The 444,887-nt window shown below is 68.0% G+C and carries 450 protein-coding genes, 4 tRNA genes and 3 pseudogenes (2 of these 457 running past the window's edge); 192 read left to right on the top strand and 265 right to left on the bottom strand.

The genetic code is table 11. The features are described from left to right. Window positions 1-392, top strand: the 3' portion of a protein-coding gene (idi, locus tag ACV7NN_RS12840) for an isopentenyl-diphosphate Delta-isomerase (RefSeq protein ID WP_463349965.1). The gene continues 154 nt to the left of window position 1, outside the view; 392 of the gene's 546 nt are visible here — the last part of the coding sequence; the start codon falls outside the window, past its left edge; it ends in the stop codon at window positions 390-392. A 112-nt stretch (window positions 393-504) separates the two neighbouring features. Here idi and dcd read toward each other — a convergent pair whose 3' ends face one another. Then, window positions 505-1,110: a dCTP deaminase gene (gene dcd, locus ACV7NN_RS12835; RefSeq protein WP_463349964.1), complete on the bottom strand. Its 606-nt coding sequence runs from the start codon at window positions 1,108-1,110 to the stop codon at window positions 505-507. Between the two features lie 163 nt (window positions 1,111-1,273). On the opposite strand from dcd, the gene ACV7NN_RS12830 reads away from it, so the two are divergent. After that, a complete protein-coding gene (locus tag ACV7NN_RS12830; protein ID WP_463349963.1) occupies window positions 1,274-2,137 on the top strand; it encodes a slipin family protein in 864 nt (287 codons plus the stop codon). Window positions 2,138-2,285: 148 nt separating this feature from the next. On the opposite strand, the gene ACV7NN_RS12825 is transcribed toward ACV7NN_RS12830, so the two are convergent. After that, on the bottom strand, window positions 2,286-2,723 hold the full coding sequence (locus tag ACV7NN_RS12825) for a CGNR zinc finger domain-containing protein (RefSeq protein ID WP_463349962.1): 438 nt from the start codon (window positions 2,721-2,723) through the stop codon (window positions 2,286-2,288). Window positions 2,724-2,825: 102 nt separating this feature from the next. Between ACV7NN_RS12825 and ACV7NN_RS12820 the strand changes: the two genes are divergently transcribed. From ACV7NN_RS12820 to ACV7NN_RS12810, 3 genes are all read left to right on the top strand, one after another. Next, window positions 2,826-3,539, top strand: coding sequence for an NAD(P)H-dependent oxidoreductase (locus ACV7NN_RS12820; protein ID WP_463349961.1), 714 nt, complete (start codon window positions 2,826-2,828; stop codon window positions 3,537-3,539). Beyond that, the gene (locus ACV7NN_RS12815; RefSeq protein ID WP_463349960.1) at window positions 3,536-4,591 is read left to right on the top strand and encodes an SLAC1 family transporter; all 1,056 of its coding nucleotides are present in this window, start codon (window positions 3,536-3,538) and stop codon (window positions 4,589-4,591) included. The genes ACV7NN_RS12820 and ACV7NN_RS12815 overlap by 4 nt, the downstream gene beginning before the upstream one ends. 192 nt (window positions 4,592-4,783) lie before the next feature. Beyond that, on the top strand, window positions 4,784-7,510 hold the full coding sequence (locus tag ACV7NN_RS12810; RefSeq protein ID WP_463349959.1) for a carboxypeptidase regulatory-like domain-containing protein: 2,727 nt from the start codon (window positions 4,784-4,786) through the stop codon (window positions 7,508-7,510). A gap of 37 nt (window positions 7,511-7,547) precedes the next feature. Here ACV7NN_RS12810 and ACV7NN_RS12805 read toward each other — a convergent pair whose 3' ends face one another. The 6 genes from ACV7NN_RS12805 to ACV7NN_RS12780 all read right to left on the bottom strand — a co-directional run bounded on the left by ACV7NN_RS12805 (window position 7,548) and on the right by ACV7NN_RS12780 (window position 15,392). Then, on the bottom strand, window positions 7,548-9,818 hold the full coding sequence (locus ACV7NN_RS12805; RefSeq protein ID WP_463349958.1) for an exo-beta-d-1,3/1,6-glucosidase: 2,271 nt from the start codon (window positions 9,816-9,818) through the stop codon (window positions 7,548-7,550). Continuing rightward, window positions 9,815-10,909, bottom strand: a complete 1,095-nt coding sequence (locus tag ACV7NN_RS12800) for an ABC transporter permease (RefSeq protein ID WP_463349957.1) — start codon at window positions 10,907-10,909, stop codon at window positions 9,815-9,817. Before ACV7NN_RS12800 ends, ACV7NN_RS12805 begins: the two co-directional genes overlap by 4 nt. A gap of 2 nt (window positions 10,910-10,911) precedes the next feature. Continuing rightward, the gene (locus ACV7NN_RS12795; RefSeq protein ID WP_463349956.1) at window positions 10,912-11,997 is read right to left on the bottom strand and encodes an ABC transporter permease; all 1,086 of its coding nucleotides are present in this window, start codon (window positions 11,995-11,997) and stop codon (window positions 10,912-10,914) included. Continuing rightward, window positions 11,994-12,806, bottom strand: coding sequence for an ABC transporter ATP-binding protein (locus ACV7NN_RS12790; RefSeq protein WP_463349955.1), 813 nt, complete (start codon window positions 12,804-12,806; stop codon window positions 11,994-11,996). The genes ACV7NN_RS12795 and ACV7NN_RS12790 overlap by 4 nt, the downstream gene beginning before the upstream one ends. Next, the gene (locus ACV7NN_RS12785) at window positions 12,803-13,627 is read right to left on the bottom strand and encodes an ABC transporter ATP-binding protein (protein WP_463349954.1); all 825 of its coding nucleotides are present in this window, start codon (window positions 13,625-13,627) and stop codon (window positions 12,803-12,805) included. Before ACV7NN_RS12785 ends, ACV7NN_RS12790 begins: the two co-directional genes overlap by 4 nt. Window positions 13,628-13,712: 85 nt before the next feature. Further along, complete coding sequence (locus tag ACV7NN_RS12780; protein WP_463349953.1) at window positions 13,713-15,392, bottom strand: ABC transporter substrate-binding protein; 1,680 nt, start codon at window positions 15,390-15,392, stop codon at window positions 13,713-13,715. Window positions 15,393-15,549: 157 nt separating this feature from the next. Here ACV7NN_RS12780 and ACV7NN_RS12775 point away from each other — a divergent pair, with 157 nt between their 5' ends. The 3 genes and pseudogenes from ACV7NN_RS12775 to ACV7NN_RS12765 all read left to right on the top strand — a co-directional run bounded on the left by ACV7NN_RS12775 (window position 15,550) and on the right by ACV7NN_RS12765 (window position 16,915). After that, complete coding sequence (locus ACV7NN_RS12775) at window positions 15,550-16,191, top strand: TetR/AcrR family transcriptional regulator (RefSeq protein WP_463349952.1); 642 nt, start codon at window positions 15,550-15,552, stop codon at window positions 16,189-16,191. Between the two features lie 197 nt (window positions 16,192-16,388). Beyond that, window positions 16,389-16,481: pseudogene (locus ACV7NN_RS12770) on the top strand (glucosamine-6-phosphate deaminase); the annotation flags it as partial. Between the two features lie 363 nt (window positions 16,482-16,844). Next, window positions 16,845-16,915 (top strand) — tRNA-Gly (locus tag ACV7NN_RS12765). A gap of 28 nt (window positions 16,916-16,943) precedes the next feature. Here the strand turns inward: ACV7NN_RS12765 and ACV7NN_RS12760 are convergent. From ACV7NN_RS12760 to ACV7NN_RS12710, 11 genes are all read right to left on the bottom strand, one after another. Continuing rightward, a complete protein-coding gene (locus ACV7NN_RS12760; protein ID WP_463349951.1) occupies window positions 16,944-17,987 on the bottom strand; it encodes a zinc-binding dehydrogenase in 1,044 nt (347 codons plus the stop codon). Window positions 17,988-18,135: 148 nt separating this feature from the next. Further along, window positions 18,136-18,546, bottom strand: a complete 411-nt coding sequence (locus ACV7NN_RS12755) for a DUF2510 domain-containing protein (RefSeq protein WP_463349950.1) — start codon at window positions 18,544-18,546, stop codon at window positions 18,136-18,138. A gap of 200 nt (window positions 18,547-18,746) precedes the next feature. Continuing rightward, a complete protein-coding gene (locus ACV7NN_RS12750) occupies window positions 18,747-19,055 on the bottom strand; it encodes a hypothetical protein (RefSeq protein ID WP_463349949.1) in 309 nt (102 codons plus the stop codon). A 58-nt stretch (window positions 19,056-19,113) separates the two neighbouring features. Beyond that, a complete protein-coding gene (locus ACV7NN_RS12745; protein WP_463349948.1) occupies window positions 19,114-20,760 on the bottom strand; it encodes a cytochrome b in 1,647 nt (548 codons plus the stop codon). Continuing rightward, a complete protein-coding gene (locus tag ACV7NN_RS12740; RefSeq protein WP_463349947.1) occupies window positions 20,760-21,242 on the bottom strand; it encodes a hypothetical protein in 483 nt (160 codons plus the stop codon). The genes ACV7NN_RS12745 and ACV7NN_RS12740 overlap by 1 nt, the downstream gene beginning before the upstream one ends. 56 nt (window positions 21,243-21,298) lie before the next feature. Next, complete coding sequence (locus tag ACV7NN_RS12735) at window positions 21,299-22,192, bottom strand: RNA polymerase sigma-70 factor (RefSeq protein WP_463349946.1); 894 nt, start codon at window positions 22,190-22,192, stop codon at window positions 21,299-21,301. Window positions 22,193-22,245: 53 nt separating this feature from the next. After that, window positions 22,246-23,016 (bottom strand): SDR family oxidoreductase, encoded by a 771-nt coding sequence (locus ACV7NN_RS12730; RefSeq protein WP_463349945.1) that lies wholly within the window; start codon window positions 23,014-23,016, stop codon window positions 22,246-22,248. A gap of 102 nt (window positions 23,017-23,118) precedes the next feature. Next, window positions 23,119-23,508 (bottom strand): SLAC1 family transporter, encoded by a 390-nt coding sequence (locus ACV7NN_RS12725; protein ID WP_463349944.1) that lies wholly within the window; start codon window positions 23,506-23,508, stop codon window positions 23,119-23,121. A gap of 41 nt (window positions 23,509-23,549) precedes the next feature. Next, on the bottom strand, window positions 23,550-23,906 hold the full coding sequence (locus tag ACV7NN_RS12720) for a cupin domain-containing protein (RefSeq protein WP_463349943.1): 357 nt from the start codon (window positions 23,904-23,906) through the stop codon (window positions 23,550-23,552). Next, on the bottom strand, window positions 23,903-24,637 hold the full coding sequence (locus ACV7NN_RS12715) for an alpha/beta hydrolase (protein ID WP_463349942.1): 735 nt from the start codon (window positions 24,635-24,637) through the stop codon (window positions 23,903-23,905). Before ACV7NN_RS12715 ends, ACV7NN_RS12720 begins: the two co-directional genes overlap by 4 nt. A gap of 2 nt (window positions 24,638-24,639) precedes the next feature. Next, window positions 24,640-25,464 (bottom strand): alpha/beta fold hydrolase, encoded by an 825-nt coding sequence (locus ACV7NN_RS12710; protein WP_463349941.1) that lies wholly within the window; start codon window positions 25,462-25,464, stop codon window positions 24,640-24,642. A 181-nt stretch (window positions 25,465-25,645) separates the two neighbouring features. Between ACV7NN_RS12710 and ACV7NN_RS12705 the strand changes: the two genes are divergently transcribed. After that, complete coding sequence (locus ACV7NN_RS12705) at window positions 25,646-28,408, top strand: helix-turn-helix transcriptional regulator (RefSeq protein ID WP_463349940.1); 2,763 nt, start codon at window positions 25,646-25,648, stop codon at window positions 28,406-28,408. Window positions 28,409-28,430: 22 nt separating this feature from the next. Here the strand turns inward: ACV7NN_RS12705 and ACV7NN_RS12700 are convergent, their stop codons facing one another. From ACV7NN_RS12700 to ACV7NN_RS12670, 7 genes are all read right to left on the bottom strand, one after another. Further along, window positions 28,431-29,066 (bottom strand): hypothetical protein, encoded by a 636-nt coding sequence (locus ACV7NN_RS12700; protein ID WP_463349939.1) that lies wholly within the window; start codon window positions 29,064-29,066, stop codon window positions 28,431-28,433. Further along, window positions 29,063-30,661 (bottom strand): bifunctional 3-(3-hydroxy-phenyl)propionate/3-hydroxycinnamic acid hydroxylase, encoded by a 1,599-nt coding sequence (locus tag ACV7NN_RS12695; RefSeq protein ID WP_463349938.1) that lies wholly within the window; start codon window positions 30,659-30,661, stop codon window positions 29,063-29,065. The genes ACV7NN_RS12700 and ACV7NN_RS12695 overlap by 4 nt, the downstream gene beginning before the upstream one ends. Further along, entirely contained in the window at window positions 30,658-31,035 is a 378-nt protein-coding gene (locus tag ACV7NN_RS12690) for a DoxX family protein (RefSeq protein ID WP_463349937.1), read from the bottom strand. Before ACV7NN_RS12690 ends, ACV7NN_RS12695 begins: the two co-directional genes overlap by 4 nt. Beyond that, the gene (locus ACV7NN_RS12685) at window positions 31,032-32,909 is read right to left on the bottom strand and encodes an AMP-binding protein (RefSeq protein ID WP_463349936.1); all 1,878 of its coding nucleotides are present in this window, start codon (window positions 32,907-32,909) and stop codon (window positions 31,032-31,034) included. Before ACV7NN_RS12685 ends, ACV7NN_RS12690 begins: the two co-directional genes overlap by 4 nt. Continuing rightward, window positions 32,906-33,853, bottom strand: coding sequence for a fumarylacetoacetate hydrolase family protein (locus tag ACV7NN_RS12680; protein WP_463349935.1), 948 nt, complete (start codon window positions 33,851-33,853; stop codon window positions 32,906-32,908). The genes ACV7NN_RS12685 and ACV7NN_RS12680 overlap by 4 nt, the downstream gene beginning before the upstream one ends. Continuing rightward, entirely contained in the window at window positions 33,850-35,001 is a 1,152-nt protein-coding gene (locus ACV7NN_RS12675; protein WP_463349934.1) for a VOC family protein, read from the bottom strand. Before ACV7NN_RS12675 ends, ACV7NN_RS12680 begins: the two co-directional genes overlap by 4 nt. 112 nt (window positions 35,002-35,113) lie before the next feature. Further along, window positions 35,114-35,818: a TetR/AcrR family transcriptional regulator gene (locus ACV7NN_RS12670; protein ID WP_463349933.1), complete on the bottom strand. Its 705-nt coding sequence runs from the start codon at window positions 35,816-35,818 to the stop codon at window positions 35,114-35,116. A 124-nt stretch (window positions 35,819-35,942) separates the two neighbouring features. On the opposite strand from ACV7NN_RS12670, the gene ACV7NN_RS12665 reads away from it, so the two are divergent. The 3 genes from ACV7NN_RS12665 (at window position 35,943) to ACV7NN_RS12655 (ending at window position 39,131) form a co-directional block, all read left to right on the top strand. Further along, window positions 35,943-36,548, top strand: a complete 606-nt coding sequence (locus ACV7NN_RS12665; RefSeq protein WP_463349932.1) for a DUF1269 domain-containing protein — start codon at window positions 35,943-35,945, stop codon at window positions 36,546-36,548. A gap of 163 nt (window positions 36,549-36,711) precedes the next feature. Then, window positions 36,712-37,851, top strand: coding sequence for a bactofilin family protein (locus tag ACV7NN_RS12660; RefSeq protein ID WP_463349931.1), 1,140 nt, complete (start codon window positions 36,712-36,714; stop codon window positions 37,849-37,851). Between the two features lie 128 nt (window positions 37,852-37,979). Further along, entirely contained in the window at window positions 37,980-39,131 is a 1,152-nt protein-coding gene (locus tag ACV7NN_RS12655; RefSeq protein WP_463349930.1) for an acyl-CoA dehydrogenase family protein, read from the top strand. A 36-nt stretch (window positions 39,132-39,167) separates the two neighbouring features. Here the strand turns inward: ACV7NN_RS12655 and ACV7NN_RS12650 are convergent, their stop codons facing one another. The 12 genes from ACV7NN_RS12650 to ACV7NN_RS12595 form a co-directional block, all read right to left on the bottom strand. Next, on the bottom strand, window positions 39,168-40,178 hold the full coding sequence (locus tag ACV7NN_RS12650) for a LacI family DNA-binding transcriptional regulator (protein ID WP_463349929.1): 1,011 nt from the start codon (window positions 40,176-40,178) through the stop codon (window positions 39,168-39,170). A 35-nt stretch (window positions 40,179-40,213) separates the two neighbouring features. Continuing rightward, a complete protein-coding gene (locus ACV7NN_RS12645; protein WP_463349928.1) occupies window positions 40,214-41,086 on the bottom strand; it encodes a carbohydrate ABC transporter permease in 873 nt (290 codons plus the stop codon). Then, the gene (locus ACV7NN_RS12640; protein WP_463349927.1) at window positions 41,083-42,018 is read right to left on the bottom strand and encodes a carbohydrate ABC transporter permease; all 936 of its coding nucleotides are present in this window, start codon (window positions 42,016-42,018) and stop codon (window positions 41,083-41,085) included. Before ACV7NN_RS12640 ends, ACV7NN_RS12645 begins: the two co-directional genes overlap by 4 nt. 63 nt (window positions 42,019-42,081) lie before the next feature. Next, a complete protein-coding gene (locus ACV7NN_RS12635; RefSeq protein ID WP_463349926.1) occupies window positions 42,082-43,395 on the bottom strand; it encodes an ABC transporter substrate-binding protein in 1,314 nt (437 codons plus the stop codon). A 36-nt stretch (window positions 43,396-43,431) separates the two neighbouring features. Further along, window positions 43,432-45,567 carry a glycoside hydrolase family 36 protein gene (locus tag ACV7NN_RS12630; protein ID WP_463349925.1) on the bottom strand — a complete coding sequence of 712 codons (2,136 nt, stop codon included), beginning with the start codon at window positions 45,565-45,567 and terminating at the stop codon, window positions 43,432-43,434. Window positions 45,568-45,713: 146 nt separating this feature from the next. Further along, window positions 45,714-46,457, bottom strand: a complete 744-nt coding sequence (locus ACV7NN_RS12625; protein WP_463349924.1) for an SDR family NAD(P)-dependent oxidoreductase — start codon at window positions 46,455-46,457, stop codon at window positions 45,714-45,716. Between the two features lie 11 nt (window positions 46,458-46,468). Next, a complete protein-coding gene (locus ACV7NN_RS12620) occupies window positions 46,469-47,263 on the bottom strand; it encodes an SDR family NAD(P)-dependent oxidoreductase (protein ID WP_463349923.1) in 795 nt (264 codons plus the stop codon). Continuing rightward, window positions 47,260-48,417: an alpha/beta hydrolase family protein gene (locus ACV7NN_RS12615; RefSeq protein WP_463349922.1), complete on the bottom strand. Its 1,158-nt coding sequence runs from the start codon at window positions 48,415-48,417 to the stop codon at window positions 47,260-47,262. Before ACV7NN_RS12615 ends, ACV7NN_RS12620 begins: the two co-directional genes overlap by 4 nt. A 14-nt stretch (window positions 48,418-48,431) precedes the next feature. Beyond that, window positions 48,432-49,415, bottom strand: coding sequence for a fumarylacetoacetate hydrolase family protein (locus ACV7NN_RS12610; RefSeq protein ID WP_463349921.1), 984 nt, complete (start codon window positions 49,413-49,415; stop codon window positions 48,432-48,434). After that, window positions 49,412-50,545 carry an FAD-dependent monooxygenase gene (locus tag ACV7NN_RS12605; protein WP_463349920.1) on the bottom strand — a complete coding sequence of 378 codons (1,134 nt, stop codon included), beginning with the start codon at window positions 50,543-50,545 and terminating at the stop codon, window positions 49,412-49,414. The genes ACV7NN_RS12610 and ACV7NN_RS12605 overlap by 4 nt, the downstream gene beginning before the upstream one ends. 53 nt (window positions 50,546-50,598) lie before the next feature. Then, the gene (locus ACV7NN_RS12600; protein ID WP_463349919.1) at window positions 50,599-51,597 is read right to left on the bottom strand and encodes a cyclase family protein; all 999 of its coding nucleotides are present in this window, start codon (window positions 51,595-51,597) and stop codon (window positions 50,599-50,601) included. A gap of 1 nt (window position 51,598) precedes the next feature. Further along, window positions 51,599-52,618 carry a VOC family protein gene (locus ACV7NN_RS12595; protein WP_463349918.1) on the bottom strand — a complete coding sequence of 340 codons (1,020 nt, stop codon included), beginning with the start codon at window positions 52,616-52,618 and terminating at the stop codon, window positions 51,599-51,601. Window positions 52,619-52,842: 224 nt separating this feature from the next. On the opposite strand from ACV7NN_RS12595, the gene ACV7NN_RS12590 reads away from it, so the two are divergent. Together ACV7NN_RS12590 and ACV7NN_RS12585 are read left to right on the top strand one after the other, a co-directional pair. Continuing rightward, the gene (locus ACV7NN_RS12590; RefSeq protein WP_463349917.1) at window positions 52,843-54,111 is read left to right on the top strand and encodes an ROK family protein; all 1,269 of its coding nucleotides are present in this window, start codon (window positions 52,843-52,845) and stop codon (window positions 54,109-54,111) included. A gap of 64 nt (window positions 54,112-54,175) precedes the next feature. Further along, window positions 54,176-55,477 carry a restriction endonuclease subunit R gene (locus ACV7NN_RS12585; protein ID WP_463349916.1) on the top strand — a complete coding sequence of 434 codons (1,302 nt, stop codon included), beginning with the start codon at window positions 54,176-54,178 and terminating at the stop codon, window positions 55,475-55,477. Window positions 55,478-55,497: 20 nt separating this feature from the next. On the opposite strand, the gene ACV7NN_RS12580 is transcribed toward ACV7NN_RS12585, so the two are convergent. The 16 genes from ACV7NN_RS12580 to ACV7NN_RS12505 all read right to left on the bottom strand — a co-directional run bounded on the left by ACV7NN_RS12580 (window position 55,498) and on the right by ACV7NN_RS12505 (window position 73,742). Beyond that, window positions 55,498-56,499 (bottom strand): sugar phosphate isomerase/epimerase family protein, encoded by a 1,002-nt coding sequence (locus ACV7NN_RS12580; protein ID WP_463349915.1) that lies wholly within the window; start codon window positions 56,497-56,499, stop codon window positions 55,498-55,500. Window positions 56,500-56,528: 29 nt separating this feature from the next. After that, window positions 56,529-57,710, bottom strand: a complete 1,182-nt coding sequence (locus tag ACV7NN_RS12575) for a Gfo/Idh/MocA family protein (RefSeq protein ID WP_463349914.1) — start codon at window positions 57,708-57,710, stop codon at window positions 56,529-56,531. Next, entirely contained in the window at window positions 57,707-58,123 is a 417-nt protein-coding gene (locus ACV7NN_RS12570) for a C-glycoside deglycosidase beta subunit domain-containing protein (protein WP_463349913.1), read from the bottom strand. Before ACV7NN_RS12570 ends, ACV7NN_RS12575 begins: the two co-directional genes overlap by 4 nt. A 10-nt stretch (window positions 58,124-58,133) precedes the next feature. Next, the gene (locus tag ACV7NN_RS12565; protein ID WP_463349912.1) at window positions 58,134-58,913 is read right to left on the bottom strand and encodes a nuclear transport factor 2 family protein; all 780 of its coding nucleotides are present in this window, start codon (window positions 58,911-58,913) and stop codon (window positions 58,134-58,136) included. Window positions 58,914-58,928: 15 nt separating this feature from the next. Next, window positions 58,929-59,963, bottom strand: a complete 1,035-nt coding sequence (locus ACV7NN_RS12560) for a sugar phosphate isomerase/epimerase family protein (RefSeq protein WP_463349911.1) — start codon at window positions 59,961-59,963, stop codon at window positions 58,929-58,931. Beyond that, the gene (locus tag ACV7NN_RS12555; RefSeq protein ID WP_463349910.1) at window positions 59,960-61,063 is read right to left on the bottom strand and encodes a sugar phosphate isomerase/epimerase family protein; all 1,104 of its coding nucleotides are present in this window, start codon (window positions 61,061-61,063) and stop codon (window positions 59,960-59,962) included. The genes ACV7NN_RS12560 and ACV7NN_RS12555 overlap by 4 nt, the downstream gene beginning before the upstream one ends. After that, complete coding sequence (locus ACV7NN_RS12550) at window positions 61,060-61,458, bottom strand: C-glycoside deglycosidase beta subunit domain-containing protein (RefSeq protein ID WP_463349909.1); 399 nt, start codon at window positions 61,456-61,458, stop codon at window positions 61,060-61,062. Before ACV7NN_RS12550 ends, ACV7NN_RS12555 begins: the two co-directional genes overlap by 4 nt. Before the next feature lie 67 nt (window positions 61,459-61,525). Then, window positions 61,526-63,067: a GMC oxidoreductase gene (locus tag ACV7NN_RS12545; RefSeq protein ID WP_463349908.1), complete on the bottom strand. Its 1,542-nt coding sequence runs from the start codon at window positions 63,065-63,067 to the stop codon at window positions 61,526-61,528. Continuing rightward, window positions 63,064-63,858 (bottom strand): TIM barrel protein, encoded by a 795-nt coding sequence (locus ACV7NN_RS12540; protein WP_463349907.1) that lies wholly within the window; start codon window positions 63,856-63,858, stop codon window positions 63,064-63,066. The genes ACV7NN_RS12545 and ACV7NN_RS12540 overlap by 4 nt, the downstream gene beginning before the upstream one ends. Before the next feature lie 29 nt (window positions 63,859-63,887). Beyond that, complete coding sequence (locus ACV7NN_RS12535) at window positions 63,888-64,259, bottom strand: nuclear transport factor 2 family protein (RefSeq protein ID WP_463349906.1); 372 nt, start codon at window positions 64,257-64,259, stop codon at window positions 63,888-63,890. Further along, a complete protein-coding gene (locus tag ACV7NN_RS12530; protein WP_463349905.1) occupies window positions 64,256-66,910 on the bottom strand; it encodes a hypothetical protein in 2,655 nt (884 codons plus the stop codon). The genes ACV7NN_RS12535 and ACV7NN_RS12530 overlap by 4 nt, the downstream gene beginning before the upstream one ends. Next, window positions 66,907-69,069 (bottom strand): glycoside hydrolase family 3 N-terminal domain-containing protein, encoded by a 2,163-nt coding sequence (locus ACV7NN_RS12525; RefSeq protein ID WP_463349904.1) that lies wholly within the window; start codon window positions 69,067-69,069, stop codon window positions 66,907-66,909. The genes ACV7NN_RS12530 and ACV7NN_RS12525 overlap by 4 nt, the downstream gene beginning before the upstream one ends. Then, complete coding sequence (locus ACV7NN_RS12520) at window positions 69,066-70,580, bottom strand: family 43 glycosylhydrolase (protein WP_463349903.1); 1,515 nt, start codon at window positions 70,578-70,580, stop codon at window positions 69,066-69,068. The genes ACV7NN_RS12525 and ACV7NN_RS12520 overlap by 4 nt, the downstream gene beginning before the upstream one ends. Before the next feature lie 6 nt (window positions 70,581-70,586). After that, window positions 70,587-71,429, bottom strand: a complete 843-nt coding sequence (locus tag ACV7NN_RS12515) for a carbohydrate ABC transporter permease (RefSeq protein WP_463349902.1) — start codon at window positions 71,427-71,429, stop codon at window positions 70,587-70,589. Window positions 71,430-71,432: 3 nt separating this feature from the next. Then, window positions 71,433-72,383, bottom strand: coding sequence for a carbohydrate ABC transporter permease (locus ACV7NN_RS12510; RefSeq protein WP_463349901.1), 951 nt, complete (start codon window positions 72,381-72,383; stop codon window positions 71,433-71,435). A gap of 66 nt (window positions 72,384-72,449) precedes the next feature. Further along, window positions 72,450-73,742: an ABC transporter substrate-binding protein gene (locus ACV7NN_RS12505; RefSeq protein ID WP_463349900.1), complete on the bottom strand. Its 1,293-nt coding sequence runs from the start codon at window positions 73,740-73,742 to the stop codon at window positions 72,450-72,452. A gap of 175 nt (window positions 73,743-73,917) precedes the next feature. Here ACV7NN_RS12505 and ACV7NN_RS12500 point away from each other — a divergent pair, with 175 nt between their 5' ends. Then, window positions 73,918-74,853, top strand: coding sequence for a LysR family transcriptional regulator (locus tag ACV7NN_RS12500; RefSeq protein ID WP_463349899.1), 936 nt, complete (start codon window positions 73,918-73,920; stop codon window positions 74,851-74,853). A gap of 114 nt (window positions 74,854-74,967) precedes the next feature. Here ACV7NN_RS12500 and ACV7NN_RS12495 read toward each other — a convergent pair whose 3' ends face one another. Genes ACV7NN_RS12495 through ACV7NN_RS12470 form a run of 6 tightly spaced genes read right to left on the bottom strand, consistent with a single transcriptional unit; the run spans window position 74,968 to window position 81,808 of the window. Then, window positions 74,968-75,882, bottom strand: coding sequence for an alpha/beta hydrolase (locus ACV7NN_RS12495; RefSeq protein WP_463349898.1), 915 nt, complete (start codon window positions 75,880-75,882; stop codon window positions 74,968-74,970). 1 nt (window position 75,883) lies between these two features. Continuing rightward, complete coding sequence (locus ACV7NN_RS12490) at window positions 75,884-77,359, bottom strand: C-glycoside deglycosidase beta subunit domain-containing protein (RefSeq protein ID WP_463349897.1); 1,476 nt, start codon at window positions 77,357-77,359, stop codon at window positions 75,884-75,886. A 2-nt stretch (window positions 77,360-77,361) separates the two neighbouring features. Then, a complete protein-coding gene (locus tag ACV7NN_RS12485) occupies window positions 77,362-78,273 on the bottom strand; it encodes a sugar phosphate isomerase/epimerase family protein (protein ID WP_463349896.1) in 912 nt (303 codons plus the stop codon). Continuing rightward, window positions 78,270-78,671, bottom strand: coding sequence for a C-glycoside deglycosidase beta subunit domain-containing protein (locus tag ACV7NN_RS12480; protein ID WP_463349895.1), 402 nt, complete (start codon window positions 78,669-78,671; stop codon window positions 78,270-78,272). Before ACV7NN_RS12480 ends, ACV7NN_RS12485 begins: the two co-directional genes overlap by 4 nt. A 31-nt stretch (window positions 78,672-78,702) precedes the next feature. Next, window positions 78,703-80,298 (bottom strand): GMC oxidoreductase, encoded by a 1,596-nt coding sequence (locus ACV7NN_RS12475; RefSeq protein ID WP_463349894.1) that lies wholly within the window; start codon window positions 80,296-80,298, stop codon window positions 78,703-78,705. Window positions 80,299-80,314: 16 nt separating this feature from the next. After that, window positions 80,315-81,808, bottom strand: a complete 1,494-nt coding sequence (locus ACV7NN_RS12470; RefSeq protein ID WP_463349893.1) for an MFS transporter — start codon at window positions 81,806-81,808, stop codon at window positions 80,315-80,317. 264 nt (window positions 81,809-82,072) lie between these two features. Between ACV7NN_RS12470 and ACV7NN_RS12465 the strand changes: the two genes are divergently transcribed. The 4 genes from ACV7NN_RS12465 to cofC are packed head-to-tail and all read left to right on the top strand — an operon-like array spanning window position 82,073 to window position 85,181. Beyond that, complete coding sequence (locus ACV7NN_RS12465) at window positions 82,073-82,312, top strand: helix-turn-helix domain-containing protein (RefSeq protein WP_463349892.1); 240 nt, start codon at window positions 82,073-82,075, stop codon at window positions 82,310-82,312. Continuing rightward, window positions 82,312-83,553, top strand: coding sequence for a type II toxin-antitoxin system HipA family toxin (locus ACV7NN_RS12460; RefSeq protein ID WP_463349891.1), 1,242 nt, complete (start codon window positions 82,312-82,314; stop codon window positions 83,551-83,553). The genes ACV7NN_RS12465 and ACV7NN_RS12460 overlap by 1 nt, the downstream gene beginning before the upstream one ends. A gap of 42 nt (window positions 83,554-83,595) precedes the next feature. Next, window positions 83,596-84,387 carry a coenzyme F420-0:L-glutamate ligase gene (gene cofE / locus ACV7NN_RS12455; RefSeq protein ID WP_463349890.1) on the top strand — a complete coding sequence of 264 codons (792 nt, stop codon included), beginning with the start codon at window positions 83,596-83,598 and terminating at the stop codon, window positions 84,385-84,387. Beyond that, window positions 84,384-85,181, top strand: coding sequence for a 2-phospho-L-lactate guanylyltransferase (gene cofC, locus ACV7NN_RS12450; RefSeq protein WP_463349889.1), 798 nt, complete (start codon window positions 84,384-84,386; stop codon window positions 85,179-85,181). Before cofE ends, cofC begins: the two co-directional genes overlap by 4 nt. Here the strand turns inward: cofC and ACV7NN_RS12445 are convergent. From ACV7NN_RS12445 to cofG, 5 genes are read right to left on the bottom strand one after another with little or no spacing between them, the layout of a single operon-like run. Next, window positions 85,108-85,923: an LLM class F420-dependent oxidoreductase gene (locus ACV7NN_RS12445; RefSeq protein WP_463349888.1), complete on the bottom strand. Its 816-nt coding sequence runs from the start codon at window positions 85,921-85,923 to the stop codon at window positions 85,108-85,110. The genes cofC and ACV7NN_RS12445 overlap by 74 nt on opposite strands. After that, on the bottom strand, window positions 85,920-86,969 hold the full coding sequence (cofD, locus tag ACV7NN_RS12440) for a 2-phospho-L-lactate transferase (protein ID WP_463349887.1): 1,050 nt from the start codon (window positions 86,967-86,969) through the stop codon (window positions 85,920-85,922). The genes ACV7NN_RS12445 and cofD overlap by 4 nt, the downstream gene beginning before the upstream one ends. Continuing rightward, window positions 86,966-87,991 carry a glucose-6-phosphate dehydrogenase (coenzyme-F420) gene (gene fgd, locus ACV7NN_RS12435; protein WP_463349886.1) on the bottom strand — a complete coding sequence of 342 codons (1,026 nt, stop codon included), beginning with the start codon at window positions 87,989-87,991 and terminating at the stop codon, window positions 86,966-86,968. The genes cofD and fgd overlap by 4 nt, the downstream gene beginning before the upstream one ends. A 27-nt stretch (window positions 87,992-88,018) precedes the next feature. Then, on the bottom strand, window positions 88,019-89,488 hold the full coding sequence (locus ACV7NN_RS12430) for a flavin-containing monooxygenase (RefSeq protein ID WP_463349885.1): 1,470 nt from the start codon (window positions 89,486-89,488) through the stop codon (window positions 88,019-88,021). Then, complete coding sequence (cofG, locus tag ACV7NN_RS12425; protein WP_463349884.1) at window positions 89,485-91,821, bottom strand: 7,8-didemethyl-8-hydroxy-5-deazariboflavin synthase CofG; 2,337 nt, start codon at window positions 91,819-91,821, stop codon at window positions 89,485-89,487. Before cofG ends, ACV7NN_RS12430 begins: the two co-directional genes overlap by 4 nt. A gap of 131 nt (window positions 91,822-91,952) precedes the next feature. Here cofG and ACV7NN_RS12420 point away from each other — a divergent pair, with 131 nt between their 5' ends. Genes ACV7NN_RS12420 through ACV7NN_RS12400 form a run of 5 tightly spaced genes read left to right on the top strand, consistent with a single transcriptional unit; the run spans window position 91,953 to window position 98,143 of the window. Then, window positions 91,953-92,801, top strand: a complete 849-nt coding sequence (locus ACV7NN_RS12420; RefSeq protein ID WP_463349883.1) for a nitrilase-related carbon-nitrogen hydrolase — start codon at window positions 91,953-91,955, stop codon at window positions 92,799-92,801. A gap of 41 nt (window positions 92,802-92,842) precedes the next feature. Beyond that, window positions 92,843-94,279, top strand: a complete 1,437-nt coding sequence (gene hydA / locus ACV7NN_RS12415) for a dihydropyrimidinase (RefSeq protein ID WP_463349882.1) — start codon at window positions 92,843-92,845, stop codon at window positions 94,277-94,279. A gap of 26 nt (window positions 94,280-94,305) precedes the next feature. Beyond that, window positions 94,306-95,322 carry a TIGR03842 family LLM class F420-dependent oxidoreductase gene (locus ACV7NN_RS12410; RefSeq protein ID WP_463351288.1) on the top strand — a complete coding sequence of 339 codons (1,017 nt, stop codon included), beginning with the start codon at window positions 94,306-94,308 and terminating at the stop codon, window positions 95,320-95,322. Window positions 95,323-95,324: 2 nt separating this feature from the next. After that, window positions 95,325-96,650 carry an aminotransferase class III-fold pyridoxal phosphate-dependent enzyme gene (locus ACV7NN_RS12405; RefSeq protein ID WP_463349881.1) on the top strand — a complete coding sequence of 442 codons (1,326 nt, stop codon included), beginning with the start codon at window positions 95,325-95,327 and terminating at the stop codon, window positions 96,648-96,650. Further along, window positions 96,650-98,143 carry a CoA-acylating methylmalonate-semialdehyde dehydrogenase gene (locus ACV7NN_RS12400; RefSeq protein ID WP_463349880.1) on the top strand — a complete coding sequence of 498 codons (1,494 nt, stop codon included), beginning with the start codon at window positions 96,650-96,652 and terminating at the stop codon, window positions 98,141-98,143. Before ACV7NN_RS12405 ends, ACV7NN_RS12400 begins: the two co-directional genes overlap by 1 nt. 163 nt (window positions 98,144-98,306) lie before the next feature. Here the strand turns inward: ACV7NN_RS12400 and ACV7NN_RS12395 are convergent, their stop codons facing one another. Beyond that, window positions 98,307-99,086 carry a thioesterase family protein gene (locus ACV7NN_RS12395; RefSeq protein ID WP_463349879.1) on the bottom strand — a complete coding sequence of 260 codons (780 nt, stop codon included), beginning with the start codon at window positions 99,084-99,086 and terminating at the stop codon, window positions 98,307-98,309. A gap of 26 nt (window positions 99,087-99,112) precedes the next feature. Further along, a complete protein-coding gene (locus ACV7NN_RS12390; RefSeq protein ID WP_463349878.1) occupies window positions 99,113-99,712 on the bottom strand; it encodes an HD domain-containing protein in 600 nt (199 codons plus the stop codon). Between the two features lie 91 nt (window positions 99,713-99,803). Here ACV7NN_RS12390 and ACV7NN_RS12385 point away from each other — a divergent pair, with 91 nt between their 5' ends. Continuing rightward, complete coding sequence (locus tag ACV7NN_RS12385; RefSeq protein ID WP_463349877.1) at window positions 99,804-100,559, top strand: SDR family NAD(P)-dependent oxidoreductase; 756 nt, start codon at window positions 99,804-99,806, stop codon at window positions 100,557-100,559. A gap of 120 nt (window positions 100,560-100,679) precedes the next feature. On the opposite strand, the gene ACV7NN_RS12380 is transcribed toward ACV7NN_RS12385, so the two are convergent. The 3 genes from ACV7NN_RS12380 to ACV7NN_RS12370 form a co-directional block, all read right to left on the bottom strand. Then, window positions 100,680-101,234 carry a dihydrofolate reductase family protein gene (locus ACV7NN_RS12380; RefSeq protein ID WP_463349876.1) on the bottom strand — a complete coding sequence of 185 codons (555 nt, stop codon included), beginning with the start codon at window positions 101,232-101,234 and terminating at the stop codon, window positions 100,680-100,682. Between the two features lie 192 nt (window positions 101,235-101,426). Next, window positions 101,427-101,861, bottom strand: coding sequence for a heme-degrading domain-containing protein (locus ACV7NN_RS12375; RefSeq protein ID WP_463349875.1), 435 nt, complete (start codon window positions 101,859-101,861; stop codon window positions 101,427-101,429). 315 nt (window positions 101,862-102,176) lie between these two features. Continuing rightward, window positions 102,177-103,187: an aldo/keto reductase family protein gene (locus tag ACV7NN_RS12370; protein ID WP_463349874.1), complete on the bottom strand. Its 1,011-nt coding sequence runs from the start codon at window positions 103,185-103,187 to the stop codon at window positions 102,177-102,179. A 165-nt stretch (window positions 103,188-103,352) separates the two neighbouring features. Between ACV7NN_RS12370 and ACV7NN_RS12365 the strand changes: the two genes are divergently transcribed. Together ACV7NN_RS12365 and ACV7NN_RS12360 are read left to right on the top strand one after the other, a co-directional pair. Further along, window positions 103,353-104,399 carry a S66 family peptidase gene (locus ACV7NN_RS12365; protein WP_463349873.1) on the top strand — a complete coding sequence of 349 codons (1,047 nt, stop codon included), beginning with the start codon at window positions 103,353-103,355 and terminating at the stop codon, window positions 104,397-104,399. A 147-nt stretch (window positions 104,400-104,546) separates the two neighbouring features. After that, complete coding sequence (locus ACV7NN_RS12360) at window positions 104,547-104,948, top strand: DUF4190 domain-containing protein (protein WP_463349872.1); 402 nt, start codon at window positions 104,547-104,549, stop codon at window positions 104,946-104,948. Window positions 104,949-105,153: 205 nt separating this feature from the next. On the opposite strand, the gene ACV7NN_RS12355 is transcribed toward ACV7NN_RS12360, so the two are convergent. Beyond that, on the bottom strand, window positions 105,154-105,639 hold the full coding sequence (locus ACV7NN_RS12355; protein ID WP_463349871.1) for a MarR family transcriptional regulator: 486 nt from the start codon (window positions 105,637-105,639) through the stop codon (window positions 105,154-105,156). A gap of 182 nt (window positions 105,640-105,821) precedes the next feature. Here ACV7NN_RS12355 and ACV7NN_RS12350 point away from each other — a divergent pair, with 182 nt between their 5' ends. Continuing rightward, window positions 105,822-106,193, top strand: a complete 372-nt coding sequence (locus tag ACV7NN_RS12350) for a VOC family protein (protein WP_463349870.1) — start codon at window positions 105,822-105,824, stop codon at window positions 106,191-106,193. Window positions 106,194-106,223: 30 nt separating this feature from the next. On the opposite strand, the gene ACV7NN_RS12345 is transcribed toward ACV7NN_RS12350, so the two are convergent. The 12 genes from ACV7NN_RS12345 to ACV7NN_RS12290 all read right to left on the bottom strand — a co-directional run bounded on the left by ACV7NN_RS12345 (window position 106,224) and on the right by ACV7NN_RS12290 (window position 118,147). After that, the gene (locus ACV7NN_RS12345; protein WP_463349869.1) at window positions 106,224-106,613 is read right to left on the bottom strand and encodes a RidA family protein; all 390 of its coding nucleotides are present in this window, start codon (window positions 106,611-106,613) and stop codon (window positions 106,224-106,226) included. Window positions 106,614-106,623: 10 nt separating this feature from the next. Continuing rightward, window positions 106,624-107,760 (bottom strand): cellulase-like family protein, encoded by a 1,137-nt coding sequence (locus ACV7NN_RS12340; RefSeq protein WP_463349868.1) that lies wholly within the window; start codon window positions 107,758-107,760, stop codon window positions 106,624-106,626. Next, window positions 107,753-108,847, bottom strand: a complete 1,095-nt coding sequence (locus ACV7NN_RS12335; protein ID WP_463349867.1) for an enolase C-terminal domain-like protein — start codon at window positions 108,845-108,847, stop codon at window positions 107,753-107,755. The genes ACV7NN_RS12340 and ACV7NN_RS12335 overlap by 8 nt, the downstream gene beginning before the upstream one ends. Beyond that, complete coding sequence (locus ACV7NN_RS12330; RefSeq protein ID WP_463349866.1) at window positions 108,844-110,001, bottom strand: Gfo/Idh/MocA family protein; 1,158 nt, start codon at window positions 109,999-110,001, stop codon at window positions 108,844-108,846. The genes ACV7NN_RS12335 and ACV7NN_RS12330 overlap by 4 nt, the downstream gene beginning before the upstream one ends. A gap of 6 nt (window positions 110,002-110,007) precedes the next feature. Further along, complete coding sequence (locus ACV7NN_RS12325) at window positions 110,008-110,916, bottom strand: carbohydrate ABC transporter permease (RefSeq protein ID WP_463349865.1); 909 nt, start codon at window positions 110,914-110,916, stop codon at window positions 110,008-110,010. Beyond that, the gene (locus tag ACV7NN_RS12320) at window positions 110,906-111,859 is read right to left on the bottom strand and encodes a carbohydrate ABC transporter permease (RefSeq protein WP_463349864.1); all 954 of its coding nucleotides are present in this window, start codon (window positions 111,857-111,859) and stop codon (window positions 110,906-110,908) included. The genes ACV7NN_RS12325 and ACV7NN_RS12320 overlap by 11 nt, the downstream gene beginning before the upstream one ends. 4 nt (window positions 111,860-111,863) lie before the next feature. Then, a complete protein-coding gene (locus ACV7NN_RS12315; RefSeq protein WP_463349863.1) occupies window positions 111,864-113,111 on the bottom strand; it encodes an ABC transporter substrate-binding protein in 1,248 nt (415 codons plus the stop codon). Window positions 113,112-113,295: 184 nt separating this feature from the next. After that, on the bottom strand, window positions 113,296-114,312 hold the full coding sequence (locus ACV7NN_RS12310; protein ID WP_463349862.1) for a LacI family DNA-binding transcriptional regulator: 1,017 nt from the start codon (window positions 114,310-114,312) through the stop codon (window positions 113,296-113,298). Window positions 114,313-114,370: 58 nt separating this feature from the next. Beyond that, window positions 114,371-115,678, bottom strand: coding sequence for an L-fuconate dehydratase (locus tag ACV7NN_RS12305; RefSeq protein ID WP_463349861.1), 1,308 nt, complete (start codon window positions 115,676-115,678; stop codon window positions 114,371-114,373). Beyond that, on the bottom strand, window positions 115,675-116,436 hold the full coding sequence (locus ACV7NN_RS12300) for an SDR family NAD(P)-dependent oxidoreductase (RefSeq protein ID WP_463349860.1): 762 nt from the start codon (window positions 116,434-116,436) through the stop codon (window positions 115,675-115,677). Before ACV7NN_RS12300 ends, ACV7NN_RS12305 begins: the two co-directional genes overlap by 4 nt. After that, window positions 116,433-117,287: a fumarylacetoacetate hydrolase family protein gene (locus ACV7NN_RS12295; protein WP_463349859.1), complete on the bottom strand. Its 855-nt coding sequence runs from the start codon at window positions 117,285-117,287 to the stop codon at window positions 116,433-116,435. Before ACV7NN_RS12295 ends, ACV7NN_RS12300 begins: the two co-directional genes overlap by 4 nt. Beyond that, on the bottom strand, window positions 117,284-118,147 hold the full coding sequence (locus ACV7NN_RS12290) for an amidohydrolase family protein (RefSeq protein ID WP_463349858.1): 864 nt from the start codon (window positions 118,145-118,147) through the stop codon (window positions 117,284-117,286). Before ACV7NN_RS12290 ends, ACV7NN_RS12295 begins: the two co-directional genes overlap by 4 nt. A gap of 53 nt (window positions 118,148-118,200) precedes the next feature. Between ACV7NN_RS12290 and ACV7NN_RS12285 the strand changes: the two genes are divergently transcribed. After that, a complete protein-coding gene (locus ACV7NN_RS12285) occupies window positions 118,201-119,049 on the top strand; it encodes a FadR/GntR family transcriptional regulator (RefSeq protein WP_463349857.1) in 849 nt (282 codons plus the stop codon). A gap of 4 nt (window positions 119,050-119,053) precedes the next feature. Here ACV7NN_RS12285 and ACV7NN_RS12280 read toward each other — a convergent pair whose 3' ends face one another. Continuing rightward, on the bottom strand, window positions 119,054-120,025 hold the full coding sequence (locus ACV7NN_RS12280) for an aldo/keto reductase (protein ID WP_463349856.1): 972 nt from the start codon (window positions 120,023-120,025) through the stop codon (window positions 119,054-119,056). A gap of 130 nt (window positions 120,026-120,155) precedes the next feature. Between ACV7NN_RS12280 and ACV7NN_RS12275 the strand changes: the two genes are divergently transcribed. Next, window positions 120,156-121,190 carry a zinc-dependent alcohol dehydrogenase gene (locus tag ACV7NN_RS12275; RefSeq protein ID WP_463349855.1) on the top strand — a complete coding sequence of 345 codons (1,035 nt, stop codon included), beginning with the start codon at window positions 120,156-120,158 and terminating at the stop codon, window positions 121,188-121,190. Further along, on the top strand, window positions 121,187-121,945 hold the full coding sequence (locus tag ACV7NN_RS12270; RefSeq protein ID WP_463349854.1) for an SDR family oxidoreductase: 759 nt from the start codon (window positions 121,187-121,189) through the stop codon (window positions 121,943-121,945). The genes ACV7NN_RS12275 and ACV7NN_RS12270 overlap by 4 nt, the downstream gene beginning before the upstream one ends. A 129-nt stretch (window positions 121,946-122,074) precedes the next feature. Here ACV7NN_RS12270 and ACV7NN_RS12265 read toward each other — a convergent pair whose 3' ends face one another. From ACV7NN_RS12265 to ACV7NN_RS12215, 11 genes are read right to left on the bottom strand one after another with little or no spacing between them, the layout of a single operon-like run. Beyond that, window positions 122,075-123,574, bottom strand: a complete 1,500-nt coding sequence (locus tag ACV7NN_RS12265) for an aldehyde dehydrogenase (NADP(+)) (protein ID WP_463349853.1) — start codon at window positions 123,572-123,574, stop codon at window positions 122,075-122,077. Between the two features lie 19 nt (window positions 123,575-123,593). Next, window positions 123,594-124,778 carry a fumarylacetoacetate hydrolase family protein gene (locus ACV7NN_RS12260; RefSeq protein ID WP_463349852.1) on the bottom strand — a complete coding sequence of 395 codons (1,185 nt, stop codon included), beginning with the start codon at window positions 124,776-124,778 and terminating at the stop codon, window positions 123,594-123,596. Window positions 124,779-124,820: 42 nt separating this feature from the next. After that, window positions 124,821-125,603 (bottom strand): enoyl-CoA hydratase/isomerase family protein, encoded by a 783-nt coding sequence (locus ACV7NN_RS12255; RefSeq protein ID WP_463349851.1) that lies wholly within the window; start codon window positions 125,601-125,603, stop codon window positions 124,821-124,823. Beyond that, window positions 125,600-126,751 (bottom strand): type 2 periplasmic-binding domain-containing protein, encoded by a 1,152-nt coding sequence (locus ACV7NN_RS12250; protein ID WP_463349850.1) that lies wholly within the window; start codon window positions 126,749-126,751, stop codon window positions 125,600-125,602. Before ACV7NN_RS12250 ends, ACV7NN_RS12255 begins: the two co-directional genes overlap by 4 nt. Further along, a complete protein-coding gene (locus ACV7NN_RS12245) occupies window positions 126,748-127,986 on the bottom strand; it encodes a CaiB/BaiF CoA transferase family protein (protein WP_463349849.1) in 1,239 nt (412 codons plus the stop codon). Before ACV7NN_RS12245 ends, ACV7NN_RS12250 begins: the two co-directional genes overlap by 4 nt. After that, window positions 127,983-129,053, bottom strand: a complete 1,071-nt coding sequence (locus ACV7NN_RS12240) for a Gfo/Idh/MocA family protein (RefSeq protein ID WP_463349848.1) — start codon at window positions 129,051-129,053, stop codon at window positions 127,983-127,985. Before ACV7NN_RS12240 ends, ACV7NN_RS12245 begins: the two co-directional genes overlap by 4 nt. Further along, window positions 129,050-130,015, bottom strand: coding sequence for an MBL fold metallo-hydrolase (locus ACV7NN_RS12235; protein ID WP_463349847.1), 966 nt, complete (start codon window positions 130,013-130,015; stop codon window positions 129,050-129,052). Before ACV7NN_RS12235 ends, ACV7NN_RS12240 begins: the two co-directional genes overlap by 4 nt. Window positions 130,016-130,017: 2 nt before the next feature. After that, window positions 130,018-131,169: a mandelate racemase/muconate lactonizing enzyme family protein gene (locus ACV7NN_RS12230; protein ID WP_463349846.1), complete on the bottom strand. Its 1,152-nt coding sequence runs from the start codon at window positions 131,167-131,169 to the stop codon at window positions 130,018-130,020. Window positions 131,170-131,215: 46 nt separating this feature from the next. Further along, a complete protein-coding gene (locus ACV7NN_RS12225; protein ID WP_463349845.1) occupies window positions 131,216-132,118 on the bottom strand; it encodes a carbohydrate ABC transporter permease in 903 nt (300 codons plus the stop codon). Then, complete coding sequence (locus tag ACV7NN_RS12220) at window positions 132,111-133,055, bottom strand: carbohydrate ABC transporter permease (protein WP_463349844.1); 945 nt, start codon at window positions 133,053-133,055, stop codon at window positions 132,111-132,113. The genes ACV7NN_RS12225 and ACV7NN_RS12220 overlap by 8 nt, the downstream gene beginning before the upstream one ends. 1 nt (window position 133,056) lies before the next feature. Next, window positions 133,057-134,427 (bottom strand): ABC transporter substrate-binding protein, encoded by a 1,371-nt coding sequence (locus ACV7NN_RS12215; protein ID WP_463349843.1) that lies wholly within the window; start codon window positions 134,425-134,427, stop codon window positions 133,057-133,059. A 148-nt stretch (window positions 134,428-134,575) separates the two neighbouring features. On the opposite strand from ACV7NN_RS12215, the gene ACV7NN_RS12210 reads away from it, so the two are divergent. Further along, on the top strand, window positions 134,576-135,343 hold the full coding sequence (locus ACV7NN_RS12210) for a FadR/GntR family transcriptional regulator (RefSeq protein WP_463349842.1): 768 nt from the start codon (window positions 134,576-134,578) through the stop codon (window positions 135,341-135,343). A gap of 7 nt (window positions 135,344-135,350) precedes the next feature. Here the strand turns inward: ACV7NN_RS12210 and ACV7NN_RS12205 are convergent, their stop codons facing one another. The 10 genes from ACV7NN_RS12205 to ACV7NN_RS12160 all read right to left on the bottom strand — a co-directional run bounded on the left by ACV7NN_RS12205 (window position 135,351) and on the right by ACV7NN_RS12160 (window position 148,573). Beyond that, on the bottom strand, window positions 135,351-135,680 hold the full coding sequence (locus tag ACV7NN_RS12205) for an L-rhamnose mutarotase (RefSeq protein ID WP_463349841.1): 330 nt from the start codon (window positions 135,678-135,680) through the stop codon (window positions 135,351-135,353). 103 nt (window positions 135,681-135,783) lie between these two features. Next, window positions 135,784-138,873 (bottom strand): glycoside hydrolase family 38 N-terminal domain-containing protein, encoded by a 3,090-nt coding sequence (locus tag ACV7NN_RS12200; protein ID WP_463349840.1) that lies wholly within the window; start codon window positions 138,871-138,873, stop codon window positions 135,784-135,786. Window positions 138,874-138,954: 81 nt separating this feature from the next. Next, window positions 138,955-140,736, bottom strand: coding sequence for a class I mannose-6-phosphate isomerase (locus ACV7NN_RS12195; protein ID WP_463349839.1), 1,782 nt, complete (start codon window positions 140,734-140,736; stop codon window positions 138,955-138,957). Beyond that, window positions 140,733-142,856, bottom strand: coding sequence for a DUF5054 domain-containing protein (locus ACV7NN_RS12190; protein ID WP_463349838.1), 2,124 nt, complete (start codon window positions 142,854-142,856; stop codon window positions 140,733-140,735). The genes ACV7NN_RS12195 and ACV7NN_RS12190 overlap by 4 nt, the downstream gene beginning before the upstream one ends. A 7-nt stretch (window positions 142,857-142,863) precedes the next feature. Continuing rightward, window positions 142,864-143,703, bottom strand: a complete 840-nt coding sequence (locus ACV7NN_RS12185) for a carbohydrate ABC transporter permease (RefSeq protein WP_463349837.1) — start codon at window positions 143,701-143,703, stop codon at window positions 142,864-142,866. Further along, entirely contained in the window at window positions 143,703-144,596 is an 894-nt protein-coding gene (locus tag ACV7NN_RS12180; protein WP_463349836.1) for a carbohydrate ABC transporter permease, read from the bottom strand. The genes ACV7NN_RS12185 and ACV7NN_RS12180 overlap by 1 nt, the downstream gene beginning before the upstream one ends. Window positions 144,597-144,677: 81 nt before the next feature. Beyond that, the gene (locus tag ACV7NN_RS12175) at window positions 144,678-145,949 is read right to left on the bottom strand and encodes an ABC transporter substrate-binding protein (RefSeq protein ID WP_463349835.1); all 1,272 of its coding nucleotides are present in this window, start codon (window positions 145,947-145,949) and stop codon (window positions 144,678-144,680) included. 379 nt (window positions 145,950-146,328) lie between these two features. Beyond that, complete coding sequence (locus ACV7NN_RS12170) at window positions 146,329-147,255, bottom strand: sugar kinase (protein WP_463349834.1); 927 nt, start codon at window positions 147,253-147,255, stop codon at window positions 146,329-146,331. Between the two features lie 3 nt (window positions 147,256-147,258). Beyond that, complete coding sequence (locus ACV7NN_RS12165; RefSeq protein WP_463349833.1) at window positions 147,259-147,903, bottom strand: bifunctional 4-hydroxy-2-oxoglutarate aldolase/2-dehydro-3-deoxy-phosphogluconate aldolase; 645 nt, start codon at window positions 147,901-147,903, stop codon at window positions 147,259-147,261. 13 nt (window positions 147,904-147,916) lie between these two features. Beyond that, the gene (locus ACV7NN_RS12160; protein WP_463351287.1) at window positions 147,917-148,573 is read right to left on the bottom strand and encodes an RraA family protein; all 657 of its coding nucleotides are present in this window, start codon (window positions 148,571-148,573) and stop codon (window positions 147,917-147,919) included. A 103-nt stretch (window positions 148,574-148,676) separates the two neighbouring features. On the opposite strand from ACV7NN_RS12160, the gene ACV7NN_RS12155 reads away from it, so the two are divergent. From ACV7NN_RS12155 to ACV7NN_RS12125, 7 genes are read left to right on the top strand one after another with little or no spacing between them, the layout of a single operon-like run. After that, window positions 148,677-149,702: a phosphotransferase family protein gene (locus ACV7NN_RS12155; RefSeq protein WP_463349832.1), complete on the top strand. Its 1,026-nt coding sequence runs from the start codon at window positions 148,677-148,679 to the stop codon at window positions 149,700-149,702. Then, the gene (locus tag ACV7NN_RS12150) at window positions 149,699-150,568 is read left to right on the top strand and encodes an SMP-30/gluconolactonase/LRE family protein (RefSeq protein ID WP_463349831.1); all 870 of its coding nucleotides are present in this window, start codon (window positions 149,699-149,701) and stop codon (window positions 150,566-150,568) included. The genes ACV7NN_RS12155 and ACV7NN_RS12150 overlap by 4 nt, the downstream gene beginning before the upstream one ends. 32 nt (window positions 150,569-150,600) lie before the next feature. Continuing rightward, window positions 150,601-151,356 carry an SDR family NAD(P)-dependent oxidoreductase gene (locus ACV7NN_RS12145; protein ID WP_463349830.1) on the top strand — a complete coding sequence of 252 codons (756 nt, stop codon included), beginning with the start codon at window positions 150,601-150,603 and terminating at the stop codon, window positions 151,354-151,356. A gap of 38 nt (window positions 151,357-151,394) precedes the next feature. Then, window positions 151,395-152,699: a phosphopyruvate hydratase gene (eno, locus tag ACV7NN_RS12140; protein WP_463349829.1), complete on the top strand. Its 1,305-nt coding sequence runs from the start codon at window positions 151,395-151,397 to the stop codon at window positions 152,697-152,699. Window positions 152,700-152,750: 51 nt separating this feature from the next. After that, entirely contained in the window at window positions 152,751-153,497 is a 747-nt protein-coding gene (locus ACV7NN_RS12135; RefSeq protein WP_463349828.1) for a GntR family transcriptional regulator, read from the top strand. Then, complete coding sequence (locus ACV7NN_RS12130) at window positions 153,494-154,309, top strand: SDR family NAD(P)-dependent oxidoreductase (RefSeq protein WP_463349827.1); 816 nt, start codon at window positions 153,494-153,496, stop codon at window positions 154,307-154,309. Before ACV7NN_RS12135 ends, ACV7NN_RS12130 begins: the two co-directional genes overlap by 4 nt. Window positions 154,310-154,362: 53 nt before the next feature. Continuing rightward, entirely contained in the window at window positions 154,363-155,412 is a 1,050-nt protein-coding gene (locus tag ACV7NN_RS12125) for a mannonate dehydratase (protein WP_463349826.1), read from the top strand. A gap of 110 nt (window positions 155,413-155,522) precedes the next feature. On the opposite strand, the gene ACV7NN_RS12120 is transcribed toward ACV7NN_RS12125, so the two are convergent. Beyond that, window positions 155,523-155,930, bottom strand: a complete 408-nt coding sequence (locus ACV7NN_RS12120) for a hypothetical protein (RefSeq protein ID WP_463349825.1) — start codon at window positions 155,928-155,930, stop codon at window positions 155,523-155,525. A 237-nt stretch (window positions 155,931-156,167) separates the two neighbouring features. Between ACV7NN_RS12120 and ACV7NN_RS12115 the strand changes: the two genes are divergently transcribed. From ACV7NN_RS12115 to ACV7NN_RS12105, 3 genes are all read left to right on the top strand, one after another. Beyond that, a complete protein-coding gene (locus ACV7NN_RS12115) occupies window positions 156,168-157,691 on the top strand; it encodes an ATP-dependent DNA ligase (RefSeq protein WP_463349824.1) in 1,524 nt (507 codons plus the stop codon). A 182-nt stretch (window positions 157,692-157,873) separates the two neighbouring features. Further along, window positions 157,874-158,497: a hypothetical protein gene (locus tag ACV7NN_RS12110; protein ID WP_463349823.1), complete on the top strand. Its 624-nt coding sequence runs from the start codon at window positions 157,874-157,876 to the stop codon at window positions 158,495-158,497. Further along, window positions 158,494-159,267, top strand: coding sequence for a PspA/IM30 family protein (locus tag ACV7NN_RS12105; RefSeq protein WP_463349822.1), 774 nt, complete (start codon window positions 158,494-158,496; stop codon window positions 159,265-159,267). Before ACV7NN_RS12110 ends, ACV7NN_RS12105 begins: the two co-directional genes overlap by 4 nt. 86 nt (window positions 159,268-159,353) lie before the next feature. Here the strand turns inward: ACV7NN_RS12105 and ACV7NN_RS12100 are convergent, their stop codons facing one another. The 6 genes from ACV7NN_RS12100 to ACV7NN_RS12075 all read right to left on the bottom strand — a co-directional run bounded on the left by ACV7NN_RS12100 (window position 159,354) and on the right by ACV7NN_RS12075 (window position 166,928). Further along, window positions 159,354-159,791 (bottom strand): hypothetical protein, encoded by a 438-nt coding sequence (locus tag ACV7NN_RS12100; protein WP_463349821.1) that lies wholly within the window; start codon window positions 159,789-159,791, stop codon window positions 159,354-159,356. Window positions 159,792-159,924: 133 nt separating this feature from the next. Next, entirely contained in the window at window positions 159,925-160,683 is a 759-nt protein-coding gene (locus tag ACV7NN_RS12095) for an SDR family NAD(P)-dependent oxidoreductase (RefSeq protein ID WP_463349820.1), read from the bottom strand. Next, window positions 160,674-161,852, bottom strand: coding sequence for an ATP-NAD kinase family protein (locus tag ACV7NN_RS12090; RefSeq protein ID WP_463349819.1), 1,179 nt, complete (start codon window positions 161,850-161,852; stop codon window positions 160,674-160,676). Before ACV7NN_RS12090 ends, ACV7NN_RS12095 begins: the two co-directional genes overlap by 10 nt. After that, on the bottom strand, window positions 161,853-163,484 hold the full coding sequence (gene gcvPB, locus ACV7NN_RS12085; protein WP_463349818.1) for an aminomethyl-transferring glycine dehydrogenase subunit GcvPB: 1,632 nt from the start codon (window positions 163,482-163,484) through the stop codon (window positions 161,853-161,855). After that, window positions 163,481-164,866, bottom strand: coding sequence for an aminomethyl-transferring glycine dehydrogenase subunit GcvPA (gene gcvPA / locus ACV7NN_RS12080; RefSeq protein WP_463349817.1), 1,386 nt, complete (start codon window positions 164,864-164,866; stop codon window positions 163,481-163,483). Before gcvPA ends, gcvPB begins: the two co-directional genes overlap by 4 nt. A gap of 16 nt (window positions 164,867-164,882) precedes the next feature. After that, window positions 164,883-166,928 carry a beta-galactosidase gene (locus ACV7NN_RS12075; protein WP_463349816.1) on the bottom strand — a complete coding sequence of 682 codons (2,046 nt, stop codon included), beginning with the start codon at window positions 166,926-166,928 and terminating at the stop codon, window positions 164,883-164,885. Between the two features lie 187 nt (window positions 166,929-167,115). Here ACV7NN_RS12075 and ACV7NN_RS12070 point away from each other — a divergent pair, with 187 nt between their 5' ends. Next, on the top strand, window positions 167,116-167,772 hold the full coding sequence (locus ACV7NN_RS12070) for a GntR family transcriptional regulator (protein ID WP_463349815.1): 657 nt from the start codon (window positions 167,116-167,118) through the stop codon (window positions 167,770-167,772). 102 nt (window positions 167,773-167,874) lie between these two features. Then, complete coding sequence (locus ACV7NN_RS12065) at window positions 167,875-168,240, top strand: META domain-containing protein (RefSeq protein ID WP_463349814.1); 366 nt, start codon at window positions 167,875-167,877, stop codon at window positions 168,238-168,240. A gap of 86 nt (window positions 168,241-168,326) precedes the next feature. Here the strand turns inward: ACV7NN_RS12065 and ACV7NN_RS12060 are convergent, their stop codons facing one another. From ACV7NN_RS12060 to ACV7NN_RS12030, 7 genes are all read right to left on the bottom strand, one after another. Beyond that, entirely contained in the window at window positions 168,327-170,093 is a 1,767-nt protein-coding gene (locus tag ACV7NN_RS12060; RefSeq protein ID WP_463349813.1) for an amylo-alpha-1,6-glucosidase, read from the bottom strand. Further along, entirely contained in the window at window positions 170,090-170,968 is an 879-nt protein-coding gene (locus tag ACV7NN_RS12055; protein ID WP_463349812.1) for a carbohydrate ABC transporter permease, read from the bottom strand. Before ACV7NN_RS12055 ends, ACV7NN_RS12060 begins: the two co-directional genes overlap by 4 nt. Beyond that, entirely contained in the window at window positions 170,965-171,948 is a 984-nt protein-coding gene (locus tag ACV7NN_RS12050; RefSeq protein WP_463349811.1) for a carbohydrate ABC transporter permease, read from the bottom strand. Before ACV7NN_RS12050 ends, ACV7NN_RS12055 begins: the two co-directional genes overlap by 4 nt. Window positions 171,949-171,958: 10 nt before the next feature. Continuing rightward, a complete protein-coding gene (locus ACV7NN_RS12045) occupies window positions 171,959-173,260 on the bottom strand; it encodes an ABC transporter substrate-binding protein (RefSeq protein ID WP_463349810.1) in 1,302 nt (433 codons plus the stop codon). A 445-nt stretch (window positions 173,261-173,705) separates the two neighbouring features. Continuing rightward, entirely contained in the window at window positions 173,706-175,574 is a 1,869-nt protein-coding gene (locus tag ACV7NN_RS12040) for an alpha-amylase family protein (protein ID WP_463349809.1), read from the bottom strand. Between the two features lie 67 nt (window positions 175,575-175,641). Further along, a complete protein-coding gene (locus tag ACV7NN_RS12035; RefSeq protein ID WP_463349808.1) occupies window positions 175,642-176,100 on the bottom strand; it encodes a hypothetical protein in 459 nt (152 codons plus the stop codon). Window positions 176,101-176,229: 129 nt separating this feature from the next. After that, on the bottom strand, window positions 176,230-176,835 hold the full coding sequence (locus ACV7NN_RS12030; RefSeq protein WP_463349807.1) for a class I SAM-dependent methyltransferase: 606 nt from the start codon (window positions 176,833-176,835) through the stop codon (window positions 176,230-176,232). Window positions 176,836-176,950: 115 nt separating this feature from the next. Between ACV7NN_RS12030 and ACV7NN_RS12025 the strand changes: the two genes are divergently transcribed. Then, window positions 176,951-178,132 carry an alkaline phosphatase family protein gene (locus ACV7NN_RS12025; RefSeq protein ID WP_463349806.1) on the top strand — a complete coding sequence of 394 codons (1,182 nt, stop codon included), beginning with the start codon at window positions 176,951-176,953 and terminating at the stop codon, window positions 178,130-178,132. Window positions 178,133-178,144: 12 nt separating this feature from the next. Here the strand turns inward: ACV7NN_RS12025 and ACV7NN_RS12020 are convergent, their stop codons facing one another. From ACV7NN_RS12020 to ACV7NN_RS12000, 5 genes are all read right to left on the bottom strand, one after another. Beyond that, window positions 178,145-179,425 (bottom strand): hypothetical protein, encoded by a 1,281-nt coding sequence (locus ACV7NN_RS12020; RefSeq protein ID WP_463349805.1) that lies wholly within the window; start codon window positions 179,423-179,425, stop codon window positions 178,145-178,147. Between the two features lie 277 nt (window positions 179,426-179,702). Next, window positions 179,703-180,464: an FAD:protein FMN transferase gene (locus ACV7NN_RS12015; RefSeq protein ID WP_463349804.1), complete on the bottom strand. Its 762-nt coding sequence runs from the start codon at window positions 180,462-180,464 to the stop codon at window positions 179,703-179,705. Then, complete coding sequence (locus ACV7NN_RS12010; RefSeq protein WP_463349803.1) at window positions 180,461-180,934, bottom strand: FMN-binding protein; 474 nt, start codon at window positions 180,932-180,934, stop codon at window positions 180,461-180,463. Before ACV7NN_RS12010 ends, ACV7NN_RS12015 begins: the two co-directional genes overlap by 4 nt. Window positions 180,935-180,966: 32 nt before the next feature. Then, window positions 180,967-182,337: a ferredoxin reductase family protein gene (locus ACV7NN_RS12005; RefSeq protein ID WP_463349802.1), complete on the bottom strand. Its 1,371-nt coding sequence runs from the start codon at window positions 182,335-182,337 to the stop codon at window positions 180,967-180,969. Between the two features lie 115 nt (window positions 182,338-182,452). After that, complete coding sequence (locus ACV7NN_RS12000) at window positions 182,453-183,376, bottom strand: SDR family oxidoreductase (protein ID WP_463349801.1); 924 nt, start codon at window positions 183,374-183,376, stop codon at window positions 182,453-182,455. A gap of 123 nt (window positions 183,377-183,499) precedes the next feature. Here ACV7NN_RS12000 and ACV7NN_RS11995 point away from each other — a divergent pair, with 123 nt between their 5' ends. After that, entirely contained in the window at window positions 183,500-184,087 is a 588-nt protein-coding gene (locus ACV7NN_RS11995) for a cation efflux transmembrane domain-containing protein (protein ID WP_463349800.1), read from the top strand. Between the two features lie 87 nt (window positions 184,088-184,174). On the opposite strand, the gene ACV7NN_RS11990 is transcribed toward ACV7NN_RS11995, so the two are convergent. The 4 genes from ACV7NN_RS11990 to ACV7NN_RS11975 form a co-directional block, all read right to left on the bottom strand. Continuing rightward, on the bottom strand, window positions 184,175-184,420 hold the full coding sequence (locus ACV7NN_RS11990; protein WP_463349799.1) for a hypothetical protein: 246 nt from the start codon (window positions 184,418-184,420) through the stop codon (window positions 184,175-184,177). Between the two features lie 56 nt (window positions 184,421-184,476). After that, entirely contained in the window at window positions 184,477-184,842 is a 366-nt protein-coding gene (locus ACV7NN_RS11985) for a PLD nuclease N-terminal domain-containing protein (RefSeq protein WP_463349798.1), read from the bottom strand. Window positions 184,843-184,935: 93 nt separating this feature from the next. Next, entirely contained in the window at window positions 184,936-186,357 is a 1,422-nt protein-coding gene (locus tag ACV7NN_RS11980) for an MFS transporter (RefSeq protein WP_463349797.1), read from the bottom strand. Further along, window positions 186,354-186,812 (bottom strand): MarR family winged helix-turn-helix transcriptional regulator, encoded by a 459-nt coding sequence (locus ACV7NN_RS11975; protein ID WP_463349796.1) that lies wholly within the window; start codon window positions 186,810-186,812, stop codon window positions 186,354-186,356. Before ACV7NN_RS11975 ends, ACV7NN_RS11980 begins: the two co-directional genes overlap by 4 nt. 103 nt (window positions 186,813-186,915) lie before the next feature. Here ACV7NN_RS11975 and ACV7NN_RS11970 point away from each other — a divergent pair, with 103 nt between their 5' ends. After that, complete coding sequence (locus ACV7NN_RS11970; protein WP_463351286.1) at window positions 186,916-187,833, top strand: 5'-3' exonuclease; 918 nt, start codon at window positions 186,916-186,918, stop codon at window positions 187,831-187,833. A 115-nt stretch (window positions 187,834-187,948) separates the two neighbouring features. On the opposite strand, the gene ACV7NN_RS11965 is transcribed toward ACV7NN_RS11970, so the two are convergent. From ACV7NN_RS11965 to ACV7NN_RS11955, 3 genes are all read right to left on the bottom strand, one after another. Continuing rightward, window positions 187,949-188,704, bottom strand: a complete 756-nt coding sequence (locus ACV7NN_RS11965) for a DUF1295 domain-containing protein (protein ID WP_463349795.1) — start codon at window positions 188,702-188,704, stop codon at window positions 187,949-187,951. Between the two features lie 36 nt (window positions 188,705-188,740). Continuing rightward, complete coding sequence (locus ACV7NN_RS11960; RefSeq protein WP_463349794.1) at window positions 188,741-190,156, bottom strand: pyridoxal phosphate-dependent decarboxylase family protein; 1,416 nt, start codon at window positions 190,154-190,156, stop codon at window positions 188,741-188,743. A gap of 136 nt (window positions 190,157-190,292) precedes the next feature. Further along, the gene (locus ACV7NN_RS11955; protein ID WP_463349793.1) at window positions 190,293-191,222 is read right to left on the bottom strand and encodes an aldo/keto reductase; all 930 of its coding nucleotides are present in this window, start codon (window positions 191,220-191,222) and stop codon (window positions 190,293-190,295) included. 80 nt (window positions 191,223-191,302) lie between these two features. On the opposite strand from ACV7NN_RS11955, the gene ACV7NN_RS11950 reads away from it, so the two are divergent. From ACV7NN_RS11950 to ACV7NN_RS11940, 3 genes are all read left to right on the top strand, one after another. Beyond that, window positions 191,303-191,725, top strand: coding sequence for a MerR family transcriptional regulator (locus ACV7NN_RS11950; protein ID WP_463349792.1), 423 nt, complete (start codon window positions 191,303-191,305; stop codon window positions 191,723-191,725). Then, window positions 191,725-192,051: a thioredoxin gene (gene trxA / locus ACV7NN_RS11945; protein WP_463349791.1), complete on the top strand. Its 327-nt coding sequence runs from the start codon at window positions 191,725-191,727 to the stop codon at window positions 192,049-192,051. The genes ACV7NN_RS11950 and trxA (ACV7NN_RS11945) overlap by 1 nt, the downstream gene beginning before the upstream one ends. A 109-nt stretch (window positions 192,052-192,160) precedes the next feature. Continuing rightward, complete coding sequence (locus ACV7NN_RS11940; protein WP_463349790.1) at window positions 192,161-192,418, top strand: DUF6458 family protein; 258 nt, start codon at window positions 192,161-192,163, stop codon at window positions 192,416-192,418. A 6-nt stretch (window positions 192,419-192,424) separates the two neighbouring features. Here the strand turns inward: ACV7NN_RS11940 and ACV7NN_RS11935 are convergent, their stop codons facing one another. Continuing rightward, window positions 192,425-193,042 (bottom strand): TOPRIM nucleotidyl transferase/hydrolase domain-containing protein, encoded by a 618-nt coding sequence (locus tag ACV7NN_RS11935; protein WP_463349789.1) that lies wholly within the window; start codon window positions 193,040-193,042, stop codon window positions 192,425-192,427. 115 nt (window positions 193,043-193,157) lie between these two features. Here ACV7NN_RS11935 and ACV7NN_RS11930 point away from each other — a divergent pair, with 115 nt between their 5' ends. From ACV7NN_RS11930 to ACV7NN_RS11920, 3 genes are read left to right on the top strand one after another with little or no spacing between them, the layout of a single operon-like run. Beyond that, window positions 193,158-193,586: a hypothetical protein gene (locus ACV7NN_RS11930; RefSeq protein ID WP_463349788.1), complete on the top strand. Its 429-nt coding sequence runs from the start codon at window positions 193,158-193,160 to the stop codon at window positions 193,584-193,586. After that, window positions 193,580-193,813 carry a helix-turn-helix transcriptional regulator gene (locus ACV7NN_RS11925; RefSeq protein WP_463349787.1) on the top strand — a complete coding sequence of 78 codons (234 nt, stop codon included), beginning with the start codon at window positions 193,580-193,582 and terminating at the stop codon, window positions 193,811-193,813. Before ACV7NN_RS11930 ends, ACV7NN_RS11925 begins: the two co-directional genes overlap by 7 nt. Then, the gene (locus tag ACV7NN_RS11920; protein ID WP_463349786.1) at window positions 193,810-194,784 is read left to right on the top strand and encodes an NAD(P)-dependent alcohol dehydrogenase; all 975 of its coding nucleotides are present in this window, start codon (window positions 193,810-193,812) and stop codon (window positions 194,782-194,784) included. The genes ACV7NN_RS11925 and ACV7NN_RS11920 overlap by 4 nt, the downstream gene beginning before the upstream one ends. Window positions 194,785-194,794: 10 nt before the next feature. Here the strand turns inward: ACV7NN_RS11920 and ACV7NN_RS11915 are convergent, their stop codons facing one another. Beyond that, the gene (locus ACV7NN_RS11915) at window positions 194,795-195,148 is read right to left on the bottom strand and encodes an MmcQ/YjbR family DNA-binding protein (RefSeq protein ID WP_463349785.1); all 354 of its coding nucleotides are present in this window, start codon (window positions 195,146-195,148) and stop codon (window positions 194,795-194,797) included. Next, on the bottom strand, window positions 195,145-195,489 hold the full coding sequence (locus ACV7NN_RS11910; protein WP_463349784.1) for a VOC family protein: 345 nt from the start codon (window positions 195,487-195,489) through the stop codon (window positions 195,145-195,147). Before ACV7NN_RS11910 ends, ACV7NN_RS11915 begins: the two co-directional genes overlap by 4 nt. A 94-nt stretch (window positions 195,490-195,583) precedes the next feature. Between ACV7NN_RS11910 and ACV7NN_RS11905 the strand changes: the two genes are divergently transcribed. Further along, entirely contained in the window at window positions 195,584-195,856 is a 273-nt protein-coding gene (locus tag ACV7NN_RS11905) for a DUF2277 domain-containing protein (protein ID WP_463349783.1), read from the top strand. A 62-nt stretch (window positions 195,857-195,918) separates the two neighbouring features. Here the strand turns inward: ACV7NN_RS11905 and ACV7NN_RS11900 are convergent, their stop codons facing one another. After that, the gene (locus ACV7NN_RS11900) at window positions 195,919-196,356 is read right to left on the bottom strand and encodes a hypothetical protein (protein ID WP_463349782.1); all 438 of its coding nucleotides are present in this window, start codon (window positions 196,354-196,356) and stop codon (window positions 195,919-195,921) included. Beyond that, entirely contained in the window at window positions 196,353-200,774 is a 4,422-nt protein-coding gene (locus ACV7NN_RS11895; RefSeq protein WP_463349781.1) for a DUF7507 domain-containing protein, read from the bottom strand. The genes ACV7NN_RS11900 and ACV7NN_RS11895 overlap by 4 nt, the downstream gene beginning before the upstream one ends. 1,185 nt (window positions 200,775-201,959) lie before the next feature. Between ACV7NN_RS11895 and ACV7NN_RS11890 the strand changes: the two genes are divergently transcribed. From ACV7NN_RS11890 to ACV7NN_RS11865, 6 genes are all read left to right on the top strand, one after another. Then, entirely contained in the window at window positions 201,960-202,256 is a 297-nt protein-coding gene (locus tag ACV7NN_RS11890) for a DUF559 domain-containing protein (RefSeq protein ID WP_463349780.1), read from the top strand. 91 nt (window positions 202,257-202,347) lie between these two features. Continuing rightward, window positions 202,348-202,674 (top strand): ArsR/SmtB family transcription factor, encoded by a 327-nt coding sequence (locus ACV7NN_RS11885; protein WP_463349779.1) that lies wholly within the window; start codon window positions 202,348-202,350, stop codon window positions 202,672-202,674. Window positions 202,675-202,777: 103 nt separating this feature from the next. Then, window positions 202,778-203,242: an SRPBCC family protein gene (locus ACV7NN_RS11880; protein WP_463349778.1), complete on the top strand. Its 465-nt coding sequence runs from the start codon at window positions 202,778-202,780 to the stop codon at window positions 203,240-203,242. 16 nt (window positions 203,243-203,258) lie between these two features. After that, window positions 203,259-203,708 carry a VOC family protein gene (locus ACV7NN_RS11875; RefSeq protein WP_463349777.1) on the top strand — a complete coding sequence of 150 codons (450 nt, stop codon included), beginning with the start codon at window positions 203,259-203,261 and terminating at the stop codon, window positions 203,706-203,708. 67 nt (window positions 203,709-203,775) lie between these two features. Continuing rightward, window positions 203,776-204,534, top strand: a complete 759-nt coding sequence (locus ACV7NN_RS11870) for a response regulator transcription factor (protein WP_463349776.1) — start codon at window positions 203,776-203,778, stop codon at window positions 204,532-204,534. After that, window positions 204,531-206,012: a sensor histidine kinase gene (locus ACV7NN_RS11865; protein ID WP_463349775.1), complete on the top strand. Its 1,482-nt coding sequence runs from the start codon at window positions 204,531-204,533 to the stop codon at window positions 206,010-206,012. Before ACV7NN_RS11870 ends, ACV7NN_RS11865 begins: the two co-directional genes overlap by 4 nt. Before the next feature lie 411 nt (window positions 206,013-206,423). Here ACV7NN_RS11865 and ACV7NN_RS11860 read toward each other — a convergent pair whose 3' ends face one another. Together ACV7NN_RS11860 and ACV7NN_RS11855 are read right to left on the bottom strand one after the other, a co-directional pair. Beyond that, window positions 206,424-207,806, bottom strand: a complete 1,383-nt coding sequence (locus tag ACV7NN_RS11860) for an ATP-binding protein (RefSeq protein WP_463349774.1) — start codon at window positions 207,804-207,806, stop codon at window positions 206,424-206,426. A gap of 130 nt (window positions 207,807-207,936) precedes the next feature. Next, entirely contained in the window at window positions 207,937-209,124 is a 1,188-nt protein-coding gene (locus ACV7NN_RS11855; protein ID WP_463349773.1) for an AI-2E family transporter, read from the bottom strand. A gap of 167 nt (window positions 209,125-209,291) precedes the next feature. On the opposite strand from ACV7NN_RS11855, the gene ACV7NN_RS11850 reads away from it, so the two are divergent. Then, complete coding sequence (locus tag ACV7NN_RS11850) at window positions 209,292-210,038, top strand: putative protein N(5)-glutamine methyltransferase (RefSeq protein ID WP_463349772.1); 747 nt, start codon at window positions 209,292-209,294, stop codon at window positions 210,036-210,038. A 94-nt stretch (window positions 210,039-210,132) separates the two neighbouring features. Here the strand turns inward: ACV7NN_RS11850 and ACV7NN_RS11845 are convergent, their stop codons facing one another. Then, window positions 210,133-212,799, bottom strand: a complete 2,667-nt coding sequence (locus tag ACV7NN_RS11845; RefSeq protein WP_463349771.1) for an ATP-binding protein — start codon at window positions 212,797-212,799, stop codon at window positions 210,133-210,135. Between the two features lie 58 nt (window positions 212,800-212,857). Continuing rightward, window positions 212,858-213,646 (bottom strand): SDR family NAD(P)-dependent oxidoreductase, encoded by a 789-nt coding sequence (locus ACV7NN_RS11840; RefSeq protein ID WP_463349770.1) that lies wholly within the window; start codon window positions 213,644-213,646, stop codon window positions 212,858-212,860. Window positions 213,647-213,792: 146 nt separating this feature from the next. Between ACV7NN_RS11840 and ACV7NN_RS11835 the strand changes: the two genes are divergently transcribed. The 7 genes from ACV7NN_RS11835 (at window position 213,793) to ACV7NN_RS11805 (ending at window position 217,411) form a co-directional block, all read left to right on the top strand. Then, window positions 213,793-214,047, top strand: coding sequence for a hypothetical protein (locus ACV7NN_RS11835; RefSeq protein ID WP_463349769.1), 255 nt, complete (start codon window positions 213,793-213,795; stop codon window positions 214,045-214,047). Window positions 214,048-214,287: 240 nt separating this feature from the next. Then, complete coding sequence (locus ACV7NN_RS11830) at window positions 214,288-214,452, top strand: hypothetical protein (RefSeq protein ID WP_463349768.1); 165 nt, start codon at window positions 214,288-214,290, stop codon at window positions 214,450-214,452. Between the two features lie 98 nt (window positions 214,453-214,550). Further along, window positions 214,551-214,817, top strand: a complete 267-nt coding sequence (locus ACV7NN_RS11825) for a DUF7218 family protein (protein ID WP_463349767.1) — start codon at window positions 214,551-214,553, stop codon at window positions 214,815-214,817. A 49-nt stretch (window positions 214,818-214,866) separates the two neighbouring features. Next, window positions 214,867-215,736: a hypothetical protein gene (locus ACV7NN_RS11820; protein ID WP_463349766.1), complete on the top strand. Its 870-nt coding sequence runs from the start codon at window positions 214,867-214,869 to the stop codon at window positions 215,734-215,736. A 213-nt stretch (window positions 215,737-215,949) separates the two neighbouring features. Further along, window positions 215,950-216,285, top strand: coding sequence for a hypothetical protein (locus ACV7NN_RS11815; protein WP_463349765.1), 336 nt, complete (start codon window positions 215,950-215,952; stop codon window positions 216,283-216,285). A gap of 84 nt (window positions 216,286-216,369) precedes the next feature. Continuing rightward, a complete protein-coding gene (locus ACV7NN_RS11810; RefSeq protein ID WP_463349764.1) occupies window positions 216,370-217,095 on the top strand; it encodes a hypothetical protein in 726 nt (241 codons plus the stop codon). A 121-nt stretch (window positions 217,096-217,216) separates the two neighbouring features. Further along, entirely contained in the window at window positions 217,217-217,411 is a 195-nt protein-coding gene (locus ACV7NN_RS11805; protein WP_463349763.1) for a CsbD family protein, read from the top strand. Here the strand turns inward: ACV7NN_RS11805 and ACV7NN_RS11800 are convergent. From ACV7NN_RS11800 to ACV7NN_RS11770, 7 genes are all read right to left on the bottom strand, one after another. Next, window positions 217,401-218,567 carry a flavin-containing monooxygenase gene (locus ACV7NN_RS11800; RefSeq protein WP_463349762.1) on the bottom strand — a complete coding sequence of 389 codons (1,167 nt, stop codon included), beginning with the start codon at window positions 218,565-218,567 and terminating at the stop codon, window positions 217,401-217,403. The genes ACV7NN_RS11805 and ACV7NN_RS11800 overlap by 11 nt on opposite strands. A 90-nt stretch (window positions 218,568-218,657) precedes the next feature. Next, window positions 218,658-220,340: a LuxR C-terminal-related transcriptional regulator gene (locus ACV7NN_RS11795; protein ID WP_463349761.1), complete on the bottom strand. Its 1,683-nt coding sequence runs from the start codon at window positions 220,338-220,340 to the stop codon at window positions 218,658-218,660. Between the two features lie 141 nt (window positions 220,341-220,481). After that, on the bottom strand, window positions 220,482-221,429 hold the full coding sequence (locus ACV7NN_RS11790) for a S1C family serine protease (protein WP_463349760.1): 948 nt from the start codon (window positions 221,427-221,429) through the stop codon (window positions 220,482-220,484). Between the two features lie 28 nt (window positions 221,430-221,457). Then, window positions 221,458-222,750 carry an APC family permease gene (locus ACV7NN_RS11785; RefSeq protein ID WP_463349759.1) on the bottom strand — a complete coding sequence of 431 codons (1,293 nt, stop codon included), beginning with the start codon at window positions 222,748-222,750 and terminating at the stop codon, window positions 221,458-221,460. 55 nt (window positions 222,751-222,805) lie between these two features. Beyond that, entirely contained in the window at window positions 222,806-223,138 is a 333-nt protein-coding gene (locus tag ACV7NN_RS11780; RefSeq protein ID WP_463349758.1) for a ribbon-helix-helix protein, CopG family, read from the bottom strand. Beyond that, window positions 223,131-223,409, bottom strand: coding sequence for a hypothetical protein (locus ACV7NN_RS11775; protein WP_463349757.1), 279 nt, complete (start codon window positions 223,407-223,409; stop codon window positions 223,131-223,133). Before ACV7NN_RS11775 ends, ACV7NN_RS11780 begins: the two co-directional genes overlap by 8 nt. Before the next feature lie 111 nt (window positions 223,410-223,520). Next, window positions 223,521-223,886, bottom strand: a complete 366-nt coding sequence (locus ACV7NN_RS11770; protein ID WP_463349756.1) for a cupin domain-containing protein — start codon at window positions 223,884-223,886, stop codon at window positions 223,521-223,523. A 132-nt stretch (window positions 223,887-224,018) separates the two neighbouring features. On the opposite strand from ACV7NN_RS11770, the gene ACV7NN_RS11765 reads away from it, so the two are divergent. The 3 genes from ACV7NN_RS11765 (at window position 224,019) to ACV7NN_RS11755 (ending at window position 225,024) form a co-directional block, all read left to right on the top strand. Further along, on the top strand, window positions 224,019-224,318 hold the full coding sequence (locus ACV7NN_RS11765; RefSeq protein WP_463349755.1) for a hypothetical protein: 300 nt from the start codon (window positions 224,019-224,021) through the stop codon (window positions 224,316-224,318). Window positions 224,319-224,355: 37 nt separating this feature from the next. After that, window positions 224,356-224,553, top strand: a complete 198-nt coding sequence (locus tag ACV7NN_RS11760; RefSeq protein WP_463349754.1) for a hypothetical protein — start codon at window positions 224,356-224,358, stop codon at window positions 224,551-224,553. 123 nt (window positions 224,554-224,676) lie between these two features. Next, window positions 224,677-225,024, top strand: coding sequence for a hypothetical protein (locus ACV7NN_RS11755; protein ID WP_463349753.1), 348 nt, complete (start codon window positions 224,677-224,679; stop codon window positions 225,022-225,024). A gap of 76 nt (window positions 225,025-225,100) precedes the next feature. On the opposite strand, the gene ACV7NN_RS11750 is transcribed toward ACV7NN_RS11755, so the two are convergent. Together ACV7NN_RS11750 and ACV7NN_RS11745 are read right to left on the bottom strand one after the other, a co-directional pair. Then, complete coding sequence (locus tag ACV7NN_RS11750) at window positions 225,101-225,271, bottom strand: hypothetical protein (RefSeq protein WP_463349752.1); 171 nt, start codon at window positions 225,269-225,271, stop codon at window positions 225,101-225,103. Next, the gene (locus ACV7NN_RS11745) at window positions 225,271-225,498 is read right to left on the bottom strand and encodes a hypothetical protein (protein WP_463349751.1); all 228 of its coding nucleotides are present in this window, start codon (window positions 225,496-225,498) and stop codon (window positions 225,271-225,273) included. The genes ACV7NN_RS11750 and ACV7NN_RS11745 overlap by 1 nt, the downstream gene beginning before the upstream one ends. 283 nt (window positions 225,499-225,781) lie before the next feature. Here ACV7NN_RS11745 and ACV7NN_RS11740 point away from each other — a divergent pair, with 283 nt between their 5' ends. Next, window positions 225,782-226,534: an ABC transporter ATP-binding protein gene (locus ACV7NN_RS11740; RefSeq protein ID WP_463349750.1), complete on the top strand. Its 753-nt coding sequence runs from the start codon at window positions 225,782-225,784 to the stop codon at window positions 226,532-226,534. After that, window positions 226,531-227,298 (top strand): ABC transporter permease, encoded by a 768-nt coding sequence (locus ACV7NN_RS11735; RefSeq protein ID WP_463349749.1) that lies wholly within the window; start codon window positions 226,531-226,533, stop codon window positions 227,296-227,298. Before ACV7NN_RS11740 ends, ACV7NN_RS11735 begins: the two co-directional genes overlap by 4 nt. 98 nt (window positions 227,299-227,396) lie before the next feature. Here ACV7NN_RS11735 and ACV7NN_RS11730 read toward each other — a convergent pair whose 3' ends face one another. Continuing rightward, on the bottom strand, window positions 227,397-229,655 hold the full coding sequence (locus ACV7NN_RS11730) for a glycoside hydrolase family 3 C-terminal domain-containing protein (protein ID WP_463349748.1): 2,259 nt from the start codon (window positions 229,653-229,655) through the stop codon (window positions 227,397-227,399). Window positions 229,656-229,818: 163 nt separating this feature from the next. Beyond that, window positions 229,819-231,300 (bottom strand): DHA2 family efflux MFS transporter permease subunit, encoded by a 1,482-nt coding sequence (locus ACV7NN_RS11725; RefSeq protein ID WP_463351285.1) that lies wholly within the window; start codon window positions 231,298-231,300, stop codon window positions 229,819-229,821. 166 nt (window positions 231,301-231,466) lie between these two features. On the opposite strand from ACV7NN_RS11725, the gene ACV7NN_RS11720 reads away from it, so the two are divergent. Further along, on the top strand, window positions 231,467-232,102 hold the full coding sequence (locus ACV7NN_RS11720) for an ArsR/SmtB family transcription factor (protein WP_463349747.1): 636 nt from the start codon (window positions 231,467-231,469) through the stop codon (window positions 232,100-232,102). Then, window positions 232,102-232,842 carry an SRPBCC family protein gene (locus ACV7NN_RS11715; protein ID WP_463349746.1) on the top strand — a complete coding sequence of 247 codons (741 nt, stop codon included), beginning with the start codon at window positions 232,102-232,104 and terminating at the stop codon, window positions 232,840-232,842. The genes ACV7NN_RS11720 and ACV7NN_RS11715 overlap by 1 nt, the downstream gene beginning before the upstream one ends. A 52-nt stretch (window positions 232,843-232,894) precedes the next feature. Here ACV7NN_RS11715 and ACV7NN_RS11710 read toward each other — a convergent pair whose 3' ends face one another. The 6 genes from ACV7NN_RS11710 to ACV7NN_RS11685 form a co-directional block, all read right to left on the bottom strand. After that, a complete protein-coding gene (locus tag ACV7NN_RS11710) occupies window positions 232,895-233,134 on the bottom strand; it encodes a hypothetical protein (RefSeq protein WP_463349745.1) in 240 nt (79 codons plus the stop codon). Between the two features lie 179 nt (window positions 233,135-233,313). Further along, a complete protein-coding gene (locus ACV7NN_RS11705; protein ID WP_463349744.1) occupies window positions 233,314-233,514 on the bottom strand; it encodes a hypothetical protein in 201 nt (66 codons plus the stop codon). A gap of 64 nt (window positions 233,515-233,578) precedes the next feature. Next, window positions 233,579-234,226, bottom strand: a complete 648-nt coding sequence (locus tag ACV7NN_RS11700; protein ID WP_463349743.1) for a TMEM175 family protein — start codon at window positions 234,224-234,226, stop codon at window positions 233,579-233,581. A 35-nt stretch (window positions 234,227-234,261) separates the two neighbouring features. Next, window positions 234,262-234,831: a cysteine hydrolase family protein gene (locus ACV7NN_RS11695; protein ID WP_463349742.1), complete on the bottom strand. Its 570-nt coding sequence runs from the start codon at window positions 234,829-234,831 to the stop codon at window positions 234,262-234,264. A 113-nt stretch (window positions 234,832-234,944) separates the two neighbouring features. After that, entirely contained in the window at window positions 234,945-235,178 is a 234-nt protein-coding gene (locus tag ACV7NN_RS11690) for a carbon storage regulator (RefSeq protein ID WP_463349741.1), read from the bottom strand. Between the two features lie 51 nt (window positions 235,179-235,229). Then, window positions 235,230-235,559, bottom strand: coding sequence for a flagellar FlbD family protein (locus ACV7NN_RS11685; RefSeq protein ID WP_463349740.1), 330 nt, complete (start codon window positions 235,557-235,559; stop codon window positions 235,230-235,232). A 201-nt stretch (window positions 235,560-235,760) separates the two neighbouring features. On the opposite strand from ACV7NN_RS11685, the gene ACV7NN_RS11680 reads away from it, so the two are divergent. The 20 genes from ACV7NN_RS11680 (at window position 235,761) to ACV7NN_RS11585 (ending at window position 251,424) form a co-directional block, all read left to right on the top strand. After that, window positions 235,761-236,597: a flagellin N-terminal helical domain-containing protein gene (locus ACV7NN_RS11680; RefSeq protein ID WP_463349739.1), complete on the top strand. Its 837-nt coding sequence runs from the start codon at window positions 235,761-235,763 to the stop codon at window positions 236,595-236,597. 143 nt (window positions 236,598-236,740) lie between these two features. Further along, window positions 236,741-238,156 (top strand): flagellar filament capping protein FliD, encoded by a 1,416-nt coding sequence (gene fliD / locus ACV7NN_RS11675; RefSeq protein WP_463349738.1) that lies wholly within the window; start codon window positions 236,741-236,743, stop codon window positions 238,154-238,156. Window positions 238,157-238,170: 14 nt separating this feature from the next. Further along, window positions 238,171-238,590, top strand: a complete 420-nt coding sequence (gene fliS, locus ACV7NN_RS11670) for a flagellar export chaperone FliS (RefSeq protein ID WP_463349737.1) — start codon at window positions 238,171-238,173, stop codon at window positions 238,588-238,590. Next, window positions 238,580-238,876, top strand: coding sequence for a hypothetical protein (locus ACV7NN_RS11665; protein WP_463349736.1), 297 nt, complete (start codon window positions 238,580-238,582; stop codon window positions 238,874-238,876). The genes fliS and ACV7NN_RS11665 overlap by 11 nt, the downstream gene beginning before the upstream one ends. A 216-nt stretch (window positions 238,877-239,092) precedes the next feature. Continuing rightward, window positions 239,093-239,434: a flagellar basal body rod protein FlgB gene (locus ACV7NN_RS11660; protein ID WP_463349735.1), complete on the top strand. Its 342-nt coding sequence runs from the start codon at window positions 239,093-239,095 to the stop codon at window positions 239,432-239,434. Beyond that, window positions 239,431-239,826 (top strand): flagellar basal body rod protein FlgC, encoded by a 396-nt coding sequence (locus ACV7NN_RS11655; protein ID WP_463351284.1) that lies wholly within the window; start codon window positions 239,431-239,433, stop codon window positions 239,824-239,826. The genes ACV7NN_RS11660 and ACV7NN_RS11655 overlap by 4 nt, the downstream gene beginning before the upstream one ends. Then, window positions 239,823-240,134: a flagellar hook-basal body complex protein FliE gene (locus tag ACV7NN_RS11650; protein ID WP_463349734.1), complete on the top strand. Its 312-nt coding sequence runs from the start codon at window positions 239,823-239,825 to the stop codon at window positions 240,132-240,134. Before ACV7NN_RS11655 ends, ACV7NN_RS11650 begins: the two co-directional genes overlap by 4 nt. Further along, window positions 240,134-241,708: a flagellar basal-body MS-ring/collar protein FliF gene (fliF, locus tag ACV7NN_RS11645; protein ID WP_463349733.1), complete on the top strand. Its 1,575-nt coding sequence runs from the start codon at window positions 240,134-240,136 to the stop codon at window positions 241,706-241,708. The genes ACV7NN_RS11650 and fliF overlap by 1 nt, the downstream gene beginning before the upstream one ends. Then, window positions 241,708-242,727 carry a flagellar motor switch protein FliG gene (gene fliG / locus ACV7NN_RS11640; protein WP_463349732.1) on the top strand — a complete coding sequence of 340 codons (1,020 nt, stop codon included), beginning with the start codon at window positions 241,708-241,710 and terminating at the stop codon, window positions 242,725-242,727. The genes fliF and fliG overlap by 1 nt, the downstream gene beginning before the upstream one ends. Continuing rightward, the gene (locus ACV7NN_RS11635) at window positions 242,720-243,340 is read left to right on the top strand and encodes a FliH/SctL family protein (RefSeq protein WP_463349731.1); all 621 of its coding nucleotides are present in this window, start codon (window positions 242,720-242,722) and stop codon (window positions 243,338-243,340) included. Before fliG ends, ACV7NN_RS11635 begins: the two co-directional genes overlap by 8 nt. Then, window positions 243,337-244,665, top strand: coding sequence for a FliI/YscN family ATPase (locus ACV7NN_RS11630; RefSeq protein ID WP_463349730.1), 1,329 nt, complete (start codon window positions 243,337-243,339; stop codon window positions 244,663-244,665). The genes ACV7NN_RS11635 and ACV7NN_RS11630 overlap by 4 nt, the downstream gene beginning before the upstream one ends. After that, window positions 244,665-245,093, top strand: a complete 429-nt coding sequence (locus ACV7NN_RS11625; RefSeq protein WP_463349729.1) for a flagellar export protein FliJ — start codon at window positions 244,665-244,667, stop codon at window positions 245,091-245,093. The genes ACV7NN_RS11630 and ACV7NN_RS11625 overlap by 1 nt, the downstream gene beginning before the upstream one ends. Continuing rightward, window positions 245,090-245,797 (top strand): C40 family peptidase, encoded by a 708-nt coding sequence (locus ACV7NN_RS11620; RefSeq protein ID WP_463349728.1) that lies wholly within the window; start codon window positions 245,090-245,092, stop codon window positions 245,795-245,797. Before ACV7NN_RS11625 ends, ACV7NN_RS11620 begins: the two co-directional genes overlap by 4 nt. Then, complete coding sequence (locus ACV7NN_RS11615) at window positions 245,794-247,422, top strand: flagellar hook-length control protein FliK (RefSeq protein WP_463349727.1); 1,629 nt, start codon at window positions 245,794-245,796, stop codon at window positions 247,420-247,422. Before ACV7NN_RS11620 ends, ACV7NN_RS11615 begins: the two co-directional genes overlap by 4 nt. A gap of 20 nt (window positions 247,423-247,442) precedes the next feature. Further along, on the top strand, window positions 247,443-247,871 hold the full coding sequence (locus ACV7NN_RS11610) for a flagellar hook assembly protein FlgD (RefSeq protein ID WP_463349726.1): 429 nt from the start codon (window positions 247,443-247,445) through the stop codon (window positions 247,869-247,871). Between the two features lie 10 nt (window positions 247,872-247,881). Next, entirely contained in the window at window positions 247,882-249,057 is a 1,176-nt protein-coding gene (locus ACV7NN_RS11605; protein WP_463349725.1) for a flagellar hook protein FlgE, read from the top strand. Between the two features lie 124 nt (window positions 249,058-249,181). Beyond that, the gene (locus ACV7NN_RS11600; RefSeq protein ID WP_463349724.1) at window positions 249,182-249,475 is read left to right on the top strand and encodes a flagellar FlbD family protein; all 294 of its coding nucleotides are present in this window, start codon (window positions 249,182-249,184) and stop codon (window positions 249,473-249,475) included. Next, window positions 249,475-250,239 (top strand): motility protein A, encoded by a 765-nt coding sequence (locus ACV7NN_RS11595; protein ID WP_463349723.1) that lies wholly within the window; start codon window positions 249,475-249,477, stop codon window positions 250,237-250,239. Before ACV7NN_RS11600 ends, ACV7NN_RS11595 begins: the two co-directional genes overlap by 1 nt. Next, a complete protein-coding gene (locus ACV7NN_RS11590) occupies window positions 250,236-251,036 on the top strand; it encodes an OmpA/MotB family protein (protein WP_463349722.1) in 801 nt (266 codons plus the stop codon). The genes ACV7NN_RS11595 and ACV7NN_RS11590 overlap by 4 nt, the downstream gene beginning before the upstream one ends. 184 nt (window positions 251,037-251,220) lie before the next feature. Further along, window positions 251,221-251,424 (top strand): hypothetical protein, encoded by a 204-nt coding sequence (locus tag ACV7NN_RS11585; protein WP_463349721.1) that lies wholly within the window; start codon window positions 251,221-251,223, stop codon window positions 251,422-251,424. A 105-nt stretch (window positions 251,425-251,529) separates the two neighbouring features. Here ACV7NN_RS11585 and ACV7NN_RS11580 read toward each other — a convergent pair whose 3' ends face one another. Beyond that, on the bottom strand, window positions 251,530-252,603 hold the full coding sequence (locus tag ACV7NN_RS11580) for an epoxide hydrolase family protein (protein ID WP_463349720.1): 1,074 nt from the start codon (window positions 252,601-252,603) through the stop codon (window positions 251,530-251,532). A gap of 202 nt (window positions 252,604-252,805) precedes the next feature. Between ACV7NN_RS11580 and ACV7NN_RS11575 the strand changes: the two genes are divergently transcribed. The 10 genes from ACV7NN_RS11575 to ACV7NN_RS11530 all read left to right on the top strand — a co-directional run bounded on the left by ACV7NN_RS11575 (window position 252,806) and on the right by ACV7NN_RS11530 (window position 262,617). After that, window positions 252,806-254,302 (top strand): DUF222 domain-containing protein, encoded by a 1,497-nt coding sequence (locus tag ACV7NN_RS11575; RefSeq protein WP_463349719.1) that lies wholly within the window; start codon window positions 252,806-252,808, stop codon window positions 254,300-254,302. A 111-nt stretch (window positions 254,303-254,413) separates the two neighbouring features. Then, window positions 254,414-255,322, top strand: a complete 909-nt coding sequence (locus tag ACV7NN_RS11570) for a flagellar motor switch protein FliM (RefSeq protein ID WP_463349718.1) — start codon at window positions 254,414-254,416, stop codon at window positions 255,320-255,322. Beyond that, window positions 255,319-256,023: a flagellar motor switch protein FliN gene (gene fliN, locus ACV7NN_RS11565; protein ID WP_463349717.1), complete on the top strand. Its 705-nt coding sequence runs from the start codon at window positions 255,319-255,321 to the stop codon at window positions 256,021-256,023. Before ACV7NN_RS11570 ends, fliN begins: the two co-directional genes overlap by 4 nt. Before the next feature lies 1 nt (window position 256,024). Further along, on the top strand, window positions 256,025-256,516 hold the full coding sequence (locus ACV7NN_RS11560; protein WP_463349716.1) for a flagellar biosynthetic protein FliO: 492 nt from the start codon (window positions 256,025-256,027) through the stop codon (window positions 256,514-256,516). Continuing rightward, a complete protein-coding gene (fliP, locus tag ACV7NN_RS11555; RefSeq protein WP_463349715.1) occupies window positions 256,513-257,346 on the top strand; it encodes a flagellar type III secretion system pore protein FliP in 834 nt (277 codons plus the stop codon). Before ACV7NN_RS11560 ends, fliP begins: the two co-directional genes overlap by 4 nt. 2 nt (window positions 257,347-257,348) lie before the next feature. Then, on the top strand, window positions 257,349-257,621 hold the full coding sequence (gene fliQ / locus ACV7NN_RS11550; RefSeq protein ID WP_463349714.1) for a flagellar biosynthesis protein FliQ: 273 nt from the start codon (window positions 257,349-257,351) through the stop codon (window positions 257,619-257,621). A 1-nt stretch (window position 257,622) separates the two neighbouring features. Next, window positions 257,623-258,384 carry a flagellar biosynthetic protein FliR gene (locus tag ACV7NN_RS11545; protein WP_463349713.1) on the top strand — a complete coding sequence of 254 codons (762 nt, stop codon included), beginning with the start codon at window positions 257,623-257,625 and terminating at the stop codon, window positions 258,382-258,384. A gap of 3 nt (window positions 258,385-258,387) precedes the next feature. Next, window positions 258,388-259,491, top strand: a complete 1,104-nt coding sequence (locus tag ACV7NN_RS11540) for an EscU/YscU/HrcU family type III secretion system export apparatus switch protein (RefSeq protein ID WP_463349712.1) — start codon at window positions 258,388-258,390, stop codon at window positions 259,489-259,491. Continuing rightward, a complete protein-coding gene (locus ACV7NN_RS11535; RefSeq protein WP_463349711.1) occupies window positions 259,488-261,539 on the top strand; it encodes a flagellar biosynthesis protein FlhA in 2,052 nt (683 codons plus the stop codon). The genes ACV7NN_RS11540 and ACV7NN_RS11535 overlap by 4 nt, the downstream gene beginning before the upstream one ends. Beyond that, window positions 261,529-262,617 carry a hypothetical protein gene (locus tag ACV7NN_RS11530; RefSeq protein ID WP_463349710.1) on the top strand — a complete coding sequence of 363 codons (1,089 nt, stop codon included), beginning with the start codon at window positions 261,529-261,531 and terminating at the stop codon, window positions 262,615-262,617. Before ACV7NN_RS11535 ends, ACV7NN_RS11530 begins: the two co-directional genes overlap by 11 nt. A gap of 24 nt (window positions 262,618-262,641) precedes the next feature. Here ACV7NN_RS11530 and fliW read toward each other — a convergent pair whose 3' ends face one another. Genes fliW through ACV7NN_RS11500 form a run of 6 tightly spaced genes read right to left on the bottom strand, consistent with a single transcriptional unit; the run spans window position 262,642 to window position 267,093 of the window. Further along, window positions 262,642-263,019, bottom strand: coding sequence for a flagellar assembly protein FliW (gene fliW, locus ACV7NN_RS11525; protein ID WP_463349709.1), 378 nt, complete (start codon window positions 263,017-263,019; stop codon window positions 262,642-262,644). Continuing rightward, entirely contained in the window at window positions 263,016-263,900 is an 885-nt protein-coding gene (gene flgL, locus ACV7NN_RS11520; RefSeq protein ID WP_463349708.1) for a flagellar hook-associated protein FlgL, read from the bottom strand. Before flgL ends, fliW begins: the two co-directional genes overlap by 4 nt. Further along, window positions 263,900-265,330, bottom strand: coding sequence for a flagellar hook-associated protein FlgK (flgK, locus tag ACV7NN_RS11515; RefSeq protein ID WP_463349707.1), 1,431 nt, complete (start codon window positions 265,328-265,330; stop codon window positions 263,900-263,902). Before flgK ends, flgL begins: the two co-directional genes overlap by 1 nt. 1 nt (window position 265,331) lies before the next feature. After that, entirely contained in the window at window positions 265,332-265,817 is a 486-nt protein-coding gene (locus ACV7NN_RS11510) for a flagellar protein FlgN (RefSeq protein ID WP_463349706.1), read from the bottom strand. A gap of 54 nt (window positions 265,818-265,871) precedes the next feature. Next, window positions 265,872-266,237, bottom strand: coding sequence for a hypothetical protein (locus ACV7NN_RS11505; protein WP_463349705.1), 366 nt, complete (start codon window positions 266,235-266,237; stop codon window positions 265,872-265,874). 34 nt (window positions 266,238-266,271) lie between these two features. Further along, the gene (locus tag ACV7NN_RS11500; RefSeq protein ID WP_463349704.1) at window positions 266,272-267,093 is read right to left on the bottom strand and encodes a sigma-70 family RNA polymerase sigma factor; all 822 of its coding nucleotides are present in this window, start codon (window positions 267,091-267,093) and stop codon (window positions 266,272-266,274) included. A gap of 354 nt (window positions 267,094-267,447) precedes the next feature. Between ACV7NN_RS11500 and flgN the strand changes: the two genes are divergently transcribed. Then, window positions 267,448-267,999: a flagellar export chaperone FlgN gene (gene flgN, locus ACV7NN_RS11495; protein WP_463349703.1), complete on the top strand. Its 552-nt coding sequence runs from the start codon at window positions 267,448-267,450 to the stop codon at window positions 267,997-267,999. Window positions 268,000-268,379: 380 nt separating this feature from the next. Here the strand turns inward: flgN and ACV7NN_RS11490 are convergent. The 4 genes and pseudogenes from ACV7NN_RS11490 to ACV7NN_RS11475 all read right to left on the bottom strand — a co-directional run. Next, window positions 268,380-270,050 (bottom strand): annotated as a pseudogene (locus ACV7NN_RS11490) (amidase); the annotation flags it as partial. Next, window positions 270,047-271,084 (bottom strand): agmatine deiminase family protein, encoded by a 1,038-nt coding sequence (locus ACV7NN_RS11485; RefSeq protein ID WP_463349702.1) that lies wholly within the window; start codon window positions 271,082-271,084, stop codon window positions 270,047-270,049. The pseudogene ACV7NN_RS11490 and the gene ACV7NN_RS11485, both read right to left, overlap by 4 nt. Further along, complete coding sequence (locus tag ACV7NN_RS11480; RefSeq protein WP_463349701.1) at window positions 271,081-272,496, bottom strand: purine-cytosine permease family protein; 1,416 nt, start codon at window positions 272,494-272,496, stop codon at window positions 271,081-271,083. The genes ACV7NN_RS11485 and ACV7NN_RS11480 overlap by 4 nt, the downstream gene beginning before the upstream one ends. Then, window positions 272,481-272,645, bottom strand: a complete 165-nt coding sequence (locus ACV7NN_RS11475; RefSeq protein WP_463349700.1) for a hypothetical protein — start codon at window positions 272,643-272,645, stop codon at window positions 272,481-272,483. The genes ACV7NN_RS11480 and ACV7NN_RS11475 overlap by 16 nt, the downstream gene beginning before the upstream one ends. Window positions 272,646-272,730: 85 nt before the next feature. Between ACV7NN_RS11475 and ACV7NN_RS11470 the strand changes: the two genes are divergently transcribed. Further along, on the top strand, window positions 272,731-273,372 hold the full coding sequence (locus ACV7NN_RS11470; protein WP_463349699.1) for a TetR/AcrR family transcriptional regulator: 642 nt from the start codon (window positions 272,731-272,733) through the stop codon (window positions 273,370-273,372). 145 nt (window positions 273,373-273,517) lie between these two features. Here the strand turns inward: ACV7NN_RS11470 and ACV7NN_RS11465 are convergent, their stop codons facing one another. Then, window positions 273,518-274,771 (bottom strand): serine hydrolase domain-containing protein, encoded by a 1,254-nt coding sequence (locus ACV7NN_RS11465; RefSeq protein ID WP_463349698.1) that lies wholly within the window; start codon window positions 274,769-274,771, stop codon window positions 273,518-273,520. A 203-nt stretch (window positions 274,772-274,974) separates the two neighbouring features. On the opposite strand from ACV7NN_RS11465, the gene ACV7NN_RS11460 reads away from it, so the two are divergent. Continuing rightward, on the top strand, window positions 274,975-275,388 hold the full coding sequence (locus ACV7NN_RS11460; protein WP_463349697.1) for a DUF4383 domain-containing protein: 414 nt from the start codon (window positions 274,975-274,977) through the stop codon (window positions 275,386-275,388). A 32-nt stretch (window positions 275,389-275,420) separates the two neighbouring features. Then, the gene (locus ACV7NN_RS11455) at window positions 275,421-275,978 is read left to right on the top strand and encodes a hypothetical protein (protein WP_463349696.1); all 558 of its coding nucleotides are present in this window, start codon (window positions 275,421-275,423) and stop codon (window positions 275,976-275,978) included. Between the two features lie 15 nt (window positions 275,979-275,993). On the opposite strand, the gene ACV7NN_RS11450 is transcribed toward ACV7NN_RS11455, so the two are convergent. Next, window positions 275,994-277,268, bottom strand: a complete 1,275-nt coding sequence (locus ACV7NN_RS11450; RefSeq protein ID WP_463349695.1) for an ATP-dependent DNA helicase — start codon at window positions 277,266-277,268, stop codon at window positions 275,994-275,996. A 104-nt stretch (window positions 277,269-277,372) separates the two neighbouring features. On the opposite strand from ACV7NN_RS11450, the gene ACV7NN_RS11445 reads away from it, so the two are divergent. Then, a complete protein-coding gene (locus ACV7NN_RS11445) occupies window positions 277,373-278,449 on the top strand; it encodes a hypothetical protein (protein ID WP_463349694.1) in 1,077 nt (358 codons plus the stop codon). A gap of 132 nt (window positions 278,450-278,581) precedes the next feature. On the opposite strand, the gene ACV7NN_RS11440 is transcribed toward ACV7NN_RS11445, so the two are convergent. From ACV7NN_RS11440 to ACV7NN_RS11370, 15 genes are all read right to left on the bottom strand, one after another. Further along, a complete protein-coding gene (locus ACV7NN_RS11440; RefSeq protein ID WP_463349693.1) occupies window positions 278,582-280,549 on the bottom strand; it encodes a cytochrome c oxidase assembly protein in 1,968 nt (655 codons plus the stop codon). 140 nt (window positions 280,550-280,689) lie between these two features. Beyond that, window positions 280,690-280,977, bottom strand: coding sequence for an HU family DNA-binding protein (locus tag ACV7NN_RS11435; protein ID WP_463349692.1), 288 nt, complete (start codon window positions 280,975-280,977; stop codon window positions 280,690-280,692). 271 nt (window positions 280,978-281,248) lie between these two features. After that, entirely contained in the window at window positions 281,249-281,554 is a 306-nt protein-coding gene (gene rpsN, locus ACV7NN_RS11430) for a 30S ribosomal protein S14 (RefSeq protein ID WP_463349691.1), read from the bottom strand. Window positions 281,555-281,557: 3 nt separating this feature from the next. Further along, entirely contained in the window at window positions 281,558-281,725 is a 168-nt protein-coding gene (rpmG, locus tag ACV7NN_RS11425) for a 50S ribosomal protein L33 (RefSeq protein ID WP_146321261.1), read from the bottom strand. Then, complete coding sequence (gene rpmB, locus ACV7NN_RS11420) at window positions 281,725-281,961, bottom strand: 50S ribosomal protein L28 (RefSeq protein WP_163288416.1); 237 nt, start codon at window positions 281,959-281,961, stop codon at window positions 281,725-281,727. Before rpmB ends, rpmG begins: the two co-directional genes overlap by 1 nt. A gap of 170 nt (window positions 281,962-282,131) precedes the next feature. Continuing rightward, window positions 282,132-282,527, bottom strand: coding sequence for a hypothetical protein (locus ACV7NN_RS11415; protein ID WP_463349690.1), 396 nt, complete (start codon window positions 282,525-282,527; stop codon window positions 282,132-282,134). A gap of 85 nt (window positions 282,528-282,612) precedes the next feature. Beyond that, the gene (locus ACV7NN_RS11410) at window positions 282,613-283,008 is read right to left on the bottom strand and encodes a Fur family transcriptional regulator (RefSeq protein ID WP_463351283.1); all 396 of its coding nucleotides are present in this window, start codon (window positions 283,006-283,008) and stop codon (window positions 282,613-282,615) included. Window position 283,009: 1 nt separating this feature from the next. After that, the gene (locus ACV7NN_RS11405; RefSeq protein ID WP_463349689.1) at window positions 283,010-283,945 is read right to left on the bottom strand and encodes a metal ABC transporter permease; all 936 of its coding nucleotides are present in this window, start codon (window positions 283,943-283,945) and stop codon (window positions 283,010-283,012) included. Beyond that, the gene (locus ACV7NN_RS11400) at window positions 283,942-284,826 is read right to left on the bottom strand and encodes a metal ABC transporter ATP-binding protein (protein ID WP_463349688.1); all 885 of its coding nucleotides are present in this window, start codon (window positions 284,824-284,826) and stop codon (window positions 283,942-283,944) included. Before ACV7NN_RS11400 ends, ACV7NN_RS11405 begins: the two co-directional genes overlap by 4 nt. A 10-nt stretch (window positions 284,827-284,836) precedes the next feature. After that, on the bottom strand, window positions 284,837-285,763 hold the full coding sequence (locus ACV7NN_RS11395; RefSeq protein WP_463349687.1) for a metal ABC transporter solute-binding protein, Zn/Mn family: 927 nt from the start codon (window positions 285,761-285,763) through the stop codon (window positions 284,837-284,839). A 47-nt stretch (window positions 285,764-285,810) separates the two neighbouring features. Continuing rightward, a complete protein-coding gene (locus ACV7NN_RS11390) occupies window positions 285,811-286,233 on the bottom strand; it encodes a GNAT family N-acetyltransferase (protein WP_463349686.1) in 423 nt (140 codons plus the stop codon). A 27-nt stretch (window positions 286,234-286,260) separates the two neighbouring features. After that, window positions 286,261-287,667 (bottom strand): dihydrolipoamide acetyltransferase family protein, encoded by a 1,407-nt coding sequence (locus ACV7NN_RS11385; RefSeq protein WP_463349685.1) that lies wholly within the window; start codon window positions 287,665-287,667, stop codon window positions 286,261-286,263. 55 nt (window positions 287,668-287,722) lie between these two features. Beyond that, on the bottom strand, window positions 287,723-288,694 hold the full coding sequence (locus ACV7NN_RS11380) for an alpha-ketoacid dehydrogenase subunit beta (protein ID WP_463351282.1): 972 nt from the start codon (window positions 288,692-288,694) through the stop codon (window positions 287,723-287,725). A 338-nt stretch (window positions 288,695-289,032) separates the two neighbouring features. Beyond that, window positions 289,033-290,157 (bottom strand): thiamine pyrophosphate-dependent dehydrogenase E1 component subunit alpha, encoded by a 1,125-nt coding sequence (locus ACV7NN_RS11375; RefSeq protein WP_463351281.1) that lies wholly within the window; start codon window positions 290,155-290,157, stop codon window positions 289,033-289,035. Window positions 290,158-290,173: 16 nt separating this feature from the next. Continuing rightward, window positions 290,174-291,283: a histidinol-phosphate transaminase gene (locus tag ACV7NN_RS11370; protein WP_463349684.1), complete on the bottom strand. Its 1,110-nt coding sequence runs from the start codon at window positions 291,281-291,283 to the stop codon at window positions 290,174-290,176. Window positions 291,284-291,365: 82 nt separating this feature from the next. On the opposite strand from ACV7NN_RS11370, the gene ACV7NN_RS11365 reads away from it, so the two are divergent. Then, window positions 291,366-291,755 carry a phage holin family protein gene (locus ACV7NN_RS11365; protein WP_463349683.1) on the top strand — a complete coding sequence of 130 codons (390 nt, stop codon included), beginning with the start codon at window positions 291,366-291,368 and terminating at the stop codon, window positions 291,753-291,755. Window positions 291,756-291,817: 62 nt separating this feature from the next. Further along, a complete protein-coding gene (gene purB / locus ACV7NN_RS11360) occupies window positions 291,818-293,206 on the top strand; it encodes an adenylosuccinate lyase (RefSeq protein ID WP_463349682.1) in 1,389 nt (462 codons plus the stop codon). Between the two features lie 163 nt (window positions 293,207-293,369). On the opposite strand, the gene ACV7NN_RS11355 is transcribed toward purB, so the two are convergent. The 4 genes from ACV7NN_RS11355 to ACV7NN_RS11340 form a co-directional block, all read right to left on the bottom strand. Further along, entirely contained in the window at window positions 293,370-293,657 is a 288-nt protein-coding gene (locus ACV7NN_RS11355; RefSeq protein ID WP_463349681.1) for a hypothetical protein, read from the bottom strand. Between the two features lie 20 nt (window positions 293,658-293,677). After that, on the bottom strand, window positions 293,678-294,265 hold the full coding sequence (locus tag ACV7NN_RS11350; RefSeq protein ID WP_463349680.1) for an HdeD family acid-resistance protein: 588 nt from the start codon (window positions 294,263-294,265) through the stop codon (window positions 293,678-293,680). 85 nt (window positions 294,266-294,350) lie between these two features. Then, the gene (locus tag ACV7NN_RS11345) at window positions 294,351-294,677 is read right to left on the bottom strand and encodes a hypothetical protein (RefSeq protein ID WP_463349679.1); all 327 of its coding nucleotides are present in this window, start codon (window positions 294,675-294,677) and stop codon (window positions 294,351-294,353) included. Window positions 294,678-294,804: 127 nt separating this feature from the next. Continuing rightward, a complete protein-coding gene (locus tag ACV7NN_RS11340; RefSeq protein WP_463349678.1) occupies window positions 294,805-295,581 on the bottom strand; it encodes a DUF4386 domain-containing protein in 777 nt (258 codons plus the stop codon). A gap of 280 nt (window positions 295,582-295,861) precedes the next feature. Here ACV7NN_RS11340 and ACV7NN_RS11335 point away from each other — a divergent pair, with 280 nt between their 5' ends. After that, window positions 295,862-296,140: a helix-turn-helix transcriptional regulator gene (locus tag ACV7NN_RS11335; protein WP_463349677.1), complete on the top strand. Its 279-nt coding sequence runs from the start codon at window positions 295,862-295,864 to the stop codon at window positions 296,138-296,140. Window positions 296,141-296,270: 130 nt separating this feature from the next. Here ACV7NN_RS11335 and dnaB read toward each other — a convergent pair whose 3' ends face one another. The 8 genes and pseudogenes from dnaB to ACV7NN_RS11295 all read right to left on the bottom strand — a co-directional run bounded on the left by dnaB (window position 296,271) and on the right by ACV7NN_RS11295 (window position 302,540). Further along, window positions 296,271-297,644: a replicative DNA helicase gene (dnaB, locus tag ACV7NN_RS11330; protein ID WP_463349676.1), complete on the bottom strand. Its 1,374-nt coding sequence runs from the start codon at window positions 297,642-297,644 to the stop codon at window positions 296,271-296,273. Between the two features lie 500 nt (window positions 297,645-298,144). Further along, entirely contained in the window at window positions 298,145-298,597 is a 453-nt protein-coding gene (rplI, locus tag ACV7NN_RS11325) for a 50S ribosomal protein L9 (protein WP_463349675.1), read from the bottom strand. Window positions 298,598-298,609: 12 nt separating this feature from the next. Further along, window positions 298,610-298,873, bottom strand: coding sequence for a 30S ribosomal protein S18 (gene rpsR / locus ACV7NN_RS11320; RefSeq protein WP_055897232.1), 264 nt, complete (start codon window positions 298,871-298,873; stop codon window positions 298,610-298,612). A gap of 80 nt (window positions 298,874-298,953) precedes the next feature. After that, on the bottom strand, window positions 298,954-299,448 hold the full coding sequence (locus ACV7NN_RS11315; RefSeq protein ID WP_463349674.1) for a single-stranded DNA-binding protein: 495 nt from the start codon (window positions 299,446-299,448) through the stop codon (window positions 298,954-298,956). Between the two features lie 4 nt (window positions 299,449-299,452). Continuing rightward, window positions 299,453-299,839: a 30S ribosomal protein S6 gene (gene rpsF, locus ACV7NN_RS11310; protein ID WP_463349673.1), complete on the bottom strand. Its 387-nt coding sequence runs from the start codon at window positions 299,837-299,839 to the stop codon at window positions 299,453-299,455. Window positions 299,840-299,935: 96 nt separating this feature from the next. Continuing rightward, window positions 299,936-300,733 carry a hypothetical protein gene (locus tag ACV7NN_RS11305; RefSeq protein WP_463351336.1) on the bottom strand — a complete coding sequence of 266 codons (798 nt, stop codon included), beginning with the start codon at window positions 300,731-300,733 and terminating at the stop codon, window positions 299,936-299,938. A gap of 57 nt (window positions 300,734-300,790) precedes the next feature. Next, a pseudogene (locus ACV7NN_RS11300) lies at window positions 300,791-300,913 on the bottom strand (hypothetical protein); the annotation flags it as partial. A gap of 202 nt (window positions 300,914-301,115) precedes the next feature. Then, window positions 301,116-302,540 carry a CCA tRNA nucleotidyltransferase gene (locus tag ACV7NN_RS11295; RefSeq protein WP_463349672.1) on the bottom strand — a complete coding sequence of 475 codons (1,425 nt, stop codon included), beginning with the start codon at window positions 302,538-302,540 and terminating at the stop codon, window positions 301,116-301,118. A gap of 128 nt (window positions 302,541-302,668) precedes the next feature. Here ACV7NN_RS11295 and ACV7NN_RS11290 point away from each other — a divergent pair, with 128 nt between their 5' ends. The 6 genes from ACV7NN_RS11290 to ACV7NN_RS11265 all read left to right on the top strand — a co-directional run bounded on the left by ACV7NN_RS11290 (window position 302,669) and on the right by ACV7NN_RS11265 (window position 310,415). Continuing rightward, window positions 302,669-304,963: a DUF6049 family protein gene (locus ACV7NN_RS11290; RefSeq protein WP_463349671.1), complete on the top strand. Its 2,295-nt coding sequence runs from the start codon at window positions 302,669-302,671 to the stop codon at window positions 304,961-304,963. Next, the gene (gene murJ / locus ACV7NN_RS11285; protein ID WP_463349670.1) at window positions 304,956-306,572 is read left to right on the top strand and encodes a murein biosynthesis integral membrane protein MurJ; all 1,617 of its coding nucleotides are present in this window, start codon (window positions 304,956-304,958) and stop codon (window positions 306,570-306,572) included. The genes ACV7NN_RS11290 and murJ overlap by 8 nt, the downstream gene beginning before the upstream one ends. Before the next feature lie 73 nt (window positions 306,573-306,645). After that, a complete protein-coding gene (trxB, locus tag ACV7NN_RS11280; RefSeq protein ID WP_463349669.1) occupies window positions 306,646-307,617 on the top strand; it encodes a thioredoxin-disulfide reductase in 972 nt (323 codons plus the stop codon). Window positions 307,618-307,633: 16 nt separating this feature from the next. Next, window positions 307,634-307,960: a thioredoxin gene (gene trxA / locus ACV7NN_RS11275; protein WP_345762680.1), complete on the top strand. Its 327-nt coding sequence runs from the start codon at window positions 307,634-307,636 to the stop codon at window positions 307,958-307,960. Between the two features lie 142 nt (window positions 307,961-308,102). Continuing rightward, window positions 308,103-309,425, top strand: coding sequence for an aminotransferase-like domain-containing protein (locus ACV7NN_RS11270; protein WP_463349668.1), 1,323 nt, complete (start codon window positions 308,103-308,105; stop codon window positions 309,423-309,425). Between the two features lie 24 nt (window positions 309,426-309,449). Then, window positions 309,450-310,415 carry a D-alanine--D-alanine ligase family protein gene (locus ACV7NN_RS11265; protein ID WP_463349667.1) on the top strand — a complete coding sequence of 322 codons (966 nt, stop codon included), beginning with the start codon at window positions 309,450-309,452 and terminating at the stop codon, window positions 310,413-310,415. Between the two features lie 169 nt (window positions 310,416-310,584). Here ACV7NN_RS11265 and ACV7NN_RS11260 read toward each other — a convergent pair whose 3' ends face one another. The 8 genes from ACV7NN_RS11260 to rpmH all read right to left on the bottom strand — a co-directional run bounded on the left by ACV7NN_RS11260 (window position 310,585) and on the right by rpmH (window position 315,613). Next, window positions 310,585-311,532 (bottom strand): ParB/RepB/Spo0J family partition protein, encoded by a 948-nt coding sequence (locus tag ACV7NN_RS11260; protein ID WP_463349666.1) that lies wholly within the window; start codon window positions 311,530-311,532, stop codon window positions 310,585-310,587. Further along, a complete protein-coding gene (locus ACV7NN_RS11255) occupies window positions 311,532-312,449 on the bottom strand; it encodes a ParA family protein (RefSeq protein ID WP_463349665.1) in 918 nt (305 codons plus the stop codon). The genes ACV7NN_RS11260 and ACV7NN_RS11255 overlap by 1 nt, the downstream gene beginning before the upstream one ends. 116 nt (window positions 312,450-312,565) lie before the next feature. Continuing rightward, complete coding sequence (gene rsmG, locus ACV7NN_RS11250; protein ID WP_463349664.1) at window positions 312,566-313,195, bottom strand: 16S rRNA (guanine(527)-N(7))-methyltransferase RsmG; 630 nt, start codon at window positions 313,193-313,195, stop codon at window positions 312,566-312,568. 14 nt (window positions 313,196-313,209) lie between these two features. Then, on the bottom strand, window positions 313,210-313,800 hold the full coding sequence (locus ACV7NN_RS11245; protein WP_463349663.1) for a Jag family protein: 591 nt from the start codon (window positions 313,798-313,800) through the stop codon (window positions 313,210-313,212). 9 nt (window positions 313,801-313,809) lie between these two features. Next, window positions 313,810-314,793, bottom strand: a complete 984-nt coding sequence (gene yidC, locus ACV7NN_RS11240; RefSeq protein ID WP_463349662.1) for a membrane protein insertase YidC — start codon at window positions 314,791-314,793, stop codon at window positions 313,810-313,812. 6 nt (window positions 314,794-314,799) lie between these two features. Then, the gene (yidD, locus tag ACV7NN_RS11235) at window positions 314,800-315,111 is read right to left on the bottom strand and encodes a membrane protein insertion efficiency factor YidD (RefSeq protein ID WP_463349661.1); all 312 of its coding nucleotides are present in this window, start codon (window positions 315,109-315,111) and stop codon (window positions 314,800-314,802) included. Next, window positions 315,108-315,449, bottom strand: coding sequence for a ribonuclease P protein component (rnpA, locus tag ACV7NN_RS11230; RefSeq protein ID WP_463349660.1), 342 nt, complete (start codon window positions 315,447-315,449; stop codon window positions 315,108-315,110). Before rnpA ends, yidD begins: the two co-directional genes overlap by 4 nt. A 26-nt stretch (window positions 315,450-315,475) precedes the next feature. After that, window positions 315,476-315,613: a 50S ribosomal protein L34 gene (gene rpmH, locus ACV7NN_RS11225; RefSeq protein WP_163288492.1), complete on the bottom strand. Its 138-nt coding sequence runs from the start codon at window positions 315,611-315,613 to the stop codon at window positions 315,476-315,478. 435 nt (window positions 315,614-316,048) lie between these two features. Here rpmH and dnaA point away from each other — a divergent pair, with 435 nt between their 5' ends. The 11 genes from dnaA (at window position 316,049) to ACV7NN_RS11170 (ending at window position 327,526) form a co-directional block, all read left to right on the top strand. Beyond that, window positions 316,049-317,482, top strand: a complete 1,434-nt coding sequence (gene dnaA, locus ACV7NN_RS11220; protein WP_463349659.1) for a chromosomal replication initiator protein DnaA — start codon at window positions 316,049-316,051, stop codon at window positions 317,480-317,482. 383 nt (window positions 317,483-317,865) lie between these two features. Next, on the top strand, window positions 317,866-319,011 hold the full coding sequence (dnaN, locus tag ACV7NN_RS11215; protein ID WP_463349658.1) for a DNA polymerase III subunit beta: 1,146 nt from the start codon (window positions 317,866-317,868) through the stop codon (window positions 319,009-319,011). A 12-nt stretch (window positions 319,012-319,023) separates the two neighbouring features. Then, window positions 319,024-319,911 carry a phosphogluconate dehydrogenase (NAD(+)-dependent, decarboxylating) gene (gene gnd / locus ACV7NN_RS11210; protein ID WP_463349657.1) on the top strand — a complete coding sequence of 296 codons (888 nt, stop codon included), beginning with the start codon at window positions 319,024-319,026 and terminating at the stop codon, window positions 319,909-319,911. A gap of 21 nt (window positions 319,912-319,932) precedes the next feature. Further along, window positions 319,933-321,114, top strand: a complete 1,182-nt coding sequence (gene recF / locus ACV7NN_RS11205) for a DNA replication/repair protein RecF (RefSeq protein WP_463349656.1) — start codon at window positions 319,933-319,935, stop codon at window positions 321,112-321,114. After that, complete coding sequence (locus ACV7NN_RS11200) at window positions 321,107-321,625, top strand: DciA family protein (protein WP_463349655.1); 519 nt, start codon at window positions 321,107-321,109, stop codon at window positions 321,623-321,625. The genes recF and ACV7NN_RS11200 overlap by 8 nt, the downstream gene beginning before the upstream one ends. 123 nt (window positions 321,626-321,748) lie before the next feature. After that, on the top strand, window positions 321,749-323,725 hold the full coding sequence (gyrB, locus tag ACV7NN_RS11195; protein ID WP_463349654.1) for a DNA topoisomerase (ATP-hydrolyzing) subunit B: 1,977 nt from the start codon (window positions 321,749-321,751) through the stop codon (window positions 323,723-323,725). A 7-nt stretch (window positions 323,726-323,732) separates the two neighbouring features. Continuing rightward, complete coding sequence (gyrA, locus tag ACV7NN_RS11190; protein ID WP_463351280.1) at window positions 323,733-326,285, top strand: DNA gyrase subunit A; 2,553 nt, start codon at window positions 323,733-323,735, stop codon at window positions 326,283-326,285. After that, entirely contained in the window at window positions 326,275-326,688 is a 414-nt protein-coding gene (locus ACV7NN_RS11185) for a DUF3566 domain-containing protein (protein ID WP_463349653.1), read from the top strand. Before gyrA ends, ACV7NN_RS11185 begins: the two co-directional genes overlap by 11 nt. A gap of 153 nt (window positions 326,689-326,841) precedes the next feature. Continuing rightward, window positions 326,842-326,915 (top strand) — tRNA-Ile (locus ACV7NN_RS11180). Window positions 326,916-326,952: 37 nt separating this feature from the next. Then, a tRNA-Ala gene (locus tag ACV7NN_RS11175) sits at window positions 326,953-327,025 on the top strand. A 63-nt stretch (window positions 327,026-327,088) separates the two neighbouring features. Further along, window positions 327,089-327,526, top strand: coding sequence for a rhodanese-like domain-containing protein (locus tag ACV7NN_RS11170; RefSeq protein WP_463349652.1), 438 nt, complete (start codon window positions 327,089-327,091; stop codon window positions 327,524-327,526). 18 nt (window positions 327,527-327,544) lie between these two features. On the opposite strand, the gene ACV7NN_RS11165 is transcribed toward ACV7NN_RS11170, so the two are convergent. Next, on the bottom strand, window positions 327,545-327,889 hold the full coding sequence (locus ACV7NN_RS11165) for a hypothetical protein (RefSeq protein WP_463349651.1): 345 nt from the start codon (window positions 327,887-327,889) through the stop codon (window positions 327,545-327,547). A gap of 94 nt (window positions 327,890-327,983) precedes the next feature. On the opposite strand from ACV7NN_RS11165, the gene ACV7NN_RS11160 reads away from it, so the two are divergent. Then, window positions 327,984-328,403 carry an NUDIX hydrolase gene (locus ACV7NN_RS11160; RefSeq protein ID WP_463349650.1) on the top strand — a complete coding sequence of 140 codons (420 nt, stop codon included), beginning with the start codon at window positions 327,984-327,986 and terminating at the stop codon, window positions 328,401-328,403. 64 nt (window positions 328,404-328,467) lie between these two features. Here ACV7NN_RS11160 and ACV7NN_RS11155 read toward each other — a convergent pair whose 3' ends face one another. Next, on the bottom strand, window positions 328,468-328,989 hold the full coding sequence (locus tag ACV7NN_RS11155; RefSeq protein WP_463349649.1) for a hypothetical protein: 522 nt from the start codon (window positions 328,987-328,989) through the stop codon (window positions 328,468-328,470). A gap of 101 nt (window positions 328,990-329,090) precedes the next feature. On the opposite strand from ACV7NN_RS11155, the gene ACV7NN_RS11150 reads away from it, so the two are divergent. Continuing rightward, complete coding sequence (locus ACV7NN_RS11150; protein ID WP_463349648.1) at window positions 329,091-329,630, top strand: peptidylprolyl isomerase; 540 nt, start codon at window positions 329,091-329,093, stop codon at window positions 329,628-329,630. A gap of 7 nt (window positions 329,631-329,637) precedes the next feature. After that, on the top strand, window positions 329,638-330,477 hold the full coding sequence (locus tag ACV7NN_RS11145; protein WP_463349647.1) for a rhomboid family intramembrane serine protease: 840 nt from the start codon (window positions 329,638-329,640) through the stop codon (window positions 330,475-330,477). 90 nt (window positions 330,478-330,567) lie between these two features. Here ACV7NN_RS11145 and ACV7NN_RS11140 read toward each other — a convergent pair whose 3' ends face one another. Beyond that, window positions 330,568-330,810 carry a cell division protein CrgA gene (locus tag ACV7NN_RS11140; RefSeq protein ID WP_463349646.1) on the bottom strand — a complete coding sequence of 81 codons (243 nt, stop codon included), beginning with the start codon at window positions 330,808-330,810 and terminating at the stop codon, window positions 330,568-330,570. Window positions 330,811-330,928: 118 nt separating this feature from the next. Here ACV7NN_RS11140 and ACV7NN_RS11135 point away from each other — a divergent pair, with 118 nt between their 5' ends. From ACV7NN_RS11135 to ACV7NN_RS11125, 3 genes are read left to right on the top strand one after another with little or no spacing between them, the layout of a single operon-like run. Beyond that, entirely contained in the window at window positions 330,929-331,759 is an 831-nt protein-coding gene (locus ACV7NN_RS11135; protein WP_463349645.1) for a class E sortase, read from the top strand. Window positions 331,760-331,762: 3 nt separating this feature from the next. After that, complete coding sequence (locus ACV7NN_RS11130) at window positions 331,763-331,921, top strand: hypothetical protein (RefSeq protein WP_463349644.1); 159 nt, start codon at window positions 331,763-331,765, stop codon at window positions 331,919-331,921. Then, window positions 331,918-332,556 (top strand): anthranilate synthase component II, encoded by a 639-nt coding sequence (locus ACV7NN_RS11125; RefSeq protein WP_463349643.1) that lies wholly within the window; start codon window positions 331,918-331,920, stop codon window positions 332,554-332,556. Before ACV7NN_RS11130 ends, ACV7NN_RS11125 begins: the two co-directional genes overlap by 4 nt. 211 nt (window positions 332,557-332,767) lie before the next feature. Here the strand turns inward: ACV7NN_RS11125 and pknB are convergent, their stop codons facing one another. From pknB to ACV7NN_RS11090, 7 genes are all read right to left on the bottom strand, one after another. After that, the gene (pknB, locus tag ACV7NN_RS11120; protein WP_463349642.1) at window positions 332,768-334,459 is read right to left on the bottom strand and encodes a Stk1 family PASTA domain-containing Ser/Thr kinase; all 1,692 of its coding nucleotides are present in this window, start codon (window positions 334,457-334,459) and stop codon (window positions 332,768-332,770) included. A gap of 61 nt (window positions 334,460-334,520) precedes the next feature. Beyond that, window positions 334,521-336,218: a protein kinase domain-containing protein gene (locus tag ACV7NN_RS11115; RefSeq protein ID WP_463349641.1), complete on the bottom strand. Its 1,698-nt coding sequence runs from the start codon at window positions 336,216-336,218 to the stop codon at window positions 334,521-334,523. Continuing rightward, on the bottom strand, window positions 336,215-337,669 hold the full coding sequence (locus ACV7NN_RS11110) for a peptidoglycan D,D-transpeptidase FtsI family protein (protein ID WP_463349640.1): 1,455 nt from the start codon (window positions 337,667-337,669) through the stop codon (window positions 336,215-336,217). The genes ACV7NN_RS11115 and ACV7NN_RS11110 overlap by 4 nt, the downstream gene beginning before the upstream one ends. Then, a complete protein-coding gene (locus ACV7NN_RS11105) occupies window positions 337,669-338,994 on the bottom strand; it encodes an FtsW/RodA/SpoVE family cell cycle protein (protein ID WP_463351279.1) in 1,326 nt (441 codons plus the stop codon). The genes ACV7NN_RS11110 and ACV7NN_RS11105 overlap by 1 nt, the downstream gene beginning before the upstream one ends. Before the next feature lie 64 nt (window positions 338,995-339,058). Beyond that, the gene (locus tag ACV7NN_RS11100) at window positions 339,059-340,309 is read right to left on the bottom strand and encodes a PP2C family protein-serine/threonine phosphatase (RefSeq protein WP_463349639.1); all 1,251 of its coding nucleotides are present in this window, start codon (window positions 340,307-340,309) and stop codon (window positions 339,059-339,061) included. Window positions 340,310-340,312: 3 nt separating this feature from the next. Continuing rightward, the gene (locus ACV7NN_RS11095) at window positions 340,313-340,891 is read right to left on the bottom strand and encodes an FHA domain-containing protein FhaB/FipA (protein ID WP_463349638.1); all 579 of its coding nucleotides are present in this window, start codon (window positions 340,889-340,891) and stop codon (window positions 340,313-340,315) included. Continuing rightward, window positions 340,888-341,634 carry an FhaA domain-containing protein gene (locus ACV7NN_RS11090; protein WP_463349637.1) on the bottom strand — a complete coding sequence of 249 codons (747 nt, stop codon included), beginning with the start codon at window positions 341,632-341,634 and terminating at the stop codon, window positions 340,888-340,890. The genes ACV7NN_RS11095 and ACV7NN_RS11090 overlap by 4 nt, the downstream gene beginning before the upstream one ends. Before the next feature lie 257 nt (window positions 341,635-341,891). On the opposite strand from ACV7NN_RS11090, the gene ACV7NN_RS11085 reads away from it, so the two are divergent. Beyond that, window positions 341,892-341,975: transfer RNA gene (locus tag ACV7NN_RS11085), tRNA-Leu, on the top strand. Between the two features lie 302 nt (window positions 341,976-342,277). Here the strand turns inward: ACV7NN_RS11085 and ACV7NN_RS11080 are convergent. Next, window positions 342,278-342,697: a hypothetical protein gene (locus ACV7NN_RS11080; protein ID WP_463349636.1), complete on the bottom strand. Its 420-nt coding sequence runs from the start codon at window positions 342,695-342,697 to the stop codon at window positions 342,278-342,280. 421 nt (window positions 342,698-343,118) lie between these two features. Between ACV7NN_RS11080 and ACV7NN_RS11075 the strand changes: the two genes are divergently transcribed. The 6 genes from ACV7NN_RS11075 (at window position 343,119) to ACV7NN_RS11050 (ending at window position 349,227) form a co-directional block, all read left to right on the top strand. After that, a complete protein-coding gene (locus ACV7NN_RS11075) occupies window positions 343,119-343,655 on the top strand; it encodes a MarR family winged helix-turn-helix transcriptional regulator (RefSeq protein ID WP_463349635.1) in 537 nt (178 codons plus the stop codon). Window positions 343,656-343,789: 134 nt separating this feature from the next. Further along, on the top strand, window positions 343,790-345,295 hold the full coding sequence (locus ACV7NN_RS11070) for a CoA-acylating methylmalonate-semialdehyde dehydrogenase (protein ID WP_463349634.1): 1,506 nt from the start codon (window positions 343,790-343,792) through the stop codon (window positions 345,293-345,295). 9 nt (window positions 345,296-345,304) lie between these two features. Continuing rightward, on the top strand, window positions 345,305-346,471 hold the full coding sequence (locus tag ACV7NN_RS11065; protein WP_463349633.1) for an acyl-CoA dehydrogenase family protein: 1,167 nt from the start codon (window positions 345,305-345,307) through the stop codon (window positions 346,469-346,471). Between the two features lie 7 nt (window positions 346,472-346,478). Then, a complete protein-coding gene (locus ACV7NN_RS11060; protein WP_463349632.1) occupies window positions 346,479-347,525 on the top strand; it encodes an enoyl-CoA hydratase/isomerase family protein in 1,047 nt (348 codons plus the stop codon). A gap of 14 nt (window positions 347,526-347,539) precedes the next feature. Further along, a complete protein-coding gene (mmsB, locus tag ACV7NN_RS11055) occupies window positions 347,540-348,454 on the top strand; it encodes a 3-hydroxyisobutyrate dehydrogenase (RefSeq protein WP_463349631.1) in 915 nt (304 codons plus the stop codon). Then, window positions 348,451-349,227: an enoyl-CoA hydratase gene (locus ACV7NN_RS11050; protein ID WP_463349630.1), complete on the top strand. Its 777-nt coding sequence runs from the start codon at window positions 348,451-348,453 to the stop codon at window positions 349,225-349,227. The genes mmsB and ACV7NN_RS11050 overlap by 4 nt, the downstream gene beginning before the upstream one ends. A 43-nt stretch (window positions 349,228-349,270) precedes the next feature. Here the strand turns inward: ACV7NN_RS11050 and ACV7NN_RS11045 are convergent, their stop codons facing one another. The 4 genes from ACV7NN_RS11045 to ACV7NN_RS11030 all read right to left on the bottom strand — a co-directional run bounded on the left by ACV7NN_RS11045 (window position 349,271) and on the right by ACV7NN_RS11030 (window position 354,703). Continuing rightward, window positions 349,271-350,698 (bottom strand): cytochrome b/b6 domain-containing protein, encoded by a 1,428-nt coding sequence (locus tag ACV7NN_RS11045; protein WP_463349629.1) that lies wholly within the window; start codon window positions 350,696-350,698, stop codon window positions 349,271-349,273. A 2-nt stretch (window positions 350,699-350,700) separates the two neighbouring features. Then, a complete protein-coding gene (locus ACV7NN_RS11040; RefSeq protein WP_463349628.1) occupies window positions 350,701-351,684 on the bottom strand; it encodes an electron transfer flavoprotein subunit alpha/FixB family protein in 984 nt (327 codons plus the stop codon). A 38-nt stretch (window positions 351,685-351,722) separates the two neighbouring features. Continuing rightward, the gene (locus tag ACV7NN_RS11035; RefSeq protein ID WP_463349627.1) at window positions 351,723-352,499 is read right to left on the bottom strand and encodes an electron transfer flavoprotein subunit beta/FixA family protein; all 777 of its coding nucleotides are present in this window, start codon (window positions 352,497-352,499) and stop codon (window positions 351,723-351,725) included. A 428-nt stretch (window positions 352,500-352,927) separates the two neighbouring features. Beyond that, window positions 352,928-354,703, bottom strand: a complete 1,776-nt coding sequence (locus tag ACV7NN_RS11030) for a SulP family inorganic anion transporter (protein WP_463349626.1) — start codon at window positions 354,701-354,703, stop codon at window positions 352,928-352,930. Between the two features lie 109 nt (window positions 354,704-354,812). On the opposite strand from ACV7NN_RS11030, the gene ACV7NN_RS11025 reads away from it, so the two are divergent. Continuing rightward, window positions 354,813-355,925, top strand: coding sequence for a peptidoglycan-binding domain-containing protein (locus ACV7NN_RS11025; RefSeq protein ID WP_463349625.1), 1,113 nt, complete (start codon window positions 354,813-354,815; stop codon window positions 355,923-355,925). Window positions 355,926-355,952: 27 nt separating this feature from the next. Here the strand turns inward: ACV7NN_RS11025 and ACV7NN_RS11020 are convergent, their stop codons facing one another. Next, window positions 355,953-357,104 carry an epoxide hydrolase family protein gene (locus ACV7NN_RS11020; RefSeq protein WP_463349624.1) on the bottom strand — a complete coding sequence of 384 codons (1,152 nt, stop codon included), beginning with the start codon at window positions 357,102-357,104 and terminating at the stop codon, window positions 355,953-355,955. 59 nt (window positions 357,105-357,163) lie between these two features. Between ACV7NN_RS11020 and ACV7NN_RS11015 the strand changes: the two genes are divergently transcribed. Both ACV7NN_RS11015 and ACV7NN_RS11010 read left to right on the top strand, forming a co-directional pair. Then, entirely contained in the window at window positions 357,164-358,141 is a 978-nt protein-coding gene (locus ACV7NN_RS11015; protein WP_463349623.1) for a helix-turn-helix transcriptional regulator, read from the top strand. Between the two features lie 4 nt (window positions 358,142-358,145). Further along, window positions 358,146-359,117: an MBL fold metallo-hydrolase gene (locus ACV7NN_RS11010; RefSeq protein WP_463349622.1), complete on the top strand. Its 972-nt coding sequence runs from the start codon at window positions 358,146-358,148 to the stop codon at window positions 359,115-359,117. Window positions 359,118-359,148: 31 nt separating this feature from the next. Here the strand turns inward: ACV7NN_RS11010 and ACV7NN_RS11005 are convergent, their stop codons facing one another. Together ACV7NN_RS11005 and ACV7NN_RS11000 are read right to left on the bottom strand one after the other, a co-directional pair. Further along, window positions 359,149-360,315 (bottom strand): zinc-dependent alcohol dehydrogenase family protein, encoded by a 1,167-nt coding sequence (locus tag ACV7NN_RS11005; protein ID WP_463349621.1) that lies wholly within the window; start codon window positions 360,313-360,315, stop codon window positions 359,149-359,151. 32 nt (window positions 360,316-360,347) lie between these two features. Next, window positions 360,348-360,821: a pyridoxamine 5'-phosphate oxidase family protein gene (locus tag ACV7NN_RS11000; protein ID WP_463349620.1), complete on the bottom strand. Its 474-nt coding sequence runs from the start codon at window positions 360,819-360,821 to the stop codon at window positions 360,348-360,350. Window positions 360,822-360,970: 149 nt separating this feature from the next. On the opposite strand from ACV7NN_RS11000, the gene ACV7NN_RS10995 reads away from it, so the two are divergent. The 3 genes from ACV7NN_RS10995 to ACV7NN_RS10985 are packed head-to-tail and all read left to right on the top strand — an operon-like array spanning window position 360,971 to window position 362,825. Then, entirely contained in the window at window positions 360,971-361,123 is a 153-nt protein-coding gene (locus tag ACV7NN_RS10995) for a hypothetical protein (protein ID WP_463349619.1), read from the top strand. Continuing rightward, entirely contained in the window at window positions 361,120-361,860 is a 741-nt protein-coding gene (locus tag ACV7NN_RS10990; RefSeq protein ID WP_463349618.1) for a cytochrome b N-terminal domain-containing protein, read from the top strand. The genes ACV7NN_RS10995 and ACV7NN_RS10990 overlap by 4 nt, the downstream gene beginning before the upstream one ends. Next, window positions 361,857-362,825, top strand: coding sequence for a hypothetical protein (locus ACV7NN_RS10985; protein WP_463349617.1), 969 nt, complete (start codon window positions 361,857-361,859; stop codon window positions 362,823-362,825). Before ACV7NN_RS10990 ends, ACV7NN_RS10985 begins: the two co-directional genes overlap by 4 nt. A gap of 501 nt (window positions 362,826-363,326) precedes the next feature. Here ACV7NN_RS10985 and ACV7NN_RS10980 read toward each other — a convergent pair. The 4 genes from ACV7NN_RS10980 to ACV7NN_RS10965 are packed head-to-tail and all read right to left on the bottom strand — an operon-like array spanning window position 363,327 to window position 365,978. After that, complete coding sequence (locus ACV7NN_RS10980) at window positions 363,327-363,758, bottom strand: hypothetical protein (protein WP_463349616.1); 432 nt, start codon at window positions 363,756-363,758, stop codon at window positions 363,327-363,329. 3 nt (window positions 363,759-363,761) lie between these two features. Then, window positions 363,762-364,181, bottom strand: coding sequence for a pyridoxamine 5'-phosphate oxidase family protein (locus ACV7NN_RS10975; protein WP_463349615.1), 420 nt, complete (start codon window positions 364,179-364,181; stop codon window positions 363,762-363,764). Next, window positions 364,165-365,076 carry a universal stress protein gene (locus tag ACV7NN_RS10970; protein WP_463349614.1) on the bottom strand — a complete coding sequence of 304 codons (912 nt, stop codon included), beginning with the start codon at window positions 365,074-365,076 and terminating at the stop codon, window positions 364,165-364,167. The genes ACV7NN_RS10975 and ACV7NN_RS10970 overlap by 17 nt, the downstream gene beginning before the upstream one ends. Before the next feature lie 2 nt (window positions 365,077-365,078). Further along, the gene (locus ACV7NN_RS10965) at window positions 365,079-365,978 is read right to left on the bottom strand and encodes a universal stress protein (RefSeq protein WP_463349613.1); all 900 of its coding nucleotides are present in this window, start codon (window positions 365,976-365,978) and stop codon (window positions 365,079-365,081) included. A 192-nt stretch (window positions 365,979-366,170) separates the two neighbouring features. Here ACV7NN_RS10965 and ACV7NN_RS10960 point away from each other — a divergent pair, with 192 nt between their 5' ends. The 8 genes from ACV7NN_RS10960 (at window position 366,171) to mgtA (ending at window position 374,242) form a co-directional block, all read left to right on the top strand. Further along, complete coding sequence (locus ACV7NN_RS10960) at window positions 366,171-367,871, top strand: GAF domain-containing sensor histidine kinase (protein WP_463349612.1); 1,701 nt, start codon at window positions 366,171-366,173, stop codon at window positions 367,869-367,871. Beyond that, window positions 367,868-368,524, top strand: a complete 657-nt coding sequence (locus ACV7NN_RS10955; protein ID WP_463349611.1) for a response regulator — start codon at window positions 367,868-367,870, stop codon at window positions 368,522-368,524. The genes ACV7NN_RS10960 and ACV7NN_RS10955 overlap by 4 nt, the downstream gene beginning before the upstream one ends. 80 nt (window positions 368,525-368,604) lie before the next feature. Beyond that, a complete protein-coding gene (locus ACV7NN_RS10950) occupies window positions 368,605-369,465 on the top strand; it encodes a universal stress protein (RefSeq protein WP_463349610.1) in 861 nt (286 codons plus the stop codon). Continuing rightward, window positions 369,458-370,321 carry a universal stress protein gene (locus ACV7NN_RS10945; RefSeq protein ID WP_463349609.1) on the top strand — a complete coding sequence of 288 codons (864 nt, stop codon included), beginning with the start codon at window positions 369,458-369,460 and terminating at the stop codon, window positions 370,319-370,321. The genes ACV7NN_RS10950 and ACV7NN_RS10945 overlap by 8 nt, the downstream gene beginning before the upstream one ends. Beyond that, window positions 370,318-370,587, top strand: coding sequence for a hypothetical protein (locus tag ACV7NN_RS10940; protein WP_463349608.1), 270 nt, complete (start codon window positions 370,318-370,320; stop codon window positions 370,585-370,587). Before ACV7NN_RS10945 ends, ACV7NN_RS10940 begins: the two co-directional genes overlap by 4 nt. A gap of 20 nt (window positions 370,588-370,607) precedes the next feature. Then, complete coding sequence (locus ACV7NN_RS10935; protein WP_463349607.1) at window positions 370,608-371,153, top strand: flavodoxin family protein; 546 nt, start codon at window positions 370,608-370,610, stop codon at window positions 371,151-371,153. An 89-nt stretch (window positions 371,154-371,242) separates the two neighbouring features. Then, entirely contained in the window at window positions 371,243-371,524 is a 282-nt protein-coding gene (locus ACV7NN_RS10930) for a DUF5652 family protein (RefSeq protein WP_463349606.1), read from the top strand. A 45-nt stretch (window positions 371,525-371,569) separates the two neighbouring features. After that, window positions 371,570-374,242: a magnesium-translocating P-type ATPase gene (mgtA, locus tag ACV7NN_RS10925; protein ID WP_463349605.1), complete on the top strand. Its 2,673-nt coding sequence runs from the start codon at window positions 371,570-371,572 to the stop codon at window positions 374,240-374,242. On the opposite strand, the gene prpB is transcribed toward mgtA, so the two are convergent. The 3 genes from prpB to ACV7NN_RS10910 are packed head-to-tail and all read right to left on the bottom strand — an operon-like array spanning window position 374,214 to window position 377,289. Beyond that, window positions 374,214-375,119 carry a methylisocitrate lyase gene (gene prpB / locus ACV7NN_RS10920; protein ID WP_463349604.1) on the bottom strand — a complete coding sequence of 302 codons (906 nt, stop codon included), beginning with the start codon at window positions 375,117-375,119 and terminating at the stop codon, window positions 374,214-374,216. The genes mgtA and prpB overlap by 29 nt on opposite strands. Next, entirely contained in the window at window positions 375,119-376,594 is a 1,476-nt protein-coding gene (locus ACV7NN_RS10915; protein ID WP_463351278.1) for an MmgE/PrpD family protein, read from the bottom strand. Before ACV7NN_RS10915 ends, prpB begins: the two co-directional genes overlap by 1 nt. A 23-nt stretch (window positions 376,595-376,617) precedes the next feature. Continuing rightward, complete coding sequence (locus ACV7NN_RS10910) at window positions 376,618-377,289, bottom strand: GntR family transcriptional regulator (RefSeq protein WP_463349603.1); 672 nt, start codon at window positions 377,287-377,289, stop codon at window positions 376,618-376,620. A 196-nt stretch (window positions 377,290-377,485) separates the two neighbouring features. Here ACV7NN_RS10910 and ACV7NN_RS10905 point away from each other — a divergent pair, with 196 nt between their 5' ends. After that, on the top strand, window positions 377,486-378,508 hold the full coding sequence (locus ACV7NN_RS10905; RefSeq protein ID WP_463349602.1) for a zinc-dependent alcohol dehydrogenase: 1,023 nt from the start codon (window positions 377,486-377,488) through the stop codon (window positions 378,506-378,508). Window positions 378,509-378,511: 3 nt separating this feature from the next. On the opposite strand, the gene ACV7NN_RS10900 is transcribed toward ACV7NN_RS10905, so the two are convergent. Together ACV7NN_RS10900 and ACV7NN_RS10895 are read right to left on the bottom strand one after the other, a co-directional pair. Further along, entirely contained in the window at window positions 378,512-379,039 is a 528-nt protein-coding gene (locus tag ACV7NN_RS10900; protein ID WP_463349601.1) for a DUF2306 domain-containing protein, read from the bottom strand. Window positions 379,040-379,050: 11 nt separating this feature from the next. Next, entirely contained in the window at window positions 379,051-379,401 is a 351-nt protein-coding gene (locus tag ACV7NN_RS10895; protein WP_463349600.1) for an ArsR/SmtB family transcription factor, read from the bottom strand. A gap of 222 nt (window positions 379,402-379,623) precedes the next feature. On the opposite strand from ACV7NN_RS10895, the gene ACV7NN_RS10890 reads away from it, so the two are divergent. Continuing rightward, window positions 379,624-380,034 (top strand): arsenate reductase ArsC, encoded by a 411-nt coding sequence (locus ACV7NN_RS10890; protein ID WP_463351277.1) that lies wholly within the window; start codon window positions 379,624-379,626, stop codon window positions 380,032-380,034. A gap of 28 nt (window positions 380,035-380,062) precedes the next feature. Here the strand turns inward: ACV7NN_RS10890 and ACV7NN_RS10885 are convergent, their stop codons facing one another. Further along, entirely contained in the window at window positions 380,063-380,395 is a 333-nt protein-coding gene (locus ACV7NN_RS10885) for a hypothetical protein (RefSeq protein WP_463349599.1), read from the bottom strand. 37 nt (window positions 380,396-380,432) lie between these two features. Further along, window positions 380,433-380,702: a hypothetical protein gene (locus tag ACV7NN_RS10880; RefSeq protein WP_463349598.1), complete on the bottom strand. Its 270-nt coding sequence runs from the start codon at window positions 380,700-380,702 to the stop codon at window positions 380,433-380,435. Window positions 380,703-380,879: 177 nt separating this feature from the next. Between ACV7NN_RS10880 and ppk2 the strand changes: the two genes are divergently transcribed. From ppk2 to ACV7NN_RS10865, 3 genes are all read left to right on the top strand, one after another. Then, window positions 380,880-381,662 (top strand): polyphosphate kinase 2, encoded by a 783-nt coding sequence (ppk2, locus tag ACV7NN_RS10875; RefSeq protein ID WP_463349597.1) that lies wholly within the window; start codon window positions 380,880-380,882, stop codon window positions 381,660-381,662. Window positions 381,663-381,688: 26 nt separating this feature from the next. After that, complete coding sequence (locus ACV7NN_RS10870; protein ID WP_463349596.1) at window positions 381,689-384,430, top strand: cation-translocating P-type ATPase; 2,742 nt, start codon at window positions 381,689-381,691, stop codon at window positions 384,428-384,430. A 117-nt stretch (window positions 384,431-384,547) separates the two neighbouring features. Next, window positions 384,548-384,748 carry a hypothetical protein gene (locus ACV7NN_RS10865; protein ID WP_463349595.1) on the top strand — a complete coding sequence of 67 codons (201 nt, stop codon included), beginning with the start codon at window positions 384,548-384,550 and terminating at the stop codon, window positions 384,746-384,748. A 119-nt stretch (window positions 384,749-384,867) separates the two neighbouring features. Here the strand turns inward: ACV7NN_RS10865 and ACV7NN_RS10860 are convergent, their stop codons facing one another. After that, window positions 384,868-387,261, bottom strand: coding sequence for a cellulase family glycosylhydrolase (locus ACV7NN_RS10860; RefSeq protein WP_463349594.1), 2,394 nt, complete (start codon window positions 387,259-387,261; stop codon window positions 384,868-384,870). Window positions 387,262-387,419: 158 nt separating this feature from the next. Between ACV7NN_RS10860 and ACV7NN_RS10855 the strand changes: the two genes are divergently transcribed. Both ACV7NN_RS10855 and ACV7NN_RS10850 read left to right on the top strand, forming a co-directional pair. Then, window positions 387,420-388,079 carry a TetR/AcrR family transcriptional regulator gene (locus ACV7NN_RS10855; RefSeq protein ID WP_463349593.1) on the top strand — a complete coding sequence of 220 codons (660 nt, stop codon included), beginning with the start codon at window positions 387,420-387,422 and terminating at the stop codon, window positions 388,077-388,079. Between the two features lie 170 nt (window positions 388,080-388,249). Further along, window positions 388,250-389,242, top strand: coding sequence for an IS481 family transposase (locus ACV7NN_RS10850; RefSeq protein ID WP_463349592.1), 993 nt, complete (start codon window positions 388,250-388,252; stop codon window positions 389,240-389,242). Between the two features lie 45 nt (window positions 389,243-389,287). On the opposite strand, the gene ACV7NN_RS10845 is transcribed toward ACV7NN_RS10850, so the two are convergent. The 3 genes from ACV7NN_RS10845 to ACV7NN_RS10835 all read right to left on the bottom strand — a co-directional run bounded on the left by ACV7NN_RS10845 (window position 389,288) and on the right by ACV7NN_RS10835 (window position 391,455). Beyond that, window positions 389,288-390,208: an RNA polymerase sigma-70 factor gene (locus ACV7NN_RS10845; RefSeq protein ID WP_463349591.1), complete on the bottom strand. Its 921-nt coding sequence runs from the start codon at window positions 390,206-390,208 to the stop codon at window positions 389,288-389,290. Beyond that, on the bottom strand, window positions 390,205-391,137 hold the full coding sequence (locus ACV7NN_RS10840; RefSeq protein ID WP_463349590.1) for an NAD-dependent epimerase/dehydratase family protein: 933 nt from the start codon (window positions 391,135-391,137) through the stop codon (window positions 390,205-390,207). Before ACV7NN_RS10840 ends, ACV7NN_RS10845 begins: the two co-directional genes overlap by 4 nt. A gap of 123 nt (window positions 391,138-391,260) precedes the next feature. Beyond that, window positions 391,261-391,455 carry a PspC domain-containing protein gene (locus ACV7NN_RS10835; RefSeq protein WP_463349589.1) on the bottom strand — a complete coding sequence of 65 codons (195 nt, stop codon included), beginning with the start codon at window positions 391,453-391,455 and terminating at the stop codon, window positions 391,261-391,263. A gap of 97 nt (window positions 391,456-391,552) precedes the next feature. Between ACV7NN_RS10835 and ACV7NN_RS10830 the strand changes: the two genes are divergently transcribed. Further along, complete coding sequence (locus ACV7NN_RS10830) at window positions 391,553-392,146, top strand: methyltransferase family protein (RefSeq protein ID WP_463349587.1); 594 nt, start codon at window positions 391,553-391,555, stop codon at window positions 392,144-392,146. Between the two features lie 155 nt (window positions 392,147-392,301). Here the strand turns inward: ACV7NN_RS10830 and ACV7NN_RS10825 are convergent, their stop codons facing one another. Together ACV7NN_RS10825 and ACV7NN_RS10820 are read right to left on the bottom strand one after the other, a co-directional pair. Further along, the gene (locus ACV7NN_RS10825) at window positions 392,302-393,408 is read right to left on the bottom strand and encodes a calcium:cation antiporter (protein ID WP_463349586.1); all 1,107 of its coding nucleotides are present in this window, start codon (window positions 393,406-393,408) and stop codon (window positions 392,302-392,304) included. A gap of 241 nt (window positions 393,409-393,649) precedes the next feature. Further along, entirely contained in the window at window positions 393,650-394,429 is a 780-nt protein-coding gene (locus ACV7NN_RS10820) for an alpha/beta fold hydrolase (protein ID WP_463349585.1), read from the bottom strand. Between the two features lie 155 nt (window positions 394,430-394,584). Here ACV7NN_RS10820 and ACV7NN_RS10815 point away from each other — a divergent pair, with 155 nt between their 5' ends. Further along, on the top strand, window positions 394,585-395,571 hold the full coding sequence (locus ACV7NN_RS10815; RefSeq protein WP_463349584.1) for a sugar-binding transcriptional regulator: 987 nt from the start codon (window positions 394,585-394,587) through the stop codon (window positions 395,569-395,571). A gap of 68 nt (window positions 395,572-395,639) precedes the next feature. Here the strand turns inward: ACV7NN_RS10815 and ACV7NN_RS10810 are convergent, their stop codons facing one another. Genes ACV7NN_RS10810 through ACV7NN_RS10795 form a run of 4 tightly spaced genes read right to left on the bottom strand, consistent with a single transcriptional unit; the run spans window position 395,640 to window position 400,036 of the window. Further along, window positions 395,640-396,626 carry a sugar phosphate isomerase/epimerase family protein gene (locus ACV7NN_RS10810; protein ID WP_463349583.1) on the bottom strand — a complete coding sequence of 329 codons (987 nt, stop codon included), beginning with the start codon at window positions 396,624-396,626 and terminating at the stop codon, window positions 395,640-395,642. Between the two features lie 29 nt (window positions 396,627-396,655). Continuing rightward, complete coding sequence (locus tag ACV7NN_RS10805; protein WP_463349582.1) at window positions 396,656-398,191, bottom strand: FGGY-family carbohydrate kinase; 1,536 nt, start codon at window positions 398,189-398,191, stop codon at window positions 396,656-396,658. Continuing rightward, window positions 398,184-399,161, bottom strand: coding sequence for a transketolase family protein (locus ACV7NN_RS10800; protein WP_463349581.1), 978 nt, complete (start codon window positions 399,159-399,161; stop codon window positions 398,184-398,186). Before ACV7NN_RS10800 ends, ACV7NN_RS10805 begins: the two co-directional genes overlap by 8 nt. Next, window positions 399,158-400,036: a transketolase gene (locus ACV7NN_RS10795; protein WP_463349580.1), complete on the bottom strand. Its 879-nt coding sequence runs from the start codon at window positions 400,034-400,036 to the stop codon at window positions 399,158-399,160. Before ACV7NN_RS10795 ends, ACV7NN_RS10800 begins: the two co-directional genes overlap by 4 nt. Window positions 400,037-400,119: 83 nt before the next feature. Between ACV7NN_RS10795 and ACV7NN_RS10790 the strand changes: the two genes are divergently transcribed. Continuing rightward, window positions 400,120-401,052, top strand: a complete 933-nt coding sequence (locus tag ACV7NN_RS10790; protein WP_463349579.1) for a nucleoside hydrolase — start codon at window positions 400,120-400,122, stop codon at window positions 401,050-401,052. Between the two features lie 133 nt (window positions 401,053-401,185). On the opposite strand, the gene ACV7NN_RS10785 is transcribed toward ACV7NN_RS10790, so the two are convergent. Beyond that, complete coding sequence (locus tag ACV7NN_RS10785) at window positions 401,186-401,797, bottom strand: TetR/AcrR family transcriptional regulator (protein WP_463349578.1); 612 nt, start codon at window positions 401,795-401,797, stop codon at window positions 401,186-401,188. A 124-nt stretch (window positions 401,798-401,921) separates the two neighbouring features. Here ACV7NN_RS10785 and ACV7NN_RS10780 point away from each other — a divergent pair, with 124 nt between their 5' ends. From ACV7NN_RS10780 to ACV7NN_RS10750, 7 genes are all read left to right on the top strand, one after another. Continuing rightward, the gene (locus tag ACV7NN_RS10780) at window positions 401,922-403,436 is read left to right on the top strand and encodes an ABC transporter substrate-binding protein (protein WP_463349577.1); all 1,515 of its coding nucleotides are present in this window, start codon (window positions 401,922-401,924) and stop codon (window positions 403,434-403,436) included. 73 nt (window positions 403,437-403,509) lie between these two features. Next, window positions 403,510-404,451: an ABC transporter permease gene (locus tag ACV7NN_RS10775; RefSeq protein ID WP_463349576.1), complete on the top strand. Its 942-nt coding sequence runs from the start codon at window positions 403,510-403,512 to the stop codon at window positions 404,449-404,451. Next, complete coding sequence (locus tag ACV7NN_RS10770; protein WP_463349575.1) at window positions 404,448-406,274, top strand: dipeptide/oligopeptide/nickel ABC transporter permease/ATP-binding protein; 1,827 nt, start codon at window positions 404,448-404,450, stop codon at window positions 406,272-406,274. The genes ACV7NN_RS10775 and ACV7NN_RS10770 overlap by 4 nt, the downstream gene beginning before the upstream one ends. Next, window positions 406,271-407,128: an ATP-binding cassette domain-containing protein gene (locus ACV7NN_RS10765; RefSeq protein ID WP_463349574.1), complete on the top strand. Its 858-nt coding sequence runs from the start codon at window positions 406,271-406,273 to the stop codon at window positions 407,126-407,128. The genes ACV7NN_RS10770 and ACV7NN_RS10765 overlap by 4 nt, the downstream gene beginning before the upstream one ends. A gap of 59 nt (window positions 407,129-407,187) precedes the next feature. After that, window positions 407,188-409,662 carry a glycoside hydrolase family 3 protein gene (locus tag ACV7NN_RS10760; RefSeq protein WP_463349573.1) on the top strand — a complete coding sequence of 825 codons (2,475 nt, stop codon included), beginning with the start codon at window positions 407,188-407,190 and terminating at the stop codon, window positions 409,660-409,662. Window positions 409,663-409,664: 2 nt separating this feature from the next. Next, window positions 409,665-411,218, top strand: coding sequence for a glycoside hydrolase family 43 protein (locus ACV7NN_RS10755; RefSeq protein ID WP_463349572.1), 1,554 nt, complete (start codon window positions 409,665-409,667; stop codon window positions 411,216-411,218). 22 nt (window positions 411,219-411,240) lie between these two features. Then, a complete protein-coding gene (locus tag ACV7NN_RS10750; protein WP_463349571.1) occupies window positions 411,241-413,016 on the top strand; it encodes a DUF5605 domain-containing protein in 1,776 nt (591 codons plus the stop codon). Here ACV7NN_RS10750 and ACV7NN_RS10745 read toward each other — a convergent pair. From ACV7NN_RS10745 to ACV7NN_RS10730, 4 genes are all read right to left on the bottom strand, one after another. Next, entirely contained in the window at window positions 413,013-413,369 is a 357-nt protein-coding gene (locus ACV7NN_RS10745) for a hypothetical protein (RefSeq protein WP_463349570.1), read from the bottom strand. The two genes, ACV7NN_RS10750 and ACV7NN_RS10745, sit on opposite strands and share 4 nt — an antisense overlap. A 149-nt stretch (window positions 413,370-413,518) precedes the next feature. Further along, window positions 413,519-413,824 (bottom strand): AzlD domain-containing protein, encoded by a 306-nt coding sequence (locus tag ACV7NN_RS10740; RefSeq protein WP_463349569.1) that lies wholly within the window; start codon window positions 413,822-413,824, stop codon window positions 413,519-413,521. Further along, the gene (locus tag ACV7NN_RS10735; RefSeq protein ID WP_463349568.1) at window positions 413,821-414,555 is read right to left on the bottom strand and encodes an AzlC family ABC transporter permease; all 735 of its coding nucleotides are present in this window, start codon (window positions 414,553-414,555) and stop codon (window positions 413,821-413,823) included. The genes ACV7NN_RS10740 and ACV7NN_RS10735 overlap by 4 nt, the downstream gene beginning before the upstream one ends. 207 nt (window positions 414,556-414,762) lie before the next feature. Beyond that, on the bottom strand, window positions 414,763-415,308 hold the full coding sequence (locus ACV7NN_RS10730) for a TetR/AcrR family transcriptional regulator (RefSeq protein ID WP_463349567.1): 546 nt from the start codon (window positions 415,306-415,308) through the stop codon (window positions 414,763-414,765). 89 nt (window positions 415,309-415,397) lie between these two features. Here ACV7NN_RS10730 and ACV7NN_RS10725 point away from each other — a divergent pair, with 89 nt between their 5' ends. Then, a complete protein-coding gene (locus ACV7NN_RS10725; protein ID WP_463349566.1) occupies window positions 415,398-416,792 on the top strand; it encodes an MFS transporter in 1,395 nt (464 codons plus the stop codon). A gap of 42 nt (window positions 416,793-416,834) precedes the next feature. Further along, window positions 416,835-417,179, top strand: a complete 345-nt coding sequence (locus ACV7NN_RS10720) for a hypothetical protein (protein WP_463349565.1) — start codon at window positions 416,835-416,837, stop codon at window positions 417,177-417,179. Between the two features lie 22 nt (window positions 417,180-417,201). On the opposite strand, the gene ACV7NN_RS10715 is transcribed toward ACV7NN_RS10720, so the two are convergent. Together ACV7NN_RS10715 and ACV7NN_RS10710 are read right to left on the bottom strand one after the other, a co-directional pair. Then, window positions 417,202-418,233, bottom strand: a complete 1,032-nt coding sequence (locus tag ACV7NN_RS10715; RefSeq protein ID WP_463349564.1) for an NADPH:quinone reductase — start codon at window positions 418,231-418,233, stop codon at window positions 417,202-417,204. A gap of 230 nt (window positions 418,234-418,463) precedes the next feature. Next, complete coding sequence (locus tag ACV7NN_RS10710; protein WP_463349563.1) at window positions 418,464-419,651, bottom strand: MarP family serine protease; 1,188 nt, start codon at window positions 419,649-419,651, stop codon at window positions 418,464-418,466. Window positions 419,652-419,785: 134 nt separating this feature from the next. Here ACV7NN_RS10710 and ACV7NN_RS10705 point away from each other — a divergent pair, with 134 nt between their 5' ends. The 3 genes from ACV7NN_RS10705 to ACV7NN_RS10695 all read left to right on the top strand — a co-directional run bounded on the left by ACV7NN_RS10705 (window position 419,786) and on the right by ACV7NN_RS10695 (window position 422,799). After that, complete coding sequence (locus ACV7NN_RS10705) at window positions 419,786-420,922, top strand: sensor histidine kinase (RefSeq protein ID WP_463349562.1); 1,137 nt, start codon at window positions 419,786-419,788, stop codon at window positions 420,920-420,922. Then, entirely contained in the window at window positions 420,919-421,581 is a 663-nt protein-coding gene (locus tag ACV7NN_RS10700; protein WP_463349561.1) for a response regulator, read from the top strand. The genes ACV7NN_RS10705 and ACV7NN_RS10700 overlap by 4 nt, the downstream gene beginning before the upstream one ends. 246 nt (window positions 421,582-421,827) lie before the next feature. After that, on the top strand, window positions 421,828-422,799 hold the full coding sequence (locus ACV7NN_RS10695; RefSeq protein ID WP_463349560.1) for an aldo/keto reductase: 972 nt from the start codon (window positions 421,828-421,830) through the stop codon (window positions 422,797-422,799). Window positions 422,800-422,903: 104 nt separating this feature from the next. Here the strand turns inward: ACV7NN_RS10695 and ACV7NN_RS10690 are convergent, their stop codons facing one another. The 3 genes from ACV7NN_RS10690 to ACV7NN_RS10680 form a co-directional block, all read right to left on the bottom strand. Continuing rightward, window positions 422,904-423,548, bottom strand: a complete 645-nt coding sequence (locus tag ACV7NN_RS10690) for a copper resistance CopC family protein (RefSeq protein WP_463349559.1) — start codon at window positions 423,546-423,548, stop codon at window positions 422,904-422,906. A 1-nt stretch (window position 423,549) separates the two neighbouring features. Next, window positions 423,550-424,395, bottom strand: a complete 846-nt coding sequence (locus tag ACV7NN_RS10685; protein ID WP_463349558.1) for a YcnI family copper-binding membrane protein — start codon at window positions 424,393-424,395, stop codon at window positions 423,550-423,552. 123 nt (window positions 424,396-424,518) lie between these two features. After that, on the bottom strand, window positions 424,519-425,148 hold the full coding sequence (locus ACV7NN_RS10680) for a hypothetical protein (RefSeq protein WP_463349557.1): 630 nt from the start codon (window positions 425,146-425,148) through the stop codon (window positions 424,519-424,521). 243 nt (window positions 425,149-425,391) lie between these two features. On the opposite strand from ACV7NN_RS10680, the gene ACV7NN_RS10675 reads away from it, so the two are divergent. Together ACV7NN_RS10675 and ACV7NN_RS10670 are read left to right on the top strand one after the other, a co-directional pair. Continuing rightward, the gene (locus ACV7NN_RS10675) at window positions 425,392-426,891 is read left to right on the top strand and encodes a basic amino acid/polyamine antiporter (RefSeq protein ID WP_463349556.1); all 1,500 of its coding nucleotides are present in this window, start codon (window positions 425,392-425,394) and stop codon (window positions 426,889-426,891) included. Between the two features lie 13 nt (window positions 426,892-426,904). Then, window positions 426,905-428,152, top strand: a complete 1,248-nt coding sequence (locus ACV7NN_RS10670; protein WP_463349555.1) for an arginine deiminase — start codon at window positions 426,905-426,907, stop codon at window positions 428,150-428,152. Window positions 428,153-428,250: 98 nt separating this feature from the next. On the opposite strand, the gene ACV7NN_RS10665 is transcribed toward ACV7NN_RS10670, so the two are convergent. Then, a complete protein-coding gene (locus tag ACV7NN_RS10665; protein WP_463349554.1) occupies window positions 428,251-428,598 on the bottom strand; it encodes a UBP-type zinc finger domain-containing protein in 348 nt (115 codons plus the stop codon). 35 nt (window positions 428,599-428,633) lie between these two features. On the opposite strand from ACV7NN_RS10665, the gene ACV7NN_RS10660 reads away from it, so the two are divergent. Then, entirely contained in the window at window positions 428,634-431,678 is a 3,045-nt protein-coding gene (locus ACV7NN_RS10660; RefSeq protein ID WP_463349553.1) for an alpha-mannosidase, read from the top strand. A 17-nt stretch (window positions 431,679-431,695) separates the two neighbouring features. Here the strand turns inward: ACV7NN_RS10660 and ACV7NN_RS10655 are convergent, their stop codons facing one another. The 5 genes from ACV7NN_RS10655 to ACV7NN_RS10635 form a co-directional block, all read right to left on the bottom strand. Continuing rightward, window positions 431,696-432,811, bottom strand: coding sequence for a YihY/virulence factor BrkB family protein (locus tag ACV7NN_RS10655; protein ID WP_463349552.1), 1,116 nt, complete (start codon window positions 432,809-432,811; stop codon window positions 431,696-431,698). Then, entirely contained in the window at window positions 432,798-433,118 is a 321-nt protein-coding gene (locus ACV7NN_RS10650; protein WP_463349551.1) for a DUF3618 domain-containing protein, read from the bottom strand. The genes ACV7NN_RS10655 and ACV7NN_RS10650 overlap by 14 nt, the downstream gene beginning before the upstream one ends. Continuing rightward, window positions 433,115-433,543: a phage holin family protein gene (locus tag ACV7NN_RS10645; protein ID WP_463349550.1), complete on the bottom strand. Its 429-nt coding sequence runs from the start codon at window positions 433,541-433,543 to the stop codon at window positions 433,115-433,117. The genes ACV7NN_RS10650 and ACV7NN_RS10645 overlap by 4 nt, the downstream gene beginning before the upstream one ends. A 126-nt stretch (window positions 433,544-433,669) precedes the next feature. After that, window positions 433,670-434,161: an SRPBCC family protein gene (locus ACV7NN_RS10640; protein WP_463349549.1), complete on the bottom strand. Its 492-nt coding sequence runs from the start codon at window positions 434,159-434,161 to the stop codon at window positions 433,670-433,672. Continuing rightward, window positions 434,158-434,511, bottom strand: a complete 354-nt coding sequence (locus ACV7NN_RS10635) for an ArsR/SmtB family transcription factor (RefSeq protein WP_463349548.1) — start codon at window positions 434,509-434,511, stop codon at window positions 434,158-434,160. The genes ACV7NN_RS10640 and ACV7NN_RS10635 overlap by 4 nt, the downstream gene beginning before the upstream one ends. 201 nt (window positions 434,512-434,712) lie before the next feature. On the opposite strand from ACV7NN_RS10635, the gene ACV7NN_RS10630 reads away from it, so the two are divergent. From ACV7NN_RS10630 to crcB (ACV7NN_RS10620), 3 genes are read left to right on the top strand one after another with little or no spacing between them, the layout of a single operon-like run. Further along, window positions 434,713-435,225: a universal stress protein gene (locus tag ACV7NN_RS10630; protein ID WP_463349547.1), complete on the top strand. Its 513-nt coding sequence runs from the start codon at window positions 434,713-434,715 to the stop codon at window positions 435,223-435,225. After that, entirely contained in the window at window positions 435,216-435,671 is a 456-nt protein-coding gene (crcB, locus tag ACV7NN_RS10625) for a fluoride efflux transporter CrcB (RefSeq protein WP_463349546.1), read from the top strand. The genes ACV7NN_RS10630 and crcB (ACV7NN_RS10625) overlap by 10 nt, the downstream gene beginning before the upstream one ends. Further along, on the top strand, window positions 435,668-436,060 hold the full coding sequence (crcB, locus tag ACV7NN_RS10620) for a fluoride efflux transporter CrcB (RefSeq protein WP_463349545.1): 393 nt from the start codon (window positions 435,668-435,670) through the stop codon (window positions 436,058-436,060). Before crcB (ACV7NN_RS10625) ends, crcB (ACV7NN_RS10620) begins: the two co-directional genes overlap by 4 nt. A 124-nt stretch (window positions 436,061-436,184) precedes the next feature. On the opposite strand, the gene ACV7NN_RS10615 is transcribed toward crcB (ACV7NN_RS10620), so the two are convergent. The 3 genes from ACV7NN_RS10615 to ACV7NN_RS10605 form a co-directional block, all read right to left on the bottom strand. After that, window positions 436,185-437,339 carry a carboxylate-amine ligase gene (locus ACV7NN_RS10615; protein WP_463349544.1) on the bottom strand — a complete coding sequence of 385 codons (1,155 nt, stop codon included), beginning with the start codon at window positions 437,337-437,339 and terminating at the stop codon, window positions 436,185-436,187. 53 nt (window positions 437,340-437,392) lie between these two features. Continuing rightward, window positions 437,393-438,226, bottom strand: a complete 834-nt coding sequence (locus ACV7NN_RS10610) for a class II glutamine amidotransferase (protein ID WP_463349543.1) — start codon at window positions 438,224-438,226, stop codon at window positions 437,393-437,395. A 155-nt stretch (window positions 438,227-438,381) separates the two neighbouring features. After that, window positions 438,382-438,756 carry a nuclear transport factor 2 family protein gene (locus ACV7NN_RS10605; RefSeq protein WP_463349542.1) on the bottom strand — a complete coding sequence of 125 codons (375 nt, stop codon included), beginning with the start codon at window positions 438,754-438,756 and terminating at the stop codon, window positions 438,382-438,384. 136 nt (window positions 438,757-438,892) lie between these two features. Here ACV7NN_RS10605 and ACV7NN_RS10600 point away from each other — a divergent pair, with 136 nt between their 5' ends. After that, on the top strand, window positions 438,893-439,225 hold the full coding sequence (locus ACV7NN_RS10600) for a YciI family protein (RefSeq protein ID WP_463349541.1): 333 nt from the start codon (window positions 438,893-438,895) through the stop codon (window positions 439,223-439,225). Between the two features lie 146 nt (window positions 439,226-439,371). On the opposite strand, the gene ACV7NN_RS10595 is transcribed toward ACV7NN_RS10600, so the two are convergent. Continuing rightward, window positions 439,372-439,968: an RBBP9/YdeN family alpha/beta hydrolase gene (locus tag ACV7NN_RS10595; RefSeq protein ID WP_463349540.1), complete on the bottom strand. Its 597-nt coding sequence runs from the start codon at window positions 439,966-439,968 to the stop codon at window positions 439,372-439,374. A gap of 150 nt (window positions 439,969-440,118) precedes the next feature. Between ACV7NN_RS10595 and ACV7NN_RS10590 the strand changes: the two genes are divergently transcribed. From ACV7NN_RS10590 to ACV7NN_RS10565, 6 genes are all read left to right on the top strand, one after another. Beyond that, entirely contained in the window at window positions 440,119-440,550 is a 432-nt protein-coding gene (locus ACV7NN_RS10590; RefSeq protein ID WP_463349539.1) for a DUF3060 domain-containing protein, read from the top strand. 67 nt (window positions 440,551-440,617) lie between these two features. Further along, window positions 440,618-441,688: a type III polyketide synthase gene (locus ACV7NN_RS10585; protein ID WP_463349538.1), complete on the top strand. Its 1,071-nt coding sequence runs from the start codon at window positions 440,618-440,620 to the stop codon at window positions 441,686-441,688. Between the two features lie 148 nt (window positions 441,689-441,836). Beyond that, complete coding sequence (locus tag ACV7NN_RS10580; RefSeq protein WP_463349537.1) at window positions 441,837-442,379, top strand: isoprenylcysteine carboxyl methyltransferase family protein; 543 nt, start codon at window positions 441,837-441,839, stop codon at window positions 442,377-442,379. Then, window positions 442,376-443,437 carry an NAD(P)/FAD-dependent oxidoreductase gene (locus ACV7NN_RS10575; RefSeq protein WP_463349536.1) on the top strand — a complete coding sequence of 354 codons (1,062 nt, stop codon included), beginning with the start codon at window positions 442,376-442,378 and terminating at the stop codon, window positions 443,435-443,437. Before ACV7NN_RS10580 ends, ACV7NN_RS10575 begins: the two co-directional genes overlap by 4 nt. A gap of 168 nt (window positions 443,438-443,605) precedes the next feature. After that, the gene (locus ACV7NN_RS10570) at window positions 443,606-443,881 is read left to right on the top strand and encodes a ParB family protein (RefSeq protein WP_463349535.1); all 276 of its coding nucleotides are present in this window, start codon (window positions 443,606-443,608) and stop codon (window positions 443,879-443,881) included. 232 nt (window positions 443,882-444,113) lie between these two features. Then, window positions 444,114-444,536 (top strand): hypothetical protein, encoded by a 423-nt coding sequence (locus tag ACV7NN_RS10565; protein WP_463349534.1) that lies wholly within the window; start codon window positions 444,114-444,116, stop codon window positions 444,534-444,536. Window positions 444,537-444,675: 139 nt separating this feature from the next. Here the strand turns inward: ACV7NN_RS10565 and ACV7NN_RS10560 are convergent, their stop codons facing one another. Then, window positions 444,676-444,887: the 3' portion of a phosphotransferase enzyme family protein gene (locus ACV7NN_RS10560; protein WP_463349533.1), read on the bottom strand. 781 nt of this gene lie beyond the right edge of the window; only the last 212 of its 993 coding nucleotides appear in the window; the start codon falls outside the window, past its right edge; its stop codon occupies window positions 444,676-444,678.

The following is a 444,887-nucleotide window of genomic DNA, read 5'->3' as shown; positions in this document are numbered from 1 at the left end:
GCCGTGCGCTGTCGAAGCGCACCTGGCCGGGGGTGTGGACGAACTCGTTCTGCGGTCATCCTGCGCCCGGCGAATCGGTCGAGGACGCGATTGCCCGCCGTGCCGTCGCAGAGCTCGGTATCACCCTGGACAACCTCGTCGTGGCTCTGCCCGACTTCCGCTACCGGGCTGTGGACGCAGCGGGGGTTGTGGAGAACGAGGTCTGCCCGGTCTTCACCGCGACCACGACGGACGCGCTCGATCCCTCGCCCGACGAGGTCATGGAATGGCAGTGGGTGGAGGCGCGCACGCTGATTTCCGCCGTGGAAGCCACTCCGTGGGCGTTCAGCCCGTGGCTCACGCTCCAATTACCGCAACTGTATGCGGTGGACGAAGAGCCGGATCAGCTCTGAAATCGATTCATCCACCTGTGGACACAGCGGTGGATAAGAATGCCAGCATATTCCGTACCCCGCATATGGGGGACACGCGCCCGAAACCCGTTGACCCAGACCTGACCGCGGGTCAGTTGCCGGGACGACCCGCTTCTGTCGACCCGACATCCGTGCGGTGGAAGTTGAGGAACGACCGCGAGGCCGTCGGCCCCCGCTGGCCCTGATAGCGCGAGCTGTACTCGCTCGAACCGTACGGCTTCTCGGCTGCCGACGAGAGGCGGAAGAAGCACATCTGCCCGATCTTCATTCCCGGCCACAGCTTGATCGGAAGCGTCGCGACGTTGCTCAGCTCCAGCGTGACGTGCCCGGAGAACCCCGGGTCGATGAAGCCGGCCGTCGAGTGGGTGAGCAGCCCGAGGCGCCCCAGTGAGCTCTTGCCTTCGAGGCGGGCGGCGACGTCGTCAGGCAGCGAGACGAGTTCGAACGTGGAGCCGAGCACGAACTCGCCGGGGTGCAGGATGAACGGCTGCTCCGGGTCGACCTCGACCAGGTGCGTGAGCTCGGGCTGATCCTCGGCGGGATCGATGAACGGGTACTTGTGGTTGTCGAAGAGGCGGAAGAACCGGTCGAGCCGCACATCGATGCTCGAAGGCTGGATCATCCCCGCTTCATACGGCTCGAGGGAGATGCGTCCGGCACCGAGCTCGGCCTTGATGTCGCGATCTGAGAGAAGCACGTTCGTAGCCTACTGGGCGCGCGTCGCGCGCTGCCCGACCGGCTGCGGCCTGTGGATAACGGTCGCTGTGAGGATGCCCACGAACGGCAGAAACCCAGCCGGTCAGAGGGACAATGTGCATGAGCGACGTCGAGTTCCACCCGACGCCATGGAGTTGAGACTCATGGTTGTGTTCTATATCGTCCTCGCGATCGTCATCATCGTGGCGATCATCCTGCTGGCGGCATCCCTCCGCGTCGTCAAGCAGTACGAGCGCGGCGTCGTCCTGCGGTTCGGCAGGCTCATCGGTGTGCGCGAACCAGGACTGCGGTTCATCATCCCGTTCGTCGACGTGATGCACAAAGTGTCCCTGCGGATCGTGACCCTCCCCATCCAGTCGCAGGGAATCATCACGCGCGACAACGTGAGCGTCGGCGTCTCGGCGGTCGCGTACTACCGGGTCGTCGATCCCGTGAAATCCGTCATCGGCATCGAGACCGTGTATGCGGCGATCGAGCAGATCGCGCAGACCACCCTGCGTAAGGTCGTCGGCCAGCACAGCCTCGATGAGACGCTCGCCGAGACGGATGCGCTGAACCTGAACATCCGCCAGATCCTCGATCTGCTCACCCTCGACTGGGGCGTCGAGGTGACGCTCGTCGAGCTGAAGGACATCCTGCTGCCCGAGTCCATGAAACGGGCGATGGCGAAGCAGGCGGAAGCCGAGCGCGAGAAGCGGGCCAAGATCATCGCGGCGGAAGGCGAGTCGCTGGCCGCCGCGGGACTCGGGGATGCGTCGGACACGATGATGGAGCATCCGCTCGCCCTCCAGCTGCGCAACCTGCAGACCCTCGTCGAGATCGGCGTCGACAAGAACACGCTCGTCGTGTTCCCTGCACCGCTGATGTCGACGATCGGCGAACTCGGGAACTTCCTGGCCCGCGAGAACTCGGCCAGCGAGCTGCACGGGGGTGGCGCCAACGACGCCGCCACTCCCGCTGCACCGGGGAGACCGGAAGCGGCTCCGCCGCTGACGGACGCAGCCTGAGGGGGCGGGGACGCCGGGTCGGAGGTCGGGCACCCCGGCCCGGCGGCTCGGGCGTTCGCACCGGCGGCGATCAGTTGACGCTTTTGGCCATCACCCGGATGAGGAGACGGACCAAACCTGTCAACCGGCATTGTGGCAGCAGCGATGGCTACGCGCCCACCGACCGCACGTAGTGGCGGCGCGCCTTCAGGCGATTACCGCACTCGGCCATCGAGCACCACTTGGCCGTATTCGGCTTGCTGTGGTCGATCAGGAATTTGTTGCAGTCCGGGTTGGCGCACGGCCGCAACCTGCCCGGCAGCTCCCGCCGCACCCGCGCCCATTCGAGCACCAGCTCCGCGCTGGCCAGTGAGGCGCCTGGTGCTTCGAGCGTCCACTCGACAGTTCCGTCGGCGATGACCGGCCGCCTGCGCACGCCGGCGAGATACGGCTCCAGGGTCTCCGCATCCGCTCCACCCCTGATCACCGCGTGAAGCGCATCCCTCACTCTTATCAACGCCGGCTGGTCGAGCGTCTCGACGATCCGGCCGGCGATGACGGGTGCGCTGTTCAGCACCTGGAGGAGAGCAGTCTCGGACTCATTCACCTAACCACTATAACCTATTTGACAAGTTACAATGCCGGGTATATGTTGTGGCTCCTGACTCTGACCGGTCATTTGACAGGTTAGGCACCGAAAGGAACCACCGTGAGCACAGCTCTGATCGTCGGCCACCCCGACATCACAGCATCCCGTGTCAGCGCCGCTCTCACCGAAGCTGCGGCGCGGCTTCCCGATGTCGACGTGCGCATCCTGACCGACCTCTATCCGGACGGCCGCATCGATGTCCTCGCGGAGCAATTCGCTCTCTCTGCGGCGGACGACATCGTGCTTCTCTACCCCACCTACTGGTACTCGACCCCGGCACCGTTGAAGCGCTGGCTCGACGAGGTACTCCAGCGCGGCTGGGCGTACGGAACCGGCGCTCCCGGTGCGCTGACCGGCAAGACGCTCCGGATCGCGACCACGACCGGCGGCGCCTTCGACGGTTACCGGCCGGGTGAGCTGCACAGTTTCGAATACGACGCCATCCTCGCGCCGCTGAAGGCGACCGCCCACCGGCTCGGGATGCGCTGGGTCGAGCCGTTCGTCATACACGGCGTCCGTGACCTCGACGCTCCGGCCCTGCACACCCTGGCCGAGAGGTTTCGCAGACTGCTGGCTTCGGCGTCCGCGCACAGTCCGGCCACATCCGGCCGGCCGAGCGCTCCCCGCGCTCGCACCGCGCCTCCGAACGTGAACGGGCCCGGGCGCTGGCACGCGCGGGCGGGCGCGCAGTACCCTCAGTTGCACATCGGCGCAGCCACCGGTGAGGATGCGCGCCGCCAGAGCCGGGCGGCCGGAACGGAGGCGTCGAAATGACCACCCAGGCGACCGCTGCGAAACCAGGACTTGCGCGCACCCATGCAGCGCAGCGCATTCCGCTCAACACTCTGGCGATCGCGTTCGGACTCGCCGGACTCGCGACGATCTGGACCACGTCCGGCCGGCTGCTCGGCGCATCCCCGCTGATCGGCCAGGTGCTCTGGGCGGGCGTGACCGTCTCCTGGGTGTGGCTGATCGTCGCGCACCTGCGGCGCGGCGCCCGCAGCTCCGAGACGCTTGCGCAGCAGCTGCGGCATCCGGCCCAGGGGCCGATCGCCGCGCTCGTGCCCGTCGTCGGGATGCTCATCGGAGCCGACCTCTACGCGTTCGTTCCCGTGGCCGGGATAGTCGTGGTCGTCGTGTCGATCGTGGTCGCGGCCGCCTTCGCCGCCTGGATCCTCGCGTTCTGGCACACGGGTGCCCTGACACCGGAGGCATTCCACGGCGGCTATCTGCTCCCGACCGTCGCGGCTGGGCTGATCGCCGCCACCACGTCGTTCAAGGTCGGGTTGCCGGTGGTGGCGATCGGCAGCTTCGCCGTCGGCATCTTCTTCTGGATCGTCGTCTCCACCGTGCTGCTCGCGCGCCTGGCATTCTTCGCGCCGCTCCCCGCAGCACTGACGCCGACCTGCGCGATCCTGCTGGCCCCGCCTGCCGTCGCCGGTATCGCATGGTTCACCATCAACGGCGGACACGCCGACCTGGTCTCGACAGCCCTGCTCGGCCTCCTCGTACTGATGGCGTTGCAGCAGGTGGCGCTGATCCCGCGGTACCGCGTCCTTCCCTTCTCGCTGGGCTTCTGGTCGTTCACGTTCCCGCTCGCGGCGGCGGGCGGCTTCGGCGTCGAATGGCTGTCCATCGCTGGTTTCCCGGGCTGGCAGGTCGTTGCGTGGCTGCTCGTCGCTATCGTCACCGTGGTGATCGCGCTCGTGGGCATCCGATCGCTCGTGCTGATTGCGACCGTGCGTCGCGGTGTGCAGCGGGCGGAGAGTGTGCTGCGCCGAGCGGACAACGCCGTGGAGGCGAGGACGGAGCCCCACGCGCACTAGGCCGTGTCCGGTGCCTGAGAAAACATTCAGGTACGACCAACGCGAGCGGGAATCGTGCAGGCACGCAAGAATCGTGAACTACGATGCGGAAACGGTCAGCACATCCCGCCCGAAGACTGAACAGCGCCATACGTGACTCGTGACACCTGACCGTGTCCACTCGATCGCCTCTTCTGACAGCAGGTTCACTCCATGTCACGCACTCTGGTCTCCGCTGCGCGCCCATCCCGCATCCGTCGCGGAGCGCTCCTTATCGCGGCAGTGCTCTTCACCACCGCGCTGCTCGCGGGTGGTCATGTCGCCCCCGCTTCCGCGACGGGCACCGCATCCATCGGCGGAACAGTCACGGCCGCCGGGGCGCCCGGTGTCGGCATTCCCAACGTGGCAGTACTTGCGCTCCTCCCGAACGGCGCCCCTGGCGGGAACGCAATGACCGATGCAAACGGCAGGTACACGATCCATGGCCTCGCGGCTGGTTCGTACACGCTCGACTTCGAGGCAGGGTCTGCATACGCCGAACAATGGTGGAGCGGAAGGACCAGCCAGCAGACCGCCGATTTCTTCACCGTCGCGGCCGGCCAGGTCGCGACCGGAAAGAATGCATCGCTCATCGCGCCGGGAAGCATCAGCGGCGAGGTCATGGGATCGGGCCATCCCGACGTCCCACTCAGCGGTGAACAGGTTCTGCTGTACGGCTCGGCCGGCGTGCCGTTCAACATCGCCCTCACGAGCGGCGGCGGCTACAGTTTCACAGGGCTCCCGCCCGGAAAGTACACAGTCCTCTTCAGCGCGACAGGCAACTACACCGCTCAGTGGTGGTTCGGCGCCGCGACGAAGGCAACCGCAACGCCGATCACGGTGGGCTCGGGACAGGACGTGACCGGGATCAGCGCGACCCTGTCGACCGGGTCGACGATCAGCGGAACGGTAACGGCTCCGGGCTTCAGCTCGGGCCTCGCGGGTACCACGGTGACTGCGACGAGCTCCCACGGCGCGGTGATACAGGCGATCACGGACGGCACCGGCCGATACACGCTCGAGGGTCTCGCCGCCGGAACGTACACGGTTGTCTTCCGTCCCGCGGCTGGGCGGCCCTTCGCCGAGCAATGGTGGAAGAACGCGTCAGGACCTGCGGCCTCCACACCCATCGTCGTCGGTGCGGACCAGGCCGTATCCGGCATCAATGCGACCCTCGCAGCGCAATCCTCGGTGACCGGAACCGTGGAGCAGCCGGGTGCCCCGGCCACGCCCGTCGCCGGGGTGAACGTGAACGCCATCCGTCCCGACGGAACGTACGCCGGCTCCAACGGCGTGACCGATTCGAACGGGCATTTCTCGATCGGCCAGCTTGCCGCAGGCAGCTACACGCTGCTCTACACGCCCGACGCGACACCCGGGGCCGAGCAGAACTTCGCTCTGCAGTGGTGGAACGACAAACCGACCCAGGCGGCAGCCGACTACTTCACGGTGGTCGCGGGCCAGTCCGTGACCGGTAAGGACGCGGTCATGGTGAGCGGCGCCACGATCAGCGGAACGGTCCAGGGTGGCTCCCCGGCCGCCGGCCTCCAGGGGGTCGATGTCACGGTCTACAGCCTCGACGGACAGCTCCGCGGCGGTGTTCTCACCGACGCGAACGGACACTATTCGATCGACAAGCTCGCCGCCGGGAACTACGCGGTGAAGTTCGCCGGGCCGAGCCCATACGCAACCGTGTGGTCGGGCGGAGGCCTGAGCCTCGCGGCGGCGACACCACTCGTCATGAGCGCCGGCCAGACCGCGACCGCAGACGCATCCCTGCCGGTCGGAGCCTCGCTGACGGGAACCCTCGCCTATGCGGGCGGCGCACCCTCGGCCGGCGCCGTGGGCGTGTACGACGCGTCGGGAACAAGGGATTCGCTTGCGACACTCGTTCGCGAGACCTCGATCGGTGCGGATGGACAATTCACCATCACCGGCCTGGCGCCCGGAAGCTACAAGGTCGGCTTCACACACGACACGACCGGCCTGATCGCTCGGGGCCCGCTCCCGTCGTCCGCGCCCTACGTGTCGCAGTGGTATCGGAACGCCGGCTCCTTCGCTACGGCCGGAACGGTTACCGTCGCATCCGCGCAGTCGGTGACGGGCATCGGCGGAACGCTCGCAGTGGCCTCGGGATCGCCGGTGCGACTGCACGACTACTCGGGCGACGGACACCCGGATGTCCTGGCGAGGAATGCAGCGGGCGCGCTCCTGTCGTATCACGGGAACGGGGCCGGAGCATGGTCGACCCCCGTGTCCAACACGATGGGCAGCGGGTGGAGCGGCATGACAGCGATCGTCGCTCCCGGCGATTTCAACGGCGACGGCATTCCGGATGTCATCGCCCGCGACACGGCGGGCGGCCTGTGGCTGTATCCGGGAACCGGCTCAGGTGGATACGGCGCGCGGCTCCGCATCGGAGCAGGCTGGAACGGCATGACCGCCATCGTCGGAGTGGGCGACTTCTCCGGAGACGGCAAAGCCGACCTCGCCGCACGTGACACGTCTGGTCGACTGTGGCTGTACCCGGGCAACGGAAAGGGCGGCTTCCTCTCGGCGAAGCTGATCGGGTCGGGCTGGAGCGCCATGAACGCGATCGTCGGGGCCGGCGACTTCAACGGCGACGGCTCCGCCGACCTGCTCGCACGCGACGGAGCCGGGGCCCTGTGGCTCTATGCGCACACGCCCACGGGCTGGAAACCGCGCGTGCAAGTGGGATCCGGATGGGGCGCCATGACTGCGATCATCTCGGTCGGGGACTTCAACGGTGACACGCATACGGACGTCATCGCCCGCGATTCCGCCGGTCTGCTGTGGCTCTACCCGGGCAACGGTCGATCGGGGTGGCTCACGCGCACCAGGATCGGGAGCGGATGGAACGGGTTGAACTGGATCGGCTGAACGCCGGGGCCCCAAGCGGTGAGTCGCGCGAGGGTATTCACCGCACGTCGAATCCCGCGGCCAAGAGATCGGAGCCCCGCGACGACGGGCCGACGAGCAACTCGAACGCCCCCGGCTCGACGCGGCGAACACCCGCTGAGTCAACGATCGTGCACTCGGCGACGGGAAGCCTCAGGCCCACCCGGGCGGATTCCCCCGGCGCAAGGTCGACCTGACGGTACGCCTTCAGCTCCTTGTCAGCCCAGCTCACGCTCGTGACCATGTCACGCACGTACACCTGCACGGTCTCGCGGACCGGGCGATCGCCGGTGTTGCTCACGACGACCTCGCCCACGATGTCGTCGCAGATGCCGAGCGCGGTGCGCTCGAGTGCGAGGTCGGTGTACTCGACGCTCGTATAGGAGAGGCCCTCGCCGAACGCCCAGGCGGGCGCCTGGGTGAGGTCGGCGTACCGGTCGCCGTGCTGCCCACGGATCTGGTTGTAGTACGTCGGCTGCTGGCCGACGTGCCTGGCGAACGAGATCGGCAGACGGCCGGAGGGCTCGACACGACCGGCGATGATCTCCGCGATCGCCTGTCCGCCCAGCATGCCGGGGTTCGCGGCCCACAGGACTGCGGCGGCCTTCGCGACCGACGGCGGCAGCACGAGCGGCTTCGAGGCGAGGAGCACGACGACGACGGGCTTTCCGGTCGCGATCATCGCATCGAGCAGCGCGTTCTGGCCGCCGATCAGTTCGAGCGTCGCGGTAGAGCGGCCCTCCCCCACGAGTTCGATGCGGTCGCCGACGACGGCGACGACCACGTCGGACGCCTCCGCGGCTGCGACGGCTTCGTCGATCAGCTGCTGATCCGGCGGGGACGGCACGACCACAGGGGGCCGAGGCTGCCCATCCGGGAATGTCTTGCCGCGTGCGTCGTCCTCGAGGGTGAGGATATCGGCGCCGCGGGCGTGCTGGATGGTCCAGCCGTCGATCGTGCGCAGGCCGTCGAGCACCGTGCTGATCATCTCGCGCGGCTGGCCGTCGAGCCATCCGGCCTGGCCGGAGCCGCCTGCCCAGTCGCCGAGCTGGGTCTGGGCATCGTCGGCGAGCGGCCCGACGAGTGCGACACGGAGCGGCGACGACGAGGCCGTCAACGGAAGGGTCCCGTCGTTCTCGAGCAGCACGATCGAACGGCGCGCGATCTCGAGGTTGAGCTCCGTATGCGCGGCGCTGCCGACAACGGTGTCCAGTTCGGGCGACGGGAGGCGCGGGTCCTCGAACAGGCCGAGGTCGAACTTGAGGGTCAGGATGCGGGCGACGGCCGCATCGAAGGCGTCGTCAGCGAGCATCCCCTGCGCGACCGCGTCCAGTGCACCCTCGTAGAACCTGGGGGTCGTCATGACCATGTCGTTCCCCGCCGCCACCGCGGCCGCTGCCGCGTGGGCGTAGTCGGGCTGGATCTTCTGCTCCCAGACCATGCGGCCGACATTGTCCCAATCGGTGATCAGGGTGCCGGTGTAGCCCCATTCCCCGCGAAGAACCTCGCTGAGCAGCCAGTCGTTCACCGTGATCGGCACACCGTCGGTGCTCTGGTAGCCGAGCATGAACGTGCGGCAACCCTCGCGGGCCACTCGCTCGAACGGCGGCAGGAACCAGCTGCGGAGCTTTCGCCTCGAGATGTCGGCCTCGCTCGCGTCGCGGCCGCCCTGAGTCTCCGAGTACCCGGCGAAGTGCTTCGCCGTCGCGAGGATCGCGGTCGGGTCATCCAGCCCCTCGCCCTGATAGCCGCGCACCATCGCGCTGGCGAGCTCGCCGATGAGGAACGGGTCCTCGCCGAACGTCTCGCTGATCCGTCCCCACCGGAGATCGCGTGCGATGCACAGCACGGGCGAGAAGGTCCAGTGCACACCGGTCACGGCGACTTCCTCCGCGCTGGCACGGGCGACGCGCTCGATGAGCTCCCCATCCCACGACGCGGCCATCCCGAGCTGGGTCGGGTAGATCGTGGCGCCAGGCCAGAACGAGTGGCCGTGGATGCAGTCCTCGGCGACGAGGAGAGGGATCCGCAGTCGGGTCTCCGCGGTGAGGCGGTTCGCCTCCAGGACTCGTTCCGGGGAGGTGTGCAGGATGGAGCCAACGTGGCGCCGCAGAATGTGGTCGTGCAGGTCGTCGCGAGCGTCGAGCTGCAGCATCTGCCCGACCTTCTCCTCCAGCGTCATGCGCCCGAGGATGTCGCGAACTCGTTCGGCTGTCGTCAGCGACGGATCCTGAAAGGGGAAGGCCTCCTGAGTAGGTGCAATGGTCGTGGACGGGAGGGTCGAGGTCATGCAGTATGGCTTTCCGGTATAGCTCGGGCCGGGGCGGCCGTGGTGGACTCGGTGCGCACCTGGGTCATGGCGGCGTTGATGTTCATGCCCTTGCGCTTCATCGCCCTGGCACGCTCGCCGGCCGAGCGGAGGCGCGGGTTCACGTACTCGTCGATGCCGAAGTTGATCAGCGCCAGGGCGACACCCAGCAGCGCGATGCAGAGTCCCGCGGGGACGTACCACCACCAATAGTCGGGAAAGGCGTTGTTCTGCTGCGCCCAGAACAGGATGGTGCCCCAGTTCAGGTTCGAAACCGGGATGACCCCGATGAACGCGAGCGTTGTCAGGCCCAGCACTGCGGCCGTCATCGTGCCGACGAAGCTGGACGCGATGATCGCTAGCAGGTTCGGCAGCATCTCCACGAGGATGATGCGGTGCAGCGGTTCGCCGTTCGCCCGCGCTGCCTGGATGAAGTCGCGGTTGCGCAGCGACATGGTCTGAGCGCGCAGCACGCGCGCGCCCCACGCCCATCCGGTCAGACCGAGCACTGCGGCGATGAGGGCGAGCGGCGGGTCTTGGAACTGCGAGGCGACGATGATCATCAGCGGCAGCCCCGGGATGACAAGGAACACGTTCGACAGTGCCGACAGCGACTCGCTCTTCCAGCCGCGCAGATATCCCGCGGTCACGCCGACGACGATCGCGACGACCGTGGCCATGATGGTCGCCAGGAAGCCGACGACGAGGACCCCGCGGGTTCCGTAGACGAGCTGGCTGAAGACGTCCTGGCCGATGTGCGTGGTACCCAGGAGGTGCTTCAGCGACGGGGGCTGCAGGGTCTCGTTCAGGTTCTGCGCGTTCGGGTCGTATGGGGCTATCAACGGGGCGAAGATCGCGACGACCACGAACACGCCCATGATGATCAGGCCGGCGGCGGACTTGCGATTGCTGAACATGGCCAGTGAGGCCTTCAGCTGCGACCAGAAGGTGGCCTTCTTGGGCTGCCCCAGCTGGGTGGCCAGCACGGAGGCGGTCTCAGGGCTGCCGATGCCCGTGTGCGCGACTAGCGTCGGGGAATCTCCGGCGCCCGTCTGGGAGGAAGGGATGGTCATGGTCAGGCCTCCGTCTGACGAGTGCGGGGATCGAGAATGGCGTAGGCGATATCCGCAATGATGTTCGCGACCAGAACGGCCAGGACCAGGACGAGGAAGATGCCCTGCATCAGCGCGTAGTCCTTGGCGCTGGTCGCGTTGAGGAGCAGCAGCCCGATACCGGGATAGGAGAACACCATCTCCATCACGATCGTGCCGCTGACGATGAAGCCGATGGCGAGGGCGAAGCTCTGGATCTGCGGGAGCACGGCGTTGCGGGCCGCGTAGCGCCACAGCACGCGCCGGTCCGGCATGCCTTTCGCCTGTGCAACGGTGATGTAGTCCTCGTCGAGCACGGTGAGCATCATGTTGCGCATGCCGAGCACCCAGCCGCCGATCGAGACGATCACGATGGTGAGCATCGGGAGTGCGGCGTGCGAGATCACCTGGCCGATGAAGTCCCCGTTCCACCCAGGTTCGACGCCCAGCTCATAGGCGTGGCCCGCGGGGAACCAGCCGAGCGTCGTCGAGAAGATCGCGATGAAGATGAGGCCGACCCAGAAGTAAGGCACCGTGCCCAGGAACGTCGTCACCGGGACGAAGATGTCGAGCTTGCCGCCGCGCCTCCAGCCGATCACCGCGCCCAGGCTCGTTCCGATGAGGAACGAGACGACCGTGGCGAAGCCGACGAGCCCGAGCGTCCACGGCAGCGCCGAGGCGATCGCGTCGCCAACCGGCGCCATCCCCGTGGAGATGGAGACGCCCAGGTTGCCGTGCAGCAGCATGTCCCAGTAGTTGACGTACTGCTGCCACAGGGGAACCGACTTGTCGAGGCCGAACAGGAGCCGGAGCGCCTTCTCAGCGTCCGGGGTCAGCTGGCCCTGGCTGCGCGCCATGTACGCGTCGACCGCGTCGCCCTTCATCAGGCGGGGCAGGAAGAAGTTGATCGTGATGGCGGCCCAGAGGGTGAACACGTAGAACGCGACGCGCCCCCCGATGAAACGCCACGGGACGCGGATGCCGCCACGCTCAGCCTTGGTGGCCGTCGTGCCGACGAGCGTCGGGTCGGCGGGGCTCAGGCCCGGGGATGTTGCGGTCTCGGCGCTCACAGCGCACCTCCTGCAGTCTGTGCGGTCAGCGACCCGAAGTGCATCTCAGGGTCGGGGGACGCGGCGCGGAGCTCGCGGGTGTAGGGGTCTTGCGGGCGGAGGATCACGTCGTCGGCGGCTCCGTGCTCGACGATCCTTCCCTGATTGAGCACGATGATCTCATCGCTGAAGTGCCGGGCGGTGGCCAGGTCATGGGTGATGTAAAGCACCCCGAGCCCTTCTTCCCGCTGCAGATCGGCAAGCAGGTTCAGCACTCCGAGACGGATCGACACGTCGAGCATCGACACCGGCTCGTCGGCCACCAGCAATGCCGGCCGGGACGCCAGTGCGCGAGCGATGGCCACGCGCTGCCGCTGCCCGCCGGAGAGCTCGTGCGGACGGCGGTCGATCACGGCATCCGCATCCAGCCGGACACGGAGCAGGAGGCGCCGCACCTCGTCGTCGACCTCCTTGCGCGGGACGACAGCGTCGAGCAGGAGCGGACGTTCGATGTGGTGGCGGATAGAGTGCGAGGGGTTCAGCGACGCGAACGGGTCCTGGAAGACCATCCGCAACTGCTGACGATACTTGCGCAACCGCTTCCCCGACGTAGGGATCGGGGCGCCGTCGAGCAGCACCTCGCCGCGGGTGGGGGTCTCCAACTGGGTGAGGATCTTCGCGATCGTCGACTTGCCGCTGCCCGACTGGCCGACCAGTCCGATGGTCTGCCGCGGGCCCAGCGTGAAGCTGACATCGTCCAGGGCCTTGAGCTGTCCGGATCCTCGGACGTTGTAGAACTTGGTGACGTTCTTGAACTCGAGCGTCGTCATCGGACGACCACTCCTCTCTCGCCCGTGAGCCGCGGGAACGACCGGAGCAGCTTGCGCGTGTACTCGTGCTGGGGGTCGGTCCAGATCTGCTCGGCAGGTGCGAGCTCGACGATCTCGCCCTCGCGCATGATCGCGATCCGGTCGCTGATCTCCAGCAGCAGTGGGAGGTCGTGGGTGATGAAGACGACCGAGAAGCCGAAATCGTGTCGGAGCTCGGAGATCTGCTTGAGGATCTCGCGCTGCACGAGCACGTCGAGTGCGGTCGTCGGCTCGTCCATCACCATCAGCTGCGGCCGGAGCGCGAGCGCCATGGCGATCATGACCCTCTGGCGCATCCCGCCCGAGAGCTCGTGGGGGTAGGAACGTACGCGCTGGCCGCCCACCTTCACGATCTCCAGGAGCTCGACAACGGCCGCTCGACGCTCGGAGCGACTCATCCCCGGGCGATGCACGAGGAAGACGTCCTCCAGTTGGGATCCGACGGTGGCCACCGGATTGAGAGCGTTCATGGCCCCTTGGAAGACCATGGAGATCTTGTCCCACCGGAAGCGTCGCATCTGCTCCACGTCGAGTGAGTTGATATCGATGTCGTCGCCGCCTTCGTCGTGGAAGACGACGCTGCCGCTGGTGATGACGGCCGGGGGTTTGAGGAGGCGCTGCACGCCGTAGGCGAGGGTGGTCTTGCCGCAACCGCTCTCGCCGGCGAGGCCGACGATCTCGCCGCGCTTGATGTCGAGGGTGACGTTCTTGACCGCCGCGACCGGCGGATCCACGTCGTACACGACAGAGAAGTCGCGTATGGAGAGAAGGGAGTCTGTCATGAGGGCGTCGCTTTCGGGCTGTCCGCGCGTCGCCCGGGGCGGGCTCGAGCTCGAGGCCCTCGCCCACCCCGGACGTGCTGGGTGACTACTTGCCCGCGGGCTTCAGGTTCATGAGCACCTGAACCGCCGACGGCTGCGTCGGGTCAGCGGTCGCGTACTGGTCCTGCTCGCTCGGCCAGCCCGTGAACTTGCGGGTGTTGTACTGGGCCAGCTGCGGGTGGGTGCCAATGGCGATGGCCGGGACGTCGTCCACGAAGATCTTCTGCAGCTTGTTCAGGGCCGCAGTCCGTGCGCCGTCGTCGGATGCCTGTGCGTACTCCTTGAGCAGCGCCGTCGCCTCCGGGTTGTTGTAACGTCCGAAGTTGTCCGAGACCTTGCCGCCGGCTGCCTGCTGGAGGTAGCTGCTGTTCATGGTGTCGTCGTAGATGTGCCACGGGTTCGAGCCGGAGCCGGTCCAGTGCAGGACCGCGTCGAACTTGCCGGAGGCCACGTTGGCGAACCAGGTGTCGGCGTCGGGCGTTGCGACCTTCGCATCAGCGCCGAGCGTGGTCTTGATCTGCGTCGCGACCAGCTGGATGCCGGTGACGTAGTCGTTCCAGCCCTGCGGGTCCTGCAAGGTGAAGGAGACCGGGTTGCCCGACGGGTCGATCAGAGCGCCGCTCTTCCACGTGTATCCCGCGTCGGTGAGGACCTTCTTGGCGCCGTCGATGTCGATCTTGAAGGTCTGGTCCTTGTAGTCGGGCGCGATGTACTGGTCACCGGTCGGCTGGGGGATGCCCGTCACACTCGTCAGCTCGGGGCCGGCGTTGCCGCGAGCCGTCACAGCGTGCGCCTTGCGGTCGATGACCATGTTGACGGCCTTGCGGAACGCGACGTTGTTGAACGGAGCCTTGGTGGTGTTGACCACGATCATGTCCGGGCTGAGGACGTTGGCGCCCCAGAACACGTTGTGCTTCGGGTCCTTGTCAACGTAGTTCTTCTGGTAGTCGGTGATGAAGATCTGGGCCCAGTCGGTCTCGCCGCTCTGCAGAGCGCGGAGGAGGCCCGTGTTGTCGTTGTACTCGAGGTACTTCAGCTCGGCCACCGGGACCGTGCCACCCCAGTAGTTCGTGCGTGCCTTGAGGACGACGCCCTGCGACGAGAAGCTCTTGATCGTGTACGGGCCGGTGCCGACCGCGTTCGTGACCGCATCCTTCGTCGGGTCCGCGATGCCCTTCCACAGGTGCTCGGGGACCATGGCGACCTGCAGCACGTCGCCCTGCTTGACGAACTTCGACTCGCTGAAGCTCAGGACGACGTTGCCGCCGTCATTCTTGGCCTCCGTCAGCTTGAGGCCAGCGAGGTCGAGAGCGGGGGTGTTCTTGATCAGGTTGTACGTGAAGACGATGTCGTCCGCGGTGAAGGGCTTGCCGTCGCTCCACTTGACGTTCGCTCGCGGAGTGACCGTCAGCTGCGTGTAGTCGGAATTCCACTTGACCTTTGAGGCGAGCCACGGGGTCGTCTCGTTCTTGCCGACCGGGTTCACGATCGCGAGGGGCTCGTAGATCATCCGGTCATAGCCGAGCGACATACCGGAACCGGTGGTGATGAACGGGTTGTTGATCTCGGTAGCCAGGATGGCCGCGCCATCCGGCTTCGCCACGGTGAGCGACCCGGTGCTCGCACCGCTCGCGTGGGACGAGCCGTTGGACGAGCAGCCGGTGAGCGCCATCGCGCTCAAAACGGCGATCGCCGACGCTGTGATCAGGTAGTTCTTAAGCCTCATTGCTTCTCCTTGGTCACGGGCACTTCTGTGTGCCCGGTGGTGCTGGAATATCGGATGACAATAACTTGCTTACTGGTCAGAAAGCAAGTTGAAGTGAGGTTACTGGCTGGTAAGCTCGCACGCAACCAGAACAAGCAGGAAGCCATACGGAGGGGCCATGAGCGGCAGCAGTGCCAGTGTGCGGCCGGAGACCGAGCGCAAGCGCACGGAGATCCTGCGGGCGGCGATCGAGACCTTCGGCACCAAGGGATCCGCCAACGGAACGCTCGCCGACATCGCCGAGCAGGTCGGGATGACCCACGCCGGCGTCCTGCACCACTTCGGGTCCAAGCAGAACCTGCTCCTCGAGGTGCTCGAGTTCCGCGACCAGGACGACGTCGCCCACCTCGCCGAACGGCACATCCCCGGTGGTCCCGCGCTGTTCGCACACCTTGTCGCGACCGCCCATCGCAATGCGCTGCGTCCCGGAATCGTGCAGGTCTACACTGTGCTCTCGGCCGAATCAGTCACCGACGACCACCCCGCCAGAACATTCTTCGAAGACCGCTACGGCGTTCTCAGGCACGAGATCGATGCCGCGTTCCGGGAACTCTGCGCCCAGGAGAACATCACCGAGCCCGAGACGATCGATAAGGCCGCGGCATCCATCCTCGCCGTCATGGACGGCCTCCAGCTTCAGTGGCTCCTCGACCCCACAGCTGTCGACCTCGGCGGGGCCAGCGAGTTTGCAATAGAGGCGATTGTGAACAGCGTGCTCAATGCTGGGCCCAATCTGTCTTCGTACTTACGCGAGGCCTGAAAGCGTCAGCGCAACGTCTTGTTCGCTGAGGTGGGAGTCGGCGTAGGACCCGCCTTTGAGCCGGTTCGCGGAAGACTCGCCGCCTGTGTCCGCGTGGGCCCGCTGTTCGCCTGGTAGAGCGTCGCTGTAGTCGGGGCGCGACGTGCAATTCGATAGAATCCGGCAATGCCCAGCCCTCGCCCACTCGGTGACTACTTGTGATCGTAGACGAGGCCGCGGCGTCCGATCTGCGATTCGTGGATTACTACCGCTACACGTACGCGAACAAGCCCACGTGGCAAGGGCCGTAAAGCGCCTGCCAACTCCCCTACGACATAGCTGAGGCTCGACCCGCCGACGTTATGACCTGGACATCAGTTGCCGGCGCGGCCGTGTGTTGCGGTGAGAATTCAGTCGCAGCGGCTCGGGGTACATGACTCTCGCCACAGGTGGCCTAACTCATCGCTCCCTGTGCCACCAACATCAGCGCCACAGCGTCGCACACACGGAATAGAAGATCCCTGTCCAATCAGGCAGAGATCTCATTTTCGTGCAGCGCCTCGACCCGCGAAATCCCAAAGCGGTGAGTAAACGGTGAGTTTGGCCAAAAACTATTGAACGGGTACTGTTGGGAACAGCCCAAGTTCCGCCAATTTACTGGGATCGCGGGCTATGCGAGTGTAGTTCAATGGTAGAACTTCAGCTTCCCAAGCTGATAGCGCGGGTTCGATTCCCGTCACTCGCTCTCTGTGCTACTGACGGAAGCCTAGGCGTCAGTCTGATCCCGATGGCGGCCGAATGACGGTGATGCCTTCCGAAGTCGCCTGGTCCATCCCGGGAAGCAGCGCGGCGCCCTCCTCCAGGGTGACCACGGCGCCGATAAGGTCGTGGGGTCGCACCGCACCGCGTGCGACCAGGGCGAGCATCTCCGGGTAGTCGGCCGCCGACATGCCGTGGCTCCCGAGCACGTCGAGTTCCCACGCCAGAATCCGGTCGAGCGGCAGCACCGGCAGCTGGTCGGGTGTGAGCAGGCCGATCTGCACGTGCCGGCCACGGCGTCTCAGGGAGTGCACGGCATCCGTGCTCGTCATCGCCGAGCCGACCGCGTCGATGCTGACATGGGCGCCGCCTCCGGTGAGGTCGGCGATCTCTGCGGGAGTGACGTGAGATGCCTCGATGCCGTGTTCGGCGCCGAGCCGCCGAGCAAGCTCGAGTGCGGCCGGGTTGCGGTCGACCGCGATCACGCGAGCGCCGAGCGCCGTGGCGATCATCACCGCGCTGAGCCCGACACCGCCGACACCGTAGACAACCAACCATTCGCCCGGCAGAACGTGAGCGCGAGCGTGGACCGCGCGATAGGCCGTAGCGAAGCGGCAGCCCAGACTTGCAGCAGCGTCGTCGGTAAGGCTGTCTGGCACGGCGACGAGGTTCAGGTCGGCCGCCCGGACGCTCACCCGTTCGGCGTGCGAGCCCCAATGGGTGAATCCAGGTTGAGTCTGGTCGGGGCACACCTGCGACTGGCCGCTCTCGCACCACTCGCAAAAACCGCATCCGTTGACGAACGGTGCCGTCACCCGGTCGCCGATGCGCCAATTGTGCACCCCGGCCCCAAGCGTCTCGACGATGCCGACGAACTCATGCCCGGGAACGTGCGGCAGGCGCACGCTGTCGTCGTGCCCGGCCCAAGCGTGCCAGTCGCTGCGGCAGAGCCCGGATGCGGCGACGCGGATCACGACGCCGCCCTCCGGGGCGACAGGGTCCGCCACCTCGGCAACAGACACCGGCCCGCCGAACTGCTCGTAATAGATCGCCCTCATTCAGCGTTCTCCTTCCATGGTCACCGCGCCAAAAGAGCGCGATCCAGAAGCCACATCAATGGCACAACTAGACGTCGGGGCGTTCGCCCGGGCGTGCCCTTGACCCCGCAGCCGCGACCGCCCACAGCGCGAGCATTCGGCGGATTGGCTAATGCAGCTGCAACATCTCGAGCACGCCAAGGGCCACCGCGGCCGCTGAAATAAGGATGCCTGCGACGGCGAATCCTCGTCCCCGGCGTTTCCTGTCAACGTAGCCCGCAATCGAGAAGATCAGTCCGAACGCACCGAGCAGTACGGCGATGATCTGACCGTTTGTGAAGCCCACGAAGAACGCGACGAGCGCGATCACGAACCCAGAAATCGCGATCCCGCTGAACTTCGGCTCGGTGGGGGCGACACGCTCAACCTTGGGGATGGGTGCGGCTGGCGGAGGTGCTGCTGGTGAAGTTGGCACGAACACATCAGTCCACCCATGTCCGTCCCACCAGCGCATCCGGCCCTGTTCGTCTGCGTACCATCCGGCCGGTGGTCCGGGAGGGCTCGGCGTTTCGCTCGTCATGGCCACATCGTACGACCCCGCACCGGTCGCCAGTGGGGGTGCCTGCTCGGCGCTTCGGTCGACAAAGCCTCGCAGTGAAGTTCGTATGCTCCACCCGGATTGGGGCTGGAGAAGCCGCTAACGTAGGTGCGGTCCAGTAGCTGAGACTGTCCCGCGTTTCCCTATCCGATCTGTCGGTGAGAAGCAGGGATAGATTCCCGTCAGGAATTCCAGTGCCGCAGCTTTTCGGGATTGCAGACGATCCACACGTCCGTCATCGCGCTGGGCGTACCCGCGAACGTAACGACCTCGATGACGACGCTGTCTCGCGTACCGATCAATCCGGGAGCGCCATTCACCGATCCGATTTCCCAGTCGGTCGAACGCGCCCTCCATCGATGGACTGCCTCGCCGAGCGGCTGCCAGGCCTGCGCGTCCGTGTCGCTTTGACCATGCGCCCCCTCGATCGCAGCACCGCTGTCCACGACGACCCGAACGGTCGGACCCACGAGACGAAGGATCTCGATCACATCGCCTCCCTGGAAGGCGCTCAGAAGAAGAGAGGCTGCGGCATAGCGCCGCTCCCGGTCACGCCGCCCCCGCTCGTCGGGTGCTCGTCTCATGCGATCGGTCCTCACCGGCCGCTATGCCGCGACCTCCGCGCGCCAGGCCATTGTCCACTGTGTCGTCATCGAGGTTGACGGGTTCGATCCTGTCCTCAAGGAATGCTCGGGAGATGCGCGCTTGAAGCCGATCTCGCCAGCGGAGCCGACCGCGCTGGTCGGGACGCGCCTCACGTGGCGTGGCGGCACGGGGCCCGGTGAGCCTCAGCCGGTCGTCGTCGGGGATCGGGCTGTGGACCTCCACGTACTCGCCGCCGGGCAGCCGGACGACGCGACCCGTCTCATAGCCGTGCAGCAGCAACCCGCGATCCTTTTTCTGCAAGGCGACGCAGACCCGACGGGTGAGGACGAAGGCGATGACAGGTCCGAGTACGGCGACCGCTTGGATCGCGTGTACGACCGACTCCACTCCCAATTGGAAGTGCGTGGCGACGAGGTCGGCGCTGCCGGCGCCCCAAAGGGCCCCGAAGAAGACGATCGCTGAGACCCCGAGTCCCGTGCGCATGGGTTCGTTTCGCGGCCGGTCCAACGCCCCGTCGGCCGGGCCGTTCCCCCGGACCCAACCCTCAAAGAATGGATAGAACGCGATAGCGGCGAGGAAGATCCCGACGACGGCGAGAGGAAGCAGGATGGCCAGGGTCCAGGTGTGTCCCAACCAGACGAACTCCCAGCCCGACGGCACAAGTCGAAGCGCTCCGTCGAGGAAGCCGGTGTACCAGTCCGGCTGACTGCCGGCCGATGCTTCACCGGGAGAAGACGGTCCGTACAGCCACACCGGGCTGACCGTCACCGTCGCTCCGATCAGTATCAGCATCCCCGACACGATCGCGAATATCCCTCCTGCCCTGACGGCGAGATCTGGGTAGACCGGAACACCGACCTCGCCGGGGTATGTCGCCGCTTCCTGGCGATACGTGCTGCGCCCTCGCAGCGCAAGCAGCACGACGAGCAGGACCGGGATGACTGCGATGTGGATCGGGTAGAGGTTCTCGATGATCCGCCCTGGGAACTCACCCCCGAACAGCAGCCACGACAGCCAGGTCCCCGCAACGGGGATCCCCAGCACTATGCCTTCCACGATCCGTAGCCCGGTGCCCGAGAGCATGTCATCCGGCAACGCGTACCCGCTCCAGCCGCCCGCGAGCGCCACCACGAACAGGCCGAACAGCACCAACCACGATCCGCGCCGCCGCCGGAATGCCCCCGTGAAGAACGTCACTGCGAGCTGCAGCATGATTGCGGCAGGCAGCAGCAGCGCCGCCCAGTGATGCACCTGCCGCACCAGGAGGCCGCCCGGGATGCTGAACGAGATGCGTAACACGGAGGCGTAGGCCGCGGACCCCTCGCCTGCCGCCTGTGGGAAGAATGAATCCGGGAGGGCGACCCGTCGGCTCGACGGCGCGTACCAGAACATCAGGAGCAGCCCGGTGACGAACAGCAGCCCGACGCAGGCGAAGGCGACAACGCCGAACAGGTTCGACCAGCGCAGCGGCGCCCGACGACTCGCAAGATCCGAACGCACAGCAGCGAGCCGGCGTCCTGGTACCGAGCGCGACGACGCCTCGGACAACCGTGCGGTCAGTGAACGACGCGGCCGGCGTGCGACAGGCATCAGATTCTCCTCGGGCTCGCCGCGGACGCCGGTGCGGCGGCCGTCGCGCTGGTCACGAATGCGCGCCGGGGATCCTGCACCGACAGCAGTGAGACGATGTCGCGCCCGAACAGCACCGCGCTCGCCCACACCAGGATGACCCGGACTTTGCGTTCCCAAGTGGGTATGGCCAGAGCGTGATAGCCGCGGTGCATCACCCAGGCGAGGAGGCCGGTGATCACAATTCTGCGCCATTGGAAGATTCCCTTGCCGAGACCCAGGGTGGCAACGACGCCGAGGCTGTGGTGAACGTAGTCCCGGGTGCCTTCACCGCGCACGCTGGCCGTGATATTCCGTGCGAGCAGCCTTCCAGGCTGATAGGTCATGTAGGGCCGCGGATCGACCACCACGATCTCCGCCTCGTGCGCGCGGAGCTTCTTCTCGAGCCCCCACGCTGTATAGAACCCGGCGTAACCGCCACCCACAACGAGAATCCGACGCATTGCGATCTCCTGTCCTCTCACCATCTATGACAGGAAAGGCAGCAGATCTGTGACATTCAGACGGCGGGAACGTCTCCCAGCTTGTTCGGGTTCAGAACCCAGAGCAGGCGATGGATGCCGTCATCGTCGAAATCGGGGGTCACGACGGCGAACACCGCACCATCACGAGTCGCAACGATGGTGGGTTCGCCGTTGAGTTCGGCGAGATGCAGGCTGCCGCCCTCCCAGAACCGCGACGCGAACGCGTGCATGTACCTCGCCACGGTTTCGCGGCCACGTACGGGAATGCGAGTGGCGCGCACCACTCCGCCACCGTCGGAGTACGAGACGATGTCGTCGGCGAAGAGTTCTTCCAGCGCTGCCATGTCACCCGACCGTGCCGCCGCCATGAACGCCTCGAGCAGGCGGCTGCGCTCCGTGGTGGCGACCGTTCGCATCTGGCGTTCCGCGGCGAGGTGTTTGCGAGCTCGGCTGACGAGTTGCCGCGCCGACGCCTCCGTCGCTTCGACGATTCGGGCGATCTCCGAATACGGGTAGTCGAACGCCTCACGAAGCACGTAGGCTGCACGCTCGGCCGGTGGCAGTTTCTCGAGCAGCACGAGGACAGCGAAGTCCAGCGCCTCTCCCCGTTCTGCGCCCAGCGTCGGATCGGCCGAAGTGTCGACCGGTTCCGGCAGCCACGGCCCGATGTAGGTCTCACGCGTGGCGCGCGCGGATGTTGCCGCATTGATCGCGAGACGCGTCACCGTGGTTGCCAAGAAAGCGGCGGGTTCACGCACCGAGTCCCGGTCGTATGTCTGCCAGCGCAACCAGGCGTCCTGCACGATGTCCTCTGCGTCCGACACCGCGCCCAGCATCCGGTAAGCGATGCCGAACAGACGGGGCCGAACCGCCGCGAACGTCTCGACCGCTGAGGTCAGCCCCTCATCCGGCGCCCCCCGCTCGGTCATGAGACCGATGCTACCTCCCCTCGGGGGCGGAGGTGCCGCCTCCGCCCCCGCCATCACGCGTCCGGTATCTGCGCGCGGGTCCACGCCTGCAAATCCGTCGTTCCACGAAGCTGCGCGGCGATCTGGCTGTCGTGGCCTGGAGTCAGCGACTCGTCGGTCACGGTACCGCCGAAATACCCGACAGACAGGTCGGCCACGATCTCGCGCCGGTCCCCGCGCCCGGCGAGGATTTTCGCTGCTGCGTCTGCCAGCCGCACCGGTTCGGGGCCGGCCAGCTCCAGGATGGCCTCACGAGGCGCCGCGACTGCGATGTCCGCGAGCGCTCTGGACACATCGGCGGCCGCGATCGGTTGCATCAGGACTGGCGAGAGACGAATCGTGTCGCCCTCCGCCCCACCTTCGGCGAGCGCCGGCAGGAACTCGAAGAACTGGGTCGCCCTCACGATCGTGTACGGAATGTCGCTGTCCTTCACGATCCGCTCCTGCGCCATCTTGGCGCGCATGTAGCCGATGTCGGGCATGCGGTCGGCTCCAACGATCGAGAGGACCACATGATGCGCGACTCCTGCTCGCCGCTCGGCGTCGACGAGCGTGCTGGTGCTGCGCTCGAAGAACTCCATGACGGGTCCGTCCTCGAATGATGGCGCGTTGGAAACATCCACGACCACGTCAGCCCCCTCGAGCACCGCATCCAAGCCAGCGCCCGTGACGGTGTCGACGCCGGTGGAGGGCGACGCGGGCAGCACGTCGTGGCCGGCTTCTCGAAGTTGCTGTACGAGCGGTCGGCCGATCAGGCCGGTTCCACCGATGACGACGATCTTCATTTCGAATCCCTTCGGTCTTGGCAACCCGCGTATTGCGGGGGCCGATAGCTCAGACCGGTCGGCCCTGCAGGTTGTGACAGGTTGTCCGAATCGGCTCGTCGGTCACGACGATCGCGGTCCTGACCTGACGCCCCGCCGCGCCTTCCTCTGTTCCTCGTCGCGAGCCACGCCGAGCGGCCAGATCAGGTGCAATTGCGCGCCGAGGAGCATGCCGACGATCGGGACGATGGCCGCGATCGGGCCCTGCGCAGGATGCCGCAACTGCGACGCGAGCGTCTCCCTGCTCCGTGCGCCGCGGATCGTGTGGGCGACGAGGAGCCAGACCCATGCGATGGCAGCCCCGACCCACAGGAGTCCGGGAACCAGCGCCGGCACGGGCAGTGCGGAAGCTTCCGTCGCCCACAGTGCCGCAAGTCCGGCGAGGCCGAACGCGATGGCGAGCGTGTTGAGCGGAATACGGGGCAGCGCCCGCTTCACTCCGCGGTCCGTCATGCCATGCCCCGTCCGGCGTCGAGGGTGTCCATCGTGATCCCCTACGGCACGTCCACGAAACTCGCGAGGGCCTGAGCAGGGTCGACGATGTAGGTGGAGAGCATCCGGCCCGTGTCCGGACCGAGGTCGAGCGCGTTGTGCGGCGTGCCCGGCGGCATGAGGAATGGGTCGCCTGCGTGCAGGTTCAACGATTCCTGCCCGGCGATCTTCATCTCCACGTTGCCGGCCAGGATGTAGCCGACCTCCTCCCCGGGATGCGTGTGCCAGCCCGACTCCACACCGACGGGGATCTCGGTCAGAACCTGCACGATCTCACGGCCTGGAATCGAGGAGGGCTTGCGCTGGAGTTCAGTGCGCTTGAGCTTGCCGGCAAGCGCATCCGCTGGTGAGTCCGTCACGACGACACCGCCTTCAGCGCCTTCATGATCACATCGGCGACCGCCTGTGGCTGCGAGATCATGATCACGTGCGAGCCCTCGAGCTCGAGGATGTCCGCTCCGGCCCGCTGGGCCATCGAAAGGATCACATCCGAGCCGGCGGCCTTGTCGCCGCGCGCGACCACAGCCCACGACGGCAGTGTCTTCCAGGCCGCAGCCGTGGATTTCTCCTCGAAGGCGGCGGCGGCGACGGGCCTCTGCGTCGCACCGTAGACGTTCGCCTGATCCTCGGGGAGGTCGCCGGCGAACACGGTGTGGAACTGGGCGAGATCGACGAACAACTCGATCGCTGTCTCGTCGCCGTTGCCCGTGGGATAGTTGCGCTGCACGAGGGCTGGGGCCAGGGCGCTGTCCCTGGAGGTGCCCTCCACCTCGCCGAGGGACTCGTCCACTTCGGGCGAGAAGCCGGAGACGAAGACCAGGCCCTTCACATTGCTGTTGTTCGCGGCAGCGTTACTGATCAGTGCGCCGCCGTAGGAGTGCCCGACAGCGAGGATCGGACCGTCGATCTGGGCGAACACCGACGCGATGTAGGCGATGTCGACGGCGAGGCCGCGCAGCGGCACCGCCGGTCCGAGTACCGGGATGCCGGCCTTCAGCAGGATGTCTGTGACAGCGGCGAAGCTGCCGGCGTCGGCGAAGGCGCCGTGCACGAGCACGACAGTGGGGGTCGGCGACGAGTCGTCGGTCATGGTCATTTCCCTTCCAGAAAGGTGAGCAGGTCGTGGTTGAACTCCTGCTCGTGCGGTCCGGTGAGCCCGTGCGGGGCGCCCGGGTAGATCTTCAGCGTCGCGTTCGGCACGATCTTCGACGATTTGAGCGCCGCCGCCTGGATCGGGACGATCTGGTCGTCGTCGCCGTGGAGGATCAACGTCGGCACATCGATCTTTGTGAGGTCTTCGGTGAGGTCGGTCTCGGAGAACGCCTTGATGCAGTCGAATGCACCTTTGATGCCGACGGTCATCGACATCAGCCAGAACGCGTCCCGTGCCCCTTCTGAGACCTGCGAGCCTTCGCGATTCGCTCCGTAGAACGGGTAGGCGAGGTCCTTGTAGAACTGGGAGCGGTCGGTGAGGACCTTTTCGCGCAGTTCGTTGAACGGCTCGATCGGCAACCCTTCGGGGTTCGCGGCGGTCTGGAGCATGAGCGGCGGGATTGCGCCGAGCAGCACGACTTTGGCCACCCTGCCGGTGCCGTGCCGACCGACGTAACGCGTGACCTCTCCTCCGCCGGTGGAGTGGCCGACCAGAACGGCGTCATGGAGGTCCAGGGCCTCGATGACTGCGGCGAGGTCGTCGGCGTAATGATCCAGATCGTTGCCGTCCCACGGCTGGTCTGATCGGCCACCGCCGCGTCGGTCGTGGGCGATGGCACGGTAGCCGTGATCGGCGACGAACTGAAGGGTGCCGTCCCAGACGTCTGCGGTGAGCGGCCAGCCGTGGCTGAAGACGACCGGTTGCCCGGCTCCCCAGTCCTTGAAGTAGATCTTCACCCCGTCGTTCGTGGTGGCGTATGGCATCGTGCTCTCCTCTGCGTGCGGTTGATGGGCACCGGCAAGCAGACCACGAAAGCGGTTGTTCCCGAATCCGGGAAATACCCCAGCCTTCGGCGTCTTCTGGTGCCCCGAATCGGTTGCAGTCCGGATGCGCGGACAGTTACGGTGAAATCCAGGCCGTCACCCGAGGCGGAAGCCGGTGGAAATGAGCACAATCGGCGGGCCCCCGTTCATCGGTCGCGCGGTGGAGCGAGGCGCCCTGCTGGACCTCCTCGGCGTGGTCATGAACGGCCGGAGCGGTTCGCTGGTCTTCCTCGGAGACCCGGGCGTGGGGAAGACCCGGTTGCTGGAGTTCGTCGCCGACCCCACGCAGCGAATCGGCGTGATCCGCATTGTGGGCATGCAGTCCGAGGTCCGGCTCGGTTTTGCGGCGATCCACCGGCTGTTGCTCCCGTATCTGGACCGCATCGACCAATTGCCGGGACCCCAGCGCGATGCCCTCCTCACGACGTTCGGCATGCTCGACGACTCGCCGCCCGCGCCTCTGCTCGTCGGGCTCGGAGCGCTCAGCCTGCTGGCCATGGCGGCCCGGGATCGCCCATTGATGTTCATCATCGACGACGCCCAGTGGGTCGATCGGGAGTCCCTCGGAGTGCTGGGTTTCGTCGCCCGCCGCGCATATGCGGACGGCCTGGGGTTCATCTTCGCGGGGCGGGAGGGTTATGCCGCGCTGCGCGCCCTGGACGGGCTGCCCACCACGCACCTGCGGGGGCTGCCGAGGGACGAAGCCATGACTCTTCTCGATTCGGCCCAACAGGACGGCCTCAGTTCACTGGTGGCGGCCCGGATCGTCGCCGACACCGACGGCAATCCCTTCGCAATGCTCGAGATCCTCCGGCAACTCACCGCGAGCCAACGCAGAGGACGCCTCCCCCTGCCACGGCAGCTCCCGACGGGCCGAGGACTGAATGCGCATTTCCTCCGCCAGGTGGAAGTCCTTCCGCGTGATACTCGTTCTCTGCTGGTTCTCGCCTCCGCGATGTCAGACGACGACCCCTCGGCACTGTGGAGGGCGGCGGCGCTGCTGGGCATCGAGGGCGACTCCCTCGACGCGGCTGTACAGGCGGGACTGCTGTCGATCGGAGAGCAGGTCCTGTTCCGGCATCCGCTCATCCGCTCGGCGGTGTACCGATCCGCTGAACCCGAGCAACGTCGCGCCTCGCATGCCGCCCTCGCGGCCGTCGCCGAGGCGGATGGCGAGCCGGACCTGGCGGCCTGGCACCACGGTTCGGCGGTCGCCGCACCCGACGAAACGGTCGCCGCGGAGCTCGAGCGCTCAGCCCACCGTGCCCAGCGGCGAGGCGGGCAGGCAGCGCAAGCCGTTCTCCTCAGCCGGGCCGCCGAACTGACGCCGGACGCCCGTTCGCGAAGTGTGCGGCTGCTCGGCTCCGCTCGCGCCTACCTGGAGGCCGGCGACGGCATCCTCGCGGAAGCCCTGCTGGACAAAGCGGCTCCGTGGCTTGAGCCCGAAGGCCGGAACGTCGCCGTCCAGCGGCTGCGTGCATCCATCGCCGTGTTCTTCTCCCGTCACAAAGACGCACCAGGAATTCTTCTCGAGGCGGTGACCGAAACCGATCCCGCGGACGTGCCGCTCATCCGAGACATGCTTTTCGATGCGCTGCAAGCCGCCGTCGTGGCGGGCGGTTACACGGTCGGAGTGACACCCCTCGACGTCGCCCGCGCTGCTGTGGCCGTCCCCCGGCGGCCGGACCGGGACGCGACCGCGCGCGACCTCCTCCTGGATGGTTTCGCGACCCGTCTGGCGGTCGGCTATGAGCGGGCCGTCCCCCTCCTGAAGGATGCAGTTGCCGGCCTGTTCCGGGACGACGACACGACGAGCGGCGTGCCTTCGACGATCCTCGGCTGGTTCGCCGCCGACGACGTCTGGGACGACCGCGGGCGAATCGCCATGTTCGAACGCGCGGCCGACGAAGAGCGTCGATCCGGGGCGCTCGGGGCGCTCCGGATCACTCTGGCCGGGTTGTGCATCAGTCGGGCGATGGCCGGCGACATGGATTCAGCAGAGGAGACCTACTTCGAAGCCGCCGAGATCTCCGCCCTCATCGGTGTGCCCGCGCCGGCGACGACCGGAGTGCTGTTGGAGGTGCGCGCCTGGCAGGGCCGCGAAGAAGAGAGCCGCGCGACCGCCGAGAGCACGGCTCAGTGGGGGCGCGAACAAGGTGCCGAAGTCCTGGAGATCTTCTCCTGGTTCGGGCTCACCATTCTCGAGATCGGGCTGGGCAACTATCGCGAAGCAGCCGCCTGGGCCGCGGAGATCTACCGGCGCGATCCGCCCGGATTCGGCAATCGCGTCCTTCCCGAGATCGTCGAAGCCTGCTCCCGGACCGGGCAGCTGGAGGTCGCAGGGGAGGCGCTCGACCGGCTGGGCGCGCGCGCCGAGGCGAGCGGAACCCCGTGGGCTCTGGGGATGCTCGCGCGGTCGCGTGCGCTCCTCGCTCCGGATGACGAGGCTGAGCAGCTGTACCGCGAGGCCATCGAGCACCTCGGCCTGACGCTGGTCCGCACCGAGCTGGCCCGGGCCCAGTTGCTCTATGGCGAGTGGCTGCGCCGACAGAAGCGGCGCAGGGATGCGCAGGAGGCGTTGCAGACGGCCTATGACTCCTTCGCGGCGATGGGGGCACAGGGCTTCGCGGCCCGGAGCCGGGCGGAGCTGCAGGCCGCCGGCTACCGGACCGACCTGGGGACGGATGCTTCCTCAGTGCGGGCGACCCTCGGCCTTACCGCACAGGAGACCCAGGTCGCCAGACTCGCGGCCGCTGGGGCGACGAATGCAGAGGTCGCCGCCCGCATGTTCATCACGACGTCGACGGTCGAGTACCATCTGGGAAAAGTCTTCCGGAAGCTCCGGATCACCTCCCGGAGACAGTTGGCGAAGCTGGTCCTGTAGGGCGGGTCCGGGTGGCCGGTCCTCAGGCCGCGGCGCTCACCTGGGTGAGAATCGTGGGCAGCGTCTTCCGGACATACCCGGACTCGAAGAAGCGCGTCTCGTCGGCGCCCCGGAGCAGCCACGTCTCGAAGGATCGCTCATACGTGTTGATGATCACCCGGACTGCGAGCTCGGGCGGCCATGAGAACCGTCGGTGCAGTTTGTCGAACAGGTCCGCGAAGACGCTGCCGAGAGCCGTGACGAACATCTTCTCCCCGTCGGCCACTGCGGCCGTCCCCGCTGCCGATCGCAATGATGCGATGCGTCTCTGGGATCTGATTATCAGGCTTGTCCGGTCCAGCGGGAACGATTGCGCGATGGCCACAGCAGCCCCAGCGATGGCTGACTCATCCGTGGAGTCCGTCACCAACCGATCGACACCCGACCGCAGTCGTTGAACGCATTCGTCGACGAGCACGACATGAACCGCATCCAACAGCGCTTGTTCTGTGGGAAAGAGTTGCCGGAAAGCGCCGGCATTCAGCCCGGCTTGTGCGCAGATGTCCGCGATCGACTGTTTCGTGAGGCTGCCATCGAGAGGGAGCGACGCCCGTGCCGCGTTCACGACAAGCCGGCGGCTGCGAGCGCGGTGCGCCTGGGCCTCCGCTGAGCGGCTCACGGCAACCTCGCCGTGTGGATTGCGCCGGCCGAGGTCCGCTCACCCGGTAGAAGAGGGCAGAGCCAGCGAACCTCTGGCTGCTTCGCCAACCCGGCGAAGGTCCGACCGATCGCGAGGACGACCCCGTCGGGTCGAATCACTGCGAAGCGCGCTCCCGCGGCTTCGAGCCACTCGGTCAGGATGCGCGACGCAGTGCTCGATGGGACGGCAGCGGCACACGCCACCCGTGCGGCAGTCGCGCCCTCGACGAGGCGGCGATCGGACTCCGACGCGACGAGCAGGGTGAACCCGGAGCCGACGGTCGGGTCGATCAGCACCTCCCCGGCGGCGGGGACGAGGCACACCAGGGGCAGCATCGCTCCCCGGATTGTGCGGGGGACCCGCCGGCTGACCAGTGGACCGGCGACCAGCGGCGGTGTCGCGCTGCTCAGGATGCTGTCTCCCACGCGGGGGATGCGATCGAGAAGGGGCAGGACAACGCGCCGCGCGGCACGGGCGACGCGCCCCCCGCCCGTCATGACCTTGCCGATCATCACCGCTCTCCGCACCAGTGCCTCCGCGTGGGGAGCTCGTTCCGCTTCGTACGAATCCAGCAAAGCGTCGAAGTCCGGCCTGCGGAGGGCGATGTCCAGCTTCCAGGCCAGGTTGATCGCGTCCCGCAGCCCCGAACCCATCCCCTGCCCGATGAACGGCGGGGTGAGGTGCGCGGCGTCGCCGGCGATCAGGAGCCGTCCGAGTCGCCATTGCTTGGCTACTCGTGCGCGGAACGTGTATTCGAGGCAGCGCACTATGCGCAGGTCGCGGTCATCGACATGGGCGACCCAGGGGTCGATCAACGTCCGCAGCTCGGCAAGTCCGGGATAGTCGTCGGCGTTCTCGCCATCGAGGAGTTGGAACTCCCAGCGGTGGTGATCGCCGGTGACATGCATGTAGGTGGCCGCACGGCTGGTGTCGCAGACCTGCTGGACGCCGTTCCAGGGGTCCACTGGAACGCCGCACCGCACGTCGACGACGAGCCAGCGCTGCTCGAACCCGAGATCGAGATTCGTCGAGCCGATGATGCGGCGGACCACGCTGTTGGCTCCGTCGCAACCGATGACGAACTTCGCGTGCACCTGCTGCAGCGCGCCGGTATCGACGTCACGAACGCGAACACTCGCGAGCGAGCTCGACTGCATGACGCCGATGAGCTCCTGACCGCCGGCGAGGGTGACCGAGGCGAAGCCGGCCAGGTTGCGCCGGAGTAGCTCCTCGAGATCCGGCTGGTCGAACATGTTGGCTTGCGGAAGGGCACCCGATTCCCGCCGCTCGAACTGCGCCAGGATACGGTGGTCGGCGTCGACGAGTCGCAGGCCGCTGGCAGGTTCGCTGATCGTCGCGAACTGCTTCCCGACCCCGAGTTGGTGGAGGATCTGCAGCACCTCGTCGTCCAGGTGCACGGCGCGCGGGAGCGGGTACGCCTCGTGGTGGGGATCGATGACGAGTGTGCGGATCCCACGTTGGCCGAGGAGACCGGCCAGTGTCAGGCCCGTTGGTCCAGCGCCGGCGATCAGGACGTCGACCTCAGAGGGCAGGACCGCGGCTGCGGCGCTCAACGCCATCCGATCGCGAGTGCGGTCGCGCCGGAGACGAGCGCGAGCAGGATCAGCAGCGCGTCCAGCGGCAGCTTGTTCCGTTCGGAGTACCGCACGTTGGTGATGGCGGCACCGACCTGGAGGGCGACGAGCCCCATCGATGCCGCGACCGGGAGGACCGGCCCCCAGCCCAGCAGCACCGGGAAGACCAACGCGGCGACCGCGGCCAGCTCGAGGACGCCGATTCCCTTGACGACCACGGCGGGCACAGAGTCGGCCCAGAGGAATCCGTTGTCAGCGACCAACTGAGGCTTGGGCCTGACGAGCTTGAGCATCCCGACGGCGGTGTAGATGACGACCTGGGGGACGACGGCGACCCAGTAGAGCCAGATCATGGGGTAACTCCTGTCACGACGAATTCGAAATCGCGCAGCACCGAGGATGCCGACGCTACGTCGTCGAGAGAACCCGCGACGGTCACGGTCAGCCGTCCCTCGACATGGGTTGCGGCCACGTCGACGCCCCGTTGCCCGGCAGCCTCCAGCTCTGCGCGGGCGGCTCGCGCCGCGGCATCCTCACGCAATGCCGGCTTGAACGGCTTACCGATCGAGGTCAGCGGCAGTTCTGGCAGCTCGATGAGCCTCACCGGGCGAGCGGCCGCTTCGTCGATGTGCGACGACGCCCAATCCATCAGTTCATGAGGAGCCAGCGCGGCACCGGGCTTCGGGACGACGTAAGCGACCGGGACTTCACCCGACTTGCGGTCGGGCCATCCGACCGCGCCGACGGCGACGACCGAGGGATGGCTGAGCAGGGCTTCCTCGATGACCATCGGGTCGATGTTGTGGCCTCCGCGGATGATCACGTCCTTGTTCCGGCCCCGGAGAGAAACGGTCTGGTTCTCATCGATCGAGCCCAGATCTCCCGTTCGAAGCCAGCCATCGACGACGCCATCCCTGCTGAGCACGCGACCGGCCGGAGTCTGGTGGACGTATCCGGCGAAGACAGCGGGGCCGCTGATGACCAACTCGCCGACGTGACCGGGGGGCAGATCGCGCCACCGGCCATCGGAGTCGATGTCGACGGCCTTGATGTGCTGGTACGGCAGCCGTTGCCCCACCGACTCCGTGGCTCCAGCGCCCGGCGGTACGACAGAGCTTGCGCACGTCGCCTCGGTGAGCCCGTAGCCTTCACGGAGACGGATCCCGGTGCGTGCGAAGAACGCCTCGCTCACAGCATGCGGCAGGGGTGCCGCACCGACCACGGCAACTCTGAGGCTGTCGATTCGCGCATCGACCTCGAGTGCGGCCAGTGCGCCATAGACGGTCGGGACCGCCGACATGGCGAAGGCGCTGTAGTGTTCGACGATCTTCCAGAAGGACCCATACAATCCCGGATCCCGGTACCCTCGGGGACCTGGCCAGACGCTGCGGGAGCCGCTCACGAGTGGGGCGAGTCCCGTGACCATGAGGGCATTCACATGAAACAGCGGCAGGCCGGCGAGGATCGTCGCGCCCGACCTGAAGTCACCGGCGAGAGCCAGCGCCCACGCCGTAGTGGCTTCGTTGGCGTGCGTGTGGGCGGCGACCTTCGGTGCACCGGTGGTGCCGCCGGTGTGGAAGAACGCGGCCACGTCATCGGGTCGCGGCGGCCGGACATCGAGGGACTCTGGGTCGGCCGTCGCGGCCAGTGTCTCCAGATATGCGACCGTGACGCCATCCCGGTCTCCCAGCTGCGGTGCCGCGGTGTCCGCACCATCGGGACGTAACGCGAGAAGCGCGGTCAGACCGAGCGTCTCGGAGGCATCGAGCAGTCGTTCCCACAGTCCCGAGTTGAACTCAGGGCCGGCGGCGACGATGACTCTCGAGCCCGTCGTACGCATCAATTCGCCGATCCGTTCAACGTCGAAGACCGGGTTGATGGGGGCGGCGATGCCCACCGCTTCCGCCGCGAGTATCGTCGCGAACAACGCCCCGGTGTTCGGGGAGACGAGCGTGACCGCATCCTGCCGGCCGACTCCCAGGCGCACCAGGACGTTTCCGATCCGGTGCACGGCCGCGGACAGTTCGGCGAACGTCCAGCCGTACGCATCGGTATACCTGCTCGGGTCAGGGATCCAGACAGTGGCCGTCGCTTCGGGCGATGACACGGCCGCTCGCCGGACGATGTCGTAGGTCGTGAACGCGATGTCGCGATCGGCGAGAGCAACGCCTTCGATCAGGGCGAGGTCCTCCGGCCCGTGCAGGGGGAGCATGTCCACAACGGTCACCGCAATCCACCGGAGCGCACTGTATTGACCTGGCTTCCCAGGGCGATCGCGCCGTCAGGGCGGCCGATCGTGGCGATCACGACGTCTCCATCGTGGAGGTATCGGGGGTTCGACGCTTGCCTCGAGAAGAAGGCCCTCCACCGCGCGGCCGGCGGCAGGAGGGCAGCGACCTTCTCGACCAGTTTCGGCGGCGCCTTCAGGGCGGTCCCGCCCGGCGTGCCGGTGAGCACCAGGTCTCCGGCATCGAGGATCTGGAACCGCGCCAGCAGGGTGAGCGCTTCTGCGGGGCGGACGATCATCTCGGCGACGGTGCTGTTCTGGCGCACCTCACCGTTCACGGTCAGCGTCAGTCGCAGTGCTTCCAGATCGGCGAGCTCGTCCGCGCTCACGAGGGCGAGGTAGGGACCGACCGGCGTGAAGGTCGGGTACGACTTCGACTCATAGAACTGGGTCCGGGTGAGCTGAATGTCGCGCGCGCTCACGTCGTTCGTGACGACGAGTCCCGCAACGTACTCGCCCAGATTCTCCGGGGTCACGACATCCCCGATCTCGAGCCGTCGTCCGAGCACCAGACCGAGCTCGACCTCGTAGTCGAGAAAGCCGACATGCGGCGGGCAGACGATGTCGTCGGTCGGCCCTGTCACTGAACCCGATGCCTTCCTGAAGAAGGTGGGGAGCACGGCGGCGGGGTCGAATCCCGAATCGATGGCATGCGACCGGTAGTTCACCATCTGGGCCACGACGCGCGCCGGCGCTGTGACCGGGGAGACGAGGACGACGTCGCTCGCATCGGGTCCCGGGGATCCGTTCTCGACGGCGCGGTCGATGGCCTCACGGTCTGCCAGCAGTTCGCGGGTGGTGGATGCGCGCGTGTCGATCGACACGAGACGCCCGGACCTTTGGACCCACCATCCGTCCGCGGTTCGGGCGATGTTCACGCTCATGCGCTCATCGCCTTCATGAGGCTGCGCATCGCTGCCGGGTCGAACTCGTTGTCGTTGATCGACAGCGCCTTGAGCACCGCCCCGATCAAAGCCGGATTCGGATTGGTGCCGAGGAAGTCACGGGTGACGGGAGGACCCCACTGGGACAGCCCGCTCGCACTCATGGCGGCCCATCCCGGCTCGACCGTGCAGTCGAACAGGTCGCCGTCCGCGTAGTGCTCGAACATCAGACGGTCGGGATCGCGCCAGTAGTCGAAGATCTGGCTTCCCTGGATGTGCCTGCCGATACCCCAGACCCGCTTGTAGCCCTGTTCCGACAGGTGCATACCGCCCATCGCCACTGCGTCGAGGTCGGTGACCTGGTATGCGGAGTGCACGTAGCCGTTGTGCATGCCGAGGTGCATCGCCAAGGTGTGGTGATCCGAAGGCACCGATCCCAGATCGCAACGGATGAAAGCCATCGTCGGGCCACGGTCGCGCAGATCGTCGAGGTAGAGGAAGTCGCTGACGATGAGGCCGAGGAAATCCAGGTACCACTGCAGGGCCGCCCGGAATCGAGTGGTCTCGAGCACGACATGGCCCAAGCGCTGCACCTGTGCTTGACCTCCCGGCGGACGTTGGGTCTCGTTGAAGCGTTTCGGGTCAGCACCGGAGTTGAAGGTCAGCGGGGGTCTCTCGGGGAGGGCCCCGAGGGCGGTCAGTCCCGCGGCGACCCGCACAGGGATTCCGCTGGGATCACGGAGGGTCACCGACGTGCCCCCTCCGTAGGCGGCCAGGTTCGACCCGGTGGCTTTGGCAAGGCGTTCGACATCTTTGGTGGACTCAGCGAGGAAGGTGGGCCCGACGAACCCTGCCTTCGTGCCTCGCCGGATCACCAGGCAGGGCACGCTCGACCACGTGCCACGCAGAACGAGACGGTCCGGGGTACGCGCCTGCACCTGGAAACCGAAGTCCACGGCGAATCGTTCCGCACGGTCGAGATCCGGCTTGACGAAATCCAGGCTCGCCAACTCGACCACCTTGATGATCGGATTCGTCGAGCGGCCGGGATGCTCGCTGCGCATCCCCCCGAGTTCGCTGTGCAGGCCGCTGTGCACATCGACCGCCTCGGCGGGACTCGTCACTTCGATCTCTCTGCGCAAACTCACGATGTCTCCTGACTTCGTTGTCATTTATCAACTCTGATAAAAGTATCAATCAACGACCATGACAAGTCAAGCGACCCTCGTCGGGTCGTGCTGGAGGTGGACGGGCGGTGAGCTAGTCCCTGGCGTCGCGAGGTTCGGGAAGGGGGAGCGCGACGATGGTCGCGGCTTCCGCCCCCGTCATCCCGAACATTCGCAGCACGTGGTACGTCATCGTGTCGGTCACGCTCGCAACGTCCAACTCGGGCGTAGCGGCCAGCAGCTGGAGGACGCCCACGAGCGCGCCGGCAGCGCAGGCCAGGCCGACCTGGGGGTCGCTGACCTCGAAGCGCCCCGCTGCTGCGGCGTTGCGGATGTCCCGAAGGGCCCGCGGAGCCATGCCGACCTTCGAGTTCAGCAGGCGCCCCGTCGCGTTCATCATCACCTGGGCCATTGTGGGGTGGGTCGCGACCAGCCTGCCCGACAGACGCAGGCTCATCGCGAACACAACCGCGGGATCCGCTTCGTCAGTGAGGAGTTCGTCGAGCCACGCCGCATGCTCCTCGAATGTTGCGTCTATCGCCGCGTCGAACAGTTCAGCCTTCGTGCTGAAGTGGTTGTAGAACGACCCGAAGCCGACATCCGCGGCATCCGTGATCTCCTGGATGCTGGCGTCAGTGCTCCCTTCGGCCGCGAACAGGGTCTTGGCCGCTTCGATCAACGCTCCGCGCGTGCGGGCCTTCTGTCGGGCGGGCCGTGATGTGCGGGGTGCGGGAGCGTCCATGATGTTGCGATCGTACCGGCTGGGCGAATCGCCCAGCCCCAGGAGTGCAGAGTGCACAGGGATGAGTGGAGGGCACCGACAGAGCGCACGATGACCCGGAAACCGATCCACGGGATGGTTGATGAGTCGCGGAAATCCGCACGAATCAACACAAACAATCCAAGTGATCTGGAGGTCACACGTGTCAGAAAACACCGTCATCGCAGTTTCGTTCGCCGACCCGAACAACGCATACCTCGCGCTCAGTGAGCTGAAGGGCGCAGGCCTCGAAGGGCGAGTCGAGGTGCTCGCCGCGAGCATCGTCACCCGCGACCGGCAGGGCCGGCTCTACGCACCCGAAGGAGACGACACCGTCGCCGGCGCCCCGACAGTGGGCGGCAGCCTGGTCGGTCTCATGATCGGCGTCATCGGCGGCCCGATCGGGATGCTCTTCGGGTGGACCGGAGGCCTGCTCGTCGGAGGCGCCTTCGACATCCACCGTGCCGACGACACCGACAGCGTGCTCGGCGAGATCAGCCGCTACATCCCCGCAGGCGGCACCGCCATCGTCGCGGAACTCGACGAGTACGCGACCGAGGTCGTGGACGTGCTGATGGCAGCTCTGGGCGGGACCGTTTACCGGCAGTCCGCCGACGTCGTTCGCGAAGAGCTCAAGGCTGCACAGGAGGTGTACCGCAAGGCGCGCAAGGAAGCCAACCAGGCAGCGCGGGACCTGCGGAGGGCCGAGCGGCACGAGAAGGCCGAGGAGCACAAGGCGGCCATCAAGGAGAAGCTCGCCATCCACTGAGTCGCCAGGTAGATCGGGGCAACGGCCAACGCTTCGGCGGGCGTCGTTGCCCCGATCGCCGTGACTGGCGGAACGCGGGACCTATGACCCTGTCCCAGCGTTCCGGGCCGACCCATGCTGGTCGTGTGGCGCTCCACGCGCCGACGTACCGAAGGGGACAGCGATGAACATCCGACCGCTCGCTCTCCGGCTGACCGCCGTGGCGGCCGTCGCCGGATTCCTGATGCTGACCCTCGGGGGTGCGACCGGCTCTCCGCCGGCCCAGACCGCGGGCGGAACAGGGCCGCACTTCTACAGCGGTGTCACCGTCGACGTCTCTGGACCGGTCGACGGCGACGTGTACGCCGCTGGACAGAACGTGACCGTCAGCGGCGATGTCACCGGCGACGTGATCGCTGCGGCGCAGACCATCACCATCAGCGGGCACGTCGACGGCGATGTCCGGCTCGCCGGCCAGGATGTCACGATCACCGGCGACGTCGCGCGCAGCGGCACGATCTTCGCGTCCAACCTGGTCGTCGACGGTCAAGGCACTGTCGGGAACGACATCGTCGCGACGGCCAGCACGATCCGCATCGCGGGCGGTGTCGGCAGAGACCTGTTCGTCAATGCGACCTCCCTCACGATCGACGGGACGGTCGGCGGCGACGTGACCTACTCCAGCGGCCAGACCGCGCACATCGCAGACGGGGCGGTGAGCGGCACTGTCAAGCACGTCCAGCCCCAGCAGCCGTCGCAGGTCGAGATCTCGCCCTGGGCCGCGATCCTGGGTTGGTTCCTGGGCCTGCTGTACGCACTGGTCGCTCTCAGCCTGATCACGGTCGCAGCGGGGCTGCTCGTCCCGCGCGTGCTGAACCGCGTCACCGACCAACTGCTGCCGTCGCCGTGGCGTGCACTGCTGGTCGGGTTCGTGGCCGCACTCGTCGTGCCGTTCGGGCTACTCTTCCTGCTCGTGACGATCGTCGGCGCTCCCCTCGCACTCGCCGGCCTGCTGGTGTCGATCGTGCTGACGCTCGCGACCTTCGTGTTCGGCGCCCACTACCTCGGGCGGCTCGTCCTCCGCGGCCAACACCACCCGGTGCTGCAGTCGTTCGTGGGAGGGCTCATCCTGATCGTTGGCCTGGAGATCCCCGTGCTCAACATCCTGGTGTGGCTTGCGATGATCTTCTTCGGCCTCGGCGCCGAGCTCCTGGAAGTGCGGCGGCATCGGCCGTGGCGCGTCGGAGCAGGTCAGGAGTCGGCACGACCAGCGCCTGAGACGCAACCGGTTCTCGCGAACGAACCGCCACGGCCACCGATGTGAGAGATATCGGCCAATGTGCCGCCGAGCGCACTTGCGCTTTCGGTTAGCGACGACTAACTTAAGTTCTCAGTTAGTAATCATTAACCAAAATCTGTCGCGCACCGCGAAAACCGATTCAGCGAGGAATCATGCACACTTTCGATCTCACCGATGAGGAGCGCGAGCTCGCCGGACTTGTGCGTGAATTCGCCGACGAGGTCGTCGCGCCGCAGGCGTACGAGGCCGACCGCACCCACACCCTTCCGCTCGACATCGTCGCGCAGATGGGCGACCTCGGCCTGTTCGGCCTGCCGTTCCCCGAGGAGTACGGCGGCCAGGGCGGCGACTACTTCGCACTCGGCCTGGCCATCGAGGCGCTCGGCCGCGTCGACCAGTCCCTCGCCATCACGCTCGAAGCGGGCGTGAGCCTGGGCGCAATGCCCGTCTTCCGGTTCGGAACGGAAGAGCAGAAGCATGAGCTGCTGCCCGACCTGCTCTCTGCGAAGGCCCTCGCCGGCTTCGGCCTCACCGAGCCCGAAGCGGGATCGGATGCGGGCGCCACCCGCACGACCGCGCGACTCGACGGTGACGAGTGGGTCGTCAACGGCACCAAGCAGTTCATCACGAACTCGGGAACCGGCATCACGCGGTTCGTCACGGTGACGGCAGTCACCGGAGAGCGTGACGGCCGCAAAGAGATCTCCACGATCATCGTCCCGAACGGCACGCCCGGCTTCACCGTCGAGGCCGCCTACGACAAGGTCGGCTGGCACGCCTCCGACACCCACCCGCTGACGTTCGCCGACGCACGCGTGCCCGAGGCGAACCTGCTCGGCGAGCGCGGGCGGGGCTTCGCGAACTTCCTGCATATCCTCGACGAAGGACGCATCGCGATCGCGGCGCTGTCGACGGGCTCGGCCGAGGGCTGCCTCGAAGCCGCGATCGACTACGCGAAGAAGCGCACCGTCTTCGGCGAGGCGCTGTCGACCAAGCAGAATGTGCAGTTCACGATCGCCCGGATGCAGGCCCGCGTGCACAACGCGCGCCTCGCCTGGCACTTCGCTGCGCGCCTGCGGGATGCGGGCAAGCCCTTCAAGACGGAGGCGGCGATCGCGAAGGTCACCGCGAGCGACGCCGCGATGGACAACGCCCGCGACGCCACCCAGATCTTCGGCGGAAACGGGTTCATGAACGAGTACCCGGTCGCGCGGCACTATCGCGACTCGAAGATCCTCGAGATCGGCGAAGGCACCACCGAGGTGCAGATGCTCGTCATCGCCCGTTCGCTCGGGCTGGGCTGACGCGACCGGCGCCCCACCGACGCCCGCCGCCAGGATTCACCGCCGGGGCGGAGCCGCGCTCTCCCGGAGGACGATCGGCGGACGCTCCGACGAGTACTTGCGAACCTGGCGTCCCTCGATGAGGCCTTCGAGCAGGCCGTAGGCGCGTGCGCCGAGGCCGGCGAAGTCCTGGTCGACCGTCGTGAGGGGCGGCGTCCACATCCGGGCGAGGGGATGGTCGTCGAACCCGACGACGCTGACGTCCCCCGGCACCGACTTGCCGGCCTCATAAAGGCCGCGGATGACGCCCATCGCGATCTCGTCGTTTCCGCAGAAGACCGCGGTGACGGACGGATCCCCGGCGATCGCGCGCCCGAGCATCCGGCCGGATTCCGGTTCCCACGAAGCGTCGAGGATGTCGGGGACGACCGCTGAGCGCGCGACGAGGGCACGCCGCCATCCGGTCGTGCGTCCATCCTCTTTTCGTGACGGGGGCACCCGGACGTGGTGCACGGTCTTGTGGCCGAGCGAGAGCAGGTATTCGACGAGCTCCTGTGCGGCATCGGCCTCGTTGAGCACGGCCTGGGGAACACCCGTCTCGCGGATGCCCGACACCGACACAGTCGGGATGGACTTGGGAATCCGGTGCAGCACCGCGACACCGGGCGGATCGAACTTGAGCACCACGACGCCCGCGATCGGCTGGTCGAGCACGAGCGCGACCGCCCGGTCGACCGTCTCGTCATCGGCCGACTCGAGGACGGTGATCGAGACCATGTAGCCGGCCGCCCGCGCGCTCTCTTCGACACCGCGGATCGTCTCGGCGTAGCCGTACTGCGAGGTGTTGCCCGCGAGCACGGCGATGAGCTTGGGTTGGCGCGCAACGAGGGCGCGTGCCGCCGCCGACGGGCGGAACTCGAGGGCCTCGATCGCGTCGAGCACGCGCTTGCGCTTCTCGTCCGAGACGTGCGCGGCCCCGGTGAGCACGCGCGACACGGTCGGAACGGACACTCCCGCTGCGCGCGCGACATCGCCGATGACGGGGGGTTTGCGCGCGTTGTTCGGCATCGGCCTCAGCATATCGACGGGCCGCGGCTCACCGCTCACTTGACCGCGCCGCTGGTGATGCCGGAAATGATCTTGCGCTGCATCACCGTGAAGGTGATGAGCAGCGGCAGGCTCATCAGGATGATGTAGGCGAAGATCAAGTGCCAGTTCTGCAGGTAGAGCCCTGAGCTCGCGACCTGGTACAGGTTCAGCGGAAGGGTGTCGAGGCGTCCGCCGATCACGAACAGCGCATAGAAGACGTCGTTCCAGATGTAGAGGCAGATCAGGATGGTGGCGGTCGCGAGCGTCGGTCCCAGCAGCGGCAGGATGACGCGGAAGAACGTCTTCAGCGGACCCGCACCGTCGACGCGGGCCGCCTCTTCGAGTTCGACCGGGATGGTCCGAACGAAGCCGGTGACGAAGAAGATCACCGTCGAGAGATACATCCCCATGTAGACGCCGATCATGCCGACCGCCGTTCCCGCGAGCCCCAGCTGACGCAGCAGCAGCACGATGGTGACCACGGCAGGCGGCAGCACGATCCCGCTGATCGCGAGGGCGTAGACGAAGGCGATCGGCTTGCTGCGGCGGCGGCCGAGGATCCACGCCGCCATCGAGCCGAGGAGCAGCACTCCGAAGACCGACGGCACCATGATCAGCAGGCTGCCGAAGAACGCGGCGACCATGCGGCCCTGATCGATCACGGTGGCGAAGTTCTGCCAGAGGTGCCAGGTCGTCGGCAGGTTGAGGCTGGGGTTGAGCGCTTCGGCCTGGTCCTTTCCCGCGGTGACGACGACCAGCCAGAACGGCACACCGAGCAGGAAGACGACGAGGAGGATCGCGACGACCGGCTGGATGAACCGGCTGGCACCGCGCCTCCGTCGCGTCCGGGTGCGCGTGCGGGCCGGGGTCCGGGTGATGGAGGTCACAGGACTTCCTCTCTCTTGCGCAGGATGCGGATGACCGGGAACGCCAGGATCGTCACCATCAGGAACAGTGCGAGACTCATCGTCGTGGCCTGGGCGAAAAGCCCCTGGCCGAATGTTCGGAAGATGAAGATGTTGAGCAGTTCGGTCGTGCCACCCGGGCCGCCGGCGGTGGTGGCTTGCACGATGTCGAAGCCGTTCATCGAGCCGAGCAGCGCGGTCGCCACGTTGAACGTCACGGCCGGCGCGAGCAACGGGAAGCGGATGGTGCGGAACGTTGTCCACCAGCCCGCCCCGTCGAGGCGCGCGGCCTCGAGGATGTCCTCGTTGATGGTCTTGAGGCCCGCAAGGTAGATGAGCATCGACAGCCCCATCCACTTCCAGGCGTGGATGAGGGCGACGACCACGATCGTCCAGGTCGTGCTGCCGAGCCACGCGGTCGTGATGTGCTGCCCGGTGAAGAAGCTCAGGATCTGGTTGAGGCCGCCCTCGGGCTTCAGGAGCGCCTGGAAGATGTAGCCGACGGCGAGGGCCGACATGACCACGGGGACGAAGAAGGCGACCCGGGCGAACCGGTTGATCGCGGTGTCGCGTTCGAGCACGAGCGCGAGCCCGAGCCCGAAGACGTTCTGGAAGAAGGCGACGAGGATCGCGTAGACGAGCGTGATCCGCAGGTCGGCCAGCAGCGCGCCGTTGGAGAACAGCGAGATGAAGTTGTCGAACCCGACGAAGCTGATGGAGCTGTGGAAGCTCGACCAGTTCGTGAAGGCGTAGATGAAGTTGAAGATGGTCGGCACGAAGAAGAACACCACGAGGATGACGAGGGCCGGGACCAGGAACCATGCTGGGTGATCCTGGCGCCGCCGCCGCTTGTCACGGGGTGCGGCAGGTGCAGGAGCGGGAGGTGCCGCCCGCTGGGTCAGTTGAGCTGTCATCCGGGTACTGCCTTTCTGTGCCGTGGTGGGCGGCAGTGCATCCCGCCGCCCACCACGTGCGGGCTAGAAGCCCGCGACTCCCTGTGCCTTGGCCAGCTGGGCGAACTGGTCCTGGGTCGTCTGCGCGACCTGGACCGTCGTCTTGGTGCCCTGGATCATGTCGGCCAGGTTGAGGTACAGGTCGGGGTTGGCGACAGCGAGGGCCTGCATCGATCCGACAGAGTCGCTGATCGATGCCGCGACATCCTTCAGCGCCTGGGGGACATCCGACGGGGTGTCGACGCCCTTGATCAGCGAGACGGTCGACTGGTCCTTCACGAACGCCGGGTAGCCGTCACCGAGCCAGTAGCTGAGGAACTGGCGAGCCGCCGCTTCCTTCTTGCTGTCGCCGGTCTTGAACGCGACGAGCGCGTTGGACTGGTCGGGGATGAAGGTGCCCACGTTGCCGGTCGGCGAGATGGGGAAGAACCCGATCTTCTTGTCGAGGTCGGCGGTGTTCGAGGTCGCCTGCAGTTCGCCGAAGAACGAGTTCACCTGCATCACCATGGCGGTCTTGCCGTTCAGGAGCGCATTGCCCTGGTCGACGAAGGTGGCCGTCTTGATGTCGGAGTTGAACAGGCCGTCCTTGATCAGCTTCTGGTAGGTGTCGATCGCTCCCTGGATGCTCGGGTCGGTGAACTTCTCCTTGTTGGTGTTGACCCTGTCCCAGAGGCCGCCCTTGGCCGCGTCGGCGAGTTGCGCCTGGACCCACCACTGGGTCGCCCACTTGTCGCCTCCCATCTCGTAGAACGGGTCGACGCCCTTCGCCTTCAGCTGCTGCGCAAGCGTGATGAAGTCGGCCCAGTTCTTCGGGGTCTCGGTGATCCCGTTGGCCGCGAACACGTCCTTGTTGTAGTACACGCCGATGACGGCCGGCGTGGTGACCAGGGCCGCGTAGCGGGTCTTGTCGAGGAGCCCGGTGATGTCGGCCAGGTTGCCGTTGTAATTCTTCACCCAGGGCGCGCCGTCGAGCGACTGCAGGTTCTCTTTCGCGTTCAGTGCGGTGAGTTCGGATGCGGTGGGCTGCCAGAAGGCGAGGTCCGGCTTGTCACCGGTCGCGACCTTCGTCTGCACGCCCTGCTCGTACGGGTCGGGGATGGTGACGACCTTGACGGTCGCGCCGGTCAGCTGCTCGAAGCCCGAGATGACGCTCGTGGGGGTCTTGTTCGAGTTCTGGGCGGCCCAGATGGTCAGGTTGACACCGTCGAGTTTGGTGTCCTGGGCGGGCCAGGTGACCGCGCCGCTCGCGTCCGAGCCGGATCCGAGGTCGCTGCATCCGCTGAGGATGAGCGCTGCGGCCGCCGCGATGACGGCCGCGCCTTTCCAAGCGATCTTCATTGAACTGCTCCTTGGGGTGACGTAGCGAGGTAGACGCTACTGGGTTCTTGTTGCAGGGGATGAATCGGCTGTCACCGGATTGACGGCCTCGAGACGGAAGACGCGCGCACCGACCTGTCCGGTTGGGTTGTGTACGCGCAGTTCTCCGGTTTCCGGGTCCTGCCGAGTGGTCCACTCGGGCAGGCTGGTCGGAAAGACGGTGGAGGAGCTGAGCTCCTGTCGGCCGGTCGGGCCGAGGTCGAGGATGGTGGTGTGGTCCTGGGGCGACCGGTTCCAGACGGTGATGAGGGTCGTGGTCGGCGTACGGAGTCCGAGCGCCGTCCAGGCGGCGTCCCAGGCGGGGATGCCGAGAGGCCAGAACGGGGTCGACTCCGTCAGGTCGGTCGCGAGTGCCTTGGCGGCTGCGACCGCTTCGGCCACCAGCTTTCGCTGATCGTCGGTCATGCGGTTCAGGTACCCCGACAGGTAGAAGCGGCCGAGAAGCCCGGTGCTCAGGCAGAACGCGATCTCTTCGTCTGTCATGTCGGGCTGCGGATAGGCCCAGCTGGCTGCCTGCTCCGGCAGCATCGACGCCGGGGCCGCGGCGGCGATCGGCGGGTATTTCAGGAAGTCCTGCTGGTCGGAGGTGGACTGCATCTGCATGTGCGCGAGCATCCCGAAGTCGGCGCGCATCGCCCCGGACCCGCAGTTCTCGAACACGAGCGCTGGGTGGCGGTCGAGTACTCCGTCGACCCAGGCGAGGTGGGCGCGGTTGTGCTCGAGCAGGCCGTCGCCGACGCTGTCGGCGGCGCGGTCGGTGCCGGCGCCGGGGTCGATGTTGTAGTCGAGCTTGAAGAACCCGACCCCGAAGTCACGCACGAGACGGTCGACGACCTCGTCGAGATGGGCGCGGGCCGCCGGGTGCCGCAGGTCGAGATGGAAGCGGTCGTGTTCGACGACGCGATGTCCGTTTCGCTGCAGGAAGGCATCATCCGGAAGCAGGTTCGCAACCGGACTGTTGACGCCGACGACCTCGGGTTCGAGCCAGAGCCCGGGAACCATGCCGGCCGCCTGGATGCGGTCGGTTACCTCGGCGAGTCCGCCGGGGAAGCGCGTCGTGGACGGCTTCCACTCGCCGACCGTGTCCCACCATTCGCCACTGTCGTCGTACCAGCCGGCGTCGATGCAGAAGATCTCGGCGCCGACCTCGGCGGCTGCGTCGATCAGCGGAAGCAGCTTCTCCGTGGTCGGGTCGCCGCCCACGGTGTTCATGTAGTCGTTGAAGACGACGCTCATCCGTCTGTTGTCCGGGTGGTCGCGACGTACGGTGCGGCGGTAGCGGGTCAGCTCGCCGACGGCTTCGGTGAAGTCGGATGCGAGAGCGACCGTGACGGGAACCGTCTCGAAATCCTCACCCGGCTCGAGCACGCGCACCCACTGGTGGTCGGTGTCGGTCGGGCCGGACAGCGCGACGTAGCCGCTGTCGGTGTCCTCGCCGATCTCCCAGCGCCAGGGTCCGTTGTGCTCGATCTGCCACGCCCACGCCGCGCCGAGGTGCTCGGAGGTGAGGGCCGCGATCGGCAGGTGCTTACCCGTCGACCAGGTGCCGGTCGAGACCACCGAGAACTCGCCGCGAGGGTTGTGGTTGGTCAGGTGCTGCTCGAGCCGCGGAAAACGGACGCCGTTCAGCGACTCGCGGATCCACCGGCCTTCGCCGAGCCAGTCGCTCAGAGCGTGGTGGACGGTCCACTGCCGGATGTCGCTGTCGCCGTTGCCTCCGAGATAAGCGGAGAACGACGGGACGGAGCGCAGGACCACGGCCTGATCGCCACGGTTGCCCACGGTGACGGTCGAGTGCAGTGCGGCGATGCCGTCGAGCAGCGTGAAGGTGATCGTCGCGACGAGACCGGTCGATTCGTGGGAGATCGTGAGGGCGAGGCAGCGGGAGCCGTCTCGGGCGTCCTCGCGGTGGGAGTGGTAGCGGGCTTCGTGGCCGATCGCAGTGTGCACGAGGCGGTCGTTGGCGAGCGCGTGGCCGTGGCCGACCGTGAGGATGTCGATCAGCGGCAGGCCCGCCGGCATCGTCAGGGCCTGGTCGCCCGCAGCGATCGAGGCGATCCGGGGAGCTGCGTCGGACGACCACTCGACGACGATCGACAACACCTCGTTGCCCCAGTGCAGACGATCGCTCATCGATTCCTCTTCTTCGCGGAAGACCCTTCGACGCTTGTCGGATGGGTCTGTGATAACGGTTTCAAGAACCATAGCAACAAATTCCTGAAACCGCTATCACGATTCTCACATCGGCGCAGTTTCTGGCCGGCGCGAGGGGAGGCGGACTAGCTCGAGAGCGCGTCGGCGATGGCCTTGCCGCCACCGTGGGCGGTGAGCCCGCCATCCACCGGGATCTCGGCACCGCTGATGAAGCTCGACGCGTCGTCCAGGAGGAACGCGACCAGCGGCGCGACATCGTCGACCGTGCCGACGCGTCCCAACGGCGTCGCCGCGATGTTCGCGGAACGGAACGCCTCGGAGGCGCTCGCCGTCATCGGCGTCTCGATGTAGCCGGGGTTGATCAGGTTCACCCGGATGCCCGCAGGGCCGAGTTCCATCGAGGCGGTCTTCGTGACCCCGCGCAGCGCCCACTTGCTCGCGCAGTAGGCCACCGCGTAGTGGGCGGTCACGCCGGCGGCGGAACCGACGTTCACGATCGAGCCGCCGCCGGTCATCAGGGGCGCCAGGTGCCGGATCCCGAGCGTCGCCCCGGAAACGTTGATCGCGAAGACCCGGGCGAGGTCAGCGGCCTCGATGTCGCGGAGCCGCGCGCGCCAGGTCACTCCCGCGTTGTTGACCAGCCCGTCCAGACGACCGTGGTCCTCCGCGATGCGGGTCGCGAGCCTGCGCCAGTCGGCATCCTCCGACACGTCCAGCCGGTGCCACTCCACGTCGCCGGCCGCCGGCTCGGCCCAGGCGATGTCGGCGGCGATGACCGTGGCGCCGGAGGCGGCGAGCAACGCGGCTTCGGCCGCACCCTGCCCCTGCGCGGCCCCGGTGACCACGATGACTTTGCCCACAAGATTCATATCGACAGCCCCTATCCCGGCAGAACCGCGGACCAGCCCCCGTCGACCATGAGGTTGGCACCCGTGACGTAGGAGGCGTCGTCGCTCGCCAGGAAAAGCGCGCACGTGGCGACCTCGTCGGGCTGGCCGATCCGTCCGAGGGGGATGGCCGTCTCGATCGTACGCATCGGATGGTCGTCGGCCAGCAGGTCGCCCTCCGTCGCCGGGGTACGGATCATTCCCGGGCTGACGCAGTTGACCCGGATCCCGAAGGGCGCTCCCTCGGCGGCGAGCTGTTTCGTCATCGCCACGACTCCGCCCTTGCTCGCGGTGTGCGCGATCCGGGTGTTGGTCATCGAACCGGAGACGCCGGCGGTCGAACCGACGAGCACCACGCAACCGGCCGACGCCTGAAGGTGAGGCCAGGCGTGCATCACCGGAAGGAAGACGAGGTCGAGCTCGTGGCGCAGCACCCAGGACCACTCCGCCGCGGTCGTCTTCTCTACGGGTGCGAACTTCGTCGCGCCGGCGTTCGCATACAGCACGTCGATCCGCCCGTGCTCGGCGACGATGCCGGCGATCCAGGCCGCGACCGCGGCGTCGTCGGTGAGGTCGAGCGGATGCGTGCTCTGCATCGTGCATCCGGCGCGTTCGACCTGCACGACGGTTTCGATGCTCCCTTCCGCATCGAGGTCGCATCCGATCACCGTCGCGCCCTCCCGCGCGAACAGCAGCGCGGCCGCACGCCCCTGGCCGCCGGCCGTCCCGGTGATGACCCCGACCTTGCCCTGCAGCCGGCCACCACGCGCCGCGCTGGAGCTGGTCACGATCCCTGGAACGTCTCGCCCACCCAGTCGGCGATGATCCCCGCGACGTAGGGCATGTTGTCGATGGAGATGTGTTCGGTCCCACCCTCGGGATCGTCGAAGATCCGCAGTTCGCGCTTCGGGCTGTTCACGGCCTGCTCGTAGGTGTCGTGGGCGTAGCGGACCGGGATCTGCCGGTCCCCGGCGCCGTGGGTGATGAGCAGGGGAACCGTGATCTGCTCGGCGACGCCGTTGAGGTGCATCCGGCTGGTCTTCTCGATGAACTCGTCCATGCTGGTGACGCCCCAGACCCAGAACACGTGATCCCAGTAGTGAGGCACAGGGTTCTCGCCTTCGCGGTTGCGTCGCGCCTCCTGCACGGCCGCCCAGTCATGATTCGCGCCCCACGCGACCGCGAGTTTCAGTCGCTTCTCGAAGGCCGCCGCACGGGGCGCGTAGTAGCCGCCGAGCGACCAGCCCACGATGCCGAGCCGATCGGGGTCGGCATCGAGTTCGGTCGCGTGCTCTTCGACCCAGTCCACGATGGCCGCCGCCCACACCTCGGTGTCGTAGCGCGCGGTCAGCCCGCGCAGCCGCAGCGCTTCGCCCGATCCCGGGGTGTCGACCATCAGGGTCGAGATGCCCCGCTCGGCGAGCATGGCCGGGAAGCCGGAGTAGTACATCATCTCCTTGGTCGAGTCGAGGCCGTTCCACTGGATCACGACGGGATGCGGACCATCGCCGGGTGCGCGGTAGAAGTATCCGGGCAGCGACGAGTCCTCGTAGGGGATCTCCACCGTAGTGAGGGGGATGCGGCTCAGCTCGACATGCTTGAGCAGCAGGTCGATCGACTTCTGGTACGCCGCATTGCGTCCTTCCCACTTCGGGGACTGCAGCCGCTCCGACTGGGAGGTGTAGAGCGAGGCACGGTAGAAGGTCTCCCCGGCGCCGACCCGACGGCCCGCGGCTTCGTCCGCCTCGGCCTTGGCGACGAGCCGGTCGGCGACGGCCGCCCAGGCTGCGTACAACTCAGCGGTGCCCGCGTCGTCGCCGTTCTGCGACGCCAGCAGGACCGGCTTGCACGCCCGGTCGACTTCGTCGATGTAACCGCCGTTGTTGAGGGTCGCGACGACCGCGAGGCTCCACACGTAGTTGGTCGGGAAGTACATGAACATCGGCTGTCTCTCTTCTACTCTTCTGATCCGCGGGTCCGACCGCGCGTGCGCACCCGCGCCGCTGGCAGGTCGGGTGCCGCAACGGGGGTGCCGACCGTGCCGACCAGGTCCCCGATGCCTTCGACGACCATCCGCACCACGTCGCCTTCCACGAGCGGCGGCGGAATCAGCTCGCCCCTGCGCCCCCACAGTTCGGCGAGGCATCCGCCGTTGCCGGTCGTGCCGGAGCCGAGCACGTCGCCGGGCACGACGCGCGAGTTCCGTGACGCGTAGGCGACGAGTTCGGGAAACGGCCAGCCCATGTTCGACACGAGGTCGTGTCCGATGAGCTCGTCATTGACGAAGACCTCGGCTCGGATGGCCAGGAAGCCGTCGCCGTCGACGAACGGCGCGAGCTCATCCGCCGTCACGATCCACGGACCGAGGCTGGTGCCGAAATCCTTGCCTTTGGCGGGCCCGAGCCGCACCTTCATCTCGCGCGACTGCAGGTCTCGTGCCGACCAGTCGTTCATGATCGTGTAGCCGAAGATCACGGATTCCGCCTGGGCCGCGGTCAGATTCGCCTGGCCGACACCTTGTGCCTGCCCGATGACCACGGCCACTTCGAGTTCGAAGTCGAGACGCTGGGTGACCGGAGGGCTCACCTGCTCGTTCGTGGCGAGCACGGTGTGGGGGTTGGTGAAGTAGAACGTCGGTGCCTGATACCACTCGGGGACGACCTCGCTTTTGCCGTCGACCGACGCACTGACGCCCTCGACGTGCTCTTCGAAGGCGACGAAGTCGCGGATGGCGGCGGGCACCAGCGGCGAGAGCAGCTGCACGTCGCCGAGGTCGGTCCCGGCCGCATCCTCGACCTCGGTGAAGATCCGGTGCGTCTCGTCCAACCCCCGCGCGAGCACGTCCGCGACGGTCAGTCCGCCGGGGAACGGCACCACGCGGTCGCCGATGACGAAGCCCTCGGAGGCCTCGCCGCCGGCCTCCCAGCGAGCGATCCTCATGCGGGCTCCGCCATCCGGTGGGCGATCCCGAAGATGAGTCCCGCCGCGTCGGCCTGGTGGTCGTGGTCGATCTGCCACTGCCCGAGCTGGACGGATGCGTCCACCACGGCCTCGGCGCGCGGCACCCTGCGGGCGTGGAACTCATCCCACACCGACGCGTCGAGCGAGCCGGCCGCGATGAGCAACTCGGTGAGCACCAGGGCGTCCTCGAGCGCCTGCGCCGCACCCTGCGCGATGGTCGGAGGGCAGCTGTGGGCGGCATCGCCGATGATGACCGTGCGGCCGCGGTTCCAGGGAGCGGACACCACATGCTGAGTGAACCACGTGTAGTTGACGTGGGCCCCCGCCTCGAGGTCGGCGCGGATCGCGTTCCACGGTCCGCCGTACGCCCTCGACTCCTCGAGCATGATCGCGACGGCCTGCTCGTCGCTGACCCCGGAGCGGTCCTGCGCGGGCTCGACCAGGTAGGCGTACATCGTGTCGTCGCCGGTCGGGGTGTACCCCGCGATGTAGACCGGTCCGCCGTAGTAGAGCTCGCTGCGCTCGACCTCCGCGGGACGGGAGACGAACGCCCGCCAGATGCCCATCCCCGTCGGCTGCGGTCTGGTCTCGATTCCGATCAGTTCGCGCACGGCCGAGTTGAGCCCATCCGCGCCGACCAGCAGGTCGAAGGTGCCGGCGGACGCACCGTCGACGTCGACGGCGACACCATCCGCGGTCTCGGTGACCGCCATGACCCGTGTGCCGAAGTGCACTGTCGCACCCGCCGCCTCCGCGTGCTCGAGCAGGATGCGCGCGAGGTCCGGCCGGTACATCCCTCCGGCCGCCGGGAAGTCCTCCCCACCCGACTTCACCTCGGGCAGTTCGGCGATCACGGGGGCGTCCGGCCCGGGGGCGCGAAGCGTCAGGCCCTCGAAGAAGTAGCCCGCGGCGCGCACGTCGTCCCAGACGCCGAGGGCACCGAAAGCGCGCAGGGCATTGCCCTGCAAGGTGATGCCGGAGCCGAGGGCGCTGAGCTCCGGCTTCGATTCGAACACGTCGACCTCGACGCCGACCCTGGCGAGTTGGATGGCGGTGGCCAGACCCGCGACGCCACTCCCGGCGATCGCGACCTTCTTCACGGCGGTCATGTAAGAACCTCTCTGTTCTGACGGGTACTCGATTTCGCGTAAGCAGTTGCAGGTTAGAGCACGGCGATGGGGTTGATCGGCGAACCGACAGCGTAGGTGATCGGCAGCGGGGGCGCGGAGAGCAGGAACTCGTAGCGGCCGAGTCGCTCGCACGTGCTCGCGAGCAGGTCGAGGTCCCACATCTCGCCGATCGTGAGCCCCATGTTCGGGATGACGACCTGGTGCAGCGGCTGGAACGCGGGAACGTCGAACTCGTTCGGGCGCACCTCGAAGCCCCAGGTGTCGGTGGCGATCGCCGCGATCTCGGTGTCGTGCAGCCAGCCGGCGGTCGTCAGGGACAGCCCCGGAGCGGCGCCGCCGGCGTAGTCCCCCCAGCCGTTCCGGCGAGCGCGCGACAGCTGTCCGGTGCGCACGAGAACGATGTCGCCGGTGCCGACCGCGCTCGTCGGTCCCTGCGCCTCGACGCAGGAGCGCAGGTCCGCCGCCGTGATCGCGTAGCCGTCGGGCAGCTCACCGGTCTCCGGAGACAGGTGCCGCCCGACATCGAGCAGAACGCCGCGCGAGACGACGACCGACGCCGCGTGCTCGATGCCGGTCACCAGGTCGCCCTCGCTCGTCACGACGTCGCCCGCGCGACGCCCGTTCCAGGCGTAGCCGTGGTCGAAGATGTGGCCGAGCCCGTCCCACTGCGTCGAGCACTGCAGCGGCATGGCGATCACGTCGTCTGCCCCGCCGAGACCGTGGGGGAAGCCCTGGTTGTCGCGCTCCGCGTCGGTGCCGGTGTCGAGCATCGTGTGCACCGGGTTGGTGCGGCGGCGCCAGCCTTTCTGCGGTCCGTTCATGTCGAACGACTGCGAAAGCGACACGGAGATCCCGTCGCGAACGAGGGCGGCTGCAGCAACGCGCTTCGCGTCGTCGATGAAGTTCAGCGTTCCCAGAACGTCGTCCTCACCCCACCGGCCCCAGTTGCGGTTGGCCTCGGCGCGCGAACGGATCTCCTCTTCCGGGTTCTTCCGGTCCAGGTCGGTCGGATCGTCGCTCGGCGCGGTCATCTCAGCCGCGACCCTGCACAGCGTACGGATTCAGCAGCGCGTCCTTGATCTCATCCGGTACGCCCTCCTCCGTCGCGCTCGGGCCATCTGCCGGCGGGAACGACTCGGTCATCGACATCGGCATCGCGCCGTTGCGGTAGAAGTTGTTCGACCCCTGCGACGGCTTCCAGGTGTTCGGCTCCCAGTCGGGCACGTAGTTGCGGTAGCCGCCGGTGTTGAGCTCGATGCGCAGGCTCGACGGCTCCCGGTAGTAGAGGAAGTTCTGCTCGCCGATGCCGTGGATAGACGGCCCGTATTCGATCGGGATGCCGTTCTCCATGAGCGTGTCCGCTGCGATGAGCAGCTCCTCGCGGGTGTCGACCCAGAACGCGTAGTGGTTGACACGTCCGGCCATCGTCGAGCCGTCGAGCACGACACCGAGGTCGTGCGACTTCTCGTTGGTGGTGAGCACGGAGAAGACCGAGATGGGCGCTTCGTCGAGCAGGGTGCGCGCCATGATGCGGAACCCGAGGACGTCGCGGTACCAGGTCACGAACGCGTCGACATCGCTGGTCGCGATGGTCACGTGGTCGAGCTGGCGCGGAGCCCCGGCGATCTTGCTGCGCTTCTCCGGTCGGTCGGGATAGATCGACGCGTCCTCCCCGGAGGACTGGTGCCGCGTGACATCCCAGTGCAGGGTCATGGAATGGCCCCAGGGACCGGTGAACCGGAAGGCGCGACCGATGTGGGGCACGTCGGCGAGCCATTCGCCGGTGATACCGGCCGCCGCGACGCGCCCGGCCGCCTCGTCCAGCGCTTCGGCGCTCGAGACCCGCCAGGCCATGGTCACCAGTGACGGCACGTCGCCTGGCGTCACGACGACGGAGTAGGCGTAGTAGTCGCCCCAGCACCGCAGGTACACCGAACCGTTGATCCGGTCCACGACAGTGAGCCCGACCTGTTCTTCGTAGAACTTCACGGATGCTTCGACATCCGGTGACGTGATCTCCACATACGAGAGGTGGGAGAGAAGCTTGATCATCCTCGATCCTTTCAAGATGGGCAGAATGCGAACCCGGTTTCCACTATCGGGGGGGCGCTGACATCAGGGAAGGCGCGATTCGCTATGCAGCGGATCACTCCGAGTGATTCCCTCGGTCGCAAACGACCGAACTTCGGCGTCTCTGGCGCGCAAGGTTCGCTGGTTGGCGCCCAAAGTCATCCTCCAGAAGCTCGAAAATCCCCGAAGTTATGTCAGAATCAGGCATGGCCAGGGATTTGGCGCTCCGTTTCGGCGCGCAGACCGATGAAGTGATCAGCCTCTTGCGGGTGGTCAACCTCGTGCGCACCGGGGAGGCCGACACGAGGCCGGAGATCGGCCGGCTGACCGGCCTCGGTCGCGGCGTGGTCGCGCAACGCGTCGAGGCAGCGATCGAGATGGGATTCCTCGAGGATGGCGAGTTCGGGCCGTCCTCGGGAGGCCGTGCACCGCGCACTCTCCGTTTTCGATCGGAGCAGGGCACGATCGTGATCTGCGCGCTCGGCGCGCTCCACATCCGCGTCGGGCTCGCCTCGCTCGACGGCGAGGTCTTCGCCGAGGCGCATCGCGAGTGGGACATCGGACGTGGCCCCGCTGCGACCATCGACACGGCGCTCGGCATGATCGATTCACTCCTGGCCGAGAACGCCGGCGACCGACCGGTGTGGGCCGTTTCGGTGGGCGTGCCGGGCCCGGTCGACTTCGAGACCGGCTCTCCGGTCGCGCCCCCGATCATGCCGGGCTGGAACGGCTTCGACGTCCGGCGCCGGTTCGAGCAGCGGTTCGAGGTTCCGGTCTGGGTCGACAACGACGTGAACCTCCTGGCCCTCACCGAGCGCAGTCATCGGCGCGATGACGCCGTCGACCTGATCTACTGCAAGGTCGGCAGCGGGATCGGTGCGGGCCTGGTCTCGCACGGTCGCATCCATCGCGGCGCCAACGGCGCGGCAGGCGACATCGGTCACGTCAGGGTCAGGGACTCTGAGGCTCCGTGCCGGTGCGGCAAGATCGGCTGCCTCGAGGCCGAGGCATCCGGCTGGGCGATCGTGCGGGATGCAACGCGTGCGCTCGAAGAGGGCGCGAACGGAATCCTCGCCGGCCTCGTCGCCAGCGGGCAGGAGATCACCCCGGAGGCCGTGTCGATCGCGGCCATCGACGGGGATGCGCTCGCCATCGCGCTCGTCCAGAGATCGGCCCGGCTGATCGGCGAGTCGATCGCCGCCCTCGTCAACATGTTCAACCCCGGCGTCATCGTGATCGGCGGAGCCGTCTCGGCAGCCGGCGAGATCTTCCTCGCCGAGGTCCGCCAGCGCGTCTACGAGCTCTCGCTGCCCCTCGCGACCCGCGATCTCGTGATCACGCGATCGATCGGCGACGAGCGGGAGCCCCTGCGCGGCGGAGCAGAGCTCGCGATCGAGGAGCTGTTCGAGGTCACGTTCCCGCGCTGGTTCGCATCGGGCCGCCCGACCATCGAGGGCGTCAAAGCACCCGCTTGAACTTCTTCCGGTTTTGAACCTAAGCGTGTAGCTTACGTTCATAAGCCGACACGAAGGAGTGCCCGTGGCACTGCCGATCCTGCGCGACGACGCGTTGACCACGACCGAGAGCGGGTTCGCTCTCCAGGTGTGCCTGACCTGGATCCGCTCGCTGCCGCTCTCGAGCCTGTCCGCGGTGACGCTGCGGGTCGACGGGGAGCCCTGCGAGGTCGACCCACCACCCGCTGACGGCTGGTGGTTCCTCCAGGATCGGCTCACCCTGCGCGGGCGAAGGATGCTCGCCCCGGGCTCACACGTCGTCTCGGTGTCGTTCCGGCTGCTCATCCCGTACCTCCAGTCCGGTTCCGATGCGCCCCTCACACTCGACTTCCATGACGAGCGGCGGCTGGAGATCGTCCGCGACGTTCCATGGACCCTTGCGGCGAGCGCGTTCAACTGGACTCCGGACGTCATCCGCGCCGAGCGCACCGCGACCGACATCGCGGTCGGAATCGTGACCTCCAGGGTGTCCTCCGTCGTCGAACTCGAGCCCGGCCAACTGTGGCGCTCGTTCCCCGAGACGTCGACCGCGGAGGCGACCGGACTGCGCTCACGCCTCGAGGCAGCCGGCGGCCGGGTCGGAATCGTGGGAACCAGCCTCGACGACTGGCTGAGCGCGACGCAGCGGCGAGACGACGATGAGCGGCTCGCGTACCTCCTCCCCCAGTTGCGGACGGCACACGACCTCGGCGCCGTCGGGGTCCGCCTGCCTATCGGCCAGGCCGGGCCCGCTCTCCTGAGCCGCCTGCAGCCCGTCCTCCATGAACTCGACCTCACGCTCTACGAGGAGTTGCAGGGCCAGCAGACCCCGGACTCAGAACCTGTCGCGCGCGCGGTCGACGACATCGCCGCCCTCGGCGACCCCCGTGTCCGGCTGCTCGTCGACACCAGCATGCTCATGCCGGCGCTGCCGACGACGTATCTCGCAGCGCTGGCGGCGAGCATCCCGGACGCGCTTCTCGCGCGGCTGGCGGATGCGTGGCTGGAGCCGGAGACGCTCGTGGCAGTGGTCACCCACCTACGCTCCGGAGCCGTGCAACCGGACGCGCACGCCCTGTACATGAACCTGCTCGTCCGTTTCGGCCGGTCGTCGACGGATGCCCTGCGGAGCATCCTCCCGCTCGTCGGCGCCTTCCACCTCAAGTTCTGGGACCTGGACGACACCGACGGGCGGGTGTCACAGCCCCTGCGCGACCTCGGCGCCCTGCTCCGCGGCTCGGACTTCGCCGGGACCCTCTGCAGCGAGTGGGGCGGCCACGAGTGGCTCGACGACGATCCGGCGAGCATGACCCGCCGGCATCTCGAGCTCGCCCGCGCCGCGCTCTAGGGACCCTCGCCCGCGATCGACTACTTCGTCGAGAACGCCGCGTCGAAGGCGGCAGCGGGCGGCGTGATCGCGTTGAGCTTGCGAACGAACTCGATAGCCTCGGGCGCGCCCTGCAGGCGGTCCATGCCCGCATCCTCCCACTCCACCGATGTCGGCCCGTCGTAACCGATCGCGTTGAGCGCGCGGAACAGCGGCTCCCACGGCACCTGGCCGTGCGCGGTCGACACGAACGTCCAGCCCCGCCGCGGGTTCGCCCACGGGAGATGCGACCCCAGCACGCCGTTGCGGCCGTCGAGGTTGGTGATCGACTCTTTGACGTGCACGTGGAAGATGTGGTCGGCGAAGTCGAGCACGAACGCCACCGGGTCCAGCTGCTGCCACATGAAGTGCGACGGGTCGAAGTTGATCCCGAAGCTCGGTCGGTGGCCGATCGCTTCGAGCGTCGCCTTCGCCGTCCAGTAGTCGTACGCGATCTCCGACGGATGCACTTCCAGCGCGAACCTCACGCCGACCTCCTCGAAGACGTCGAGGATGGGGTGGAACCGGTCGGCGAAGTCCTGGTAGCCGGCGGCGATCCACTCATCGGACGCGGGCGGGAACATCGCCACGGCCTTCCAGATCGACGACCCGGTGAAGCCGGTCACCGTCGTCACTCCGAGCGCGGCCGCCATCCGGGCCGTCAGCTTCAGCTCCTCCGCAGCCCGCTGGCGGACCCCTTCGGGCTCACCGTCTCCCCACACGCGGTCGTTCAGGATGTCGCGGTGCCGCTCGTCGATCGGGTCGTCGCACACCGCCTGGCCGGCGAGATGGTTGGAGATCGTCCACACCTTCAGGCCGTTGCGCTCCAGGATGTCGCGCCGCGACTGGACGTAGGCGTCGTCGTCCCACCGCGACACGTCGAGGTGGTCGCCCCAGCAGGCGATCTCGAGGCCGTCGTAGCCCCACTCGCCGGCGAGGCGCGCCACCTCTTCGAATGGCAGGTCGGCCCACTGGCCGGTGAACAGAGTGATCGGACGGGACATCGGATGCTCCTTTGTGAGATGGAAGTCGTCTACACGCGCTCGCGCACGCCGGTCCGCACCCAGGCGGAATCCTTGGCGGCGCTCTCCTCGACCGCCGCCAGCACACGCTGCACCGTCAATCCTTCCGCAAACGACGGGTGCGGCTGGGTGTCTTCGGCGATCGCGGTCACGAGGTCGACGACCTGGTGCACGAATCCATGCTCGTAGCCGAGCATGTGGCCGGCCGGCCACCACGCGGCGACATACGGATGCTGCGCCTCCGTGACGAGGATCGTGCGGAACCCCTGCCGGTCGGCCGGATCGCGGCGGTCGTAGAACTGCAGGCTGTTGAGGTCTTCGAGGTCGAACGCGAGCGCGCCTTCGTCCCCGGAGACTTCGAGAGTCAGGGCGTTCTTGCGGCCGGTGGCGAACCGGGTCGCCTCGAAGGAGACGAGCGCTCCACCCGACAGACGGCCGGTGAAGATCGCGGCGTCGTCGACGGTCACGTCGCCGTAGCCGTCGGCGGCGACGGCCGACAGGCCCGAACCGGCCCCGAGAAGCGGGCGCTGTTTCACGATCGTCTCGACCGTGCCCGAGACGGCATCGACCTGCTGGCCGGTCACGAACTGGGTCATGTCGATGATGTGGGCGCCGATGTCGCCGAGAGCTCCGGAACCGGCATGCTCCTTCTGCAGGCGCCAGGCGAGCGGCGCCCGCGGATCGACCAGCCAGTCCTGCCGGTAGGCGGCGCGGACCTGCTGCACCGTGCCGACGGCCCCCTGGGCGATGAGGTCGCGGAGGAACGTGACCGCCGGAACGCGCCGGTAGGTGAAGCCGACCATCGCCTTCACCCCGCGCTCGGCGGCTCGCGCGGCGGCCTCGGCCATCGCCTCGGCCTCCTCGACCGAGTTGGCGAGCGGCTTCTCGCACAGAACGTGCTTTCCCGCATCCAGTGCTGCGATTGCGATCTCGGCGTGCGAGTCGCCCGGTGTCACGATGTCGACGATGTCGATGTCGTCTCGCGCGATCACCGCGCGCCAATCGGTCGCCGACTCCGCCCATCCCCAGCGCGCCGCGGACTGCGCCACTGCATCCGCATTGCGTCCGACCACGACGGCCATCTCCACAGCGCGCGGCAACTCGAACACACCGGGCGCCTGACGCCAGCCCACCGAGTGGGCGCCGCCCATGAACCCGTGGCCGATCATGGCGACCCGCAGTGGGCGGGTCATGCCAGTACGACCTCTCGTTCGACGGGGACGCGGTTGGTCACGTAGCGGCCGGGACCGCCGTCGGTGCCGGGCATGATCTGCATGTAGAGCAGCCGCATCGTGAGCACGACCTCGACGGTCAAGGCCTCGCCGGCCGCGGGTGCGTGGTCGAGGCGGATGACGACATCCGGCCGGTCCGCGACGAACCAGAGCGTCTCGGACTGCTCGGGGAGCTCCTCGATGCGGTAGCTGCGGCCGCCGAGCTCGAACCGCAGGTCGTCCTTCGGGATCGGGACACCGTTCACGGTCGCGCCGACGTCGTCGACGGCGGACAGCCAGAGGCTGCGGTACCAGGGCAGCTGGACGGAGACGGCGATCCCGTCAGCGGTGCGGCGGACATCCTTCTCGGCGAACAGGGAATTGTGGGTGGCCATGATCTGATCCCTACTTGAAGGTGTCGGTGAACGTGTCGTGCGGAACCGGCGGCACCGGATCCAGCTTCTGGACGGTGCTCGGGCTGTACGGGTGGTTCTCGTCCGGCACCGGTTCGTCGGCCTTCGGCATGAACACCGGCCGGCCGTCGTCGCCGAAGTACATCAGGTCGAGGTCGAACGCGCCCTGATTCTTCTCGCCGAAGCTGACCCAGTTCTCCTCGAACGGTGCCCGGGCGAGCTCGTAGCAGCGGAACTTCCAGATCTTCCACTCGCCGTCCTGGCGGAGGAAGTCGATGGCGTATTTGCACCACACCCAGTGCGCCCAGACCTTCTTGCCGAGCACCTCGCCGGGCGAGTACATGTCGGGAAACGCCGCGGCGACGGCCGGGTCGGTCAGGCCGGACTCGGTGCCGGCCATCAACCAGACACCCTTCGCGGTCTTGCCGTCGGCCGCGACCTCGATCACCGGCGTCGTGGTCGCGTGCAGGATGAGCTTGCCCACCGGGGCCGGGCGCCCCTGGTGATAGCGGATGACGCTGTCGTAGTCGGTGTACTGGCCCGCGTTCGTGTACCGGGCGCGAATGCCGTCCGTTCCCCGCTTCACCCAGAGCCGGATGATCTGCTCGTCCTGGAAGGCGTTGTGGAGGTACATGTACCGGCTGAACAGGTTCTCGATCTCACCCCGGTCGGCCGCGCGCCGGGCGAGCTGCTGGGCGCCGGCGACCTCATCGCGCAGGCGGGCGATCTCGGCGGCGAGGTCGGCGACGGATGTCTCGACGGTCTCTGACATTGTTCTCTCCTGTGCTCAGGCCGGAACGCCGGCGACGGCTTCTTCGATGGTGCGGCGCATCAGCGCGTGCTGCTTCTTGACGAGGTCGATCGGGTCCGCTTCGCCCAGATCCGAGAAGGCGTGCCCCTCCCACTCGCTCGACAGGAACCCCTGGTAGCCGCCGGTCACGAACTGGCGCACGATGCGCGGGATGTCCATGGCCGGCTCTTCGCCGTCGGCGCCGATGTCGTAGAACTTCGCGTGCACATGGAAGATCTGCGGCATGATGTCCAGCCACTCCTCCGGCGGGACCAGCCCGTGCATGTTGAACGCCAGCCGCGTGAACGGGCCGAACCGCAACGGGTCGACACCCTCACCCCGCAGGTAGTCCTCGAACTTCTGGTTGCGCACGTGCATGGGTGCCGGCTCGTGCCAGATCTCGTCCATGACCGAGAAGTGCTTCTCGTCCAGGCCCATCTTCGCCAGCTGGGCGAGCAGCGTCGGCGACAGGCTGTGCATCGTCGACGAGAAGTCCGCGGTGAAGCCGAGGCGGTCGCTGCCGAGCTCGTCGTAGAGCTCACGGATGCCCAGCACCGTCGGGTCGTTCGGCCCCTGCGGTGCGTGGATCTCGTAGCCGAGCCGCTGGTCGTACTTCTCCGCCAGTGGCAGCAGGCTCCGCAGCAACTCCCGCCCCGCAGACCGGATCACGACCCGCTTGAAGCCGAGGGTGTGCGCCGTCTTCAACTGCCGCGCGAGGAAGTCGTGCTCCTCGTCCGGCGTCATGTCGCGGTCCTTGCGGCGACCCATGTCGAGGTTCGTGCCCACCGCGCTCGGCTCGAGCCCGTACTTCTCCATCGAGTCGAACCACAGCTTCACGAACTCGGCATCGACATCAGGGTAGGTGCGCAGCAGCTGCGCGATGTTGAACTCGACCCCCGGCCCGATCCCGTTCTCCGCGACCGCCGCGATCAGGGTCTCCGGCGTGTACAGGCCTGCCGCGAACTCACTCGTCATCGAATACAGGGTCGTCCCCAGCTCGATGCCGGTCCCGGCGATACCGTTGCCGCTCATGCGCTTACTCCTTCTGTGCTCGGAAGCCACTGGGCCAGCTGCGCGCGGGCCTCGGCCGTGTCGGTCACCATGCGGCTCCCGGCGTTCTGCGCCGCGGAGCGCTGGACAGCCTGCTCGTCGCGGATGATCTCGAACGGCGACTGCCAGTGGTTCCAGTGCCAGCCTTCGTACTCACTGGAGATCGCACCGTTGTACCCGTTGCGGACGAGCAGTGCGATCAGGTCGCGCACGGGAACGGACGGCTCTTCGTGATTCTCATCGATGCCGAAGAACTTGCCGTGCACGTGCTTGATCCACGGCATGATCTCGAGCCAGTCGTCGACGCGGGCAGGGCCGAACAGCCCGGTGCCGTTGATCGCGAAGTCGATCCCCAGGTCGGGGCGCCCGTTCTGCGCGGCCAGGCCGATGAACCGCCCGAACCGCTGGCCGTGGTCGGCCTGGTCCGCCGGGGGTCCGGCCCGGTAGAACTCGTTCCAGAGCTCGACGACTTTGGCGAGGAGCTCTTCCGACGCTCCCCGGCGACGGTAGGCCTCCAGGAGGGACGGCGCGAAGCCGATCGTCGTGGCGCCCCAGTCGGCGGTGAACCCGAGGAAGGGCGAACCCACCTTCTCGTACCGGTCCCGCAGGGCGAGGATGCGCGGATGGGACGCGTACTGGTCGGCGTGCACCTCGAGCGCGAGGGTGACGCCGTAGCGTTCGGCGACGGGCGCGAGCGCCTCCATCGAGTCGGGGGTGATCGAGATCTGCACGCGCGCGATCGGGAACCCGAGCTTCGCCGCGGCCTCGATCTGCCGGCGCATGTATTCGATGAGCTCGTCCTGGTCGAGCATCCGGTCGCGGTGGATGCCGATGTCCGCGTTGATGGCGAGCGACGTCTGCACGAGCCCGACCTCGCTCACCAGGTCGCGGAACCAGCCGGCGAAGGAGTCCTCGATCACGGGGAAGCCGCGGAGGCTGGAGAACCCGATGACTTCGAGGCCGGGTCCGTAGCCGTCGGCCGCCACCTTGCGGATGAGGCCTTCGAGATCGTACTCGCGACCGTGGAACGCCCGCGTGAAACTGTAGAGGGTCACGCCCTGGATCGGTGCACCGAGGCTCATGCCGTCACCGCCTTCATCGTCTTGCTGTCGTGCTCTTCGATGTGGAGCACTTCGTCGTCGCCGATCACGATGTAGGGGATGTAGAGCGTCAGGTCGACCGCGACATCGTGTTCGGCGTCATCGGCGGCGACCGGAAGGTCACCGGATAGCACCGCGGAGTCGAGCGGGAACCACCATTCCTCGGTGTCGTCGGCCATCTCGGCGAACGTGCGGACACGTCCGTTGAGCTCCCAGCGCAGCGAGTCCGCTGGAGCGGGGATGCCGTCGATCGCGAGCGTGGCGCCCGCGATGCAGGACGCCGGAAGCGCCCGGTACCAGGGGATGCGCACCTCGACCGCGGCGCGTCTGCCGTCGGTCGTGAGCGTGCCCTGTTCGATGATGCGATCGGGGATCACACGTCCTCCTTGACTACTTTGTCCATGTTTCTACACTCTAATGTCGGAATCAGACATAAGCAAGAGATCATTCGCCGGCGAACTCCCTCGCGATGCGGCGAGCGCCCTTCACCGCGAGCCCGACCGAGGTCAGCGTTGGGTTGCACGCCGTCGCCGTCGGGATGACGCCGTTGCCCGCGACGAAGAGTCCGGGCGCCGCCCAGACCTCGCTGTCGGGGCTGCAGACGCTGCGTCCGTCGTCCGTCTCTCCCATCCGCACACTTCCCTGGTAGTGCAGCGAAGCACCCAGCGGCATCGTGAACGGTCGATCGCCGATGGGGTCGCCGACCGCCTTCGCGAGCCGGACGATCTCGTCCTGCGCCCGCTCGATCACCGCGTGGTCGCGGTCGGTGAGCCGGTAGTGGATGCGCATGGCCGGCATCCCGTACCAGTCCAGCTCGTCGTCGCGGAACTCGACCCGGTCGTCCCAGCTGAGGTCTTTGGCGCAGAACAGTCCGAGACCGACGATCGAACCCGGAACAACGGGGTCGTCGTCGGCGAGCGGCACTGGTGAAGCGTCGAGCTGCATGACCTGCCCGTGGAACGGGAGGTCGTCGGTGAACGGCACCCAGCTCACGCCGCTCTGCTCGCTGATCGGCCCGTCGACGACCTCGGCCGTGCCGAAATCGCCGTGCGTCTCCGTGGCGGCGGGAGCGGCATCCCGGATGCGCGTGGCGTAGACCACCTGCGACTGGTCGTTGAGCATCCGCCCGAGGGCGGCTGGGCGCACACCGGATGCCCACAGCACCTGCGGCGTGCGTAGCGCGTCGGCGGCGACCACGACGTAGCGCGCTCCCACGGTGTGCAACTCGCCGGTGTGGCGGTCGCGAACCTCGACACCGGCGGCACGGCCGTCGTCGAGCAGCACGCGCGTCACGAGCGACTCGTCGTAGAGCGTGAAGCTCGCATTGCGGCGGGTGGCGTCGCCGAACACGACATCCGACCCCGACCACTCGAGACGCCCGTCGTCGCGGCGGTGCACGGCCAGCGGCATCCGCTGTACGCGCTGCGCGGGCTCGCGGTCGTCATCGACTGCGTCCGCGAGCCGCTCCCGCACCACGGCGGTGAACGGAGCGCCGTCGAACGCGTCGGTCGTCACTCCGAGGAGCCGGCCGGCGTCGTCGAGCAGTTCGTCGAGCTCGGGTAGGAACGGGATGCGCTCGCTGCCGCCCGGCCGCGGGCACGCGCCGGTCCAGTGCGCGCCCATGCCGCCGACGTTGCTCGAGAAGGCGACGACGGGCATCCCGTCCTCCCCCGGCTCCTGGAAGCCGTGGTCGAGCAGGTAGGTGCCAGGCCGCGCGCGTCGCAGGCCGGCGGTCACGGCTCCCGGCGAGTTCACCGTGGCAGCTCCCGCACCGGGCCCCTCGGATCGCTCCTGGGCGTCCGCGCGTGCGGCCGCATCCTCGATGTTCTTGACGTGCGAGCCGGGCGGGTCCGACACGGTGGGCCCGACCTCGAACAGCGCGACCACCGCATCCGGGGCCTCCTCGGAGAGGATGCGGGCATACGTGGCGCCGGCCGGACCGCTGCCCACGATCGCTACGTCGACGGAGTCGGGATAGCGGCTCACGCCGTCGCCGCCAGTTCGCGGATCAGTGCGACCGACGCCACCGATTCCTGGGTCGGGTAGTACTCGAGGCCGATGGGGCCGTCGTAGCCGGATGCGCGCAGGACGGCGAGCGCGGCCGGCCAGTCGATCGCGCCGGAGCCAGGCTCACCACGGCCGGGCGCGTCGGCGATCTGCACGTACTTCACCAGGTCGCCGGCGCCCGCGAGCTCGACGGCCGGGTCCTCGCCCTCCACGGTCGAGTGGTACAGGTCGTACAGGACACCGAAGAACGGCGAGTCGACGCCCCGCGCGACATACGCGGCCTCGGATGTGCGGTCGAGGAGCGAGCCTGGGTGGTCGACGCGCACGTTGACCGGCTCCAGCGTGAGCGTGATGCCCGATCCGTCGATCTGCGCGATCGCCTTCTGGTAGATCTCGATCAGTTTGTCGAGCTGGACCTGGCGCTTCCAGCCGCCGAAGCCCGTGCCGCTGCCGACGACGATGCGCGGACAGCCGAGGTCCTGCGCGATGGCGACCCCCTCGTCGAGCCTGCGATAGAACTCCGAGTGGTCCCACGGCGGGATCATGAACTGTGTGCGCGGCTCCGACAGCTGCGCCGTGAGCGCAGTTCCGGTCTCCTCCAGCGCGGCCTTGAGAGCCGGAAGGTCCTTCGGCGTCGCGGGTGCGTCGGCGCCGGTGGGGCCCCACATCTCGACGGCGGTGAAACCGGCCGCCGACGCCGCGCGCACGCGGTCGTGGTAGTCGCCGGCCTCGGTGAAGAGCAGTTCGATGTTGGGTGCGAGTTGATACATGTCGTCTCTCGTTTCAGGGCAGGGATGGGTCAGAACATCGGATGGTCGTGGGCGGGGTTTTCGGGGACGACCTGCAGGACGTCCCAGTGCTCGACGAGCTTTCCGTCGGCGAAGCGGTAGATGTCGGCGACGGCTGCGTCCGGCCGACCGGGATGCGACGCCTTGACGTGCACCATCGCGAGGTCGCCGTCGACGAGGATCCGCTGGATCTCGAACCGGCCGTCCGGGCTGCGGTCGAACTTCGGGGTGAGCGCCGCGACCGCTGCCGCCGGCCCATCGGCGATCGTCGGATTGTGCTGCGTGTAGTCGTCGGAGACGAGGTACGCGAAGGCATCCGCGACGCGCTTCTGCGTGTAGAAGAGGTCGCAGAACCTCTCGAAGGCTTCCCGGTTGCCGGTCATCGCGGACCTTCTTTCGTTGGCGGGACGGGCGACGCGAGGGGCAGGAGCGGTGCGAGCGTCACCGGTCCGAGCAGTCCGGTCGGATCCTGCTGGGCGAACGCGGAGAAGAAGTCGGGCTGGGCTTTGGCGAGCGTGTTGATCACGTCGACCTGGATCGTGTTCAGGTCTGCAAGGACGCCCTCGGGTACGTCGAACACGTAGGGCGGCGCGATGCGGGTGCCGAGGTCGACGCCGTTGAGGCGCACGGTGGCGAGTTCGAAGACCTTCCCGAGGTCGAGGATGTGCGGACCACCGCCGTCGGTGTCGGCGTCGAAGGTCGCCGTGTACCGCGCCGTGCCGCTGAAGCGGGGCAGCAGGTCGGGGTCGCTGAGCGGGCGGAGTCCGTCGAGGTCGCGCCGGTCGGCGAACGCGGGAAACTCCTCGGCCGTCGCGGTCTCGACCCACCAGCCGGCGGACAGTTCCACCGCGTCGCCGCGTTTCTGGGCGGGGAGGACCACGAGGCCGTCCCACGCGGACGGCGCCCCAACGAGGAGCACGGTCGCCTCACCCGGCCCGAGGACGACGTCGACGGTCGTCGCCTTCCGGCCGCGCTCGCCGGGCACCGCCGTCAGCAGTCCCGTGAAGGCTTCCAAGGCGACCACGTCGCCTGCGCGGGGAATCGTCACGGCGGTGCGCACGGTGTCGCTCACCGACTCGTTCACCAGCATCACGACATCCGCCTCGCCCTGGTCCACGCGGAGCACCCGCAGCGACGGCGAATGCCCTCCGATCCGCACTGCGCGCTGGGTCATCCCGGCCACGGCCTCAACGAGCCCGCGCTGCGACACCGCCCGGAACCGCACCCGGAGCGCATCCGGGGCTGCACCCGTGACCGCGGGCACATCGCCGACGAAGACCACGGGGACCCCGGCGTCGTCGAGTCGCAGGAGTTCGTGCGCGACATGCTCGGGCAGGTAGGCGCTCCCCGGCACGATCAGCGCGTCGTACGTCTCTGCGCCGACAGCGAGCCTCGTCCCCGCGATGCGTGCCGTCGGCAGCGCGTCGGCGGGCACGATGTCGGCGTCGAGCTGCGCCTCCATCAGCAGGCGGAGTGGTCGCTCGCACGGCATCGCGGCACCGAGCCACTCGGCGTCCGCGTGGTAGAGGACCGCGAACGGAGCGATGTGCGCTCCGCCCTGCAGCAGGTGGCTCAGCCGGTTCGTGTACTCGCTGAGCAGGTGCTGGTGCGGATACTGCGGATTCTGGCCGTGCGCGAAGAAGTGCGGTGGGCAGTCGAGATCGGGGAACGGCGCCGGCGAGAACGCGTGCGGCACGACGTGGGTCACACCGCGCACCAGGAGGTGGTTGGTCAGCCAGGTGAACAGCCGGAGCCCCGCATACCAGCCGTACGCCCCGATCGTCTCGCACATCGAACGGCCCTGCTTGAGAGGGTCGAGGTGCGCGGCCGAGGAGGCGAGCTTGGCGAGCCCGAAGTGGAAGAACTCGCCGTCGGCGGCGCCGGACATGGTGCCGAACGGCCCGCGCGAGAATCCCGGGACGACCTGGCCGCCGATGATGTCGATCCCGGCCATGTCCTGTCCGGCCATCGCTCGGAAGTAGTGCCCAGCGCCCGGGCCGAGGTGCGCGTGGGCACCGTTGTCTTCGATGACGTGCCCGATGTACTCGACATCGTGGGCACGGCACCAGTCCCCCAGCCGCCTGCTGAAGTTCTCGGCATACAGCGTGGTCACGACATCCATGAACGCGTAGCGGACGCCGCGTTCGCGGCCTCCGGCCGGCCACCAGAGCTGGGGAAGCAGAGGAGTCGCATCCGCTCCGAGCCTCTGCGTCAACCGGCTCGCGACGTCGTCGTTCCACGGCAGTGGCACGGCCTTGCCGAGCTGGGAGCCGAAATCGAACGTGTCCGGGTCGTTGTACAGCCCAGGCTCATCGCTGAAGAACCCCGCGATCGTTGTGCCGAAGTCGTCGGCATAGCGTTCGTGGATGCGCTCGTATACGGTGTCGAGCAGCAGCTGCGTCGACGCCGAGTTGAGGTAGTCGACGTGGTGGGCGTGCCGTTCGCTGCCGCCGTCGCTGGTGACGGAGAGGAAGAAGACGCGCCACCAGCCCTCGGGGATGTCCCAGTACAGAACACCGTCGACGATGCGCTGGGTGAGCTCGACGGGTTCGCCGGTCAGTTCGTCCGAGCACTCGGCGCGTGGGTAGGCCACCACGGAAAGCAGGCTCCCCGCGTCCTGTTCCGCCTCCGGTCCCCAGAACTTCCGGCGCTCGACGATCAGCGAGGCGCCGCGGGCCGGCCCGACCACGTCGGTGTGCCGTTCCGTCAGGAAGCGCCGCCGCGCATCCGGCGCTGCCGTCTCGACGGCGCCCGCGGCGTGACCGGTCGGGAACGTGTCGTCGTCGAAGAACCAGACCTTCATGCTCCGTCGGCGTGCGATCTCGAGCACAGCGTCGACATCCCGCCACCAGCCGTCGCCCAGAAAATCCGGATGCGGCCTCGCCTCCAGGATCACGGCGCCGATCCCGGCGTCGCCGATGCGCTCCATCTCCTCGCGCACGACCTCGAGGGGTGCGCCCTTCTGCCAGAAGAGCGGCATGATGGCGTTCGGCGCGGCGCCGTCGACGGCTGCGCGCAGGCGCTCGAGTGTCATCGTTCCTCCACACGAAGTCGCGCGCACACCTGCGAGGTTCCGTCCCCGACGGTGATCGAGAAGGCGCCCGGCTCGAGCACGCGGTTCGAGCCGTCGGCCCAGAAACTCAGGTCATCCGTCCCGAGAGCGAACGCGACACGAGTCGCGTCGCCCGCAGCGAGGGAGACGCGCTGGAAGCCACGGAGGCGGCGGACCGGCTGCGTGACAGAGGCGACCTCATCCTCGATGAAGAGCATGAGGACGTCGTCACCGGCACGGTCCCCCGTGTTGCGCACCGTAACCGACACGTCGATGCGGTCGCGGAGTTCGCTCGGCGTCAGCGCGTGCGCGGAAAGGGTGAGCTCGCCCAGCTCGAACGTCGTGTAGCTGAGACCGTGGCCGAAATCGAACCGGGGTCCGAGTGGCAGATCGAGATACTTCGACGTGTAGTAGTCGTCGGTGTTGTTCGGTCCGGTGAAGTCCGTCATCGTCTCGGAAAGCAGGGCGCCGCCTTTCCGGGGTGCGCGCCCGGTCCGCTCGTGGTCGTAATGGATGGGCACCTGCCCGACGGCACGAGGGAACGTCATGGGCAGGCGGCCCGCCGGATCGACGCGCCCGGAAAGGGCCGCCGCGATCGCCGCGGGAGCCTCGATGCCGAGATGCCAGACGCACAACGCCGCGTCGACGCGCTCGATCCACTCCTCGACCACGAGGGGGCGCCCGGCCACCAGCACGACGACGATGCGTGCGCCCGCATCCGCCAGCGCGTGGACCAGCCTCACCTGCGCCTCGGGAAGCGTGATGTCGGCACGGGAACTGGCTTCACCCGAGAGGCGGCTCGGCTCGCCGAGAGCGAGAACGACCACGCGGGCCTGTGCTGCGTGCGCGACGGCCTCCTCGATGGCAGCGTCCGTCGTCTCGAAGAAGCCGGCACCATCCACAACGTCCCAGTCCACGTCGGGGAGTTCGGCGGCGAGTGCATCCGCGAGCGGCTTTTCCACGCGCGTCGCGAAATGCTGCACCCACGCGCCGAGGTGGTCGAGGCTTCGGGCATAGGGGCCGGCCAGCAGGACGCGACCGGAGCCAGGCAACGGCAACGCGCCGTCGTTCGTCAGAAGAACGGTGCAGCGTTCTGCTGCTTGCCGCGCGACCGTTCGGCGCGGCGCTGTCGCGGCATCCGGAGCAGCGGATGCATCGACATACGGCCGCTCGAACAATCCGAGCCGCTCCTTCAACTCGAGCACGCGACGTACCGCGTCGTCGATACGCGCCGGAGACACGTCATCCGGTGAGAGCAGGGCGACTCCGTCGGCGTCGACGAGAATCGATCCCCCCATCACCACATCGATCCCGGCCTCGAACGCCAGCGCGATCGCCGCGCGCTCATCGGCGGCCACGCCGTGGTCCACGAGTTGGGCCACACCGTCGGCGTCGCCGACCACGACCCCGTCGAATCCCCACTCCTCCTTGAGCACCCCGGTCAGCAGCGCCCGGTTGGCGTGCATCGGATGTCCGTTCAGCGCGTTGAACGACGCCATGACCGACGTCGCGCCGTGCTCGACGCCGACGCGGAAGGTCTCGAGGTACGTCTCGCGCAACCGTCGGTCGGAGACATCCGTCGTGTTGTAGTCGCGCCCGCCCTCCGCCGCGCCGTACGCAACGAAATGCTTCAGGCAGGACGCCATGCTCTCGGCGTCGGTCAGATCATCGCCCTGGTAGCCGCTGACTCTCGCTGCCGTGAACACGGAGGCGAGCATGACGTCCTCGCCGAAGCTCTCGACGACACGTCCCCAGCGCGGATCGCGCACGATGTCGACCATCGGCGAGAACGTCCAATTCACGCCGTTCGAGCGGGCCTCGGCGGCCGAGACGCGTGCATCCCACCGCGCGACCGCCGGATCGAAGCTGGCGGCCTGCGCCAGCGGCGTCGGGAAGATGGTGAACTGACCGTGCACGACGTCGAGCGCCACCAGGAGCGGGATGCCGTGCTCCGTCTCCTCGACAGCGATCCGCTGCAGCGCGTTCGTCTCCGCGGCACTCGGTGGCCAGAAGGTCGAGCCGATGCCGCGACGTACGAGCTCCTCCCGCTCGGCGGCGTCGCGTCTCCACACGATCTGCAGCTGCAGAAGCTTCTGCGGCCACGACATGCGACCGATCAGGCCTTCGATGTCGAGACTCATCGCGCGGCCTCGGTTGCGGGCGGGCGGTAGCGGAACCGGCGGAACACGACGTCGGCGTCGCCCGTCGCGAACAGGGCGGGTCGCAGGCTTTTCAGGTCGTTCATCGTGGCCGAGTGCGCACCGGACGTGTCGTAGCGGACCCCGTGGCGCATCCAGTCCTCGCCCGGCCGCCGGTGCCAACCGGTCACGATGTGCTGGTCGTTGCGGAGCCGCAGCTGGATGGTCGCACCCGGCTCGGCGGGCTCGCGCCAGTGCGTGCGGATGCCCCCGGCGAAGCTCTGGAGCTGGACGCCGTCCCAGCCCATGCCGTAGAACAGCCGGTTGTTGAAGTAGAGCAGGAGGCCGCCGGCCGCGCCGTCGGTCACCTCGAGTTCCACCTCGATCTCGTAGGCGCGATCCATCGACCAGGTGGTCAGCGGCGACGTGTCGGCGGGCGACGTTCCCGCCCCTCGCAGCACGAGCCCGTCGGCGAAGTGGACGCGGTCCCGTTCATCCCTGCCCGGGTTGTCGAAGACCCAGCGCTCGCCCCAGGCGGCGGCTGCGAAATCATCGGAGGGAGCCGGGAGGGCGACCGGCTCCGCATCCGCGACCGGCTTGCGCAGCGGGGCGCCGACATCCGTGGCCGCCGCAACCGGCCAGCCGTCCTCCGTCCACTCGATCGGTTCGAGCAGCGCCTGCCGGCCGAGGGTGCGGTAGCCGTTGGCGTAGCCGTGCGACATCATCCACCAGGTGCCGTCACTTGCCTCGAGGATCGTCGCGTGCCCCCGCGACCACCAGGACTCGTCGGCCGACCACGTGCGCGCGACGGGATTGCCCGGCGCGTTCTCCCAGGGGCCGAGAACGGAGCGGGACCGGGCGACGATCACCATGTGTCCTGTGGCCGGTCCGCCGGTGCCGCCGACGGCGCTCACGAGGTAGAACCAGTTCCCACGCCGGAAGAACTTCGGGCCTTCCAGCGCATACGCCTCGGTGATCCACTCATCGGGGTAGCGCCAGCCGTCGTAGGCCGGTTCGAGGTCCGTGACGGCGCGCAGCCCGTCCGCGCTGAGGCGGCAGCGACGGATGCCGCTGACGAACAGGTAGCGCTCGCCGTCCTCGCCGAGGATGTGGCCCGGGTCGATCGCGCCCGAGATGCCCGTGTAGACCGGGTCGCTCCACGGCCCCTCCGGGTGATTCGCAGAGATCACCCAGATCTCCGGTTCGGCGATCACGTCGGACCATGCGCTCGGGATGAACGGGATGTAGAGGTAGTACCGGCCGCCGTGCTCGACGAGGTCCGGTGCGAACACGGTGCTCAGCGGGCTCTCCAGCGCGCACGTCACGAACGTCCAGTTCACCAGGTCGGGCGAGCGCCAGATCGTGAGGCCCGGCGACGCGTCGAACGACGAATACGTCAGGTAGTACTCACTGCCGACACGAAGCACGGACGGGTCCGGCCGGTCGCCCGGCAGCACAGGGTTGAGGAAGGTCCCGTCCCCGAGGTCGGGGCCGGAACGCGCGTGGACCGTCATACCGGCTCAGCCCTTGAGCCCGCCCGCGTAGCCCTGGATGAACTTCTTCTGCGCGAACGCGTAGAACGCGAGGATCGGGATCATCGACACGATGACGACTGCGAAGATCAGATTCCACTGCGAGACGAGCGAGCCGACATAGCTGTACATGACGACCGGGAGCGTCTGGTAGGCCGTGCCGTTCAGGAAGATCAGCGCTGTGAAGAAGTCGTTCCAGACGATGAGGCCGGCGAGGATGGCGACGGTGCCGGTCGCCGGGGACATCAGCGGCAGGACGATCCGCGAGAAGACCTGGAAGCGGTTCGCACCGTCGATGACGGCGGCCTCCTCGTACTCCTGGCTGAGATTGCGGAAGAAGTTCGCGTAGAGGAACACCGACAGCGGCAGCAGCATGCCTGTGTAGATGAGCACCATGCCCCACGGGTTGCCGACCAGGCCGACGGTGCGAGCGCCGATGTACAGCGGCAGCGTACCGAGCTGGGTGGGCAGGATGATCGCCACGAGGAACAGGTAGTAGGAGCGACGGCTCCACCGGCTGGTCGAGCGGGCGATTCCGTAGGCGGCGAACGAGCCGAGCACGATGAGCAGGAAGATGCTGCCCGCCGTGATGATCACGCTGGAGGCGAGCCCCGCCCAGATGTTCCCCGAGGATGACGAGGCCGGCGACAGCAACGTGACGAAGGCGTCGATCGTGGGATGCGCGGGCGGCGCGACCGCAGCGGAGCTCAGGATCTCCGGCAGCGTCTTGAGCGATCCCATCAGCAGGATCCAGAACGGCAGCAGAAGGATGACGGCCGCGAGGATCGTGATGATCTCGATTGTGAGGGTCTTCTTCGTGTAACGGAACACGGTTCACGCCTCCTGGTTCGAGCGGTCGCGGGTCGCCCACTGCTGTGCGATGGAGAAGATCAGGATGAGGAGGCTCAGCACCAGCGCCAGCGCGGCACCGAAGCCGAATTCCTGGTAGGTGAAGGCCGTCTGGTAGACCTCGAGGGCCAGGGTCTGCGTCGCCCCGGCCGGGCCTCCGCCGGTGAGTGCGACGACCTGGTCGAAGACGCGCAGGCCCTGGATGAGCGTCAATGTCGTCGCGATGGCGACGGACGGCCTGATCAGCGGGAGCACGACGAACCGGAACCGGCCGAAGACGCTGGCGCCGTCGAGGGCCGCCGCCTCCTCCATCTCGACCGGCACCGTGGCCAGGCCCGCGAGGTAGATGACCATGACGAAGCCGATGTTCTGCCAGACCATCACGATCAGCACGCACCAGATGGCGAGCGTCGGGCTGGCCAGCCAGTTCTGCTTGGGCAGGCCCACCCCGCTCAGCAGCTGGTTCAGCGGGCCGTTGAAGTCGAAGATGAACTTCCAGATGTACGAGACCGCGATGGGCGCGATCACGACCGGCATGAAGACCAGCGTCCGCAGCACATAGCGGGACTTGAGACCGCGGTTCAGCGCGAGGGCGAAAAGGAGCCCGAAGACGTTGGTGAGGATCAGGAAGCCGAAGGCGAGGAACAGAGTGTTCCAGAGCGAGCCGACGAGTTCGGGGGTTTTGAAGATCTTGACGAAGTTCTGGATGCCGACGAAGTCGAACGCTCCGAGCCCCGACCAGTTGGTGAACGCGAAGAACCCGCCGGCGATGGTGGTCACGTAGATCACGATGACCATCAGCACCAGGGCGGGGACTGCCCACCACCAGCTGCCGAGCCGCACGTGGTAGGACTTCGTGCGGGTCTTGTCACGCCGGGGGACCTGTTTCGCCCCGCTTTCTGCTGTCGTCGGGACCACCTCGGTCTGCATCGTCATCGATTCATTCCTTTCAGCCGGAGATCGGTGGCCGGCCCAGTCGGACCGGCCACCGGATCAACCGGATCAACCCCAGTCGGTGTCCATCTGCTCCAGCACCTGCTTGACGGTCATCTGACCGGTCAGGATGCCCTGGACACCGTTGCCGAGGTCCGTGTAGACCTTCGCGTTCGGCCAGTCGGTCGGAGCGTACCCGCGGGTGTCGTTCGACGCGATCATGTCCTTGATTCCTTCATACTGCGGCAGCACCGTCGAGGTGCGGCCCGTTGTCACCGGAATCGTGCCCGTCGCGGCCGAGTACGTCTCTTGACCCTTGTCGGAGACGATGAACTTCAGGAAGTTCTCCGAGAGCTTCGGGCTCTTGGTCTTGGCGCTGGCGGCGACGGACTGGTCGGCGCTCAGCGACAGGTAGGTCTTCGTTCCGCTGGGAGCCGCGACCGGCAGGGCGATGAGCTTCACGTGTCCGCCTGCGGCGACCATGATCTGCTGTGCCGCTGCGCTCGGCGCGAAGAATCCGAGGATCTTGCCCGAGGAAGCGCCATTGGTGAGAGCGTCGAACCCGGCGCTCGTCGCGCCGTCCTGGAAGCAGCCGGCGTCGTACATCTTCTTGATGGACTCGAGGGCCGTCGTCCAGCCCTTCGTGCCGGCGAACGTGGTCTTGTTCTTCGCGCGGTCTTCGTTCCAGTTCTTGTTCGGCCCGTACACGGTCGACGTGGCGAGCGCGACAGCCAGGATGCCGTTGTTCTGGTACGTGGAGCCGGCGAGGCCGTAGATCGTCTTGCCCTTGGCGCGGGCTGCCCCGCACTGGGAGATGATGTCGTCGAGGCTCGTTGAGGCGTCGATGTTCACGCCGATCGACTTGGCCAGCTCGTCGTTGTAGATGACGCCGTTCGCCTGGGTTCCGAGCGGCACACCGTAGATCTTGCCGTTGTAGGTCCAGAGCTGTTCCTGGCCCTTCGGCAGTGCCGTCTTGATGGCCCGGTCGGTGAGCTCGAGCAGTTGGCCGGCCTTCGCGAACGGGATGATCGAGTCGACCTGTCCGGTGCCGCCCTCTGCATAGAAGGTGTCGGGCGCGTTTCCGCCCTGGACGCGGGTGGCGAGTGCGGTCGCGTAGCTCTGCGTGGGCAGGTTCAGGGTCGTGACCGTGACGCCCTTGTTGTCCTTCTCGAACGCCTGGGCGAGGTTGGTGTACGCCGCCTTGTCCTGGTCGTTCGTCGCACCGAAGGCGAAGGTGATCGTCTGTGGTTCCTTCGCGGACGACGTCCCCGAGTTGGAGCACCCCGCGAGGAGGAGCCCGGCTGCGGCGGGAATGGCGAGCCACGCAAGCCGACTCCGTCGGCTCCTGTGTGATTGCTTCATGGAATGACCTCTTCTGGGACTTCATTGTCGATGAGGGCGCCGGCTGAGCTGTCGGCCCTCGGGTGGGCAACATGAGTCTCCCAGCACTAAAGCAGATAAACAACGGTACTTGTGCTTATCTCGCACATAAGCTCGATCGATACGCTGGGGCGGTTCCGCGGATATAGTGACCGTCGTGACCGATTACCCGTTGCTCTCGCGTCTGGATCTCAACCTGCTGGTTGCCCTGGATGCCCTCCTCACGGAGCGCAGCGTCACCCGCGCCGCCGAGCAGCTGCGGCTGAGCCAGCCGGCGCTGAGCGCATCCCTCGCCCGGTTGCGCATCCACTTCGGCGACCCGATCCTCGCCCGGCGCGGCAACACCTACGAGCTGACCCCGCTCGCCCTGCGGCTGGCCGACCACACCACCACCGCCCTCGAAGCCGCCCGCCGGGTCTTCGAAAGCCAGGCCACCTGGGATCCCGCCGAATCCGTGCGGGAATTTTCGATCTACGGCTCGGATTACGGCTTCACGACCATCGGCCGCGTCGCCTCCGAACTGGCCGCCGAGCGTGCGCCCGGGGTGCACTTCCGGTTCATGCTGCACAACCCGACCGTGGTCGAGGATGCCGCGAACCGACTGCGTTCCGTCGACGGCATGGTGCTCCCGCACGGGTTCCTCACGGAGCTGCCGTATGTGGACATCTGGAAGGACGAGTGGGTCGCGATCGTGTCCGACTCGAACGAGTCGGTGGGCGAAACCCTGTCCCGGGAGCAGCTGTCGAGCCTCCCGTGGGTCATGAACTACCAGACGCGGTCGGCGTTCACGTCGGCCGAACGGCAGGTCCAGCAGCTCGGCATCGAGCCCAACGTCGAGGTCGTCGTCGAGAGCTTTCTCGCGATCCCGCACTTCATCGCGGGGACCCGCCGCGTCGGCATCATCCACTCCGCGCTCGTCCCGATCGCGATGCGGGCCGCAGGGGTCCGCGTCGTGGGGCTGCCCTTCGAGCCGACGCCGATCGTGAACGCGCTCTGGTGGCATCCGGTGCACACCCACGACCCCGAGCACTCCTGGATGCGCGCCCTCTTTGTGGAGGCGGGCAGCATCGTCGCCGCGGGCAAGCACGCCTGAGGCGGGCGGCGTTTCGGGACGGGTACGTCACGAACTCGACGCGAGCCTGCGGTCCCGAGATGCGGTCGCAACTCGGAGGTGGGCGCGACCTCGTTATCGGCATTCGCCGGCACGTCACGCGCGCTCGGCGATCCACCCCGCGATAGCCCCGAGCGTGCGCGCCGCACCGGGGTCCGACGGCTCGTTGATGTGGGCGTGATCCGCACCGCGCTCCACGTACAGCGTCGCCTCGCATCCCGCGTCGGCGAGCCGACCGGCGAACGTCTCGCCCGACGGCCTCAGCCTGTCCGCCTCGCAGACGACCACGAGCGTCGGCGGGAATCCGGATGCGTTGCCGAGCCCGGGAAAAGCGTGCGGGTCGTGCAGACCCTCACGCGTGCCCACGAAGTTCAGGGACAGCCGGGTGAACGGCGAGTCGGGATCGGGAGCCGACCCCGGACGTCCGCCGTCGGGATGGAGGGCCGGGTAGACGAGGACGAGGCCCGCGGGCACCGCTTCCCGGGCATCCCGCAGGCGCGCGACCGCGCCCGCCGTCAGGTTTCCGCCCGCGCTGGCGCCGCCGAGCAGGAGCGCGTCGGCCTCGACGCCGAGGAGGTCCGGAGCATGGCCACGCGCGAATCGCCACGCAGCGAGAACGTCGTCCGACGGCGCCGGGAAATGTACATCCCCCAGGCATTTCACGTGGTCGATCGCGAGCACGGGGATGCCCCGGGAGGCGAGGTCGAGCGCGACCCAGTTCGACTCCGGCATGTCCAGATGGCCGCCGATGAAGGCTCCCCCGTGCACCCAGACGAGCCCGCGGCCGACCGGCTCGGCCGTCGCGTCGCGGTACACGCGGGCAGGCTGCCGCCCGTGCGGCGTCTCGATGGTCAGGTCGCTCGTCGTGACATCGGCGAGATGGGAGAACCGCCGACGCAGCGACGCGGTGTCGATGTCGGGTCGCGGGTCGACGGGCTCGCCGTGCTCCCGCAGGCGTTTCAGCGCCTCGCGGAGCGGGAGCGTGCGGATGTCCGCCTCGGTGTCGGTCACGTCACGCCGTCTGCAGAGCGCGCATGCTCGCGCGGATCAGATCGTGCTGCTTGCGCACGAGCACGAGCGGGTCGACCTCGCCGAGCTCGGCGAACGCGTGGCCCTCCCACTCACTCGACCAGTAGCCCCGGTAGCCGCCCTCGACGAAGACGCGCACCAGTTCGGGGTAGTCGATGGCGGGCTCCTGCCCGTTCTCGTCGATGTCGTAGAACTTCGCGTGCACGTGCAGGATCTGCGGCATGATGTCCGTCCACTCGTGCGGGTCGACATGGCCGTGCATGTTGAACGCGAGATGGGCGAAGGAGCCGAGACGGCCCGGGTCGAAGCCGCGGCTGTTCAGGTAGGCGATGAACTCCTCCTGGCGGGCGCGCATCGGGGCGTCCGTGGCCCAGATCTCCTGCATCCGCTGCACCTCCTCATCCCCGAGCCCCGCACGTCGCACCGCACGCAGGAGGGTCGGCGACATGCTGTGCATGGTCGCCGAGAAGTCGGCGACGAACCCGAGCAGCGGGGAGTCTAGCTCGGCGTAGACGTCGCGCACGCGCAGGATCTCGGGGGCGTTCGGCCCCATCGGCGCGTGGATCTCGTATGCCAGCTTCAGGTCGAGTTCCTCGGCGACCGGCAGCAGGCGTCGCAGCAGTTCGGGCTTGGCCGACTGGATGCGCACGAGCGGGAAACCCAGCTTCTTGGCTCCCTGGAACAGCAGTTCGCTGAACTCGAACTCCTCGTCGGGTGTCATGTCGCGGTCGCGCCGGCGGCCCATGTCGAGGTTGGCGCCGAACGAGCTCGCGTCGAAACCGTGGCGGTCGAACGCCGCGCGCCAGGTGGAGACGAACTCGTCGGAGACGACGGGATAGGTCGGCAGCACCTGGGAGGCTACGATCTCGATGCCCGGGCCGATCCCGAGTTCTGCGACCCGGTCGAGCAGGCCGTCGAAGTCGAACCATCCCGCCCGGAACTCCGCACTCGCCGAGTAGAGCGTGAGCCCGAGTTTGAATGGATCCTCGTCGCTCGCCACGGGGGGCGCGACGATGCCGGTCTCGAGCGCCGGCGGCACCGCATCCCGGTCGGTCGCGGTCAGCGTCAGCCGCTGCTTCACGATGTTCGGCACGTACAGCCCGGGCCCGCCGTCCTGGCCGGGCGCGATCTGCATGTACGGCAGGCGCAGTTCGCCGAAGAGCTCGATCTCGTGGCTCTCACCGAGCGCGACGGCCGGGTCGCGACGCACGATGAGCAGCGGATGCGACTGCAGGTACCAGAGCACGTCGCTCTGCTGCGGCAGGTCCTGGATGCGGTAGCGCACGCCGTCGAGCTCGAAGGCGAGGTCCGCCTCCGGCACCTCGACGCCGTCGACGGTCAGACGGAACGTGCTCACCGACGACAGCCAGAGGCTGCGGTACCAGGGGATGGTGAGGGCGAGCGCGAAGCCGTCGGGATGGACGCGCAGGCTCGCGTCGTCGATGAGTCCGTTGGGCATGGTCAGCTCCTGTTCGTTCGTTCTTCCGCGATACTGCGGATGAGTGCGTGCTGTCTGCGCAGCTGGTCGGAGGCGCGGTAGGGCTCATGGTTGCCCTCGTACTCGCTCGACAGCCAGCCGGTGTAGCCGGAGTCGACGACGACGTCGATGATCTCCCGCCACGGGATGTAGTGGTCGACCAGGTCGTCGTCGACCTCGTAGAACTTCGCCTGGAAGTAGACGGTGTGCGCCATGACCTCGGCGAGGTCGGAGACGGGCACGAACGGCACCTGGGGCGGCCGGGCGCTCCCGTCGCCCATGCGGAAGGATGCGCTTCCGCCGGTGCGCGGATACGGCTTCAGCTCGAACACGCCCGTGTCGATGAGCAGGCCGAACTGCCCGGACCCGGTGCGCTCCTTGAACTCGAGGTACTCCTCGACCACCGACGACCTGATCACCGTCGGCCAGTGGATCTCGGGGCAGATAACGATGTCGAGGTCGGACGCGAGCTGCAGGTTGCGCTCGACGACCTCCTGCCAGATCGGATCGACGCGCAGGTCTTCGGAGATGACACCGATCTTGGGGCGCAGGAACGAGAAGCCCAGCTGCCCGGCGAGGCGCAGGTCCAGTTCGAGCTGCTCGACGCCCTCGGCGACGGTCATCCCGCGGCCGGGGAATCGCCGGGTGTCGAGCCAGGACCCGTAGAGGGTCGGCGTCAGGCCCAGGCGCTCATTGCGTGCGAACCACGTGTCGATCCAGGCGGTCGACGGATGCGGGTAGTCCTCGATGTGGGCCTCGCCCAGGATCTCGAGTCCGGTCGCGTCGAGGTCGGCCACGTCTTCGATGCAGTCCTCGACCGTCATCGTGACCCCGATGTCGTCGGTGTAGCTGTAGAGCGAGACTCCGAGGCCGAAGGGCAGGTCGTCGGTGCTCATTTGACGATCACCGCCTTGCGGGACGCGGTCCAGATCGACGGCTGCAACTCCTCGGGGATGTAGGACATGCGCAGGCGGAGAACGAGCGTGACATCGTGGATGCCCCGGCTCAGCCCACCGTCGCGCGGCACCGTCAGGACGGCGGCCCGACCCATCGGCCAGCGCACATCCGTCGACTCCTCGAGCTCCTCGAAGGTGTAGTCGCCGGACGGCAGGCCCCAGCGGATGCCCTGGCCGTCGAACTCCTCGCCGTCCACGATCACGGTCGGCCGTTCGATGAGGTTCGCCCAGAGTCCGCGGTAGTACGGACTCCGCACGCGCAGCTGGAACCCGGTGCGAGCGCGCTCGGCGCCCACGTTCCGGAACCCGGCGGTCTGTATGAGTTGTTCCTGAAGCATCCGCATCCTTTTCGTGTTCATCGTCCCCGCGTCAGCGGGAGACGTCGGCGGTCTCTCTCGCCGAGAGTTCCTCGGCAGCCTTGCGCGCGCCGCGGACGGCGATCGCGACGCTCATGAGCGTCGGGTTCATCGTCGTCGCGGTGGGGATCAGCGCGTTCCCGCCGACGACGAGGTTCTCGAACCCCCAGACCCGCGAGTACGGATCGGCCACCGATGTGCCGTCGTCCGTCTCGCCCATCCGCATCGTTCCCTGGTAGTGCAGGCTCGACCCGTTCGGCAGCAGCCGGGGTTCGGCGACGAAGGTCCCCAGTGCCCCGCCGGCGCGCCGGAGCCGGCCCGTCGCATCCTCGATCTCGCCCAGTTCGTGCTCGGTGAGCTCATACGAGATGGTCATGTTGGGAAAGCCACGGTAGTCGGGCTCGCCGTCGTCGAACGTCACCGCGTCCTCGTACCGGGGCCGTTTGCGCATCCCGTAGCCCACGTTCACGTAACCCCACCGGTTGCCCGCCGCCGGGTGCTCCGGGTCGAGCTGGAACGGCGGGTTCTCGGCGTACATCACCTGCAGCGAGAACGGGTGCCCGGGCTCGGAGAAGGGGATGCGGTTCACAGCCGCAACGGGATCCGCCGGATTCGCCGAGCGGCGCTCCAGTTCTTCGGCGAGCTGCTCCTCGGTGGCGAATCGGCTCATGCCGCCGGCGTCGAGCGCGACGGTCGAGATGACCACCGGATGCTCGGTCAGGTAGTGGCCGAGGGCTCGGGGGCGGATGCCGGAAGCCCAGAGCAGCTGCGGCGAGCGGAACGCGTCGGCGGCGACGACGACGAGGTCGGCGGCGACCGTGTAGGTCTCGTGACGGCGCAGATCTTCGACCGTGACCCCGGTGACCCGGCCATCCGACTGCTCGATCCGGCGCACGAGCGAGAGGTCCCGCAGTTCGAAACGCTCGGACAGGGGGCTCTCCGGGTCGATCAGCGGGCCGAGCACGACATCCGCTCCCGCCCAGCGCATCGAGCCGTCCGGCTGGGGGTCGCCGGAGACCGGCAGGGTGCCGGGGCCGAACCCGTCGGGAAGCTCACCCGCGAACTCCTCCGCCAGGAGCGACCGGATGGCGCCCCCCACGGCCGAGTCCGCGAACGCGGCCTGTTGCACGTGCAGAAGCTGGGCGGCTTCGGCGATGAGGCCCTCCCACTCCGCGTCGGAGATGAACGGGATGCGCTCACTGAACGACGGGCTGGGCGTCGCGCAGGTCCAGTGCGCCCCCATCCCGCCCACGTTGGTCGACGCGGCGGCGGCGGGGAACGATGCGGCGTGCGCGGAGCCCTCGCCCCCGAAGTCGAGCAGGTGCGTGCCGCCACGAGCCGTGAACATCCCCTCGACCACCGTCGACGACGGAATGCCGAGCGACTCGCGGAGCGACCCGGCCTGCGGCCCCTGCGAGAGCTCCCGCGCCCGCTCCTTCTCGTCGGGGTCGGCGATGTTGCGGATGCTCTCGCCGGCGATCGCGGTGAGCTGCGGGCCCGCTTCGAACATGACCACGCGGGCCGTCGGCACGGCCTCGAGCAGGACCCGGGCGTAGGCGGATCCGATGGGCCCGCTGCCGACGATGGCGATGGTGGGGGAGGTGGACATGGCGTTCTCCTGCGTTTCAGACGGCAATGGTTTGGGCTTCCGGGTCGGTGCGCGGTTCCTGCTCGTCGGACAACCGTCCGTTCGGCAGGAGGATCGACGCGACGATCCCGACCGCGTAGGTGGCGGCGAGCGCCACGAAGATCGGGACGAACACGTCGCGATAGGCGTGGGCGATGATGAGCTGGAACTGCGGCGATTGCGCGTGCACGATCGCGGGTGTGAGGGTCGCGGTGTCCGTACCGCCGGGCAGCAGCGCGACGACGCCCACGCCGATGATGCCGCCGATGATCGCCGTGGCGACGGTGGACCCGACCTGGCGCACGAGGTTCACGCTCGCGGTGATCGTTCCGGTCTCCGACCGCGGAACGGCACTCTGCACGACGGCCACGATGAGGCTCATGAACGCACCGGTCCCGAGGCCGACGACGGCCATCACCAGCATGGGCGCCCAGAGCGGAGCCCCCAGTGGCAGGAACGCCATGGCGATCAGGCCGACGGCACCCAGGGTCGTGCCGACCAGCGGGAAGATGCGGAAGTGTCCCGTGCGGCTGGCGAGCCATCCGGTCAGGAGGTTGCTCACCAGCATCCCGAACACGGTAGCGATCGGGACGAGCCCCGACACGGTGGCCGACGTACGGTACGCCATCTGGAAGTACGTGGGCAGGTAGGCGGTGATCGAGAAGAGGCCGACGCCGACGATCGCGGAGATCACCGTTCCGGCCGCGACGGTGCGATCGGCGAAGAGCCGCAAGGGGACGAGCGGGTCCGCGACGCGGAGTTCGATGTGGAAGAACCAGGCGAAGGCGAGAACGGCGAAGATGAATGCCGCGATCGCCGGGACCGCCAGGGAGCGGTCGCCGAACCAGGTCACCGCCAGCACGAGCGAGACGAGCCCGACGGTCAGCGCGACCGATCCGGCGATGTCGAACTTCGCGGAGCGGCCGGTCGGGATGTGCGGGATCGCGACGATCGCGAGCAGCAGGGCGACCGCGCCCACGGGAGCGTTGATCCAGAAGATCCAGGGCCATCCCCAGTAGTCGGTGATGAGGCCGCCGAGCACGGGGCCGATGAGGATGGCGATGGGGAAGGCGGCACCGATGATGGCGAGGTATTTCGGCCGCTCCCTCGGCGTCGTGGCTTCGGCGATGATCGTCTGCGACATCAGCTGGATGCCGGCGGAGCTCATCCCCTGGACCACCCGGGCGAGGATCAGCCAGAGGAAGCTGTCGGCGAACCCGCAGGCGATCGACGCGAGGATGAACACCGTCACCGAGGTGAGGAAGACCGCGCGCGGCCCGACGCGATCCCCGAGTTTGCCGAGGATCGGGAGGAGCGCCGTGCTGGCGAGGGTGTAGCCGACGACGATCCAGCTCATGTGCTCGAGCGCGCCGAGCTGCCCTGCGACGGTGGCGATGGCCGTGCTCACGACGGTGTTGTCGAGCGCACCGAGAAAGGAGACGGCAAGGAGGGAGACGACGAGGAGGCGGAACCGGAGGGGAGACAGTGTCATTCGCGAAGCCCGAACGATCGGGCAGTCGACGCGACGGTTTGTGCCCTCGCCGCAACGTCACGGAGAGGAACGGGCGCGTGGCCCCGACGTCATGTCGATTCTATGCAATCTTTAGTCTAATTTCAACCTAAGCGTTGGTGATCGAGTGCGACTACGTTATGGTAGTCAACCTGATCGACTACGATATGGTAGTCGATGGAAATGACTACGATATCGTAGTCAAACCAAACGACTACGATATGGTAGTCACGATTGGGGCGAACGGTGCAACTTCAGGGAAATATCGAGTCAGCCGAAGACCTCGGCCGATTCCTTCAGCAAGGTCGCTTGTTGACCGGCCTGTCGCAGCGCGGTCTGGCCGACAGAATGGGGGTCAGCCAGCGGTACGTCTGGGAGATGGAATCAGGCAAGCCGTCCGTCTTCATGGATCGGCTGTTCGATTACCTGCGTGAGACGAACGTGCATCTCATTGCCGAACTCACCGACGATCGCGACGCCCACTGATGGCCGACCTCATCGTCGAACTGTACGGTCACCCGGTGGGAACTCTGGTCGGCACGAACCCGCGCACCTTCGATTTCACAACCGACAGGGCGGCATTCGAGCACTTCCCGCTCGGTGCCCGGATCCTTTCGCAATCCGTACCCCTCGACCTCATCGGTAACCGGAGCCAAGCCGCGAAACGACGCAACTATTTCAGTGAACTCCTGCCGGAGGGCCATCTGTACACGTACCTTCGAAACCAGGGCGGCATCGCCGACGGCGACACGATAGGAATGCTGTCGGCATACGGGCGCGACGTCGCCGGTGCACTCCAGATCTACGATCCAGGCAGACCCGGGGAGCCGAGAACGCCATTCGTCGTCGACGTGGACGACCGCGAGATCGGAGAACTCCTTCGCAACGCACGCTCGTCTCCGTTGGGCAATGCGAAGCGAACGGGCAAGTCGCTGATCAACGGGGTGCAGGAGAAGATCGTGCTGGTGCGTTCCGGAACGGGCTGGCAGCGTCCGAACGACGGCTACGCCTCGACCCACATACTCAAGCCGCAACGTGACGTGCATGACACGACCATCGTCGACGAAGAGTACGGTGCGCGGATCGCCCGAGGCATCGGCCTCCTTCATTACAGCACCGCGATCGAGGCATTCGATGGGATCGCGACACTCGTTATCGAACGCTACGATCGGTCGCCGAACAGCCCGGATGGGCGCATCCACCAGGAAGACATGAACCAGGTCCTCGGCGCGAGCCGTGATGAGAAATACCAGAAATTCGGGGGCAAGATGACCCTGAAACGGATAGCCGAGACATTCCTCAAGCTCGGCGACCTCGATTCGACCGAACGGCTGGCGAAGTTCAACGCGCTCGCTGTGACGGTTGGAAACCTCGACATGCACGGGAAGAACATTTCGGTGCTCCATCCGTACAACGCGCGGGAGACACTCGCGCCCGCATACGACGTCGTTCCGATGGCCCATCGGGACAATGACCGTCAGATGGCGTTGGCGGTCAACGACAAGTATCGCCACGCCGACATCACCCTGGCCGACCTCATCGTGGAGTCCACCGGCTGGGGGCTCCCCGATCCCGAAGGACTCATCCGCGAGACGGTGTCCGCTGTCCGTGATGTCGTCGACAATGAGACGCCACTGGCCGGTGCATACCCAGAACTCCGGTCAGAGATCCGTCATTTCGCGAACAATCTGCTCACGGGCAAGCCAGCAGGACAGGCGGAGCGCTAGCCAGTAGCGAACTCGCTCCTGCGCGCGTTCTACAGTGGGGCCATGACGACAGCGCGACTTTCGGCCTGGGCGGTGGCAGGCATCCCGGAGGTCGCCTCCGGCGACGACCTGACCCTGCTCATCGGCGACGCGCTCGCCGCCGGAGCTCCCGAGGACCGGGTGCGGGCCGGCGACATCGTCGTGGTGACGAGCAAGATCGTGTCGAAGGCCGAAGGCCGCTTCGTGCGGGCGGATGACCGCGAGCAGGCGATCACGGATGAGACGGTGCGCGTCGTTGCGACCCGCGTCACCGGTGACCACGTCACCCGTATCGTCGAGAACCGTCTCGGCATCGTGGGAGCTGCAGCCGGGGTGGATGCCAGCAATACGCCGGAAGGGACAGTGCTGCTGCTGCCGCTCGATCCTGACGCGTCGGCTGTGGCCCTCTGCGTCGCGCTGCGGGAACGGTTCGGCGTCGACGTCGGCGTGATCGTGAGCGACACGCTCGGGCGTGCCTGGCGCGTCGGCCAGACCGATGTCGCGATCGGGGCGGCGGGTGTGCTGGTCACCGACGACCTGCGGGGCTCGACGGATGCGGACGGCCGGCCTCTCGGCGTGACCCAGCCGGTCGTCGCCGACGAGATCGCCGCGTTGACCGACCTGGTGAAGGGGAAGTCCAGCGGGCTGCCGGTGGCCGTGGTGCGGGGACTCGGCCGCTACGTCACCAGCGTCGACGCTCCGGGAGCGAGAACGCTGGTGCGCACCGGGCCGACGGACATGTTCCGGCTGGGAACTGAGGAGGCCCTCGCCGAGGGCTTTGCGCGCGGGTTCGAGGCGGGACGGGCATCCGAGTGAACCGGTGGGCGGTGGTCGTGCCGTTCAAGGGGACGACGGATGCGAAGAGCCGGCTGTCCGCATCCTTGGGCGATGACGAGCGGGCCGCGCTCGCGCTCGCGTTCCTGGTCGACACCGTCGGTGCCGTGCGTGCGACGCCAGGCGTGTCGAGCGTGCTCGTGGTCTCGAACCGGGCGGGGCTCGCCGCTCAGCTCGCGGGCGGGGCCGCTGCCGCCGACGCCGACGCCGCCGCTACCGCCCCGGCACCCGGCCGTGCCGGGGCGGACGTGGTGGTGCTGGCCGATCCGGGCGGCGGCATCAATGCAGCGATCGCGGTGGGTCTGGCCCACGTTCGTGCGGCCTGCCATGACCTCGGCGCGGCTCGCGACACCGGCGACCTCGGTACGGCTGCCATCACCGGCGACCTCGCCGCACTGCGTCCCGCCGACCTCGCCCAGGCCCTGGCGCTCGCCGAATCCGCAGCCGCGACCGGCGACCGCCGCGCGTTCGTTCCCGACCGCGAGGGTTCCGGGACCACGATGGTCACCTTCGCACCCGGCGCCGACGCGCCGACGCACTTCGGCCCCGGGTCCGCCGCCGCCCACACGGCCGCAGGCTTCCGAGCCCTCGCGGTTCCGGCCGCGTCGTCGCTGCGGCTCGACATCGACGACGCCGACGACCTCGAACGTGCGAGGCTGCTCGGCGTCGGCGAGGCGACGCGGGCGGTGCTGGCCCGACGGGTCACGCCGCGTTCATCCGATCCCGCCACGCCACCAGTTCGCGCGCCTGGCGCAGGTCGAGGTCGAGCCCGCTGATCCCGAGCGTGAAGAGTCGCGCACCCAGCGCATGCTGCGCCTCGATGGGCTCGAGCGAACCGAGTGTTCCATCGTGGGTCCGCCGCACCCCGGTCGAGATCTCGATCTCCGACATGTCGCGGCCGACGCGATCGCACCACTCCTGAAGCACTCCGAGCTTGCGTTCCAGGGTCTCAGCATCGCTGAAGCTGTGCCAGGTGTCGGCGTACTGGGCGACGATGCGCAGCGTCTTCTTCTCGCCGCCGCCGCCGATGAGCACGGGGATCGAACGGGTCGGAGCGGGATTCAGCCGCTCCCATCGCGAATGGATCCGCGGGAGGGCTTCGGCCAGCGCGTCGAGTCGCAGCCCGGGCGTGCCGAACGTGTAGCCGTACGCCTCGTAGTCGCGTTCGAACCACCCGGAGCCGATGCCGAGGATGAGCCGCCCGGTGTCGCCGCCGTGCGCGCTGATGTGGTCGACCGTGCGGGCCATGTCGGCCAGCAGGTCAGGGTTGCGGTACGAGTTGCAGGTGACGAGGGCACCGATCTGGATCCGGCTGGTCTGCTCTGCCCAGGCGGCCAGCATCGTCCAGCACTCGAAGTGCAGGCCTTCCGAGTCGCCCGAGAGCGGAAAGAAGTGGTCCCAGTTGAAGGCGATGTCGACACCGAGGTCTTCGATGGCGGCGAGGGTGTCGCGGAGTTGGGCGTAGGTGGCGTGCTGCGGCGCGAGCTGCACTCCGATGCGGACGGGTCGGTCGGTCATGGTGTTCCTCCGAGTGTGTTGGCGGTCGGTCGGTCGTAGGCGGGGCGGGCAGCGTGGAGCGCGTGGGCGGCGATCGCGGCGGTCGCGGGCGCGTCGTGCATCCAGAGCGGATGGGCCGACGCGCTGATCCCCGCCGCCTGCAGGTCGGGGACGAGGCCGGCATCCGTCTCGTCGACGAGCCACGCGTCGAGGAGGCCGCCGTCGGCCCGCGAGCCGTAGAAGCGGGCGACGCCGAGGGCGGTCGACTCCACCCCGACGATGTCGAGGCACCGGTCGGCCATCCCGCGCACGACGTTCCCGCTGATGATCGGCGAGACCCCCACCACGCGGGCGCTCGTGTCGCGCAGCGCGTCGCGCACCCCGGGGACGGCCAGGATGGTGCCGACGGAGACGACCGGATTCGACGGCGGGATGATGACGACATCGGCGTCGCGGATTGCGTCCAGCACGCCCGGGGCGGCGCTCGCCCGCTCCAGCCCGACCTGAACGAAACCTGTGGCCGGAGCCGTCGCGCGGTAGCGCACCCACCACTCCTCGAAGTGGATGAGGTCGCCGGCCCGGTGCTCGTCGACGTCGGCCGCGAGACGCACGTTCGTCTCGACCGGGTCGTCGCTCATCGGGAGGAGCCGCGCGCCCGGCTGCCAGCGCCGCGCGAGAATGTCGGTGGCCTCGCTGAGCGTGTGACCGGACCGCAGCAGGTCGGTGCGCACGATGTGGGTACCCAGGTCGAGGTCGCCGAGGGTGAACCAGTCCCAGCCGGCTCCGTAGGCCGCGATCTCGGCAGAGGTGCGGCGCGTCTCGTCCGCGCGCCCCCATCCCTGGTCTTCGGCGATGCCGCCGCCGAGCGTGTACATGACGGTGTCGAGGTCGGGGCAGATGCGCAGGCCGGTCAGCCACATGTCGTCGCCGGTGTTGACGACGACCGTGACAGGCATGGCCGAGCCCGCGCCGTCGGCGGCCGGATACGCGGACTCGAGGTGCGCGAGCAGCCCGCGCGTGAAGCGGGCGCCGCCGACACCGCCGGCCAGAACGGTGATCCCGGTCATCGGGTCAGCGCCGTGCCGTGCCGCTCGCGCAGGCGGGGCAGGATCTCCGCGCCGTACAACTCGAGAAAACGCTCCTGGTCGGGACCCGGCCCGTGGAACACGAGATGCCGGAAGCCGAGCGCGATGTACTCCTCGATGCGTTCGACGTGCTCGTCGGGGTCGGAACCGACGATCCAGCGCGAGGCGGCGCGTTCGATGGGCAGCGCATCCGCCAGCCGCTGCATCTCGCGCGGGTCGTCGACGCTCATCTTCTCCTCGGGGGTGAGCGCGAGCGGCGCCCAGTGCCGGGTGTCCTGCAGCGCCCGTTCGCCGTCCCGGTCGAACGAGACCTTCATCTCGATGAGCGTGTCCACGTCGTCCCTGGTGCGGCCGCCCTTCGCGATGCCGTCCTCGAGCGCAGGCAGCAGCGTCTCGGTGTAGAGGGTGCGGTCTTTGCCCGACGTCGTGATGTAGCCGGAGGCCATGCGCCCGGCGAGCCGTGTCGCCGCGGGACCCGATGCTCCGATGTAGATCGGCACCGGCGAATCGGGCTTGTCGTAGATGGTCGCGTTGTCGGTGCGGTAGAAGTCGCCCGCGAACGTCACGCCGTCTTCGGTCCACAGCTTCTCGATCAGGGTAACCGCTTCTTTGAGACGGGCGAAGCGTTCCTTGACCTCGGGCCATTCGATGCCGAGCACGACTTCGTTGAGCGCTTCGCCGGTCCCGACCCCGAGCACGACCCGGCCGGGGAAGAGTGAGCCGAGCGTCGCGAACGCCTGGGCCACGACGGCCGGGTGGTAGCGGAACGACGGTGTCAGCACCGAGGTGCCGAGAAGGATGCGTTCCGTGCTCGCCCCGAGCGCGCCCAGCCACGGGATGGCGGCCGGCGCGTGGCCGCCTTCGTGGTTCCACGGCTGGAAATGGTCGGAGACGAAGACGGAGTCGAAGCCCGCTCGCTCCGCCAGCACTCCGTACTTCAGCAGCTCGCTCGGGCCGAACTGCTCCGCGGAGGCCTTGTAGCCGAAACGCAGGGGGATGGGCACGGTGGTTCTCCTCGGTTCTCGATCGGTTCAGGTGGTCGTCAGCGGGGCCGGCGTGTACGGGCTCAGTGAGAACGCACCGTTGCGCTCGCGGAAGGTGTGCGCGTAGCCGGGCCAGAGCAGGGTGAGCCGGCCGGTGCGTCCGTCGCGGTACCAGCTCTCGCATCCGCCTGTCATCCACACGGTCGTGGCGGCCAGCTCGTCGATCAGCGCGGTGTACTCGTCTTCCGCCTGCCGGCTGACCTCGAGCACCATGTCGCTGTCGGCCTCGAGGTGGTCGAGCGCACCGAGGATGTAGTCGAGCTGGGTCTCGATCATGTAGATCGCCGAGTTGTGGCCGAGACCTGCGTTGGGGCCGTTGACGACGAAGAGGTTCGGGAAGCCGCTGACGACCGTCGACGCATACGCCGTCATGCCGCCGGCCCAGTGCCGGGCCAGCGGTTCGCCGCCGATCCCGCGGACGATCCGCGCGTACGGCTGCTGAGCCGCGTGGAACCCGGTGGCGAAGATCACGGCATCGACCTCGTGCCGGGCACCGTTCGCGGTGACGAGGGTGTTGCCCTCCACGGCTGCGAGCGCCGAGGCCTCGACGCTCACCGTCGGACGGATCAGCGCCGGGTAGTACTCGTTCGAGATGAGTACGCGCTTGCAGCCGATCTCGTAGTGCGGCGTGAGTTTCGCGCGCAGCTCAGGGTCGGGCACCTGCGCCGCGAGGTGGCCGAGCGCGCGCCTCCGCGCGGCATCGACCGCCTCAGGCACGCCCGCGCGCTGGGCGAAGGCCTCCTCGGCGCTCCAGAACAGCTCGGACCGGAGGCGGGTGAGCTCGTCGGGGTCGCGCTCGAACAGCGCCTGCTCGGCGTCGGTGTACTGGTGCTCGTCGCGCGGGATGACATAGGGCGCGCTCCGCTGCAGCACCACCAGTTCGCGCGCGACCTCCGCGAGCCGCGGAACGAGCTGGATGGCCGAGGCCCCCGATCCGACGACCGCGACCCGCTTGCCGGCCAGGTCGGCGTCGTGATCCCAGCGGGCCGAGTGGAACATCGGGCCGCGGAAGGTGTCGAGCCCCGGCACCTCCGGGATGCGCGGCTCGGTCAGCCGCCCGCAGGCGAGGACGAGGGTGCGGGCCGTGAACGCGCCGCGACTCGTGCGGAGTTCCCAGCGCCCACGCAGCGCATCCCAGGTCATGGCGTCGACATCCGTACCGAGCCGCAGGTGGTCGGCGAGCCCCTCCTCGTCCGCTCCCCTGACGAGGTAGTCGCGGATCTCGGCGCCCGCCGAGAAGAACGACGACCAGCGCGGGTTCGGCCGGAACGACCACGAGTACAGGTGCGAGGGCACGTCGCATGCGACGCCGGGATACGTGTTGTCACGCCAGGTGCCGCCGACCGCATCCGCACGCTCGAGGATCAGGAAGGAGCTCGCCCCCCGGCGCTTCAGGCGGATGCCGAGGCCGAGCCCCGCGAAACCCGCACCGACGATCGCGACGTCGACATCGGTCATGCGCGGGCCACCCGCTTGCGCTCATCCGTCGGATCGCCGTAGGTCGTCGTGCGCTGGCGCACGGGTCGCGAGAGCGATCGGGCGATTCGGTCGACGTCCGCCGGAAGGAGTTCGTGGCCGTGCTCGACTCCGGCCTCGGGAAGGACACGCCCGTCGAGGAGGGTGCCGCCGAGGTCGTCGGCTCCGCTCTGCAGCATCAGCGCGGCCTCCGCGAACCCCAGCCGGGTCCACGGAGTCTGGATGTGGTCGATGTGCCCGTGGAGCATGAGGCGGGCGACCGCGTGGACGCGGCGGTGCTCATCCGACTCCCGTCCCGCCGGGCCACCCTGGGAGCCGAGCGCGGGCATCGGCACCAACTCGGTGAAGCCGCCCGTCTCCTCCTGGATCGCGATGAGACGCCGGAGGTGGGCAACCCGGTCGGCCGCTGACTCGCCGTTGCCGTAGACCATCACCGAGGTCGAACGGAACCCGGCCCGATGTGCGGCGGTGACGATCGAGATCCAGCGGTCGACGGCGAGATCGCCCGGTGCGACCCGCCGGCGCACGGCGTCGTCGAGGATCTTCACGCCGGTGCCCGGGATGGTGTCGACACCCGCTTCACGGAGGGCCGCGAGGTAGTCACGGTCGTCGAGGCCGAGCCGAGCGGCACCGTCCGCGATGTCGGCCGGGCGGAACGCGTGCAGGTGCAGCTCGGGCCGCGTGGCCTTCACGACACGGGCCACTCGCAGGTACGAGTCGGCGGGGAGCGCACCCGGGATCAGGCCCTGCACGCAGAGCTCGGTCGCGCCCAGCTCCCACGCGTCGTCCACGACCGCGGCCAGCGTCTCGAGCGTGAGCGCGTCCGTACCGTGCGCGTCGGTGAGATTCGACGTGGTGACGTTGCGGTTGACGACGAAGCTGATCGCCTCGCCGACTGTGTACCGGCGTAGGTCGTTGGCGAGCGCGGCCAGGGTGTCGAGGTCGTCGCCGTCGGCGGCCATCAGCTCGGCGTACTCACGGTCGGTGAGCGCGGCCGGAGAGGACGCGGCGCGAGACAGCGCCGACCGCACGGGCGAGGTGTGGACGGTGACCGAGCGCGCTCGGGTCGACCATCCGCGAGCATAGCCCGGCGTCGCGCGGGCGTCCTCATCGGCGAGCAGGCTGCCGGGGTCGGCGAGGGCTTCGACCCGCGGAAGCACGGCGGCGTCGATCCATTCGCCGGCATCCCGGATGTACGGCGGATGCACCGTGAGCCGCTCGGTCAGCCGGAAGCCCTCGCGCCGGGTGAGCTCGGCCAGCTCGACGATCTGCGGCCACGGCCGCTCCGGGTTCACGTGGTCCGCGGTGAGCGGACTCACGCCGCCCCAGTCGTCGGCCCCCGCACGCAGGAGGAGGCCGAGCTCGCTCGCATCCGAGAGGTTCGGGGGCACCTGGATGCGCGCATCCGACCCCATCACCAGGCGCGCGGCCGCCACGGTCGCCGCGTACTCGGCCAGGCCGAGGTCGTCGTCGTTCTGCATCGCGGTGGCCGGCTTCGACCGGAAGTTCTGCACGATGATCTCCTGCAGGTGACCGAAGCGGTCCTGGATGTCTCGCAGCGCGACCAGCGACTCCGCACGTTCGCGGGTCGTCTCACCGATCCCGACCAAGAGGCCGGTGGTCAGCGGGATGCGCGCCCGCCCCGCATCCTCGAGCACCTGCAGGCGCACCGCCGGGTCCTTGTCCGGCGAGCCGAAATGCACCTCGCCCTTCTCCGCCCAGAGCCGGTGCGAGGTGGTCTCGAGCATCATCCCCATCGACGGAGCGACCGGGCGCAGCCAGGCGAGCTCGTCGGCGGTCATCACGCCGGGGTTCAGGTGCGGGAGCAGCCCGGTCTCGTCGAGCACCAGCTGGGCCATCTCCCGCACGTAGTGCAGGGTCGACGCGTAGCCGTGCTCATCGAGCCAGGCGCGTGCATCCGGCCAGCGGTCCTCCGGCCGGTCGCCGAGGGTGAAGAGCGCCTCCTTGCATCCCATCGACGCGCCCAGCCGGGCGACGTCGAGGATCTGCTCGGGCGACATGTAGAGCGGCTTGCCCTTGGTCGCCAGCTTGCCGGGGGTGTCCACGAAGATGCAGTAGTGGCAGCGGTCGCGGCACAGGGTCGTGATCGGCAGGAAGACCTTCTTCGAGAAGGTGATCACGCCGGGGCGGCCCGCGCGGGCCAGCCCCTCGTCGCGCAGGCGGGCGGATGCGTCGAGCAGGCGCTGCAGGTCGGCGCCCGTCGCGCAGACCAGCGCCTCCGCCTCCTCGACCGTGAGCCGCTCGCCGCTGAGAGCGCGGTCGATCGCGAGCCTCGCAGGATTCCGGACATCCATTGCGACAGGCTACCTCTCGAAGGTGTCGCTGAAGCGAGTGGAGTGCACATCTGCGCATTGCGCTCCGCGGGTTGTGGCAGTAGTCATAGAGGACATCAGCGAAGTGTTCCAACCACCGGCGGAGGCAGCACATGGCAATCGTTCGAGCAGCAATCACCCAGACGACGTGGACGGGCGACAAGGAGTCGATGCTCGCCAAGCACGAACAGTTCGCGCGCGATGCCGCCGCGGACGGCGCCCAGGTGATCTGCTTCCAGGAACTGTTCTACGGGCCGTACTTCGGCATCACGCAGGATGCGAAGTACTACGACTACGCGGAAGCCGCCGACGGCTCGATCGTCCAGCGCTTCGCGGCGCTCGCGAAAGAACTGAACCTGGTCATGGTGCTTCCCATCTACGAAGAGGACATGCCGGGGGTGTACTACAACACGGCCGTCGTCGTCGACGCCGACGGCACGATCCTCGGCAAGTACCGCAAACACCACCTGCCCAACCTCGACAAGTTCTGGGAGAAGTTCTACTTCCGCCCCGGCAACCTCGGCTACCCGGTGTTCCACACCGCGGTCGGCCCGATCGGCGTCTACATCTGCTACGACCGGCACTTCCCCGAGGGCTGGCGGGAGCTGGGCCTCAACGGCGCCGAGATCGTCTTCAACCCGAACGCGACGAAGCCCGGCCTGTCCAACCGGCTGTGGGAGCTCGAGCAGCCGGCGGCCGCGGCCGCGAACGGCTACTTCGTCGCCGCCCCGAACCGCGTCGGCAGGGAGGACAACGAGTACGGCGACCTCGCCGTCACCTTCTACGGGATGAGCCAGTTCGCCGACCCGCAGGGCAACATCGTCGGCGGCTACGGCAGCGGCGAGCACGAGGAGGTCGTCATCCGCGACCTCGACCTCGACATGGTGCGCGAGGTGCGCAACGCGTGGCAGTTCTATCGCGACCGCCGCCCCGACTCCTACACCTCCATCCCCAAGCCCTGACGGCCGCACCGCACAACGGACGCATGACAAAGGAGCGCTCCATGACCACCACCCTCATCACCGGCGGCACCGTGGTCTCGGCCACCGGTCGCGGCCCGGCCGACGTGCTCATCGACGGCGAAACGATCGCCGCCGTACTGCAGCCGGGCTCCGTCCTTCTCGGCACCGACCTGGCATCGTCCGTCGACCGGGTGATCGACGCCACCGGCCGGTACGTGATCCCGGGCGGCATCGACGCCCACACCCACTTCGAGCTGCCGTTCGGCGGCACCGAAGCGAGCGACACGTTCGAATCCGGAACGCGGGCCGCCGCGTGGGGCGGCACCACCTCGGTCATCGACTTCGCCGTGCAGACGTACGGAACCCGCATCCAGGACGGCCTGGCGAAGTGGCACCAGAAGGCCGCAGGCAACTGCGCCATCGACTACGGCTTCCACCAGATCGTCGGCGACGTGACCGAGGACTCGCTCGCCGCGCTCCGCGCCCTGCCCGACGAGGGCATCACCAGTTTCAAGCTGTTCATGGCCTACCCCGGCGTCTTCTACTCCGACGACGCCCAGATCCTGAAAGCGATGCAGGTCTCCCGCGACACCGGGATGCTCACCATGATGCACGCCGAGAACGGCCCGGCCATCGACGTGCTCGCCGCCCAGCTCGTCGAGCAGGGCAAGACCGACCCTTACTACCACGGCATCGCGCGCGCCTGGCAGATGGAGGAGGAGGCGACCCACCGGGCGATCATGCTGGCGAACCTCACTGGTGCTCCCCTCTACATCGTGCACGTCAGCGCGAAGCAGGCGGTCGAACAGCTCGCCTGGGCGCGGGACAAAGGCCAGAACGTCTACGGCGAGACCTGCCCGCAGTACCTCTACCTGTCGCTCGAAGACCAGCTGGGCGCCTCCAGCCCGGAATGGGGTCGCTTCGAGGGAGCGAAATGGGTGTGCTCCACTCCGCTGCGCTCCCGTGCCGAGGGACACCAGGACTCGATGTGGCAGGCGCTGCGCACCAACGACCTGCAGATGGTGTCGACCGACCACTGCCCGTTCTGCATGAAGGACCAGAAGGAGCTGGGCCTGGGCGACTTCCGCAAGATCCCCAACGGGATCGGCTCCCTCGAGCACCGCATGGACCTGATGTACCAGGGTGTGGTCACCGGCGAGCTGACGCTCGAACGCTGGGTGGAGCTCACGAGCACGACGCCCGCGCGCATGTTCGGGCTCTACGGCCGGAAGGGCGTCATCCAGCCCGGGGCCGACGCCGACATCGTGCTCTACGACCCGAACGGTCACACGAGCATCGGCCTCGGCAAGAGTCACCACATGAACATGGACTACTCGGCGTGGGAGGGCTTCGAGGTCGACGGGCACGTCGACACCGTGCTGAGCCGCGGCAAGGTCGTCGTCGACGACGACCAGTACCTCGGAACGAAAGGCGACGGGCGTTTCCTCAAGCGCGGCCTGTCGCAGTACCTGCTCTGATGAGTCGAAGAGAAACGGGGCGCACCATGGACTTCGGCGCTGTCCTCCAGACCAATCCGCCCGCCTCGCGCACGATCCACCTCGCGAAGCTCGCCGAGCAGTACGGCTTCAGCCACGTCTGGACGTTCGATTCGCACCTGCTCTGGCAGGAACCGTATGTGATCTACAGCCAGATCCTCGCCGAGACCCGGCGCATCATGGTCGGGCCGATGGTCACCAACCCGGCGACCCGTGACTGGACGGTGACCGCATCCGTCTTCGCGACCCTCAACGAGATGTACGGCAACCGGACGATCGTCGGAATCGGGCGCGGCGACTCTGCGGTGCGCGTGATCAACGGTGCCCCGACGACGCTGGCCGAGCTGCGCGAGGCGATCCACGTCATCCGCGAACTGGGCAACAGCCGGTCGGTCGACTACAAGGGCTCGACGCTGCAGTTCCCGTGGAGCACGGGATCCGAGCTGGACATCTGGGTCGCGGCCTACGGTCCCCTCGCCCTGAAGCTGGCCGGCGAGGTCGGCGACGGCTTCATCCTGCAGCTCGCCGACCCCGACATCGCCGAATGGATGATCGGCACGGTTCGACAGGCGGCCGAACGAGCCGGGCGCGACCCGATGTCGGTGAAGTTCTGCGTCGCGGCCCCGATGTACATCGGCGACGACTGGGAGCACATGCGCGAACAGTGCCGCTGGTTCGGCGGGATGGTCGGCAACCACGTCGCCGACATCGTCGCCAAGTACGGAACCGGCGGGGCGGTGCCGAAAGCGCTGACCGACTACATCGCGGGGCGCGAAGGCTACGACTACAACGAGCACGGCCGGGCCGGCAACACGCACGCCGAGTTCGTTCCCGACGAGATCGTCGACCGGTTCTGCGTGCTCGGCACAGCGGACGACCACATCGCCAAGCTGAAGCAACTCGCCGAGCTGGGGGTCGACCAGTTCGCCGGCTACCTGCAGCACGACAACAAAGAGGAGACGCTCCGGGTGTACGGCGAGACCGTCATCCCCGCGCTCTCCGAACACGTCATCGCGAAAGGCTGACTATGAACGCACCCCTCGACCCCGCCGACGGCGAACGCGCCCAGCAGCTCGACCGCGCCCACGTCTTCCACTCGTGGTCGGCCCAGGGATCGTTCGCCGGGCTCGCCATCGCGGGCGGAAGCGGCACCACGGTCTGGGATTTCGACGGACGCCGGTACCTGGACTTCGCCAGCCAGCTCGTCAACGTGAACATCGGCCACCAGCATCCGGCCGTCGTCGCGGCGATCCGCGAACAGGCCGAGATCCTGACCACCATCGCGCCGGCCACCGTGAACCTGACCCGCGGAGAGGCGGCGAAGCGCATCGTCTCGCACGCACCGGACGGCTTTCACAAGGTGTTCTTCACCAATGGAGGGGCGGATGCGAACGAGAACGCCATCCGCATGGCCCGCCTCCACACCGGCCGGGACAAGGTGCTCTCGACCTATCGCTCGTACCACGGCAACACCGGGGCGGCCATCGTCGCCACCGGCGACTGGCGCCGCGTGCCGAACGAGTTCGCCAGGAGCCACGTGCACTTCTTCGGGCCCTACCTCTACCGCAGCGAGTTCTGGGCGCAGACGCCCGAGCAGGAGTCGGAGCGGGCACTCACGCACCTGCGCCGCGTGATCGAGTCGGAGGGGCCGGCGTCGATCGCGGCCATCGTGCTCGAGACGGTGCCAGGCACCGCCGGCATCCTGGTCCCGCCTCCCGGTTATCTCGCGGGGGTTCGTGCGCTCGCCGACCAGCACGGCATCCTGGTCATCCTCGACGAGGTCATGGCCGGTTTCGGTCGCACCGGGCGCTGGTTCGCCTTCGACGGGTACGACATCGTGCCCGACCTCATCACCTTCGCCAAGGGTGTGAACTCTGGGTACATCCCGGTCGGCGGCGTGGTCATCCCCGACGCGATCGCGAGCGACTTCGACGAGCGGGTCTTCCCCGGAGGCCTCACCTACAGCGGGCATCCGCTCGCGATGGCGTCGATCGTCGCGGCACTGGACGCGATGGAGAGCGAGGGGATCGTCGCCCACGCGGCGGCGATCGGGGCGGATGCGATCGGGCCGGCCCTCGCGGAGCTGGCGTCCGCGCATCCACTGATCGGCGAAGTGCGCGGCGAAGGCGTGTTCTGGGCGATCGAGCTCGTCGCCGATCGCGAGACCCGCGAGCCCGTCGCGGCGGCGATGATGGGGCGCATCAAAGCCGGACTGCTCGAACGCGGAGTCATCCCGTTCATCCAGGACAACCGCATCCATGTCGTGCCGCCGTGCGTCGTCACCGCCGACGAGGTCGCGCAGGCGATGGCCGCGTACGACGAGGTGCTCACCGCCGTCGAAAGGACCGAATGATGACCGAGATGATCAACCACTGGATCGGCGGGCGCGAATCCGCCGGGACGTCCACCCGCACGCAGCCGGTCTTCGACCCTGCGCTCGGCACCTCCACGAAGGAGGTGCGGCTCGGCAGTGCGGCCGATGTCGACGCAGCCGTCGCGACAGCTCTCGCCGCGTTCGGCGAGTGGGGCGGCACCTCGTGGGCGAAGCGGCAGAGCGTCATCTTCGCGTTCCGCGAGCTGCTGAACGCCCGCAAGGAGGAGCTGGCGCAGATCCTCACCTCCGAACACGGCAAGGTGCTGTCGGATGCGCTGGGCGAGATCGCGCGCGGGCTCGAAGTCGTCGACTTCGCCGCCGGGATCGCGCAGCTGGCGAAAGGCGAGTACTCGGAGAACGTGTCCACCGGCGTCGACGTCTACTCGTTGCGCCAGCCGCTCGGAGTCGTCGGCATCATCAGCCCGTTCAACTTTCCGGCGATGGTGCCGATGTGGTTCTTCCCGATCGCCATCGCCGCCGGGAACACCGTCGTGCTGAAGCCGAGCGAGAAGGACCCGTCGGCGTCGGTCTGGCTGGCGAAGCTGATGCAGGAGGCCGGGCTGCCCGACGGCGTGCTCAACGTCGTGCACGGCGACAAGGAGTCCGTCGACGCGCTGCTCGCGCATCCGGACGTGCAGTCGATCTCGTTCGTCGGGTCCACCCCGATCGCCCGCTACGTCTACGAGACCGGCACCGCGGCCGGCAAGCGGGTGCAGGCGCTCGGGGGCGCGAAGAACCACATGCTGGTGCTCCCGGATGCCGACCTCGACCTGGTCGCGGACTCCGCCGTCAACGCCGGCTTCGGCTCGGCCGGCGAGCGGTGCATGGCGATCAGTGTCGTGCTGGCCGTCGACTCGATCGCGGATGAGCTGGTCTCGAAGATCACGACCCGGATGGCGGGCCTGACCACCGGGGACGGCCGCCGCTCCTGCGACATGGGACCGCTGATCACGCAGGCGCACCGCGACAAGGTGGCGGGCTACATCGACATCGCCGTCACGGACGGCGCCACCGTCGTCGTCGACGGGCGCGATGTCGAGCCCGATGGAGCGGCTGAAGGCTTCTGGCTCGGCCCGACCCTCATCGACAACGTATCGACGGACTCACGCGTCTACATCGACGAGATCTTCGGGCCGGTGCTCTCGGTCGTGCGGGTCTCCGGGTACGACGAGGGCCTCGGCATCATCAACGCCAGCCGGTATGGCAACGGAACCGCGATCTTCACCAACGACGGCGGCGCGGCCCGCCGATTCCAGCGCGAGGTGCAGGTCGGCATGATCGGCATCAACGTGCCCATCCCTGTGCCGGTCGCCTACCACTCGTTCGGCGGCTGGAAGGACTCGCTCTTCGGCGACGCCAAGGCCTACGGCGCGCACGGCGTCGACTTCTTCACCCGCGAGAAGGCGGTCACGTCACGGTGGCTCGACCCGAGCCACGGCGGGATCAACCTCGGCTTCCCGCGCAACGCGTAGCGCCGCGAGGGCGATCGGCGCGGCGCGGCTCGGCGCAGCGCGGCTCGGCGGCGTCCCACGGCCGAGAGTGTCACTTCCGGACGAGCGCGTCACGTGCGCGGGGCACTCTCGACCGGAAGTGTCACCCTCGGTGCGCGAGCCCGCAGTGGAGCGGTGCGCGCCGCTACCGTGCGGGCCGGATGGTGAGGACCTGCTCGGCCCGCCCCACCGGCCCCGTCGTGTCGTGCAACACGCTGCTCGTCAGGCCGTGGCCCGCGGGCCCGAACGTCACCGTCGTGTCGAGGCCGACCCACGACCCCACCGGCTGGCGGTACAGGTGGATGGTCAGGTCGAGGTTCGGGTAGATCCAGCTGGTCGGCGGCTGGCGCACGGCTATGCCGTTGGCCGTGTCGACCAGCGCGATGAACGAGGCCTGCGCGCTCGCGTCCTCCCCCTCGACGAGCTGCGTATCGCTGGTCAACCAGGCCGTCGTCCTGCCCGGCGCCGGCTCGCCCAGCGGCCGCACCTCGAGGGAGTCGATGTACCCTCCTGGCCACGTATCGTCCATCGGCCACACCGCGAGACCATCCGGCCCCGCGAGAGCGGCAGGGGCTCCGCCGGCGACGGATGCCGTGTCGACGACGTCGATGAACCACGCGCGGGCCAGAACCGCGACCCGTCCGCCGATCTCGACGCTCGCCTCGACCAGTTCGATGGTGCGGCCGGGCCTGATCGTCTCGACCCTGATCGTGCAGTCCTCCAAGGCCAGGAAACCGAGGATGTCGAAACTGATGCGGCCGAGCTGCTTGCTGCCGGGCGCGTGCGCGGTCCGGTGCAGGTCGATGGCGTGCACGACGCGTCCGCCCAATGGGCTGAAGTGGATCTCGGACGCATTCCAGGCGCCTCCGGCATGCACGGTGGGGCGGTACCGATCGCCGTCGAGTCGTTCGAAATATGCGCTCATGGATGCTGTGCTCTCCGCGGTCGTCTTCACAGGGCTTCCAGCGGATTCTCTCGCAGTTTGCGTGCCACCCCGCCCTCGACCAGTCGCCGCGCCGACGTGTCCGGCTTGCGCTCCGCCTGATCCGTGACGCACGCCGTGAACTCTCGGGCCAGGTCACCGCGCGGGTGCCGCTCGAGGACCTCCTGCCGGAACGCGAGCGGGAGCTCGTCCGCCCGTGCGCCGGCGATGTCGAGCGCGGTCGCGATCTCGAGCAGGTGGCCCTCGGTGTCGAACGCCGGATCGACTGCCGGCCAGTTGTGCCGGACGATCACGTCGTGCGCTCGCCCTCGGCGCTCGGCCGGCCAGCCTGCGCCCGCGGTGAGGGCGATCGCCACGTGGCCGCCCGCATCCTCGTAGGCGAGCGTGTGGTTGTCGAACTCGGGCGCGATACCGACATCGTGGAGGATGGCGGCCACGTAGAGCAGCTCGAGGTCGGGCTCGAGACCCCGGAGCCGCGCGAAGCCTACGGCCCAGAGCCAGGACCGCTGCACGTGGTCGAGGAGCGACGGTGTGTGGTACTCGGTTGCGATCTCGAGTGCGGCGCGCGAGGCAGCGGTGTCGGGGGCAGTGATCTCGCTCATTCTCATGAAACTCATCATCGCGCGTCGCCGCGTTTCGCTGAAGGATGGAGGAGCGGGGGCGACGTTCCCGCTCTCACAATTTGAAGGGAGATCTCCCATGGCTCAATACGATGTCGCCGATCGATCGGCGATCGTGACGGGAGGCGGCTCCGGCATAGGACGCGCGGTCGCGCTCACGCTGGCCGCGAGCGGCGCATCCGTTCTCGTCACCGACCTCAACGCGGACCACACGAACGCCGTCGTCGCCGAGATCGAGAAGGCGGGCGGCACGGCCGCCGCCCTCGTCGGCGATGTGACCGACCCCGACTTCGCCACGGAGTCCGTCGCGCGCGCGAACGCGCTGGCTCCGCTCCGCATCGCCGTCAACAACGCCGGGATCGGCGGGGATGCCGCCAAGGTCGGTGACTATTCGCTCGACAGCTGGAGGAAGGTCATCGAGGTCAACCTCAACGGAGTGTTCTACGGGATGCGCGCCCAGCTCGACGCGATCGGAGCGAACGGTGGAGGCGCGATCGTGAACATGGCGTCCATCCTCGGCAGCGTCGGTTTCGCGAGCTCATCCGCCTACGTCACCGCCAAGCACGCACTGCTCGGCCTCACGCAGAACGCGGCACTCGAGTACGCGGACCAGAAGGTGCGGGTCACCGCCGTAGGGCCCGGGTTCATCCGGACTCCGCTCGTGGAGGCGAACCTCAGCCCCGACGTCCTCAGCTTCCTGGAAGCCAAGCACGCGCTCGGCCGCCTCGGCGAGCCCGAGGAGGTCGCCTCGCTGGTCGCATTCCTCGCCTCGGACGCCGCCAGCTTCATCACCGGCAGCTACCACTTGGTCGATGGGGGCTACACCGCGCAGTGAGCCGGGCGGCCAGGGGCCCTGCCGCCCCCATTCTGAGCGAGCGCCCAGGTTGCAGCGGGTGCGCTCGTTCAGAACGTGTGCGGGGGCCGAGCGGCCGGTCGACAGCGGCTCAGCGGCCGCTCAGCGGACGACGTCGTAGACGAACTTCGTGACTCCATTCGAGAAGGTCTCGTTCTCGACGACCTCGAGGTTCGTGGTGGAGTCGCCGCCGGCGAACAGCCGCTTGCCGTCACCCAGGAGGAGCGGGAAGACGAGCAGGTGGTACCGGTCGACGAGCCCTGCCGTGGCGAGGTTCTGGGCGAGAGTGGCGCTGCCGTGGACGATGATGTTGCCGCCGTCGGTCTGTTTGAGCGCGGCGACGTCGTCGAGGGAGCGCAGGACGAACGTGTTGTTCCACTCGGGCTCGGTGAGCGTGCTCGAGACGACGTACTTCGGCATCGCGTTGTAGTCGGCGAACTCGTCCATCGTCGGCCAGATCGGCGCGAACTCGTCGTAGCTGACCCGGCCCATCAGCATCGCGGTCGCCTCGACCTGCTCGCGGCCCTTGATCTCGTAGGCCTCCGCGACGAACGGCACGTCCTTGAACGTCCAGCCGGCGCGTGGGTGCGATCCGCCGCCGGGGGAGTCGATGACGCCGTCGACGGTGATGAATTCGGTGACGATCAGGGTGCGCATTTTTGTCAGGACCTTTCCTCTTCGACGATTCTGTCTCACCTAGACGTCGAACGGGACCGGCCGATTTCGACATCCACCGGGCGGCGAGAGCTGTGAGTGGCCTTCGCCGCGGGGGTATGCCGCGCCAGGCGCCGTTGGGCGGGGGCACAGGCGCCGGAGGGTATGCCGCTCCTGGCACCGTTGGCCGGGGGATCAGGCGCCGGCTGGGCCGCCCAGTGCCTCGACGGCCAGCTCGTGGTCGGTGAGGGAGTCGAGGCCGGAGACGGCAAGGACGCCGACGAGTGACCCGGCCACCCGGATGGGCACGGCGCCGCCGGTCGGAGCGTATTCGGCCGCGGTCAGGCCGAAATGATCCAGGAAGTCGGGGTCGTTCTTGGCGAGGAGTTCAAAGACCGCGTGCGACGAACGATCGAACCGTCGGACGACGGCGATCTTGCGCGCGACCCAGGCGTCGTTGTCCGCGCTGGTGCCCGGCAGGGCGGCATGGAAGACCCGCTGGCTTCCCAGCACGATCGAGATGGTGATGCCGTACCCCTCGCGCAGGGCCCGCTCGACGAGCGCTTGCCCGACGCGCCAGGCCTCTTCGTGCGTGAATCGCGGTTGATCGGGCGCCTCGAACTCGTTCATACGCTCATCCTCCCTGACGCAACCCGTCGAGTCCGGGAAAAGTCCGCTCCAAATCGCTCCAAACGCGGACTTTTCCCGGACTCGGCGTCGCTGCGGGCTCGGCGCGGGCCGCGGGCCAGGCCCGGTCGCGCTGGGCGGGCCAGGCCCGGTCGCGCTGGGCGGGCCAGGCCCGGGTCGCGCTGGGCGCGGGCCGCGGCCGAGCCCGGGTCGCGCTCGTCGCGGGCCGCGGAGCGGGCTCGGCGCGAGTCGGGCCGCGCGCCGCAGGCCGGGCCCGGGTCGCGCTGGGCGCGGCCGCGGAGCGCCCGCCGCGAGGGCTCAGGCCTCGCGGGCGGCGGGCGAACGCTCGGAGGTGCGGGCCGGGTCGCGCTCGACGACGGCGCCGAGGACCTCGTCGATCCGCGACATCAGCTCGGCGGGGATGGTGACCCCCGACGCCTTCGCGTTCTCGACGACCTGCTCGGGCCGCGAGGCGCCGATGATCGCCGTTGCGACGTTCTCGTTCTGCAGCACCCAGGCCACGGCGAGCTGCGCGAGCGTGAGATCGAGCTCGCGCGCGATCGGCGTGAGGTTCTGAACGCGGCTGAGGACGTCATCCGTCAGGAAGCGCTTGACCGCACCCGCGCCTCCGCGCTCGTCGGTCGCCCGGCTGCCCTCGGGCAGCGGAGCGCCAGGAAGGTATTTGCCGCTCAGCACACCCTGCGCGACCGGCGACCAGACGATCTGGGAGATGCCGAGCTCCTGCGAGGTGGGCACGATCCGGTCCTCGATGACCCGCCACAGCGCCGAGTACTCGGGCTGGTTCGAGATGAGCTGGATGTTCAGCTCCTTCGCGAGCGCGGCACCCGCCCGCAGCTGCTCCTCGGTCCATTCACTCACTCCGATGTAGAGTGCTTTACCCTGCCGCACGACGTCGGCGAACGCCTGCATGGTCTCCTCGAGCGGGGTCTCGTAGTCGTACCGGTGCGCCTGGTACAGGTCGACGTAGTCGGTCTGCAGCCGCGACAGCGACCCGTTGATCGATTCGAGGATGTGCTTGCGCGACAGTCCCACATCGTTGTGGCCCTTGGGACCGGTGGGGCCGAACACCTTCGTGAAGATCTCGAGCGATTCGCGGCGTTCCCCCTTGAGGGCGCCGCCCAGGACCGTCTCCGCCGCCGTGTTCGCGTAGACGTCGGCCGTGTCGAACGTGGAGATGCCGACATCCAGGGCCGACCGAACGCACGCCGCAGCGGTCTCGTTCTCGATCTGCGAGCCGTGGGTCAGCCAGTTTCCGTAGGTGATCTCCGAGATCTTGAATCCGGACCGACCCAAATACCTGAACTGCATTTCGTTCCTCTCGAGTGATACATGTGTCTCAGGTTCGATGCTAGGCAACTCGATTGATCGAATCCAACAGTAGATGGTTCTGGGATTCATCCGGCCGGTCGATGAATGCGGCGGAAGCGCCTCGGCGGGTGCGGCACGAGAATGGCGCGGCACGAGAATGGACAGATGCACCCCGCGCCGGCATCTCCGCCCAAGCTCGCCCCCGGCGACCGCGTCGCCGTCCTCTCCCCCTCGTTCGCAGCGCCGGGTCTCGCGCCCGAAGTCCACGAGCAGGGGATGCGCCGCCTTGCCGAGTCGACAGGCCTCGTCCCGGTCGAATACCCGACCACCCGCAGGCTGGGTGCGAGCCCCGAAGACCGGGCGGCAGACATCAACGCGGCATTCGCCGACCCGGGCATCCGGGGCATCCTTGCGACGATCGGCGGGGACGACCAGGTCACGGTCATCCCCCATCTGGATGCCGCCCTCGCCACCGCTGACCCGAAGCCGTTCTTCGGCTACAGCGACAACACCAGCCTCTTGAACTGGCTCTGGTCGCTCGGTATCGCCGGATACTACGGCGGCTCCACGCAGGTCCACCTCGGCGCCGGTCCGCGGATCGACGATGTGCAGCTCACGTCGCTGCAGGCCGCGCTCTTCACCGGCGGCGAGGTCGAGCTGACCGAGCCGGGCGAATCGGAGGACTTCGGACACGACTGGCTGTCACCGCTCGCCCTCGTCGAGTTCGGCGATCGCGAGCCGACAGAGCCGTGGATGTGGGCCGGTCCCGCCCGCGAGGCCACCGGCCGCACCTGGGGCGGCTGCCTCGAGGTCATCGACCAGCTGGCCATCGCCGGTCGCATGCCGTCCGTCGAGGCGCTCGAAGGGAGCATCCTGATCCTCGAGACCAGCGAAGAGCTTCCGCCGGCCTCGTGGGTGAAGCGCTGGGTCCGCGCCCTCGGCGAGCGCGGTGTCCTCGCGGCCGTCGACGGCGTCCTCGTCGCGCGGCCTCCGGTCAGCACGTTCGGGTCGGTGCCGCCTCCGGAGGAGCGCCCCCGGCTCCGCGCTGCGCAGCGCGACGCCGTCATCGGCGAGATCTCCCACTACAACCCGGAGGCTGTCGTCTGCGTCGGTGTTCCGTTCGGCCACACCCGGCCGCAGTGGATCCTGCCGTATGGCGGGCGAGTCCGGCTCGACGGTCGCGCACGTACAGTGACCGCCGACTACAGCTGACCGCGGCGCGGCGCTGCGCCCCGCTGCGGCGAGGCCGCCGGTACGATTCCCCCAGGAGACCTGGTCGTTCTACTGGTTCCCGGATGCACGCCACCGCGGCGCACGCCACCCCACGCCACCGCACCGCACTCACCGAAGAGGTAACCGTTGACCGACTTGCCGCCGACCACCCCACCCGCCGACAGCGCTCCCGAGCCCGCCGCCTGGCCGCCGACTCCGGCCGCGGGGAGCACATCAGAACCCGTCGCCTGGGGGCCGCCCCCGGCCTCCGACCGTGGCCTCCCGGCCTACCCGGCACCGGGTGCCATGCCGGCACCACCGGCGACGGTGCCGTTCAGCAAGCTCGCCATCGCCGGCTTCGTGGTCTCGTGCATCTCGATCTTCATCTTCGGCTGGCTCGGCATCGTGGGCGTCCTGCTGTCCTCCCGCGCTCTCACCGCCTCCCGGCGCGGACTCGTCCGCGGTCGCGGACTGGCCATCGCCGGGCTTGTGATCGGTGTGATCGGCTTCGCCGCCTACGCGATCATCTTCATGACGCACCTGAAGTGACCGTGGGAGGATGACAAATTAACTTCACTTGTCACGATTGTTCGTTTCGGATGCGCTGAAGCGGCCATGCGTGACAACTGACGGCCGGGCGGCGTCCACGAGCTCGCCGCAGCGCCAGCACGGCGCGGGCAATTCGCCCTCGTTCATCGCTCCGCACGCCTCGCAGACGCGTGGGAGCCAGCACGCGGCGTCGCCGCCGTCCACTTCAGGTACCGAGACCGAACGCGAAACGGCCGTCGCGGATGGGCTCGCCGCCCGCAGCTTCAGCGAACCGTTCGAACGCGGCGGCCACCCGCGAACGGTCGTCCTCCGGCATCTGCGCGAAGACCGCGGCCATAGCGGCCCGCCGGTGGGTGAGCACGTGCTGGACGAGCTCTGAGCCTGAAGCGGTGAGGTCGAGCTGCACGTACCGGCGATCAACGGGATCGTCGGTTCGCACGATCAGGCCGGCTTTCACCAGCTTGTCGCACGTGCGCGTCGCGTTCGACGGATGCACGTCCAGCTCGGATGCGACGGCGCCGAGATTCTGCGGCCCCGAAGCCGCGATCAGCATCAGCACACGCAGTTGCGGGGTGGTGACCACATCTTCCACCTCGACCACGGAGCGCGCCGCAACTCGCATCATCACATTGGCGGCCGCGAGCGCAGCGTCGACCGCCAGTGCTTCGGCGGCGACCTCGGTGGAGCTCATGGGGTCCAGTATTCCGCCGACCGTTGCAAGCCCGCAAGCTTTGCGCACCCGCATCTGTGGAGCCGTCGGCAGTCGCCCGGCGTAGAGTAACAGCATCCACAGGTTCGCCGGCACCGTCGCCGGACAATCCGGATCAGACGGGATGCTTCCGGCGCTACCACGCCACAAGGAGGCGCTTACCCATGCTCACTGAAGCCCACACCGTCCTGCCCGCATCCGATCTCAAACGGGCGCAGGATTTCTACCACAATGCGCTCGACCTCGACCCGTCGGAGGTGGAGAGCGAGAACCTCATGTACCGCCTGGATTCCGGGTCCGTGTTCGAGATCTACGAGACGAGCAACGCCGGAACCGCAGCGAACACCCAGATGTGCTTCATGACCGACGGCCTCGACGGCGACATGGCCCGCCTGCGCGAGCGGGGCGTGACGTTCGAGGACTACGACTTTCCCGGCCTGAAGACCGAGAACGGAGTCGCAACCCTCGGCGACACGAGGACGGCATGGTTCAGGGACTCGGAGGGCAACTTCATCTGCCTGACCGAACTCACGTGAGCCGGGTCGGCGGCGACTGAACCGCGCGGGTCAGCGATCGGGGATGGCGGCGATCGCCTCGATCTCGACGAGCGCGCCCGTCCGGCCGGGGCTCACCGAGAGCACGGTGACAGCCGTGCGGCGGTCGCCCCAGACCGAGGCCGTCGCCGCGTACGCCTCGCCAGGCTCGATGCCCGGCGCGAGATAGATCGTCAGCTTGGCGACGTGCTCCGCGTCCGTGCCTGCCTCCGCGAGCACGGCCAGGAGGTTGCGCAGGGCCTGTTCCGTCTGCGGGCCGAGCCCGTCGCGGAGGGCGCCGGTCTCATCCACACCGTTCTGGCCGCCGACGTAGAGCGTCGCGCCAGCGGGCGCGATCATGCCCTGGGCGAAGGCGGGACTGTGGAACAGCTGCGGAGGGTCGACCGGGGTGAGTGGAGGCATGCTGCCATTCTCACGCCGTCTTGCGGCCTTCGTCCATGGCGGATTCGCCCCCGTTGTGGATGCGCGTCGTCAGCGCGACGTGCCAGTCGACGTCTTCCCACATCCCCCGGTACTGTGGCCCGCAGAAGTTGCTGGTCGCCATGCCCACCCAGCGGTCGTGCCTGAGCGCCTCGCCGACGCCGAACTCGCACAGCTCCTTGACCCAGTCCCAGTCGAGGCCTGGGCCGTCCTTCCAGCAGACGATCGCCCATGACTCCGTGGTCACCAGGGGCAGGTTCCTCCACCGCGACCAGTCGGCCATGTCGGTGATCATCGTGGAGAGCTGGATGCGCCACTCGTCCGGACTTGAACGGTAGAGCCGCTCCGCCTCCTCGGCGAGCAGCTCGTACTGCGTGGGGTCCCGCCCGTCGTACTGCAGTTCGTCGTAGTACGGCCGCGGCCCCGCCAGCACCATCCAGACGTGCGGTTCGAGCAGGTCGTAGTGGGAGACGTCCTCGGCGAGGACGGTCTCGAACTGGGCGGAGATCGAAAAGCACAGCGGAAGATCGGGGTAGGCAGCCCGGACGAGGTCGAGTGCCGTATTGGTCCAGCGCCGCCCTTCGTCCGACGTCCGGAGCAGGTCGTCCTTCCCCTCCTCGCCGCCCGGAACGGTGAACGGCGCCCAGAACAGCTGCGGCCACTCGTTGCACAGGTCCACGTACCAGATCGCGTGCAGCAGCCCGGCGTCACGGAGGTGATCGAGCGTCGCGACCCAGACGGCGGCGAGTTCCTCGGGTCCCGTGATCGCCATCCGCGTGTCCACGACGTCCTGTCGGAACCAGGTCGACAGGGCGACCTTCAGCCCCCGCGCAGCCGCAAGGCGGATGAAGTCGACGAGGGCCGGCATCGGCGTCACCGTCACCTTGGCCGGGCTGCCCCAGTCGTGCATGACCCACGCGGGCAGAAGCGTGAAACTCCCCGCCGGATCCGCGGCGACCAGGTGCGGGTACGCGTCGATCCTGACCACGTCGTAGCCGCGCTCGACCAGCTCGTCGAGCGCGCGCTCCCAGTTCTCGTAGCCGCCGCCCGGCCAGCGCCGCTCCAGCCACGAGAAGTCCCACATCGCGACGGCGAGGGCACTCTTCGAACCGGTGTCCAGCTCAGCCATCCGAGCCGGGTTCCCCGCCGTCGCCCCAGACCTGCTCCCAGCCCACACCGACCGCGTCACCGGCCCTCACGTACCCGTCGGCGTCGACACAGGCCTCGCGCACCACCGGGTTCCGGGTGACCAGGGACTCGAAGTACGTGGTGTTCGGGATGCTCATGGCGAGCTGGATGTTCACCGGCCCACCCGCGTGGATCTCGGCCCGGAGGTTGAACGACTCGGCGAGATGCGCGATCCGGAGTGCGCCGGTCACGCCGCCCTTCAGGGTGGCACCGGTTCGCACGGCACCCGCGCATCCGGATGCGATGAAGTCCGCGGTGTTCAGATGGACCCCGTCGCTGGTCTCCGCGACCAGCAGCGGGATGTCCACCTGTTCGGCCAGGCGCTTGTAGGCGGTGATGCTGAACTCGCGCATCGGCTCCTCGTACCAGCGGTAGCCGGCTTCGGCGAGCGCCCTGCCGAGGTAGACGGAGTCGTGGAGGTCGAATCCGGCGGACCCGTCGTACATCAGGTCGATGTCGGGGCCGACGTGGTCGCGGAGCGCCTGCGACAGCGCGGCGTCCCGTTTCACCTCGCCCCACGCGTGCAGCTTGATCGCGTGATAACCCAGCTCGAGGCACTGGTCCGCGACGTCGAGGTATTCCGGGATGTCGCGGAAGGTCGTCGTCGAGGCGTACGCAGGAAGCGCATCCCGGTACGAGCCGAGCAGCCGGTGGAGCGGGAGCCCGGCCCGCTTCGCCGCGATGTCCCACAGCGCGATGTCCGCGAGCCCCAGTACGTAGATCGGGAACTCCTCGATGCGATCGAGCTCCCACACCCGGTGCCACAGCCATTCGCGGGCGAGCGCATCCGTCCCGACCAACTCAGCGCGCAGACGCCGCTCGACCAGGTCCTTCAGGATCACGCCGCGGGTGCAGTGGGCATAGCCCCGGATACCTGACTCGGTCGTGATGACCAGCCAGCCGCCCACCGTCTCAGCCGGATCGGACCCTGGCAGCCCCTGCCTCCACACGAACGGCGGGGAGGCAGGCGGCTGGCGCACCAGGACGACGTCGACGTCGACGATCGTGTCACCGCCGGCGCCGCTCATGACTGCAGCGTGAAATACTGCTGGAGCTCTGCAGACACGGCAGGGATGCTGATGGATCGCCCGTCGGTCCGCAGCGAGATCGTCGCCGCCTCGCCCGCGGCCACTGCATCCCGTGCTGCGACCGGCGACGTCTCAGTCGCGCCCCCGTCGCGCACGAACCGCAGGAACTCGGCGACGAGGGCACTGTCCGCTCCCCCGTGACCGCCCTCCGCGGGCGGAATCGGGATGACCTCGTCCGCCTCGCTGTAGTCGCCGCGCTTCGTCCACACCTTGATCACGCCTCCCTCGCCGTCGCCGAAGTTCTCGATGCGGCCCTCGGTTCCGATGACGGTGTAGTTGCGCCAGTAGTCGGGCGTGTAATGGCACTGCTGGTAGCTGGCGTAGACGCCGTTCTCCAGCTGCATCAACATCATCGAGACGTCCTCGACGTCGACGACCGGGTTCAGCCCGGTCAGGGACTTCGGCGGCCAGTTGTCGTGGCTGAGCCACTCGCCCATGCGCTCGTCGGAGCGATCCCGGCGGTCGGTGATGTCGCCGTAGACGGTGAGTCCGCCCATCCCGACGACCGTCTCGCTGCGCGAGTCCGCCAGCCAGTGGATCACGTCGAGGTCGTGGGCGCCCTTCTGCAGCAGCAGGCCGGTCGACTTGGTGCGGTCGGCATGCCAGTCCTTGAAGTAGAAGTCGCCGCCGTTGCCGACGAAGTGACGGCACCAGATCGCCTTGACCTCACCGATCCGGCCGGAGCGGATGATGTCCCGCATGAGTCGCACCACAGGAAGGTGGCGCATGTTGTGGCCGACGTACAGGCGTGTGCCGGACGCGCGTGCGGTCTCGAGGACGCGGTCGGCATCCTCGGCCGTGATCGCCAGCGGCTTCTCGCAGAAGACCGGCACGCCCGCGCGCAGGGCCGCGATCGCGACCTCGGCGTGCGTGAAGTCCGGCGAGAGCACCATCACAGCATCGATGTCCGAGGCCAGCAGGTCGTCGAGCGACGTTGCGATCTTCGCATCCGGAAGCTCCTCGGCGACGCGCCGCTGGGCACGCTCGGCCGGGTCCCAGACCGCGGTGATGACCGCATCGTTGCCGGGGCTGACGACCTCATGCCAGAGTTCTGCGCGCTCGCCGAAGCCGACGATTCCGATTCGAAGTGTCACAGGGTTCTATCCTTTCGTGCCCGTCAGCGCGATGCCCTGGATGAACTGGCGCTGAAGGATGGCGAATGTGAGGAGCATCGGCAGGCAGGCCATCAGGGCCGCTGCCATCAATACGGGGAAGTCGGTGAAGTGCAGGCCGATGAGCTGGGCCATCCCGACGGTGAGTGGCTCCTTGGCGGGGTCCGACGTCACGACGAGCGGCCACAGCAGGTCGTTCCACGACCACAGCGCGGTGAACACGGCGAGCGCGATGATGCCGGGCTTCGCGAGGGGCAGCATCACCTTGTAGAAGACCTGCCACGGGTTCGCGCCGTCGACGCGGGCCGCCTCCTCGAGTTCGTTGGGGAGCGCCATGAAGAACTGGCGCATGAGGAAGCATCCGAACGCACTGAACATGCCGGGCACGATCAGAGCGGTGAGGCTGTTCGTCCAGCCGAGATGGAGGATGAGCTCGAACTGCGGGAGCAGGAAGAGCTGCGACGGGACCATCAGCACCGACAGGAACGCGATGAAGATCGGCGTCCGGCCGGGGAACCGCAGGCGTGCGAACGCGTAGCCGGCCATCGTGCAGAGCACGACTTGGCCCGCGACGCGGCCGAGCGTGAGCAGTACGGAGTTCGTCAGCATCGAGACGAACGGAAGCGAGGCGAGCACCTTGGCGAAATTGCCGAAGTCCCAGGGGCTCGGGATGATCTGCGGCGGCACGGCGTGCGCCCCGTCGAAGGTCTTGAACGCGGTGAGCAGTTCCCAGACGAACGGGAAGATCATGACCACGGCGCCGGCGATCAGCAGGACGTGGACGACCCAGGGCTGCCGAACACGGCGTGTGCGTCGCACCGTGGCGGCGCCCGTGGCGGGTGCTGTGGACTCCCTCGCGCGAGCGGGCTCGCGGGTGAGGGTCGACTCAGTACTCATAGTGAACCCATCTGCGCTGGAGCCGGAACTGGATGGCGGTGAGGACCAGGATGATGACCATCAGCACGAGCGCGATCGCTGCGGCGAGGCCGCGCTGGTTGCGGATGAAGCCGGTCTCATAGAAGAGGGAGACGATCGTCATCGTCGCCTGCTTGGCCGGGCTCCCCGTGGGGATCATGACGTAGAGCAGGTCGAAGACCTGCAGCGCGCCGATCACGGTGATCACGCTGACGAAGAAGACGCTCGGGCTCAAGAGCGGGAGCGTGACGGAGAAGAAACGGCGGATCGGGCCCGCTCCGTCGAGGCTGGCCGCTTCGTAGAGCGACGTGGGGATGCCTTGAAGCCCGGCCACGAAGATCACGATGTTCGTGCCGAGGGTCGCCCAGATGCCGACCACGGCGACGGCCAGAAGGGCGGTCGACGGGTTGGCGAGCCAGCTCGTCCCCTGGATCCCGAACAGGTGGAGCGCCTGGTTCAGGACGCCGTAGTCGCCGTTGTAGATGAACGTCCAGACGAGGGCGATCGCGGCCGGCATGGTGACGACAGGGATGAAGTAGAGCACGCGGTAGAGGCTGCGGCCCTTCAGGTTCGGTGTGTTCATCAGGCTGGCGATGACGATCGCGAGCGGGATGCCGAGGAGAGCCACGCACGTGTACAGGGCGGAGTTGCCTGCTGCGTTGAGCAGGTCGGGGGTGTTGAAGAGCTGGACGAAATTCGCGAAGCCCACCCACGTCTCGCCGCCGAAGGCGCCCGTGGTGGTGAGGGACATGTAGCCGGTGCGGAGGATCGGCCAGAAGTAGAACGCGATCAGACCGAGGGCCGTGGGGCCCACGAACAGCAGCGCCCACCAGGCGGAGTCCCGCAGCGGCTTGCGACGCCGGGCCGCAGGTGCCGGGGTCGCCCCCGGCACCTGGGTCCGCGTCATCGTCGATGACTGTGACACGTCGTTATTCCTTGGCGAGGTCCGCGTTCATCTTCGCGGCGAGGTCCTTCAGTCCCGTCTCGACGTCAACCGACCCGGTCCAGATCTTCGTCATCTCAGCGGTCTCGTCGGTGTTCCACGCTGCCGTGTTCTTCGACACCGGGTAGGCGACGGCCGTCTTGACCTCATCCATGTAGGCCTGGAGGTTGAAGTTCGGCAGGGACTTGACCCACAGGTCCTGGCTGCCGTTGAAGGCGGGGATGACCGCGCCGGACTTGGCCATGACATCCGCAGCCGTCTTGCCGCTGGCGTAGGCGGCGAACTTCTTCGCAGCATCGATGTGCGCGCTCTTGGCGGAGACGACGTTTCCGAGGCCGTGCATGATCGACTGGTTGCTCACCGGGCCCTGCGGCAGCGGGGCGACGTCGATGTTGCTCGCGATCGACGACTTGGCGAATGCGCCCGGGTTCCACGATCCGGCCCAGTACATCGCGACCTTCCCGGAGGTGAAGAGGTCGGCCGAGTAGGTGTCGGTCATCTGCTGGAGCGTGGGGGATTCCTTGGCCTTGACCAGGTCGACCCAGAATTTGACGCCCTCGATCGTCTTGGGGTCGTCGTAGCCGGACTTCTTGCCGTCGGGGCTGACGATGTAGCCGCCGGCCTGCGCCACGGTGTCGTAGAAGTTCTCCTGGCCGTACGGCGGTGCTGCGATGCCGAAGGTGCCGGGCGTCTTGCCCGTCAGCGCCTTGGCGTCGGCCTTCATGTCGTCCCAGGTCCAGCCGGCCTTGGGGTAGGCGACGCCCGCGGCGTCGAAGAGCTTCTTGTTGTACCAGACGCCGACGGTGTCGAAGTCCTTCGGAGCTCCGTAGACCTTGCCCTGGTAGGAGTAGAGGTCGACGAGCGCCTTCGGGTAGTCGCTGGTCTTCACGTTGTCGAGCGGTGCGAGCTGGCCGTTGGACGCGTAGAGCTGGAAGTTCGGTCCGTTCATCCAGAAGACGTCGGGCGCGGTTCCGGCCGTGGCCGCCGTCTGCAGCTTCGTCCAGTAGTCGGCGTTGGGGGTCAGTTCGATCGTGACCGAGATGTTGGGGTTCTGCTTCTCGAAGTCGGTGATGATCTGCTGCATCGCGGGCTCCTGGTTCTTGTCCCAGATGCCGTAGGTCAGCGAGACCTTCTCGTTCGAACTCGATGCACTCGAGCAGGCAGTGAGGCCCACGAGCCCGAGGGCCGCGATGGCCACTCCCGCTCCGATGGCGCGGATGGTACGTCGCTGCATTGGATCTCCTTTGATCGTTGCGTGTGATTGCGGCGGTGCTGAACAGAATTACTAAATCGATTAAGTAACAGTACTTTGCAAGTAAAGGCAAATATCGATCACTCTGATTGCGCGAAGTGATCAATCGCTGTGAGCGGGCCTCGGAACCGCCGCACGGATGCCGGGCGAACACCGAGCGTTGGCTTCAGCGGCGGGTCGACTCCCGTTCGATCAGCGTCCAGTCGAACTCGTGGAGCTCGCCCTTCCCGACCTCGCCCGGACCCTCGAGGGCCCGCCTGACGAGGATGTCGGCCACCCGCGCGAACTGGTCGATCGGGCCGACCGTCGAGAGCGCAGGCTCGGTGAGTCCCGCATCCGGGGTGTTGCCGACGCCGATGACCGCGACGTCCTCGGGCACCCGGATGCCGAGGCGGTGCGCGGCGTTGATGACCGCGATGGCGGCGAAGTCGGTCGTCGCATAGATCGCGGTCGGTCGGTCGGGCGCCGAGAGCAGGTCCAGTGCCACGGCGTACGCCTCGGCCTGCGTCTCCTCGTAGACACCGATGCGGTCCTCGCGCACCACGAGTCCGGCATCCGCGAGCGCGTCACGGTAGACGGTCAGGCGCGACGGCGAGTTGTTCACGTTCACTCGCGACGTGAGGCAGGCGATCTCGGTGTGCCGTTCGAGGAGATGATCGACGGCGATCCGGCAGCCGGGAAGCGACTTCGAGCGGATGACGTCGAAGCCCTTCGGGTCGATCGACTCGTCGAAGACGACGACCTTCTGGCCGCGTTCCACCATCGTCGCGAGCCTGCGATCATCCTCAGCACGGTCCGGACCGAGACCGATGTAGGCGACATCCGCCCGCTGGAGCTCGAGGGCAGAGAACCAGTCGCCGTCGGCGAGGATCATCGTCGTGAGGCCGGCGGCCTTGGCGGCCGAGTTGACCGCATCCGCCAGCGCGAGCGACCACGGGTCGCTCAGCATGTTCAGCGACAGCATCACCAGGCCGGTGCGCCCCGTGCGGACGGCCCGGGCGGAACTGTTCGGGTAGTAGCCGAGGCGCCGGACCGCTTCGTGGACGCGCTCCGCCGTCGCCTCGCTGATGCCGGCGTCGCGGCCCGAGAGGACGAACGAGACCGTTGTCGTGGAGACACCCGCTTCGCGCGCCACGGTCTTCAGCGTGGGCCGCGAGGGCGCCTGCCTCGATCCGTCTGCCATCGTTCCTCCTTCCGAACGGACGCAACGCTATACCAGCGGCGGGTATTTCAGGTGCACGTCAGCCGCCCAGCACCCCGCGCCAGTACACCCCACCCGGATACGCGAACTCCCCGAGCGTCGTCTCGTGGATCTGCGCGCTGTAGCCGGGCTGCGACGGCAGCACGTAGGCGCCGTTCTCGACGATGCACGGGTCGACGAAGTGCTCGTGCAGGTGGTCGACGTACTCGGTCACCCTGTTCTCGAGCGTTCCGGAGACCGCGACGTAGTCGAACACCGAGAGGTGCTGCACGAGCTCGCAAAGGCCGACACCGCCGGCGTGCGGGCAGACGGGCACGTCGAACTTCCTGGCCATCAGGTAGACCGCGAGGATCTCGTTGATGCTCGCGAGACGGGCGGAATCGAGCTGGCAGAAGTCGATCGCCTCCGCCTGGAACAGTTGCTTGAAGAGCACGCGGTTCATGCCGTGCTCCCCGGTCGCGACGCCGATCGGGGCGACCGCCCGGCGGATGGCGGCGTGCCCGAGCACGTCGTCCGGGCTGGTCGGCTCCTCGATCCAGAGCGGCTCGAACTGGGCGAGGGCGCTGACCCAGTCGATGGCCTCCGGAACATCCCACACCTGGTTGGCGTCGATCATCAGGTCCGCATCCCACCCGATGACCTCGCGTGCGATGCGGCAGCGGCGGATGTCCTCCTCGAGGTTCGCACCGACCTTCAGTTTGATGTGGCGGTAGCCCGCATCCACCGCCTCCTGGCACAGCCGACGGAGCTTCTCGTCCGAGTATCCGAGCCAGCCCGCGCTGGTCGTGTAGCAGGGGTAGCCGGATGCTTCGAGCTCGGCGATCCGCGCACCGCGCGTCGGTTCCAGCTCGGCCAGCATCGCGATCGCCTCGTCGCGCGTGAGAACATCCGAGAGGTATTGCAGGTCGGCCACATCGACCAATTGCTCGGGTGTCAGGTCGGCGAGCAACCGCCACAACGGCTTCCCGGCCCGCCGCGCAGCGAGATCCCAGAGCGCGTTCATGACGGCGGCGAGCGCGAGATGCTCGACGCCCTTCTCGGGTCCGAGCCAGCGCAGCTGGGAGTCCGACTTCAATTCGCGGTAGATGCCGCCGAGGTCGCCGACGAGTTCGTCGACGTCGCGGCCGATCAGCGGTTGTGCGCGCTGCTCGGCCGCGAGCACGCAGATGTCGTTGCCGCGCCCGATGGTGAACGTGAAGCCGTAGCCCTGCACATCCGGGGAATCCGTGCGCAGCACGACGTAGGCCGCGGAGTAGTCGGCGTCCTTGTTCATCGCATCGGAGCCGTCAGCGGTGAGTGAGGTGGGGAACCGCAGGTCGTAGACGTCGACGGCGGTGATCGTCGTCACTTGCGCTCGCCTGCCGGCCGGACGCGCAGGTGCGTCATTCCGCCATCGACTTCGAGTGCCGTACCGGTGACGGACCCCGAGAGCGGGCTCGCCAGGAACGCGATCGCATCCGCGACCTCCTTCGGCTGCACCATGCGTCCGGTGGCCTGGCGCGCATCCAGGGCGGCCCGCTCGGCCACCGGGTCGGCGAACCCTTCGAGCATGCGCTCGACGAACGGCGTCGCAACGGTGGCGGGGCTCACGCAGTTGACGCGGATCCCTTCGGCGATGTGGTCGGTCGCCATCGCGTACGTGAGCGCGAGCACCGCGCCCTTCGATGCCCCGTACAGTGCGCGCTGCGGAAGACCGTTCAGTGCGGCGATCGAGCACAGGTTGACGATCGCCGCGGACGGTGACTGCCGCAGCCAGGGCAGTGCTGCGGCTGTGACCCGCGCCATCCCGGTGACGTTCACATCGAGCACGTGCGCCCACTCGGCGTCGTCGTTCTCTTCGACGGTGCCGACGGCGCTGATCCCGGCGTTGTTGACGACGACGTCGATGCGGCCGAACGCCTTGCCGACCGATGCGATGGCGCGCTGGACGCTGGCGCGGTCGGTCACGTCGGCCTCGAACGCCACGAGCGGATGGCGCACCGACTCGGTCGCACGGTCAAGCACAGCGACCCTGGCCCCGCGGGCCGCCAGGGTCTCTGCCGTGGCCAGGCCGATTCCGGAAGCGCCGCCGGTGACGACGGCGACGAGTCCTTCGAAGTCGCTCACGCCTGCACCATCCCCTGGCGTGCGCGTCCGAGCCCGTCGATCTCGAGCTCGACGACGTCGCCCGCGCGCAGGTACGGGTTGCCCGGGATGCCGAGCGCGACGCCGGCAGGCGTGCCCGTGTTGATCACGTCACCGGGGTGCAGCACCATGAACTGGCTGAGGTACCAGACGACGTGGGCGACCGAGAAGAGCATGTTCGCGGTCGTGCCGTCCTGCCGCACCTCGCCGTTGACCCAGAGGCGCAGGCCGAGCTGCTGCGGGTCGGCGACCTGGGCGGCCGGAACCAGGTCGGGACCGAACGGGTTGAAGGTCTCGCAGCTCTTGCCTTTGTCCCACTGGCCGCCGCGTTCGAGCTGGTATTCGCGCTCCGACACGTCGTTCGAGACGGCGTAGCCGGCGACGTGGGCGAGGGCTTCCTCGGGGGATTCGAGGTAGCGGGCGGTCGACCCGATCACGACGGCGAGCTCGACCTCCCAGTCGGTCTTCGTCGATCCGCGCGGGATGAGGACATCGTCGAATGGTCCGACCAGTGTCGACGGGTCCTTCATGAAGACGACGGGCTCCGCGGGGGCGGCCTGCCCGGTCTCCTCGGCATGGTCGCTGTAGTTGAGGCCGATGCAGACGATCTTCCCCGGTCGGCCGATGGGGGGGCCGACGCGGAGGGTGCCCGCGTCGAATTCGGGGAGTGTGCTGAGCGCATCCGCGATCCGGGCGAGCCCGTCCGACGCGAAGAACGCCGGGTCGAAATCGGATGCGACGGAGCGCGCGTCGAGGGTGCGGTTCCCGTGGCGCACCACGGGGATCTCCTCGCCGGGAGCGCCGAGGCGGGCGAGGGTGAACTGTTCGGTCATGCGTTGCCTTTCCGGTTGTCGAGCTGGTAGAAGGAGCGGGCGGTGTCCGAGAGGATGGCCTGCCGGTCGACCGCGGGCAGGCCGGCCAGGAGTTCTTCGATGCCGTGCCATACACGGGTGTAGCCGCCGGCGATCAGCGACACCGGCCAGTCGCCGCCGTACATCAGCCGGTCCGCGCCGAACACGTCGAGCGCGCGGTCGAAGATCGGGCGGATCGACGCGACCGTCCAGTCTCCGGGCTGACCCACAGCCGAATACAGCCCGGAGACCTTGCCGTGGACGAGCGGATTCGCTGCGACGTCGCCGATCAGCGAGGCCCACGGTTCCCGGTCGGATGCACCGATCGGCGGCTTGTTGAGATGGTCGAGCACCATCTTGAGGCGCGGATGCCGTTCCGAGATCGCCAGGACGGCCCGCAGGTGCTCGGGGAGGACCCCGACGACATCGAACGGGACGCCCGCGTCTTCCAGGAGGCCGAGCGTGGCGTCCACGTCGTCGCGCCGCAGGTAATGCGGGTCGGCGCGGTCGTGGATGAGGGCGCGGACGCCGCAGAACAGCGGCTCGCGCTGCAATTCGGCCAGCCGCACCGCGGCCCGGTCCGGGTCGTCGAGGGGGAGGTGAGCGACGACACCGACGACGATGTCGTTCTGCCGGGCGACGTCGAACATGTGGTCGGTGTCGTCATCGTTGTCGGCGGCCTGGACGAGCACGGTTCCGGTGACTCCCACCGCCCGCATTTCCGGCAGAACCTCCGCCAGCCCGAAGGTGCGGTAGAGCGGCCCGGATTCGGGGCCGAGCCAGCTGTACTCGGCCCGCTCCAGATCCCAGACGTGCTGGTGAGCGTCGATGATCCCGTTCATGCGGCTTCTCCCTGGGTAGCGCGAATTGGTCTGACGACTCCTAAGCTGTGCGCATGGCAACAGACGCAACGGACGGCATCCCGCCCCGCTCCCGCTCGAACGTCGTGATCGACGGCATCCGGGACATGATCACCAGCGGCCGGCTCGTTGCAGGTTCGCGGCTGCCCGCCGAACGGGAGCTGAGCGGACTGCTCGGCGTGTCCCGTGGGCCGCTGCGCGAAGGGGTGCGCGCGCTCGTCATCCTCGGCGTGCTCGAGACCCGCCAAGGCGACGGTACGTACGTGACCTCGCTCGGCCCCGGCCAGCTGCTGGAACCGCTCGGGATGCTCACCGAGCTGCAGAGCCCGGAGGACAGCGTGCACATGCTCGGCGTCCGCCGCGTTCTCGAACCGGAGGCGGCGGCCCACGCTGCCGTGCGGATGACGGATGCGGACCTCGCGGAGGCGGAGCGCATCCTGGCTACCGGCCAGCGCCTCCTCGACGGCGACGCCGACCTCGACCTCGACGCGACGATCGATGTGGACACCGACTTCCACAGTCTGATCGCACGCGCCAGCGGCAACCCGGCGTTCGCGGCGATCATCGAAGCCCTCGTGGGACGCACGGCGCGTGCGCGACTGTGGCGGGCCATCCACCAGCAGGGGGCGGTCGAGACCACCCAGCGGGAGCACCGCGCGATCCTCGAGGCGCTGGTCGCGCGCGACCCCGACCGGGCGCGCATCCGCATGAGCGTGCACGTGCTGGGCGTCGAGGAGTTCACGGCGGCGCACCTCGCGGAGCTCGGCCAGGCGGGTCTCCCGGATGCGGACGTCACGGATGCGGACGTCACGGACGCGGACGTCACGGATGCGCCCGGGACCGCGCGAGGCGGAGTGGCACCCGGCGGCGACTCGGCGCAGTGACCCGTCAGGCACTGCGCACCAGCTCGCGCTCGGCGAGCGCCGTCCAGAACCCCTCCGGGATGCGGGCCTCGTAGCGTCGTGCCGTGTCGGCGACCTGCTCCGCGGTCCGCAGGCCGATCACGACGGACACGACGGCCGGATGACGGAGCGGGAAGGCGATTGCCGCCTCGGGGAGTGTGACGCCGAACTCTTCGCACACGTCAGCGAGCGCGTTCGCGCGGGCGATGATCTCCGCGGGCGCCTGCGCGTAGTTGTAGACGGCGTCCGCAGGCGGCCGGGCGGAGGCGAGCAGGCCGGAGTTGTAGACGGCGGCGGCCACGATGCCGACCCCGCGCTCCTCGGCGAGCGGCAGCAGGTCGTCGAGCGCGCCCTGCTCGAGCAGGGTGTAGCGCCCGGCCAGCATGATCACGTCGATGTCGTGGCGGCGAACGAACTCCGCGGGCATCGCCGACTGGTTCATCCCGGCGCCCACCGCCCGGAGCACGCCCTCGTCGCGGAGCTCGATCAGAGCGGGGATCGCTTCGGCGTGCGCCTGGGGGCCGAACTCGTCGGGGTCGTGCAGGTAGGCGATGTCGATGCGGTCGAGGCCGAGCCGTTCGAGGCTTTCGTGGATGGAGCGGCGGATGCCGTTCCGGCTGAAGTCCCACTGCCGTTTCAGGGTCGCGGGCACCGCGAATCCGTCGTCGTCCATCGTGCCTTCGGGGTAGCCGCTCGGCACGAGCAGGCGGCCGACCTTCGTGGACAGTACGAATTCGTCGCGCGGGCGGGACGCGAGTGCGGCGCCGAGGCGGCGTTCGGAGAGGCCGAGCCCATAGTGGGGTGCGGTGTCGAAGTAGCGGATGCCCGCATCCCATGCCGCGTCGACGGCCGCCGCGGCCTCGTCGTCGGTGGTCTCGCGGAACAGGTTGCCGAGCTGGGCGGCACCCATCCCGAGCTCTGTCAGGGACAGAGCGGATCGCAGGCTACGGCTCAGCATCGAGAAGACCTCCAGTGAAAAACGACTTTCTAAAGGTTAGACCAAACAGTCGCCGGATCGCCATAAATCTGCGAGAATGGACCCGTTCTGACGAAATTGGTTTGACCAACGGCTGAAACCTGGAGGCTCAATGCTGACCGCCGCCTACACCGGCAACTCGACGATCGCCATCCTCGAAGCCGAGCCGGCACCACCCGGCCCGGGCCAGGTGCAGCTCCGGGTCGCCTACGTCGGCCTCTGCGGGACGGACCTTCACGTGCTGCACGGCAACATGGATGCGCGTGTCACGAAGCCGCTCGTGTTCGGTCACGAGATGAGCGGCACCATCGCCGCGCTGGGTTCTGGCGTCTCCGGCTGGGTGGTCGGGCAGCCCGTCACCGTCATGCCGCTCGACTGGGACGGCACCTGCCCCGCCTGCCTGGCCGGCAACCAGCACATCTGCCAGAACCTCGACTTCATCGGGATCGACTCCCCCGGGGCCCTTCAGGCGCTGTGGAACGTTCCCGCCGAGACGCTCGTCGCGCTCCCCGACGGGGTGGCGCTCGACGCCGGCGCCCTCGTCGAGCCGGTCGCGGTGGCCGTGCACGACGTCCGGCGATCCGAACTCGTGGCCGGCGACAAGGCTGTCGTGATCGGGGGCGGGCCGATCGGCCTGCTGATCGCCACGGTCGCCCGTGCTTTCGGCGCCGATGTCGCCGTCATCGAACTCGACCCGCAGCGACGCGCCCAGGTCGCGGCGCTGGGGTTCGAGACCGTCGATCCGCGGGGAACCGACCAGGTCGCCTGGGTGGAGTCGTGGACGAACGGCGCAGGGGCCGACGTCGTCTTCGAAGTGTCCGGTGCTGCTTCCGCCGTGCTCGGCGCCACTGCGCTGGCCAAGGTCCGTGGCACCCTCGTGATCGTGGCCATCCACCCCACACCGCGCGAGATCGACCTGCAGCGCCTCTTCTGGCGCGAGCTGCGCATCCTCGGCGCCCGCGTCTACCAGCGGACCGACTTCGAGCGCGCCGTCGAACTTGTCGCCGACGGCACGATTCCGACGGATGTGCTGATCACCACGATCGTGCCGCTCGCGCAGACCCGTGCAGCGTTCGACGACCTCGAGAGCGCGCGGGCGATGAAGGTCCTGGTCGACGTGCAGGCGGGGCAGGACGAGAGCCGATGAGCGGGCTCTTCGACCTCACCGGCTCTCTCGCGGTCGTCACCGGTGCCAGCCGGGGTATCGGCTTCGCCATGGCGGAGGCGCTCGCGGCCGCCGGCGCGGACATCATCGCGGTGAGTTCGAGCATCCCCGTCGAAGGGAGCGCGATCGGCGAGGCCGTCGCCGCGCACGGACGGTCGTTCGAAGCCCGCGCCGTCGACTTCGCCGATCGCGATGCGGTGGTCGCGCTGGGAGCCGATCTTCGCGACCGCGGGGTCGACATCCTCGTCAACAACGCGGGCACGATCGAACGGCAGCCCGCGCAGCAGCACGCCCTCGACCTCTGGGACCGCGTCATCGCCGTCAACCTATCGAGCCAGTTCGTGCTCACCCAGGCGCTCGCACACGGGATGCTCGAACGCGGCCGGGGGAAGATCATCTTCACCGCGAGCCTGCTCAGCTTCCAGGGCGGCATCAACGTTCCCGGGTACGCGGCGGCCAAGTCCGGGATCTCCGGGCTGGTCAAGGCTCTCTCGAACGAGTGGACGGCACGCGGCGTGAACGTCAACGCCATCGCGCCGGGATACATCGCCACCGACAACACAGCCGCGCTGCGATCGGATCCCGAGCGCTCGAACGCGATCGTTGAGCGCATCCCGGCCGGCCGGTGGGGGACCGCCGGCGATCTGGCGGGGGCGACCGTGTTCCTGGCTTCGCCGGCCTCCGACTACGTCTCGGGCATCGTGCTCCCGGTCGATGGGGGCTGGCTCGGGCGGTGACGCTCAGGCCGACGGCGGCACGCCCGCTTACAGGTTGCGGCCGCGAGAGGGCCAGCTCCGGCCGAGAGTGCCTGCTACGCCTGACGCGCTCGTCCGGAACGGCCACTCTCGGGGCGCGGCGGAGTGGCCTCAGCCGAGGCTGAGCCGTCCATCCACCCGTCGCGGAATGCCGCCGGCGTTCTCGTCGCGGAGTTCGCTCGGCAGCACGTCCGCCGGAGCCCCCTGGAACGCGATCGGGCGCAGGAACCGGCGGATCGCGCTCACCCCGACCGAGGTGTGCTGCGAGTTGGTCGACGGCCACGTCCCGCCGTGGTGCTGGCCCCACGAGACACGCACTCCGGTCGGGTAGCCGTTGAACACGATGCGCCCGGCGCGTGGGGAGAGCTCCCGCACGAGCTCGTCGATCGGTTCGTCCGGCTCGTGGTGGATGGTGGCGGTGAGCGAATCCGGAACGGCGTCGAGGGCCGCGTACACGTCTGCGAGGTCGTCATAGCGGACAACGACGACGAGCGGGCCGAACGCCTCCTCGGCGACAGCGGGGGAGAGGTCGGCGGCGTCCAGGGCGAGGACCGTCGGCGAGGCACGGAAGCCCGTCGGGTCGACGCCCCCCGCGACCGCGATCCGGGCGGCGCCCGCTGCGATGAGCTGGTCGCGGATGACCCCGAAGGAGGTAGCGATGCGCTCGTTGAGCAGCACCTGCGCGTTCGCCTCCGTCGTCCGTTCCACGAGCCCTGCGACGATCCGGTCGCCGTCGGCTCCGCCCGGCACGAAGGCGACGCCCGGCTTGGTGCAGAACTGGCCCGCGCCCAGCGTGTAGGAGGCGAACAGGCCTTCCGCGATCCCGTCGGCACGCGCCCCGGCCGCCTGCGGCGTGACCACGAGAGGGTTGAGGCTGGAGAGCTCGCCGTAGAACGGGATCGGCTCGTCGCGATCGTTGATGATGTCGATCAGGGCGCGACCGGCCGTCAGCGAACCGGTGAATCCGACCGCCCGGATGCGCGGATCGGCGACGAGCACGCGACCGGCCTCGGTTCCGTAGACGATGCCGATGATGCCGGCGGGCGCGCCGTAGCCGGCCACCGCATCCGCGATGACCTCGAAACTCCTGCGCGAGGTCTCCAGGTGGGAACCGTGGGCTTTGAGCACGACGGTGTTCCCCCCGGCGAGCGCGGAGGCGGTGTCGCCACCCGCCACCGAGAACGCGAACGGGAAGTTGCTCGAACCGAAGACGGCCACCGGCCCGATCGGCACGAGCATGCGGCGGATCTCCGGCTGCGGGCCCAGCTCTGTCGTCACCGCGTGGTCGATCGTCGCCTCCACGTAGCTGCCCTCCCGCACCGCTTCAGCGAACAGCCGGAACTGGAATGCGCTTCGCCCGACCTCGCCGGTGAGCCGCCCCGCGCCGAGGCCGGTCTCGCGGTCGGCCACCTCGACGAGCTCCTCGCGGTGCAGCTCGAGTGCGTCCGCGACCGCTTCGAGCAGGCCGGCACGCCAGTCCCGCGTGCTCCAGCGGGTCTCGGTGAACGCACGTTCAGCTGCGGTCACGACGGTGGCGACACCGGCCGCATCCGTCGCGTCGATCCCAGCCGGACGCGCTTCGCGGGTGCGCGGGTCGGTCGTTGTCAGCATGGATGGTCTCCGATCGGTTTCAGTGGAGCAGGCCGCGGGCGGCGAGGTTGCGGTAGAGGGCGTCGACCCCGAACGTCCACGGTTCGACCTCGTCGGCGGCGCCGACCCGGTTGACGAGTCCGCCCAGGCGCGCTTCGGAGATCCGCACGATGTCCCCGGGCTTGTGCGTGAAACCACGGCCGGGCGCATCGCGGTCGTCGACAGGGGCGAACATCGTTCCCAGGTACAGCACGAAGCCGTCGGGGTACTGGTGGTGGGCTCCGACCACCTGGCCGACCAGGTCGACCGGGTCGCGGCTGATCTGCGCGAGCTCGCTGGTCCCGTCGAGGTGGAAGCCGTCCTCGCCGTCGATGGTCAGCCCGACGACGGAGGTGCGCAGCTCGTCGAGTCCGAAGCCGGAATCGAAGAGGCGGATGAACGGCCCGACCGACGCGGAGGCGTTGTTGTCCTTCGCCTTCCCGAGCAGGAGCGCGCTTCGGCCCTCGATGTCGCGCAGGTTGACGTCGTTGCCGAGGCTCGCCCCGACGATCCGGCCGTCCGACGCGACCACCAGCACGACCTCGGGCTCCGGATTGTTCCAGTGCGATCCCCGGTAGACGCCGACATCCACGCCGGTGCCGACCGTCGAGAGGACGGGCGCCTTCGTGAAGACCTCGGCGTCCGGGCCGATGCCCACCTCGAGGTACTGGCTCCAGGAGCCCCGCTCGATGAGCAACTCTTTGAGCGCCGCCGCCTGCGGCGACCCGGGCCGGAGGGTGGCGAGCGACCCGCCGATCGTCGTCGTGATCTCGGCACGGAGCCGTGCCGCCTGCTCCAGGTCGCCCCGGGCGCGTTCCTCGATCACCCGCTCGAGCATCGAGAGCGGGAAGGTCACTCCCGCGGCCTTCACGACCTGCACGTCGATCGGCGAGAGGAGCCAGGGCCGGGACGGGTCGCGCGTCTCGGGCGGCGTGTTGGCGAGGAGGTCGTCGATGGTGCCCACGAAGGAGCCCGTGCCGGCCGCGAGTGCGGCGGCCGGGTCGCTCGTCTCGGCGAGGGCGCTCATCGTGGCGAACGTCGCTGTGACGTCGAACACCCCGTCCTCGCGCACCGCGACGACCGCGGGCCCGCCGGCCTCGGGGAGCCAGACCCGCCCAGCCAGTGTCCCGGCGTAGCCGTCGGCCGGGAGGACGTCCGCCGCTGTCGGCGGCCAGGGCGTGCTCATGGATTCTCCTTGGGAAGTGGGCGGATCGAAGGCAACTCGGGCTCAGCGCCGGTGGAACACGCCGGCGCGCTTCTCGGCGAACGCGGCGCGGCCCTCGGCGGCATCGTCCGTCGCAAACGTCACCGTCTGCAGGTCGCGTTCGTAACGTATGGCTTCATCCTGCGTCATGTTGTAGGCCGCGCGCAGGTTCGCTTTGGCCGTCTCGGCGGCGATCGGCGGCCGTTCGGCGATCACGGCGGCGAGTCTCTGTGCGCGCGCAACGAGCATCCCCGGCTCCACGAGCTCGCTGACCAGGCCCCACCGCAGCGCAGTGCCGGCGTCGATGGGGTCGCCGGTGAGCAGCATGACCGCGGCGTTCGACGGGCCGATCGAGTGCGCGAGGAACGTCGACATCCCTCCCCCGCCGATCCAGCCCAGCTTGATCTCGGGAGCCGCGAAGCTCGCCGTCGTCGAGGCGAGCCGGATGTCGCAGCTCAGCGCCGTCTCGAGCCCGCCGCCGAACGCGTACCCGTTGATGGCCGCGATCACGGGTTTGCGGGCAGCGCGGATGGCGTCGCAGTAGTCGGTGCGGTTGCGGAAATCCCACGGCGTCGCGTACGCGTCGAGGGTGCGGATGTCCGACCCGGCACTGAACGCCCGCTCGCCTTCGCCGGTGAGGACGATCGCGCGCACCTCGTCGGTGCCGTCCGCCCACTCGATGATCTCGACCAGCGCGGCCGACATCTCCGGGGTGACCGAGTTGAGCTTCGCCGGGCGCGCCAGGGTGACCGTCGCCACGTGGCCGGCGACCTCGAGCCGGATCTCGTCAGTGGGGAGCGTGATCATCGCCCTGTCCTTTCGTAGAGGGTGGTGGTCGGCAGCGCAGCGTAGAGCTCATCGACCAGGTCGAGGCTGGTCGCCGGGTCCGCGCGGCCGAGTACCGCGTCCCGGAGAAGCGCCGACGCCCGTGCCTGGAACGGCACGAAGCCCGGAACGCGCGGGCGCACCCAGGCATCCTCGATCGTCGATCGGGTCCGACGGTAGAAGTCGCCGGATGCCGCGTTCACCCGCGCATCCTCCCACGCGCTGCGCAGGCTCGGCTGCCCTGCGTTGTCGGGGATGAAACCGCTTTGCGTCGCTGGTTCCAGCAGCCGGGCGAGATGGTCGACGAGCGCCGCATCGGGCTCCGAGCGGGTCGTGAGCGCGATGCCCGTTCCGCCGATGGTCGAACCTCGACGGCCTCCCGCGACGGCGGCCGGTGCGTCGCCGAACCGCAGGGCGCGCGCGCCGGAGGCATAGGTCACGTAACCGTAGACGAGGGGGAGGTACGCGATGTCGCCGGCTGCGCGCATCCGCTCGAGAAGAGCGATGGGGTTGAGCGACTCCGTGCCGTCCTGGGCGCGGGCCGCGATGCGCGCGAGCAGATCGATGGCCTCCATCCCCGCAGCCCTCGACACGAACCCTGCGCCGGAGTCGGCGGCCGGCTCCGCGCCGAGCGCGACGCACACCGATGCGATGGTCAGGAAAGCGTGCGGGCCGGCGAGGCTGAGGGCGACCGGCACCTGCGCGCTGAGGTCCACGACCTCCTGCCAGGTGTCCGGCATGGCGGGGATCGATCCGGGAACGGCGACCGAGACCTGGGTCGCGGCATCGAGCGGAAGCGCCCACAGGAGTCCGTCGACGACGTAGGACCGGTGGCTCGGCCCCACGCAGTCCGTGGCGAGGCGGCTCAGGAGCTCCGGATCGAACCAGTCGTCGAGCGGCCGGAGCACGCCGGCGGCGAGCGCGTCACCGAGATGCGGATGGTCGAGCACGATCACGTCGTAGTCGCCGGCCAGCGCGTCGATGGGCGTCGACTCGAAGCCTTCGAGCGGCTGCGCATCCCAGTGGATGAGCGGGCCGCCGTCGTCGGCGACCGCGACGCGCGCGGCCGCTTCGAGGGCGGAACGGCCGCGGGGATGATCCCACGTGAGCCCCCGGAAAGCGGCGGTCATGTGCCGACGGGGGCGGGGGCCGGAGCCTTCGCCGCACCGCTGTCGAGGAGCCCGTCGATCCGCTCGGCGCTCAGCCCGGCCTCGGCGAGCACCTCGCGGGTGTGCTCGCCCACGAGCGGAGCGCCCCGGTACAGGCGCGCCGGCGTGCGCGAGAAGCGGTACGGGAATCCGGGCGTCTTGACGTGGCCTTCGGTCGGATGGTCGTACTCGATGAACGTACCGTTGTGCACGATCTGCGGGTCGTCGACCAGTTCCTGATAGCCGAGCACGGGACCGATCCAGATGCCCGCAGCTCCCAGCGTCTCGATCCAGTAGCCCGCGGGCTTCTCGCGGAGCTTGGCAGCGGTGCGGGCGTGGATCTCATCGCGCCGCGTCCACCCCTCGACCTCGCTGTTCCAGCCGTCGAACGCGGGCTCGCCGATGAGGCGCCCCAGCTCGTGCAGGTCGGCGAACGCGAGGGCGACGAACCCGTCGCTCGTCGCGAAGATGCCGTACGGGGCGCGGATGTAGACGTGGGCGTGCGGCTCCTCCGACCGCTCCTGGGTCTTGCGGCCGACCGTGAACACGCTGAGCTCCTGCATCTGCAGGGTCGTCAGGGCATCGAGCATGTTGACCGTGACGAGCTGCCCCTCGCCCGTGCGCTCACGGTGGAGCAGCGCGGCGAGCACGCCCTCGAACGCTGTGGAGGCTGTCACTGCGTCCGCGAGGTACTGCCCTGCCGGACTCGGCTCGTCGCCGTGGCGCCCCGCCGAGAGCATCGCGCCCGACATCGCCTGGAGCAGCAGGTCCTGGCCGGGCCGGTCGCGGTACGGGCCGTCCTCACCGTAACCGGAGATGGAGACGTAGACGATGCCCGGGTTGATCGCGCGCAACGACTCGTAGTCGACACCGAGCCGGGCCGCCACTCCTGGCCGGTAGTTCTGCAGGAAGACATCGGCGCCGCGCACCAGGTCGCGCAGCGCCTCCTTGCCGTCTGCGGACTTCAGGTCGAGCGCGACCGACCGCTTGTTGCGGTTGAGCGAGAGGAACGAGACGTTGATCTGGTTGCCGGCCGCACCGCCGGCGGCGGCGTGCCGCTGCCATTCGCCGGTCGTCGGTTCCACCTTGATCACGTCGGCGCCGAGATCGCCCAGACGCTGGGCGGCGAACGGTCCCGCCATCGCGATCGAGCAGTCGATCACGCGGTACCCGGCCAGCACCCCCGCCGATTCCGCGGGCGGCGTCGGATCCGTCATGAGTTCCCTTTCATGTCGTGCACGGACACCTCGGCACCCCCGGCCACGGAGGACCGGATCATCGCGTCGATCAGCTCGACGGAGCGCGCGGCGACGCCGGCATCGGAGTTGTTCTCGTCGCTCGCGCCGACGATGAGGTCGATGAACCGGTTGGGCGGCACGATGCACTCGTAGGCGCCGGCGCCGGGCTCGATCTCGAGGTCCCACTTCCTGCCGTCGTACCGGTGCAGGGAGACCCGCTCGCGTTCGGTGTCGACCAGCAGCATCCCTTCGGTTCCGAAGACACGGATGTCCACCTGGTACGGATCGCCGTCCGGAACCGTGGCGGCGCCGGAGAGCGCGCCGATCGCGCCGCCGTCGAACGAGACGACGGCCGCATCGAACAGGTCTACCTTCGCGCCGCCTGTCGAGACCCTCGCGATCACGGACGAACTCCGCAGCCCCGTCAGCCAGAACAGCAGGGCCGACGAGTGCGTCACCTGGCCGTGGGCGTACCCGCCGCCGTGCTCCGGCGACTGCCATGTCGACGGTGCAGGGCCGCTCGTCTTCGAATCCCAGAGGCTGCGGATGTCGTCCGTGTCGCCAGCGAACAGGCCGCGCGTCGGCGAGGCCATGTGGCACAGCACATGCTGGATCTCCCCGAGTTCGCCCGCTTCGACGAGGCGTTTGGCCTCGACCGTGAACGGCTTGTAGTTCCAGCCGTATGGCGCCAGGAAATGGACCCCGGCCGCGTCGACTCGCGCGGCCAGGTCCCAGCCCTCGGCCGCCGAGAGCGTGACGGGCTTCTCGACGAGGACGTGCATCCCACGCTCGATCGCCGCGACGGCCTGGGGGTAGTGCAGGTCGTGCGGGGTGGCGATCACCACCGCGTCGAGGTCGGCGGCGAGGAGTTCGTCGTAATCCGTGGTCGCGAAACCGAAGCCGAACTGGTCGCGAACCGCGCCCAGCTCAGGTCCCATCCCGCACACCCCGACGAGTTCGACATCATCGCGCCCCGCGAAGATCGGGAAGTGATTGCTCGTCGCCCACCAGCCCGCGCCGACGGCGCCCAGCCTCACCCGGTTCATCGCGCATCCAGACGCGACCAGTGCCGCAGGCCGTCGATCAGGTCGGAACGGATGGCGCCGTGCCGTTCCATCCGTTCGAGATTGCCGGTGACCGGGAAGATCGCGTAGTCGAGCGCGTCGGGATCCCACGGCCCGAGCCGATCCCCGGCGGCGCGGATCAGTTCGAGGGTCGTCGCCGGCCGGCCGAACGCGGCGAGTTCGGCCGCGATGACCTCGTCGATGCGTCGCGTGTACGCCTCGCTCTCGCTGAGGAAGCCCTCGACGGCGGCGTCCGAGTAGACCGGATAGTGCGCGGTGAGCAGGAGGGTCGCCTCAAGCGAGCGGAACATCCGGATGCTCTCCACGTAGGGGTCGACGTTCCGGTAGGTCGGCGGGAACGCGGGGCTCCCGTCGGCGAACGGCACGGTGGTGCCGAGGGTCGCGTCGCCGATGACCAGGGTCCGGTTGTCCGGGTCGTGCACCGCGATATGGCCAGGACTGTGGCCCGGCACATGAAGGATCTGCACCCGGCGGTCGCCCAGGTCGACCCACTCGCCGCCGGCGACGACTCGGTCCACGGGAACCAGGTCGGAGACGGAGCGGAGGTACGCGGTCGTCTCAGCGGGGTCGTCGAAGCCGTCCGAGTCGCGGAACTCTCCGTAGCGTCCGTCGATCAGCGCCTGCACGTCCTCGGTGAACGTCCGGTCGAGCTCGTGGACCAGCAATTCGACGCTCGGGATGGCGGCCTTCAGCGCGCCGTTGCCCCCGGTGTGGTCGTAGTCGCAGTGGGTGTTGATCGCCCAGCGAACCGACGAGCGGTCGATGCCGTTCGCGTCCAGGTACGGCAGGAAGGTCCCGGTGATCGAGTCGCGGATGCCGGTGTCGACCAGCAGGGCCCCTTCCGAGCCGGTGAGCAGGTGCAGTGCGACGAAACGGTTCCCGAGGGGGGCGACGATCCGGTGCACCCCGGGGCGCAACTCCATCCTCAGCGCTCCACCCCATCCAGGACCAGGCGCAGCCCCGCTCGTTCCGGGCGCACGTGGGGCCCGGCCGGGTTCGACCAGTCGGCCGTCGTCTCGAGCTCCTCGATCGCCGTGACGTCGACGTCGATGCCGCCGCCGGGGCGGTCCCCCAGCACGATGCCGCCGTCGACGAACTCGTGGTCGACGGAGACCCCCGGCGCGAATTCCAGGCCCTGGACCTCCGTCGTGAGGTGGTTCGGCACTGCGGCCATCGCGCTCGCCACGGCCGGGTTCGCGTTGTAGCCGACGACGCTGACGGGAAGGTCGCGGGATGCGGCGACCGTCGCCAGCCGAAGGATGTGCGTGACCCCCCAGACCGAACCTGCCTGCACGATGTCCGGAGCGCCGGCATCGAAGAGCGGCCGGAACTGGTCGATGCCGGTCAGGTTCTCACCCGTGGCGACCGCTGCGCGCACAGCGTTGCTCAGCCGTGCGTGCCCGACGGCGTCCCAGCGGCGCAGCGGCTCCTCGACCCAGAGCAGGTCGAGCTCCTCCTCCAGCGTCCCGATGTAGCGCACGGCCTGCTTGACCTGCCACGACTCGTTCGCGTCGAGCATGAGCCCCGGCCGCGAGGTGTTCGCGCGGAAGACCTCGTCGATGATCCGCAGCCGCCGCAGGTCCGCATCCGGGTCGAACCCGCCCTTGAGCTTGCCGGCGACGTAGCCGCGATCGGCGAAATCCGTGTAGAAGGCGGCGAGCTGGTCGTCGTCGAGGGCGATGTCGAGCCCCGACGCATAGGCGGGGATGAACTTGTCACGGCCGCCGAGCAGGCGCCACAGCGGCTCCCCCGCCGCCTTCGCCTTGATGTCCCAGAGGGCTGCGTCGATCGTCGCGATGCCACCATAGGTCGCACCGGCGTGACCCGATTTGAAGACCTGGGCGAGCATCCGGTCGAACAGTGCGGAGACCGAGCGGGGGTCCTCACCGTCGATCGCGGGGAAGAGCCGTGCGATGTCCGCGTGCGAGCCCATCCCGACGCCGGTGATCCCCGCGTCGGTCTCCAGCAGCAGGATCGGCACGTCGGTGATCGCATCCACGATGTGGCCGTTGATGTCACCGACCGCCCTGTTCCATTGGTGGCGGGCCGTCAGAGTGCGGTATCCGGTGACCTTCACCTGGTCCTCATCTCCCCAGAAGTATTGGCGTTCATGGTTCCCCCACTCATTCCTTCGTGCCGCCGGCGGTCATGCCCTCGACGAGGAAGCGCTGTGCGAACAGGAAGATCAGCAGGATCGGCGCCACCGACAGGAGGGTCGCGAGCGCCAGGGTCGGCAGCTGGATGACGATGCTCGTCGCCGTCGTCGGGTTGAAGGCCGGCACGTTCGCGAGCAGGTTCGACAACCCGACCTGCACCGGGATCTTCTGGCCGCCGACGACGAGGAACGGAAGGAAGAAGTTGTTCCAGTTGCCGACGAAGTTGAAGAATCCGACGAGCGCTATGACCGGTGTCGCGAGCGGCATCGCCACCTGGGCGAACACGCGCAGCTCGCCCGCGCCGTCGATCCGCGCCGCATTGAGCAGGTCACGTGACACCGCCGTCGAGAAGTAGATGTAGGTCAGGTACACGCCGAACGGGAAGAACGAGAACGGCAGGATGACCGCGAGCGGGCTCCCGATCAGGCGGAACGCGCTCAGCTCGAGGAAGATCGGAAGGACCAGTGCGGTGTTCGGGATGAGCATCACGATCAGCGTGGTCACGAGCAGGAGCCTGCGCCCCTTGAAATCGATGAGGGCCAGCGCATAGCCGGCAGGGATGCTCACCACGAGGGTCAGCACCAGCGCGGCGAACGAGTAGAAGGCGGAATTGCCGAGCCACGTCGTGAAGATGCCGCTGCCGAAGTTGAACAGTTCGTGCCAGTTGGCGGCGAACTGCTGGAACGACCCGAAACTGAGCGGGTTGTCCAGCAGGAGCTGGTCGTTCGTCTTCGTCGGCGCCAGCAGCAGCCAGACGATCGGCAGCACGAAGAACACGGCGAAGACGATGAGCACGACGGCGACGAGGGCGCGACCGATCCACTGCCCGGGGGTCAGGGTGCGCCTGCGGCGCGTAGCGAGGTCAGTCACGGTCGAAGAGCCTTCCGCGGAAGATGAAGATGGTGGACAGGCCGAGCGCCACCACGAGGAGCACCAGCGAGATCGCGGCGGAGCCGGAGAAGTCGTTCTGCCGGAACGCGTAGAGGTACGAGAGCTGGTTCAGCGAGTAGTCCTCGGGAACGACGTTCTTCGTCGCCTGCGAGAGGATCTTCGGTTCGACGAAGAGCTGGGTCCCGGCCGCCAGCGACATGATGCCCATGTAGCTGATCCACTTGGTGAGCATCGGGAGCTGGATGTACCAGGCCGTCTTGATGGCTCCTGCACCGTCGATGCGGGCGGCCTCCATCACATCGCTGCTGATGTTATTGAGCGCGCCGTACATGATCACGATCCACCCGCCGGCTCCGGCCCAGAACGCGATCACGGTGAAGACGACCGGGAGGTTGCCGACACCCACCACGTTGACGAGCGACTGGTAGCCCATCGCCTTCAGAAGCGGGGCGGCCGGACTCACCGTCGGGTCGAGCAGGAACAGCCACAGCAGCACGCTCGATGCGCCCGCGATCGCGCCGGGGATGTAGAAGAGGAACCGGGCCGTGTTCCCGAGCCAGCGCACCCGGATGGCGTGCACGATGAGGGCCAGGAGCACGACGAAGATGATGAGGCTGATCAGCCAGAGCACCACGTAGACCGCGACATGCTCCACGGCCGGGAGGAACCGGTAGTCGTTGAAGACGCGCACGAAGTTGTCGACGCCGGCGAACGAGCCGTTGCGCGTGAACGCGAGATAGATCGCGTACAGCGTCGGCAGGAGCCCGAAGGCGAGGAGCAGGATCGTGTAACCGCTGATGAAGACGAAGCCGAATCGCGCCTGGCCGGCGTTCGCCCGGTGCGGCCGGCGGGCCACCGGCCGGCGCCGCCCCGAGGGGACGACACCGGCCGAGGCGGGTGGAGCTGTGACGGTCACGCTACTTCACCGTGTATCCGTTGACGGTCGCTTCGTTCTCCAGCTCCTTCTGCCAGGCCGGAAGCAGCGACTCGACGGTCTTGCCCGAGGAGATCCCGGGGATCACGATCTTCGCCCACGCCGTCTCCGGGCTCCAGCTGGTCACATTCCAGCCCTTCCAGACCTGGGTCGCCGCATCCGTCATGACCTGCTTGAAGTCGCTGTTCACGAAGTAGTTGTCCTTCGCCTGCTTGTCCAGCCACTTCGAGGCGGCGGAGGTGTACGCGGGGTAGCCGCTGGACGCATCCACCTGGAACTGGTCGGCACTCGTGACGAAGGTGAGGAACTTCTTGACGGCGTCGAGGTTCTTGGAGTGGCTCGATGCGTACCATTCACCACCGCCGACGTTGCCAGCAGCGACGTCACCGCCCTCCCACTTGAGTGCGGGGGCGACGCCCAGCTGGCCGGCCGGCATCTTGAGGCCGCCCTGGAAGATCGCGCCGGTGTACCAGACCGGTCCAGGCACGCCGACCAGCTTGTTCGCGTACTTCGCTGCGAAGTCGGCGGAGAAGAAGCTGTCCTTCACGAGCGTGCCGTTCGCGAGCATCCGGTCGATGATCTTCGAGACGTTCTGCGCGTTCTTGTCCGTGGTGTCGGAGTGGAACTCGTTCGGCTTCGGCGACTGGAAGACCGGGGACTGGGATCCGCCGTAGTAGATGTAGGTCATGAACGAGTCGCCCATGCTGCCGAGGATGTATCCGGGGTGCTCCGCTGCGAGCTTGTCGCCGAGGGCGCCGTATTCCTCCCACGTGGTCGGAACCTTGTAGCCGAACTTGTCGAGGAGGGGCTTGTTGTAGAAGAACACGGTCTGGGCGAGGTCGTTACGCAGCGCGTACGTGGTGCCGCCGATCGTGGCGTAGTCGAGGGAGCCCTTCGCGAACCCGTCGAGGAACTTCTGGTCGAACAGACCCTTGTTGAGCGGGGCGGCGAAGCCCTGGTCACCGCTCGTGGTCTTCTTCGAGGCCCAGATCGCATCGTTCTGCTGGGTGGAGAAGACGACGTCGGGCCAGCCCTCACCAGCCTGGTCCATCAGCTGGATCTTGCTCTGGAACGAGCCGCTTCCGCCGGCCGAGCCGTCGTAGGTCTCGTACTTGATCTTGACGTTCGGGTAGGCCTTCTCGAAGGCGGTGACGGCCGGCTCCCGCGAGGCGTCCACCCAGACCGTGATCTCGCTGTTCTTCACCTGGGTGGCTTCGGTGAACCCGTACTTGCTGTCGCTGGAGGTGCTCGAGCTGGGGCTGCATCCGCTGAGCACGAGGAGGCCCGTGGCGGTGATGGCCGCGACGGAGAGAAGCCTCTTCAGGTTGGCTCGTGAGGACGATTGCTGTGACATATCGAATCCTGTTCTGGTCGGCGTCTATGACGACAATGCACCCACGCGGGGTCAAAAGCGATTACATCATACGTCTCACCTATGATCAAGTAGTTTCATCGTAATTTCCTCCGATAGGTATGACCTCATTCCTAGATAGGCTGTGCGCATGTCCCCAGCGTCACCACCGGCATCCGGCAATGCAGCGGCATTCGTGCCGTCGATCGCCACGCGGGAACGGACTCCGCGACTCGGGGTCACCGTCGTCTCCGAACTCGTCGACGCCATCGTGCGCGGAGACATCGCTCCCGGGTTCTCACTGCCGCCGGAGGCCGTGCTCTGCGAGCAGTTCGCCGTCAGCCGCACGGTGATCCGCGAATCCGTCAAACGCCTCGACGAGAAGGGCCTCGTCACCGTCGCCCAGGGCCGCGGCACGATCGTGCAGCCGCCCGACTCGTGGAACATGCTCGACGCCACCGTGCTGTCCGCCATGGTCGCCAACGACGCCACCCTCGGAGTCCTCGACGATCTGAGTGCCGTGCGCGCCACCCTCGAGGGACTGATCGCGCACGAAGCAGCGCGGGTACGCACCGACGAACAGCTCGCGGAGCTGAGGGACGCACTGCAGCTGATGCGCGAAACGATCGTCGACGAACACGAATTCGGCGAGGCGGACGTCCTCTTCCACTCCGTCGTCGGACGGATGACCGACAACCGTCTCGCGGACAACATCGTGCGCACCCTCTTCCACCAGGCCAGGGTGAGCGCCCGCTACAGCCTGAAGAGCCCGCTCGAGACCACGATGGACGAGCACGTGCGCGTGTTCGAGGCGATCGAGGCGGGGGATCCGGACGCGGCCGAGGCGGCGATGCGATCGCACATCCTGGACGCGTGGGTGCGACGCAGGCCGCCGAGCGCGCGGCACCGGCCGGTCTGACGCCGCGTCAGCGGGTCGGCCAGGAGAAATCCCAGATGAGGACGCCGCGGCCCGCGGGAGGCTCGGGCGCAGGTTCCGCGGCGAGGTACGGCGCGACCTGCCGCTGCCAGCGCTCGTTGACCGGGTCAGCGTCGAGGATCTCGTGCATCCGCCGCTGGTCCTCGGCGACGACTTCGTGCGTGAGCGTCGTCTGGTTGCGGTAGATGCGCCATTCGAGGACGCCGGCGGCGGTCAGGGCTCCCGCGACGTCGGCGGGGATGGCGCGGTGGAACTGCTCGTACGCCTCGCCCATTCCGGGACGGAGGTGGGTCGAGAACTCGAACGTGTCGTGTGCCATGGGCTCCCCTTGGAAAGTCGCGGTGAATGATCGGTAACGTTACCGGACGGTACGTCCGTGTGGGCGGGACGCACCGACTTCGGCCGGCGCGCCCCGCACCGGATCAGCCGAGCCTCAGCTCGACTGCCGCGGTCCCGAACCGCGGAATCCGAACGGACACCCCGCGCCCGCCCACGACATTCGTGGCCGCGCGGCGCGCACCGACCATGCTGGCCCGCCACGCTTCGGCGACCGGCACCCCCGCGGTGACCCCGGCAGCGACCTCCGTCTCGGCGAGCGACTGCAGCCTGACCAGGAGCGTGCCGCGCGAGGTGCGCGTGACGCCGAGCAATCGGATGCGCCGGTCATCCACCTCGAGCAGCGACGCGTCTACGGCGGCTTCGCCCAACGCATCCGCCGCAACACCGAGGAGGGGCCGGACCAGGTCGCGCGCGAGGTCGGCGCTGTCCACACCGGCCGTCTCCGCATCCGACGCCGCGAACCCGCGCACGCGGTAGCGGAACACCGTATCGAAGGCCTGGCCGGACGGGAAGTTCGTGTCCCAGATGTTGTTGTGGATCCACGAGAAGACCGTGCCGGCTTCCGGCGTCTTCAAGGTGCCGGGGAACGGCGCGAACGGCAGCGCGATATCGCCGACCTGGATGAGCGGAGCATCCTGAGTGACGAGCGTCGCCGCCCGGTCGCCGGAGTGCAGCAGCACCCAGTCCCGCACCGCGTGCATGTAGTCCGCGCCGCCAGGCACGGCGGGGATGTCCGTTCCGGCGACCGAGCCGGAGACCTCGAACCGCACCGTCGGCTGCTCGACCGCGAACGGGAAGGCGAAGAAGCCGGACTCCTTGTCGGCCGTGTACGACTTGGCGACCCGGTTCGTGATGTCCACGAAGTCCGCGCCGGCGTCGAGGCGGAGGGTGGTCGCGACCGAGTCGACGCCCACCCCGAACGTGCGGTAGCGGATCCACGAGCCGAGCGCGTCGTCGCCGGCGTCCTCGAAGGCGACGTGCGTCGGGGTCGCCCGGTCGGCGAGCAGGACGAGGTCGGGCCCACTGTCGGCGACGAACCCGGACAGGTGGTTGAACTCGCCCCGCGGCGCGAGCCGGTCGTGCACGTATGCGTTGAACCCGAACGCCGATCCGCCGTTCACGAGTTCGGCGCCCGTCGCGTGGTCGCGGATGGAGGTGATCGCACCGGTGCGCGGATCGACCGCCACGCGGAGGACTCCATTGTCGAGGTGCCAGACCGGGTCGGCGGACCGGGCGAAGGCGATCGTTCCTTCGGGCGTCGCGGTCCGGCCCCTCGCATCCTCGATCACCACGTCGACCCGACGGGACCCGAACGCCGGAACGGATTCGACGCGGATATCGAGGAACCGTCCCGCGTCCCGGTGCACCGGGTTGGTCTGGTTGCGCTCGGCGAACGGGAGTTCTGCGCCCGTCTCGGAGTCGACCAGTCGTATCGACGCCGTGGAGTGCACGAGACTCTCCGGGAGGAACGCAGTCACGACGCCCCCGCGCGCGTGGCCCGCGGTGTTCACGACCCACACGGATGCCGCACCGGCCCCGCCGTTGCGCTCGGCGAACGCGCGCAGCACCTCCTGGGTGAGCAGCCACGACTCCTGCTCGGCGCGGATGGCCTTCTCGGCTTTCCAGTGCCACTGGTCCGTTCCGCTTGAGAACGCGATATCGCCGTGCGTCCACGGGTTCGCAGCACCCCACGTGTGCTCGTCGAACAGCTCGACGCTCTCCCATGCAGCGTCCATCCGCCCGGCGAACCCGGGCACGCTGTCGTCGCCGAGCATGGCGTCGACCGAAGCAGCCTGTGACAGCGCAGCCTGGGCGCCACGGTTCATCTGCAGGTGGCGGGCCGCCGAGCCGACGCCGTCCGCCCACCAATTGTTCCAGTCACCGGTGAAGGTCTGGATCTCGTCGGCGTGGGCTTGCTCCATCTGTTCGAAGAAGTCCTGGGAACGGGTGACGCTGAGCTTCGGGTACTCCCAGCGCTCGTTCCAGGCCTCGACGATCTCGAACAGGCGGCGGTTGGGCGGGCAGTTGTCGCCGACGCGGCCCATCACGCGGAGGTGGAGCTCATTCCACGGATAAGGGTCGCGGTCAAGCGATCGGTCCCCGAGCGCGAACCCGAACACGTTCTCGTCGTACGGGTACGGGAGCGCTTGCTCGTTCATGAGGAAGAGCGGCAGCAGGTCCTCGACGTGGTCGATCGAGTCGGCGAATCCGAGGTTCGCGGCCTCCTGGTAGGCCATGCCCTGCGCCGTTGTCGTCATCCACACGAGCACGCTGTTTCCCGCGGGCGACGCCCACCGGAACAGCCGGGGCAGGTTGGCGCCGTCTCCGAGGTACGGCACGGACCGCCCAGCCCAGTTGTGCGCCACGGAGAGGTACTTGACGCCGGCGTCGCTCAGCGCGTCGACGGTCCCTGCGACGCAGCCGGGCACATCCGTCTGGTAGGCGAGCGGGAAGGTGAGGTTGTATTTCTGCCCGATCTCGCAGGCGTACCGCAGGAGGCCGTGGAGCTCTTCCGTCGAGCAGGTCTCGGTGTGCATGTTGAACGGCAGGGCGGCGATCTCGATCCTGCCGCTGCGTACCTGTGCCATGAACCGGTCGACGGTCGCCGGGCTTCTGCGATCGATCCATTCCCGCAGCACCCAGATGGATTCGACGCTCCACCGGAACGCACTCGGACCGTCGTCCGTGTCGGCCTCGGCGAGTCGAAGGGCGTCGTCGAGGTAGGCGAGCTGCTCGGTGATCACCCGCCCCTGCAGGTCCGTGTAGCCGATGTCGAAGTGGGAGTGGTGCACGAGCGAGACGGACCACGGCCGCACGGACCGCAGCTCGAACGCGATACCGTCGCCGCCGAGCGTGGGGAACGTCGCCCGCACCACGACCGTCTCGTCCTGCGCGGGGAGGAAGAACCGTTCGTCGCCGGCAGCGTCCTCCGCCGTCAGCTCGTGCCGGCTTCCGTCGGGCAGGGTTATCACTGTCCGTGTGAGCGGTACAGCCGAGCGGATGCGGATGGGCTGTTCGAGGCCAGAACCGGAGCGACGCAGAAGCGGTTCCGTCGCGATCTCGATCCGGGTGCCGTCGACCTCGAAGGTGCGGAATGCGAGGTCCCGCATGCCGTTGATCGCGCGGTCGTGGTCGAACGGGAAAGTTCGACGCAGGGACGGCTGGTCTGCCATGAATTCGTCTCCTCAGTGGATTCGTTGGGTTGTTCTTCCGACGCGTCGGAAGCGCCGGGATGGATCGGGAAAAGTCGAAGGTCAGTCGTCGGATGGAGCCGGAGCGTCGGAGGCGAGCGTCCCCCTCACGTATGCCTTCACGGTTGCGAAGCGCTCGCTCGTCGAACCGGATGCGCGGCGAACGACATACGGCCCGACCGCCGCCGGCACGATGAACGTCTCGGCGTAGTGGATGCGGAACGGCTCGAAGGCGCCGGTGACGCTGACGACGTCGACCGCGTCGCCTTCGACCAGGTTCAGCACGTTCACCGTGCCGTTCGTGTCGTGCGCGGCCTCGTCTGTGAACCAGTGCCTCCGCACCTCGATGAACTCGAGCGAATGGAGGCCGGTGCGCTCCTCACGCAGACCCTCCCGCTCGGTGAGGACCTGGACCTGGCCGAGCAGATTGGTCTGGACCCACTGCTCATCGCGGTTCCACTGGATGTTCTTGGCGCCGTGCTCGAGATGCACCGGGCGCGGGATCCCGTCGAGCCCCACGCGCCCCCAGTCCCACAGCTTGAAGGTGAAGATGAACGGTGTCGCCGAGATCTCGAGCACCATCGACTCGGCGCCCGACGCGTGCACAGTTCCGGCCGGGATCGAGAAGTGGTCGTGCTTCTTCGCCGGGATCCGGTTGATGAACCGGTCGGCGTCGAACGGGGACGCCGGGTCGCTCGCGGCCGAGAGGGCGTCCACCATCTCGCCCGGGTCGATCCCCGTTTTCATGCCAAGGTAGACGGCGGCCTCGGGTCCCGCGTCGAGCAGGTAATAAGACTCGTCCTGGGTGTAGTGCATCCCGAAGGTGTTCTGGATGTAGTCGGTGAGCGGGTGCACCTGCAGCGACAGGTTGCCGCCGCCCATGGTGTCGAGGAAGTCGAACCGGATGGGGAACTCGGCTCCGAAACGCGCGAACGTCTTCTCGCCGAGCAGGCCGCGCGGCTGCATCAGCACGAGGTCCATGGCCGGGATTTCGACGACGCGCCCGTCGGCCTCGAGCAGCAGCGAGTTCTCCTCGGGCACGCAGTCGAAACACCAGGCGTAGTTCGTCGCCGAGCGGTCCAGATCGAGGCGGTCCTTCATCCACTGCCCGCCCCACACGCCGGGATCGAAGAACGGGACCACCCGGAACGGGGCGGTGACCGCACTCTCCAGGGCTCCCCGGAACGCGGCGCCCGTGATCATCGTCGCCTTCGTGGTCCCCCGGTTCGTGTCGAGCACGTAGTCGACCCCGTCGAAGATGCTGCGTTTGTGCCGGTCGGCGGTGCGCCATTCGACGAAGAAGCCGCGCTTGTATTTGCGGAGCACATCCTCGCCGTCGTTGGCCGCGTGCCAGTTCGGTGCGCCCGCCCGCAGCCGCCGCTGGATCTCCCACCGCGCGAGATCGGCGAGGACCAGCACGGCCTCGCCCGTCGGCACCAGGGATGCGCCCCACCCGACGAGAATCGTCGGGATGTTCGACGACGACACCACCGCACCGATCGCTTCGAGCGCACCCTCGCGATAGAACTCGTCGAGCCCGAAGTGGCTCATCACCCCGAACACCCGATCATCGGTGAGATTGCGCGCTATCAGGGCATCGAGGTCCTCGGTGGACTTCGCCGCGGTCTCCATGTCGACGACCCGGAAGATCGGCAGCGCCTCCCGGATCTCGCTCACCAGCGCCCGCACATCGACACCCGGGTAGCAGTCGATCTTCACCACCGGCGTACCGCCCAGGGCACGCGCGGTGCGACCGAGTTCGAGCCACGCATCCGTCTCCTCGAGGACGGCCGCGCCGTCCGGCAGGGGGATGGTCGGCTGCTTGTCATAGGCGGAGAACGTCATGCGCTGTCCTTGGTTGCTGCAGGGCTTGCTGCGTGCTGCCCGTGGTCGAGCGTCAGCCTCACGCGGTAGGTCATGTCGTCGTCGAACCACATCCGGAAGTTGGTGCCCCACACGTTGTTGTGGAGGTTCACGTGGAACCCGCCGGCGAGGTCCGGGTGACGGTTGTCGAACTCGAGGATGCGCGGGTCGCCCATCGCGACCACCGGCGAATCGACCGGTTCGATCGTGACGGTCGCCGACTCGTCGTGGTGGCTCAGCACCCCGACGGCGTGCAGGTTGCGGTTGCCGTTGCGCACGACGTTCCGCGGGCTGAGCTCTGTGCCGAGCTTGGACATCCGCCAGCTGGAGGCGTCGGCGACGATCGGGTTGACGGTCAGCCACGTCGCCTCCGGAAGCCGCGCAGCGGTCCTGCCGTGCAGGGTCAGTTGCAGCTCGATCCGCGGATCGTCCCGGTCGAACCGGTAACGCAGGACGATCGTGGAGGGCGCACCGTACTCCGCCGTGGCGTCGGGGGGCAGCGTGAGACGGAACTCCGCGATGTCGACACCGGCCCCGGCGTCGCTACCGAGACTGAACCCTGCCACCCGCGGCGACCGGCGCTTCCGGGACGGAATGGGCTCCGTGCGCTCGAACCCCGGTTTGCCGAAGTCGGGCGCAGCCCACGGCAGGTTGACGTCGAGGTCGCGGCAGTAGCTCTCCAGCCACCCCACGTAGTCGCTCGCACCGAAGGTCTCGTGCCAGAAGGCGCCGATCGGATGCTCGCGGCCGGCCCAGTCGCGACCGGAGGGATCGACCAGCGAGACGATGGCACCGTCGGCGCCGAATCGCGTCGCGAACCGTCCCAGCAGGTGCGTCCCGCCCGGATCCGCGGTCTCCAGGGGGAGAGCCGCGGGGGCGGACTCGAAGCGCGCGAGAGCGTCGCCCGCCTCCTGCCGGAGCGCTGATGGGAGGGCTGCGACAGCGCGCTCGAGGTAGCTGCGCTGCTCCGCCCAGGACGCCTCGTAGCCGGAGTAGGAGAACCCGTCCGCCGGCGGCGTGTCCGACCACTGGCGGAGATATCCGGCTTCGTCGGGGAACAGTCGCGGCTCGATGACGTCCCGCGCGCGTGCCCCGGTGAAGTCGTCGCGCCGGTAGTTGGCGAAATCGGGGAGGAACGACTTGAGGTCCTTCCCCCACGTGTGCTCGGCGATCAGCAGGAGCGGATCGTTGAACCCGTTGTACTCGACTGATCCGCGCACGAGCCGGCCGTCCGCCAGCCAGCCGTGCTGCAACCGGAGAAGCTCGCGGTAGCGCGCAACCTGCAATGGGTCACTGGCCGGCCCGTGGATCCAGGTGTCCCCGATCTCGTCCGTCACCACGGGTAGGCGATCGAAGACGGCGTCCGCGTCTGCCGCGAACGCCTCGAAGGTGGAGGCGCGCACCTGTGCACCCGGGTAGTTCGCGCGTAGGGTCTCGAAGAGTTCGACGACCGCGTCGACATCCTGTGGGCCGTGGTTGTCGTTCGTGTGCGCGATGTACAGCGCACTGTCGCATCCGTCGATCTCGAGCGCGTGGCCGGTCTCCGCCGCACCGTAGTTCGCGTCGTAGTTCACCAGCACGGAGGACCCGTCCGGCGCACGCCAGACGAAAGCGCTCGGCACCTCGGGCAGCGCGGAGGCCGGGTTCACTCCGATGTGCAGGTAGCGGATGCCGTGTCCGGCGAGGAGAGGCACGAGTCCGATGGTGTGACCGGGGACATCGGTCATCTTCGCGGCCTTGGTGGAACGGCCGTACTCCGCGTCGAGCGTCTCGGAGATGGAGATGCCGTAGTCGACGAGTTCCGCATCCATGAGTTCGGTGTGCGTCGAGACGGGCAGCGCATGCCAGGCGATGTCGCCTCGCCGGATCGCCGCATCCAGCGCCGCCGCCTGCTCCGGAGTGCCGTGGTCGAGGGCGTGGCGAATGAGCCACGAACCCGTCGTCCAGATGAAGCCGATGTCCCGGGGATCCGAACGCGCCTCCTGGGCCAGCGCAATGGCCTTCGGGATGAACGTGTCGCGATAGTTCGCGAGCACCTCCGCGCCCATCCCGGTGAAGCCGATGTCGAGGTGCGTCTTGAAGATGACGTGGATCGTCTTCATCACGGGATCAGAGGTTCGCGGTCAGGCCGGTACGGAAGTACCGCTGGAAGACGAAGAAGATGGCGACCGTGGGAACCGATACGACGAGCGCCATGGCCAGCGTCGCCGGCTGGCCGACGATGGACCCTTGTGCCTGCAGCCCGGAGAGGACCGCCATGACGGGCTGCGTCTCCGGGCCTACGGCCAGCGTCACCCCGAGGAACAGCTCATTCCAGATCGCGATGAACTGGAAGACGAAGGCTGCAGCGAGCGCGGGCCGGACGAGCGGCAGGTAGATGCTCCAGAACATCCGCCCCCAACCTGCGCCGTCCAGCTTGGCCGCCTGGGCGAGCTCGTGAGGCAGCGTGCCCATGAAGTTGCGGATCAGGAAGAACCCGAACGGGATGCAGATGGCGACGTAGACGATGATCAGCGTCAGCTGGGTGTTGTAGAGATTCAACGCGATCGAGCCTGAGTACAACGGGAGCGCGATGGCCTGCAGCGGCAGAAGTGTCCCCGAGTAGATGATCCAGAACCACATCTTCGGGCGCTTCACCGGCATCACGACCATCGCGAAAGCTGCGAGCGTCGAGACGAGAACGGCGATCGTCGTGCTCACGCACGCATAGATCAGGCTGTTCATCCCCGCCGAGCCGAAGTCGCCGGCGGTCCAGCCGCGCGCGATGTTGTCGAACAGGGCGAACTCTTTCGGGAACCATTGCGGCTGGCCGGTGTACGACGTGAGCGGAACCATCGCGTTGGCGATCACGAGGTAGGTCGGCACGAGCCAGAGCAGGGAAAGACCGAAGATGAAGATGCCGCGGACCACGTGGCCCGGTCGCAGAGGCTGACGACGGTGTGTGCTCATTACTCGCTCCCGAGTTGACGACGGAGGTACAGCCACGAGGCGACGATCACGATGATGGTCAGGAAGATGGCGATGGCGGAGCCGACGCCCTGGTCGAACATCAGGAACGTCTGGCGGAACATCGAGAGGCCGAGGGTCTCGGATGTGCGCCCCGGCCCGCCCCCGGTGAGGACGTAGACCACGTCGAAGGTGCGAAGGGCGTTGGTGATCGTGAGGCCCACGACGACGGCGGTCACCGCGCGCAGCTGCGGGAAGATGATGTAACGGAACCGGCGCCATCCCTCTGAGCCGTCGAGGGCCGCGGCCTCCAGCGTTTCGCGCGGGATGGTCTGCAGGCCGACCATGAACAGCACGATGTTGACACCTGTGCTCTGCCAGGTCGAGATCAGGATCCCGCTGATCACGTTGTACGGCCACACGAGGAGCCACTGCTGGTCGAGGCCGGCGAGGCCGACCGCGTGGAGGAACTGGGAGAGCGCGCCGCCGCTCTCGAAGATGATGTAGCCGGCGATGCCGACGGCCGTTCCGGACAGCGCATAGGGGATGATGATGGCCATCCGGGCGACCGCTCCGAGACGCATCGAGCTCGTCATCACCGCGATCGCAAGTCCGAGGAGCACGGGAAGCAGCAGGGAGCCCACCACCCACATCAGGGTGTTCACGATCGATCCCAGGAGGGCCGGATCCGTGAACAGGGTCACATAGTTCTGGAGCCCGACGAAGCCGGCCGTGCCGTTTCCGAAGAACGAGCGGATGAACGTCAGCAGCCACGGAACGAGGATGATCGCTGTGACGGTTCCCACGGCGAGGAACGCGAACAGTGCAACGCTGGTCCGGTCTCCCACCCGGGCACGGATGGTCCGTGCGCGGGGCTTTGCAGATGTCTGAGACAAAACGCTTCCTTGGGTTTCGATCACCGATGCGGAGGGTGCGGGGGTGATGCCCGGGCCGGACCCGGGCATCACCCTCTTCACCTACTGGATGCTGGGGTTCGACTCCCAGGCCTTCCAGGCGGTCTCCGCCTGGTTCTGGATGTCGTTCGCGACCTTGTCCGGGTTGTTCCCGCTGACCATGAACGCGTCGAGCGACGAGATGCTGGACTGGACGAGGTTCGGCGGGAACGACTCGTAGTAGCGGCCGAGCGGCGCGCCACCGGAGTCGGCGACCTGCTGGTTGATCGACGTGATCACCGGGTCGGACGACTTGACGGTCGGGTTGACCGCGCGGTCACCCGAGAAGGCCATGTACTCCTTCTGGGCGTCCGCCGTGAGCCACTCGAGGAGCGTCGCCTTGGCAGCCTTGATGTTCTTGCTGTTCTTGCCGACGGCGAGCGAGGTGGCCTCGACGAAGTAGTTCTTGACTCCGGTGGTCGTGGCCGACGGCAGCAGGAACGCGCCGTAGTCGGAGTCGGTCAGACCGGCTGCGACGAACTGGCCGTTGGCCCAGCTGCCCAGGTTGGTGATGGCGATCTTGCCGGACTTCATCAGGCCCGCGCAGTCGGTGCCCTTGGTGTCAGCGGGCGAGAAGTAGCCCTTCTTGGTCCAGTTGCCGATGGTCTCGAGGACCTTCTTGCCTGACGCGTCGTTCCACTTCGCCTTGTTGTCGGTCAGGTCCTGGTAGAACTGCGGATCGATGGCCGATGCGACGCCCTGGTACGGCATGATCGCCGGCCAGCTGTCGCCGAGCGCGGAGCAGATCGGGGTGTAGCCCGCGCTCTTGAGCTTGGCCAGGTCGCCTTCGTAGTCCTGGAAGGTCTTCGGCAGGTCGGTGATGCCGGCCTTGGCGAAGGCGGGCTTGGAGTAGTACTGCACCGAGATGGAGACGCCGAGGGGGATGCCGTACACCTTGCCCTTGAAGGTGTAGTAGGGGCGCAGCGCGTTGTCGAGCGTTCCGGCCTTGACGGCGTCGTCCCAGACATCGCTCAGGTCTTCGACGTTGCCGGTCGCCGCGAGACCCTCGAGCATCTTGCCGCTCCACCACTTGATGAGGTCGGGCGCCTTGTTCGTGGGGAGTGCCTGCAGCACGCCGGCCGTGTAGCTGGTGGTCGTGGGGAAGGAGAGGGGGTTGATGGTGTAACCGGTCTTCTTGGACGTGATGTCGCCCATCTTGACGAAGCCGGCTTTCCAGTCGGGGTTGTCGTTCGCCAGGGTCAGGACTTTGTTCGAGCTTCCCGAACCCGACCCGCTCCCGCCGGCGCAACCGCTCAACATGACCGCGACGACGGCCGCGCCCACGGCCAACGTCATACCAACGCGTGAATTGTGGACTTTCAAGGTTCACCCTTTCGTGTTGACCCCGGCACACTGCTCTGTCTGCCAGGGGGCTCCCGTGGTCAAGCTCACGTAGTCGGGATGCGAAAGCCTCTGCATCGGCCTACTTGTATACTTGTAAGGAAGCAGTCTCATTGTGGTGCAAGATTCACTTGTATGCAAGTCTTCAGTTATATTTGTGTCCAAGATAGCGACAAATTCGCGGGTCGGCAGGTCACCGTTTGGTAACGTTACCGTTCCTCGGGCTCGCCGCGTCCCGCCAGCGATGCACTACGACCGTGACAGGTTGGCCGAGTACAGGAAAAGTGGGCTTCTGCGCGGCGCGAAAGCCCACTTTTCCTGGATTCGACGAGGGCTAGCGTGGGCTGATGGACTCAGCGGAGAGGGATGGCTCGAAATCGTCGGTCGTGACGAGGGCGTGGGCGGCGAACGCGTGGCCGAGCCGCAGTCTCTCGGCTTCGTCGCGGCCGGCGAGAAGGCCGTGCAGGTAGCCGGACGCGAACGCGTCTCCGGCACCGACCGGCTCGATCACCTCGACCACGAGTGCCGGCTCGAAGACCAGTCCATGCTCTGCCGACAGCGACGTCGCGCCCACGTCGCCGTCCTTGACGACGATCGTTGCCGGGCCGGGCAGGAGACGACGGAGCTCGTCCACGGAAGCCACTCCCCAGACCGCCGCCGCTTCGTCCAGCCCGACGAACACGATGTCGGCGGCGTTCGCCAAGGTGGACAGCGTCGCTGCCGCGTCGCGTCCCGTCCAGAGACGGGGACGGTAGTTGACGTCGAAGCTGCGGACCGTCCCGGCACGCGCATCGCGCAGGGCCGATGTGACGAGCTGATGTCCGGTTTCAGAGATCGCTGCCGTGATTCCCGTGAGATGGAGCACGCGGCTCGGAGGCAGCGTCTCGAGGTGGGCCGGGGTCATCCTCGACGCGGCGGAAGCCGCCCGGTAGTAGTAGACCGAGGTGCCGTGCACAGGGTCGTTGTCTTTGAGGTAGATCCCAGTGGGTGCGGCGGCGTCCCTGGTCACGAACGTCGCATCGACACCGGATGCCTCGAGGTCCGCGACGATGCGGTCACCGAGCGGGTCCGCGCCGAGTGCGCCGGCCCAGGCCACCCGGTGACCGAGTTGCGCGAGCGCGCGTGCGACGTTGACCTCAGCGCCCGCCGTGCGCAGCCGGAGGCCGTCGGCGGTCGCCACTCTCTCGCCGGGCCCGGGAGCCAGCACCGCCAGCGCTTCGCCGACGGTGACGACATCGTAGAGCGGTTCCTCGATGTGCATGGTTCAGCGCAACCCTCGCGCAGAGTGGACGACGCTGGCAACCTCTTCAGAAAGGCGCCTGATCTCCTCGAATCGCCCGTTCTTCACGAGCTCACCGGCGGTCAGCCAGCTGCAGCCCACGGCGAAGACATTCGGGCGCTCCAGGTAGAGACCGAGATTCGCGGGGTTCACACCGCCGCTGGGCATGAGACTCATCTCCGGGAACGGTCCGTGCAGCGCGGCGACCATTCCTGGTCCGCCGAGCTGCTCGGCGGGAAAGAGCTTGACGGCGCGCAGGCCGAGGCGATGCGCCTGCAGGAGCTCCGACGGCGTCGCGATGCCGGGAAGCGGGAGCACACCCTGTGTCGCGGCTTCCTCGACGACCTCTGCATCGAAGCCCGGACTGACGATGAAGGCGACGCCGAGCGAGGCGGCTCGACGGGCATCCTCTGCACTCAGCACGGTTCCCGCACCGACGATGAGGTCGGAGCGAGCGGAGAGCCGCTCGATCGCGTCCCACGCCGCGTCCGAGCGCAGCGTGATCTCGATGGCACGCACGCCGCCGTGCACCAGGGCATCCGCGACGAGGTCGACGGTGCTCGCATCCGCGACCGTCGTGACCGACACGATCCCGGCGTCACGAAGGCGCTGAAGTGTTTCATTTCCCATGGTGGCGTTGAGTTTACAGAACGCCGTAGCGGCTGAACGCTTCTGTCGAACTCATTCCCGCATCGATCGCCTTGCGAACGACATTCTCGGCGGAGGCCTTCACCAGCGCGCGCTCGATGACCTCGGCCTCGATCTCGTACGGCACAACGAGCACACCGTCGAGATCGCCCACCAGGAGGTCGCCCGGTCGCACGCAGACGCCGCCGATCTCAACCGGCACGCGATAGTCGTGAACGAGAGCGCGAGCACCCGAGTCCTGCGCGTAGTTTCCACGGCTGAAGACGGGGAAGTCCTGCTTGAGAACCTGCCTCGTGTCGCGGTGGTACCCGTCGACGACGGCTCCGACCGCGCCCCTGGACTGGGCCGTCGCGGTGAGGATCTCACCCCAGAGCGCAGGCGAGGTCTCCACCTGCGAGGCGAGGTAGATCTCGCCGGGCTCGAGCTGGTCGAGTGCTTCGGTGAGGAGGCCGAAGGGTTTGCGCGGCGGCTGGTACACGCCGACGTTCAGGACGGGCATCGCACGGCCGACGAGGAAGTGCTCGCTCTTGAGCGGTGCGATCCCCGCAGGAAGGAACTGGTGGTATCGCCCCAGCTGGTCGAGGACGTCCCCGATGACCGCGGTATAGAGGTGCGTGCGCACGGCCTCGAGAAGAGTGGCCTCTGCTGTCATTGACACTTTCCGAAATCCCCTTCGATTGTGACCGGCATCGCAATCGTACATACTTGTATACTACAAGGCAAGAGACGCCCTAGCTGCAAAGGAGTAGCCGAGAATGAGTCGCCAGAAGCTGCTCACGCCGTCGAGCATCGCCGGTTACGTCCGCGACCAGGGATTCCTGGCGGACGGAGACGAGGTGCTCGAGGTGTCCGAGCCCGCGGGCGGCGTCTCGTGCGCGGTCTTCCGCCTCACGACGCGCAGCGGCACCGAGCTCATCGTCAAACAGGCGCTCGAAGAACTCCGGGTCGAGGCCGAATGGATCGCCGATCCCGCCCGCGCCGACACAGAGGCCGAGGCGATCGAAGCCTTCCATGCCCTCACCCCCGACCGCGCTCCGCGGCTCCTGGGCGTCGACCACCGCCGTCATACCATCGCGATGACGGCCGCGCCCGCCTCGTGGATCACCTGGAAGCAGGCGATGCTCGATGAGGCGACGGCCAGCCCGGACGTAGCGCGCATCCTCGGGACGACCCTCGGCCAGTGGCACCGGGCCGGATCTCAGGATCCCGGTTTCCGCGACCGCTTCCAGCACCGGGATGCGTTCGACGAGCTCCGCATCACCCCTTTCCACCGCGCGGTGCAGAGCGGCTACCCCCACCTCCGCGCGCCCATCCAGACTTGTATCGATGAACTCACCGACACCGGCACCACCGTGATCCACGGCGACTACTCGCCGAAGAACGTGCTGGTCGCGAACGCGCCGGATGACGGGCTGTGGGTCATCGACTACGAAGTGGCGACAGTCGGCGCGCCGGTGTTCGACGTGGCCTTCCTCTTCTGCCACCTGACCCTGAAGTCCGTGGCGAGGCCGGCGCTCGCGGGTGCACTGGCCGACGCGCGGGGAACATTCCTCGCGTCGTATCGGGCGGCCGCGGGCGAGGCGATCGCCGACGCGGCCGAACGCACGCTGGGCGCTCACACCGCGGTGCTGATGCTCGCGCGGACGGACGGGATCTCCCGTGCCTCCTACCTCTCCACCGCCGAACGGGAGACCGTCGCCCGCCTTGCCACGACGGTGCTGGACAGCGATCTGCCCACCGAGACCTTCTTCGAAACGACCACACAGGGAGAACGCCGATGAACACCACAGAGATCGACGTCGTCGTCGAACGCAACGTCGAATGCGGCGAGGGCCCGCACTGGGACGACGAGGCGGGCGCCGTCCACTGGGTGGACATCCTGGGCCGCACCGTCTTCACGACCGACTACCTGACCCACCGCACGACGGAGATCGGACTCGCCGAGTGGGTCGGAGCCGCCGTTCCCCGACAAGCAGGCGGTTTCATCGCCGCCACCGAGTCCGGCTTCGTGTCGCTCGCCGGCGACGGCAGCGTCGATCGCTCGGCGGTCGTCCTGTCGGACACCGTTCGGATGAACGATGCGAAATGCGACCCGGCCGGCGTTCTCTGGTCCGGCAGCTGTGGCTACGATTTCGCCTCCGGGCAGGGCGCGCTGTGGAGACTGGATGCGTCGTGGGAGCCCGTGGAGGCACTCACCGGCCTCACCCAGCCCAACGGACTCGGCTGGAGCCCGGATGGTCGCACCTTCTACCTGGTGGATACGCAGCTCAAAACGCTGAACGCCTACGATTTCGACCCGGTGGCCTCGCAGATCACCTCCGAAGCCCGTGTTCTGCTCGGACCTGACGACTTTCCGCAGGGAATCCCCGACGGACTCTGCATCGACTCCAGCGGGAACATCTGGATCGCCATGTTCGCCGGCGGCTCCGTGCTCGAGTTCGCCCCCGACGGGTCCTTCCTCCAGAGCATCGAACTGCCGACCTCCCAGACGACCTCGTGCGCGTTCGCCGGTCCCCGGCGCGATGAGTTGTGGGTGACGACGGCGGCAGCCGGACTCGACACGACCTCCGAAGCCCTGGCGGGTTCCCTGTTCCGGGTGCGCGGCCTCGACGCCACCGGGCTTCCGGTCTCCGGGTTCGCCGGGTGACCGCCTCCGACCTCCCCCACGAAAGGCACGCAATGAAGAGCATCCGGAGCGGCGCATTCGCCGACCAGGTCGCCATCGTCACCGGCGGATCATCGGGCATCGGGCGGGCGACCGTCGACCAGCTGCTCGCCGAGGGCGCACGGGTCGCCAACCTGGACCGCACGCTCACCGACCGATCCGAGGACGGATACCTCGAGGTCGCGGCGGATCTCGCGGACGCGGCTTCCGTGTCCGCGGCCGTCGAGGCCGTCGTCGCGACGTGGGGCAAAGTGACGACCGTCGTCCACTGCGCCGGCATCGGTGCAGCGGGCACCATAGCCGACTTCGACGAGTCGGAGTGGGAACGCGTCTTCGACGTCAACGTGCTGGGCACGGCGCGCGTGATGCACGCCGTCCTCCCCCACCTCATCGCATCCGCCCCGTCGTCCGTCGTGAACGTCGGGTCCGCTGTGGTGGGCACCGGCTTCCCCAACCGCGTGCTCTATTCCGCGACCAAGGGCGCAATCATCTCGATGACGCGCGCGATGGCGTCCGACCATCTTGCAGACGGAGTGCGCTTCAACGCCGTCAGCCCAGGGACGACCGAGACGCCCTGGGTGCAGCGGCTGCTCGAGAGCACCGACTCCCCGGATGCGGAGAGGGCACGGCTTGCCGCGCGGCAACCCCACGGCCGGCTGGTGTCCGCCGAGGAGGTGGCCGAGGCCATCGCGTACCTGGCCAGCCCGCGATCGGGGTCGACGAACGGCGTCGTGCTCTCGGTCGACGGGGGCATCCACTCGCTCCGCTGAGCGCGCGCATCGACCGACGAACGAACTGAGGAACTGACATGACATCGCGAATCGAGCAGGTGATCGCCTGGGAGGCACTGGATTCCCGCGGCCGACCGACGGTGGCCGCGCGCGTGGAGCTGAGCGACGGGTCTGCTGCCACCGCACTCGCTCCGTCGGGAGCGTCTGCGGGCTCCCACGAAGCCGTCGAGCTGAGGGATGGGGGTCCGCGTCGCGCCGGCCTGGGCGTTCGCCGGGCGGTCGACAACGTCCGGAGCAGGATCGCACCCGGGCTGAGAGGACTCAGCGCGCAGGATCCGGCGGCCGTGGACGACGTGCTCGCCGATCTGGACGGCACCCCGGACTTCTCTGGGCTCGGCGCCAACGCCACCCTCGCGGTCTCCCTGGCCACGACGATGGCCGCGGCCGAGAGCGCAGGCGTCTGCCTCGCCCGATGGTTCCAGCCCGAGGGCGAGCTCCTGCTGCCCATGCCGATGGTGAACATCGTGTCGGGGGGCGCACACGCGGCCAGGGCGATCGACATCCAGGACGTCCTCGTGATCCCCCACGGCGCGGGTACGTTCAGCGAGGCCATCGAATGGTGCGCCGATGTCCGCGAGGCGGCGGCGGTGATCGCCCGGGAGGGCGGCGCGGCCGGGGCAGCACTCGTGGCCGATGAGGGCGGCATCGGAATCCCGTTCGGAACCAACGAGGACGCCCTGCGATTCACCGTCGAGGCGATCGAGCGGAGCGGGCACGCCCCCGGGGACGAGCTGTCGATCGCGCTCGACATCGCCGCCACGCAGTTCTACGACGGCGAGCTGTACCAGCTGGGCGCCGAGCAGCGCACCCTCACCGCCGCCGAGCTGATCCGGGAACTCGATGCTTGGGTTGGCACGTACCCGGTGATCTCGATCGAGGACGCCCTCGCGGAAGACGCTTGGGAGGACTGGACCCTCGCCTGCCGCGAGCTGGGCCCGAAGGTGCAGCTCGTCGGCGACGACCACTTCGTCACAGACCGATCCCGTCTCGCACGCGGGATCGCGGTGGGGTCGGCGAACTCCATCCTGATCAAGGTGAACCAGAACGGTCTCCTGTCCCGCACGCACCGCGTGCTCGACGACGCGCAGCGCGCCGGCTTCTCGACGATCGTCTCCGCGCGCTCCGGCGAGACGGAGCAATCCTGGCTCGCCGACCTGGCCGTCGGCTGGCGCGCGGGCCAGATCAAAGTCGGCTCGACGCACCGTTCGGAGCGGACGGCGAAATGGAATCGGCTGCTCGAACTCGAAGCGACGGAGAAGACGGTGTTCGCGAAGCCGGTCGAGACGAACGGGCTCCGGCCCCGGATGGTCGGGAACGCATGAATGCCCGTCAAGTATGTTTGTCCTCAAGTATCCTGACTAGGAAATGGTGAGATGGTAACCGCAGATTTCGCCTCATACCGACGCGACCCGTCGAGCGCCCCCAAAGATCCGTCCGGGCCGACGTCTCGCCGCCCGAAGATCCAGCCCCGCCGCATCTCCGACTGGGTCTATGAGGAACTGTGCGAGGCGATCCGCACCGTCGACCTCCCGCCGGGCGCGCCGCTGTCCGAACCGAGCCTCGCTGCGTATCTCAACGTGAGCCGGGCTCCGATCCGGGATGCGCTCACCCGGCTGGCCGACCAGCGTCTCGTCACCGTCGTGCCCCAGGTCGGCACGCGGGTCGCACCGATTCTCATGGACGAGGTCGAAGAGGCCTGCTTCATCCGGTCGGCACTGGAGCGCGGCGCGTTCCAGAAAGCGATCGCCGCGCCGGAGCGAGACCGCCGTCCGTTGCTCGACATCCTGGAGCGGAACGAGGCGGCGTCGGCGGCCAGGGACGCCGAAGCGTTCTTCACCAGCGACGAGGAGCTTCACCAGGAAGTCTTCGCGCTCGCCGGCGTCCCCCACGTCTGGGAGGTCATCCGGGGCATCAAACTGCACCTCGACCGCCTTCGCCACCTGTACCTTCCCGACTCGATCGGCGACATCCGCGTCGTCGACGAGCATCGCGCGATCGTGGAGGCCCTCATCGCCGGCGACGAAGCGAAAGGCCTCGAAGTCATCGAACGGCACTCCACCCGGATCATCACCGACACCGACGTGCTGCGCGTCCGCTACCCGGACTACTTCGAGAAATGAGCGAGCGCACAGGCCGGCATGAGGGCCGGGTCGTCTACATCACCGGTGGCTCAGCGGGGATCGGCCGGGGTGCGGCAGAGGTCTTCGCCCGCGAGGGCGCCTCGGTCGTCATCAACGGTCTCACGCAGTCGAGCGTCGACGAGGTCGTCTCCGCCATCCGGGATGCGGGCGGCACCGCCGTCGGCGTCGCGGGAGACGTGGCAGAGGAGGCGACACACGAAGAAGCGGTGCAGCTCGCGCTGGCCGAATTCGGCCGCCTCGATCACGTCGTCACGTCCGCCGGGATCCAGACCTACGGGGACGCGGCGACGACCACGCCCGAGAGCTTCGACCGGGTGTTCGCGGTCAACGTCCGCGGCACCTTCCTGGCCGTGCACGCGGCGATCGCGGAGATCCGGAAGAACGCCGGGACGATCACCCTCATCTCATCGGTTCAGGGCGTCGCCACCCAGAACAACGTCGTCGGCTACACCGCGACGAAGGGCGCGCTGAACGCGCTGTGCCGTGCGCTGGCTGTCGACGAAGCCGCGTACGGAGTGCGGGTCAACGCCCTCCTGCCCGGCTCTGTGGACACCCCGATGCTCCGGACCTCGGCGAAGGAATGGTCAGACGGCACCCCGGAGGGCATCGAGAAGACCATCGCGAGCTGGGGCACCATGCACGCACTCGGTCGGGTGGCCCAGCCACACGAGATCGGTGCGGTCTGCTCTTTCCTCGCCAGCAGCGAAGCCAGCTTCGTGACGGGCGCAGAGATCCGCGTCGACGGCGGCCTTCTGGCGCGCATCGCCGCAGCACTACCGACCAAGGACTAGCAGCCGGTCCGCGACCGGCAGAGACGCCCGACCGACACAAACGAATGGCACCCATGATCCAGCTCAGTGAATTCCTCCCGCCACGCCCCGAAACGTCGTGGAAGCTCATCCGCCAGGTCGGCGTCGACAATGTCGTCGGCGTCCTGAACGGCGCCGAACAGGACCAGCGCATGTTCGCATCCGTCGGCAGCCAGGGCTGGAAGGCCGACGACCGCGACGAGACACCATGGAGCGTCGCGGCGCTCAGGCGCAACATCGAGATCTACGAACAGCACGGCTTCCGACTCATCGCGCTGGAGGACTCGGCGCCCATCGACAAGGTGCGGATGGGCCTCGACGGACGCGACGAGCAGATCGACGCCTTCATCGAGCAGATCCGCGCGATGGGCAAGCTCGGCATCCCGACCTTCGCGTACAACTGGATGGCCCTCACCAGCTGGGGCCGCACCGACGTCGCACTCGAAGACCGGGGAGGTGCGCTCGTCACCGGATACACCCGGTCGGTCGCGCAGGCGAAGGAACCGCTCATCGAAGAGGGCGCGGTCACGAGAGAGCAGATGTGGGATGCACTCGAGTACTTCCTGAAGGCGGTCGTGCCCGAGGCCGAGAAGGCCGGCGTACGTCTCGCGATGCACCCGGACGACCCGCCCCAGCAGATGGACCGCGGCATTCCGCGCATCATGAGTTCCGTCGCATCGTTCCGCAGGCTCGTCGACCTCGTGCCGTCGGACTACAACGGGATCACGTTCTGCCAAGGCAACTTCGCGCTGATGAGCGAGGTGCTCGATGGTTCGACGTCCATCCCCGAGCTCATCCGGGACTTCGGTACATCCAAGATCCCGTTCGTGCATTTCCGTGACGTCAAGGGGACCGTCGAGCAGTTCCGCGAGACGTTCCACGACGCCGGGCAGACCGACCTGCCAGAGGCCATCCGCGCGTACCACGAGATCGGATTCGGTGGTGCGATGCGCCCCGACCACGTGCCGACGCTCGAAGGCGAGTCGAATTCGCGCCCCGGCTACGAGACGCTCGGACGCCTCTTCGCGATCGGCTACATCCGGGGGCTGGAGCAGGCCGCGTACGGGCACCCCTCCACGCGCTGATCGGCTGCACGCTGATCGGGCGGCGCCGTCCGGCGGGCGATCGACGGTGCAGACGCGGAGAAGCCGCGGTCCCATCAGGGAGCCGCGGCTTCTGCGTGTCAGAGCGGGGTTCAGCCGCCGAAGGTCACCGGGGCAACAGGCGAGACCGGCGCGACGGGAGAGACGGACGAGACCGCCGGCGTGGGCGTCGGCAGCTGCACGACGGGCGCGACAGACGGCGACGAGGATGCGGGGGCAGGAGCGGGTGTGGAGCCGGCAGCGGCGCGGCGGCCGGTCACCGGCGTGGACTCGTCGGGCGAATGCAGGCCGATCTCACGCAGGCGGTCGTCCGACCATCCGGCCTGCTTCGCTGCCTGCCACGCGACCTCGTATTCGAGGATCGCTGCATCCAGCGCGTTCATGCGCTGGGCGAGTTCGCGGACCGCACCGATGCGAGCCTTGATTTCTGATTCGAGAAGCGCATTCGCTCGCTGAGCAGCCATGTCGGGGTCCACTGAGATTCCGTAGGGGGTGTTCACGATACGTCCTTCCGTTGAAAAATGCGGGCGCCCTCAGAACGGCGGCGATGGTTCACCAGTGTTCATTCGGAGCGAAGGCTGTAACTCGGGTGTGTGCAGACTGAGCCTAGCCAGAAAGAACGTTCTGTGGGTTGTTTGGGGGACATTCGGTCGTCCCCCAAATCGGGCGTCACGCTGCCCATTCTGGCAGACGCTCCCGACCGCCCGGACGTCGGAGGCGGATGCGAGACTGGTCCCGTGCTCCTCGACGCGCTCGTGACCACCTCCGACACCGTCGCCTCCACCCGGTCGCGACTGGCGAAGGTCGATGCCCTCGCCGGGCTGCTCGCGCTGCTCGAGCCCGACGAGATCGCCCCGGCGGTCGGCTTCCTGGTGGGCAAACCACGACAAGGCCGCGTGGGCGTCGGCTGGCGCGGCGTGTCCGCAGCGATGGGTGAACCGGCGGATGCGCCCACCCTGACCATCGCCGACCTGGACAGCCTTCTCGACCGGCTGGCAGCAGCATCCGGAGCGGGCTCGGCGGCCGACCGCAGCCGCGACCTCCGTGACCTGACCGCGCGCGCCACGGCGCAGGAGCAGGACTTCATCGCCCGCGTGCTGCTCGGCGACATGCGGACCGGAGCGCTCGAAGGCGTGGTCACCGATGCGATCGCGCGCGCAGCCGATCGATCCGGCGAAGCCGTACGCCGGGCCGCGATGCTCTCCGGCGACCTCGGCGAGACGGCCGTGCTCGCGCTCACCGCGCCGGCCGAAGAACTCGACGCCGTCGGACTGGTCGTCGGCCGCCCGGTGCTGCCGATGCTGGCTGCGAGCGCGGCCAGCGCATCCGAAGCGCTCGCGACCACCGGCGAGGCATCCGTCGAATACAAGCTCGACGGCGCGCGCATCCAGGTGCACCGGGCTGGGGACAGCATCCGGGTGTTCACGCGCAACCTCGCCGACATCACCCATCGCGTGCCCGAGGTGGTCGAGGTGGTCCGGCGGCTGCCCGTGCGCGACGTGATCCTCGACGGCGAGACGCTCTCGCTCGACGAAGACGGGGCGCCCCGGCCGTTCCAGGAGACGATGTCGCGCTTCGGTGCGGACGCGGCGCGCGAGACCGTGCTCCATCCGTGGTTCTTCGATGTGCTGCACGTCGATGGGCGCGACCTGCTCGACGAGCCGCTCGCGGTGCGGCTCGCCGAACTCGAACGGGTCGCCGGCGCGCACCGCATCCCCGGCGAGATCACCGACGACCCCGGGGTCGCGGAACGCGTGTCCCGTGACGCCCTCGCCGCGGGCCAGGAGGGCGTCGTCGTCAAAGCGATCGGTTCGCCATACGCGGCGGGGCGGCGCGGGTCGAGCTGGATCAAGGTGAAGCCGGTGCACACGTACGACCTCGTCGTGCTCGCGTGCGAGTGGGGTTCCGGCCGGCGCCAGGGGTGGCTCTCCAACCTGCATCTGGGCGCGCTGGACCCGCTCGGCGAGTTCGGGGAGCCCGGCGGCTTCGTCATGGTCGGAAAGACCTTCAAGGGGCTCACCGATGCGACGCTGCGCTGGCAGACCGAGTACTTTCCGACGATCGAGACGGGACGCACGGCCCATGCGGTCGTGCTGGCACCGACGACCGTGGTCGAGATCGCGATCGACGGCGTGCAGCGGTCGAGCCGGTACCCGGGCGGCATCGCTCTACGCTTCGCGCGGGTCAAGCAGTACCGCGACGACAAGCCCGCCGGCGACGCCGACACCATCCAGACGCTGCGCGCCCTGCTGAAGGAGTAGCGGACGCCCTGCCGGGTTGTCGCTGTGGATTCTCGCCAACCGGGTGCAATTCCGGCGAGACCGGCGTAGCTTTAGCGATATATCGCGTTGTGACTCGATTTCGTCGCAACAAGAAATCCTCGGTGAGGCGGACCAATGGACCGGATACGTGTGCAATTGCCAACCGACAGCGGAAGCCGCGGGTGGCACCGATGATGGCGCTGGCCTGGATCATGGGCGCGTTCGCTCTCATCGTCCTCGCGTCGATCGTCACCGTCGTGCTGATCGCGCGTGCCCTCTACAAACGCATCCGCCGCAGCCCCATGCTGAACAGCGCGGCGCTTCACGCACGCGCCACCCTCAGCTGGGGCGCGCAGCACGACGTGCTGCAGCTGAGGATCCGCCTGAGCGACACGCTGGCCAGCGGGCAGGCGGCCATCGACCTTGCGGCCAGGAGCGACGGCCCGCGCGGCGAGCTCCCTCGGCTGTTCCGGCGCATCCAGGCCGAAGCGGCCACGCTCGACACCGAACTGCGCTTCCTCGAGAGCGAGGAGGACCCTGCCGCCCTGGCGGAATGGCTGCCTGTCCTGCGTAGCCGGGTCGACCAGGTCGTCGGGATCGTGCGCCGGCTGCGTTCAGCGGTCGCATCCGCTCTCAGCGGCCTCAGCAACGAAACCCTCGCTGTCCTGCGGGCCGACGTCGACCGCGAAGTCGACGCCCTGCACGCCGGCATGCAGGAACTCCGCACACTCACCTCGAACGACCTGATGTTCGAACCAATCCGGCAGCCGGCCCCGGCTCGCCTCAACACGAGGAACAGATCATGAGCGACAACACCGCACGCATGCGCACCATCTTCCGCACCAAGACCTCACGCGCGCTCGACCGCATGGAGGACCCGCGCGAGATGCTCGACGACAGCTACGACCAGCAGGTGCGGATGCTGCAACAGCTGCGCCAGGGACTCGCGGAGGTCGCGACGGCGAAGAAACGGATCGAGCTGCAGGGCCAGGAGATGGGCGCCCGCTACCAGCGGCTCGCCGACCAGGCGCAGCAGGCGCTCGACCAGGGGCAGGAGGACCTCGCCCGGTCCGCGCTGCAACGCCGGTCGGTGCTCGAGCGGCAGGTCGCCGCCCTCCGCGACCAGTACGCGTCTCTGCAGAAGCAGCAGGCGTCGCTGCAGGAGAACGAGCGGCGTCTCACCGAGCGGATTGCCGCCTTCCGCATCGAGAAGGAGACGATCAAGGCCACCTACACGGCGTCCCAGGCGCAGGTGCGGGTCAACGAGGCCGTGGCCGGGCTCGGCACGCAGCTGAACAGCGCCGGAGCCAGCCTCGACCGGGCGCGGGACAAGGTCGCCCAGATGCAGGCGCGCGCGGCCGCGACCGACGAGCTGCTGAGCAGCGGCGCCCTGCGCGACCTCACCGCCCCCGCCGACGAGGACCTCGAGTGGCAGCTTTCGGCGGGAGCATCCCGTGCGGACATCGAGCGCCAGCTGGCGGCGATGAAGGACGCGTCCTCCGCATCCTCGTCCGCATCCTCGTCCTCCGACGGCTCCTCGCCCGCCTCCGAGTCCTGGCTCTCCATCGGCCAATGAGTCGAGTCCGGGAAAAGTCCGCGGATTCGACAGAATCGCGCGGACTTTTCCCGGACTGAACGGCTGGGTGCGCGGGGCGACGGGGGTTAGACGCCCGGCGTCGCGCCCCCTGTGACTTCGGCCTTGTACGACGCGAAGAACGTCGCTCCGTAGAGTGCGACCGCGACGAGGAACCCGACGGCCATCAGATAGGACACCCAGTCGTTTCCGGTGATGACGAAGCCGACTCCGGCGAGGAACGTCACGATGACGACGATGAGCCCCCAGAGAGCCAGGGTTTCGCCGAGCGCGGCCCTGCGGGCAGCGAGCAGGAGCCTGATGGCGATCACGACGAGACCGATCGCGATCAGGATGTGCAGGATCACGATGATCGTGTCGATGACGTTCGCGAGAGTGCCGTCGGGCTCGCCGATGACGTTGGCGGCCATTCCGAGCAGGAACAGCACGGCCAGTGCGGAAAGCGCCTCGCGGGAGCGGCGGCGAAGATTCTGGGCGGGACTCACAGCGGTTGCGGCTTCGGACATCCGGACTCCTCGGTTCGACGGATAGTGCCTGTGTCGCAATTGTGCACCCCAGCGCCCCGGCTGGTACAGGACTTGCCGTCGAGTGTCCCGATCAGGGCCCAAGCGGGCGCCCTCGGTCGGATGCGCGGGGCGGCTACGCGATCCCGCCGCCGTCCACGACGAGGGCGGATCCCGTGACGTACGACGACTCGTCGCTCGCCAGCCACACGACGGCGGCCGCGATCTCGGACGGCTCACCCATCCGCTGCAGCGGACGGTCCGCGGCTTCGGCGAGGAACGATCCGGTCTCCTGCCCGAGCTGGCGCGCTTCGTCGCGGAGCATCCCTGTGTTGACATCGCCAGGGTTGACCGAGTTGACCCGGATGCCCTGCGGACCGTGGTCGATCGCGAGCGCGCGCGTCATGTTGACGACCGCGCCCTTCGACGCGCAGTACGAGATCGCCTGGCCGCCGCCCTTGAGGCCCCAGCCGGAGCCGGTGTTGATGATGGATCCGCCGCCGTTCGCGGCCATCACGGGCACAGCGTGCTTGCACATCAGGAAGATGCCTTTGACGTTGACACCGAAGACGCGGTCCCATTCTTCCGCGGTCGTCTCGACGGCGGTGGTGCGGCGGATGATGCCCGCGTTGTTGAAGATGACGTCGAGGGTGCCGAATTCCGCGACCGTGTCGGCGACGACGCGTTCGATGTCGGCCTCGCTCGACACATCCGCGGTGAGCGCGATCGCGGTGCCGCCCGCAGCGCGGATCTCCTCGGCCACGGCCTCGGCGGCACCCGGCGCCACATCGACGACGGCGACGCGCGCGCCCTCGGCAGCGAAGGCGAGGGAGGTCGCACGGCCGATGCCGCCCGCTCCTCCGGTGACGATGGCGGATTTGTCGGCTAGACGCATGATGGTGCTCCTTCGGTGGTGGCCGCACTGGCGGCACTGACAGGGTAGATGCTCGACGACGCGGGGCCGGTGGTCACGCGGACGTGACCGGCCAGCTGGGCGTCGAGGCTCCGATCGCCGGTGTCGACCAGCAGGGGCCGCCCGGAGAGGTCGAGGAGTTTCTGCTCGGTGGCCACCACGAGCAGCGGATGCGGTCCAAGGGCCGCGATCACGGCCGGCGACAGCTGCTGGTTGCCGCGACCGAGCAGGAAGCCCTGGCCGCCGATGACCGTGACGACGGCTTTCGCGGGGCGGCCGGCGACCGCCTCGAGGGCCTCGGCGTCGGTCACGTTCCTGGCGATGAGACGACCGTCTTCCACGACGTCGACACCGAGCGGGCTGCCGGGGATGCCGAGCTCGCGCGACACGGCAGCGAGCGTTCCGCCCGGCCCCAGCAGGTAGCGCACGCCGGGCTCGAATTGTGCGACCGCCCCGGCCGCCGCCCGGCGCACGGCATCCGCCTCGCTGGTGGGCGTGGCCGCCTTGCGGGCCTGGGTCCGCCCGGCTGCGACCGGTACGTCCACGAGCGCGAAGAGTCGAGGGTCGGGCCGCCCGGCGCGAAGGTCGTCTTCGTCGAGGTCGAGCACCTCGGCCTCCCGTGTCGGATGCGCACCCGGCCGAAGCCATTCGGCCGCGACCCCTCCCGCTGCCGCAGGCGCGACGGCGAAGCATCCCGAGTACATCTTGACGCCGGCCGGGATGCCGAGCAGCGCGACGTTCCCGTCCGCCCCGCGGGCCGCATCCCTCGCCGTGCCGTCGCCGCCGGCGAACAGCACGAGGCCTGCGCCCGCGGCGACGAACGCTGCGACAGCGCGCGAGGTGTCCGCACCGGTGGTCGTCCCCCGCGCATCCGCCTCGTAGACCACGCGCGGACGGAGTCCGGATGCGCGCACCACGTCCTCGCCGAGCGCGCCGCCTCCGGTCAGCACCTCGAGACCCGGATGCGCTTCCGCCAGAACAGCGAGCGCCCCGGCAGCCCGCAAGGCCGCCCGGGGCACCGCGCCGCGCTCGAACGCCTCCCGCTGCACCGCCGCACCGTCGCTGCCGATGAGGCCCGCAGGTCCGCCGACACCGGCGACGGGGTTGACGACCAACCCGATCGTCGGGCGGTGCTGGCGGACGGCGGACATCTAGGCTGCGGCCTCCTCGGCGGATACGCCCGCATCCGCCACGTGAGCGCCCGCAGAGGCACCCGCATCCGCCCCGAAGTACTTGCGCTGGTACGCGCGCCACGTGACCGCCCAGCGGTCCGGGTCGTCGAGGTCGTCGTGGTGGGTGTGGTGCACCGTCTGGTTGTGCGGAGCGGTACGGACGATCTCGGGGGTCTCCCGTGCCTCGCGTGCGACCTCGGCCAGCACCGCCGCGTACTCGTCGAGCTCGGCCATCGAGTACGACTCCGTCGGCTCCAGCGTGAACGGCTGCGGAACGACGTACGGGTGGTGGCTCGTCCAGTAGTGCATCCCGAAGTCGGCCGCGCGCACGCCGATCTCCTCCGAGCTGATGCCGGTCTCCTCGTACAGGTCCTGCCACGAGTACCGCACCTGCTCGATGCGGCGGCGACCGACGGCGTACGGTGCACTGGCTCCTGGGATCTCGAGGATGCGCTTCATCAGGTAGTTGTTGTTGAGCACGGCGGTCTCGGCGACGGCGCGCAGACCTTCGGCGCCGAGCGCACTGATCCACGCGTACGTGCGCACGATGTTCGGGATCACGCCGTAGAACGGTGCGACGGTTCCGATGGACTGCGGGCGGTCCGCATCCAGGTAATACCGGTCGCCGTCGCGCTCGACCACAGGTCCCGGAAGGAACGGCGCGAGCTCCTCCGAGACCGCGTTCGCACCCGAGCCGGGGCCGCCGCAGCCGTGCGGGGTGCCGAACGTCTTGTGCAGGTTGAAGTGGCAGACGTCGAATCCGGCGTCGCGGGCGCGGGTGATCCCGAGGATGCCGTTCGCGTTCGCCTGGTCGTACGACGCGAGCGCGCCGACCTCGTGGGCCAGCCGCACCCATTCCCCGATGCGCGGGTTGTAGATGCCCGTGTCCTCGGGGTTCGTGACCATGATCGCGGCCGTGCGGGGCGACAGGGCCGCCCGCAGGGCGTCGAGGTCGGGGTAGCCGTCGGCGTCCGGGTGGATCGTGATGACCGTGTAGCCCGCCGCCTTGGCCGCGGCCGCGTTGGACGGGTGCGAGAAGATCGTCGTGATGACCTCGGTGCGCTGATCGCCTTCGCCGCGCGACCGGTGATAGGCGCGGATCATCGAGATGTTCGCCCAGATCGCCTCGGAGCCGCCGCCGGTCTGCAGCGAGACGCGGCTCATGCCGGAGATCTCGGCGAGCATCCGCTCGGTGCGCCAGACGATCTCGAGCACGCCCTGTGCGGTCTCCGGGTCCTGCAGCGGGTGCAGCTCGGTCAGGTCGGGGGTGCGGATGATCGCCTCGTTCACCTTCGGCGCGTACTTCATCGTGCACGTGCCCTGGCCGACGTCGACGTTGAGGTCGGCGCCGAGGTTCTCCTGGCTGAGGCGCAGGTAGTGCTTGAGCACACGCATCTGGCCGATCTCGGGCAGGGCGGGCGGCGCGCTGCGGCGCAGGGATGCGGGGAGCGCGGCGACGACATCGCCGACAGCCTCGCGCACGCCGGCCTCCGGGCGGCTGACCAGCACGCCGCGCTCGCCGGGCGCGTGGAGTTCGAACACGATCGGCTCGTCCCAGCGCGCCTGGTGGAACCGCCTCAGGGCCGGCTTGGGTGCGATGGGGAGGCTCATGCGTTCTGTTCCTTCGTCTGTGCGAGCGCCGCGCCGATCACGGCGGCGAGCTCGTCGATGTCGGTCTGGGTGTTCTGTTCGGTGACGCACACGAGCAGGTGGTCGTCGTCGAGGGCGTGGCCGGGCTCGAAACCGGATGTGCGACCGGCGGCGACGAGCTCGGGTGCGGTGAGCGCCGCATCCGTCACGTCGAGCACGAACTCGCGGAAGTGTGTGGCGCCGTCGGCGAGCCGTACGCCGGCGAGCGCGGTGAGCGCCCGGGCGGCGTAGGCGGTGCGGGCGAGGATGGTCTCGCCGACCTCGGCCATGCCCTGCGGGCCCATCAGCGCCAGGTAGACGCCGGCGGCGATCCCCCAGAGCGCGGCGGCGGTGCCGACCCACTCCTTGCCTTCTTCGCGCAGGGCGAAGGAGGTGCGGTCGTAGGCTACGTCGCCGAAGCCGTACTCACCGGGCACGTCCGTCGAGGCGAGCCCGAAGAGGCGCGACGGCAGCTCCATGACGAAGCGGGTGTCGTCGTGCACGGCGATGAAGCCGGCGTGCGCTCCGCCGTACCAGGGGTGGAGTCCGAGCGACTGGATGTCGCCGTGGACGATGTCGGCGCCGAGGTCGGCCGGTGGCGTCAGGATGCCGAGGCTGATCGGGTCGGTGCCGACGATCACGACGGCACCGACCGCGTGGGCGGCGTCCGCGAGCTCGGCGAGCGCCGTTTCGAGCGCGCCCGTGTAGCCGAGGGTCTCCACCCAGATCGCGGCGACGGTGTCGTCGAGCATCCCGGTGACGGTCTGCACGTCGGCGACGGCGTCGACCGTCGGGACGATCACGAGGTCGATGGTGGGGGCGATGTAGTCGCGGACCTTGGAGAGCTTGTCCGGATGCGCGTCGCTGACCAGCAGCACGGTGCGACGGCCGGTGATGCGTCCTGCCATCGCGAGCGACGTCGCCGCGGCCTGGTAACCGTCATAGGTGGGTACGTTGACGACGTCCTGGTTCAGCAGCTCGCCCATGAGCGACTGGTACTGGAACAGGGCCTGGAACCGCCCGTGGTCCTCATACGGCTCGCCGGCGTACGCCGTGAGGAACTCGCTCCGGTTGATGACCTCGTCGACCACCGCGGGTACGGCGTGCTGGTAGGTGCCGGCGCCGAGGAACAGCCGCCCGGGCTCGACGGCGCGGTTGCGGCGCAACAGGTCGCCGACGTGGCGCACCAGGTCCTGTTCGGCCAGCAGCGGCTCCGGCAGGTCGAGGGCACGACCGAGACGCAGCTCGGCGGGCACGTCCGCGTAGAACTCTTCGATGCTGGCGGCGCCGACCGCGTCGAGCATCGCCTGGCGCGACTCGGGCGCCGTGTTCGGCACATAGGGGTGGACGAAGGGATGGGTCATGGTGGCCTCGCGGTCGCTAACGGGTGGGACGGATGGAACGGACGGTGGATGGATGCTCGACCACGGCGACCCCGAAGGCGCCGAGGCTGAGCCCGGTGCTCGCGTCTGCGCCGGTGAGCAGGTCGCGGCCTCCTTCGAGGCGTGGCGCGCTCACTTCGGCACGGCCGTGGTTGAGAAGGAAGGTGTAGTCGGTGGTGCCGTCGGTGCGGGTGACGACCTCGAGCGCTGGGTCGGCGTCGGTGACGGGGATCCCTGCTGCGTCGAGGACCTGGGTGAGGATGGCGCGCATCCCGTCGCCCTCGAGCCCGGCGCTCAGGTACCACGCCGCGCCGAGTCCGTGACTGAGTCGGGTGACGGCCGCGCGCCCGGCGAGGTCGCCGTCGGCGTAGGTCGCGAGCACCTCGGTGCCGTCGGCGGGGACGAGCCATTCGCTCCAGACCCGCACGGCGTGGCGCTCCCCGTCGACCTCGATCGCGCGGCTGTCGCCGTCGGCGAGCGGCCACCATTCGTCGACCTCGACGCCGAGCAGTTCCCGCAGGGGTCCGGGCGCTCCGCCGTCGTGGATCTGCTCGCAATGGTCGACGACACCGGAGAACGGGCCGACGACGAGCTGGCCGCCGGCGGCGACGAAGCCGGCCAGTGCATCCGCCTGCTCCACGGTCGTCGCGTACAGGTTCGGAACGAGCAGGACGCGGTGGTCGCCGTACGGGCCGGCCGCGCGCGCCACATCCACCGTCTGCCCGAGTGCGAACGCTGCGGCGTGCCAGGCGCGGGCCTCGCGCAGCCAGTCGAGACGCGCAGACGGAAGGGAGTCCGGCGCGGTCACGCCCCACCACGAATCCCAGTCGGCGACGAGCGCGACGGATGCGCGCACCCGCGTGTCCTTGATCGGAGCGAGCGTCTTCAACTCGGCCCCCAGCGCCTTGGCCTCCTGGAAGGTCCGGCTCTCCTCGCCACGGTGGCCGAGCATCGCGGAGTGGAACTTCTCCGGCCCGAACTTCGCCTGCCTCCACTGGAAGAACATGACGCCGTCCGACCCGTGGGCGATCGCCTGCATGCTGCCGAGGCGCATCTGACCGGGGGCCCTCGGAACGTTGACCTCGCGCCAGCTCACCGCGCTCGGCGCCTGCTCGAGCAGGAGCCACGGCCGCCCGTCCTTCAGGGATCGCATCAGGCCGTAGTTGAGCGCGGCGCCGATGTGCGCCTCCGGATCGGCGGGGTCGGGGTAGGCGTCGTCGGTGACGAGATCCTCGGCGTCCGCGAAATCCCAGTAGTCGAGCTCGCGGAACAGGCTCATGAAGTTGGTGGTCACCGCGATCTCCGGGGTCACCTCGCGCAGCACGTCGATCTCCGCCTGGAAGAGTTCGAGCAGTGCGTCCGACGAGAACCGTTCGAAGTCGACGAGTTCGGCCGGGTTGATCGGTCCGGTCGCCGTGCGCGGTGGCTCGATCTGGTCGAAGTCGAGGTAGTTCTGGCCCCAGCAACTGGTTCCCCACGCCGCGTTGAGGCCGTCGATGGTCCCGTAGCGCTCGCGCAGCCAGCGGCGGAAATGCCGTGCCGATTCCGGGCACCAGCACCGCGCGACGTGGTCGCCGTACTCGTTCGACACGTGCCAGAGGGCCAGCGCGGGATGCTCTCCGTAGCGGTCGGCGAGGGCGCGCGTGAGCCGCAGCGCCGCCTCGCGGAACACCGGGGAGCTCGGGCAGTACGACTGGCGCGAACCGAACTCGAGGCGCACGCCGTCGACGTTCCACGGAAGGACCTCGGGATGCTGGCGCACCAGCCAGGCCGGCGGCGTCGCTGTCGCGGTCGCCAGATCGATGCGGATGCCGTGCTCCCAGAGCAGGTCGATCACGCGGTCGAGCCCGGCGAAGTCGTACTCGCCGGGGCGCGGCTCGAGCAGCGGCCAGGAGAAGACCGACAGCGTGACGAGGGTGACGCCCGCCTCGACCATGAGGCGCGCATCGTCGGCCCAGACGCTCTCCGGCCACTGGTCGGGGTTGTAGTCGCCACCGTAGGCGAGGGCGTCGAGGCGGATGCTCCGCGGCGATGTGGCCGTCACTGGTCTCCTTCGGTCTGCGCGGTCGCGTGGATACGGGTACAGGAAGTTCTCGACGGATGCTTTACATCAAGCAAGCGTCGACTGTATTCTGTATACAGTAACGCTAAAGCGATTCCGGCGAAGGGTCAACCCCTAAGCTGGCGTCGCCGGCGGTCCGCGAGACCGCCGCCCCAGCCAGGAGGTCCCATTGATCGAGCGCAAGAACCTGCGTTCCCAGGTTCGCGAAGAACTCATCGCCCGCATGAGGTCCGGCGACGTGCGCCCCGGCGAGAGCATCAACGAGGTGCAGCTCGCCGCCGAGCTCGGAGTCAGCCGCACGCCGCTGCGTGAAGCCCTCATCGCGCTCGAGAGCGAAGGCCAGATCGAGAGCGAGAACGGAAAAGGCTTCCGGTTCGTGCCGCTGAGCGCACGCGAGTTCGAAGAGCTGTGCCCGATCATCGTGACACTGGAGAGCCTGGCGCTCGACCTCAGCCCCCGCGACGAGCTCGCCCGGCTCGGCGAACAGCTCGCGACGCTCGCCGCGGAGTTCAACGACGACGTCGCCCAGCACGCGCTCGTGAACCGTCGCGACGACGAATGGCACAATCTGATGCTGAGCGCGTGCCCCAACAAGCGCCTGCTCGTCGAGATCGACGGTGTCCGTCGCGCCATCCACCGCTACGAGTCCCTTCTCGTGTCCGACGACGTCATGGTCGAGCGCAGTGCGATCGAGCACGCCGACATCGCCCGCCACCTCATCGACGGCGACCTGGCCGCGGCGCAGGCCGCCCTCGCCGCGAACTGGACCAACGGGATGCGCCGCCTCCTCGCCGACGCCGGCATCTCCTGGGAGCGCCTCGCCTGACCGGCTCCCGCAATCGCGCGAGTGTCGCCGTTACCGCCGAGAACGTCCGTTCAACAGGGCAATTTCGACCGTAATGGCGACACTCGGCGCTAAGTTAGGCCCATGAAGACCAGGTTCGCACGGCCCGCCCTCGTGGTCGCCGCCATCATGGTGGTCGCCGCTCTCGCCGGATGCTCGTCGTCCGCATCCTCCTTCACCGGCACCTGGGGATCGAACGCCTCCGGCCAGCCCAATCTCACGATCAAGGATGACGGCAGCTTCACCGGAACCGACGGCTGCAACGCGATGAGCGGCAAAGGCACGATCTCCGGAGACACCTTCACGTTCGGACCGTTCGCCTCGACTCTGAAGGCCTGCGAAGGGGTCACCCCCTGGCTGAACCTCGCCCACACCGCCAAGGTCGACGGCAACACCCTGGTCGTCTACAAGAACGGCGGGGACAAGATCGGCACGCTCGACAAGCAGTAGCGGCGCCGAGCGGGCCCGTTGCGGTCGAGCGCGACCGTTCCGCCAGGCACCCTCGACCGGAACCGTCACCCTCGGCATCGAGCCAGTCAGCGGGATGCGCGCACCGCGAGGTCGACGTACAGCGCCGCCGACCATCCGAACGATGTCGTCGCCGTCTTCGCCTTCTCGCCCGTCAGCGGGTTGAAGTACTCGTGAGGCCCGCCGCCGTGCGCGACCAGTCGCAGCGTGTTCTCCAGCAACGCCCGCGACCGCTCCGGATGCCCGGACACCGCCAGCCCTTCCACGAGCAGTGCGTTGATGTTCACCCACACCGGCCCCCGCCACATCCGCTCCGGCGTGAAGTCCGCATCCCGCACGGCGACCGTCGGCACCGCCCAGGGCGTCGCGAACCGGGCGGGGTCGTCGAGCGCTTCGAGGATCCGGGCCACGATGCGGCCGGGCAGCCGGCCGGTCAGCAGCGGCAGCAGGCTGACCGCCGTCTCTGCGGCGAGCGGATGCCCGGCTCCGCGCGACCGGAAGAACCCTGCCTCGTCATCCCACAGCTCTTCGAGCAGCGCGAGCGTCCGCTCGGCGCGACGGGTGTGACGGTCGGCGGCGTCGACGTCGCCGACCGAACGGGCCCGGGATGCGAGCAGGTCGTCCTGCACGATGAGGTACGCCGCGAGGTCCGGTGAGGTCACGGGCAGCTGGCCGTCGAACACGGGGCTGTCGTCGAGGCCGGACGAATACGGATGGCCGTACTCGGGCATCCCGTCACCGTCGAGGTCGGAGTGCGCGAACCACCACTCCTGGCTGCGTGACACCGTCGCCCACGCCGCGTCGAACCACTCCGGGTCGTCGACCAGCCCTTCGAGCGAACGGAGCGCCCACGCAGCCAGCGGGGGTTTCGTGAGCGGGATCGGCGCCGTCGGATCGGCGATGGCCGAGCCTGCCCGCCGCAGGTTGTCGCGGTCCCCGGGTGGCAGGTCGTCGCTGGAGGCGAGCACGCCCTCGTCGTGGACGACGTCGGGGAGCTGGCCGTCCGGCGTCGGAAAGCCGAAGGCGAGCGCGAGCTGTTCGCGGGCGAGCTCGGGGTCACCGTGGCGCAGGCCGGCCGCGATGAAGTACGCGTCCCACTGCCAGAGTCCCACGTAGCCGATCTTCGAGGGCACGACAGCGCGTGCATCCCCCCGGCCGGGCAGGGTGACGATGTTGGCGCCGAGCACCCACCAGCAGAACGCGGTCAGGTCGGCGAGATCCGCGCGGACGACCGGGCAGCGCGCGAACCAGTCCTCCCAGGTGCGCTCGGTCGCGCGCAGCGCGCCGGCGTGGGTGGGCGAGCCCGGCTCCTCGCCGAGGGCGATGCGCACCTGCGCCTCGTCGCCGGAGAGCACGAGCCGTGCGACCGTCTCGACCCCGGCGTCGCGCACCGTCAGGTCCTCCACGCCATCCGCGCTCCAGCCGGCCGACGCCGCGGACGGCAGGCCGGTCGTCCACACCCCGGATGCGGCCGTCGCGTGCGCTCGGAGACTCCCCGGCACGGTCAGCTCGACCGTCCAGCGTCCGCCGCCGCCGAGGCTCACCGCATCCGGACCGTCGAAGGTGAGCGTCACGCCGCCCTCGAAGGCGATCCGCTCGGGTCGCACGTCGCGCACCGGGGTGAGGCGGCCATCCGGGCCGAACACCCGCAGGGTGCGCACGACGACGCAGTCCTCGAGCTGCCGCTCGTATTCGGCGAGACGCACTGTGACGCCGCCGTCGGCGCGCTGGACGAGGATGCGCGACCCCGGGAACGTGAACGGCGCGTTCTCGAGGTCGAGGAAACGCGCGGCCCGGTCCGCGGCCGTCGGCTCGGCGCTCGGCTCGACGCTCACCGGCCGCCGAGCCCCGAAGCCGCCATGCTGTTGAGGATGCGCCGCTGCCCGATCACGAACGCGATGAGCATCGGGATGGTCGCCACCGCGGAGGCCGCCATCACCAGGCCGTAGTTGATCGAGCCGAACTGCCCGCGGAAGCTCTGCAGCAGCAGCGGCACCGTGAAGTTCTCCTGGCTGTTGAGCAGCACGAGTGGCAGAAGGAAGTTGTTCCACGTGCCGAGCGCGACGATGATCGCGAGCGCGCCGAGGCCCGGACGGAGGTTCGGCAGGATGATGCTCCAGAAGATCCGCCACCGGCCCGCGCCGTCGACGATCGCCGCCTCTTCGAGCTCGATCGGCAGCGAGAGCACGAACTGGCGCATCAGGAACACGGCGAACGGGTTCGCGAGCGCGGCCGGGATGATAAGCGACAGGTGCGAGTCGACCCAGCCGAGCTTCGCCATCAGGAAATAGAACGGGATCAGCGTGACCTGCATCGGGATCATCTGCGTCGCGAGGAACAGGATGAACAACGCCCGGCTCCCGCGGAACCGGATGCGCGCGAACCCGTAGCCGGCCATCGCAGCGGTGATGAGCGTGCCGATGACGACGAGAACGGCGATGTAGATGCTGTTCCAGTACGCCTGCGCGAAGGGCGCGTCGTTCCAGGCGTCGATGTAGTTCTGGAAGGTGAACGGCTTCGGCAGGAAGCTCAGCGGGTCGTTCAGCAGTTGCGGGAGCGTCTTGAACGAGGTGATGAGCATCCACACGAACGGGAAGACCATCGCGAGGCCCGCGACAGCGAGGACGACGTGCAGGACGGTCTTGCGCGCCCGGCTGGCCCCTTTGCCCTGGCGGCGGGCGGCCGGGGCGGTTCTGACGGCCGTGGTCATGCTGCACCATCCTCGTAGTGGACGAACTTCTTCTGGGCGGTGAACTGGATGCCCGTGATGACCAGGGTGATGATCAGCAGGATCACGGATGCGGCGCTCGCCGGTCCGAACTGGAACTTGCCGAATCCCAGATCGTAGATGTGGTACACGATCGTGCGGGTGGCGTTGTCGGGGCCGGCGTTGGCCGTGAGGATGAACACCGTGTCGAACGTCTGCAGCGAGCTGATGAACGCGATCACGGTCGAGAAGAACATGATCGGCGACAGCAGCGGCAGGCGGATGCGGAAGAACATAGTGAGGGCGCCTGCACCGTCGATGCGCGCGGCCTCGACGACGGAGGGTGAGATGTTCTGCAGGCCCGCGAGGAAGATGATGATGTTGAGGCCGAGCGACGACCAGATGGAGACGATGCACACGGCGATGAGCGCCAGGTGCGGGTCGCCCAGCCAGTCCGGCGGCGGCACATGGAACGTGTTGGCGATGAAGCCGCTGATCACGCCGTCCTTGCGGAAGAGCTGCTGCCAGATCATGGCGACGGCGACCGACGAGGTCACGACCGGCGCGAAGAACAGGATGAGATAGAGCGTCTTCGTCTTCAGGCGTTCGAGGGCGACCGCGATCACCACGGCCAGGCCGAGGCCGACCGGGACCGTGATGATCGCGATGAGCAGGGTGTTGAGCACGGCCCGCCCGAAGAGCGGGTCGGTGAGCTCGGTCCCGAAGTTCTCGAACCCGACCCAGCTGAGGGCGTTGAGCCCGTCCCATTTGGCGAAGGCCAGCACGACACTCGCTGCGAAGGGCACGAGCACGAACAGCGCCATGCCGAACAGTTGCGGTCCGACGAAGATGTAGCCCCAGCGACGGTCGCGCCGCCGCCAGGCGGACTCCCCTCGGAGTCCGCCCGGCCTGGTGGGCCGGGGAGCCGTCTCCGCCTCGCTTTCGACGAGAGCTTCGGACAGCGGTCCCTGGAGAACACTCACGTGTCTGTCCCTACTTGCCAGTCTTGTCGGAGATCATCTTGGCGACCTCGTCCAGCGTCGCCTGCGTGGACGACTTGCCCTGGTAGAGGGCGAGCATCTTGTCGCTGATGTCGCTCGAGAGCCCGGGAACGGCCGCTTCGGTCGCGGGGTCCTCGAAGCCGATGTCGCGCATGTCGAGCAGCGTCTGGGCGTGGGCCGGGTAGCCGTCGAGGACCACCTTGTCTGCGCCCTTGATCGACGGGACGGCGTTGCCGCCGCCCTGCAGGCGGGCCGTCTGGCCTTCAGCGGAGAGGAAGTTGGTCCAGAACTCGAACGCGGCGTCCTTGTTCTTGGTCTTCGCGTTGATGGCGAGGTAGCTCACGGCCGTGCCGGTCGGCGCTGCTTTGCCGTCCGGGGTCGGCCAGGGGGCGACGTCGTAGTTCTCGGGGTCGCCCGCGGACTTGACGGTGCCGATCGTGTAGCGGCCCTGCACGAAGAAGCCCGCCTTGTGGCTGACGAACACACTGTCGGCGCCGGCGCCCTGGGGGAGGGTGTCCGCCACGACGAAGGTGTGGTTCTGGAAGTTCTTCGCGAGAACGTCCATCGCGTCGACACTGGTCTGGTCGGTGTTGGCGACGAATTTGCCGGAGGCGTCGAACGCCTGGCCGCCCTGCGACGAGATCCAGCCGTAGTGGGTGGACCAGTAGTTCCAGAACATCGAGCCGGTGAGACCCGCCTTCTTGAGCTTCTTGTTCATGTCGAGGTAGGCCTCGGTGGTCCACTTGCCTGCGGCGGCGAGGGTCGCGGGGTCATCGGTGATGCCCGCCTTCTTGAGCGCGACCTTGTCGTACCACATGGCGTCGGGGTTGGAGTCGTTCGGGGCGGCGTAGATCTCGTCGCCCTTCTTCGTCACACCGAACAGGCCCTGTGCGAAGTCGTCCGGCTTCGTCTTGCTCGCGCTCGAGTTCATCAGCTTCGTGAGCGGCAGCAGCGCGCTCGAGCTGACGAACTGGCCGATCTTGTCGTCGCCGATGTAGAAGACGTCCGGCGCTGTGCCCGAGGCGAGCTGCGCGAGCAGCTTGGTGTGGTAGTCGCCGTAGTCGGCGACGGGCTGCAGGACGACCTTGACGTCGGGGTGCTGCTTCATGAACTCCGTGTCGAAGTCCTTGTAACGGGCGATCTCTTCGGGGGTGCCCCAGGTGGACCAGACGACCGTCTTGGTCCCGCTCCCGTTCGATGCTCCTGAACCTGAACATGCGGCCATACTGAGCGCTACCGCGACAGCCGCTCCCACGGCCACCAGTCTTCTCACCTTCGAGTCGACGCGAGACATGCCTACCTCATTCCTTGAAGTCTCTCTGCAGATGGAGGCCCCCGGGTCGGGGTCACTCCTTGATCTGTATTCTGTATACAGTAGGCAGCGGCACAACGCAAGGGGATGCGCACGGGAACAGCCTGGGTTCGCGCACGGTCAATGCATGCATTCGGGCGCGATCATCAAGCCAACACCATCGAACTGACCGAAACCTGCCCCGGGGCTGGGCGCGCGCTGGGCGCGTGCCCTCGCGCCCGCCACGGCGAGTGTCGCTGTTCCGGCCGAGTGTCGCCGTTCTACCGGGCGCTCTCGGCCGCAACGGGCACTCTCGACGATCGCTGATTCGTCCAGCCGGTCGCCCAGAAATATGGAGCCTCTAACCAAAGGCTGGGGCCGTAGCCTTTGGTAAAGACGATTTCTAGCAAAGGCTAAGAGCCTAGCCTTCGGCACAGACGCCGCAGGCTCAACCCTCGCCGCCAGGTGTCGAACTGCGCAGCCACACGAACTGGCCGGGCGCCAGGTCGATGCCGTCCGTGAGGTCGAGCTCCGCCCCCGTCACCAGGTCGGACGACCCGGGCGCGATCCCCGACAGCGTCAGCGCATCCACCTTCTCGCGGCCGTCCCCGACGTTCGCCAGCACCACGATGGTGGCGTCCGCTCCTGGCCGCTGGTACCCCAGCACGCGGTCGTTGCGGGTATCGAACCCGATCAGCCGGTTGCCGGCGAACTCCGGCGTGCCGGACCGGATCTCGATCAGGCGCCGCAGGCTCAGGTAGAGCGCGCCGGCGTGGGTCGCATACGAGCGCCGCTGCTCGTACAGCTCGGCAGGATACCGCGGCCGCCCCACCCACCGGCTGTCGTCCCGGTGCGCCGGGTCGTCGACGTAGGCGTAGTCGTTGAGCTGGCCGACCTCGTCGCCCAGGTAGAGCTGCGGCAGACCGCCGGTGCTGAGGATGATCGAGTGTGCCAGCAGGATGCGACGCACCGCGAGCGGGTCGCCGGCTTCGAGACCCGCGAGCGACGCCGTCGACCCGGAGACCCGCGCATCCCCCGTCTTCGGGTTCTCCTGGAACGGAACCCCGCGGGCGAAGCTCCCCGGGAACCGCCCGACGTAGAACTGGTTGAGGAACCTGCGGTGGTCGAAGCCGTCGATGCCCAGCTCGGCTGCGTCCTCGTCGGCGAACGTCCAGCCGATGTCGTCGTGGCTGCGCACATAGTTGACCCAGGCGGTACCGGCCGGCGTGGCGTGGCGGCGTTCGAGGGCCTGGGTGAGCATCCGCACATCGCGGGTCGCGAGGGAGTTCCAGATCAGGGCCATCTGCAGCGGGTTGTAGCTGAGCTGGCATTCGCCGGGGCTCATGTATTCGACGACCTGGTCCGGATGCACGATCGCTTCGGACAGGAAGAGCACGGACGGCGCCGCGATGCGGCAGACCGCGTTGAACGCCTGCAGCAGCAGGTGCGCCTGCGGCAGGTTCTCACACGACGTGCCCAGCTGCTTCCAGATGAAGGCGACCGCATCCATCCGCAGCACGCTCACCCCCTGGTTGGCGAGGAACAGCATCTCGTTCGCCATCGCCCGGAACACCGCGGGGTTCGCGTAGTTGAGGTCCCACTGGAACGTGTGGAACGTCGTCCACACCCAGCGCCCGTCGTCGAGGCGGACGAACGAGCCAGGATGGTCGTCGGGAAAGATCTCACGTGTGGTCTGCTCGAAAGCGTCCGGCATCGTGCGGTCGGGGAAGAGCCAGTAGTAGTCCTCGAACTCCGGAACGCCCGCCCGGGCCTTCCTCGCCCACTCGTGCTCGTCCGAGGTGTGGTTGAAGACGAAGTCGACGGCGAGCGCGATCCCGTTCGCCCGCAGGTCGTCGGCCACCTCGCGCAGGTCGGCCATGGTCCCGAGCCCCGGCGACACCTCGCGATAGCTGGACACCGCATACCCACCGTCGGAGTTCTCCGCCGGAGCGAGGAACAGCGGCATGAGATGCAGGTAGGTCAGCCCCAGTTCGCGGAAGTAGGGGATGTGGCCCCGCAGACCCTGCAGCGTGCCGGAGTACCGGTCGACGTAGCAGACGCCCCCGAGCATCCGGTTCGACTCGAACCAGGCCGGATCGGCAAGGCGCTGCCGGTCGAGATCCTTCAGCTCCGGCGAGCGTGCCTCCCACGACGCCGCGAGGTCGCCGAGCAGGCCGTCGAACTGTGCATCCAGTCGGTCGTCTCCGCCGTAGATCTCGCGCAGCAGCCGCTCGAGCCGCGCGGTCTCGCGCGCCCAGCGCTCAGCGGACGATGTCCGTTCCGCTTCGTCGAAGTCCGGGTCCGCTGCTGAGCTCATGTCCATGCTCCCGGCACGAGCCTACGCTCCCGCCGGTCGCGGACTGCGGCGCGGGGGGCGGGGGGGGTCACCCCTGCGTGCTGAACACCTCGGCGCGCGCGGCCACCCACGAGTGCGTGCTCTGCTCGAGGTGGTACTGGGTGTGCACCCGCTTCACCGGGTGCGCCTTCACCAGCTTCACGGCGGCCTCGCGACGTGAGTGGAGGCGCAGCAGCGAGACCAACGCGCCGACGAGCACCCCGATGGTGGCGGTGAGGCCCAGCCACAGGAGGTCGTCCTTCCAGTAGCCGGCCAGCTGCGAACTCTCAGCGAGCCAGAGGCCCACGGCGATCACGGCCAGCAGCAGCACGGAGACGAGCACGGTCTTCTGAGCCAGAACGACCGGCTTCGTGGCCAGCAACCGCCGGGCGCGCGCCAATTCGCGATCGTGCTGACGGCGTCGCTCCTTCGCCCATTGCAGGTCGAGCGCGTGCCGCCTGGCCTGTCGCTGAGCGTCGTCGTGGGCCCTGTTGTATGAGTAGTTCACCGTGTCCTCCGGGTATGGCTCTGGTCAACTCGATTCGAATTATGGAGGAAAACTGCCCGGTCACCGCGACATAACGATCGTCTCTCCCACGAACTGGGGGGCCCGGCCCGTCCAGGGATGCAGCGAACGTCAGGCGGGCTTGACGCCGCTGTAGAGGATGCACGGCGCCGGAAGGAACGGGATGCCGGTGTCCAGGTCGAACGACTCGCAGCGTGTCTGGATGAAGCCGGCGGCGCCCGCCGCACCGACCGGATCCCGGTTCCAGTGGCAGTTGCCGTCCCAGTGCGCGGAGAACGGCGTCGCCATGCTCTGGATCACGCGGCGCGCTGTCCCCCTGGCCGCCTGCACATGCTCGACGAACGCGAGGGTTCCGCCCGGCCTGAGGACCCGCATCACCTCGGCGAGGGAGCGGTCCAGCTCGGTGACCGAGCAGAACACGAGAGTCGCGACCACCGCATCGAACGAACCGTCGGCGAACGGGAGCTCCTCGCAGCGGGCATCGAGAACCTGGCCGGCGCGTCCGTGCCGACCGGCCTCCGCTTCGAGTTCGCGCCGCGACAGGTCATCCGGCTCGATGCCCGTCCACTGCACCTCGTCGCCGAAGGCCCCCAGGTTCTCCCCTTCGCCGGCACCGACCTCGAGCACCCGGCCGTGGACGCCGCCGAACATCTCGTGGGCCCGTCGCCGCAGATCGTCCCGCGACACCGGTGCCGCCCTGCCGCCACTCGCCGCCATCCTGTCTCCCCTTCTCCCGCCCTCCTCGATTGTTCACCCTCGGCCCCTGTCTTTTGACAGTGGTGAGTGCTTGCATCGAGGTAGGGGACACCGTCGAGCGACTGAGGGGTGCGTGATGGCTGCGACGAAACGGGTGATCGTCTTCATCCAGGAGAACAAGACCACCGACTTCTACTTTCCGTCGATGGCGGCCTGGGGCGCCGCCGTCGCGAACAACGGCAAGCTGCTGACGGCAGCTCCGAACTTCGACCAGCCGCACGACCGGAGTGCGTGGGTGCACTACGCGATGGGCGACTACCCTGCAGAGGTCGCGCAGCTCGACAACGACCTGCTCATCCCCTTCTACAGCTCGCTGGCGAAGCAGTTCGTCTTCGCCGACCACCATTTCGGGCCGGGCTCCAACTCGACGCCCGGGCACATGCTCGCCGTCGGCGGCCAGATGCCCACGCTGAAGAACCCGCCGTTCGTCGGACCGCACCCGGTCTGGAACCTGCCGTCGATCTTCAGCGTCGCCGAAGCCGCCGGCGTGAGCTGGGGAGCGTTCCCCGACCAGAGCGGCTATCCGGTCAAGTTCTACACGACTCTTTCCCAGGCGCCGGGGAACGGGAACGTGCATCCGCCCACGCAGTTCATCCCGATGGCCAAGGGCGGCACGCTGCCGCAGGTCTGCTACGTCTGGTCACCTGCGGGCTACGACGAGCATCCGCCCGCGGTGAGCGCGCCCGATTACATCACCAAAGGTCACGACCTCGTGTGGCAGCGCGTGCAGGCCGTGATCGACGGGGGCGGCTGGGACGAGACGGTCTTCATCCTCACCTGGGACGACTGGGGCGGTTACGCGGACTCCGTGCGCACTCCGTCGATCGAGACGGTGCCGGATGCGCTCCATCCGGACGGTTTCCCGATCATCGGCGGCTCGCGCATCCCGCTCGTCATGTTCGGCGGGGCCGTGGAGCAGGCGATCGACCCCGAGTGGCACTCGCACGCCTCCATCCCGAAGACGATCATCGATCTGCTCGGGCTCGGTCCGATCGGGGTCGAGAGGGTGGATGGCGCGCCGTCGCTCGCGCACCATGTGGATGCGTCGGTCAGCCGACCTGTCCCGCCCGCGCCGGGCACCGTGATCGTGCAGCCGACGGCGCCGACGCCCGCTCCGAAGCCGGTCGACCCTCAGCCCTGGCCGGGGGCGCTCAACACTCAGCTGCCGCCGCTGGTGACCCTGGACGGAAGCACACTGCCCGCGCCGACGGACGGCAAGGTCAACAAGAATCCGCCGAAGCCACCACCCGCGCCGTGAGCGTCGGGAGGATCACCACTTGAGTGTGGTGCCCTGTGCCGTTCCGAAATCGATGTGCAGGTGATTGCAGGTGTCGTCGAACGATGCGAAGTTGAGGAGGCTCAGCGAGGAGCGGCACTCCGACTGGCCGACATTCGTCTGGGGCGGCACGATCGGGTCGAGCGCCTCGATCAGCTTCACGGACTGGGCGTCGCCACCACTGAGCGACTGGCCGTCGAGCAGGAAGAAGTCGACCGCGTGGCCACCGCCGTTGGCGTAGTGCGAGGATGCGCTTCCCGCGCCCTCGATCTGGCCGGTGCAGCGGCGGTTGATGTCGCTCACGCCGACCGTGGTGAACACGCTCAGCGCCACGTCGATCGTCTGGAGCACTCGGTAGTCGATACCGCAGTTCGGGACGACCCGGCCTTCGGCCAGGTACTCGATCTCGGGGATGTGGTTCGGGACAGAGCCGGTCAGCCGGCCCTGGTTCACGGCCGTCATCAGCTTCTGGGCGAGTGCCTGCACCGTGGGCGAGACGGTCACACCCGTAGTCGAGTCGAGCAGCAGCGGATTCTCCGTGACGCTGTAGCCGTCGCGGGAGGCGACGGGCCCGGCGGCACCTCCGCCGGCGAGGGTCTGGACGCCGACGTTCGACGACGCCTGCGATGAGGATTCGGCGGGCGCTGCATAGGCGGGCAGAGCCGCGGTTCCGAGAAGACCGCTCGCCGCGAGGACGACGCCGATCTTCGCCCGGGTGCGGCGGATGCGCGCGCGCTGCGACAGCTCTTCGCCGCGGGCGCGGTGAGCGTGGAGGTTCTTGGTGGGGGCGAGCGGAGGGCGCCTGACCGGGCGGGTGCGGCGCGCGACGGCTTCGGCCGCCTCGGCGCTCACCGTCGGGGCGGCAGGATGCTCGACCGGCACGACGGTCGCGATCGGCTCGGCGGGCACGACGTTCTCGGCGGCTGCTGGGGATGCTGCGACTGCGACAGGTGCGGCGGGTGCGACCGCGGCGGGTACGACAGGCGCAGGTGCAAGAGGCGCAACCGCAACAGGCGCAACTGCAACAGGCGCCGGTGCGACAGGCGCAACCGCAACAGGCGCAGTTGCAACAGGCGCCGGTGCGACAGGCGCAGGTGGCATAGGCGCGGCCAGCACCGTCTGCTCGACCGCATCGAGGGCGCCGGTGGCCGCGCGTTCGAATTCACGGCGGGCGCGACGGGAGGTGAAGATCTGGTCTGTGGGCGGGTTCGTCTCGACAGGCGCGAGGGGTGCCGTCAACTGCGGGTCCCCCCCGAACGTGATCGAGCGCGTCACACAGTACCTTCCGCAATGACGCGAATGGTCGGGATCGCGTCGAGTCGAAAACCCCGACGAAAACCAACCATCCGTCGGGACACCTCTCGATGTTATTGGTTCGTTACCGAGATGTCACATCCAAATCACTATGCGAACGCATATCTCTGGAAACTCGCAGGGGTATCGCAGCCTCCTGTGTGTTCTCAGAGAAACGCCCCCCGATCGATGAACCGCGGTGGCGCCGCGGCCGATCGAGTCGGCGCCAACTGCCCTCTCCGGTGGCGGGACAGGTCGGTTACCGACGACTCGCCGCTCCGGCCAGAGGGACGACGCCGGCGGCGAGGGGGGCGCCGTCGGCGGTGAGGGCGAGGACTCCGGTGGCGCCCTGGCCGATGGCCCAGGCGACTCCGTCAGGGCCGAGCGCGAAGACGGCCGTGGCCAGCACGTCCGCCGTCGTGAGGTCGGCAGCGACGACCGTCACGCTCGTCAGACCCGCGGCCGGGAGCCCTGTGCGGCCGTCGAGGATGTGCGGGCCGCGCTCGTAGGTTCCCGAAGTGGCGATCGCGCAGTCCGTCACCGACAGCACCGCCCACATCCGCCCCGCATCGGACGGCGAACGGATGCCGACGTTCCAGGCGACGCCACCACCCGGCGATCCGGCGACCGCGACATCCCCTCCGGCGTTCAGGCAGAAGTCGGTCAACCCCCGGGCACGGAGGACGCCGGCGGCCCGCTCGGCCGCCCACCCTTTCACGACACCGTCGGTGTCGAGGCGGCCGTCGGCTGCGCGCACCCGGAACGCGCCGCCCGACGCCTCGCGGAACCTCTCGCCGATCGCGAGAACGTCGCGCAGGTCGGCGCTGTAGTCGCCCTCCGTGACGAGCCCGCGGTTGGCGCGCGAGAGCTCGCTGTCGTCGCGGTAGGCGCTGAACCGCCGGTCGGCATCGGACATGACGGCGAACGCGGCCGTCGCGGTCTCCCGGATGCGCGCATCCGCCCCCGCATCCCGGATGTCGATCGACATCGGGATGCCCATCACCGTCTCGACGAACCTCACGACTTGTCGATGGCCGACTGGACCGACTGCGCGTAGCCGTCCGACGTGTACGTCGCGCCGGAGACCGTGTCGATCTTCGCCGACTGCGACTGGAGCACTTCCTGCTCCAGGATCGGCCCGGCCTGCTGGTTGATCTCGACGCTGCGATCGCGGTCGCTCGGCGACTGGAGCTCGGTGACCGCGGTGATGTGCGTACCGGTGTAGGTGAGCTGCACCTGGATCGGGCCGTAGGGCGTCTGCTCAACAGCGCCGTCGACCGTCTTCGTCGCGGGCGCGGGGGCAGGTGCCGAGGCGGTCGGAGACGCGGATGCGGATGGCGCAGCAGATGGCGCAGCCGACGGCGTCGCGGGCGGCGGCGTCGCGCTCGTGGTCGGCGCCAGCGACGCAACGTGCGTCGACGCGGTCGTCGCCTGGCCGGCGCCGTACAGCCGGAGCCCGACGGTCAGCCCCATCACGGTCAGGATCACCACGAATAGGATCGTGCCTCTCCACTTCTTGCGCCTCATGACATGCTCAGTTCTTCTCGGTGGATGAAGCGTTTCGGTACTTGCAGGTCACGAAGCGACGCCTCCACGGTCAGCATCATCCCTTCGGGTCCGCACACGAAGGCCTCCCAGTTGTGGAGGTCGCGGACCATCGACGCGAGGCCTTCCGGGGACAGCGGGTCCCAGCCCAGTTCGCTGCGGCGGCCGACCACCGGGATCACGGTGAGGCCGGGCATCCGCTGGAGTTCGTCGAGCAGGGCGAGGTCCGCGGCGGAGTGCGCCCGGTAGATCAGCGCCGGTGTCACCCCGCGTGCCGTCAGTTCTTCGGCGAGCGCCCGGATCGGGCCGATCCCCGCGCCACCGGCGACGAGCAGGATGCGCTCCCGGCTGGCCCGGTCCGCCGTGAAGTGGCCGAACGGCCCTTCGACGAAGACGAGTGTGCCCGGCTTGAGCTCGCGCACGAGCGCGGAGTGGTTGCCGAGCGCCCCGACGGTGATGCGCAGCCGTCCGTCGTACGGCACCCGCGAGACGGAGTACGGATGCGCGGTCAGCAGGTGCCCCCACGACAGGAACCGGAAGAGCAGGAAGTTGCCCGCCCGCACCCCGAGCTCGTCGAGGTGGGGTCCGCTGAACCAGACGCTCGTGGTGCCGGCGTTCTCGCGCACCACCGACTGGACGCGCATCCGGTGCCGCCACGCGTCCAACGTCGGCAGGATGAAACGCCAGGTGAGCGCGGCGGATGCGGTTCCCAGGTAGAGCAGGAGCCAGACCGCCCGGTTGACGGGGGTCGCGATGAAGTGGCTGCCGGCACTCAGCTGGTGGAGGAAGGTGAGGAAGATCGCCACATAGGTCGTGAGGTGCAGCCAGTACCAGACCTCGTAGGAGAGCCGGGCGCGCAGCAGGCGCGCGCTGCTGAGCCCGACCGCGAGGAGCGCGGCGGTGCCGAGGATCGCCGCGAGCATGTCCGGGTAGTTCTGCAGGAAGGAGATGAGCTCCGACCAGGGCGTCGACCTGTCGATGACCTCGCTCCCGAGGAGCATGAGGCCGACGTGGGTGAGGACCAGAAGCACGACCGTCGTCCCGAGCGTGCGGTGCCACAGGACGAGTTTGTCCAGTCCGACCGCCCGCTCGAACCACGGGATGCGGGCGATGAGCAGCACCTGTGCGCACACCAGGTAGGCGGCGACCATTCCGACGAGCTCGCCGGCGGACGTGATGACGACCGACGGGGTCGCCGTGGCCGTCGACGGCACGCCGGCCCACCACATCCACAGGACGATGAGTCCACCCCCCCACAGAACGATCCGCACGACCCTCGAGTGGCGACGCTGGGCGCGTGCGCTCGGTCCGCGTGCGCTCACGCGCCGCGGAGTGGTGATCACACTCACGCCTGCACCCCCATCCATCGCCTCTTTCCTGCGTCGTGTGGCCGATCATTCCAGCCGGTTCCTAGCAGGATTCTGTGTCGACCCGGACGCGGGCTGCAGGTTTCCTTAGGAATTCTTAAGGATGTGCCGAGCCCACCAGCTCGGCGTTGGTCGCCCAGAGCCGCGACGCCACCGCCGCATCCTTCGCGATCGGATTCACGGCGGCCGGTTTGCGGCCGGAGAAGTACACGCCGGAGACCGCTTCGACCTCGGGCGACGAGGCCAGGTAGATGGATGTCTGCGCGCCCCGCTCCGGCGACTTCATGAACGGCTTGAGGAGCGGGATCATGATCTTCCATGCGGTGGACGAGTCCTCGGCGGCGAACGCGGTGCGGACCAGCCCCGGGTGGAGCGTGTTTGCCGTCACGCCCGTTCCCTTCAGGCGTCTGGCGAGTTCGAACGTGAAGAGGATGTCCGCCAGCTTGGACTGGTTGTACGCGGTCTGCCCGGAATACGAGCGCTCGCCCTGCAGGTCGTCGAAGTCGATGCGTCCCATCCGCTGGGCTCCCGATGAGACGGTCACGATGCGGGCCGGAGCGCTCGCGGTCAGGCGGTCGAGCAGCAGGTCTGTCAGGAGGAACGGGGCGAGCACGTTGACTGCATACGTGTGCTCCAGCCCGTCTGCGGTCGCGTGGCGGGTGGCCCAGAAGCCGCCCACATTGTTGACCAGCACGTCCAGCCGCGGGTACGCCTCCAGCACCGCGGCGGCAAGCCTGCGCACTTCGGCCTGCGACGACATGTCGGCCGGGAACGCGTCGACGGTCGCGGCGGTTCCGGATGCGCCGGCGGGGGCGGATCCGGATGCGCGGACGGATGCCATGCGCGCCTCGGCTGCGATCGCGACGGCCGCCGTCGCGGTGCGCGCAGCATGCCGTCCGGTGATGCCGACGCGGGCGCCGAGCGCTGCGAGCCCCACGGCCGTCGCGCGGCCGATCCCGCCGGTTCCGCCTGTCACCAGGACTGTCTTGCCGGCCATCAGGCCGGGCGTGCTCTCAGCCATCGCGATCCCCATCCGGATGTGCGGGGCGTGCTGCTCACCAGGGGCGGCCGTCTCTCTGTTGTGACTTCTGGGTTCAGGGTACGCCCGGGCCGGGCGCCCGGCGCTGCCAGAATGGGATCCGTGATGACCGACGCGGCACGGGTGCAGAAGCTGCGCGCCACAGGAATCGGCCTCGAGGCCGTCACCCTCGCCTGGAACGTGGTCGGGGTGGTGGTGCTGCTCGTACTCGTGCTGCAGACCGCATCCGTCGCCCTCGCCGGCTTCGGGCTCGACAGCATGATCGAGATCGGCGCGAGCACGGTCGTCATCTGGGAGCTCACCGGCACCGACGAGGCGCGGCAGCGCGTGGCGCTCCGCCTCATCGGCTGGGCGTTCGTTGCGCTCGCGGCCTATCTGCTCGTGCAGTCCGCCGTCGCGTTGGTGTCGGGACACCGGCCCGTCCCCGGACCGGGCGGTATCTGGTGGACCGGTGCGACCGCACTCGTGATGTTTGCGCTGGCGGCCGGAAAGTGGCGCGTCGGGCGCGCGCTCGGCAATCCGGTCCTGCTCACCGAGGGCCGCGTGACCCTTATCGACGGCATCCTCGCCGCGGCCGTGCTCGCCGGCCTCGTGCTCGACTTCGCGTTCGGATGGTGGTGGGCCGACCCGCTCGCCGGTCTCGTCATCGTCTACTACGCCATCCGCGAGGCCGTGCACATCTTCCGCGACTGAGCGCAGGCGTTGCGCCGATCGGTCGCACAGTGTCGATCGCGAGCGCGCGAAGCGACCATTCGTGACCGATCGCTGCTGCGCGAGGGCTCACTCCTCGTGCTTGAGGGCGATCCCGATCGCGAAGAACGTCGGAGCCCAGTGGCCGATGAAGATGCCCCACCGGTCGGACTGCGCGCGCTCGTCCCTCTTGGTCCGCGAGACCAGCCACGCGAGTATCGACAGGATGATCGACGCGAACCCGGCCAGGTAGGCCTGTTCGCTTCGGAAGCCCATGTCGTGGAGCATCGAAATCGGGTTGAAACCCGCTGCCTTCTCAATCGTTGTCTTCGCCATGCCTTCACTGTCCCACCGTGTGGCCCGGAAGAAAAGTGAATTCGACGTGCGAGTAGTCAGGAGGGGTCCCGCTCGCCGTCGAGCTCTCCACGGTCCTGCTTCAGGCGCTCCTGCTCGCGGTAGAACTCGATCTCGCGTTCCAGCTCGGCGAGCTGCTCCTCGGTCGACTTCGGACGCTCGAAGGACGCCGGCGCATGCGCATGGCCGTGATACCGGCTGCCGCCGGTGTGCGTCCGAGGCGTCCCGGTCGGATACTCCCGGCCGAGCGTGAACCACAGGATGCTTCCGATGAACGGCAGGAAGATCACCAGCAGGATCCACCCGAACTTGTGGATGTGCTTCACCTGCCATTCCGATCGCAGAATGATGTCGATCAGCGCCCCGATCATGAGGAGCAGTCCGAGCAGTGGTATCGCAGCCATGCCTCACAGCCTATTGATCGCGCGCGCCCAGCAGAAGCACAAACATGCTGCACCACGCATACGTCCCGCGAAGGGGGGCCGAGGACCCGCCCCCTACTTCCCTGCGACGGCCGGGATGCTTCGGTCGAGCACCGTCAGCACCAGCACGGCGACGCCGAGGCCTCCCAGCACCCACGCCAGGGCATGCAGACCGGCGTCGGTCGCGGCCTGCCCGAACGTGATCCCGATGAGGCTCGACGAGAAGATCGCGCCGATGTAGCCGAAAGTGCGGTAGAGCCCGGATGCGACCGCGATCTCGTCCGCAGGGGTCTGGACGTACAGAGTCGCCTGGTTGGCGAATCCGCTGAAGCCGTTGGTGAGGCCGAGCAGCAGTGACATGCCGATGAGCACATACACGCTCGACCCGCTGGTGATCAGCAGCATCACGACCGAACTCAGCACCATGGCGACCGCGGAGAGGATGAGCGGCCAGCGCACCCACCCGCGCGTCGAGACGACGCGGGCCACGACGATGCTGAGTCCGAACAGGGGGAGCAGGATGAGCCCGACGGCCGAGGCGCTCAGGTGGGCGCTCTGCTCCATCCACTGGCTCGTGCCGTACAGGGTCGCGTAGATGCCGAGGGCGACCAGGGTCTGGCGCAGGTAGGTGCGCTGCAGGGGCCGGTTGCGGGCGAGCATCCGCACATCGATGAGCGGGCGCGCCGCGCGACGCTCCCACAGGAACAGCGCTGCCGCGAGAACCACGATCACAGCCAGCAGCCACCATTCGGGAGCCGCGAGCCTCGAGAGGAACAGCAGCAGCGACACGATCGTGCCGGCGAAGAGCAGGATGCCCGGAAGGTCGAGCGAGGTCAGCAGGCCGCCGCGGTCACGGCGGAGGATCGGCGTGTCCCGCGCGACGCCGAGCAGCGTGGCGACCAGGGTCACGAGTGCGAGCGGGATGTTCACAGCGAAGAGCGCGCGCCACCCGAACGCTCCGGCGAGGATGCCGCCGAGCGGCAGCCCGAAGACCGCCGTGACCTGTGCTGCGATGGAGAAGTTGCCGAGCACGCGGCTCGGCACGCCCATCCCGACGCTGTCGGCACGCCTGCGCACCATCGCCATCGCGGTCGGGTAGGCGGCGGATGTGCCGACGCCGATGAGCGCGCGGGACAGCAACAGGAAGCCGAACGCGGGCGCCAGGGTGCCGATCACGCCGCCGGCCAGCAGGATGAGGATGCCGGCCAGGAACACCCGGCGTGGCCCGAACAGGGTGGAGAGCTTGCCCATCGTCGGCTGCATCACTGCGCTGCACAGGTACAGCACGGAGATGAGGGATGCGGTGGTCCCGGGACCGGAGTGGAAGTCGACGCCGATCCCGACGAGACCCGTCGCGATCATCGAGCTGTTGATCGGGTTCAGGGTGGAACCGAGCAGCAGCGGCGCGGTGAAGGTCCACGGAAAAGGCTTGCGGCCGGGTGCTCCGGGACCGGTGCCTGGATCCGTGCCGGTGTCGGTGGCCTTGCCCGCGGTCACGGCGTCTCCGCGAGGCGCCGGATCAGCTGGATGCTCGATGCCAGCTGCGCCTGCTCGTCGTCGGTGAGGCGGGAGCGGATGGCCCGGAACAGCCAGTCCTCGCGGGCCAGCCTGCCGGTCGAGAACTGGTCGCGCGCAGCCTCGGTGAGCTGGAGGACGGATTTGCGTCCATCGCGCTCGTCCGGCGCCCGCGACACCAGGCCCGAGCTCTCGAGCACTGCCACCGTCGCAGCCATCGACTGCGGTCGCACCCCTTCGGCGCGGGCGAGCTCGCTGAGCGTCGCGGCGCCGCCGCGTTCCAGGCGGCCGAGCGCCGAGAGCTGCGAGCGGGTGAAGTCGCCGATGGTGCCCTCCTGGCGGAGGCGGCGCATCAGGCCGCCGAGCGCGACCCGGAGTTCGCCGGCGAGTTCGTGCGTGTCGGCGGTCCCGCCGGCGACGTGAGTGCTTTCGGTCATACCCTCGACCGTATCAAACTATTCAGCTAACTGAACAGTTAGCTGAATATCCGATGCTGCGACGGTCCGGCGTGCCATGATCGGAGCTGTGACCGGGCGACTGATGCTCCTCGATACTGCGGCCCTCTACTTCCGCGGGTTCTACGGGGTGCCCGACACCGTGCGGGCGCCTGACGGCACGCCGGTGAACGCGGTGCGCGGACTGCTCGACATCATCGCGAAGCTCGTCACCGACTACCAGCCCGCCCAGCTCGTCGCCTGCTGGGACGACGACTGGCGACCCGGCTGGCGCGTCGAGCTCATCCCGAGCTATAAGGCGCACCGCGTCGCGCAAGCCGTCCCGGGCGGCGTGGATGTGGAGGAAGTGCCCGAACTGCTGGTCGCGCAGGTGCCGCTCATCCGCGAGCTCCTGGGGACCCTCGGGATCGCGGTCGTCGGCGCACCCGGCTACGAGGCGGACGACGTCATCGGCAGCCTGGCGACGCAGGCGACGGTTCCGGTGGACATCGTCACGAGCGACCGTGACCTTCTGCAGCTCGTCGACGACGCGAACGATGTGCGGATCGTGAACACGGCCAAAGGGATGAGCAAACTCGAAGTCGTCACGGATGCGGTCGTCGAGACGAAGTACGGCATCACTCCGCGACAATACGCGGACTTCGCGGTGATGCGAGGCGATCCGTCGGACGGGCTCCCGGGCGTCGCGGGCGTCGGCGAGAAGACCGCCGCGGGCCTGCTCGGCGAATTCGGCGACCTCGACGGGATCATCGAGGCGGCAGACGACGATGACGTCGCTCTCTCGCCGGCCGTGCGCGGGCGCATCCGCGCGGCTGCCGACTATCTGGCGGTGGCGCCGCGGGTGGTCGAGGTCGCAAGCGACCTGTCCTTCGAGACGTTCGATCCGAGCATCCGCCCCCTCAGCGAAGCGCAGCTCGCTGCCGCGCGCGCGCTCGGCGAGCACTACGCTCTCGGCGGCTCGCTCGACCGAGCCCTCCGCGCTCTCGCCGCCGCCGCATCCTGACGCCCATCCGCCTGACGCCCATCGTCCTGGCGCCTGACGCCAAGCACAGGAAAACCGGGCTTATCCGCGCGGGATAGCCCCGGTTTTCGTATGCTCGGCAGAACGGCGGGGCGGCTTAGAGGAGCCCGGGGATGAGCGCCTTGCGGTCGGCGGGGTAGTCCGCGAACGTGTCGCGGTACCAGCGGTGGTTGGCCATGGCGCGCGGGGCCAGGTTCGCGAACGTGTACAGGGCGAACGAGAAGCCGGCGAGCGACCACGTGGCGATCGCCCAGCCGGTCCATTCGACGATCTCGCCGAGATAGTTGGGGCTGGACACGAACCGGTAACCGCCGCCGTAGGGGATGCGGTAGCCGCTGGCCCCCGACCCGCGGAGCCGACGGAGGATGCGGTCCGAACCCAGGTTGAGCGCGAAGCCGGCCAGGAAGACCACCACGCCGATGAGGAACCGCGGATCGGTGAGCCAGGAGGTCGGGTACGAACCGTATTCGGAGATCCAGCGCGCGTTGACCCACGTGTTGAGCACGTTGAAGGCGATCGCCATTCCCATGACCGCGACGGGCATCCGCCCACCGCCGCGCATCAGCAGCGGGTAGATGAACGCCCGCTGCACGTAATGCAGCTGCCAGAGCACGAGGAACACCAGGGGGACGAGCTCGGCCCGGTGCTCGCCGAACAGGTAGAAGAGGAGGAAGAGAAGGGATGCGGGACTCTCCATGATCAGCCAGCCGACGCGTGCAGGAACGGTCGGCCCCCACCCTCCGCGGCCATGCCTGCCGTATGGAGCGACGACGAAGCAGAGCGCGATGAACGTCACGACCGAGAGCGCGATCTCGAGGTAGACGAACCAGCGGTACGGGCTCTCGGCGGGCATGCCCGCAGTCTAGTGAGGGGGAGTGGACCCCCTTCCTCACATCGTGTCGAGGATGCCCGTCAGCTGGTCGAACGTCGTCATCGGGTTGACGATCGCGAAGCGCGTGTTGGGCCGGCCCTGGTGCGAACTGGGTGTGACGAACGCGCGCTGCTCGTCGAGCAGGCGCGCCGACCAGGCGGCGTAGTCGGCCCGGGTCCAGCCCTCACGTTCGAAGACGACGACCGAGAGCTGCGGCCGGCGAACGAGGGCCAGTCCGTCGCGGCGCTCGATCTCGTCCGCGATGTCGCGCGCGAGCTGGATGGATGCGCTGATCGCGTCGCGGTACGCCGTCTCGCCGTAGGTGGCGAGGGAGAACCAGAGCGGGAGGCCGCGCGCGCGACGGGTGAGGTGCGCGGCGTAATCGGATGGGCTCCACTCGGTCGTCTCGGTGAGCGTGTCGAGGTATTCGGCGTGCTGGGTGTGGGCGCGGCGGCCGGTCTCGGGGTCGGCGTAGATGAGCGCGCAGGCGTCGAACGGGGCGAACAGCCACTTGTGCGGATCGACGATCACCGAGTCGGCGCGCTCGACCCCGGCGAAGTGGTGGCGGGCAAGAGGGGAGAGCATCCCCGCGAGCCCGTACGCGCCGTCCACGTGCAGCCAGAAGTCGAATTCGTCCTTGAGTGCGGCGATCGACGCGATGTCGTCGACGATTCCGAAGTTCGTCGAGCCCGCGGTGGCGACGACGGCGAACACGGAGTCGCCGTGCTCCGCGAGCGCTGTCCGCACGGCGTCGCCGGCGAGCGCACCGCCCTCGCCCGGGGCCACGGGAACGATCTCGATGTCCATGACGCGTGCCGCCGAGGCGATCGACGAGTGCGCCTCGGCGCTGCAGATCACCTTCCATCGGTCGGGTCGCCCGACTCCCGCGGACTCCAGGCGTGCACGCGCGTGCTCGCGGGCCGCGACCAGCGCGGAGAGATTACCGAGCGTGCCGCCCTGCACGAACACGCCCCCGGCACCGGGCGGAAGGCCGAATTCGCCGGCCAACCACGAGAGCACCTCGTTCTCCGCGAAGACCGCGCCCGACCCTTCGAGCCAGGAGCCCCCGTAGACGGCGCTGGCCGAGACGACGAGGTCGAACGCGGTCGCGGCTTTCGTGGGCGCAGTCGGGATGAAGGACAGGTACTGCGGATGGTCGGTCGTGATGCAGGCGGGCGCCAGCACATTCTCGAAGAGCTCGATCGCCCGCGTCGCGCCGATGCCCTTTTCGACGATCGTGTTCCCCGCGAGCCGGCGGAGTTCGTATTCGGCCTGGGGCCGGTCGAGCGGGGTGTCGCTGCTCAGGATGCGCCGGCGCGAGTAGTCGAGCACGAGATCGACGAGGTCCTCGGTCTCGGTCGAGACCTCGTGCATCCGCTTCGGCCCGGGTGCCGCGGCGGCGGATCCAGTCTCGGTGTCGTCGTGTCGTCCCATGAGCATCCCTTCGCACCCGTGCCGCAGGAGCGGCTACGACAGGCTCCCATAGAGGAGGCCACTACGCATAATTCGGTCACGAATCCTGCTCGCGACGCACGATGCGTGCGTTGCGATCAGGCTGAACGCAAGAAACCTACGGGAGGATGTGACCGGCTGCAGTGAAGAGCCGATACCATTCCTGCCTGGTGAGCGGGAGCTCCGAGCCGCCCACCGAGTCGCGCAGGTGCGAGACCTTCGTTGTGCCGAGCACGACCTGCATGTTCGCCGGGTGCCGGGTGATCCAGGCCACAGCGATCGCCGCGGGCGCGACGTCGTAAACCTCGGCGAGCTCGTCGATCACCTGGTTGAGCTCTGGATACGCGTCACGGTCGCCGAGGAACACCCCGTCGAAGAACGCCTTCTGGAACGGCGACCAGGCCTGCAGGGTGATGTCGTTCAGGCGGCTGTAGTCGAGGATGCCGTTGTCGCGGTCGATCGACTGGTCGAGTCCGATCATGTTGCCCGCGATGCCCTGGGCGATGATCGGAGAATGGGTGATGCTCAGCTGCACCTGGTTGATCGCGAGCGGCTGGCGCACGAAGCGCTTCAGGAGTTCGACCTGCCCTGGCGTCTGGTTCGAGACGCCGAAGTTGCGCACCTTGCCGGCGTCGAAGAGCGTATCGAACGCCTCGGCGACCTCCGCGGGCTCGACGAGCGTGTCGGGGCGGTGGAGCAGCAGCACGTCGAGGTACTCGGTCTGGAGGGCTTCGAGCGACTCGTCGACGCTGCGGAGGATGTGCTCTTTGGAGAAGTCGAAATACCCGTCGCGGATGCCGACCTTCGACTGGATGATGACCGCCTCGCGTTCCGCGGGGCTGAACGTCACCGATTCGCCGAACCTGCGCTCGCACTGATGACGCTCGCTGCCGTAGATGTCTGCATGGTCGAAGTAGTTGATCCCGGAGTCGCGCGCGGCGCCGACGAGGGTGCGGATCTCTGCGTCGCTGAGCTCGGAGATCCTCATCAGACCGAGGATGATGTTCGATGCGTTCAGGTCGGTCTGGGGAAGCGTCGTGGTCTTCATCCGTCAATCATTGCCGATTTCGCGGCACTTGACCTTTCCCCCGTGGACAAGGTTTATCGTCGAAGAAGGAGGTGATCCCCGTGAGGATCGGCGAAGTCGCACGTGGCGCAGGAGTGTCGGCGAAGACGGTGCGCTATTACGAGTCGCTCGGGCTCTTCGAAGTCTCGAGGCTCGCGAACGGCTACCGCGACTACGACCAATGGCACGTCGAACTGGTGCGCGAGATCCAGTCCCTCCGCACTCTCGGGATCAGTGCCGAGCAGACGCGGCCGTTCCTCGACTGCCTCGTCGCGGGCAACGCACGCGCCGACGACTGCGCCGAATCCGTCTCGGCCTATCGCGCGACGATCGCCGCCCTCGACACCCGCATCGCAGAGCTCCAGACGCGCCGCAGCGCGCTCGCGGAACTCGTCGCCGACGCCTCCACCCGTTCGCGACCGCTGTGCGAATTCGCCGCCGTCGCAGCATCCGACTTCCGATCCGACCAGAAAGAGGCACGCTGATGTCCACCATCCCATCCGTCTCCACCGACACCTTCGACGCAGAAGTCCTCGGCTCCGAGGGCACCACCCTTGTGGAATTCTGGGCGGAATGGTGCGGGCCATGCCGTGCCGTCACGCCCGTCCTCGAGCAGCTGGCCCAGGAAGAGCATCCCGGATTCCGCATCGTGAAGATCAACTCCGACGACAACCCCGAGGTCGCTGCGCGCTACCGCGTCCTCTCGATCCCGACGATGAAGGTCTTCAAGGGCGGCGAGGTCGTGAAGACCCTCGTCGGCGCGAAACCGTCGGCCGCGATCAAAGCAGAACTGGCCCCTTACCTCGCCTGATCCCTTCAGTCAAGGGGGGTCTCCCGCGCTTCCCAGGGGCGTACGGTCGAGTCGTCGGTCACGGCCGAATCGGCGCAACTCTGCGTCGGCGACTGGAAGGAGGCTCGTCATGAGCCTGGGAACCGGAATTGTGCTCTTCGTAATCGGGGCGATCCTCGCGTTTGCGTTGAAAGTGCAGGTCAGCTGGATCAACCTCGAGCTTGTCGGCTACATCCTGATGGCAGCCGGCGTCATCATGGTCATCCTCGGAATCGTGTTCCTGGCACGCCGCCGGAGCTCGGTCACGACCGCCCGCGCCGGTGTCGATCCGGTCACCGGCGACCGCGTTGAGCGTCAGGTGACGAGCACCGACGACCCGGTGGTCTGACCCGGATCAGATTCGTTCGAGCAGCAGGTCGAGCGGCCTCGGCACCTTCCTGAGGTCGAGGCCCTCGACCAGCACTCGCGAATAGGTGGCCTTCCGCCCACTGCGCACCCCCATGAACCGGCGCAGTTGCTGCTGGATCGGCCGCTCCCGCTGGAAGGGCTGTTGCTGGAAGGTCCGCAGGGACGCGAGGTCGCCCTGCGCGACGATGATCTCTTCAACGCGGTCCGCGCCCAGCGAGCGAATGAGCTCGTCTTCGAGGTCCGCGACGCATACGGAGAAGCCGAGCGACTCCATCCGTTCACGGTCGACGGTCTTCGCGCCAGCAATGGCGTCCGCGATACCGGCATCCTCGAGAGCGCGCTCGAAGAACCGCGCCTCACCCGCATCGCACAGGCCGGCCAGCCGCAGGTCGAGTCCCTGTGGGCCGAATTCCCGCAGGTAGCGCGCAATGCTCATCGCGCCGCCCATCGGCACGATCGCCACGCCCTCCCGCGCGAGGTCGCGGCCGCGCCGGCCCGCGAGCGTCTCGATCGCGACCTGGTCGCTGACGCCCTCGACGAGGACCACAGATCGGATGTCCCGGGCCGCAGCGACGGCCCGCGCCGACTGGACAGCATCCGTCATGCCGCCAGCGTACTCCGCCCCGTGCATCCAAATGTCTATATTTCTTGACATTATGTCAAAGCAGGTTTACTCTCGCTGATGTCAACATTTCTTTACATTCGAGCGGGGCGCGAACATGTCATCCGAAGAGAGAAGCGCGTGGGTCATGGTGGTGGTCGCCACCGTGGTCTACGCGATCTACGTCGCAATGGTGCTCAACCAGTCATCCGGCGCGCCACTGACCACGGTCGACTACGTGCCCACCATGCTGTGGGCGATCGGCGGCTCCATCCTCGCCTCCATCGTCCTTTCCATCCTCTGGTCGTTCTTCGCCCCCCGCGACACAGGCAAGAAGGACACGCGCGACCGTGAGATCGGCCGCTACGGCGAATACACCGGGCGGTGGGTCCTGATCGCGGGCGCCGCCGGCGCACTGCTCCTCACCATGGTGCGGGCCGACTACTTCTGGATCGCCAACGCCCTCTACCTGGGGTTCGTGTTGTCGGCCATCCTCGGCTCGATCGTCAAGATCGTCGCGTACCGCCGGGGGATGCCGACATGGTGAAACCGACCAAGGTCACCAATGCCATTCGTTCCCTGCGGTTCCGGCACGGGGAGATGACACAGGCCGAGCTCGCCGAACGCATCGGTGTGACCAGGCAGACGGTCATCGCCATCGAGCAGGGGCGCTACTCGCCGTCACTCGAACTGGCGTTCCAGATCGCCCTGACCTTCGAGGTGCCGCTCGACGACGTCTTCCAATACCCATCCGAGAGGGAGACGGCGTCATGAAAGCGATCGTCCAACACCGCTACGGGTCGGCGGACACCCTGGAACTCGCTGAGATCGATCGGCCGTCCGCCGGCGACGGCCAGGTTCTCGTCCGTGTGCGGGCCGCCGGCGTCGACCCGAGCGTGTGGCACATCATGGAGGGCAAGCCCTACCTCATCCGGGCGGCCGGGTTCGGGATGCGGGCCCCGAAGACCGCCGTGCGCGGCTCCGATCTCGCGGGCGTCGTCGAGGAGGTCGGGGCGAACGTAACGGACTACGCCCCCGGCGATGAGGTCTTCGGCATGTCCGCCGGCTCGTTCGCAGAGTTCGCCGTCGCCCGCCAGGACAGGCTCGCGCACAAGCCCGCCCGACTCACGTTCACGCAGGCAGCGGCACTGCCCACGTCGGGCGTGACAGCACTGCAGGCGCTTCGCGACCGGGGTTCGGTGTCACCCGGTCAGCGCGTTCTGGTCATCGGCGCCGGGGGCGGCGTCGGGTCGTTCGCCGTTCAACTTGCCGTCGATTACGGCGCGCAGGTGACCGGCGTCTGCAGCCCCGCGAAGGTCGCGCTGGTGTCGTCGCTCGGCGCAGACGAGGTCATCGACTACACGCGCGAAGGGGTCGACAGCCGGGGAGCACGGTTCGACCTCATCATCGACACGGGCGGAAGTCGTCCCCTGGGCGTGCTGCGCCGCGCGCTTGCACCCGGCGGAACCCTGGTCATGGTCGGCGGTGAGGGCGGCGGTGCCCTGCTTGGCGGACTCTCGCGCAACCTGAGGGCCCGGGTCGTTGCGCCGTTCGTGCGCCAGAACCTCCGCGGGATGCTCGCACGCGGCGACGCCGGCGACCTCGCCTACCTGGCCGAGCGCGCGGAAGCTGGCGCGCTGACCCCGCAGATCGAGCACACGTACCCGCTCGCTCGCGCGGCCGACGCCGTTCGCCGCCTCGCCGACGGGCACGTTGCGGGCAAACTCGTCGTCACGGTGCCGTGACGGGAAGCCGCTAGCCTTCCAGCCCGATCCGGATGCGTTTCGGCAGCTTGGCCACGATGATCGCGTGCGATTCCGCGACCAGCTCGCACACATGATCGAACTCGACGGATCCGTCGAGGCGCACCGTCACCCAGTGCTTCTTGTTCATGTGATACCCGGGGGATATGCCTTCGACGCTGCGGATGAGGCGCGGCACGTTCTCGGGCAGTGCCTTCACGGTGATCGACTCGCCGCCGACCGGCGTGCTGTCGACGGAGAACACCTTTCCCGCCACCTTGAAGACGCGGGTCTCCGGACCGAAGGGGTAGGTCTCCTCCGCCCCGTTGAGATCCAGGATGAACGCTGTCAGGTCATCGGGGATCACGCCTCACCCTTCGGGCGCCAGATGCCGAAGCGGTTGCCGAGCGGGTCGATCAGGTGGGCGAACTCGATCTGGCCGTTGTCGATCACGGGCATCGCGACTTCGGCGCCCAGGCTCACGGCGCGCGCCAGCGCTTCGGACACGTCGTCGACATGGACGTAGAAGATCGCCCAGTTGGCCGCGCCGAGCGCGCTGGTGTCCCACAAACCTCCGGCGTCTCCCTCGACCATGCTGTACGCAGCGGGTGAGGGCGGGCCGACCTCCCAGTCGAAGAGGCCCGCGTAGAACGCCTTCGACGCCTCGGGATCTGGTGAACCAATTTCGAAATAGTCGACACGATTCATGATGGAACTGTACGACCGGCCACCGACGCTGACTAGAGTCCGCTCGAACATGCGGGGGGTGACTCGGTCGATGGCCGCGAGTACCCTCGTCTGCATGTGCAGGAACATCCACACTCTCTACAACTTCGAGCCCGCAGCCACCGATGACGAAGTGCATGCCGCGGCCCTGCAGTTCGTCCGCAAGATCAGCGGTTCGACCAAGCCCTCCAAGGCGAACGCAGAGGCGTTCGAGCGCGCCGTCGAAGAGATCGCCCACATTTCACGTCACCTGCTCGAAGACCTGGTGACGACTGCTCCGCCGAAGAACCGCGAAGAAGAGGCGCAGAAGGCGCGCGAGCGCTCCGAGCGCCGCTTCGCTGTCGCCTGAGACGCGCGCGAGAGGGTCGGCGACCGAAGACACCGCGACAGGCGCAGTTCTGGCGGTCGCGCCTAATCCGCTTGCTCGCGTTCGACGCGAAGGACGCATGTCGCGTCCGCCGCGGACGCGCCAACGGTTCCTTGCCAGTCCTTGGTGGCGGTCGGGGCGACGGTATTGACGTCGATCTCGGTGATGCCGATGGTCTTCGCGCCCGCGATGACTGAGACGTAAATGCGATAGGACTGCGCCGATTCGGTTGGGTTCGCGACGGTTCCCCCGACTTTCGTCTCGTGTGCCCCAGCACTGCATGTCTCGACTTTCACGTCCTGCCGCGCCCCGACGAAGTTCTTCGACGTGCCCGGCTGCGTCGTGATGCGTGTGGCCACACCGCTCGAGGGCGAGGCGGTCTTCGAACCTGGACCGTGTGACTCGTCGCCGGAGCACCCGCTGATTCCGCCGAAGAGGAGCAGGGCGATGGCGGCTATGCCGATTCGTTGTGAGGCTTTCATGCGTGTGTCTTTCTGCGCTTCCGGGCGCCCAGGGCGAGCGTGAGCGCGCCGAGTGTGAGGAGGAGGATTCCGAGCAGGGAAGCGGGCACTGGGTCACCCGATCCGGTGTTGGCCAGCGCCGTGCCGTCACCCGTGCTCGGGGAAGGTCCTTCAGCCGGCGAACGATCAGACGTACTGGTGTCCGGACCGCCGATTGCTGGACCTGCCGGCTCGCCTGGGCTCGCTGAACTCGGAATCGCGACCGTCGCTGTGCTCTGGTCGGTGACCGGGTCAGGGTCGCCTGATCCATCGGCCCCGGGCGCACCAGGTGTCGCGCTTGCAATAGCGGTGTTTACCACTGATCCCGCATCGATGTCGGCCTGCGTGAGGGTGTAGTCCGCGGAAGCTTCCACCGTCTGCCCAGGAGCCAGGGTTCCCGGTTCACCGCTCGGCCAGGAACGGAACCGAAGTTCCGAGAGGCCACCCATGGCGTCAACGATGTTGGCGCCGTGGAGGGTCGTGTTTCCTGTGTTGGTGACGGTGAAGTCGAATTGGATCTGTTCACCCACGCGGCCGACGGCATCCTGCTCCAGCGCCCCGGTCTTCGTAAGCTCGATGGCTGCCGCTGACGGAATCGGAACCGTCGCGCTCGAGGCGGCCGTTACACGGGTGCCATCGGGCGTCGTCGCCACGACGTCAGAAGAGTCGATCACGGCACCGGCGTCGATGTCTGCCTGGCTCAGCGTGTGTGTTCCGACGAACTCGACGGATTCTCCCGGTGCGAGGGTTGCGGTCGACGTCGACGTGAGGTCGTTCCCCAGGCTGCTGGTTGGCGTTTCGACCGTCAGGGTCGTATTTCCCGTGTTCGTGACGACGTACGTGAAGTCGACCGTGTCGCCTGGCGCCACCGTGTCCGCAGACGTGAGCAGTCCGGACTCGTCGAGATTCACAGTCGGTTCCGGGGCAATCCCCACGGTGACCGTGTCAGCTGCCGTAACGCTGCCGGTGCTTGCTGTACCCGTGACGGTGGCGGCATTGGTCACTGCTCCTGCGTCGACGTCGACCTGCGTGAGCGAATACGTCGCGGTCGCCGTCACCGACTCTCCCGGAGCAAGGGTCCCTGCGGTCCCCGACGGCGATGCGTCGTAGACCAGGGACGACAGACCGGACATCGGGTCGCTGATGACCACCTCGGTGAGGCTCGTGTTTCCGGTATTCGACACAGTGAATGTGTAGTTCACGGTGTCGCCCGAAGTGCCGGTCGATCCCGCAGCAAGAGTGCCGGTCTTGGTCAGAGCGATCGCGGGGCGTTGCGGCACCGGAACGGTCGCGCTGCCCATTGCAGCGACACTGCCGGTCTGTCCTGTAGCCCTCGCCGTCGCCGTGTTTATAACCGACCCGGCATCCACATCGACCTGCGTCACCGAATACATCGCTGTCGCCGTCACCGACTCTCCCGGAGCAAGGGTCCCTTCCGTCCCCGACGGCCATGCGCCGAAGACCAGGGACGACAGGCCGGACATCGGGTCGCTGATGGTGATCCCGGTAAGGACTGTGTTTCCCGAATTCGTCGCGGTCAGGGTGTAGTTGATCGTGTCATCCGCCGCGCCGGTCGGCCCCTCGACGAGAACACCGGTCTTGTAGAGGACGATCTGCGATTTGGCGACGACGTACCCGAAATCCACCCCTGTGACCGGTTCCGTCCCGGGAAGGGCGATCTCACCCGAACTGTTGTCGAGAGCTTCATGCGGACCGAAGGTCTGAAGCAGCGGGGCGGCCCCGAACGTGGTCGGATCCATCGCGATGCTGTACGTGCCGGTGTCGAGATTCGTGAAGGTGTAGACACCATTCGCGTCGGTCGTGGTGGTCGCCACCTCGTGGCCGTCCGCGAGAATGGTCACAGTCGCACCGGCGATGCCGCCCTCACCGTTGTCGTGGCTTCCGTTTCCGTTGGGGTCAAGCCATACCGTTCCGCCGACTGCCGCGCCGACGACGCGTACCGAGTACTTCGGCGAGGCCAACGTGGCGCTTTCAGTCGCGAACGAGGCCTGCGCGTCGTTCACCAGCACATCTCCGGCTGTCTGGCCGGCGACTGACATCGTGATCCTGAGGCCGCCGTAGCTGCCCTCTGTCATTGTCGGCAGGTACACCCGCAGCGCTGTGACGCTGCTCAGGTCAGTGTCCGCTGTCAAAGGGACCCAGGTCGCACCATCGCCGGGGACACTGCCGATCGTCGACGGGTCCGCGGTCGTGTACTGGAGAACGGCACCATTCGTCGCCGCCTGACCGAGCAGTGTCGCTTGCGTGAGCTCCAGAGTCGCGCTCGTCGAGGTCCCGCGGCCGTCGCCGACGTTGGGCAGGACATCGAGGATGTACGCGCCCCCACTGTGGTCGTTGGAGGTGAAGTTGTACCAGTTCGCCGCCCATTCCACGGAGGTGGCCGATGGCTGGAGCTGGGGGTACGGCGTGGAGCCGTCCATGCTGAGGGTGCTCGACTGGGTGACGTCGACGGGAGCGTTTGCGCTCGCCGGACTCGCCTCATCCATCGTGACGGTTGCGCTCGCGGGGATGGACGAACCCGTCGATGGGGCGCGCAGTGAGGTGGTCGTGCCCAGGGTGAACGGAGGCACCTCCGCACATCCACTCTGTGGCAGCGCAACCGGCGAGGAGTATGTGAGGACGATCGTCGGTCCACTTACATCGTCAGCCGTTCCGGGCATTCCATCCGGACCGACGTCTTCGGGCGTGTACGACGCAACTGTCCATCCCGCTGCGATCGTCGCGGAGGGATCGACGCTGGTGATGACGGAGGCGAGCGTGACTTCGACGGAGAGATTCGTTCCCGTCGACGTGGTCGTTTTACCGACCGGCGCGCAAGCGCCGGGCGTGACGGTGTAGGTGATCGGGCTTCCGGAGACGATCGCCGTCGGCGAGGCCGTCATCGCCACCGAGAGTTTTGTGCCCAGGATCTCGACTTCGACAGAACTCGTGAGCGGAGACGGGAACTGGTCAGCGGTCCAGGTCGAATCGCTCCGCAGCCATTGGCCGGATTCGCCGACGATCTTCTGGGCGACGACGAGTTGGAGCTTGTCGCGGTCGGCGAGACCCGGAAGGCTTGCGACAGATGCCCTGACGCCGTGAACCTGTGTCGGCCCACCAGCTGCCGCGATTGAAGGCACCCACGGGCCTGATTGCGTCGGACCGCTGGTGTACTCGAGCGTGTCGGCATCGATCGCCCTGCCCGCGAGGATCAGCTGCGCGCTGCCAGGCTGGTCGACGATCTGCGCGAGAGTCGGATCCCAGAAGTCGTAGCCGACGATATGGGTCGTGTCCTGTGTCGGGTAGGGCGGCGCAGTGTCATACGGCAGTTCGAGCGTGTCGATGGTCGAAGCCACAGCGCCTTTGGCGATTCCGTCCGATGCGCCGGTGCTGCTCGCCACCTGGGTCCAGCCGGATGCCGGGTACCACGGCGGGGTGACCTCAGGGCCCCCGTACGCGTCGATTACGGCGGTGGCCTTGCCGTGGAAGAGCACCGTCTCCGCCTGTTGGACGACGGTCAAACCCGTGATCGTCCTGTTCCCGGACGACGGCTGACCCCCGTTGACCGTGATCGCGTCGAAAGCTCCCGTGAGTTTCGTCTCCTGCCGTACCGTCGACACAACGGAGGCGGGATACCAGACGCTGACGTTTTCCAATCCGTTCGCGCCCTCCGTGGCTGCGAGCGCCGAGCCGTCGATGCTCAGGACGAGGTCGCCCGTCGTCTTGTCGTATGACGTGACGGACACGTTCGTGGCCCACCCAGAGCAATTTCCGGCGGTGACATCGGCAGGGATGAGTCCGGTGACTTTCGCACGCGCCGTGAGCGTGTCCGGACGGGCGGGGATGACGCCGACCGCGTTCGGAGTGCTGAGAATCATCAACCACTGGGCACAGTACGCATCGACGGGGCCAGCGCCGAAGTCGTGGGTGCCGTCCGTCCTCGCGGTCGCGCTCGCGCTCAGGGAGGCGTTGACGACGTATTTGCCGACCACCGTCACGGACGTCGCTGTCGCGGTCTTCGATCCTTGCCCGTCGGTCGAGGTGACCGACGGGGTGTAGGTCGAACCATTGATGACGCTCGTCCCCGGTACGGCTCGGAGCTCGACGTTCACGATGGACGAGTTCGGAATCGACATCGTTGCGGTCACGGTCTGACCCGAAAGGACATAGCTGGAGGTGTAGACCGACGTTGTGGACGTCAGAGCGACGAGCGATGGTTCGTCCCAGCTCCAGCCCGATGGGAGTGTCTGACTGAATGTTCCGTCGACGAGATCCTGCGCTGAGATCGACCAGGTCATGGTCACGGCGGATTTGACTGCCACGATGCCGTTCTGAGCGTCACCGTCGAGATCGGCCGGTTGCGTTCCATCGTCGGTGACGCTGATCGTGAGATCAGTCACGCGCCCCCCTGGTGCCGCGGACGCCGCCGTAGCGACGAACAGGCTGGAGAAGAGCGCGACCACGAGGACCACAGCCGCGGCAAGTGAGAATCGACGGTGGGTGCCAATCGGCAGCGCAGACATTAAGTACCTGTTTCTGGAGTGCGGGGTGAGATTCGCTCTCGGGGCATCGATGAGCGCGACCTCCTGACGCACACATCGAGAGCGCCAGCGTGCCACGGCGAAACGGTCGATCCGGTTGCGTTCGTGGGTGAATACGCGCTAGAGCAGCGACGTTAAGGGTCGCCTCGATGCCGAATCGGCGGAGTACGAGTCCGACGTAGGTGTGCGGGCTCCGGCGGACGGCGTCCTTGAGTTCGACCAGTCCGCGACCCTGGAGGAGTTCTTCGACGTCCCCGGCGGCCCACCCACCCCCGCGCCACATCCGCCGAGCACAGGAAAAAACACGCCAAACGTAGCTCGTGGGGTGCTTTTCCCTGTGCTGGGCTTGGGCTGTGGAGAGCGAAGGGCGCGAACAAGGCACATTCGCGAGTATGGGGAAATGCGACGACATAGCCCGCTCCCCGGCGAGATCGATCACGCACCGTTTCGAGTGCGCGATGCGCGCGAAGCGGGCATCAGGCGAGGCAGGCTGTCGTCGCGCGACCTGCAGCGGCCATTCCACGGCGTCCGCTCCAGGAATCTGGACCTTGCGTGCCATGTCGATCGCTGCCGAGCACTGCTTCCGCGCCTCGTTGAGGGAATCCACTTCAGCCACGTGTCGGCCGCTGCCATCCTGGCGATACCGTTGCCCCGCCGCATCGACGACGAACCCGTCCACATCACCGCCTTCGCACCGCAACGCGCTCCCAAGCTGAGGGGTGTGATCTCCCACGAGTTCACGCCCAATGGAGAACAGTTCAGCAGTCCGGGCGGCATGCCGATCGTCGGCCCAGCGGACACCTGGGTGCGCCTGGCGGGTCACCTCTGCGAGGCCGAGTTGGTGGCCGCCGGCGACTTCCTGGTCACGGGCGACGAGCCGTATTCCCGCAGGCCGCCGCTGTGCTCGATGGACGAACTCAGAGCTGCCGTGCGTCGAAACACGGGAGCGACCTCACTCGGGCACGCGCGGCGCTTCACCTCGTCCGCTATGGACCTCTTTCACCGCGGGAGACTCGGCTCCGGCTCCTTCTGCAGGCGGCGGGGATGCCGGAGGCTGCGCTCAACTTCCGCGTGCGGACGCGCTCCGGCCGGCTTGTCGCGATGGTCGACCTCGCATTCACGGACGAACGGATCGCCGTCGAATACCAGGGTCGCCACCATCGCACCGACGAGAACACCTACGACGACGACATCCTCCGCCGCGAACGGCTCGAAGCCGCCGGCTGGGCCGTCGTTTATGTGACCGCCGGAGAGCTCGACCGCTACCCGGAACGCCTCATCCACCGCATCCGATCGCTTCTCGTGCATCGCGCGCGCCGAGAACAGGAAAAGGCACCTTAAGAGTTCGAAATGGGGTGCTTTTTCCTGTGCTCGAGGAAAGGACGACAACGCGGGGTTGCGGAATACTTAAGCTGGTGCTTTACTAAAGCACATGCTTAACCAATCGGCGGAACTCGACCTGATGTTCCAGGCGCTCGCGGATCCGACGCGCCGGGCGCTCGTGGACCGCATGACGAAGGGGCCCGCATCCGTCTCGGATCTCGCGCGGCCGTTCGCGATGACGCTCGCCGCCATCCTCCAGCACCTCCGCGTGCTCGAAGAGAGCGGGCTCATCCGCACCGAGAAGGAGGGCCGTGTGCGCATCTGCAGAATCGAGCCCGAAGCGCTTCGCACCGTCGAAGACTGGATCATCGAACGGCGCACAACGTGGGAACGCCGGCTGGACCGCCTCGGTGCTCTCCTCGGAGAAGACGACTGACCCGCCGCACCCGACCGGCACCCCGCATCCCCCGCTCGGCATCCCGCATCCGCGACACGACCCGCACCCGCATCACCCACGTATCGACCGGAAGGACACACCCATGACAGGCCGCAAACTCACCCACAGCACGTTCACCCTGGAACGCGAATACAAGGCCTCGCCCGCGAAGGTCTTCGCCGCGTTCGCCGACCCCGCCATCAAGGCCAAATGGTTCGAGGCGCCGAGCGAAGAGTGGCGCCACATCGGTTCGGCCATGGACTTCCGGGAAGGCGGCCGCGAACACAGCGAGGGACAGTTCGGCGAAGGCGGCCCGGTCTCGCGGTTCGACGCCTACTACCACGAGGTCGTCGACGACCTCCGGCTCGTCTACGACTACGAGATGCGCGTCGACGGACAGCGCCTCTCGGTCTCACTCGCCTCGATCGAACTCACTCCGACCGCCGCGGGAACCCGTCTCACGCTGACCGAGCAGGGCGTCTACTTCGACGACCTGGAGAACCCGGACCTGCGCAAAGAGGGCACCATCGAACTCCTCGAGTCCCTGGCCACAGTGGTCGAGGACTGAACGAAAGGCACAGACCATGTCCACCATGATGTTCGTCAACCTCCCCGTCGACGACCTCGCCCCCGCGCGGGCCTTCTACACCGCCCTCGGCTTCATCGCGGATGAGAACTTCTCGGGCGACCAGAACGTGACCTTCCGCATCAGCGACACCCTCTTTGTCGTACTGCTGACGCGCCCGTACTTCGCCACCTACATCACGACCGAGGTGGCGGATGCGCACACCGCGACCGAAGCGATGATCGGCCTCACCGCCGAGACCCGCGCAGGCGTGGACGAGCTCGTCGACAAGGCCTACGCGGCCGGCGCCCGAGAGGCCCGGGAGACCCACGACTACGGCTTCATGTACACGCGGAGCTTCCTCGACCCCGATGGGCACTTCTGGGAAGTCTTCTGGATGGACACCGCGGCGGCCCAGGACGGCCCGCCCGAGCGCTTCACCGCTGCCGGCGAGCGCATCGACGCCTGACCCCCGTTCTTCAGGAACACATAGGAAAAGCACAGCGTGTGTTGCGCGGGGTCGCGATACTTGTTCCGTGAGCTCCCGGAATGAGCGCGGCCCTGCGCGCGTGACGTCGACCGCGAACCTGCGGCGCATCGACGGCTCTCCGTTGCGCGTGCTCGTCGTCGACGACGAAGAACTCCTCGCCGAAGCCGTGAGCCTCGCGTTCGAGGCCGACGGGTGGGATGTCCGCACCCTCAACCGGGGTCGCGAGGTCCTGTTCACGGCGCGGGAATTCGCTCCCGACGTCATCATCCTCGACATCATGATGCCCGACCTGGACGGCTACGAGGTCCTGGCCCGGGTGCGCAACGACCGCGAGGAAACGCGGGTGCTCTTCCTCACCGCGAAGGACTCGCAGGAAGACCGCCTGGTCGGCCTCCGGGCCGGCGGCGACGACTACGTCACCAAGCCGTTCAGCGTCGCCGAACTGATCGCGCGGGCCAGGAGTCTCGCCCGCAGCTCCACCGGTGTGACGATGGAACCCGCGGAGGCCCGGCTGACCGTCGGCGATCTTCAGCTCGACGAGGAGACGCGCGAGACCTTCCGCGGCGGGGACCCCATCGATCTCACCGCCACCGAGTTCGACTTGTTGCGGTATTTCGTCCGGAACCCCCGCCGCGTCCTCAGCAAGGAGCAGATCCTCACCGACGTCTGGGGATTCGATTTCGGCGCGACCTCCAACGTGGTCGAGATGTACGTCTCCTATCTGCGCCGCAAGATCGACGCCGGGCGCGAACCGATGATCCACACGGTGCGCGGCGCCGGTTACATCCTGAAGCCGGCCTCGTGAAACGCCCACGCACCCTGCGCTGGCGGCTCGTCGCCATCCTCGCCGGCCTGCTCGCCGTGACCAGCCTCGTCATCGGGATTGTCACCGTGCTCTCGCTGCAGAGCTACCTGCTCGGCCAGGTCGACCAGAACCTCGCGGGGGCGTCCCAGCGCGCCGTCGACGCGAAGAACGACCTTCCGCCGCACGGGGACCAGACACCCAGCACCGGCGCAGAGAGCCAGACCGGCACGGGCACGGACAGCGACGGCGACCATCCCTTCGTCGGAGCACCCGGGCAGTCGCCGGACACCGTCGTCGCGGTCATCGTCGACGGAACGTTCGCCGTGCAGGGCTTCACCGACAGCCAGGGACACCAGCACGATCTCTCGACCGCGGTGAAGACCCAGCTCCGCGCCGTGCCGCGCGATGGCGTCCCGCACACGGTCACCCTCGCCGGCCTCGGCTCGTATCGCGTCGAGAGCACGGCCACCGACGACGGAACGGTCTTCATCGCCGGGCTTCCGCTCGCCAGCGTGCAGGAGACGATCGACCGGCTCGCGCTCGTGATCGGCATCGTCGCCGTAGCGGGTCTCCTCCTGGCCGCCGCCGCCGCCGCGGTCAGCGTGAGGCGCGCGCTGCGTCCGCTGCAGCATGTGGCGGCCACCGCATCCGCTGTCACCGAGCTCACGCTCGACCGCGGGGAGGTGCCGGAGACGATGCGCGTGAGCGAGAAGGACATCGAGGCGGGCAGCGAGGTCGGCCAGGTGGGGACGGCGCTCAACCGGCTGCTCGGCCACGTCTCGAACGCGCTCGAAGTGCGCGAGGCCGCAGAGACGAAGGTGCGGACCTTCGTGGCGGATGCGAGCCACGAGCTCCGGACTCCGCTCGCGACCATCCGCGCCTACGCCGAACTCTCGCAGCGGACGTACGACGACGCCTCCGCTGGGCTCCGCCGCAACGTCGACCGCATCGAGTCGGAGGCCGTACGGATGACCTCGCTGGTCGAGGACCTCCTGCTGCTCGCGCGGCTCGACTCCGAACCCGAATCGGACGTGCGCGACGTGGACTTGTCGGCGATGGTCACCGAGGCGGTGGCGGATGCGCACCTCGCCGGGCCCGACCACACCTGGCGGATGGAGATGAGCGAGGAGCCGGTGGTCCTGCGAGCGGATGCGCGGCAGGTCCGCCAGGTCGTGGTCAACCTTCTCGCCAACGCGCGCGTGCACACGCCGCCCGGCACGACGGTCGTGACGAGCCTGCGTCGCACGGGAGACCGGGTCGACCTGGTCGTGACGGATGACGGACCCGGGATCCCTGCGGACCTCGTGCCCGACCTGTTCGAACGTTTCGTGCGCGGCGACCATTCGCGTTCGCGCACCGCGGGGAGCACGGGTCTCGGCCTCGCGATCGTGCGCGCCGTCGCCGAGGCGCACGGCGGCAGCGTCTCCGTCGAGAGTGCGCCCGGGCGCACGGCGTTCCACGTGTCGCTGCCGGCCTGAGGTTGGCCGGTCGCATGGCCCTCACCGTCCGTCCGGCGCCCAGCCGCGGTTTATCCGCCAAACTATTGGCAAGGTGAGCGATTGCTCGCCAATATTTTGGCGAGCAACTACTCCGCACACGCCCCGGGGTCGGATTGTTCGCCAAAAGATCGCCTCTTGGCGCGGTTGGTCGCCAAACTTTTGGCGGATGGACTTCGGGGGCCCGGTGCGGGGCGCGGCGACCTCGGCGCGGCGACTCGGGGCACGACGACCCCGAGCGCGGCACCCCGGGCACGGCAACCCCGAGCGCGGCACCCCGGGCACGGCAACCCCGAGCGCGGCACCCCCGAGCACGGCAACCCCGAGCGCGGCACCCCGGGCGCGGCGACGCGGGGCGCGGGGACTCGGGCGCGGCGACGCGCTCAGGGCAGCTCAGCGGAGGGGCACCCGCACGTCCACGCCGCCCTCCACGGTGAGGCGCGTACGCATCGACGCCAGGATGGGCGCCGGCACGAACCCGCCCGCGAACAGCACTTCTCCTTGCCGGAACCGCGGCGCCCGCGCGATCAGGGCCGGCGGCGCGAACCCGAAGATCGTGCCCAGCTCGTCGAGGTCGAGCGGCGAACTCATCTTCATGAGCGCCAGGTTGTCGCACTGGGAGATGATGCTCGGGTGGATCTTCGACGGCCGCTGCGTCGACAGCAGCAGCCACAGCCCGAACTTGCGCCCTTCCGCCGCGATCTGGATGATCCGTTCCCGCACCGCCCGGTGCAGCGGTCCGTCGTTGTCGGGTGAGCACAGGTTGTGCGCTTCGTCGATGACGATCAGGATGGGTCGCCGCGACTCCCGCTTCGCCCACAGGTCGTCGAGCACGGCCATCGCGACCACCAGCTGTTCGTCCGCGTACGAGAACCCGCCGAGGTCGACCACGGTCGCATCCGGCCGTTCGTCGAGGATCTCGGTCACCGCCCGGTGCTCTTGCGCCCACACTTCCCAGTCGACGAGGCGCAGGTTCTCGACCCGGAGGGCGAGCGCGTGCGCCGCCGGGTCGTCGCTGGCGCGCAGGCGGGGGATGATCGCATCCGAATCCCCGCTGCCGACCGTCTCCTCGAGGCGCAGCAGCGCGTTGTACTCCGCCCGGTCCACGACCGGGTCGAGGCGGAGCAGCGCAGCTTTGGCGCGGAGCGAGAGGGTGGTGAACCGGGCGTAGAGCGAGTCGGGTCCGCGGCCGGGCCGCAGGATCCGGATGTCGCGCGCTTGGAGCGCCCGTCGCTCGTCCGGCGTCCCCGCGTTGGTGAGTTCGCGCATCCGCACGAAGTCCGCGTTGGGGTCGAAGATGACCATCGGCAGCGCGGCGTGCACGAGCAGCTGTTCGAGCACCACCCCGAGGGCGTAGGTCTTGCCCGATCCGCTCTGGCCGCACCAGAAGGTGTGCCGGTTGAACCGGTGGGATGCCAGGCGGGCGGGGATGCCGTCCGCCGACAGCAGCGAGCCCACGGACAGCGCCGCTCCCGCCTCGGAGTGCACGAGGCCGATCGTGTCGGCGTCGGCTGTCGACACCTCCGCGCTCACGAACGGCGAGGTCGCACGTCGGTCGAACCCGTTGACGCCGATCGCCGCGAGGAGGGTTCCTGCGCCCACGAGCTCGCCGTCGGGCGTGAATTCGAGCGCATCGACCTGGCCGATCTGCACGCGGCCGTCGGGCTCGGTGATGATGACGAAGCCGCCGGGGACGAACGGTGATCCGCTGCCGCCTTCGAAGCGGAAGAGCCGGCCGTCGAGCGAGACTGCGATGGTCGCGGATGTTGTGGTCACCTTGCCGAGGCTATTGCGCACCGGCGTGCGGGGACAAGGGTACGACCGCGAGTGTGCCCGTTCCGGTCGAGAACGTCCGGTGCACCGGGCACACTCGGCCGGAAGTGACCATCTCGGCGGAAGGTTGTCCCTACTGCTTCGCCTTCACCGGCATCACGACTTCGGTGACGATGAGGATGATCCCCGCAGAGATCGGGATCGCCACCAACGCACCCGGCAGCCCGAAGAGTGTTCCTCCGGCCAGGGCCGAGATGAGGACCACCGAGCCCGGGATCTTCACCGCCTTGCTCATGACCTTCGGCGTGAGAATGTATGCCTCGACCTGCATGTAGATGAGCATGAAGATCAGCACGACCAGTCCTGAGGTCGGCGAGTGGATGAACGCGAGCACGGTCATGACGCAGGTCGTCAGGATGGTGCCGATCAGCGGGATGAGCGTGATGAAGAACGCCAGGATACCGATGAGGAACGCGCCCGGCACCTGAGCGATCAGCAAGAGGATCACGCTGTAGACCGCGTTGAAGAACGCCAGGATGACCATCCCGCTGAGGTACTTGCCGACGTTCTGCAGGATGCGTTCGGTGTATCCCGCGAACGTCTCGCGGCGGGAGGCCGAGACGAGCCGGTAGCCCGCCTGCTTCGTGGCGTCGTAGGTGCCGACGAAGTAGATCGTGAGCACGGCGATGAAGAACCCGGATGCGATCCCGTTGATGATGCTGAAGCCGAGTCCGACGGCACCCTGGCCCACGGCCGCCAGGAACTTCGGGTCGCTGATCTCTTTCGCGACCCAGTTCACGACCTGGCCGATCACGCCGTTCGACGCCGCGTTCGATGGATCGAACCAGCCCTGCTCCCGAAGGTTCGCGACCTCCTGCGGAAGGACGTGGATCAGCGTCTGGATCTGATTGACGATCAGGGGCACGACGATCCAGATGATCCCGATGAGCACCGCCACGATGATGAGGATCACCGTGACGATCGCCCAGGTGCGGGTCATCCCGTGACGCTGGAAGAACCGCACGAGGGGGTCGAGGCCGACGGTGATGAACATGGCGAGAAAGATCGAGAAGACGATGGTGCGGAGGTTGTAGATCGCCAGTCCTGTGGCCAGGGCGCCCAGGGCGCCGAGCGTCACGATGTAGCCCCAACGCAGCGGGCGCCTGGTGCTGATCGGGCCGACCATCGCCTCGGCGGTCGGGCCGGCTCCCACCGGTGGCGCAGCAGCCTGCCCCGCCGGCGGCACGGGGACCGGTGCCGACGCCTGCGCCGGGGCAGGCTCGACGCTGGTGGATGCAGGGGGTACGTTCTCGTCGGTCATGGTCAGCCACCCTTCTCGGCCGAGAGTATTGCCCTACAGGGCTGCTCGACAATACCGCGCACTTCGGCGGACCGAGAGGCGGGCCACGCGACTACCATGGGGACGTCCAGCAACCTCGCCGAGGAGTCGCGGCCATCACTTCCCTTCCGTCAGAACCAGAGATCGTCGTGCGGCTGCGCGCGGCAGGCTGCGTCTTCGCGGAGGACGAGGCCCGGATGCTCCTCGACTCCGCCACGTCGGCGGACGAACTCGAGGCTATGGTCGCCCGCAGGGTCGCCGGGGAGCCGCTCGAAGTCGTCGTCGGCTGGGCGTCGTTCGCCGGACTGCGCATCGTCGTCGAGGCCGGCGTCTTCGTCCCCCGGCGCCGTACCGAACTGCTCGTCGAGGAGACCGCTGCCCTGGCCGATCCGGGGATGCTCGTGGTCGACATGTGCTGCGGATCGGGCGCTGTCGCCGCCGCCCTGCTCGCCCGCGTTCCCGGTCTGCAGGTCGTCGCGGCCGACCTCGAGCCTGCCGCGGTCCGCTGCGCACGCACGAACATCGGGTCGCGCGGCCGGGTCTTCGAGGGCGACCTCTTCGATCCGCTGCCCGACTCCTTGCGCGGCACCGTCGACATCGTCGTCGCGAACGCCCCGTACGTCCCGACCAACGCGATCGCGCTGATGCCGCCCGAGGCGCGCATCCATGAACCGCAGTCCGCCCTCGACGGCGGTGCCGACGGTCTCGACCTCCAGCGGCGGGTCGCGCACGCGGCGCCGGCCTGGCTTCGCCCGCGCGGACGGCTGCTCATCGAGACGAGCGAGCGCCAGGCGCCCGCGACGGTCCGCGCGTTCGAGGAGGCGGGGTTCGCGGCGAGCATCCTGCGGTCGGAGGAGCTCGACGGAACCGTCGTCGTCGGCACCCTCCTCGACTGATCGCTACGGCTCCGCGGTGCTCGGAGCACGTGCACGCACTCGTCTGTCGCACCAGCTGTAGAGTCCAGCACCCGCGCGAGCATGCGTCTCCGGGTCAGCGGCCATCGCCGGCGCCTTCCGTCTCGAGGGCATACTCGACCACGTCGTCGATGGCCTGCTCGCGGCCTGCGGCCCGGCCTCGCGAGAAGGCCTCCGCGAGCTCGCCCGCTTCGAGAGCGTCGACGAACGGCCGGTACATCACCCGCGATCCCGAGTTGTCGAGGCCGATCCGGATGCGGAGGGTCTCAGCCGCTCCGAGCATCCGCCCTGCCCGTTCCGCCTGCCCTCGCGTCGCCGCGATGGCGACCATCCCTTCCAGTCCGTAGGCCACGCCCTCGTCGTGGCCCAGTTCCGCCGACTCCTCGAGCCCGGAACGGAACTCCTCCGCGGCGGCGTCGTTCGAGCCGAGGGCCAGATGGGCCCAGGCGACGTGGTGGATCGCGATGGTCTCGCCGAGTTCGTCGTGGCGATCGCGGGTCAGGGCAAGGGACTCCTCGAACCGGTCGAGGGCATCCTGGAGCTTCCCCGTCGCCAGCGCGAAACGACCGAGCGTGATCAGAGCGAGGGCCTCGCCCCACGCATCCCCGCTGTCCCGGAACAGGCGCACCGCGGTCTCGAGCGCCACCGACGCCTGCTCGGGCTCAGGCTTCTGCCGCAGGAGCAGTGCGACACCGAGCGAGATCAGGGCCATGCCCTCTCCGCCCGGGTTGTCAGTGCGATGGAACAGTTCGGCGCTGTGCGTCAGCCTCTGGGCGAACGATCCGTCCGGGTCCTGCCAGAACCCGATGGAAGCGGTGAAGTACTCGGCGATGGCGCGGGTCGGGTCGTCGAGGGTCGTCGCCGACGACAGGATCTCCTCCATCCACCGCCTGACCTCACCCAGATGACCGCCCACCCACCAGTAGACGTAGAGCGCCCAGGCCAGGTGCGCAGCACGGTCGTAGCTACCGCTGTCGATCAGGTAGCGCTCGACCGCGCGCAGGTTGTCGCGCTCGTCCGTGAGGCGGCGTACCAGTTCCCGTTGTCGCGAGCCCTCCAGCTCGAATTCGACGCGGTCGCCCAGGTCGAGGTAATACTCCGCCGCCCGTTCCCGCAGCTGCGCCCGCTCATCGTCCGAGAGCTGCTCGAGCGCCCACTCCCGCACGGTCTGGAGCATGACGAACCGGGTCCAGGTGCGTCGGTCCTGCTGGCTGACGAGGCTGTTGTCGACCAGCTCGCTGAGCACCGTGAGGGCGTCGATGTCGGGAGAGTCGACCGCGATGGCCTCCGCCGCTTCGAGCGAGAAGCCCCCTCGGAAGATGCCGAGCCGTGCGAGCATCCGCCGCTGCTGCTCATCGAGGAGCCCGGCACTCCACTCGATCGTGTTCCGCAGCGTCTGCTGCCGCTCAGGAAGGTCGCGCGCTCCGCCGACCAGCACCGCGAGCGTTCGGTCGAGTCGCGCGAGCAGGGAGGCGGGAGAAAGGACCCGGATGCGCGCAGCCGCGAGCTCCAGGGCGAGTGGCACTCCGTCGAGCGCCTTGCAGATTCGCGCGACCGCTTCGGCGTTCTCGGCATCGACCTCGAAATCCGGTTTGACCGCGCGCGCCCGCTCCGTGAACAGGGCGACCGCCGGGCTGGCGACGACCTCGGCGAGCGCCGTGCGCCGCGACCAGTCCGGGAGACTGAGCGGCCCCACCTCATAACTGCGTTCCCCGCTTATCCGGAGCAGAGCACGGCTCGTCACCAGCAGAGTGAGGCCCGGAGCTTCGGCCAGGAGCCGCACCATCGTCGGGGCGGCTGCGACAACCTGCTCGAAGTTGTCGAGGACGAGCAGGATGCGGCGGTCGCGGAGTGCCGTGACGAGCTTGTCGAGGATGGGCGCATCGCCGGTATCGCGCACGCCCAGCGCGAGGGCGATCGCGTTCGGCACGAGCGCCGGGTCGCGCACCGGGGAGAGGCCGACGAAGGTCGCGCCGCCCTGGTAGCGGCCGGCGACGCCACGCGCGACCTCGATCGCGAGCCGGCTTTTGCCGATGCCGCCTGGGCCGGTCATCGTCACGAGACGGACGCCGTCCTCCGCCAGCAGCCGTTCGAGTTCAGCGACCTCGTTCTCGCGTCCGATCAGCTGGGTGAGCTGGGTGGGCAGGTCGCTGCGCACGCCGGCAGGGGCGGATGCGGCGGCCGAGTCGGGACCTCGGATGTCCGGCCCGCCCGACGACGTGCCGCTCGCCGCGGCCTGCGCGGCCAGCGCTGCCGCACGGCTCTCGTCGAAGCGTTCCGCCAGCAGCGTCGCGAGGTCCGCCTCGACCAGCCTCCCCAGCTCAGTCGCGGTCGAGAAGTACTTGAACGAGGCCATGTCGTCGTTGCGGATGCGCCCCAGCAGCACGTCCAACCGCGGCTCACGCGCATCCGCCGGTTCCTTGATGTACATCAGCCGCGGGAGCGTCGCCGGCGCGAGGTTGTACTCGTCTTCGAGGCCCGACACCTCCTCTTCGGGCGCGACCCAGCCATACCGCTCCCAGTAGAGCCCCACGAGCACGTCGCTCTGCTCGAGATACGCCCGGTACAGCTCGCGGGGCGGATGCGGCCTCGCGCCCAGCTCGAACATGACCGGAGCGAGGTGGAGGCGTTCGATGGCAGAGCGGACGGCCCGGCGCTCAGCAGCGAGTTCTTTGAGTGTCGAGCTGACGAAGACCCGGAGACGCTGATCAGGCGTCCGGATGGCACGAGCGGTAACGCTCATGCCCCAAAGTCTGTTGCCCAGGCATCGTTCTGTCCAGACCTGTGCACTGCTCGTTCGATCAGCGAGCCGTCCAGCCTCCGTCGATGGCGAGCGTCTGGCCGGTCACCAGCGAAGCGGCGGGGGACGCGAGGAAAACGACGGCGCCCGACACCTCGCGCGGAACCCCGATGCGGTGCAGTGCGGCGATTCGCTCGACCGTGTCCGCGCGGAACGCGGGATCGGAGAGCGCGGCGCTCGTGCCGTCGGTCTCGATGAAGGTCGGGGCGACCGCGTTCACCCGGATGCCGTGCTCGCCCCACTCCACCGCAAGACAGCGCGTCAGGTGGATGACGGCTGCTTTCGCCGTGCAGTACGACGCCTCGCCCGGCAGCGCCACCAGGCCCGCCTGCGACGCGATGTTCACGATGGAACCGCCGCCCGACGGGATCATGTGGCGCGCAGCATGCTGGGAGAGGAAGAAGGTGGAACGGGTGTTGAGCGCCCACACGGCGTCGAAGTCGGCCTCGGTGACATCGAGGGCAGCGCCGTTGATGCCGCCGCCGGCGTTGTTCACCAGGATGTCGAGGGAGCCGAACTCGTCGACGGCACGGTCGATCGCGGCTCGGCTCCGCTCGAGGTCGGTGACATCCATCGCGACCGGGAGCACTCGGCGCCCCAGAGCGGTGATCTCCGCGACGAGACCGTGATCGCTGAGCGGGTCGCGCATCCCGAGCACGACATCCGCACCCGCCCGAGCGAGGTCGAGGGCGATCGCGTGGCCGAGGCCGCGGGCGGCGCCGGTCACGAGGGCGACAGAGCCGGTCAGGTCGAACGGATTCGTGACCGTGGTGGTGTCTGGGGCGGTCATGGGTATCCTCCTCGCCGCGGCCGGACGACCGCGCATCCTGAGCGTAGCCGTGGGACCGCGGGCGGAGTATCGTGCGGCTCAGGCGCGCGCCACAGGGGTGGGGCGCCGGCGCCTACGATGCTCCGACGCGAAAGGCGGAACCGGAAATGGTGCAGACGTGGCGCACCGAAGTGGAACGGCCCTGGGTGGGGATGACCGACGAAGAGATGACGGACGTCGAGCGGGCGCGGGCCGACCTCGCGATCGCGATCGAAGACATCCGGGAACGGTTGACGCTGCGCTCGCAGGTGGCCGCTCTGCGACGCCACACCGTCGGGATCGCCCTGGCCGGCGCCGGCGTCGCCGCGGTGGCCGCGCTCATCCTCCTCGCCGCCCGTGCCTTCGACCGGCGCGCCCAGTGACCCGCACGCAGGTTGCTGCCAGGCACATTCCTCGCCAAAACTTTGGCGAGGAATCGCCGATTCGGTCCATTTTTTGGAGAGTAATCGCCAGGAGGCGGGACGGGGCCGACCGCGCGCAGGCGGTTCGCGCGCGACTCAAGCACGTCGCGTCGGGCATGTCAAGGGGTCGATCGTGACCCTCGAACAGGGCTAACGTCTGTACTGGGTTCAATCGCCCTCAAACGAAAGCAGGTCCGAAGAATGAACATACTGCTCCTCATCGTCGCCATCATCGCGATCATCCTCCTCTTCACCGGTGGCTTCGTCTCCGCCCTGAACTGGTTGCTGTGGGTGGGCATCATCCTCCTTGTCCTCGCGATCATCGTGTGGCTTGTCCGCCTGATCAGCGGACGGCGCTCCGTGTAGCGCCGCACAACCTAGAACCACCGAAACCCCCGGACGTCAGCACCTTGACGGCCGGGGGTTTCGGCTTTCGCACCGGGTCGCAGAAAGGAATCACCGTCATGGCACCAGGACGCCAGCCCGAACTGAAAGACCAGAAGCTCTACGAAGAACTGCGTCACGAGGGCAACTCCAAAGAGAAGTCCGCGCGGATCTCGAACGCCGCCGCAGCCAAGGGGCGCTCCGCCGTCGGCCGCAAGGGCGGGGAATCCGGCTCCTACGACGACTGGACGGTCGCCGACCTGCGCAAACGCGCGAAGGAGCTCGGACTCACGGGATACTCGTCGAAGAAGAAGTCCGAACTGATCAGCGAGCTCCGCAACCACTGAGCCCTGCGTCGGGGCGGGGACGCAGACCACGCGGGAGTAGCGTGGCGTCGTGGACCGACTCGACGAGGTGGCGCGAAGCCTGTACGCCCTCCCGGCTGCTGAGTTCATCCCTGCGCGGAACGCCGCGGCGAAAGCCGAATCCGACGCCGACGCCGCACGCACGATCCGCAGCTTCCGCAAACCCTCGGCGGCCGCGAGCGCCGTCAATGCATTCGTGCGCTCAGAACCGGATGCGGTCGGCGAACTCCTCGCTGTGGGCGCCGGCCTGCGCGCCGCCCAGCAGGAACTCGATCGGGAAGCGGTCCGCGAGTTCGCCCGCCGCCGCCAGGAGGTGATCGCGTCCGCCGAGAAGCGACTCGCGTCCGTGGTGCCCGGAATCAGTGCGAGCACGCTCCGCGAGGTGGAGGAGACGCTGCAGGCAGCGATGATCGACCGCGCTGCCGCCGCCGCGCTCCAATGCGGCTACCTGGTGCGCGGGCTGGAGTCGAGCGGTCTCGAGCCGGTCGACCTGTCGGATGCGGTCGCCCTGCCGATCGACGTCGAGCAGTTCCCGGAGCCGAAGCCGGTGTCCGCATCCGCAACCGTCGCGAAACCGGCGAAATCCGCGGCGCGCGCCGCGGCATCCGAGACGGAACCCCAGGAGACCGCAACCGAACGACGGGCGCGGGAGCGCCGACGTGCGGCTGCCGTCGAGCGGGCCGAACGCACGCTCGCCGAGCTCACCGAGCTCTCCGAGGCGCTCTCGGACGCACGCGAGGACCTGTCCCGCCTCGAGGCCGAGCGCGACCGCCTGTCGCGTGAGCTCGCATCCGCCGAATCCGCCCTCGCGGCCGCGCGCGAGTCCGAACGCGACCTCCGGTCTCGTCGCAGGTTCCTCGAGCGCGAGGCCCGCGACGCCCGCCGCGCCCTCGAGTCCTGAGCGCCGAGCACGCGAGCACAGGAAAACCGAGCACAGGAAAACCGGGCTTCTCAGCGCGGAATTCACCCATTTTCCCTGTGCTCGGCGGCCAGCGGCGACCGGGGTTCACATTGCGGGGACTCGCGCGTAGTGTCGCAGACGTTACGCCAGACCCCCAGCATCTGTGGCTTGCAGCCCAGCAGGAGCACCAACGCACGCGAAGGGGTGTGAACTATGAAGAAGATCTCGAATGCCGCCGGCAGCTACCTGACCGGCACAGCCATCGCCGACGCCATCATGGAATACGCGACCGCGCTCTGGAACCAGCGCCGGGTCGCGTTCGTCGACATCCCGTTCGTGAACGCCCAGGGCGTCATCGAGCGCGCGCAGTTCCTGATCGGATGGGCGAACCAGATCGCGACGGTCAGCGCGCGGGCGATCGGTTCCGAGCTGCGCGAGCCCGAGACGGTCCAGAACCTGCAGAAGGAAGCGAAGCTCACGGCCGGTGTGATCGTCGCCCGTCCGATCGAGTCGCCCGACTATTCGACGTTCTCGTCCTACGAACTGTGATCCGGCCGGAAGCGCGAGCGCGCCCGATCCGTTGACACACCGCGCAGAGGGCGTACCGTTCCCGTCAGCTGATGAGAATGGACCATGGCCGATCGCTCGAAGACCCAGGACGACACGGGCGGCCCTGCCGCCCGTGCCAGGAACGTCGCGCCCGAGCACCGCTGGCCCGCCGTCGTCGCGACACTCATCGCGCTCGCCCTCTATGCCCTTCTGCCCAGCACAGTCTCGATCACCGTCCGGTACGGGGTCGTCGCCGTGTGCCTCGCATTGCTGATCCCGCTAGTGATCTTCAACCCGCACCACTTCACCCGCGAGACGAAGTGGTCGCGCCGGGCGGAGATCGGACTGGCGATCCTCCTCCTCGTGGCCAACCTGGTCGCGTTCGCGCAGGTGATCATCCTGCTGCTGCAGAAGTCGCACAACGGCAGCACGTTGCTCCTCGCCTCACTGCAGGTGTGGATCACCAACGTGATCGTGTTCGCGCTCATCTACTGGGGGATGGACAGGGGCGGTCCGGTGTCGCGCGTCACTGTGGCGCGAGCGAAACTGCCCGCCGCGGACTTCCGCTTTCCGCAGGATGAGGACCACGACGCGATCGACGAGGTCGCGGCCGGCTCCTCCGCGAAGATCGACTGGGTGCCGAACTTCCTCGACTACTTCTACTTCTCGCTGTCCAACTCGATGGCGTTCAGCCCGACGGACACGATGCCCCTGTCGCACCGCGCGAAGATGCTGATGGCGCTCGAATCGTTCGCCGGCTTCGTGCTGCTCGCCCTGGTCATCGCCCGCGCGGTCTCGCTGATCGGCTGAGGCCGAGATCAGCTGAGGCCGGGGCGCGAACACGCCACAATACACGCGAACGGACGACCTTTCTACCCCCTTGTCCGCGCAACCGTTCCGGCGTTGTCTCGTAGGGACGGAAGGAGCTCAGATGAGCGCGTCAGACAAGATGAAGAACGAAGCCCAGGACCTCAAAGGCAAGGCCGAGGAGACCGTGGGACACATGACGAACGACCAGGGGAAGGTCGTCGAGGGGAAGGCCGACCAGGCCTCAGCTGATGCCAAGAAGGCCGGCGAGAACGTCAAGGATGCCGGCAAGAACGTGAAGGACGCCTTCAAGCGCTAGCTTTCACCCGGCCGACGCGGCGGACCCCTCCGGACTGTTCCCGGAGGGGTCCGTCGGCGTGTGCGGCCGCAGTCTCGGCGGTTGCGTTCCGGACGAGCGCGGCGATGCGGGCAGCATCCCGCCCGACCCCGTGCACCATCGCCGACGCCATCGCCGTGAGGAAGTGCAATCCGACGAAGTAGAGGCCGGCCACGTCGGTCGCCACGCCACGCTCGTGACGCGGCTCGCCCCGCTCGTCGAGGATGGGCATCCGGATCCAGTCGAGCCCGGGCGTGAAGCCCGTGCACCACACGACGTTCTCGACGTCGAGCACGGTGCCGTCATCCAGCACCGGCCTGCCGCCGTCGACACCGGTCACCCGTCCGGCCCGACCGACACCGAGCCGCGCCAGCTCCTTCGACTTCACCCGGATCAGCGGCACTCCTTTCGCCATGATCTTCGGGCGCGCCCTGCGTCCCACGGGGGTGTTCACCGACATGACGCGTGTGAAGACGAAGCCGTTCAGCACGTGGACGATGACATGCCGGTTGATCGGGCTCGTGAACGAACCCGGGATCTCCCCGGTGCTCGGCCCCGCGACGGTGACCGGATGCGTCGCGGCGAGTTCCTTCGCGATCTCGGCGGCCGAGTTCCCTGCGCCGACGAGGAGCACGCGCCCCGGCCGGAGCTGGTCGGGGCTCCGGTACTGCCCGGCGTTCAGTTGGCGGATGTCCGGGGCGAGCCCGGCGGCGAGGTCGGGGATGCGGGGAACCTGGTAGTTCGACATCGCCACGACGACGGTGCGGGCGGTGAAGGTCTCCCCGCCGCAGTGCGCGACGAAGACGCCGTCCTCCCGCCGGGTCAGCGCGTCGACCCGGGTGCCGCTGCGGATGGGCAGCTCGAACGTCTGCGCGTAGTGCTCGAGATAGTCGGCCATGGCGTCCTTCGACGGCGAGTCGCCGGGGTCGCCCGGAAAGCGCATCCCATCGAGTCCGTCGTAGCGGGCCGGAGTGAAGAGGTGCAGGCTGTCCCAGCGGTTGCGCCACGCGTCTCCGATACGCGGAGAGGCGTCGAGCACGAGGTGTTCCACGCCGAGCTCGCGCAGGTGGTACGACACCGAGAGGCCGGCCTGGCCGCCCCCGATGACGAGTGTGTCGATGTACGTTTCGGTGGTCATAACCGCACGCTACGGGCCGGCGGCCGGGCGCGGCTTCGGCAGTCCGCGCCAGATCGCGCGGTCGGACTGGGTAGTTCTACCCAGCCTTGTTCACCGGCCGATCAGTCCGTGCTCGTACGCGTAGGAGGTCGCGGCAGCGCGCGACGGGACGCCGAGCTTGGTCAGGATGTTGCTCACGTGCCGGTCCACAGTGCGCGGGCTGAGGTTCAGCTCGGCGGCGATCTGCTTGTTCGTGCGTCCTGTCGCCGCCGCGCGGAGCACCTCGAACTCCCGTGGGGTGAGATGGCCGTCGGTCGGGTCGGAGCTGCCGGTGGCGCCGGACTCGGCCAGGTCCGGTGCCGCTCCGAGGCCCTCGAAGACGCGACGTGCCGCATCCCGCTGCAGCCGTGCGCCCTCGGCATCGCCGAGCGTCTCGTCCGCGTCGGCGAGTGCGACCCGGATGCGTGCGGCCGGATAGGGAGCGCCGAGCGCGAGCCACGCATCCAGCGCCCCGGTCAGGAGAGGGATTGCGGCGGCTGCGGCGTCAGTGTGGTGCGCGAGCCGGGCGGATGCATCGACGGCGAAGGCGTGGAGCAGCGGAGTACCGTACGTGGTCGCGATCGCAGTGAGTTCGGCGACCGCCTCCCGCGCCTCGGCGATCGGGTCGCCGCCGAGGGTGCTCGTTCCGGTCGACCGCGCCTCGCCCGCCTGGCCCTCTCGTCCGGAGATGTCACGCTCGGCCGCCAGCAGGATCTCGACGAGCGCGGGCAGGTAAGCGGCACGCCCGAGCGCGCTGACCGTGGTCGCGACGACGCGCCGGATGCTCCCCACCGCGGCCACGTGATCCCCCTCGGCGAGACGCAGCAGGGAGAGTCCGGGCTGCGGGTCCATCCCTCTGCGGCTCGCCTGCTCGTACAACCGGGCGGCCTCAGCGAACTCTCCGCGGAGCCGGCGGATCTCCGCCTCCTCGTAGTCGGCGAGCGCTAGTTCACGCTGGTCCGCTCTCCCTTCGCTGACACGGCGCGTCTCGTCGAGGGCCTCCGACCAGGACCCGGCCAGCTGCAGGAGCTCCGCCCGGTGCACGCGGCAGGTTCCGTTGAAGAGACCGAGCTGGGACTGCGAGGAACACCAGGTGTCGAGGACCGTCGACCATTCGCGGGCCCGGTCGAGTGCGAACACGCGCTGGCAGCATCCGACGACCGCGCAGTAGACGAGCCCGCGGCCGAGGTCGGTGAGCCCATCGGCTGTTGCGATGAGCATGGCCTCGTCGAGCAGTCTCATCCCTTCGGGGACATCGCCGCGCTCGATCAGGGCGCGCCCGGCGAGCTGCCTGCCGAGCGCGGCGAGGTCGGGTTCAGCGAAACGGTCGCCGACGGCGGCGGCCTCCATCGCATCCCGGTAGGCCGCCGCGTTGTCGCGGGCGAGGAGGAGGCGGTGGATGCCCGGCACGAGCAGGTAGCCGCGCACCAGGCAGTCCCCGTGGCGTTCCGCGATCGCCGCCGAACGCGCCAGCCAGCCTTCGGCCCTGCCGTACTCGCCCAGCGACGAAAGCCGGAACCCGAGCCAGAATGCCGCGCTGGCCGCGCGCAGCTCGTCGCCCTCGTCGAGGCTGAGCCGGTACCCGCGCTCGAGGAGCGCGAAGCCGGCTTCTTCGTGCGCCGTGAGCGCCGCGGATTTCGCGAAGCGTTCGAGGTCGTCGAGGCCGAGCGGCTGCCGGCGGTCCTCCTCCTCGTAGAGGGCGAACGCGTCTTCCCAGCGCTTCTCGGCGAACGCGATCCTGCCGGAGGCTGACATAGCTGCGATTATCCACCGCGCGTGTGCGCGCCGCACCCCTGCTGTGCCGAGAGTGCCCGTTACGGCCGAGAGTGCCCGGCGCACCGGGCGATCTCGACCGGAAGTGTCCACCTCGGCGGCAGCGGCGCCTGGAACTGCGGCCTACTCGCGCAGCTCCCGCGGCACGGTGATCGCGTCGACCAGCGCGCCGTTGCGCCAGACCGTGATCTCGATCGGCTTGTCGATGGCGTCCTCGACCATCCGCTTCTGCACCGCCGTCGTCGTGACCACGAGCTCCCCGCCCAGTTCGACCACGATGTCGCCCCGGCGCAGTCCGGCCTGCTCGGCGGGGCTGCCCGGCGATACGCCCGCGACCTGGAGTCCGGTCGGCGAGCCGATGCGCGTCGCCAGCTCGGGCGACAGCGGCACCTGCGCGCCGGCGATCCCCAGCCACGCACGGCGGACGCGCCCGGTGGTCATCAGCGACGTGATGATCGACCGCGTCGTGGCGTTGATCGGCACAGCCAGTCCCACTCCGATGCCGGCGACCGCCGTGTTGACCCCGACCATCCGCCCGGAACTGTCCGACAGCACCCCGCCGCTGTTGCCAGGGTTGAGGGCCGCATCCGTCTGGATGACCTCGTCGACGACGCGACCGGACTGCGTCGGAAGGGAGCGGCCGAGCGCCGACACGATCCCCGCCGTCACGCTCCCGGCCAGTCCGAGCGGGTTGCCGAGCGCGACCACGACCTGACCGACTTTGAGGCGTGCCGCATCCCCGAGCTCGACCGGTACCGGCACGTCGCCGCGGGCGTGCAGGACCGCCAGGTCGGACAGCGTGTCGCGCCCGACGACGTCGACGCCGGTCGTCGTTCCGTCCGAGAAGGCCGCCTCGGCCGAGCTCGCTCCGGCCACCACGTGTGCGCTCGTCAGCAGGAAGCCGTCCGCCGTGATCACGCTCGCACTTCCGGCTCCTGCCCCGCGCGACGTGCGGACGGAGACGCTCGCAACGCTCGGCAGCACGCGCTCGGCGACGGCCATCACCGTCCGCGAGTACGCGTCGAGAAGCGCCTCGTCGTCCACGGGGCCGCCGTCGCGCTCATCGTCCATGACAACAGCATCGTCGCGCGGACGGCGACTACGTGCGGCGTTCGCTTCCAGCGGAGAGGCGGCGGACGAGCATCCGATATCCGAACCCGACGAGGAGGACCAGCACCCCCACCGCGATTCCGATCGGCGGCAGGGTGACCACGAGGATCGCACAGGCGACCGCACCGAGCACCTGCAGGATGCGCGGATAGCGGCGGCGTTCCCGCGCCTGCGTGAAGGCCGCGATGTTCGCGACGAAGTAGTACAGCAGCACGCCGAACGATGAGAATGCGATCGCGCCGCGCAGGTCGACGGTGAGCACGAGGATGCAGACGACGACGGCGATCGCGATCTCCGCGTGGTGCGGAACGCGGAATCTCGGATGCACGGCCGCCAGCCACCGGGGAAGGTCGCCCTCGCGCGCCATGGCCAGGGAGGTGCGGCCGACACCGGCGATCAACGACAGCAGGGCGCCGAGGGATGCGGCGGCCGCACCGAACCCGACGATGGGGACCGCCCACGACCATCCGCTCACCGCGACGGCGTCGGCGACGGGCGCGTCCGATGCGGCCACACCGGATGCGCCGAGGCTTCCCAGCACGACCACCGCGACGATGGCGTAGAGCACGACGACGATGCCGAGGGAGATGGTGATCGCGCGCGGGATGGTGCGCTGGGGCGAGCGCACCTCCTCGCCCATGGTCGCGATGCGGGCGTAACCGGCGAAGGCGAAGAACAGCAGGCCCGCGGACTGGAGGATGCCGTACCAGCCGGCCGCCGGATCCGCGGGCAGCAGGGCAGTCGGTCGTAGTCCGGCGCTCGTGCAGGCGACGACAGCGAGCGCCAGCACGAGCAGGACGACGACCACGATCACCTTCGCCAGGGTCGCGGTGCGCGTGACGCCCCGGTAGTTCGCTGCGGCGAGCGCGATGACCGCGACGACGGCGACCGGCTTCTCCCACCCGGCGGGGGCGGCGTAGGCGGCGAACGTGAGGGCCATCGCGGCGCAGCTGGCGGTCTTTCCGATGACGAAGCTCCACCCGGCCGCGAAGCCCCACCATCCGCCCAGCTGTTCGCGTCCGTAGACGTAGGTTCCGCCGGAGGTCGGGTACTGTGCGGCGAGCTGTGCCGACGACGTGGCGTTGCAGTAGGCGACGATCGCAGCGATGACGAGGCCGATGAGCAGGCCGGCCCCGGCCGCCTGGGCTGCGGGCGCGAAGGCGGAGAAGATCCCGGCGCCGATCATCGAGCCCAGACCGATGAAGACGGCGTCGACCGTGCCGAGGCGGCGCGCGAGCGGCGCGTTCGTTGGCGGCGGCTTCTGCGGTACGTGCGGAGTCACAGCCGCACCTTACGGCACGGAGGTGTCGCGTCGGGTGTCCGCGGGCCTCGACTGCTTATGAGGCTTTGAGATACGCAGCCAATGCCTCACGCATTACCTCGGACGGCTTTCGGTGCTCGACTTCGGCGCGACGCTGCAGCGCGTCGTCCATCTCCTGAGACAGGCGCACGCGTCTGACCGGCGAGGCCCCCGCCGGACGATCATGGCCGACCGATGGGCGGCCTCTGGCCGCACGCTCCAAGGCGTCGGGGCCGCCGAGTGCCCCCTCCAGCATCTGCCGCACCTCAGCGTGCGACGAGTCACTGCCGCCAGTCACAACCGCGTCCGGGCCGAACGATTCAAGTCGTTCGGCCCAGTCGGCCGCCGCGTCCCAATCCTTCTCAGCCATTCTTTGCCTCCTGCGCCATCCTGATCATCTTCGCCCGCGCCTCCATCACGTGGAAGACCACAACGTCTGCCGGAGGAATCGATTCGACGATGACCTCGATCAATATCGAACGATTGCGCGACGGGCCGATGAACAAATCCGGCCGGCCATGCCCCGCAAGCCGCGGCTCGTCGAAAGACCGAACCCAATACACATGATTCAACATCGCATGGATGGCGTCCTCGCGTGGTATCGCATGCTTGTCCGCGCTCCCACGCCGTTCAACCGCCATCCGGAATATCGTAGCGCTAAAATTAATAAGCGGCCACAAAATAGCTAGCGGCGATTCGCTTGACCTGTGGCAGTCCCCATCTGCTGTCGCACTCCCACACCGATCCACCGCTCACTCGAGCTCGCGCAGCGGCGACGTGCGCTCGCCCGGCGCATCCCCGGTGTTGACCGTTCCTTTCGGCTCGATCAGGACGATGCGGGTCTCCCCGGTCGTGCGCGGGCAGTGCTCGACGCCGCGCGGCACCACGTAGACGTCGTTCGGCCCGAGCACGACATCGCCGTCGCGCAGCTGGATCGTCAGCTCCCCCGAGACCACGAGGAAGAGCTCGTCGGTGTCCGGGTGCGTATGCCAGACGAACTCGCCGTCGATCCGAGCGACCTTCACGTCGTAGTCGTTCACGCTCGCGAGCCGGTGCGGCTGCCAGAGCTCCCCGATGCTGTCGAGCGCCGTCAGGATGTTGCGCACTTCTGCTGTCATGACCCCACCGTACGGCGGAGCCAGGGTGGTCCGCAGTGCGCCCCGGCGATCCGCTTTACGCCCGGGCCCTTGCGCCCACAGCCCGCGAGGGACTTGGATGCTGGCTAGGCACCGAAATGAAGAGGGGTTGCGATGTCAGCGAGCGAGCTCGAACAGTCCAGCGTGAGGTACATCTACCGGGAGCGCACCTTCCACCTGGACAAGGTGTCGGCCGGGATGTGGACGGTCTTCGACGAAGGCCGCGCCGACCTCGGCAAACTCGTTCGCGTCGCCCCCGAAGGCGAAGAGCACGAGCCGGTGTTCGGCATCATCTTCCCGGGCCAGACAGAGACTGCCCTCGAAGGCTCCGACTGGCGCGGACTGGTCGCGGCGCTGATCAACACCTCCATCGATCCGTCGCCGTCATGGGGTGGCGGGCAGGGCGCCGCCTGACCTCCTGCTCCTGCGGAACGCGGCTACCATCAGGGGGATGAGGCCGAAGACGACGTTGTCTGTGCTCGGATGGCTCGCGGCCGTCCTGCTCAACGTCGGCGCGCTCCTTTTCATCGTGGGCCTCGTCGTGCCGCGCGGTGACGGACCGAGCGGGGTGCTGGTCACGGGGATCGCCCTGCTCGTGCTCGGGCTGGCCGCCGGCGTGCCCTGGTTGCTTGCGTCGCGCAGGTCCTGACTGCGGGCCCGCGGGGCCCCAGCACACCTCCACCGGGCGGGCAACCCCTTGTGTCACACAGCCGTCCGGCGTTCGATGCGTGGATGCGCACCAGCCAAGCGGATGCGCGGAAGGAGACACATCGTGACCGTCAAACTGCATCGCACCGCATACTCGCACGCGCGTCGGCTCGTCGAGCAGGGCAAAGTGGTCCGCGACGAGCGGGACGACTGGAGCGAGCACGCGCCCAGCACGGAGGAGCAGAACCGGTACCTCGACAAGCACGGCTTCGACGACTACGGCGACTGGTTCCTCGGGGTGGACGACGAGAAGAGCGACAACACCAAAGGCGAGTTCAGCTTTCCGTTCGGCGATTTCTCGAAGGTGCACCGCTGCGCGGTGATCTCGCTGGAGAGCCGGGCCGTCCAGCACGCCCACGACGACATCGCAAAGGCGGCCAAGTCGCTCCTCGAGCTGATCGACAAGGAGTAGGCCGGCGCCCTCCGACCGGAGCGTGACAGTTCCGGTCGAGAGGGTCCCGCCCGCCTGTCACTCTCGGGCGGAACTGTCAGTCTCGGCCGCGCTCGACCGCCTCGTCGGCGACGAGGTCGGGGTTCGACGGGTTGTCCGCCGGGTCGAAATCGGCGGGCGGAGCCTCGGCTCCCTCGCGGTCGCCGCCGGCCGCTGCCGTCTGCTCGCCCGGTTCTGCGGGCTGTTCCCGGTCGCGCGGGTCCGGCATCACGGCTTCCCCTCTTCGCTGTACGAGTTGTAACTCGCGTCTTCCTCGCTCATCGGCTCACCATTCACATCGCGCAGGATGTCGCCCATCAGGCTCCGGTCCTGTTCGGTGTCCAGCTCGCCATCGTCGTCGCCGTCCAGACCGTCCGCCTGTCCGTTGGTCTGGTCGAACTCCGTGACGACCTCGTCGTTGGATGCCGCATCCGCTCCGATTCGCTCTTCGCCCATGATGTCCTCCGCTTCGTGTCCGCGGGCCGCTTTCGGCACCGTCGACCGCAAGGGAACGCCGGACGTGCCACCGGCACAAGGGGGTTGAATCGCCGGCGCACCCGTGATCGCGGACCCGCGATCCGAACCCGAGAGCGCCTCCCGGCCGAAGGCGTCGGGCGCACTCGACCCGAACTGCCACTCTCCGCCATCGACGACTAAGCTGGACGCTGGTAGGGCCGGGAAGTCTGGTCGGCGGGCAGTCGTATTCGACCGCTCCAGGTCGATCGATTGCGAGCGTGCCATGTCCGAGCCCGTGTCCGCAGGGATGCTTCTGCAGGCGGTGAGCCGCTCCTACCGCGGCGGCATCGGCGTGAACGACATCGGGCTGGAGATCCGCTCCGGCGAGGTGCAGGCGCTGGTCGGGTTGAACGGCGCAGGCAAGTCGACGCTCATGAAGCTACTGCTGGGGATGCTCCGGCCCGATACCGGAACTGTACGCATCGGCGGCGAGGACATCCGTCATGCTCGTCCCGAGCTGTGGTCGCGGGTCGGTGCGCTTGTCGAGACGCCGCTGGTGTATCCGGAGTTCACGGTGACGGGATCGTTGCTGGTGAGCGCGGCACTGCATCGCGTCGCCGCAACACGACGGCGCAGGATGGTCGCGGCCGCCATCGACGAGTTCCGGCTCGACGACTTCGCCGGCAATCGCACACGCACGCTCTCCACCGGCAACCGACAAAGACTGGGCCTCGCGGCTGCGCTTCAGCACGACCCCGACTTCGTGGTTCTCGACGAACCGACCAGCGCCCTCGACCCCGCCGGAACGCTTCTCCTGCGGGACAGCCTTCGCCGCCGTGCAGCCGCAGGTGCGGCCATCCTGATCTCCAGCCACCACCTCGACGAGGTCGCGAGGGTCGCCGACACGATCACCGTGATGAACGCCGGCCGCCTGATCGGACGCTTGGACCCCGCCGGCGCCGAACTGGAGAGGGCGCTCTTCGCGCTCGTGCTCGACGACGACGAACAGAGGCATGTGACGGGGGCTCTCCGATGACTCCAGTTGGAATGAGTGCGGCCGTCTGGGTCGAGGGGCGCAAACTGCTCGCAGCCAGAGTCCCCTTGATCACGGTCATCGTGCTGATCGTCGGCGTGACCGCGATCTGCCTGTCCACCACCGTGGCCGCCGCGACCGGTTCGACTGCGACCGTCGCCAAGCTCGGCCCTCTCGTGGCGGCCGGCGGCTGGGCGGGTTACCTGAACGCAGCGCTCCAGGTGACGGCGGCAGGCAGCGCGGGTGCGTGCGGGATCCTGCTCAGTTGGTCGTTCGGCCGCGAGTTCAGCGAGGGAACTATCACCAGTCTCTTCGCGCTACCGGTGTCGCGAGCGGCGATTGCCGCGTCGAAGCTGATCGTCTACCTGGCCTGGTCGGTCGTGGCGGCCGTCGGGGTGACGATTGTGCTGCTCGCGGGAGGGCTTCTCGCCGGACTCGGCGTCCCCGGTCCGGGAGACCTGGGCGTCGCCGCCCGGCTTCCCCTCCTGGTGGTGCTGTCGTCGTGCGTTGCCGTCCCGGCGGCATGGGTAGCCACGCTCGGCCGCGGCATCCTCGGCGGCATCGCGGCCACGATCGGTCTCGTGGTCAGCGCCCAGGTCTTCGTGTTCTCCGGGGCCGGAGCGTGGTATCCGCCCGCCGCTCCTGCGCTCTGGGCACTGGACCCGTCCGTCCCCCACGGCCTCGCTGTAGCCCTCGCCTTCGTTGTTCCGGTCGTCTTCGGCGGCCTGACGCTGGTCGCCTGGCGGCGCCTCCAGCTGGATCGGTAGCTCCCACCCCCGCCGAGCGCGACAGTCCCTGTCGAGAGCGTCAGTCACACCGCGCACCCTCGGCCGGAACAGTCACCCTCGGTGCGAAACCCGCGCCCCTACGACGCCGCGTGCACTTGCGCGTTCACCGCGCCCACCAGCTGGTCGAGCATCTCCGCCGTGATCGGGCTTCCGGGGAACGCCGCGACGCGGTTCAGCGGCATCGACTCCGCCATCCGCAGCATCGCAGGATCGGCGAGCATCGCGCCCATCTCGCTCCCGGCGGACTGTGCGAACGCCGCTCCGAGGAACTGGCCGCCGACAGGGTGCTTCAGCCACTCGCCGAGCGTCGAGTCTCGCCGGAGCTCGACCAGCGCTGCGTCGCCGGTGACCGCGACGACGACCTCGGCGCGGAGGTCGCGCGACGACGCGCCGACTGACACCGTGTAGTCGCCGCTTTCTACGATCCAGGCGGCGGATGCGGTGTCGAAGTATGCGAGGTCCTCCGACGGGATCACGATGGTCACCTCACGACTCGCCCCCGCGGCGATCTCGACGCTCGCGAAGCCTTTGAGCTCGCGGAGCGGGCGGACCGCATCCGATCCGGGGACGCCGACGTAGACCTGGGCGACCTCGCGGCCGTCGCGTGCGCCCGTGTTCGTCATCGTGAGGGTCACCTCGAGGCCGACGTCGCTCTGCACCGCCGACAGACCCGAATAGCCGAACGTCGTGTACGAGAGTCCGTGGCCGAACGGGAAGTCCACCGCGACATCGCGGCGGTCGTAGTAGCGATACCCGACGAACAGGCCTTCGCCGTAGCGCACGTGGCCGGCTTCACCGGGGAAGTCGAGGAACGCCGGGGTGTCTTCGAGGCGCACCGGGATGGTCTCCGCCAGGCGACCGGACGGGTTCACGGCACCGAACAGGACGTCAGCGATCGCGCCGCCGCCGGCCTGGCCGAGGAGCCATCCTTCGACGATCGCGGATGCACGTCCCGACCAGCCGGACAGCCGGACGACCCCGCCGTTCGAGAGCACGACCACGACCCGCGGGTTCGCACCGAGCACCGCTTCGAGCAGCGCGGTCTGCGCCGCGGGGATCTCCAGGTGTTCGCGGTCGAAGCCTTCCGACTCGTCCTCGGCGGGGAGGCCGACGAAAACGACCGCTAGGTCGGCGGCAGCAGCTGCGGCGACGGCTTCGTCGAGAAGGCCGGCGTCATCGGCACCGCCGAGCGCGTAGCCGGGGGCGAAGCTGACCTCGGTCGACCCCGCGAGGGCGCGGACCTCATCCCGTGCGTTGTCCAGCCGGGTCGGGACGATCTGCGAGCTGCCCGCACCCTGGTAACGCGGGTTGCGCGCGAATTCGCCGATCACGGCGACCTTCGCGCCGGCCGTCGGGTCGATCGGCAGGACGCCGTCGTTCTTCAGCAGCACGATGCTGCGACCGGCGGCCTCGCGGGCGAGCGCGTGGTGAGCGTCGCGGTCGTAGTCGGCCGACGCATCCGCCCCGCCGACGACCTTCTCGATCAGGTCGATGACGCGATCGGCTCCGTTGTCGAGCACCGACTCGTCGAGTTCGCCCGCGGCGACCGCGGCGACGAGCCGTGCATCCGTCGTTCCGCCGCTCGACGGCATCTCCAGGTCGAGGCCGGCGACAAGCGCATCCGCCCGGTCGTTGACCGCGCCCCAGTCCGAGACGACGAGGCCTTCGAAACCCCACTCGTCGCGCAGCACGGTGGTGAGCAGCCATGGGTTCTCGCTCGCGTACACGCCGTTGATGCGGTTGTAGGAGCACATGACCGTCCATGGCTGGGAGTGCTCGACGACGTGCTGGAAGCCGCGCAAGTAGATCTCGCGGAGGGGACGCTCGTCGATGTCGGCGCTCACGCGCATCCGGTCGGTCTCCTGGTTGTTGGCCGCGAAGTGCTTCAGCGATGCGCCGACGCCGCGGGCCTGCAGACCGTCGACGAGGGCGGCGCCGAGGCGGCCACTGAGGATCGGGTCCTCGGAGAGGTATTCGAAGTTGCGCCCGCAGAGGGGGCTGCGCTTGATGTTGATGCCGGGGCCGAGCAGCACACCGACGCCTTCGGCCTTGGCCTCGTCGCCGAGAGCGTTGCCGACCCGTTCGAGCAGTTGCGGGTCCCAGGTGGAGCCCAGCGCGACGGCCGGCGGGAAGCAGGTGGCAGGTACGCTGTCGCCGATGCCGAGATGGTCGCCGCCCTCGCGCTGCTTGCGGACGCCGTGCGGTCCGTCTGTGAGATAGATCGACGGGATGCCGACGCGGTCGACCCCCTTCGTCTCCCAGAAGCTCTTGCCGCTGGTGAGCGACGCCTTTTCTTCGGTCGTCAGCGCGTCAGCGTGTGGCAGCGAGGTGGCCATGATTCTCCTTCGATACGATCCGCGAATACCTTACATCACTCGGTTTTCAGGATGCTGGACGGAGGCTCACAATTCAGGAACCCGTGTGGCTGGAGTGACGGATGAGGAGAAAAACGGGTGGGGATCGACGGGTTCCGCCTCATCCGTCACACGATCTCCTGAATTATGAGACGGAAGGCGCCTCGCCCGACCCGTCTGCGCCGTGCGCGTCGCCCGTGACCGCCGGCGTCGGCCGTGTCGGCGCGCCCGCGAGCGGCCGGTCGTGACTGGGCGCGGCCGCCTCAGGCGTCACCGCCGTGACCACGTGCTGGTTGCGGATGCCCGCGAACGACACCACCCCGCCCGCGAAGAACAACACCGCGACCACGAACACCACGCGGTGGAAGGCGTCGACATCGAGCACGGCACCGACGATCGCCCCGGCGCACGCCACCGCGATCAGACCCGCGACGCGCGACACCGCATTGTTGATCGCCGATCCGATCCCGCTCTGCGCCGGGCTGATCGAGCCGAGGATGGCCGCGGTCAGCGGCGCGACGGTCACCGCCAGTCCGAGTCCGAAGAGCAGGATGCCCGGCAGCAGCTGGGTCCAGAAGTTCACCGGAGTCGTCGTGGTCAGCATGAGCAGGAAGCCGGCGCCGATGATGATCGGGCCAGCGGTCATGAAGAGCCGCGGTCCGTACTTTCCAGCGAGCGAGCCGAAAAGGGTCGAGAGCGAGATCGAGAGGATGGCGAGCGGGATGGTGGCGAGCCCGGCGGCGAAAGCCGTGAACCCGGCGACCTCCTGCAGGAAGATCGTGACGATGAACTGGCCGAGTGCGAGCCCCGCGTAGATCGCGGCCGTCGCGATGTTCCCGAATCCGAAGTTGCGGATGCGGAACAGCCCGAGCGGCATCATCGGGTCCTTGACACGCGTCTCCCACCAGAGGAACGCCGCGAAGCACGCGAGCCCGAGGATGAGCGGCAGGTAGACGACCGGGCTGCTCCAGCCGAGCCTGCCCTGCTCGATCAGCGCGTAGACCGGCCCCGCCAGACCGAGGGAGGCGAGCACTGCGCCGGTGACGTCGATGCGCGTTCCGCTGCCGGCGTGGCCGGACGACGGGATGCGCGCCAGCAGCACCAGCGTGACCGCGATCGGCAGCACGTTCACCGCGAACACCCAGCGCCAGCTGAGCGTGTCGACGAAGAACCCGCCGAGGAGCGGGCCGAGCACGAAGGCGGTTCCGGTCCAGGCCGTCCAGGCACCGATGGCTTTCGCACGCGCGGCGCCGGCGAAGGTCGCCGTGATCATCGCGAGGGAGCTCGGCACCAGCAGCGCCGCGCCCGCTCCCTGCACCGCCCGCGCGATGATCAGCACGAGTGAGGTGGGCGCGATGGCGCAGGCGACGGATGCGAGGCCGAAGATGAGGAGCCCGGCCCGCAGCACCCCGACCCGGCCGAAGGTGTCGGAGATCGATCCGGCGATGAGGATGAGCGACCCGAGCGTCAGCAGGTAGGCGTCGACCACCCACTGCTGGGTGACGAGACCTCCCCCGAGTTCGCGCGTGATCGCGGGCAGAGCGACGTTGACGATCGACCCGTCGAGGAAGGCGACGAAGGACGCGAGGATCGCGACGACGAGGACGGTGCGAGGGTTCCCCTTCATCATCCCGGTGTTCGGTTCGGTGGATGAGGTCACATCGCCAACCTAGCGAGCGGTCGGTGCTGCGTCGAGGGTGCGCATCCGATCCGTTCTCACCGACTAACAGATTAGTCTTGACAAATCAATTTGTCGGTGAGAGAGTGAAGACAGCAGACAGGAGGGTGACCGAATGCTCGACGTAGCAGTCATCGAGGACACGGCCGCGGCCGAAGCCTCGCTCAACCCGATGCGCACGAGGATGCTCGCCGAACTCGTCGACCCGCAGTCGGCGACCATGCTGGCCGGAAAACTGCAGCTGCCGCGGCAGAAGGTGAACTACCACCTGCGCGAGCTCGAGAGGTTCGGGCTGGTCGAACTCGCCGAAGAGCGCCGCAAAGGCAACATGACGGAGCGGGTCATGCGCGCGACCGCGGCCTCCTACGTCATCTCGCCATCCGCACTCGCGGCCGTGCAGCCCGACCCCTCCCGCTCGCCCGACCGCCTGTCGGCACGCTGGCTGCTCGCTCTCGCGGCTCGTCTGGTGAGGGATGTGGGCGAGCTGATCACCGGCGCCACCCGCGCCAACAAGACCCTCGCGACGTTCGCACTCGACGGCGAACTCCGCTTCGCGAACGCCGCCGACCGCGCGGCCTTCGCGGAAGAGCTCACCGCATCCGTTGCGGGACTGGTCTCGAAATACCATGCGGAGGCCGCGCCGAGTGGCCGCGACTTCCGTTTCGTCGTGGCCGTGCATCCGAGCACGAAGGCTGCGCATCCGACACCGACAGCAGCGCCCGCCGAGGCGCCGAACACTGAGGAGAACTGATGGGACACCCCTGGAACGTCGACGACGAATTCGAGCTCGACGCGACGCCGGAGCAGGTCTGGGAGGCAATCGCGTCCGGCCCGGGCATCGATTCCTGGTACATGGGCGTCAGCTCCGTGGAGCCGGGCGTGGGCGGCACGATCGACACCGACTTCGGCGGTTTCGTGATGCGGTCGGCGATCACGGCGTGGGAGCCGAACCGGCACCTGGCCTACACCAGCGAGCGGGGCCCGGACGGACGTTTCATAGCGTTCGAGTACCTGCTCGAAGCCCGCGAAGGCGGATCGACGGTCATGCGCCAGGTCGCGACCGGGTTCCTGCCCGGCGACGACTGGGAGGCCGAGTTCGAGGCCATGGTCACCGGCGGCCTGATGTACGCGCGCACCCTGCGGTCGTACGTGGACCATTTCACCGGCCGGTTCGGGGTGCCCGTGTCGGCGATGGTGCAGCATCCTGACTTCGCTGCGGCGTGGGCGGGGATGCTCGGCGACCTCGGATTGCCGGCGGATGCGGCCGAGGGCGACCGGGTGACCCTTACACCGGCGGGATTCGAGCCGATCACCGGGGTGATCGACTACCTCGCCGACGGATGCCTCGGGGTGCGCGCCGACGACGCGCTATACCGCTTCTACCGTGGATTCTACGGACCGGGACTGGGTCACCACGTGTTCACCGAGGGCGCCGACCGTTCAGCGCTCGAAGCCGAATGGCTCGCCTGGCTGGAGGGCGCGGTCGCCTGACACGATCGGGGCGCCGGCGGCCGGATCGGCCGGCCGGCGCCCCCGCAGGTGCCTACTCGTCGCGCTCGGTGTAGTCGCCCTGCTCCGCTGACGCGTCGGCGACCTCTTCGTTGGCTTCGCTCGCGGTGTACTCGCCCTCGATCAACGGGTCGGGTGCGCCCTCCTCGGTCTCCGTGTACTGGCCGTGGACCGTACGCTCCTCGGCCCCCTCGTCATTCACCTCGGTGTAGAAACCCTCTTCGTGCTCGCGGTCGCGGTCGCCACCGTCGGCGGGTCCTTCGAACGTGCCCATGACTGCTCCTTTCGCCGGTGACATCCGCGAGGGCTTTGGACCCGCAGCGGGCATCCGTGGTGCGACTCTACGCCCGCGGCCCTTCCCCGTCGAGGGTCGCCGTTGGCGCCGAGAATCGCCCGCCTGCCGGGTCGAGTCGGCGCCGCCGGCGACACTCGGACGCCCAGCACCCGGCGCGACTAGCGGAGTCGGTCGGTCGCCGCTTTGCGGGCCTTGGCGGCGCTCTTCTTGGCTTCTTTCACGGCTTTCTGCGTGCTGGGGTCGTTCCAGAACGACATCGCCGCGTTCTTCATCTGGTCGTAGCGTTCGCGGCCTGCGCGCGTGCCCAGGACGTAGGCGACCAAGGCGATCAGGACGATCGCCAGGAACCGTGGACGCATGGGATCCTCCTGACTGTCTGCCGCGACCTTATGCCCGTCCGACTGCGATGGGAAGGGGAGGCTGTCAGGCGGGTCCGGCCGCGTCGCTTTCGTCGTCGCGGCGCGTGAACCGGCGGAGCACCGCCTGGATCGGCCCGCTGAGGAGGAGGAGCAGCAGCCAGAGCATCCCGACGCTCGGCACCAGCACGGCGAGCACGAGCGCCACGGCGAACAGGACCGTTGCGATGGCGGACGAGGTGAGACGCAGGCCGCCCTCGAGGCCCTCGCGCAGCAGACCGGGGTTACGGGTGAGCACGAACTCCATGAGCAGCATGGACGAGCTGGCCACGATCAGTGTGCCGATGTACAGCGCGTACGCGCCCGCGTTGTTGTTCCCGACGAGCGCCAGGACGTTCGTCGCGAACGGCAGGAACACGATGCTCGCCAGCCACAGGAAGTTCAGCCCCACGAGGAGCGCGTTGTAGTCGCGCACGAACTCGAACACGCGGTGGTGCACAGCCCAGAACCGGGCGATCACGACGAAGGAGATGCCGAACGCGAGGAACGTGGGCCAGTTCGCGAGCAGGAGGCCCCAGACGGTCGGATGCTTGCTCGTGATCTGGGTGGCGATGTCGACGAGCGGAAGCACCAGGAGGGTGATCGCGATGGCGACGGCGGCATCCGAGAAGTTCACGAGCCGGTCGAGCCCGCGATCCGTCCGGAAGGATGCCATGCGCTCATTCTGCCCGACCCGCCGCGGCGGGCGCGTCAGGCGAGCGCAGCGACGAAGTCGTCGATCGAGACGACCTCGGCCTGGCGCGGGAAGATCTTCTCCGTGAGCACGCGGTGCACCTCAGGGTCGCGGTCGAAGCATCCGTCTTCGAGGACAACGATCCGGAAGTCGTGGTCGGCGGCGTCCCGAACGGTCGACAACACGACGCCGCTGGTCGAGATGCCGCACAGTACGAGGGTGTCGACGCTTCTGGCCGCCAGCTGTTCGCCCAGGTCCGTCGTGCTGAACGCGCCGACCCGCGACTTGCGCACGACGATCTCGTCATCGGCGGGGGCGATGCGTTCGTCGACCTGCGTGTCGGGGCCGTCGAGCATCCGCCCCGTGGCCGCCGCCGCGTGGAACGTGACGTTGCTCGCGGGAATCGCGGCGATGTCGTCCTCCGTGAGCGCGACACGGACGTAGCCGACGGTGAGCCCTGCCTCGCGCGCCGCCTGGCGAGCGCGGAGGAGTCCGCCGATGAACGCCTCGGCCTCCGGTACCTGCGCGACGATGGACGGCTGCACATCCATGATGAGCAGCGCCGTGGACACGGTGTCTAGATTCACGCTCACACCCTAGCCTTTCGCCCTATGCGTCGAGCACAGGAAAAGTGGGGCTGAGAGCAGCTCCAAGCACCGGTTCTCCTGTGCTCGGCGAAGCGCCGAGACGGACGGGAGCGCTAGAGGCCGAGGGACTTCTTGATGAGGTCCTCGGCGTCGTCGGTGTGGGCGGCCGCCTCGGCCTCCTGGTTGGCCTCGACGATGGCACGCACGACCTCGTCGCGCTGGATGCGCAGCCCGCGCGGCGCGTCGATGCCGATGCGGATGCCGTCGCCTCGCGACTCGAGCACGGTGATGACGATGTCGTCACCGATGAGCACCCGCTCCCCCGGTTTGCGCGTCAGTACCAGCATTGGCTCAGCCTATCCCGATGACGTGGACGAATGAGGCTGTGGGAGCGGCCCTCATCTCCGTCCGGCGAGCGCCTGCTCCAGCCGGCGCGCCCGCACCCGGTCCAGCTCGACAGGGCGCGCAACGTCCGCGGTCTCCCGCACCGCCCGGATGGGACCTGCGACCGCCCTGTCCGCGCCGTTCTCCGGAAGACCGTGGGCGATGGCGAGAACCCGTGCCCGGTAGGCCGCGATCCGCTCGATCACCTCGGCCATCGTCTCGGTCACCGTGAAGATCGAGCCGTCCACCAGCACCAGCGTGGTGTCGGGGTTGGCGTGGATGCGCTCGATGAGGTCGGGGTTGACCGCGAACTCGCTGTGGTTGGGCCGAGTGGCGACGATCATGAGCGTGTTCCTGGTCCCGGCCCCGGATGAGCCGACACCATCCACTATCGACGGAACATCGACGGCCGTAAGCACCGAAAGGCCGCCGAAACTTTTCCGCGAAACGGCTAACCGATGTCGAACGGCCGCCGATAACTCATGGTGTACGACGCCGGACCACGGACGGGCCGGTGGACAAACCCACTCAAGGAAGAAGCCATCATGGGAATGACGATTGCGACCAACAACGCGGCTCTGAACGCGTACCGCAACCTCAACAACACGCAGAACAAGCTCAACTCGTCGCTGCAGAAGCTGTCCAGCGGCTTCCGCATCAACAACGCAGCGGATGACGCAGCCGGCCTGTCGATCTCCGAGGGCCTGCAGTCGCAGATCTCCGGCATCGCCCAGGCGGGACGCAACGCACAGGACGGCATCTCGGTCATCCAGACCGCTGACGGCGCACTGAGCGAGGTCACCTCGATCCTCCACCGCATGCGCGACCTGGCCGTCCAGGGTGCCAACGACTCGAACAGCACCAGCTCGCGCGCCGCGATCAAGACCGAAGCCGACGACCTCGGCAAGGAACTCGACCGCATCAGCACCAACACGAACTTCAACGGCATCAGCCTCCTCACGGGCGGTTCGCTGAACTTCCAGGTGGGCGCGGGCTCGACCGCTGACAACACCATCGCGGTGAACCTCACGAACGTCAGCACCGCTGTCGGAACGCTGAGCGGCGCAGCCGGCGCGACCGGCTTCGACGTCACCACGAACGCGACGGCGAACACCACGATCGCCTCGATCGACACCGCCATCGACGCTGTCTCCACCTCGCGTGCAGACCTCGGCGCCTCGATCAACCGCTTCCAGTCGGCCGCGAACAGCCTCAGCATCGCGGGCCAGAACCTGACCGCTGCGAACTCGCAGATCAAGGACACCGACATGGCGGCCGAGATGGTCAACTACACCCAGTCCAGCATCCTCGCCCAGGCCGGTACCGCCATGCTCGCGCAGGCGAACCAGTCGGGCCAGGGCATCCTCAAGCTGCTCCAGTAGTCGGAGCCGACGCAGAGCGCCTGGCGGTGACCGGGAGACGAACTGGACCTCGCCTCCCGCAAACCGCCGGGCGCTTTGGCGTATCACCCTCGTAGTCCCCGTAGTCCTCGCCAGCGAACCACCAGCACGAAAGCGGTCAGACAGTGACAGGAATCCAGCTCCCGGGTCTCGCCACCGGGCTCGACAGCGCCGGTCTCATCGCGTCGCTCATGCAGTTGTACGCGGCGCCGGAGAACGTGATCAAGGCCAAGATCACCACCGACAACTCGAAGATCAGCGACCTCCAGTACCTGAACACCCAGCTCGCTGCGCTCAAGACCGCGGCGGACACCAACGCCAAGCCGGCCGCGCTGGCGGCGTTCACCACGTCGGCGTCGAGCACCGCGATCACCGCTAAGGCGGGCTCGGGCGCCACGGCCGGCAGCATCGACATCAGCATCGGGCAGCTCGCCCAGGCGCAGACCTCGGTGACCGGCACCTACACCACGTGGCCGGACAACCCGCCGACCCTCACGATCGTGAACTCGAGCGGCGTGCAGACCCAGGTGACAGCGATCACCAACAGCCTCGACGATGTCGTCGAGGCCATCAACAACTCCGCGGCGGGCGTCACCGCCCAGAAGGTCGCGACCGGCACCGACGGCTCCGGCAACCCGCTGTACCGCCTGCAGCTCACCTCGAAGTCGAGCGGTGCGGCCGGCGCTTTCCAGATCTACCGCGGCACGCCCGCAGACGTGTCCGCCGGAACCGCGACCGACCTCATGTCGGAACCCGGCGCCGCGACGATCAAGGTCGCCCAGGATGCGTCGGCAACGCTCTGGGCGGGAACGGCCGCCCAGCAGACGATCACGTCGGCGTCGAACACCTTCGCGAACCTCCTGCCCGGCGTCGATGTGACGGCCACCGCGGTCACCTCCGCTCCCGCGACGCTGACGGTCACCGCGGATGTCGCCGCCGCGTCGCAGACGGCCGACACGTTCGTGACGTCGATCGGCACGATCCTCGCGAACATCCTCAACGGCCAGAAGACGGCCTCCAGCACGGATGCGAGCGGAGCGGTCACGACCAAGCTCGGCACCTTCACCGGCGACTCGAACATCCGCGCCATCAACACCAGCCTCATCAGCGCCGCCACCGACCCGGTCAACGGCATCTCTCCCTCGTCCATCGGCATCAACATCTCGGTCGACGGCAGCTACAACGCGACGGTCACCTTCGACCCGGATGCGTTCGCGGCGGCCATGGCGTCGGACCCGGCCGGCACGCAGTCCATGTTCAACGCGATCTCCGCCCGTGTGTCCGCCGCGGCGAACGCGGCATCGGACCCGTACCAGGGCGCACTCTCGTCGCAGATCAAGAACGCGCAGTCCGAGGTCTCCGACCTGAACGACCAGGTCGCGAGCTGGGACACCCGGCTCGCCGCCCGCCAGGCCGCACTCCAGCAGACCTACGCCGCGCTCGAGGTGGCCGTCAACAAGCTCAATTCCCAGGGCTCCTACCTGACCCAGCAGCTGAACGGCCTGACCAACTCGTCCTCGTCCTCGTCATCGTCCAAGTAACCCAGGGAGCACGCATGACCACCCAGACGGCTCAACTCGCCCAGTACAACCGGAACGCGATCCTGTCCGCGACCCCGACGCAGCTGGTCACGATGCTCTACGACCGGCTCGTGCTCGACCTGAAGCGAGCAGAGGCCGCACAGGACGCGGAGCGCTGGGCGGATGCGCACGAACAGCTCCTGCACGCGCAGGACATCGTCGCCGAGCTCTCGTCGAGCCTGAAGATCGACGCCTGGGACGGCGCAAGCGGCCTCTTCGCCATCTACGTGTACGTGCACCAGGCGCTCATCGACGCGAACATCCACCGCAACATCGAGCGCACCCGCGAGGCGATCGGCCTCATCGAGCCGCTGCGGGAGTCGTGGCACCAGGCCGCGCAGCTCATCCCCGCGCAGAGCGCCGCCCCGGCCGGAGGCTCGCTCGGTGTCGCCTGACCCGATCGCCGCCTGGTCGAGCCTCCTCGACCGGTTCGAGGACGAGATCCGTCGCGTGAACCGCGGCGAGACAGCCGGCCTGCCGGACTGGACGGAACCCGAGGACTTCCCGCCGCTCCCGGCCGAGCTCGCGGGCCGGGCACGCAGTGTCCTGGAGCGCCAGCGCTCGACGGCCGAACGCGCATCCGCCGCCCGCCGGGAACTCGGCCGCGAACTCGCCGCCGTGCGCACGATTCCCGCGCAGGCCGCGTCGCCGCTTCCGCGGTACATCGACCGTCTCGCGTGAGGCGCCTCGCCCCGAGCGTGCCCGTTCCGGTCGGGCGTGACCGGTGCGCGAGGCACGCTCTACCGGAACGCCTCCACTCGGCAGGCAAACGGATGCGACCGAATCGCTAACGGATTCCGGCAACCGGTCGATAGCTGAGGTTGAGCACGGACTGCTCCCTCACGAGGCCACGGATCGGCCGACCACACATGACGACACCCCATGAAGTGAGTCAGCATGATCGAATCCGTGACCCAGGCCGCGCTCTCGAGCGCCCTGGCCGGCCTCTCGGCCCGCCAGACGGCCATCGCGAACAATGTCGCGAACGTGAACACGCCGAACTACCATGCCCAGCGGGTGTCCTTCGAGGATGCGCTGGCCGCGTCCGTCGCCAACCATGACGGACATGTGGCCCCGGTCACCCAACTGTCGCTCGAGCCGACGCAGCTGAACGGCAACAACGTCAATCTCGACACCGAGACGACGTCCGACATCGAGACCGGGCTGCGCTACCGGTTCGCGACCCAGGCGATGTCCCAGCAGTTCGCGGGCATCCAGGCAGCGATGAGGACCAGCTGATGGGCGACGCGATCGGAATCGCCGCGACCGGGCTCGGACTGCACCGCCACTGGCTGGATGCGATCGCCGACAACATCGCCAACGTCAACACGGCCGAGCCGACCAGCGGCGCCGCCTTCCAGGCCCGTTACGTCGTCGCGCAGGCGGGCCCGGGCACGAGCGGCGTCTACGTCGCGGGCGCCGCGTACGGGAGCGCCACCGGTCGCGTCGTCCACGACCCCGGGAACCCGCTGGCGGATGCTGACGGCAACGTGCGCATGCCCGATATCGACCTCGGCGCGCAGATGGGCGCCCTGATCATGGCCCAGCGCGGCTACCAGGCGAACGCCGCGGTCATCGACCGCGCCCAGACCACCTACGAGGCCGCACTGCAGATCGGACACGGCTCATGAGCATCCTCCCCATCTCCGCACTCTCCGGTGTGACCGGCGCCGGCTCGATCGCGCAGACCGGCGCTGCTGCGGCGCCGTCGACGGACGGCTCCGGGTTCGCCGCCAGCCTGGCTGGGGCCATCGACAACGTGCAGCAGCTGCAGTCGAACGCCAACGACCTGGCGGTGAAGGCGGTCACGGGCAGCCTCGACGACATCGCGACCGCGACCGTCGCATCCACCCGGGCGCAGGTCACCACGGAACTCGTCGCAGCCATCCGCAATGACGGCGTCAACGCCTTCAACAAGATCATGGAGATGCCGGCCTGATGCCGAAACAACTCGCCGCGTTCTTCCAGCGGCTCAGCGGGAGTGTGCGCGCCTTCTCGGCCGCGCAGAAGACGATCGCCATCCTGGCCGTCGCCGTGCTCACGCTGGGGGCGGTGTTCCTCGGAACCTGGCTCTCCACCCCGCAGTACACGCCGCTGTTCACCGGGCTGGCCGCCGCCGACGCATCCGCCGTCGTCGACCAGCTGAACGCCGACGGAGTGAAGTACCAGCTCAGCGACGGCGGCGCCACCGTGCTCGTGCCGCAGGACAAGGTCTACGACGAGCGACTGAAGGCCGCATCCGCCGGTCTCCCCTCGTCGAGCACCAACGGCTATGCGCTCCTCGACAAGATGGGCGTCACCAGCAGCGAGTTCCAGCAGGACGTCATGTACAAGCAGGCGATGGAGGAAGAGCTCGCGAAGACCATCCAGGCCATGAACGGCGTGCAGACCGCATCCGTCAAACTGGCCATCCCGAAGGAGACGGTCTTCACCTCCCAGACGGCGGACCCGACCGCCTCCGTCTTCATCAAGACCGACGCCGGCGCGACGCTCAGCTCGGACCAGGTAGATGCCATCGTGCACCTGACCAGCGCATCCATCGAGAACATGAAGCCCACTGACGTCACGGTCGTCGACTCCAGCGGACAGACGCTCTCGGCGCAGGGGGCGACCTCGGCCGGTTCCTCCGACAAGCTGACCTCGGCCTACGAGGCCAAGACCAGCTCCGCGATCCAGGCGATGCTCGACCGCATCGTCGGCCCCGGCAACTCCACCGTCGCCGTCTCTGCGAACCTCAGCGACGCCACCTCGCAGCGCGTGTCGGAGACGTACCAGACGCCGACGAACAGCCCGGTCCTGAGCGAGAGCAGCCAGACCGAGACCTACACCGGAAGCGGCAGCGCCGCAGCGGGCGTGCTCGGGCCCGACAACATCGCCGTTCCGAACGGCACCTCCGGAAACGGTGCGTACAAGGCGGCGAACGGCACCAAGAACAATGCCATCGACAAGGTGACGCAGACCGACGACATCCCCGCGGGCACCGTGCAGCGCCAGACCGTGTCCGTCGCCATCAGCAACAAGGCGCTCGGCAACGCGAGCACGTCCAGCATCCAGTCGCTCGTCGAGGCGGCCGCAGGCTTCGACAAGAAGCGCGGTGACGTGGTGACTGTGGCGGCGGTCGGCTTCAACACCGACCAGGCGAAGGCGGCCAAAGCGGCCCTGGATGCGAGTACGCAGGCGCAGAAGGCCGAGCAGCAGGGCAACCTGCTCCGCGACGCGATCATCGCCGGCGCCGTCGTTCTCGTCGCGGCGCTCGCCCTCATCTTCTTCCTCCGTCGCGGCCGCCAGCGTCGCGAGCCCGTCGACCTGGAGATCCTCGGCCCTGACGAGAACGACGAGCTGGATGCGATCCTCGCCGGTCACAACCTCGCCATCGAGCAGCCGGTCCCGATGCCGGTGCTCGAGCCGACCAGCACCGAGGTGAAGCGGTCCGAGATCGCGATGCTCGCCGGACGCGACCCCGAGAAGGCGGCCGAGCTCCTGCGCGGGCTGATGGATGAGAGGACCAGCTGATGGTCGAACAGGTCAAGGAACTCACGGGGACCCAGAAGGTCGCGATCGTGCTCATGAACCTCGACCCCGTGCGGGCGTCGACGGTCATGAAGCAGTTCTCGGACAGCGAGGCCGAGGAGATCACCAGCGAGATCATCCGCCTTCGCCGCGTCGACCCCGACATCGCGGACCAGGCGCTCAGCGAGTTCCACGAGCTGGCCACCTCCGGGCGGGTCAGCGCGCGCGGCGGCCGCGACTTCGCACAGGGTCTCCTCGAAGCATCCTTCGGGTCCGAGCGCGCTGCAGGGGTGCTCAACCGCGTCGCCAGCTCGATGGCCGGCAAATCGTTCGAGTTCCTCGACGAGGCCGAGCCGTCGCAGATCGTCACGCTCCTGGACGGCGAGATGCCCCAGACCTGCGCTCTCGTGCTCGCCCACCTGCGGCCCGCGCACGCCTCCAAGGTGATGGCGGGGTTCCCCGACGATCTGCGCACCGAGGTCGCGCGGCGCATCGCGACGATGACGAGCGCGACCCCCGAGTCGATCGCCCTGGTCGCCCAGTCGCTGAAAGAGCGGTCCGCCGCCGTCGTCGCGCCGAGCGCAGCAGCCGAGGTCGTCGGCGGGGTCCAGCCGCTCGTCGACATCATCAACCGCTCCGACATCAACACGGAGCGGGCCGTGCTCGCCGGCCTCGACGAGGTCGACCCGCAGCTCGCCGACGAAGTGCGCTCGCGCATGCTCACCTTCGGCGACATCGTGAAGCTCGAGAAGAAGGATGTGCAGCAGGTGCTGCGCGGCATCGACAACCTGGTGCTCGCCGTGGCCATGAAGGGCGCATCCGAAGCCGTGACCGCCACGATCCGCGAGAACCTCTCCGAGCGCAACCGCGAACTCCTCGACGACGAGATCCGCACGATGGGTCCGACCCGCAAGTCGCAGGTCGAGGAGGCGCGGGCGGATGTCGTGCGCGCGATCCGCGAGCTCGAAGCATCCGGTGGCATCACCATCCACCGCGGCGACGAGGACGGCTTCGTTGACTGACACCGTGCTGACCGGCCCCGCGTTCACCGCCGTCGCTTTCCCGGCCGTGCGGAACCGGCCGCAGTCCGCGGAGGACGACCAGGCGCGCGCCCGCGGATACGCCGCAGGCTACGCGCAGGGCGCCCGCGAGGCTGAACGCGAGCTCGCCGAGCGCCGGGCGCAGCTCGACGCCGAGTCCGCCGCCGCCGCCGAGCGCGCTGAGGCGGTCCTCCAGCGCCGGGTCCACGCCGTCGAGGTCCTGCTGCGTGCACTGGATGCGCGGATCGAGCCGGTCGTGGAGAGCGCCCAGCAGTCGCTCGCGGTCGCCGCCTTCGAACTCGCGGAGGCCGTGGTCGGGGTCGAGCTCAGGGATGCGGATGCGGCGGCGAGGGCGATCGTCTCGCGCGTGCTCTCAAGCGTGGACGCCCATGAACCGACCGCGGTCCGGGTGCACCCCGCCGACCTCCCGCTGCTCCGCGACCTGTTCGCCGGTGCGGATGCGATCAGCCTCCTCGCCGACGATTCGCTGGCACCCGGCGACGCGATCGCGGAACTGCCGACCGGCTTCGTGGATGCACGCATCGGCAGCGCACTCGACCGCGCACGCCGGGCACTCCTCGGGGAGGGCGCATGACCGCCACGCTTCTGCGCCCGCACCCCGACGACTTCGCCCTGGCCCTCAGCGCCGCTCTCCCCGAGCGGGTCGGGCAGGTGACCCGCGTCGTCGGCCTCACGATCGAGATCGCAGGCCTCGACTGCGTCTCCGGCGACCTGGTCACCATCGGCGATGCGAACCCGGTGGATGCGGAGGTCGTCGCCACCTCGACGACCGGCGTCCACGTGATGCCACTCGGCCGCACCGACGGCATCGGCACCGGCACTCCGGCGCGGTCGAAAGGATCGCGGGCGCTCGTCCCGACCGGCCTGGGACTCCTCGGCCGTGTCGTCGACGGACTGGGCCGCCCGCTCGACGGCAAGGGACCGCTCGCCTCCGACGGCGGTGTGCCGCTCGCGAACGAGAGCCCGTCGGCGATGCAGCGCGCGCGGATCACGGACACGCTCCAGACCGGCGTGCGCGTGCTGGACACGCTGACCACGATCGGTCGCGGCCAGCGCCTCGGGTTGTTCGCCGGCTCCGGAGTGGGCAAATCCTCACTGCTGTCCATGATCGCCCGCGGCACGGACGCCGAGGTCTCGGTCATCGCACTCGTCGGCGAACGCGGCCGCGAGGTGCGCGAGTTCCTCGAAGACGACCTCGGACCTGCAGGCCTCGCCCGGTCGATCGTTGTGGTCTCCACCTCGGACGAACCGGCCCTCATGCGTCTGCGCGCGGCCTTCCTCGCGACCAGGATCGCGGAGTCCTTCCGCGACGACGGCAAGGATGTCGTGCTCATGATGGACTCCCTCACCCGCGTCGCGATGGCGCAGCGCGAGATCGGGCTGTCGGTCGGCGAACCTCCGGCGACCCGCGGGTATCCGCCGTCGACGTTCTCCATCCTCGCCCAGCTACTGGAGCGTGCCGGGACCGCCGACCGGGGTTCGGTGACCGGCCTCTACACCGTGCTCGTCGACGGAGACGACCACAACGAGCCCATTGCAGACGCCGCCCGGTCGATCCTCGACGGCCACGTCGTGCTCGACCGGAAGCTTGCGATCATCGGTCATTTCCCTTCGGTCGATGCCCTCGCATCCGTCTCCCGCGTCGCCTCGAAGGTGAACACGCCCGAGCGCGAAGGCCTCGCGATGCAGCTCCGCACCGTCATGGCCGCGCGGTCCCGCGCACAGGACCTCATCGACGTCGGTGCCTACCAGGAGGGCACCAACCCCCTCGTGGATGCGGCCGTCGCGTATGAGGACGAGATCAACGCCTTCCTGCGGCAGCGGATGGACGACCACACCGACGCAGACCACGCCTGGTCGCAGCTCGCGCAGCTCGACCGACTCCTCGGAGGTGCATGATGCCGAAACCGTTCTCCCTCGCCGGTCTCCTGAGGCTGCGCCGCACGGAACAGGACATCGCGGGCGCTGAGCTCGCCCGCGCGAACGCCCGCATCCGCGACAACGCGACGACGGAACGTCGGGCGCGCCGCGCCCTGGCCGAGTACGGCGACACCGCCACCAGCACCGAGACCCTGCGCGCTATCGCGGCAGCGCGCCAGGCGTCGGCGACCATGCTCGCCGAGCTCCAAGTGGTGCTCGACGACGACCTCGCCGCCCACGAGCGCGCACGCATCGACTACCTGACCGCCCGGATGCGCTTCACCGGTCTCGAGAAGACCGAACGCCGTCACCGCGAGGCCGCGATCGCCGAAGACCTCAAGCACGAGCAGCAGGCGCTGGACGAGCTCACCGGCTCCCGGAACGCCCGCGAGAAGGACGACGAATGAGTGCCATCGACGCGGTCAACCGCATCCAGGAGATCCAGCAGACTTTCGTCGCGCTGCAGAGCGGCACGATCGGTTCGGCCTCGACGACCGCGCCGGGGTCGTTCAGTGGCGCGCTCGAAGGCGCGCTCTCGAACGCGCCGACCGCTACGACCGGCACATCCGGATCCGTCACGGGCCAGGACATCGTCGCCGATGCGAGGAAATACCTCGGCGTGCCCTATGTCTTCGGGGGCACCACCTCGGCCGGAATGGACTGCTCCGGGCTGGTGCAGACCGTTCTGAAGGACCTCGGCATCTCGTCGCCCCGGCTCGTCTCGGGTGAGTCGACCCTCGGAACAGCGGTGCCGTCGCTCGCCGACGCCCAGCCGGGCGACCTCATCGTCCTCAAGAACAACGAGCACATCGTCATCTACGCAGGAAACAACAAGGTCATCCACGCCCCCGATGTCGGCCGGAACGTGTCCGAGGTGCCGAACTGGCTGACGGACGCGGACATCGCGACGATCCGTCGCGTTGCGCCCGCGAGCGGGACGGCGGCGTCGGCGGCGTCCGCGGCGCCCAGCGCAGCCGCTCTCTCCAGCTCGCAGGTCACGCAGCTGCTCTCGGCCATCCAGGGCTCGCTCGCGGGGGGCGGAACCGGTGGCTCTGCGGCGTCCGGATCCTCGCTGACATCCCTGCTGTCACTGCTGGGAGGTGCGCAGTGAGCGGCGCGACGACCGTGACGGCCGCGCAGCCGCGCATCCACCGTGCGGAGGCGGCCCAGGCACCGGCGGCCTCGGGTGGTCCTGGGTTCGCGGATGTTCTGAGCGGGCTGGCGACGGATCGTCGCGACGAGACGGCGGCCGGGTCCTCGAGTGCGCACACGGGCAAGAGGGTTCGGCCGGGCGAGGCAGCCGGATCGGACAGTTCGGACCGCGCTACGGGTGCGTCGGCTGCGGCCGAGGGGGCGGGCGCGCACGATTCGTCCGCGGGTGCCGCGGCGTCGGCGGGTGCCGCGGCGAGCGTGGGTGCCGCGTCGTCCGCAGGTGCCGCGGCGTCCGTGGGTGCCGCGTCCTCCGTGGCGACTCCGGCAGGTCCCGCCGCGACCACCGGTTCGGTCGGGGCCGCGGCGGCCGCGGCTGCAGCGGTGCTCGCCGGCGCTGGGCTGCCCGTGGCCCAACCCGCCGGGCAGGCGATCCCGTCGGACGCCACGACTCCATTGCTCGCTCAGGGTCAGGGCTCGACTGTCGAAGCCGCGACCGCGCCGGCGTCGGCCACGAATGCCGTCGTCGTGGCAGCCGGGACGGCGACGGTCAGCCCCGCTCCCGCCAGCGCGCCGGCGAAGCCAACCGGTCAGCCGCGTTCGATCGCCTCCGCACGAACGGATGCCCTCCCTGCGGCAGACGCGCAGCCTGCGATCTCCGCCACCGCGGCCACCGCCACTACCACGGCGTCTGCCCCGGCGCCGGCCTCGACGTCCGCTTTGCCGACGGCCGCAGCCGCTCTGCCGACGGCAGCAGGCGCTCTGACGCTGTCGGGTGCCTCGAGCGCCGCAGCGGCACCGCAGGCCGCGCCCGCGGACGCGAATGCCTCAGCCGTTTCCTCCGTCACGGCGACACCTGCGACGACCGCAGCTGCGCTCCGTGCGACCCCGGTCGGCGGCGAGCGGGCAGCGGCGCCGGAGGACGCGACCGCGACGCTCACGGGGGCCACCGGCGCCCCGTCGTCCTTCCAGGCATCGCTTCCGGGAACGACACCCGCCGTGACGGCCGTGACATCGAAGACCGCGCAGCCGTCTGCGACGACCGACGCGATTGCCGCCGCACAGGCTGCATCCGCCACGTCCGCCGCCCAGGTGCCTGCCGCATCCGCATCCACCGCATCCACCGCACCCGTCGCGTCCGCCACCCCACCCGCCCCGGCATTCCAGCCGTTCGCGGACCAGATCGCGAAGCCCGTCTTCGCACTCGCGGCGGCCGGCGACGGCACGCACACCATGACCATCAGCGTCACCCCCGACAATCTCGGACCGGTCACGGTGCGCGCCCACATCTCGGGTGAGAACATGCGCATCGAGCTCTTCTCGCCGTCCGACAGCGGCCGGGACGCCCTGCGCCAGTTGCTCCCCGACCTGCGCCGCGACCTGTCGTCCACCGGCGCGAATGCGGACCTCGACCTGTCGTCGCAGGGCCGGCCCGACGCCCAGCAGAACACAGGGACCCTCCGCGAGAACCCGCAGGGGCCCGAACGCGGGAGCGCCCGCAGGGACCGCGTCGCCGATGCAGTCCTCGCAGCCCCCGTCCACCATTCGCGCGCGGGGTCGTCCACCGGCCTCGACGTCCTGGCCTGACCGCAGAAGGAGAACAGAAGATGACCGCAGTGGATCCCATTTCCGCCTCGTCAGGAGGGTCGAGCATCTACGCGACCGACAACACCCTCGGCGCGCCCAAACAGACCATGGATGCCGACCTCTTCATGAAGCTGCTGGTCACCCAGCTGCAGAACCAGGACCCGTCGTCGCCGATGGACACCAACCAGATGATCAGCCAGACCACGCAGCTGTCGATGATGCAATCGCTGGCCACCCTGAACTCGACCAACACCGAGAGCTTCGCCCTCTCGATGCGCACGAACGCCGCCGCCCTCATCGGCCAGCAGGTCAGCTACCTGGACAAGAACGGCGACACCCAGACCGGCAAAGCCACCGCGGTGAGCTTCTCAGGGAGCGTCCCCACCGTCACCGTCGGGGGCGCCAGCGTCTCCCTCGACTCCATCTCCGCCCTCACCCTCGCCAACTGAAAGGCACACCATGCTCCGCTCTCTCTACTCCGGAATCTCGGGCCTTCAGGCCCACCAGCAGATGCTCGACGTCACCGGCAACAACATCGCCAACGTCAACACGGCAGGCTTCAAGTCGTCGTCGGTCGAGTTCGAGGACACGCTGTCGCAGCTGATCTCGGGTGCGACCGCTGCCGGTGCTGCCAACGGCGGGTCCAACCCGGCCCAGATCGGCCTCGGGGTGAAGGTCGCCGGCATCGCGACCAACTTCGCGCAGGGCTCCTCGCAGGCGACCGGCAAGCCCACCGACCTGATGATCAGCGGCGACGGATTCTTCAACGTCAAGGTCGGCGGGCAGAACCTCTACACCCGCGCCGGCAACTTCGATTTCGACTCGACCGGCACGTTGGTCTCCGCCGAGGGCGGTTTCGTGCAGGGCTGGACTGCCGACCAGACGGGCAACATCAACACCAACCAGGCGCTCGGCAACATCAAGCTCCCGGTCGACTCGGTGGTCCCTGCCGCCGCGACCACCACTGCGAGCTTCGCGGGCAACCTCCCGTCGGATGCGGCGGCCGCGACCGTGCTCACCCGCGACCTCCCCGTCTATGACAACCAGGGCAACAAGTCGACCGTCTCGCTGACGTTCACCTCGGACGGCGCAGGCAACTGGACCGTCAACGATGGCAGCGGAAACATCGGCACTCTCTCGTTCACCGCCGGCGCCCTGACCACGACCCCGCCCACGCTCACCACCGCAGGCGCCGTGCCGATCGACTTCTCGAAGGTCAGCGGTTTCGCCGGGCTCTCGACCATCGCCGTCGAAGCCCAGAACGGTCACAGCGCCGGGACGCTCGAGTCGTACACGATCGGCAAGGACGGAACGATCTCCGGCTCGTACAGCAACGGCGTCATCCAGGCCATCGCCCGCATCGCCGTCTCCACCTTCGTCAACCCGGCGGGCCTCGAGAAGCAGGGCGGCTCGATGTACGGCGCCACCCCCAACTCGGGCGCTCAGACCACCGGAACCGCGGGCACTCCGGGCCTCGGCTCGATCACCACCGGCTACCTCGAGATGTCGAACGTCGACCTGTCGCAGGAGTTCACCAACCTGATCGTCGCCCAGCGCGGCTTCCAGGCGAACGCCCGCATCATCACGACGAGCGACTCTGTGCTCGACGAACTGGTGAACCTGAAGCGCTCGTAGCGGGTCGCCCGGCTACGAAACCCGTTCCAAAAACACTGTCGGCCGCCTAACCGGAATCCCCCGGGCGGCCGACAGTGTCGTTTAGAACCACCCCTCGTACCCGGCTCCAGGCGAAAGCAGACCCATGATCGTTGCCACCCGACTCAGCGGCAGCCCGTTCGCGATCAACCCTGACCTCATCGAGCGCATCGTGGAGAACCCGGATACGACGATCTTCCTCGTCGACGGGTCGAGTCACATCGTCACCGAACCGCTCACCCGCATCCTGGAGCTCATCGCGGATTCGCGCGCCGACGTCATCGCCCGCGCCAGCCTCCGCCGCATCGAGCTCAGCCCCGGCCAGCGCCACCTCGAGGCGCTCCGCCCCGCAGCCGAGCTGCACGACAGCCCCTTCGCCCCGCGACAGACGGAGACGTGATGGACCTCGCAACCATAATCGGGCTGCTCATCGCGTTCGGCTCGCTGTTCGGGATGCTCACCCTCGAAGGCTCGTCGGTCACGTCGATCCTGCTTCCGGCCCCCATGCTCATCGTCTTCGGCGCGACGATCGCCGTCGGCTTCGCGTCCGGGACGACGCGGGATGCGGCGCGGGCGCTCAAAGCCATCCCCAAGGCGTTCCGCGGCAAGATCGCCAAGCCGGGTCACGTCATCGAGCAGCTGGTCGAGATCGCAGAGAAGGCGCGCCGCGACGGCCTCCTCTCACTCGAGCAGAACGCCCACGAGACCAAGGATCCGTTCCTCCGTGACGCCCTGCAGAACATCGCCGACGGCACCGACGGCGAAGAGCTGCGCATCCTTCTCGAAGACCAGATGGCCACCCGCCAGCGCGTCGACCGCGGCGCAGCCAAGTGGTTCAAGATCCTCGGCGGCTACGCCCCCACGATCGGCATCATCGGAACGGTCGTCTCGCTCACCCATGTGCTCGAGAACCTGTCGTCTCCCGGCAAGCTCGGCCCGATGATCGCCGCCGCGTTCGTCGCGACCCTCTGGGGCCTGCTGTCTGCGAACTTCATCTGGCTGCCCATCGGTGACCGTTTGAACCGTCTCTGCGACCTCGAGTCCGAGCGGATGTCGCTGATCCTGGAGGGGATGCTCGCCATCCAGTCCGGCGCCCAGCCGCGCCTCCTCGACGAGCGTCTGCGGGCCATGGTGCCGGCGAGTTCCCTACCCAAAGCGGCATGAGCGCGCGCCGGAGGCCCCGGGGTGCCGGCGAGAGCGGCGAGCACCACCAGGACGAACGCTGGATGGCCTCCTACATGGACATGGTCACGGTGCTCATGTGCATGTTCATCGTGCTCTACGCGATGTCCAGCACGGATGCCCACAAGTTCGCGGCGCTCAAGGATTCGCTCGCTACCGGCTTCGGCGTGGTCAAGTCCCAGAAGATCGACACGGCCAGCGGCATCATCGTGCCAGCCAAGGATGTCGGCAAGGAGGGCGAACTCACCAACCTGCAGGCGGCGACGCTCGAGTACGACAAGCTCAAGGCGCTCCGTGACCGGATCAACGCCAACCTCGCGGCGGTCGGCCTGGAGGCCAAGGTCGACACGACCATCGACTCACGCGGACTCACGGTCGGGCTGGTCGGGGCCGACACGTTCTTCGCATCGAACAGCACCGTCCTGACGCCGATCGCGAGCCGCGTGCTGGACCGGATCGCCGGTCCCCTCAACACGGTGACCTACCAGGTGAGCATCGAAGGCCACGCCGATCCCCGGCCGCCGGGGCAACCGTTCCCGACCAACTGGGAGCTGTCGAGCGGTCGCGCCACCGCCGTTCTCCGCGACCTGGTCGAGCGGGGCCGGGTGGCCGACACCCGGGTCGGCGCCGTCGGCTACGGATCGGCACGACCGATCGTTCCCGGCTCGTCGGATGCGGATTTCGCGAAGGACCGCCGCGTCGACATCGTGGTGCTCTCCGACCAGCCGGATGCCGTTCGCGCGCTCATCCCGGGCCTGGTCGCTGCCGCCAGGAAGTAGCCGGTCCAGTCGTCAGCGTCTGCTGGCGCCGCTGCGGGAATCGCCCTTAGTGCGTTCCGAATTCGCGTGTCACAGGGGTATATCACCTGAGTGCCCTCTCACACGCAATAGACAGGATTCTCGATTTCGGTCCGTACGCTCCCTGCACATGAATCGTTCTCTCCCCCGTGGTGATGACCAGTTTGTGTCCTCGGCGAGGCCGGGTGAAGAGCCGGAGGTCAACAGGGCCGAGCTCTTGATCCGGATGCTCCAGACAGAGTACGACGAGACCGGCCATGCCCCTTATTACATCCACTCCCGCTTCGCCGGCATCTTTGACGTGGTCGTCGAGAACGGCCGAGTAAAGGCCATCCAACGCCTGGGAACGGAGTCCGGCGACGTGCTCTGATGCACGTGGCAGGGCAGCTCGCCCCACCGGTGGAGTAGCCGGTCGAGTCGTCACTAACTCCCCGAAAAAGTCGCCGGGAAGGTCGCTTAGCGACCACTCGATGCGTCAGCCGTCGAGGGCGCGGACGGCCGCGGCGACCGCATCCGGAGCCTCCCACGCGGTGAAGTGGCCGCCGCGTTCCAGACGCGAGAAGGCGCGGATGTCCGCGTAGCTCTTCTCCGCGAGCGACCGCGGGTAGGCGGCTTCGTGCCGCTGGATCAGGATGCTCGCCGGCACCTCGATGACCGGGTGGAGCTCGTCATCACCGCCGGGCTCGCAGTAGGGTCGGAAGCTGGTGCCGATCGACCGGGTCACCCAGTAGATCATCACGTTCGTGAGCACATCGTCCGGGGCGAAGCGCTCGAGGCCGTCGCCGTCGCTCCAGGCGGCGACCTTCTCGGCGATCCACGCGAGCAGACCGCTGGGCGAATCGAGAAGCGCGGCCGCCAGCGTGTCCGGGCGCGTACCTTGTTCGTGCGCGTAGCCGGACTCGACAGGGTTGTTCACCGACGCCAGGAACGCCCTCTCTTCCTCCGTGAGCACCACTCCCGGCCGCGACCGACCCGCGAACGACGCATGCGATGCCACGATGCCGGCGACCGACTCAGGGTAGGAGCCCGCCAGCCAGTCGCTGACGCCGGCGCCCACGTCCTCCCCGTAGGTCAGGTACCGTTCGTACCCGAACTCCCCGGTCATCAGCTGGTTCCAGCGGCGGGCGACACCGACGGACGAGAACGGCTCGGGGAGCACGCCTGAGAATCCGTAGCCGGGAAGGGACGGGACCACCACATCTCTCTCCGCGCTCAGGATGTCCGCGAGATCGAGCATGGACGCGAACGAATACGGCCAGCCGTGGGTCAGCACGATCGGCAGGCCGCCGGCTCGGCGTGCCGGAGCGCGGATGACGTGCGCGGCGCATCCGTCGAGGTCGACGATGCTCTGTTCGTAGGTGTTGAAGCGCCGCTCGACGGCCCGCCAGTCGTAGCCGGCACGCCAGCGCCCGATCAGTTCCGCGAGCACGCGCGGCGGAATGCCCCGCAACCACTCCGCCCCCGGTGTCGGCTCCGGGAGGATGGCCGACTCGAGCCGGCGCTGCAGGTCGTCGAGCACGCTCTGAGGAATCTCAACAGTGAAGTGCATGGCCTGACGCTACCGGCGACCACGGACACACGTCAGCCCCGGCAACCGTTAGCTGTAGCGCGACCGAGCCGATAGCAGGTCGGGTATGACGGGCCGACCGGGTGTTTCGTCGAGTCCTCCACAGGTGGCTGTCTTGTCGCTTTGTCCACAGTAAACACCTGATCAGAGGCAGTTTGTTGGTGGCGGCTGGTTGACTTGAGTCGTGACCTTCCCACCGACCCGCGACCTCGATGCCGTCGCTGCTGCGCTCGACGCGCTGCGCGTGCTCGACGCGGATGCGCGCGCGGGGCTGTCGGAGGCCCAGCTGCTGGTGCGGTCACTGGCCGGACTCGGGTCAGTGCGGGCGGCGGTCGAGGCGGTCGCACTGCGGCGGATCGCTGCCCTGGATCGGGTCTGCGAACTCGACCCGGAGAACAGTCCGATCCGGGCCTCCGGCTACCGTGACCTGGGCTCGCTGCTGGCAGAACTGTGGAAGACATCACTGCCGGCGGCACGGCAGCTGTGCAGCGTCGCCCGTGCTGTCGCACCAAGGCACAGTCTGCACGGCGAAGAACTACCGCCGGAGTTCCCGGAACTCGCCGCCGCGCTGCTCGGTGACCTGCCTGGAACCGCCACCGATGACGTGACCGCCGACGAGCACGCCGGCGACCCCGACACCGAGGCCGGCCCCGGCGACCCTGGAGGGTCGTCCGGGGTGTCCGTGGAGCAGGCGGCCGTGATCATCCGGGAACTCGGTAAGACCGGTCCCGGTTGCAGCCTCGAGCAGCGCACCTGCGGGGAACGGGTGCTGGTCGACCACGCACCCGGGCTGACCGTGGAGCAGACCCGCCGGCTCGCCGTGCAGGTCCGCGACCGTCTGGACCAGGACGGCATCGAACCCCGCGAAGAGATCCAGCGGCGCCGGCGATCGTTGACGATCACCACCACCCGGGACGGGATGACCCACATCGACTGGTACCTCGACGCCGTCTCCGCCGGACACGTGCTGCCGCAGATCACCGCCTACGTCACCCGCGACCTCCACGAGACCCGCGACACCCGCAGGGAGTCCACTCCCGCGAAGGTGCGGTTCGTCGGACCCGAACCTGATTCAGCGGATTCACCGGTGATGCCGGAGACCCGCAGCATCGCTCAACTGAACTCCGATGGGGCGGTCGAAGTGTTCCGGCACCGCGCCGGCTGCGCCCGCGGTGCATCCGGTCCGCCGGTGACGATGATCGTGAGGATCGGCCTCGACCAGCTCCGCACCGGGAAAGGCACCGCCGAGATCGACGGGATCCCCACGCCGGTATCCGCTGGCACCGCACGCCGGCTCGCCGCGGACGCGAACCTGATCCCGATAGTGCTCGGCGGCCGCTCGGAGACCCTCGACCTGGGCCGGAAACAACGACTCTTCTCGTCCGCGCAGAAACATGCGCTCGCCGAACGCGATGGCGGTTGCGCCTGGACCGGCTGCCCACATCCACCCGCCTACACCCAGGCGCACCACATCCTCTGGTGGGACCGCGACACCGGCCGAACCGATCTCAAAAACGGCATCCTCCTGTGCTCGCACCACCACTATCGGGTGCACGACGACGGCTGGGGAATCACCATCCGGGACAACGTGCCCTGGTTCACACCGCCTCCGCACCTCGACCCGACCCGGACACCCAGACCCGGCGGACGACTCCGCATCCTCGAAAGCGCATCACCATGACCACCCCCGGCCGCATGCCGACCGCATGCCCGACGCATGCCTGACGCATGCCCGGCGCATCCGCGGAGCAAACCGCTAACCGCCCGCACGACCGAGCCGATAGTCCCTAGTGTGACGGTCCAGAAATTGCACGATGATTCCCCCCTGCCCGAACGGCAGCGCGGCGTCGAGGTCTACGACTTCCGCCGGCCCACCACGCTCGCCCGCGAGCATTCCCGCACCCTCGAGTTGGCGTTCGAGACGTTCTCCCGCCAGTGGGGCACCCAGCTGACCGCGAAGGTCCGGGTGCGCTCGCAGGTAACGTTCGAGGGGCTGTCGATCCGCACCTACGACGAGTACGCATCAGGACTTCCTCCGCAGACCGCTCTCGTCCTCCTGACGATCGGCGACGATCCGTCGAAAGCGGTCATCCAGTTCCCTGCGACCGCCGCCCTCGGCTGGCTGACGCGGATGCTCGGGGGCACCCCGGATCCGGACGTCGAGGAACGCAAGTTCACCCTGGTCGAGCTCACGATGCTCCGCAGGCTCATCGACGACACGATCGACGACCTCCGCTACTCGTTCGGCCGCCTTCTGTCCGCCCCCGTCGTCATGGACACGGTGCACCACAACTCGCAGTTCGCCCAGGCGGCTGCCACCGCCGAACTGATGATGGTCGCGAACTTCTCGGTCAGCGTCGGCGACGCCACGGACACCGCCACCATCGCCATCCCGGCGGACTTCCTCGTGCGCCAGCTCGGCGACGCCAACCCCGTGACGAAGGTCGCAGACGCCCGCAGCCTGATCGAGGCGCAGCTCGCATCCGTTCCCGTCGGGGTCTCCCTGCAGCTGAACCCGCTGACCGTGACGCCCGCGCAGATCATCCGGCTCGCGGTCGGCGACCTCGTCGGCCTGCCGCACGACAAGACCAAACCTTTGAACGTCGCAGTGGAGGGCCGGCCGCTGGCCCGCGCATCCATCGGAACGACCGGTTCCCGGATCGCCTGCGTCGTCGTCGAAACCCAGGAGAACGCACGATGAGCATGACCATGAACCTTTCGACCACCGGCCTCGCCCTGCGTGCTGCTGAGGCCCTGGCCGAGAACCTTCCCACGGTGAAAGCCCTCACGCCGGTTCCGCGCGAGTTCCCGCAGCCGGCCGGCATCGATGTCAGCGCCGCGATCATCGCCACGTTCGTCGGCGCCTCCTCCTACGACGTCGCGATGGCGATCGTCGACGGGAGCATGCTGGCCCCGGCTGCGGAAGCAACGGTCTCGCTGACCGACCTCGTGCACGGCGCCCTCGTCGGCGCGTCGGCCGTCCTCGGCGACGGCGTGCTCGGCGACCAGCGGATCGACGACGCCGCAGCCCTGTTCGACGATCCGGACACCACGGTCGTCGAACTGCGCGACGGCGCCGAGCTCGCCGGTCTGTTCGGCCTGCGCGCGCGTCGGGGGACGACCCCGGCGAGCGCCGGCAGCGAGGACGTGTCCGGCCGGCTCGGACGCATCAACAACGTCGAGATGGCCCTGACCGTCGAGATCGGGCGCACCCGCATGTCCGTTCGCGACGTACTGAACCTGGAGCCCGGCGCCGTCGTCGAACTCGACCGATCCGCTGGCGCCCCTGCGGACATCCTCCTCAACGGACGCCTCATCGCGTACGGCGAAGTGGTCGTCGTCGACCAGGATTACGCGGTCAGGGTCACGCAGATCCTGGATACGCCAGACCTCCTCGCCTGATATGGATGCTGTTCTCACCATGCTGCGCGTGGTGGTGTCCCTCGCCGCCGTGCTCGGCGTCATCTGGTTCCTGCACCGTCGCGTGAGCCGGCGCCAGCTGGGCACGAAGAAGAAGGCGAACCCGGTCACCGTGGTCGGCAAGCAGGGCATCGCCGGCAAGGCGTCCGTGGTCGTCGTGGACGTGGACGGGCGCCGCCTCGTGCTCGGGGTCACCGAGCACTCGGTGAACGTCCTGCACTCGGTGGACGTCCTGCATTCGGCCGAGCACGTCCCCGCAGCCGAGCTGTCGTTCGCGACGGCGATGGCCGCGGCCGACACTGTGGATGCGGATGTGCTGGTCGCGGACGCGCTGGTCGCGAACGCTGCGGTCGCGGACGCGCTGGTCGCGAACGCTGCGGCCGGTGCCGCCCCCGCGAACCCCGTCGCAGGCTCGATCCTCGCCGCATCCACCTGGAGACTCGCGCTCACGAGCGTTCGGAACGGCCTGAAGTGAATCCGCTCGTCGCCGAGAGAAGGCTCCGCCGTCGGCGACTCGGAGTCCTGGTCGCGCTGGCGCTCGTCATCGTGTTCGGCATCGTCCTGCTGCAGGCCGCCGCGGCGCACGCCGACCCGGTCGCCCCGACTCCTCCGGCGACCCCGGCTCCGGTCTCGACGGGCGGCTCGAGTATCACGATCAACGGGATCGACGGCACCCCGTCGCAGACCGTCCTCACCCTCATCGGCATCACGCTGCTGTCGATCGCGCCCGCGCTGCTCATGATGATGACGTCGTTCACGAAGGTGTTCGTCGTGCTGTCGATGACGCGCAACGCACTCGGCCTGACCTCGGTTCCCCCGAACCAGGTGATCGCCGGGCTCGCCCTCTTCCTGTCGCTGTTCATCATGTGGCCGGTGCTCACCGACATCAATACGCACGCCGTCCAGCCCTACCTGCACGGGTCGATCGACTTCGCCCAGGCGATCGATCTCGCGTCCAAACCGCTCAAAGCGTGGATGCTCAAATTCACCCGCCAGGAGGACCTCGCCCTGATGACGCGGCTGGGCGGCCGCGCGAACCCATCGACACCGTCGGCGGTCGACCTCGCGACGCTCATCCCGGCGTTCATGATCTCCGAGCTCCGCAGCGCGTTCATCATCGGCTTCGTGGTCTTCGTGCCGTTCCTCGTGATCGACCTCGTCGTCTCTGCGGCGCTGATGTCGATGGGCATGATGATGCTTCCGCCCGTGATGATCTCGCTTCCGTTCAAGATCCTCCTCTTCGTCCTCGTCGACGGGTGGGGCCTCGTGATCACCGCACTCGTCAAGAGCTACGTGGGGGGCTGACCGTGAACTCCAGTGCGATCCTCGACATCGGCGCCCAGGCGCTCATCATGTCCGCCAAGCTCGCCGCGCCCATCCTCATCACGTCGCTCGTGATCGGGTTCGCCATCTCGCTGTTCCAGTCGATCACCCAGATCCAGGAGGTCACCCTCTCGTTCGTGCCGAAGGCCGTCGGCGTCTCGATCGCCCTGCTCATCTGCGGAAACTGGATGATCGCAGAGCTCGTGTCCTTCACCCACGACCTGTTCACCAAGATCCCGATGCTGCTGGGGGGCTGAGGTGAACATCCCGATCGATGCGAGCTGGATCGAGGCCGTCATGCTGGCGAGCGTGCGGCTCGCCGCGTTCATCCTCGTCGCGCCGCCGTTCTCGTACCGAGCCATCCCCGGCACGGTGAAGGCGCTGCTCGCCGTCGGCCTGGGTCTCGCGGTCTCACCGGTCGTGACGCAGGGCTACACCCAGCTCGACTTCGCGCCGTTCCTGCTCGCGATCGTCATGCAGCTGCTGATCGGCTTCGCCCTCGGCTTCCTGGTGATGATCGTGTTCGCGGCCGTGCAGTCGGCGGGCAGCCTGCTCGACCTGTTCGGCGGGTTCCAGCTCGCGCAGGGCTACGACCCGCAGCTCAGCATCAGCGGTGCCCAGCTGACGCGTCTCTTCCAGATGTCGGCCCTGGCCCTGATGTTCTCCTCGGGCGCCTACCAGCTGCTCCTCGGCGGGCTGGCACGCAGTTTCACGGCCATCCCTCTCGGCTCCGGGCTGAACATCAGCGCGACCGTCCACGCGATGATCACGGCGACGACCAACATGTTCGTGTCGTCCCTGCAGATCGCGGGGCCCCTGATCGTCGTACTGTTCCTCGCCGACCTGGGGCTCGGCCTGCTGACCCGGATCGCCCCCGCGCTGAACGCCTTCTCGATGGGCTACCCCGTGAAGATCATGATCACCCTGAGCCTGGGCGGCATCCTGTTCGTCGCGCTGCCCGGGATCGTGACCGCACTGACCGGCGACGCCATGAACGCGCTCGTAGCGGGCAGGGGGTGACCGATGTCTGACGCACAGGAGCGGACCGAGGACGCCACCGACAAACGGATGAAGGAGGTCCGGCGCAAAGGCAAGCTGTCGAAGTCGCAGGACCTGACGACGTGGCTGGGCCTGGGGGCCGCCGCCCTGCTGCTGCCGGCGACGATCACCCTGGGCACGAACGCTGCGGTCAGCCAGATCTTCGCTGTGGGCAAGGCGGCCCAGGAGCCGACGGATGCGGTCGCGCTCGGCGCACTCGGCGCGGCGATGGGATCCATCCTGCCGACCATCGCCCTGCTCCTGGTCGCTGTGGCCGTCGCCGTGTTCGCCGGGTCGGTGCTGCAGGGCGGCATCCACCTGCGCAAGCTCGAGGGCAAGTTCGAGCAGTTCAACCTGGCGAACGGCTTCAAGCACACCTTCGGCGGGCAAGCGCTCTGGAACGGCGCGAAGGCCCTGCTGAAGACGGGCGTGGTCGGCCTCGCCCTCTACCTCGTCATCCAGAGCCTGCTCCCCGTGCTGATGGTCCCGGGCTCCAGCACGCTGGCAGAACTGGTCGACCGGGCCGTCGGCGGCATCACCGGGCTCCTCCAGACCGCGATCATCGCCGGCCTCCTCCTCGCAGCGGTCGACGTGTTCGTGGTGATGCGCCGCAACCGCAAGCAGACACGGATGACCAAGCGCGAGGTCCGCGACGAGAACAAGACGACCGACGGCGACCCGATCATCAAGGCGCAGCGCCGCAGCCGTCAGCTGGCGATGAGCCGCAACCGGATGATGGCTGCCATCGCCGACGCGGACGTCGTGCTGATCAACCCCACCCATTTCGCGGTCGCGCTGCGCTACGAGCCCGGAAAATCCGCCCCCCGCGTCGTTGCGAAGGGCGCCGGGGTCATCGCCGCGCGCATCCGCGAAGAGGCCGAAGCGAAGAAGGTGCCGATGGTCAAGGACATCCCCCTCACCCGTACCCTGCACGCCGCCTGCGATCTCGGCCACGAGATCCCGGTCGAGTTCTACAACGCGATAGCCCACGTGCTCACCTTCGTGATGGCGCTGAAACGCCGCGGCTCCGCATCCGGAGTCCACACCCTGCCGTACACCGCACCACGCCCGGAAGGGGCAACGAGATGAAGAATCGCAATCTATCGAAGGTCGCCGTCCCCGTCGGCGTGGTCGGCATCCTCCTGCTGCTGATCGTCCCCGTGCCGGCGTTCCTGCTCGATGTGCTCATCATCGTGAACATCCTGCTGGCCCTGGTGATCCTGCTGACGACGATGTTCGTGCGCAAGCCGCTCGACTTCTCGGTGTTCCCCTCGTTGCTGCTGGTTGCGACCCTGTTCCGTCTCGGCCTGAACGTCGCCTCCACGAGGCTGGTGCTCGGCCAGGGCTACGCGGGCCAGGTCATCCAGTCGTTCGGGCACGTCGCGGTCGGCGGGTCGATCATCATCGGCGCGGTGATCTTCCTCATCCTGGTCGTGATCCAGTTCATCGTGGTCACCAAGGGCGCCGAACGCGTCGCCGAGGTCGGCGCGCGCTTCACCCTCGACGCGATGCCGGGCAAGCAGATGGCGATCGACGCCGACCTGAACGCCGGACTGATCACGGATGCGCAGGCACGGCAGCGACGGGCCGAAGTGTCCGCTGAGGCCGACTTCTACGGCGCCATGGACGGCGCATCCAAGTTCGTCAAGGGCGACGCGATCGCCGGGATCATTATCATCCTGATCAACATCATCGGTGGCATCGCCATCGGCATGATCCAGAACGGCCTCGACATCGGCTCGGCCGTCGGCAAGTACACGCTCCTCACGATCGGCGACGGTCTGGTCTCGCAGATCCCCGCCCTGCTGATGGCCGTGTCCACCGGCATGATCGTCACCCGCTCGAACGCGGAAGAGGACATGGGCTCGACGGCGTCGCGGCAGCTCAGCCAGTCGCGGGTCGCGCTGACGATCGCCGGATGCGCGGCACTGGTCATGGGCCTCATCCCCGGCATGCCGATCTTCGCGTTCCTCGTGGTCGGCGTCGGCCTTCTCGTGGTCTCCCGGCGGATCAAGGCCACGGAGGCCAGGACGGCGAAGGATGCGCAGGCCACCGCCGAGGCCGCCGCCGCGCCGTCACCGGAGACCACCGAGGCGATCATCGAGCAGATGCGCGTGCACGCCCTCGAGATCCTGCTCGCTCCCGACCTCGTCGACATCGTCTCCGGTGCATCCGACGACCTGCTCGCGCGCGTGAAGGCGCTGCGCCGCAAGATCGCCATGGAGCTCGGCTTCGTGGTGCCGCCGGTGCGCACGCGCGACAGCATCGAGCTGCCCGCCGCGACGTACTCGATCCGGATCGCCGGCGTCGAGATGGGTCGCGGTCTCGCACCGGCCGGCAAACTGCTGGCGCTCGGAGGCAACCTGGGTTCGCTGCCGGGAGAAGCGACGGTCGAGCCGGTGTTCGGCCTCGCCGGCAAGTGGGTCCCTGCGGAGCTGCGGCACTCGGCCGAGCTGACCGGCGCGACGGTGATCGACCGGGTCGCGGTCGTGGTCACCCATCTCTCATCGATCATCACGGACAACGCCGCGCGGCTGCTGACGCGTGAGGATGTCCGGGTGCTGACCGAGGGCGTGCGCGAGCTGAACCCGGCGGCCGTCGACGAGCTCACGCCCAACCCACTCAGCCTCGCCGAGGTCCAGCGCGTGCTGCAGGGACTGCTCGCCGAGCAGGTGCCGATCAACGACCTCGCCCGCATCTACGAGGCGCTCTCGCTGCAGGCGAAGGTGTCGACGGACCCCGAAGGCCTCATCGAGGCCGCGCGGCACGCGCTGGGGGCCGCGGTGGCGAGCCGCTATCTCGAGGACGGCACGCTGCGCGTGATCACCATCGACCCGACACTGGAGCAGGCCATGCTGGAGGCCGCCCGTCCCACCCCGCAGGGGACGCAGATCCTCCTCGACCCTGTCACGAACGACCGGGTCGTGAAGTCCCTGTCGAACGCGGTGAAGGCCGCAGCCGACGAGGGCTATTCGCCTGCCGTCGTCTGCGCGCCCGCGCTCAGGCCCGCCGTGCGCCGGCTCGTCTCGGCACCCACAGGCGGCATCCCGGTCCTCTCCTACTCGGAGGCGACCGCCGCGGATGTCCGGATCGACACCGTGGGGGTGATCCGCCTTGCCGAGCCGGTTGCAGCTTAGCGCCGCCACCATCGACGACCTCCGGCAGAAGGTCCGCGACGAGCACGGGCCGCTCGCACGGATCGTCTCGGCCGAGAAGGTCATCCCGCGCGGCATCGGACGGGTCCGCAAGCCGGCCTACTTCGAGGCGGTCGTCGAACTCGCGGACGAGCCGCCGGCGCTGCCCGACGTCCGGGTCGACCCGGCCGCGCGCCGCGGCATCGCCGCGCTCCTCGCGGACGCCGACGAGGTGGAGGACGGGCTGGATGCGGCGGGCGGGCGCGGCGTGAACGGGGTTCCGGGCGCCGTTCCGGGCGCCCCGCGCGGCGCCGACGAGCCACGGGCACGTCGCGTGACGCCCGATCCGGACGCTGCCGGACGACGGGCGGACACTGTTCCTGTCGCCGGGCGCGGTGCCGGCGAGCTACCGGCAACCCGCGTGACGGCTGATCCCGACGCGGCCGGGCCCGTCGTGATGAAAGCATCCCGATCCTCCGCCGGCTTCGACGACCTGATGGCGAGCCTCGGCAGTTTCGCTACGCACCCCGCTCCCGAGCCCGCCCTTCCTCTCTTCGCGGCTCCGCTCGCGCTCGAAGCCGCGCGTGCGCCCGAGCCGGTTCCCGTGCCACCGCAGGTGCCCGGCGATCTCGTCGCCGTGGTGAGTCTCGGACAGGATGCCCTTCCGATCGCCCAGGCGATGTGCAAAGTCTTCGCACGCGGGGACCTCCGCACCGGCGGCTCGATCAAGCCGCGGGGGCGAGCCGGCGCTCCGCTGACCGATCGGCGTGCAGCCCTGCTCGCACGCGCCGAGGGCGTCGAGCGCGGCGCGGTCGTCTTCTGCGCGTTCGGGGTCGAGCCCGGCGACGATCCCGTGACCGCCCTCGCGGCCATCGATCCCGATCAGGTCTGGGTCGTGGTGAATGCGGGCCGCAAGCCGGAGGACACCCAGCGCTGGGTGGATCGCATCTCCCGCACCGTCCCCGTCGGGGCCCTCGCAGTCGTCGGCGCCGGTTCGACCACCACGCCCCGCACCGTCAACACCCTCGGCGTCCCCGTCGGCTGGGTCGACGGCGAGCCTGCCGGCGCACCGCGCCTCTGACGCCGCGTGCCGGCGAACGCGCCGTCAGGCGACGTCGGCCAGCGGAACGCTGATCCCCCACCGGTTGTCGTCGAGGATGAACTGCGCCGCCTTGCTCGTCTTCACGTTGACGACGATCGGAGCGAGGAGGTTCACCGTCATCGCCGCGGGAGCCGGGTTGATCACGACGTAGACCGCCGCATCCGCCGGCGACGACAACTCCAGCCGGGCGACCTGGTCGTCGCTGAGCTCGGGCTCGTAGTCGTGGAGCGTGGCGCCGTCGAGCAGGTAGAGCCGCAGGTCGGGCGAGTCCGCCGAGCGCAGCGCGTACAGCCGCTCCGCGCCGACGACCTCGCTGAGGCCGAAGTCGACGAGCCCGGTCATTCCCAGGATCGGGTCCACGAATTCCAGGAGCGCGGTCATCGCAGGAAGTCCATCAGGCTCGTCTGCAGCGACTTCGCCGTGACCATCAGGGATGCGGTGTACACGTTGTTCATCATCGTGAGATTCAGAATAGATTGCCCGGTGTCCACATTCTCGAGATCGCTCTTCTTTCCTTGCAGCATCGCCAGCTGACTGCTGTTGGCCGACTGCGCGTCCTGCACGGCTGAGAGCTGCGAGCCGACCTGGGCCTGCGCGGTCGAGACCGACTGCATCCGCGCATCCACCAGGCTGATGTCTCCGGTGAGGTTCCCGCCGGTCCGCAGGTCGTTGATGATCGTGTCGAGGTCGCTGAACATCGACGACGCCCCGCTGCCGTACACCGCCGATCCGTCGACGTCGACGCGCACCGTCTGACCGTCGCCGACGCGGCGGTTGACGCTGCTGCCCGCCGTGCCGTTGAAGCCGTATCCGGCGGTCGTGAACGCCTGGGCCGCATCCGAGCTGCCCGCGAAGATCGAGCGGCCGAGGTAGGTGGTGTTCGCCTGGCCGATCAGGGCGTCCCTGGTCGACTCGAGCTGGGTCGCGATGTCGTTCCGCGCGGACTGCGACATCGATCCGTTCGCCCCCTGGATCACGCTGTCGCGCACGCTCTTGAGCAGGCTGAAGGTCTGCGAGAGGGCGTTGTCCGCGCTCGTCAGCCAGCCGTTGGCGTCGCTGATGTTGCGCCCGTACTGGTCGTTGGACTTGAGCGCGCCACGCACCTGGAGTGCGGCTGCGACGGCCGACGGGTCGTCCGACGGAAGGTTCAGCTTCGACTGGGTGGTCGCCGTGTTCTGTGCCGCTGACAGGTTCGAGATGGCCGTCTGCAGGTTGCGCGCATTGTCGTTGTAGATCGTCTGGCTGGTGACTCTGCCGATCATCAGGCCCTCCCGACGAGGCCGGTCTTGTTGATGAGCGTGTCGAGCATGTCGTCGACCGCCGTCATCACGCGCGCCGCCGCCTGGTAGGACTTCTGCTGCGTGAGCATGTTCATGTTCTCCTCGTCGAGGTCGACGGATTCGACCGACGCCTGGTTGCTTGTCGCCGTCTTGAGCGCGCCGTCGGCGAGCGTCGACTGCTGGATCGCCGACTTCGCCTGCGCGCCGACCGAGCTGACGACGTTGAGCCAGATGCTGTCCGGCGAGCCGGCCGCGACACCGAGCTGCGAGAGGGCGTCGGCCGCTGAACCGTCGAGCGCCCCACCGCCTGGTGCGCCGACAGCGATGTCCGCTGCGGTCGTCGGGACGACGCTCAGGCCGAGTGCCGCAGGGCCGCCGACGGCGACCGCGAAGAACGCGAGCCCCGTGCGACCGTCGGTGGTCGCCGCCGCGCTGTGGATGCTGTTCACCTGGGTCGCGAGCGCAGTCGCCAGCTGGTTGTAGCTGGCCGCCGTCTCCGCGAGGGGTCCGCCGGTGCCGGTCCCGTTCGCCGGTGCCACGAGCGCCAGCGCGCCCGCGAGCTCGCCGCTGTCCAGTCCGACGCTCTGGCCGGGACGCTGCACCCATTCGAGCTGCACGGGGGATGCGGCCGCCCCGACGAGGTTCGTCGCGCCCGTGACCTGCACGTGGTTGGCGTCCGTGCCGGAGACGAGGAGATTGCCGCCGACGGTGACGTCGACCGTCCCGTCGGTCCGTTCGACGACTTTCCCCCCGGCGATCTGAGCGATGGTCGCCGTGAGCTGTGCACGCTGGTCGATGAGGTCGTTGGCGGTTCCGCCTGCTGCGAGCGTCTGCCGGATGCTCCGGTTCAGCGTCGCGACCTGGTCGGCGGTCGTGTTGAGTTCCGCCGCCAGGCCGTTGATCTGCGCGCGCGCGTTGGTCCACTGCGTGTCGGCGGCCTTGTACCCGGTCGCGATCGTCGTCGCGAGCACGCCGGCGTTCTGGATGACCACCGAACCGGTCGCCGGGTCCCCCGGCCGGTTGGCGAGGTCCTGCCAGGACGCCCAGAAGGTCTGGAGCTGCGACGAGATGCCGTTGTCGCCCGGTTCGTTGAAGGACTGTTCGAGCGAGGTGAGCGCGCTGCTCTGCACGCCCGCGTATCCGGACTGCGCGGCCGCGTTGCGCACCGCCCCGTCGAGGAAGAGGTCGCCGATCCGCGCGACCCCGGTGATGGTCACGCCCTGGCCCGCCGACGGCAGGGACAGGGTGACCCTGGTCGCAGACGCGGGCGCGGAGGCGGCGATCGTCGTCAGGTTCTGCCGCGTGTATCCGGTCGTTCCCGCGTTGGTGATGTTCTGGCCGGTGACGTCGAGGGCCGCGCGCGCCGCCTGGAGTCCCGAGTATGCGACGCTCAGCCCGCCGAAGGTGCTCATCTCAGATGTCCTTGTCCAGTAGCTGCGCGCCTGCGGGCTGGAAGCCGCTGTGACCGCGCGAATCGTACGTGCTGAGTGTCGCGTCGAGCGACGAGATCGTCTCCTGCGTCGACCGGATGGCCGACCGCAGCAGGTGCGAGTTCGTGTCCCGCAGGGTGTGGATGCGCCCGGCCAGCTCCAGGAGCGCCCCGAGGTGGGCCGCGAAGATGTCCGCCCAGACCGCATCCGGCGCCGCTTCGACGATCTCGCGCAGCGAGGGCCGGCCGTCGATGTCCCACTCCTCGCCGAGGCGTTCGATCTCGAGGTCGCGGATGAGGTTCAGCTTTCGCAGCGCACCCACCACGTCGTCGATCTCGTCGGTGACACGGCCGATCCATTTCGAGTTCCCCGCCGTGAGCAGCAGGTGCTCCACTTCGAGTTTGTACTCGAGGATCTCGAAGAGGTTCCGTTCCCGCCACAGCGACGCAGAGAGTTCATTCGCGCCCATGCACCGGCCTCCCAAGCTGTTCGAGATCGACTCTCGGCAGGCGCGGCGGAAATGTTAGGTGAGTGGGCCGAGAAGGTCGAAGTAGACCGGGTGGGGTGCGGACTCGACGTGCACCGTGTCGATGGCCGCAGCGTGGCGCGCGTGCGTCTGGCGCACGTCTTCGAGGTAGCGGATGGCGTGCAGCTGGGCCTCCAGGATGCGCGCAGCACGCTCGACGAGTTCCGCCGGGATGGGGCCGAGCGCGATGGGGGGCCGCCACGGCACCGGGTGGGTCGCGCGTTCGACCGCGACCTGGAGTTCGACCTCGAAACGGGCGAGCGCGTCGTCCCAGCTGCGGACGGGCACGAAGGGGTCGAGGAGCTCGTCGCCGTCTGTTGCGCCGGCGCCGGCCTCGTCGAGGGCTTCGGTGGGTTCCTGCATGATCTTGCTCCTTGCTGTGAGTAAGAGGTGGTGCTCAGGATGCGGATGCGGTGCGCGCGTGGACGTGTTCGAGACCGAGTCGCGCGACACCTGCGACGGCGGCGTGCTGTGCGAGCCGGGCCAGGTAGGCGCTCCGCCGCGCCTGCGTCGTCTTCGCCTCGATGACGGCCGCTTCACCCTCGTTCGCGTAGTGGGTGGTCATCCCCTCACGGATGAGGCGGATCGCCTCGGAGCGCTGCTGCGAGACCGCCGAGTGAGTGATCCCGAGCTCTTCCGCGACCTCTTTGACGGAGCGGTCCTCGAAGTAGATGGCCTGCACGACGAATCGCATCTTGTCGGGGAGCGCTTCGACGGCGGCCCGGAGGTAGGCGGTCTGTTCGCGTTCGACCGCTGTCTCCTCGGGGGAGGCGAGCGGGGAGACGAGCAGGTCGGCCGTGCTGTCGTCGATCGTGGTGACCGTGCGGGACGCATCGGAGAGGGCGGCTGCCGCCGTCTCACGGTCCACGCCGAGCGCGTTGGCGATCTCCGACACGTCCGGCGTGCGCCCGAGCGCCGCGGTCAGGCTCTCCTGGACGGCGAGCGTCTCCTTGATGCGCTTGCGCGCCGAGCGGGTCGCCCAGTCGCTGGAACGCATGTCGTCGGCGAATGCGCCGACGATGCGGTTGCGGGCATAGGCACCGAACGGGATGCCGAGGGTCGGATCGAACGCATCCGCCGCTGTGACGAGCGCGAGCGCTCCGGCCGATGCCAGGTCGTCGCGCGAGAGGTGAGAGGCGCGGGCGCACAGGTCGGAGACCAGGTACCCGACGAGCGGCAGGTTCTCGGTGACAAGCTTGTTGCGTTCTGTTCGGTTCACGCGGGCGACCCCTTGAGCGTCTGTTTCTCCGGGCCAGGGAAGACTCGGAACATGTGATCGGACGATGGATGCTCGGTCAGGGTCGGGTACCGAACATGAGCGCCGGGTATTCGCTCGTTGATCACGCTAACAACGGTTCGGCCGATCCCGAGGGGTCTGGTCTCCCCCACTACGGGGCGCAATGTACCCCCAGATCGGGCGATACCGGGATGGGGGATATGTGCCCCTCTGCGGCGCCTTTTCCGGCATGTTCGCGGGTGATTTTCTGGCGCGGGAGGCTGCCGGGATCGTAGAGTCTGATATACCGCGGTGAGGGATGCCGCCGGGTTCCACCCGGGGAGGACGGAGGCTTTCGTGGCAGCGACCGAACTCTCGGCGCAGCTCTGGAAGGAGCGCGCTCTCATCGAACTGCTGCTCTTCAAGCTCGAAGAGCTGGAACTCCTCGTCGGCGATGAGCGGTCGCGCTGGGTTCCCCAGGCCACCAAGGAGATCGACCAGGTGCTCGAACGGATGAGCGCGGCCGGTCTGGGGCGGGCGATCGACGTCTCGGAGGTCGCCGAGGAGTGGGGATGCTCACCCGACGCCGGCCTGCGCGAGCTGGTCGCTGCAGCGCCCCCCGGGGTGTGGGCGGACCTGCTCGACTCCCACCTGCAGGCGTTCACGGGACTCGCGGACGAGGTGCGCGGCGCCGCGGCGACCTGCCAAAGGCTTCTCCGCGCCGCTCTGCAACGGCCCCAGGACGCAGGCGACGGCGCGGGATCGGGCGCGGCGGCTGCGAGGAACGAGTCGGGGGTGCCCGACGCAGACGCAGAACTCGAAGCTGCCACGCGCGACGCCGGCTACCGCCTCGCCCTGACCGTCACCGCGCGCGTGCTGCAGCCCGCGCTGGAGGACTTCCTCCGCTAGGCGATCCCGCCGGCAACGGTCCACGCGGCGCCGGCCGCGCCAGTCTCGTCGTGGGCGACCACGACGATGACGCTCCCGTACGGCTCGCGCCACTCGCTGTGCACGGCCTCGTGCTCTGCGGCGGCGACGAGGGCGGATGCCCGGAACCGGTCACCGTCGCGACTCGCGTCGGTGACCGCACCGTTCACGAACACCGAGACGTCGCGGACGGGCGCGGACGCGACGACCGACCCCTCGATCGCGATCGTCACCGTGCCGTCGGCGTCCGGCTCCCCCACCGCTGCCGCGACCCGCACATCCGGACCGCTCGCGGCATTCATGGGCTCGCCGCCACCGTCGGCCACGCCCCCACCGGCATCGGGCACATCAGCACCGCCGAACAGCGCGGGCGTCCGCGCCGGCGCGATCCGGCGAGCGCCGCTGCCCTCGAACGCCGACGCGTACCGCAGCAGGTCCGTGTCGTCGTAGGCCTTCCCCGCGAACGTGAGCCCGACGGGCATCCCGATGTCGGCCATCACCCCCATCGGCACCGTGACGGTCGGGATCCCGAGGTGGCGCGGCACGAGGTTGCCGTTCGCAACCCAGGTCCCGTTGCGCCAGCCGAGGTCGGCGGAGGCGGGGTTGACGTCCATGTCCGCCGGCCCCACGTCCGCGACGGCCGGGAACACGACGACATCGAGGCCGGTCGCGTCCATCCACTTCTCGAGGTCGACCCGGCGCGTCTGCTCCAGCCCGCGGATGCCCTCCTCGATCAGCGGGATGCGCTCCAGCGGCGTGATCCCCTGCGCTCGCGCCCGCGTGACGTAGTCGGCGACGTCGAAGTCGAAGTCCCCGTAACGGTCGGGCAGCGCCCCGGTCGGCTGCGGGAAGATGGCGGGACCGTCGACATCGGCGAGCGCGTGGAGCGCGGGATCGCCGTTCGCGTCCAGGAAGTCGTGCCATGCCAGCATCGACAGCTCCCAGAGCTCGCGGTCGGCGAAACCTTCCGGGACGATCCCGCGGTCGACCATCGACTCTGCGCCGTCCCGGTCCTTCTCGTAGTTGGAGACCACCGGGAAGTCGACCTCGACCACCTCGGCGCCCGCCGCCTCCAGGTCTCGGCGAGCCTGCTCCCACAGGGCGACCACGGATGCACGGGTCGCGATCGGCTCGCGCGCACCGCTGTCCGTGTTGATGTACATGCGGGGGATGCCCACCCGGCGCCCCCGCAGCGCGTCATCGTTGCGCAGCGCAGCATACGAGTGCGGCCGCACCTCCGACGCCGCAGGCAGTTGCACCCAGGGCTGCGTGCGCCAGAAGTCGCCGCGCGTCTCGGCATCGTCGGCCACGATCACGTCGAGCACGGCGAGCAGGTCGTCGACCGTGCGCGTGTGCGGGACCACGACATCCATCGTCGGCACCAGCGGCCAGTTGCCGCGCACCGAGATGACACCGCGCGACGGCGTATAGGCGACCAGCCCGTTGTTCGACGCGGGCGCGCGGCCCGACGACCAGGTCTCCTCCCCCAGCCCGAAGGCGGCGAAGCTCGCGGCCGTGGCCGTGCCGGACCCGTTCGACGAGCCCGAGCCGAACGCGGCGGTCAGGTAGTCGCCGTTGTACGGGCTCTCGGCGCGCCCGTAGACCCCGCGCTGCATCCCTCCGTTGGCCATCGGCGGCATGTTCGTGAGGCCGATGAGCACGGCCCCCGCTGCGCGCAGGCGGGCGATCGTGAAGGCGTCGTCCGTGGCGACGAGGTCGCGGAACGCGGGCGATCCGGCCGCGACCGTGAGGCCCCGCACCTTGTAACTGTCTTTGGCGGTGTACGGGATGCCGTCGAGCGGCCCGAGCGTCTCGCCGCGTGCCCGGCGCGCATCCGAAGCCCGCGCATCCGCGAACATCTCCGGGTTCAGCACGGGCACGGCGTTCAGCCGGATGCCGTGCCGGTCATATGCCGCGATCCGGTTCAGGTAGCGGGCGACCAGGTCGACGCTCGTCACGCGGCCCGACTCGAGGGCCGCGCGCAGGTCGGCGATCGTCGCCTCGACGACGGTGAACGCCGGGGCGCCGCTCATGCGCCCGCCCCCTGCCAGACCGGCTGCTGCTGGGTGATGCAGTGGATGCCGCCACCGCGCGCCAGGATCTCGCGCGCATCCACCGTGACCACCGAACGGCCGGGGTAGACCTCGCCCAGCAGATCGCGCGCCCGCGCATCCGCCTTCTCCTCGCCGTAGCCGCAGGCGATGACGCCGTCGTTGACCACGAGATGGTTGACGTAGTTCCAGTCCACGAAGCCCTCGTCGTCGGTGAGCGTCTCGGGAGCCGGAAGGTCGACGATGTTCCACTCGCGACCCGCAGCGTCGCGCGTGCCCTCCAGGAAGGTGCGGAGGTCGCGGCAGATCTCGAAATCAGGATGTGCAGGGTTCTGCTGCTGGTGCAGCACCAGCGTGCCCGGCGACGGGATCGCCGCGATCATGTCCACGTGGCCGCGCGTGCCGAACTCCTCGTAATCGCGGGTCAGCCCGCGCGGCAGCCAGATGACGGTGGTGGCGCCGATCGTGCGCTCCAGTTCGAGCTCGACGCGCTGCTTGTCCGCGTACGGGTTGCGGCCGGGGTCGAGCTGCACCGTCTCGGTCACGATGATGGTGCCCTCGCCGTCCACATGGATGGCGCCGCCCTCGTTGACGAGCGTCGACGAGACGAGCTGCGCATCCGTCAGCCCGGCGATGAACCGGGCGATCTCACGGTCGTTGCCCCAGTTCGCCCACTCCTGCGCGCCCCAGCCGTTGAAGATCCAGTCGACGGCGCCGAGCGTGCCGGACTCGTCGAACACGAACGTCGGGCCGAAGTCGCGCATCCAGAAGTCGTCGAGCGGAGCCTCCACCAGCTCGATCTGCGACGAGATCATCCGGCGGGCGCGGTCCCGTTCGACCGGGTCGACGACCATGGTCACCGGCTCGAACTCCATGATCGCGTGGGCGACGGACGTCCACGCCTCGTAGCCGGCGTCCGCCTCGGCTCCCGGCTCGCCGAGGGTGACCCCGGGTCGGGGGAAAGCCATCCAGATCCGCTCGTGCGGCGCGGTCTCTGCGGGCATCTTCCAGGTCATGCGGTTACCTCCTCGAGCTGTGCCACCGCGTCGGGATCGACGGGACCTGCGCCGAGAGCAGCGCCCTCGGCAGCCGTGTCCGTGTCGGCCCCGTCGTCGACATCGGTGTCGACGGGACGGTAGGCGGGTGTGCGGTATGGCTCAGTCGTGTACCAGAGCAGAGCGTACAGGGCGCCGGCGAGCAGCGGGGCGACGATCGGAGAGATGTCCGCGCCACCGAGAGCGACGGCGATCGGTCCTTCGTAGATCGTGGTGTTGACCATGAGGAGAGCGACGGCGACGGAGACGGTCATCGCGATCACCCCCGGCCAGTACCATCCGGAACTGTGCCAGAAGGGGCTGTTCCTCGTCTCGTCGTTCAACGCGATCCCGTCGTAGCGGTTGCGGCGCACGAACACGTCCACCGCGTAGATCGCGATCTGCGGTGCGAGCACCGCGACGCTCAGCTCGATCGCGGCGTTGAGCGTGTCGAGGAAGCTCGGCGTCGCGAACAGCAGGTAAGCGGATGCGGCGGCCACCACGACACCGCAGATCACGACGGTCCACGCCCGGTGGATGCGCAACCCGAGGGCCTGGGCATACAAACCGGTCGAATAGGCGCAGAGCACGTTGTTCGTGATGCTGCCGAGCACGATCACGAAAAGGAAGACCGGGTAGAACCAGCCGGGAACGATCTTCGCGATCGCGACCTGCGGGTCGGTCATGTCGATCGCGGTGCCGGCGACGACACCGAGCGCTGAGATCAGCACGGCCGGGAGAAAGCCGCCCAGGGCGGTCCACAGCACCACGGCTCGCTTCGACACGTTCTTCGGCAGATAGCGGGCGTAGTCGGCGCTGGTCCCCCACGAGAGCGGGCCGGAGGCCATGATCGCGAACCCGAGCAGCAGGAGCGCCCAGTTCTCGCCCGACGAGACCGGCGGCGGCGTGTACGAGAAGTCGGCCGCGCCGAACACGAAGACGGCGAGCAGGATGAAGCAGACGACGAGCGCGGCGGTGAAGATCGGGCTGAGTTTCAGGATCGTGCCGTGACCGTAGACGCTGATGCCGAAGCTCAGCACGGTCACGACGGCGAGGACTCCCCATTCGGCGCCGGGCGAGACGTCGATGCCGACGTGCTGGAGCAGCGCGACGGCTGCGAGCGTGGCGAAGGTGACGTTGAGGATCTCATAGAAGATGCCGATCAGAACTCCCAGCGCTTCGCCGAACACTTTGTTGCCGCGCGCGCCGAACATGGTGCGCATGATGACGACGCTCGGCGTGCCCGAGGCCGGACCGCTGATGGCGAGCCAGCCGACCGCGATCCACCACAGGTTGCCGAGCACGGTGAGCAGCAGCGCCTGCCAGATCGGCAGGCCGAGAAGGATGAGGACGCCCCCGAGCACGAAGTAGAGGTAGATCACGTTGGCCGACATCCACACCAGAACAGCGAGCCGGGCGTGCCGTGGCGCTCCGCGGGCGGGATGTAGTCGATCCCGCGACTCTCGATGCGGCCGACGGCGTCGACTCCATGCGTCACGGCCAAGATGGCCGGTGCGGCGGTCTCTGTTGCAGGCGTGCTCATCGTGTCGCCTTTCATTCCGTCATCGGACTTTTCTATTGATCAATTGATCAATAAGATGAGGCGACGCTATATACAATGAGGGACGATGTCAAGCACAGACCGCAGAAGGGCCGAGCGGAAGTCGCCGTCGGAACGCGCTGCCGAGATCGAGGATGCGGCGCGCAGCATCGCACTCTCCGGGGGCTTGACGACGGTCACCCTGCGGGGCGTGGCAGCGCACGTCGGCGTGACGCCCGCGCTCGTCGCGCACTACCAGCCGAGCATGGAATCGCTGGTCGCGAGCACATTCACTGCGGTCGTTTCGGCCGAATTGGCCGACGTCGCATCGCTGATCGCTACGTGTCCGACCTCCACCGAACGCCTCTCCCGGCTGATCGACACCCTGCAGGACGGCAGCCGCGACGACCTCACGCTGGTCTGGGTCGACGCGTGGAGTCTCGGCCGGCGGAACGAGGTGCTCGCGGCAGCCGTGCGCACCCAGATGGACGCCTGGGAGGCCTTCATCACGGACGTCCTGGTGGCCGGTTGCGCATCCGGCGAGTTCACGACCGACGAGCCGGGCACCGTCGCCTGGCAGCTGCTCGGCATGATCGACGGCCTCAACGCGCAGTCGCTCGTGCACTTCCGGGACGCGCCCTCGCGCGGACGCTTGATCGCCCACGCCATCGAGCACGAACTGGGCCTCCCGCCGGGTGCCCTCACCGCCTCCGCGCCCGCTCGCGCCTAGACGCTCTCTGCGCGTCGAGTCCGGGAAAAGGCTGCTGATTCTGCCGAATTGAGCGAACTTTTCCCGGACTCAACGGCTCGGCCGCCGGGCTCGACGGATCGCACTCGAGCTCGGCGACGGGCTCGACGGGGGGCTGCTCGGCGCGCTACTTCTTGGGGGCCGGCTGGCAGGGGGCCGCGGCCTTCATGGCCGCGACGGCCTGCGCCTCCGACCAGGGCAGGGCGACGATCGCCTTCGTCCCCGACTTCGCGGGCGCTTTCGATGCAATCGACGCCAGCTGCTGCGCGAGCTCCTGCGCGAACCCCGCCCCGGCCGACGAGTTGTTGAGCGCGACGACCACCGTCAATCCGCTCACCGGATCCGCGAACATGGCCGAGATGAAGCCGGGGATCTCGCCGACGTTCCCGCGCAGCGGCCCGAGTTTCAGCATCCCGAGTCCGTAGGTCTGCCACGAGGGGGCGCCATTGCCGAGGGGGACGCCCGTCTCCTGGGCTTTCGCCGACTTCGCCGAGATGAGCGAACCGGTCGCGAACGCCTGAACGAACGTCTTCAGGTCGGTGATGGTCGAGACGGCTCCCCCGGCGGTCCAGGCCATCGACGGCGACAGCGCCGTCTCGTCCACGGTCGTCCCGCACTGGAGAACACCTGTGTCGGTGAGCGAGGTGGCGTAGCCGAACGGATGCGGCGAGGGGATCGACACCTGGCCCGGGTCGGGGAAGCTCGAGTGCGACATCCCGAGCCGGTCGAAGACGTAATGCCGGTAGAGGTCGGCCCAGCTCATGCCGGTCGCTGCCTGCAACGCCATGCCGAGCAACACCATGCCCGCCTGCGACGCGTAGTAGACCTGGCCGGGCGACCCGGCCGGTTTCGTCGCCAGCCCGTCGCTGAGCAGTTCCATCGTCGGCCACTGCCGCACCGGGTTCGTGACGAACTGGGGTTTCAGCTGCGGCGCGAAGTCCCCGATGCCCGAGGTGTTCTGGCACAGCTCGCGCAACGTGATCCCGCTCACCCCGATCATGCGCGGAAGGTACAGCGCGACCGGGTCGTCGAGTTTCACCGTGCCCGCATCCACCAGGGACAGCAGCACAGAGCAGGTCATCGACGTCGTGTTCGTCGCGATCCTGAAATGCATGTCGGCGGTCACCGGGTCCGATCCTCGGAGGGCAGTCGTGCCCAGGCCGTCCGTGTACCTGCCCGACCATGGGGCCCACACGCCGACAAGCGCTCCGGATGCACCGGCCAGCTTCATCGCATCCGTCACCGCGGTCTCGAGCCGGCCCTCGATCGCCGAGGGGAACGCACCCTGAGCCTGCTGCGGAAGTTTCGCCGTCGCGTCCGCGTACGGAGTGCACGCTCCGAGGACGAGTGCGACAAGGCTCGCCAGTGCGACAGCGGTCACCCGCTTCGCCCCACGAAAGCCCCGAACCATACCCATCCCCCGATGGTTGTTGCACTAACTAGCCAGAATTCTAAACCGAGATGGCCAGTATGGGATCCCGCGAGCGGCATGCGCATAACGTTTCGGCTCCAATCCGATCGGGAGCCTCCTCCGAATAACTCCTGTACGGCGCGAACCGTGCTGACACTAGGAGGAATCGAGAAATGCGAACATCACCAAACCGCCTGATCGCGACCATATTCGGAGCGGTCTATCTACTCGTCGGGGCGCTCGGCTTCGCCTACACCGGCGGCGTCGGGTTCGTCGCCACACAGGGAGGCCTCATCCTCGGCATCTTCGAGGTCAACCCGCTCCACAACATCGCCCACCTGCTCATCGGCGCCGCCCTGCTGATCGCCGGGCTGGTCAGCGTCGTGGCCGCGCGAACCGTCAACATCGTCATCGGCGCCGCCTACCTGCTGCTCGGAATCGTCGGGTTCTTCCTGGCGGGGACGGGCGCGAACATCCTCGCCCTGAACACGCCTGACCACTTCCTCCACCTCGCATCCGCGATCGTGCTCCTGGGAGTCGGTCTCGGGGCGGAGCGTGCGACCCGCAATTCGGCCGCGGTCGCATGAGTACCGCCGCGGCGGGCCGAGGGGGTGATCCCGTGTCGCCGACCTCCGTGCTCGCCGGTCCGACCGGAGTGCCGACGGCCTCGGTGACACAGGCCTGGCTCGCCGCGGCATCCCTTGGAGCGGGGCTGCTCCATCTCGCGACGGGGGCGGGCGCGGGGGTGCCCGCCCTCGTCGTCCTGGTCGCGTTCGGCGCTGCCGAAGTGGCCTGGGCAGTCGCGTGCCTGGCCCGCGAACGTGCGCCGTTCGCACGGCAGGCCAGGTTCGTCGCGCTGCTCCCCGTCGGATGCTGGGCCACGGTCGCCACCGCCGGCGCGACCTTCGGGGTTTCCCCGGCCTTCGCGGACCTCCCGGCGTTCCCGCTGTTCGTGGCCAGCGCCCTCGATCTGGCCGTCGCGCTGACGCTGGTGGCGAGCATCCGGCGTGCGGGTGGCAGGAGCGCACCACAGGTATCTGCCGGGCGTTTCGTCGCCGGCCTGCTGCTGAGTGCTGCTGCGGTCACGCTCGTCACCGTGCCGGCGCTCGGCGCGACCGGGCCCGGCGCGGATGCGGTCAGCGTGCACCTCCTGCACGACGGCGGCCACCACCACTGACCCGGGTGCGGCGCCTCAGCGTTCGCGCATGAAGCGCTCGACGTCCGCGTCGACCATGATGTCGCTCGGACGCAGGGGGCGGGTGAGGTACAGTCCCTCGAGCGAAGTGATGCGGCTGAGCGCCACATACGTCTGGCCCGGGCTGAACGCCCGCGCGCCCAGGTCGACGATCGCGCTGTCGTACGTCTTCCCCTGCGACTTGTGGATGGTGACCGCCCAGGCGAGCCGCAGCGGGAACTGGGTGAACTCGGCCACCACATCCTTCGTCAGCTTCTTGGTCACGGGGGAGTAGGAGTATTTGAACTTCTCCCAGATCGCCGGCTCGACTTCGTGCACGTCGCCGTCCACATCCACATACACCGTCGAGTCGATGCGGGTCACCGTGCCGATCGTGCCGTTCACCCAGCGCGGTCCGTCGCCGGTGCCCGCGTCGTTCCGCAGGAACATCACCTGCGCGCCGACCTTCAGTTCGAGCACCTCGTCCGCGGGAAAAGCCCGCCCACCGAAATCGCCGCTGACCTCGGCTTTCGCCGTCAATGCCCGCCCGGGCAGCTGGCGAAGCGCTGTGGAGTTGATGCGATTGACAGCGTCGTTGCGGGTGGCCAGCGTGATCGTTCCGGCGTCGGGGGCCGGCCGCGCACCCATCTCGTTCAGCCGGTCCGCGATCTCCTTGGTGACGCGCCCGTGCCGAACCGCGTTCAGCATGGCTTTGAAGTCCGCCTCGTGCTGCCGGTGGATCTCGGTCAGCTCCACGATCTTGAGCTCCGTCTCCCTCCACACCTTCGCATCGAAGAACCACATCGACCGGTAGGTGTCGCCGAAGTAGGCCCGCTCATCCGAATCCCCGGGGACCGGCGCGAGTTGGTAAGGATCGCCGAACAGCACCACCTGCACGCCGCCGAACGCCTCGTACGGCCGCTGCCGCGCCTGGCGCAGGCTTCGGTCGATCGCGTCCATCAGGTCGGCGTTCACCATCGAGATCTCGTCGATCACGAGGGTGTCGATCGTGTTCAGCAGCTTGCGCAGTTCGGCGCTCTGATCGATGTCGTGATCGGCGATGACACCGATCGGCAGGCGGAACAACGAGTGGATGGTCTGGCCACCGACGTTGAGCGCCGCCACCCCGGTGGGGGCGCTGATCACCAGCTGTTTCTCGGTGTTCCACGAGAGATGGTTGAGCAGGGTCGACTTTCCCGTGCCCGCGCGCCCGGTCACGAAGACGTGTTCGCGCGTGTTCTCGATGAGCTCGTACACGGCCGCCTGCTCGGCTGAGAGGGGGAGCTGGCCCACCTGCGTCCCCTTTCCTGCGATGAGAAGCCCGTTCAGCCTATCCCGCTCCGAGCGCGGCGGAGCCCCTCGACGCCCGGCCTGTGAGCGCATCCTAGGATTGCCTCATGCCTGAGGTCGCCGAGGTCAGCGCTCCCGCGCATCCACCCGCCCCAGCGCCGCCGCGCACCGCCGTGGTGCTGCTCTGGTCCGGGATCGGCGTACTCCTGCTCGTCGCGTTCGTTGCGGCGATCGGCATCCTGCAGCGGGATGTGTACAGCCCGTCCGGTTTCGTCACCGGCTACCTGGATGCACTCGCCCGTCACGACGCACGCGCCGCGCTCGCAATGCCAGGCGTCGACGCGTCCGATGCCGCCCTTGCTGCGGCGGGCCTTCCGCATGCCCCGTCGCGTGAGCTCCTGCGGTCGGATGTCCTGGCCGACATCTCTAGCGTGCGTATCCTTCACGACGACGAACTCTCGGACGGCGTCCACCAGGTGGCGTTCGACGCTGTGGTGGACGGAACCCCGGTCTCGTCGACGTTCCGCGTGGAGCAGACCGGGAGCATCGCCGGCATCCTTCCCCTGTGGAGGTTCGCGACGACGCCGCTCGCGGACGCGGCGGTCACGGTGGAGCACGCCGGGACGTTCACGGTCGCCGGCCATACCCTCGACACCCGGGCCGCCGATCCGACCCAGCCGGCAGAAGCCTTCACGACCAAAGCTGACTACCTGGTCTTCGCGCCAGGAATCTACCGGCTCGGGCACTCGTCGATGTATCTGCACGCCGACACGGCCTCCCTGCTCGCACAGAAACCGGGGGCCGTCGCCAGCGTCTCGGTGGTGGCCCAGCCGACATCGGAGTTCATCTCGAAGGTCGAGTCCCAGCTCGACGGCTTCCTCGACGAGTGCGCGAAGCAGCCCGTGCTGCAGCCGGCAGGATGCCCGTTCGGTGTCGTCATCGACGACCGGGTGGTCGGGACACCCGCCTGGTCCATCGTCCGGTATCCACCGGTGAACATCGTGGCCGGCGCGAACAGCTGGCAGATGGCTCCGGCGGAGGGGATCGCGCACCTGCAGGTCACGGTGCAGTCGCTGTTCGACGGGACGATCTCGACGCGCAGCTCGGACGAGCCGTTCTCCGTCGCGTTGTCGAGCATCGTCATCCGGCCGGACGGCGCACTCGACATCGTCGTCGCCGGCTGACGCGTCCGTGCCGCCCGAGCGCACGCGTCACACCCGAGCGCACGCGTTAGGTCCGAGCGCACGCGTCACAACCGAGCGCACGCGCACAGACACGGGCGCTGGGCCAGAACGCCTGCGATCCGTGCGAGCGGGTCAGCCGCTGTGGTCGTGTTCTGCCAGGCGAGCGAGTCGCTCGTTGTAGGCGTTCAGCTCGGCCTCACCCGTGCGATCCGCGTTGCGGTCGCGTCGCTTGGTCTCTTTCGCATCGCTGCGACTCCACTGGACCGCGACGACGATCGCGAGGATGACGGTCGGGATCTCGCCGATACTCCAGGCGATTCCTCCTCCCGTCTGCTGGTCCGCGAGTGGAAGCTGCCCCCACGTGCGCCCCATAGCGCCGAACCAGTCGGCGAGCAGGAGGCTGGACGAGGTGATGATGCTGAGCCCGAAGAACGCATGGAAGGCCATGGTTGCGAGCAGGAGGACCAGCCGGAACGGGTACGGCAGGCGGTACGGCACGGGGTCGATACCGATGAGCGACTGCACGAACAGGTAGCCCGTGATGAGGAAGTGCGTGATCATCCACTCATGACCGATGTGATCGGTCGTCGCCCAGCGGAACAGGGGCGTGTAGTAGAACGCCCAGAGCGAGCCGGCGAAGAGGACCGCCGCCACGATCGGGTTGGTGAGGACTCCCGCGACACGGGAGTGCACCGCCAGCATGATCCATTCGCGGCCGCCCCGTGACCCGTCGGTGCGCTTGCGGATCGTCCGGAGCGCCAGGGTGATGGGCGCGCCCGGCACGAGCAGCAGCGGCACCATCATCGTGAGCACCATGTGGGCGAGCATGTGCGTCGAGAAGAGGTACTTCTCGTACACATTGACCCCGCCGGAGGTGATGTAAAACAGCAGGGCGATGCCTGCGATCCAGAGAATCGTGCGGTGGATCGGCCAGCGGTCGCCGCGGCTGGTCAGCCGGCGCACCGCAGCCAGGTAGAAGAAGATCGCGAAGCCGCAGCCGAGCACCCAGAGCAGGTCGAAGTTCCAGCTGGTGAAGTACCGGGCGAAGGTGAGCTCCGGGGGCAGCTTCTCGCCGGTCAGGATCTCGGCGGGGGTCGGCGCACTGCCGAGGGTCTGGGCGACCGGGGTCGCCGTGCGGGCGAGGGCAGCTGCGACACCGGAGGCCACGCCCATGAAGGCGAGCTCTGCGGTCACCAGCCACCAGAACGTGCTGCGTTTCGCGCCGGATTGCAATCGCCCGATCAGGAACCGCCGCTGTGCGACCCCGAAGACTCCGAGCGCCACGAGAGCTGCGACCTTGACCAGCACCAGGATTCCGTAGGGCGTCGCCAGCTTGTCGAGCGTGCCGATGCGCAGTTCAGCACTCACATAGCCGGATGCCGCGACCACGACGAAGCAGACGATCGCGAGCGTCGAGTACCGCTCGATCACGGGCACGAGCCGTGCGCCGTCGAGGGTCTTGCGGATGAGCACGACGGTGAGCAGGCCGCCCAGCCAGATCGCCGCGAAGGCGATGTGGAGACCGAGCGCGGTGATCGCGGCATCGTGACCGGCCGTGCCCGCCGCATGCCCCTGCTGGGCCATCGGAAGAAGCGAGAGCAGCGCCAGGGCGGTGACGAAGGCGAGCGCGGTCTGATTGCGCACAGCGAAGCAGAGGACCGTCACGGCGGCAGCGATCAGCGTCGTGCCGAGCCACGCCTGACCGAGCGAGACGCTCGTGACGAACGAACTGAGCCCGTCGGTGAACGTCTGGTCGAGGGAGAGCGGAATGCCCGTCACGCTCACGAACGTCAGCAGGCCCGTTATGGCGCTGGCCACCGTCATCACGGCGGCGGATGCGGCTGCGATGTCGAGCGTGCGATTGAATTCGGGCTGCCGCGGGCTGAGCGCGAAGCAGGTGAGGAGCAGTGCTCCGATCGTGCCGGCTGCGCTCAGGTTGACGACGAGCTTCGCCGTGGGGAGTCCGTACCGGACCAGGGCCCCAGGGTCCGCCAGGAGAGGTGCGGCGGCGCCCCCGCCGAAGCCGAGTGCCGCGAAAAGAGCCAGAAATGCCACCACCACGAGCACGACGGGGCCGGCTAGGCGGATGACTCTGGGCACCGATCAAGCCTATGTCGTGCCTGCTGTGAGCAGGCACACAGCCGAAGAGCTGTGGAGAGCGCGCGAGCGTCGCGTCCCCCGGGAAAAGCAACGAGGGGGATGCCGGCCTGCGGCATCCCCCTCGTCGAAAGCGTGAGCTACTACTTGACGGCAGCCTTGAGCTTCGAGCCCGCGGTCAGCTTGACGCGGTGGCCGGCCGGGATGGCGATCTCGGCGCCGGTCTGCGGGTTGCGGCCGGTGCGAGCAGCGGTCTCGGTGCGCTCAGCAGCGAGCCAGCCGGGGATGGTGACCTTGCCACCGTTTGCGACGGTCTCCGCGACGGTGGCGAAGAATGCGTCGAGCACGCCACCGACGGCGGCCTGGCTCTGACCGGATGCAGCGGCAACTGCGGCAACGAGCTCGGTCTTGTTCAGCGACTTGTCAGCCATTGAGTGTCCTCCTCGGACCTTTTTGCTGTAATACAGCTTTCTAGTGGAACGGTTGAGGCCACGAAGGGCCATTACGTCTGGTCGGTTTGACCGCCTTGAATGTATCAGAATCCCGCGTGTTTTCGCGGATTTGCGGGCTTTTTCGCAATGTCTACGCGTGTTGCGAACACCGTTCGGGGGGCATTTCGACGACCGGGACGACAGAAGGGGTGCCCGACCGAAGTCGAACACCCCCTCTGGAGTGAACTGGCGCGTCTACCAGTCGTGCTGTCTACCAGCTCGACTTGGTGATACCGGGCAGTTCGCCGCGGTGGGCCATGTCACGGAAGCGAACACGCGAAATGCCGAACTTGCTGAGGTTTCCGCGGGGACGTCCGTCGACGGCGTCGCGGTTGCGCAGGCGCACCGGGGACGCGTTGCGGGGGAGCTTCTGCAGGCCGACACGTGCGGCTTCGCGGGACTCGTCGGTTCCGTTCGGGTCGACGAGCGCCTTCTTCAGCTCCAGTCGCTTGGCGGCGTAGCGGTCGACGACCACCTTGCGCTGCTCATTGCGGGCGATCTTGCTCTTTTTGGCCATGGTCTAGCGCTCCTCTCGGAACTCGACGTGCTTGCGCACGATGGGATCGTACTTTTTGAGCACGAGACGGTCGGGGTCGTTGCGGCGGTTCTTCTTGGTCACGTAGGTGTACCCCGTGCCTGCCGTCGAACGAAGCTTGATGATCGGACGGATGTCCTGCTGCTTAGCCATTAGATCTTCTCCCCACGGGCCAGGATGTCCTTGACAACCGACTCGATACCGCGGACATCGATGACCTTGATGCCCTTCGCGCTGACGGTGAGCGTGACGTTACGGCGAAGCGACGGAACGTAGTACGTCTTCTTCTGAACGTTCGGGTCGAAACGACGCTTGGTGCGCCGGTGCGAGTGCGAAATGTTGTGACCGAAGCCGGGAACCGCTCCAGTCACTTGGCAGGTTGCTGCCATGGTTTTCCTCCAATACCGCGGAGCAGGAGTGCTCCGCCCAAGATCCCTTGTCGGCACGCGCAACACACCTGCTTGTGAAAGAAAGTGGATTGGCGCACGATCCGAGTGGGAGAGGCCCACTCAGCCAAACATCAATACTACGTTGAATGGCTGCGCACCTGCAAACCGAGTCACGCTTCTCCCGCAGCTGCGGCCCCGAATGAGCGGTTGGCGATGGCCTGAACGTCGCGGTCGAGAAGATTGATTCGTGCATCCAGACCGTCGATGCGGACACCGATCCGTGCATCCAAGGCATCGATCTTGTCGGTCAACCGCGCTTCTAGCGACTCGAACCGGTGGTCGATCGCCTGGAACCGATGATCGAGCGATTCGAACCGATGGTCGATCGATTCGAAGCGATGGTCGAGCCCCACGAATCTCTCATCCAGCCGATCGAGCACCCGGCCGACCGATTGCTGCAAGAGCTTCGTGCTGAAGAGCACCATCAGGCCGAACACGGAGAGCAGCGTCGCCGCCAGTACACCGATCACTGTCCAGATCTGCGCATCATTCACTTCGATCACCACTCCAGCCTGTCGCATCCGTACTGCGACGGTAGGAGCAACCGGGTAACCAACGCCGTAGAGCGCCGATTTCAGTGGATAACTCGAGTCAGGCGGCCGTTGTGGAGGAACAGCTGGCGCACAGGCCGAACACATCGACCACGTGCTGCGCCTCGGTGAAGCCGTGCGAGGCCGCCGCCGCCTTCGCCCACTGCTCGACCGCATCCGCCTCGATCTCCACCGTCAGCCCGCAGTTGCGGCAGATCAGGTGATGGTGATGGCCGGTCGTGCATGCCCGGTAGAGGCTTTCGCCCTCGGGCGACTGCAGCGAGTCCGCATCCCCCTCCGACGCGAGGTCGGCGAGAGCGCGGTACACGGTCGCGAGGCCGATGGGCGACCCTGCCTCGTGCAGGTTCATGTGGAGGCCCTGCGCGCTGATGAAGCCCTCCGTCGAGGTCAGCGCGTCGCGGACCGCCTCGCGTTGCCAGGTGTTGCGCTTCACGATCTCAGGCTAGCTCTTTCTGGAGGTCACGAGCCGGACGCCCGGCCTCCGTCGGTGCCCCGGCGCGCCCGGAGCGGGGCCGGGCGCTGGAGCGGCGGTTTGCACGCCGTCCGCCGGCGATCCGGCACACGACGTAGATGAGGAACGAGATGGTCGTCACGTACGGGCTGATGGGCAGCGAGCCCCCGAGTGCCAGCATGATCCCGCCTACGACCGAGGTCAGCGCGAACACGACGCTCAGGATCGGGACCGCGAGGGGGGACGACGAGATCCGCATTGCGGCGGCGGCGGGCGTCACCAGGAGGGAGAGCACCAGCAGCGCCCCGACGATCTGGATCGACACGGCGACGGCGAGGCCGAGCAGCACCATGAAGGCGAGCGCGATGAACCGCACCGGCACCCCGCGCGATGCCGCGACATCCGCATCCAGACTGTCGAAGGTCAACGGCCGCCACATGACCAGCAGTCCGACGAGCACGAGGGCACTGATGGCGATCAGCCACCCGAGCTGCGGATCGTCCACCGACACGATCTGCCCGGTCAGCAGGCCGAACTTGTTCGCGCTCCTCCCCGGATACAGGGCCAGGAAGAGGATGCCGAGGCCGAGGCCGAACGGCATGAGCACCGCGATGATCGAGTTGCGGTCGCGCGCCCTGGCACCGAGGATGCCGATCAGCACGGCAGCGATGAGGGACCCGGCGAGGGACCCGATGACCACGTTCACGCCGAACAACAGGGCGGCGGATGCGCCGGCGAACGACAGCTCGCTGATCCCGTGGACCGCGAACGCCATGTCGCGCTGCATGACGAAGACGCCGATCAGGCCGCCGACCACGCCGAGCACGGCTCCCGCGAGGATCGAATTGTGCACCAGCACGAGCAGCTCGCCGTAATTGGCGAAGTCGAACAGCTGGCTCCAGAGGTCGGGTGTTCCATTCATGCGACGGGCTCCCGGTTCTCGGACGGTTCCGGATGCGGACCGTGGCCGTGGTCGTGGTGGCCGTGCGTCTCCGCATCCGGGATCCCGACGACCACGATGCGTCCGCGGCTCCTGATCACATCGACCGGCGTGCCGTACAGGTCGGTGAGGACATCACTGCGGAGCACCTCGTCGGGGGTGCCCTCACGGAACCGACCGCCGGCGAGGTAGAGCACGCGGTCGACCATCCCGAGCACTGGGTTCACGTCATGCGTGACGAACACGACGGCGCTGCCGTGCTCACGCCGCCTGCGGTCGATCAGTTCGCTCACCCCGCGCTGGTGCTGCAGGTCGAGCGAGAGCAGCGGCTCGTCGCAGAGCAGGAGGGCCGGGTCTCCGGCGAGCGCCTGGCCGACACGCAGCCTCTGCTGCTCGCCTCCCGACAGGTTGCCCACGGGGACGTCGGCGTAGCGCCGGGCGCCGACGGCGTCGATGAGCTGTTCGGTCTGGCGCCGGTCCTCTTTGGTCGAGATCGGGAGGCCCCAGCGGTGTCCGTTCACACCCAGCGCGACCAGGTCGCGCGCGCGCATCGGGGTGCCGGGTGCGATCAGTTTCTGCTGCGGGATGTAGCCGATTCGGCGGTCGCCGGTGCGCACGTCGTGGCCGTCGAACTCGATCGTCCCCGCATCCAGCTTCTGCTGTCCCAGGATCGTCTTCAGCAGGCTCGTCTTTCCGGAGCCGTTCGGCCCGAGGACCGCCACGAATTCGCCGGCGTGCACGTCGAGCGAGAGCCCGTGCCACAGCGTGCGATCGCCGAAACCGAGGTCCGCGTCGCGCAGCCGCAGCACGACCGGCCGCTCTGCGGGAGGGGGCACCAGGTCGAGTGGTTCCGAATCGGTCATCTTCTCCGCCCTACTCGCCCAGCGCCGCGGCGATCGCGTCGAGGTTGCCGCTCATCCAGCCGATGTAGTGCTTGCCCTGCGGCAGGGTCTCGGTCACCGGGACCGTCGGCACGTGCGCGCCTTTCGCGGCCGCGATCACCCGGTCGGTCTCGGCGCCGCTCGTCTGCTCGTTGTACACGAGGAGCCTCACCGCACGGTCGCGGAACAGCGCGGTGGTGTCCTTGAGCACGGCGGGGGAGACGTCGGTCCCTTCTTCGATCGCGTGGCTGAAGGCCGGGGGCGTCTTGTCGACGAGGCCGATCGCCTCGAGCATGTACAGCGGAACGGGCTCGGTGATGGCGACCCCTTCGCCGGCGTGCTTCCCCCTGAGGGCCGTCTCCCGCACCTGGAGCGCTGCGAGCTTCCCGTCGAAACGTGCAGCATTGGCGGTGAACGTCGACGCTTTCGACGGATCGGCGTTCGAGAGTTCTGCCGCAAGGTGGTCGGCGAAGGTCGCGATCGTCGGCAGGTCGTACCAGACATGCTCGTTCAGGTCGCCATTGGCGTCGGGTTTCTTGCCCGACAGCTCGACCACGTTCAGAACGGTCACCTTCGGATTGTCCAGCGACGACATCATCGTGCCGACGAAGTCGTCGTATCCGCCACCGTTCTCGACGACGATGTCGGCCTTCGAGAGCGCCAGCTCGTTCTGGGCGCTCGCCTCGAACGAGTGCGGATCCTGGGCCGGGTTGGTGATGAGCGCCGTCACCTGGACGGCGTCGCCCCCGATCGCCTGCGCGATGTCGCCGTAGACGTTGGTGCTCGTGACGACGGAGACGGTCGCGGATCCAGGGCTGCCTGGTGCACCGGTCCCGGCCGCGCACCCGGCGAGCAGCAGCGCCGCGGCGAGCGCCGGCAGCGCGAGCACGAGGGATCGCTTCTTCCAGGGATTGTGCACCCTGGAAATCTAACCCTTGTTGATAATGATTGTCAAAACCATTGTCGTTAGTCGAACCGGACGAACGCGCGGAGCACGCCCCCGTGCGTCTCGCGGGTATCACCGAAACCGAGCGACTCGTAGAACGCCTTCTGGCCGGGCTCATCGTCGGTGAGCAGCACCTTCTGGCGCACGCCCGGGTATGCCGCGAGCAATGAGGCGACCAGCGAGCGGCCGAGCCCGCGCCGCTGGTGGTCCGGATGCACAAGCACGTCCTGCAGATACAGGATGGTCGCCCCGTCGGTCACCGCCCGCGCGAGCCCGACGAGCTCCGCACCATTGAACGCCACCACGAGCGCGGCCGACCCGGCGAGCGCCCGCTCCAGTGTCTCCGGATCCTTCGTGTATGCGCTCCAGCCGACCGACTCGTAGAGCGCCAGGGCCGCAGCGGCGTCCAGCCCGCGCGCATCCGAAACCCGCACCTCGACCATCCGTCGGCCTTTCTTCGAGCGCAACCGTCAGTCGAGCAGGAGTGCGGGCTCCTCGATGATGGCCGCCACGTCCGCGAGGAAGCGGCTCGCCACATCCCCGTCGACCACCCGGTGGTCGAACGAAGCGCCCAGCGTCGTGACCATGCGTGGCCGCACCTCGCCGTCGACGACCCACGGCTTCTGCTTGATCGTGCCGAGCGCGACGATGCCGCACTCGCCAGGGTTGAGGATGGGCGTCCCCGTGTCCATGCCGAAGACGCCGACATTCGTGATCGTGATCGTCCCGCCGGACATCTCCGCCGGCTGGGTGCGTCCGTCTCGCGCGGTGAGGGTCAGCTGTTCGAGGGCGCCCGCCAGTTCGAGCAGCGACATCTCCTGCGCTTCCTTCACGTTCGGGACGATCAGGCCGCGGGGCGTCGCAGCGGCGATCCCGAGGTTCACGTAGTGGTGGACGATGATCTCGTCGTCCGTCCAGGTCGCGTTGACGGTCGGGTTGCGGCGCACCGCCCAGATCATCGCCTTCGCCATGATGAGCAGCGGGGACACCTTGACCCCGGTGAAGTCGGGGGAGTTCTTGAGTCGCTTGACGAACTCCATCGTGCGGGTCGCATCGACGTCGACGAAGAGGCTGACGTGCGGCGCCGTGAACGCGCTCGACACCATCGCCTGCGCGATCGCCTTGCGCACGCCCTTCACCGGGATGCGCTCCTCACGGGAATCCGGCCATTCCGGCGTCTGGATGTTGCGGAACACGCTCGCCTGGGTGGCCTCACGGAGAACGTCGTCACGGGTGATGTCGCCGATCGGGCCCGTCGCCGTGACGACCGCCAGGTCGACGCCCAGGTCCTTCGCGAGCTTGCGGATGGGCGGTTTCGCGATCACGGGGACGGTCGACGCGGGGGCGGCGGCGGCCTCCGGCCGGTTCGGGATGTGCTGGCTGGGCGCAGCGGCGTGCGCGGCGTGCGACGGCGGCGTCAGCGAAGCATCCGGAACGATGGTGATCGCAGAAGTGCCCGGATGCGTCACCCGGCGGCGCCTGCTCGTCGCGTGCCCGGTGCTCCCGTAGCCGACGAGCGGCGCCTGCTTCTCGTCGACCTCGTGCGAGACGCTGGCTGCGGCGTCGGCGGCGGCCTCGTCGACCTCCGGCGTGGAGCCGTGCGCTGGCGCGCCGAGCGTCTCCGGCGCATCCACCGAACCGCTCGAGACGGTGATGATCGGAGTTCCGACGTCGACGGTCTGGCCCGCGGACACCAGCAGTGCGCCGACGGTGCCGGCGAACGGCGACGGCAGTTCGACCAGCGACTTCGCGGTCTCGATCTCGACGAGCACCTGGTTGACCGAAACGGTGTCGCCGGGCGCCACCTTCCATTCGACGATCTCCGCCTCGGTCAGGCCTTCGCCGACGTCGGGGAGGAGGAACTTCGATTCGCTCATGCTGCAGCTTCTTTCGGTCGGTTCGCCCGGGATGCCGGTTGTGCCGGTGTGCGGGTCAGTACGCGAGGCTTCTGTCGATGGCCTCGAGCACGCGGTCGGCGTCGGGGAGGTACATCGCTTCGACCTTCGACGGCGGGTACGGAGTGTCCCAGCCGGAGACGCGGATCACAGGGGCTTCGAGGACGTAGAAGGCCTTCTCGGCGACCGTCGCCGCGATCTCCGATCCCACACTGGCGTTGGACGCGGCCTCCTGCACGACGACCAGGCGGCCGGTCTTGCGCACGGAGTCGAGGATGGGCCCGTAGTCGATCGGGGAGATGGAGCGCAGGTCGATGACCTCGACGCTCGTCCCCTCTTCTGCTGCGAGTTCTGCCGCGTGCAAGAGTGTGGTGACCATGGCGCCGTGTCCGACGACGGTCACATCCGTGCCGTGCCGTGCCACGCGGCTCGCGTGCAACGGTGCGACCGGGTCGGTGAGATCGATCTCGCCCTTGATGAAGTACCGGCTCTTCGGCTCGAAGAACAGGACAGGGTCGTCGGATGCGATCGCCTCCTGGATCATCCAGTAGGCGTCGTGAGAAGTACTGGGGCTCACCACCCGGAGGCCGGGCGTGTGCGCGAAGTAGGCTTCCGGGCTCTCCGAGTGGTGCTCGATCGAGCCGATGTGGCCGCCGTACGGCACGCGGATGACGATCGGCATCGTGACCGTCCCCTCGTGGCGGTTGCGCATCCGGGCCAGCTGGGTCGTGATCTGGTCGAACGCCGGGAAGATGAACCCGTCGAACTGGATCTCGCAGACCGGGCGGTAACCGCGCATGGCCAGGCCGATGGCGGTGCCGAGGATCGCGGATTCGGCCAGCGGGGTGTCGAGCACGCGCTGCGGGCCGAATTCGGCGTGCAGGCCCTCGGTGACGCGGTAGACACCGCCGAGCGGGCCGATGTCCTCGCCCATCAGCAGGACCTTGGGGTCGTTCGCGAGGGCGTCGTGCAGGCCCTTGGTGATCGCCTTGCCGAGCGGGAGTGTGATGACCGGGCTGGTAGGCGGAGCAGATGCGGGTGCCGGCTCTTCGGATGCGGGCGCCGGCACTTCGGATGCGGGCGCCGGCTCTCCGGATGCGGTCGAGTCGGCCTCGTCAGCTTCGCCGGAACCGTCGCGGTCCTCCGACTCGACGACCCCGGCGTCTTCGACGCCCTCAGCATCCTCGGCGTCGTCCACGACCTCAGCGTCCTCGACGACCTCGGACGTCTCCGCATCCATCGTCGCTTCGTGGACCTCGTGCGCCTCGACGAACTCCGCTTCGTGTACTTCGGCCCCGGGCGCCTCATCAGCGTCCACGATCACCGGGAAGCTCTGGTTCAGGTCGCTCATGCGCGCTCCTCATCGAAGGACGCCTCGTAGCGCCGCACCCATTCCTTCTGTTCGGCGATCAGCGGATGCGGTTCTGCGTAGACGTGGTCGAAGATGATGTCCATCGGGGGAGGGGTGACTTCGAGCAGCCTGCGGCGCGCATCCGCCGCGATGTCGGCCGCTTCCTCATCGACGGAGGCGAAGAAGGTGTCGCCGACGCCGAGATCGGACAGGTAGGTGCGGTAGCGGGCGATCGGGTCGCGCGCGATCCACGATTGCAGCTCTTCGTCCGTGCGGTACTTCGTCGGGTCATCCGCTGTGGTGTGGGCGCCGACCCGATAGGTGAGCGCCTCGATGAGGGCGGGTCCGTATCCGGCCCTCGCGTCATCCATCCACTTCGCTGTGACGGCGAAGCTGGCGAGGACGTCGTTGCCGTCGACCCGGGTACCGGGGATGCCGAAACCACTGCCGCGCAGATAGAGGGGAGTGCGCGACTGGCGTTCGACCGGGACCGAGATCGCCCACTGGTTGTTCTGCAGGAAGAAGACCTGCGGAGTGCGGTAGCTCGCCGCGAAGACGAGGGCCTCGCTGACGTCACCCTGCGACGATGCGCCGTCGCCGAAGTAGACGATGACGGCCTCGTCGGTGTCCGTATTCCCCGTGCCGGTCTTCCCGTCGAACTGGATGCCCATGGCGTATCCGGTCGAGTGGAGGCTCTGCGAACCGAGCACCAGCGAGTAGAGGTGGAAGTTGCCGTTCTCCGCCGGATTCCACCCGCCGAGGGTGACGCCCCGCAGCATCCTCAGGATGTTCACCGGGTCGAGCCCGCGGATCATGCCGACGACATGCTCGCGGTACGACGGGAAGATGTGGTCCTGTGCTCGGGTGGCGTGGGCGGAACCCACCTGGGCCGCCTCCTGGCCGTGGCTCGGCACCCACAGGGCCAGCTGGCCCTGGCGCTGCAGGTTCGCGGACTCGAGGTCGAACCGGCGGACGACCGCCATGTCGCGGTAGAAGCGACGGTAATCGGCCTCGGTCAGGCGCTCGAGGTACGGAACGTATTCGGCTGCGGACTCGCTCGGCTGAAAACGCCCTTCGGGGGTCAGCAGTTGAACGGTCGGCGCTTGGCGCGGGGAATCCATCGAGGCAGCCACCGTACTAACCTAACCGCTTGGCGGGGTGCCCATTTGGTAGGTTCCGCACAATATCTCCCGCGACCTCAAGGAGTTTCTCCACAGACTCCGTTTCGCCAATGCTGATCCGGATGCCCTCCGGCGGGAAGGCGCGCACCGTCAGTCCGGCGTCGAAGAACGCGTCGTTCGCCGCCGCCGTCTCCGCACCTGTCGCGAGCCAGACGAAGTTCCCCTGCGCTTCCGGAACGATCCATCCCTGCTCGATGAGGCGGGCGCGCAGGTCGTCGCGCACCATCGCGATGCGCGCCACGCGCTCCATCAGCTCGTCCTCGCGGTCGATGGAGGCGAGCGCTGCGATCTGGGCCGCATCCGTCACGGACAAGGGGATCGCGGCACTGCGCGCGGCGTCCAGGACATCCTCCGGGCCGACTGCGTAGCCGATGCGGAGTGCCGCGAGCCCGTACGCCTTCGAGAAGGTACGGAGCACGACCAGGTTGGGGTAGCGGGAGAGCAGCGGGATGCCGTCGACGCTGGCATCGTCCGTCACGAACTCGTAGTACGCCTCGTCGAGGAGGACGAGGAGGTCGTCCGGAACCCGCTCCATGAAGGACTCGAACGCCTGCGCGGTCACGATCGTGCCGGTCGGGTTGTTGGGGCTGCAGACGATGACCACGCGGGTGCGGTCGGTGATGGCTGCGGCCATCGCGTCCAGGTCGTGACCACCGTCTTCGCGGTTCGGTACGCGGATGCTCGTGGCCCCCGCCACCGTCACAAGCCCGGGGTAGGCCTCGAACGAGCGCCACGAATACACGACCTCGTCGCCGGTGCCGGCGGCAGCGGAGATCAGCTGGGCGAGCAGGGAGACGGAGCCGCTGCCGAGATGCACCCGGCCGACGTCGACGCCGTGGCGTTCGGCGAGGCGGGTGCGCAGGGCGAGACCGCTCGCGTTCGGGTAGCGGTTCAGATCGTTGAGAACGGCCGCAACGGCGTCCACGACGCCGGGCAGCGGTGCGTACGGATTCTCATTGCTCGACAGTTTGAAACCGTCGGCGGGAGCCGGCCGGCCCTGCTTGTAGGCGGGCACGGCCACGATCTCCGGGCGCAGCTTCACGCCCGGTCGCTCTGAGTTACTCACAGACCCAACTTACCGGCGTCCACATTCCCCAGCGGGAATTACTTCCTCGACCGCTGCGGCTCCCGCTGACATAGTGGAAGCCATGAGATTCCTCCTCAAGCTCATCATCAACGCTTTCGCGCTCTGGCTCACCACGTTCATCGTCAGCGGTGTGACGGTGAAGCCGTACGCGGAGGGCGAGGTGCCGACCATCCTCACCTACCTGCTGATCGCGCTGATCTTCGGTGTCGTCAATGGTGTCCTGGGCACGGTCATCCGCATCGTGGCGTTCCCGCTGTACGTCCTGACGCTCGGCCTGCTCGCCCTCGTCGTGAATGCCCTGCTGCTGCTCCTGGTCGCGTGGATCAGCAGTCTTCTCGGCTTCGGGCTCTACATCGACGGGTTCTGGGCGGGCTTCTGGGGAGCGATCGTGCTCGCCATCATCTCGTGGCTGATCGGACTCATCTTCCGCCCGGTCACGCGCGATCGCTGAGGCGAGAGGCATTCGGCAAACTGCGGAAGAATGGGTCTGTCGTCCCGTTCGCAAGGAGCCCCATGACCGCCCTGCCTCCCCAGCCGCTCAGCCCGCTCGATGGCCGCTACCGCTCCGCGGTGGTCGGCCTCGGCGACTTCCTGTCCGAAGCCGGCCTCAACCGCGCCCGGGTGCAGGTCGAAGTCGAGTGGCTGATCTACCTGACAGGGCACCGGATGTTCGGCGCCACGCCGCTCTCGATCGAGCAGACCGCGTCACTGCGAGCCCTGGCCGACGGCTTCGGCCAGCCTGAGATCGACCGTCTGGCCGAACTCGAGGAGACCACCAAGCACGACGTCAAAGCCGTCGAGTACCTGGTGCGGGAACGGCTCCATGCGCTCGGTCTGGATCACATCGCCGAGCTCACGCACTTCGCCGCCACCAGCGAGGACATCAACAACCTGTCGTACGCGCTCACGGTGAGCGCGGCGATCCACCAGGTCTGGCTGCCCAAGTACCGCGCGGTGATCGCCGAGCTTCGTGCCCAGGCCCACCAGTACCGCGACGATGCGATGCTCGCTCGCACGCACGGCCAGCCGGCGACGCCGACCACGATGGGCAAAGAGCTGGCCGTCTTCGCGTACCGCCTCGAGCGGGTCGACAAGCAGATCGTCGGCACGGAATTCCTCGGAAAGTTCAGCGGTGCGACCGGAACGTTCGCCGCACACCTCGTGGCCGACCCCGACGCCGACTGGCAGCGCATCTCGGAAGAGTTCGTGACGGGTCTCGGCCTCGACTGGAACCCGCTCACCACGCAGATCGAGTCCCACGACTGGCAGGCGGAGCTCTACAACCGGATCTCGCACGCCAATCGCATCCTCCACAACCTCGCCACCGACGTCTGGACCTACATCTCGCTCGGCTACTTCCGCCAGGTTCCGGAGCCGGGTGCGACGGGCTCGTCGACGATGCCGCACAAGGTCAACCCCATCCGCTTCGAGAACGCCGAGGCCAACCTCGAGTTGAGTTCAGCGCTGCTCGACTCGCTCGCGGCCACTCTCGTCACCAGTCGCCTGCAGCGCGACCTCACCGACTCGACGACCCAGCGCAACATCGGCGTCGCCCTCGGACACTCGCTTCTCGCCCTCGACAACATCCAGCGCGGTCTCGGCCAGATCGACCTGGACCGCGAGCTTCTAGCCGCCGATCTCGACGCCAACTGGGAGATTCTGGGCGAGGCCATCCAGACGGTCATCCGGGCCGAGGTGTCGGCGGGACGTTCGTCGATCACCGACCCGTACGCGCTGCTCAAGGAGCTCACCCGCGGAAAGCGCATCGGCCGCGAGGACCTCGCCGAGTTCGTGCAGCGGCTCGACATCGGCGCGGCCGCCAAGGCGCGCCTGCTCGAGCTGACCCCCGGCACCTACACCGGCGTCGCGTCCCGGCTCGTCGACCGGCTCGACCCGCAGTAGCGGCGGTGCCCAGCGCTCGGCGCTCGGTGCCGATGCCTGCTACCGGCGCGTTCCGGGCGCCCTCGGGCCGAGGGTGACACCTGCGGTCGACAGCGCCTGGCACGCCACGCACTCTCGGCCGGAACGAGCACTCTCGGCGCGACGTCTCGGGGTACGCCGCCACTCAGTGCTTGGTGTCGTCGCCGCGGTTCTGCTCTTCGAGGTCGCTGACCTCATCGGCGTTCGGCTTGAACGCGAGCGAGAACATCGCGAGACCCACGAGCGCGACGATGAACGCTATGCCGAAGGAGATCGCCGCCAGAACGGGCTCACGCGTCGACATCAGCACGATCAGGCCGACGAAGACCGCCAGGATGGCCGAGCCGACGAGCAGTTCGACCGGCCGGAACCGGTCTTTGCGGCTCGGCTGATGCACGGCGCCGGTGGCGGGAACGGGCGAGTTTGCGGGCACGTTGGAATCCTTTTTGCGGCTCATGATCCGCTCTCCATGGGGTGCTCTGTCGGCGCCGGATGCTGTGCCGACCATTTGAGCGAGAATCCGCCGATGGCGAGGTAGACGCCGACGATCACGGCGTAAGCGCCGAACAGGCCGACGGCGAGCACCGAATCCGACGGGATGAGCAGGAAGACGACGGCCAGAACCGCCGTGAAGGCGCCGACGACGATCCAGTCGCGCGAGGATGCATCCTTGGACCGGCTGCGAAGACCGCAGTACAGCTCGATGAACCCGGTGAGCGCGGCCCACACGCTCACAACGTAGAGGAAGAGGCCGAGGCCGCTCGACGACAGCGCGAGCGCCAGCACCCCGGCGATGACGCCGATCACGCCTTGGGCGACGAACAACCGGCCGACCGTGCGGTCGTTCACCCGACGCAGGCTCAGGATGCCCACGAGCAGGCCCTCCAGCACGGCATACGCGCCGAACACGACGAGACCGAACGTCGCCGAGTGGTTCGCCGTGAAGGTGACGACACCCGCGGCGACGAGGGCTACGACTGCCCGGGCGACGGGGACGGCCCAGTACCCGGAAGGCTTCTGGGCGGTGGGGGCGGCTGCCACTGAAGCGACCTCTTTCATTGGGCGGTGGAACCTTCCCAGTTTAGTCGGCGCTGCCTGCGCGTTTGCCGCTTACCTGATCAGGTGGTCAGGATGCCGCATCCCGTTCGCCGAAGGCCATGCTGTCCGCGTCGTCGGGGGCCGCGACCTCGGTCGACGGGAGCAGGTTCTTCGCGATGTAGAACATCACGATGGCCGCGCCGACAAAGGCTGCGCCGAGGAACGGCGCGATCCGGTTCCAGGAACCCAGGACCGTCATCAGAGTGTTGAGCATCGCTTGGTCGACGCCGCTGGCGCCCGAGGTGCCGCCGTACGTCGCCGCGAAGATTCCCGGGATCGCGAAGTTCAGGACCGCGTCGGCGGCGATGATTCCGATGCCCCACCAGAGGACGACTTTCGGGCGAAGACGTGACATGGCTCGTGCTCCTTCGTCGGAGTGGCAGGGACTGTGCGGTCCAACCCTATGGGATCAGGCCCTGCGCGGCACAGGGCGCCATGAGTCCACAAACGCGCAAGGTCGTCTCGGTAGCGATGCCCGATGGTCAGGCTGCTGTGGACTGGCTAGTTTCGTCGTAGTCGGCGGTCAGCGGCGTCGTCTTGAAACCCTTGATGATCAGCCAGATGCCTAGGGCCAGTTCGAACACCGCGACGGGCAGTGCAGCGAGAACGGCGATCGGGGACACCTGGGAGTAGGCGCCGAAGAAGACCGCGACGTCGGAGGCGAGCAGAAGCGGCGCGCCGATGAATGCGACGATCGGGAAGATGCGTGGAACGAGAGCGGACCGGTACAGCATGTAGCCCAGGAGCAGGTCGCATGCGACGGGCATCAGGCTCTGGGAGAGCAGGAACGTCCAGGTGTAGTTCGCGAGCAGGCTGTGGCCGGTCGTGACCAGCGCCGCTGCGCTCGTCCCGGCGGTGCCCGCAACGTCGATTCGCAGGGTCATGATCGTGAGCAGGCTGACGACGCTGACGAAGATGAGGCAGGTTTCGAGGAGCCGCGCGGCCACCAAACCCAAGGCGGCGGTTTGGCTGATCCGCTTGGTCAGCGGGTACAGCACCACGGCAGTGCTGATGCCAGCCAAGCCGACAATGACCTCGGACAGCACGCCCCACTGCAGTGCGGATGTGCTTCCCGCGGTCCCCAGAATGAAGGTGCCGACGTTGTCCTTGATGGGCTTGTACAGCCCGAGGGTGGGGATGGAGACGAAAGTGATCACGTACAGTATGCCGACGGTCAGAGAGATCCGCCTCGTCGGTCGCATTCGGCGCCGCGACGCGGGAACTCGTACCGGAGGGGTGATGTCGGTGTTGGCGGCCATGGGGTGCTCCTTAGAAGGTGCATTGGCACTGCTTGTGATGAATCCCGCGGGACGGTAGGCCCGCGATGGTGGGAGAACGATGCCGGACAGCAGACCTCCACCGTTTCAAAACGGTCATGGAGTCTTCGGCGACACAGCGACGGGCGGGATCTCTCATCCCGGTCAGGTCCGCGCCTGGTGCTAGCGGTTTGTGAACTTCCCTGCCGATATGGGCAACGTTATCCTGTCGCGGAAGACATGGCAATAGATACATGTCACAAATGACAGTATGCTTATCGTCATGGCTGAGTGGGGCTTCCTGACCAATCACTTACATGCGCTCTACTGCGTGGCGCGCCACCCCGGAATCCGGATCCGGGAGATCGCCGAAAGCGTGGGCGTCCAGGAACGAGCGGCCCACCGCATCGTGGCGGACTTGGTCGAAGGCGGATACCTGACTCGCCGCCGAGTAGGTAGCCGCAACTTCTACGAGCTGCATCCAAACCAGCCGATCCGCAGGGAAGGGCTGGACGAAGTTGCGGTCGGTGAGATTCTCGACGTGCTCCTCAAACGAAAGTGAGAGGCGACCACTATCCAACGACCGCCCTCAATGCATCTCGCTTGATGGTCCACCGCTTCGATTGTCGCGGACTCTCAGAACGAGAACTTCGTGACGGAAAGACACCAAGAGCAACGGTCCACAGGATTTCTCAGATGGGCGCCATATCGGTGAAGCGCGAGTAGTGGCCCTGGAAGGCGACAGTCACCGTTCGGGTCGGACCGTTTCGGTGCTTCGCCACGATGAGGTCGGCTTCGCCCGCGCGCGGATTGTCCTTCTCGTAGGCGCTTTCGCGGTGCAGGAGGATAACCATGTCGGCGTCCTGCTCGATCGAGCCGGACTCGCGGAGGTCGCTCAGCGCGGGGAGCTTGTCAGCCCGCTGCTCGGGTCCACGGTTCAGCTGGGACAGCGCGATGACAGGGACTTGGAGTTCTTTGGCGAGGAGCTTGAGCGCGCGGGAGAACTCGCTGACCTCCTGCTGCCGGCTCTCGACGCGCTTACCGCTCGTCATGAGCTGCAGGTAGTCGATGATCACCATCTTGAGTCCGACCCGCTGCTTGAGCCGTCGGCATTTGGCGCGGATCTCGACGAGCGTCATGTTCGGGCTGTCGTCGATGTACAGCGGCGCATCGTTGATGCGGCCGCGAGTGGATGCGATGGTCGTCCAGTCGCGGTTGTCGACCGTTCCCTTGCGCATGCTCTGCAGTGGCACGGATGCTTCGGCAGACAGCAGGCGCATCGCGATCTCGCTGCGCCCCATCTCGAGGGAGAAGAAGATGGTGGCCATGTCGTGCTTGATCGCGGCGGCCCTGGCGAAGTCGAGCGCCAGGGTGGACTTACCGAGCGCTGGGCGCGCGGCGACGATGATCATCTGCCCAGGGTGGAGGCCGTTGGTGAGCTCGTCGAGCTCGGCGAATCCCGTGGGGACGCCCGTCATCGAGCCGTCCTTGTGTTTGGCCGCCTCGATCTCGTCGATCGCGACCGTCACCGCCTCGGTGAGGGGAACGTAGTCTTCGCTGTCGGTCGAGCCTGTGACCGCGTAGATCTCGGCTTGGGCGTTGTTGACGAGGTCGAGAACCTCGCCTTCTGCGGCGTAGCCCATCTGCGTGATGCGGGTGCCGGCCTCGACGAGGCGGCGCAGGAGCGCACGCTCGGCGACGATGGATGCGTAGTAGCCGGCGTTGGCAGCGGTGGGAACGAGACCTGTGAGGGTGTGCAGGTAGTCGGCCCCGCCAGCGCGGGAGAGCTCCCCGGCTTTGGTCAGCTCGTCGGTGACCGCGATGACGTCGGTGGGTTCGCCGTGCGAGTAGAGCGACAGGATCGCGTCGTAGATGATCTCGTGCTTGGGAATGTAGAAGTCGGTGCCGCGAACGACTTCGACAACGTCGGCGACGGCGTCTTTGCTGAGGAGCATGCCGCCCAGGGCGCTCTGCTCTGCCAGCAGGTCGTGAGGGGGAGTTCGTTCCGCCTGCCTGGTTTCGCCTGGCTGTCGGTTGTCGGCCAGACCCAGATGGGCAATGGACACCCCGGCCTCCCTCTCATCGTTCGTCGCGCGGCGGGCGCACGCCTGCCGTGCTTACCTTCAGTGAACCGCGATCGAGCGGCCGTTTCCGGCGCCTCGCCGGACACGTCGATACTCCCAGGAGCCACCGACAGGCCTGACTCCTCGAATCGCTCTGTCCCCGCCGTGATCCGGCGTCGCCCAACACTAGGAGGAGCGCTCCATGCCCCACAACTCAGCCTGTGGATAGCGGTGTGGATAATCTGCGCGAAACGCCGCGCTCTATGTGCACAACCTGTGGGCAAACCTGTGGACTACCAAAGAATTTCATGGGTTATATTGCCCCTGACCGGGCTTTTAGTTTCCCCCAGCCTGTGTGAAGAAACTTGTTTAAACACGGCATCGAAGCTTGCCCCCATTGTGGGTGACCCTGTGTACAAAGTTGTGACAAAAGCTTGCGCTGTGCGGTTAAACAGGTGTAGCGGCGGACTCTCGTCCGCCGCTACACCGAGTAGTTCCTGAGCCTATTTGGCAGCGACCACCTGAAGGGTGATCGTCGCGAAAAGGTCTTCGCGCAGGCGAACGGTCGCCTCGTGCTCGCCGACCACCTTGATGGCGTTGGGGAGCTCGATCTTGCGCTTGTCGAGAGAGCCGATTCCGGCTGCTTCGACGGCCGCTGCGACGTCCGAGGTCTTGACCGAGCCGAAGAGGCGGCCTTCGCTGCCGGCCTTGACCGTCAGCTTGACCTTGGTCGCCTCGAGCTTGGCCTTGAGGTCCTGGGCTTCTTCGATGGTGGCGAGCTCGCGTGCGACGCGTGCAGCCTTGATCGAGTCGACCTGCTTCTCGCCACCACGGGTCCACGCCACGGCGAAGCCCTGGGGGATGAGGTAGTTGCGGGCGTAGCCGTTCTTGACGTCGACGACGTCGCCGGCGGATCCGAGGCCGGAGACCTCGTGGGTCAGAATGAGTTTCGACATGTCTTCCGGCTCCTAACGGCCCGAGCCGGCGTAGGGCAGGAGCGCCATCTCGCGCGCGTTCTTGACGGCGCGGGCGATGAGGCGCTGCTCCTGCACGGAGACACCGGTGATACGGCGAGCGCGGATCTTGCCACGCTCGGAGATGAACTTACGCAGGGTTGCGACGTCTTTGTAGTCGATGACTCCGACTCGGATCGACTTCGCGGGGGCGGCGTTCTTGCCGTCCTTGCCCTTGCGGATCGGCTTGCGGCGGTCGCCGCTCGACTTTCCAGCCATGATTTCCTTTGCTTTCGTTTAAGTGTGCTTCGCGACGGATGCCGCGTCCGGGAGCTGAGCTCCGGAACGCCGGTCGCTGCTTAGAAGGGGGTCTCGTCGTTGAAGTTGCCGGGCGAGCTCCACACATCCGCTCCCGAGGAGGAGTCGGACGCGGGTGCTGCGGCAGCCCACGGCTCGTCGACGGCGCCGGCCGGTGAGCCGCCCCGCGACGACTGCGCACGCGTGACGGAGGCGGTGGCGTAACGGAGCGAGGGTCCGATCTCGTCGATTTCGAGTTCGATGGACGTGCGCTTCTCACCTTCCTTCGTCTCGTACGAACGCTGCTTGAGACGTCCCGTTGCGATGACTCGGGATCCCTTGGTCAGCGATCCTGCGACGTGCTCGGCGAATTCACGCCAGACGCTCGCGCGAAGGAACAGGGCCTCGCCATCTTTCCAGTCGTTGGTCGCGCGGTCGAAGCTGCGCGGAGTGGATGCGATGGTGAAGTTGGCAACCGCCAGCCCGTTCTGCGTGTAACGCAGCTCCGGGTCGCTGGTGAGGTTGCCCACCACGGTGATTACGGTCTCGCCTGCCATTGGACTAGGCGGTCTTCTCGGCGGCGGCGGCCTTGGCGGGAGCGGCAGCCTTGCGGGCGGCCTTCTCGTCGGCGAGCTTCGCGGCTGCCGCGACCTGGGCGATCGCTTCTTCGGCGCGAAGCACCTTGGTGCGCATGACGGCCTCGCTGAGCTTCAGCTGGCGGTCGAGCTCCTTGGTGGTCTCGCCGGTAGCGGTCAACTGAACGACGGCGTAGATGCCTTCGGACTTCTTGTTGATCTCGTAGGCGAGACGGCGGCGGCCCCAGATGTCGACACTGTCGACCGTTCCACCGTCGTTACGAACGACGTTGAGGAACTTGTCAAGGCTGGGAGCTACGGTGCGCTCGTCGATCTCTGGATCGAGGATGACCATCAACTCGTACTGATGCATGACTAACCCACCTCCTTTGGACTTGGCGGTTACAGACGGTCTGTAACAGGAGGGTTCTACATCTGTCATCGGGCACACTGAGCCCAGACAACCTACCTAGCGTACCGGATGCATCCCCGCCCCGCCACTCGGCTCCAGGCCGGCGGATCTCAGGCGCTGGTCCAGCAGATCCGGGCGCCGTGCTTCGAGCCAGGTCCACCGCACCACCCTCTTGCCCGTTGCTCGAAGCCGATCCTCGCGGACCTTCTCATCCCACACGATCTCCTCGATCGAGCGGCGACCCGTGAATTCCTGCCGGGTGTACTTCACATGGCCGTCGAACTCTCCGAAATGGCCCTCCCACTCGAAGTCGGGATAGTCGGCTCCGCCGTCGCCCCGATCGATCCTGCTCTGCAGGATCGGCGGGGGATAACCCAGTCGATGGATCTGGACACGGCTGAGCGACTCACCCGGGGATCCGGCACGTCCGTCCGCGAAGGCGCAGGCGGCCAGTGCGCGCGCGCTTCCCCGTCGCGGCCCTTCCCGTTCGAGACGCTCGAGGAGACCGTTCCTGTCGCGCCCCGGCGCCTGTGAACCGTCCGCTCTGACCACCGTCCGACCGATCCCGTAGTCAAGAGATGCCACAGCGGACTCGAACGATGTGGTCTTCGCGAGATCGATGAGTGTTCGCTCGAGGGACGTGACCGCGAATCCGTCGATCGTCTCGATCTCCTCTCCGTTGAGTCCGTCACGGTGCCACACGATGCCGTTGCGCGAGCGCATCCCCGTCCTGCCGAGGGCAATGGCGTGAACCGACTCCGGCCACCTGCCGATGATCGGAAGGCCCCACAGCGCGGCAGCCGAAATGTGGGAGAAGCAGAACGGAATCGATCGCGTTGCGGCCGCTGCATGCATCCGCGCAAGGTGCCTGGCACGTCCATCCGCCGAATCCCATGGCGCCGTTTCGCAGTAGACACCCCGACGGATCCGAACCAGCTCACCGGCCGCAACACCTCGTCTGAGCGCACGGCCGTCATCTCCTGGCCATGGGGAGTTCCAGGCGAGCAGGAGACGGGGAGCGATGTCGTCGGTCACCCTTCAACCGTGCCGTTGTCACTTCCCGACGACACGGCTCCTGCCCGGATCTGTGGATGTACTTCGTCGATCGCCCAGGTGTGGAGGAGCCTCAGCCCGCGCCGAAAGTGACTGTTCCGGCCGAGAGTGACACGTGCGCCGTTCGCGCTCGTCCGAAACTGACCATCTCGGCGCTACGGGCGACTCTCGCGAAAGTGCGGGGCTAGCGCGCGGCCCACCATGTGGTCAGGCGCCGCGCCGCCTCGTCCTCGCCGAGCGGCCCCTCGTCGAGCCGCAGCTCCAGCAGGTACCGCAGCGCCTCGCCCACCTCGCGCCCCGGCTTCAGCCCGAGCAGCTGCATCACGCGCTCCCCGTCGAGGTCGGGGCGCACAGCATCCAGCTCCTCCTTCTCCTGGAGCTGACGGATGCGGTCCTCGAGATCGTCGTATGCGAACCCGAGCCGGTCGGCCTTGCGCTTGTTCCGGGTCGTCACATCCGCACGGGTCAGCATGTGGAGGCGTTCGAGCTGCGGTCCCGCATCGCGCACATAGCGCCGCACGGCCGAATCCGTCCAGGCGCCGTCGGTGTACCCGAAGAACCGCAGGTGCAGCTCGATCAGTCGGTCGACCGCATCCACCGTGTCGTTGTCGAAGCGCAGCGCACGCAGGCGCTTCTTGGCGAGCTTCGCCCCGACGATGTCGTGGTGGTAGAAACTGACGGCGCCGCCCGGCTCCAGTCGCCGCGTGGCCGGCTTGCCGATGTCGTGGAGGAGGGCAGCGAGCCGCAGCACGAGGTCGGGCTGCTCGTCGGGGTGCCGCTCGCGCTCATAGCCGATGGCCTGGTCGAGGACGGTGAGGCTGTGCTGGTAGACATCCTTGTGATGGTGGTGCTCATCGATCTCGAGCCGCAGCGCAGGTACCTCGGGGATGACCAGCTCCGCCAGCCCCGTCTCGACGAGAAGCTCGACTCCGCGGCGCGGCGCCGGGCTGCAGAGCAGTTTCGACAGCTCGTCGCGGACGCGCTCGGCGCTGACGATCTCGATGCGGTCGGCAAGCTCCTCCATCGCGTCGCGGGTCTCGTCGTCGACGGTGAACCCCAGCTGTGCCGTGAAACGCGCCGCCCGCATCATCCGCAGCGGGTCGTCTCCGAACGAGATCGCGGGAGTGCTGGGCGTGCGCAATGTCCCGCTGATCAGATCATCGACGCCGCTCGACGGGTCGACCAGGACGGTCTCCGGCACCCGCAGTGCGAGAGCGTTGACCGTGAAGTCCCGCCGCACGAGATCGCCGTCGAGCGTGTCCCCGAACACGACATCGGGCTTGCGGGTCTCCCCGTCGTAGCTGTCGGCGCGGTAGGTCGTGATCTCGACGGTCTCGCCGGCGATCCGTGTACCGATCGTCCCGAACTCCCGGCCGATGTCCCAGTGCGCGTCGGCGAGCGGGGCGACCACACGCAGGATGTCGTCTGGTCGGGCGTTCGTGGTGAAGTCGAGGTCGTTCACCGGGCGGCCGAGGAGCGCATCCCGCACCGGGCCGCCGACGAGCGCGAGCTCGTATCCGGCGTCGGCGAAGGCCGCGGCGAGCCTGGTGACGATGGACGTGTTCGCGAGGTCGCCGAGGCGCTCGAGGGATTCGGCGACGCTCTGCATGGTGCTCCAGTTTAACCGGGACGGGCCGGATCACGCTCTCCACATGCGGCCCTCCTCGCCGGAGTCTCACAGGGCCAACCCCCTAGAATTGGCGACATGGAGGCCGAGCGGGAGTCGTGCGTCGACGCATGAATTCGACCCGCCGACCCCGTATCCCGGGCCTGCGCAGACTGGCGGTGTTCGCCACCGCGACGGTCCTGGGTGTCGTGGCCTTCGCCGCCTCCGGCTCCGTCGCGGCGTCCCCTGCGGTCGCGCAGTCGGCGCCGCAGGCGTCGGCCGTGCGTTCGGCGGCGGATGCGGCGAGCCCGCTGACCGTGACCGTCGCGCCTGACAACGGCGGCATCCTCGCACCGGGCCAGGACCTCACCGTCCAGGTATCGGTCACAAACGGCGCCGCCACCGCTTTCGTCTCGGGAACGGTCGAACTGTGGTTCGACAAGACGCCCATCGAGTCCCGCAAGTCCCTGGCGACCTGGCTCGGCTCCGCCGACACACCGCAGGAAGCACAGACGGTAGGGCGCGCGCCGGTCGGCGGTCTCGAGCCCGGCATGACGTCGGTGGTCCGCGTGACGGTGCCCGCTGCATCCGTGCCGGTCGCCGGGCGGACGACCGCGGGCGTCTTCGGCATCGGGGCCACCGTCTCGATCGGGTCCGGCACCAAAGCGGGCGGCCGAACGACGCTGGCCTGGAACTCCGGAGCCGAGGTCACCCGCTCGAACGTCTCGGTCGTGATGCCGATCACTGCGCCGGCGACGTCCGCGGGCCTGATCTCGTCTGCAGACCTCGCTGCTTTCACCGCACCGAACGGCGTCCTCACCCGCCAGCTCGACGGGCTGATCGGACACCCGTCGGTCGCAATCGGCATCGATCCGATGATTCTCGCGTCGATCCGGGTGCTCGGCTCGGCAGCGCCACCGAGCGCAACGCAATGGATGCTCTCCCTCTCCGAGCTCCCGAACGATGCCTTCTCGCTCGGCTATGGCGACGCCGACCTCGCGGGGCAGTTCCAGAGCGGATTGACGGCCCCTCTGGCTCCGACAGCACTCGGCTACGCGATGGATCCCGCGAACTTCCAGGCGCCATCGGCACCGGTGGGGGAGCCGACCGGCACGGCGACTCCGGAGACCGCGGGTGCCACCCCGACGCCGACGCCGACGACCCCTCCCGGGCCCGTGCTGCCCACCGTGAACCAGTTGATCGCCTGGCCGTTCACGCTCAACGGCGTCGCGTGGCCCGCTGAGAACTCGGTGCGCACGACCGACCTCACCTCTCTCGTGCGCAACGGGTTCACGACCCCGATCCTGTCTGGGGACAACACGAATGCCGCCGACCTGCCCGCGACGCCGAGCGCTGTTCTCCCGATCGCCGGCGGCAAGGCACTCGTCGCCGACGCGGGCATCTCGGCCGCCCTGCGCGCTGCAGCGACGGCGGCCGACGACACCAGCTGGAATGCGGCGATGTCCCAGGTCAACGCTCAACTCGGCCTCGTGAGCGAAGAAGGCGGTGCCCCCCGCAGTCTGGTCGTGACTCTCGGCCGCTCGTGGCCGTCCAGCGGAACGCAGCTCGAACGCACGTTCCGGGCGATCCAGACGTCGCCGTGGGCCAACGCGGTCGCCCTCCCGCATATCCTGTCGAGCGCGCAGACCGCGGGCCTGGCCATGAAGAACAAGGCCGAATCCGAAGCCCGTATCACGGGCATCAGGGGCCTGCTCGACACGGAGGCCAGGGTCCATGACTTCGCGACGATCCTCGACGACCCGACGACGATGACCGGTCAGAACCGGGCCCAGCTCCTCACCCTGCTGGCCGTGTCGTGGCTCGAGCCGCGCAACGACTGGCCGAGCGCGGTCTCGAACAATCTCCAAGCGTCGTTCAAGACCCTCGACTCGGTGAAGATCCTGCCGACCGAGAACGTGAATCTGGTGAGCGCTCAAGGGTCGATCCCGTTCACCGTCAGCAACGGCCTCACGGATGAGGCGGTCACCGTCGTGCTCAGCGCTTCGCCGTCGAACAGCCGGCTTGAGATCGACGACGACGTGACCAAGCGCATCCAGCCCGATTCGCGCGCCACAGTTCTGGTTCCGGTCAAGGCGAAGCTCGGCAACGGGCAGGTCGTCCTCACGCTGCAGCTCCTCAGTCCGACCGGCGTGAAGATCGGGACGCCCACGGCGGTCACGGTGGATGTCCACGCCGACTGGGAGGGCATCGGCGCGCTCATCGTCGGCGTGCTCCTGGTGCTCCTCTTCGGTTTCGGTATCGTGCGGAACATCCTCCGCCGCCGCCGCGAGAACGCGGCCGCCGGGAATGCTGCTGATGAGAAGGCGGGCCCGTCGGACGGCGACGCCGCAGCAGCAGCCGACGCCGCCAGCCGACCCGATGACACGCAGGACCAGACCGACGACGCAAAGGAGCCGAGTGTCTAGCATCGGTCGCTCCAGCGCGATGCTCGCGTCGGGCACGTTCGTCTCCCGCATCCTCGGCTTCGTCAAGGCCTGGCTTCTCCTCCAGGCGATCGGAGCCCTGAGCTTCGCGGCGAACGCCTACGCGACATCGACGATCGTCCCGAACAGCATCTACGCGATCATCGCGCAGGGCATCCTCAACGCCGTGCTCGTGCCTCAGATCGTCCGGGCCTCTGTGCACTCCGACGGCGGCAAGGCCTACATAAACAAGCTGGTCACGCTAGGAATCTTGATCTTCGCGGCCGTCGCACTGGTGGCGACGTTGCTGTCGCCCCTTCTGATGCAGCTCTTCGGTCTGCGCGGTTCGCACGCCGAACTCGCGACGGCGTTCGCGTACTGGTCGCTGCCCCAGATCTTCTTCCTCGGTCTCTACACGCTGCTGGGCGAAGTGCTCAACGCCCGCAAGTCCTTCGGGCCGTTCACCTGGGCGCCCGTGGTGAACAACGTCGTTGCCATCACGATGCTCATCGTCTTCATCGTCGCGTTCGGCACCGACCCCAACGGAACCCGTTCGCCGCACTGGACTCCGACGATGGTGGCGATCCTCGCCGGCGGTGCGACGCTCGGCGTGGCCGTGCAGGCGCTGATCCTCTTCTTCTTCTGGAAACGCATCGACCTGCGCTTCCGCTTCGACTTCCGCTGGCGCGGTGTCAACCTCGGGCACGCCGGCAAGGCGGCGGGCTGGACCTTCGCCATGCTCCTAGCGACCCAGGTGGCCGGCCTCATCGAGACCAACGTCGCGAACTCCGCCGGAGTCGGTTTCGCCGGCCCACTGGTCATGAACAACGCCTGGCTGATCTTCATGCTCCCGCACGGCATCATCGCGGTCTCGATCGTCACCGCCTTCTACACGCGGATGGCCGAGCACGCGCAGGCGGAGGACATCCCGTCGTTTCGCACCGACTTCTCGAGCGCGGCCCGATCCATCCTGCTCCTGATCACGTTCTGCGCGGCGGCACTCATCGTCGTCGCCTTCCCGCTATCGCGGATCTTCACCCCGGACTACCAGGCGTTCGGCTTCGTGCTCATCGGCTACCTCGTCGGCCTGGTGCCGTTCTCGCTCGTCTTCATGTCGCAGCGCGCCTTCTATTCACTCGGCGACACACGCACCCCGTTCTTCTTCACTCTGGCCCAGGTCGTCGTGATCATCGCGGGCGTGCTGCTCTGCTTCCTGGTGGCACCCGATCTCCGGGCGGCCGCGATCGCCCTCGTCGTCTCGATCGCCGGCGGAATCCAGGCCATCATCGCGATCGGCCTCCTCCGGCGGCGGATCGGGGGAGTGGATGGGCGGCGCATCGTGAGCGGGCTGTGGCGCTTCCTCGTCGCTGCCGCAATCTCGATGCTCGCCGGTGCCGGCGTGCTGCTGCTCCTCGGCGGGGTCTCAGAGGGAGCGTTCCCGGTGTCCGGATTCTTCGCCGCCGTCGTCTCCATCGCGCTGTCCGGGGTCGTGATGCTCGCGGTCTATGTCGGGGCACTCGTACTGCTGCGTTCATCCGATCTGCGGACGGGTCTGGCCCCCTTGACAAACCGGATGAGCCGCCGCTCCGAACACACAGACGACGCGGAATAGCATCCACTTAGGATGTGTTGTACGGGTGAGCGAGTCTTACCGGCCCGCCAATGACAGTGCAAGGAGTTCCCGAGTGCGGCAGATCATCATCATCGGTTCCGGCCCGGCCGGATACACGGCAGCCGTGTATGCGGCGCGCGCCAACCTCAAGCCGCTGCTGATCGCCTCGTCCGTCGAGGCCGGCGGTGAGTTGATGAACACGACCGAGGTGGAGAACTTCCCCGGTTTCCCCGACGGTATCCAGGGGCCCGACCTCATGATGAAGATGCAGGCGCAGGCCGAGAGGTTCGGCACCGAGGTCGTCCTCGACGATGTCGTGAGCGTCGAGTTGTCCGGCGACGTTAAGACCGTGACGCTCGGATCCGGTGCCGTGCACCAGGCGCTCGCGGTGATCTTCGCGACCGGTTCCGCCTATCGCAAGCTCGGTCTCGAAGACGAAGAGCGCCTCGCCGGCCACGGCGTCTCCTGGTGTGCCACCTGCGACGGGTTCTTCTTCCGCGAGCGCGTGATCGCGGTCGTCGGCGGCGGCGACTCCGCCATGGAGGAGGCAACCTTCCTCACCCGTTTCGCTGACAAGGTCTATGTCATCCACCGCAAGGACTCCCTGCGCGCGTCGAAGATCATGCAGGACCGCGCGTTCGCGAACGACAAGATCGAGTTCGTGTGGAACTCCGAGGTCGTAGGCATCCAGGGCACCGAGACCGTGACCGGCGTGACCCTGCGCGACACAGTGACCGGCGCTGAGCGTCCTCTGGAACTCCAGGGCCTGTTCATCGCGATCGGCAACGACCCGCGCGTCCACCTGGTGCACGGCCAGCTCGACCTCACCTCGGACGGCACGATCGCGGTCGCCGGCCGGAGTTCCAAGACAGCGCTCGCCGGTGTGTTCGCCGCCGGTGACGTGATCGACCCGACCTACCGCCAGGCCGTCACGGCCGCCGCGTCGGGTACCGTTGCGGCACTCGATGCCGAACACTACCTCGCGAGCCTCCCCGAAGACCTGCTGGCCCAGGCCGGCGATCTCGAACTCACAACCACCGCATAAAAGGAGAAATCACAAAATGTCTGCAGCACGTTCGGTGACGGATGCTTCCTTCCAGGATGACGTCCTCAACAGCGAGAAGACGATCCTCGTCGACTTCTGGGCTGAGTGGTGCGGCCCGTGTCGCGCCGTCGGGCCCATCCTCGACCAGATCGCGGTCGAGCACGCCGACAAGATCGAGGTCGTCAAGCTGAACGTCGACGAGAACCCGCAGACCGCTGCGAAGTACCAGATCACCTCCATCCCCGCGATGAAGGTGTACCAGGGTGGCGAGGTCGTCAAGACCGTCATCGGTGCCAAGCCGAAGCCTGCCCTCGAAGCCGACCTCGCCGCCTACCTGTCGTAGCCGACGAGAGTTTCCAGACCCGTCCGGCACACGCCGGGCGGGTCTTTTTCGTGTATTCGTGTTCCACGTGAAACGTTCCCCGATTCTCTGCAACCGGGGTCCCGCAAATAGCATTGGCAGCAGCGTTCAGAACGGATGACAAGTGACAGCTCAGGGCGGCCCGACTTCGCAGGGCAATAACCTCGACCGGTGGTACGGCCACTACGCGCAGAGGACCAGCGGCCTCGCCGCCAGCGAAGTGCGAGCCCTTTTCGCCGTCGCCTCACGCCCCGAGGTCGTGTCCCTGGCCGGGGGAATGCCCTTCGTCTCCGCCCTTCCGCAGGATCTCGTGGTCGGCGCCATGGATCGCGTCATGCGCGAACAGGGGGCGGTCGCCCTGCAGTACGGTTCCGGGCAGGGTGTTCCGGCCTTGCGCGAGCAGATCCTCGATGTGATGGCACTCGAGGGGATCAGCGGCAGCGCGGACGATGTCGTGGTCACGACCGGATCGCAGCACGCGCTCGAGTTGTTCAGCAAACTCTTTCTCGATCCCGGTGACGTCGTTCTCGCTGAGGGACCGAGCTACGTCACGGCGATGGTGATCTTCCGCTCATACCAGGCAGAGGTCGATCATGTGCCGATGGACGAGCACGGCTTGATACCCGAAGCTCTTCGCGAGCACATCGCGGCTCTTAAAAGTGCTGGTAAGACGATAAAATTCCTCTACACGATCCCGACTTTCCACAACCCGGCCGGCGTGACGCTGTCCTGGGAGCGCCGGCTCGAGATCCTGGAAATAGCCAGGGCCAACGACATCCTGGTCCTCGAGGACAACCCATACGGCCTGCTCTACTTCGGGGAGAAACCCCCTGCGGCGATGCGCTCGGTCGAACGAGAAGGCGTCGTCTATCTCGGTACCTTCTCGAAGACCCTCGCGCCCGGCTTCCGCGTCGGCTGGGCACTCGCCCCGCACGCGATTCGTGAGAAGCTCATCCTCGCCAACGAGGCCGCGGTGCTCAGTCCGAGCTCCTATACCCAGCTCGTCGTCTCGGAATACCTGCGCGACGCCGACTGGAAGGGCCAGATCGACACTTTCCGCGGCGTCTACCGCGAGCGCAAAGAGACGATGATCTCGGCCCTCGAGGAGTACCTGCCCGAGTTGAGTTGGACGAATCCGAATGGCGGGTTCTATGTCTGGCTCACCCTGCCAGACCACCTCGACTCTAAGGCGATGCTTCCCCGAGCGGTCACCGAACTCGTCGCCTACACGCCCGGCACAGCATTCTTCGCGGATGGGAATGGTCGACAGAACATGCGCCTGTCCTTCTGCTATCCGACTCCCGAGCGCATCCGCGTCGGCATCCGCCGTCTCGCCGCCGTCATCAACGGCGAACTGGACCTCCTCGACACCTTCGCCGGTACGGGCTCGCTCACGGCGCTGAGACAGGACAAGTCCAGTGGCAACATCCCGACCGACCTGCACTAGTCGACCCCCGAGAAAGGCCTGATCATGGCTGATTTTCACGCCCTCGATATCGTCGTACTGGCCGGCGGGATCTCGCACGAGCGCGACATCTCGCTCCGGTCCGGGCGGCGCGTTGCCGACGGCCTCAGCGCTCTCGGGCACCGGGTCACCGAACTCGAGCCGGACGCGTCGCTGCTGGCGTATCTGGCGAGCAACCGACCGGATGCGGTGTGGCCCGCCCTTCACGGCGCAAGCGGTGAAGACGGTGCATTGCGCGCTCTCCTCGAGCTGACCGGCATCCCGTTCGTCGGATCACGGGCCGACGCAGCCCGCCTGGCCTGGTCGAAGCCGGCGGCCAAGACACTGGTGGAGCGTGCCGGAGTCTCGACCGCGGCTTCCGTGACCTTGCCGAAAGAGACGTTCCGCGAACTCGGCGCCAACAGCGTGCTCGACGCCGTGATCGCCGGTCTCGGGTCCTCGCTCGTGGTCAAGCCCGCACAGGGTGGCTCGGCCCAGGGCGTAACGATCGTCGACGATGCAGCCGATCTTCCACGCGCCATGGTCGACGCGTACACCTACTCGGATGTCGCACTCATCGAGCAGAAGATCACGGGAGCGGAGGTGTCCGTGGCCGTTCTGGACCTCGGTGACGGTCCGGCCGCACTTCCCGCTGTCGAGATCGTCCCCGTTGGAGGCGCCTACACGTTTGACGCCCGATACAACGCAGGGGAGACGCGGTTCTACGTGCCCGCCCGTGTCAGCGATGAGGTCGCCGCGCGCGTCGCGGACGCCGCTGAGGTCGCGCACGCAGCGCTCGGTCTGCGGCATCTGTCCCGGATCGACCTCATCGTGGACGCCGAGGGCGAACCGTGGTTCCTGGAAGCGAACGTGCTGCCCGGACTGACCGAGACCTCGATCGCGCCGCAGGCGATCGAAGCGGCGGGACTCAGCCTCGGCGAGGTCTACGCCGGGCTCGCCCTGGCGGCCATCCGCGACACTGTGAGCGTGTAACGGCAGGTCTATCCGATTTCTTGGCGAGCCCGATTGGTTGCCAAAAGTTTGGCGGACGGGTGGATTGGTTGCCAAAAGATTGGCGGGCGGGTGGGCTGGTTGCCAAAAGATTGGCAACGGAACGGGGACCGGCAGGATGCGCGTGTAGCCGACTCTAAAGCGGACCGACTCAGCTGAAGCTGGGCTCGCCGAGCTCACCCAGGATGCGGTTGAGGTCCTGAATCGTTGCGAAATCGACCACGATCTGGCCTTTTCTTGCACCGAGCGAGACCTTGACGCGCGTGTTCAGCCGGTCGCCGAGGCGCTCAGCGATCTCGTCGAGGTGCCCCTGGCGACGGCCGGGGTTGGCTTTCGGACGCACCGGCTTCGGCGTTGCGCTGGCGGCTGCCTCCGCGGCGCGCACCGACAGGTCTTCGTTGACGATCTTGTCCGCGAGTCGCTGCATCGCATCGACATCACCGGTCGAGAGGATCGCGCGCGCATGGCCGGCACTGAGCACACCCGCCGCGACGCGGGTCTGCACGGCCGCCGGCAGTTTGAGGAGACGCAGGGTGTTGGTGATCTGGGGGCGCGACCGACCGATCCGGCCTGCCAGCTCCTCCTGGGTGATCCCGAAGTCGGCGAGAAGCTGCTGGTAGGCCGACGCCTCTTCGAGCGGGTTCAGGTTCGAGCGATGCAGGTTCTCGAGGAGCGCATCCCGCAGCATGTCCTCGTCGGCGGTGTCCTTGACCACCGCCGGAATCGTGTCCAGGCCGAGTTCCTTGGTCGCGCGCAGTCGGCGCTCGCCCATGATCAACTCGTACTTGTCGGACTGGCCCGCGATCGGACGGACGACGATCGGCTGCAGCACCCCGACCTCGCGGATGCTGGCGACGAGCTCGTCGAGTGCATCCCGGTCGAACTCGGTGCGTGGCTGCACGGCGTTCGGGATGATATCGGCAGGGGAGAGGTTCGCGAGTCGCGCGCCAGGGACCGCCACGAGTTCGATGGTCGCCGTGCTCGTCGAACCCATGCTCCCCTGGTTGGGGAAGAAGACGTCGACAGGTCGTGCCGCCGAGTCCGAGGTGGGGATGAGCGCGCCGATTCCGCGGCCGAGTCCTGTGCGTTTCGCAGCCATTAGCGGGGTACTCCTCTTCGTGCGATCTCGGCGGCCGCTTCGAGGTACGAAAGCGATCCGGACGAGTTGGTGTCGTAGCTGATGACGCTCTGCCCGTAGCTCGGTGCCTCCGAGATGCGGACGGAGCGGGGGATGATCGTGTCCAGGACTTCCTTCGGGAAGTGGGTGCGGACATCTTCGGCGACCTGGTGGGCGAGATTCGTGCGCGAGTCGTACATCGTGAGCAGGATGGTCGAGACGCGGAGCTTCGGATTGAGGTGCTTCTCGATCAACTGGATGTTCTTGAGCAACTGGCTCAATCCCTCGAGTGCGTAGTACTCGCACTGGATCGGGATGAGAACTTCGGATGCGGCGACGAACGCGTTGATGGTGAGCAGTCCGAGCGACGGCGGGCAGTCGATGAGAACGTAGTCGAAGTCATATTCGTCGAGGAACTCGTTGAGCGAGCGGGAGAGCCGCTGCTCGCGGGCGACCATGGAGACGAGTTCGATTTCCGCGCCGGCGAGATCGATCGTCGCGGGAACACAGAAGAGACCATCGAATTCCGGGCTCTTCTGGATGACCTCATCCATGTTGCGATCGTTGACGATGACGTCGTAGACACTTGGCGTCCCCTCGCGATGCTCGACACTCAGGGCGGTGGATGCGTTCCCCTGGGGATCCAGGTCGATCACGAGCACGCGGGCACCCGACTTCGCCAATGCAGCCGAGAGATTGACGACGGTGGTGGTCTTACCCACGCCGCCCTTCTGGTTGGAGATGGTGAAGATGCGGGTGCGCGACGGAAGCGGAAGCGTCTGGGTGGCGATCGCCTGCCTGCGACGGGTCAGTTCGGCGATTTCGTGAGCGAGTGGGGTCGATCCATCAAAGACGGGGGAGGTCACTTCGACCTGGCTGTCCTGATTGGGATGTTTCACGTGAAACCTTGTCGCTCTGTTCTCGGTGGAGACCACCGTGTCCGTGGATCCCCCGGGATCGATCGATCCGGAAGACTTCCTTCTGCGAATGGCCGGCCCGAGAAGGACCCGGCCGGTCAATCAACTGTAGCTCTGATGACCCGAGTGACCTCGTTCAGCACGCCCTCGCCGAGAGTAATCACTTCGACATTGCTGAGGTGGTAACGCCGGATCTCTTTGGAGGCCGCTTCGATCTCAGCACCCGCTCCCGCGCCCTTCATCAGCACGAGTTCTCCGCCCGGCCGCACAAGCGGAGCCGTGAGAGGGATCAACTTTCTGAACGCCGAAACCGCCCGTGCGGTGACCTGATCGAGTGGGGCCGAGAGTTTGACGTCTTCAGCCCGGGCCCGCACGACTTCCGCATTCTGCAACCCGAGCTCGTCGACTTGTTCGGTGAGCCAGGCGATTCGACGTTCCATCGGCTCGATGAGCACGAACGACACGTCCGGCCGCGCGATCGCGAGAACGAGACCAGGCAGGCCGGCCCCGCTTCCGACATCCCCGACCCGGCCGGGTCGGAGCAGGGGAGCGACGATGGCGCAGTTGAGGATATGGCGCGTCCAGAGACGGGGAAGCTCGAGCGGGCCGATGAGGCCACGCTCTTCGCCCTGCTCGGCGAGGTTCTTCGTGAATCGGCGCGCAACATCCACAGTGGCCCCGAAGAGCGCGGCCGCTTCAGGCGGTTCGGTCTCGAACGTCGACGTCAATGTTTCACGTGAAACTATGACGCGGTGATCACGGTGTGACGGTCGCGGCCTTCGCCCTGCGAGTTCGAGACGTAGCCGCGGTCGGACACGATGTCGTGCACCAGCTTGCGCTCATAGGAGGACATCGGGGGGAGTGCGGCCTGGGCCGCTCCTTCTTCGATGCGCGCGATCGCACGGTCGACGAGGATTCCGAGTTCCGCCTGGCGCGCCTCGCGCGATCCACCGATGTCAAGGATCAGACGGGAGAACGCTCCGGTCTTGCTCTGGACCGCGAGTCGGGCCAGCTCCTGCAGGGCGTTCACGGTGTCCGGCTTCGAGAGCAGACGAAGGTTCGCATCCTCGGAGGCATTCACTGACACATAAGCGCGACCATTGCGGGCGTCGATGTCGATGTCGCCATCGATGTCGCAGATGTCGAGCAGCTCTTCGATGTAGTCAGCAGCGATGTCGCCCTCTGCGTCGAGCTGGGCCGAAGTCGGAGCGACCTGCTCACCCTCCGCGGGGGACACATCCGTGGCCGTCTCATTTGCTTCGACGGAGTCCTCTGTGCCTTCAGTCACGGCTGCGTCTTCCAGTCCGGGTTCGGTCTGCTGTACGTCGGTCATCTACTCTTCCTACTTCTTTCCGCCGGTTTGCTTCTTGGCGCGAGACTTGCCGACCGGCTGGACGCGCTGCGTCGTCACCGGCTTCTGGGGCTGTTCGTCGATGGACAGGACCACGACGCCTTCGTCGTTGACCAGCTTGCCCTTCTTCGCGAGGCGTGCCTCGCGGGCCTTCGCCGCTTCACTGCCCGGAGTCGGCATGTTGCGGATGACCACGAACTGCTGCACCATCGTCCAGATATTCGAGGTCAGCCAGTAGAACATGACACCGAGGGGGAAGGCGAAGCCGGAGAACAGGAAGACGAAGGGGAGTAGATAGAGCAGGATGCGCTGCTGCTTGAACTGCGGGCTCGCCTTGGTCTCCGGCGACATGTTCTTCGAGACGATCTGCAGCTGGGTGATGAACTGCGACGCGGTCATCAGCACGACCATCGTCGCCGCGATCACCATGACGGCGACCTGCGGGGGATGTGCGTTGAGTGCCCCGGAGAAGCTCTGGTGCAGGGGAGCGATGCCGAAGAGTTCCGCGTTTCCGAACTGGACCGCGAGGGTCTCATTCAGCGGGCCGACGCCGGCCTTGCCGCTCTGCGCGCCGTTGAGCACCTGGAACAGGCTGAAGAACACCGGCATCTGGAGCAGGAGAGGGAGGCAGGAGCTGAGCGGGTTGGTGCCCGTCTTCTTGTAGAGCTCCATCGTCTCGCGGGACATGGCCTCGCGGGAGAACTGGTCTTTCTTTCCCTTGTATTTGTCCTGGATCTTCTTCAGCTGGGGCGCGACCTCGAGCATCCGCCGCTGGTTCTTGATCTGACGGACGAAGACCGGGATGAGGGCCGCGCGCACGACGACCGTGAGGCCGACGATGGAGAGGACCCAGGTGAGGCCCGCGGCCGGGTCGAGGCCCATGACCGTGAACAGCTGATGGAACGCCACGAGAATGAGTTCCACGACCCATTTGATGGGCCACAGAATTGTTCCGAAGATGGCTCCGATGTCCATGTGGTGCTAGGCCTTTCCGTGGCTGCTGGCTACGACGAATCCGAATGGAGTCACGTTGTACCGACGCTTCTTCTTGAGTGGAACGTCATCGATCCCGCCTTCCGCCCAGGGGTGGCAGCGGGCGATCCTGCGAATTCCGAGTGCCGACCCGACCACGACACCGTGTTCCTGGATGGCACCGAGCGCGTACGCCGAACACGACGGGTAGTACCGGCACACGTCACCGTAGAGCGGGGAGATCACTGCGCGATATCCCCGCAGCAGGAGCACGGCGACGTTCCGTGGGAGGAGGAGCACAGCTGTGATCGCGGTGTTCATCGACGGAGGTTGCCTTTACTGACGGCGCGGGATATCTCTTCATGAAGGGTAGCCCACTCCGCATTGGCGGAGGCTGGTAATGCCCTGACGACGACATCGGCACCGGACCGAAGCCCGGGGAGCAATTCGTATGAGGCTGCTTTGAGCCGGCGCCTCACCAGATTGCGTCGAACAGCGGTGCCGACGTTCTTGCTCACAATAAAACCGAATCGCACCACTGCGGAGTCGGTATCGGTGCGGATGTAGGTGACGGTGTTCGCCGCGGTGAATCGTGTACCGCGCCTGACCGTCGCCTTGTAATCCGCCCCCCGCGTGATGCGATTGGCTTTAGCGAGCAATGGACTGCCTGAGTGGATCCGGCAGTCTAGGCGGAGAGCTTGGTGCGGCCCTTGGTGCGGCGGGCGGCCAGGATGGCGCGCCCCGCACGCGTGCGCATGCGCAGACGGAAGCCGTGGGTCTTCGCGCGCTTACGGTTGTTCGGCTGGAAAGTTCTCTTGCTCATAATCTGTCTCCGGAGGTCTCTTCTGTGCAGGCCTGTGCCGAACGAATGGACAGCACGGGAGGCCGAAGAAGTTTTTGGGCAGCCACGTCTGCGGCTGAAGTCAACTGATTAAAACTACGGCCTGGGGCCGACGAGGTCAAACCAATCGAGCCGAATCATTGATTATCCACAGTAATCGACGGAAAGTAGGACAAGACGCGCCGAGCGTTTCGCCTTGTCAAATTTGTCGGGACGATGTGCGTTGGTTACCGTGAGGACGAAAAGTTATCCCCAGCCATATCCATTTAAGGCGGGAAATCGCTACGGTAATGGACACACAGCGGTGGATAACTCTGTGAATACCTTCCGGCGGCGGCACGCCCCGGGCCGACGAACATCCACGATGAGGTGGATCGCGTCGACGAAGCAATCCGAGTAACACGAATACGGGGAACAATGGCCAACGGCGAAGAGTTGATTTCTGCAGCATGGCAGACGGTGCTCGTCTCTCTTGAGACGGATGAGCGCATCACGCCTCAGCTGTACGGATTCCTCAGCCTGGTCGAGCCGAAGGGCATCATGGCCGGCACCCTCTATCTCGAGGTGCCGAACGAATTCACCCGCGGCATGATCGAACAGCGCAGCCGTGTTCCTCTTCTCAATGCGATCGGCGGTCTCGACGAATCGCTCGCGGTGAGCAATTTCGCGATCGTCGTGAACCCCGAGATCCAGCAGGAGTCCCTCGAGGCGCCGATGGAGCAACCCGATCCCGGCTACATCGACATCCCCGCCGCTCCGGCGCCGACGGCCACGGTCACCGAGATCACCGCGCCTCCGCGCAACGCAGACACCCGCCTGAATCCGAAGTACAGCTTCGACAACTTCGTCATCGGCCAGTCGAACAGGTTCGCGCACGCTGCGGCCGTCGCCGTGGCCGAAGCGCCGGCCAAGGCGTACAACCCTCTCTTCATCTACGGCGAGTCCGGCCTCGGCAAAACCCACCTCCTTCACGCCATCGGCCATTACGCCATGAGTCTCTACCCGGGCATCCGCGTCCGGTATGTCAGCTCCGAGGAGTTCACCAACGACTTCATCAACTCGATCGCCAATAACAGGGGATCGCTGTTCCAGTCGCGCTACCGCAACATCGACATCCTGCTGATCGACGACATCCAGTTCCTCCAGGGCAAGGCGGAGACGCAGGAAGCGTTCTTCCACACCTTCAACACCCTGCACGACCACAACAAGCAGGTGGTCATCACCAGCGACCTCCCGCCGAAGCACCTCACCGGCTTCGAGGACCGGATGCGCTCCCGCTTCGAGTGGGGACTGATCACCGACGTCCAGGCGCCGGACCTCGAGACCCGCATCGCCATCCTGCGCAAGAAGGCCCAGAGCGAGAAACTGCAGGTTCCGGACGACATCCTCGAGTTCATGGCTTCAAAGGTCTCCAGCAACATCCGCGAACTGGAGGGGACGCTCATCCGCGTCACGGCCTTCGCCAGCCTCAACCGAACGCCGGTCGACATGAATCTGGTGCAGACCGTCCTGAAAGACCTGATCACCCTCGACGACGACAATGTCATCGCGCCGGTCGACATCATCACGAACACCGCGGACTACTTCAAGCTCACCGTCGACGATCTGTACGGCTCGAGCCGTTCGCAGGCCGTCGCCACGGCCAGGCAGATCGCCATGTACCTCTGCCGTGAGCTGACGAATCTCTCCCTGCCCAAGATCGGCCAGCTGTTCGGCAACCGCGACCACACCACTGTGATGTACGCGAACAAGAAGATCAGCGAGCTCATGAAGGAGCGTCGCTCCATCTACAACCAGGTCACCGAGCTCACCAGCCGCATCAAGCAGAACCACCGATACAGCAAGGGTTAACCTGCGGCCGCCCTATTTCTGGGGAGAAGTGTGAATACTCACACTGTGGATAACTTGTGGAGAACAGTCGAACAACCACCCTCGAGATGTTGAGGAATGACAGCCTCTTGTGAGTTACGAGCTTTTCGTCGGCGTCGTTCTCACCCGTATGTTTGCAGGCATCCACACTCCGTCAACATGTCACATGGCTGTAGTTCCCAGTCGTCGTCTGGCCGACGGGCAGTTATCCACAGTTTCCACAGCGGTTAACACCATTAATCGTTAATTAATCTCTAGTGGGGCTCGACAACCTTGACCCCGGTCGCTCGAACGAGCGTGGCCTCGCGATACGCAAGCGCTAGCATTGTCACGATCTATCCGCTCCCAACGACAGAGGTGACTTCGTGAAGTTCCAGGCCAATCGGGATGTATTCAGCGAAGCTGTTTCGTTTGCCGTGAAACTTCTGCCACAGCGTACGACTCTGCCGATTCTGAGCGGTGTGCTGATCGAGACCACCGAGACCGGTCTGCTCCTGTCGTCGTTCGACTACGAAGTGTCCGCACAGACCGAGATCGCGGCCGAGGTCGAAGAGCCCGGCAAGATCCTGGTGTCCGGCCGGCTCCTCGCCGAGATCGCCAGCAAACTCCCGAACGCGCCGGTCCAGCTCTCCACCGAGGAATCGCGCATCATCGTCCGTTCCGGATCGGCGAGTTTCACCCTGCTGTCCATGCCGGTCGAGGAATACCCGAGCATCCCGCAGGTCTCCGGGCAGTCCGGACTCGTGCCTGCCGAGGAATTCGCCACCGCAGTCGCCCAGGTCGGCGTCGCGGCGTCACGCGACGATGTCACCCCCGTCATCACCGGTGTCCAACTCGAAGTCGGCGACAACACCCTCGGCCTGGTCGCCACCGACCGCTACCGCGTCGCCGTCCGTGAGATCGACTGGGATGGCGGCGGCGGCTCGAGCGAACCCGTGACTGCCCTGGTCCCCGCACGGACGCTGCAGGAGATCGGCAAGACGCTCGGCCACAGCGGCACGATCGCCGTCTCGATCACCAACAAGGACGACCGCGAGCTCATCGCGTTCACGGCGGATAAGAAGACCGTGACATCTTTGCTGATCAAGGGCAATTTCCCGCCCGTCCGCAGACTCTTCCCCGAGACGGTGGACAACTACGCGGTGATCAACACCGCGGAACTGATCGAAGCGACCCGCCGCGTATCCCTCGTCCTCGAGCGCGAGGCGGCGCTCCGGTTCAGTTTCTCCCTCGACGGTCTGACGCTCGAAGCCATCGGCTCCGAACAGGCGCAGGCCTCCGAGAGCATCGACGCTCTCCTCACAGGCCAGGACACGGTGGTTTCCCTGAAGCCGCAGTTCCTGCTCGACGGTCTCGGTGCGGTGCATTCCGAATTCGTTCGCATCTCCTTCACCAAGACCGAGAACCCCAACAAGCCGGGACCGGTCCTGATCACGAGCCAGTCCAGCAAGGACCAGGCCGGCGCGGACAACTACAAGTACCTGCTGCAGCCGAACCTGCTGCTGCGCTGAAAAGAGAACGCCATGCACATCGGCCTCATCGGTCTCGGAAAAATGGGCAACAACATGCGTGCCCGCCTCGAGAAAAAAGGGATCGAGGTGACCGGCTATGACACCAACCCTGACGTGTCCGATGTCGCGACGGTCGCCGACCTCGTCGCCGCCCTTCCGACACCGCGCGTGGTCTGGATCATGGTGCCGGCCGGTGCTGTGACGGATGCCGTGGTCACCGACCTCGAACCTCTCCTCGAAAAGGGCGACCTCGTCATCGACGGCGGGAACTCCCGTTTCACCGAGGACATCAAGCACTCGGAGCAGCTCGCCCCCAAGGGCGTCGACTTCATGGACGCCGGTGTCTCCGGTGGCGTGTGGGGTCTCCAGAACGGGTACGGCCTGATGGTCGGCGGCAGCGCAGCCCAGGTCGAACGCGTGATGCCCGTCTTCGATGCCCTGCGTCCGGACGGCCCTCGTGACGAGGGCTTCGTACACGTGGGCGAGGTCGGCGCCGGTCACTACGCCAAGATGGTCCACAACGGCATCGAATACGCGCTGATGCAGGCCTACGCCGAGGGATACGAGCTCCTCGACACCCGCAAAGACATCATCAAAGACGTCACCGGGACGTTCAAGGCGTGGCAGCGCGGAACCGTGGTGCGCTCCTGGCTGCTCGAGCTGCTGGTGCGCGCCCTCGAGCAGGACCCGGAATTCGAGCACATCGAAGGATTCGTCCAGGACTCCGGCGAGGGACGCTGGACGATCGAGGAGGCACTCGACAATGCCGTGCCGGTTCCGACGATCAGTGCATCGATCTTCGCCCGCTTCGTGTCGCGGCAGAAGGATTCGCCGGCGATGAAGGCCGTGGCAGCACTGCGCAACCAGTTCGGTGGCCACGCAGTCAAAGCCGTCGACTGACCTGGTCGGCGAACCGACAGAGTGCGCGTCACCCATCTCTCCCTGACCGACTTCCGCAACTATTCGAGCGCGGAGGTTCCGTTGGCGGCAGGTCCCAACCTGTTCGTCGGCCGCAATGGGCAGGGGAAGACGAACCTCGTCGAGTCGCTCGGCTACCTGAGCACGCTGGGTTCGCACCGGGTCTCGAGCGACCAGGCGATGATCCGGCAGGGCGCGGATGCGGCGATCGTCCGGGCGCGCATCGCACATGACGGCCGCGAGCTGCTGGTCGAGGTGCAGCTCAACCGGTCGGCGGCGAATCGTGCACAGGTGAACCGCTCGCCGATCAAGCCTCGGGAGCTGCCGCGCTACTTCTCGAGCGTGCTGTTCGCTCCGGAAGACCTCGCACTCGTGCGCGGTGAGCCGGGCATCCGTCGTCGCTACATCGACCAGCTCCTCGTTCAGCGCAACCCGCGCATGGCCGGGGTGTTCGCCGATTACGACCGGGTGCTCCGGCAGAGGAACTCCCTGCTGAAATCCGCTCGCGCCTCCGGCTTGCGCGAAGCGCAGCTCTCGACGCTCGAGATCTGGGATGAACGTCTTGTCGGCCTCGGATCGGAGATCGTGGATGCGCGGGTCGAACTGGTCGAGCTCCTCGGCGACCCGATCACCGCCGCCTACCGCTCCGTCGCCGGCGACGACCACCATCCCAAGCTGATTCCGTTGCTCACGATCCGAGGGGCAGCGGTCGAGGATCCTGATGATGGTTCGGCACGGTCGGATGCGGCGGCACCCGAAGCGGGCGGTGGCGCCGAGGACACGACGGACACCGCATCCGCGTTCCGCGCATCCCTCGCCGCGGTGCGACGCAAGGAGCTGGACCGCGGAATCACGCTCGTCGGTCCGCACAGGGACGACATCCTGTTCGAACTGAACGGACTTCCGGCGAAGGGGTATGCCAGCCATGGCGAGTCGTGGTCGTTCGCGCTCGCGCTGAAGCTCGCGTCCGCCGAGCTCCTCCGACGAGAGTCGACGACCGGCGACCCGGTGCTCATCCTCGACGACGTCTTCGCCGAACTCGACCAGGCACGTCGCCGGATGCTGGCCGCTGCGGTGCACGATTTCGAACAGGTGCTCATCACGGCGGCCGTGTACGACGATGTTCCTGACGAACTCACCGCCCATACGGTGCGGATCGAGGCAGGCGCGGTGGTCGATGCCTGACGAAAACGTCTCCCGGAACGGAGCGGGCGAGCAGAGCGAGGCATCCGCGGTCTACCTGCGCTTCCGCGAACTGTTCGGCAGCGTTCCGGCGCGCGCCCGACGGACCAGGCGGGTCAGGGACCGCGATGAGGGCGACAGCGTCCCCTTCGGTGTGGGCCGCGACCCGCGCGGCCTCGGCAATATCGTGGATGCGCTCACGACGGAACTCGGCTGGAGCTCTCCACTCGCCCAGTCCGAGCTGCTGGAGGGATGGGTCGACCTCGCGGGTGAGGAGACGGCGAAGCACTCGACGCCGCTCGGCATCAGCGAGGGCGTCCTGACCGTCTCATGCGAGTCGACAGCCTGGGCGACGCAGCTGCGGATCATGCGCACCGAGCTCATGACGCGCATCGCCGTACGGTTCCCGGAAGCGGGCATCCAGTCGATCCGTTTCCAAGGGCCGGAGGCACCCTCCTGGAAAAGAGGTCCCAGATCAATTCCAGGGCGCGGCCCGCGCGATACCTACGGCTGAGAACGCAAAAGAGGTCACCGGCGCGAAATAAACGCGTCAGACGGGCGATTATGGCCTTTCCCGCATGCTGCCCTTGGTAGAATGAATAGGTCACACTGAGTGCGGTCAGGAGCCTAATTTCATATGACGATGGAACCCACGAAAGCCGAGGCGGAACACGACTACGGTGCCAACGAAATCCAGGTCCTCGAAGGTCTTGAAGCCGTTCGCAAACGTCCCGGAATGTACATCGGTTCCACTGGTCCCCGGGGGCTCCACCACCTGGTCTACGAGATCGTCGACAACTCGGTCGATGAGGCCCTGGCCGGCCACGCCGACAACATCGAGGTGACCATCCTGGCCGACGGCGCCGTGCGCGTCTTCGACAACGGCCGCGGCATCCCGGTCGACATCCACCCCGGCGAGGGGAAGTCCACCGTCGAGGTCGTGCTCACGATCCTGCACGCCGGTGGAAAGTTCGGCGGCGGCGGGTATGCGGTCTCCGGCGGCCTGCACGGTGTCGGCAGTTCCGTGGTGAACGCACTGTCGAGCCGACTCGACGTGGAAGTGCGCCGCCAGGGGCACAAGTGGACCCAGAGCTACCGCAACGGTGTTCCCGTTGCCCCACTCGTGCAGGGCGAAGCCTCCGACGAGACCGGCACGATCATCACCTTCTGGCCGAGCCCGGAGACGTTCGAGACGACCGAGTTCGACTACGAGACCCTCCGCATCCGCTTCCAGCAGATGGCGTTCCTGAACAAGGGCCTGCGCATCGCCCTCACCGATGAGCGTCCGACCGACGACCCCGACGTGGAGCCGCAGACCGACGTCTACCTCTACGAGCAGGGTCTCACCGATTACGTCCACTACCTGAACACCGCGAAGAAGGCCGAACTCGTCAATGACGAGATCATCTCCTTCGAGTCGGAGGACACCGAGCGCAAGATCGCGCTCGAAGTGGCGATGCAGTGGACGACCGGTTACAACGAGAGCGTCTTCACCTACGCGAACACCATCAACACGCACGAGGGTGGAACGCACGAAGAAGGCTTCCGAGCTGCCCTCACCACACTGGTGAACCGGTATGCGCGTGAGAAGGGCATCCTCAAGGAGAAGGACGACAACCTCTCCGGCGACGATGTGCGCGAAGGTCTCACCGCGGTGATCTCCGTGAAGCTCGCCGAGCCGCAGTTCGAAGGACAGACGAAGACCAAGCTCGGCAACACCGAGGCGAAGGCATTCGTGCAGAAGGTGGTCGGCGACCAGCTCGGCGACTGGTTCGATCGCAACCCGAACCAGGCGAGGGAGATCATCCGCAAGGCGCTCCAGGCTGCGACGGCACGGCTCGCGGCACGCAAGGCCCGTGAGACCGCACGGCGGAAGGGCCTCCTCGAGGGCGGCGGAATGCCGGGCAAGCTCAAGGACTGCCAGTCGAAAGACCCGTCGATCTCCGAGATCTTCATCGTCGAGGGCGACTCGGCCGGCGGCTCGGCCGTCCAGGGCCGAAACCCCGAGACGCAGGCGATCCTCCCGCTGCGCGGCAAGATCCTCAACGTCGAGAAGGCGAGGCTCGACCGCGCGCTCGCGAACAACGAAGTGCAGGCCATGATCACCGCGTTCGGTGCGGGCATCGGCGAGGACTTCAACCCGGACAAGGTGCGCTACCACAAGATCGTGCTGATGGCGGATGCCGACGTCGACGGCCAGCACATCACGACCCTGCTGCTCACCCTGCTCTTCCGCTACATGAAGCCGCTCATCGAGCTCGGCTACGTCTACCTGGCGCAGCCTCCGCTCTACCGGCTCAAGTGGTCCAACGCAGAACACCAGTACGTCTACAGCGACCGCGAGCGCGATGCACTGCTCGCCGACGGGGTCGCCGCAGGCAAGCGCATCCCGAAGGACAACGGAGTGCAGCGGTACAAGGGTCTCGGCGAGATGGACTACAAGGAGTTGTGGGAGACCACGATGAGCCCCGAGACCAGGACCCTGCTGCAGGTGACCCTCGACGACGCGGCCGCGGCCGACGAGATCTTCGCCACCCTGATGGGCGAGGACGTCGAGTCACGACGCAATTTCATCCAGAAGAACGCGAAGGACGTGCGTTTCCTTGACATCTGACAACATCATCCCCGACGACCCTGCGGCCGCCGAGGGAGCCCCGATCGACTACGGCGTGCACGGCAGGATCGACCAGGTCGACCTGCAGTCCGAGATGCAGCGCTCGTACCTCGACTACGCGATGAGCGTGATCATCGGTCGTGCCCTCCCCGAGGTCCGTGACGGGCTGAAGCCGGTGCACCGCCGCGTGATCTACGCGATGTACGACGGCGGCTATCGCCCGGACAAGGCGTTCTCGAAGTGCGCGCGTGTCGTCGGCGACGTGATGGGCCAGTTCCACCCGCACGGTGACACGGCGATCTACGACGCGCTCGTGCGTCTCGTCCAGCCATGGAGCCTGCGTTACCCGCTGGCTCTCGGCCAGGGCAACTTCGGTTCGCCCGGCAACGACGGCGCGGCGGCCCCCCGGTACACCGAGACGAAGATGGCGCCGCTCGCGCTCGAGATGGTCCGCGACATCGACGAGGAGACCGTCGACTTCCAGGACAACTACGACGGCCGCACCCAGGAGCCGGCCGTTCTCCCAAGCCGCTTTCCGAACCTGCTCGTCAACGGGTCGGTCGGCATCGCGGTCGGCATGGCCACAAACATCCCCCCGCACAACCTGCGCGAGGTCGCCGACGGCGCGCTCTGGCACCTTGCGCACCCCGACGCGACCCGTGAAGAGCTGCTCGAGGCGCTCATCCAGCGCATCAAGGGACCGGACTTCCCCACCGGCGCACAGATCCTCGGCATCAAGGGCATCCAGGACACGTACCGCACCGGACGCGGTTCCATCACGATGCGCGCGGTCGTCGACATCGACGAGATCCAGGGTCGCACCTGCCTCGTCGTGACCGAACTGCCGTACCAGGTGAACCCGGACAACCTCGCGATCAAGATCGCCGACCTCGTGAAAGACGGCAAGATCAGCGGCATCGCGGACATCCGCGACGAGACCAGCGGCCGCACCGGCCAGCGCCTCGTGATCGTCCTCAAGCGGGATGCGGTCGCCAAGGTCGTGCTCAACAACCTGTACAAGCACACACAGTTGCAGGAGAACTTCGGCGCGAACATGCTCGCGATCGTCGACAACGTTCCCCGCACGCTCGCGCTCGACGGCTTCATCACGGCGTGGGTCGACCACCAGATCGAGGTCATCGTCCGGCGCACCGAGTACCGGCTGCGCAAGGCGGAGGAGCGCGCGCACATCCTGCGCGGCTACCTCAAGGCTCTCGACGCACTCGACGAGGTCATCGCTCTCATCCGCCGGTCGCCGACCGTGGACGACGCCCGCGAAGGCCTGATGGGCCTGCTCGACGTCGACCAGGTCCAGGCCGACGCCATCCTCGCGATGCAGCTGCGACGCCTCGCCGCCCTCGAACGCCAGAAGATCATCGACGAGCACGACGCGATCGAGCTGGAGATCACGGACTACAAGGCGATCCTCGCCGACCCGGTGCGCCAGCGGACCATCGTCAGCGAAGAACTCACCGAGATCGTCGACCGCTACGGCGACGACCGCCGCACCGAGATCATGTTCGGCTTCGACGGCGACATGAGCGTCGAAGACCTCATCCCCGAAGAAGAGATGGTCGTCACCGTGACACGTGGTGGCTACATCAAGCGCACGCGCAGCGACAACTACCGTAGCCAGCACCGTGGCGGCAAGGGCGTCAAGGGTGCGCAGCTGCGCGGTGAGGATGTGGTCGACCACTTCTTCGTCACGACCACGCACCACTGGCTGCTCTTCTTCAGCACGAAGGGACGCGTCTACCGGGCGAAGGCCTACGAGGTCCAGGAGGCCGGCCGAGACGCGAAGGGCCAGCACGTCGCCAACCTTCTCGCGATGCAGCCGGATGAGGAGATCGCCGAGATCCTCGACATCCGCGACTACACTGCGGCGAAATACCTGGTGCTGGCGACGCGCGACGGGCTGATCAAGAAGACGTCCCTCAGCGAGTACGACACCAACCGGTCGGGCGGCATCATCGCGATCAAACTGCGCGAAGAGGACGAACTCGTCTCGGCGCTGCTCGTCGAAGAGGACTCCGACCTGCTCCTCGTCTCCCGCAAGGGCATGTCGATCCGCTTCACCGCCTCGGATGAAGCCCTTCGACCGATGGGTCGATCGACCTCCGGCGTCATCGGGATGCACTTCCGCGGCGAGGACAAACTGCTGGACGCATCCGTCGTGTCCGACGAAGGCTACGTCTTCGTCGTCACCGAAGGCGGCTATGCGAAACGGACCTCAGCCGACCAGTATCGCCTGCAGAACCGCGGTGGTCTGGGCATCAAAGTCGCGAAGCTGAACGATGATCGGGGCGACCTCGTCGGTGCGCTGATCGTGGACGAAGAGGACGAGGTCCTTGTGGTTCTTGCCAGCGGCAAGGTGGTACGCTCTGCCGTGGCCGAGGTACCCGCCAAGGGCCGGGACACCATGGGTGTCGTATTCGCACGATTCGCCGAGACCGACAAAATCATCGCTCTGGCAAAGAACACCGAACGTAACCTTGATTCCCAAGAGGGTGAAGAAGAATCAGAGGACGTCGGGAAGGAAGAGACCGTAGATGAGCAGTAGCGTCGCTGAGAAGCTCGCCCGAAAGTCGTCGCGCCGTCCGGCGTCGTCCAAGCAGGTCCGGCTCAAGCTGGTCTACATCGACTTCTGGTCGAGCGTGAAGTTGTCGTTCCTGGTGGGACTGTGCCTCGCGATCATCGCCATCGTCGGCACATTCCTTGTGTGGACTGTCCTCAACCAGACCGGCATCTTCGACCAGGTCAACAGCCTCTTCAAGGACATCTCGGGCGCCGGCGGAGCCGACCTCAAGTCGATCCTCGGGCTTGGCCAGGTGATGGGCTTCTCGCTCATCGTCGCGATCCTCGACATCGTGGTGGTCACCGCTCTCGGCGCGATCTTCGCGCTGCTGTACAACCTCAGCGTGAAGATCACCGGGGGCCTGCTCGTCGGATTCACGAACAACTGAGTCCGCGTTCGCGGCGAGAGTCGCCGATGTCGCCGAGAGTCGCCCGTGGATCGGGCCATCTGGCGCGTGGGGCGACACTCGGCGAACGAGACAGCGCCGATTCGGAGATTCGGGCACAATCAGGTAGTCTCTAATTCGCCCAATCGGGCGCTCGGGGATATAGCTCAGGCGGTTAGAGCGCTTCGCTGATAACGAAGAGGTCCGAGGTTCAAGTCCTCGTATCCCCACGTGTTGTTTCCTTCAAAAGGAACGCACTTCCCGCGAGGGGCCTTAGCTCAGTTGGTAGAGCGCCTGCTTTGCAAGCAGGATGTCAGGAGTTCGAATCTCCTAGGCTCCACACTTCTTTCACGTCCGCAACCTCTTCCCGATGAGGGGGAGGTGCCGCATTAGCATGGTGGTCATGACATCGACCACCGAAGCCACGCGGCATTTCGCGGCCAAACTGCAGTTCGAGACCGATCCCTCCGACGTCCACGCCGCGATCGAGAACGGCGACTCGTTCGCGTTCGTCGACACGCGAGGTGACGCCGCCTGGCGCCAGGGTCGTGCAGTGGGGGCGATCCATCTGCCGACCGCGGAGATCGCCGGACACGCGTCCGAACTGATCGACCCGGCCACGCCGGTCGTCGTCTACTGCTGGGGCCCCGGATGCAACGGGTCGACCAAAGCCGCCCTCCAGTTCAGCCTGCTCGGCTACCAGGTGCGCGAGATGATCGGCGGCTTCGAATACTGGGCGCGCGAAGGCCTGCCTGTCGTCGACGACAACGGACCGGTCGAGCGGGAACCGGATGCGCTCACCGCCCCTGTCGGTGCAGGTGCGATCTCGTGCGAGTGCTGACCCGGTCGCGCGCGGATTTCAGCCGTTGAAGCGGAGCCCGAAACCCTCGAAGTAGGTTGCGAGACGATTGAGTTCTCGTGTGTGCTGCCTGCGCGACGTGTCGAGCACGGCCGAGACCATGACGACGGCGCCCGACGCCGGCTCTTCCTCCTCAGTGATCCACAGTGTGACGCTGGCGTCGGAGGTCGAGCTGAACGGACGCGTCCATTTCGACGGGCGGGGGCGCGTCGCCACGACATGGTCGGCGCGCCGCGACATCACAGCCCAGCGGCCGTCGGCGGCGAGGAGAGACTCCACGCGATCCAGGGCGTCGTGAGCGCGCAGTGAAGTGCGGAACGCGTGCTGCACCTCGACAACGGACACAAACCTGAAAGTACAGTGAGCACACCCTGTGTGAAGAGCCCCCTTTCGGGTGGACCTGTCGGTGCATGCCGCGCAACGGCAGTATCGTGACCGCATGGACATCCGCGTTGCTGCGTACGGCGTGATCGTCGACGGTGAGCGCATTCTTCTCGCGCACTGGAACGAATCCGGGCGGTCCGGGTGGACACTGCCGGGTGGCGGCATCGAGGCGGGGGAGGACCCCGCCGACGCCGCGCGACGCGAGATCCTCGAGGAGACCGGCTACGTCGCAGAGCTCGGTGGACTGCTCGGGGTGGACTCCCGGATCGTGCCGGCCGACCAGAGACTCGACGGAACAGGCCGCCCGCTGCACGCGCTGCGCATCATCTACCGGGCGCACATCGTCTCGGGCAGGCTGACGAACGAGCTCGATGGGACGACCGACGAAGCGGCCTGGTTCCGGCTCGGCGAGGTGCCGAACCGACGCGTCGAGTTGGTGAACGTTGCCCTGAGGCTGATCGGCGCATCCGCCTGACCAGGGGCGCTGACGCACGTAGGCGGCGTCCGCAGACACCGCCTACGTGCTCAGAGGATGCCGGTCACTCGCTCGCCGGAGCCGCCGGCTCTTCGTCGGCGACCCACAGCTCGTCGTCGGCACGGAACGTCTGCCAGACGGCGTAGACCACACCGACCGCGGCGACGATGCCGAGGACGAGCGCGATCGCGCCGCCCACACCGTGGCCGGACTTCTCCTCGACGACTGCCTTGCGGGCTGCCCGCTCGCCGGAAAAGGAACGCGAGCGCGCATCGCGAGCGTAGTCGGCCACGGACATGGCAGTGCCGATCACCGAGCCGATAGCGGGGATGCCGTCGCTCACGAAACGCTCCTTCGCCGTGCCGGCCAGGCGGCTCGTCGCTTCCATTCCGGGACGGACATACTGGTGGAGGCTTTCGCGAACACGCGGGCCGAGTTCTTCTCTGTTCAGGTGCCCGACCTGCCTGCTGGCCTCCTTGGCAACAGCATTCGCACGCGCGAGGAGATCCTGCTGCTCCTCCCACAGTTGCTCAGCCGCACTGCGGAGTCGATCGAGTTCCTTCTTACGCTGTCGTGTCAGGCTCATGTGGACCTCCATTGCGTGGTGGGGCGAACTCTCTCCATCTTGCCACCGAATGCGCTGAGGGTAACCCGAGAGGTCTTAACGCCTGTGCAAGAATTGGTCTCATGTCTAAGCACACCGCCGTCGCCACGCTCCACACCAACTACGGGGACATCAAGGTCAACCTCTACGGAAACCACGCTCCCAAGACGGTGAGGAACTTCGTCGGACTCGCGACGGGCGAGATCGAGTGGACCCACCCGGCCACCGGCGCGACCAGCAAAGACAAGCTCTACGACGGTGTCGTGTTCCACCGCATCATCCCCGGCTTCATGATCCAGGGCGGCGACCCGCTCGGCACCGGTACCGGTGGTCCCGGTTACCAGTTCGACGACGAGATCAGCCCCGAACTCGACTTCACCGAGCCCTATGTCCTGGCGATGGCGAACGCCGGCATCCAGGGCGGCCGTGGCACGAACGGCTCGCAGTTCTTCATCACGGTGGCACCGACCACCTGGCTGCAGGGCAAGCACACGATCTTCGGCGCCGTCGACGACGAGGCGTCCCGCAAGGTCATCGACAAACTCGCCGACCTTCCGACGGATGCACGCGACCGCCCCCTCGACGACGTCGTGATCGAGTCGGTCACGGTCGACCAGGCCTAGGGCTCAGATGTCACAGCCCGCGGACACCCGGGCTGCGTACTGCTACCGGCACCCCGACCGCCAAAGCTACATTCTGTGCCAGAGGTGCGGGCGCACGATCTGCCCGGAATGCCAGACCCCTGCTCCGGTCGGCGTCATCTGCCCGGAGTGCATGAAGCAGCAGCGCGCTGAGGCGCCCAGAACGCGGCCGCAGGTGATCACGCGGATGACCGGCCGCGGCGCGCCCGTGATCACCTACGCGATCATCGCGATCTGCGTGTTCGTGTTCATCCTGCAGTCCCTCCCAGGGATCGGCAACGCGGTGACGAATGCGATCATCTATGCGGGCGTGTACTCGTATCCGGGCCATTTCGAACCGTGGCGAATGCTCACCTCGGTGTTCGCGCACGCGAGCATCCTGCACATCGCGCTGAACATGTACACGTTCTGGATCTTCGGAACACTGCTCGAGCCTCTTCTCGGCCGGGTGCGGTTCCTTCTACTGTTCCTGCTCAGCGGGTTGGCGGGTTCTGTCGGGGTGCTGCTGCTCGCCCCGCCCGGAACACCGGTGCTCGGTGCCTCCGGGGCGATCTTCGGCATGCTGGGCGCTTTCCTCGTGATCCAGCGCCGTTTGGGCGGAAATGCGACGCAGTTGCTGATCCTGGTCGGAATCAACCTCGTGATCGGCTTCATCCCGGGTTTCAACGTGGCGTGGCAGGCGCACGTCGGCGGCCTGGTCGCTGGTGCGCTGATCGGTCTGATCTACATCGAGACACGTTCTCCGGCACGCCGGAATCTCCAGATCGGACTCATGAGCCTCTTGACTCTCATCCTGCTCGGACTGAGCGCCATCCACCTGTTCGGTTGACCGGTGGAGAAGTTATCCACAGGCTTATTAACAATGGGGATAGTTACAGCCGTGTAATTGTCCCCATTGTTGCGGACCCCTGAAGAAGGGTCAGCGCCACCGGGTGGTCATCAGGAAGCCGATGAAGGCGATCCCGAAGCCCACGAGGATGTTCCACGCGCCCAGCGCGGGAATCGGGTACTGGCTCTGGCTCACGTAGAAGACGATGATCCAGATGAGACCGAGGAGCATGAAGCCGAACATGACCGGCTTGAACCACACCGGGTTGGGTGCGTCTTCGCCGGACTGCGCGCCATTGCGCTCGGAACTGCTCGGGGACTTGGTGCGTGCCATAGCTCACAAGTGTACGGGACAACACGGGGCAGACTCTGCGCGCGCTCTCCTGCGCAGGGGCTTCACGGCCTGTGGATAACTCGACGGCCTCACGGACGCCGCAGCTAGAATCGAGGCCATGTCAGACGACCTCGACCCGACGCCCTCTGGCGACGGCGCCGAGGCGCGCGGTTCGCTGCACGAAACGAAGGACCACCGCCGGCCCTCGGTGCTCGGTGTGGTCGGTGAGCTGCTGATCACGGCAGGCGTGCTGGTGCTCCTTTTCCTCGGTTGGCAGGTGTGGTGGAACAGCCTCGTGCTCGCCGGACAGCAGACCAACGCGGCCGCGTCGCAGAGCCGGCAGTGGCTCGATCAGGCTTCGGCCAGTCCGGCGCCGGTGCCCACCCCGACGGAGGCGCCCGGCACGGGCAAGCCGGACTACGGCCCACCGCCCGTGATGGCCGCTCCGGCTGCCTACCAGCCGTTCGCCGTCCTCTACGTTCCGCGACTCGGCCCCGAGTGGAAGCGGATCATCAAGCAGACCGTCGACGTCGACCAGGTCCTCAACAGCTACACAGCCGGGGTCGGTCACTACCCGGACACGCAGATGCCCGGGGCCGTCGGCAACTTCGCGGTCGCGGGTCACGACAGCGGATGGGGCAACGCGTTCATCGACCTGTCGAAGCTCCGCCTGAACGATGCGATCTACGTGCAGACGAAAGACGGCTGGTACACCTACCGCTTCCGCAACTTCGAGTACGTACAGCCGACGGCGGTCTCGGTGCTCTACCCCGTTCCACGCCAGCAGAAAGCGACACCCATCGACCGCATCATGACGATCACCACGTGCAACCCGCCGTTCCACGCCGCCGAGCGGCTCATCGCCTACACGCTGTTCGACAGCTGGCAGCCGCTGAGCGCCGGTCCGCCCGCGGAGATCGCGGCGCAGGTGAAAGCGCAGGGAGGGTAGAGAATGTATGCAGCGCTGTGGCGCGTGCTCCCCGGACCGGTGTGGGTGCGCATCCTGATCCTGATCGTCCTGATCGCGATCATTCTCTTCGTTCTCGTCACATGGGTCTTTCCGTGGGTCGATGCACTGCTGGGCGACCAGGAAGGAACCGTGGGAACGTGACCCGTGTACTCGTCATCGACAACTACGACAGCTTCGTCTACACGCTGAACGGCTACCTGCGGGAGCTCGGTGCCGAGACGACCGTCGTGCGCAACGACGACTTCAGCGAGGCCGACGTGCCGGCGCGACTGGCCGAATACGACGCGGTGCTCATTTCGCCCGGGCCCGGTAAGCCCGCTGACGCCGGGGTCTCCATCGCCACGGTGCGCGAAGTGCTTCGCACCGGACAGCCTCTCCTGGGCGTCTGTCTAGGTCACCAGGCGATCGCTGAGGCGTTCGGCGCGGTGGTCACCAATGCCGAAGACCTCATGCACGGCAAGACCTCCCTTGTCACACACGACGACAGCGACTTCTATGAGGGTGTCGGCCAGCCGTTCACGGCGACGCGCTACCACTCGCTCGCCGTCGTCGACGGCACCGTCCCCGACGACCTCGTCGTGACGGCGCGCACGGCCGGCGGCGTGATCATGGGGCTTCGTCACCGCACGGCGCCGATCTACGGTGTGCAGTTCCACCCCGAGTCGGTGCTGACCGAAGGCGGCTACCGCATGCTCGGCAACTGGCTCGAGGCGGCTGGTCTCGCCGGGGCCAAAGAGACGTCTCGCGACCTGAACCCGCTCGTGAAGCTGGCCTAGCGGCCTAGCGGGCGGGCGCGGGCGCGGGGCGCCGCCAGGAGTCCGTGCTGCTCCCGGATGTCCGGATGTCCGGATCCCGAGTGTGACTTTTCCGGTCGAGGGTGACCGGCATACGTGTCGCCCTCGACCGGAAGTGTCACTCTCGGGCGGGCGACCGCATGGCGGGGTACGCGTGCGCTCGCGACAAACGCGTGCGCTCGTGGCGCGAATGTCAGCCGGTGCAGTAGGTGATGGTGACCGTCGACCCCTGGGGCACATCGCCCGGGGGCAGCGACTGGCTGTGCACCAGCGTGCCCTGCTCGGTCGGACAACTCGAGTCGGGCTGCGGATTAGCCGTCAGCTGGAGCTGCGCGAGGATGCCCGTGGCCGCCTGCACCGACTGACCGACGAGATCTGTCAGTGTCACTTTTCCGCTCGACACGGTCAGGCCGATCGGGTCGCCTTCGTGTGCGGTCGCGTTCGCGGCTGGATCGGTCGAGATGACGATGTTCGCGGCGACGTTCGGTGAATTCTGGGTGGTGACCGGGCCGAGCGTGAAGCCGGCCGCCGTGAGAGCGGCCTTGGCGTTCGTCTCCGTCATGTTGTGCACATCCGGCACCGCGACAGACTTCTTACCGGTCGAGACGAAGACGGTCACGGTGTCGCCCGTGGACACGATGATGCCCGCGGCCGGATCGGTGCGCACCACCTGGCCCTCCGGGTAGGTCGCGCTCGACTCCTGGGCCTGCGTCCACTTGAGCTTGTCCTTCTCGAGCTCCGCAGTTGCCTGGTCGATCGTCTGCCCGGCGAGGTTCGGGACCGCGCGAGACGTGGCGGGAAGCTCGTTCGTCGGAGTGAGCCGAAGCACCCAAGCGAGCACCGCGACCACGACGACCGCCATCACGGCGATGCCCGCCCAGATCCAGATGACCGGTGGGCGCCGTTGCGTGCGGACCATCGACTGGTCTTCGGCGAGCTGGCGGAAAGCGGCCTCTGGTCCCGAGATGACACTCGGCGGTGCGCCGAACAGCGTCTCGGAGAGAGGGTCGACCTCTTTGTGGATCGGAACGTGGCCTGCTCCGGCGGTCTCCACATCGGCCCGGAACTCCGCCGCCGTCTGGTACCGCTCGAAGCGGTCCTTCGACAGAGCGTGGAGCACGACGACGTCGAGCGCGGGCGAGACCTTGGGGTTGATCGAACTCGGTGCGACCGGGGTCTCGCTGACGTGCTGGTATGCGACGGCCACCGGGGTGTCGCCGCGGAACGGCGCGCGGCCGGTGAGCATCTCGAAGAACACGACGCCGGTGGAGTAGAGGTCGGTGCGCGCATCCACCGACTCGCCCTTGGCCTGCTCCGGCGAGAAATAGCTGGCGGTGCCGAGGATCGCGGTGGTCTGTGCGACCGTCGCCGACGAGTCGCTGATGGCGCGGGCAATGCCGAAGTCCATGACCTTGACCTGGCCGGCCTTGGTGATCATGATGTTGCCCGGCTTGATGTCGCGGTGGACGACTCCGGCGCGGTGCGAGTACTCGAGTGCGGTGAGGATGCCTTCGACGATGCGCACGGCTTCGTCGGCGTCCAGTGGGCCCGCCTTGATCAGGTCTTTGAGGAGCACGCCATCGACGTACTCCATGACGATGAACGGCAGCTGCGCTTCGTGGCCGTTGGCCTCCCGCACGGTCTCTTCGCCGGCGTCGAAGACGCGCACGATCGTCGGATGCGCCATGCGCGCCGCGGCCTGCGCCTCCTGGCGGAAGCGCGTGCGGAAAGCCGGGTCCGTTGCGAGCGACGGCTTGAGCAGCTTGATCGCGACGGTGCGCCCCAGGCGCGTGTCCGTTCCACGGTGCACATCGGACATGCCGCCGCGCCCGATGAGCTCGCCCACCTGATATCTGCCCGCGAGCAGGCGGCTATCTGGGCTCAATGCGAACTCCTCGTCAGGGGCAGGGTCTTCGTTAGTGTACCGGTCGTTTTCTGAGGGCTTCCTAAGGGCCCGTCACCGTATAGGGGGAAGCCGGCGACTGGTTGGACTCGATCGACTCTCCACAGAAGATCGTGTACGTCAGTTGGTAGGTTCCTGCGGCCGTGGGCGTCCAGGTCGTCGTGGCCGTATTCACCGGCTGCTGCCCCTGTCCGTTCACGTACAGCTGGCGGCCGACAAGATTCTGTCCGGCCGGGCAGTTGGCGGAGCCGAAACTGATGGTGATCTTGTCGCCAGGAGTCGAACCCAGAACGTAGGGCGACGGCGGGGTCGCGGTGACCATATCGGTGGGCGTCGTGATCGGGGTCACCGGGCCGTAGACCTTGACCGAGATCGTGGTTCCCTTGGGAACCGGTCCGGTCGGGTTCACCGAGTAGACCGTGTCGACCTGGGCCTGCTTCGTGGCTGCCGCTCCGGGCTGGACGTCTGCGACCATGCCGAACGACTGCAGCATGCTGCGGGCTTCGGCGCTCGTCTTTCCCAGGAAGTCGGACTGGTTTATCTCCACGGTGTTGCTCGTCGGAGACGGGCTGGGCGACGGTGTGGTCGGCGGCGGAGTGGTGTGCGTTGTCGTCGTGGTCGCCGTCGTGGGCGGCGGAGTGCTCGCACCCTTCGGCTGGGCGAGGAGCGCGATGATCGTGCCGATCAGCACGACCGCAAGAAGCGCGATGAGTGCGATGAGCGGCCACGTCCACGGGCTGCGCTTCTTCGTCGTGGTCGAGGGAACGGTGTCGACGGGTCCGACGCCACCGATGGGCGCTGCCGCCAGCAGCGTCGTCGCCTGTGTGTCACCGGCGGCGCCCGACGGCATGACCGTCGTGGCAGCGGTGAGAGCGGCCGCGCCACCCAGGATCGCGGGCACGGAGCCGGCAGCAGCCTGCACATCCCCCCGGCGCAGCGCCTGCGCGGCCCGTGCCAGATGCGCAGCGGAGGCCGGACGGTCGGCCGGGTTCTTCGCGATGCACGCGAAGACCAGGTTGCGGACGGGCTCAGCGACGGTGAGGGGAAGCTCGGGCGGCGCCTCGTTGATCTGGGCCATCGCGATCGCGACCTGCGACTCGCCGGTGAACGGCCGTCGGCCGGCGAGGCATTCGTAGGCGACGATGCCGAGCGAGTAGATGTCGGTGGTCGGGGACGCGGGGTGTCCGCTCGCCTGTTCCGGCGAGAGGTACTGCACGGTGCCCATGACCTGGCCGGTCGCCGTGAGCGGAACCTGGTCGGCGATGCGGGCGATGCCGAAGTCCGTGATCTTGACCCGGCCATCCGGAGTGATCAGCAGGTTGCCCGGCTTGATGTCACGGTGCACGAGGCCTGCTGCGTGGGCAGCGTGGAGCGCGGCGGCGGTCTGCGCCACGATGTCGAGGACCTTGTCGGTGCTGAGCACGTGCTCGCGTTCGAGGATGGTCGAGAGCGCCTCGCCGGGGACGAGCTCCATCACGAGGTAGGCGCTGCCCTCCTCCTCGCCGTAGTCGAAGACGTTGGCGATGCCCTCGTGGTTGACCAGCGCGGCGTGCCGGGCCTCGGCGCGGAAACGCTCGAGGAAGCCCGGGTCACCCAGGTACTCGTCCTTCAGGATCTTGATCGCGACGGTACGACCGATGACGAGGTCGGTGGCCTGCCAGACCTCTCCCATGCCGCCGATCGCGATGCGCGACTGCAGCTCGTATCGTCCCCCGAAGGTGAGCCCTGCTGTGGGTCTCATTTATTCAGCACCGCCTCTAGTACTTTCTTCGCAATTGGAGCAGCGATGGAATTGCCGGTGCCGTTCTGGCCCTGCCCACCGCCATTTTCAACAACAACCGCCACAGCGAATTGAGGATTATCAGCCGGCGCGAACCCCGTGAACCACAGAGTGTACGGCTCGCCCTCGCCGTTCTGTGCCGTACCGGTCTTACCGCCCACACTGACCCCGTCTATTCTTGCATTAGTGGCAACACCGTGATTCACGCCGTCCACCATCATCTGCTTGATGGTCGCTGCGTTCTCGGGCGAGGTCGCCGTGTCGAGGACCTGGGGCGTGAAGGTCTGGATCGGCTGCAGGTTCGCGGAGCGGATCGAGTCGACCATGTTCGGGTACATCACCACTCCGCCGTTCGCGATTCCGGCCGAGACCATCGCCATCTGCAGCGGGGTCGCGCGGTCGTCGAGCTGGCCGAAGGCGCTCTGCGCGACCTGTGCGGGGTCCGTGTAGGTCGGGTAGACGCTCGGCTCGACCTTGACCGGGATCGACAGCTCCTTGTTGAACCCGAACTTCTCGGCCTGGTCCTTGATGGTGGCGCCACCGAGCTGCATGCCGAGCTCCGCGAAGGGGATGTTGCACGAGAGGATCTGCGCGGTCGCGATCGAGACCGTCGCGCCGGGTCCGCACGAGGTGAACGTGTCGTTGTGGACGACCGTGCTGGTTCCCGGCAGCGTCAGCGACTGCGGGTTGGGCAGCTGGCTGTCCTTGGTGTACTTGCCCGTGCCGAACGCGGCGGAGCTCATCACCGGCTTGAACGTCGAGCCCGGCGGATTCAGGTTGCCGCCGATCGTGCGGTTGATCAGCGGATCCCCGGGGGCGGCCAGCAGAGCCTTGTACGTCGCGTCGACCTTCGCCGTGTCGTGGCCCGCGAGCGCGTTCGGGTCGTAGTCGGGCTTGGACACCATCGCGAGGATCTTGCCGGTCTTCGGCTCCATGAGCACGACAGCGCCCTGGTAGTTGCCGAGGGCGTCGTATGCGGCCTTCTGGGCGACCGGATCGATGGTCGTCTGGACGGATGCGCCCTGCGGGTTCTTGCCGGTGAGGATCGCATTCACCCGGTCGAAGAACTGCGAGTTGGATGAGCCGCTCAGCTGGGTGTTGAGCGCGCCCTCGAGTCCGGTCGGCGCCCCATCCAGCGGGAAGAAGCCGGTGACCGACGAATAGAGCGGACCGTTGCTGTACACCCGCTGGAACTTGTAGACATCCTTGGTCGGAACCGACTGCGCGACCGGCTGCCCCGCGACCAGGATGGCGCCCCGCTGCGCCGAGTAGCTGTCGTAGAGCGTGCGGCTGTTGCGCGCATCCGCGCTGAGTGAGTCCGCCTGGAACACCTGCAGGATCGACGTCGACACCATCAGTGCGATGAACATGGCGAGCACGACCAGGCTGATGCGTTTGATCTCACGGTTCATCAGCTCACCACCAGCCTCGGCTGGTTGCGCACAGCGTCGGACACCCGCAATAACAGGGCGACGATGATCCAGTTGGCCACGAGCGAGGAACCTCCGGCTGCGAGGAACGGGGTGGTCAGGCCGGTCAGCGGGATGACCCGCGTGACGCCGCCGATGACGACGAAGCACTGCAGGGCGACGGTGAACGCGAGCCCGACGGCGAGAAGCTTGCCGAAGTCGTCCTGTCCGGCGAAGCCTATGCGGAAGCCGCGCGCCACGAAGAGGAGGTAGAGGGCGAAGATCGCGAACAGGCCGGCGAGGCCGAGCTCCTCGCCCAGGCTCGCGATGATGTAGTCGCTCTGCGACACGGGTGTCACATACGGCTGGCCCTGGCCGAGACCGGTGCCGATCAGGCCGCCGTGTGCGAGCCCGAAGAGCCCCTGCACCAGCTGGTAGCTGCCGCCGTTCGCGTTGTAGACCTTGTCGGCGAAGGGATTCAGCCAGTTCTCGAAACGGTCGTGCACGTAGGTGAGCACCTGGCTGGCGATCAGCGCGCCCCCGACGATGAGGCCGAGGCCGATGACGACCCAGCTGATCCGCGCCGTCGCGACGTACAGCATGACGAGGAACAGTCCGAAGTAGAGCAAACCGGTCCCGAGGTCCCGCTGGAAGACGATGACCGCCATCGACATCAGCCAGACGATGAGGATCGGGCCGAGGTCGCGGAGGCGGGGGAAGCGCATCCCCAGGAATTTCTTGCCGACGAACGAGAGCGAGTCCCGTCGCTGCACCAGGTAGCCGGCGAAGAAGATCGCCAGCGCGATCTTCGCGAGCTCGCCCGGCTGGAAGCTGAACGGTCCGATGCCGATCCAGACCCGCGCACCGTAGATCTCGCGCCCGATGCCCGGGAGCATCGGCAGCAGCAGCAGTGCGAGAGCGACGAAACCGAAGATGTAGGTGTAGCGCTGCAGGATGCGGTAGTTGCGGATGACCAGCACGACGCCGATCGCACAGATGATCGCGATCGCGCTCCACACGATCTGGCGCACCCCGGCACTGTTCCAGCCGGCGTCCCCGAAGTGGATGTCGATGCGGTAGATCATCGCGATGCCGAGCCCGTTGAGCACCGTCGCGATCGGGAGGAGGAACGGGTCTGCCTGGGGCGCGACGAACCGCATCGCGATGTGCATCCCGAACACCAGGATCGACAGGCCCAGACCGAGATAGAGGAGAGTGAGGTCCAGATGGCCGAGCGCGCCCAGCTGAACGAGGCACACGGCGGCCGAGTTGATCGCGCACGCGACGATGAGCAGGGCCAGTTCGAGGTTGCGGAGCTTGGCGGGCATCCGCAGCCGTTTGATCGACACCGGACTCGTCGCAGGGCGCGGCGAGTCCACGAGGCCGGCCGGGTTACTGTTTGCTGGCATCGGTCAACTGTTCCACGATCTGCCTGGCCGAACTCAGTGTGTCCGCGTTGATGGTCTGCTCGACGAGTTGCTGGTCGTATTCGGGAAGGCTCTTCACGCTCGTGCCTGACTCCTCGTAGATGTGCGAGAGCGCGATCGGACCGAGGCTCTGCTGCACGCCCTCGTAGACGGCGACTTTTCCGCTGGGCGAGGCTCCGACGTAGTAGCGCGACTGGGTCCATTGGTAGCCGAACAGCACGGCGAGTGCGATCGCGACGACGAGGGCGATGACGCCGATCAGCCAGGTGAGCCGGCGGCGGCGGACGCGCCGCTCATCCTCTTCGATCAGTTCGTCGAGGTAATCCTCGGACTGCGGTTCGAAGTGGGTCGGGCCGGTCGCGGGGCGCACGGGGTGCAGGCGCAGGGTGGGCATCCGGTTCGCACGAACCGGCTTGAGGTCCGTGGTGAAGGCGAGGGGGGCGGATGCGGACCCGACCGTGACCGGCTCCTTGACGGTCTCGCCGCGCCCGGTGTCGGCGATGTCAAGGATGACGATGGTGACGTTGTCGGGGGCGCCCGCATCCAGACTCTGCTTCAGCAGCCTGTCGGCGACCGCCTTCGGACCCTCGTGCATCGCGAGCGCCGCCCGCATGTCGTCGTGCTTGACCACGCCGCTCAGGCCATCCGAGCAGATAAGCCAGCGGTCGCCCGGCTGGGTGTCGAGGATCCAGGTATCGATCTCGGGGGAGGCGTCGACGTCGCCGAGAACACGCATCAGCACCGAACGGCGCGGGTGGACCATCGCCTCCTCTTCGGTGATGCGCCCGCTGTCGACGAGGCGCTGCACGAACGTGTGGTCGATCGACACCTGCTTCAGCTCGCCGTCGCGGAACCGGTAGATGCGCGAGTCGCCGATGTGGGCGATGGCCAACTGGTCGCCGACCCGGACCATCGCGCTCACGGTGGTGCCCATCCCCGTCAGTTCCGGATGCTCGAACACCGTCTCCGTCAGCAGCGAGTTGGCCGCGATCAGCGCCGACTGCAACGCGAATTCGGCCTCCGAGGCCGTCGCGTACTCCTTGTCGGCCTCGCGGATGCGGTTCACGGCGATCGCGGAGGCGACATCACCGCCCGCGTGACCGCCCATCCCGTCGGCGACCACGAACAGGTCATGCCCGGCATAGGCGGAGTCCTGGTTGTTGGAGCGGATCTTGCCGACGTGCGAAACAGCGACGGCTCGGTTAGCGGACGCCACGCGCTACCGCCGCAGCTCGAACGTCGTCGTGCCGATCTTGATCGGGGTGTTCAGGGGGACCTGGGTCGGGACGGTGACGCGCTTGCCGTCGAGGAAGGTGCCGTTCGTGGAATCGAGGTCCTGGATCATCCACTCGTCGTTCCACAGCAGCAGTCGGGCGTGGTGGGTCGAGGTGTAGTCGTCGCGGATGACGAGCCCCGACTCGCTGGAACGGCCGATGGTCAGCGGTTCGCGGCCGAGCGCGAGCTCCGTGCCCTGCTTCGGACCGGAGGTGATGGTGAGGCGGCCGGCGGTGAGGATGGTCGCCTTCGGCTTGGCGGCGACGGTGTTCGCGCCGGTGGGCAGGGATGACGCCGGCGGCGGCTGCATCGTGGGAGCGGTGGCTCCGGAGGTCGGGGTCGCGAGGAACGGGGCCGGACTCGGTGACGGGGGCGGGCTCTGCGCCGCATCCGGTTGCAGCTTGCGCACGCGCTGGCCGAACAGGTCACTGCGCAGGGCGTAGACGATGCCGAACACGAACAGCCACAGCAGCAGGAGGAAGCCGAACCGCAGGACGAGGAGGGTCAGCTCACTCGGGTTCACGGTTTGCTCCAGAACCCGCCGATGTCGTGCCGCCGGGTGGCGTCATCGATGTGGTCGGGGGTGAAGGAGTCGATGTGGGTGGCCTGGGGGAGCACGCGGAAGATGATGCGGGTGCGTCCGATGCTGATCACCGAATCCGGGTCGAGCAGGGCTTTCGTGACCGGCTGGCCGTTCAGCTGGGAACCGTTCGTCGAACCCAGGTCCTGCACCTGGGCGCGGTGGCCATCCCAGGTGATCTGCACGTGCTTGCGCGAGATGCCCGTGTCATCCACCGTGATGTCCGCATCGCTGCCGCGGCCGATGACGGTGTGCGCCTTCTCGATCGGGTAGCGCTTGCCGCCGATGTCGAGCACCGGGGTCCAGGCGATGTCGCTCTTCACGTTCTCGGACTCGACGTTGAGGATGCCCTCGGTCAGCGACGGGTCCTCGACCAGATCCACCGAAAGGCCCCCAGCGAACTGGTAGTGCTGGCCGGCCGCGTACTGCTGGACGTACGAGACGAGCTCGTCGGTGAGGGTCGGACCCATGGAGCGCATCCGGTTGTAGTCGCTCGTCGACATGCGCATGACGAAGCGATTGGGCGCGAGAATGCGGTCGCGTGTGACGATCGCGGCTTTCGTGTCGAGTTCGCGGCGGAGTGCGCTCGTGAGTTCGACCGGTTGCAGCCCCGACCGGAAGGTCTTGGCGAAAGCGCCGTTGACGGCGCGCTCGAGACCCTTCTCGAAGTTGTCCAGTATGCCCACAGGTCTCCCGCTCCGGCTCGTGTGACTATGAGAATGTTAGTCGGCTCGCATGGGAGACCGCTTCTGTACCTCTCTTACTTGGCTGAATATCATCCGTGCGGCTGAGGCGGCGTCTCGCGGCGAGAGGTGCGAAGTGGGTTTTGGAGGCCGGTTAGGGTACTTCCCGCAACTTTCGCGGCGGCGGCGGGATGGATGCGGGCCGTCAGGGGCGCTCGACTTCAGGATGTGCGGCTGGACATGCTAATCTCTCTAAGTTCGCGCGAGTGGCGGAATTGGCAGACGCGCTGGCTTCAGGTGCCAGTGCTCGAAAGGGCGTGGGGGTTCAAGTCCCCCCTCGCGCACAGCGGGTCATTCATGAAAACCCCGGAAGGGCTTCAATGAAAGACGCGGGAGCGAACGAAAAAGGGCCGGTTCGACAGAAATGTCGAATCGGCCCTTCGCCATTTCGTGGCGGCGGAGGTGGGCCTCGATCGAGTGAGGCGCATAGACGAAGATTGGCCCTTCTTCCAGGCGTCCACCGATCCTGCGACTGGGAAGTCACCGTCGTCGGGGGATCCTGACCGAAGCTCGCCCGTGGCCGCAAACGAGGGTACTGAACGAAAAAGACCCGGTTCGATGAGATGTCGGACCGGGTCTTTGCGACTTAGGTACTGGAGTGCTCTCCGTCCAGGGGACCGACGCTCCTCGAAACCCAGTGGCCCGCGTTCGGCGCGAACACCCCGATCACCGGAACGATGCGCCACTCCTCAGCGCTGTGGGCCTCGCCAAGCCGGATGCGAGCCGCCCGAAACCGGCGCCCGATCACCGACCGCTCCGTCCACATCACGCCGACATGGTCGATGCCGGCGGCCGATCGAGGCAACTCGACGGTGACGGGCGGATCACCGGGGGAGACCTCACGACGCGGATTGCCGAGGTCGGCGTTGCCGCCACTGAAGCTGACGAACGAACTCACCTCATAGGCGACGCGGGGACCGGTGAAACGGAAGACGACGCGACGTGGCTCCTCTGCATCCGGTTCGAGCCCGATCTCGACGCCCTTCATTACCGCGCCGTTCGCCATTCCGTCAGCGTAGGTCGCGTGGCTACCGAGGTCCAGCCGACTCGGATGTCCCGTCGAGTTCGCGCAGCTAGGTCAATATTCGATCTGAGGTATAAACGCTCTAGGTGTTTAACCATTTCGGCGAGAAGGAGCATGATGTCCCCGTACGAACGACTGATCCTCCTATTGATTGGGATGCTCGTGGGGTGCGCGCTCACCCTTGTCGTCTTGGGATTGCCGCTCTTGATGGATCAACCAAATTTGGCGTCGAACTACTTCACTGCCGCATCGATCGTGGGCTTCGTCGCCCTTGGTGGAGGCATCGGAGTGAGCACGGCCCGGAAACGACCTCCGCGGTAAACCGGAATGAGCCACCGCCGTGCGATCGCGGCTCCCCGGTACACTGCGATGAAATAGAACCCTCCGCCGAAAGGATGACGTGGTGCCAGCCCATTCGCCGCTTCCGATCGACCCGATCGCCGAAGCGAAGCGGCAGTGGCTCGGCCACGGCTGGGATGACGCGGCGAACGGCATGGCGGCCGTCACCTCCATCATGCGCGTGCAGCAGATCATGCTCGCCCGGGTCGAAGCGACGCTCAAGCCGTTCGGGCTTTCGTTCGCGCGGTTCGAGATGCTGAGGTTGCTCGGTTTCACCAAGGGCGGGGTGCTCCCCATGTCGAGCGCGACCGCGCGGCTCCAGGTGCATCCGACCAGCATCACGAACACGGCCGATCGACTCGAGCGGGATGGTCTGGTGAAGCGCGTCGCGCATCCGACTGACGGACGCGCGACGATGATCGAGCTGACGCCCGAGGGGCGCCAGGTACTCGAGGCAGCGACGGAAGCCCTCAACACGGACGTGTTCACGCAGCCCGGTCTGCCGGTCGAGGAGCTGACGTCCCTCGTCAGCGTGCTGGCGAAGTTCCGCAGGCTGGCGGGGGATTTCGAAGACCCGCCCACGCTCCCTGACCCGCTGTAGGAACCCGGCCGCGTCCGAAACTGTAGAACCTCCGAGCATTTACTTGATATCCCTAGTAAATAGCTGAGGCTCCTTGTATATTCGCTGGAGGACGCGACGACGCGTGCCTCGGGGGACTGAGCAAAGGGCTTTCAATGGTTCGGGAACTAACCCATTTCATCGGCGGACAGCACGTCCAGGGCACGTCCGGCAGGTTCGCCGACGTCTTCGAACCCGCGACGGGGCGCGTCCAATCGCGCGTGCCGCTCGCCTCCACTGCTGAGGTCGAAGCAGCGGTCGCCAACGCCGAGCAAGCGCAGCTCGAATGGGGCGCCTGGAATCCGCAACGGCGTGCCCGCGTCCTCCTGAAGTTCCTCGACCTCGTCGCGCGGGACATGGAGTCGCTGGCACGGCTGCTCGCCTCCGAGCACGGCAAGACCGTGGCGGATGCGAAGGGCGACATCCAGCGCGGCGTCGAGGTGATCGAGTTCGCCGCCGGCGCACCTCACCTCCTGAAGGGGGAGTACACGACCGGTGCAGGGACGGACATCGACGTCTACTCGATGCGGCAGCCGCTCGGCGTCGTCGCCGGGATCACCCCGTTCAACTTCCCTGCGATGATCCCGCTCTGGAAGATGGGGCCCGCGCTCGCCGCCGGCAACGCCTTCATCCTGAAGCCGTCCGAGCGCGACCCGAGCGTTCCGCTACGGATCGCCGAGCTGTTCCTCGAGGCCGGCCTGCCCGCCGGCGTGCTGAACGTGGTCAACGGCGACAAGGAGGCGGTCGACGCCATCCTTCACGACGACCGGGTGAAGGCGGTCGGCTTCGTCGGCTCGACTCCCATCGCCCAGTACATCTATGCGACCGCAGCGGCCAACGGCAAGCGGGCGCAGTGCTTCGGCGGTGCTAAGAACCATCTGATCGTGATGCCCGACGCCGACCTCGACCAGGTCGCCGACGCGCTCATCGGTTCGGGATATGGGTCCGCGGGCGAGCGCTGCATGGCGATCTCGGTGGCGGTGCCGGTGGGTGAGGCGACAGCGGACGCCCTTGCCGCGAAGCTCACGGAGCGCGTGAAAGCGCTGAAGGTCGGCGCATCCCTCGACGAGACGGCCGACTACGGTCCGCTCGTGAACCAGGCCGCCGTGGAGCGCGTCACGAACTACATCCAGACCGGCATCGACGAGGGCGCCGAGCTCCTCGCGGATGGCCGCGGCTTCGTTCTCGACGGCTACGAGGACGGCTTCTATCTCGGACCGACACTGTTCGACCGGGTCACCCCCGACATGACGATCTACCGCGAGGAGATCTTCGGCCCCGTGCTGATCATCGCTCGAGCTGCCGACTATGAGGAGGCGCTTGCGCTTCCGAGCAAGCACGAGTTCGGCAACGGTGTCTCCATCTTCACGCGCGACGGCGACACGGCCCGCGACTTCGCCGCTCGTGTGAACGTCGGCATGGTCGGGGTCAACGTGCCCATCCCGGTGCCGATCGCGTACCACACGTTCGGTGGCTGGAAGAAGTCCGGATTCGGCGACCTGAACCAGCACGGGCCCGACGCGTTCCGCTTCTATACGAAGACCAAGACCGTCACCTCGCGCTGGCCATCCGGCATCAAGGAAGGCGCGAGCTTCGTCATCCCCACCATGCACGAGGCGTAAGGAGCGATCATGACAGTGCTCGCAGAACGTGCGACGCAGTACGACCTCACCGACGACCAGCGCGACCTGGTCGAGGCGGTGCGCGACTTCACCCAGACGGCCATCGCGCCGCACGCCATCGAATGGGACCAGGCGAAGCATTTTCCGATCGACCTGCTCGAGCAGGCCGGCGAGCTCGGCCTCGGAGGCGTCTACCTGAACGAGGATGTCGGCGGCTCAGGGCTCACCCGGTCGGATGCGGTGCTGATCTTCGAGGAGCTCGCGAAAGGCGACCCGACCATCGCCGCGTACATCTCCATCCACAACATGGTCGGGTGGATGATCGACACCTTCGGGAGCCAGGACCTCCGGAACCGATGGGTGCCGCAGCTCGCCTCATTCACGCTGCGCGGCAGCTACTGCCTGACCGAGGCCGAAGCCGGGTCGGATGCCGCGTCCCTCCGCACGACGGCCGTCGTCGACGGCGACGACTACGTGCTGAACGGCGAGAAGCTGTTCACGTCGGGCGCCGGCTCGTCCGGGGTCTACGTCGTCATGGCGCGCACCGGTGGCCCTGGCGCCTCGGGGATCAGCGCCATCGTCGTGCCCGAGGATGCGCCCGGCCTCGGCTTCGGAGCGAACGAGAAGAAGATGGGCTGGAACGCCCAGCCGACGCGGTCGGTGAGCTTCGACGACGTGCGCGTGCCGCGTTCGAACCTCCTCGGGAAGGAAGGCGACGGTTTCACGATCGCGATGAAGGGCCTCAACGGCGGCCGGATCAGCATCGGCGCCTGCTCACTCGGCGGCGGCCAGTGGGCTTTCGACAAAGCGGCGGCATACCTGAAGCAGCGGGTCGCGTTCGGTCGTCCGCTCGCGGAGCAGCAGGCGCTCGTCTTTCGCCTGGCCGAGATGCGCATCCAGTTGGAGGCGGCCCGGGGACTGGTCCGACGGGCGGCCCACGCGCTGGATGTGGGGGCCCCGGATGCCGTGGAGCTCTGCGCGATGGCGAAGAAGGCGGCGACCGACGCGGGTTTCCAGGTCGCGAACGATGCCCTCCAACTCCACGGAGGCTACGGCTACCTCGCGGACTACGGTATTGAGAAGGTGGTTCGCGACCTGCGGGTGCACCAGATCCTGGAAGGGTCGAACGAGATCATGGACCTCATCATCGGACGAGCGATCCTGAACGCGGCATGAGCACCGCATGAGCGCCGTCGAGTCTGCCGTCGACGAGCCGGAGGTGCTCTTCGAGGTCAGAGGCCGCGCCGGGTTCATCACGTTGAACCGGCCGCGCGCGATCAACGCGCTCACCCACGCGATGATCGGCCTGATTCGCGCGCAGCTCGAGACCTGGGCGGGTGACCCCGCGGTTCGCGCGGTCGTGCTCACGGGAAACGGGGAGCGGGGCCTCTGCGCCGGCGGCGACATCGTCTCGCTGTATCGGGATGCCACGACCGGTGACGGGCGTGCGTCGCTTGCGTTCTGGCGGGATGAATACTCGCTCAACGCGTACATCGCCCGGTATCCCAAGCCGTACGTCGCGATCATGGATGGGCTGGTGCTGGGTGGAGGCATCGGACTGTCCGCCCATGGGTCGCATCGCGTCGTCACGGAACGGTCCAGACTCGGACTGCCCGAGACCGGCATCGGCTTCGTGCCCGACATCGGCGCAACCTGGCTTCTCTCGCGCGCGCCGGGCCAACTCGGAACCTACCTCGCACTCACCGCCGGTTCGATCGGGGCGGCGGATGCGATCGCCATCGGGCTCGCTGATGTCTGCGTCGCGTCCGTGCAGCTTCCTGCTCTGCTGGCGGAGCTCGAACGAGCGGAACCCGACGAGGTCCTCGCGCGATATGCCGACGCATCCCCTGCATCCGGACTCCTGGATGAGCGCTTCTGGATCGACGCGGCCTTCTCGGCGGACACTGTTCCTGAGATCCTGGCTGCCCTCCGGTCGGGGCCGGAACCGGCCGTCCAGACGGCCGACACCATCGAAGAGAAATCCCCTGTGGCGGTCGCGGTGGCCCTCGAGTCGCTGCGTCGCGCCCGGCAGCTACCCGACCTCGAGGCGGCGCTTGCGCAGGAATACCGCGTCTCCTCGCATGCCCTGCGAACCCCCGACTTCGCCGAGGGTGTGCGGGCCCAGGTGATCGACAAGGACCGCACACCGGCGTGGCGGCCGCCGACGACGGCCGAGGTGACGCGCGAGCAGGTCGACGCCTACTTCGGCGAAGACGCCGAACAACACTGACGAAGGAGAGTCACATGCAGATCGCATTCATCGGCCTCGGCCACATGGGTGGCCCGATGGCAGCGAACCTCGTCGCAGCCGGACACGACGTGCTCGCCTACGACCTCGTCGAGTCGGCCAACGCCGCCGCCGCTGAAGCCGGCGTAACGATCGCCGGTTCGTCGGCCGAGGCGGTGGAGCAGGCGGATGTCGTCATCACCATGCTTCCGGAGGGCAGGCACGTGATCGCCGCGTATCGAGGCGGACCGGATGCACCGGGCCTGCTCGAAACGGCACGACCGAACACTCTCTTCATCGATTCGTCGACCATCGCCGTCGAGGACGCGCGGACTGCCCACGACCTCGCCGTGGCGGCGGGCCATCGCGCCATGGACGCGCCCGTTTCGGGCGGGGTGGTCGGAGCGGTGGCGGGCACGCTCGCGTTCATGGTCGGGGGCACCGACGACGACTTCGCGGTCGCCGAGCCGATCCTCGCAACGATGGGGAAACGGATCGTCCACTGCGGCGAACCCGGGCTCGGGCAGGCCGCGAAAGTGTGCAACAACATGATCCTCGGAATCTCGATGATCGCCGTCAGCGAGGCTTTCGTGCTCGGCGAGAAGCTGGGTCTCAGCAACCAGGCGCTCTTCGATGTGGCGTCGAACGCATCCGGACAGTGCTGGGCGCTGACGACCAATTGCCCGGTTCCCGGACCGGTTCCGACGAGTCCGGCGAACCGGGACTACCAGCCGGGATTCGCGGGAGCGCTAATGGCCAAGGACCTGGGCCTTGCAGCGCGGGCGATCGCATCCACCGGTGTCGATGCCGAACTGGGGCTGCTCGCCGGCGAGATCTACCAGCGTTTCGCCGCCGGCGTCGGGGCAGGACGCGACTTCTCCGGCATCATCGAAGCGATCAGGGAATCCAGCACAGGAGGCGCCCCCGCATGACCGAATACGAGACGATCCTCGTCGAACGCCGCGGACGGGTGGGAGTGATCACCCTCAACCGCCCGCAGGCCATGAACGCGCTCACCACGAGGGTGATGGAAGAAGTCGTCGCCGCGACGACGGAATTCGACGACGACAGGCAGATCGGCGCGATCGTCGTCACGGGCTCGGAGCGGGCCTTCGCCGCGGGTGCGGACATCAAGGAGATGGCCGAGCTCAGCTACCGGGATGCGTACCTGGACGGTCTCTTCGCCGGCTGGGCGGCGTTCAGGCAGCTCCGGACCCCCACCATCGCCGCCGTCGCCGGCTACGCACTGGGTGGCGGATGCGAACTCGCGATGATGTGCGACACGATCTTCGCAGCCGACACGGCGAAGTTCGGGCAGCCCGAGATCAACCTGGGTGTCATTCCCGGGATGGGCGGCACCCAGCTTCTGACCCGCGCGGTGGGCAAGGCGAAAGCGATGGACCTCATCCTCACCGGCCGCACCATGGCGGCGGAGGAGGCCGAGCGCTCGGGTCTCGTCGCGCGCGTGATCCCCGCATCCGAGCTGCTCGACACGGCGCTCGCTGCGGCCGAGCTGATCGCCGCGAAGTCGCTGCCTGCGGCCTATGCCGCCAAGGAGGCGGTGAACGTCGCGTTCGAGACGACCCTTGCCGAGGGCGTGCGTTTCGAACGCCGTACGTTCCAGGCCATGTTCGCGCTCGCGGACCAGAAGGAAGGCATGGCGGCCTTCATCGAGAAGCGGGATCCGGTCTTCGTCAACGGTTGAACGCGCATCCGCATCCCGTCGCCCGCGTCCGGGCTTCGGCGTCTTACGTCCGCCCCACCTTGCCCGTCAGGCCGGCGATCGGTGCCAGGATGATCGGTCTCGCTGCCAGAACGGCGCCGGCGGTGACGAGCAGGGAGACAGCGAAGATGACGAAGCCGACCCAGTTCACCGCATCCTGCCCGCCGTACATGTGGTTGAGGTTGCGCAGCGCCCCCGTCGCGAGCACGAGCGTGACGTGCACGATGATGAAAAGGACGAAGTAGAGCATGACGGGGTAGTGCACCGCGCGGGCCAGTTCGATCGGGTAGGCCTTGTTCAGGCGGGGTGCGCGGCGCGGCCACGCGCCGGACATCCGGATGCCCGTGATCGCGGCCAGCGGAGCGGCGATGAAGATCGTGACGAAATAGGCGAGCAGCTGCAGGCTGTTGTAGTTGACCCAGCCGTCCTCGGTCGGCCAGTCCAGCGACGCGTACTGCAGAGTGGCGGACAGCGCGTTCGGGATGACCTCCCAGCTGGTCGGCACCACGCGCATCCATTGGCCGGTCGTGAAAAGCAGCACGACGAAGATCACGCCGTTGGCGAACCAGAGGGCGTCGATGGTCAGGTGGAACCAGAGGTCGAGGCTGATCCGCTTCGGTGGGTTCTTGGTCTTGATGATCCCCTGATTATTGCGGATCCACGACGCAGCCGGTCGCTTCGTGGTGCGCACGAGCCAGCCCGACCGGATGATCAGCACCAGGAAGAAGAAGTTGAGGAAGTGCTGCCACCCCAGCCAGGCCGGGATGCCGACCGGCGCCGCCTCGGGCAGCGGGGTCTGCCCGGGGTAGGTCTTCAGGAAGTTCTGCACTCCGTCGAGGGAGACGAGCCAGCGCGCGAGGAGGACGATCAGGCCGGCCAGGACGACGAGGCCGACGCCGAGCAGGATGTAGCGGCGGGTGCGAGAGGCCCGAAGCGTGCGGGCCTGCGCGGTGGGTACCGGATGCTGATGCGTGGCGTGGGGTGGCGCCGAGGGTGCGCGGGCCGGGGGCGCGGCCGGGGTATGGGCGCGAGAGGTTTCGGTGGGGGTGCCCCCAGGCGTCGGGTGACCGAGACCGGTGCGTCGTGCCGGGTGTGTCGCCGCGGACGGTGCGGATTTCGGCGGTGCTGTCGTGGGTTGTGCTGGATCGGCAGCAGGTGCCGGGGCGGCGGCCGCGGTGGCGGCAGCGGATGCCGGGCCAGACGCTGCGGTGCCCGCATTGCCGGGACGCGGCAGCCCGGAGCGACGGTGAGGGGCTGCCGAAGGCACGACCGGTTCTGCCTGCGCGTTCCCGGCGCTCGCGGCGTCCGCGGCCGGTGCGGCCGGTTCAGGAGCGGGCGCGGCATCCGGCACAGTGGCGGGCGCGGATGCGGAGGACGACGCGGCAGCGGGTGCCGGGTCTTCGCCGGGGCGTCGGGGGAGTCCGCGGCGGCGAGGGGTATCGGGGTTCGTCAAACTCAGGCCTTCCGGCTCTCCAGGCTGGCGATCAACTGCGGCACGACGGTGAAGACGTCGCCCACGACACCGAAGTCGGCGATCTCGAAGATCGGCGCATCCGCATCCTTGTTGATCGCAACGATCGTCTTGGCAGTCTGCATGCCGGCGCGGTGCTGGATCGCGCCCGAGATGCCGAGCGCTACGTAGAGCTGCGGCGATACCGAGACGCCGGTCTGGCCGACCTGGTGCGATTGCGGCACGTAGCCGGCATCGACGGCGGCACGGGATGCGCCCACTGCGGCCCCCAGGGCATCCGCGAGTTGTTCGACGAGCACGAACTTCTCGGCCGACTGCAGGCCGCGTCCGCCCGAGACCACCCTGGCGGCGCCTTGCAGCTCGGGACGGTTGGATGTTCCGCCAGCAGCCCGGAACCCGGTGACGGTGGCTACCGGTCGTCCGGAGTCCGGCACATCCAGTTCGATCCGCTCGAGGGGCTTGCTCTCGGCGCGCGTGTCGACGGAGCCCTGCCGGAGGGTGATGATCAGGGCATCGTTGGTGGCCGCCGAGTCGACGTTGTAGCTCCCCCCGTAGACCGAGTGCGAGGCGACGATGCCCTCCTCGTCACGGGAGACTCCGATCGCGTCGACCGCGACGGCGAGCCCGAGGCGGGCGCTCACACGGCCGGCGACCTCACGGCCCTCCACGGAGTTCGAGATGAGGACGGCGACCGGGGACAGGCTCGTGACAGCGGCAGCCACCGCATCTGCGACGGGCAGCACGGCCTGGCGGAGGGCATCCGGCGACTCGACCACGCAGACGGCGGCCGCGCCGAGCCCGGCCGCGGTCTCCGCAGCGGCGGACGCGGATTCGGATGAGGTCACCACGAGGGCGACCGGCGTACCGATGATCGAGGCTGCGCCCAGCAGGGCCGCCGCGCTCTTCTGTACGGAACCGTCAGGACCCGTTTCGACGAGCACCAGGACTGCGTCGGTGAAATCCGGCATCGTTCTCTCCATTCCTGAAACTGTTGGGCGAGTCGCGCTCAGACGAGACGGTTCTTGACGAGGAAGTCGGCGAGCTGTTCGCCCGCATCGCCCTCGTCGACGACGACGGTGCCGGCGGCGCGCGGAGGACGCTCGGCGATCGACAGGATGATCGACCGAGCCACCGACTCGTCCTCCGGGTCCACCCCCAGATCAGCCGCCGTGATCGTCTCGTACGGCTTCTTCTTCGCGGCCATGATGCCCTTGAAATTGGGGTAACGGGCTTCGGGGAGCTTCTCAGTCACCGTGAGCAGCGCGGGCAGCGGCGCTTCGAGTTCGATGGTGCCTGATTCGGTGAAGCGGGAACCCGTGACCCGGTCGTCGTGGAGCTCGACGGATTCGAGGTTGCCGAGCAGTGCCACGCCGAGGTGCTCTGCGATCATCGCGGGGACGACGCCTGCAGAGCCGTCGGTCGATTCATTGCCGGCGATCACCAGGTCGAAGCCCGTCCGCGAGATCGCGGCGGCGAGGGTCTGCGCTGTGACCGTGGCGTCGGCACCGAGGAGCCGCTCATCGGCGATGTGGACCGCGGAGTCGGCACCCATCGCCAGCAGCTTCCGGATGGACGTGCTCGCCGTTTCGGGAGCCATCGTCAGGACGACGACCTCGGTTCCGGGGTTCGCGTCTGCGTGCACGAGAGCCACCTCGAGCGCGCGTTCGCCGACCTCGTCGATCACTGCATCGCTCGCGGCCCGATCGGCGAGACCCGTCTCGAGATCGAGTTTGCGGTCGCTGTAGGTGTCAGGCACTTCCTTGGCCAGGACGACGATCTTCATGGGGGAGCTCTTTCTTGCCGACGGGTGGTCTGCGCACTACCACGCTCATCTCTACCACGTCGGGATCGGCGGCGCAGGCATCGCCGGGTAAGGGGCGAGCGCATTACGGTCGATATTGCCACCGGCGACTTGAGATTACCAGTGGTACCTAATAAATATGTTGGCGTCCTTGTAATTCGATTCAGGCCCGCCGCCATGTACGCCGCGAAGGAGAGCCAACTGTTTCGTCCACTCGATTGTCGAGGCTGATTCCGGACGAGGGGAGGAGCGCGTCAATTAGCGGTCAAGAGAAGAGGTCAACAAAAATAGCTGGCTAAGCACCAATTTAGTAAGCGGGCCCTTGAAGCAAGAAAGCGATAGGCCCCGGAATACACCGGGGCCCACGCCGATCGAGCATTCCCGATCCACTTGCCCAACCCTATCTAGGCTCAGCCGCTCGGCCCTGCCGGCGGCGCCGTCGCCTCCCGTTGTGCCCGCACGGCGGTCGAGACGTTGCCGTGGATGTTGTCCGCTCCGATGCGCTCCAGAACTCCATCCCGTTCGAGCGTGGCGATGACGACCGGCTTCAGGCGCGCGAGCCGGAGGGTCACGCCCGAGTCCTGGGTGAGGGTGACGATATCGCTCATCGTGGCGACGCCCTGGGAGTCGATGAAGTTCACGCCCGCACAGTCGAGGACGATTCCCGTGACTCCTGGGTTCGAGTGGATGATCTCGCGCAGACGGTCCTCCAGTGCGTCGGAGGTGGCGAAGAAGAGGCCGCCGTCCATCCGGACCACGACGACGCCGGGATCGATCTCGTCGTCAGGGTGCTCGCTCAGGTCCCGGAACACATCCGTCTTAGCCTTCCGCGCGAGGATCGGCATATGGGGATGGGTGGCGACTCCGATGAGCCAGAGCAGTGACAGCCCGATCCCGATCATGACACCGGCGAGGACGCCGAACGCGAGGGTGCCGATGATCGCGGCGATCGCGACCCAGAAGTCGAAGGGCTGAACCCGGGCGAGGCGCCGCATCTCGGGGATGTTGATCATCCCCATGACCACGGCCTCGATGATGAGGGCGGCGAGCACCGGCTTGGGCAGGGACGAGAACAGTGGGGCCAGGAACAAAAGCGTCAGGACGACCGTGACACCGGATGTGAGCGAGGCGAGTCCTGTGCGGGCGCCGGAGTGGTCGTTGAGCGAGCTCGCCGACAGGCTGGTCGACACCGGCATGCCCTGGAACAGACCGGCGCCCGCGTTCGCCAGCCCTTGGGCGATCGACTCCTGGTCGATGTCGATCTGGTAGCCGTGCTTGGCCGCGAATGCCCGGGAGTCGCCGGCGGTCTGGGAGAAACCGATCATCACCAGCGCGATCGCCGCGATGGCGACGACGCCTGCGTGATCCCACAGCAGACCGGGGTTCGGGATCACGAACGACGGCAGGCCGCGCGGAACGTCTCCGACGAGGGCCACGCCACGCTCGCCGAGGTCGAGGAGCCAGGATGCGAGCAGCCCCCCGACGACCAGGACGAGCGCGCCCGGCACCTGGGGGGCTATCCGTCTGAGCCCGAAGACGACGACCAGCGAGACGACGCCGACGATGACGGTCGTCGTGTTCCAGTCGCCCGCGGTCCCGAACCACGACCAGAGCTCCTGGAAAGAGTTGGAGCCGGTTGTCGTGCTCCCCGTGAGCTTGGGCAGTTCCCCAATGACGACGTCGACGGCGGCTCCGAAGAGGAAGCCCGTGACCACGGCGCGGGAAAGGAACTGGGCGATCCATCCGGCTTTGAGCACGGCGAGCACCAGGAACAGCACTCCTGACCCAAGGGTGATGCCCGCGACGAAGGCGGCGATGTCACCCTCGTTGGTGAGGCCGGCGGCGAGCACGGCGCTGGCGGCCACGGCGGCCAGGCCTGAACTCGGACCCATCGAGATCTGCCGGCTGGTGCCGAAGATCCCGTACAGGATGGCGCCGGCGGCGGCAGCGTAGAGACCGTTCTGAAGCGGGATCCCGGCGATGCCGGCATAGCCGAGGTTCTTCGGAACGATCAAGGCCGCGACCGTCACACCGGCGATCAGGTCGCCGCGGAGCCAGCGTCGGTCGTACGAACGCATCCAGCCCAGGATCGGAACCAGCCCGGTGATTCGTCGCCGGAAGCTCATGATGCGCGGCGGGACGTCGACATCGTGTCCCCCTTCCGCGGATACTCCGGCTGCACTCATCGTGACACCAAACGGTTCCGCGTGCTAGAACAAGGACCACGGGCGCGCTCCTGACGGCGTTCTGATCGGGACAGATCGAGATCGGGGGCTTCGCGTGAGGATCCATTCGATGACGATGCGGGGGCGGGCGGTGGCCGCGGGGTTGGTCGCCGTCGCGCTGATCGGGCTCACGGGGTGCACGGGCACGGTCAGTGACGTCGACAAGGCCCAGGCCCAGGTGACGGCCAAGGAGAAGGCGGCGAACGAGGCCAAGTCCGCACTGACGGCTGCAACGAACACGTTCTGCCAGTCGGCCAAGACCTATGTGACGGCATTGGACCGGTACGGCGATGTGCTGAACGCGACGGCCCCCACCGTGGGCGATGTCACCGACGCGGGCGCGGACCTCGCGAAGCCGCAGAACTCGGCCCTGAACGGCGCCGAGGCGGCCGTCGAAGCCCAGCAGGCGTACGTGGCCGCACAGAAGGACCTCGTAGACGCCCAAGCGGCACTGGAACGGGCCAAGGCGGGCCCATCCGGCAGCCCTGTCGCCACCGGCACCCCGCAACCGACCGCGACACCGCTGGCGCCCGCAGCGACCGTCGACCGGGTGAAGCAGGCCGAGTCGGAGTTCGCCGACGCGCAGTCGGCGATCACGAAGACGACTCCGCTGAAGGATGCGGCCGAGCAGTTCAACAGCGCCGCGGTCGCCCTCGAGTTCGCGTGGCTCGGGTTGTTCGTCGATGCCGGCTGCGTCGCCGATGAGAACACGAAGGCAGCCAAGGCAGCCGTCAGCGGATATGTGACCGCGCTGCAGCAGGAACTCGCCGCCGCCGGCTACTACAAGGGCGCCATCGACGGCGTGTACGGGCCGGAAACGGTTGCAGCGATCGAGAGCCTCCAGAAGGCGAGCGGCCTGCCGGTGACGGGCACGGTCGACAAAGCCACCGACGCCGCCCTGCAGAAAGTTCTCCAGGCGCAGGGCGGGGCGGCCGCCCAGGCGGATGTGGCCTCGACGGCCGCCATCCAGCAGACCCTGAAGCTCGTCGGGTTCTGGGACGGACCGGTGGACGGCGTGTGGACTCCGGCTCTGACGGATGCGGTGAAGGCGTTCCAGAAGGAGCTCGGCGTCGAGCAGACGGGCGCGATCGATGCCGCCACCATCACCGCATTCGAGAAGGCGATCGCCGCACTGAAGCAGCCGGTACCGAGCGCGACGCCGACTCCGTCCCCGTCGAGCTGAGGCCCGACGGGGAACGGATGCGCGGGCCTACTCGAGGCCGAAGAACGCGCGAATGTCGCCGGTCACCTCGTCGGGAAGTTCGAGCGACGCGTAGTGGCCGCCGCGTTCGTGATTCGCCCAGAAGACGATGTTGCTGTTGTCGCGCTCGGCGAAGGCGCGTACCGACTTGAAGTCGTCAGCGAACACGGAGACGCCGGTCCGTGCTGAGTTCACCTGGGGCTCCGCGCCGGCGTGGGCTTCTTCGTAGTGGTATCGTCCGAACGCCGCAGAACCGTTCGTGAACCACTCGAGGGCGACCTCCGTGACGACCTGCTCTTTCGAGACCAGGCTGGTCCCGTTGCCGAACGACTCGAACAGTTCGTTCCAGGCGAGCTGGGCGATCGGCGAGTCGGAGAGGCCGACCGCCACCGTCTGGGGCCGTGACGCATTGATCGCGTTGTACCCGCCGACCGACTGGAACCACTGCATGTGCTCGAGCGCCGCATAGTCGGCAGGCGTCAGCTTCTCGAACTCAGCAGGGTCGCCGGACGGGAACGAGAACAGCTGGAGCACGTGCGCTCCGAGGAATCCCTCGGGTGCGAGCAAGCCGAGCTCGCGGGAGATCATCGCCCCGCCGTCGCTGCCGTGGGCTCCGTAGCTGTCGTAGCCGAGCCGGCGCATCAACGCGTCGTAGGTCTGCGCGACGCGGGCCATCGTCCATCCCCGCTCCGCAAGAGGAGTGCTGAAGGCGGTGCCGGGCATCGACGGCACAACGACGGAGAAGGCGTCTTCGGCGCGACCGCCGTGCGCCACCGGGTCGGTGAGGGGACCGATCATGTCGAGGAAGTCGACGAAGGAGCCGGGGTAGGTGTGCAGGAGAAGCAGCGGTGTGGCATCCGGCTCGACCGACGGCACATGCACGAAGTGCACGGTCTGCCCGTCGATCTCGGTCAGATAGTGACCAAAGTCGTTCATGCGCTTCTCCTGCGCCCGCCAGTCGAACTCCTCCTTCCAGTAGCGCAGCATCTCGCGCAGGTAGTGGTTGGGTGTGCCGTAGCTCCAGTCGTCGCCGGGTGCTTCAGCGGGCAGCCGTGTGGCGGCCAGCCGGCGATAGAGGTCGTCGATGTCGGCCTGGGGGATCGAGACGCGGAAGGGGCGGATATCGGTGGCCTGGTGTGTGGTGCTCTGTGTGTTCGTCATAGGTCAAAGGTAGGATCCGTACCGGAACAGATCGTTCCTATATAGAGAGGTTGTGAACCATGGCGACGACGCCCGTGAGAGTGCTCTCGCTTCTCGCCACGCTGCAGTCGCGGCCGCAGTGGTCGGCCACCGAGCTCGCCGAGCGCATGGATGTCACGACCCGCACCATCCGGAACGACATCGAGCGTCTCAGGGAGCTCGGATACCCCGTCGAGACGGCGCGCGGACCCGCCGGCGGCTACCGGCTCGGCGCCGGGGTCACGCTCCCGCCGCTGCTGCTCGACGACGACGAGGCAATCGCTGTCACCCTCGGCCTGCGCGCCGCGGCGACGAGCGCGGTCGAGAGGGTGGCGGAGAGCAGCGCCCGGGCGCTGGCGAAGCTCGACTACCTGTTGCCGAACCGTCTGCGCCGCCAGGTGTCCGCGCTGTCGAAGGCGACGGTGCAGGTGGCGGATGATGCGGGAATCCCTGATCCTGACCCTCTCCTCGACCCCGACGTGCTCGCGACGATCGCGTTGGCGATCCGTGACGCGCACTGGCTGCGGTTCGAGACGGCAGGTTCCGCCCGGCTCCTCGAACCGTATCGGCTCGTGAGCTGGGAGCGCCGCTGGTATCTGCTCGGTCGCGATCCTGAGACGGACGAGTGGCCGGTCATCCGGGCGGATGCGATCACCCTGCGCCTGCCGACGCACCGGCCCTTCCGGCCGCGGCCCTTGCCGATGCCCGATGTGCGCGCCTACGTGATGCGTGCGGTCGCGTACAGCGGCTGGAACGTGCACGCGAACGTCAGGGTGCTCGCCTCGGCCGACGAGGTGAGGTCGCGCATCAACGCCGCCGTCGGCATCGTCGATCCGGTCGACGATCACACCTGCACGCTCATCACCGGCGCCGACAGCATCGGCACACTCGCCGTCTATCTCGGACTTCTCGACCTCGACTTCCGGGTGACGGAGCCGCCCGAGCTCGTCGAACGGATGCGCATCCTCGCCGCCCGCTACGGCGATGCAGCGGATGTGGGCCCGCGTTCCGTAACGTAGGCACATGGCCGACGTTCGTGTCCCCGGGCTGGAATCCGTCGCTCCCGGAGCGTGGTCGCTCGGCATGCCCATGCCCGGTGGCCATATCCCCTTCAGCGCGCTCTACCTGATCGAAGATGTCGACAAAGGCCTCCATGTCATCGATCCTGGCTGGAATTCCGACGAGAACTGGCAGGGCCTCGACGGCGCCCTCGCGGAGAGCGGTCGCCGCGTAACCGACGTGCGATCGATCACGGTCACCCATCTGCACCAGGACCATCTGGGGATGGCGGCACGGCTGCGTTCCGCATCCGGCGCGCCCGTCATCATGCATCGCTTCGAGCAGCGTGCGAAAGAACGGATGGCCGGCGGGGTGCCCGCGGAGGCGGCCGAGCACGAGATCGAGGGATGGGGTGTGCCCGTCGAGCGACGCGGCGAGCTCGACCCGCGCGCGCTCGCGTCAGCGGCCCCTCCGTCGGCGGATGCGGACGTGCTCGTGGAGGACGGCGACCTGCTTCCGATCCCGGGAGCCGAGATCGAGGTGCTGCTCACTCCGGGGCACACGCCCGGCCACATCTGCCTGCGGGACCATCGGCGTCGGCTGATCTTCACGGGCGACCACGTGCTGCCGACGATCTACTCCGGGCTCGGGCTCGGCGGCAGAACCGGAACCAACCCGATGGCCGACTACCTCGGATCCCTGGCGCGTGTTGCAGTCTTCGACGACCACCAGGTGTGCCCCGGCCACGGCTACCGGTTCTTCGGGCTTGCAGACCGGTGCAACGCGATCGCGGAGCACCACCTGCGGCGAACGCGGGAAGTCGCAGCGGCGCTCCGCGAGGTGCCGGATGCGTCGGTCTGGGATGTCGCACGCCAGCTCACCTGGACGGCGGGCTGGGCCAACCTGGCCGGGTTCTACCTGCTCTCGGCGCTCAGCCAGACGGCCATGCACCTCGACTTCGTGCGCTCGGGCGCTGCCGGGGAGGTGCTCGGGTAGTCCGCCCCCGGCTCCCGCCGCCATCAGTCCGTCACTGGAAGACCTCGCCAGGGTGGTTGAACCGGCTGATGCCGTCGATGTAGACCTTCTCGGCGGCGTCTTGCGCGCTCTCTGCGGTGGAGGCCGCACCGAGCAGGCGGGGACCGTCGTGGATGAGCACCTTGAGCGCATCGTGCTCGGCCGCGTTCCCGAACACGTCGTAGGCGTCGTCGACCTCGTCGAACGTGAACTCGTGGGTCACGAACGCGTGAGCCGGCAGCGCACGCTGGGTGACCAGTTTCAGCAGCATCCCGAGCGTGTTCGTGTTCACCAGGCCCGTGGAGATCGTGATGTTGGCGATCCACAACTGGTTCAGTGCCAGGTCGACGGATTTCCCGTGCACGCCGACGTTGGCGACGTGGCCGCCCGGCCGCACGATCTCGGTGGCCATGGTGAACGTGCGGGGGATTCCGACGGCCTCGATGGCGACATCCACACCGGCTCCGTCCGTCAGGGCGAGCACCTGGTCCTTCCAGTCGTCCTCGGCTGAGTTGACGGTGTCGGTGGCGCCGAAGTCGGATGCGCGACGCAGCCGGGACGCGTCGACGTCGACGGCGATGATCCGCGACGGGCCGTAGAGGCGAGCGGTCATGACGGCCGCGAGCCCGACCGGCCCCGATCCGATGACAGCGACGACATCGCCCGGCTTCACCTGCCCGTACTGCACGCCGATCTCGAAACCGGTGGGCAGGATGTCCGAGAGCAGGACCGCCTCAGCGTCGCTGACGCCGTTCGGCACCTTGTAGAGGGAGTTCTCCCCGAACGGAATCCGCACGTACTCGGCCTGGGTCCCGTCGATCAGGTGCCCGAGGATCCAGCCGATTCCGGCCGCGCCCTCCGGGTCGAGGCAGTGGCTGTACAGACCGGCCCGGCAGTTCTCGCAGCGGCCGCACGAACTGATGCACGACACGATCACCCGGTCGCCGACGGCGAGCAGGGTCACGCCGGACCCGACCTCGGTGATGACTCCGACGCCTTCGTGTCCGAGGATGCGGCCGGAGGTGACCTCCGGCACGTCGCCTTTCATGATGTGGAGGTCGGTGCCGCAGATCGTGGTCGCCTCCATTTTGACGATGACATCGGTCGGGTGCTGGATCACCGGAAGCGGCACTTCGCGCCAGCTCTTGTCTCCGGGGCCTGAGTAGACGAGCGCTTTCATGATCTTCTTTCTGTTCGGTCGCCCGGACTCGGTCAGAGCTCGGGCGACAAGGTGCCGTCGTCGGATCGACGAACGGCGGTGAGGTGATGTTCGAACTGCCGCCCGGTGACGGACGACGGGAGGATCTCGACGAAGGTGTACTCCGTCACCGGATGCCACGGGGGCAGCGCGTCCTCGGCAGGCCGGTTCGAATAGGAGCGGTCCCTCACGACCGCGGTGCCTTTGATGCTCACGCTCCAGTTGTGGAGTTCGCCGACCGAGTCGACCTCGAAGACGACGAGCCGATTCGCCACCAGCCCGCGCAGTTTGGTGCCTTCTGCGGAACGGAAGACGACGGTCTGTCCGTCGGCGAAATAGTTGACGGGAAAGATCTCCGGCTGCTCGCCGATGGTGACGCCGAGCCGTCCGACGCCGGCGCCCGCGATGAGGCCCCAGCATCGCTCTTCGGAGAGTTCGACGACCGGTCCCTGGGCGGACCACTCCGGCAGATCGACGGTGTCGTTCATGAGCGATCCTTTCGACGACGCGAGAGCCTGCGTGTTCATCCCACCGCGGCTCGGCTCCGGGCGACAGGGCCGAAGGTCCCTGGGACCTTGGACCCTATGCACTGCGTTTTCAGCGAGCGACGATGTGGCTACGAACAAAGGAGACTCTCGTGGAGATCATCGAGAGCGTGTCGCCCGGAATCTATCTGGGCTGGGGACCCTTCGTCGTGCAGCTCGGCAACCTGATCGTCATCGCGGTCATGATCGCGCTGTTCGTCGCAGCACTCCTCCTGCCATTCCCGAAAGCGCGGCGGCGGAAATGAGCGCGCTCAAGCCTCCGGGCACTGCTGAGTCCCCTTCGGACCCTGTTGAGTCCACATCGGGCCCTGTCGAGCCTCAGGACTCGGCCGACGAGGTGTTCACCTGGACCGGCCGGGCACGGCGGTGGCTGCTGAAACGCCTCCCGCCGGACAAGCTTCTGCCGCAGGAGCAGCCCAGCTACGTCGCATCCTGGATCTACGTGTTCGGGATGGCGTCGCTCGCGGCGCTCGCCGTGGTCATCGGGTCCGGGCTCATCCTGAGCCTCAACGGACCGGCCTGGGATCACGTCTCAGGGCTCGGTCACTTCACGAACGGCGTGCACCTGTGGAGCGTCGAGCTCTTCTTCCTGTTCATGGTCGTGCACCTGTGGGGCAAGTACTGGATGGCCGCATGGCGCGGTGGGCGGGTGCTGACGTGGATCACGGGGGTGATCGCGTTCGCGGTCTCCATCGTCGCCGGCTTCACCGGGTACCTCCTGCAGACGAACTTCGACTCCCAGTGGATCGCCTTCGAGGGCAAGGATGCGCTGAACGCCGTCGGCGTCGGCGCCTGGTTCAATGTCGCCAACGTCGGGCAGATGTTCGGCTGGCACATCGCGATCCTGCCGCTGGCGGTCGCTGCGGTCATCGCGCTCCACGTGCTCCTGGTGCGGATGCACGGGGTGGTGCCACCGATCGACGCAACCGAGACAGACGACCAGGTCGTCCGTGCCGGTAACGAATCCGAGGAGGAGCGATGACGCACTCACCGAACATGTCCTGGCGCAGAACGGACGACCTGGCGAGCAGGCCGTGGCGCGGCCGCGTCCGCGACTACGACCTCTTCAAGGAGGTCACGATCGGGTTCGTGGTTGTCGCCCTGGTGACCGTCGGGCTCGTCGCCGTCTTCGGGTCGCCCGACGAGCCGAGCATCACCCTCAAGAACTGGTCGACCAGCCAGCCCCTCGATTTCGCGACCACGGCGACCGCCGAACTCGGCGCAACGAGCGACACGGCCGGCTACGGGCCGCCGTACAACAACACGCCGGACGCGACCCAGACCATCGGGCCGCTGGACCTGCAGAGCCTGTCCGGTGTGCGCATCCCGATCGACACCGCGAAGGAGTTCGTGCTCGCTCCCCTGGCGTCGTTACCGAACGCACCGGCCGCCCTCGCGGCCTGGTCGGCGGCATCGGCCGCGGACAAGACGCGATGGACGGCCGACTACGCGAAAGCGCTCGCCGCAGAGAAAGGCACGACGCTGCCGAGCGACAACGGAAAATACGGGCCGGTCCCGGCGCTCATCGGGTCGCTGACCACAATGGCGCAGAGCGGAGCGCTCGACGGCGCCCTGGCCGGCGAAGGCGGGTTCTACAACCAGAACTACACTCCGGCGATCCTCTTCCTGGGGGATGGGACGTACTTCCAGAACCTGGCTGCGGCCCAGCATCTGACGGGCGACCAGTGGGGCATGATGAACGAGACCGGCAACTATCCCGGCCAGTCGTGGCTCTGGCTGTTCTCGTTCTTCTACCAGGTCGAGCCCTTCGCATCCGCCGCGAATGCGGATCTGCTCGTCGTCATCATCATGGGCATCCTGACGGTCCTGCTGGCGCTGCTGCCGTTCATCCCGGGCCTGCGCACCATCCCGAAGTGGATACCGCTGCATCGCCTGGTCTGGCGCGACTACTACCGGCGCCAGCGGCCCGGACGCGAGCGACTGTAGCTATTCATAGCGATATATAGGCGACTATAGGTTCTTCGTATAGTCGCCTATATTTCGTTGAATTTTGGGCGTTGAGGCTGTATCGGCGAAGCGCTCTACGCGCCTCTGGCGGATCTCGCGCGGCCGAGTGCAGGCCGCCGTCTACTGAAGGCGCTCCAGACCGCCGTCAGTTTCAAAGCGTCGTACGACTCGAGCGGCGCGTGGACCTTCGGGCTGGACCTCAACCGAGGCCGGCGGTGGCGGCGCCGACACTGGAGTCCTGGAAACCGATCTCCGCAAACTGATGGCTGATCTCGCGGCCGCAGCGGCACTCACGATCCCGGCGGCGGCGGAAGATGCCGAGTGGGAGGATGCCGCGGTGGAGGTCGTGGTCGAGGCCTGATCAGCAAACGCCTCGTCTATGCGCCCGACCACGGTGTCATTGCCTTCACCGTTCCTGGGATGGCAGCCTTCATCCAACGACAGGGTGTCGACTGATCCTGTGGGCCCGATCAGGAACCCTCAGCGCCGCGCCGAGGGCACCGCCGCGGGCTGGAACAGCCCCAGACCCAGCAGCAGGAAGCCCAGCTCAGCAGCTGCGCCGGCGAAGTAGACGGCCTGGAGCACGCTGAACGGGATGAACACCATCTGGACGAAGATCCAGATGAGTAACGCGAACGCGGCGATCGTCGTGATGATTCCGGCGGAGCGGGCGTTCCGGAGCAGAGCGATGAAAGCGACCACCTGCGTCCCGCCGACGACGACGGCGAGCATGAGGCCGGGGACGATATAAGAACTGAACGGACTGTTCCGGAGGAATTCAGCGGGCGGAACGATGGCCCCGGATGCTCCCGGGACGAGTGACCCGATGATGAGCGCGCCCCCGCCCGCGAGCGCGGTCACCGCGATCACACCTGACAGCGCGAGGAGCACGTTGCGCACCCAGCGAGCCATGTCTCAATACCTTTCCGGTTCGGATTCGCGACGGAAGTGGCGCCCGCTGATCGTGAGCGGGGTGATCCGCACGTACCGGTACTTGAGCGTCGGAATCCACGGCACCAGCGGCTGGCGGTCGGCCTCGTCGATCTCGGTCTGGCTCTCCAACTGCTCCGCCACGCCCTTCACGATGACGCTCCACGCCTCGTGCTCGGTGTAGCCGTCGATCTCGAAAGCGACATCGTGGTGGATCGTGAGCTCGAGCAGCTTCGTGCCAGGGGCGGTCCGGATCAGAAGAGTCCGACCATCGGAGTAGTAGTTGACGGGGAAGATGTCCGGGTCGCCTGCGACGGCCGTCGCGAGCCTTCCCAGCGAATTCGCCGACAGTTTCTCCCAGCATTCCTCTGCGGAGAGCTCGGCGACGTTAGCTGACGTGTTCATGGTGTTCCTCCTGCGGGTGTGTTCGTTCAGGTCTTGTCGACTCGCCGACATACGAGTGCACGATCATGGTCGGGCAGACCAGGTTCAGCAGAACGTCGTACGCGACGCTGCCGAGTCCGTCCGCCTTCTCGAAACCGGAGCGCCGGGAGCTTCCGACGACGAGCAGTTCCGCGGTGCGCGAGACGTCGTTGAGCGCGATTCCCGGCGCTCGCCGGATGATCCGGCTGCGCGTTGTGAGATGCGGGTGGAGCTCCCGCACACGGCTGACGGACTCGGCGAGCTGGTGGCGTGCGTGCGCATCCTGCTGCTCCTGCCAGCTGCGCCTGTCATCGTCATCGAGGTGTCTGGGGGCTGCGGCATCGAGTGCGCGGACCAGAGTGAGCTCGGAGTCTGTTGCGTCCGCTTCGTTCGCGGCGACGAGAAGCGCATTGCGACCGGCCGTGGTGTCGTCGATGCCGACGACGACTCCGCGACGCACCCGGACCGCGGACTCGGGGATGACGGCGATCGGCCCGGCCGCGAGGGAAGCGAGCTGCAGGCTGCGGGAACCGAACGCGCGACCGTAGTGGAACCCCGTCTTGTGGGTTCCGACGACGACGAGCGTGGTCTCGTTCGACAGCTGCGCGAGCTCCCACATCGGGCTTCCGAAGAGCAACTCGACGCGGAGGTCCATATCCGGCGCCAGCTCGAGCACCTGAAGAGCAGCAGCGTCGAGCAGTTCGGCAGACCCGCGGTTGGCCTCAGTGATGAGCTGCGATCCGATAGCACCCCATTCGTCATCCATGACGTGCACGAGTACCAGCCCCACTCCGTGTGTTCGCGCACGTTCGACGCTCCACCGGATCGCAGCTCGGCTCGGTACGGAGCCGTCGACTCCGACAATGATCTGTTCCATGGTCACCATTCCTCCCCCTCGAAATCCTGTGTGGTGACGACCGCTGAACTCTCGCCGGGTACGACGATGACGGGGCTGGTGATGTTCAGCAGGACGTCGTGGCTGACGGACCCGAGAACGTACGACGCAACGCGCCCACGCCCACGGCATCCGACGACGAGAAGTTCGGCGCCGAGCGCCCGATCGACCAGTGCGAGCGCCGGGTTCTCACGCGCCAGCTCTGTCGTGATCGTGACCTCCTCGGGGACGGTCACCGCCAGCTCGTCGATCGCATCGTCGAGGATGGCCTGAAGTTTGGCCTCGTAGGCGGGATCGGGCTGGAGGTCGGGTGTGACGTCGGATGCGAAGGGCGGCGGCACCCTCCATGCGTGTACCGCACGGACGGTCGTTCCGAGCCAGCACGCCTCGCGGACGGCGAGGGCGAGGGCGGAATGGGATTGCGGCGACTCGTCGATTCCGACGACGACGCCTCTGCGCGTCGCCCTCCCGGTGTCCGGGATGACGGCGACCGGGCACCGCGATCGGGCCGCGACGCTCAGGGGCAGGGTGCCGACTTTCGGACCGTCGTTGTCGGCCGACTTGTCCGTGCCGACGACGACGAGCTCTGCATCCGCGGATGCCTTGACGATCTGGCCGAGCGGACGCCCATCCACCCAGTCGCCGCGCACCTCGAGGCCAGGGTGGTCCTGCATGACGCGCCTGGTCGCTTCGTCGAGCACCCAGGAGGCGTTCTCGACCGGGTCGAACCCGGGGCCGTAGACAGCGCTCCCGAAGGCCAGATCGACGACGCAGAGGAGGCGCAACTCGCCTCCGCGATCGCTGACACGTCGAGCGGCCCAGTCGAGGGCCCGCTTCGATGCGATCGACCCGTCGACGCAGACGAGTGTCGTTCCGTTGCTCATGCGCGCCTCCTGTAACGGCCCATAAAGAGAGCATGCGCAGCGGACGAAGCGCGCCATAGTGCCGAAGGTCCCACGAGACGACCTGGGGTTTGAAACCGGGTGCTTTACGCGCGACGGGCACGCAAGTAGGCTCACCCACAGGTGGCCTGACCGCGCGGCGCGACGGGTGTGAGAGGTGGAGGTGATCCGCCAATGGTCGACGACGACGCCATCACTTTCCCCGATGCACCGCGCGCGGAACTCGATCGCGCGCTCTCGGAACTCGTCGACCGCGCCCGGGACGTTCTGCAGACACAGGGCAGACTGCGGGCACTGGTGAAAGCCAACCGGTCGGTCGTCTCCCATCTCGAGCTCCCGGTCGTTCTGCGCAGCATCGCTGAAGCGGCCGTCGAGCTGGTCGGCGCAGAGTACGGGGCACTCGGGGTCCTGTCCCCGAACGGCGGGCTCGAGCAGTTCATCCATGTCGGGATGGCGCCCGAGATCGTCGAGCGGATCGGTCACCTGCCGGAAGGACACGGCCTGCTCGGCGCCCTGATCGATGACCCGCGGCCGATCCGGCTCGAACGGATCGCCGACGATCCGCGCTCGGCGGGCTTCCCTGCCGAGCATCCCGCGATGGACGGCTTTCTCGGCGTTCCGATCCGCGTGCGTGACTCGGTCTACGGCAATCTCTACCTCACCAATCATGAGGGCGGCGGCTTCAGCCGGGACGACGAACAGCTCATCGGCGCGCTCGCGGCGACCGCCGGGTTCGCGATCGACAACGCGCGCCTCTTCGCCGAGACGGAATCCCGTCGAGCGTGGAGTGCAGCCGGATCCGAGGTCAGCGCGGCCCTGCTCAGCGGCGAGGCCGAGGATGCGCTGGGCGAGCTGGTCGCCTGGGTCGCGCGCCTGTCCCGCGCTGCGCTGGCGTGCGTGCTGACGAAAGAACCGACATCGGACATCGTGCTCGTGCGTGCGGCGTTTGGCGACCGTGCGGGTGAATTGAGCGGAACCACACGGCCCCTTTCCGGCGAGATGCTGACCGGAGCGTTCGAAAGCGGTGGTCCCCGCATCGTCGAGGTGCTGGACGGTGAGACTCTCGCGCCCGACGAATCGGCGTGGGGATCCGCCCTGATCGTGCCGTTCCGGATCGATCAGGATACGTCTTCGCTGCTGGTCGTCCTCCGCGGCGCCGGCGATCCCGCTTTCATTCCGTTCGACCTGGAACGCGTCGCCGACCTCGCGGCCCAGGCCGGTATCGCGATCGAGCTGGCGGCCGCGCGCGCGGACAGGCAGCGGATGCTCCTGCTCGAGGACCGCACCAGGATCGCGCGCGACCTGCACGACCACGTGATCCAGCAGCTCTTCGCGACCGGTCTCGAACTGCAGAGCATCGGAGCGGCCGTCCCCTCCCCAGCGATCGCGGAGCGGCTCGATCGAAGCGTGACCTCGATCGATACGGCGATCGCGCAGATCCGAACCATCATCTTCGCCCTCTCACGTCAGAACGCCGACGCAAGCAGCGTGCGGAACCGCATCCTCGACCTCGCGGACGAGATCGCACCCGGACTGACGCGTCCCGCAGCACTCAGCTTCGCCGGACCTGTCGATCTCGTGGTCGTCGACGATCTGGCCGAAGACGTCAGCGCGGTCGTCCGGGAAGGACTGACGAACGCCGCACGCCACGCCCACGCTGCGCACGTGTCGGTCAATCTGGAGGTCGACGACGCAACCGTGACGCTCCGGATTCAGGATGACGGGGTCGGGCTCGGAGGCAGCACCCGGCGCAGCGGCCTCAAGAACGGGCTCGAGCGCGCGACGAGACGAGGAGGGACGATGACCATCGAGGCCGCCGACCCGGGGACCCGGCTGGTCTGGTGGGTGCCGATCTCCACGCTGGACGCATCGTGACGGCCGATCCGATCCGGGTGTTCCTGGTCGACGATCACGAGATCGTGCGGCGGGGGATCGCCGACCTGCTCGACGCCGAAGCCGACCTCGAGGTGGTGGGCGAAGCCGGCACTGCCGCGCAGGCGCGCGCACGCATCGCCGCAACGAGACCGGATGTCGCGGTCCTCGACGTGCGGCTGCCCGACGGCAGCGGCATCGACGTCTGCCGGGAGGTCCGGAGCACCCAGCCGGCTGTCCGATGCCTGATCCTCACGGCGTACGATGACGACGACGCTCTGCGTGCGGCAGTCATCGCCGGTGCATCCGGCTACGTCCTCAAAGACATCCGGGGCAGCAGGCTCATCGACTCCATCCGCCTTGCGCACGCGGGCAAGAACCTCATCGACCCCGCGATCTCGCAGCGCGTGGTGAGTCGCCTGAAGAGCGCGGACGCGGCCGATCCGCTGCTCGACGGGCTCAGCCTGCGCGAACGCCAGATCCTCGCACTGATCGCAGACGGGCTGACTAACCGGCAGATCGGTGAGCGTCTGACCCTCGCGGAGAAGACCGTCAAGAACTACGTCTCGTCGCTGCTCAGCAAGCTCGGTCTTGAGCACAGGACGCAGGCCGCGATCCTTCATGTCGAACACCGGAGCGCCGCTTCGCAGCCGTAGGACTTAAGGCACTACGGCAGGGGAGGGCGGCCCGCCACTCTGGAAGTGGCGGACAGCCGCCCAACCTCCTGGAGGCCCTAGTGACCGAGCACATCATCGTCGCCGTCGACGGCGACTCTTCGCACCGAGCGCCGATCCGCTGGGCTCTCGACAGGGCCCGTCTGACGGGTGCATCCGTCGAGTTGTTCCTCGTCATCGGGCGGTCATGGGCCGACCACGATGAAGCACCGGAACCGCGACTCGTCGAAGCGGCGGATCGCATCCTCAGCGCCAGCCGTACGTACGCGCAGCATCACGCATCCGGCGTGCACGTGACGGGCGGCTGGGCCTTCGGAAAGGTCGCGGCCGGCCTGCGGGATGCGGCGGCCCGCGCCGACATCCTCGTCATCGGCATGCAGCGCCGGAACGCGATCGAGTCGAGCTTCACCGGTTCTCTCGCCGTGCGGGCAGCGGCGATCGCACCGTGCACCGTCGTGGTCGTTCCGCACGGCTGGACACCCACGGGCAGCGGCGTCGTCGTCGGCGTCGACGGCACACCCCCCGCCGAGATCGCGCTCGACTTCGCCGCGCGCGAGGCGATCCTGCACGGCGATGCGCTCACTGTCGTCGCGGGCGGCTATTCGGCGAACCCGCTTCTCACCGGTCTCGTCCCTGAGCGGACGATCGACCACCATCGGGAGCGCGCCCTCGAAAAGGCGACCGCGAAGGTGCACGCCATGCGGCCGGCACCACCGGTATCCAGCCGCGAGCTCGAAGCGGCTCCGGCAGCAGCACTCGTCCGGGCCGCGCGGGGCAGCCGCCTGCTCGTCGTCGGCAGCCGGTCGCGGGGCGCGGCCGAACGCGCGCTGATGGGCTCGGTCGCGCACGACGTTCTCCTCAACCTGGAAACACCCGTCGCCGTGGCACGGCAGCACGAGAAGGAGATGATCGGACATGAGTGAACGCATCGTCGTCGCCTGGGACGGAACCGAGCCCGCGACCGCGGCCCTCGACTGGGCTATCGCACGCGAGTCCGACGGCGTGGGCACGATCGACCTCGTTCACGTGGTCGACGACACCAAAGTGTCCTCGGACTATCTTGCGACCGAACGGTTGCTGGCCCGCTCGCACGAAGCGGTCGACGCCGAGGCCATGCGCATCCACCGCGAGACGCCGGGCGTTTCGCTGAACACCCACATCATGCGCGGCGACCCGTACGACGAACTGCTCGAGTTCACCCGGTCCGACTCGATCCTCGTCGTCGGAACCGCTTTGCGTCGCGGGATGCACACGAAGTACGGATGGTCGCTCGGGGCCAGGCTTGCTTCGGCGGCGAACGGGCCGGTGCTGATCATTCCAGTCGATGCTTCGCGGCGTCAGCGGGCGGAGGTCGTCGTCGGCATCGACGGATCGCACACCGGCAATCTCGCGCTCGGTTTCGCAGCGCGTGAAGCATCCCGACGCGGCGAGACCCTGCACGTCGTGCACGCCTGGACGGAACCGCTCGCCTGGCAGTCGGGGGCCGTACCCGACGAAGATCTCGTCGACTCGCTCGAAGCCGCCCATCGCGACGTTCTCGACCAAGCGCTCGATATCGTCGCGACGACCTGTCCCGGGGTGAACGTCAAGGCCCATCTGCTGCGAGAGGATGCCGCCCTGGCTTTGCTCCGGCTCGCGTCTTCCGCGGCGATGCTGGTCGTCGGGACCCACCAGCGGCGTGGGTTGTCGCGCGTCTGGATGGGGTCGGTCAGTCACACGGTCATCCTCGACATCGTCTGTCCCACAGCCGTGATCGCACCGGAGGTGAAGCAGCCATGACCGCCACCCTGCTCAAAGATTCCGTGGCGCTCGTGCTCGAACGCGACGTTCCCGTCCGCATGGCCTGGAAGGGCGAGCGGTTCTACATCGACGGCGCTCCCGAACCGCTCGGACGCACCGTTCCCACCGGAAAGGGCGCCGCACCTCATCCGTCGCTGGTGACCGGATGGCGGTTCCGCGCGACGACGCCGGCCGGTGAGTCGCACAGTTTCGATGTCGTCTCGACGGGGATGGCGCGCTGGAAGCTGCGCGCAGTCCGCGATTAGCCGTTCGTCTGGAGGAAGTCATGAAGATCCTGATCGTCTACGAATCGATGTTCGGCAACACGCGTCAGATCGCTGAGGCGATCGGCGAAGGCAGCCAGGACCTCGCCCTCGTGTCCGTCGTGAACATCAACGACCTCACCCCGGAGATCGTCGCGAACGCCGACGTGATCCTGGTCGGTGCGCCCACGCACGGGCACGGCCTCAGCCGTCCCGAAAGCCGTGCAGAGGCGGCGAAGCAAGCCGCGGATCCGGCTCGGAGCCTGACGCTGGAACCGGAGGCGACCGGAACCGGGATCCGGGAATGGCTCGCGGAGAAGCCGGCGGTCCCTGCATTCTTCGCCGCATTCGACACCCGCGCCGACATGCCCCGCATCCTCAGCGGCGCGGCCTCGGAGAAGATCGACCGCAAACTGCACAAGCTGGGCGCTCAGCGACTGGTCGACGCAGAGAGCTTCCTGATCAAGGGGACCCGGCTCGAACTGACGGAACAGGACAGGGCGACAGCATGGGGACAGCAGGTGGCGCAGGCAGCCGAGAAGAGGCTGGCGAAGACCGACACCGCCTGAGCCCGGTGCGACCCGCAGGACGTTCGACCCTAGAGCCGTGTTGCCGCAGGAGCGCACACTGGACGTATCCGAGTCGGAAAGGGCTTCTCATGCACAACACGAACAGCCATCACATGACGGTCAGCCCTGGTAGGAAGGCCGCTTTCGGTGCCGTGATGGCGTATTCGCTGGCCTGGAAGGCCGCCTCCCTCTGGCGCGCTGCGAAGGACGACAGCAAGCCGTGGTTCGCGACCCTGTTCCTCGTCAACTCGGCCGGCATCCTCGACGCGCTGTATCTCTTCAAGATCAGCCCCAGCAGGAAGAAGAGCGAGCAGCCCGAGATCATCGACGGCCGCCCGTACATCCAGCAGACCCACACCGAAGAGACCTGAGTCGTCGATGCAGGATTTTCCGGGTTCGCGGTGCGAAGCTGAAACGTGACCGCCGGAGACACGCGTACCGTCCAGCTCGGTGAAGCGGATGCGCTCCGCGACGCGGCCACGCGCCCGGCCGGCGATGTGCTCCGCGAGACCACGCCCGACGGAAGCGGTCTCACCTCGGCCGAAGCTGCAGACCGGCTCCGCACGATCGGCCCGAACGCCGTCCGCGGGCATCGTGCGCGTCCGTGGCTCGTGCTCGGTCGGCAGTTGAAGAGCCCCATCCTGCTTCTGCTCTTCGTCACCGCTCTCGTTTCCGCCTTTCTCGGCGACTCGACCAACTCGGTGATCATCGCGGTCATCCTGGTGGTGAGCGTTGGACTCGGCTTCGTGAACGAGTTCCGGGCGGAGCGCGCGGCCGACGCCCTGCACGATCAGATCAGGTACAAGGCGATCGTCGTCCGCGACGGGACACCGCGCGCGGTGGACGTCGTCGACCTCGTTCCCGGTGACGTCGTGACGCTCAGCGTGGGAACGGTCGTCCCGGCGGACCTGCGGCTGCTCAGCTGCGACGACCTCCAGTGCGACGAGAGCATCGTCACCGGGGAGTCGATGCCCGTCACGAAGGACCCGGCACCTGTTCCTGCGGGGACGGACCTGGGCGACCTCGCGTGCTGCGCGATGATGGGCACCGTGGTGCAGTCGGGCGGCGGAAACGGCGTCGTGATCGCAACGGGACCCCGCACCGTGTTCGGACGCATCGCGGTCGGGCTGGGCACCCAGCAGCCCCAGACCGAGTTCCAGCGCGGGCTCGGCCGATTCTCGGTTCTCTTGCTCGAAGTGGCGATCGTGCTGACCTCGCTGATCTTCGTGGCCAACCTCCTGCTGCAGCGTCCCGTGATCGAATCCCTGCTCTTCTCGCTCGCGATCGCCGTCGGGATCACGCCGCAGCTGCTTCCCGCTGTGGTGAGCACGAGCCTTGCGACCGGTTCGCGTTCGCTCGCCAAGCGCAAAGTGCTCGTCAAGCGGCTCGTCTGCATCGAGGACCTGGGGGATATGGACCTGCTGGTCACCGACAAGACGGGGACGCTCACCGAGGGCCGGATCAGCTTCAGTGCGGCGATCCCGGTCGACGGCTCTCAGGGTGCCACCGAGGTGCTGCTCCTCGGCCTGCTCGCGACCGAGGCCGACTACTCGAAACCGGCCCCGTCGACCGTCGGGTTGAACGCGCTCGACGCCGCGCTCTGGGACAGCCCAGAGGCCGCCGCGTTCGACCCTCGTCGCCGGCAGCGGATCGCGCTGCTGCCGTTCGATCACGAGCGCCGCATGACGAGCGCGCTCGTCGCGGGTGCCGACGGGGTGACGACGCTGATCACGAAGGGCTCACCGGAGGACGTGATGGCGCGGTGCGCGAACGTCCCGGCAGACGCCCACGCCGTCCTCGACGCCCAGTACCGGGCCGGCGCACGCGTCGTAGCCGTGGCGACCAGGGATGCGCGTGAGCTCACCCGCGTCCGACCCGCTGACGAGACCGGCCTCGAGCTCGTCGGGTTCCTCACCTTCCTCGACCGTCCGAAATCGGATGCCCGCGCATCCCTCGACCAGCTTGCAGCGCTCGGCATCGCCGTCAAGGTGGCCACCGGCGACAGCGCGGTCGTCGCCGAGAAGGTGTGCGCTGAGCTGGGGATGGCCTCCGGCGGGACACTGACCGGCGACGCGATCGATGCCCTCGACGACGAAGGGCTCACTGAAGCGGCGCAGAAGGCCACGATCTTCGCGCGGGTGTCGCCGGAGCAGAAAGCGCGCATCATCGCCCTTCTGCGCAGACGCGGTCGCGCTGTCGCGTTCCTCGGCGACGGGGTCAACGACGCGCTGGCCCTGCATCGCGCCGACATCGGCATCTCTGTCGACACCGCGGCCGACGTCGCCAAGGACGCCGCCGACGTGCTGCTGCTCGACAAGGACCTCAGCGTGCTCGCCAACGGCGTCATGGAAGGGCGGCGGATCTTCGCCAACACGATCAAGTACGTGCTGATGGGCACCTCGAGCAACTTCGGCAACATGTTCAGCGCGTCCGTGGCGTCGGTCGTCCTGCCGTTCCTGCCCATGCTGCCGGGGCAGATCCTCCTCAACAACCTTCTCTACGACACCGGCCAGCTGGCCATCCCGACCGACCGCGTCGACCCCGAGCAGTTGCGGGCTCCTTCGCACTGGGACATCGCGTTCATCCGCCGCTTCATGCTCACCTTCGGGCCGATCAGCTCCGTGTTCGACTTCGCCACCTTCGCGCTGATGATCTTCGTGTTCAACGCAGCGCCCGCCGAGTTCCGGTCGGGGTGGTTCATCGAGTCGATCGCGACGCAGACGCTGATCATCTTCGCCATCCGCACCAGGCGCGTTCCGTTCTTCCGGAGTCGCCCTTCGGTCGCGCTCGCCGTGGCATCGCTCGCGGTGGTCGCGGTGGGCGCGTGGCTTCCGTACTCCCCGCTCGCCGGTGTCCTCGGGTTCTCGCCGATCCCACTGCCGTTCTTCCTGGCACTGGTCGGGATGATCTTGGCGTACCTCGTGCTCGTCGAGGTGGCGAAGGTGTGGTTCTTCTCGCGCGCGGCGCAGAAGCCCGTCCCGGCTCCTGAGCGCCGCCGCGGGTATCCGCACCGAGTGAGGCGCCGGGCCTCCCGCTTCACCGCGCGGTCGCCGCGAGCGGTCAGGCTCCGGTCGGGACCTCGAAGTTGAAGACCGACGTGTCGAAGGCGTTGTAGCCCTCGTAGTCGAGCAGTTCGTACAGCCGCGCCCGCGTCTGCATCCCCGCCACCTCGGACTTCAGCGACCCTTCGCGCTGGATCGTCTCGAGCCCCCGTTCGGCCGCTCCCATCGCGATGCGCAGCAATGAGACCGGGTAGATCACGATGTTGATCCCGACCCCCGCGAGCTGCTCCGTGGTGAACAACTCGCTCTTGCCGAACTCAGTCATGTTGGCGAGCACGGGCACGTCGACCGCGGCCCGGATTGCCTCGAACTCGGCCAGGTCGGCCATCGCTTCGGGGAAGATCGCGTCCGCACCGGCGTCGACCAGCGCCTTGGCGCGGTCGATCGCCGCCTGCAGCCCCTCGATCGCCCTGATGTCCGTGCGGGCCATGATGAGCAGGTTCGGGTCGCGCCGTGCACCCACTGCCGCCCGGATGCGCTTGGTCGACGTGGCGAGGTCGACCACGGCCTTGCCGTCCAGGTGGCCGCAGCGCTTCGGGTTCACCTGGTCTTCGATGTGGAGGCCGGCGACGCCCGCGTCTTCGAGCGCCTGCACTGTGCGGGCGACGTTCATCGGCTCGCCGAATCCGGTGTCGGCGTCGATGAGTGTGGGCAGGTCGGTCATCCGGCTGATCTGCTGCCCGCGACCGGCGACCTCGCTGAGCGTGGTCAGGCCGATGTCGGGCAGGCCCAGGTCGGCGGCGATGACGGCACCCGAGATGTAGGCGCCTTCGAAGCCTTTGTCCTGGATCAGCCGTGCGCTGAGCGGGTTGAACGCGCCGGGGAAGCGCAGCAGTCTTCCAGTGGCGAGGTCGGCCCGCAGCTTCGCGCGCTTGTCGGCGGGGGTGACAGAGGAGTAGAGCATCAGAACAGTCCCTTCGGGCCGGGCGTCAGCACGCCGGCCGTGGCGATGATGTTGAGGCCGTCGAGCTCGCCGGCTTTCAGCTCGGGCAGACGCTGGACGGTTTCGAGGAAGCGCTCGATCTCGGCGGGCTCGAGGACGGGCGCGGCGAGCATCCGGAATTTGCGGATGTAGTCGGCGCGGGCGAACGGATGCGCGCCGAGCGGATGCGCGTCGGCGACCGCGATCTCGTCGACGATCCGCGAACCGTCGGCGAGCTCGATCTCGACCCGGCCGCCGAAGGCCTTCTCGGCGGGGTCGTTGGAGTGGTAGCGGCGCGTCCACTCGGCGTCCTCCTCCGTGGTGACCTTGTGCCACAACTCGACGGTGTCGGGGCGGCCGGCGCGCTCAGGGGCATACGACTTCTGGTGATCCCATTCGCCGTCCTGGAGGGCGACGGTGAAGATGTAGGGGATCGAGTGGTCGAGCGTCTCGCGCGAAGCGGTCGGGTCGTACTTCTGCGGGTCGTTCGCGCCAGAACCGATCACGTAGTGGGTGTGGTGGCTGGTGTGGATGACGATCGACGTCACGTTGCGCGGGTCAGTGGCTTCCTGATGCTCGCTGTGCAGCTTGCGCGCCAGGTCGATCCAGGCCTGCGCCTGGTACTCCGCCGAGTGTTCCTTCGTGTAGGTGTCGAGGATGGCGCGCTTCGGCTCGCCCTTCTCGGGGAGCGGGACCTCGTAGCTCGCCGTCGGTCCGTCGAGCAGCCAGGCGATGACGCCATCCTCACCCTCGTAGATCGGCGTCGGGCTGGTCTGGCCGCGCATCGCCCGGTCGACCGCCTCGACCGCCATCTTCCCCGCGAACGCCGGGGCGTAGGCCTTCCAGGTGGAGATCTCGCCCTTGCGCGACTGGCGGGTCGCGGTCGTCGTATGCAGCGCCTGGCCGACCGCCTGGAAGATCGTCTCGGTGTCGAGGCCGAGCAGTGTGCCGATGCCCGCCGCCGCCGAGGGGCCGAGGTGAGCCACGTGGTCGATCTTGTGCTTGTGCAGGCTGATCGCTTTCACGAGGTCGACCTGGACCTCGTAGCCGGTCGCGATGCCGCGGATGAGCGCCTCGCCGGACGCGCCGGAGTGCTGGGCGACCGCGAGGATCGGGGGGATGTTGTCGCCCGGGTGCGAGTACTCGGCGGCGAGGAAGGTGTCGTGGTAGTCGAGCTCGCGAACGGCGACACCGTTCGCCCAGGCGGCCCATTCCGGACTGACGTGCTCGTCGATGCCGAAGACCGTCGAGCCGGGCGCGGCCGGGTGGGCTTCGGCCTGGGACCGGGCGGCGATGGCGGGCGCGCGCGTGATGGAGGCGGCGGCGACAGCGGCATTGTCGATGATGCGGTTGATGACCATCTCAGTCACCTCGGCGGTCACCTCGACCGGGTCGGTGGCGACCTCCGCGATCTTCCAGGCGAGCTGGTCCTCGCGGGCCAGGTTCTCTTCGCTCATGTGGACACGTACGGTGTGGTTCTTCACTTCTCTTCCTCTCTCACCGCGGTGAGTCGTTCAGCGGAGGCGAGCACGCTGTGCAGGCTCCGGTACAGGTGGACCTGGGTGGCGGATGCTGCGAGCTCGGCGTCGCCGTCGACGATCGCCTCCACGATGAGGAGGTGTTCCTCGGCCGCCGCGCGCAGCCGCGCCGGATCGTCGCGCGACACCCGGCGGATGCGCACGAGATGGGGGCGCAGATTGTGCAGGGTGGACACGAGATAGGGATTTCCCGTGGCGTCGTCGACGGCGTGGTCGAAGCGGGCGACCAGGTCGTAGTACCGCTCGTGGGCCGGGTCGCCGTCTTCGAGCAGTTCGGCGGCGGACCGGAACTCATCGCGGAGGCCGAGGAACACGTCGCGCTCGCGATTCCGTGCCGCGAGCCGGGCCGATTCCTGTTCGAGCACGCGGCGGAGCTCGAAGAGGTGCGTGATGCTCTCGACGGAGACGGTGGTGACGACCAGACCGCGACCGCGTTGGGCGGCGACCAGCCCATCCGCCCCGAGCCGCGCCAGCGCCTCACGGACGGGGGTCCGGGACACCCCGAGGCGCTCCGACTGTTCGACTTCCTGGAGCACGGTGCCGGGAGCGAGGCGCCATTCCATGATGTCCTCGCGTAGCGCCGTGTAGGCGCGGTCGCTCGCTTTCGTGGCCATCCGATCCTCTCGTGTATACACAGCCTACCTCAACGCGCCCGAATCGTGCCCAATTCTCCACCCATGTATACGCTGCTGTCAACGAGGCCATTGAGCCCGGGAAAAGTCCGCGCGATTCCGCCGAATCAGCGGACTTTTCCCGGACTCGACGGATCGCGCGGTCACGCCGACGGGCGACTGACAGAGAATGGGACCCATGCGCGCTTTCGTGATAACTGCGCCCGGCGAAGCCGGCGTCCACGACGTCGAACCACCGGCCGCAGCACCCGGTGAAGTCGTCGTCGACGTCGAGCGCGCAGGAGTCTGCGGCACCGACGTCGAGTTCTTCACCGGTCACATGCAATATCTCGAAGACGGCCACGCCTCGTACCCGGTGCGCATCGGGCACGAGTGGATGGGAACCGTCTCGGCCGTCGGCGACGGGGTCGACCCGGAGTGGGTCGGCGAGCGCGTCATGGGCGACACCATGCTCGGCTGCGGTGTCTGCCGCCGCTGTCTCGCCGGCTACCAGCACGTCTGCGAGTTCCGCGAAGAGGTCGGGATCCGCGGGGGTCGGGCGGGCGCGCTCGCAGAACAGCTCGCGGTCCCTGCGCGGTCGCTGCACCGGCTGCCGCCCGAGCTGGATGCGGCGCTCGGCGCGCTCGTCGAGCCCGGCGGCAACGCGCTGCGGGCTGTTCAGGGGGCGGATGTGCGGCCCGGCGACCGCGTCCTCGTGCTCGGTCCCGGCGCGATCGGGCTGCTCACCGGTATGTTCGCCCGTGCGGCCGGAGCGGAAGTCCACCTCCTCGGGCGCTCCGAGCGGTCGCTCGCCTTCGCGAGGACCCTCGGATTCGACGATGTCTGGACCGAGGAGACGCTGCCGTCGCTTCCCTTCGACGCGGTGATCGACGCATCCAACGCTCCTGCCCTTCCGGCGAAGGCGCTCGACCTGGTCGAGCCCGGGCGCCGCGTCGTCTACGTCGGGCTCGCCGGGAAGCCCAGCCTCGTCGACACGCGCACGATCGCGCTCAAGGACGTCACGGCCGTCGGGGTGCTGAGCGCCTCACCGGGGCTCGCGGGGACGATCGTCGAATATGCAGAAGGGCGCGTCGACCCGAGGCCACTGGTCGCCGCGACGGTCGGCCTGGACGGGGTCGCGGACGTCCTCGCAGGCAGGCGCCCGGCGGGGGCGGGGGCGGGACCTAAGATCCACGTGGATCCGCGCATCCCGAACCCGTGAGGCTCAGCCGCGAGACGAGACGAGCGGTGGGCGAGCGCGCACGGTCCGAACGACTGCCCGAACGGTGAGTGGAATGCCCACGATTGTCGGAAGGATCCAGAAGACCCACGACGGAAGAAGTTGCCACAGCGGCAGGTGGGGCCCGTTGTCGACGTAGAACGCGGTGAGCATCGCGACGTAGGAGAGCGCCATAGCCACGATGTGCGGGATGTCACCGGGCCGGTGCCGGCGTCGGAACAGGAATCCGTATGTTGCGGCCGCCGCTGCGACCGACCCGGCGATGACGAGCGGAAGGTCATCCGGCCAGCGGAAAGCGGCAAGCCCGCACGCCGTGACGAAGAGTGTGAGGACGGCCACGAAGTACGTGCGGCCGGCGATCGGGTGACGGCCCGCGCCCTTGCGGCTCAGCATGGCGATGAGGCCGGCGACGATGGCGACGAGCGCCGCCGCCACATGGACGGCGAGGATCGTGAAGAACACCGGGCCGGTGGAAGCGACGTCGAGTCCCAGGAAGGGCTTGTCAACGAACACCGCGGCGGCTCTCAGACCGTGGCGAAGAACGACGTGACGGTGTCGAGCGCGCCCGGCGCGATGCGGAAGTAGGCCCAGGTGCCTCGCTTGGACCGCGTCACGAAACCTGCCTGGGTGAGGATCTTGAGGTGGTGCGAGACCGTGGGCTGCGAAAGGCCGAGCGGCTCAGTGAGGTCGCAGACGCACGCCTCGCCATCCTCGTGCGCGGCGATCATCGAGAGCAGACGGAGACGGGACGGGTCGGCCAGCGCCTTGAGCCCGCGGGCCAGCGATGCCGCATTCTCGCCGCTGATCACGTCGCGGGTGATCGGCGCACAGCACGCCTGCAAGTCGCGCAGTGGCAGGAGTTCGGTCGTCGTCATACCGAGAGTCTGATCCATATATTGACAAGCGTCAATATTTAACGAGATGCTTCACAACATCGACACTTATCGATGAAGGAGGTTGAATATGAGTGGATGCTGCGACACCGCAGAATGCCAGCCCCTGCCGGACGGGTCCTGCCCGCCGGACTGCTGCTGAACGCCAGGGCTGCCGTCGAACGGCGGCAGCCCGCTCCCTATCCCGAACATCCCGACCCGACGCTGGAGGATCCTGTGACCACCCCGACCGTTCTCTTCGTGTGCGTGCACAACGCCGGCCGATCCCAGATGGCGGCCGGCTACCTGCGTCACCTGGCCGGCGATCGCGTCCGCGTTCTCTCCGGCGGGTCGGAACCCGGCGACCAGCTCAATCCTGTCGCGGTCGCCGCGATGGCCGAGGAGGGGATCGACATCTCGGATCAGGTGCCCTCCATCCTCGAAACCGAGCAGGTGCGCGCATCCGATGTCGTCATCACGATGGGCTGCGGCGACGCGTGCCCGATCTTCCCGGGCAAGCGCTACGAAGACTGGGAGCTCGAAGACCCGGCCGGCAAAGACATCGCCACGGTGCGGAGCATCCGCGACGATATCCGCGGTCGCGTCTCGGAGCTGATCGCCTCGCTGCCCGCCTGACCCGGCCGGGGCCCCGGAGCGCTGCCGGCTACGGCGGGTTCGGATGCCCGACCCGTCGCACAGCGTTCGACCACAGCCATACGTACTCGGCGAACCGCTCGCCCTCCGGGACATAGCGGATGAGCACTGCACCGCCCGGCGTCCACGCGATCGCTTCCGCATCGATCTCGACGACGTCGTCGTAGAGGACACGCATCGGCACGAGCGCGCGGACCGGCACCGGCCTCGGCTCGTCGCGTCTTCGGCCCGTGGTGCGCACCAGCCCATCGGGGAGGGTCACCGGATGCGGCTTGCGCCGGCGGGCCCGCGCCTCGTCCTCTAGTTTCGGCGTGTAGACGTCGTACCGCTTGTTCGTTCCCATCACGCGCCACCCGGACGTGCTGCTGCGACCGCTGCCGTCACCGGTAGCTGGCGATGAGTTCCCAACGCCCGTCTCCGAGCTGGCGGACGTCGAACATCCGCACCTCGCCGTCGGCGACCGAGGCGCCCTGGAAGCGCCAGCCGACCACCTGGAGCAGAGGATGGGTGAGCGCATCGTGGATCGCGGGGTTCGTCAGCGGAGTCGGCGTATCGGTGACGATGTAGCGATCTCCCCGCCAGACGACCCGCGTGGGGCGGCCGTTCTCGGTCCAGACCGTGACGATGTCGGATGCGTGCGCGATGCTCATAGGGTCCTCCTGGCGGTTCGGGCTGATGGGTCTATTGCACCACACTTTCGAACATATGTTCGAAAGAATTCTGCGTCGAGCGCGCGTGCCTTGACGACCGAGCGGCAGTGGGTATTGGGTATGGACTATCGGCCACGCGGACCAGACGTCCCCACCCCGCCGACGAGGAGGTCCGACATGGCCAGGGAGAAGCTGGGACGCAAGGAGTACGAGGCCAGGATGGCCGAGCTGCAAGGCGAGCTGGTCTCCCTGCAGGAATGGGTGAAAGCGACCGGCGCCAAGATCTGCATCGTCTTCGAGGGCCGTGACACGGCGGGCAAGGGCGGCACGATCAAGCGGATCGTCGAGCGGGTCAGTCCGCGGGTCTTCCGGGTCGTGGCTCTTCCGACGCCGACAGACCGCGAGAAATCGCAGATGTACATGCAGCGGTACGTCCCGCACTTCCCGGCTGCGGGCGAGGTCGTGATCTTCGACCGGAGCTGGTACAACCGGGCCGGTGTCGAGCGCGTGCTCGGCTTCTGCAGGCCGAAGCAGACCAAGCAGTTCCTCCGGCAGGTCCCGGAGTTCGAGAAGGCGATGGTCGAGTCCGGAATCATCCTGATCAAATACTGGCTCGAGGTCAGCGAGGCGGAGCAGACGCGCAGGCTCGAGAGCCGCATCACCGATCCTCGCAAGACCTGGAAGCTGTCGCCGATCGACCTCGAGTCCTACAGCCGCTGGTACGACTACTCGCGGGCGCGTGATGCGATGTTCGAGGCGAGCGACACCGACTTCGCGCCCTGGTACATCGCCGACAACGAAGTCAAGAAGCGCGGCCGGCTCAACATCATCAGCCACCTGCTCGACACGATCCCGTACGAACCGCAGCCCGAGCTCGACATCGACCTGCCGAAGCGCCAGAAGCGCGGCGACTACCGGGAGCCCGAGCTGGACGTCCGACGCATCCCGACCCCGTACTGAACCGTCCCAGCGATGTGGAGGAAGTCATGAGCGACAGTTCCGCACCATCATCCGATCAGGCCGTGGCGTCGAGCGACGCATGGTACGCGCTCAGCCCCGAGGAGGTGGCGACCCGCCTCGACGTGGACCCGGCTCAGGGATTGAGCGCGGCCGATGCGCAGAAGCGGCTCCAGCAGTACGGGCCGAACGCACTCGCCGTGACGAAGGCCGAGCCGACCTGGCGCCGGTTCCTGAAGCACTACCGCGACTACATGCAGATCGTGCTCGTCGTCGCGGCCGCGGTCAGCCTGGTCATCCACGAGTACAAGACTGCTGTCGGCCTCTTCCTCCTCACCCTGTTCAACGCCTGGCTCGGCTATCACCAGGAGGGCAAGGCGGAGGCGGCCGCGGCATCGCTGACCAGCATGATGAAGGCCACCGCCAAAGTCCGTCGCGGCGGTGAGATCGTGGAACTCGACGTCGAGGAGATCGTGCCGGGCGACATCGTGGTCGTCGACGCGGGCGACCGGGTCCCCGCCGACGGGCGCATCATCCTCGCTGCGACCCTGCAGATCGAGGAGGGCGCGCTGACCGGTGAGAGCGTCGCGGTGGAGAAGGATGCGGTGACCATCGACAGCTCGGACGTCGCGATCGGCGACCGCCTCGACATGGCCTTCATGAACACGAATGTGACCCGCGGCCACGGCGAGATCCTGGTCACGACGACCGGCATGCGGTCCGAGGTCGGCCACATCGCCGGCCTCCTGTCCGAGCAGAAGGCGGAGAAGACCCCGCTGACGAAGCAGGTGGACCGCCTGACGATCTTCATCATCATCGCCGCGCTGTTCGCGTTCGTGGCGATCGTCGTGATGGGCCTCATCCAGGGAGAGTCGTTCACGGTTCTCTTCGGGATCGGTGTGGCGCTCGCCGTCGGCTCGATTCCGGATGCGCTGCCGGCCGTCCTCACGACCATCCTGTCGGTCGGTTCGGTCAACATGGCGAAGAAGAACGCCATCATCAAGGTGCTGCCCGCGGTCGAGACGCTGGGGTCGACGTCGGCGATCAACTCCGACAAGACCGGGACCCTGACGCTCAACCAGATGACGGTGCGCGAGGTGACGACCGTGCAGCACCATTACACGGTGACCGGCGAGGGCTACAGCTTCGACGGGCAGGTGCAGCTCACCGAGGGCGACGCCGAACGCGACCTCGACTATGTGATTTTCTCGTGCGCGCTGTGCAACGACTCCGACATCACCGACGGCCAGGTCATCGGCGACCCGACCGAGGGCGCGCTCTACGTGCTCGCCGAGAAGGGCGGTGTGGATGTGCGGGAGTTCCGCAACGCCTACCCGCGCGTCGCATCCGTTCCGTTCGACTCCGACTACAAGTTCATGGCCACCTTCCACAGGATGACAGGTGCCCGTGGCGAGCCCGTCATCCGCGCCTACGTCAAGGGAGCTCCGGATGTGCTCCTGAGCCGGTCGTCGACGGCGCGCATGTCCGCCGAGCGCAGCGATCCACTCACGGATGAATCCCGGGCGAAGGTGCTCGCCGAGAACGAGCGCATCGCCGGACAGGGTCGACGGGTGCTCGCCCTCGCCCAGCGCGAGTTCGATCCGGCGACGTTCGACCCGTCGGGCGACCTCATGGCGCTGATGCAGGACCTGGAGCTGACGGCCCTGATCGGGGAGGTCGACCCTCCGCGTGCCGAGGCGATGGCGGCGATTGTCGAAGCGCACCGGGCGGGCATCCGGGTGCGGATGATCACCGGCGACCACGCGATCACCGCCGCCGCGATCGCCGCCGAGCTCGGCATCGAAGGGCGGGCGGTGACCGGCGCCGAGTTCGCGGCGATGAGCGACGCGGAAGCGGACGCGGAGGTCGACGGGATCGGCGTGATCGCGCGTGTCGCACCCGAGCACAAGGTCCGGCTGGTCGAGGTGCTGAAGCGCAAGGGCAACGTGGTCGCGATGACCGGGGACGGCGTCAACGATGCGCCGGCGATCGCCGCCGCCGACATCGGGATCGCCATGGGCATCACCGGAACCGACGTCGCCAAGGGCGCCGCCAAGATGATCCTCGCCGACGACAACTTCGCGACCATCATCGCCGCAGTGAAGGAAGGGCGGCTGGTCTACGACAATCTGCAGAAGTTCATCCGCATCCAGGTCGCGAACCTGTACATGTTCATCCTGGCGTTCATCGGCTCGTCGCTCTTCGCGATCGCGGGCACTGCGCTGCTCAGCCCGGCGCAGGTGCTGTGGATCCACCTGGCGATCGTGGCGCCGATCGGGGCGGTCATGGGGCTCGACCAGGCGACTCCCGGCATCATGGATCGCAGGCCCCGTCCGTTCAACCAGCCGATCATCGTGCGCTCGATGATGATCCGCCTGATCGCCGACGGGCTGTTCATGGCGGCGGCGACGCTGATCATCGTGCAGATCGGGAAGACGACGTACGGGTCGCTGGAGCTCGGCCAGTCGATGGCGATGGTCGGTCTCGCGATCATGAACATCTTCGTCGCCCTGAACCTGCGGTACCCAGAGGAGAGCGCGTTCGGGCCGTCGACGTTCGCGAACCCGAAGCTGCTCTGGGCGTTCGCCTGGGCGATCATCGGTTCCATCCTGATCACCCAGACGAAGGCGCTGCAGGAGCTGTTCGCGACAGTGCCGCTCACCGCGACGCAGTGGGGGATCTGCATCGTGCCGGGCGTCGTGCTGCTGCTCCTCGGCGAACTGCTGAAGGTGATCCTCCGGGCGCGGCGCCGCCGGCTCGCGGCTGCGTAGTGGGCAGCGGCGCCGAGCGCGTCACTTCCGGTCGAGGGTGCGCGGCGTGCGGGTTACTCTCGACCGCAACAGGCACTCTCGGCAGGTAACGCGTGCTATTGACCGAAGGAGAACGCGATGGAAACGACACGGATCGAGCAGTGGTGGCCCGAGCTGGCGCCGTCGACGCAGGCCTGGCTCATCGAGAACAACGGCGACGTGCTACCGGACGAGGTCGTCGCCGAGATAACGGCGGCAGGCGGCGCAGCCGACCTTTCCGACGGCCAGCTGGCGGACGGCGCGGTCGACTGGATCGAGACCGTCGCCAACGAGGAGTAGCCCGAGCTGGGCCCCCACGGCGCTGAGCGCGTCACTTCCGGTCGAGCGTGCCCGGCGTGCGCGTCCCCCTCGACCGGAACGGGCACTCTCGGCGAGCGACGCGGGCCAGCCCGCCCGACCTACCGCGTGGTGAGCGTGTAGTGCCCGGATGCGCATCCCGTCACGCTCCAGCCGCCAGGGACCGCCGTCGTCTCGACATCCGTCATCCCGGTGGTCCGCACATCCGGCTTCGCAGCCCCCGGCACCCACACGTCGAGACCGCACGTGCGAGCGTCGGTGTGACCGGCGAGCAGGATGTTCGCACCCTGCCCCGCGAGCATCGAGAGCGCGCCCGGGGCCGTGCGGGGGTACGCGCGCGACAGGATCTGCAGAAGATCGGTGCGGGGTGCTGCGGCGCCGCCGGTCTTGCAGTCCTGCACCATGATCCCGTTCCCGGTCGGCCCGATACCGTTCTGCGGGTCGCCGCACGCCTGCTTCCACACCCAGTACGCGCTCCCGAGCTGGTTCGCGTCCTCGGCTTTCGCGTAGCGGGTGAGCCGCGCATCCACATCCGAGGTGTCGCCCCAGTACCCGTACTCGCCGGACCAGAGCGGCGCGTTGTATTCGTCGGCGACGCGCTTCGCGAGGGTGAACTGGCGCTCCAGGCTGACAATGGCAGGGATGCCGAGCGACCGGTCCATCGTGATCGATTCTGCGTACAGGTGGGGCGAGAACACGATGTTGCGGTCGCTGGTGAAACCGGGGGTAGGCCCGCTGTCGAAGCCGAGTCCTGACCAGAGGATGCTCGGCTCCACGAACACGATCTGCGGTGCCCCGGCCGCGCGGATCGCCGCGATCGCGTGGTCGTAGAACCTGCCGAGCAGGAAGGAGGTCGTGACGGGTGCCGTCTCACCGAAGCCCGGCTCGTTGAGAAGGTCGTAGCCGGCGACCGTCGGGTCGTCGCGGAACATCGAGGCGAGCTTCGCCCAGGTGGCGACGAGGGCTTTCTGGACGCCGTCGGTGTCGAAGTAGAAGTTCTCGAACGCGCGGTCGCCGGCGGGTGAGATGTCGCGGCCGGTGAACTGGCAGCGCGGTGCGCCATCCGTGAGCGTCGCCCAGGCGGGCGCACCGTCGTAGCCCCACATCGGGTCGGTGCCCGGGCGGCAGGACGCCCCGGCGGGCGTGGCCCCGTTGTACCAGCCGTCCTGGTGCATGTCGAGCACCACGTAGACGTCGTGCTTCTTCGCCCAGCCGACCGCCTCGGTGATCGTGTCGAGGTAGGTCTTGTCGTAGCTGCCGAGTTCCGGCTCCAGCGCCGACCACGACAGGTTGAGGCGCACCACGTTGAACCCCTGCGCCGCGATGCCGGCGAAGTCGTCCTCGGTCAGCGGCCTGGTCGCTGCGACGCCCGGTGTCGGCGCGTAGAAGTCGACGAGCTGGTTCACGTTCACGCCGCGCAGCAGTACCTGGTCGCCGTGGCCGTCGGCGATGACGTGCCCGTCGGCGCGGAGGAAGCCGGCGGGGATGGAGGTCGCCGAGCCCGCGGCGGCCGCAGATGCACCGGCGCCGGAGCCCGGGAGGGTGGCGCCGACGACCACTGCGATGAGAGCGATCACCGCGGCCGATGGACCCGCCAGCCGGGGGACGCGCACCCAGCGTCGTTCGCGGATCCGGTCGGCGACCAGTGCGCTTCCGCCGACGATCCATCCCGCGCAGGCGCCGAAGGCGAGCCCGTCGGCGACCGCGACGTATGCGGCCATCAGCGGCCACAGGTCGCCGCTGAGTCCTCCGTCGAGCGCGAACGCGACGACGGCCTGGAGGACGCCCACGACGCCGCCGGCGACGAGCGCCGCGAGCCAGCCGCCGAGAACGCCGGGGACCCGGGAGCGCATCCAGCGCAGGCAGAGCCCGGTCGCGACAGCGATCAGCAGAACGGCGACGAGCACCGAGACGGGGCCGCGGTCGAAGCGGGCGGCCGGGACACCGGGCGCGTACACCGCACCGGTCCACCAGACGCCGGCGAGCAGGGGAGCGAGGAGCGCGAAGATCCCGGCGGGGATCCAGAGGGACGCGGATCCGCCCGCCCGCCGCTTGCCGATCAGCGGCCAGAGCGATCCCGGTGCGAACGACTTCCGGGTCGTCGGCCCTCCGAACCAGCGGGCGAACGCCGAGACGATCAGCGCAGCCGGCACCGCTTTCGCGACCACATAGCCGGCAGCGGATGCGGCGGCAGGCAGGTTCCACGTCATCACGAAGCAGGATGCGGCCTGGGCGAGCAGCACCGCCAGCACGATGCCGGGGACGAGGGTCCAGAACCGGTCGCCTGCGCGGAGGGCGGTCCACCAGACGACCGCGAGCACGACCGGCAGGAACACCAGGTAGGGCGCGAACGGCCAGATTCCCGTTGTGAACCGGGGTTGCGCTCCGGACCAGCCGACTAGGGCGAGCAGACCCGTGGGGTCGGCGACCGCCTGGAGGATGACAAGGACGAGCATGGTGGACACCGCTACGGCGGGACGTCGGACCGACTTCATGACACTCCATCGTGACAAGTTCGCGGACGCCGGCTGCTGTGCCGGCCGCCCAAGGTGCTGGTTGATTGTACCTGCGATCGATCGATCGATCGGACCGCCGGACGATGCTACGCTGCTGTCACGCCGGCGGGGGCCATGGCGAGCGACAGGGGATGTTCATGAGTTCGGTGCCGGCACCTCGATCCCAGCGGCGCCTGGCCGCTGACCGGGTGACTCTCCCGCCCGTGCTGGTGACGGCGGACACCCGGGGGCGCATCCTCGAAGCCTCACTCGGACTGTTCGCCGAGCACGGGTTCGCGGGCACGTCCATCCGTGACATCGCCGGTGCGGTCGGTATCCAGACGGCGACGCTGTACGGCCACTTCCCGTCCAAGGAGCACATCCTCGCCGAGCTCGCTGAGGCCGGGCACGACGGTCACCGGCAGGCGATGGCGGATGCGGTGGCCGGCGCCGGCTCCGACCCGGCGGCCCAGCTCGCAGCCCTCGTCCGCGCCCACGTTCTGTACCACGCCGAGTTCTCGATGCTCTCGATCGTCGCGAACGTCGAGCTGTACGCGCTCTCTGGCGAGCTCGTCGCCCGCTCGCTCGCGGTGCGATCCGAGAGCGAGCGGCTGCTGACGGGCACCATCGACCGCGGGATCGAACTGGGCGCCTTCCGCACGCCGGACGCGTGGCTGGCCGCAGCCGCGATCGGCGGGATGGGGATGCGCGTGGCGACCTGGTTCGGTCCGCACAGCCCGATCACGGCCGAGCATGTCGCCGACACGTACGCCGAGTTCGCGCTGCGCATCGTGGGCGCCGCCCCTTCGCCGCACTAGTCTCGGTGGCTCTTCATGCCCGCCGCACGAGTTTCGTCTCGCCGCACTAGGTGTACTGTCCGGGGACGTTGGTTGATGTGTGACGACTCGCTGTAGTCGTTTCCGGGTGCGAGGAGGACCTCCGGTCGAGAGTGGAGCTGTCTAGGTTCCCGTTCGACCAGGAGGTCCTCATGTCTCACGCTAATGCAGCCCTGACCCCAGTCCAACGCGCCAGGATCGCGCGTCTGATCGTTGAGGATGGGTGGTCAGTCGCGAACGCGGCCGTCTATTTTCATGTGTCCTGGCCGACGGCGAAACGGTGGGCGGACCGATATGCGGCGATGGGTCGGGACGGGATGGCCGATCGCTCGTCGCGGCCTCACCGGTGTCCGAACCGGACCCCGCAACCGGTCGTGCGGAGGATCGTCCACCTGCGCTGGAAGCAACGTCTCGGCCCGGTCGGCATCGGCGCCCAGCTTGGGATCGCACCGTCGACGGTTCACGCGGTGCTGACCCGGTGCCGACTGAACCGGTTGCGTCACGTCGACGTTCGGACCGGGGAACCGGTCCGTCGTTACGAGCACGAGAAGCCCGGCGCCCTGATCCATGTCGACGTGAAGAAGCTGGGCAACATCCCGGACGGCGGCGGCTGGCGTTATGTCGGCCGGCAGCAAGGGTTCCAGAACCGACGTCGCACCGGCGGGAGACCGCATGGTCCGAGCGGGGATCCGCGGATGGGGACCGCGTTCGTGCACACCGTCATCGACGACCACTCCCGGGTCGCCTATGCCGAGATCCACGACGACGAGAAAGCCGCGACCGCGATCGGAGTCCTGCGCCGGGCGGTGTCCTGGTTCGAAGCCCGCGGTGTCACCGTCGAACGGGTCCTCTCCGACAATGGCTCCTGCTATCGCTCCCGCCTCTGGCGGGACGCCTGCGCCGAGCTCGGCATCCGCCCCAAGAACACCCGCCCCTACCGGCCACAGACCAACGGGAAGATCGAGCGATTCCATCGCACCCTCGCCGACGGCTGGGCCTTCGGCCGGCACTACAACAGCGAATCAGCCCGCCGGGCAGCCCTCCCCGCCTGGCTACATCACTACAATCACCACAGGCCCCACACCGCCATCGGCACGGTCCCACCGATCACCCGGTTAACCAACCTGCCTGGGCAGTACAACTAGGTAGACCACGTGCGGTGGTACACAACTAGTGCGAGCGGCCGCGGCTCAGTGGCCGCGCCTCGTCTCGTTCGCCTCGCGAAGCACGGCCCACGCATCCGCCACCGGCCCGAGGTGCCCCAGCTTGTCCGGGTTCAGCACAGTGCGGATCGCCTGGATGCGCCCGTCGAGCACATCCAGCGCCCACGTGTTCATGACCTTGCCGTCGCGATCGCGGAAGATCGCGCCCGGCTGGCCGTTCACTACGTGCGGCTCGAGCGTCCCGCCGATCCCGAGGAACAGCGGCATCATCGCCCCGAGCACGCGGGCCACGTTGTCGGCGCCGATGACGCCGCGACCCCACAGCGGAGCCTTCCCGCCGCTGTCGCCCACCATCTCCACGTCGGCCGCGAGCAGTTCACGGAGACCGTCGACGTCGCCGTCCCGGATCGCGTCGAAGAATCGCGCGGCGAGCTCGTCCCGCTCCCGACGGTCGGCCTCGAAGCGCGGGCGTCCCTCATCCATGTGGCGTCGGGCGCGCACCGCGAGCTGCCGGCACGCCGCCTCCGACCGACCGACGGACGTCGCGATCTCCGGAAAGTCGAACGCGAAGACCTCGCGCAGCACGAACACGGCTCGTTCGAGCGGGGTCAGCTGCTCGAGCAGCAGGAGCGCAGCCATCGACACGGAGTCCGCGAGCTCGGCCGCGCGCGCCGGATCCTCATACGGATCCGACACCAGCGGCTCGGGGAACCACGTTCCCACGTACTGCTCGCGTCGCACCCGCGCCGAACGCAGCACGTCGATGGAGATCCGCGTCACGACCGCCGACAGGTAGGCCTTCGTCGAGGTCGGAGTCGTCGCCGAGGACTCGTAGCGCAGCCAGGTCTCCTGGACCGCATCCTCTGCGTCGCCCACGCTCCCGAGGATCCGGTACGCGATCGCGAACAGCAGGGGCCGCAGGTCCTCGAACTCTTCCGACCGGGTCATGCCAGTCCGTCCGCGAACCCCTGGCGCCACGAGGGGTAGCGCAGTTCCCAGCCGAGCTCGCGCCGGGCCTTGGCGTTCGAGAACCCCCGACCCTCGGTCATCATGATGACGGCGACATCCCCGGCGAGCGGACGTGCCACCCAGGTCGGCACGCGCATGGGCGGCTTCGCACCCGCGCACGTCGCGAGGTACGGCAGCCACTCGCCGGCGGCCGCAGGCTCGTCGTCGACGATGTTGAAGATGCCGGTCGCGTTCTGCTCCACAGCCAACACCGTAGCGCTCGCCGCATCGTCGAGGTGCAGCCAGGAACTGTGCCCGGCCCCGTTCCCCACGAGCGGGTACTGCCGCTTGCGGATGAGCTCGGCCTGGTCGTCGCTCGCGCCCGGACCGTAAAGGGCACCGAAACGCAGGGACGCGCCGCCGAAGGTGCGGACCGCATCCTCGAGGTAGTGGATGGCCGCCATCCCCTTCTCCGCGGCGGTGCCGGTGAGCGAGTCGAGCGGGTCCTCCTCGGTCTTCACCCAGCCGCCTTCACGGATGCCGTTCCAGCTTCCGTAGCTCTGGGCGACGACGTGGCGCACGCCGGTCGCCTCGGCCGCGGCCAGCAGGTGGTCGGTTCCTTCGGTGCGGAGCCGGATGGTCGGAGCGAACCACCGGTCCATGTGCTTGATGTCCGGCTTGCCGGCGTGCGTCGGGGAGATCGCCGTCATCTGGTGGACGATCACGTCCGGCCGCGCGGCCGCGACCGCCTGCCCGACGGATGCAGCATCCAGTCCGTCCATGACCACGGCGTCGGCGCCCAGTTCCTTCAGCATCCGCACAGCGCGGTCGGATGTGGTGGTCGCCGTGACCTGATGGCCGCGGCGCACCAACTGCGGCACCAGCCTGCGGCCGATGACCCCGGTTCCGCCTGCCACGAAAACGCGCATGTCGTCCGTCCTTCCCGGTTCGATTTCTGCCTGTGTAAAACGAGACGAATCGGGAGGGACGGGTGTGACATCGCGGTCGGCGGTGGTCGGCCCGCGTCGGGTGCGGGCCGTATCAGGGCTGGGTCAGACGCGCGCCGGCTCTTCGGACGGGATGATGATCCAGAGCGCGATATAGGCGATGACCTGCGGGCCGGGGAGCAGGCAGGAGAGCACGGCCAGGATGCGCACTGTCAGCGGGTTCCAGCCGAATCGCTGGGCGAGCCCCGCGCACACCCCGCCGATGATGCGGCCGTTGATGGGTCGAGAGAGAGTGTTCATGGTTCCAGCGTGGCCCTCGCGCGGTGCGACGGATATCCGGGAATCCCCCCAATCGACCCTGAGGGGAACCCTTGCTTCGCGGCGTAGAGTCGCACCCGTGCAGCCCATACCGTTCGATGTGGTCCCGGCGAAGATCCTGTTCAACGTGCTGATCTTCGTCTTCGCGGCGTCCGAGGTCGCCATTCGGGCGTTCTCGTTGCGCAACCGCGACGACGGCAGCCGCGAGCTGACGAGCCTGTTCCTCGTCGCCGTCGGGTTCGTGATCGGGATCGTCGGCGCGGTACTGCTCGCCGGCCGGGTGACGGCGGCCGCGATTCCGTTCGGGCGAACCGCATTCTTCCTGGTCGGATGCGCTGCAATGGTGCTCGGCATCGCCTTCCGGGCCTGGTCCGTGGTCGTGCTGGGCCGCTATTTCACGGTCGAGGTGCGCGTTCGTGAGCATCAGCAGGTCGTCGACTGGGGTCCGTACCGGGTGCTGCGCCATCCGTCGTACACCGGGCTGCTCTGCACATGCCTCGGCATCGGGCTTGCGCTCGGGAACTGGCTCGCGATCCTCTTCGCGGTCGTTCCGACGACGATCGCGATCCTGTACCGCATCCGCGTCGAGGAGCGTGCGCTCCTGGCAGGCATCGGCGAGCCGTACCGGCGGTTCTGCGCGACCCGCTCACGGCTCATTCCGCACGTCTGGTGAGCCCGTGCGGTGACGCGCACGCAAAAGGGTCGACTTTCGCGGGTGCGTCGCGCGCGCACTAGCGGAACATGGCCCTTCCGCCGAAGTTTCCGCAGTCCGGCCGCGCGAGGTAGGCCGAAAGCTGCGAAAAGTGGCGTTCGGCCAGGACTTGCTGGTCAGGGCACGATCGCGAGGAAGAGGAACGCGGCGAACAGCACGAGGTGCACGCCGCCCTGGAGCCGGGCCGCACGGCCGGGCACGATGGTGAGCACGCTGACGATCACCGTGAGCACGAAGAGCACGATCTGGCTGGCGCCGAGGCCGAGCACGAGCGGTCCGGTCAGCCAGATCGTGGCGAGGGCGATGGCCGGGATGGTGAGGCCGATGCTCGCCATCGCCGAGCCGAGCGCCAGGTTGAGGCTCGTCTGCATCCGGCTTCGCGAGGCGGCCTTCGCGGCGGCGATCCCCTCCGGCAGCAGCACGAGCAGCGCAATCACGACTCCGACGAAAGTCTCCGGGAACCCGATGGCGCGCACGCCCGCTTCGATCGACGGCGATTCGAGTTTGGCCAGTCCGACGACGGCGACCAGCGCGACCACGAGCAGGCCGAGACTCGTGAAGGCCCGGCGCGTGGTCGGTGCTTCAGCGTGCGTGTCCTCGTCGTCGACCGGCGCACCGTCGGCTTTCACGGGGAGGAAGAAGTCCCGATGCGCGACCGTCTGCGTGACGACGAACATCGCGTAGAGGGCGACGGATGCGATGGCGGCGAATGCGAGCTGGGCGGGCGAGAACTGCGGGCCGGGCGTCGAGGTGAACGTGGGCAGCACGAGCGTCAGGGTGGCGAGCGCCGTCACGGTCGCGAGAGCCGCGCCGGTTCCCTCGGCGTTGAAGCTGGTCGTGGTGCGGCGGGATGCACCGAGCAGCAGCGAGAGCCCGACGATTCCGTTCATCGTGATCATGACGGCGGAGAACACGGTGTCGCGCGCGAGCGTCGACGTGTCTTTGCCGGTCGTCATCAAGGTGACGATCAGTGCGACCTCGATCACAGTCACGGCGACCGCGAGTACGAGCGAGCCGAACGGCTCGCCGACCTTGTGTGCGACGACCTCCGCATGCTGGACGGCCGCCAGAACGGTCGCAGCGAGAACGATCGCCGTCAGCGTCACGAGGAACGGGCCGAGGGTAACGTTCCACTCCGCGACAAGGAGAGCGATGCCGAGGATCGGAACCACCACAGGCCAGTAGCGGACGGACCACTGCGCGACGGTTTTCATGCGATCCATACTGGCAGGGTCGGGCCAACTCGGCCGCCCCCGTGTGCAAACGCAAAGTGGGTCGGGATGGAAGAACCATCCCGACCCACTGCCCCCCGGCCGAAAACCTGTACCCAACGTTACGGTCGCAGCTCCCGCGTCACATCCGGGCTGCCACGGAGATACGCACCGTGGCTGCACCCATTTCTCATTTCCGCATCCGCGTCCAGAAAAGCCGTTCGCGACCGCGGATGCGTCATTGCCGCCCCTCTCACCCGCCGAGGAAGAACTCGACCAGCACCGGCGCGAGCGCCTCGTTCGAGACCCCGTGTGTCTCGCCCGGGAGTGTCCGCCGCACAGTGCCTTGGATGCTCGCCGCCACCGCATCCGCCGCGGCCGCGGCCCACGCGGGGCTGTCGCCACCGTCCATCACCAAGGCGGGCACGTGGATCGAGGCGAATCGCTCGACCGGCACCCCCGCCTCGACCAGCTCGTACTCGTACGGAAGCGTGTGTGCGACGGCCACCAGCCCCGGCCACCACGGGGCGTCGCGCATCGTCGATTGGTCGGCACCCGTCGTCGCCAGGAAGATGACGGCGGCCGAATCCGGGTCGCCGGCCGCCAGGGCCGCGCGGATCCGCGCCCCCGAGTCGTCGGGCGGACCGTCGCCGCGGCCCTCGGACGTATAGGGAGGCTCGTACCCGGCGACCCGTGCGATGGATGCGCCCGCTGCTGCGGCCTCGAAGGCGAGTGCAGCACCCGACGAGTGGCCGAACACGAACGCGTCGCCGCCGATCGTGTCGATCAGCAGCCGTACATCTTCGATCTCGCGTTCGCGCTCGAACGGCGGCGGATCGCCCGCGTCTGTGCTGTCGCCGCGCCCGCGCCGGTCGAATGCGACGACGGTGAAGTGAGGAGTGAGGAAGGGCAGGAGCGACGCCGGTGACAACCGGGTGTTGAATGCGCCGCCGATCAGCAGGAGCGTCGGCCCGCGGCCCTCGACCTCGTAGGCGATCGTCGAGCCGTCGTGGGATGCCAGGGTTTCGACCATGACCATTCCTTTCGGTGGATGCGATGGACGGTTCCACTCTGCTCTGTGCCGCCGACGGTGACCAGCCCTCAGTCGAGAGCTGTGTAGAGGTGCCCACCTGTGGATAACCGACCACCGCATCCGCGGCGTGAATAGCTATGCAATAGACTCTCGCCATGTCGATCGGGAACGCGGAGTGGAGCAGACTGCCCCCCGACCGAATGTCCCTGCTGACGAAAGTCGCCCGGATGTACCACGAGCAGCACATTCGGCAGCCCGAGATCGCGCAGCGCCTCCACATCTCGCAGTCCCGCGTTTCGCGATTGCTGAAGGAGGCCGTGAACCTCGGCGTCGTGCGGACGATCGTGGTCACGCCGCCCGGCGTGCACTCGCAGCTGGAGGACGCCATCCGTGACCGCTACGCGCTCGCCGACGTGGTCGTCGGGGGAGACGACGGCGCCGCGACCGACGACGACAACGCACTGCTCGCCACCCTCGGCAGCGCGGGCGCCGCGTACCTGGAGACGACGCTCTCCGAGAAGGACGACATCGGCGTCTCGTCCTGGTCGTCCACGCTGCTCGCGGTGGTGGATGCGATGACCCCGCAGCGCACGCGCCTCGCCAGGAGCGCCGTGCAACTGCTCGGCGGGGTCGGCGACCCCAGCGTGCAGGTCAAGGCGACGCACCTCACCGACCGGCTCGCGCGGGTCACCGGAGCGCAGGCCCGCTACTTTCCGGCGCCCGGGATCGTGGCGCGCAAGTCGGTGCGGGATGCGCTGCTCGAGGACCCGTACGTGAGTGAGGTCGCGTCGGCGTGGGACGGCCTCTCCGTCGCTCTCGTCGGCATCGGTAGCCTGCGGCCGTCGCCGCTCCTTCAGTCGTCGGGTAACGCGATCTCGGAGAAGGACCAGGATTCGCTGCGGGAGCTCGGCGCGGTCGGGGATGTCTGCCTGCACTTCTTCGACGCGAACGGCGCACTCGTCGACAGTGAACTCGAAGAGCGCGTTCTCGGCATCTCCAGCGCGCAGTTGCGGGCGATCCCGCGCACCATCGGAATCGCGGGTGGCGCACGCAAAGTGGATGCGATCCGCGCGGCAGCGCTCGGCCGCTGGATCGACGTGCTCATCACCGACGTCGAGACCGCCCGCCGCCTGGTCGACTGACCGCCGCGCGGGCCGCGCATCCGGCCGCCCGCGCATCCGCCCGCTCCTAAGACAGCCCGACCAGCGCTTCACTCGTACGAGGTGAACAGCGCCTTCTGCGCCAGCGCGAGCGCCCCGAGCGCGTCGTGGTTGTCCTGCGCCGCCTGCACCGCCGCGAAGTCGAGCTTCTCGAGTCCGCGGTCCGCTGCTTTCAGGAAGTCGATCGCGTGGTTGGCCGCGTCCACGCTGTCCTCGCGGAACGGGAACTGGTCGAGCTGCCACACGCCTTCCCAGTTGTTCTTGCGCAGCGTGTAGAAGAACTCGAACAGCTCGATCGGATGCACGGTGCCGGCGACCATGTCGTCGTCCCACTGGCGCAGGTTGTCGTTGACGTCCATGCCGAAGAGCCGCCCATAGTCGATGGCGAGCTGAGCGGAGTCCGCAGGGGACTCGCCGCCGAAGAGCGCGTGGCCGAAATCGAGGAGGATGCCGACATTGGGCAGTCCGATGCGCTCGATGCCGAGCAGTGTGCGGGCGACCGAGTCGAACGACATGTGGACGCGCGGCTCGCGCGGCTTGTATTCGATGACGAACCTCAGGTCGGGGTTCTCCGAGGCGAGCAGGCCGACCCCGTCGAGCGAGTTCTTCCAGAGCGCGCCGTGGTCGACCTGGAACGGGTAGTCCCAGCCGTCCTGGCCCGGCCACAGCTTCACATAGTCCGCGCCGAAGTAGCGCACGACGTCGGCGGCTTCGGTGATGAGTTCGTGGGCACGGCGGCGAACGCCCGGGTCGGGGTTCGTGAAGGCGCCTTTGGCGAATTCGCGCGTGTAGATCTCGGGAGTGATGCCGATCACGCCGAGGTTGTTGCGGTCGAGCGCTTCTTTGACCTGCCCGTTCGTGAACTCGCCGCCGAAGAACGGATAGTTCAGGTCGACGACGGACAGGTCGCGCACCTGCCCCGCCAGGTCGATCGCGTCGACGACACTGCGCGGGTCGCCGTAGCCGTCCGTGGCGTAACGGTCGACATACGTGGCGAAGTGCCAGATCCCGGCGCCGAATCGCTGGATGGTGCTCATCGTGTACTCCTTATATATAGGGATGCGTTTCAGGGAACCGCAGGCGAGCCCGCGGGCGACGCAGCCGCAGGCGACGCAGCCCGCCCCCGCGCGAGCGCGATCGCGCCCTGCCACCGTTCCCGCCGCGCCCGCGCGCGGTCCGGGCTCATGATCGGCTCGAACACCGTGCCGTTGCGGTCGAGCGCCAGCACGTCGTCGGGGGTCCAGATGCCCGCGCCGATGCCCGCGAGGTGGGCGGCGCCGAGGGCGGAGAGTCCCGCCACGTCCGGCCGCTGGACGCGGCGCTGGCTGAGGTCGGCGAGCAGCTGGGCGAGCCAGTCGTTCGCGGCGGGGCCGCCGTCGATCAGGATGGTGTCGAAGCGTCCGTGGGTCGAGCTCTCTGCGGCGCGCAGCACGTCGTCGATCTGCAGCGGGATCGATTCGAGCGCCGCCCGCGCCAGTTCCGCCCGCGTCGTGCTGAGGTCGAAGCCAGAGATGATCGCGCGCGCGTCGTCATCCCACCAGGGGGCTCCCAGCCCGGAGAACGCCGGAACGAGGTCGACTCCGCGCCCCGGGTCCGCATCCCTGTCGGTTTCGGCCGCGATTGCAGCGAGCTCGGCCGGGGTCGTCTCGAACATGTCCGCGAGCCAGACGAGGGTCGCGCCGGTCGAGAGGATGTTGCCCTCGAACGCGTAGCTCGGCTCCGGCTCGCTCCAGGCCACCGTCGTGACGAGGCCGTCGGGGCTCGCAGCCCGCGACGCGAGCAGCCCCATGATCGACGACCCTGTGCCGAGCGTGACCTTCACCGATCCGGGCGTGCGTGCGCCGTGGCCGAAGAGCGCGGCGTGCGAGTCGCCGAGGATGGCGTGGATGCGCGTCCCGGCCGGCAGCATCGGCAGACCGGTCACGGGAGCGGTCGGCGCGTTCGACGCGAACACAGCCGGAAGCGCGGCGCGCGGGATGCGGAAGAGTTCGAGGAGTTCGTCGCTCCAGTCGAGGGTGCCGAGGTCGAGCAGCGCGGTGCGGCTGGCGTTGCCGGACTCGATGCGGAACTCGCCGGTCAGCCGATGCACGAGCCAGGAGTCGACGGTGCCGAGGGCGAGCTCGCCGCGGCTCGAGCGCTCGCGGCCGGGGTCGACCCGGTCGAGCAGCCACGCGAACTTCAGCGCGGAGAACATCGGATCGATGGGGAGCCCGGTGATCGCCCGCACGCGCTCGCTGCGACCGGGCGACGCAGCAAGCGTCTGCGCGGCCGCGACCGTGCGCCGGTCCTGCCAGCCGAGCACCGGCCCGACGGGTTCCCCGGTGGCCCGGTCCCAGATCACGGCCGATTCCCGCTGGGTGCTGAGCGCCACCGCGACGACGCGGTCGGCGATGCCTTCGACGGCGAGGTGCACCGCTTCGATCGCGCTGTCGGCGATCTCCCGAGCATCCTGCTCGACCCAGCCGGGCTGCGGATGCTGCTGGCCGACCACGACGGATCCCCAGCCGACGACGTTTCCCGTCACGTCGACCGCGAGGGCCTTCGTGGAACTCGTGCCCTGGTCGACCGCGACGATGACGGCCGAGCCGGCAGGCTCATCCATGCGCGAGGGCCTCCCTGGCAGCGTCGGCGATGTGGTCGGCGGTGAGCCCGAAGTGACCGAGCAGGAATTCGGTGCTGCCGGTCGGAGCGAACTCCGTCAGCCCAAGGATACGCAGGGGCACGCGGGCGGCGGCCTCGAGCTGGGCGACGACCGATGCGACCGCGGCACCCAGTCCGCCGGCGATGTTGGCCTCTTCGGCCGTGACGATCGCGCCGGTGGTGCGGGCGGCATCCGTGATCGCATCCACGTCGAGCGGAGTGATGTACGAGGCGTTCAGTACGCGGGCCTCGAGCCCCGCGGACTGCAGCCGTTCGGCCGCGAGAAGCGCACGCGAGACGAGGGTGCCGGTGGCGATGATGGTGAGGTCGGACCCGCCGCGGGCCGTGGTGAACCGACCGCGCACGAGCTGGTCGCCCTCGACGGTGACGTCGGGCACCTTGTGGCGGCCGACGCGGATGAAGGTGGGGCGCGGATGCTCGACGGCCTGGCGCACCGCATCCCGCGTCTGCCTGCGGTCGGCCGGCACGACGATGTCGAGGCCGGGCAGCGCACGCAGCCAGGAGAGGTCTTCCACTGAGTGGTGGGTCGGGCCGAGCTCGCCGTAGGCCATGCCCGGGCTCATGCCGCAGAGGATGACCGGATGCTGGCTGTACGCAACATCCGCCTTCACCTGCTCCAGGGACCGGCCGGTGAGGAATGGAGCCGCCGCGCAGACGAAGGGGATGAGTCCCGAACTCGCGAGGCCTGCGCCGACCCCGACCATGTCCTGTTCGGCGATGCCGACATTGATGAGCCGGTCGGGGAACTCGTCGCGGAACGCGGTCAGGTTGCTCGAGCCCACGGAATCGTTGCAGACGGCGACGATGCGCTCGTCACGGCGGGCGAGCTGGATGAGCTCGTCGGCGAAGGCCGCGCGGTTGTCGTAGACGGGTGCGTCGGCGAGCGAGGCGGCGGGGGAAGCGATGGTCATGCGAGTTCCTCCAGGGCGAGTTCGACCTGCTCGGGCGAGGGCACCTTGTGGTGCCATTCGACCCGGTCTTCGATGAACGAGACACCCTTGCCTTTGGTGGTGTTGGCGACGACGGCGACCGGTTTGCCGGTGGTCGACGGCCGGAAGGCCTCGATGAGTGCGGCGTAGTCGTGGCCGTCGATCTCGCGCACTTCGCAGCCGAACGCGGCGAGGCGGTCGTCGAGCGGGTCGAGCGCGTTCGTGTCCTCCGTGCGCGCGCCCTGCTGGAGCCGGTTGCGGTCGACGATCGCGACGAGGTTGCCGAGGCCGAAATGGGAGGCGGCCATGAGGGCCTCCCAGTTGCTGCCTTCCTGCATCTCGCCGTCGCCCATGACGACGAAGACCCGCGCGTCGGAACCGGTGAGTTTCGCGGCGACCGCCTGGCCGACCGCGACGGGCAGACCGTGCCCGAGCGGGCCGGTGTTGGTCTCCACCCCGGGGATCTTGTTGCGGTTCGGGTGGCCGTTGAGCTCGGAGAGCGGCGCCATGAAGGTGCTGAGGGATGCGGGGGAGAAGTAGCCGCTGAAGGCGAGCGTCGAGTAGAGCGCGGCCGCGCAGTGGCCCTTGCTGAGGATGAAACGGTCGCGGCCTGCGAGGTCCGGCCGGGCCGGGTCGATGCGCAGGGTGTATGCGAACAGGGTCGTGAGGATGTCGGTGACCGAGAGGTCGCCGCCGATGTGTCCCTGGCCGGCGGCCGAGATCATCTGGATGATGCTGCGGCGCGTGCGGCGGGCGGTGTCGGCGAGCAGTTCGGAGCGCGCTGCGGGAGCGGATGCGGTCAGTCGCGACCGCAGTTCGCGCCAGTTTTCGACCTGTTGCTGGTCGGTGGTCAACATGTGTGCATACCTATTCAGTGGTGACGAGAGTTGCAATAGCTTTGCATGACGGAGAGGATACTGTCAACAGGACTGGAGGAACCATGGCCGCTCAGCGCATCCGGGTGATCATCGACAACGACTTCTCAGGGGATCCGGACGGCCTGGTGCAGCTGGCGCACCACCTGCTGTCGCTGTCGGTCGACATCCGCGCCGTCATCGGGTCGCACCTGCGGCCGGGCGATCCGTTCGATCCCTCCGACCGCACGGCCGACAATGCGTGCGACCGCATCCGCGACGTCATCGCTGCACTCGGGATGACGGATGCGCCGCCCGTGGTCGCCGGGTCGAACGTCGGCCTCACGGACGCGGCGGCCCCGTTCGGGTCGGCGGGTGCGCGTGCGATCGTCGACGAGGCGATGCGCGACGACGATCGCCCGCTGTACATCGCGTGCGGCGCGGGCCTCACCGAGCTCGCGAGCGCGTGGCTGCTCGAGCCGCGCATCGCCGAGCGACTGACCCTGGTCTGGATCGGCGGCCTCGAAGATCCCGCGCTCGCCGTGCCACCGCCCGGCGCCGACCGCGTGGAGTACAACCAGAACATCGACATCATCGCGGCGCAGGTCGTGTTCAACGACTCGGACATCCCGATCTGGCAGGTTCCGCGGAACGCCTATCGGCAGACCCTGGTGTCGAACGCCGAGGCCGGGGCGCGCATCCGGCCCCACGGCGCGATCGGGCGGCTGCTGTTCGACAGCATCGAGCGGGTGGCCGGCATGGCCGCGGAGCACGGGCTGCCGCTCGGCGAGACGTACGTGTACGGCGACAGCCCGCTGGTACTGCTGACCGCGCTGCAGTCGTCGTTCCAGCCGGATCCGTCGTCGAGCGAGTACGCGATGCGGCCGGCCCCGCGCATCCGCGACGACGGCACCGCCGACTTCGCGGACGCAGGTCGCCCGATCCGCGTCTACACCCGCCTGGACCTGCGCCTGCTCTTCGAGGACCTCTTCGCCAAGCTGGCCGCCGCGGGCGGCTAGTCCAGCCGCCCCGCGCACGCCCACGCCGCCGCCCAGCCCGCCGAGTCGTCACTAACCGACCGAAACGGCGCGCCCATAGGGGAGTTAGCGCCCACTCGACTCGCAAATGCGGGGGTGCGCGAACGCGAGCGCGCTACAGCGCGACTGTCAGGATGCCGCGCAGGTAGCGCCGCATCTCCTCGGCCATGTCGACGCTCGCGCGGTCGAGCAGCCACTGGACCTGCAGGCCGTCGGAGAGCGCGACCATCGCCCGCGCCGCGCCCTCGGGAGTGATGTCGTCGGTGAGCTGGCCGGCGTCGCGCATCCGCTCGAACGCCTTCGTCATCTGGCGCACCACGAAGGCGTACCGGTCGATGAAGTACTGGTGGGCGGGATGCTCGGCTGACGTCGCCTCCGCCGAGAGCGTGCAGTGCAGCTCGACGAGGCCGGGCACGGTCGCGTTGTATTCGATGAGCCGGACGAAGCCGCGGATCGTCTCGATGCCTGCGTGCTCGTCGTCGATGGGCACGACTTCGGCAGACCGGTCGTCGCGCAGTTCGAGCACGGCGGCCAGCAGTTCGCTCTTGTTCGAGAAGTGGTGCAGCAGGCCGGCCTGGCTCATGCCCACCCGTTCGGCGATCTCGCGGATCGAGCCGCTGCGGAAGCCGGAGGTCGAGAAGACCTCGATGCCGGCCTCGAGGATCTCGCGGCGGCGCGCGGGCGTCTTCGCGTAGGAACCGCGCACCTTGCCTGTCGTGGTGCTCATGGCGAGAGGTTACCAGCGTTGTGAAGCGATCGAAACAAAAACCTAGTGCTTATTCGGTTTTCGTGTTACTTTCATTCACCAACAGATGGTCCGACTGCGGACTGCCCCAACGAAAGAGACAATGATGTTCCGATGGAAGAGGCTGGCGGCCCTTGCAGCCGTCGTCGCTCTCGGGCTTGCTGGATGCGCTTCCAACAACTCGTCGAGCGGCTCATCGCAGACCCTCACCCTGGGCCTGCTCGTCCCCGCAACGACCTTCTCGGCGCAGGACTCCAACTGGGCGAACGAGTCGCCCTACATGCAGGCGGTCTACGACACCCTGCTCAAAGCAGACCCGAACGGCGACATCAAGCCGGGGCTCGCAACCAAGTGGTCGTACAACGCCGACAAGACGGTACTGACCCTCACCCTCCGCACCGACGTGAAGTTCACCGACGGAACGGCCTTCAACGCCGATGCCGCCGCACAGAACCTCACCCGCTTCCGTGACGGCAACTCGCCGAACAAGGCGTTCCTCGCCGACCTGGCCGACGCCAAAGCGGTTGACCCCACCACCGTCAAGCTGACTCTCAAGCAGTCGAACCCGGCCCTGCTCACCTACCTCACGCAGAACGCCGGCCTTCAGGAGAGCCCGAAGGCCTTCACCTCTTCGACCATCAAGACCGACCCGGTCGGTTCCGGGCCGTACACGCTCGACACCGGCAAGACCGTCGTCGGAACGTCCTACGTCTTCGACAAGAACCCGAAGTACTGGGACACAGCGAGCGTCCACTACGACAAGATCGTGATGAACGTCTACAGCGACCCGACCTCGCTCCTCAACGCGATCAAGGGCGGCCAGGTCAACGCTTCCAACACGCCGAACAACAACGACCTCGACCAGATCAAGGCGAGCGGCTTCACGGTCTGGCCTCTCGAGCTGAACTGGAACGGCCTCATCCTCTTCGACCGCGGGGGCACGATGAATCCGGCGCTGAAGGATGTGCGCGTGCGCCAGGCCATCAACTACGCGTTCGACACCAAGGCACTGCTCAAGGCCGTCGGCCAGGGCTACGGGACACCGACCACCCAGGTCTTCCCGAAGAGCTCGGTCGGATACGACTCCAGCCTCGACTCGTTCTACGCGTACAACCCGGCCAAGGCGAAGGAGCTCCTGAAGGAGGCCGGCTACGCGAGCGGCCTGACGATCTCGATGCCGTCGAGCAACCTCCTCGGAGCGACCGTCTGGACCCTCATCGGACAGCAGCTGAAGGATGTGGGCATCACCGTGAACTTCACGGACGCCGGCAACAACTTCATCAGCGACATCCTCGCCCCCAAGTACGCGGCCACCTACATGATCCTGCAGCAGGACCCCGACTGGGCCCTGATCAACTTCCAGATCTCCAAGGGCGCCACGTTCAACCCGTTCCACTACTCCGACCCCAAGGTCGACGCGCTGATCCAGACCATCCACAAGGGCTCGCAGTCGGAGTCGGATGCGGCGGTCAAGTCGCTCAACAAGTACGTGGTCGAGCAGGCCTGGTTCGCCCCCTGGTACCGGATGCAGTCGAGCTTCGTCAGCGACGCCAACACGAAGGTCACCGTGCAGACCGGTAACGCTTATCCCTACCTCTGGAACATCGTTCCCAAGTCCTGAGGTGACTGACCGGGTCGCATCGCTCTCCGGTGCGACCCGGTTCCTGCACTCCTAGCCAACAGAGGAAACTTCAATGTTGAGATTCATCCTCAGACGCCTGTTCTCGGGCATCGTGCTGCTGTTCGTCATCACGACGATCGCCTACGTGCTGCTCTATCTCGGCGGCGGCGACATCGCCCGCCGCATCCTCGGAACCTCCGCGACCCAGGCCACCGTCGAGGCGAAGGCGCAGAGCCTCGGACTGGACCGCCCGCTGATCGTCCAGTACATCGACTGGCTCGGCAACGCCATCCACGGCGACTTCGGCGACTCGTGGTTCACCGGCCAGCCCGTCACCGACGCGATCACGTCGCGTGCCGCCGTCACGCTCTCGATCGTGATCGGCGCGACCGTGCTCAGCGCGATCGTCGCCGTCATCCTCGGCGTCTGGGCCGCTGTCCGCCGCGGCGGCGTCGACCGCAGCGTCCAGGTGCTGTCGGTTCTCGGCTTCGCCATCCCCGGCTTCCTCATCGCTCTCGCGCTCGTGCTGATCTTCGCCATCAACCTGCACTGGTTCAAGCCGACGGGGTACATCCCGTTCACGGATTCGCCGTCGGGCTGGCTGTCGACGGTCACCCTCCCGATCATCGCGCTGGCGATCGGCAGCATCGCCGGCGTCACCCAGCAGATCCGCGGCTCCGTCATCGACGCCCTCCGCCAGGACTACGTGCGGACCCTCCGCAGCCGCGGCCTCTCGGCGAACCGGGTCATCTACAAGCACGTGCTCCGCAACGCCGGCGGACCCGCGCTCGCCGTCCTGGCCGTGCAGTTCGTCGGCCTCCTCGGCGGGGCGGTGATCGTGGAGCAGATCTTCGCGATCCCCGGTCTCGGCCAGGTGTCCGTCACCGCCACCACGCAAGGCGACATCCCGCTCGTCATGGGGCTCGTCGTCGTGACCGCGATCATCGTCGTGGTCGTCAACCTCCTCATCGACCTTCTCCAAGGCTGGCTCAACCCGAAGGTGCGTCTCTCATGACTCAATCGGCTCCCATGCCCGACCCGTCCCTGACCATCGCGGTCGAGGAGAGCGGCGCCAGGGTCTCCCTGTTCCGCCGGCTCCTGAAGAACCCGCTCGGCCTCGTCGCGATGCTGTTCCTCGCGCTCCTCGTGCTCAGCGCCATCCTCGCTCCGTGGCTGGCGTCGCACGACCCGAACGCCGCGTCCCTCAACGATGTGCTGGATCCGATCAGTGCCAAGCATCCGCTCGGCGCGGACAGCGCGGGCCGGGATGTGCTGAGCCGGCTCCTCTATGCGACCCGCTTCAGTCTCGCCGGCGCTCTCGTCGCCCTCATCGTGGCTGCGATCATCGGTGTGACCGGCGGACTCTTCGCCGGCTACTACGGCAAGTGGTTCGACTCCGTCTCGTCCTGGCTGACCAGCCTGCTGATGGCGTTGCCCGGCATCGTCGTCCTGCTGGCGGCCCGCGCCGTGATCGGCCCGTCGCTGTGGGCATCCATGGTGATCTTCGGAATCATCCTGTCTCCCGCGTTCTTCCGGCTCGTCTACGCCTCGGTGACCGCCGTGCGCAACGAGCTGTACGTCGACGCTGCCCGTGTCTCGGGTCTCGGCGACGGCAGCATCATCGGCCGTCACATCCTGACCGTGGTGCGCGCACCCGTCATCATCCAGGCCGCGATGGTCACCGGGATCGCGATCGCCGTGCAGGCCGGACTGGACTTCCTGGGCCTCGGCGACATGAACATCCCGACCTGGGGTTCCATGCTCAACGACGGCTTCGCGAACATCTACAAGGATCCGCTGCTCATGCTGTGGCCGAGCCTCGCGATCGCCCTGACCTGCATCGCGCTCACCCTGCTGGCCAACGCCATGCGCGACGAGCTCGAGCGCAGCGCCAGCCCGAAGAAGCGCAAGGCCGCAGCGAAGACCGACACCGGCATCGTGCACGAAACGGTCGTGCGCCACCCGGACGACGCGCGCACCCTCGAAGGGGTCGGCGAGGTGCTGCTGTCGATCGAGCACCTGTCGGTCGGGTACGACCAGCCCGACGGCTCCATCAAGCATGTCGTCAACGACGTCTCGCTCGAGGTGCGGCGCGGTGAGGTCCACGGCCTGATCGGAGAATCCGGTTCGGGCAAGACCCAGACCGCGTGGTCGGTGCTCCGGCTGCTGCCCGACGGCGGCCGGGTCACCGGAGGCTCGATCAGCTTCGAGGGCGAAGACCTCGCCGACGCGACCGAGAAGGCGATGACGCGCCTGCGCGGTCGCCGTATCGCCTACATCCCGCAGGAGCCGATGTCGAACCTGGATGCCTCGTTCACGATCGGCAGCCAGCTGGTGGAACCGATGCGGGTGTGCCTCGGGATCTCGAAGAAGGATGCGAAGAAGCGCGCGCTCGAACTGCTGGCGAAGGTCGGCATACCGAACCCGCAGCGCACGTTCGCAGCGTACCCACACGAGGTGTCGGGTGGCATGGCCCAGCGCGTGCTGATCGCCGGCGCGATCTCGTGCAACCCCGACCTGCTGATCGCCGACGAGCCGACCACGGCCCTCGACGTGACGGTGCAGGCCGACATCCTCGACCTGCTGCGTGCCCTGCAGGACGAACTGAACATGGGCGTCGTGCTCGTCACGCACAACTTCGGCGTCGTCGCCGACCTGTGCGACCGGGTGTCGGTGATGCGCAACGGGCGCATCGTCGAGTCCGGTCCGGTGCGTGCGATCTTCGCCGACCCCGAGCACGAGTACACGAAGGCGCTGTTCGACGACATCCTCGAAGAGGGCGAAGCCCGCGGAGAGCTCGTTCCGGCCGGTGCGACCATCGAAGGAGAACGGTCATGAGCGAGCTGCTGCTCGACGTCGACGAGGTCGTCGTCGAATATCCGGTGAAGGGATTCCGCAAGGAGCCCTTCACGGCGCTGAAGGGCGTCTCCCTCGACATCCGGCCCGGCGAGACTGTCGGTCTGGTGGGCGAGTCGGGGTCGGGCAAGACGACGCTGGGTCGCGCCGTGCTGGGGCTCGCCCCGGTCACCGGCGGAGCCATCCGCTACAAGGGCCGGGACATCAGCCGGCTCGGCCGCAAGGACCGCCGGGCGCTGTCCAGCGAGATCCAGGTCGTGTTCCAGGATCCGTACACGTCGCTGAACCCGTCGCTGACGATCGAGCAGATCCTCGTCGAGCCGCTGACCGTGCGCAAGGTTCCGGGCAAGGAGGCCTCGAAGCGGGTGCGCGACCTGCTCGACCAGGTCGGCCTGCCGGCCAGCGCTGCCGGTCGCCTGCCGCGCGAATTCTCCGGCGGCCAGCGGCAGCGCATCGCCATCGCCCGCGCGCTCGCGCTCCAGCCGCGGCTGATCGTGTGCGACGAGCCGGTGTCCGCGCTCGACCTGTCGACGCAGGCGCGGGTGCTCGACCTGTTCAAGGACATCCAGGACCGCACGGGGGTCGCCTACCTGTTCGTCTCGCACGACCTCGCCGTGGTGCGGAACCTCAGCCACCGCGTCGCGGTCATGTACCACGGAGAGATCTTGGAGTGGGGAAGTGGCGACCAGGTCACGGCCCGCCCCGAGCATCCGTACACCCAGCGCCTGTTCCTGGCGGCTCCGGTGCCCGACCCGGACCGCCAGGAGCAGCGTCGTGCCGATCGCCGGCGCCTGCTGGCGGCGCACGCCGAGCAGGACCTCCAGGCGGGCGTCTAGGTGGCCCGATCCGCATCGACAACAGCATCCGCATCCGCTCGACAGCTCGAGGAGTCACCATGACCTACGACACCATCACCGCCACCTCCGACACGGAGGAGCGCCTGAGCGCCCTTCTCGACCAGCTCACGCTCGAAGAGAAGGTGCGGCTGCTCACCGGCCGCGACTTCTGGAACACCTGGCCGATCGAGAAGATCGGGCTGCGGCGCATCCTCGTCTCCGACGGCCCGTCCGGCGTGCGCGGCGAGGTGTGGGATGAGCGCAGCCCGTCGCTCAACCTGCCGTCGGCGACCGCGCTCGGGTCGGCCTGGGACCCTGCCCTCGCCCGACGCTACGGCGCGGCCGCTGCCGTCGAGGCGCGGCGCAAAGGTGTGGATGTCGTGCTCGGCCCGACCATCAACCTGCACCGCTCCCCGCTCGGAGGCCGCCACTTCGAAGCGTTCAGCGAGGACCCGGTGCTCACCGCAGAACTCGCCGCCGCCTATGTGGACGGTGTGCAGGCGAACGGCGTCGGCGCGACCCCGAAGCACTACATCGCCAACGACTCGGAGACCGACCGGTTCACCGTCGACGTCCGGGTCGCCGAGCGCCCGCTGCGCGAGCTGTACCTGCTGGCGTTCGAGAAGGCGATCGTCGACTCCCACGCGTGGCTGGTCATGAGCGCGTACAACTCGATCAACGGCGTCACCGCCACCGAGAGCGACCTGCTCGAGACGCCGCTCAACAGCGAATGGGGCTTCGACGGAGTGGTGATCAGCGACTGGACCGCCGTGCGCAGCCTGGCCAGCGCCCGCGCATCCCAGGATCTCGTCATGCCCGGCCCGGACGGCCCCTGGGGGGATGCGCTGGTCGCCGCGGTGCGCGAGGGAAGCGTCGCCGAGGCCGACATCGACCGCAAGGTGCTGCGTATCCTGCGGCTCGCCGCCCGGGTCGGGGCGCTCGAGGGGTTCGATCCCGTCGCCGCGGAGCCGACCGAGGTCGAGGACGGCATCGCGTTCGTGCGCGAGGCGGCCGCCGCCGGAACCGTGCTGCTGGCCAACCGGTCGGAACTGCCGTGGAGCGCGACCGCTCTCGACTCCGTCGCGGTCATCGGCCACAACGCCGATCTCGCCCGCAGCCAGGGCGGCGGTAGTGCGACAGTGATTCCGGAGCACGTCGTCTCGCCGCTCGAAGGGATCCGCACTGCACTGCCGGAGGCGTCGGTCTCCTACGCGATCGGCGCCGTCGTGCAGGAGGGGATCGCGCCGTTCCCGCTCGCGCAGCTGACCAATCCGGTGACGGGGAAGCCGGGCATTCGCATCAGCTTCCGCGACGCGGACGGAAACGACCTGCTTTCCGAGGACCGCCTGGCAACCTCGCTCGTCTGGTTCGGTGGGGATGCGCCGATCGGCGACTCTGCGACGCTCGACCTCGAGACCGTCTACACGCCGGACGTCACCGACGTGGTGCGGATCGGCTTCGCCGCGTCCGGCACGGCGCGCGTCTACCTCGACGATGAGCTCGCCGTCGACGCGACGGTCATCCCCCAAGGGACCGACCTCGGCGCAGCGCTCCTTTCCCCGCCCTCGGTCTCGGCTCCCGTCGCCGTCACCGCCGGGGCGCCCGTGCGCGTCCGCGTCGAATACGACCTGCTCGACCGTGTCGGGGCGCTCGCCAACGCGCTGGCGTTCACCTTCGGCCTCGAACCGGACGACACCGATCCGCAGACACTGATCGACGAAGCGGTCGAGGCCGCACGCGCAGCCGACGTGGCGCTCGTCGTCGTCGGCACCAACTCGCGCGTCGAATCCGAAGGGTACGACCGCGGATCGCTTGCTCTCCCCGGCCGGCAGGACGACCTCGTTCGAGCTGTCGCCGCGGCCAACCCGCGCACGGTCGTCGTGGTCAACGCGGGCTCGCCTGTGCTGCTGCCGTGGCGCGACCAGGTCGCGGCCGTGCTGGTCGGCTACTTCGGCGGCCAGGAGTTCGGCAACGCGATCGCCGACGTGCTGCTCGGGGCCGTCGAACCCGGCGGGCGCCTGCCCACCACGTGGCCGGCCGAACAGTCCGACGTGCCCGTGATCGAGACCACGCCCACCGACGGTGTGCTCGTCTACGACGAGGGCATCCACATCGGCTACCGCGCGTGGCTCCGCTCCGGGCGCACTCCCGCCTACCCGTTCGGCCATGGACTCGGCTATACGCGCATCGAGCCGACGACGAGCTCCGCCCCGGCGACGGTCGCCGCGGCCGACGGATCGTTCCGGGTCACTGTCGATGTCGCCAACCGCGGCACGCGGGCCGGCAAGCAGGTCGTGCAGGTGTACGCCGAGCGGGCGGACAGCACGATCGAGCGGCCGGTGCGCTGGCTGGCCGGCTTCGCGCCGGTCCGGGTGGATGCGGGAACGACCGCGACCGTCGACATCGACATCCCGGTCCGCGCCTTCGCCCACTGGGAGAAGGGATGGACGTACGAGCCTGGAGCGTTTACATTGCGGATCGGAACATCGGTCGTCGACCTGCCGCTCGACACGACCGTGCGACTGGAGGCCTGACTATGACGAAGTCCGCAGACGGCGCCCGCGTCGACTACCCGAATCCGCTCATCCCCGGCTTCAATCCGGACCCGAGCGTCGTGCGCGTCGGGGACGACTTCTACATCGTCACGTCGACGTTCGAATACCTGCCGGGCATCCCGGTCTACCACAGCACCGATTTCGTCGAGTGGACGCAGATCGGCAACGTGGCCACCCGCATGGAGCAGCTCGGCGTCGAGGACGTTCCGACGGGCGGTGGGGTCTGGGCGCCGACCATCCGCTACCGCGACGGCGTCTTCTACGTGATCGTCACCATCGCGATGGGCCGCGGCTGCATCGTCTTCACCGCGAGCGACCCGGCGGGTCCGTGGAGCGACGGGACGGTCATCGACGGTATCGACGGCATCGACCCCGACCTGGCGTGGGATGAGGACGGCACTGCGATCGTCACCTTCTCCGGGCTCATGACGACGGGACCCGATCTGGGCGCGCATCACGGCGTGCAGCAGGTGCGGGTCGACCTCGAGGCCGGGCGTGCCCTGGAAGAGCCGCGCTCGCTCTGGTCGGGGACCGGGCTCAAGTTCCCGGAGGCGCCGCACCTCTACCAGCGCGGCGACTTCTGGTACCTGATGATCGCCGAGGGCGGCACCGAACGCGGGCACAGCGTGAGCATCGCCCGTGGTGTGTCGCCGTACGGGCCTTTCGAGGGCTTCGCGTCGAATCCGATCCTCAGCGCCCGCAGCACCGCGCGCCCCATCCAGAACACCGGGCACGGCGACCTCGTCGAGACACCGGACGGCGGCACCTCCATCGTGCTGCTCGGGATGCGCCCGCGCGGTATGACGCAGGCGTTCTCGGCTCTCGGGCGCGAAACGTTCGTCAGCCGCATCGACTGGGTCGACGGCTGGCCCGTCGCCCAGCCCGTCGCCCAGCCCGTCGAGCTGCGTCCCCGGCCGGGCGTCATCGAATACGACCTCGCCTTCCACGACCTGGAAGGCCGGCAGACGCTCGACGACGGGTGGCTGGCCATCCGCCGGGAACCCGCGCATGTCGCCAAGTTCGACGTCGACGGACGCCTGGTGCTGACCGGCGACGGCTCGACGATGGACTCCCCGAGGCCGCAGTTCGTCGGCCGCCGCCAGCTCAACCAGACCGCACGCTTCGCGACGACCGCCGACGTGACGCAGGGCACTGGAGGGATCGCGTCACGCTACGACGAAGACCACCACTACGAGATCGAAGCGACCGGAGGGCCGGAGGCGACCGTCGTGGTCGCGCGGGCGAGGCTGGCGGGCCTGGTGCAGGAATGGTCGGTCATGCTCCCCGCCGGCCCGGTCGAGCTCATCATCGACGCGGTGCCACCGAGCGGCGGCTTCGGCCCGGGGATGATGACGAGCGACCGGGTGCTGCTCCAGGCGAGCGCCGGAGGCAAGACGGTCACCCTGGCCGATGTCGACGGGCGGTACCTGTCCGCCGAGACCGCAGCATCCTTCACCGGCCGCGTCGTGGGCCTGTACGCGACGACCGGGCGCGTCGCCTTCGCCGGGCTGCGGTATCGCGGCTCCGAAGACTGACCGAAACCGACGAGGAGAAACCATGGCAGGCTTCACCGAAGAATCGCTGCTGATCGACCTGCTCGACAACACGGAGGCGCGCGGGGCGGTGCAGCGGGCGCTTCCCGGCGTGCTCAACTCGCCGATGCTCACCCAGCTGCGGTACCTCTCCATCGGCCAGATCACGTCGATCGGTATGGAGCGCCCCGAGCCGGCGGACATCGAGACGCTGTGGGAGGAGCTCGCGGCGATCGAAGCGGATGGGGTCGCCGAGCGCGTGGAGGAGCCGGCGATCGAGCCGCGGACCGACTACGAGACCGACGCCGTCGAGCGCGGGTCAGCGCGGAGCACGCATCCCGGAGCCGTCGAGCGCTGGGGGGTCTTCGAGCTGCTGCTCGACGGGCCGGCACACGGGAACCCGTTCGTGGACGTGGAGCTGACGGCGACGTTCGTCCGCAATGCCGGGGCGGCGGGCGTGGATGGCGCCGTCGTGAAGGTGGGCGGCTTCTACGACGGCGACGGGCTCTACCGGGTGCGGTTCATGCCCGAGAGCGATGGCGAATGGACGTTCACGACGACCTCGACCGCCCGTTCGCTCGACGGCCTCTCCGGCGCCTTCGTGGTCACGGGCCCGGATGCGGGCAACGCCGGGCCGGTCCGCGTCGCCGACACCTTCCACTTCGCGTACGCCGACGGCACGCGCTACCTTCCGCTCGGCACGACCGCCTACGCGTGGACGCACCAGCCGGAGCCGCTGCAGGAGGCGACGCTCGACACCCTCGCCACGTCGCCGTTCACGAAGCTCCGCATGTGCGTCTTCCCCAAGGCGTACCTCTACAACACGAACGACCCGGAGGTGTACCCGTTCGTCCAGCGCGAGGACGGCACGTTCGACACCACGCGGTTCGACCCGGCCTACTTCGCCCTGCTCGAGCAGCGCATCCCGCAGCTCGCCCAGCTCGGGATCGAGGCCGACCTCATCCTCTTCCACGCCTACGACCGCTGGGGGTTCTCAGAGCTCGGGCGCGCGGCCGACGACCGCTACGTGCGCTACCTCGTCCGCCGCCTCGGCGCCTACCGGTCGGTGTGGTGGTCGCTCGCCAACGAATACGACCTGCTGTGGTCGAAGACCATCGACGACTGGGAACGGCTCGCCGCCATCATCGTGGCCGAGGACCCTGCGCACCACCTGCTCTCGATCCACAACTGCTTCGGGTTCTACGACTACAGCAGGCCGTGGGTCACCCACGCGAGCGTGCAGCGCATCGATGTCTACCGCACAGCGGAGAACACGGATGCGTGGCGCGACCAGTGGGGCAAGCCGGTCGTCATCGACGAATGCGCCTACGAAGGCGACATCGACCAGGGCTGGGGCAACATCACCGCGGAGGAGATGACCCGCCGGTTCTGGGAGGGCGCGGTGCGCGGCGGATACGTCGGCCATGGCGAGACCTACCTCAATGACCGCGAAGAGCTGTGGTGGTCGAAAGGCGGCGATCTCGTCGGAGAGTCGCCAGCGCGCATCCGGTTCCTCGGCGACCTCATCGCCCAGTCGCCGACCGGTGTGCTCGACCCGCTGCCCGGCGAATGGGATGTTCCGTGGGGCGGAGTGGCGGGGGAGTACCTGATCGCCTACGTCGGTTTCAACCGGCCGAGCTTCCGCACCGTGACCGCCCCGCGCGGGCGCCGCTACACGGTCGACGTCATCGACACCTGGGGGATGACCGTCGAGCGGCTCGACGGGGTCTTCGAAGGGACGTTCCGGGTGCCGCTGCCGTCGCGGCAGTACATGGCCGTGCGGCTCGTCGCCGCCCCCTAGCTGGTGCGCTTCAGCGCGGTGCGGTAAAAGCGCACGAGCTCGGCGGCCGGCGGACGCAGGCGGGACATGGTCGCCGTATCCGTCCGCTTCGAGGCCATGTGGTGGCGCCACGATTCGTAGGCGCAACGGTGGTCCCAGCCTGCCGTCGTGGCCGCCTCGAGGGTGCGGCACCATCCGATCAGTTCGCGCCCGTCGGAGGTCGGCGCCCAGGTCACCACGCGGAACCAGACCTCCGGATGGTTCGGATCGCCGAACGCGAACCGCCGCACCACCGCGTACGGCTGGCCCAGCTCGCCCTGGCGCAGTGTCCATTCCGACGTGTGCGCGTTCGCGACCGGATGCCATACGGACACGGAGCTCCTTCCTGCTGTCGGCAGCCCGGCCCGCTGCGCTCCTGAGTGTAGAAGCGGCGGACGACATCCCCGGCCCCGCGGCGAGAGGTGCCAGAAGTGGGGTTCGCCCGCCGGTTACGCCACTTTTCGCACTTTTCCAGGGCGGCGCGTCAGGTGACGAGGCGGATGAGCGCTGCGACGATCGCCGCGGCCGGCACCACCACGATGAACGGCACCCGCAGCGCGTACAGGCCTGCCGCGATCGCCACGGCGGGGAGCCGGGCGTCGAGCTGCAGGCCTTGCCCCGCGCCGAACGTCTGGACGCAGATCAGTGCGGCGAGCAGCGCAGCCGTGAGCAGGTCGCTGACGCGTGCGACCGTCGGGTGGTCGAGCGTCTTCGGCGGGACCAGCCAGCCGAGCACCTTCAGCCCCAGAACGGCGATGGACGCGAGCAGGATGATGTCCCACGTGCTCACGGCTCCACCTCCCGCTCCATCGGGATGGCCTCCGGGCTGGGCGGACCGCCGCGCGTGCCGAACAGGTTGAACACTCCGACGATGATCGCCACGGCTGCCGCGGCCAGCACGGGAAGGCCCGGCATCAGGTACGGGGTCAGCAGTGTGGCGACGAAGCCGGCGGCGACGGCGACCGCCTGGGTCTGGCGGGCCTTGAGCCGCGGCCAGAGCAGGCCGAGGAATGCGGCGGCGGCAGCAGCATCCAGACCGTACGCACTGACGTCACCGATGAGGTTGCCGAGCAGGGCGCCGGCGAGGGTCATGAGGTTCCACCCGACGTACACCGTGATGCCCGTGACCCAGAAGCCGAGACGCTGCGCTGCCGGATCGGTCTGCGAGGTCGCGACCGCCGTGGACTCGTCGATCGTGAGCGGGGCGGCGGCGGCGCGTTTGAAGAAGCCGGGACCGATGATGCGCGAGAGCCGCAGCGCGTAGAAGGTGTTGCGCGAACCGAGCAGGGCGGCGCCGGCGATGGCGGATGCTCCGGCTGCGGTTCCACCGGACGCCAGCACGCCGATCAGCGCGAACTGGGAACCGCCGCTGAACATCACCAGGCTGAGCACGCACGCCTGCCAGACGTCCAGTCCGGATGCGGTGGCGAGGGCCCCGAACGAGATGCCGTACGCGGCGGTGGCGACGCCGACCGCGATGCCCGACCGCATGGCGGCGGTCTGGGCTGGCGTTCGGCTCATAACTCGCCAGACTATCCCGCCAGCGGTGGCGCTCGCCGCGCTGCCGCCGCCCGCCGGACGTCCTGTTTCTCGCCGCACTTTCGCCGCCCGTGTCCCGCACTACTTTTGTCTCGCCGCACTACTTCGCTCTCACCGCACGTGTTTGAACTAGTGCGCTCGCACGGAAGTAGTGCGGCGAGAGCCCCGCGGTGCGCGGGCGCGATGCGCTCAGTCGAAGAGGCGGCCGACCACGGTGTCCGCGGTGTGGTCGTCGAGAGTCCAGGGCTGGAAGATCACCCGGTAGATGATGGGTGCGACGACGACGTCGATGATCTCCTGGGCGTCGACCTCCGAACCCGGGTACCGGTCGAGGAACATCGTCGCCTCGGCGCGACGGTTGCGGAGGCAGTCGGATTCGGTGGCGCCCGCATTGGCCGCGCCCCCGCGGAGAAGTGCGGCGTTCACCGGCTTGCGGTAGTGCTCGACGATCTCGCGCGCCCACTCGGTGAGGTCGTCACGGAGGTCCCCGCTCTCGGGCAGCGGCCGCTCCGGGTCGAGGCGGTACGTCGCGATGTCGTTGATCAGGGTCGGCAGGTCACCCCACCGGCGGTAGATGCTCGTGGGGTTCACGCCCGCGCGTTCCGCGATCATCGGCACGGTGACACGCTCGCGGCCGCGCTCCTTGACGAGTTCTTCGACGGCTGTGCGCACAGAGTGCATGACCGCGGCGCTGCGGCCGCCCGTCCTCTTCGACGGCGTGGTCGTGGTATCCATGGGAATAGCTTAACGCAAATCTGGTTGCTTTTGTGGGCGGGATGGGTATATCGTCCGTAAAGCAACCGAATTTGCGTTAAGGAGTCGAGATGTCCACAGTGAACGAGACCGGCGCAACCATCGCCATCACGGCCGGCTGCCAGGAGGCCCTGGCGCGTGCGAAGGCGGCGGTCACCGCATCCGGCACCGCGACCGCATCCGCCGACCGCATCCGCCCCGCGCGCGCAGCCCGCCGCACGCTCTCACCGGTCGCCGCCTTCGTCGGCGCTGCCCTCGCTTTCGTGGGCGTAACCTTCGCCGCGGGCGCACCGAGCCCGCTGTTCGTGCTCTACCAGCAGGAGTGGGGCTTCCCGGCGTGGGTCCTCACCATCGCGTTCGCGATCTACGCCATCACGCTGCTCGTGACCCTCCTCATCGCCGGTTCGCTGTCCGACCACATCGGCCGCCGGCCCGTGCTGATCGGCGCCCTCGCGCTCGAGGTCGTCTCGATGCTCATCTTCCTGTTCGCCCAGGACATCGGGTGGATCATCGTCGCCCGCGCGATCCAGGGCGTGGCGACGGGTGCCGCAACCGGCACGTTCACAGCCGCGATCGTCGAACTCGCACCCGAGAAGCACAAGAAGCTGGGCGCCGTCATCGGCGGCACCGCGCCCGTCGGGGGACTCGCCCTCGGGGCGCTGATCACCGGCGCCGCGGTGCAGTTCACCGCCGTTCCCACGGTGATCGTGTTCAGCTTCCTCGCGGTCGTCTTCGTCCTCGGGATCATCGTCGTCTCCCTGTCGGCGGAAACCGTGTCGAGGCGGTCGGGAGCCGTGCGGTCGCTCATCCCGCGGCTGTCCATCCCGCGTGCGGCGCGACCGGAGTTCGGCGCGATCGTCCCGGTGCTGGTCGGCACCTGGATGCTCGCGGGCCTGTTCCTCGGGCTCGCGCCCTCGATCATCCGCGGCGTCTTCCACATCGACAGCGGACTCGTGAACGGCGCGATCGTCGCCCTCCAGCCGGCCGCCGGCGCCGTCGCGGGCTTCCTGCTCGGACGCGTGCACGCCCGGACCGCCACCATCTGGGGAGCGGCGTCCGTCGTCGTCGGAATCGTCATCTCGGTCTCGGCCGTGGCGTTCGGGATCCTGCCCCTGCTCTTCGTCGGGGCAGTGCTCGGCGGGGCGGGCTTCGGCGCGGCGTTCTCGGGTGCTCTGCGCATCCTCGCTCCGCTGGCCCCCGCCCACCAGCGCGCGGAACTGTTCGCGGGCGTCTACCTCGTCAACTACCTCGCGTACGGCGTGCCGGCGCTGATCGTCGGTGAGCTGATCGGCGTGGTCGGGCTGCTGGATGCGGTGATCGGCTACGGACTCGCCGCCGCGCTCGCGACCGCTGCGGGCCTCGTCGTGCAGCTGCGGCGTGCGCACGTCGTGCGGTCGGCGCTGCCGGTCACCGGCGAGTTGCGCACCGGCCGGGTGAAGACTGTGGCGGCAGCCGCGGCGGAGTAACAAACCGTCGAGCGGTAGCGGAGCGGCCGTAGAGTGGGGCCCGTGGAGGACTGGATCGAGCACCGGCGGGCGGACGGCGAACGCGTGGGCTGGATCCGCATGGAGGGTGAACGGTTCGTGCCCGTCGACCTGCTGGGGCGCGAGCTGAGTGACGCCGTCGACTGGATGCACGCGGAAGCGACGCTCGACGACACCGGCATCGGCTACCTGGCGGACCTCTACGAGCTTCGACAGCCGGACGGCAGCTGGTTGCGGGTGCGCCTCGCCGAGGTGTCGCCGCACCGCATCCTCGCCAAGAAGGACGACTGGGGTGCGGTCGGCGCCCCTCAGGTCTACTACCCGCTCCCGTTTCCGATGCCCGAGGACCTGCGGCCGCTCACCCGCTGAGCTCGCTCACCCCGTCACCCCCTCACCCCGTCGCACCGGGCATCACGTCGATGAGTACCTTTCCCACAGTCTCGGCCTCGACCGCGTCGTGGGCTGCCGCCGTCTCAGCGAGCGGAAAGCGGGTGACCGGGAGGCCGGCTTCCGCGCCGATGGGGAGCACCCCATCCGCGACCGCAGCGGCGACAGCGCGCACGGCTGCATCCTTCGCATCCGCCGCCGTCGTGTAGGTGAGCAGGTACCGGTACCGCAGGTTCTTCGCCATGCTCGGCCGCACCGGGACGACCACCGGCTCGCCGTTGTCCGCGTAGATCGCGACGGTCGCATCGGGGGCCGCGACCTCAGCGTCGAGCCCGAGGTTCGCCGCCGGGTTCACCTCCACCACCAGATCGACCCCGGCGGGTGCGAGGGCGCGGATCGCCGTGGCAGCGTCCTCGGCGCGGTAGTCGACCACGTGGTGCGCGCCCGCCGCGCGGGCCAGGGCCGCCTTCTCCGCGCTGCTCACCGTCGTGATCACGGTGGCACCCGCCCACGAGGCGAGCTGGATCGCAGCGTGGCCCACGGCTCCCGCACCGCCCGCGACGAGCACGGTCCAGCCGGCGAGCGCACCGGGGGCGAGCTCGCGAGGCGACCGTTCGGATGCGGTGAGTGCGATGTGCGCGGTGAGCGCAGGGATCCCGAGCGACGCGCCGACGTCGAAACTCACATCGTCCGGCAGGTGCACGACGTGCCGCACCGGAAGCACGACGAGTTCCTGCGCTGTTCCGTCCGGTCGCTGGTAGGCGGCATCCCACACCCAGACGCGGTCGCCCACGGCAAATCCGCCGACCTCCGCGCCGATCTCGTCCACCACGCCGGCGCCGTCCTGGTCGGGCACCTGCGGTGCGCCCAGCTCGATGGTCCGCCCCCCGCCGGACCGCGCCTTCCAGTCGGTCGGGTTCACACCGGAGACGTGGATGCGCACCCTCACCTCGCCCGGCCCCGGATGTGGGTCCGGACGCTCGCCGAGCTCGAGGACGGATGACGGACCAGTGGTGCGGTAGCTGACGGCCTTCATGGTCTCAGCCAATCACGATTGGCCGCTGTCGTGGGGCGCTCGCACACGTTCGGTACGAGCGCACAGGGTGGTACGTGTGCGCTCGGACGGTACGTGTGCGCTGGGACAGAACATGTGCGCTCGCAACGCGTGCGCTGGGGCGTAAGGCGTGCGCTGGGACAGAACGTGTGCGCTCGCAACGTGTGCGCTCGCTCGCAACGCGTGCGCTGGGACGCACCGCGTGCGCCGGCTCACTCGGTCGCGCATCCACCCGAGCTGACCGGCGCCGTCCCGGCCTTCGCCAGCACCGGCCGCAGTTCCGCGAGCGTCAGCGCATACCCCGTCTGCGCATCGGTCGTCGACCGTGCGAACACAACGCCCGCGACCTTGCCGGCCGAGTCGAACAGCGGTCCGCCCGAGTTGCCGGGCCGCACCGAGCCGCGCAGTGAGTAGATCTCGCGATCGACCGTCGCGCTCTGGTAGATGTCGCCGCCTCGCGCCACGAGCTTCTCGCGCACGCGCTCCGGGCTCACCGTGTACGGCCCGTCGCCCGGGTATCCCGCCGCGTAGGCGGACTCGCCCGACGCGAGGTCGGCGCCGAGGGGGAGCGCCTTCTCAGCGAGCCCGTTGACCTGCAGCACCGCGAGGTCGCGCTCCGGGTCGAACGCGACGAGAGTCGCGCGCAGCGACCGTCTGCTGTTGACGTCTTTGACGAAGATCGCGTCGGATCCGGCGACCACGTGCGCGTTGGTGACGATGCGCCCGGGCGCTTCGACCCATCCGCTGCCCTCGGAGTCCACGCCGCAGCCGGGTTTCGACGCGAGAATTTTCACAACCGAGTCCGACGCAGCGTTGACCGCGGCCGGCACGCTGGTGTCCGGCGCTGCGATCGTGCGGATCGACTCGCCGCCTTCGAACACCTGCGGCAGCCCGGCCTGTGAGAGCGCATCGTCCACGGCACCCAGCACGGACGACGACGGCACCGGCGCGATCGCGTCCAGGGTCGCGACGACACGGGACGTCGACGCCGCCTGCATGACCGCGGCGAGGTTGGTCGCCTGCGCGAACCCGGCGAACAGCCACACGAGGACAGCCCACGTGAGAAGCCCGAGGATCGAGCCTGCCAGCGAGTCGAGCCAGCGGATCGGGCCGTGCCTGACGAGTCTTCCGAGCATCCCGGCCAGCGCTGTCGCGAGGCCGTAGGCGACGGATGCGCACACCAGGATCACGACAGCGGCCACGAGCGTGCGCTGCGACAACCCGGTCCAGCCGATCGCCGCGAGCCAGCCGACCACGATCGGGGCGAGCGCGAGTCCGGCCCACAGCCCGACCACCAGCCCGACGAGGGAACCGGCCTGGCGGATGGCGCCGTTCGACCATCCGACGGCGAATGCAACCACCGCGAGCACGATGAGCACGGCGTCGACCACGATTTCCACGTGTTCACCCTGTCGTACGATTCTGGGCGGACGCTGCGGGCGCGCGGGATGTGCGCCGATGGGTTTGCGTCTGTGGAGTCCCGTTTGACATCAGGTAGACCGTCTGGTCTAGAGTGCAGTGGAGCAGGGGGACAATGGTGAACGACGACCCGGCGGCGGATGCCGTCATCGGGGCTTTGCAGGCTGCGCTGACAGAGCGGGGAAGCAGGCTCGTCGTCGACGACCGCCTCGACCCGGTGCTGGAGGCGAACGCCCGCTCGATCCTCGGTGAGACACTCGCCGGCGCCCACGCCGCGCGAACCGGCCGGCCGCTCGACCTCGTCTCCGTCGACTATGCCAAGCCCGCCGACCTGGCTTCGACGGGCACGCTTCGCGCGTTCCAGAACCTTCCTCCGGCCGAGAGCCTTATGGCCGCAGAGGTGCTTTTCGGGGTGGCGCTGCCGCTCGTCGTGGAGCGGCTGCGGGAGGCGCCGGGAGGCGACGCGGATGCCGTGCTCATCGCCCGCCTCCTCCATCACGCGATCTGGCGGCGCTTCCCTCCCGGCGCGATCGCCTACGTCGAGATCATCCGCGACCGGTTGTCGAGCGCGAACCAGGACAGCAGGCGCCGTGTCTCCCGCGAGCTCCACGACCGCGTCGCCCACGGCATCCTCGCCGGGCTGCAGCGGGTCGAGCTCGCGACGCTCGACGACGCGGACCGGTCGGCCGGGTGCACTGCAGCGGATCCGCGCGGTGCGGATGGCGCGGATGCGCGCACCCCGAATGCGGCGAGCGCGACAGCTCGCGATGCCCACCTGCGCGACGCGATAGCGCTGCTGCGGCGCGCCCTGGCGGACGTCCAGGACATGGCCGTCGAGCTGCGCCAGCTCGTCGGGGAGCGTGTGCTCGACGACGCGATCGCCGACTATCTGGTCGACTCGGAGGCGGTGTCAGACCGGGTCGTCGTCGAGCGGGTCGGGCGGGCGCGCATCCTGCCGTCCGACATCGCAGACGAGGTCTTCGCGATCGTGCGGGAGGCGATACGAAACGCGCGCGACCACGCCGAGGGCGCGACCGCGATCACCGTGCGGCTCGACTGGGCGGCCGAGTTGACGGTCACTGTCGCGGACAACGGGCCGGGCTTCGACCCTGTCGCTGCGGCGGATGCAGGGCTCGGCCTGGTCAGCATGAGGGAGCGCGCCGAGACCATCGGTGCGACGCTCGACTGCGTGACCGGCTCGGGCGGAACGCGCATCACGGTGACGCTGCCGCTCGGCGAGGTGCGCTCGTGACGGGCAAGGCCGGCTCTTTCCGTCGGGTCGGCCCGGTGACGATCCTGATCGTGGACGACCACGACCTCTTCCGCGAAGGTGTCGCTGCGATCCTCCGGCACGACCCGCGCATCGTGGTCGTCGGGGACGGCAGCAGCGCGGGAGATGCGGTCGCGCTCACCGCATCCCTCGACCCGGATGTCCTCCTGCTCGACGTGGAACTGCAGGGCGCACCGGCGCGGGCGACGGTGGCGCGCATCCACCGGTCGTCCCCGCGCACGCGGATCGTGATACTGACCATGCACCGGGACAGCGTGCTGAAGGACGAACTGCTCGCCGTCGGGGCGTTCGCCTACCTCACCAAGGCGACGCCGAGCGCCGAACTGGTGCGGTCGGTGCTCCATGCCGGTGCGGTCGCGCGAGGCCTTGCACCGGCCCCGGAACCGAGCGCGCCGGTCGTGCGGCGTCGCGCATCCATCCTGTCCGCCCGCGAGGAGGAGGTGCTGCACCTGCTCGCCCAGGCGCGCACGAACCGCGACATCGCCGGAGCCATGAACATCGCAGAGGGAACCGTGAAGCGCCACACGAGCAGCATCTACGCGAAGCTGGGCGCGCGCTCGCGGATGGAGGCGGTGCGCAAAGCGGCGCTGCTCGGAATGTTCACGACGGAGACGGATTAGCGGCGCCTCGAATGCATTCATGGCGAATGTGACGAATGGCCTATACCGCCCCGCCGAACCCCCTCGATAGAGTCGCCATGTTCGTGGAGTCCGCGGGGGCCATGATCGGCTGTGCCAGTCGCACGGGGACTCCGCGCACGTGTGACTGCCGCGGCCGCCGCAGGGGGTGCGGGGGTCGCGGCAGTCTACGGTCCGGGCGCGGTACCAGCGCCACCGGAGTGGCAGACCGGGCGGATACTGAGACCTATGCGATACACGAAACTCGGCACCACAGGACTCGACGTCTCCGCACTCGCACTGGGCTGCATGACCTTCGGTGAGCCCGACCGCGGCAACCATCCCTGGTCGCTTCCCGAGGACGAGAGCCGGCCCATCATCAAGCAGGCGCTCGAAGCGGGCATCACCTTCTTCGACACGGCGAACGTGTACTCCGACGGCTCCAGCGAAGAGATCGTCGGACGCGCGCTCAGCGACTTCGCCGACCGCGACGCTGTCGTGATCGCGACGAAGGTCCACGGCGTGATGCGGCAGGGCCCGAACGGGCGCGGGCTCTCGCGCAAGGCGATCCTCACCGAGATCGATCACAGCCTCCGGCGCCTCGGCACGGACTACGTCGACCTCTACCAGATCCACCGCTGGGACCCGCACACGCCCATCGAGGAGACGCTCGAGGCGCTCCACGACGTGGTCAAAGCGGGCAAGGCGCGCTACATCGGTGCGTCGTCGATGTATGCGTGGCAGTTCAGCAAGGCGCTCTACCTGCAGAAGCAGAACGGATGGACGCGCTTCGTGACGATGCAGGACCACTACAACCTGCTCAACCGCGAAGAGGAGCGCGAGATGCTCCCCCTCTGCGCCGACCAGGGTGTCGGCACGTTGCCGTGGAGTCCGCTCGCCCGCGGCAAGCTCACGCGCGACTGGGATTCGACGACGGAGCGCTCGCAGACCGACGAGTTCGGCAAGACGCTCTACCACGAGCAATCGGATCGGGCGGTGGCGGATGCGGTCGCCCGCGTGGCCGAAGCCCGCGGCATTCCTCGCGCCCAGGTCGCGCTCGCCTGGGTGTCGTCGAACCCGGTGGTGACGGTGCCGATCGTGGGAGCGCGCACGCTGAAGCACCTGGAGGACGCGGTGGCGTCGCTCGACGTGGTGCTCACCGACGACGAACGGACCGAGCTCGAGGCGCCGTACGTGCCGCATCCCATCGTCGGGTTCTGACCCGGGGTCTCTGGCGCCGAGTGGGACACGTCCGGCCGACAGTGCCACATGTACCGGGCACTCTCGACCGGAACGGGCACTCTCGGCGGCGAAGGCGCGCGCGCCTAGGAGGGGTCGGCCGGGGGCCGGCGGCGCGCAGTGAGGACGACGATCAGGACACCGGCGAGGGCGAGCACGATGATGCCGATCGCGATCCCGAGCACGATGCCGAGGTCGTTCGACTGCGGGGTCGAGCCTGCCGTCCCGCCGTTCGAACCGGAACCGGGGCCCGCACCGGGTGCCGCCGTCTCGAGCTGCCCGCAGGGCGGGCCGACCGCGTTGCCCGCGGAGGCGATGGTCCCTGCGGGCGGCCGGTAGGTGAACTCGATCGAGCTGGAGACAGTGTGGCCGTCAGCGGAGACGATCTGCCACGTGACCACATACTTTCCGCCCGCACCCAGCGATACCGGTACCGACAGCACACGGTCGAGCGCGGTCGCGCATCCGGTCTCGTAGTGGCGCGCGTCCGGACCGGTGACCTGCATCAGCGAGCCGCTTCCGTCCCCTTTCAGATCAAGGATGCGGTCGTTGAACGTCAGGGACACGGTGCTGATCGGCGTCGTCTGCACGGAGCCCGCCTTGGGCGAGCTGTCCACGAGGTAGTCGTGAGCGCTCGCCCCGGCCGCGGGCGCCAGCGCGAGCACGCCGACGACCAGGAGGGCGAGCAGACCGCCGGCTGTGGTTCTGCGGCTCCGTGCAGACCTGGTCATCTCAGTTCCCTTCGCCCGGACGCGTTCGGTCGCTCGAACGAGAGCTCTCATCCGCACCGATTTCCGCACCGGATCCGTCACCCGCACCGGCACGTCCAGCCGCCCGCGCATCCGCACGGGCCTTCGGCCTCCTCGTGAGCGCGAACACCGCGACGACAAGCGCGACCGCACCGAGTGCGAGTCCGGCGATCCCGAGCGCGATCGCCACCGTGTCTGCCGCACTCGTCGATGACGTCGTCACCGGACCGGGCGTGCTCGTCACGAGCGAGTGAACCGTCTCCGGGTCCGCGGGCGGCGTCGCGTTGACGTACAGCGTCGGCGCCGGATGCTCGGGCTCCTGGCCCGAGGCGGGGGTCGGCTGGTTCCAGTTCACGACCGTTCCGTCGGAGTAGGTCTGGATGACCGGCAGCAGCACACTTCCGGTGTTGGGAACCGGCCCCACTTGCACGACGAAGTCTTCGAACGCGCCGGGTCCGACCTGCACGCCGGGGTCGGCCGTCCACGTGATGCTGACGGGCGCCTCGGTGACCGTGCCGTCATCCGTCTTCACCGGCGTCGCCAACTGCTGGCTGACGACAACAGTCTTCCACCCGGGCATGGGCTGGTAGGTCACGGAGCCGAACGGCGTCTTCGTCGGCAGGTCGACTTCGAGTTTGACCGTCCCGGCGGTCGCCGACTCCGTCGGAACGGTGAACGTGAGCGTGGTGTAGGTGCCGGCCGCTGCCTGGTCCGGATCGATGTGCACGTGCGCGCTCGCCGCGAGCGGGGCTGCCACGACGAGCACGGCCGTCGCTGCCGCGGCCGTCGCGGCGCGGACGAACGAGCGTGTGGTGATGCGTTTGTTCACAGGGTGATGGTCCTCATCTCGGCCGCGGAACGGCCGGGTTGCATTGGTGTCGACGCGATCGTGTGCTTGGCTCTCATTCGGAGCAGAGCACGGCACCGGATCGCGGAAAACTGCGGATGCGCGTCAGGCGAAGTGCGCGCGCTGCAGCGCCAGGGGCGGCCCGCGATGGCGCATCCGGCCGAGAAGGATGCCGAGGTCGCGCAGAACGGGAGCCTCTCGCTCCCCGTGCACCGCGAGAGGGGCGAACACCGCCGAGACCTGCACGTCGGCGCGGCGAACGACGCGCTCGAGGCGGAGCTTCGCCGTTTCGAACAGCCTCCAGAACGCTCGTTCGCCGAAGCGCAGCGCGACGATCGTGACCAGTGCGGCGCCGGCATGGCTCAGCCACATCAGAGGGCTGTCGGGGATGACACTGCTCTCGCTCATGTGCTGCCCGGCCATCGCGATGAGGTGCGATCCCGCGTGAACGTGGGCCGACCCATCCCCTGTCACGAACCGTGTGGTGCCCGCGCCGAGGCTGAAGAGCGCGTGGAACAGGGTCTGGCTGATCGCGACGGATGCTGCGAGCCGCCAGGTGGACATCCGTCGGCCGGTCAGTGCGAGCGCTGCCAGACCGGAGAACGTCAGGCTGAGCGTGAGTGCCAGCCCGCTCGGGGCGGCACCGCCGCCGGCGACGTGGAAGAGCGCAGCGACGAACGTCGCCAGGGTCGCCGCGACGAGGCCGCGCACGACCCTCGCCCACCGCGTTGCCATTTCGCTCCTGCCTTCGCGCCAACCTTCCCCAGTCTATCCGCGCCCCTCCCGCGCCCTCCGGCGCCGTCCGGCGCCGTCCGGGCCGTCGAGTCGTCGCGAACCTACCGAAAAGCTCACGGGGAAGGTCGGTTACCGACGACTCGACCGAGCGCTCCGGAGCCAACGCGATGGAAATTTTCCGAACCCTCGTGCCGGCCACCTCTGGTGAGTAGTGTTCAATCAGAACCCCGGGGGGAGCGCATAATGACCAACGGCACGAGCACCGCAGTCAGCAAACTCAGCCTTCCCGCGCTGACCGCGATGGTGGTCGGTTCGATGGTCGGCGCCGGCGTCTTCCAACTGCCCTCCCGGTTCGCATCCCAGACGGGTGTCTACGGGGCGTTGATAGCGTGGGCGATCGCCGGCACGGGGATGCTCATGCTGGCGTTCGTCTTCCAGAACCTGGCCAACCGCAAGCCACGCCTCGACAACGGCGTCTATGTGTATGCCCGCGAAGGTTTCGGTGTCTATCCCGGTTTCGTCTCGGCGGTCGGGTTCTGGGCTTCCGCCTGTGCGGGCAATGCCTTCTACTGGGTCCTCATCATGACAACCCTGTCCCAGCTCTTTCCCGCGCTGAAGCCGATCCTCGGTTCCGGTGACACCTGGTGGGCTTTCGTCTTCTCCGTCGCGGCCGTATGGGCCTTCTTCCTCCTCATCCGTATGGGCGTGCAGGGCGCGGCCTGGATCAACGCGATCGTGACCGTCGCCAAGCTGGTGCCGCTCCTGCTCTTCGTCGTGCTCGTCATCTTCTTCTTCAAGCCGGACGTCTTCGCTGCGAACCTCAGTGGCGGCTACGACCTGCCCGGCGGCGACTCGCTGTTCCAGCAGGTTCAGGGCACGATGCTGATCACGGTGTTCGTCTTCCTCGGCATCGAGGGGGCTAGTGTGTACTCGCGCTACGCGAAGAAGCGGTCCGACGTCGGACGGGCGACGGTGATCGGGTTCCTGTCGGTGCTCGCGCTGTTCGCCAGCATCTCGATCCTGTCCTACGGAATTCTCCCGAGAGCGGAGATCGCGGCGTTGCCGCAGCCGTCGATCGGTGGAGTGCTGGAGGCCGTGACCGGGGTGTGGGGCGCGAACTTCATCCGGGTCGGTCTCATCATCTCCGTGCTCGGGGCGTATCTCGCGTGGCAGCTGTTGGCCGCGGATGTGGTCTACGCGGCCGCGAAGGACAAGGATTTCCCCGGGTACTTCGGTGCGCTGAACAAGCACAAGGCCCCGCAGAATGCGGTGCTCTGGACCTCGATCCTGGTGTCGGTGATCCTCTTCGCGGTCCAGTTCCTCTCAAACGCCCTCGACTTCACCCTCGATCTGACAGCGTCGCTGGCACTCGTGCCCTTCGCGCTGGCGTCGGCGTACGCGGTCAAGATAGCTCTCACGCGCGACGGCTACCGTGGGCCGGACGACAAGGGGAGGACCGGCGAGCTGGTGGTCGCCGTGATCTCGACGGTCTACACCCTGTTCCTGCTGTGGGCGGCCGGCTACGTCTTCCTCTTCCTGTCGTGCGTGCTGCTCGCGCCGGCGACGCTGCTCTACTATTTCGCGCGCCGGGAACAGAACGCGAAAGTCTTCACCCGGGCCGGGCTCGTGATCTTCATCGTCATCCTGGTCGGCGCCGTGGTCGGCATCGTGCTGATGGCGACCGGGGTCGTCCATATCGAGCCACCGGCACCCGTCCAACCTCCCTACCTTCCCCACGAGTGATGAGGAGTTTCCTGTGACCGACGACAAGCCGTACGGCGTGCATTCCGAAGTCGGCGAGCTGCGCAAGGTGCTCGTATGCGCCCCTGGCCTCGCGCACCGCCGCCTCACCCCGACCAACGCCGACGACCTCCTGTTCGACGACGTGATGTGGGTGGAGAACGCCCAGCGCGACCACGCGGATTTCGTGGCCAGCCTGCGCTCCAATGGCGTCGATGTCGTCGAGTTGCACGACCTGCTTGCGACGACGATGGCCTTCCCGCGCGCGAAGACGTGGCTCCTCGACCGCAAGATCACCGCCAACGAGGTGGGCCTGGGGCTCATCGATGGAACCCGCGAATACCTGGAATCGCTCGAACCCCGCCGGCTCGCCGAGTACCTCATCGGCGGTCTCGCGACCTCGGACCTGCCCGATGAGTACCGCACCGGCTACGTCGCTCTCGCCCGCGAGTCGACGGGCGTGCGCGAATACCTGATGCCACCGCTGCCCAACACCATCTACACACGTGACACGACCTGCTGGCTCTACGGGGGCGTGACCCTGAACCCGCTGTACTGGCCGGCCCGGCACGACGAGACCCTGCTGATGAAGGCGATCTACGAGTTCCACCCCGACTTCAACGAGTCGACGGTGTGGTGGGGGGACCCCGAGCAGGAGTGGGGGCAGTCGACGTTCGAGGGCGGCGACATCATGCCGGTCGGCAACGGCGTTGTGCTGATGGGGATGAGCGAGCGCACGTCCCGCCAGGCGATCACCCAGGTCGCTGCCGCCCTGTTCGAGCAGGGGGCGGCCGAGCAGGTGATCGTCGCCGGGATGCCGAAGCTGCGCTCAGCCATGCACCTCGACACGGTCTTCACCTTCGCCGACCGGGACATCGTCACGCTCTACCCGACGATCATGGACGGCGTCCACACCTTCACGCTCCGGCCCGGCGCTGGCTCGCCCGGCATCGCGGTGACGGATGAGGGAGACACGCCGTTCGTGGACGTCGTGGCCCGCGCGCTCGGTCTGGATTCCCTCCGGGTCATCGAGACCGCCGGCGATGTCTACGCGTCGGAACGCCAGCAGTGGGACAGCGGGAACAACGCGGTCGCGCTCCGGCCCGGCGTGGTCTACACCTACGACCGCAACACGGCGACCAACGACCTGCTGAGCAAGGCGGGCGTCGAGGTCATCACGATCGTCGGCGCGGAGCTGGGACGCGGGCGCGGCGGCGGACACTGCATGACCTGCCCGATCATCCGCGATCCCGTCGACTTCTGACGCGGCTGTCTGCGGCGCCGGCCGACGAGTCGTCACTATCCGACCGAAAAGCTCGAGCGGAAGGTCGGTTCGTGACGACTCGATGTGCGGGCGGCTGCTCAGTGCAGGTGGTCGCGCCAGTCGTCAGGGACGCGGCCTTCGGGGCCCGGCGCTGGCTGGTCTTCCGGGTGGTGCGACGGGGGTGCCAGGTCGGGCCCCTGCAGCAGCACGTCGGTGACGTAGTCGTAGTACCAGTGCTCGCCGGGCTCGTAGGAGCGGATGAGCGGATGCCCGGTGGCCGCCGCGTGGGCACGCGCGTGCTGCGAGGGTGAGCTGTCGCAGCATCCGATGTGCCCGCAGGTCGCGCACCGGCGCAGATGGAACCACCATCCGCCGGTCTCGCTGCATTCGACGCATCCGGTCCCGCTCGGCGGAACGGCGCGGTCGATGACGCTCGATTCGGTCATGCTCCATTGTGCAACCGCGACCCTAGACTCCGTCTATGACCAGTCAGGATCCCACGCGACTCGTCGAGCACCGTATCGACCGGCTGGTGCGCGAACGGCTGGCGCCGGCGGTCGAGCGGGCGCGCGCATCCGTCAGCATCGAGGCGTGGGAGGCGCCGGATGAGCCGGTCCTGTTCGCGCAGGCCGTCGCCAACGAGTTCGCGCCGTTCTCGATCGGCCAGGCATGGGGGAGGCCGTGGGGCACGGTCTGGTTCCGGGTCTCGGGAACGGTTCCGCCGGAGTGGGCCGCCGAAGCTGACGATGTCGAACTCGTCGTCGACCTGGGCTTCACGGGTGCGCAGGCCGGGTTCCAGGCCGAGGGGCTCGTCTACGCGACGGATGGGGCCATCCTCAAGGCGATCGAGCCGCTGAACAGCTCCGTTCGCCTGGACGCCGCGCCCGGTGACGACTTCGAGGTCTTTCTCGAGGCCGCCGCGAACCCGGACATCGGCAGCGGCTTCGTCGAGTTCCGTCCGACTCCGCTCGGGCGCAAGGCGACCGCACCCGCCGGGCCGCTCTACGTGCTGCGGCGGATCGATGTCGTGCACCGCGATCGCGAGGTGTGGGAGCTCATCCAGGACATCCGCACGCTCGAAGGCCTCGCGCTCGTGCTGGCGCCGGACTCGGCTCGGCGGGCCCAGCTCTTCGCAGCGCTCGACGCGATGGCGGATGCGGTCGATCCGTTCGACGTCGCCGGCACGGCCGCGCAGGGCCGCGCGGTTCTCCGCCCGGCGCTCGACGCCCCGGCCGCAGCGAGCGCCCACCGCATCGTCGCCGTGGGTCACGCCCACATCGATTCGGCCTGGCTGTGGCCGGTGCGCGAGACGATCCGCAAGGTCGCCCGCACGTTCTCGAACGTGCTCGACCTTCTCGATCAGGACCCGGAGTTCGTCTTCGCCGCATCATCGGCGCAACAGTACGCGTGGATGAAGCAGTTCTACCCGGAGCTGTACGAGCGCATCCGGGTGCGCGTGGCCGAGGGCCGGTTCGTGCCGGTCGGCGGCATGTGGGTCGAGTCGGACACGAACCTGGTCGGCGGTGAGGCGCTCGTGCGCCAGTTCGTCGAAGGGACGCGGTTCTTCCATGAGGAGTTCGGAGTGCATCCGCGCGAGGTCTGGCTGCCGGACACGTTCGGGTTCAGCGCTGCCTTCCCGCAGATCGCGCGGGCGGCGGGGGCCGAGTTCTTCCTCTCGCAGAAGATCTCGTGGAACGAGACCAACCGTTTTCCGCACCACACGTTCCTCTGGGAGGGCATCGACGGCTCGCGCATCTTCGCGCACTTCCCGCCGGTCGACACGTACAACGCGATGCTCTCCGGCGCGGAACTCGCCAGGGCCGAACAGAACTTCGCCGACAAGGGCAGGGCGAACACGTCGCTCGTGCCGTTCGGCTTCGGCGACGGCGGCGGCGGTCCGACCCGCGAGATGGTCGCCGCTGCTCACCGCACCCGGTCCCTCGACGGTTCGCCCACGGTGAGGATGGCCTCCCCGGCCGAGTTCTTCGACGCGGCCCGCGCGGAGCTCGCCGACCCGGCCGTGTGGGCGGGCGAGCTGTACCTCGAACTCCACCGCGGCACCTACACCTCCCAGGCGCGCACGAAGCTCGGCAACCGACGGAGCGAAGCGCTGCTCCACGAGGCCGAACTGTGGTGCGCGACGGCGTTCGTCCGGCTGGGGCGCCCGTATCCGTACGACGAACTGCGCGAGGCGTGGCAGACCGTGCTCCTGCAGCAGTTCCACGACATCCTGCCGGGGTCGTCGATCGGGTGGGTGCACGACCAGGCGGTCGAGAACCACCGGCTCGTCGGCGAACGGCTGGAAGCGCTGATCGGCGGGGCGCTGGGGGCGCTCGCCGCATCCCCGGACGGCGCGGACGTCTTCGCCAACCCCGCGCCGGTCGCCGTCGACGGCGTGCCCGCTTACGGTGCAGGCGCCCGCGCGACAGGCGGACACGTGAGCATCGAACGCACGGCCGTGGGCATCGTGCTGGCCAACGATCACCTCGCCGTGCGCATCGACGCCGACGGACTGATCGACTCCCTGGTCGACCGCGCCACCGGTCGCGAGGTCGTGCCCCTCGGTGAGCGCGCGAACCGGCTGCAGCTGTTCCGTGACACCCCGCGGCAGTGGGACGCCTGGGACATCGACGCCGAGTACCGGCGACTCGGCGAACCCGTCACTGCCGTCGACACGCTCGAGGTGGAGGAGTCGGATGAACGGGTCGCGGTCCGGGTCATCCGCAGCTTCGGCGCATCCACTGTCGTCCAGACGATCGCGCTTGCCGCGCGGGCGCGCGCCGTCGACCTCACGACCGAGGTGGACTGGCATGAACGGCAGCGGATGCTGAAACTCGCTTTCCCGGTCGACGTGCACACCGCGGCGGCCGCGTCCGAGATCCAGTTCGGCCACATCGTTCGGCCCACGCACACGAACACGAGCTGGGACGCCGCCCGCTTCGAGACGTCCGCGCACCGCTGGGTGCACGTTGCGGATGCGCACTTCGGCGTCGCGGTCGCCAGCGACTCCACCTACGGTCACGACATCACCCGCCACGAGCGGGCCGGTGGGGGCACGTACTCCCTCGTGCGGCAGACGCTGCTGCGGGCGCCGCTGTTCCCCGATCCCGAGGCGGACCAGGGGATGCACACCCTGCGATCGTCGATCGTGGCCGGTGGCATCGGGGACGCGATCGCGGAGGGGTACCGGCTCAACCTGCCATTGCGGGCGGTCGCGGGTGGCGCATCCGCCGCGCCGGCGTCCGGCCTCGAGGCGCTCGTCTCCTGCGACGATCCTGCTGTCGTCATCGAGACGATCAAGCTGGCGGAGGACCGGTCGGGGGATGTCGTGGTGCGGCTCTACGAGTCGCGCGGGGGGTGCGCATCCGCGGGCCTCACCATCCGCTTCGGGTTCGCCGGCGTCGCCGAGACGGACCTCCACGAGCAGGCTGCGCCACCCGCCGCGGTGACCGGAACCACGCCCGACCGGGTCGCACTCGAGCTGCGTCCCTTCCAGCTGGTCACCCTGCGCTTCGCGCGCCCCTGACGCGCGGTGCCCCGTGGTCAGGCCTTGCCGGCCCTGGCCCGGGCGAAGCGTCGGCGCACCTCGCGCGACGCGAGCAGGTCGGCGGCCACCGCATCCTGCGCCTTCACGATCGCAGCCGTCGACTTGAGCGGCAACCGCACGCCCTCGTCCGCTTCGATGCCTGCGGTGAGCTCGCGGGCGCGCTCGACTTCCACATCCAGTTCCGCGCCGAGGAGCAGGGCGACGTTCGCGATCCAGATCCAGAGCAGGAAGATGATGATCCCGGCGAGCGAGCCGTACGTCCGGTCGTAGTTTCCGAAGTTGGCGACGTACAGCCCGAAGAGCGCGGATGCGACGCCCAGGACGATGATGGCTGCGATGGAACCGGTGGTCAGCATCCGGAACCGCGGCTGCCGCACGTTCGGCGTCGCGTAGTAGAGCAGTGCGGTGAGAAGCACCAGCGCGAGGATGAGCACGGGCCACTTGAGCACCGACCACACCGTCTGCACCGTGTTGCCGATTCCGAGCGCGTCCCCGATCGCCGTGGACACAGGTCCGGAGACGACGAGCAGGATGGCCATCAGCGAGACGAGGACGAGTGTCGCGATCGTGACCCCGAGTTGTGTCGGCCGTAGCTTCCAGATCGTGCGCCCTTCCTGTACGCCGTAGATGCGGTTGACCGCACGGCCGAAGGCGCCGACGTAGCCGGATGCCGACCAGATGGCGCCGATGATGCCGATCGCGAGGGCGACGCCGGTGGCGGGGTTGGACGCGAGCTGTTCGATCGGCCCTTTCACCGTGTCGATGGCGGCGCCCGGTGCGAGCTGCTGGACGATCGCGAAGAGCGCGTCGATCCCTTTCTTGCTCTGGCCGACCAGGCCGAGGATGGACACGAGCGCGAGCAGCGCGGGAAAGAGGGACAGCACGGCGAAGTACGTGAGGCCGGCCGCGAGGTCGGTGCACTGGTGCCGCCCGAAACTCCGCAGGGTGCGTCGCAGGATGAATCCCCACGGCAGCCGGTTCCAGGGCGCCGGATGCGCGTCACCGGTATTCGAGGCGTTGCCGCGCGACCCGGTGTCACGGTCGCGCGTGGCGGAGGTCGTCGCCGTGGCGCCGTCGCCGCCGGACGCCCGCGCAACGTCAGCGGCGCGCACGGGCCCGTCCGCGCCGGACACGCACGATGGCACCTGTCACCGCGGCGGCCGTCCCGAGGATGAGTCCGACGACAAGCCCGGGATGGGACCGGAACTGCACCGCCGGGTTGAAGGTCGCGAACAGGTCGTCGAGCGTGGCGGCGAGTTCGTCCCTCGTCTGGTCGATGTCGAGCTGAAGACTGTGCACCCCGGCGTTCGGCGGGAGCGGCGGCCGCGACGTGCTCGGTCCCGCTGCGCCGGATGCGCCGCTGCCCGATCCGCCGCTGCCGGATGGGCTCGCGCCGACCCCGGCGCCATCCTGCGTCACGATCGGTCCCCCTTCAGCGCGCGGAGGTCGTCCTTGATGCTGATGACCGTCTCCTCCGGGATGATCGGCGGAACGTTCCTGAGGCTCACGACACCGATGAAGATCGCGATGATGGCGACGACGATCAGGATGCCCGCGACGATGAGGGCGGCGGCCCACGGCGGGACGATCAGGGCGAACGCGAAGACGGCCGTCGTGACCAGGACGCCGAAGGCGAAGAAGAGGAAGACGCCGGCTGCGACGAGGAGGCCGCCTCCGACGCCGGCCTTCTTCGCTTTCGCGCTCAACTCCGCTTTGAAGAGGGCGAACTCGGCGGCGACGAGACGCCGCAGCTGTTCGGTGAGATCCCGGGCGAGCACCGGGAGCGGGCGGAGGCCCTTGGTGGTGCGGCGGCGCTCGCGGGGCAGCGGCGGCGTGGCGCTCATCCGGTCTCCGTTTCGTCGGCTTGCCGTGAACCTACGCCCCTCGACCGGTTTCGACTAGCCCCGCGGTCCGGATCCGCGCAAAGACGTCGGGACCGGCCAGAACGACCCGGCCGGTCCCGATATCGCTCAGTGCTGCGCCTCGGCTTCGATCACTTCAGCGAGGCGTTCCATCGAATCCCGCACTCCGCGTTCCATGCCGTGTTCGATCATGGCGTCGCGCGTCTCGACCGACGGGAAGACCCAGTGGGTGTGGAGGCGGGTGCGGCCGCCGAGGTCTTCGTAGGTCGCGGTGTCGAGGGACACCTGGCCGGGAGCGCCCTCCCACTCGAAGGTCTGGATGACGCGGGTGCCCGGTTCGACCGAGTGGAAGACTCCGCGGAAGCCGAATTCCTGCCCGGACGGGTCGCGGTGGATGTAGCGGTACCGGCCACCGTTGCGCACGTCGTATTCGTCGATGATCATCTCCAGCTCGCGCGGGCCGAGCCATCGTGTGACGAGCGCGGGATCGGTCGCCGCCCGGAAGACCTGCCCGGGCGTCGCGTCGAACTCACGCACGACGTCGACGAAGGGCGTGCCGGGCTGGGCCGTGATCGTGGTGGGGTTCTGGGTGGTGCTCATTTCTCGTTCTCCTTCTCTTTCAGGTCGTCGAGCACGGCGTCGAGCGCGCGGTAGCGGCGTTCGGCGACGAGCCGGTAGGTGTCGATCCACGCGGTGAGCGTTTCGAGCGCTGCCGGATCGAGGTGGCACGGACGGCGTTGCCCGTCGCGTGTGCGGGTGATCAGTCCTGCGGTCTCGAGCACCTGGATGTGTCGCGAGATCGCCTGCTTGGTGATCGCGAACGGCTCGGCCAGTTCGTTGACCGTCGCCTCGCCCCGCGAGAGGCGGGCGATGATCGCACGTCGAACCGGGTCGGCCAGTGCCAGGAAGGCACGGTCGAGATGGTCGTCAGCAGCAGTATCCGCAATCATCGATTGATCCATGTCATTATCAACTAATTCCTTTATCAACCAACGTGTTGATTAACCCAACGATACGACTGCGACCGATGCCTGTCAACACCCCGTCGCCAGCCTGCTATGCGCGCGGCGTCCCCTTTGGCACACTTGACGCAGCGGCGAAAGCCGGACGAGAGCCGGGTTCGACCGGACGCTAGCCAGGGAGCGACCCTCATGAGCGCACACAGCAACGAGCAGCGTGGGGCGATCATCGTCGCCGTCGTGGCCGGCCAGCCGACCACCGTGCTCGAGCACGCCGCGGCGCTCGCCGACGACCTCGACGTTCCCCTCGTGTGCGCGAACGTCGATGTCAACCGCTACCTCGTCTCCAGCTATGTGGACGGCAGCGTGGTCGCCCTCCCGTACGACCCCGACCTGCCCGAAGTCGAGAAGTCGACCTTCGATCCGGAGCTGGCCGCGAACATCCGCGCCCTTCTCGAGCCGAAGGGAGTGCGGTTCACCCTCGAGCAGCTCGCCGGCGACCCGGCCTGGGCACTCACCCGCCTCGCCGACGAGATCGACGCGCGCTACATCGTCGTCGGCACCCGCGAGGCCGGGTTCCGCGGGAGCCTGCGCGAATTCTTCAACGGCTCCGTCGCCGTCCACCTCGCCCACCGCCAGCACCGCCCGATCGTCGTCGTGCCTCTTGCGCCGCTGACGAGCGGCGAGAAGCTTCCGTGGGAGTGAGACCGGGCGTGCCCATCCACCTTCACTGGCGCTACATCGGACTGGTCTTCCTCGGCGGTGCGCTCGGGACGGCCGCGCGCTACCTGATCTCGTCGGTCATCCCGCCCTGGCTCGGGCTGCCGCTCGGCACCTTCCTGATCAACGTCGTCGGCGCGTTCCTGCTGGGCGTTCTGCTCGAGGCGCTGGCGCTGCGCGGACCGGATGAGGGCATCCGCCGCAACCTCCGCCTGTTCATCGGCACCGGGATCCTCGGCGGCTTCACCACCTACAGCGCGTTCGCTGTCGACACCGACGGTCTGCTGACGTCGAACAACCTGACCGGGAGCATCGTCTACGCTGTCGCGACCATCGTCGTCGGCGCGCTCGCGTCACTGGCCGGCATCGCGCTCGCGGCCTGGCACCACGGACCGACCGGCCCGGGCCGTTCCTCGGTGGTCGGCGAGTGACGCCGCTGCTCGTGCTGGCCGTCGCGGTCGCCGGCGGCCTGGGGGCTGTCGCGCGTCTCGTCTTCGACGGCTTCCTGCGGAGCCGCATCGCGATCGCCTTCCCGCTGGGGACCACGATCATCAACGTGACCGGCTCCTTTCTTCTTGGCCTGGTCACCGCGTTAGCGCTCGCCCACGGTCTCCCGACCGAATGGCGGGTCGTGCTCGGAACCGGCTTCCTCGGCGGCTACACGACCTTCAGCACGGCGAGCTACGAGACGGTCAGGCTGGCGCAGCAGCGTCGCGACCGCGCGGCGCTCGTCAACGGATTCGGGATGCTCTTCCTCGCCCTCCTGGCCGCCGGCCTCGGCCTGTGGCTGGGCGGTCTGCTGGCACCGGCCGCGCCGTAGTGGCGCGCCGCCCGGCCGCAGGCCTCCGGTCTCGCCGCACGAGTTCGGTCCCAGCGCACGCGTTAGAGCACGTGCGGTGAGACGAAACGCGTGCGACGACCCCCGCGCGTCCCCGACGGCGGCGTCAGCCCGCCGCCTCCCGGGCCGCCGAGTCGTCCTCCCCGTCCTCCTGTGCGTGGGTGACGCGGATCGCATCCGTCACCACGTCCAGCAGGCTTCCCCGCCGGTCGAACGCGCGACGCTGGATGCCGGCCCCGCCGCCGGTCTCGAGCATCCGCCGGAGTCCGGAGCGCACGAGTTCCCCGTCGCCGTTGGCGGTCAGTGCGCGGTCGACATGCGCGACCAGCGCATCCACCGCTTCCGCCCCCGCCGCCCCGCGTCCGTGCACCGGATGCGGGAGCCGGCCTGTCGCACCGGTGAGCGCCGCCTGCCACTCGGCCAGCCGGATCGCCGCGGCCGGCACCGCCACCGGCGCGACGCCCTGATGCCACTCTTGGACGGCCGTATCGACGAGTGCGCGGACGATGGCGGCGAGCACGATCGTGTCGCGCGGGTCGAGGCAGACGTCGGCGATCCGCACTTCGACCGTCGGCTGCTGGTGGGGCAGCCGCGCGTCGAGGTAGATCATGCGGCGGTCGAGGATGACGTCGGTGTCGACGAGGGTCCGCTCGAATTCCTCGTAGGCTGCCGCCGAGCCGAACACCTCCGTCGGGCCGGCGCTCTGCCACTGGTGCCACGCCGCGAACCGGTAACTGGCATAGCCGGTGTCGTCTCCGTTGGCGAACGGGGAGTTGGCGCTGAGGGCGAGGATGACAGGAAGCCAGTTGCGGATGCGGTCCAGGATCGCGACGCCCTCCTCCCGTGACGCGACCCCCACGTGCACATGGCATCCGCAGACCAGCACGTTCCGCGCGGTGGCTCCGTAGCGCTCCATCATCGTGCCGTACCGCGGCTCGCTGGTGGGATGCGGCACGAACTCCAGCGGGGACATCGCGAGTGCGACCGCGCGGGCCCCGTACGGCCGGACGAGGCCGTCCGCAAGCGCACGACCCGCGACGATCTCGGCGAACAGGTCAGCGGTCGACTCGTGCGGCCGGGTCTGGGCTTCGAGCATCTCCTCTTTGAACTCCTCCTCGACGCTCGGGCCGAGGTCCGGGTCGCCGGGCGCGCCGGATCCTGGAGGGCCGGCATCCGCGATGGCGCGTGGAGCGACAGCCATCGGGATGCCGGTGCGCTCGTCGACCAGGAGCAGCTCCTCCTCGACGCCGAGAGTCCTCATCGGCGCGAAGGGACTCGGGCACGGCCGGTCCTGGTCAGCGGGCGGGTCATGGTCTACGACTGCAGGAAGGGCTCGGTCGTGTAGCCGGAGTCGTTGAGGATCGACGCACTCGATTCGGGGACCTCCATGAACGCACCGGGCAGGTCGTTCAGCGGTTCGGAGACCACGACGCGGGCCGTCTTGCCGAACACCCTGAGCCGTTCGATGTCGGGGTACATCTCCTGGAGGGTCCCGATGTCCGCGGAGTGGAAGAGCGTCCGGCTCCGGCCCTGCGACGAATACCGGAACGTCCAGATCGTCGCGCCGTCCGAGACGGCGATCGTGCCCTGCATCGGAAAATCGATCCCATGGTCATGGCCGACCTGCTCGACCATGCGGATGGCCTTGCCCATCGCATCCACCGGGTCGTTCTGCAGGCCGAGGGTCAGGGCGAGATGGAAGAGCGTCTCGGAGTCGGTCGTACCGAGGATGCGCGGGTACAGCGACGGGTCGACCGCGAACGTGAGATCCCGCTTCGTCTTGTGGAAGTCCTTCAGATAGCCGTTGTGCATGAACAGCCAGTTCTCGTAGCGGAACGGGTGGCAGTTCGTCTGCTGGATGGGCGGGCCGGCCGCCGCGCGGACATGGCTGAAGAACAGCGGGCTCTCGATCGAGTTCGTGAGCTCGCGCAGGTTCTCGTCGTTCCACGCGGGCTCGGTGCTGTGGAACAGGGCGGGGATTATGTTCGCTTCACTGGTCGGATACCAGCCGAAACCGAAGCCGTCCCCGTTCACCGTCTCCTTGCCGAGCGGAGAGTTCAGCGATTGTGCGACGAGGGAATGCTCGGTGTTCAGGATCACTTCGGCCGGGCGCAACGGCTCCCCGGAATAGGCCAGCCAACGACACATCTTCCACACCCTTCAGGTCGCGCCCGCCACACGAACCAGGTCCGCGCGTGCTTACGGCGAGCGACTGTGCCCGAAGCGTAACCGACCGTTTTCGCGGCGGGCATCACCCGGATCGAATGACAAGGGACGCCACCGCGAGCGGCCTCACAGGCGCCTCACTCCTCCTCCACATCTGCCGCCTCGGTCTGGTCCATCCACCACTCGGTGAACTCACTGGCACGACCATCCGCTTCAAGGCGGATGACCCACAGATTGCTGTAGGTCGGGCCGGCGTGATACTCGGTGACGCCCTCCACGAACACCAGCGAGCCGTCGCGGCCGAGCGCCCGCCACTCGAAGTCGGCTGCACCCGGCTCGTCCTGCGCATCCAGCCAGCCCTCGACGATCTCGAGGTGACCGACCCAGGGGTCCGCGTACGGTTCGGTGCGATACGACGCATCCTCGGTGAAAAGCGCGCGGATATCGTCGGGGTCGTTCGACTCCCACGCCCGGCGGTACCCCTCGATCCAGGTCGCAATCGCGTCGCTCATGCGACCGTTATACGCCCTTTGGACCCGCTGCGAACATCCGGGGAGAAAACCGGTGGAAAGTTCTTTCCCCTGTTAGTCGAATTCGTCGTGCGGCCGTTCGACGTTCACACGTAACGTCTACGAGAAGGAGGACGACATGGAGTACATGCTGTTTATCACGAACGACCCCGAGGCCGAGCCGTACGATCCGAAGCAGGACAACATCGAAGAATGGGTCGACGACCTCGAGAAGAGCGGCATCCGGGGGCACGGCGACCGCCTTCGGCCGCCGGAGGACGCGAAGATCGTGCGCATCCGCCGGGGCCGGCTGGAGGTGACGGACGGCCCGTACACCGAGACCAAGGAATGGATAGCGGGCTACGACATCCTCGACTGCGAGAGCATGGACCAGGCCGTCGAGATCGCGTCGCGGCACCCGATGGCGCGATTCGGCCGTATCGAGGTTCGCGCGGTCTGGCCGTTCGAGTGAGCTGAGCGGGCGGGCGGGCGGTGCCTGGTGCGTGGGCGCTGCCCGCCCGCTCCGTCGTGCGGCGTTTCCGCTTCGCCGCACGTGTTCTGTACCACCGCACACGGTGGAACCTGTGCGCCGGGACGCAACGCGTGCGGCGGCGCGGCTCAGGGGTCGCGCCCGACGATCCGCGCGTCCGGGTCGAGGCACCAGGCCGTGAGCGCGGGCCAGTGTCCGTATCCCGCCGTGAGTTCCAGGTGCCCGCCGCCCGGGATGACCACGACCGGGATCCCGAGCGGGCCGCCGAATGCGGCCTCGGCCCCCTCCGGGCAGAACGGGTCGTCGTCGGATGCGACGATCACTGTGGATGGCGCACCATACGCCAGCGCGGGCCTCGGCAATGCAGCGAACTCCGCGACCGTGTCGATGCCCGCGATGACCTCGGGGGAGGGTGGCGCGACGAGCAGGACACGGTCGACCGTCCGAGCATCCGGGGTCGCGCCCAGCCAGAGCAGTGCGGACAGGCTGTGACAGATGACCGTGACCGTGTGGCCGTCGTCGGCGAGGACGCCGAGCAATCGCTCGATGGCGGATGTCCACCCCGCGACCGTCGGAGCGCTCGCGTCGGGCAGCTGCGGGTATTCGACCCGGCGTCCGCGCGCTCGGAGGTCACGGGCCAGTTCGAACTGCCAGTGGCCTTCCGGCCGGAAGTTCTGCCACCCGTGCAGGATCAGGTACGCGCTGTCCTCGCTTGCCATCGCCATCCCTCCACCTCCGGAAACACAAGTATTGCGTTCACAGATTGCCCGCATCCATTCGTGTTTCGCCGTCTTGACGCTAGCGTTGGTGCAGGTCCGCACAGAGGGGTTGCAGGTATGCGTAGATCGTCGAGGGTAGGGGCAGCGGCATTCGCCGTGCTATTCGTCGTCACCGGGTTGTCCGCGTGTTCGTCGACAGACTCGAAGGACCAGACCGTCGTCTCACCGACCACGAGCGAAGGTCCCGTCAATGGCTTCGTGCGCGACGGCCAGGTGCTCCACGTCTCCCGCGACGACGTCACCGTGAAAGTGCAGGCGTCGGGGGGTGAGCTGATCCTCCAGGGCGACAACCTGACGGTGACCGTCTCGGGCAACCTGGGCGACCTCATCCTGACCGGGTCGAACAACACGGTGACTTCGGGCGATGCGGAGTGGCTCGAGGTGTACGGCTCCAGCAATACCGTCAAAGCCGGCGGGGTGAGCAGCACGGTCCGCATCGAAGGCTCGCGCAACGATGTCTCTTTCAGCGGGGGCCCCAGCGTGCGAGTGCGCGGCAGCAACAACACGGTCAACGGCAAGCCGCAGTGACGCCAGGTCTCACAGCGGCGGAGCCATTCCTGAGTGCGGCGGATGCCGCGCGTGGTACCGTGCGCATGTGACCCGAATAGTGGCGGTCGCTCCCGCCCTCCCGGCCCGTACATACGCACAGGCTGAGATCACTGCGGCCTTGCTCGCGATGATCACCACCGACCCGGGTCGGCAGGCCGTGATGAAGCGCATCCATGCTGCCAGCGGTGTCGAGACCCGCAACCTGGTCATGCCGCTCGAGCAATACAGCACGCTCGCCTCGTTCCGCGAGTCGAATGACTTCTTCATCGCCGAGGGGACCACGCTCGCCGAGCGCGCGCTGACGGATGCGCTGGCCATCGCGGGACTCGCGGCCTCCGATGTCGACTTCCTCCTTTTCACGTCGGTCACGGGTATCGCTGCCCCCTCCATCGATGCGCAGCTCGTCTCCCGCCTGGGCCTGCGGCCCGACGTCAAGCGTCTTCCGTCGTTCGGGCTGGGATGCGTGGCCGGTGCCGCAGGGATCGCGCGCGTCCACGACTACCTGGTCGGGCATCCGAACGAGGTCGCTGTGCTGCTGTCGGTGGAGCTCTGCTCCCTGACCGTGCAGGCGAGCGATGATTCGATGGCGAACATCGTCGCCAGCGGGCTGTTCGGCGACGGCGCCGCGGCCGTGGTGATGGTCGGCGACCAACGGGCCCAGCAGCTCGGCATCGGGGGACCCGAGGTCGTGGACACCCGCAGCCGCATCTATCCCGACACCGAGGACGTCATCGGTTGGGACATCGGCGGCACCGGGTTCCGCATCGTGCTGAGCGCGGGCGTCCCCGAGGTGATCGACCGGAACTTCGCGACGGATGCGGCCGGCCTCCTGGAACGGCACGGCCTCACGATCGCGGATGTCGGCGTCTGGGCCGCGCATCCGGGCGGTCCCAAAGTGCTCGAAGCGTTCTCGCGCGCACTCGACCTGCCCGATGGCGCGCTCGACGCCAGCTGGCGGTCGCTGGCGCGCGTCGGCAACCTGTCGTCGGCGGCGGTGCTGCATGTGCTCGCCGAGCGGATGGATGCGCATCCTGCGGTCGGGACCAACGGGCTCCTGTTCGCACTCGGTCCCGGCGTCACGGCCGAGCTGGTGCTCCTGCGCTGGGTGGATGCGTGATCCGGGCCGACCGCATGATCCAGGCTGAGTCGTGATCGGGCTGTCTCGTGATCCGGACTGTCTCGTGATCGGGCTGTCTCGTGATCCGGGCTGTATCGTGATCCGGGCTGTCTCGTGATCCGGGCTGTATCGTGATCCGGGCTGTCTCATGATCTGGTACACAGCCCTGGTCCTCGCGACCGGGCTGGAGCGCATCGCGGAACTGATCGTGTCCACGCGCAACGCGAAATGGTCGTTCGCGCGCGGCGGTGTGGAGCACGGCCGCCGGCATTTCGGGCCGATGGTCGCGCTGCATGTCGGCCTGCTGTTCGCCTGCCTCGCCGAGGTGTGGATCGGTGACCGTCCGTTCATCCCGTGGCTCGGCTGGCCGATGCTGGTGCTCGTCTTCGCCAGCCAGGGCCTGCGCTGGTGGTGCATCGCCGTGCTGGGTCCGCGCTGGAACACCCGCGTCATCATCGTGCCCGGGCTTCCACTCGTCGACCGCGGGCCGTACCGCTGGTTCAAGCACCCCAACTATGTCGCGGTGGTCGTCGAGGGGATAGTGCTTCCGCTCGTGTACACGGGATGGATCACCGCCCTCACATTCACCGTCCTCAACGCCGTGCTGCTTCTCCGGTTCCGTCTACCGTGCGAGAACACCGCACTCGCATCGCTGCCGTCCGCAGCGGCGGGTCGTCCGGCGGTGCGATGAGCGGTGCGGGCGGTGCCGATCTCGACACCGACGTGATCGTCGTCGGCGGCGGCCCGGTGGGTCTTGCCGCCGCGATCGAGGCCCAGGCCGCCGGGTTCGACGTGGTCGTCGTCGAGCAGCGCGACGGACCGATCGACAAGGCATGCGGCGAGGGACTCATGCCGGGCGCGCTCGCTGCGCTGCACCGGCTGGGCGTCGACCCGGCAGGGCGCGACTTCCATGGGATCGCCTATGTCAGCGAGACCCAGCGCGTCGAACACCGTTTCGACGGCGAGGTCGGCCGGGGTGTGCGGCGAACCGTGCTGCACGCGGCGATGGCCGAGCGCGTGGCCGGGCTGGGCATCCCGGTCGTGCGCGGTCGCGTGAGCGCTGTGGCACAGGAGCGCGGCCGGGTGCAGGTCGTGTGGGACGGAGGGGGCGTGCGCGCGAACTGGATGATCGCGGCCGATGGCCTGCACTCGACCGTCCGGCGCCTGGTCGGCTGTGAACGACCGCCGGTGGCAGCGGTGAAGCGGAGGTTCGGCATCCGACGGCATTTCGAGGTCGCGCCGTGGAGCGACCTCGTGGAGGTCCACTGGACGCCGGATGTCGAGGCATACATCACTCCGGTCGACGCGGGGACTGTCGGTGTCGCGCTCCTCGGACCGCCGCATGTCGACTTCGATGACGCTCTCGCCCGCATTCCGCAGCTCGCTGAGCGCCTCGACGGCGCCGCGGCGCTCAGTTCGGCACGGGGAGCCGGGCCGCTGCGGCAGCGGACCACGCGCCGCGTCGCAGGGCGCGTTCTGCTGGCAGGGGATGCGTCGGGTTACGTCGACGCCCTCACCGGCGAGGGATTGCGGGTCGGCTTCGCGCAGGCGCGGTCGGCCGTGCGGAGCATCGCGGACGGGGACCCGTCGCGCTACGAGAGGGCCTGGTCTCGGGACACGCGGGATTTCCGCATCCTGACCAGTGCTCTTGTCGCTGCTGCGCGATCGCCGCTACGCGGGCGGATCGTGCCGGCAGCGGTCGCCAGTCCGGCGCTCTTCGGACGCATCGTGGACCGTCTGGCGCGCTGAAGCCGGGTCTCCGTCATCCGGTATATAAGATTCACAACACTTTGAATGCTTTTATAAGAAATGTTAACCGGCGATTTTCGTACCCTTCTCAGGATCAACCGGTATTCCTTGTAAGAGGGCGCCACAGCACGAGTGTTATTCGAATCTGCGCCAGAGAGACGAGCAGTGATGAGTCAGGTAGAGACCGGCCCCAGTTCCGCTGAATTCGCGGGTGGGGAGCGTCGGCGTACCACCATCACCTTCTACATCTCGGAGCTGCTGCGCAACCGCGCGCGTGCCGCCTACCGCCTCACCTCGTTCGCCGAGCAAGATGCCAGCTGGTCCGACATGCTCACCAAGGCCCTGCTCACCGAGGTCGAGCGCAGGGAGCGCATCCACAACCTCGGCGAACCGTTCACCGGCGGCGAAGAGCCCCTCTCGCCGGGGCGACCCATCGGGTTCTGAGCTGCAAGTGTGACGTTCGGAGCATCGCGGATGTCAGAGGGGGGTGCCACGATGAAAAGGAAGAGCGTCACCGCACCAGACATAGCCGGCCTGGCACCGGTATCCCGAAGCCGACCAACGGGCCCACCCGGCTCGCTCCACGTGGAGCGCCGAGAGTAAACTCTTATGTTTGCAACACCCGTATTTCACATGCGAAACCAGTAGAAATCATCGATCAGCAGTAGGAATCACAATGCACCTTTCACGCAAGAAACTGTTCGTCCCGGCCGTCATGGCAATCACGATCGCAGTGGGAGGTGGGCTCGCCGGTTGTTCGACCGGCACCTCCTCCGGCGGCTCGACCAGCTCGAGCACCAGCGCGAGCTCGGGCACGGAGACCCTCCCAGCGAGCTTCCCGAAGTCCGACGTCCCCGTCGTCGACGGCAAGATCCTTGTCGCCAAGGGTGACGCCGACACCGGGTGGAGCGTCACCGTCATCCCCACTTCGAAGACGGGCTTCGCCGATGCCAAGGCCGCACTCGAGAAGGCAGGCTTCAAGGCCGAGCCGAACGCGAACGCGACCGCGACCAGCACAACCATCTTCGATGGCCCGAAGTACACCGTGCTCCTCAGCACCCCCGGTACTGCCGTCACATACGCCGTCAGCCCTGTGTGAGCTGACCGCAGCCGATTGAGCTGGTGAGAGCCGGCCGGGTCGTCCCGCTTCCTTGGAGCGTTGACGGCGCGGCCGGTTCGTCAATGATCGAGCCGCAACGGAGTGCAGGTCGGCGGACTCTGCTGGGTTGGTGGGGCAACTACCGTTGCGCGGCGGTGAAAGCCCAGCGCGCTCGCTCGGCGATCGTGGCGCCGCGCTCGCGACTCTCGAGGGCGAGCTCAGCCGCCTCGGCCGCACCGATCCGGCCCGCCGCACAGTTCCACGCGACGAAGACGAGGTGGCGGGCGCGCACCATTCCCGCGAGGCGATTGACCTCGGCGGGCTCCAGCGCGAGCCGCGTGCCGTAGCCGG

The sequence above is a fragment of the Leifsonia sp. Ger2509 genome (assembly GCF_055231915.1).
The sequence above is the reverse complement of the archived record's forward strand: the minus strand, read 5'-3'. Positions and strand labels throughout refer to the sequence as shown.

Bases quoted from the DNA above. Each gene is read 5' to 3' on its own strand.
- ACV7NN_RS12830 (WP_463349963.1), top strand. From the start codon at position 1,274: ATGGTTGTGTTCTATATCGTCCTCGCGATCGTCATCATCGTGGCGATC.
- ACV7NN_RS12815 (WP_463349960.1), top strand. From the start codon at position 3,536: ATGACCACCCAGGCGACCGCTGCGAAACCAGGACTTGCGCGCACCCAT.
- ACV7NN_RS12810 (WP_463349959.1), top strand. From the start codon at position 4,784: ATGTCACGCACTCTGGTCTCCGCTGCGCGCCCATCCCGCATCCGTCGC.
- ACV7NN_RS12805 (WP_463349958.1), bottom strand. From the start codon at position 9,818: ATGACCTCGACCCTCCCGTCCACGACCATTGCACCTACTCAGGAGGCC.
- ACV7NN_RS12800 (WP_463349957.1), bottom strand. From the start codon at position 10,909: ATGACCATCCCTTCCTCCCAGACGGGCGCCGGAGATTCCCCGACGCTA.
- ACV7NN_RS12790 (WP_463349955.1), bottom strand. From the start codon at position 12,806: ATGACGACGCTCGAGTTCAAGAACGTCACCAAGTTCTACAACGTCCGA.
- ACV7NN_RS12785 (WP_463349954.1), bottom strand. From the start codon at position 13,627: ATGACAGACTCCCTTCTCTCCATACGCGACTTCTCTGTCGTGTACGAC.
- ACV7NN_RS12780 (WP_463349953.1), bottom strand. From the start codon at position 15,392: ATGAGGCTTAAGAACTACCTGATCACAGCGTCGGCGATCGCCGTTTTG.
- ACV7NN_RS12775 (WP_463349952.1), top strand. From the start codon at position 15,550: ATGAGCGGCAGCAGTGCCAGTGTGCGGCCGGAGACCGAGCGCAAGCGC.
- ACV7NN_RS12760 (WP_463349951.1), bottom strand. From the start codon at position 17,987: ATGAGGGCGATCTATTACGAGCAGTTCGGCGGGCCGGTGTCTGTTGCC.
- ACV7NN_RS12755 (WP_463349950.1), bottom strand. From the start codon at position 18,546: ATGACGAGCGAAACGCCGAGCCCTCCCGGACCACCGGCCGGATGGTAC.
- ACV7NN_RS12745 (WP_463349948.1), bottom strand. From the start codon at position 20,760: ATGCCTGTCGCACGCCGGCCGCGTCGTTCACTGACCGCACGGTTGTCC.
- ACV7NN_RS12740 (WP_463349947.1), bottom strand. From the start codon at position 21,242: ATGCGTCGGATTCTCGTTGTGGGTGGCGGTTACGCCGGGTTCTATACA.
- ACV7NN_RS12735 (WP_463349946.1), bottom strand. From the start codon at position 22,192: ATGACCGAGCGGGGGGCGCCGGATGAGGGGCTGACCTCAGCGGTCGAG.
- ACV7NN_RS12730 (WP_463349945.1), bottom strand. From the start codon at position 23,016: ATGAAGATCGTCGTCATCGGTGGAACCGGCCTGATCGGCCGACCGCTC.
- ACV7NN_RS12725 (WP_463349944.1), bottom strand. From the start codon at position 23,508: ATGACGGACCGCGGAGTGAAGCGGGCGCTGCCCCGTATTCCGCTCAAC.
- ACV7NN_RS12715 (WP_463349942.1), bottom strand. From the start codon at position 24,637: ATGACCGACGACTCGTCGCCGACCCCCACTGTCGTGCTCGTGCACGGC.
- ACV7NN_RS12710 (WP_463349941.1), bottom strand. From the start codon at position 25,464: ATGCCATACGCCACCACGAACGACGGGGTGAAGATCTACTTCAAGGAC.
- ACV7NN_RS12705 (WP_463349940.1), top strand. From the start codon at position 25,646: ATGAGCACAATCGGCGGGCCCCCGTTCATCGGTCGCGCGGTGGAGCGA.
- ACV7NN_RS12690 (WP_463349937.1), bottom strand. From the start codon at position 31,035: ATGATCTGGCTCTACTGGGTCGCCGTCGTCCCCCAGGTCGTCATCTAC.
- ACV7NN_RS12680 (WP_463349935.1), bottom strand. From the start codon at position 33,853: ATGAGCGTGAACATCGCCCGAACCGCGGACGGATGGTGGGTCCAAAGG.
- ACV7NN_RS12660 (WP_463349931.1), top strand. From the start codon at position 36,712: ATGAACATCCGACCGCTCGCTCTCCGGCTGACCGCCGTGGCGGCCGTC.
- ACV7NN_RS12655 (WP_463349930.1), top strand. From the start codon at position 37,980: ATGCACACTTTCGATCTCACCGATGAGGAGCGCGAGCTCGCCGGACTT.
- ACV7NN_RS12650 (WP_463349929.1), bottom strand. From the start codon at position 40,178: ATGCCGAACAACGCGCGCAAACCCCCCGTCATCGGCGATGTCGCGCGC.
- ACV7NN_RS12640 (WP_463349927.1), bottom strand. From the start codon at position 42,018: ATGACAGCTCAACTGACCCAGCGGGCGGCACCTCCCGCTCCTGCACCT.
- ACV7NN_RS12635 (WP_463349926.1), bottom strand. From the start codon at position 43,395: ATGAAGATCGCTTGGAAAGGCGCGGCCGTCATCGCGGCGGCCGCAGCG.
- ACV7NN_RS12630 (WP_463349925.1), bottom strand. From the start codon at position 45,567: ATGAGCGATCGTCTGCACTGGGGCAACGAGGTGTTGTCGATCGTCGTC.
- ACV7NN_RS12625 (WP_463349924.1), bottom strand. From the start codon at position 46,457: ATGAATCTTGTGGGCAAAGTCATCGTGGTCACCGGGGCCGCGCAGGGG.
- ACV7NN_RS12615 (WP_463349922.1), bottom strand. From the start codon at position 48,417: ATGTTCATGTACTTCCCGACCAACTACGTGTGGAGCCTCGCGGTCGTC.
- ACV7NN_RS12610 (WP_463349921.1), bottom strand. From the start codon at position 49,415: ATGAGGATCGCTCGCTGGGAGGCCGGCGGCGAGGCCTCCGAGGGCTTC.
- ACV7NN_RS12605 (WP_463349920.1), bottom strand. From the start codon at position 50,545: ATGACCGCCGTGAAGAAGGTCGCGATCGCCGGGAGTGGCGTCGCGGGT.
- ACV7NN_RS12600 (WP_463349919.1), bottom strand. From the start codon at position 51,597: ATGACCGCGCCGAGCGACGATCCGACCGACCTGGACCGGAAGAACCCG.
- ACV7NN_RS12595 (WP_463349918.1), bottom strand. From the start codon at position 52,618: ATGATCAAGCTTCTCTCCCACCTCTCGTATGTGGAGATCACGTCACCG.
- ACV7NN_RS12590 (WP_463349917.1), top strand. From the start codon at position 52,843: ATGGCCAGGGATTTGGCGCTCCGTTTCGGCGCGCAGACCGATGAAGTG.
- ACV7NN_RS12580 (WP_463349915.1), bottom strand. From the start codon at position 56,499: ATGTCCCGTCCGATCACTCTGTTCACCGGCCAGTGGGCCGACCTGCCA.
- ACV7NN_RS12575 (WP_463349914.1), bottom strand. From the start codon at position 57,710: ATGACCCGCCCACTGCGGGTCGCCATGATCGGCCACGGGTTCATGGGC.
- ACV7NN_RS12570 (WP_463349913.1), bottom strand. From the start codon at position 58,123: ATGGCCACCCACAATTCCCTGTTCGCCGAGAAGGATGTCCGCCGCACC.
- ACV7NN_RS12565 (WP_463349912.1), bottom strand. From the start codon at position 58,913: ATGTCAGAGACCGTCGAGACATCCGTCGCCGACCTCGCCGCCGAGATC.
- ACV7NN_RS12560 (WP_463349911.1), bottom strand. From the start codon at position 59,963: ATGAGCGGCAACGGTATCGCCGGGACCGGCATCGAGCTGGGGACGACC.
- ACV7NN_RS12555 (WP_463349910.1), bottom strand. From the start codon at position 61,063: ATGAGCCTCGGTGCACCGATCCAGGGCGTGACCCTCTACAGTTTCACG.
- ACV7NN_RS12540 (WP_463349907.1), bottom strand. From the start codon at position 63,858: ATGTATCAACTCGCACCCAACATCGAACTGCTCTTCACCGAGGCCGGC.
- ACV7NN_RS12535 (WP_463349906.1), bottom strand. From the start codon at position 64,259: ATGACCGGCAACCGGGAAGCCTTCGAGAGGTTCTGCGACCTCTTCTAC.
- ACV7NN_RS12530 (WP_463349905.1), bottom strand. From the start codon at position 66,910: ATGACACTCGAGCGCCTGCGCGCAGCCGTCGACGGCGCCGCGCCGAAC.
- ACV7NN_RS12525 (WP_463349904.1), bottom strand. From the start codon at position 69,069: ATGAGTCTCGACATCGAAGGCCTGATCGGTCGCATGTCGTGGCCGCAG.
- ACV7NN_RS12520 (WP_463349903.1), bottom strand. From the start codon at position 70,580: ATGACGGTCCACGCGCGTTCCGGCCCCGACCTCGGGGACGGGACCTTC.
- ACV7NN_RS12510 (WP_463349901.1), bottom strand. From the start codon at position 72,383: ATGACGATGCAGACCGAGGTGGTCCCGACGACAGCAGAAAGCGGGGCG.
- ACV7NN_RS12505 (WP_463349900.1), bottom strand. From the start codon at position 73,742: ATGAAGCAATCACACAGGAGCCGACGGAGTCGGCTTGCGTGGCTCGCC.
- ACV7NN_RS12490 (WP_463349897.1), bottom strand. From the start codon at position 77,359: ATGCCCAACGGACTCATCGACGACGCGAGCCTGCGCGTCCATCCCGAC.
- ACV7NN_RS12485 (WP_463349896.1), bottom strand. From the start codon at position 78,273: ATGAGCACCGACGACCTGCCCTTCGGCCTCGGAGTCTCGCTCTACAGC.
- ACV7NN_RS12480 (WP_463349895.1), bottom strand. From the start codon at position 78,671: ATGCTTCAGGAACAACTCATACAGACCGCCGGGTTCCGGAACGTGGGC.
- ACV7NN_RS12475 (WP_463349894.1), bottom strand. From the start codon at position 80,298: ATGTCCACCTCCCCCACCATCGCCATCGTCGGCAGCGGGCCCATCGGA.
- ACV7NN_RS12470 (WP_463349893.1), bottom strand. From the start codon at position 81,808: ATGACACTGTCTCCCCTCCGGTTCCGCCTCCTCGTCGTCTCCCTCCTT.
- ACV7NN_RS12460 (WP_463349891.1), top strand. From the start codon at position 82,312: ATGGCCGACCTCATCGTCGAACTGTACGGTCACCCGGTGGGAACTCTG.
- cofE (WP_463349890.1), top strand. From the start codon at position 83,596: ATGACGACAGCGCGACTTTCGGCCTGGGCGGTGGCAGGCATCCCGGAG.
- ACV7NN_RS12445 (WP_463349888.1), bottom strand. From the start codon at position 85,923: ATGACCGACCGACCCGTCCGCATCGGAGTGCAGCTCGCGCCGCAGCAC.
- cofD (WP_463349887.1), bottom strand. From the start codon at position 86,969: ATGACCGGGATCACCGTTCTGGCCGGCGGTGTCGGCGGCGCCCGCTTC.
- ACV7NN_RS12430 (WP_463349885.1), bottom strand. From the start codon at position 89,488: ATGACCGATGTCGACGTCGCGATCGTCGGTGCGGGTTTCGCGGGGCTC.
- cofG (WP_463349884.1), bottom strand. From the start codon at position 91,821: ATGGATGTCCGGAATCCTGCGAGGCTCGCGATCGACCGCGCTCTCAGC.
- ACV7NN_RS12420 (WP_463349883.1), top strand. From the start codon at position 91,953: ATGGCAATCGTTCGAGCAGCAATCACCCAGACGACGTGGACGGGCGAC.
- hydA (WP_463349882.1), top strand. From the start codon at position 92,843: ATGACCACCACCCTCATCACCGGCGGCACCGTGGTCTCGGCCACCGGT.
- ACV7NN_RS12410 (WP_463351288.1), top strand. From the start codon at position 94,306: ATGGACTTCGGCGCTGTCCTCCAGACCAATCCGCCCGCCTCGCGCACG.
- ACV7NN_RS12405 (WP_463349881.1), top strand. From the start codon at position 95,325: ATGAACGCACCCCTCGACCCCGCCGACGGCGAACGCGCCCAGCAGCTC.
- ACV7NN_RS12400 (WP_463349880.1), top strand. From the start codon at position 96,650: ATGACCGAGATGATCAACCACTGGATCGGCGGGCGCGAATCCGCCGGG.
- ACV7NN_RS12395 (WP_463349879.1), bottom strand. From the start codon at position 99,086: ATGAGCGCATATTTCGAACGACTCGACGGCGATCGGTACCGCCCCACC.
- ACV7NN_RS12390 (WP_463349878.1), bottom strand. From the start codon at position 99,712: ATGAGAATGAGCGAGATCACTGCCCCCGACACCGCTGCCTCGCGCGCC.
- ACV7NN_RS12385 (WP_463349877.1), top strand. From the start codon at position 99,804: ATGGCTCAATACGATGTCGCCGATCGATCGGCGATCGTGACGGGAGGC.
- ACV7NN_RS12380 (WP_463349876.1), bottom strand. From the start codon at position 101,234: ATGCGCACCCTGATCGTCACCGAATTCATCACCGTCGACGGCGTCATC.
- ACV7NN_RS12375 (WP_463349875.1), bottom strand. From the start codon at position 101,861: ATGAACGAGTTCGAGGCGCCCGATCAACCGCGATTCACGCACGAAGAG.
- ACV7NN_RS12370 (WP_463349874.1), bottom strand. From the start codon at position 103,187: ATGCAGTTCAGGTATTTGGGTCGGTCCGGATTCAAGATCTCGGAGATC.
- ACV7NN_RS12365 (WP_463349873.1), top strand. From the start codon at position 103,353: ATGCACCCCGCGCCGGCATCTCCGCCCAAGCTCGCCCCCGGCGACCGC.
- ACV7NN_RS12355 (WP_463349871.1), bottom strand. From the start codon at position 105,639: ATGAGCTCCACCGAGGTCGCCGCCGAAGCACTGGCGGTCGACGCTGCG.
- ACV7NN_RS12350 (WP_463349870.1), top strand. From the start codon at position 105,822: ATGCTCACTGAAGCCCACACCGTCCTGCCCGCATCCGATCTCAAACGG.
- ACV7NN_RS12345 (WP_463349869.1), bottom strand. From the start codon at position 106,613: ATGCCTCCACTCACCCCGGTCGACCCTCCGCAGCTGTTCCACAGTCCC.
- ACV7NN_RS12340 (WP_463349868.1), bottom strand. From the start codon at position 107,760: ATGGCTGAGCTGGACACCGGTTCGAAGAGTGCCCTCGCCGTCGCGATG.
- ACV7NN_RS12335 (WP_463349867.1), bottom strand. From the start codon at position 108,847: ATGAGCGGCGCCGGCGGTGACACGATCGTCGACGTCGACGTCGTCCTG.
- ACV7NN_RS12325 (WP_463349865.1), bottom strand. From the start codon at position 110,916: ATGAGTACTGAGTCGACCCTCACCCGCGAGCCCGCTCGCGCGAGGGAG.
- ACV7NN_RS12315 (WP_463349863.1), bottom strand. From the start codon at position 113,111: ATGCAGCGACGTACCATCCGCGCCATCGGAGCGGGAGTGGCCATCGCG.
- ACV7NN_RS12310 (WP_463349862.1), bottom strand. From the start codon at position 114,312: ATGGCAGACGGATCGAGGCAGGCGCCCTCGCGGCCCACGCTGAAGACC.
- ACV7NN_RS12295 (WP_463349859.1), bottom strand. From the start codon at position 117,287: ATGACCGAACAGTTCACCCTCGCCCGCCTCGGCGCTCCCGGCGAGGAG.
- ACV7NN_RS12290 (WP_463349858.1), bottom strand. From the start codon at position 118,147: ATGAACGGGATCATCGACGCTCACCAGCACGTCTGGGATCTGGAGCGG.
- ACV7NN_RS12285 (WP_463349857.1), top strand. From the start codon at position 118,201: ATGGCAACAGACGCAACGGACGGCATCCCGCCCCGCTCCCGCTCGAAC.
- ACV7NN_RS12280 (WP_463349856.1), bottom strand. From the start codon at position 120,025: ATGCTGAGCCGTAGCCTGCGATCCGCTCTGTCCCTGACAGAGCTCGGG.
- ACV7NN_RS12275 (WP_463349855.1), top strand. From the start codon at position 120,156: ATGCTGACCGCCGCCTACACCGGCAACTCGACGATCGCCATCCTCGAA.
- ACV7NN_RS12270 (WP_463349854.1), top strand. From the start codon at position 121,187: ATGAGCGGGCTCTTCGACCTCACCGGCTCTCTCGCGGTCGTCACCGGT.
- ACV7NN_RS12265 (WP_463349853.1), bottom strand. From the start codon at position 123,574: ATGCTGACAACGACCGACCCGCGCACCCGCGAAGCGCGTCCGGCTGGG.
- ACV7NN_RS12260 (WP_463349852.1), bottom strand. From the start codon at position 124,778: ATGAGCACGCCCTGGCCGCCGACAGCGGCGGACGTCCTCCCGGCCGAC.
- ACV7NN_RS12255 (WP_463349851.1), bottom strand. From the start codon at position 125,603: ATGATCACGCTCCCCACTGACGAGATCCGGCTCGAGGTCGCCGGCCAC.
- ACV7NN_RS12250 (WP_463349850.1), bottom strand. From the start codon at position 126,751: ATGACCGCCGCTTTCCGGGGGCTCACGTGGGATCATCCCCGCGGCCGT.
- ACV7NN_RS12245 (WP_463349849.1), bottom strand. From the start codon at position 127,986: ATGACGGATCCGACGCCGCCCGCGGAATCGGCGGGGGTGCTGGCCGGG.
- ACV7NN_RS12240 (WP_463349848.1), bottom strand. From the start codon at position 129,053: ATGAACCGGGTGAGGCTGGGCGCCGTCGGCGCGGGCTGGTGGGCGACG.
- ACV7NN_RS12235 (WP_463349847.1), bottom strand. From the start codon at position 130,015: ATGGAGTTGCGCCCCGGGGTGCACCGGATCGTCGCCCCCCTCGGGAAC.
- ACV7NN_RS12215 (WP_463349843.1), bottom strand. From the start codon at position 134,427: ATGTCACAGCAATCGTCCTCACGAGCCAACCTGAAGAGGCTTCTCTCC.
- ACV7NN_RS12210 (WP_463349842.1), top strand. From the start codon at position 134,576: ATGTCCCCAGCGTCACCACCGGCATCCGGCAATGCAGCGGCATTCGTG.
- ACV7NN_RS12205 (WP_463349841.1), bottom strand. From the start codon at position 135,680: ATGGCACACGACACGTTCGAGTTCTCGACCCACCTCCGTCCCGGAATG.
- ACV7NN_RS12200 (WP_463349840.1), bottom strand. From the start codon at position 138,873: ATGGCAGACCAGCCGTCCCTGCGTCGAACTTTCCCGTTCGACCACGAC.
- ACV7NN_RS12195 (WP_463349839.1), bottom strand. From the start codon at position 140,736: ATGACGTTCTCCGCCTATGACAAGCAGCCGACCATCCCCCTGCCGGAC.
- ACV7NN_RS12190 (WP_463349838.1), bottom strand. From the start codon at position 142,856: ATGAAGACGATCCACGTCATCTTCAAGACGCACCTCGACATCGGCTTC.
- ACV7NN_RS12185 (WP_463349837.1), bottom strand. From the start codon at position 143,703: ATGAGCACACACCGTCGTCAGCCTCTGCGACCGGGCCACGTGGTCCGC.
- ACV7NN_RS12175 (WP_463349835.1), bottom strand. From the start codon at position 145,949: ATGACGTTGGCCGTGGGCGCGGCCGTCGTCGCGGTCATGTTGAGCGGT.
- ACV7NN_RS12170 (WP_463349834.1), bottom strand. From the start codon at position 147,255: ATGCACATCGAGGAACCGCTCTACGATGTCGTCACCGTCGGCGAAGCG.
- ACV7NN_RS12165 (WP_463349833.1), bottom strand. From the start codon at position 147,903: ATGGGAAATGAAACACTTCAGCGCCTTCGTGACGCCGGGATCGTGTCG.
- ACV7NN_RS12160 (WP_463351287.1), bottom strand. From the start codon at position 148,573: ATGACAGCAGAGGCCACTCTTCTCGAGGCCGTGCGCACGCACCTCTAT.
- ACV7NN_RS12155 (WP_463349832.1), top strand. From the start codon at position 148,677: ATGAGTCGCCAGAAGCTGCTCACGCCGTCGAGCATCGCCGGTTACGTC.
- ACV7NN_RS12150 (WP_463349831.1), top strand. From the start codon at position 149,699: ATGAACACCACAGAGATCGACGTCGTCGTCGAACGCAACGTCGAATGC.
- ACV7NN_RS12145 (WP_463349830.1), top strand. From the start codon at position 150,601: ATGAAGAGCATCCGGAGCGGCGCATTCGCCGACCAGGTCGCCATCGTC.
- eno (WP_463349829.1), top strand. From the start codon at position 151,395: ATGACATCGCGAATCGAGCAGGTGATCGCCTGGGAGGCACTGGATTCC.
- ACV7NN_RS12135 (WP_463349828.1), top strand. From the start codon at position 152,751: ATGGTAACCGCAGATTTCGCCTCATACCGACGCGACCCGTCGAGCGCC.
- ACV7NN_RS12130 (WP_463349827.1), top strand. From the start codon at position 153,494: ATGAGCGAGCGCACAGGCCGGCATGAGGGCCGGGTCGTCTACATCACC.
- ACV7NN_RS12125 (WP_463349826.1), top strand. From the start codon at position 154,363: ATGATCCAGCTCAGTGAATTCCTCCCGCCACGCCCCGAAACGTCGTGG.
- ACV7NN_RS12105 (WP_463349822.1), top strand. From the start codon at position 158,494: ATGAGCGACAACACCGCACGCATGCGCACCATCTTCCGCACCAAGACC.
- ACV7NN_RS12100 (WP_463349821.1), bottom strand. From the start codon at position 159,791: ATGTCCGAAGCCGCAACCGCTGTGAGTCCCGCCCAGAATCTTCGCCGC.
- ACV7NN_RS12095 (WP_463349820.1), bottom strand. From the start codon at position 160,683: ATGCGTCTAGCCGACAAATCCGCCATCGTCACCGGAGGAGCGGGCGGC.
- ACV7NN_RS12090 (WP_463349819.1), bottom strand. From the start codon at position 161,852: ATGTCCGCCGTCCGCCAGCACCGCCCGACGATCGGGTTGGTCGTCAAC.
- gcvPB (WP_463349818.1), bottom strand. From the start codon at position 163,484: ATGAGCCTCCCCATCGCACCCAAGCCGGCCCTGAGGCGGTTCCACCAG.
- gcvPA (WP_463349817.1), bottom strand. From the start codon at position 164,866: ATGACCCATCCCTTCGTCCACCCCTATGTGCCGAACACGGCGCCCGAG.
- ACV7NN_RS12065 (WP_463349814.1), top strand. From the start codon at position 167,875: ATGAAGACCAGGTTCGCACGGCCCGCCCTCGTGGTCGCCGCCATCATG.
- ACV7NN_RS12055 (WP_463349812.1), bottom strand. From the start codon at position 170,968: ATGACCACGGCCGTCAGAACCGCCCCGGCCGCCCGCCGCCAGGGCAAA.
- ACV7NN_RS12045 (WP_463349810.1), bottom strand. From the start codon at position 173,260: ATGTCTCGCGTCGACTCGAAGGTGAGAAGACTGGTGGCCGTGGGAGCG.
- ACV7NN_RS12040 (WP_463349809.1), bottom strand. From the start codon at position 175,574: ATGAGCTCAGCAGCGGACCCGGACTTCGACGAAGCGGAACGGACATCG.
- ACV7NN_RS12030 (WP_463349807.1), bottom strand. From the start codon at position 176,835: ATGGCGGCGAGTGGCGGCAGGGCGGCACCGGTGTCGCGGGACGATCTG.
- ACV7NN_RS12025 (WP_463349806.1), top strand. From the start codon at position 176,951: ATGGCTGCGACGAAACGGGTGATCGTCTTCATCCAGGAGAACAAGACC.
- ACV7NN_RS12000 (WP_463349801.1), bottom strand. From the start codon at position 183,376: ATGGCTGAGAGCACGCCCGGCCTGATGGCCGGCAAGACAGTCCTGGTG.
- ACV7NN_RS11995 (WP_463349800.1), top strand. From the start codon at position 183,500: ATGACCGACGCGGCACGGGTGCAGAAGCTGCGCGCCACAGGAATCGGC.
- ACV7NN_RS11990 (WP_463349799.1), bottom strand. From the start codon at position 184,420: ATGGCGAAGACAACGATTGAGAAGGCAGCGGGTTTCAACCCGATTTCG.
- ACV7NN_RS11985 (WP_463349798.1), bottom strand. From the start codon at position 184,842: ATGGCTGCGATACCACTGCTCGGACTGCTCCTCATGATCGGGGCGCTG.
- ACV7NN_RS11975 (WP_463349796.1), bottom strand. From the start codon at position 186,812: ATGACCGAAAGCACTCACGTCGCCGGCGGGACCGCCGACACGCACGAA.
- ACV7NN_RS11970 (WP_463351286.1), top strand. From the start codon at position 186,916: ATGCTCCTCGATACTGCGGCCCTCTACTTCCGCGGGTTCTACGGGGTG.
- ACV7NN_RS11965 (WP_463349795.1), bottom strand. From the start codon at position 188,704: ATGCCCGCCGAGAGCCCGTACCGCTGGTTCGTCTACCTCGAGATCGCG.
- ACV7NN_RS11960 (WP_463349794.1), bottom strand. From the start codon at position 190,156: ATGGGACGACACGACGACACCGAGACTGGATCCGCCGCCGCGGCACCC.
- ACV7NN_RS11955 (WP_463349793.1), bottom strand. From the start codon at position 191,222: ATGAAGACCACGACGCTTCCCCAGACCGACCTGAACGCATCGAACATC.
- trxA (WP_463349791.1), top strand. From the start codon at position 191,725: ATGTCCACCATCCCATCCGTCTCCACCGACACCTTCGACGCAGAAGTC.
- ACV7NN_RS11940 (WP_463349790.1), top strand. From the start codon at position 192,161: ATGAGCCTGGGAACCGGAATTGTGCTCTTCGTAATCGGGGCGATCCTC.
- ACV7NN_RS11935 (WP_463349789.1), bottom strand. From the start codon at position 193,042: ATGACGGATGCTGTCCAGTCGGCGCGGGCCGTCGCTGCGGCCCGGGAC.
- ACV7NN_RS11930 (WP_463349788.1), top strand. From the start codon at position 193,158: ATGTCATCCGAAGAGAGAAGCGCGTGGGTCATGGTGGTGGTCGCCACC.
- ACV7NN_RS11925 (WP_463349787.1), top strand. From the start codon at position 193,580: ATGGTGAAACCGACCAAGGTCACCAATGCCATTCGTTCCCTGCGGTTC.
- ACV7NN_RS11920 (WP_463349786.1), top strand. From the start codon at position 193,810: ATGAAAGCGATCGTCCAACACCGCTACGGGTCGGCGGACACCCTGGAA.
- ACV7NN_RS11910 (WP_463349784.1), bottom strand. From the start codon at position 195,489: ATGAATCGTGTCGACTATTTCGAAATTGGTTCACCAGATCCCGAGGCG.
- ACV7NN_RS11905 (WP_463349783.1), top strand. From the start codon at position 195,584: ATGTGCAGGAACATCCACACTCTCTACAACTTCGAGCCCGCAGCCACC.
- ACV7NN_RS11900 (WP_463349782.1), bottom strand. From the start codon at position 196,356: ATGAAAGCCTCACAACGAATCGGCATAGCCGCCATCGCCCTGCTCCTC.
- ACV7NN_RS11890 (WP_463349780.1), top strand. From the start codon at position 201,960: ATGCCGGAGGCTGCGCTCAACTTCCGCGTGCGGACGCGCTCCGGCCGG.
- ACV7NN_RS11885 (WP_463349779.1), top strand. From the start codon at position 202,348: ATGCTTAACCAATCGGCGGAACTCGACCTGATGTTCCAGGCGCTCGCG.
- ACV7NN_RS11880 (WP_463349778.1), top strand. From the start codon at position 202,778: ATGACAGGCCGCAAACTCACCCACAGCACGTTCACCCTGGAACGCGAA.
- ACV7NN_RS11875 (WP_463349777.1), top strand. From the start codon at position 203,259: ATGTCCACCATGATGTTCGTCAACCTCCCCGTCGACGACCTCGCCCCC.
- ACV7NN_RS11855 (WP_463349773.1), bottom strand. From the start codon at position 209,124: ATGACCGACGAGAACGTACCCCCTGCATCCACCAGCGTCGAGCCTGCC.
- ACV7NN_RS11845 (WP_463349771.1), bottom strand. From the start codon at position 212,799: ATGAGCGTTACCGCTCGTGCCATCCGGACGCCTGATCAGCGTCTCCGG.
- ACV7NN_RS11840 (WP_463349770.1), bottom strand. From the start codon at position 213,646: ATGACCGCCCCAGACACCACCACGGTCACGAATCCGTTCGACCTGACC.
- ACV7NN_RS11835 (WP_463349769.1), top strand. From the start codon at position 213,793: ATGGTGCAGACGTGGCGCACCGAAGTGGAACGGCCCTGGGTGGGGATG.
- ACV7NN_RS11830 (WP_463349768.1), top strand. From the start codon at position 214,288: ATGAACATACTGCTCCTCATCGTCGCCATCATCGCGATCATCCTCCTC.
- ACV7NN_RS11825 (WP_463349767.1), top strand. From the start codon at position 214,551: ATGGCACCAGGACGCCAGCCCGAACTGAAAGACCAGAAGCTCTACGAA.
- ACV7NN_RS11815 (WP_463349765.1), top strand. From the start codon at position 215,950: ATGAAGAAGATCTCGAATGCCGCCGGCAGCTACCTGACCGGCACAGCC.
- ACV7NN_RS11810 (WP_463349764.1), top strand. From the start codon at position 216,370: ATGGCCGATCGCTCGAAGACCCAGGACGACACGGGCGGCCCTGCCGCC.
- ACV7NN_RS11805 (WP_463349763.1), top strand. From the start codon at position 217,217: ATGAGCGCGTCAGACAAGATGAAGAACGAAGCCCAGGACCTCAAAGGC.
- ACV7NN_RS11800 (WP_463349762.1), bottom strand. From the start codon at position 218,567: ATGACCACCGAAACGTACATCGACACACTCGTCATCGGGGGCGGCCAG.
- ACV7NN_RS11795 (WP_463349761.1), bottom strand. From the start codon at position 220,340: ATGTCAGCCTCCGGCAGGATCGCGTTCGCCGAGAAGCGCTGGGAAGAC.
- ACV7NN_RS11790 (WP_463349760.1), bottom strand. From the start codon at position 221,429: ATGGACGATGAGCGCGACGGCGGCCCCGTGGACGACGAGGCGCTTCTC.
- ACV7NN_RS11780 (WP_463349758.1), bottom strand. From the start codon at position 223,138: ATGGCTGAGAAGGATTGGGACGCGGCGGCCGACTGGGCCGAACGACTT.
- ACV7NN_RS11775 (WP_463349757.1), bottom strand. From the start codon at position 223,409: ATGGCGGTTGAACGGCGTGGGAGCGCGGACAAGCATGCGATACCACGC.
- ACV7NN_RS11770 (WP_463349756.1), bottom strand. From the start codon at position 223,886: ATGACAGCAGAAGTGCGCAACATCCTGACGGCGCTCGACAGCATCGGG.
- ACV7NN_RS11765 (WP_463349755.1), top strand. From the start codon at position 224,019: ATGTCAGCGAGCGAGCTCGAACAGTCCAGCGTGAGGTACATCTACCGG.
- ACV7NN_RS11760 (WP_463349754.1), top strand. From the start codon at position 224,356: ATGAGGCCGAAGACGACGTTGTCTGTGCTCGGATGGCTCGCGGCCGTC.
- ACV7NN_RS11750 (WP_463349752.1), bottom strand. From the start codon at position 225,271: ATGCCGGACCCGCGCGACCGGGAACAGCCCGCAGAACCGGGCGAGCAG.
- ACV7NN_RS11745 (WP_463349751.1), bottom strand. From the start codon at position 225,498: ATGGGCGAAGAGCGAATCGGAGCGGATGCGGCATCCAACGACGAGGTC.
- ACV7NN_RS11740 (WP_463349750.1), top strand. From the start codon at position 225,782: ATGTCCGAGCCCGTGTCCGCAGGGATGCTTCTGCAGGCGGTGAGCCGC.
- ACV7NN_RS11735 (WP_463349749.1), top strand. From the start codon at position 226,531: ATGACTCCAGTTGGAATGAGTGCGGCCGTCTGGGTCGAGGGGCGCAAA.
- ACV7NN_RS11730 (WP_463349748.1), bottom strand. From the start codon at position 229,655: ATGGCCACCTCGCTGCCACACGCTGACGCGCTGACGACCGAAGAAAAG.
- ACV7NN_RS11725 (WP_463351285.1), bottom strand. From the start codon at position 231,300: ATGAAGGGGAACCCTCGCACCGTCCTCGTCGTCGCGATCCTCGCGTCC.
- ACV7NN_RS11720 (WP_463349747.1), top strand. From the start codon at position 231,467: ATGCTCGACGTAGCAGTCATCGAGGACACGGCCGCGGCCGAAGCCTCG.
- ACV7NN_RS11715 (WP_463349746.1), top strand. From the start codon at position 232,102: ATGGGACACCCCTGGAACGTCGACGACGAATTCGAGCTCGACGCGACG.
- ACV7NN_RS11710 (WP_463349745.1), bottom strand. From the start codon at position 233,134: ATGGGCACGTTCGAAGGACCCGCCGACGGTGGCGACCGCGACCGCGAG.
- ACV7NN_RS11705 (WP_463349744.1), bottom strand. From the start codon at position 233,514: ATGCGTCCACGGTTCCTGGCGATCGTCCTGATCGCCTTGGTCGCCTAC.
- ACV7NN_RS11700 (WP_463349743.1), bottom strand. From the start codon at position 234,226: ATGGCATCCTTCCGGACGGATCGCGGGCTCGACCGGCTCGTGAACTTC.
- ACV7NN_RS11690 (WP_463349741.1), bottom strand. From the start codon at position 235,178: ATGCTGGTACTGACGCGCAAACCGGGGGAGCGGGTGCTCATCGGTGAC.
- ACV7NN_RS11685 (WP_463349740.1), bottom strand. From the start codon at position 235,559: ATGATCGTCGCCACTCGGCCCAACCACAGCGAGTTCGCGGTCAACCCC.
- ACV7NN_RS11680 (WP_463349739.1), top strand. From the start codon at position 235,761: ATGGGAATGACGATTGCGACCAACAACGCGGCTCTGAACGCGTACCGC.
- fliS (WP_463349737.1), top strand. From the start codon at position 238,171: ATGACCACCCAGACGGCTCAACTCGCCCAGTACAACCGGAACGCGATC.
- ACV7NN_RS11660 (WP_463349735.1), top strand. From the start codon at position 239,093: ATGATCGAATCCGTGACCCAGGCCGCGCTCTCGAGCGCCCTGGCCGGC.
- ACV7NN_RS11650 (WP_463349734.1), top strand. From the start codon at position 239,823: ATGAGCATCCTCCCCATCTCCGCACTCTCCGGTGTGACCGGCGCCGGC.
- fliF (WP_463349733.1), top strand. From the start codon at position 240,134: ATGCCGAAACAACTCGCCGCGTTCTTCCAGCGGCTCAGCGGGAGTGTG.
- fliG (WP_463349732.1), top strand. From the start codon at position 241,708: ATGGTCGAACAGGTCAAGGAACTCACGGGGACCCAGAAGGTCGCGATC.
- ACV7NN_RS11630 (WP_463349730.1), top strand. From the start codon at position 243,337: ATGACCGCCACGCTTCTGCGCCCGCACCCCGACGACTTCGCCCTGGCC.
- ACV7NN_RS11625 (WP_463349729.1), top strand. From the start codon at position 244,665: ATGCCGAAACCGTTCTCCCTCGCCGGTCTCCTGAGGCTGCGCCGCACG.
- ACV7NN_RS11620 (WP_463349728.1), top strand. From the start codon at position 245,090: ATGAGTGCCATCGACGCGGTCAACCGCATCCAGGAGATCCAGCAGACT.
- ACV7NN_RS11610 (WP_463349726.1), top strand. From the start codon at position 247,443: ATGACCGCAGTGGATCCCATTTCCGCCTCGTCAGGAGGGTCGAGCATC.
- ACV7NN_RS11605 (WP_463349725.1), top strand. From the start codon at position 247,882: ATGCTCCGCTCTCTCTACTCCGGAATCTCGGGCCTTCAGGCCCACCAG.
- ACV7NN_RS11600 (WP_463349724.1), top strand. From the start codon at position 249,182: ATGATCGTTGCCACCCGACTCAGCGGCAGCCCGTTCGCGATCAACCCT.
- ACV7NN_RS11595 (WP_463349723.1), top strand. From the start codon at position 249,475: ATGGACCTCGCAACCATAATCGGGCTGCTCATCGCGTTCGGCTCGCTG.
- ACV7NN_RS11590 (WP_463349722.1), top strand. From the start codon at position 250,236: ATGAGCGCGCGCCGGAGGCCCCGGGGTGCCGGCGAGAGCGGCGAGCAC.
- ACV7NN_RS11580 (WP_463349720.1), bottom strand. From the start codon at position 252,603: ATGCACTTCACTGTTGAGATTCCTCAGAGCGTGCTCGACGACCTGCAG.
- fliN (WP_463349717.1), top strand. From the start codon at position 255,319: ATGAGCATGACCATGAACCTTTCGACCACCGGCCTCGCCCTGCGTGCT.
- ACV7NN_RS11560 (WP_463349716.1), top strand. From the start codon at position 256,025: ATGGATGCTGTTCTCACCATGCTGCGCGTGGTGGTGTCCCTCGCCGCC.
- ACV7NN_RS11540 (WP_463349712.1), top strand. From the start codon at position 258,388: ATGTCTGACGCACAGGAGCGGACCGAGGACGCCACCGACAAACGGATG.
- ACV7NN_RS11535 (WP_463349711.1), top strand. From the start codon at position 259,488: ATGAAGAATCGCAATCTATCGAAGGTCGCCGTCCCCGTCGGCGTGGTC.
- fliW (WP_463349709.1), bottom strand. From the start codon at position 263,019: ATGACCGCGCTCCTGGAATTCGTGGACCCGATCCTGGGAATGACCGGG.
- flgL (WP_463349708.1), bottom strand. From the start codon at position 263,900: ATGATCGGCAGAGTCACCAGCCAGACGATCTACAACGACAATGCGCGC.
- flgK (WP_463349707.1), bottom strand. From the start codon at position 265,330: ATGAGCACCTTCGGCGGGCTGAGCGTCGCATACTCGGGACTCCAGGCG.
- ACV7NN_RS11510 (WP_463349706.1), bottom strand. From the start codon at position 265,817: ATGGGCGCGAATGAACTCTCTGCGTCGCTGTGGCGGGAACGGAACCTC.
- ACV7NN_RS11505 (WP_463349705.1), bottom strand. From the start codon at position 266,237: ATGCAGGAACCCACCGAAGCCCTCGACGAGGCCGGCGCCGGCGCAACA.
- ACV7NN_RS11485 (WP_463349702.1), bottom strand. From the start codon at position 271,084: ATGACCTGGAAGATGCCCGCAGAGACCGCGCCGCACGAGCGGATCTGG.
- ACV7NN_RS11480 (WP_463349701.1), bottom strand. From the start codon at position 272,496: ATGTCGGCCAACGTGATCTACCTCTACTTCGTGCTCGGGGGCGTCCTC.
- ACV7NN_RS11475 (WP_463349700.1), bottom strand. From the start codon at position 272,645: ATGAGCACGCCTGCAACAGAGACCGCCGCACCGGCCATCTTGGCCGTG.
- ACV7NN_RS11470 (WP_463349699.1), top strand. From the start codon at position 272,731: ATGTCAAGCACAGACCGCAGAAGGGCCGAGCGGAAGTCGCCGTCGGAA.
- ACV7NN_RS11460 (WP_463349697.1), top strand. From the start codon at position 274,975: ATGCGAACATCACCAAACCGCCTGATCGCGACCATATTCGGAGCGGTC.
- ACV7NN_RS11445 (WP_463349694.1), top strand. From the start codon at position 277,373: ATGCCTGAGGTCGCCGAGGTCAGCGCTCCCGCGCATCCACCCGCCCCA.
- ACV7NN_RS11435 (WP_463349692.1), bottom strand. From the start codon at position 280,977: ATGGCTGACAAGTCGCTGAACAAGACCGAGCTCGTTGCCGCAGTTGCC.
- rpsN (WP_463349691.1), bottom strand. From the start codon at position 281,554: ATGGCCAAAAAGAGCAAGATCGCCCGCAATGAGCAGCGCAAGGTGGTC.
- rpmG (WP_146321261.1), bottom strand. From the start codon at position 281,725: ATGGCTAAGCAGCAGGACATCCGTCCGATCATCAAGCTTCGTTCGACG.
- rpmB (WP_163288416.1), bottom strand. From the start codon at position 281,961: ATGGCAGCAACCTGCCAAGTGACTGGAGCGGTTCCCGGCTTCGGTCAC.
- ACV7NN_RS11405 (WP_463349689.1), bottom strand. From the start codon at position 283,945: ATGAATGGAACACCCGACCTCTGGAGCCAGCTGTTCGACTTCGCCAAT.
- ACV7NN_RS11400 (WP_463349688.1), bottom strand. From the start codon at position 284,826: ATGACCGATTCGGAACCACTCGACCTGGTGCCCCCTCCCGCAGAGCGG.
- ACV7NN_RS11390 (WP_463349686.1), bottom strand. From the start codon at position 286,233: ATGGTCGAGGTGCGGGTTTCGGATGCGCGCGGGCTGGACGCCGCTGCG.
- ACV7NN_RS11385 (WP_463349685.1), bottom strand. From the start codon at position 287,667: ATGAGCGAATCGAAGTTCCTCCTCCCCGACGTCGGCGAAGGCCTGACC.
- ACV7NN_RS11375 (WP_463351281.1), bottom strand. From the start codon at position 290,157: ATGGATTCCCCGCGCCAAGCGCCGACCGTTCAACTGCTGACCCCCGAA.
- ACV7NN_RS11365 (WP_463349683.1), top strand. From the start codon at position 291,366: ATGAGATTCCTCCTCAAGCTCATCATCAACGCTTTCGCGCTCTGGCTC.
- purB (WP_463349682.1), top strand. From the start codon at position 291,818: ATGACCGCCCTGCCTCCCCAGCCGCTCAGCCCGCTCGATGGCCGCTAC.
- ACV7NN_RS11345 (WP_463349679.1), bottom strand. From the start codon at position 294,677: ATGTCACGTCTTCGCCCGAAAGTCGTCCTCTGGTGGGGCATCGGAATC.
- ACV7NN_RS11340 (WP_463349678.1), bottom strand. From the start codon at position 295,581: ATGGCCGCCAACACCGACATCACCCCTCCGGTACGAGTTCCCGCGTCG.
- ACV7NN_RS11335 (WP_463349677.1), top strand. From the start codon at position 295,862: ATGGCTGAGTGGGGCTTCCTGACCAATCACTTACATGCGCTCTACTGC.
- rplI (WP_463349675.1), bottom strand. From the start codon at position 298,597: ATGTCGAAACTCATTCTGACCCACGAGGTCTCCGGCCTCGGATCCGCC.
- rpsR (WP_055897232.1), bottom strand. From the start codon at position 298,873: ATGGCTGGAAAGTCGAGCGGCGACCGCCGCAAGCCGATCCGCAAGGGC.
- ACV7NN_RS11315 (WP_463349674.1), bottom strand. From the start codon at position 299,448: ATGGCAGGCGAGACCGTAATCACCGTGGTGGGCAACCTCACCAGCGAC.
- rpsF (WP_463349673.1), bottom strand. From the start codon at position 299,839: ATGCATCAGTACGAGTTGATGGTCATCCTCGATCCAGAGATCGACGAG.
- ACV7NN_RS11305 (WP_463351336.1), bottom strand. From the start codon at position 300,733: ATGCATGCAGCGGCCGCAACGCGATCGATTCCGTTCTGCTTCTCCCAC.
- ACV7NN_RS11295 (WP_463349672.1), bottom strand. From the start codon at position 302,540: ATGCAGAGCGTCGCCGAATCCCTCGAGCGCCTCGGCGACCTCGCGAAC.
- ACV7NN_RS11290 (WP_463349671.1), top strand. From the start codon at position 302,669: ATGAATTCGACCCGCCGACCCCGTATCCCGGGCCTGCGCAGACTGGCG.
- trxA (WP_345762680.1), top strand. From the start codon at position 307,634: ATGTCTGCAGCACGTTCGGTGACGGATGCTTCCTTCCAGGATGACGTC.
- ACV7NN_RS11265 (WP_463349667.1), top strand. From the start codon at position 309,450: ATGGCTGATTTTCACGCCCTCGATATCGTCGTACTGGCCGGCGGGATC.
- ACV7NN_RS11260 (WP_463349666.1), bottom strand. From the start codon at position 311,532: ATGGCTGCGAAACGCACAGGACTCGGCCGCGGAATCGGCGCGCTCATC.
- ACV7NN_RS11245 (WP_463349663.1), bottom strand. From the start codon at position 313,800: ATGACCGACGTACAGCAGACCGAACCCGGACTGGAAGACGCAGCCGTG.
- yidC (WP_463349662.1), bottom strand. From the start codon at position 314,793: ATGGACATCGGAGCCATCTTCGGAACAATTCTGTGGCCCATCAAATGG.
- yidD (WP_463349661.1), bottom strand. From the start codon at position 315,111: ATGAACACCGCGATCACAGCTGTGCTCCTCCTCCCACGGAACGTCGCC.
- rpmH (WP_163288492.1), bottom strand. From the start codon at position 315,613: ATGAGCAAGAGAACTTTCCAGCCGAACAACCGTAAGCGCGCGAAGACC.
- dnaA (WP_463349659.1), top strand. From the start codon at position 316,049: ATGGCCAACGGCGAAGAGTTGATTTCTGCAGCATGGCAGACGGTGCTC.
- gnd (WP_463349657.1), top strand. From the start codon at position 319,024: ATGCACATCGGCCTCATCGGTCTCGGAAAAATGGGCAACAACATGCGT.
- ACV7NN_RS11200 (WP_463349655.1), top strand. From the start codon at position 321,107: ATGCCTGACGAAAACGTCTCCCGGAACGGAGCGGGCGAGCAGAGCGAG.
- gyrB (WP_463349654.1), top strand. From the start codon at position 321,749: ATGACGATGGAACCCACGAAAGCCGAGGCGGAACACGACTACGGTGCC.
- ACV7NN_RS11185 (WP_463349653.1), top strand. From the start codon at position 326,275: ATGAGCAGTAGCGTCGCTGAGAAGCTCGCCCGAAAGTCGTCGCGCCGT.
- ACV7NN_RS11170 (WP_463349652.1), top strand. From the start codon at position 327,089: ATGACATCGACCACCGAAGCCACGCGGCATTTCGCGGCCAAACTGCAG.
- ACV7NN_RS11160 (WP_463349650.1), top strand. From the start codon at position 327,984: ATGGACATCCGCGTTGCTGCGTACGGCGTGATCGTCGACGGTGAGCGC.
- ACV7NN_RS11155 (WP_463349649.1), bottom strand. From the start codon at position 328,989: ATGAGCCTGACACGACAGCGTAAGAAGGAACTCGATCGACTCCGCAGT.
- ACV7NN_RS11150 (WP_463349648.1), top strand. From the start codon at position 329,091: ATGTCTAAGCACACCGCCGTCGCCACGCTCCACACCAACTACGGGGAC.
- ACV7NN_RS11145 (WP_463349647.1), top strand. From the start codon at position 329,638: ATGTCACAGCCCGCGGACACCCGGGCTGCGTACTGCTACCGGCACCCC.
- ACV7NN_RS11140 (WP_463349646.1), bottom strand. From the start codon at position 330,810: ATGGCACGCACCAAGTCCCCGAGCAGTTCCGAGCGCAATGGCGCGCAG.
- ACV7NN_RS11135 (WP_463349645.1), top strand. From the start codon at position 330,929: ATGTCAGACGACCTCGACCCGACGCCCTCTGGCGACGGCGCCGAGGCG.
- ACV7NN_RS11130 (WP_463349644.1), top strand. From the start codon at position 331,763: ATGTATGCAGCGCTGTGGCGCGTGCTCCCCGGACCGGTGTGGGTGCGC.
- ACV7NN_RS11115 (WP_463349641.1), bottom strand. From the start codon at position 336,218: ATGAGACCCACAGCAGGGCTCACCTTCGGGGGACGATACGAGCTGCAG.
- ACV7NN_RS11110 (WP_463349640.1), bottom strand. From the start codon at position 337,669: ATGAACCGTGAGATCAAACGCATCAGCCTGGTCGTGCTCGCCATGTTC.
- ACV7NN_RS11105 (WP_463351279.1), bottom strand. From the start codon at position 338,994: ATGCCCGCCAAGCTCCGCAACCTCGAACTGGCCCTGCTCATCGTCGCG.
- ACV7NN_RS11080 (WP_463349636.1), bottom strand. From the start codon at position 342,697: ATGGCGAACGGCGCGGTAATGAAGGGCGTCGAGATCGGGCTCGAACCG.
- ACV7NN_RS11070 (WP_463349634.1), top strand. From the start codon at position 343,790: ATGGTTCGGGAACTAACCCATTTCATCGGCGGACAGCACGTCCAGGGC.
- ACV7NN_RS11065 (WP_463349633.1), top strand. From the start codon at position 345,305: ATGACAGTGCTCGCAGAACGTGCGACGCAGTACGACCTCACCGACGAC.
- ACV7NN_RS11060 (WP_463349632.1), top strand. From the start codon at position 346,479: ATGAGCGCCGTCGAGTCTGCCGTCGACGAGCCGGAGGTGCTCTTCGAG.
- mmsB (WP_463349631.1), top strand. From the start codon at position 347,540: ATGCAGATCGCATTCATCGGCCTCGGCCACATGGGTGGCCCGATGGCA.
- ACV7NN_RS11050 (WP_463349630.1), top strand. From the start codon at position 348,451: ATGACCGAATACGAGACGATCCTCGTCGAACGCCGCGGACGGGTGGGA.
- ACV7NN_RS11040 (WP_463349628.1), bottom strand. From the start codon at position 351,684: ATGCCGGATTTCACCGACGCAGTCCTGGTGCTCGTCGAAACGGGTCCT.
- ACV7NN_RS11035 (WP_463349627.1), bottom strand. From the start codon at position 352,499: ATGAAGATCGTCGTCCTGGCCAAGGAAGTGCCTGACACCTACAGCGAC.
- ACV7NN_RS11030 (WP_463349626.1), bottom strand. From the start codon at position 354,703: ATGAGTGCAGCCGGAGTATCCGCGGAAGGGGGACACGATGTCGACGTC.
- ACV7NN_RS11025 (WP_463349625.1), top strand. From the start codon at position 354,813: ATGACGATGCGGGGGCGGGCGGTGGCCGCGGGGTTGGTCGCCGTCGCG.
- ACV7NN_RS11020 (WP_463349624.1), bottom strand. From the start codon at position 357,104: ATGACGAACACACAGAGCACCACACACCAGGCCACCGATATCCGCCCC.
- ACV7NN_RS11015 (WP_463349623.1), top strand. From the start codon at position 357,164: ATGGCGACGACGCCCGTGAGAGTGCTCTCGCTTCTCGCCACGCTGCAG.
- ACV7NN_RS11010 (WP_463349622.1), top strand. From the start codon at position 358,146: ATGGCCGACGTTCGTGTCCCCGGGCTGGAATCCGTCGCTCCCGGAGCG.
- ACV7NN_RS11005 (WP_463349621.1), bottom strand. From the start codon at position 360,315: ATGAAAGCGCTCGTCTACTCAGGCCCCGGAGACAAGAGCTGGCGCGAA.
- ACV7NN_RS11000 (WP_463349620.1), bottom strand. From the start codon at position 360,821: ATGAACGACACCGTCGATCTGCCGGAGTGGTCCGCCCAGGGACCGGTC.
- ACV7NN_RS10990 (WP_463349618.1), top strand. From the start codon at position 361,120: ATGAGCGCGCTCAAGCCTCCGGGCACTGCTGAGTCCCCTTCGGACCCT.
- ACV7NN_RS10985 (WP_463349617.1), top strand. From the start codon at position 361,857: ATGACGCACTCACCGAACATGTCCTGGCGCAGAACGGACGACCTGGCG.
- ACV7NN_RS10980 (WP_463349616.1), bottom strand. From the start codon at position 363,758: ATGGCTCGCTGGGTGCGCAACGTGCTCCTCGCGCTGTCAGGTGTGATC.
- ACV7NN_RS10975 (WP_463349615.1), bottom strand. From the start codon at position 364,181: ATGAACACGTCAGCTAACGTCGCCGAGCTCTCCGCAGAGGAATGCTGG.
- ACV7NN_RS10970 (WP_463349614.1), bottom strand. From the start codon at position 365,076: ATGGAACAGATCATTGTCGGAGTCGACGGCTCCGTACCGAGCCGAGCT.
- ACV7NN_RS10965 (WP_463349613.1), bottom strand. From the start codon at position 365,978: ATGAGCAACGGAACGACACTCGTCTGCGTCGACGGGTCGATCGCATCG.
- ACV7NN_RS10960 (WP_463349612.1), top strand. From the start codon at position 366,171: ATGGTCGACGACGACGCCATCACTTTCCCCGATGCACCGCGCGCGGAA.
- ACV7NN_RS10945 (WP_463349609.1), top strand. From the start codon at position 369,458: ATGAGTGAACGCATCGTCGTCGCCTGGGACGGAACCGAGCCCGCGACC.
- ACV7NN_RS10940 (WP_463349608.1), top strand. From the start codon at position 370,318: ATGACCGCCACCCTGCTCAAAGATTCCGTGGCGCTCGTGCTCGAACGC.
- ACV7NN_RS10935 (WP_463349607.1), top strand. From the start codon at position 370,608: ATGAAGATCCTGATCGTCTACGAATCGATGTTCGGCAACACGCGTCAG.
- ACV7NN_RS10930 (WP_463349606.1), top strand. From the start codon at position 371,243: ATGCACAACACGAACAGCCATCACATGACGGTCAGCCCTGGTAGGAAG.
- prpB (WP_463349604.1), bottom strand. From the start codon at position 375,119: ATGCTCTACTCCTCTGTCACCCCCGCCGACAAGCGCGCGAAGCTGCGG.
- ACV7NN_RS10915 (WP_463351278.1), bottom strand. From the start codon at position 376,594: ATGAGCGAAGAGAACCTGGCCCGCGAGGACCAGCTCGCCTGGAAGATC.
- ACV7NN_RS10910 (WP_463349603.1), bottom strand. From the start codon at position 377,289: ATGGCCACGAAAGCGAGCGACCGCGCCTACACGGCGCTACGCGAGGAC.
- ACV7NN_RS10905 (WP_463349602.1), top strand. From the start codon at position 377,486: ATGCGCGCTTTCGTGATAACTGCGCCCGGCGAAGCCGGCGTCCACGAC.
- ACV7NN_RS10895 (WP_463349600.1), bottom strand. From the start codon at position 379,401: ATGACGACGACCGAACTCCTGCCACTGCGCGACTTGCAGGCGTGCTGT.
- ACV7NN_RS10885 (WP_463349599.1), bottom strand. From the start codon at position 380,395: ATGGGAACGAACAAGCGGTACGACGTCTACACGCCGAAACTAGAGGAC.
- ACV7NN_RS10880 (WP_463349598.1), bottom strand. From the start codon at position 380,702: ATGAGCATCGCGCACGCATCCGACATCGTCACGGTCTGGACCGAGAAC.
- ppk2 (WP_463349597.1), top strand. From the start codon at position 380,880: ATGGCCAGGGAGAAGCTGGGACGCAAGGAGTACGAGGCCAGGATGGCC.
- ACV7NN_RS10870 (WP_463349596.1), top strand. From the start codon at position 381,689: ATGAGCGACAGTTCCGCACCATCATCCGATCAGGCCGTGGCGTCGAGC.
- ACV7NN_RS10865 (WP_463349595.1), top strand. From the start codon at position 384,548: ATGGAAACGACACGGATCGAGCAGTGGTGGCCCGAGCTGGCGCCGTCG.
- ACV7NN_RS10860 (WP_463349594.1), bottom strand. From the start codon at position 387,261: ATGAAGTCGGTCCGACGTCCCGCCGTAGCGGTGTCCACCATGCTCGTC.
- ACV7NN_RS10855 (WP_463349593.1), top strand. From the start codon at position 387,420: ATGAGTTCGGTGCCGGCACCTCGATCCCAGCGGCGCCTGGCCGCTGAC.
- ACV7NN_RS10850 (WP_463349592.1), top strand. From the start codon at position 388,250: ATGTCTCACGCTAATGCAGCCCTGACCCCAGTCCAACGCGCCAGGATC.
- ACV7NN_RS10845 (WP_463349591.1), bottom strand. From the start codon at position 390,208: ATGACCCGGTCGGAAGAGTTCGAGGACCTGCGGCCCCTGCTGTTCGCG.
- ACV7NN_RS10840 (WP_463349590.1), bottom strand. From the start codon at position 391,137: ATGCGCGTTTTCGTGGCAGGCGGAACCGGGGTCATCGGCCGCAGGCTG.
- ACV7NN_RS10835 (WP_463349589.1), bottom strand. From the start codon at position 391,455: ATGAACACTCTCTCTCGACCCATCAACGGCCGCATCATCGGCGGGGTG.
- ACV7NN_RS10825 (WP_463349586.1), bottom strand. From the start codon at position 393,408: ATGGATCGCATGAAAACCGTCGCGCAGTGGTCCGTCCGCTACTGGCCT.
- ACV7NN_RS10820 (WP_463349585.1), bottom strand. From the start codon at position 394,429: ATGGTCGAAACCCTGGCATCCCACGACGGCTCGACGATCGCCTACGAG.
- ACV7NN_RS10815 (WP_463349584.1), top strand. From the start codon at position 394,585: ATGTCGATCGGGAACGCGGAGTGGAGCAGACTGCCCCCCGACCGAATG.
- ACV7NN_RS10810 (WP_463349583.1), bottom strand. From the start codon at position 396,626: ATGAGCACCATCCAGCGATTCGGCGCCGGGATCTGGCACTTCGCCACG.
- ACV7NN_RS10805 (WP_463349582.1), bottom strand. From the start codon at position 398,191: ATGGATGAGCCTGCCGGCTCGGCCGTCATCGTCGCGGTCGACCAGGGC.
- ACV7NN_RS10800 (WP_463349581.1), bottom strand. From the start codon at position 399,161: ATGACCATCGCTTCCCCCGCCGCCTCGCTCGCCGACGCACCCGTCTAC.
- ACV7NN_RS10795 (WP_463349580.1), bottom strand. From the start codon at position 400,036: ATGTTGACCACCGACCAGCAACAGGTCGAAAACTGGCGCGAACTGCGG.
- ACV7NN_RS10790 (WP_463349579.1), top strand. From the start codon at position 400,120: ATGGCCGCTCAGCGCATCCGGGTGATCATCGACAACGACTTCTCAGGG.
- ACV7NN_RS10785 (WP_463349578.1), bottom strand. From the start codon at position 401,797: ATGAGCACCACGACAGGCAAGGTGCGCGGTTCCTACGCGAAGACGCCC.
- ACV7NN_RS10780 (WP_463349577.1), top strand. From the start codon at position 401,922: ATGTTCCGATGGAAGAGGCTGGCGGCCCTTGCAGCCGTCGTCGCTCTC.
- ACV7NN_RS10775 (WP_463349576.1), top strand. From the start codon at position 403,510: ATGTTGAGATTCATCCTCAGACGCCTGTTCTCGGGCATCGTGCTGCTG.
- ACV7NN_RS10770 (WP_463349575.1), top strand. From the start codon at position 404,448: ATGACTCAATCGGCTCCCATGCCCGACCCGTCCCTGACCATCGCGGTC.
- ACV7NN_RS10765 (WP_463349574.1), top strand. From the start codon at position 406,271: ATGAGCGAGCTGCTGCTCGACGTCGACGAGGTCGTCGTCGAATATCCG.
- ACV7NN_RS10760 (WP_463349573.1), top strand. From the start codon at position 407,188: ATGACCTACGACACCATCACCGCCACCTCCGACACGGAGGAGCGCCTG.
- ACV7NN_RS10755 (WP_463349572.1), top strand. From the start codon at position 409,665: ATGACGAAGTCCGCAGACGGCGCCCGCGTCGACTACCCGAATCCGCTC.
- ACV7NN_RS10750 (WP_463349571.1), top strand. From the start codon at position 411,241: ATGGCAGGCTTCACCGAAGAATCGCTGCTGATCGACCTGCTCGACAAC.
- ACV7NN_RS10735 (WP_463349568.1), bottom strand. From the start codon at position 414,555: ATGAGCCGAACGCCAGCCCAGACCGCCGCCATGCGGTCGGGCATCGCG.
- ACV7NN_RS10730 (WP_463349567.1), bottom strand. From the start codon at position 415,308: ATGGATACCACGACCACGCCGTCGAAGAGGACGGGCGGCCGCAGCGCC.
- ACV7NN_RS10725 (WP_463349566.1), top strand. From the start codon at position 415,398: ATGTCCACAGTGAACGAGACCGGCGCAACCATCGCCATCACGGCCGGC.
- ACV7NN_RS10715 (WP_463349564.1), bottom strand. From the start codon at position 418,233: ATGAAGGCCGTCAGCTACCGCACCACTGGTCCGTCATCCGTCCTCGAG.
- ACV7NN_RS10705 (WP_463349562.1), top strand. From the start codon at position 419,786: ATGGTGAACGACGACCCGGCGGCGGATGCCGTCATCGGGGCTTTGCAG.
- ACV7NN_RS10695 (WP_463349560.1), top strand. From the start codon at position 421,828: ATGCGATACACGAAACTCGGCACCACAGGACTCGACGTCTCCGCACTC.
- ACV7NN_RS10690 (WP_463349559.1), bottom strand. From the start codon at position 423,548: ATGACCAGGTCTGCACGGAGCCGCAGAACCACAGCCGGCGGTCTGCTC.
- ACV7NN_RS10680 (WP_463349557.1), bottom strand. From the start codon at position 425,148: ATGGCAACGCGGTGGGCGAGGGTCGTGCGCGGCCTCGTCGCGGCGACC.
- ACV7NN_RS10675 (WP_463349556.1), top strand. From the start codon at position 425,392: ATGACCAACGGCACGAGCACCGCAGTCAGCAAACTCAGCCTTCCCGCG.
- ACV7NN_RS10665 (WP_463349554.1), bottom strand. From the start codon at position 428,598: ATGACCGAATCGAGCGTCATCGACCGCGCCGTTCCGCCGAGCGGGACC.
- ACV7NN_RS10660 (WP_463349553.1), top strand. From the start codon at position 428,634: ATGACCAGTCAGGATCCCACGCGACTCGTCGAGCACCGTATCGACCGG.
- ACV7NN_RS10645 (WP_463349550.1), bottom strand. From the start codon at position 433,543: ATGAGCGCCACGCCGCCGCTGCCCCGCGAGCGCCGCCGCACCACCAAG.
- ACV7NN_RS10640 (WP_463349549.1), bottom strand. From the start codon at position 434,161: ATGAGCACCACCCAGAACCCCACCACGATCACGGCCCAGCCCGGCACG.
- ACV7NN_RS10635 (WP_463349548.1), bottom strand. From the start codon at position 434,511: ATGATTGCGGATACTGCTGCTGACGACCATCTCGACCGTGCCTTCCTG.
- ACV7NN_RS10630 (WP_463349547.1), top strand. From the start codon at position 434,713: ATGAGCGCACACAGCAACGAGCAGCGTGGGGCGATCATCGTCGCCGTC.
- ACV7NN_RS10615 (WP_463349544.1), bottom strand. From the start codon at position 437,339: ATGAGGACTCTCGGCGTCGAGGAGGAGCTGCTCCTGGTCGACGAGCGC.
- ACV7NN_RS10610 (WP_463349543.1), bottom strand. From the start codon at position 438,226: ATGTGTCGTTGGCTGGCCTATTCCGGGGAGCCGTTGCGCCCGGCCGAA.
- ACV7NN_RS10605 (WP_463349542.1), bottom strand. From the start codon at position 438,756: ATGAGCGACGCGATTGCGACCTGGATCGAGGGGTACCGCCGGGCGTGG.
- ACV7NN_RS10600 (WP_463349541.1), top strand. From the start codon at position 438,893: ATGGAGTACATGCTGTTTATCACGAACGACCCCGAGGCCGAGCCGTAC.
- ACV7NN_RS10595 (WP_463349540.1), bottom strand. From the start codon at position 439,968: ATGGCGATGGCAAGCGAGGACAGCGCGTACCTGATCCTGCACGGGTGG.
- ACV7NN_RS10580 (WP_463349537.1), top strand. From the start codon at position 441,837: ATGATCTGGTACACAGCCCTGGTCCTCGCGACCGGGCTGGAGCGCATC.
- ACV7NN_RS10575 (WP_463349536.1), top strand. From the start codon at position 442,376: ATGAGCGGTGCGGGCGGTGCCGATCTCGACACCGACGTGATCGTCGTC.
- ACV7NN_RS10570 (WP_463349535.1), top strand. From the start codon at position 443,606: ATGAGTCAGGTAGAGACCGGCCCCAGTTCCGCTGAATTCGCGGGTGGG.
- ACV7NN_RS10565 (WP_463349534.1), top strand. From the start codon at position 444,114: ATGCACCTTTCACGCAAGAAACTGTTCGTCCCGGCCGTCATGGCAATC.